The organism is Bacillus cereus group sp. MG9 (assembly GCF_040459995.1).
GTDB lineage: Bacteria > Bacillota > Bacilli > Bacillales > Bacillaceae_G > Bacillus_A > Bacillus_A mycoides.
Map to the genome: position 1 here is coordinate 1,756,192 of NZ_JARVHC010000001.1, position 461,373 is coordinate 2,217,564.

Sequence of the window (461,373 nt, forward strand, 5' to 3'; positions counted from 1 at the left end):
GAAACTTTTTGTTGACTTTATCTATTTTTTGTATAGAATAATCATTAATAAAATGTTTCAGAGATGTGACAATAAAACGACTATGAAAGGACGAGTAGTAGTAGGATGTAGTTTAAGCGAGTCAGGGACGGTGTGAGCCTGATACGAAGCCTATTATGAAGAACCTCCTGGAGTCGCTAACCGAAATCCTTTATAGGAAAGTAGACTTAGCCGGGAACTTCGCCGTTACAAGAAGAACAGTATCGAGATTTTTTAATCTCCGTACTGTATAAGTGAGCAACCTCTGTTGCTAATTTGGGTGGTACCGCGGAACCAAAGTCTTTCGTCCCAGTTTTTTGGGAAAGAAGGGCTTTTTTTGTTGGCTTCTTTTCACAACATCCAAACATTTTAGGAGGAAACCACCATGTATCAATCATTAATGACAGTAAGAGAGACTCAAATCGCAATTAAGGAAGTTAAAACATTTTTCGAGGATCAATTAGCAAAACGACTTGAACTATTCCGCGTATCTGCACCATTATTCGTAACGAAAAAATCAGGATTAAACGATCACCTAAACGGTGTAGAACGCCCAATTGAATTTGATATGTTACATTCAGGAGAAGAATTAGAAATTGTACATTCACTAGCGAAGTGGAAAAGATTCGCATTACATGAATACGGATATGAAGCTGGTGAAGGTTTATATACAAACATGAACGCGATTCGTCGTGATGAAGAACTTGATGCAACGCATTCCATCTATGTTGACCAATGGGATTGGGAAAAAATCGTTCAAAAAGAATGGCGTACTATCGATTACTTACAAAAAACAGTACAAACAATTTATGGAATATTCAAAGAATTGGAAGATCACTTATTTGAAAAGTATCCGTTCCTTGGAAAGTATTTACCAGAAGAAATTGTTTTCATTACTTCTCAAGAACTGGAAGATAAATATCCAGAATTAACACCGAAAGATCGTGAACATGCAATTGCGAAAGAACACGGTGCAGTCTTTATTATTGGAATTGGTGATGCACTCCGTTCAGGTGAAAAGCACGATGGACGCGCGTCCGATTATGATGATTGGAAATTAAACGGTGACATTTTATTCTGGCACCCAGTACTACAAGCTTCGTTCGAATTATCATCAATGGGAATTCGTGTTGATAGTAAAGCACTTGATGAGCAATTAACGAAAACTGGTGAAGACTTCAAACGTGAGTATGATTTCCATAAAGGTATTTTAGAAGACGTACTACCATTAACAATTGGTGGTGGTATCGGCCAATCAAGAATGTGTATGTACTTCTTACGTAAAGCACATATCGGTGAAGTTCAATCTTCTGTATGGCCTGATGATTTACGTGAAGCTTGTAAGAAAGAAAACATTCATTTGTTTTAATATAAGTGAGAGGGAGAGTGGCTCGAAAATAGAGTTACTCTCCCTTTTTTATTGTGTAAACTGCTGGTTTACAGTGAGTGTTACTAATAGTTTCTTTCTTTTTTATCTCCTTTTATGTAATAATTTGTTAAAGGAGGGGGCGTTATGAACTTGGGAGAACAATTAAAAAAATTACGAGAATCAAAAGGATTTTCACAAGAGGATGTTGCAAAGAAAATTGGGGTAACTAGGCAAGCGGTGTATAAAGTGAAACTTTAATCAGTGGAGCGATTTATCCCACTGATTATTAGTTGAACCAATCGGGCTTTTATAGGCAGTTAATCCCATCTGGCTTCCTTGATGTATTTAAAAGCTACGATGGGATTTAGTGCCTGTTAAAGCGGGATAAGTGGGAAAATGATAAAAGTTACCCTGACATTGATAATTTAATTTTATTGAGCGAAATGTACAACGTTACGCTCGATGAATTAATAAAAGGGAATCAAAACTTTAAAGAGAAAATACATATTGATGAAGAAGATGAGGATTTTGAGAAAGAGAATGAGTTTGGTTTTTATATTGGATTTGGTTTGCTAATTATGAGTGCTTTCATTGATTACGAAGGAATTCAAGAGATTTTATTAGGGGCTGCGCTATTCATGATGGTCTTTTATTCCGACGTGAAGAAAGTTATTTTGAATGAATTTCGCTCGTTATTTAAAGGGAAAGATATATATGATAAGAAGTGAGAAGAGTCCGTTATATTTCCTAGGAAAAGGTATTGCGAATAATCTAATTGTTTTATAATGATTTTTAGATATAGGTAATATGTTAAAAAGCTGTTTGTATAGAGTCTTGAAATCTATGTGTAAAATGATAATAAAGTTATTTAATTTTAAAAGCTCAAACGAGTATAGCCCCGTTCTAAAGTTAGGACGGGGTTGAAAATCTAAGTTTTATTGAATAAGAATTTTCTTCAAATATTTTTACTTCAGTAATGTATATTTCAGTAAAGGCCTTTTATAAAACGTCACTTACTTATTTGTTATCGAGTTGTTCCGCCAAACCGATTAGAATTCCTTCGGTTCCACGAATGTAGCAGAGTCGATACGAGTTCTCATACTGAACTACTTCTCCAACGAGCTGAGCACCATGCTTAGTAAGTCTGGATACCATGTCGTCAATGTCCTCGACGGTGAACATGACGCGCAGATAACCGAGGGCGTTTACAGGAGCTGTCCGGTGATCTGCTATAGTAGGTGGGGTGAGAAATCGCGAAAGTTCAATTCGGCTGTGACCATCTGGCGTAACCATCATAGCAATCTCTACGCACTGAGAACCGAGTCCAGTTACGCGACCAGCCCATTCACCTTCGACAGTAGCTCGCCCTTCGAGTTTTAATCCAATCTCCTTGAAGAAAGAGATTGCGTTATCAAGAGATTCTACAACGATGCTGACATTGTCCATTCTTAGTAATCTGTTGTTTGCCATAGTCTTTATCTCCTTATGTGTAAAAATTTATCCCGCTATTTGCGGGCAATAAGACTCCCACCTCAAAATTCGGCGAATGCGAGGAAGTTAGGTGGGAGATAACTGCCCGATTGTTGAATAGAATGACTTGCTTCCGTTTTTTAACAATTTTATTGTTCTTCAAACGACTTTATTTTAAACTAAATAACCTTTTTCTCACTTTCCACTATGCAAACAGCTTTATATTTATATAGGAAGGAAATAGATTCATATAATTTGTTGTAAGTTTTACTGGTGGAAATTAAATCATTTGCACTAAAGGTTCAATTTTCGCCATAAATGATTGATGAAGTGCTTCAACACCCGTTACTAAATGAAGACGGTCAATAACGACAGATACTTTAATTTCTGATGTACTTACCATTTTAATATGAATATCTTCTTCTTTTAAAGTAGTGAACATATTCGCAGCAACTCCTGGGTTAGATACCATACCAGATCCTACAATTGATACTTTTGCTAAATGATTTTCATGTTCTACAGATTCATAGTGAAGTGCTTCTTGATTTTGTTCCAATACTTCTAATGTTTCTCTTAAATCATTAGAATGGATCGAGAAGGAGAGGTGAACAGTTCCTTCATTTGTAATACTTTGAATAATAATATCTACATTAATATGTGCTGCTGCTAATGTAGAGAAAACTGTTGAAAGTGCACCTTGTTCTAATCCTTTAATTGTGACACGTGTAATATTATCCTCAAATGCAATACCTTTAACGATTGATTGTTGTTCCATGTTACATTCTCCCCTTACAATTGTTCCGTTTTCTTGTTCCATACTTGAGCGAACTTCTAAAATTACATTATGATTTTTAGCAAACTCAACAGCGCGTGGGTGTAATACGCCAGCACCGAGGTTGGCAAGCTCTAACATTTCGTCATAAGAAATTTCATCTAATTTATAAGCATCTTGTACAACTCGTGGATCAGTCGTATATACGCCGGTCACATCCGTATAAATATCACATTTTTTTGCTTTTAGTGCAGCAGCTAATGCGACAGCAGTCGTATCGGAGCCACCGCGACCAAGTGTGGTAATTTCATTTTCTTCACTTATTCCTTGGAAACCAGCTACTATAACAATCGTGCCTTCAGTAAGGTGAGACTGAATACGAGTAGTGTTAATGTCAGTAATCCGTGCACTACTATGTACAGATTCTGTCGTAATACCAGCTTGCCATCCTGTTAATGAAATTGCGTTATAACCTTTTGTTTGTAGTGCCATTGTTAATAATGAAATGGTTACTTGTTCTCCTGTAGATAGGAGCATATCCATTTCACGTTTACTTGGATTTTCAGTAATAGCGTTAGCAAGTGCTACAAGTTTATCCGTACTTTTTCCCATTGCTGAAACGACAGAGACAATACTATGTCCTCGTTCATATTCTTCAATAATTAAATTTGCTACATGTTGAATGCGTTCGACGCTTCCGACAGAAGTACCGCCAAATTTTTGTACAATCGTTTCCATTACGAATTCCTTCTTTCGTCCATTTTTAAGAATAGGTTAGGACATATACAAATCCCAATATTCCTGTAGTTACCAGAGAGAAAAACAAAAAACACCATCTCAAATAAGTGAGGATGGTGCTGTTACAGGAAAAGGGAAACAGAAAACGGAGCTAATAAAAAAACCGCCAAAAAAGGAATATCATAAAAATGATATCTCTTTTTTGTAGATAGCTCTTCATACGTACACGTCTGTACATATGACAGTTCTGTTTCTATTCGAAAACAGCCCCAATTGATAAATGCAGAGAAATTTATCAATTTCGGCAACACTTCCTTTCCTCTAAAATCATAGACATCTCTTTGTCTCCTTTAGAATACTTATAAGCGTTGCAACCTCTATCTCACGTTTTAGGCGAGAGTGTATGATTTATGAAGTTGTTGGTAACATTTGTTTTATAATAATTTAAATTTTTCAGGGAATCAAGTGTTTTTTGTATTTTTTTGAAATTCTATCTTTTTATTAAATTAGTTTGTGAAAAATGTAGCAAAATCGATTCATTGCATGTACATTGAAAATATAGCGCATGGGAGGTGGAAGGATGGGGAAGAAAAAGCCTATTTATGTAGCCACAGAAATGAACACAACAATGGAGAAACTATGGGCATATACACAAGAGCCTGATATACATACAGAGTGGGATGCTCGTTTTACTGAGATTTCGTATTTAGAAAAAAAAGAGGGAGAACCACAGAAGTTTTTATATAAAACAAAGATCGGATTTGGACTTGAAATAGCCGGAGAAGGGGAATCGATAGGTGAAATAAGAAAAGAAACTGGAGAACGCATTTCCTCTTTAAAATTTTGGACAGACAATCAATTATCACTTATACAAATAGGGCGTGGTTATTGGAAGTATACACCGAATGAAGAACATATTCATTTTGAAACGCAATATGATTATGATACGAGATTTGGTCGTATAGGAAATGTGATAGATTTATATGTTTTTCGTCCACTATTAGGTTGGGCGACAGCATGGAGTTTTGATGCTTTAAAATTATGGTTAGAAAAGGGACTTCATCCTAAGTTGCTAATTAGAAGAACGATGACGTATTGGCTAGTTTGCTTTTTATTTGCTTTCGTATGGTTATATCAAGGGATTGTACCGAAATTGATGTTTACTCATTCAGAAGAAGTAAAGATGCTTTCTGTACTAATCGGATCGAATGAAAATAGTATTTTTATGCTTAAAATAGTTGGATTTCTAGAAATAATATTGGGTGTGATATGGCTATTGCCACTTCCAAAACGAAAATTATTTATAGGGCATATTATTATGTTAATCGCCTTAACAATTGCGGCAGGAATTACGAATATCACAAGTTTTACGCAACCGTTTAATCCGATTACATTAAATTTTCTTCTAATAGGGTTATCGATTGTCGGTTATATAAATAGCACTAATTTGCCAAGCGCAAAAAATTGCAAGAGGACGAGAAAGGGATAAGTATATGGTTAATATTTATGAAAGATTATTAGGGGATTCTTATAAAAGGCTTCATCCAAAATTGCAGGAACGATATGCGATAACAAAGGAAAATAGCTTTATTGGGGAAGGGGAAATGGATGAAATTTATGGAGGATCTTTTTTCGTTAAATTAATATTAAAAATTACATCGAAGTTCCGTATGTTTTTCTCTGAGCGAGGGCAAAAAGTTCCGTTTGTGATACATAATACCGCTGAGCGAGATGGACAGGGGAAAGAATTTGTACGGTGGAATCGTACTTTTTATTTTCATAATAAGAAAAGATATTTTAACGCTGTTATGAAGTTGGATGAAGAGAATAATGAAATTGTAGATTATTTTGGCGAGCCACATATACTCGTTTCTACATTGAATTTCTATATTGATGAAAAAGGCGGGATACATATTTCCTCAAAGAAACAATGGTTTTATATGTTTGGTAGAAAACTCCCGTTACCAAAATTTTTATATGGAGAGGCAAAAATTGTTGAAAGTTATGATGATGCACTGCAATGTTTTCGAATTCATGTACAAGTACGGAATCCGTTAATTGGTTCGTTATTTTCATATAAGGGAACATTTGTGGAAAGGAAATAAACGAGATGAAGAATATACTATTTGGGTTTGCTTGTTATATTATATTTCTAATATGCGAGTGGTCGAATGTAAATCCTGTTGAAGCAATCATATTGTTATCTATTTTGTTATTTATACCGATGTCATTTTGCATTATTGATAAGAAAACAAGAAATGGATCGTATTTATTATCTTATAAATTTGTATCGCTTTTATATCCAATTGCAGCAGTTAGTGCAATGCTAGCTTTCGTAACAAATCACTTTTTCTTTGCACTACTTTGGTTTGTATATACAGGAATCGTTGCATTATTTGGTGTAAGTAGATTGCTAGAAAGAGGATGGAAGCCTCTAGAAGAAGTAGCTATAGATAGTGCGTTTATTTATTTGTTTTTAGGTGGTTTTTGGTTTTTTGCTTCAGTAGCAAAGGTTTCAATTATGCACTTTAGTTCTGACATTGTTTTACTTACAGCGGCACACTTTCATTATTCGGCGTTTTTATTACCATTATCAGCGGGTTTAATAGGGAGGAAAAGAGAAAAGAGAAGTAAAGTATATGATGCTATTATGTTTATCATAGTCATTTCACCTATGACAGTTGCGATAGGAATTACATACTCAAGGATATTTGAATTTTTTGCAGTGTTCATATATTTATGTGCGATTTATGGATATGGAGTTTACGTGTGGAGAACGAAATTCAATGCTATAAGTGCAAAGATTCTCCTTACTCTTTCATCCAGTACACTTATGGTAACAATAATGTTTTCACTCATATATTCATACGGAAATTTCAAACAAGTAATGACGATTACAATTGCACAAATGGTCTGGATTCACGGTGTTGTAAATGGAATTGGAGTAGCGTTACCAGCATTTGTTGGTTGGATGATTGAAAAGAGTACTCCGAATTATAAATATTACGGGAAAACAATGAGCAGGTTAAGAGGAAATGCGACAGTTGGTGAAGCATTTTTACATAACAGAAATTTAATAGATAGCAAGGAATACAAAGGTTTAGTTGATAAAATGAATGATTTTCATAGTGAGGCAGTTGACATGGCGAAGATTCCTTTAAGTATTATTCGTTTTTATGAAAATACAAAAGAGTATGAGTTACAATCGCATATTAAATGGACTCGTTGGTTCCGTCCGGTTGCATTTTGTTATGAGAAAATGAGTAAGCGTGTAGGACAAATACATTTAGGAATGGGCGGCAAGTGGGAAACGATGCATGGCTCTATCATTGGGATAATAGATGAGAAGGATGGAAGAGAGAATGTAAGGGCTTGGCTAAGAAAAAATGAAGCAGGGGAGACAATTTTTGTAGCTCTTTATTCAAAGCATACATACAAGAAAGATACATATATGAATATCGCATTACCTTTACCATATTCGAATATGACAGGTATTTTGAAGTTATGCAATGATGATAATGCTTTAATCATTACAAGTAAGTTAAGAGAGAATGGCAGGGGGGATGAGGGAATTTATTTATATACTCGTTTCTTTACAATACGTTTACCATTAGCAGAGACATTTATCATTAAAGAGAGCGCGGACCAAATGTTAACAGCTCACCATAGAATGTGGATATTCGGAGTCAAGTTTTTAGAAATTGATTATGAGATTAAGAAAATAGAGGAGAAGTAAGAGAAGCTTGGAGAGATTCCAAGCTTTTTATGTATGGGTAATTGTCATAGCAACTTGTTTATCCAAGTCTTGGTCCCAAACACGCTGAATTTCAAACGTACCTTTTTCAAAAAATAATGGGAATCTCTCTTTAAACCAATCTTGCATAGGAAGATTGAGTGCTGTATCAATTGGCACCCATAATAATTCGCCTTCAGGAGGATTCAAAAGGAGTTCACCTTCAAATGAATCTGTCCAATAGTTAAATACCATATATCGAACATTTTCCTTAGGATTTACATATTCGTCTAACCCCTTGAAAATTAAATTAGAAACGTGGAGTCCGGTCTCCTCTTTCGATTCTCGTATAGCAGCTTGTAATATGCTTTCTGGGAAATCTACTTTTCCACCAGGAGCTATGTAGCCAGGAAAACCTCGATGGTCGGGGCGTTTTATAAGTAAAGTGTCATTATTTCGCTGGATCATACACATTGTATAGATGCGGTGCTCGATATTATGAGAATTTTGAGGCATAATAATGTATTCTCCTTTATCTTTTTTTGATAATTTTACCATAACATAATAGTTTCTTATATAATTTAAAATAGAATATTATTAATTTTCGGTTATTCATTATAAAGTCTATAATCATTTGAAAAGAGGAGAGAGATATGCAAGGAGAAATACCAACAGAGAAAAATTTAGGTTATGTCGGTAAATTGTTATTGCCAGTTAAAGTGTCACCGCACTTTAAGTTTTTATGGATTGGGCAATTACTTTCGACTTTAGGTAGTTCGATAACGATGGTTATTCTGCCAGTCGTTGTGTATTCATTAACTGGTTCAACAGTTGTAATGGGAATGACTATGGCAATATACATGCTTCCTAATATTCTTGCGTTACCGTTTGCTGGATTAGTCGTGGATCGAATTGACCGGGTGAAATTGATGTTATTTACAGATATAATTCGCTGTATATTAATGCTCTTATTTGCAACACTTATATTTATGGACATTTTAACAATTCCACTTTTATATGTACTTGTTGCATTATATGGACTTATGGAAGGGATATTTCAGCCGGCATATTCAGCTGTAAGAGCGAAAGTATTTGTACCGGAAATTCGAAATGCAGCTAATGCATTAACGCAAATGAGTAATCAAGGAATACGATTAATTGGCCCAGCACTTGGTGGATTAATAGTATCAGTTACATCTGCAGGGATAGGCTTCGGACTAGATGCAGCAACGTATTTGTTATCATTTTTATGTTTATTATTTTTAAAAGAAATAAAGTTTAATAAAATACAGAAATTTGAAAGAAATAAAGTCAATTACAAACAAGATTTTATGGAAGGGATTCTTGTTCTAAAAAGCCATCCGTGGTTGTGGATTACTATTCTAGTCTTTTCTTTCGTTAATATTTGTTATGCAGGCATTATCGTTGTATTAATTCCATGGTTGTTTAATGTTCATCATCATTTTGAAGCTTACGTGTATGGCTTAGGTATGGCTGGTGCTGGTGCTGGAGCTGTAATTGCAGCACTAATTTTTGGTGGGAGGCAGCGGTGGCATAAGAGAGGATTACTTGCGTATGGTGGTGTTTTAATAAGTGGAATGGCGTTATTAATTATGCCTTTCGTTTCTTGGGCACCCACCTTAATTGGATTAATGGCAATTGAAGGATTCGGTATTATGATATTTGGGCTTATTTGGGAAACAAGTTTACAAGAGCTTGTACCAGAAGAAGCTTTTGGAAGAGTGGCAAGTCTTGATATGTTAGGCTCATTTGCTTTATTACCATTAGGGTATGTGGTGGTAGGCTGGTTAGCTACTGTAATAGGTGGAAAGATAACAATTATAATGCTAGCTATTTTAGTACTCATAACAATTGGAATGGCATTGTCTGTACCAAGTATTCGGCGGTTCGATTGATTATGTAGGCAAAAAGGGGGGATGGTATATGACTATAGAAAATCTACATGATTTAGTAGTACATGAGTTGGGATGTAAATACGTTTTGGGAGAAAAGGTATTTGAAGCAAGGAATTTCACGGTGTATATTGCTACTCCTATAGAAAATAAAATGACATATAATCGATTCATCTTAATTAAGCATTTGTCTAATGAAGAGCCTTCAGTACATGTTTGGGACAAAAAAATCTGTGTAGACGCTACAAAAATACATATTGCAAAAGAAGTGTCAGAAGCAATTCAATCGGGTTTTGTAAATAAAGAGTAAGCCCTAATCAAATTAGGACTTACTCTTCATTAAACACAAATGTTTGCTTCATTTTTTTACTCTCATGTACTGGATGACCGTTGTAAGAGAAATTCTTTTCTTCCCAAGTAATGACAACTTTAAAATTATGGCTATTAAAGTCTAATGGGAATACCATGTAGTCAAAGCTTGTATGACTTTTTGAAACGTTGTTATTAGATGAAGTAGGATTAAAGGTAGCTTTAGATGTAGGTGTGTTATCAAGTATTTCCACCGATACATTTGCAACATCATTACCAATATTTTTTAAGAGTAAACTATACGTATCATATACACCTTGTTTTGGCTGCACGGCTTGCTTGTTTGAGTTATGAGATTTGTCAATTTCGATATACCACTGTTTAGACTTTGACGCAATTGGTAGTGATTGAAATGTGTATGCACTGGCTTGTATTGGTAGTGCTAAGCAGATTAGTGCAAAGAGAGAAAATATTTTTCGTTTCATCTTTAGAGAGCTCCCATTCTTTAAAGGATTTATTTGTTATTATCTTCTCTTTTTAAGATAATATACCATGTAGTTTAGGGGAGGGTATATTGAAAGAATTAGTAAGTATGGGAAGCAGCATGTTTCTACAACTGTTATTTTTGTATATATTTATTTCTGTTGTTTTATTGGAACTCAATCCATGGTATGCGGTAGTGGTTTATGTGGCTATTGCTATAATCAGTCTTCTGCTAGGAATATACTCGATTGCTTTCCCTATGAAGAGTAGCTTGAATACTATTTTTCTAATACTACCAGGTGGAATTATAATAACATTATTTTCAATATTAATTATTGGATTTACAGTGTTTGCTTACTTTTTACGAGAAGGAGATATTCCGGCTGTAATTCGTTTGTAGTATAAGTGAATCGATAGAGCTCCTATCTTTTCGTTATTAATCTTCCCAAGTATGTCACACGCACATTAAAAAAAACAAGGAAACTGTGTAGAGATTTTTCGGCATAGTTTCCTTATTTTGTTTTTTTTGATTAATAATAAATGCTTGCTAAAGGATACGAAAAAGCATATCAGGGGGATTAATTTATTAATATAAAGTAGCGTCCAACTTATAAAAGATAGATATAGGTGGAGGGGTACGAGTATTAGTATTAGTTAAAAGAGATATTAACAAGAAAAAATTACCAATAAATATGTTAAAATAACATTGTCATATAACAAGGGGGATTCGTTTGATGGAAAAAGAGCATCTTGCTAAAGTAGATTTAACGAAAAAAATTGAATCAAAATCTAAGTACAATAAGAAACTTGAAAAATATCAAATGCGCTTATTGGCACTACAGCAAATATTAAAAGAAGAGAAAATAGCCGTTATGATGGTTATGGAAGGTTGGGATGCGGCAGGTAAAGGCGGAGCAATTAAGCGAGTGACTGAACATCTTGATCCGCGTGGATTCCAAGTAAATCCAATTGGGGCGCCTGCTCCTCATGAAAAACGGTATCATTATTTACAACGTTTTTGGCGGAAACTTCCTCAGTACGGGCAAATTACTATATTCGACCGTTCATGGTATGGGCGTGTATTAGTTGAACGTGTTGAAGGCTTTGCTACAAACGAAGAGTGGACGAGAGCGTATGATGAAATTAATGATTTCGAAAAACTATTAACAGATGATCATTACATAATAGGAAAGTTTTTCTATCATATTAGTAAAGATGAGCAGTTAAAGAGATTTACAGAAAGAGAGAACAACCCTCTTAAAAGGTGGAAAATTACAGATGAAGACTGGCGAAATCGTGAAAAATGGGATGAGTATGTCGAAGCAATAGAAGACATGTTTGAAAATACAAATAAGCCGAATGCAAAATGGCATATTATCGCGAGTAATGATAAATTATACGCCCGTTTGAAAACATTGAAAGTAATTATTTCATTAATTGAGGATTATTTCTTAGAGCATAATATAGAATTACCTTCTTATTATAATGAAATAAAAGAAGGAAAGAAAAAGAAAATTGAATCTGTGCAAGATGCAGGAGTCAAATAGTAAAAAGGTTTGTATAGGAAATATGAAGGGAAGCTGTCTTGTAATTTGGTTTTACCAAATTACAAGACAGCTTTTTAGTTGGAAGTATTTTATATATTTATATAAAGCGAGTGTACCAATTATTTTAGTTTGTGCTGTAGTAAGTTTGTTGTTTTAGGAAGGGGAAGCTTTAAGAAAGAGTAGTAGGGGAATAGGCTAAATATGAATCGCATTTTAATTATGGAACGTTAGCTGTCAAAAAAATTTATAGAATTATTTTGGGAACTCCTCGGTAATGGGCGAAACGTAAACCGTGGAGTTCTTTATTTTGTGATTATAGGCATATGTATCACTGTCATTAAGTATTTGCTTTCATTCATTATCCGTCAAGATCAAGTTTTCGAAGTTTAGAAAGATAAACTGAATAATATTAATAAGATGTATAATTGTTTTTTACATGTCATGAATGGGCACGTATCAAGTTCAAATAACGGATGCATAATATTATTTTCATAGGATTTTAAATATATTTTTCAAAGGGGTGTTCTTTAAATGTTTATAAAACCTATAAATTTAGCGATTCGATTTTTTCTAGAATTATGTGCTCTTGCATCACTATGTTACTGGGGCTTTCAATTTTGGGAAAGTGTATATGTGAAATTTATTTTTGGCATTGGCTCACCACTACTTTTTGCGACAATATGGGGGGTTTTTATTGCACCTAAAGCATCATTAAAACTGCCAGAACCATATAGGTTTATGTTGGAAATCATATTGTTTGGAGTTACCTCAGTTGCTCTATATGTTGTTGATCAAATAACCTTAGCTATTATTCTTGGAATGGTATTTGTAATAAATCGCACTTTAATCATTATTTGGAAACAATAATTTTTTTGCTAAGTTTCTCCACGAAAGGAACTTAGCATTATTTAAGGTGTAGGAGTAACGAAATATGGATAAATTTAAGCGCTTTAAATTTTGGGATTTTGTTGTTCTATAGTACATTAACAAGAGGTATTAGTTTCATAGGGAGGGTGAGGAAATGATAGATACAGCAGATGCTTTAATAAGTAAGCGTATGTATACAGAAGAAGAGCAACAAAAATTATATAAACGAACGTTAATAATCGTAAGTATTTCACAAATGTTTGGCGGAGCGGGATTAGCTGCTGGTATTACAGTAGGTGCACTTCTTGCACAGCAAATGCTTGGGACGGATGCGTATGCAGGATTACCGGCTGCTATGTTTACAATGGGATCTGCGGTAGCGGCTTTCTTTGTTGGGAAGTTATCGCAAAAATATGGTCGCCGAATAGGACTTGCAACAGGGTTTATAGTAGGGGGACTAGGGGCTATTGGAGTTGTATTGGCTGCGTTAACAAATAGTATTATTCTTTTACTAGTTTCTTTACTCATATACGGTGCAGGTACAGCGACGAATCTACAAGCTCGTTATGCTGGTACCGATTTAGCAGATAAGAAGCAGCGAGCAACTGCTATTAGTATTACGATGGTTATGACGACTTTTGGTGCGGTAGCTGGTCCGAATTTAGTAGGTGTAATGGGGGATTTTGCCCATTCAATTGGAATTCCTAACCTTGCTGGTCCGTTCATATTATCAGCAGCGGCATTTATACTTGCGGGTCTTGTACTTTTTGTTATGCTTCGTCCAGATCCGTTAATTATTGCTAACATAATAGAAACATATAAACAAGAACATACATATAAAGGGCAACCAGTAACAGAAGAAATGATAGAAAATAAACGTGGTGTTACTGTTGGAGCAATCGTAATGATACTTACTCAAATAGTGATGGTTGCGATTATGACGATGACGCCAGTTCATATGGGGCATCATGGTCATGGTTTAAGTGCAATAGGGCTTGTAATTGGTTTTCATGTAGGTGCAATGTATCTTCCGTCTCTCGTTACAGGAATGTTAATTGATAAAATCGGCCGAACTACGATGAGTATAGCTGGTGGAGTGATTTTACTAGCGGCGGGTGTCATAGCTGCGATAGCGCCGAGTGATTCTTTACTATTATTAATTGTTGCTCTGTCTTTACTTGGGTTAGGGTGGAACCTCGGTTTAATAAGTGGTACAGCTCAAATTGTTGATGCAACTATACCTTCTACACGTGCAAAAACACAAGGGAAAATAGATGTTTTTATTGCGTTAGCCGGAGCTTCTGGTGGAGCGATGTCAGGTATGGTAGTAGCTAATTCAAGTTATGCGGCATTATCATTAGCGGGAGGGGCTGTAGCCTTACTGCTTATTCCAGTTGTGATATGGTCTCGGACAGGTAAATAAAATTCAGATAAAAGAAGCGGCGTTCAAAGGGAGATAATCAATCTTTGAATGCCGCTTTTTTGTGATCAACTAATAGTCTAACTGGAATCGTTGATATAATTTCATTTACCGTAATGTTAGTTGTATAAAAGGAAATTTCAGTTTAAATCCCACTCCACAATAAGCCCTAAATGCATACATCCATCGCCAAATCCCTACAGTAAAAGTGTATCTCCATTATTTAATTTTCCTTCTTTTCTAAATCGTTATTAGATAATATTTGATCTGGAACATAAGTACCAATTGCAGTAATACGAGATTGAGAATTCATAAGAACATCTCCTAACTTATTTTTTATAATCTGATACTAATATTAGATCGTAAAAATATTGATAAAGATTTTCTGTTTAATAAAATTAATATATTTTAATAAACGGAAAGGGATTTGAGGAGTGATATCCAAATAATATACGGAAAGCTTCTAAATTTGATAATGAAGGGGTTTGAGATTCTTGAAAAGAATCGTATATGTATTGTCTCTTGTTTTAATTTGTAGCTTTACTTATTTTATTTTACCAGAGAAATCTTATGCTTGTGATTGTACTAAAGCATCACCAGAAGAGAGGTTACAACAAAATGATGTAGTGTTTGAAGGTAAGGTATTAGAAGTTCAAGAGAAGGACGGAAGAATGAAAACATTATTTGAAGTGAAGAAAATTTGGAAAGGGACAAGTTCTTCGCAAATTATTATATATACAAGCAGTAGTAGTAGTTGTGCGTTTCGTTTTGCAGAGGGAGGAGAGTACCTAGTGTTCACTTCTCATAGAGGAGAAGTGAAACTGTTGGAGACATCTAGCTGCAGTGGAACGAAGAGATTAGATGAGGCAGAGATAGAGAAAATGGCTTTACGTCATATTGCAAAAGAGTCTGTTCCGACGAAGAAAGTGGATTTAAAAGATGAAATGGTAAGCGGTTTAAGTTGGTGGCAAGTAACTATCATTTCTATAGGTGTGTTATTGTTAATTGCTGTTGTTATTTTTATTGTGAGAAGAACTCGCAAAAAATGACGATTAAAGTAAAAATATAAAGATTTTCTTTCGGTTTCTATAGGTGGTTTAATCTTGTGAAAGCGAATTACTTATGCTACACTTTATGTAACTTAAAATGAACGGAGGGGCTTCCTTTGATCTTAATCAGATTACGTCTCAATACTTTGTGCCGATAATTGAATAGCGCTCAAAGGCTCTGTCTGTGTACAGAGTGAACGGGATTGGTCTGCCTATTTTAAAGGAACCCTTTATTAAGCTTATATGTGAAAAAGAGGGAGGGACGAATACGCCCTCTTTTTGTTTTGCCTTTATAAATAGAATGGGATAGTATAGGTGAACACTTGTTGGATACGTATACTATCTTGGGACTTTTTGACCATGTATAGGACGAAAGCACTGCTTTCTTCTATTTCTTTGGTGAACCCTTATCCGTTTACAAAAACACAGGCAGTGACCTGTGTTTTTTATTTTGCGTAATCGAAATGGAGGAATAAATATATGGAAGAATTATTACAAAGAGCAATATTAGTTGGAGTAAATTTAGGTAAGGAAGCTGATTTTGCATATTCGATGGAAGAGTTAGCAAATCTTACGGAAGCTTGTGATGTGGAAGTAATCGGTCAAGTGACGCAAAATTTACAACGAGTAAATCCGTCGCATTATATTGGAAAAGGGAAGATTGAAGAAGTAGCAGCGTATGTGAAAGAAGCAGATGCAAATATGGTCATCTTTAATGACGAATTATCTCCTTCACAAATTCGAAATTTAGAAGAGGATTTAGATTGTAAAGTAATTGATCGTACCATTTTAATTTTGGATATTTTTGCGCAGCGTGCGAAAACGAAAGAAGCGCAGTTGCAAGTAGAAGTGGCCCATCTTCAGTACATGATGCCTCGCTTAATCGGTCTTCGTGAATCGTTAGGAAGACAGAGCGGGGGAGTTGGCACGAAAAATAAAGGTGTCGGTGAGAAGAAGTTGGAATTAGACCGTCGTAAAATTGAAGAACAAATTGCAGCTCTAAATAAAGAATTAGAGGCACTTGTTGCACAGCGTCAAACGCAGCGTAAACAACGTAAGAAAAATGAAATGCCAGTTGTATCATTAGTAGGATATACGAATGCAGGTAAATCAACGATAATGAATACAATGCTTGAAATTTTTAATGGTACTGTAGAAAAACAAGTATTTGAAAAAGATATGTTATTTGCGACGTTAGAGACATCTGTACGAAATATTGATTTGCCGGATAATAAATCATTTTTATTAACGGATACTGTTGGATTTGTAAGTAAATTACCGCATCATCTTGTGAAAGCCTTCCGTTCAACGCTAGAGGAAGTGGCAGAAGCGGATTTACTCATTCACGTTGTAGATTACTCAAATCCCAATTATGAGCAATTAATTGATATTACAAATGAAACGTTAAAGAAAATTGGCGTGGAAAATATCCCAACGATTTATGCATACAACAAATCAGATTTGGTAGATGTTGAAATTCCGAAAGTGCAAGAAGATCGCGTTTATCTATCTGCGAAGAAACATGTTGGAATTGAAGAGCTTGTAGAAGTAGTTCGTTCACACATTTATAAAGAGTATACGAAGTGTGAAATGTTAATTCCGTATGATCAAGGGCAGGTAGTTTCGTATTTCAACAATCATGCACACGTTTTATCTACGAGTTATGAAAACGAAGGTACGAAAATGGCACTAGAATGTAAGACGAGTGATTATGAGAAATATAAGCGTTTTTCTATTTAATAAAAAAAGGCGATCCTAATATGTTTTAGGATCGTCTTTTTCTTCATATTTGCAAGCCTTCCTTTCGTCCTGCCTTAGTATAAAAGAAAATACAAAGAGTTCATATGAATAAATCCGACAAAGCACATAGAAAAAATATGTTTTTTTAGAAGTTGAATTTCTGGAAAAAGAAATGAAACCAGTATAGAATAGAAATGTTTCAAAACTCAGAATTTATTTTGAATAAAGTCTAAATTTATTACACTAACTGTAATAAATATATATTTTGTACAGGAAGGAGAAATACACATATGCAGGCAGTTTCACAAAAAAATACAGTAGAAACACCGACAATATATCGAATATTATTTGCGATTAGTTTCGGACATTTTTTGAATGATTCGATGCAAGCAGTTGTGCCAGCGTTGTTTCCTATTTTGGAAAAAACGATGAATTTATCCTATATGCAAGTAGGGTGGATTGCGTTTGCGTTAAATATGACGTCATCGATTATGCAGCCGGTTTTTGGGATGTATTCAGATAAGAAGCCGTCACCATTTTTATTACCGCTCGGTATGTTTTCGAGTATGCTTGGGATGATTGGACTTGCATTTGCACCGAACTTTATAGTTGTTATTATTTCTGTTTTATTTATTGGATTAGGTTCCGCGGTCTTTCATCCGGAGGGCGCTCGTGTTGCTTACATGGCAGCCGGTGCAAAACGAGGTTTAGCACAAGCGATTTATCAAGTGGGGGGAAATACAGGGAATTCTCTAGCACCTATTTTTACAGCATTAATTTTCGTTCCGCTCGGTCAAATTGGTTCTTTAGGTTTTACAGCCTTTGCAGCAGTTGGAATTGTATTACTAATTTTCGTATCAAATTGGTATAAAAATGAATTAGCCACTGGTGCTGTAAGAAGGAAAAAGAGGGCTGCACTTGAGGCTGAAAATGCGATTGTAAGTACGCATATTAAATTTGTTATTATACTTCTTGTTTTTCTAACATTCGTACGTTCTTGGTACGGTGCTGGTATCGGGAATTTCTATCAATTTTATTTAATAGAGCATTACGGTTTATCTATAAAAAATGCACAGTATTTCGTCTTCGCTTTTATGATTGCTGGTGTATTAGGTACTTTCTTTGGTGGTCCGCTAGCGGATCGATTCGGTAAGAAAAAGATTATTGTCTTTTCGATGCTCGGTTCAGCGCCGCTTGCACTATTGTTACCTCACGTTTCTCTTATGTGGGTTGTACCGTTATTTTTATGCATTGGATTTATTAGCTCTAGTAGTTTTAGTGTAATCGTTGTATATGCACAAGAACTTGTTCCAGGGAAAGTTGGGATGGTATCAGGGTTAATTGTTGGCCTTGCGTTTGGTCTTGGAGCATTAGGTGCTGTAGTCCTTGGAAAATTAGCTGATATGTATAGTCTTCAATTTATTATGCTATTATGTAGTGGTTTACCATTAATTGGACTTACTTCATTGTTACTGCCGAATGATAAGAAAACGATAGAATAGGGGATGCGCTATGAAATTATGTGAAAATGTTACAGAATTAATAGGAGATACACCTGTCGTCCGATTATCTAAATTTATTCCAGAGGACGCAGCGGATGTGTATGTAAAACTGGAAATGTTTAATCCGTCACGCAGTGTGAAAGATCGTGCAGCCTATAACTTAATTCATATTGCCGAGGAACACGGTCTCATTAAGCCAGGTGATACAATTATTGAACCGACAAGTGGAAATACAGGAATTGGCTTAGCGATGAATGCAGCTGCTAAAGGATATAAAGCTATTTTAATTATGCCAGATAATATGTCCAAAGAGCGTATTAATTTATTGAAAGCATACGGCGCAGAAGTAGTTTTAACACCAGCAGAACAAAGAATGCCAGGAGCAATTGCGAAGGCGGTAGAGTTACAAAAAGAAATTCCAAATAGTTTTATTCCGCAGCAATTTGAAAACCCAGCAAATCCGAATATTCATCGTTATACGACTGCACTTGAAATTTATGAACAAATGGATGGAGAACTTGATGCATTTGTAGCAACCGCAGGAACAGGCGGAACAATTACAGGGACCGGTGAAACGTTAAAAGAGAAACTACCAAACTTATATATTGTCGTAGTAGAACCGAAAGGATCACCAGTGTTATCTGGTGGTGTTCCAGGCCCTCATAAACTAGTCGGAACAAGCCCAGGGTTTATTCCCAAAAACTTAAATACAGAAGTGTATAACGAAATTATGCAAATTGCAGATGAAGAGGCATTAACTACAATGAGGAACTTGGCAAGACAAGAAGGATTACTAGTAGGGCCATCTTCAGGAGCTTCTGTTTACGCAGCAATAATGATAGCGAAGCGTTTAGGTGCTGGTAAAAAAGTTTTATGTATTGCACCTGATACAGGTGAGCGTTATTTGAGTATGGGGCTATTTGAATAAAAGTGATAGAAGCACCTTAATAGTAAGGATGAAAATCCGCTATTAAGGTGTTTCTTTTAGAAAAATAGATAATGGGTGAGTGGGGAGAATGACAATGAAGCTATTGAAACCAACATACGAATATAGCGAACAAATTATGGAGTATAGGCAGGCATTTTTACATGCAGGAGAACAACCACACGGCAGTAGCTCTTTACAAAATTTTGATTCACTAGATGAATGGTTTGAAAAAGTGAGTATACAAGAAGTAGGAGAAAACTTACAAGCAAATCGAGTGCCATCTAGTCAGTTTTTAAGTTTTGAAAAAGGAGAACTTATCGGTTTTGTGAATATTAGACATCGATTAAATCCAGAATTATTGCTGGAAAGCGGTCATATCGGTTATAGTATCCATCCGAATAAACGTCGCCTAGGTTACGCGACAAAACAATTGAAACTTGCATTAAGTGAAGCGCAAAAGTTAGGGTTGAAGAAAGTGCTAATAACTTGTGATAAAGCTAATATTGGTTCGGCTAAAACGATTCAAAAGGTTGGCGGTGTGCTAGAAAATGAAGTAGTTTCTTCTAATTCTGGCGAAATTGTTCAGCGTTATTGGGTAGAAATATGATTTAGTGGAAATTTGAAAAGGTAATATAATGTTTAATATCGAAATAGATAAATGAAAAGGAAGGGGAGTACTGCAGTTTTAGGGGGAAATGCAATGGGATTAAAAGAGAAAGCGATAGAGATGTCGGAGATTTATAGGCAAAACCAGAAAGTCGAAGCTATTATTTTAGCAGGATCTGTAGCGAGAAAGTTAGAAGATGAACATTCAGATATTGAATTACATATTTTATGGTCAGAACCACCAGAGGATGAAGAGCGTCTAGGTCCAATTAATAATATTGGTGGAACGATTTTGTCATATCATCCTTACGAGGACGAAGAATGGTCGGAAACGTATTTGACGAAAGAAGGAATTAAACTAGAGATTAGTAACTTTTTAACATTGACAGTAGAAAAAATTATTTCAGAAGTTATAGAGCAGTATGATATAAATTATGAGAAACAATGTATTGTATCATCGGTTCATGATGGTGTGAGTTTGTATGGAGAAGTAAAAGTACATGCTCTAAAAGATAGAGTTGAAGCATATCCAGAAGAACTGGCGAAAAGGATGATTTCAGAAAAACTTTGGTTTAGTAATCGTTGGCATAATCGAGAGGCGCTTTTAAAACGGAAAGATTGGCTTATGCTTTATGATGTTATTTGTGAAGTACAAAGGGATTTATTCGGTGTTTTATTCGGTTTGAATAGAATGTACGTGCACCATCCTGCATTTAAATGGATGGCTTATAATGTAGAGCGTATGAATATTAAACCTGAAAATCTATATGAGCGTATGGCGAATACGCTGATAGGGGAACCAGAGTATAGTGTACAGGAGTTAGAAGTGTTGATCGAAGAGGTATTACATTTAGTAGAACAATATGCCCCAAAATTAAATATTGCTGAACAACAAAAGCGCATTCAATATGCGAAGTAAAAAAACAAGAGATATAACAACGCGTTACATCTCTTGTTTTTTTATTTTACTAACTTTCCTAATACAGGTAATCGTTGAATCCTATCACCGAGAATATGCGAAGCAAGTCCACTCGTTAATACGAATAAAAGATAAACAAGTCCTCCTGCTGCGGCGCATATAAACACAATGATCAGTGATTCTACATAAGATTGTCCAGGAATAATCCAGCTTATAATTGCTCTTAATGCAATTACAACAGCAGACATTGCTGCGGAGTAAATCGTAATAAGAAATACTGTTTTTGCTGTTTCGCCAATTTTAAATTTCGCAAACTTAACGATGCAGTACAACATAATAATATTTGAAACGAGATATCCAAGAATTGTTCCAAGTACAGCACCATGTCCACCGAATAAATGTAAGAGCGGTGTGTTCACCACAATTTTAACGAGAATACCGGCTGAGAATGCAATCATTGTTTTTCTTTGATAATCAATTCCTTGTAATATAGCGGCTGAAACTGTGAAAATTGCACTTAATACAGCAGAAGGTGCAAATGAAATTAAATATTGTGATCCACCAAGTGCAATTTCAGGATTTACATAAACCATGCGGAATGCATCGTAAGCGATACTAGCAAGACCGAATGCGGCTGGGATAGTGAAGAATAACAACACTTGAAATATCTTTGAAATTTGTCCTTGTAATTCATCTAGCTTCCCGCTTGTAAATGATTTCGTTATAGCCGGAATAATTGTTAATGAGAATCCAGTTGCAAGTGAAGCCGGAATCATAATTAACTTTTGGGCATAGTTCGTTATATAAGCGAAAACTGCATTCGCGGTTTCTAAAGGTTCTCCCATTGCTCTAAGGACATCAGCTACGGTATATTGATCTACTAACGTATAGAGCGGGATTGCAATGCCTACAAATACAATTGGAATTGCATAACGTAGTAATTCCATATAAATACTTCTTAACGGAATGTTTGATGATCTCGTTTTCAGCTCACCTTCAGGAGGTTTTAATCCATTATATTTTTTCCAGTACATCATTAAAATAGAGACGCTTGCAAGTGCCCCGATAACAGCACCAAATGTAGCAACTGCAACAGAAGAAGCTACTGAACCTCCTAATAGTTTTGAGACGATAAAACTACCAACTAAAATGAAAACGACACGTGCGATTTGTTCTACGACTTGAGAAACAGCACTTGGTTTCATATGTTGAAAACCTTGGAAATAACCACGTGTAACACTCATAGCTGGTACGATAATAAGCGCGAAGCTTAATGCTCGCATTGTAAGTGTTACGTCTGCGATAAATTGTGGATCTGGTGTTTTCGAGCGAATAATAAATTGTGATATGTACGGTGCTCCAATAAATAAAGTTAAAAATCCTAAAAAGCCCATAAACATCATTAATTTTACGCTCGAGTTATACAATTTTTTACTTGTACTATAATCACCAAGTGCATTATGTTTTGCAACAAATTTTGAGACGGCAATAGGAATACCAGCTGTTGAAAAGCTTAATAAAATACCGTACCAAGAGTATGCGTATCCATATAAAGCGACCCCTTGCGTTCCAACTAATAATTGAAAGGGGAAAAAGTATATAAAACCTAAAATTCGTGAAATCATTGTTGCACCACTTAATAAAGCGGTACCTTTTAAAACTTTTGAAGTAGACAAAATTCTTTCCTCCTACTCGTGCTGTCTTGCATTTATCGTATACTACTATAAACCTGCTAGAGAAGTTAATACAGTATAAACCATAAATGTTCTAATACTATTCATACAAAAGTCATATTTTGAATTTTTAAATAGAATGTAATGCATAAAATTTCAAAATATAAGTTGACACTATTTTTAATGTATGATAAAAATGATAGTAATCAATTCGGAAAATAATATTTGGGCAATGAAAGGGTATAGTAGTGAAAATCTCCCTATTTCAGAGAGCTGATGGTTGGTGTGAATCAGTATATAGATTATTCATGAAGTTCGTCCTGGAGCATCTTTCATAAATCTCACATTATGAGGAAATGAAAGACGGTAGTTTATACCGTTATCAAATAAAGTGGTGAAGATTGTTTCACAACTAGGGTGGTACCGCGATATTTATCGTCCCTACGTATTTACGTAGGGACGTTTTTTATTTAGGTCCTAATTTTGGTGTGGCTTCATAACTAGGGTGGTACCGCGATATTTTATCGTCCCTACGTATTTGCGTAGGGACGTTTTTTATTTAGGTCCTAACTTTGGTGTATCTTCACAACTAGGGTGGTACCGCGATATTTTTGTCGTCCCTACGTATTTACGTAGGGACGTTTTTTATTAGGGAGGAAGTGAACGTATTAGAAAAGAGTATGGATAGAACAATATAAATACCGGATTGTAAAACAGAAAAAGATAAAGAGAGGAGATTAACAAATGAATTCACAGCAATGGACATCGAAATTAGGTTTCGTATTAGCTGCAGCAGGTTCAGCGATTGGTCTTGGAGCGATTTGGAAGTTCCCGTATATGGCCGGAATTGGAGGAGGCGGCGCGTTCTTCCTTATTTTCATCGGTTTCACATTATTAATTGGTTTACCGCTATTATTAGCTGAATTCGTTATCGGAAGAAGTACACAAAAAGAGGCCGTTGATGCATATAGAGAAATCGCACCAAAAACATTATGGCCATGGTTAGGGAAGTTAGGGATTGTAACATGTTTCATATTACTTTCTTTCTACAGTGTTGTAGGAGGATGGATTATATTATACTTATGGAATGCAATTACAGGTAGACTATGGGAAGGAAATGGAGCATACGAAGCTACGTTTGGTGAAATCATTTCCAATCCGTATTTAGCAGTTGGATCACAGCTATTATTCATCCTTATTACTATTTTTATCGTAAGTAAAGGTGTACAAAATGGTGTTGAAAAAGTAAATAAATATTTCATGCCAGCATTATTCGTTTTATTCTTTGTATTAATTGTTCGTGCACTTACGTTAGATGGTGCTGGAGAAGGAGTTCGATTCTTCTTACAACCTGATTTCTCAAACGTAACATCAGAAATCATTTTATATGCAATGGGGCAATCGTTCTTTTCGTTATCTGTCGGGGTAGCCGTTATGGTAACGTATAGTTCGTACTTACCGAAAGAAGAAAGCTTACCACGTTCAGCATTTTCTATCGTAGCTTTAACGCTTGTGATTACATTACTTGCAGGGCTTGCAATTTTCCCAGTAGTGTTCGCATTTGGGATGGAACCATCTCAAGGACCAGGGCTATTATTTATCGTACTGCCAGCTATTTTCAGTAAAATGGCGTTCGGGAAGTTATTCTTCATTGTTTTCTTATTACTATTCTTCTTTGCTACTATTACATCAGCAATTTCGATGTTAGAAATTAGTGTTGCGTCTTTAACAACTAAAGGTAAAAGTAAAGGGAAACGTGAAAAAATGGCATTAATTGTTGGCTTGTTAATCTTTGTTGTAGGGGTTCCATCAGCCTTATCATTCGGTTTGTTAAGTGATGTGAAACCATTTGGGAAAACAATTTTTGATTTAGCAGACTATGCGGTTAGTAACATATTAATGCCGCTTGGTGTTTTATTAGTTTCCATCTTTGTTCCGTTGAAAATGAAGAAAGATGTATTAATGAAAGAGCTTGGTGTAAGTAAAAATAAAGGCTATAAACTATTCGTATTATGGTTATTCTTACTTCGCTATATTGCACCAATTGCGATTATTATCGTATTCCTAAATGTGCTTGGAATTATATAAAAGAAAGGTAGCGTATCGAGATATGATACGCTACCTTTTTATTTTGCTTTTTTTTGCAATTCGTTTACTGTCACGAATTGATAGCCCTTTTTAGATAAAGAGTCTAAAATACCTTCAATAGTTTGCAGATTTTCATTAGATTCATCGTACATAGGGTGCAATAAAATGATAGAACCTGGTTTTACATTTTTACTAACATATTCAATTTTATCAGCTGTAGATGTATAAAAAGTATCAGGTTCAAGGTCCCATGTGATTGTTTCGATATTGTTTTTATTTAAATAATAGGGCAGACCAATTAGCTTTTTACCGTTAGGTGGTCTAAAATCAATTTTATCTGTATATCCTGTTTGACGGATTATCGAGTTCGTTTTTTCTATTTCTTCTTTAATAAAAGAAGGAGTTTTGAAAACCATTCTGTTATGAGAGTATGTATGGTTTCCAATTTGGTGTCCAGATTGTACGATATCTTCTCCTAACGATAGGTTTTTCTCTAGTTCATTTCCGATTAAAAAGAAAGTAGCTTTTGCATTGTATGTATCTAGTAGTGGTAATATTTGTTTTACATTGTTCGTAGGGCCATCATCAAAAGTTAAAGCAATCACTTTTTCATTTGTTTCTACTCGGTTTGTTAAACCTCCAAACAATTGAAAACTTCTTGCGTTCATCAATTTGTATGTTCCGAATAATGCTACAGTAATAATGAATAATGTAACGATTGTAATGATTATATTCTTTTTCATAACGCAACCTCACTATACTTTTGGATTGGACTAAAAAGTATTATATCAAACTAAGTAACTTCGTGCTTTAAAAAGGATGTGGATGCAAGGGGAAGAAATTTATCATATAATAAAATGCAAAAGGTATATTAGGAGGTGTTTATATGGCGATTATAATTCAATTGCCAGACACTGCAGCGTCTCATGCAAAGCCAAGTATGGAAATGGCGATACTTTGCGTGGGGTAGACAAGTAATATACAATCGCCTAAATGAGCTCGTATCATTTTTTATATTTGGCTTTGCACCTTATTGAAATGAACCATAAAAAATAAGGGGCGAGCAGAAATGAAATACGTTAAAGCTGCGACGGTTTTACCAGAAAGTTTAATTGCTGAAATTCAAAAGTATATACAAGGTGAAACAATTTACATTCCAAAACAAGAAACAAAACATTATAAATGGGGTACACAATCTGGAGGAAGAAAACAACTAGATGAAAGAAACAAAGCTATTAAAGAAGCGTTTAAAAGTGGAATTTCCATTCATCAACTTGCGGAGGAGCATTTTCTTTCCGGAGAAACGATTAAAAAGATTGTGTATTCTAAATGAAAATAAAAGAGTCTAGTTCAATTATTAAATTGAACTAGACTCTTTTTGTTTTGTATCTATTGGATATGAATGGGCAAGATAATAGAAAAAATGTGCCGGCTTTTTACTAAATAGAATATAGAGCATTTGAGTGAAAAGCAGAAAGGTGAGCATATATGAATCATCTAGGACAAATAACGATAGAACTATTTTTTGGTTTTTTTGTGCTATTGATTGCTACTAAAATATTAGGGAAGACACAAATATCTCAGTTAACGCCATTTGATTTTATTTCTGCCATAGTTCTCGGAGAATTAGTAGGAAATACTATATATGATCCGGAAATAAAAGTATGGTCTATTTTATATGCAGTACTTGTATGGGTAGTGTTAATTTATACAATAGAAGTGATAACGCAAAAATTTAGGGGGACGAGAAGTTTTTTTGAAGGCTCTCCGTCAATCATTATCCGTAATGGATATATTGACCGGGAACAACTAAGTTCAAATCATTTGGATATTAATCAACTACAACAAATGCTAAGACAACAAAAAGATATATTTTCAATCCGAGAAGTTGAATATATGATTTTGGAACCTAATGGAAACATAAGTGTTCTGAAGAAAAGCAAATATGAATCTCCTACTATAAATGATTTAAGTTTAAAACATAAACCTGTATACTTACCGATTTCATTAATTAGTGATGGAAAAGTAGTGAAAGATAATTTGAGGGAAGCAGGTTTTGATGAAGGATGGCTTTATAAACAAATAAAGCAAAAAGGGATTACTAAATTTGAAGATGTATTATATGCAGAATGGAAAACAGATGATGGTTTCTTTTGTCAGGAAATGCCTCGGTAGAACATAGTCAGAGTATGTAATGTTCATTTCTAAGTTATCTTTTACATATCAAAAAGCTGAATCATTGTATACAATAAGACTAGATCAACAATTTGTATGGAGTGATAAAGATGGAAGCTTTTATTAGAAGTGATCAATATAATTTTATAAAATCACAAGCTTATATTTTAGCAAATGGGCACGCAACGGCAAATGATAGAGGTGTAATTCAAGCGTTAAAATCACTTGCGATTGAAAAAATAATACATGTATTTGAAAATTTAACAGATGAACAGAAAGAGTTAATTGATACGGTATTAACAGTTCAAAATAGAGAAGATGCAGAATCGTTTTTACTGAAAATAAATCCGTATGTCATTCCGTTTCAGGAAGTTACAGCGCAAACATTAAAAAAATTATTTCCTAAAGCGAAAAAATTAAAACTTCCTGATATGGAAGAACTGGACATGAAAGAATTATCTTATTTAAGCTGGATTGATAAAGGGTCAAGCAGGAAATTTATTATAGCGAAAAATGATAAAAATAAGTTTGTTGGTCTGCAAGGAACGTTCCAAAGTTTAAATAAAAAGAGCATTTGTTCATTATGTCATGGACATGAAGAAGTAGGGATGTTTTTAGTTGAAATTAAAGGTAATATACCAGGAACTTTCGTGAAAAAGGGAAACTATATTTGTAAAGATGGTGTAGCTTGTAATCAGAATATGAAATCTCTTGATAAATTGAATGATTTTATTGAACGATTGAAGAAATAAAGAAAAAACCTCTAGTATTTAAACTGGAGGTTTTTATTTTTTGAAGAAGTAGTAATAGGCTTCTTTTATAGCTGTAAATTTATAAAAAAAGTCGGGTCATTTATAATGAAATTAGATAAAAATATCTATTTGGATACAGTTGCTTATTTTGAAGGAGGTAAAACATGAATTACATTTCACCGAAAGAAGAGATATTAAAAATGAAACGGTGGCCTAAAGATACGATAGCGGCGGGGCGTGGTCATTCTGTTGGTCTCAAATCGGATGGCACAGCGGTAGCAGTGGGGCGAAATAAAGAAGGAGAATGCAATGTAAGCAGCTGGTGTGATATTGAAGCAGTCGCTGCGGGCAATGTTCATATGGCGACGAACACTGGGAACGCTCATACAATCGCTCTTAAAAGTGATAATACTGTGGTAGCTGTGGGTTGGAATAAGCATGAACAATGTGATGTAAATGATTGGAATAATGTTGTAGCGGTTGCGGCAGGGTGGCGTCGTACCATTGGCCTTAAACCGGATGGCACAGTAATAGCAGTGGGGCGAAATAAAGAAGGAGAATGTAATATAAGTAGCTGGAGAGATATTGTGGCGGTCACGGCGGGTGACTGGCATACAGTCGGTCTTAAAATGGACGGTACAGTGACGACTGTGGGTAATAATCGATATGGCCAATGCAATGTAAGTGGATGGCGTGGTATGGTGGAGTTGGCGGCAGGTTATCTTCATACTGTTGGTTTGAAATCGGATGGCAAAGTGATGGCAGTGGGTAATAATAAACTTGGTCAATGTGATGTAGGCAGCTGGAAAGATATTATGGCAATAGCAGCTGGTACGAATCATACAATCGGACTTAAATCAGACGGTACCGTGGTGGCAGTCGGCTGGAATGAGTATGGTCAATGTAATGTAAGCGATTGGCGTGATATTGTAGCGATAGCGGCGGGTTGTGCGCATACGGTCGGTCTGAAATTAGATGGCACGGTGGTAGCAGTAGGTGATAATACATACGGTCAATGCGATGTAGGTAGTTGGCGCAGTATCCGATTGCCCGGTAAATAGTTTTTAATAACTATTTGTTGATAGATAATTTACAATAAATCACCAGTAATATTATTCTATTTTATGAGTAATTATGGAATAGGATATGTAGATAAGAATCCCTTTTTAAAAGAGGTTCTTATTCTTTTTCCGTAAAATGAGTGTCTAAATGGAATTTTTGAACAAACTTTATTTCAAAGCTACAGTAGAAAGTATAAATTACAAATAAAGCATAGGAGAGCTGAAGAAATGCTTAAAAAGTTTTTGCTTTCTTTACCGGATGTTTTACTTGTATGCATTGTTATCTACATAACATACACAACTACTCTTAGTTTTGTACAGATGTTAGTAATTTCAATTGCAATCGGAATCGTCGGTGGTTTTGTTATAAGAATTTGTAAGGATGTATTCACGTATATAAGGTGGACAATTAAACAGAGGAAATCTTGAATACGTTGTATTGCTATTAGGAGGAGAGGAAATGACTAAGAAAAAAAGTAGAGTGAAAAATGAAATAGCACTTTGGACATTAACAGCGGTTGTTCTCATCATTGTATGGTACTTTTTTCAAAGATAAAAATGCATCGTACTTAAAAGGTACGATGCATTTTTATTATTATTTTTGCCAATTTTCTTTTATAAAGTCTTCACGGCCAGATTCTTTTTGCTCAGTAGCATATTTCTCTGGATTCTTTTTATAGAAATGCTGGTGGTATTCCTCTGCTTCATAAAAAGGTGCAGCTGAGCGAATTTCAGTCACAATAGGACCTTTAAACATACCGCTTTCTGCTAGCGTTTGCTTTGATTTTTCTGCAAGCTCTTTTTGTGTTTCATTATGATAAAAAATTGCTGTGCGGTAAGATGGACCACGATCGAAAAATTGTCCGCCGTCATCAGTTGGATCAATTTGTGGCCAATATAAATCTAGTAATTTTTGATAAGGAAAAATAGAAGGATCGAATGTAATTTGTACAACTTCTAAATGTCCAGATGTTCCAGTTTTTACTTGTTCGTATGTTGGGTTTTCTACATGACCACCTGCATAGCCGGAAAGTACTTTTTGAATACCGGGAAGCTCATCAAATGGTTTTACCATGCACCAAAAACAACCGCCTGCGAAGGTTGCGAGTTCGTATGTTTTTTCAGACATTGCTGTAATCCTCCTAAATATATATGTTTTATACAGTATTATATAAAATGTTTTATTGCGCAATAAAAAAGATTTAGAAGTGAATAAAAATTGAAATATATTTCTTTATAAAGTCTTTAAAATTCCTTCAAAGTTTCTTTTTTTCTGAGTGTTATGATGTAAATCGAAGTGAATATGTGAGGTGATAGGCAATGAATCCACGTATGAAAATTAATAGTTTACAACAAAAAATGAAAGAGAGACTAATATGAAAAAGGAATTTATACAAAGTGATTTAAGAAATATATTGATTGCGGCGTGCTTACTATTAGGGTTAGTTATTTTCGGATATTTTTTAATTAATAATTACCCAGGTACAAATGAAAAAAAGAAGTTAAGAGACGTAACATCTACTTCAGAATCAATTACATCTCTTACGAATTCAAATGCCAAAAAAAGGGTTACAAAAACTTTTAATATTACGGCGAAAGTAGCAAGTGTAGATTTGGGAAATGGGAAAAAGGTAGATGCATGGACCTTTGATGGAACATCACCGGGTACTCAAATTCGAGTTAAACAAGGTGAACGTATTGTTGTAAATTTGAAAAATGAATTACCAGAACCGGTTACAATCCATTGGCACGGATTAGATGTTCCTGCGGCGGTAGATGGTGTTCCAGGTGTTACGCAAAATGCTATAAAACCAGGTGAAACATATACATACGCATTTAATGCTGATCAGGTGGGGACATATTGGTATCATTCACATCAAAAAAGTGCAATACAAACGGAACGGGGACTATTTGGAACCATTGTTATTGAACCGAATAAACCAGCTGTAAAATATGAAAAGGATTATACAGTGGCGATCCATGAATGGAAAACAGGAGCCATAAAAACCCGTAAGCATAATGGCGAACAAGATAAAGATTGGGATAGCTATCCTAGCAATCATATTCGAAATGAAAAGGCGCAAACTTTAGAAGGACCGTTAATGATGCCAAGTAATGATCAACTCAAAGATTTATCTGATGGAGATGATTACGATGTATTTACATTAAATGATACAAGTGAGGGACTACGATTGGATGCAAAACCAGGTGAAACAGTACGCCTTCGCTTAATTAATGCTGGGAATAATACGCATTTAATGACATTAGTTGGGGCGCCATTTCAAATTATTGCATTAGATGGTCGTGACATAAAAGGTGGGGACGAGCTAGATAAAGCAATTCTTCCGATGGGAGCTGCACAACGTTATGACCTTGTTTTTAAAATGCCAGAAACAACGAGTGTAAAACTTATTAATGTTGATCCATCTAAGAAAATGAATCGAATGTTAACGACGACTATTGGGAACGGTTCTTTGCCGAAAAAACCTGTTGATATAAAGAGTTATCCATGGTTTGACTTTACGAAATATGGAGAAAAAGAAGTTGGCAAGTTTACGATAGATTCAAAGTTTACAAAAGTCTATGATATGGATTTGGCAGAAGGTGTGAAAGATGTAAATGGACAAGAAAAATGGGTGTATACGATTAATGGAAAGACATCACCTGACATTCCACCAATTAAAGTAGAGAAAGGGGATAAAGTTAAGATTCGATTTAAAAATAAGGGGGAAGAAATTCATCCAATGCATTTGCATGGACACACATTCCAGGTTATTTCTAAAAATGGTAAACCAATGGAGGGAAGTCCGATTTACTTAGATACAGTTAATGTTTTTCCGGGAGAAGAATATGAAATTGCTCTAGAGGCAAATAATAGTGGACTATGGATGGTTCATTGTCATCATCTCGTTCATGCGGAAAAAGGAATGCATACGATGATGAATTATGAGGGGGTAACTACTCCGTTTTCTACAGGAGATCACGCGGGTAATCATCCAGAATAATAATACGGAGGTTTTCATGCTTTATAGAATGATAGTATTTATTGTAATAAGTACAAGTATATTTTTATTTTCTCATAGTAGTGTATTTGCTCATACAAGTGTTGTAGGAGCCACCCCTAAAGAGGGTGAGGTTCTTACAGTACAACCGGAACAGATTATTCTTGAATTTAGTGAACCAGTTGCGGGAAATGTAGTTAATATTGAATTGCTAGATGCAAGTGCAAAGAGAGTGCAAGTATCAAAGGTTGAAATATTAGATAACCCAGCAAAAATAAAAGTGAAAATACCAAACTTAAATAATGGTACTTACACAGTAAGGTGGTCTATGATTTCTGCAGACGGACATCCGAGTGAGGGAGGCTATCCCTTTTCAATTGGAGAAGAAGTACAAACTAATGTAGTGGTAGAGGAAAATGCGAGTGGGAGTGGCTCAGTATTTTCAGATGTTATGATAGTAACACTACGCTATATTGTAGAGGGAATGATTTTAATTGGAGCAGGAGTAAAGTGGCTCGATATGTTTGTAAAGCGTTATAGATTACCTTCCATATTGCAAAGAATGAAGAATATGAAAAAGATTTTTTTCTCTATACTTGTAATAGGATTAATAGCCGAATTAATAGTGTATAAGTCAATTATTCCGAAGGAGAGTTTACTTATTCATTCGCCATTTTCAGTTATTATTATGATTCAACTGCTATTATTAGTTCTTATGTCTTTGCGGCATATGGGGAACGAATGGTATGCGCTAATTTGGGGATTTCTTGTTGCGAGTTTTTCTTTCACAGGTCATGTATGGATTACTAATCCAAATTGGGCAGCAGTTATAATTAGAATGGTCCACGTAATGAGTATTGCAGTGTGGCTAGGAGCACTTATTTATTTAGCTCTTGTTATAGCGTGGACAACATTATACAAAATTACATTTGATCAAAAGAGTTTCCGTAAGCATTTTAGCATTATTGCTGGTACTTCATTTATTCTAGCATTTCTTTCTGGGGAATTAATTGTGTTTTTACAGACAAGGAATTGGGTACTTTTTAATTTTAATTCAATATGGACGAACCTTTTAAATATAAAGATTCTTACTGTATGTATAATTACAATTGTAGCATGGAGACAAACGAAAACATGGGGTAACGATATCGGAACAGTTAATCGCCGTTTATTGCTCTTAGAAATTGTTCTAGCTATACTCGTATTATTAGCTGGTATTTGGATGAGTCAAGTTTCGTTTCCGGTGAATTCTGTAACTAGCTAAAATTATAATGTTCATAGGAGTTCTGTAATGTCAATCCGTATTAGATTGCTGTTGTCGTATGTTGCGATGGTAATTATTCCAATCGTTTTTTGCGGTATAGCAGTTATGTTAATTAGTGTTACTTTATTTGGTGATATTCGTATTGCAAAAGCAATCATTGGCCTTAATCAAAATAGTCATTCTCTCATTGATAAAGAGCAGGAGGGAGCTATTCGTACAAAAGAAGATGAAGATGATATTTTTAGTAGGTTGAAAATTCTTTCATCGTATGCTCCAGATAAATTGGAGGATATAAATTTTTTAAAGGAAACTGATAAAGAATTAAACGATAATCAAGCAGGATTACTAATTCGAAAAAATGATGAGCTTAAATATTCATCCCCATATTTTAAAATCTCTTCGTTTGATAAATACCTACCCACATTTGAAACGGAAGGACAAAGAAAGGGAATGGATGTGAAAATAGAGGGTAATTCTTTTTACTATAAGCAATTTGATTACTACGATGAAGAGAAGGATAAGGTTAGTATTTTTGTATTTGAGTATGTAAATCCTTTAGAAGAAATGATTAGAGAATTTTTCCCGTATTTCGTATGCTCTTTAATACTGGGGTTAATTATTACGAATGGAATATTAACATATTTTATATCACGGAGTATTATTAAACCATTGCATTCATTAAAGCAGGCAACGGAAAGAATTCAAAAGGGTGATTTAGATTTTCAAGTAAAGCCACTTGCGAAAGATGAAATAGGTGAATTAAGTTTATCGTTTGAAGAGATGCGTGGCAGGTTGAAGGAATCGGTCGAGTTGCAAATGCAATATGAAAAGAATCGTAAAGAGTTGCTTTCAAATATTTCTCATGATTTACGGACGCCGATAACGGCTATTAAAGGTTATGTACAAGGAATTAAAGAAGGTATCGCTCGAACTCCAGAACAATTAGATAAATATTTAACGATTATTTATCATAAAGTGTTTGATATGGATCAATTAATTGACGAGCTTTTTCTCTTTTCAAAACTTGATTTGAAAGAGGAACCGTTTCAATTTGAAGAGGTTGAAATTAATCAATACTTATCTGATTGTATAGAAGAACTACAGCTTGAATTGCAAGATAAGGGAATTGCAGTGAGTTGGGATGCTCAAAAGGATACTTCTATTTTGGTAAAAGGTGATCGTGAAAAATTACGTCGTGTTATTACAAATATCATTTGGAATAGTGTGAAGTATATGGATAAAGAAGAAGGATATATAGGAATTCGCATGACCGAATCTATTGATTATGTAACGATTTACATAAAAGATAATGGGATAGGAATAGAGGAGAAGGCGATGCCTTATATATTTGAAAGATTTTATCGTGCAGATCATTCTAGAAATTCTAAAACGGGTGGAAGCGGACTTGGTTTGTCAATTGCACATCAGATTATCACACAACATGGTGGTGATATTTGGGTAGAAAGCAAAAAAGGTAAAGGAACGACGCTGGCATTTACATTACAAAAAATCAATTAGAAAAAGGAGAGCATCTTGAAAAGAATTTTAATTATTGAAGATGAAGCTATTATAGCAGAGTTAGAAAAGGATTATTTAGAGGTTGCTGGGTATACAGTAGATATTGATTACTCTGGCGAAAAAGGTTTACAAAGAGTTCTTCTGGAGGATTATGACTTGTTAATTTTAGACATAATGTTACCGGGAATAGATGGATATGAAATATGTAAACAAGTTCGATTGAAAAAGGACATACCAATACTTATGGTGTCCGCAAAACAAGAGGAAATCGATAAAATTAAAGGGTTAGGTTTTGGAGCAGATGATTATATTATAAAACCATTTAGCCCAAGTGAAATGGTGGCGCGTGTAAACGCTCATCTAGCCCGTTATGATCGTTTAACAGGGAAGCGAGAACAAATAAAAGATGAAATTCGTATTCGAGGATTGCTTATTGATAAATCGGCACGACGTGTATTTATAAATGGAACTGAGGTCATGTTAACAGGAAAAGAATTTGATTTATTAACTTGTATGGCGGAACATCCAAACCAAGTATTTAGTAAAGATCGTCTCTTTGAAACTGTCTGGGGGATGGATGTAATTGGTGATGCAGCAACGGTTGCTGTACATGTGAAAAATATTCGTCAAAAAATTGAACTCGATCCATTTGATAAATCATACATTGAAACAATTTGGGGAGTAGGATATCGTTTTACACACTAATAAAAAAGCCAGCATTTTTGCTGGCTTTTTTATTGTAAATGAATTTACAAACAAGATCCTCCGCTAACATCAATCAATTGTCCAGTAACCCAGCGACTATCAGGAGAAGCGAGAAATGCAGCAGTGTCGGCAATGTCTTCTACTTCACCTAATCGATTGAAAGCTGAAATGTTAGTAGCATATTGTTTCATCATTGGATCGCTCAAGAGTTCCGCATTCATATCTGTTTTAATGAAGCCTGGAAGTATTGCATTTACAGTAATACCTCGTGCGCCAAGTTGTTTTGCTAGAGTGAAAGTCATTGTGTTAATTGCACCTTTCGTCATACTATATGCAACGAAATCAGGTAAAGAAATGCGAGTTGCGGCTGATGAGATATTAACAATCCGGCTATTGTCACGTAAACGCGGTAGAGCTTGTTGGATGATGAAGAATGGTGCTTTTGCATTTACTGAAACGATTCTATCAAAAAATTGTTCAGTCGTTTCTTCAATAAAAGCACCAGGTCCAATTCCAGCGTTGTTTATTAAAATATCAAATTCCGTTCCACCAGTTCGCTTTTGCAATTCAGTATCTAAAGAATTATATAGGTTTTCTACACCGTGTAAAGATTCAAGATTTGCACCGATAGAAAAAGCTGATCCGCCATTTGATTGAATTTCATGAACAGTTTCTTCAGCATCTTCTTTTCGGTTACCATAATGAACAGCAACTAATGCACCATCGTTTGCTAAACGTTTTGCGATAGCACGTCCAATTCCTCGGCTTGCTCCAGTAACTAATGCTATTTTACCTTTTAACATAGTTCCCTCATCTCCTCATGAAATTTTTATATGTTTTAAGTTGTTTTTCTTTATGTAGAAAAGCAAACATACTTAAGTAATATATGAGTACGTGTAAGAAGTTCATTCCAATTTTGTTTTGAGAAAAATAAACAACCTTTTGGTGTATGAATTGAACTTTAAAAATGAATTTTTAAAAAAATGTTGACAATGAAAAGAACAAAGTCCTATAATACGTTTAACAAATAAAAGTCAATTATGAATTTTCAGACTTTATATTATGTATATGCAAAGAAGAGGAAAGTAGATGATTATGATCGTTTCAGAGAGCTACTCCAAGGCTGCGAGAGTAGTAAGCATCGAATCATTGAATATCACCTCGGAGCATCGCTTGCGAAAGGGAAACTGAGTAGAGGGCGGCGGTATCGTCTCCGGTAAAAGGACGGGGGTCTGGTTGGACCTACAAAGCTTATATTTCGTGAGAAGTGTAAGGAAGCTGAGTGGTAACGCGAAACTCTCGCCTCAGCAATCAAAGCTACTATTAAGTAGTAGTTGATTGCTGAGGTGAGAGTTTTTATTTTAAAAAATAGATTAAGTAAGAGAAAAAATGTGTAAGAAGGGATTTGACAAGATGAGAAGTGACATGATTAAAAAAGGTTTTGATAAAGCTCCGCATCGTAGTTTATTAAAAGCAACTGGTTTAAAAGATGAAGATTTTGATAAACCATTCATAGCAATTTGTAATTCTTTTATTGAAATTATTCCAGGTCATAAGCACTTAAATGAGTTTGGGAAACTTGTTAAAGAAGCAGTACGTGCAGCAGGCATGGTTCCATTTGAATTTAATACAATTGGAGTAGATGACGGTATTGCGATGGGTCATATCGGTATGCGTTATTCGCTTCCGAGTCGTGAAATCATTGCAGATTCAGTAGAAACGGTTGTAAATGCACACTGGTTTGACGGAATGATTTGTATTCCAAACTGTGACAAAATTACACCAGGTATGATGATGGCTGCACTTCGAATAAACATTCCAACTGTTTTCGTTTCAGGTGGTCCGATGGCAGCGGGGAAAACATCTAAAGGGGAAGTTGTCGATTTAAGTTCTGTTTTTGAAGGGGTAGGAGCCTATCAATCTGGGAAAATTTCAGAAGAAGAATTAAAGGATATTGAAGATCATGGCTGTCCATCTTGTGGTTCTTGTTCCGGTATGTTTACAGCGAACTCTATGAACTGTTTATGTGAAGTGTTAGGTTTAGCTCTTCCTGGTAACGGGAGTATTTTAGCGATTGATCCAAGACGTGAGGAGTTAATTAAACAAGCAGCAGAAAAATTAAAAATTTTAATTGAAAGAGATATTAAACCACGCGACATTGTAACAGAAGAAGCAATTGATGATGCGTTTGCACTTGATATGGCGATGGGTGGATCAACGAATACAGTATTACACACGTTAGCACTAGCACAAGAGGCGGGGTTAGATTACGATATGAACCGCATTGATGCAGTTTCAAGGCGTGTACCGCATTTATGTAAAGTAAGTCCAGCTTCTAATTGGCATATGGAAGATATCGATCGCGCAGGCGGGATTAGTGCAATTTTGAAAGAGATGAGCCGAAAAGAAGGGGTACTTCACCTTGATCGTATAACTGCTACTGGGCAAACATTAAGAGAAAACATTGCTCATGCAGAGATTCAAGATAAGGAAGTTATTCATTCTCTAGAAAATCCTCATAGTGAAGAAGGAGGATTACGTATATTAAAAGGAAACCTTGCGAAAGACGGAGCGGTTATTAAAAGCGGAGCAACAGAAGTAAAACGATTTGAAGGACCTTGCGTTATTTTTAATTCACAAGATGAGGCGCTTGCCGGCATTATGCTTGGGAAAGTTAAGAAAGGAGATGTAGTTGTTATTCGCTATGAAGGACCAAGAGGCGGACCTGGTATGCCGGAAATGTTAGCACCAACATCAGCAATTGCTGGTATGGGATTAGGAGCAGATGTTGCACTTTTAACTGATGGTCGCTTCTCTGGTGCTTCACGTGGTATTTCGGTAGGGCACATTTCACCAGAAGCAGCAGCTGGCGGAACGATTGCATTTCTTGAACAAGGAGATATTGTATGTATTGATGTTGAGGAACGCTTGTTAGAAGTGAGAGTTAGTGATGAGGAATTAGAGAAGCGTAAAAAAGGGTGGAAACGACCAGAACCAAAAGTGAAAACTGGGTGGCTTGGACGTTATGCACAAATGGTAACATCGGCGAATACAGGTGCAGTTCTGAAAATCCCGAATTTTGATTGAGCCAATATAAAAAGAGATAAGGATGATATAAAATGGTGCAAAATGTAAAGGAGAGAGTGAAAATTGAAGATATCTTAATGGCTCATAATTGCATGAAAGATATCGTTATTAAAACACCGTTACAACGAGATTCAGTTTTATCTGAGAAATATGAATGTGACGTATATGTTAAGCGAGAAGATTTACAAGTTATTCGTTCTTTCAAAATTCGTGGTGCGTATAATTTAATTCAAAGTTTACCGAAAGAAAAGTTACAAAATGGTGTTGTTTGTGCAAGTGCTGGTAATCATGCACAAGGAGTTGCTTATACGTGTAATTTATTGAAGATTCCGTCAAAAATTTTCATGCCGACAACGACACCTAAGCAAAAAGTATCACAAGTTGAATTTTTCGGTGGTGATTTCGCAGACATTGTATTAGTTGGTGATACATTTGATAGTTCTTTCCAAGAGGCGCAGCGCTATTGTGTAGAAAATAGGATGACATTTGTACATCCGTTTGATGATCCGTATGTCGTTGCTGGTCAAGGAACAGTCGCTGTTGAAATTATGCATGATATGGAGAAACCAGTTGATTATATATTTACAGCAATTGGCGGTGGTGGATTAGCATCTGGTATTGGTACATATGTAAAGGGGGTTAGTCCTACTACAAAGGTAATCGGTGTAGAACCGATGGGAGCTGCATCTATGAAAGAAGCTTTTCTTCAAAATGAAAATGTTGCATTAGAAAAGATTGATAGTTTTGTTGATGGAGCAGCTGTTAAGAAGGTAGGAAAGTTAACTTTTGAAACATGTAAAGATGTAATTGATGACATAGTTTTAGTACCAGAGGGAAAGGTTTGTACGACGATTTTAGAACTGTATAAGAAAAATGCAATTGTAGCAGAGCCAGCTGGTGCGCTTTCTATTGCGGCACTTGATCTATACAGAGATGAAATAAAGGGAAAAACAGTTGTATGCACGTTAAGTGGTGGAAATAATGATATTGATAGAATGCAAGAAATGAAAGAACGATCCCTTATTCATGAAGGATTAAAGCACTATTTCATCATTGAATTTCCGCAACGTTCAGGAGCACTACGAGAGTTTCTTGATAAAGGATTAGGACCGGAAGATGATATTACTCGCTTTGAGTATATTAAGAAACATAATAAAGAAAATGGTCCAGCTTTAGTGGGGGTAGAATTAAAGCATAAGGAAGACTATGAAGCTTTAATTACTCGTTTTCAAGAAAATAACATTCAATTCGTGGAGCTTAATAAAAATCCTGTGCTGTTTGATTTACTTATTTAATAAAAGAAAAGAGTTAACATACAATTCTACTTGAAATAAAAAAGATAGATACAGGAGGGAAATCCTGCTTGTTCTATCTTTTTTATTCTTTGAAAGTTAAACGAAATACGCTCCATATTCAAGAAGGATAAAGCTAGTTAACCAAAAAAGTATTGCAATACGAATGATTACATACATTGTAAATTCAAAGGGAGTAAGTTTTCTCTCTCGCTTTATTTTTCTTAGAAGTCTAACAGAAAAAAATGAACATAAAAGCAGGATCGCTATAGATATTTTATACACGTTTTCTAACAGACTTATATTTTCTAATAAGTTTTTCAGCATATTCATCACCTATCCCGTAATGTATGTTACAGAGAAATGAATTTCGTGCTGTTTAGTTGCGTTTGTTTATTATTTTCCCAGTATCATCAATTTCTACATCAGTTGAAACCGTTTGTAAATATTGCAGTGCTTTTTTCTTTTCTTCTTCATTTACAGGAGAAACTTGGTTGTTGCGAATGATGTAAGGATTGAATGACATTTGGACATCCTTACCTTTAAAGGTTAAAGTTAATACGCCTGTTTCGGCACTCTTTCCATTTACATAATTCGGGAATAAAAAGTTTCCTAACGAGTATGCGATAGGAACTTTATTGTAATACTCAAATCCTTGTAACCAATGCGGGTGACTTCCAACGATTGCATCAGCACCCGCCTCTACCATTTTCGGAACATATTGTTTCTGGTATTCTATTGGACGATTAGATTTTTCGACGCCCCAATGCATATAGACGATGACATAATCAGCATCTTTCTTTTGCTCTTGAATCGTTTTTGTTACAAGATCTAGGTCATATCCGTTTGCAACGCCGGGTTTATTGTCACCAGCTACCCAATTAAAGTTGGGCATAAAGCGTACAAAGGAAAGAAATTTAAACTTTTTTCCTTTTACAGTTAGTTCACGAGCAGTATAAGCATCTTCAGCATTTTTTCCGGCTCCAGTGTAAGGTAGTTTTAATTTTTCGACGTGAGAAATGGTGTCTAGTAGTCCATCTTGCCCATAATCAAGCGTATGGTTATTGCCAATGTTCACGATGTCATATCCGGTGTTTTTAATGGCTTGTAGTGTGGATGGATCACTTTTAATCCAAAATTGTTGCCCAGGTACTCTTTTTTCTCTCGTTGTAAATGCTGACTCTAAATTAACAAAAGAAATATCAGCTTTCGTTATTTCTTCTTTTACGTGTTGGAATGGATAATCAGCCCCATTTTTTTCGATTACGGGACGTAATTGCCAATCGAACATTGTATCACCAGAGAAGGTGAGTGTGATTTCAGGGTCTTCGGTTTTCTTTTCGCTTTTTGAAGCTGTTTTACTAGATTTGTTTTGCATATCAGGTTTGTCTTTCGCTTTTGAAATAAAAGAGTAGTTGATTAATAAAACAATTGGTGTAATGAAAAAGGCTATTAACAGAAATCGTTTTAGTAAAGTTTTCATAAATACCTTCCCTTTTGAGTTTATCCCGCAATTAGATTAATAATGAATCTACTAAAGGCAATCGGTCTTTGTATAGTTACAAAAAAATAGCGGGTTATGTAGTGAAAAACGTTTGTCAATATTCACAATATTACGTTAACATATAGGTAACCTGTAAATCAATGTATAAACCAAAATATAGAAATAAAGAATTCGAAGGGTGAAGAATGAGAAATGGTTATATTAGGAGCAGTTGTAAATGGGATTTGTATTATATTTGGTACTTTACTTGGTAAATTATTTAGTGCGATTCCAGAAAGTATGAAGGGAACAATTATGCATGCAATTGGTTTAGCGGTTACTGTACTTGGACTTCAAATGGCATTAAAAAGTGAAAATTTTCTTGTTGTCATACTAAGTTTAGTTATTGGTACGGTAATCGGAGAATGGCTACAATTAGAAGAAAGGTTAAAACTGTTAGGGGATTGGCTAGAAAATAAAGTTGGATCGAAAGGGAAAGGGAGCATATCAGAAGGCTTTGTAACAGCCACGCTTATTTTTGCAATCGGAGCGATGGGGATACTTGGTGCATTGGACAGTGGGATTCGCGGAAATCATGATATTTTATTTACAAAGGCGATTATCGATGGATTCATTTCTATTATATTAACGACAACTCTAGGAATTGGCGTAGTATTTTCAGCGATTCCAGTGATTTTATATGAGGGAGGTATTGCAGTTTTTGCAACACAAATTAATAGTTTTGTTCCAAAAGAATTAATGAATCAATTTATAGTGGAAATGACGGCTACTGGCGGTATTATGATATTCGCAATCGGATTAAACTTACTTGGATTTATTAAAATTAAAGTGGCAAATTTACTTCCAGGCATATTAATGGTTGGAGTAATTGTTTCTATTATATACGGTTATGGTTTGATAATAAGTCATTAGGGGAAGGGATATAGATGATGGAATTCCAATTTACAAAACGTGCATATAAAATATTGGAGATTGCAGCAGAAGAGGCTGAGTGTAGTAAAGGTATTATCCATCCAGTTCATCTATTTATAGGAGCTTGTAAGGAAGGTACTGGAGTTTGCGCGGAGTTACATATGTATTTATTTCACACGGTGGGTATGGGTTTTTTAGCAAAGATATCGTTACTCCAACAATATTATGCAAATGAAATAGAATACATAAATGTTGGGGAGTTTAAAGTTTCAAATAAGACGATAGAAGTTTTAAAAGTAGCGAAGAAACGGATGGAACGTTTTCAGCAAATAGTAATAAATGAAGGGCATGTTTTATATGCAATTTTTCAAGGGGATACAGTTATTGATAAGGTTATAAGTGAAAAGATGAAAAAAGATCTATTGCAAATTACATCTGAACCAAGAGACTTGACGGTTGCATTAACAATATTTGATCCTATTTGTAATAGTTTAAGCTGTAATATTAGAAAAGCGATTTCTTCTGATTTTGAAAAGTTGGCACGTTTTGTTAAGGATGAATTTGGTGAGCGTTGGTTAAAATCTTTAGATTATGGATTTCGGACATATAAAGAAGAGTTACCTATTTTTATTGCTGAACAAGGAGGAGAAATCATTGGTTTCGCTTGTTACGATGTTGTGAGAGGAAAGAAAGGGTTGTTTGGCCCGATGGGTACAGCGAAACATAATCGTGTGAACGGTATTGGGAAGACGTTATTGAATCATTGTTTATATAACATGAAGAAAAGCGGATATGAGTATGCAATTATAGGACAAGCAGGTCCGATTGAGTTTTACGAGCGATGCTGTAATGCACGTTTAATACCCATAGGAGATAATTAACTCTATCCCTTTGCAAAGAATGCAAAGGGATAGAGTTTTATTATGTATAAAGCAAATTACTAAACTTTTTCTAGAAAACGGTGTAGAATGGGTATCGAATGAAAGAAGGTGTGAAAATGGCCAGCTGGAAACGAAATTTAATGATTTGTTGGCTAGGTTGTTTTACCACTGCAGCCGGTATGAGTTTAGTAATTCCTTTTTTATCTTTTTATATTGAGGAATTAGGGGTGACCGGCACTTCTAGTATTGCACAGTGGTCGGGACTTGCATTTGGTGTGACATTTTTAATGGGTGCGATCGTATCACCAATATGGGGCAAGCTTGGTGATATACATGGTCGGAAATTGATGCTTATACGTGCGAGCCTTGGTATGGCGATAATTATGACGCTTATGGGGTTTGTGACAGATGTGTATCAATTAGTCGCACTTCGGTTTTTAATGGGATCGGTATCAGGTTTCCTTTCTACAGCGATGACACTTATTGCTGCAGAAACTCCGCAAGAACATTCAGGTTGGGCAATTTCTACAATCTCAACTGGAGGCGTGAGCGGTTCATTACTTGGGCCGATACTCGGAGGTTATTTGTCAGAGTTAATCGGAATGCGCCATGTTTTTCTAGTTACAGGAGCTTTCTTATTCCTGTCCTTTCTTATCGTCTTTTTCTTCTTACATGAGGAGAAACATTCTGCTAAAGAAAAAAAGGCACAGCCGAAAAAAGTATGGACGATGGTCCCTGCAAAACATTTAATAATAAGTTTATTTGTAGCAACGTTTATTATTCAGCTTGCAAATATGTCGATTCAACCTATTATTACGTTGTATGTAAAGCATTTGGCAGGACCAGGAACAGATCATATTGAAATGCTTGCAGGTGCAGTCATGTCTGCGACAGGATTAGCAGTTATTTTAGCAGCTCCTAAGCTAGGAAGATTATCAGATCATATTGGACCTCAAAAAACGTTAGTTGTAGCGTTGTTTGCTGCAGGAATTATTTTTATTCCGCAAGCATTTGTAACCTCAGCTTGGCAACTATTAATTCTTCGCTTTTTATTAGGTATTGCACAAGCAGGACTATTACCTTCCGTACAAACTCTACTAAAACAACATACGCCAACCCATGTAACGGGACGAATATTTGGATATAATCAATCGTTTCAGTTTTTAGGAAATATGATTGGGCCAGTACTTGGTGGACAAATTGCAGCTCATGCAGGCTTCCAATATGTTTTCTTCTCTACATCATCACTATTATTTATTGCGTGCATTTGGGTTTATTTTCATAGTAAGAACGAAGAGGTATCAGAGAAACGACATTTGGAAGTTAGTTAACTATGTGAATGAAAAACAGAAAAAGGATGAAGCAATATTGCTTCATCCTTTTTCATTAAAATTGAAGGCAAAGATAACTTAATGTACCAAGCTCGTAGCTACGGTGAATGACCGTACCGTCGTTCTCACCACTACCCATCGCGATAAATAGAGGAACAAAATGTTCCGCTCTTGGTACAGCTAATTGTACATGAGGAGCATTTCTTTCCCAGTTAAACAATGCATCTTTATCGCTAGTATGCATATGATTTATAATCCAATCATCAAATTCAATCGCCCATTGTTCCGGAGTTGTTTCATTCCATTTTAATGCTCGTAAATTATGAACAGTAACTCCGCTGCCGATTACTAAAATATCTTCTTGTCCAAGTCCTTTTAGTGCTTCTCCAATTTCAAATTGTTCTTTTGCAGGAAGGAATGGATTTACTGATATTTGTACGACAGGAATATTGGCTTCTGGGTACATACGATGCAGGAGTGTCCATGAACCATGATCTAAACCTCTCGTCATATTATGATGGACTGGAATGCCTTTGTTTTTAAATTTTGTTTCTAGCATAGACGCAGTGCTAGAAGAGCCTTTCGCATGATATTTGATTTCGTATAACTCAGGAGGAAAACCTCCAAAGTCATAAATTGTTTCATATACTTCATCTGAAGAGGAGATCGTTAATACTTCACTTTCCCAGTGAGCGGTAAAAATAACAATAGCTTTCGGTTTATATGTTTCTCCAAGTGTCTTTAAAAAGCGTGTATAGTCTGTATCTTGAATAGCAAGCATAGGTGATCCATGTGCTAAAAATAGTGAGGGCATCATGATTAAAACCTCCTAAAAATATATTAATTACTTTATGTAAGTAACTATATAATTTTATTTTAAATTCGTCAAGATAATAGTTTAATATGTAATCGGAAAAATAGATCATTTGTCATAATGAAAGCAATTGCATATAATACATAATAAGAATAATGAATGTTTATTCATTATAAAAAAAGATATACATAATAGATTTGGAGGCTGTCGGAATGAGCATACAGGAAAATTTCGTTACGGCATTGGATAAATCGGAAATTTACTTGCGTAAATGGTTACCAGAAGGAAATCCGCGGGGAATTGTTCAAATTGCACATGGTATGACAGAACATGCAGGTGTTTATACAGAATTTATTGATGCTTTATTAGAAGCAGGATATGGTGTTTATGCTCATGATCATAAAGGGCATGGAAAAACAGTGAAAAGGGAAGAAGACTATGGTCATTTTGAACCAAATGTAGGTTGGAATCAGGCTGTGTCTGATGTTATCTTTGTTTCGGAAATGATAAAAGAAGAGCAGACATGCCCGTTATTTTTACTTGGACATAGTATGGGTTCTTTTTTATCAAGACGTGCTGTACAACTTAAAGGTGAATTATATGATGGATTCCTTATTTCAGGAACTGGTGGAAATCCAGGGCTTTTAGGAAGTATCGGTCATAAAGTAGCGACAATTGAGATGAAACTTCGCGGAAAGAAAACGAAAAGTCCGATGCTGAACTTCTTATCTTTCGGAAACTTCAACTCACACTTTAAGCCAAATCGTACGAAATTTGATTGGTTATCTTCAGATATTCATCAAGTTGATAAGTATATTGCGGATCCGTTATGTGGATTCATTTGCACGACTAGTTTTTACCGAGAATTGTTTCATGGAGTTCTAGAAGTAAATAAAATAGAAGAATACAAGAAGACACCAAAAAATCTTCCAATACATATATTCTCTGGTGATCGTGATCCTGTTGGGGATATGGGGAAAGGTGTAAAAGAAGTATACGAAAACTATAAAAAATGTGGTGTGAAAGATGTAACACTTCGTTTATATGAAAATGGTAGACATGAAATGTTCCATGAAGTGAATAGAGAAGATGTATTTCAAGATTTGATTTCATGGTTAGATGAGCATATTGTATAAGAAGAAACCTCACTTCATGCTGAAGTGAGGTTTTTTGAAAAATTGGAGGATTGATTATGAGTGAATTTGTAAATAAAGAATATGTAGAAATAGATTTTCAAGATGTCTGGATAAAAGACGAGGAATTGAAAAATTGTACCTTTATAAAATGCCGTTTTAGAGGGATAGATGCATCAGAAGTTTTTACTAAAAATTGTAATTTCATAGAATGTGATTTTACTGGTACTCTTTTTAATGCTTCTATCCATCAAGGAACTACGTTTGCTAATTGTAGGTTTTTTGGTGCGAATTTATTTGTATCTAAGTTTGAAGAATGTAAAATGACTGGTTCGGATTTCGAAGAGGCGAATTTAGACGGAATAACAATTATATCAGGCGATTGGTCATATACGAATTTAAGGTTTGCGAACTTAAGTAAACAAATGTTAAAGGGTATTCGTTTAATTGAAGCTGACTTATATGAATGTAATTTAGAAAAAGCAGACTTACGTGAAGCAGATTTAACGGGCGCACAATTAGGCAAGGTAAAACTTAGCGGAGCAGATTTAAGAGGAGCTGTAGTTGATAGAGTTGATTTTAAAGCTTTTGATTTAAAAAACGTGAAATTAGATATAGCGCAGGCGGTTGCAGTTGCGAGATGTTATGGAGCAAAGGTGAATTAAATCATTTGTAACACCGTTCAATATATTGAACGGTGTTACAAATAGTAATGATTTTTAAAGATTGCCTTTTACCGCTTTTATAATATGATGTGTGAAATTGCTAATGTCAGGAGATGCTGAATATGGATAGCATAAAGATTAAACAACTATATGAAGCATTAAGAAAATCTTGGTCAATAGAAACGAGTTCTAAGTGGACGAGCGAAAGCCCAGCAAAGGGACAATGTGGTGTAACGGCCCTTATTGTCCAAGAATTGTGCGGGGGAGAGATAATAAAGACGAAGATAGGTGAAGTATGGCATTTCTACAATAAAGTAGATGGGAAAAGGTATGATTTTACTAGGACCCAATTTCATGAAACATTAAACTATATGGACATGAAGTCGAGCCGTGAAGAAGCATTTGCAGATACAAATGAAAAACAATATAGCATTTTGAAGGAAAAGACAACGAAAGAATTAAAATTATCTTTTGACTCTTAATCTTCAATAAGTTACTATAATGGTGGTAACTAATTAAAGGGAACTTCATAGAGTTGAAAGGGGAAATACTTTTGAAAACAACTTATGTAAACGCTACAATTGCAACGATGAATGAACAAAATGAAGTGATAGAAAATGGATATATCATTGTAGAAAATGATCAAATTATAGATGTAAATAGCGGAGAATTCGCTAACGATTTTGAAGTAGATGAAGTAATTGACATGAAAGGAAAGTGGGTTTTACCAGGGCTTGTCAATACACATACACATGTTGTTATGAGCCTTTTGAGAGGTATCGGAGATGATATGTTATTGCAGCCATGGCTTGAGACGAGAATTTGGCCACTTGAAAGTCAGTTTACGCCAGAGCTTGCGGTCGCTAGCACGGAATTAGGATTACTTGAAATGGTGAAAAGTGGTACAACATCATTCTCTGATATGTTTAATCCTATTGGAGTAGACCAAGATGCAATTATGGAAACGGTATCAAGGAGTGGAATGCGTGCTGCTGTTTCAAGAACTTTATTTAGCTTCGGAACGAAAGACGATGAAAAGAAAGCAATTGAAGAAGCTGAGAAATATGTGAAGCGTTACTATAACGAAAGTGGTATGTTAACTACGATGGTTGCACCGCATAGTCCATATACATGTTCCACAGAACTGTTAGAAGAGTGTGCTCGTATTGCAGTAGAAAATCAAACGATGGTTCATATTCATCTTTCTGAAACAGAGCGTGAAGTACGTGATATTGAAGCACAGTATGGGAAGCGTCCAGTAGAATATGCAGCAAGTTGCGGATTGTTTAAACGCCCAACAGTTATTGCGCACGGTGTAGTATTAAATGAAAATGAGCGTGCATTTTTAGCAGAACATGATGTTCGAGTAGCTCATAACCCAAATAGTAATTTAAAACTAGGTTCTGGTATAGCGAATGTAAAAGCGATGCTAGAAGCAGGAATAAAAGTAGGAATTGCAACAGATAGTGTGGCGTCTAACAACAATTTAGATATGTTTGAAGAAATGCGTATAGCGACTTTATTACAAAAAGGTATTCATCAAGATGCAACAGCGCTACCAGTTGAAACAGCTCTTACACTTGCGACTAAAGGAGCTGCGGAAGTAATTGGTATGAAACAAACGGGATCACTTGAGGTTGGTAAGTGTGCTGATTTTATTACGATTGATCCATCTAATAAGCCACATTTACAACCGGCAGATGAAGTGTTATCACATCTTGTGTATGCAGCTAGTGGAAAAGATATAAGCGATGTAATTATTAATGGTAAACGTGTCGTTTGGAATGGTGAATGTAAAACATTAGATGAAGAGCGTATTATATTTGAAGCAAGTCGTTATAAACGAGGTTTACAAAGATAGGTATTTCAGGCTGTGGAGAAAGTCTTCTCCACAGTCTATTTTTGTGCCTTTCCCTTTTTTTCGTCAGTGTTGACACATAAAAAGAAGTTGTTTCGTGGTTGTAATGAAAATGGGCAAAGAATAGGTATAAGTGCCCCCCTTTTTTTATATTACGTGGTAAATTAATCGAAATAAGGTTAATTAAGGAGAATGATGAAATGATGATTTTTGCTCCGATTGGATTGGGTGTATTTGTAGGTGCAATTGTAATATTGTTAACTGTTTTTTTTAGAAAACAGACAGATTCTAGGGGAATAAAAAATGTTCCAGGTATTGTAGGGACATTCGCTGCATTGTATCTGTTTTATAAAGGTTTTTTTGAAGTGAGAGGGTTTGAAGGTGCAGCTTATGGTGTTATCTCCATAACGCTAATTATATTTTCCTTAATTTCAATAACAATAGCGAATAAGGGGAAAGGCGCAGTAAGTTAAATATGAAGATACCTGCCTTTTTATACCATTCAACATCATTTTTGTGGTCAGGAAGATATTCAACATAATAAATAAACATAAGGATGTCCTGTTTTTTTTGTAATTTAGTCGGAATTTCAAAGACAAATTAATATTTTAGTAACGATTTCTTCTGAACTTCTTTTCATGTGTTAACACTGATAAAAAAAGAGAGATTTCTTAGGATGGTGCTTTAAAAATCATTGTGACGAACGTGTATCTGTTTCTGTAGAAGAGTTAGTTCCGAAAGAACATTTCCTTCATACAATTGAGGCAACAATTAGTTTTGATTTTATTAAGGAAAAGCTATCCTTTTTTAAAAGGATAGCTTTTTTCTTGAACGAATAAATATTCAAAAGAATGTCGCATCTTTCTATTGGTATTTCTGCTACAATATGGGCTGTATTAGGAGATAGGATAGTATTACATCACTAAATTATGCAGACATTCCTTATTGGAAAGTGATTAGTAATGCTAATAATATAATTACTATGGTATTTCGGGGTTTCGTATAGCAGTGTGGGAAGGACACGACCGGCCAATTTGTACAAGATATGCAAACATGACCGATGACGCAGATATCATTACTGTTTTCGGAGGTACAAATGATTAAGGGAATACGGTTACACTGGGAACAATAAACAGTGTAGATACAGGTGCTTTTTACGGAGCATTGAACGTCCTGTGTGCAGGTTAAAAAGTAAAGTTGGCTTCAAAGGCATCGCCAAAAAGGTGGTGCTTTTTCTTTTGAGTGGAGTGGAAACCCAATTAGGTACAGCACTTGGAGGTAATAGTGCTATTGGTGAAGCGACAATTTTTTATCGGAAATGAGTTGCTTTCACTTTTAGAAAACGCTGGTCGTATGGGAATTCCGCTACCTTCAGCACTAACGAATGCAGTTGAAATTTTAGGTGGCAAGAGCAATAAGACAAGTTCTGAATATGATAATAAGAAAGGAGATGTTGAATAATGACACGTTATAGTTTACACGGAGGGCACAACAGTATTGTACAAGGGGCTAATTCCGGAAATCGAAAAGAGCATATTATGGACCGTCAGGTGAAAGATGCGGTGGCAGCTAAGTTAAGAGCTTTAGGACACACAGTCTATGATGATACAGACGAAGTAGGAAGCACTCAAGCGCAAAATTTAAATAATATCGTTCGTAATAGTAATTCCCATAATGTGGATTTGGTTGTTTCTTTTCATCTTAATTCAAGTGATGGGAATGGGCAGGGTGTGGAAGTTCTGTATTATGATCAGAAAGAGCTGGCGGCTAAAATCTCAGCTCAACTAGCAAAAGATATTGGATGGCGTGATCGTGGTGCGAAACAACGTACTGATTTAGCCGTATTGAATGGAACTAAAGCACCAGCTATTCTTATCGAATTAGGATTCATCGATAACGAATCCGACATGGCTAAATGGAATGTTGATAAAATCGCAAATTCTATCGTATATGCTCTAACGGGACAAACTGTTGGGGATGGTGGAGGAAACGGCGGTTCTAATGGTGGATATCAATATGTTAAGTCTGGTGAATTCGGGACAAACTATCTAAATGAAGCGATTCAAGCTATGGTTGAACGAGGAACAAAGGGAAAAGTTGTTGTTAATCCATTAACAGGTCTTGCTTATATCCAAACTGAGGTATTGCCTAATTCAGAACTAGATAAAATCACTTGGTGGATGGATACTCGACCAGGTGGTAAGTGGTGGTATGAATATATTAAAGTGAATTAATAATTTTTTAACAAAAGAATAGTTTGGTGCCAAAAAATAAAAGTCGTTAATTACGGCTTTTATTTTTATTTTTGAGGATGAGCTATCTCCATTCTCTTTTATTCTTTTTTCGTGTTCTTTCTTTATTTCATCTGGAATGATGATTTCAATGTTATCACGTATTTTTTATATTCCTGATGTGAAATTTCGTGACGAAGAAGGGATACTTCATGGAGTCGAAGTAGATCGGTCACAGAAAATGAAAGTGAATGAAGAGAAGTTAAAAAAGTATGAAGAGTTCACACAAATATATAAGCAGAAATATAACGGGAAGATGCCAGTCATGAATTTCTTTACAGTCACAAAATACAGCGGGGAAAACTGGAAGAGTTAGCAGCTAAGTATGATGTGTTTGTGAAAGTGTATGTAATAGAAGAAATATAAAAAGCGTTAACAAATTTGCAAACGAACTTGCTAACAAATTTGCAAACGAACTTGCTAACACCTATACGAAATAGACATAAAATATCGCTGATACGTCGCTAAATAAAATGAGAATAATTAACGACTAATAATGAATAATGGTTTATTATAATGGAAGCAACAAAATATAACGTTTTATAATATTTTATATTTAAGGAGAGCAATTCATGAAGCGAAAAAAGAGCCGTTTAATGGTAATGGCACTTGTTACATCTTTATTTTTAACAGCTTGTAATAATAAAGCGAATAAAAGTGATGTAGAAGCTAAAAAACAAGTGTTAAATGTAACAGTATCAGAAGAAATTCCTTCCCTTGATACTACGAAAACGATGGATGGTACATCAGCACACGTTATGCAAAACATATTTGAAGGATTGTATGTGATAGATGATCAAGATAATCCAACTCCCGCTATAGCAAAATCGTTTGAAAGAAGTAAAAATGGTAAAAAATATACATTTGATTTGCGTAAAGATGCAAAATGGTCAAATGGAGACAGTGTAACAGCCAATGATTTTATGTTTGCGTGGAGACGGGCGGTAAGTCATGAAACAGCGTCTCAATATGCGTATATGCTCTTTTACGTGAAAAATGCGAAAGAGATAAATAAGGGAACAATGCCTCTTGATGAACTTGGGGTTAAAGTTATAAATGATTATAGGTTAGAAGTGGAACTAGAACAGCCAATTCCGTATTTTTTACAGTTGTTAGCATTACCTATATACTTACCACAGCACGAATCATTTTTAAAAGAACAAGGAAAGAATTATGCATTGGAACCTAGTAATCTCATATATAACGGTCCATTTGTATTAGAGAAGTGGAAGCATGAACAAGAATTTCAATTAAAGAAAAATGATACATATTGGGATAAAAAGAAAGTGAAATTAGAAGAAATAAACTTTCAAATTGTGAAGGATACAATGACAGCAGTAAATTTATATGAAGCTGGCGATTTGGATCGAGTACCAATTAATTCTCAATTTGTAGACAAGTATAAAGGGAATAAGCAATTGCATATGTCGAGCGATCCTGGAATTGCTATGCTCCGTTTTAATGAAAAAAATAATGCGTTAGCAAATAAGAAAGTGCGTCAGTCTATCTCATTAGCGTTAAATAAAGAAGATTTTGTAGCTCACTTTATTAATAACGGGGCAAAACCTGCAAGTGGACTTGTACCAGTTGGTCATATAAATGAAGCGACTGACAAAGATTTTAGAAAAGAAAACGGAGATATTTCTCCATACGACTTACAAAAAGCGAAAAAGATTTGGGAAGAGGCGAAAAAAGAACTTGGAGTAGAACAAATAAAACTCGAGTTTTTAACGTTTGAACAAGATAACGCAAAACGTATGGCGGAATATATAAAAGGTGACTTAGAGAAGAATTTGCATGGATTAACGATACAAATTAAACAACAGCCATTTAAGCAAAAATTACAATTAGAACAAACAGGAGATTACGATATATCTATGGCAAATTGGGGACCTGACTATAAAGACCCAATTAGTTATTTAGAACTATTTACGACGGGTAATCCGAATAACAAAATGAATTATTCTAACCTTCACTACGATGAATTAATAAAGAAAGCGAAAAATGATTTTGTACTAGATCCGGAGAAACGATGGGAAGCGTTGGTAGAAGCTGAGCAGGTCTTATTAGAAGACGCTGCTGTGGCACCGCTGTATCATATTGGCTCAGCTTATGTACAAAAGGATTATGTAAAAGGAATTGAAAAACATCAATTTGGTGGTGTTTATACTTATAAGAATGCTTATATCGCTAATGAATAAATACAAAAAACCTTACTTTTTAAAAGTAAGGTTTTTTTAGAGAGGGCAGGGAAATCCTTTGGTGGTGTTCCCAGCATATAAAGAAGATAAATGCAAAATTGTAGTTACGCATTCATAAGAAGTTGCAAAAAATCAAAAACAAAAACGGAAAGTTTTTTCGATTTGTTTAAAAATTGAATGTAGTTTCTATTCTTTGTAGGGGTGTAATATCGGAAAAAGAAGAATAGAAATATAGCATACATGGAATAAGAGAATGCAGTACAGATCAGCATACAAGCATTCTCTTTCTGTAACTGCGTTTATTTTTAATTATATGAAAAAAATATTAGATTATATATTTTGTCCTTGGTATACTTAAAAGGTAATTTGGGGTATTAAGATGAATTGATAGAGGTGTTTGTGTGGAATTATTTGAGTATTATAAAAAAAGGGGACGGTTTAAGTGTTTAATTGGGACAGGGATTTTTCTCTTTGGATTATATTGTCTGTATAATAGTTGGGGTGATGTTAATTGGGGAGAAATAATATTTATGGTTATAGCTTCGTTTGTTTTTGGGGGAATTGGATTTTGGCAATTAAGAAAAGGGAACTTATTAAAAGAGAATATAGCTAAAAATGATTTGAAGTTTTGGGATATTGATACTTATGTTTTACTAGAATTACCTCAAAATAATAAACATTACGGTTTATATACTCCCGATGGGGCCTATATAGTAGGAACAACTATGATTTCAACTGATATAATTTCTTCAAAATTACCTTTTTTAAAAAACAAGCAAGTTATTGGGTTGGAAGCAAGGGATGGGGAAATTCTTGCATATTTTCATAGTGAAGTTGAAAACTATGATTGGGCTATTTATGACTCAAATTATAATTGTGTAGGTATGTTTAAAGAAAATATGATACAAGGATTTGGAATGGTACGTGGTTCTTTAATGAATGAAAAAAAGATAAAACTTTCTGAAGTAGAAGTTGAATTTGATTTTTTCGAAACTTCTTTTCGTACAATGGATAATCGGATATTAATAAACTGTAAAAGAGGATATATGCCTTTGGAATGGAGCGAAAGATTCGGATTAAATGTACCTATTATTAAATTAGGTAATAATGTTTCTAATGCTGAAAAGATATTTGGTTTAGGGGTTCTTTTCTACATTTTAGAAACAATTAAAGTAAGAAAAAGTAGGGTTTTTAATGATTAGGATTAAAAATTTGTGTTATGAAATTTTTTGAATGCGTTATTGGGATAGGGGGATATTCATGGGGAATATACAAGTTAGACCGGAAGAATTGAGGAGAATTGCAAAGAATTTTAAATATGCTAGTATAATTTCTTTTTGAATCATGAAGATATCTCTAGTGTGTTACATCTTGGTTTTATTAATGAAACAGAATTAGAGTTTCAAAAATTATTTAAAAAAGAAATTGAAGAAAAGCAGTGATTCTTTTAAGGTGTTGGTGTTTTTGAAATAGTTAAAGAATGAATCTTAATTCATATACATAAAAAAGGAGGATTTCTATGAAATCATTACGTTTATTTATGATTCTCACTCTTGTCGTATTGTTAAGCGCGTGCAATACAGCAACACAAGTTACAAAGGTTCAAAAAAATGGCGAAACGACTTTAAAAATTGGTTCCCTGCAAGGGTATTACGATGTGCAAACGCTTAAAGCTGAAAAAGGAAATGTGGAAATTCCTTATGAAGCAGCCGTTGAAGAAGGTACGATTTTATTGCAAGTTACAAAAGATGATAAGGTTATTTATGAAGAAGAAGTCACTTCTCAAAAGGAAGGTTTGCTTTCTTTTGAAGCGCCAAAATCCGGATCATATGATTTAATTGTACGCGTGAAGGGTGAAAAAGAGAAAGCAAAAGAAATTCAAATACATACTAAGCTATGAAAAAACGGCAAGTGGAGTGCACCCGCTTGCCGTTTCCATTTTCAGTTGATTCTGTTACAACATATGTTTATGAAGTGATCCGCTGAGTCCTGATGTTTATTCCGCCGAAATTCCTGATGAAGTTAAAATAAGAGATGAACAAAAGAATGTGTTACAAACTTGGCATGTTAGTAACGAAATTGATAACTCTCTTTTACATGATAAAAAGACTGGGTTTGATACATTTGTATTTGAAAGAGATGTAGATGGTAAAAAGCAAGTAGTAGCACTCAGGGGGACATAAGGTGATGATCTTTTTGGAGAAGGTGTCCCAGACCTTACTACAGATATTGATTATATATGGGGGTAAATAAGTTGAAAAACATTGAAGTTCTAAATAAATACATTGAAGGGTTTTCTGATGATCTCCCTACGTGGTTAAAGCATCTAATCGAGGCAGAGGAGATACATCAAAACTATGAGAATGTACAAGTACTTGGTGAATTAAAAACAGATGCGGTGTTGTACTATGTACACCGTACGCTGCAAGTGTTAGATGGATTGTCTTTAGATGAAGAAGCGTATCGCATTATTGAAAAAGTACTAACGTATAGTGAGCTTGCAAAGGTAGGCTCTTTAAAACAGCGGGAGCAATGGAAGAAAAACGGGATTAACCTATTGGTACATAACGAGGGTTCTGCTGATATCTTTAGTAATATTCAGTTTATCGAACGTATAGAGACAAACTTAAACTCTACAGAGTATTTATTTGTTCGAGATTTAATTAGAACACATGGATTAATCGGGCAGTATATCCGCGGGGAGGCTCGTTTAGATTCTCATGTTGATTTGATTAACACGTATAAAGAAGAGTACGGAGACGCTAGGTTAAAGGAGATTCTATACTATCTTAACCAATGTATTATTGAGGGCGTATCAAAATCCTTGTGGAGTGAAGTAAAGAACGATGTGAAGATTACAATTGATGGTCTGTTTGATGGTTATGTGGAGCCATTTACTTCTCGCATACATAGACTCACGCCAAAACATAAGGAGTCAGCATTTGAAAAAGATATAATTATGGGGAGCGAGAAGAGTGGTGTTCAAACCTTCTTATCTGATAAGGATTTGTGGTATGTAGAACCGTCTATGCATGCTCTTAGCTTCGAGGATATCTGGACAGTTTTTGTTATGTTAAAGAACGAGATAGGCACTGGAAAGGTTCAGCATATCCATTTCGAGAAATTGATGCAGCAGTTGCACTATGATTTCAAAGGCGAGAAGAAGGACAACGTGTATCGTAAGCGGGTTATTGAGAAGTATCTACGGGAGTACCGTGAGAACGAGAAGCCGAATACAACACATGTTTCTTTTGAGGTTAAAGTCGATGAAGATATGAAGACTGCGTATGTGTCGTTTCAGTTTTCTGCTGTAGGTGAAGCGTTAATCATCTTCTGTGTAGAGGCAGAAAAGATAGATATGATGCATGCTCGGGCAAATGTACTGCTCTTTGATTTCTTCGGGTTACGAAAGGATGCATATGATAGATTCCATAACGAAGAAGTGTATTTGGAGCATATGAATAGTTCGGCTGATGATAAACGAATTATTCTTGATTATATAAAGGGAGATACGATTGTAGATGTCGGATCCGGTGGTGGTGTTATGCTAGACATGATTGAAGAAGAGACCGAGGATAAACGAATCTACGGTATCGATATTTCCGAAAATGTGATTGATACGTTGAAAAAGAAGAAACAGGACGAAAGTCGTTCTTGGGACGTCATTAAAGGGGATGCTATCAACTTAGGTAGCTCGTTTGATAAAGAATCGGTTGATACGATTGTGTATTCTTCTATCCTTCATGAGCTGTTCTCTTATATTGAGTATGAAGGTAAGAAATTCAATCATGAAGTAATCAAAAAGGGGTTACAGAGTGCTTACGAGGTGATAAAGCCAGGAGGTCGTATTATCATTCGTGATGGCATCATGACTGAAGATAAAATGTTAATGCGTGTGATTCATTTTAAAGATGCAGGTGGAATGAAGTTCTTAGAGCAGTATGTCCGTGAATTTAAGGGGCGTATAATCCAGTATGAGGTACTTGCAGACAATACAGTCAAAATGCCTGTTAACGATGCGATGGAGTTCTTATATACGTATACATGGGGTGAGGATTCCTTCGTTCACGAGGTGCAAGAGCAGTTTGGAATCTTTACGCCAAACGACTATCAGGATTTCGTAAAGGGTATCTTTGGAGATAAAGTAAACATCGTTCAAGCTATGAACTATTTACAGGATGGATATACACAACATCTTAGCGAGAAAATCGATTTTAAAGATGAGTCTGGGAATGCGGTTGTGCTACCGGATAGTACGTTCTTTATGGTTTTAGAAAAGAGGTAATGATATTGAAAACTTATAAAAAGTTTAGTTTGTGGAGGATCTTGTTCTAAAGCATATGCAATGACGGGAGATTACATGGAAAGCGAACCTTTCTGTGTATACATTCCAAAAGCATTGCGAAAACAGAAAAAGAACGTAAAAAAGGGACATGAGTAAGAATATGCTCATGCCCTTTGTTTACATTATATAATTTATTGTACTTCGCATCAGTCGTATGATGATCTAAGAAATGAAAAACGCTCGGTTTCCCATCTTTCGTTAAAAATCCACTATCTTGATTCATTATGCTGAAACGAGTTTTTACGTATAATTTCTATTAAACTCATTTTAATAAAGAATAATAATTCGTATCATAGGGGATATCATCTTGATACATATAATTTTTTAGAACGCCTTCTTTTTCAAATCCTAATTTTAATAGCACTTTATTGGAAGCTTCATTTTCAAGAAAGACAATTGCTCCGATACGTTTTAAATGAAGTGTGTGGAAACCGTATGATATAACTTCAGAAACCGCTTCAGTCGCATATCCATTTCCCCAGTGTTCAGGCAAAAAGGCATAACTTATATTTGCTCGTTTATGTTCGGAAGACCAATCATGAAAACCAATTGTTCCAATGAGCCCTTTCTTGTCTTTTAATTCGATTCCCCATTTAATGCCGCTTCTTGCGTTGTACCCCAACTTAAAATTAGTAAGGATTTGTTTTACTTGATCCAAATTTTGCAATGGTTTTTGGCCATAATGGCGCAGGACATCAGTATTAGAAAAGCATTGTAGTATACTCGGTGCATCTTCTTCGGTAAGTTCTCGTAAAATGAGTCGGTTGGTTTTTAATATAGGAAACATATTTTCACTCCATTTCTTATGAAACTAGAATGTATTTGTTATTATATAATTTAATCTGAAAATAAAGATTATTCAAGAGGGAAGTATGGTTTTGATTTGTGATAAAATTGATTGTGGAATATATTTCAAAAAGAGGTTTGTATATGGAGAAAAACTCAATTTTAATTGTAGATGATGATCGAGATATTATTCGATTCGTTAATGAAAATTTAAAACAAGAAGGTTTTACTGTTTTTAGTGCTGACAACGGAGAAGAGGCGTTAGAGGTATTGAATAATAATGATGTTCAACTTGCTATCCTTGATGTTATGATGCCTCAAATGGATGGGATTGAATTGTGTAGAAGGATAAGAGAGAAATATAGTTTACCAATTATGTTTTTAAGCGCGAAATCATCGGACGTAGATAAAGTCGTTGGATTTAGTACTGGGGCAGATGATTATATTGTGAAACCGTTCAGTACAATTGAATTTATAGCAAGAGTGAAAGCTCAATTAAGAAGGTATACATACTTCAATCAAAATGCTGTTCAAGTAATAGAAAAGAAAATAAACATTAGAGGTTTAGAAATAGATGAAGTGTCGAGAACAGTGATGTTATATGGAGAAACAATCAATCTTACGAAAACTGAATATGATATTTTGTACTTAATGGCCGCTGCAATGAATCGTGTGTTTACTATTGAAGAAATATATGAAAGCGTTTGGAAAGAAAGGGCCTATGAAAGTAATAATACAGTAATGGTTCATATTGCAAGATTAAGAAATAAAATTGAAGAGAATCCAAAAGAGCCGAAGTTTATTCAAAATGTTTGGGGAGTCGGATATAAAATTGAAGATTAAATCATTACAAGGCATGAGAGCTAAGTTTTTTATCGCATTCATATGTAGCATTTTGTTAGCAACTGTAAGTATAATAGCGTTTCAAATTGTAATTGGAAATATATATAGTCATGTTACTGCGTTAGAGGAAAAATATTCATTTTTATATTTAATAGTTTTTTTAATTTTTACTACAATATACTTTGCATTCATGACAAAAACAATGATGAAAAGATTATCTGAAATTAACAAGAGTCTGAAGGAAATAAGTAATGGTAATTTTGAAATACATATACTTATTTCAAAAAATGACGAGATTGGTGAATTAGCAGCGAATGTTAATAGAATGGCCAAAAGTTTAAAAGAGTCTATCGAGAATGAAAAAAAATCGCAAGAAATGAAAAATGAAATGATTAGTAATATTTCTCATGACTTACGAACACCTGTAACATCCCTAATAGGTTACGCGGACCTGTTAGGAAATCAGCTTCATTCAAATAGAGAAGAATGTGAACAGTATGTAAGTATATTAAAGCGAAAAAGTTATGAATTAAAAAATCAAGTAGATGGTTTATTAGAATATTGTCAAATAAATTATAGAGAGATCGAATTACATAAAAGTGTAATAAATATGAAAGCGTTCATTGAACAAATCATGATTGATTTTTTACCACAACTAGATGATGCTGATATGAGCTTTTGTATTAAAGGTGATAAGGTGTTACATGTGGAAATGGATGTAGCGGTTATGGTGAGGCTATTCGAAAATGTAATTAGTAATAGTATTATGTACGGGAAAGACGGAAAGGAGCTTTTAATTCAAGTTTCTAAAAGAGATATGAATGTTGAAATAGAAATTAAAAATTTTGGACAATGCATTCCGAATGAGAACCTTCCTTACGTTTTTGAAAAGTTTTATCGTGGTGAAAAATCACGTAGCTCTCATACGGGTGGAAAAGGAATGGGGCTTGCAATTGCGGGAAGTATAGCGGAACTTCATAAAGGAGATATCACTGTACGTAGTAACGATAAAGAAACGGTTTTCACTATCGTTTTACCGCAGTATAAAGAAATGTAAGAAAGTCGTAAGTATTTCTTTCATATGTCGTAATTTTTACTTCGTATCATGGGGAACAAAGATAGGAGAGTAGGGATACAGCATGTGGAAGAGATTTTTATTAGCGATTATAGTTGCTTTTTTAATTATAAGTTGGAGTTTAGTTTATTTAGGTAATGGCGTTACATCAGTCTTTGTTTGGTGGATTATACAGGCTTTTAGTGTAATTTCAGTTTTTCTCTTAATAGGCTCAGCAGTAATGTTTGTTTGGAAAGGCATTTTTAGAAAGCGGATAGATGGAACGCTACTATTAATAGTTCTGTTTTCTACCATTGGAGCTTGGCCCGTGGGATGGTTCGCTAACATTGGGAGAATTGCATACCCAGTAGATGTACAGTCTATGAGTCCTAAAGTAGTCGTTCGTTTTCCTTTGAATGAACGAGCATTGATAGGTTGGGGCGGCGATAAATTAGAAACGAACTATCACGTTATAAAACCAAATGAACGATGGGCATACGATATTCTCATTCCACCAGCTGAAGTGAAAAGTAGTAAGTTAGAGGATTATGGAATATATGGAGCGAAAGTAATGGCACCAGCTTCTGGGACAGTTGTATCAATTAAAAATGATGAAATAGATTTAGTTCCGGGATCGGATGATTTTCAATCGATGGCGGGAAATCATATTTATTTACGACTGGATGAAACAGGTACATTTTTGTTTCTTGCCCATTTAAAGAAAGGATCAATTAAAGTGAGGGAAGGCGAACGTGTAAATGAAGGGGAGGTTCTTGCCCAAGTCGGTAACTCAGGAAGTTCAAGTGAACCACATTTACATATCCATCATCAAAGGCAGGATCCATCCAAGGTGAGTATGTTTTTCACGGAAGGCTTGCCACTTTATTTTCGAACTGAAAAAGGTGCGATAATGCCAGAAAGAGGGACATACATAAGTGGTAAGTAGAAGGAAATCATTTCATACAAAAAGGGTATTCCAAATCAAATTTGGAATACCCTTCTTCATTACCCTACAAATGTTTGATACAGTAAGAAAATATTTAAAACGATAATAAGTGCAGCGATTAACCACGCGATAAATGTTGTAATGTGATGGTTGACGAGTGCGCCCATAATCTTCTTATTACTTGTAAACATAATAAGTGGTACTAATGCAAAGGCAATACCGAAAGATAAGACAACTTGACTCATAACGAGAGCGTAAGTTGGATTGACACCTAAAGCGATAATAACGAGAGGCGGAATCATTGTTATAAATCGGCGTAAGTATAACGGAATATGCATTCGAATGAATCCTTGCATAATAATATCACCAGACATCGTACCAACAGAAGAACTAGATAAACCAGCTGATAAAAGTCCAATCCCAAATAATGCAGCCGATACAGGACCGACTAAATTACTGAACTGGTTAAAAGCAACATCAAGGTCTTCAACGTGCAAGCCGTTTTTAAAGAATAGTGCAGCTGCTACAATTAACATACTTGCATTAATTGCTCCAGCGATAACCATTGCAATAATAATATCGATGAATTCGAAGCGGAAAATCTTTTTCTTTTGTTCATCATTTGTTCCGACTACACGGCGCTGAGTTAAGGCCGAATGTAAATATATCGCGTGTGGCATTACTGTCGCACCTAAAATTCCAGCTGCTAAAAGGATGCTATCTACACCTTGGAATTTTGGAGTGAAAAGTCCTGAGAGTAGAGGGCTTAATTCCGGTTTTGCGTAAAAGACTTGGATACCAAAAGCGATAACAACGATAAAAATCATACCTGTTATGATAGCTTCTAATGGACGAAAGCCTCTGCGTTGAAATTCAAGAATAATAAATGATCCAACTGCTGTAATTAAAGCAGCTGGTAACATCGGAATTCCAAATAGTAAGTATAAGCCAAGTGCTGCCCCAATAAATTCAGCTAAATCTGTAGCCATAATAACGAGTTCCCCTTGTATCCATAAACCGATGGAAACTGGTTTGGGGAAGTTTTCGCGAGCTACTTCAGGAAGATTTCTCCCAGTAGCGATTCCTAATTTAGCTGATAAAGTTTGAATTAATACAGCCATTAAATTAGAAGCGAGTATTACCCAAAGCAATAAATACCCATATTGTGATCCAGCTGCGATATTTGTAGCGAAGTTCCCAGGATCAATATAAGCAACTGATGCGATAAAAGCAGGTCCTAAGAATGGTAACAGTCTTTTAAAGCCTTTTGTTTGTCCACTTAACGCTAAATGGGCTGATTGAACTGTTGTACTTTGAGAAGGGACTTGTTCATTTTTTGTTATATCTTTATTCATAGTAGTATTCCCCTTTGAAATCTTAACTTGATTAAAGTTTCACTTTATTCTTACTCGTTATTTCAATACGTTTAGATATATGATGTGGCAATTTCATTTGAACATAAAAGTTTCCTTAATGCAAATTATATGACTGTGTGCAATGAATGGTGTGACGATGCAAAAATATTTTGGGAGTTTATGGTTGCTGACTAAGGGAGAAGATAATAAATTATAGGGTTGTTTTTGAAATTTATGTGAACATACAGCCTATATTACAGCATATTAATTGATGGAAATGAAATTGTATGATATATAATATATTGGGATTACAACCTAACCGTAGTGTTTTGTTCTGTAATCTTGTTTTTATTTCTGTTAACTTATAGAAAAAATTGTAAATAGAAGAAAATAGGCTAAGTACAATTTAGTATGTATTTTCTTATTATATATGTTTTGATATGAACGTTAACTTATACATGATTTTAAAATTTAGATAGGTGGTAGAAATACATTGGCAACTACAAAACCATATAGAGTATTACTGTATTACATGTACACAACAATTGAAAATCCAGAAGAATTTGCTGAACAGCATTTAGAATTTTGTAAATCACTTGAGTTAAAAGGAAGAATTCTTGTAGCGACAGAAGGAATTAACGGAACTTGTTCTGGAACTGTTGAACAAACAGAAAAATACGTGGAAGCGATGAATAATGATCCACGTTTTGCTGGAATCGTATTTAAAATTGATGAGGCAGATGAACATGCATTCAAGAAAATGCACGTACGTCCTCGTTCAGAGTTAGTTACACTTCGTCTAGAAGACGACATTAACCCGAAAGAAATTACTGGGAAGTATTTAGAACCAAAAGATTTTTATGAGGCAATGAAACAAGAAGATACAGTTATTATTGATGCACGAAATGATTATGAATTTGATTTAGGACACTTCAAAGGTGCGATTAAACCAGATATTGAATCATTCCGTGAATTACCAGATTGGATTAGAGAAAATAAAGAAACACTTGAAGGTAAAAAGATTTTAACGTACTGTACAGGTGGAATTCGTTGTGAGAAATTCTCAGGTTGGTTAGTTCGTGAAGGTTATGAAGATGTAAGCCAGCTTCATGGCGGAATTGTAACGTACGGAAAAGATCCAGAAGTACAAGGTGAACTTTGGGATGGTCAATGTTACGTATTTGATGAGCGTATCGCTGTACCAGTAAACCAAAAAGAACATGTTATCGTTGGTAAAGATCACTTTACAGGTGAACCTTGTGAGCGCTATGTAAACTGTGCAAACCCTGAATGTAACAAGAAAATTTTATGTTCTGAAGAAAGTGAAGCAAAACATTTACGTGCATGTTCTCATGAATGTCGTGTACACCCACGTAATCGTTATATCGTGCAACACGAATTAACAGAAGAGCAAGTAGCTGCTACATTAGAAAAAATCGAAGCAGGTAAGTAAGCATAATAGAAAACAGATGGTAGCATCGTGCTGCCATCTGTTTTTTAGTTACTTTGTACTATCCTTCTCTTTCACAGCAGAAAGTACAGTTTGTTTTACCCATGCTTTTCTTCGTTTATGTTGTACACTCCATTGGTATAAACTTTGTATACCTAAAATAAGTGAAATGACTATGCCACTAATCGCTATTAATAGAGCAAAAAATTCAAAAGGCGATGATATTTTGTTTGAATCGGTGTTTCTTAAAAGGTCAATCATAGTAAACCCTAACATTTGGCCTACAACAGAGTAGAGCGTTAAAATTAATAATAAGAGGCTATCTTTTTTTGAAGCAACATTTTCTTGATATTTAAATAAACTATCGAGATTTTGTTTCGCGTTCGTGTACAGTACTTCAATGTTAAAAAGTTTTCTTAGACGAAAGAAAATATCTTCACTTTGTGATTGGGATACTAATTCTAAAGAAAAATAATTAGCTGTAAACGAATTTATTGAATAAATTAATTTCTCTATTTCATTTGTATCTTGTTCAATATTTAACTCGGCATAAGCGTTTGCCATCTTTAATAAAACAACTTTATGAAATAAATTTAATAATAAAGCGTAATAAAACTCCCCGTACATTTGACTAGCAAGTTTAGTGACTGCTTGTTCACCTTCATTTGTAATACATGTGAAAATATGTTCTTCCATAATAAAGTAACGGTTAGGAGCCCATCTTTGATAAGAATGTTTTGTTAAATAATCGTGAATATAAGGAACATTATTTGCACTAATATATGGCTTACCATCATCTGATAATCCGGAAAGACTGGAAGTTCGATATACATCGATTATATGAAGGTCTGACTCTTTGTTTATGGATAATAGAGTTTGTACATACATTCGCTGGTCTTCAAAGAAAGGGAATGTTTGAAAATAAGAACTCCGCAATCTCTTGTTCTCAAAGAAGTCTGTTAAACCATGAAATAAATCACCGAATATAAGTTTTTCTACTTGTGAATATTTTTTTCCATCACATTCAATACAAATAGTCTCAGTCGTATCACTTTTAGTTTCAAGTACACGGAAGCGAGCCGCGAATTCAATTGCTTCTGATAATGTCATGTTAGGAGCGGTTTTTATTTCTGTCCGAATTGTTAAGAACCCAAGCTCATAAGGACAAAGTGTTACATCAATAGAATGTATCTTGAATGGAACGGAAATAAGGTTAGTTGTTAAATGTCCATTTAAATTAAGGTCTTTAGAATAGCGCTGTAATCCTTTTTGATGTTCTGAATGAGGAAAGAGAATTTTATTTGTAAAGGAAAGATAGTATGCTTCCATATTTTGATGTGAAACTTGAAATTTCCCGTAATATGTATTTTCATCTTCAAGATGATCGAGTCGAAAAGGTCGAAAATCATTTTTTTGTAAGAAAGGGAACATATTTTGTTCATATCCAGTTTTAAACGAAAACGGGAATATAAATTGAAATATAGCTGTTGTTACATCTTTTTCCTCGATTGTTTGTATTGCCTCCATTTACATTGTTTCCTTTCCGTATAAGCTATAGAAACAACATGCCCAATTTTTCTTGAAAATAACCTCTCTTGTTCATTAGATTAAGAATGAAAATTCAGCTTATTTAACAAGGGACATGTATAATGTTATGTATACTAAAATTAGTATAATTGTGTTAGAAAAAGGGGGATGTTGTATGCGTATTTTAGTATTAGGAGCTGGGGGCGTTGGCGGATTTTTCGGTGGCCGATTAGTAGAAAAGGGAGAAGATGTTACATTTCTCGTTCGCAGCAAAAGAAAACAGCAATTAGAAGAAAAAGGCCTTGTTATTCGTAGTGTTAATGGAGATTTTTCATTTCAACCGAAATTGGTAACGAAAGAAGATAGAACGACTCCATTTGATGTGATTTTATTTTCAACAAAAGCGTATCACCTAAACGAGGCAATAACAGATTTGAAACCATTTGTAGGAGAGAATACAGTAATAATTCCAGTGTTAAATGGTATCGCTCATTTAACACTATTACAAAAGGAATTCGGTGAGGAAAAAGTAATTGGCGGTTTATGCTTTATCGAGACGACGTTAAACGATCAAGGAGAAATTGTACAAACTAGTGTTGCCAACAGACTTGTATTTGGAGAAATTAAGTCTCAAGATTCAGAGAGAATCAATCATATTTCCAAAGCATTTGCGGGTACGAAATCTAGTTTTGTTTTAAGTGAAAATATTACGCAAGATATGTGGCATAAATATTTATTTATTACTGTAATGTCAGGTGTGACAACATTAATGCGTGCGCCGATAGGACCGATTCGTGAGAGTGATGGAGGCCGAGAATTTATTAGGAACTTATTTGAAGAATCAGTGCAAATCATGAAATCTATGGGGGCTCCAGTTAAGGACAATATCGCCAAGGAGCATATGAAAACGATTGATAAAATTTCGTATGATATGAAGTCATCGATGCAACGGGATATGGAAAAAGGTTCGCTCATTGAAGGGAAGCATTTACAAGGATACTTATTGAAATTAGCAGAGGAAATGTCTATAGATGTGCCTTTATTAAGTATTGTGTATCAAAATTTAAAGGTATATGAAAAAATGATTTTTACTAAAGAAATGGTATGAAAAAGAGTAAAGGATAGCAAAATATAAATGTTGCTATCCTTTTTTTGTTTCTTTTTGACAATTTATTCGTTTCTTTTCGGTTTATCTGTCGTATTTCGTTCTCTTTCACGTTTACCATATAGCTGATTAATTTCATTTGCTACTGAATCTAAATATGAATCGGAAAAAAGTGGCTTCTTTTCTTTAGACATACGGGTCTCCTTTGTGGATTTTTAGTATTCATTATGTATATTTTTCGGTGGATTATGCGCAATCGTTTTAATTTTTTTCTTTTTTAAAATTTTTGTTTACTTTTTGAAAATAAAGGAGTATTATAATCCACAGTTTCAATTTTCTAAATCGCTGAAGCCGCATGGTGCGGGGGACCCGTTCTTATGGATTAGTACATAATCCAATGGGGTGAATCCTTGAAAAAGGTAGGGCTACTCATAGGCCCGAATCCGACAGCTAACCTCGTAAGCGTTATATTGAGAAGGAAGGTGGAGCTTGTGCGACAAAAAAATAATGTCTACAAGTCTATTTCGTTATGGCTTGTAGACATTTTTTGTTTTCTGAAGAAATAGTTTATCCGCTGTAATTAGCAGAAAAATTCGTGCAAAATTATTGGAGAGTGGACAGCGTTGGTTTCATCTATCAAAAGGTTTTTAATTGGAAGGCCGTTAAAATCAACTGAGTTAGGAGAGCAAAAACTTAATAAAACAAAGGCGCTAGCCATTTTATCTTCTGACGCATTGTCATCGGTCGCATACGGACCAGAGCAAATATTAATTGCACTAGCAGGCCTTGGAGCGGTAGCTTATTGGTATTCCATTCCGATTGCAATTGGGGTATTAGTATTATTGACAGCTCTTATTTTATCTTATCGACAAATTATTTTTGCTTACCCTCATGGCGGCGGAGCATATGTTGTATCAAAAGAGAATTTAGGGATGAATCCAGGCTTAATAGCAGGAGGATCTTTATTAGTTGATTACATTTTAACGGTTGCAGTAAGTGTATCTGCGGGTACAGATGCGCTCACATCTGCTTTTCCTAGCTTACATGCACATAATGTAATCATTGCGATTATATTTGTCATATTGATTACCATCTTAAATTTAAGAGGCGTAACGGAATCAGCTTCCGTTTTAGCATATCCTGTTTATTTATTCGTTTTAGCACTATTTATATTAATTGGTGTAGGGATATACAATATTTTAACGGGACACGTTTCGCAGGCTTTGCATTCGCCAATTGGAACGCCAGTTGCAGGAATTAGTTTGTTCTTACTGTTACGAGCATTTGCTTCAGGAAGCTCTGCTTTAACGGGTGTTGAGGCGATATCTAACGCAATTCCAAACTTTAAAGATCCTGCACCTAACAATGCAGCGAAAACATTGCTTGCAATGGGTGCATTACTTGCAGTTTTATTTTCTGGAATTGTCTTTTTAGCTTATTATTACGGAATTAATCCAAGTAAGGAAGTAACAGTCGTTTCACAAATTGCTGAACAAACTTTTGGACGTAATTTCATGTACTATTTCATACAAGGTACAACAGCTTTAATATTAATTCTTGCGGCTAACACAGGTTATTCTGCATTTCCACTATTAGCGGTTAATCTTGCAAAAGATAAGTTCATACCGAGAATGTTTACGATTAGAGGAGACCGCCTAGGTTATTCAAACGGTATTATTATACTTGGGATTTCTTCGATTATTTTAATTGTAGCTTTTCAGGGGAAAACAGAACACTTGATTCCGCTATATGCAGTAGGGGTATTTATTCCGTTTACACTTTCTCAAACTGGAATGGTACTAAAATGGCTTCGTGAAAAGCCTGAAGGATGGGCTTTAAGATTAACGGTTAATTTAATTGGTGCAGTCATTAGTTTTATCGTTATGAGCATGTTCTTTTTAACTAAGTTCGCACAAGTTTGGTCAATCCTTATTTTCTTACCTTTCATTATCTTCTTGTTCCATCGAATTAAGAAGCATTATGATGCAGTGGGCGATCAATTAAGTTTAAAAACTTGTGAACCACTTGTTCCGATTGAAGGGAATGTAATTGTCGTTCCTGTAGCAGGTATGACTCATGTAGTAGAAAATTCACTGAACTATGCTAAGGCTCTTTCTGCAGATCAAGTTATCGCTGTATATGTTGCTTTTGACAGAGAAGAGGAAAAGAAATTTGAAGAGAAATGGGAGAAGTGGCAACCTGAAGTAAGGCTTGTTACATTACATTCTCATTATAGAAGCATTATTCAGCCGCTTACAAAATTTATTGACACAGTGCAATATAAAGCGAGTGAATCAAATTACCGAGTTACGGTCGTTATACCACAGTTTATTCCGAAAAAAGGTTGGCATAACATTCTTCATAATCAGTCTAGTTTACTCATTCGTGCGTATTTACTCTATAAAAGAAATGTTGTTATTACGACAGTACCGTATCATTTGAAAAAGTAAGGGAATTTTTTAAGGATAACTTCACGAAAGTGAAGTTATCCTTTTTGTGTATATGCTATGCATAATTGCATATAGATTTAAAAAATATATTAGTATAATTTTAATGGTTATGAATATGTAGTGTTTCCTGTTGTGGTATATAGATAGTTTAATCGAGAAAGTGAATTGAATTTTATTTTGGGATAAGGACATGAGAGCTTGAAAATAAAGGGAATTAAAATACTTCTTTACGTTATATAAATAGCTGTGTTTAAATGACCTTACAGTACAAAACTTACATGAAAACAAAACGAAATTTCATACTTTCACACGTTAATTAGTTTAAAATGAATAATATTTTCATGTAATATATTCACTGTGTGAATGTGGAAATCGCAATAAAATAGAAAATTTATACAGTTTTATTCATACTAAGCACATATGAAAAGTTATGAAGTGTTTTATAACAATAAGTAAGTACTGTAGAAATAAAGTTTGAGAGAGGTGGTTCGTACATGACTCACGGTGAGAACGTTCTCTATTTTTAACCATCTCAAATCAATTGCAAGAAAATAGAATAATAAAATGCGATAGTAATAGTTGCTAATACATAGGAGGAGTTAAAGTGAAAAAGACTTTAATTACAGGGTTATTGGTTACAGCAGTATCTACGAGTTGCTTCGTTCCTGTAAGCGCTTACGCTAAGGGGGGGCAAACAGAAGTGAAAACAGTATATGTGCAAAATGTAATTGCTCCAAATACATTATCCAATTCAATTAGAATGTTAGGATCACAGTCACCGCTTATACAAGCATACGGATTAGTTATTTTGCAACAGCCAGACATTAAGGTAAATGCGATGAGTAGTTTGACGAATCATCAAAAATTTGCAAAGGCGAATGTACGAGAGTGGATTGATGAATATAATCCGAAGCTAATCGACTTAAATCAAGAGATGATGAGATACAGCACTAGATTTAATAGCTATTATAGTAAGCTCTATGAACTAGCAGGAAAAGTAAATGAAGATGAACAGGCAAAAGCAGATTTTACAAACGCATATGGAAAATTACAATTGCAGGTCCAAAGCATTCAAGAGAGTATGGAGCAAGATTTATTAGAGTTAAATCGATTTAAAACGGTATTAGACAAAGATAGTAATAACTTATCAATTAAAGCTGATGAAGCAATAAAAACACTGCAAGGATCAAGTGGAGATATTGTGAAATTAAGAGAAGACATAAAAAGAATTCAAGGGGAAATTCAAGCTGAACTAACTACTATTTTGAATAGACCACAAGAAATTATTAAAGGTTCTATTAATATCGGTAAACAAGTATTTACAATTACAAATCAAACTGCACAAACGAAAACAATCGACTTTGTTTCTATCGGTACTTTAAGTAATGAAATTGTAAATGCTGCAGATAGTCAAACGAGGGAAGCAGCTCTTCGTATTCAACAAAAGCAAAAAGAGTTATTACCGCTTATTCAGAAGTTATCACAAACTGAATTAGAGGCGACTCAAATTACATTTGTTGAAGATCAAGTAAGTAGCTTTACAGAACTAATTGATCGCCAAATTACAACTTTAGAAACGTTATTAACGGATTGGAAAGTTTTAAACAATAATATGATCCAAATTCAAACAAATATTGAAGAAGGCACGTATACAGACAGTAGTTTACTTCAAAAACATTTCAATCAACTTAAAAAAGTAAGTGATGAAATGAATAAGCAAACAAATCAATTTGAAGATTACGTTACAAACGTTGAAGTACATTAAACAGAAAAATAATTAGCGATATAGGGAGAGAAGAAAAATGACAAAAAAACCTTATAAAGTAATGGCTCTATCAGCACTTATGGCAGTATTTGCAGCAGGGAATATTATGCCGGCCCATACGTATGCAGCTGAAAGTACAGTGAAACAAGCTCCAGTTCATGCTGTAGCAAAAGCTTATAATGACTACGAAGAATATTCATTAGGACCAGAAGGCCTGAAAGATGCAATGGAAAGAACAGGTTCAAACGCTTTAGTAATGGATCTGTACGCTTTAACAATTATTAAACAAGGTAATGTTAACTTTGGTAATGTATCGTCAGTTGATGCAGCTTTAAAAGGTAAAGTGATTCAGCATCAAGATACAGCTAGAGGGAATGCACAACAATGGCTAGATGTATTGAAGCCACAGCTTATTTCAACAAATCAAAATATCATTAATTACAATACGAAATTCCAAAACTATTATGATACTTTAGTTGCTGCGGTTGATGCAAAGGATAAAGCAACTCTTACGAAAGGTTTAACTAGATTATCAAGTAGTATTACTGAAAATAAAGCGCAAGTAGATAAGTTAGTAGAAGACTTAAAGAAATTCCGAAATAAAATGACGTCGGATACTCAAAATTTCAAGGGAGATGCAAATCAAATTACATCTATTTTGGCTAGTCAAGATGCTGGAATTCCGCTTCTGCAAAATCAAATTACAACGTATAATGAAGCAATTAGTAAATATAATGCAATTATTATCGGTTCATCTGTTGCGACAGCTTTAGGCCCAATTGCAATTATCGGTGGTGCAGTAGTTATTGCTACTGGTGCAGGAACGCCGCTAGGAATCGCATTAATTGCAGGTGGTACAGCAGCTGTAGGTGGTGGAACAGCTGGAATCGTATTAGCGAAGAAAGAGCTTGATAATGCACAGGCAGAAATTCAAAAGATAACAGGACAAGTTACAACTGCGCAATTAGAAGTAGCAGGATTAACGAACATTAAAACACAAACTGAGTATTTAACAAATACGATTGATACTGCAATTACAGCGTTGCAAAATATTTCAAACCAATGGTATACAATGGGATCGAAATATAATTCATTACTTCAAAATGTAGACTCTATTAGTCCAAACGACCTTGTTTTCATTAAGGAAGACTTGAATATAGCTAAAGATAGCTGGAAAAACATTAAAGACTATGCAGAAAAGATTTATGCTGAAGATATTAAAGTAGTAGATACGAAAAAAGCATAATAGTGATTAAACTGTTACAACATTATGTATAGATAATTGATTATTATAAAATAGAGAGCTCCTGTTCAGTAGTGAGCAGGAGTTCTTTTACCTCTAACGTTTCATATCCTCATAAAAAGAATAGGTGATAAGTATGCGTAATAATTTCTATAAAAAATGCCTTTTAACGATAATGATTGCTGGAGTGGCAACGAGTAATGTGCTTCCTTTACATCCTTTTGCAGCGGAACAAAACGTAAAAACATTGCAAGAGAGTGCAAAAAAATATTCTCTCGGACCAGCAGGGTTCCAAGATGTAATGGCGCAAACGACATCAAGTATATTTGCGATGGATTCATATGCAAAATTAATTCAAAATCAACAAGAGACTGATTTGAGTAAAATAAGTTCAATTAATGGTAATTTAAGAGGGAATATGATTCAGCATCAAAAAGATGCAAAAATTAATGCGGCATATTGGTTAAATAATATGAAGCCTCAAATTATGAAAACGGATCAAAATATTATTGATTACAACAATACTTTTCAAGCGTACTATAGTGACATGCTATTAGCGATTGATCAAAAAGATAGCGTAAAGTTAAAAGCGGATTTAGAAAAGTTGTATGCGGACATTTTAAAGAATCAAAATGAGGTAGATGTATTATTAGGGAATTTGAAAGCTTTTCGCGATAGAATGGCGAAAGACACAAATAGTTTTAAAGAGGATACAAATCAATTAACAGCGATTTTGGCAAGTACGAATGCTGGTATTCCAGCTCTAGAGCAACAAATAAATACATATAACGATTCGATCAAAAAGAGTAACGATATGGTGATTGCTGGTGGTGTACTTTGCGTAGCGCTAATAACATGTCTTGCTGGCGGACCGATGATTGCGATTGCGAAAAAAGATATTGCAAATGCAGAACGAGAAATAGCCAGTTTAAAGAATAGAATTTCAGGAGCACAAGCAGAAGTGGCAATTTTGACAGATGTGAAAAATAAAACGACTAATATGACAGAAACAATTGATGCAGCAATTACAGCACTGCAAAACATATCAAATCAGTGGTATACGGTAGGTGCGAAATATAACAATTTACTACAAAACGTAAAAGGAATCAGCCCTGAAGAATTTACCTTTATAAAAGAAGATTTAAATACAGCGAAAGATAGCTGGAAGGATGTAAAAGATTATACAGAAAAATTACATGAAGGCGTGGCGAAATAAACAGCGGAGTAGTTCCACTGTTTATTTTTTTTATCCCGTTTTTTGTGAGAGCCGATCTTGTAATTTTACCCATAAGTTTGCCGTGCATTTTATCAATGTAACTTTAGGATAATGTTTGGTCAAATTGATACTAATAACCTCGATAAACTCCTGATCACGCTTTTTATATTTAATATTTTAAGTAAAAAAGCTATACTATAGGCAAAACTAAAAATTGGAAAGGAAATACTAGAACATGGAAAATTATTTGTTATTTATCCTTACAGCAATCCTAATCATAATAATGCCTGGTCCCGGTTTTGCCTTAGTTACAAAAAACACTATCTCGCATGGTAAAAATGGTGGGATAAAGACCGTCTTAGGAACGGTATCTGGAATGATGATTCATACAATAATGGCTACACTAGGACTTTCTGCCATCCTAATGAAATTTGCGATGTTATTTACATTTATAAAATATGCTGGGGCTTTTTATTTAATTTACTTAGCTGTAAAGTCAATTAAAAGTGCCTTACATAAAAAAGAAGATATGTCAGGTTCAGTGGGAATGAACTCTAAGGATATTGGAACGATTAAAAGTTTTAGACAAGGATTTACCACGGCAATCTTAAATCCAAAAACTGCTGTGTTTTTCCTTAGTTTTTTACCCCAATTTATTGTGAGCAATCAAAGTCATCTCTTCCAATTTCTTTTGTTAGGACTCACATTTACGACTTTGACAGCAATATGGTATTTACTTTATATCTCACTAATACGTCAATTAAGAACTTTTTTAAGAAAAGAAAAAGTGAACCGTGCAATAGAAGGTATTACTGGCGCAGTATTGTTAGTATTTGGAGTTGGGTTATTTTTCCAAAAATAAATATGTATATGAAAAGAGAAATAATCAATGGTGGTTATTTCTCTTATTTACTTATTCTAAAACTGCCATTTTACAATTGATTTCACACCTTCATACTAATTTTATGCCCATATCTAATTTGAAGTTTAAAAATGAGTTCCTTAATAACCTGACCGGTTTGCTGTATAAGGAAAAATATTACATTACGAGGGCGGGCTGATAATAAGTAAGGGATGGATAAAAAACCATTGATTAAAGTTTCATTATAAATACTAAGTGTAGTAGAAGTTCAGTTAGATAAAATTCGGTAGTCGAATTTTTTTGCATAAAGCTGTATAATGCTTGTAACGAAAAGGAAATACAGGAAAGGATATGTAATGAGTTACTATGGATAAGGATAAACAACAATTAAGCGTTGAAGTTGCAAGATTATATTATCAATCAGATTATAGTCAGCAAGAAATTGCTAATAAATTAAATATTTCAAGACCGACGATTTCTAGATTATTGAAGTATGCGAAAGAAAAAGGATTTGTTCAAATTAGTATAGCTGATCCATTTGCTGACTTAGATAACGTTGGGAACTTACTTAAAGAAAAGTACAACTTGTTAGAGGCGCATGTTATATTTTCTCCAGTACCAGAATATGCAACGATTACGGAGTATATTAGTAAGTATGCTGCTGAGTATATGGAAAAGACAGTGAAAACTGGTGATATCGTTGGTGTAAGCTGGGGAATGACGATGTATGAAATCGCTAGAAAAATCGTACCGCAACATGTGAAAGGTGTAGAGGTTGTCCAGTTAAAAGGTGGCATTAGTCACTCAAGTGTAAATACATATGCGAATGAAACGATCGCGTTATTTGCAGATGCTTTTCAAACGACGCCAAGAAATCTACCTCTTCCAGTTATATTTGATAATGCGGTGACAAAAGAATTAGTGGAGCAAGATAGACATATTCATCACATTATTGAAATGGGAAAACAAGCGAATATTGCAATTTTTACTGTCGGAACAGTGCGTGATGAAGCGTTATTATTCCGATTAGGATATTTAGATAAGGATGAAACTAGCTTACTGAAAAAACAAGCAGTCGGTGACATTTGTTCACGTTTCTTTGACGGAGATGGAAATATTAGTAGTGAAGAAATTAATAAGCGTACAATTGGAATTGAGTTAGAGGAACTTAAATTAAAGAAACGTTCTATTTTAGTTGCAGGTGGTAATAGAAAAATAAAAGCAATTGACGGTGCGTTACGTGGCGGGTATGCAAATGTACTAATTATAGATCAGCATACAGCGAAAGAATTGTTACATTATCAAAAAGATTAGAAATAAAAGGCTTTCTCAAAATATTAATTTTGAGAAAGCCTTTTATTTTTAGTATGAATAAATCAATGTGTAGTACCTTGTAAAGTATTTGTAAGGAACGCTCTTTGATTGATCTCCTTTTTCAAAAATTAGTGAGTTAGCCATAATATCTCTATCTACAAAACTCCAGCCATCTTGCTCCATCATATCGATAAAAGGTTCCATTTTTCCGCGCTTTACTAAGTAGGGGTATTGATTATCTATCGGTTCTACTTCCACCATTTCTTTATCTTGAATAACCATCTTAGACATAGCTAAAGCAAATGGAACTGGGTTTCCTTCTTGGAAAATAACATCCCTTTTATAAAAAATAAATATGGGTAGTGAGGTGCATACTAGCAATGTGAATATAAAGAATTTTGACTTAAACAAGTGGTTCACATCCTTTATTTACAAGCTTATACTACTTTCAATGTATTACTAGAAATTCCCTTCTAAAAAAGAATGAACAAAAGTTCAAAAGTGTATTTACATTTGTTCAACTAAGGGTTAGAATGAAGTTGTTAAAAGATATGAGGAGTGAAGATAATGAACATTGCAAAGTTAATTGATCATACAATTTTAAAACCAAATTCTACAAAAGAAGATGTTATGAAAGTAATCGAAGAGGCAAAGCAATACAAATTTGCTTCAGTTTGTATTAATCCTACATGGGTAAAGCTAGCTGCTGAAGAATTAGCTGGACATGATGTAGACGTTTGTACTGTAATCGGTTTCCCATTAGGAGCAAGCACTACTGAAACAAAAGCATTCGAAACAAAAGATGCTATCGCAAAAGGTGCAACTGAAGTTGATATGGTAATCAACGTAGGTGCTTTAAAAGATGGAGACAATGAGTTCGTTGAAAAAGACATTTATGAAGTAGTAGAAGCAGCAAAAGGAAAAGCTCTTGTAAAAGTAATCATTGAAACTTGCCTTCTAACAGATGAAGAAAAAGTTCGTGCTTGTGAATTATCAGTAAAAGCTGGCGCTGATTTCGTAAAAACTTCAACTGGATTCTCAACTGGCGGAGCAACTGCTGAAGATATCGCGTTAATGCGTAAAACAGTTGGACCAAACGTTGGCGTGAAAGCATCTGGCGGCGTTCGTACACGTGAAGATGCAGACAAAATGGTAGAGGCTGGAGCTTCTCGCGTTGGAGCAAGTGCTAGTGTTGCAATCGTATTAAATGATGCAAAAGGTGCTACAGATAACTACTAATCAATAAAGAGTGAAGAGCAATAGATACACAACGTATAGTGTATCTATTGCTCTAACAATTGAAAAGAATGTAAGCGGATACGAATGGGAGGAGACGGCTTATGAAATACTTAATCGGTGTTTTAGGCCTCGTATTGATTTTAGGTATCGCTTGGCTTGCTAGTAATGATAGAAAGAAAGTCAAATATCGCCCAATCATAACGATGGTTATATTACAATTCATTTTGGGGTTTTTATTATTAAATACAAGCGTAGGGAATATATTAATTAGCGGAATAGCAGATGGTTTTGGAGAATTATTAAAATATGCCGCTGATGGTGTGAATTTCGTATTTGGTGGATTAGTAAATCAAAAAGAGTTTTCATTCTTTTTAAGTGTATTAATGCCAATCGTATTTATATCAGCTTTAATAGGTATTTTGCAACACATTAAAGTATTACCTATTATTGTGAAATCTATCGGTCTAGTATTAAGTAAAGTAAATGGGATGGGGAAACTCGAATCATATAACGCGGTAGCTTCTGCGATTTTAGGACAATCTGAAGTGTTTATTTCAGTTAAGAAACAACTAGGATTATTGCCAGAGAAAAGAATGTATACATTATGTGCATCTGCAATGTCTACAGTATCTATGTCTATCGTTGGATCATATATGGTGTTATTAAAACCGCAATATGTTGTAACCGCTTTAGTGCTTAACTTATTCGGTGGTTTCATCATTGCTTCTATCATTAACCCGTACGAAGTTACTGAAGAAGAGGATATGTTAGAAGTACAAGAAGAAGAGAAAAAGACATTCTTTGAAGTATTAGGGGAATACATTATAGATGGATTTAAAGTTGCGATTACAGTAGCAGCTATGTTAATCGGTTTCGTTGCCCTTATCGCATTCATTAATGCAGTATTTAAAGGTGTAATCGGTATCTCATTCCAAGAAATTCTTGGTTATGTATTTGCACCATTTGCATTTATTATGGGTGTTCCATGGCATGAAGCAGTTAACGCAGGGAATATTATGGCGACAAAACTTGTATCAAATGAATTTGTTGCGATGACAGATTTAGCAAAAGGAAACTTTAATTTCTCAGATAGAACGACAGCGATTATATCTGTATTCTTAGTTTCATTTGCAAACTTCTCTTCAATTGGAATTATTGCTGGGGCAGTTAAGAGCTTAAATGAAAAACAAGGAAATGTAGTCGCAAGATTTGGTTTGAAATTACTTTTCGGTGCAACATTAGTAAGTTTCTTATCAGCAACAATCGTTGGCTTATTATTTTAACAGATTCATATAATATAAAAAGGAATGGTGATTGTAATGAGAATGGTAGATATTATTGCGAAAAAACGTGATGGAAAAGAATTAACAACTGAAGAAATTAATTTCTTTATTAACGGTTATACAGACGGAAGTATTCCTGACTATCAAGCGAGTGCACTTGCAATGGCAATTTTCTTTAAAGATATGACGGATCGTGAACGTGCAGATTTAACGATGGCAATGGTTGAGTCTGGGGAAACAATCGACTTATCAGCAATTGAAGGCATTAAAGTAGATAAGCATTCAACTGGCGGTGTTGGTGATACAACAACATTAGTATTAGGACCATTAGTCGCTGCTTTAGATGTACCAGTAGCAAAAATGTCTGGTCGTGGTTTAGGACATACGGGCGGGACAATTGATAAATTAGAAGCGGTAGAAGGATTCCACGTTGAAATTACGAAAGAACAGTTCATTGATATTGTAAACCGTGACAAAGTGGCTGTTATCGGACAAACAGGAAACTTAACACCTGCTGATAAAAAGATTTATGCATTACGTGATGTAACAGGAACAGTAAATTCAATTCCTCTAATTGCAAGTTCAATTATGAGTAAAAAAATTGCAGCTGGTGCTGATGCAATCGTACTTGATGTAAAAACAGGTGCTGGTGCATTTATGAAAACCGAAGAAGATGCAAAAGAATTAGCTCATGCAATGGTACGTATCGGAAATAATGTTGGACGTCAAACGATGGCAGTAATTTCAGATATGTCACAACCTCTTGGTTTTGCGATTGGTAACGCTCTAGAAGTGAAGGAAGCAATTGATACTTTAAAAGGCGAAGGTCCAGAAGATTTAACAGAATTAGTACTTGTATTAGGAAGCCAAATGGTCGTACTTGCGAAAAAAGCAAATACATTAGAAGAAGCTCGTGAAATGCTAATTGAAGTGATGAAAAATGGAAAAGCAACTGAGAAGTTTAAAGAGTTCTTAAGCAACCAAGGCGGAGACAGCTCAATTGTAGATAATCCAGAAAAAATGCCACAGGCGAAGTATGTAATTGATGTACCTGCAAAAACTTCAGGTGTGATTTCAAACATTGTTGCAGATGAAATCGGTATCGCAGCTATGTTATTAGGTGCAGGTCGTGCGACAAAAGAAGATGAAATCGATTTAGCGGTAGGATTAATGTTACGTAAAAAAGTTGGCGATGCAGTAAAAGAAGGCGAGCCGTTCGTAACGATTTATGCAAATCGCGAAAATGTAGAAGATGTAAAAGCTAAAATTTATGAAAACATTTCTATCGCTGAAACAGCAGTGGCTCCTAAATTAGTTCATACAGTTATTATTGACTAATCATAATTACATTTACTTTGAGGAGGAAATAATATGGATAAGAAAAAATATATCGAAGAAGCAAATAAGATGTTATCGAAAGCTTATATTCCGTATTCTAAATTTCCTGTTGGTGCAGCGCTAGTTACGAAAGAAGGTAAAATCTATACTGGTTGTAATATAGAAAATGCTTCTTACGGTTTATGTAACTGTGCAGAAAGAACAGCAATATTTAAAGCAGTATCAGAAGGTGAGCGCGACTTTAGTTACTTAGTCATTACAGGAGAAACTGACGGACCTATTTCACCATGTGGTGCTTGTAGACAAGTTATTGCTGAATTTTGTGATCCGAAAATGCCAGTTTTACTAACGAATGTAAAAGGTGATGAAAAAGAAGTGACTGTGGAACAGTTACTGCCAGGTGCCTTTTCAATTGAAGATTTAAAATAAGTTAAAAGGCCATTCCACAATTAATAGTTGTGGAATGGCCTTTTTTATTTTCAATAATAGAATGTAATAATCTGTTCATATTCCGTTCATAAACTTTGCGTAAAATGATTGCAGTGAATATGGAAAGTGACGATATAAATTGTCGTTCTACAGCAGGAGGAATATGATGAAGAAATTATATAATGCAGCATTCATTTACTTAATTATTGGTTTATTATCAGGTGTATTTGCAAGAGAGTATACGAAAGCGCAAGGCATTAAAGGATCCACTATGTTGCAATTAGTGCATACACACGTATTAGTGCTCGGCTTTGTATTCTTTTTGGTCGCTTTAGCTCTATTTAAAGTATTTAATGTCCGTGAAACAAAAAGTTTTCGTGCGTGGTTTGTTGTTTATAATGTAGGATTAATTTTTACTATTGCTACAATGGTATTTAGAGGTATTCTACAAGTAAATGGAACTGACTTTAATGGTTTAAGCCATATGGCTGGTTTAGGTCATGTCATTATAAGTATTGGGCTCGTTTGGTTTATGATTTTGCTCAAAAAATCTTTTAAATAGATAGGAGTGGAGAGTATGAGTTTAGCACTTTTATCAAGTATAGTAGCGGTTTGTATGGCCGTTGGAGTTATGTTTCTTCGCTTTAAGTCAGCGAAAAAACCGGTAACGAAAAAGAAAATTATATTACCGCCAATTTTTATGAGCACTGGTGCAATGATGTACTTCTTACCAGAGTTTCGATTAACGTCTTTAGAAATAGTAGAGGCAATTAGCGTAGGACTTATTTTCTCTATATTTCTTATTAAAACATCTAAGTTCGAAATAAGAGGCGAAGACATATATATGAAACCATCAAAAGCGTTCATATTTATTTTAGTTGGTTTATTAGCTGTCCGGGTAGCATTAAAATCATATTTAAGTCAATCAATTGATTTAGCACAATTAAGCGGGATGTTTTTCTTACTCGCATTTGCGATGATTGTATCGTGGAGAATTGCGATGTATCGCTCGTTTACTAAATTAGAAAAGACAATAAAAAGAGCTGGAATTTCTATATAGGAATTTCAGCTCTTTTTATGTTTTATACGATTGTTTTTTTAGCTTTGATTTCATTTGCTTAATTTTAAACGTATTTGAGCATCTTGTAATGCAACTGGTGTAACATTAAGGCCATTTTGATCAACGATTTTTGTGTTTAATAAAATGGAATCTAAGCTCCCGCGAAATGTTTTTGTATAGTTTTGACGCAACATTTGTTGTTCTTGTTTTTCATCAACTGTTAATCCAGATGTTCTTTCTTTTTTTGATAATTCGTTAATACGGAATAAAATGTTTTTCATTTGTTTTCACCTCTAGTTAGATTTAATTACATTAGTTACTTACTAATGTATAGTTATTTTAACCTATCTTTTAATAAGTGTCAATGCCTATAAACATTAAGTGTATGGGGTGATAAAGAATGAAAAAACTACAAATACTTGAAATAGAAAAGATGTTAATATACAATACCTAAGTAGGGTATGTAGGGTATTGTTTTACTTTATGAGAGTAATAAGCAAAAAGGAGTATGTAATAATGAATTCAGTAATTTCAAGGAAAGAAACAATCATATCATATAGCATTGCAATTCTATTTATATTAGCGATGGTTACAGCTGGTGTACTATTAGATGATCCAGAAGTAATTTTGCCGGAAATAGCTGCGATGGCAATAGCTTTATGGGCATATCGTGAGCCGGGATGGCTAAGACAACCAGAAAAAATCTTTATTGCGCCGTCAATAACAGCTGTTATTGGTTTTGCAGTGAATCAAATGGATATTTCCTATATAGGAAAAGTTAGCTTAACACTTATATTAATGATGTTGTTTTTACGTGTTATTCAATCCAATTTAGCACCATCTATTGCGACAGGTTTATTACCATTAGTAACAAATGCGACGGAATGGTCATTTGTTATCTCAGTCTTCGTTTTGACATTTATTTTAATGATTGGTGTTCTTATTTTTAAATTGAATAACGGTATTGAGAGAAAAGTTAAAATCCAATATAAATATATGGTTGTATTTCTATTTTTAAATTTTGTATGGATCAATTTATGTTGGATAACTGGTTATGAACAATTAGCGGTTATTCCGCCAATTCTAGTCGTTGTGTATGAATCACTTCAAAAACCGATGTACAATGAAAAAATGGCATTTAAACAAATACTAGTATTAACTACATCAGCAACTGTTGGAACGTTATTGTACTTTGCGATTGATTCATGGATTGTAGTCACTTTATTCAATATGATATTAATGCTAATTTTATTGAAAATCGTTGGAGTACGTATTCCAGCAGCGTATGCATTCCCATTACTTCCGCTCGTATTTCCTGATGAAATGATAAAGATGTTACCAGTAGGTTCATTTGTTGCGGGGGTATTCTTATTTGGTACAGTACTACTGTATAAAAAGTGGGAGATGAAGCAAAAGGGCATGCAGAAGAGTTAAATATAATTGGTAAAAAGGTAAGTTCAAGTCACTGGAACTTACCTTTTATATTTATACCCAATATAAGGATATATCATAAAGTCCAACTAAAATGAGTAGTACCCCTGCTATAAGTTGAATGTTTTTTCCTATTTTTCGGCTCTTTTTAAGTAGTGTGTCATTTAATCCAAGGTAGGAGATGATGAACATTAATATAACGATAGGTAGAGCAGTTCCTATCGAAAAGAATGTCGGAAACAAGTATCCATAATTAGATGAGAAAGATAAAGGGATTAACGTTCCGAAAAATAGAACGAACATAGTCGGACAGAAGGCTAAGGAAAAAAAGAATCCAAGTAAAAATGAGCCAACCTCATTTTGTTTTCGTATAAATTTGATTGAGAAGAAACTTCTTCCTTTTATAATACCTGCCAACATTAGCGCCATTAAAATTAATAAAGGTCCAATTATTTTTCGTAACCATGGGAAATACAAAGTTAATATTTGCTGAATCTCTTTTCCTAAGAACTATACTAATAGTCCAAGTGTCGTAAAAGCTATTATTTTTCCTAAAATGAATAACAATATATGTTTCCATGCATGTCCCTTTTGTAAAGATTGATTGCCATAAAGTGAAACTTTAATCAGTGGGGGTTTTGTTCATCCCTCACTGATTATTAGTTGAACCAATCGGGCATTTACGGGCAGTTGATATCCCACCTAACTTCTTTGTACTATCCGAATTTTGAGGTGGGAGTTTTACTGCCCGTTAATGCGGGATAAAGTGTAATAGCGCTAATGCTTCCTGTTAATTGGCAAGGAGCAAGGGTACCTACAATGCCTAATAAAAACGCAAATAAAAGAGGAATTGATTTCGTAGCATTCGCGATATCCATTAAAGGAGACATGAGTTGATAACTCCACTCGCTAACTGTTGAAAACACGTTATATTCACCTTTCTAACTAGTTATATTGTAATGTTCCATTTTTAGTAATCTGCTTCCACGTTTTACCGTCATCCATAGAAAGAAAGACATTTGCTTTCATTGTAGCAAAAACTATTTCAGCTGAATTTTGAGGATTTTGTGATATGTACATAATTGTATCTTTAGAATCTAAAGATGGAATCTGTAAGTTTGTTTCTTCATTTGTAGCAATTGATTTCTTCGTAATCAGTTGCTCAGTTTGCTTATTAATAGAGGCATAGATAATGTCTTCATTACTTAATGTAACTGCGGTCGATTCAACTGGTTTAGAAAATAGTTCAAATGTATTTCCATAATCTGTAGACAAATATACACCGTCTTTAGCACTTACCGCGACTACACTAGATTGATCTGGATGTGCTGAAAAGGAATGGATTGTACTTGAAAGACCGTTTAATTTACTATTTTTCCAATCTTGTCCGTTGTTCGTACTGAAATAAAAACCTTGTTGTAATTTAGAATTTGGACGCTCATTGTATAAATAAATTGCTTCCGTATTATATCCGACAGCAAGGTTATGAAAATCAGATTCTCCATAAAACGCTAGCTTTTCGAGGGTATTACCGCCATCAGAACTTTTCATTAGCCCTAAAGGATTTTTTAAATTTGCACCTGGTTCAGGATGACCGCTGGCAACGAATCCATTCTTTGTTGCCTGAAATCCCATGTAATCATGTAGCTCAGTCGTAGTTTCAAACCATTTACCATCTTGATAAACTTTTATACCACTGTGAGTTGCGATAGAAACCCCAGGCATATTTCCCGCGTAGCCAATTCCATGAATGTGCTCGATTTTTCCAGAGGTAATTTCTTTATAGAAGTTTTGCGGAATCGTATTTGCTGTTTCTTTATTTTTTGGCTGAGATTGCACCGTTTCTTTTTTAGCTGGTGCTGTTTCAGCATTACTAGAACATTCTGTAATTATTAATAAAGAAGTAATTGCTAACCCTGTTGCTACATAATGTTTCACTTTTGTAGACTCCTTTCCATATATATGAGATTTTAAGTATATGGAATAAATGTCAAGAAATTGTGGAGTGGTATGCATAATTTAGAGTGGAAGGGGCCCTAGTAATGAAGATTTTCTTTTCTCTATGAGCACTATTAATTGACGAAAAATTATAACAATAATAGAATGAATTATATTGGATAATCAGTTTCAAAATTATACATAGAATGCTAGGGGGATTATTATGAAATCAACATTTTTTGCTCAAAATAGAGAACGATTAGTAAACACATTACCGGATGAATCTATTACTATTTTATTTGCTGGGCAAGCACCTCATATGTCAGCCGATGCACATTATAAATTTGTGCCGAATCGAAATTTTTACTATTTAACGGGAATCGATGAGCCAAATGTTATTTTCATGTTGAAAAAGTTTGGAAATAGTGTGGAAGAAACTCTTTTCATTGAAAAATCAGATCCAGTAATGGAAAAATGGGACGGTAAAACAGTTTCTAAAGAAGATGCAGAACAAATTTCAGGCATAAAAAAAGTTGTATATATAGAAAGCTTTGAGAAGACAATGGCAAATACACTTTTCACAGAAAATGTGAAGCATCTGTATTTAGATTTAGAGCGTCGTGAGTGGAAGGGTACTGAGACGAAAACGTTAGCGTTTGCTAAATATGTAAGAGAACAGTATCCACACGTTTTAATTGGTAATGTATATCCGTATATTTGTGAATTACGAGTGTTTAAAACGGAAGAAGAAATTGAAATCATTAAAGAAGCGATTGTTGTAACTAAAGAGGGTATTTATAACGTGCTGAAGCATGCAAAAGCAGATGTGATGGAATATGAATTAGAAGCTCATTTTGATTTTACGCTTAAATCATCTGGAATTAAACATCATGCATTCAATACAATTTTGGCGAGTGGTAAAAATGCTACAGTCCTTCATTATGAAGATAATGATGCACAAATTCAAAATGGTGATTTAGTGCTGCTCGATTTAGGTGCTCAAAAAGATTACTACAACGCTGATATTAGTTACACATTCCCAGCTAGTGGAACATTTTCTAGTCGCCAAAAACAAATATATAATATAGTGTTAAAAGCATTGAAAGAAACAACTGAGCTTATTAAGCCAGGATTAAAGTTTACGGCATTAAATGAGCATACAAAAAAGGTACTAGCAGAAGAGTGTAAAGCAATTGGTTTAATTCAAGAAGATGAAGAGTTATCAAAATACTATTATCATGGCGTCAGCCATTTCCTTGGTTTAGATACTCACGATGTAGGAACATACAAAGATAGAGTGTTAGAAGAAGGTATGGTTATAACAATCGAACCTGGTCTTTATATTGAAGAAGAATCAATTGGAATTCGTATTGAGGATGATATCCTTGTAACAAAAGATGGGTATGAAAACTTGTCAAAAGATATCATTAGAGAAGTTGAAGAGATTGAAGAGTTTATGAGTGAAAATAATGTGAATGTAAAAGAAGATGAAGTTGTTACGAAATAATTATTAGAAGAGGCGCTCAATTTTGGGCGTCTTTTTATTTGGGCCATTTTAAGCCTCCATATTTTCTTGAAAATTGTCTTCTATAATAATCTTGAAAAAGAAAAAGGAGGGATTTTCATTGAAGAGATTTGTATTAACAGCAGTTACAGTCTCCGTAATATCTTTAATTGCTGCATGTTCTGCGACCACGAATACAACAAATGATCATAAAAATATGGACGATAAAAAAACAACACAGACTGAAACGGCTACAAAACCATTGAAAGTTGTAAAAGGGCCAGAAGTTACTTTAGTAGCGAAAGAAGAAAAGCAAAAGCTAAGTAACGGTGTTATTGTTCCAGTCTGGACATTTAATGGCTCATCCCCAGGTCCAGAAATTAGAGTGGAAAAAGGTGAAAAGGTTAAAGTGACATTAAAAAATGAATTATCTGCACCAGTATCTATTCATTGGCATGGGTATCCTGTCCCAAATAACATGGATGGAATTCCAGGTGTGACGCAAGATGCGGTTGAACCTGGAAAGAGTTTCACCTATGAATTTGAAGCGAACGTACCAGGAACATATTGGTATCATTCGCATCAAGATTCTGTGAATCAACTAGATAGAGGTTTATATGGTGCTCTCATTGTAGAAGATACTAATGAAAAATATGATAAAGATTACACATTAATGTTGGATGAATGGGTTACAGATAAAGAAGAAATTAATAAGCAGTTAAAAGAAATGACAAAAGGGCCAACAGGTAATAAATCTAAGGGTAATGAAAATACGAAAAAGAATGATGATATGAAAGGCATGGATCATTCCGGTATGGACAGTGATAAAAAAGACTCTAGTAATATGGCAGGAATGGACCATGGAAATATGAAGATGGAAGGTCATGATATGAGTATGTATGACTTATTCACAATCAATGGTAAAAGCGGAGATTTAGTAGAGCCATTAAAAGTGAATAAGGGTGATAAGGTTCGCCTTCGACTCGTTAATGCGGGTTATCTATCACATGATATACACGTTCACGGTCATGATTTAAAAGTAATTGCAACAGATGGTCAACCAATTAATGATCCAAAACTTATAAAAGACAAAGTAATTTCAATTGCACCGGGTGAACGTTATGATATTGAATTTACAGCTAACAATCCTGGGAAATGGTACGTTGAAGACCATTCAGAAAGTAAAGGTGCAAAAGGAATGAAAGCTGTTATTGAATATGATGGCAGCAAAGAGATGAAAGACAAAGCAGATGAAAAAGAAAAATTACCGAAATTAGATATGACGAAATATGGTGCTAAAAAACTAGGTAGTTTCACGTTAAATCAACAGTATATTGCCACATATAATATGGACTTGAATACGCAAATGAATGGAAATGAAATGGTATATACAATTAACGGAAAGGTATTCCCAGATATTGACCCAATTTCAGTGAAAAAGGGTGACTTAGTAAAAGTAAAATTAGTAAATCGCTCTAAAGCGGACGATCATCCGATGCATTTACACGGTCATTTCTTCCAGGTGTTAAGTAAAGACGGAAAACCGGTAGAAGGTTCTCCAATTGTGAAAGACACTTTGAACTTAAAACCAGGAGAAGAATATGAAGTAGCCTTTGTAGCAGACAATCCGGGTGAATGGATGTTCCACTGTCATGATTTACACCATGCTTCAGCGGGGATGGTAACAGAAGTGAAATATACAGATTATAAATCTGATTATGTTCCAAACCCTAACATTCCTAATAAGCCAGAATAATATGAAGCAGTTATCCTATGGATAGCTGCTTATTTATTTTCGTTGCAAGTGTTAATGCATATGTTGATCGTGCCCGGATGAAGATGGGGGAGTATGATCGGGGAATGTCACGAACACGGCAACGATAATTACCACACTAATTGAAAGTAATAATAAAAAACGCCGTTGGATAAAAGTAGAAAAGGTTTCTGATAAAAGTTGAATTATACAGGACATAGTTATTGTTATAGTAAGTAAAAGACTAATGAACAGTATACTGTGGGCTTGTTGAGCGTTTAACATTTCTGTAATCATAGCTCCCATCATACTTGCCATTAATCCAGAGAACAGTCCTTCTAAAGCAGTATATAGGTGAAAACGTAGACCGACTAAAAAACCGATAAACCCACTAATCAAAATAGCAAGCAAAGTAGAATATAGTAATTCTCCTTTGAAGAGAATCCCTAAATAAAAACCTATACTTAAACCGATACACATACTAAAAGACATAATAAATACCATATACTCCATTAGGGTACCCTTACGTTTAGAAATATATGATGTAATAATAATCGAGATACAACAAAGTGTTAAGGCAGTTAACGTATAAGCGAACATCATGATACCTCCCTGTCCTATCATTCACTTCATCATATGTTCAAATGGAGAGTACTTATGCTTATTTATATCTGCATATTATCTGCACAATTTAAAAAAGGTAAGTTCAATATAATTTTCAAATAATGATGGTTCTCTTAGTGGACGATGCTTCATAAAGAATTGTTGTATTTTTATTTTGAAAGAATATATGTAAGCAAGTAGTAGTGAATGGAAAAGATGTTCGATTTTTGAGCGTCTTTTTTGTCTATAAGCATGAGAAAGAAAGTGTTATATAATGAGTTTCTATTGTGAAGCTATAAAGAATAAGCGTATAATATTATAGGTCTCTCATTTGTGAGGCAAACCGCGAATGATAAATAAGATGGTTGTTTTATCATCGCTTCTAAACAGATAGACAATGAAAGTAACACTGGAATACAGATAGGGAGTTAGAAGATGAAATTAATTATTGCCGAGAAACCAGATCAAGGTTTGGCTCTTGTTTCACAGTTTAAATATCGCCGGAAAGATGGGTATTTAGAAGTAGAAGCAAATGAGTTATTTCCAAATGGAGCGTACTGTACATGGGCAATTGGTCATTTGACGCAGTTATGTAATCCAGAACATTATCACGCTGAGTGGAAGAAATGGTCACTTAATACATTGCCGATGATTCCAGAGCGTTTTCAATTTGAGGTAACAAAGTCAAAGTATAAGCAATTTAACGTTGTGAAACAGCTGTTACATAATCCACAGGTAACAGAAATTATTCACGCGGGTGATGCTGGGCGTGAAGGGGAACTGATTGTAAGAAATATTATTAATCTTTGCAACGTGCAAAAGCCAATGAAGCGTCTTTGGATTTCATCTTTAACGAAGCAAGCTATTTATCAAGGATTTAAAAACTTACTAGATGAAGCAGATACGATTAATACGTATTACGAAGCATATACAAGATCTTGCGCTGACTGGGTCGTTGGTATGAATGCATCGCGTGTCTTTAGTATTTTGCTAAAGAAAAAAGGAATGAATGATGTGTTTTCCGCTGGTCGTGTACAAACACCAACATTAGCACTCATTGTAAAGCGTGAAAAAGAAATAGAGAACTTTAAGTCAGAGCCGTTTTGGGAAGTGTTCGCAACCTTTAATATAGAAGGAAAGAAATATGAGGGGAAATGGGAGAAAGATAATGAGTCCCGCTTAAATGACCCTGATTTGGCAAATAAAATTGCAGCGTTTTGTCAAAACAAACCGGCTGTAGTAAAAGAAATGAAAACGGAGCGTAAAGAGTTTCAGCCGCCGTTTTTATTTAATTTATCAGCACTGCAAGCGACAGCGAATAAAGCCTTTAAATTTTCACCAAAAAAGACACTTGATATAACGCAAGCACTATATCAAAAAGGGATTGTCTCTTACCCTCGTTCGGATTCTAACTATGTTACACAAGGAGAGGCAGCGACGTTCCCTGATATTTTACAGAAGTTAAGTCAGTTTGATGAATATAAAGGTTTATTGCCAGCACCAATTGAATCGATTATGAATAATAAGCGTTATGTGAATGAAAAGAAAGTTACAGATCACTACGCAATTATACCGACAGAGCAAGTTACAAATCCAAGCAAACTATCAGGTGATGAAAAGAAAATTTACGATATGATCGTAAGAAGGCTGATTGCGGCGCATTATGAAGTAGCAATCTTTGATTACACAACGATTACAACTCTTGTAGACGAACGTGCTGCGTTCATTTCGAAAGGAAAACAGCAAATTCAAGAAGGTTGGCGTAAAGTTATTTTCCAAGACGATAAAGATGACGAAACAATTCTTCCAATTGTAGCTGAAGGTGAACAAGGAAAAGTTGTAAAGGTGAAAGTGAAAGAAGGAAAAACACAGCCACCGAAACGTTATACAGAAGGACAACTCATTACGTTAATGAAAACGGCCGGTAAGTATTTAGAAAATGAAGAGCTTGAGAAAGTATTGAAGAAAACAGAAGGTTTAGGTACTGAGGCCACTCGTGCTGGTATTATTACAATGCTGAAAGACCGTAAATATATAGATGTACAGAAAAACCAAGTGTACGCAACCGATAAAGGGAAAGTATTAATTACAGCAATCGGTGATAAAATACTGGCTTCACCAGAAATGACAGCAAAATGGGAGCAACGCCTTGCGGAAATTGGAGAAGGTACAGCTTCACCAGCGACATTTATGGAGCAAACGAAAAAGCTATCAGCTAAAATTATTGAAGATGCGGTAGAAATGTCGGAGAAATGGGATTTCACCGGATTACATGTTGAATCGATTGAGCGAAAAGGATCGAAATTTACAACAGGTAAAAAGGTCGGGAACTGTAAAAAATGTGATGGCGATGTTATTGATAAGTCGACGTTTTACGGTTGTTCTAACTACAATACAACACAATGTGACTTTACCATCTCGAAGAAGATTTTAAGCAAAGCTATTTCGCAAAAAAACATGACGAAACTATTAAAAGGTGAGAAGACCGATTTAATTAAAGGCTTTAAAAAAGGCGAGAAAACGTTTGATGCGAAGTTAGAGTGGAAAGATAATAAGATTAATTTTGTGTTTGAGAATTAAGTGGTTTCAACAAATGAAAAAGCTCTTTCCCGAGTAAAATGTGCTGTATTAGGTTTGAAAATATAGATAGAAAAGAAAAAGCATGACAATTTTATGTCATGCTTTTTTATTTTATAATTACAGAGTTTTGTACACTAGCACTAAAATTCATTTGAAATAATTGTTTGAAAAGATGGTATGAAATAGTGTTAAGTAGCAATAAAGTCTTTTAAAATATAAAAAAGTTGTTTAAAGATCCTTCTTTAACTAAACGGCAGGTTAGTTTTAATACAATGTTTGTTTTATCATTTAACCAAAGTGATAGAAGGTCAAAGAAAAGGCAGTAATAAAGAAGTGCCATTCCTAATGTGGACTGGCACTTGGTAAGGTGTAAAATTCATTATTTGATTTCGGCTGAGGAATTTGATTCATCTATTTTTCCTGTACTTTATTATGATTCCTTAGACAGCCTTTTCTGTTTTAAATACCCATTGTTGGAGAGGTGGTTGATAATACGGTAGCATCCACCCTAAAATTTTGCCGATAAAATAGGCGGCAATTAGTGTGCCGATTCCGATTGAGCCTAATGATTGAATGAAAACTATACAGATTGCACCAGCCACACAAATGTTTATTAAATCGCTCAAAATTTTTGCTTTACCGAATTTTAAATTAAATTTTTCACTAATTGCATAAGTTAACGCATCATACGGCATTAATGGCAGTTTCGCTGTTGTATAGCCCATTAAACCGACCGCTATAACAAATAAACTAACAATCAAATATACACTTCGAGCAAGGAGAGTTTCAGGTGCAGGGAAAAGTTGTACAAGGAAGAGCGTTGCATCCATGAAAAAACCAAATAAAAACGAAATAATGAATTGACTCACAAATTCATTTAACTCCATTCGTTTACTTAATATCACTTGAATAATAATGTATAAAACATTTGCAAGCGCCATTGTCACACCAACCGATAAACCAATCGTTAGCGTACTTGCATATGCTAATGATGACACAGGCGATACACCAAATCCTGCTTGAATCGACATGCTAATGCCAATCGACATAAAAAATAACCCGAGCACGTATAAGATGATGCGCTTCAAGGTTCTACTCCAATGATTCATAGTATCTCTCACTTTCTAGTTAATATTAGCAATATAAAGACTATAGCTATAGAATTAAATATAACGCTAAATTCGACATATGAAAAATATATATATGATAAACTAATTATATCAAAAAACATATGACGGAGAGATACAATGGATTTCAGGCAATTATATTACTTTAAAGAAATTGTGAAACAAGGAAGCATTTCTAAGGCAGCAGAAGTGCTCCATATCGCGCAGCCCCCACTTAGCCAATTATTAAAAAAGCTTGAAACTGATCTTGGCACAACTTTAATTCATCGATATCGTCAAAAATGGGAGCTTACAGCAACAGGTGAAATACTATACCAATATGCCAATCAAATGTTAATGCAAATTCAAGATGTAAAGCAGCAAATTCAAGAAATTGAACAAGGTATAGGCGGAACAGTAAGTATCGGTGTATCGTCTACATGTTCGAATATGCTCATTGACTATGTTAGTACGTTTAGAACACAATACCCTAATGTCAAAATAAAAATAGTAACTGGAAATTCAGAAGAATTATTAAAAAGACTAGAACAAAGAGAAATTGATGTTGCCTTACTTTTACGATTGGGAAATAGTGAACAATATGAGATGAAAATATTAAAAAAACAACCAACCGCTGTGATTATTCCATCAAGTTGGGCAACATCGTTTTCATCACAGCATGTGACGATTGAACAGATTGCCCAGTTTCCATTCATTATGCTAGGAGCAATGGAAGGACTCTCCTTCAATGAAGACCTTTTCAAAGTATTTGATGAACATCAAGTCAAGCCAAATATCATTATCGAGTGTAAAGATATAAGGATGGTTGTAGCACTTGTTAGTAGAGGACTAGGATTATCCGTTATTCCAAGAATGGATTACACATCATCATTTTTAGAACATACAACGCTTTTTGAATTGAAACAATTTGATTTTCAGTTAGAGCCTGTAATAGTAAAATTAAAAGACCAAAGAATTTCCAAAGTAGCATCTCAATTTTGGGAAATGGTTGATTAGGAGATATGAACAAAGCAAAAATAGCCTTCAATCAAGTAATAAAGACATCTTACGAAAAATTGAGCCGGGATAAAAAGTTCTTTACTTGAGGAAGTTTCAAAACTGACTGTAGCTATATAAATAAAAGGTAAAAAGTTCTTTACTAATTTGAAAAACGCAGTAATTACATTACTTATTAGTAAAGAACTTTTTATACAAGGACATAAGTGGTTTCAACAAATGAAAAAGCTCTTTCCTGAGTAAAATGTGCTGTATTAGGTTTGAAAATATAGATAGAAAAGAAAAAGCATGACAATTTTATGTCATGCTTTTTTATTTTATAATTACAGAGTTTTGTATACTAGCACTAAAATTTATTTGAAATAATTGTTTGAAAAGGTGTTATTAAATTGGACGTTTATATCATTTTGATCATTTCTTTGAATGAGGAATGCTTTTTGTTTTTGCTTGGAATAAAAATATACAACAAAAATACTATCTAAAATAATAAAATTTTATTGCAAAACGATAAATTCTATATTAAAATCAAAAACATAATAAATAAGTGTGGTGCTTTTTATGGAAAAGGTAACAACTTTATTTTTTAAAATAGAGGAGGTATAAATATGGAGGTTAACAATTTAATAATTGAAAATATGGATAACCCTCATGAGTTGGAGAGACTGTATAGAAAAGACCCGAAAGCTTTTAAAAAGTCATTCTCACAAGCATGGGATGAAAACCCTGATTCTCAGCTTCTAGCTGCTTGGTATGAAAGGATGCATTTCAAGGAAACGGAAAATGCAGAAAAAATATCGCTGTTTCAAAAAGGTTTCTTATTCATGGGCATGTTAGCTATTCTAGCTGGGCTAAGCACCAGAATCATTTTTCACTTTGTCGAGCAGGAAGCAATTGCTCCAATTAACCTAGCTTTTGGTGTAATTCCTTTTATTGTTGCTTATTTTATTTACAATAATACTCCGAAAAAAAGTATTATTTATTTCCTTGCGGCGTTGTTCCTAATTTCCGGGTTGTATCTTAATATGTTGCCATTAACTTATAAAGACAGCATTATCCTTGCTTATTTACATCTTCCTATATTGTTATGGGTCTTAGTAGGGTTTGCGTTTACAGGAAATGAATATTCAAAAGGAAGTACGAGATTAGCTTATATTAAATTTAATTTGGAATATGGTATTCTCTACGCCAGCATGGCAGTGAGCGGAATGGTACTAGCAGCATTAACCATGCAGTTATTTAGGTTTGTTGACTTGAATATAGAAGACTTCTATTTTAGTAATGTTATTTTATTTGGTGCTGCCGCTCTCGCTATTGTGGCTGCATACTTGGCATCAATGAATCTTAAACTTGCTAAGAATATTACACCATACATATCTAAAATTTTTAGTCCTCTCGTCCTGATCACATTGTTGATTTATCTTATAACGGTTATATGGGTCGGGAAAAATCCGTTCTTGGACCGCAATTTCCTAATGGCCTTCAACGGAATACTCCTTGGTGTATTGGCTGTTACCATATTTTCCATTGTTGAGAGTGAATCAGACGAGAAAAAGAACATTTCAGATTATATCAATTTTGCCTTAATTGTTCTTGCGCTTATTATTGACACTGTAGCTTTGTCAGCCATCGTATTCAGACTTTCTTCTTATGGGATTACACCTAATAGACTTGCTGTTTTAGGCGTAAACATACTGATTTGGGCAAATCTCATTTGGATTATGTTATCCTATATGCGTTTTCTACAAAACAAATCAGGACCGACAGCTATCCAAGATGCCGTTACGAAGTATTTGCCAATCTACGGACTTTGGGCAGCTTTCGTTATATTTACTTTTCCTATAATTTTTAATTAGAAAGACTTTGTTAACGTAACGACAAGCTAATTTTCTATAACGTATAAAATCCTTAGAGCCGATAAGTATCGTTACTTCTATACTTTCTCGACAATAAAAAAACGTCCCAAAATAGGACGTTTTTTATTATGTATATTGTTGTTTTTTCTTAATAAGCAATAACACTTGTGAAACACAAGCCAGAACGGGCAACTCAATTAACGGCCCAATAACGAGTGCAAGTGCAATAAGAGGCTCGTCTGGAAAAGCAGTCACAGCAATTGCGAGTGCAACAGGCGAGTTTCTCGCTAATGTTGTTAAGCTTAGGCTTACAGTGTCTTCATAGGATAAATGCATCATACGTCCTACAAACTGTCCTAGTATAAAGTTAATTATGAAGAACAGTAATACTGGTATAAGTAACAATAAAACAACATTCATATTTTGTAATAAGTACTTACCTTGTGAGGCAAACATCGCTACTATTGCTAAACTTAAAAATACAATTTGAGCAGAGCTGAAAAATGGAATGAGTTTATTCTCCAGTGTTTCAACTTTTTTCATTTTATGCATAATGAATTTTGTAGCGTGCGCAAGTAAAAATGGTAAGACGATTACGATAACAATACTTTCTACTAAAACAGAAACCGCTACAGTCTTCATTACACCAGCAAATAAAAATAAATATATTGGAAGCAGTAGTACTTGTAAAATTAAATTTACTGATAGAATTGATGTAGATAATGCGACGTTACCTTTTGCAATCTCTGTGAAAATTAAATACCAATCTGTACACGGAGTAACCATTAACATAATAAAGCCGACCCAAAGTGCGGGGTGATCTGAAAGAAATAACGCGCCTAATCCCCAAGCAAGAAAAGGTGTCCATATAAAGTTAATACCTAGGCTTGTTCCAGCGAATTTTAAGTTACGGAAGCCATTTTTTATATCATTTAATGGGATGCTAAGGAATAATCCATAAAGCATGAAAAATAAGAAGGGAACAATAAATTTTTCCGAATACATATGTATCATATTAAATTGTCCTAATATAACCCCGAATATAACAGCTGCAAGAATGATAAAGGTTTGAATCTTTTCTAAAGTACTCATTAATAAATCCTCTCTATAGATGAATTTCTCTCTCTAGTTGTATTATACAAGGGATTTCACTTATGTGTTTTCGAATTTATCATTTTGAATGAGGAAATATATTTCTTTATTCTTTTTAATCCGAGATATTTTTCTTTTTAAGAAGTTACTTGACTAAAGTAAGTGAATGTATTACAATCACTTACATAAGGTAATTAAATAACAAAAAGTTTTGAGTTACTTAGGTTAAGGTATCTATTGGAACTTTTTATTAGAATAAGAATTTTTATGATGATGAATAATGAATATGATAAGAAAGTTTAGGTGAAGAAAATGGGATTATTTAGCTCGTTATTTGGTAAAAAAGAAGAAAATACAAAAGTAGAGGAGAATAAAACAATGTCAAAAGTATTATTTGTAAAAGCAAACGATCGTCCAGCGGAGCAAGCGATTAGTTCAAAAATGTATGAAACATTTGTAAGTGCTTATAAGGAAGCAAATCCGAATACAGAAATTACGGAGTTAGATTTATTCGCATTAGATCTTCCGTATTACGGAAATATCGCTATTTCAGGTGGATATAAACGTAGTCAAGGAATGGAGATAACAGCTGAAGAAGAGAAGGCAGTTGCTACAGTGGATAAGTACTTAAACCAGTTTTTAGAAGCTGAAAAAGTAGTATTTGCATTCCCATTATGGAACTTTACAGTACCAGCACCATTAATCACGTATATTTCATATCTTTCTCAAGCGGGAAAAACGTTTAAATATACAGCGAACGGTCCAGAAGGTTTAGTTGGTGATAAGAAAGTAGTTGTTTTAGGTGCTCGTGGTTCAGATTACTCTTCTGAACAAATGGCTCCTATGGAAATGGCTGTTAATTACGTTACAAACGTACTTGGGTTCTGGGGAATTGCAAATCCAGAGACAGTTGTAATTGAAGGACACAATCAATATCCAGATCGTTCACAGCAAATTGTTGAAGAAGGTTTAGATAACGTTAAGAAAGTAGCGGCGAAATTTTAATTAATGATAGTAAATGTAAAACCAACATGGATGACCATGTTGGTTTTTTAGTCTAATTTCCATGTTAAAAAATGTATATTCATAAAATAAATGAAAAGTTTGAAAATAGTATTGCAAAATATTATATAACAAACTATAATGAGTTCAAGAATAGTTGATACTTAAATTAAATATTCAGAAAATTCAATTAGTTAAAATTGGAAATGAGATAAGGAAATTTGAATGGGGGTTATATTATGACGAATAAAGTACCGTTTTCGTTCATAGTAGTTATCGGATTAATGTTATTTGCACTATTTTTTGGAGCAGGAAATTTAATATTCCCAGCGATGCTTGGTCAATCGGCAGGAGAGAATGTATGGATTGCTAACGCTGGATTTTTAGTAACAGGAGTAGGTTTACCATTACTAGGTGTATTAGCATTTGGGATTTCAGGTAAAGAAGATTTACAGTCATTAGCAAGCCGAGTGCATCCAGTATTCGGAATTGTATTTACGACAGTTTTATACTTAGCAATCGGTCCGTTATTCGCTATTCCTAGAACAGGAAGCGTTTCTTATGAAATTGGTATTAAACCTTTCGTGCCAGAAGGCTTAAGTTCTACAGCGCTAATTCTTTTTACAATTGTATTCTTTAGCATCACTTGTTTTTTTTCGCTAAATCCTGCGAAAATTGTCGATATTGTTGGAAAAATCTTGACGCCAATTAAATTAACGTTTATTGGAATTTTGGTAGTCTTTGCTTTTATTCATCCAATGGGAGAAATGCAAGCACCTGCAGAGGCTTATACATCACATGCGTTCTTTAAAGGGTTCCAAGAAGGATACTTAACAATGGATACGTTAGCATCATTCGTATTTGGTATTATCATTATCAATGCTATTAAAGAAAAGGGCGCAAAAACAAAAAAAGAAATTATGATTGTTTGTGCAAAAGCAACATTGATCGCTGCATCTATTTTAGCAATAATTTATTCAGCACTTTCATTTATGGGAGCTTCAAGTGTTGCAAAACTTGGTCACTTAGATAACGGTGGTGCAGTGTTAGCAAAAGTTTCAAGCTATTATTTTGGTTCATATGGCGGAGTTATATTAGGTATAATGGTTATAGCAGCGTGTTTAACAACTAGTGTTGGACTTGTCTCAGCGTGTTCTTCATTTTTCCATAAGCTATTCCCAAGTATTCCATATAAAACGATTGCAATTATGTTATCAGTTTTCAGTGCAGTTGTTGCAAATGTAGGTTTAACACAATTAATCTCAATTTCAGTTCCTGTATTAACAGCGATTTATCCATTAGCAATCGTATTAATTTTCCTAACGTTCCTTCACCCATTGTTCAATGGAAGAGCTGAAGTGTATCAGGGAAGTTTATTAGTAACATTTATTGTAAGTATGTTTGATGGATTAAGTGCTGCTGGTGTGAAATTAGCAGTAGTGAGCGATATTCTTACTAAGTTACTTCCAATGCATGAGGTTGGATTAGGCTGGGTGTTACCAGCAGTAATTGGTGGATTAATTGGATACGGCATTAGCGTTGTGAAAATGAAAAATGGAGTTCGCCCAGCAGCTAGTGCGAATAAGAAAATAAGTTAAATGAAAAAAGTTATAGAATTTGATTCTATAACTTTTTTTGTTACTATTGATAAGAATAGAAAAAATAAAGTAATAGGGGAAATAAAATGAAAAAAACAATTGACCATATCGGGATCGCAGTTCGTGATATAGATAGTACGATACAGTTTTATGAAAAGGTTTTATCAGGAACTTTAATAGATCGATACGTAAGTGAAGCACCTGGTGTTGAAAGCGAAGTAGCTATTCTTGAAGTTGATGGTGATAGAATCGAATTACTTGCGCCAACGAATAATTCGACTTCTCCAATAGCACGATTTATAAAGCAAAAAGGGAAAGGTGTCCATCATGTTGCGTATCGTGTAGACGATTTAGATGTAGCTTTAGAAGAATTAAAGGAACAAGGGATTCGAACGTTAGAACATACGCTTCGAATTAATAAACATGGTAGACGATTAATTTATCTTAACCCAGCGGATACAGAGGGAACAATCATTGAGTACTGTGATTATCCGGAAGAGAAGTAAAGGAAGTTTATCCTTGAGAAAAGGTGTTACGTAATAACGTAACACCTTTATAATGTGAGCTTTTAATTTTTAGTTTTTTAATCATCCCCTTTGTAGAGGAAGAGTGCAGCAGCGAAAAGATCCGCCAGATTTTATAATTTCTCCAAAGTCGATTTCAATAACCTCATAACCTCTAAGTCTCAGCTCTTTATTTGTTGTAGTATTAATGGGTAAACTAATCATCTTTTTATTGCCTAAAGATAATACATTGGTTGCTAAAGTAAATTGCTCTTTTTTAGATACTTCTATTAAATTATAACGATCTGATAACATTTTTAATGTACTATTACTAAATGCATGTGGATATATTAAGGCTTCTTCCTTTGAAATGATATTAAAAACACAATCTAAATGTAAAAAATCTTTGGAAAAAGGAACAGGAATTATTTTATAGTGTGTGAGCAACTGTTGAAGTTTTATTACAGAGTTAAATAACGTTCGATTGCTTACACCAATATATACAATATCTTGATCGATAATGACGTCGCCGCCTTCTATATGACTATTAATACAATCTATATAAGTAATATCTTTTTCTAATAATATTTTCTTGAAAATTTGCTCTTCTCCTTTACGAACTTCATTTTTCATGTTAGAAATGAAAACAGTTTCCCCTACAGTAAAACCGATATCTCTCGTGAAAACTTGTTCGGGAAAGCGTACTTCAGGAGGTAGCATTAAAGTGTGTATTCTATTTTCTTTAAGTATATCAATAAATTTTGAGTATTGTTCTCTCGCTAGATTTACATTAAAGCCTAAATTGATAAAATATTTTTGGGTCTTGTTTATACCGCTAGAAATATTCATATATAATGGTTCGCATAGTACAACTTTTTTTAACGTACTATATTCACTTGAGCAATATGACTTTAAAATACTCATTCTAATAATCCTCCAATATAGGTGATTTTTAAATTGTTATACGATGATTGAAGCTTAAAATATTTTTGGATACAGAAGATAAAACGTAATAAAATATGAACTTAAAAAAGATTGAGCTTATAATAATTAAAGTGATTATTATAAGTTGTTATTTTTCTGTATTTTCAGTTTTTTATAACGACGGGTGTATCATTGCTCTAGAAAAAACGTAAAATAATTATAGGAACTCAGAATAATCTAGTATCTTTATAGATGAATTGTTTATCTGTTCCAAATTTGTATAACAAACCGCGATAGTGTAATTTTGCTCTAACCGATTTAGGCAGAAATAGAATTGACTAAAATCGGAATTAGTGTTCCGTAAGGTTATTTTATTTTGGGACCAATCGTCCATATTGAAGCCAAAACTATCTAATGGATATAGAAGTCCTTTTCCAATTGCTTTAACAAATGATTCTTTTAGAGTCCAAATATCAAAGAAAAACGATAACTGTCTATCGTGAGGAATATACTGAAAATAGTCAATTTCTTCTTGAGTAAAGCATAGTTCGGTTACGGAAAGATCTATAGGTTGAATTTTTTCAATGTCTACACCAATTCGTCCAGTTGAAGCAAGTCCACATATAATCCATTCTTCAGAATGAGATAAATTAAAATCCCCCTTCCAACCATGATATTTATTTAAAAAAGGGCGGCCTGTTCGATCTCTTTTAATAGAGATAGTATCTGCAGGTATGAGCAATAATCTTTGCAAACGTTTTCTGATGCATAGATGAGCTAATAATGTTCTTTGTTGATCTTCTAATTTATGAAATCTTAAAATTCTTTCCCTTTCATTTTTAGGTAATTCTGTGAGTTTCAGCTCTATGTCTTTGTAGGGTAGTAAAATTCCTAATTTAACTGCAATAATTTCTAAGTAACTATCAATTTTTTTCATAATGACCTCACTAACAATATAAATAATAGTCTCAAGAGAATTTAAATGTATAATTAATTTTATTATTTATCAACTACCATTAAATTATAGAGAGCGATATAAGATTTATTGAGAAATCATGTGAATTATATTAAGTGTTATTGTATAGCTATTTTGAAGAAATGAACAAACTTATGTTTTATTTTTTTTTTTGAAGTCAATTCAATTATTAAAAAAGTTTCTCAAGGTTTGTTATGTATTTTAGATTGCTTTGAAAATTAAATGAAGTTACAATTAATCCTGTTTAATAGTTAGAAAAATCAGAAAAATAAAAGGGGATTGGGTAAGTGATAATTTCTGGAGAAATAAAAGAATTTATAAAGAATTATGATGATAAATTACCATTCTCAGGTGCGATTTTAATTCAAAATAAAAAAAAGATCTTTGAAGATGGATTTGGATATGCGAATAGAAGTGAACAAATTTTTAATACATCACGTACTCGGTTTGGTATGGCTTCTGGGTGTAAAATTTTCACTGCAGTGGCAATATGTCAATTAGTTGAAAAGGGTGTTTTAACTTTTGATACCTGTTTGAAAGAGTGTTTAGAAGACTCATTCCCACATTTTTATGAAGGCATTACAATTCATCATTTATTAACTCATACTTCGGGCATACCAGATTATTTTGATGAAGAAGAAATGGATGATTTTGAAGATTTATGGAAGGATACCCCAATGTATTCTATTAAATCTCCTGCAGATTTTCTGCCTATGTTTCAAAATTATCATATGAAGTTTAATCCTGGAAGTAAATTTTCTTATAGTAATGCAGGTTATATTTTACTTGGGTTGATTGTAGAAAAATTGACAGGGATGAAGTTTGCAGAATATGTAAAAGAGAATATATTTCAGGTTTGTGGCATGTCAGATTCAGGATATTTCCGGATGGATCAACTGCCGGAACGAACTGCACTTGGATATATAGATAATAAAGATGATAACACTTGGAGAACTAATATCTATTCGGTCCCTATAGTTGGTGGGCCAGATGGAGGGGCTTTTACAACAGTTTTAGATTTAGGAGAATTTTGGAATGGATTATTTAATGGGAAACTCCTAAATAAAGAGTACACTAATCAGTTGTTAACTCCTTATGTGAAAAATAATAGTTTACATTATGGATATGGTGTTTGGATTTCAATGGAAAATGATGAGATTCTCAAATATTTTGTATTTGGATTTGATCCAGGTGTGAGGGTTCATTCATCTGTAAATGCAAAGTCTAAGATGCAATTCCATATTATGTCTAATGTGGAACGAAATGTAGTTCCTCTTAAAAGTGGGATTGATAAATTAATTTCTGAAAAAAAGATTTAGTTTTTGAGATTCATGGATGTTTTTTGATACCTACAAAATAAAAAAGGATATGAATATTTAACTAAGAGTTAATATGCTTATAAAAACTGTTGGATTGTTCGCTTTAAATGATTAATTAGAGTATAAATTTTGAGAGCCTAAGGGTGTTTGTTAAGGATTTAAATGAAGGATTCCTGATATAAATCAACAGCATTAATTTCTATATAAAGGAGTTAATAATATGATTAGAGGAACTACCGATTTAGGGGAAAGTCAAAAGAAAGAGTTAGAGAAGCATCGTTTTTCGAAAGAAATCAACTTGGAAATTCGCGAATTACAAAAAACCAACAATTGGTATAATTTTTTTGCCATAGGATTGGATTGGGGTATTGTGTCCTTAGTAATTGCATTGAATTATTTTATCCCTACTATGTGGATGTATTTGATTAGTATTGTTATCATTGGTAGCCGTATGCGTGGCCTTGATATTATGATGCATGAGTCAAGTCATCGTATGCTTTTTAAAAATCGTAAATTAAATAAGTGGATTGCATGTTTCTTTGCTGCTTATCCGATAATGATTTCTTATAAAGCATATTGTAAGAGTCACATGAATCACCACAGGTATTTATGGAGTGAGATAGACCCTGATAAGCAAAGGTATCAAATTGTTGGGTTAGATAAACCGACTAAAAATAAAATGGAATTTTTTATTCAGCATTGCTTAAAGCCTTTGTTCTTAGTACATGTGCCGAATTATTTGATTGGAATGATCAAAGTAACAGCATATGCAAAAGAGGAACCTAGATTTGATCAAATAATCAGGACTCTATATTGGGGCGCTATCATTATTTGTTCAATTGTTTTCGGTTTCTGGCAAGAGTTGATTTTATTTTGGGTAGTTCCGTTTTTAACAACTTTTCAAATGTTAAAATATTGGGCTGAAATGGCCGAACATGCAGGACTAGAATCGGAAAATGAGATATTTGCATCAAGAAATTCTTTTGGGAATTTTTTTGAGCGTTTTCTCATTCATCCTCATAGAAACTCATACCATTTGGTACATCACTTGTTCCCTGCTGTTCCACACTTTAATATAAAGAAGGCTCATCTTATTTTAATGAAAGATGAAGAATATCAAAAAGCGCATCATTGTACAGGGTTCTTTTTTTCCACTGCACCAGGATTCTCTTCTGTAATAGATGATATACAAGGACGGATACCATTTTGGAATAAAGTGAAAGGGAAATAGATCATTATACATGTTGTGCTACATAGGCTGTATGGAAATTTAATGGTTTACCAAAGATAATTCCTGATTGCACCCTAAAATATAAATGGGAGCTAGATTAATAAAAAAAATTGGGAGATGTTAGGTGGCTAATTAAGTTCTATAGAGCCTTTTAAAATTTAGTAAATAATTTTGATTCATAGGAAAGGAGAGTATATGAATAACACGATGCTTTTTTGTTTTCCTTATGCTGGTGGATCCGGTTCGATATATAGTAAGTGGAAAAATTACTTACATCCTAGTATTGAATTGAAACCAATTCAATACGCAGGAAGGGGTAAAAGATTTCAAGAAGATTGTTATGATGATATGAATCACGCGATTAATGATATATTCGAATGTATATATAGAGTTGTAGGTAATTGCGATTACGCGTTTTTTGGTCACAGTATGGGCGGGCTTATCGCTTATGAACTTTGTAAGGAAATAGAAAGTAGAAATCTTAATGCTCCTGTGCATATTTTTCTATCAGGTGTAAAGCCCCCAAATTTTATTAGAGAACAAAAAGTGTCTAACTTACCAGAAAAAGAATTTAAAGATGTGATATTAAATTTAAATGGTACTCCAAAAGAAATTCTTAATAATCAGCAGTTAATGGATATATTTATCCCAATTTTAAGATCTGACTTTAAATTGATAGAAGAATATAAATTCAGTAATGAATTGTACAAGTTAAATACGTGTATTACTGCAATGTACGGTAAGCTGGATGATGTTACTGAGGAATACATGAAAAAATGGTGTGAGTTTACTTCGAGAGATACTGTTGTTTATGGCTATCCAGGAGATCACTTTTTTATTAATGAAAATTACATTGATATTATAAATCTTATTAATTCAACATTGGTTGGGAGAGGAGATTATTATGAGCAATGATGTTTATAATGCAGATTTGTTAACTAAAGAGGAGAAGTTTTGGTTGGATCAACTATCAACGGATTTAGAAATGAGTAGTTTTGTAAATTTTAATAAAAAAGTTGGTGTGAAAAATCAGGAAGAAAAAATATTTACATATAGGTTATCAGAAAACATATCACATAAAATTAGTGAAATAAGTAATCATTCTGAATATGGAATGCTTATCATTTTGATTGCTAGTGTGAAATATTTGCTCTCAATATACACGGATAGTAAAGATATTTCTATTGGAACGCCAGTAATTCAATCAAAATCTGGCACAGCATATTATGATCATCTTTTGATTATAAGAAGTAATGTCCATAGTAATATGACATTTAAAGAGCTTCTATTAAAAGTACAACAAAACATTACAGAGGCAAATAAAAATCAGAAAGTATCGCATAAGCGATTAGCAAAACTTTTAGGAGATGAGAATGCAAATTCTAATAAACTGAATCCTCGTACAGTCATACAGTTTGAAAATATTCAACATAATATTTCTAATCATTATACAAATGCAGATACCGTCTTTAATTTTACATGGCATGGAGATAAACTAGAGTGTTGTATCACTTGTAAAGAAAGTGTAGGAGACTTGATTGAAAGAGTTATAAATCAATTGACTCATTTGTTAAAAGCAGTAGTAGCTAATCCGAGTATAAGGCTCTCTGAAATTGATATTTTATCCAATGAGAGAAATCGTATTCTAAATGAGTTTAACAACACAAAAACAGGTTTTCCTAAGGATCAATCTGTTGTTGACTTGTTTGAATTTCAAGTAGCTAAAAGTCCCCATAAGCTAGCAGTCTTTTACCAAAATCAAAATTTAACTTACGAGGAATTAAATATAAGAGCAAATCATATAGCACATAAATTAGTTGAATTAGGAGCTAAAAAAGATTCTGTAATAGGAATTATGTTAGATAGATCGCTCGAACTTCCAATTGGTATATTAGGTGTTTTAAAGGCAGGAGCTGCATATTTACCCATTGATCCAAACTATCCAAATGAACGAATTAATTATCTTTTAAGTAATTCTAATGTAGATATCATTTTGAAGTGCAGCAATAATGAATTTAATTTTATAATTGAAAACACTAGATTTATTGATATAGATACAACTTTGAGAGACGGTACACCTATGGAAATGAGTGGGAATTTAGAATTGAAAATCCCATTAGAGAGCTTAATGTATGTTCTTTATACATCTGGAAGCACTGGTGACCCTAAAGGAGTTATGGTGAAAAGAAATTCATTTATGAATTTGCTCAACTGGTATACCAATGAATTTGATATGAATCCAACCGATAATGTATTATTAATTGCCCCAATTAGTTTCGATACAGCGCATAAAAATTTATTTGCTCCATTGATAAAAGGGGGGCGATTGCACCTTTTTGAGTCAGGTATGTATGATTACAATAAAATGTCTGATTATATAAATATTCATAAAATCACGAGCGTTAATTGTACCCCAAGTGGTTTTTATCCATTGGTTGATTATAATGAGAGAACTAATTTTAGCAGGTTAATCACGTTGAAGCGTATTTTTTTAGGTGGTGAATCGATAAATTGTAAAAAACTCAAACCTTTAGTTAAATCAATAAATTTCAAGAGCGAAATTATAAATACGTATGGTCCCACGGAATGCACGGATTTAGCCGCTTTCTATAGAATTAGTAATCAAGAGATAGAACAATTGAAGGTGATTCCAATCGGGAAGCCTCTTAATAATGTCGAAATATACATTGTTGATCAAGAAATGAATCTTGTACCTATTGGTGTAACAGGAGAACTGTGTATTGCTGGGGTTGGATTGGCACGTGGGTATTATAATGCTCCAGATTTAACGAGAGAAAAATTTGTAGAGTTTCCGAAAATTACCGAAAAAAAAGTTTATAAAACAGGAGATATGGCAAGGTGGATGCCTGATGGGAATATTGAATTTATTGGAAGGAAAGATAATCTTACGAAAATAAGGGGGTTTCGGGTAGAAGTTGGGGAGATAGAGACTGGTCTTATGAAGCATCCAGATGTAGATGAGGTTGTTGTTGTTGCAATCGAAGATACTTTCGGTACGAAAGTATTAAGTGCTTATTTTGTTGCCAATGTGAATATAACAAACTCAGAATTAAGAAATTTCCTTATTAAAAGTTTGCCGAATTTCATGGTGCCAACCTACTTCACTCAACTGAAAAAAATGCCACTCAATCAAAACGGGAAAATTGATCGTAAAGCATTGCCAGTGTCCAACTTGGATCCAGTATCAGACTTCGACTATGTTGCACCAGAAGGCGAATTGGAAAAAAAGGTTGCACATATATGGAGAGATGTTCTTAATATTCAAAAGATAGGAGTGTATGATAATTTTTTTGAGTTAGGTGGGCATTCTTTAAATGCTGCTTCGATTATATTGAAAGTTAACCAAGAATTTGACGTGAATATACACTTAAGTGAAATGTTTAAAAAGCCAACTATAAAAGAATTTACAACTCTAATACTGGATGGGGAACAACATAAAAGTTCAATTATATTACCTGTTGAAGCAAGAGAATACTATCCTGTTTCATCACAGCAAAAAAGGCTATTTATTATGTGGCAACTTAATCGTGATTCAGTAGCTTATAATTTACCGTCGGGGACAATCATAGAGGGTGATCTCGAATATGATATGTTGGTGAGAGCTTTCCAACATCTTGTTGATCGTCATGAATCTTTACGTACATCGTTTTCATTCATCAATGGACAAGTGGTGCAGTATGTACATCCTAAATTAAAGGTTATTGTTGATATCGTTGAAGCATCGGAAGAAGAATTAATGGAGTATGTACATGGGTTTGCTACACCTTTTAATCTGGGACAACCTCCTCTATTTAGAATCAAAGTTATTAAAATCAGAGAAAATAAGCATTTGCTGTTAACTGATGCTCACCATATTGTCTTTGATGGTATATCGATGGACATAATTATGGAGGAATTTTATGATAGTTATTTAAATAAAGATTTGCCTCCGATTAAATTACAATATAGAGACTATGCAGTATGGCAGGCAGAATTTTTTCAGACTGATGATTTTAAGAGTAAAGAAAAGTATTGGCTAAACATATTTAAAGATGAACCTCCATTACTGGAGTTAAATACAGATTATCCACGACACCCGGTGCAACTTTATGATAGTGATTATGTACCAATTATGGCGGGATACGATTTGACAAAGCGTTTGAAAAAGATAGCGAAGGAGAATGGGACAACCCTATATACGGTGCTACTTGCTGCTTTAAATGTATTGTTTTTAAAATATACGGGTCAAGAAGATATTACGATTGGTACCCCTACAGCTGGCCGATCTCGTCCAGGTTTGGAACGGACTATTGGTATGTTTGTGAATACGGTAGTAATAAGAAATTTCCCATGTCGCAAAAAAACATTTCTGAATTTTCTGGATGAAGTGAAGGATAATACAATAAAAGCCATTGATCATGAGGAATATCCGTTTGAATTGTTAGTAAATCAAGTAGATGCTTATCGAAATACAGGGAGAAATCCAATATTTGATATTATGTTTTCTTTGGATAATGATGAGTATTTCTTTAAGGATAAAGGGGAATTAACTTTCCGAAAATTCCCATTTGAAAGTAGTATGACTCAATTTGATATGTTCATTCATGTATTAGAAATTAATGAAGATATGCATTTTAAGTGGAAGTATCGTAAGGATATATTCAAGAAGGATACAGTACAAAGATTAGCAGAACATTTTATTTATCTACTTGATGAGATTACCGAAAAGATGGATATACCATTACAAGATATCCAGATGATGTCTGAATCAGAGATGAAAACCGTTCTTTATGAATTTAATAATACGACGGATGAATATTCGTATCAAATGACGGTGCATGAGATATTTGAGCAGAAAGTGAAAGAAGGTCCATCAGAAAATGCCATCGTGTATAAAGAAATGACACTAACGTACTCTGAGCTGGATGCAAGGGCAAATCAACTGGCCCGCACTTTAAGAAAAAAGGGAGTGCAAAGAAATAGCGTTGTTGGACTTATTGCAGAGCCTTCCTTAGAAATGGTCATAGGAGTTCTCAGTGTGCTAAAAGCAGGAGGGGCATTTTTACCGATTGATCCCACTCTTCCAATAAGCAGGATAAAATATTTTTTGAGAGACAGTGATTGTCAGTTGGTTCTGGCCCGAAATAATATGAAGGAACGCTTTACTTTTGAACAGGAAGTAATTAGGTTGGATGATGAAATAAACTGTAAAGAAGATGGTTGTTATCTTGAAAACATAAACCAGCCCGACGATTTGGCATATGTAATTTATACCTCTGGAACAACCGGTAACCCTAAAGGGGTTATGGTCGAACACAAGAATATTGTGAATCAGTTGATAGGACTCATTCGGAAATTAAAATTTAATCAAGAAATGAATCATTTATTGCTAGCAAAAATCACATTCGATGTTTCTGTTCAACAAATCCTTCTCCCGATTCTCTCTGGGGGTAGGTTATATATTCCTGAGGAAGAGCTAATCGCTGAGCCAAGAAATATGTGGAACTTTATTGAGAAAAACAAAATTAATGTCTTGGGCGCTGTACCTACCCATTTGAAAGTTTTAATAGATAATATTGTCATAAGCCAACCTCTAAACTATGTTCTTGTAGCCGGTGAGGTCTTTACAAAGAGTCTTTATGATCAATTAAAGAGTACTGTTAATGCTGAGATGATTATTAATCTGTATGGTCCAACCGAGACGACGATTTTTTCAACATACTATATTTGTCGTGAAAATGAAGAGGGTTCGAGCATACCAATAGGTAAGCCTCTAAGTAACTATAGGGCATATATTTTAAATCAAGATTATTATCCTGTACCTATTGGTGTGACTGGGGAGTTATATATTGCTGGGGCAGGTGTAGGAAGGGGATATATCAATAAGTCAGATTTGACAGATGAAAAATTTATGTCCAATCCATTTATTCCAGGTGAGAAAATGTATAAAACGGGAGACCTTACAAGGTGGCTCCCTAATGGGGACATTGAGTATCTTGGAAGGATTGACCATCAGGTAAAGGTTAAGGGAGTCCGAGTAGAGCCAGATGAAATAAAAAACCACATTTTAAATCATGAATATATTGATAATGCAATTGTTGTTGCGAAACAAAATCAAAGTAATGAAAGCTATTTGTGTGCGTATCTAATTACAAACCAAGAGGTTACCAGTACAGAATTAAGGGAGTATTTGAGGAATAAGTTACCTGAATATATGATTCCGTCACATTTTGTGCAATTAGAGAGTATGCCTGTAACGAATAACGACAAAGTCGACGTAAGAGCCTTGCAAGAAAGGGATGATGAGAATTATATATCGTTAGGTACTACTTATATAGCACCTGGAACGAATCTAGAAAAAATGATAGCGGAGATCTGGAAACAGGTACTTGGGGTAAATCAGGTCGGTATTTATGATCATTTCTTCGAACTTGGTGGGAATTCACTGAATATTATTCAAATAAATGAACGGTTGAAAAATGATTTGAACATCGACATAACTGTAATGATGCTATTTAGATATCCTACAATTTATTCTCTATCCCAGCAATTAAAGATGACTGCTGAGAGCAGGGTACAGGAAAAAATGAATTCAAATAGAGTTCAGGTAATAAAGGAATCGAAAAATAGGTTAAAACAAAGACGTCAAAGAAAGAGGGATTCGAATGAATGATAGTGCACAGGAACCGATAAGAAATGGTATAGAGATTGCTATTATTGGAATGTCTTGCAGATTTCCTGGTGGAGATACTATAAATGAATTCTGGGAAAATTTGAAGAATGGTGTAGAATCGGTAACTTACTTCACAGATAAGGAGTTACAGAAAGGAGGAATTGATCTAGAAACGATCCAAAATCCCAATTATATAAAGGCTGGTGGGGCTATTACAGGAACAGAATGGTTCGACAATAAATTATTTAATTACTCACCTAGGGAATTAGAGGTAATGGATCCACAGCTGAAAATTTTGCACGAGTGTGCTTGGGAAGCATTGGAGAGTAGTGCTTACTTTTCGGATACCTTTAATGGTTTAATTGGTACTTATATTGGAGCATCTACAAACTTATATTGGTTAGAAGCGGTATATGATGGAGCGAAAGATTTTATAAAAGAAGCAGAATTTTTAAATGGTTCTCAATTTTTCGGCACCAGATTATCACATAAATTAAATTTGAAAGGTCCTAGTTATACAGTTCAAACTGCATGTTCCTCTTCATTGGTTGCTGTGCACTTGGCATGTCAAGCTCTATTAAGTGGAGATTGTGACATTGCTTTGGCTGGAGGGGTTTCACTTACATTACCTGAGAAAAGAGGGTATTTATACAAGGATGGCATGATTCTTTCACCAGATGGACACTGTAGACCTTTTGATGATAATGCTAGGGGAACGGTCAATGGAAATGGAGCGGGAATTGTTGTTTTGAAGCGTATGGAGGATGCGATTGCTGATGGAGATTTCATCCATGCTGTTGTGAAAGGATCCGCAATAAATAATGATGGCGCTGATAAGGTTAGTTTTAATGCGCCAAGTGTAGAAGGACAAGCTGCTGTTATTAGAGCAGCTCATCACATGGCCGAGGTAGAATCTGAAAGTATATCATATGTAGAGGCTCATGGTACTGGAACAATGCTAGGTGACCCGATTGAGGTTGAAGCCTTGAAGTTGGCATTTAATACAGAGAAGAATAATTTTTGTGGTATTGGATCGGTTAAAGGGAATATTGGTCATCTTGATAACGCTGCAGGTATAGCAGGTTTGATAAAAACTGTAGTTGCTTTGGAGAATCGCATGATTCCACCAAGCATTAACTACGAGAAAGCAAATGAAAAAATTAATTTTGGTAATAGTCCATTTTATGTACAGGATACATTGGCGGAATGGAAGAACCAAGAGTTTCCTTTAAGAGCAGGAGTAAGTTCATTTGGTATGGGAGGAACAAATGCCCATGTTGTACTTGAGGAACCTCCCCAAAGAGAAGCTTCTGAGCGGAGTAGGAGATATCAATTACTTTCTTTTTCTGCACAAACGAAAAAATCTCTTGAAGAGCAAACTAAAAAGTTAGCTGAATATTTAAATCATAACAATAATGTGAATTTGGCTGATGTAGCTTATACACTTTTAAATGGAAGGAAAAATTTAAAATATCGAAGAGCATTAGTGGTTTCGGATATAGAGGAAGCGAAGCGAGAATTTTTTATTCAAAATTCTGCTAAGGTTCAAACTAACATTTGTGATGGCGGTAGTAAGCAAATAATTTTCATGTTTCCCGGGCAGGGTGCGCAATATGTAAATATGGGATTGGATTTATATAAAGAAGAGAAGAGATTTCGAGATGAAGTGAATCTTTGTTGTGAGATTTTAGAAGAGATTAGTGGGATTGATTGGAAGGAAGTCTTATATCCAAAGGACCTGGAAGCTAGAATGAGAGATGATATAAATCAAACATCTAATACACAGCCTGCAATATTTATTTTTGAATATTCATTAGCAAAAACATTAATGGAATGGGGCGTCTATCCGGACGGCATGATTGGACATAGTATAGGGGAATATGTGGCGGCTTGTTTGGCGGGAGTGTTCTCATTAAAGCAAGCGCTACAGTTGGTGTATGAGCGGGCGACCTTAATGCAGCAATTACCTAAAGGAAGCATGATAAGTGTAATGGCTTCGAAAAATGAAATTTTACCACTAATGAATCAAGATGTATCTATTGCCGCGGTGAATAGTCCAATATCATGCGTAATCTCAGGTTCTGATGAGGCAATCTATACTTTTGAGGGGGAATTGATTAGGAAAGGTTTTCAGTTTAAAAAACTTACAACTTCCCATGCCTTTCATTCATCCATGATGGACTCAATTTTAGATACCTATGGAAAGAAGTTAAAAGAAATTAATTTCCAGGATATTAAAATGCCATTTGTATCCAATTTGACAGGAGAATGGATTACGGAAGAACAAGCAAAAAGTGCAGATTATTGGGTGAATCATCTGCGACATGTAGTGGAATTTTCTGAGGGCATTAAGCATCTACTATCGGGTACGGAAAGTATTTTTGTGGAGGTTGGACCAGGTAGAACATTAAGTAGTTTTGTTAGACAACATACTCAAGGAGAATCAAAATGCCCAATTATTAATACTGTAAGGCATCCTAAAGAAAAAATTTTTGATGACAATTACTTGCTTCAAAATATTGGTAAGTTGCATATTCATGGCGTGAAGATTAACTGGTCCAAGTATTTTTCGCAAGAAAGAAGATATCGTGTTCCACTCCCTACGTATCCTTTTGAACGGCAGTTCTTTAGCCTTTCTAAGGATATTGAAATGGAAGAGAGTTCCCCTTTATCGCAAAGTGACTATGTAGAAGAGCTAAAGAGGAATGTTGTTTCGAAAGATGATAAACAGCGGAAAATTATAGAATCATATAAGAGAGTTACGGGAGTAAAACAAGTTAGTATCCATGATGATTTCTTTGAATTAGGAGGTAGCTCATTAACGGCTATCAATGTTGTTTCGAGCTTACAGAAGGATTTTGATATTTCTATTAATCATTTATTTGAATACCCTAGAGTCTCTGATCTCGCGCAGCATATGACATATAAAAAGGAGAAGACCATTCCAGATGCATTAGCAACTTATCTGATTGCTAGAGGAGAAAGGCATCGGTTAATGGAGGAGAAGATAAGAGGCGACATAGCGATACGAAGTTTATATGATGATAGAAACAAAAAGTATTACGAAATCAACCTTTCTTGCCAAACCGGTTATAAGGAAGTTCTATTGACAGGAAGCACGGGATATTTGGGCGTTTACTTATTACATGATTTATTAACTGAATTAGATTGCAATGTACATTTGATTGTAAGAAGTGACAATTGTATAAAAGCAGAAAATCGCATTAAAGAAAAAGTTTGCTCTTATTTTGGAACATCTTTTTATGATAAGTATAAGAAAAGAATTTTTGTATATAGTGGCGACCTGACAAAAAAATATATGGGCTTAGATTTGCCGAACTATCAATATTTGAGTGAAACAATCCAATGTATTATACATTCAGCAGGCAGTGTTAGTCATTATGGGAAATATGAAAAATCCTATGAAGCAAACGTTCTAGCTACGAGAAATGTAATTGATTTTTCGCTTAAGGGAGTAAAGAAAGATGTGAATCATATTTCTACATTGGCTGTAGCTTCTGGTGTAGTAAAGAATAACGAAGATATATTGTATACGGAGTATGATAATGATTTAGGGCAAATTATTGAAAATCCTTATCCAAAGACAAAGTTAGAAGCTGAAAAGATTGTACTGGAAACGAGGGATAAGGGAATAAATGTAAATGTTTTTCGAGTGGGAAACATTGGTTTTGATTCTAAAACAGGAAGGTTTCAAGAAAACATAGAGCAGAATGCATTATACTCAATGATGAAATCATATATAAGAATTGGATTGGTTCCAGAAATGGAAAGAGATATAGATTTTGCATGTGTGAATGATGTTAGTCAGGCAATTATTAAGTTGTTTAATAAAAAAGAATTAATGAATGAGACTCATCACATTTTCAATCCTAACTATGTAAGCTTATCAGCTCTTTTAACAACGTATGGATTAGACATAGATGTAAAAGAAACTTCAATTGATAAATTTATAGATTATATCTTTGATGAAAAGCAATTTAATCAATATGCATCAGATATATATAATTTACAGCTGCATTGTATAGGAGATGAATTGAAAACATTTAATGATGTCGAACAAACATTGTTCCATATAATGGGAGATAAAACGAATATGCTGTTAAGAAAAACGGGTTTTGTATGGAATAATATTACGGATGAAATGACGAAAAAAATGATTAGATATGGTCAAAAAGTTAATTATTTCGAAAAACATTAAATATAAAGTGGTGATAATTTGAAGTATAGAGAATATTTTTCACTAACTCATCCTCAACAAAGGATTTGGTATATGGAGAAAATTAATCCTCATCAGCCATTGCATAATATTGGGGGAACAGTAAAGATACAAGGAGAAGTGGATTTTGATTGTCTTGAGAAAGCAATTAATTATTTTATAAAAAAAAATGATGGAATCAGGCATCGATTTGTAGAATCGGATGAGAAGGTTCATCAATATGTGGAGAAATATCATAAATATCAAGTTCGATATACTATTTTTAATAGTCAGAAGGATTTAGATGCCTGGGTTCAGCAGGAAGCTGCAAAACCTTTCGATATCAATGAACAAGACTTATTTGATTTTGCTTTGTTCAAGTTACAAGATACTAAAGAAGGGGGATATTTCGTTAAGGTCCATCATATAATTTCTGATGGTTGGTCTATGAATCTTTTAACTGAACAGATTTGTAATGCATACACTCAAATTTTGAAAGGTGAAAAAATAACAGATCAGCTTAATAGTACCTATATGTATTGCCTTGAGAAGGAAGAATCCTATTTAACTTCAAAAAGATTTATGAAGGATAAAAATTTTTGGAATGAGAAGTTTAGTAAGCTCCCAATTGTGAAGCGGAAGAACGAAGTAGATTGTGCAAAGGCAAATAGAAAAACATATTCTTTAACAAATAATCAATCGGATGAAATTAAACAATTTGCTACTGACATAAATGTTTCTGTGTACGCATTCTTTGTTGCCCTATATTATATTTACTTAAATAAAGTAAATGGGCAGGATGATTTAATTATTGGAATGCCTGTACTTAATCGAGCGGGGAAAAATGAAAAAAATATTGTGGGGATGTTAACAAGTACTATGCCATTTCGTCATACTGTTGATAGTGAAATGACAGTCTTAGATTTTATAAAAGGCATTAATCGTGAATTGGTTCGCTGTTATTATCATCAAAAATATCCATATGATGTATTGGTGAAAGATTTGGAATTAAAGAAAAAGGGATACGGTGATTTATTTGATACATGTATTAACTATTACAATACAAAACTTCCTACTGAAATTAATGGTACACCAATAGAAAATGAAGAATTTTACAATAGGAATCAGATTTATTCAATTCAATTGATTATTCGAGAATGGTCTAGATTAGGAGGATTTAATCTAGATATAGATTATAAGGATCATATGTATACAGAAAAGCAAATTGAACAAATGTATCTTGGAATCAGTCATTTACTGAATCAGATGTTGGAGTCGCCTAATAAAAAGTTGATGGAATTAGAAATTTTACCAGAAGATATGTGGAATAAATTGATATATGAATTTAATGCAACGAATAGGGAGTATCCAAAGGACAAGACAATCCATCAGCTTTTTGAAGAACAAGTAGAAAGGACACCAGATAGAGTTGCGATTTGCCTGGAAGATAAGGAACTTACGTATCGTGAATTGAATGATAGATCTAATCAATTAGCGAGGTATATATTAAAGAAAAATGTAACAAAAGGTACAGTAATAGGAATATCAACTACGCATTCTCTAGAAACAATTATTGGAATTTTAGGAATTTTAAAAGCAGGAGCGGTATATTTACCTATTGATCCACAATATCCATCTGAACGGGTCAATTATATGCTGCAAGATTCAGATATCAATATTCTGTTCACTAATTTTGATATTTCGCATCAATGGGATCTTTCTTTGTATGCGGTTGAGGTTATCCATATAAGTGCAGCTCATATTTATATGGGAGATACTTCTAATATTAAAAATAGAAGTGAGCCGACTGACCTTGCTTACATCATATATACATCGGGTTCTACGGGAAACCCTAAAGGTACAATGATTGAACAGAAAGGATTGGTTAATTATATTTCCTGGGCAAATCAAGTATATGTAGGCGCAAGTGAAAATGAAGTTTTCCCATTGTATTCATCTCTTGCTTTTGATCTTACTGTTACAACTATATTTACCCCATTAATTAGTGGTAATCAGATTATTATTTATCCTGCTGATGCAAACGAATATGTATTATATAGGATATTTAAAGAAAAAAAAGCAAGTATTATTAAATTAACTCCATCTCACCTGTTTTTATTGAAAGATTCAGACTTTGTTGGGTGTTCAATTAAAAAAATTATTGTTGGTGGAGAAAATTTAACAGTAGACCTTGCCGCAAACATACAGAAAAAATTAGGTAGAGAAACAAAAATATATAATGAATATGGGCCCACAGAAACAGTTGTAGGATGTATGATTCATCAATTCGATATTGAAAAAGATAAAGGGGTATCTGTTCCTATTGGTGTACCTGCACAAAATATGAAAATATATGTGTTGGACTCCGATCTTCGCCCAGTACCAATGGGAGTTGTTGGAGAAATTTATATTTCTGGGGAAGGTGTTGCAAGAGGATATTTTAACAATCAGGATTTAACAAGAGAGAGATTTATTGTAAATCCATATTCGGAAAAAGAGCAGATGTATAAATCGGGTGATTTAGCTAGATTTATTGAAGGAGATAAGATTGAGTATTTGGGAAGGAAAGATGATCAAGTAAAAGTTCGTGGGTTCCGCATAGAACTAAAAGAAATCGAAATAAACTTGCAAAAATATCCGAGCATTAAGGAAGTGGTAGTGATTGATCAAGAGGATTATGATGGAAACCGCTATCTTTGTGCCTACTATACTGAGAATGCTAAGGTGAAGACATCCGAACTATTTAGATTCTTAAAAGAGATCTTACCAGTTTATATGATTCCTTCGTATTTTATTGTGTTGAAAGAAATACCGTTGACGTTTAACGGAAAGCTGGATAGAGAGGCCTTGCCGAAACCTGAAGTTAAAATAGAGAAAAAAACTGAAGGTGAGATAGAAAGTGATTTAGTAGGTATTATACGTGAAGTATTAAATGTTGAAAAAGTAAGTATAAGAGACAACTTCTATCATCTAGGCGGGGATTCCATTAAAGCAATTCAAATTTCTTCTAAGATACGTGAGAAAGGGATTAAAATAAAAACAAAGGATATTTTGGCTAATCCAGTTATTGAAGATATGATTTTATATTTAGAAATGACTAGCACAAAAGAGCAGAAGAGTAATCAACAATGTGTTGGTAGTATTGAAACGATACCATCTATCTCATGGTTTTTTTCGCAAGATTTGAACAATATAAACCATTATACACAGTCAGTGTTAGTCAAAGTAAAGGATGACGTTGAGGTTGGGATACTTGAATCGGCATTTAGCTCATTAGTTTGTCATCACGACGCTTTTCGCTTGAATTACCGGATGGAAACGAAGGAATTATTTTATAATCAAAATAATTACAATAAAAAAATAAAAATAGAATCATTAGATTTATCTGAATTATCAAAAACAGAGCGAAGTATTCGTATTGCTAGTATTGGAGAAATATTGAAATCGAGCTTTAATATTGAAAATGAAATTCTTCTTAAAGTTTGTATATTTGATTTGGGCGATTTTGGTAAAAGACTATTAATGACAGCTCATCATTTAGCTGTTGATGGTATATCTTGGCGAATTATTTTTGAAGATATAAATCAATTATATAAACAGATAGAAAATAAGCAGAAAACTTCTTTGCCGCCAAAAGATAATTCGGTACAGGATTGGGCAATTGAGTTAAAGAGAATGAGTAAAAAAATTCCAGAATCAGAAAAGCGATACTGGGAGCATGTATATCAATATGAAGAGAATTCATTTAATGATTTTGATTTAGGATTGGATCGTATGGAATTTTGCGAGAAAATGATTAAGAAGTTAACAGAAGAAGAAACTATGCAGCTGTTACAAAAAGCAAATGAAGCTTATCGAACAAAAGGTAATGAACTAATGATTATAGCGCTATCATTGGTAATGGCTAAGTATATTAAAACAAATGATGTGATTATTGAAATTGAAGGGCATGGGCGTGAAGAATTAAATGATGAAATTGATGTATCGCGAACTATTGGATGGTTTACGAGCCTATTTCCAATTCGGTTACAATTTGAGGATGTAGATATATCACAACAAATTAAACAATTAAAAGAGCAATTGCGTAGCGTTCCAAGTAAAGGTCTAAATTATGGAGTTTTAAAGTATATTTCGAAGGAATTAAGTTCTGAATCTCGAAAGTATGTTCGTTTTAACTATTTAGGTGATTTTAATGCTACATTTTCCAATGGAATTTTTGAATTTGCGTATGAAAATTCCGGTCAAGATAACAGCAATAAAAATGAGATGGATTGTTTGCTAGATATCGTTGCGTATACAGTAGATAAAAAGTTGAATTTGTCGATTACGTATAGCAAAAACAAATTTAAACAAGAAACAATATCGCAATTTTTCATGGAGTATATGAATCAATTGAGAGATTTGATTCAACATTGTTGTCAGAGAAAACATGCTGAATTCACCCCATCTGATTTTGAAACGGCAAACCTCTCGAGTGAAGATCTTGAAAATATATTTAATATATGATATTAGAGAGGAGTCATTCAATCATGATGAGAGTAAAAATTGTTTTGATTACCCTTGTAATATTATTAAATGTACAGATGCTATTTGGGATTCAAATAGCAAATGCAGAGAATGATAGAATGTTTACAGAAAACGATAAAGAACAACTAGACTCGCTTATAAAAAAACAAATGCAAGAAGCCAAAATTCCTGGAATGTCAGTGATAGTAGTCAAAGGTGATCAAGCTGTATATAAAAAAAGTTTTGGCTATTCAAATCTTGAGACAAAGCAACGTGTAACGGAAAAAACATTATTTGAAATCGGTTCGAATAGTAAGGCGTTTACAGCTCTCGCAATATATCAACTTGTTCAAAAGGGGTTAATTGATTTAAAGGACCCTGTTAGCAAATATTTGCAGTGGTTTCAAATGATATATGAAGGTAATTATAAAGGACAACAACTTAATAAAAATGTTGAAATAACTCTTGAACAGCTTTTATATCATACGAGTGGGATCCCTTTTCATACCATTGGAGACATACCTATCTCAAATGACAATGATGCGTTGGAAAATACAGTTAGAGAAATATTAAATCAAAAATTGGAGACATATCCAGGAGAGCAATTCAATTATGCCAGTATTAACTACGATATTCTAGGATTAGTTATACAAAAAGTTACCAATCAATCTTTTGAACAATACGTTCAGAATAATATATTAAACCAATTTAATATGGGTAATACTTTTTTGTTTAGAAAAGATGTCGCTAAATATGATATGTCAAAGGGATATAAAATAGGTTTTTTAAAGCCTATAGAGTTTAATGCACCTATTTATCGAGGAAATACACCCGCAGGTTATTTTATCTCAAATAATGAAGACATGGAAAAGTGGCTTCGTATGCAGCTTGGGATATATGGGCTAAGTGATGATCACCAAAAGGCAATTTATAGTACACATATACCAAACAGATCAGTTCCACCATCTGAGGATGGCTCTTCTTATGCCGGAGGGTGGCAAGTTTTTCAAAATGGTCCTGGTGAAATATCACATGCAGGAAGTAATCCGAATTTCTCCTCTTTCGTTGTATTTCATCCTCAAGAGAAGTTAGGAGTTGCGGTGATGGCTAACATGAACTCCGAGTACACTCAAAATATTGGCCAGGCTATTATGGACACACTTGTGGGGGAGAGTGTGGTGACAAACGGTAAAGATACGTATAAGAGTATTGATGCCTTTTCTGTTACTGTACTTTTGTTTATGGTTCCTTTTTCAATTATTACTCTATACTTCATTTTCATAGTTATGATTCAGGTGTATAAGAAAAAAAGGAAGTTGGAAAAAAATAAATTTAAAAGTATTTGTATTCCCTTTATAACGTTTCTGTTTGCGTTCTTAGCTGGGTATGCCCTTTATAAAATTCCATTTGTATTTTTCGGGAGACTTTCTTGGGATTTTGTTAATGTTTGGTTACCTATCAGTATGAGTTTTGCGGTATGGGCTACTTTAATTAGTATTGTACTGTTCTGCCTATATTTATCTTTAATAACTGTTTTTCCTTTGCATAATAAGAAAAATTTTTTTCCGATTTTTGTGTTGAGTGTAACCAGTGGTTTTGGAAATGCGATGATTATTTTTATTATTAATGAAGCTTTAACTAGAAGTAATTATTCAAGCAACAATAGTTTGTTTTTATATTTTTTGCTAGGAATTATTACTTATGTATTAGCGCAAAAATTGGTACGGACGCAGTTGATTACCATTACAAATAATCTGATTTATGAAAAAAGGACCCAGTTAATTAACGATATATTAAAAAATCCTTATGAAAAAATTGAAAAAATAGAGTCAGAAAGAATTCAAACCACCTTAAATAATGATACAGAAGCTATCAGTAATTATGCTGCCACCATAATTACTGGTTTGACTGATTCAATTACACTTTTATGTTGTTTGGTTTATTTGGGAGTAATTAATGTTTATGGACTGCTTGTTTCTATTGCAGTTATTTTGGTTGCAGCAGGTATGTATTATGTAGCTGGAAAATCAGCTAATAATCTTTGGGAACAAACAAGAAACATCCAAAACACTTTTTTTAGATATATAAACGATCTCATTGGCGGTTATAAAGAGTTAAGCATAGGAAAGTCAAAACGAGAAGAGTTTGGACAAGGGATGCAAGAGAGCTGTGAGGATTATAAGGATAAGCGGATTCAAGGTGGTCTTAAGTTTGCTAATGTTTTTATTATTGGTGAATTGCTGTTTGTTATGGTAATTGGGGCTGTTACATTTTTATTTCCGCTTTTATTTAAAGGGGTACAGAGTGAGTTTTTAAGAAGCTATGTTTTTGTTTTTCTTTATATGACAGGACCTCTACATAGTATACTCAATACTATCCCTAATGCGATTCAAATGAAAATTAGTTGGAAGAGAATAAATGATTTTTCAAGGTATTTAAAAACCGAAACTAATAAGACAGACGTAAACAGTACTTTGATACCTCAAAGTAAAATAAACATGGAGATTAAAGAGGTAGTATATCAATACGAAAGTGAACATGGAGAACCTTTTCAAGTTGGGCCAATTAATTTTGAACTTAAATCAGGAGAGGTTGTATTTATAACCGGTGGCAATGGTAGTGGTAAATCAACTCTTGCTAAACTAATTACAGGTTTGTATTCTGCAAATAGCGGAAACATATTTGTTAACAATCAAGAAATAAATCAGGAACAGTTAAGAGAGCTATATTCCGCAATATTTAGTGATTTTTATTTGTTTACAAAAGTCTATGGTATTGACTATAGCTCAAAGGAAGAAGAAATAAAAAAATATTTGAAAATATTACGTATCGATGAAAAAGTACAAATTCAAAATGGAGAATTTAGTACAACTAAACTTTCAACAGGACAACGAAAAAGACTAGCACTATTAATTAGCTATTTAGAGGATAAATCTATTTATCTATTTGATGAATGGGCGGCAGATCAAGACCCTGAATTTAGACATTTTTTCTATACAGAACTATTGGCTGAATTAAAGGAAAAAGGAAAAGCTATCATTGCTATTACTCATGATGATAGGTATTTTCATATCGCGGATAAAGTTATCAAGATGGAAAGAGGAGAAATTATAGAAAATATGAAGAAGCATAATTATTTAGATTCATTTGATTGTCTCAAGGAGGAGCTCAATGATGATAAAATTGGATAAACAAAATTTGGAAGATATTCTTGGTTTAACACCAATACAGGAAGGGTTGTTATTTCACTACTTAAAAAATCCTCAAAGTGATGAGTATTTTGAACAGATATGTTTGGGGATTTTAGGTAGAGTTGATGCAGGATTGTTTAAGAAAGCTTGGGACGCGGTTGTCCAAACAAATGAGCAGTTACGTACACTATTTCGTTGGGAAAAAGTGAAAACTCCTGTTCAAATAGTATTGAAAGAACATACCCCTCATATTAAAATAATTGATCTTACACACAAGAGTGAAAGTGAAAAAAATATTTTACTAGAAGAGATAAAAGTTAAAGATCGTGAAAAAAAGTTTAACCTTCGAGAAATACCATTCAGGGTTACTTTGTGCATATTAGCAGAAGAAAGACATGAAATGATTATAAGTAATCATCATATTATATATGATGGCTGGAGTAATGGAATTATTTTAAAAGAATTCCTAAACGCATATCGATGCCTTAGTGAATCAGAAACTTACAATCTGCCTACTAAAAAAAAATATAAAGATTTTATTAAATATATTCAAAAACAGGATAAAGAAGGGCAGAAAGTATTTTGGCAAGAGTATTTAAAAGGATTTAACTCGCAAAATAGATTGGAAGTAACAAAAAAGAAACATAAATCAATTCGAAAAGATCATCAGTATCGTATTCAATTTTCAAGGGATAAGTTGGAAGGATTTGCGAAGGGAAATGAAGTTACTCTTGCCGCCCTTGTTTATAGTTTATGGGGAATTGTGCTACAAAAGAATCATAATATCGATGACATTATTTTTGGCGCAACTATTTCGGGTAGAGCAGGAACATTTAATGGGATTGAAGAAATGGTAGGCCTATTTATAAATACAGTTCCATTAAGAGTTAAAAAGGATTCTAGCGAAACATCTATAGAACTTATCAAAAAGTTAAATAAGACATTGCAGGATTGGGAATTGTATGGGACATCATCTTTAGTAGATATAAAAAAATATAGTGAATTGGATACGGAAATCGACCTTTTTGATACTATTGTTGTTTTTGAAAACTACCCTTTAGATCAGACGATACTGACAAACAAAAATAGAATCGCTTTGAACTCATATTCCACCTTTGAAATGACTAATTATGGCTTATCTATTAGTATAAGTTTGCACAAAGATATTGAGATATGTTTCAGTTACAACGAACAATTATATGAATCATCTAAAATTGAGCGTTTAGCTCAGCATTTTACTATAATTGCAGAAGCAGTCATAAAAAATCCTCATAAAAAAATAGAAGAGATTGATATCGTATCTATTGAAGAGAAAAAACAAATCCTTTTGGAATTTAATAATACTCGTAAAACATATTCACATCAGTTGACGATTAGTCAGTTGTTTGAGCAACAAGCGATGAAAACCCCGGATAATGTTGCGATTGTATATAAAAATAGGACTATGACTTATGAAGAATTAAATGACATATCCAATAACTTATCAAATGAACTGCTTAGAAAAGGAGTGAAAAAGGGTGAGATTATTGGAATCATGACGGATCCATCAATTGAAATGCTAATAGGGATAATTGCTATTTTAAAAGTCGGAGCTGCATACTTGCCAATTGATCCAGAATATCCAGAGTCAAGGAAAATGTATATGATACAGGATAGTCAAACAAAGTTCATATTGACCAGTAAGGATGTAATTAATAAAAACGACTATGTAATTGGAAAATTCAACAATGATTGTATTTTTATATTGGATAATAGTAGAAAAATTTCGGGTGAGACTCTTCTACCAAAAGTAAACCTTAGTCCGAATGATTTATTTACGGTTTTGTATACTTCAGGTACTACAGGAAAACCTAAAGGTGTAATGATAGAAAATCGAAATGTTGTTAATCTTGTTCAGTGGTTTGGAAAAACATTTAATATAACGGAAAAAACAAATCTATTACAACTAACAAATTATGTGTTTGATCCGAGTATTGAGGATTTTTTCGGTACATTACTTTATGGAGCGACATTACATATAGCCGAAAAGAATTTAATTTTAAATAAGGAGCATTTTTGTGATTATGTTGATCAACATGAAATTCATATTATTAATTTCATACCGACTGTATTAAAAGAATTATTATGTCATGATCGCAAATTGCAGAGTTTACACACAGTTATTTCAGGTGGAGAAAGACTAGAAGAATCATTAAAAGATGCACTGATTGATAGAGGATATAAATTATATAATAATTATGGTCCAGCAGAAACGACAGTGGATGCTTTAAGTGTTGAATGTTCAGAAAATACCGTCTCTTTAGGACGGCCGATTTCAAATGTTAGATGTTATATATTAGATAAAGATAAAAATATTAGTCCAATAGGTGTTCCTGGTGAGTTGTATATTGCTGGAGACGGTGTAGGAAGAGGGTATTTGAATCTACCAGAATTTACAAATGAAAAGTTTATGAATGATCCCTTTAATCCAAATGATCGTATGTATAAAACAGGGGACTTAGGAAGATGGCTTCCAAACGGAGAAATCGAGTTTCTTGGAAGAGAGGATCATCAGGTGAAAATCAGAGGGTATCGGATTGAACTTTCAGAAATTCATAATTTAATATTAAAAAGGAACTACATTGAAGATGTTGCTGTAATTGATTGGGAAATTAATAATGGGAAAAAAGTTATCTGTGCATATATCGTTTCCCATGTTCAGGTTAACATGGAGGAACTTAAGGGATTTTTAGCAAAAGAATTACCAGATTATATGCTTCCGTCATACTATATTCAGCTAGAGAGTCTGCCCTTAACTTCCATAGGAAAGCTTGATCGAAGGAACTTACCGGCTCCTCAAATTCATACTTATAAAGGTTACGTTGCTCCAAAAAATAAAGTTCAAGAAGAACTAGTAGAGGTATGGTCTGCAGTATTGGGTCTACATCAGGGGGAAATTGGTATACATGATAACTTCTTCGAGTTGGGAGGAGACTCAATTTTAAGTATTCAAATAGTAGGTAAAGCGCTTCAAAAGGGTATAGAGATTACCGTGAGTCAGATGTTTGAGAACCAAACGATAGCAGAACTGGCGGATTGTATTGCAGATATTAAAGAAAGCTATAGTGAAGATCAAATAGAAGAACCTGAGACTGGAGAAGTGCTTCTTACACCGATTCAAAAGTGGTTTTTTGAGCAAGATTTGGAAAATTATCATCATTGGAATCAATCTGTGCTATTGGAAACACGAGCAGGTATAAATCCGAATTTGTTGCATGAAAGTTTTCGTATACTTACAAATTATCATGATAGTTTTAGGCTCCGTTATTATCAAAGGGCTGGAGAATGGATTCAAGTTTATTCAGAGTCCGATGAGAATGTGTTATTTGAATTACATGATTTTAATAATAGTCATATGCATGAAATTTTATCAAAATTGCAGTATGAATTAAACATTACAGATGGGCCATTAATTAAAGTTGCATATTTTGATTCCGGGGATCAGGAAAAAGGAAGGTTGTTTATAACAGTACATCATCTTGTAATAGATGGATATTCATGGCGACTTATGCTGGACACTCTACAGATGATATATGAACAGCTTACAAATAGTGGCTCTGTTCAACTTCCAGTGAAAGGCCTCTCTTTTAAAAAATGGTCTGAGCATCTCTATGAATATGCTTATTCCAATCAATTAAAAGATGAACTTGCTTTTTGGAAGAACAATGTCCCTTCTTCTGTAAATACTATACCTATTGACATGGAAGGGGGGAGAAATGATGAAAACTCTGCTCGTACACTTTCTTTTATGTTGACGGAGAAAGAAACAAAGTATTTACTGCATGACACGTATCAATTATTTAAAATGAGAATTGATGATATTCTGCTTTCCGCACTTTCTAGTACATTAGCAAATTGGAGTGGTGAAACACTAGTTGATTTGGAGGGCCATGGTAGGAATCCTTTGTTAAAAGAGTACGACACTTCAAGAACTGTAGGATGGTTTACTTGTGTATATCCTATTGTTATGGGCGACATTGAAAAAGAGAAGGGCATAGCAGAAATATTGAAGCAAGTAAAAGAGCGGTATCGTGCTATACCAAATGGTGGAATTGGTTATGAAATTTTATATTACTTAGCAGAGAAAGAGATGCGAGGGCAAATTTCGTCTAGGAAAAGGGCACAAATAAGCTTTAATTATTTAGGACAGTTCGAACAAGCAATTAAAAAACAGCAGTTATTTAATATAGCGGATGTGAATACAGGACCAACCCGTGATTTGAATGGAATTAGAAGTCACTTGCTTGAAATTGAATGTATGATCGTTGATAAAAAATTATGTGTAGAATGGAAATATAGTGCGAATAGTCATTTGGTTGAAACCATTCAAGGCTTGGCAAAGGACTTTGTCAACAATTTGAAGGATATAATTGACCACTGTCAAACAAAAGAAGGTACATATTTGACGCCTTCAGATTTCCCACTTGTCTCCATAGATCAAAAGAAAATTGATGAATGGATTGAGGTATATAAAAATATAGAAGATATATACATGCTTTCACCAGTACAACAAAGTATGGTTTTTCATCATATCTATTCACCAAAATCGTCAGTAACTGTGGAGCAAACAATATTTTCAATAAAATCAAAACTAGATATTGAGATATTTGAAAAGGCTTGGCAAAAACTTTTAGATAGACATGAAAGTTTAAGAACATCATATCATTGGGAAGGACTAGAAGAACCTGTACAGATTGTTCATAAAGATCTAAAAATTCCTTTTCAAGTTTTAGATTGGACAAATTTTTCGAAATCTGAAGGATTGCAAAAGTTAGAACAACTTATTGAGGAAGATCGTAAGAAGGGATTCGACCTTTCAAAACCACCACTTATGAGAATTTTGGTCATTAAGCAAGAAGAGTATGCCTATGATGTAGTATGGACGCATCATCACCTTCAGTTAGATGGTTGGTGTAATAGCATCCTCTTTAAGGAACTGGGTCAGTGTTATGAAGCATTATGTGTTGACGAAAAGATAACATTTGGACATGTATATTCATTTAAAGATTATATCGACTGGTTACGTAGGCAAGACAAGAAGAAAGCGGAACAATTTTGGAGAACCGAGTTAGATGGATTTAAAACACCTATACGATTCAATAATATTTTTCCTGCAAAAAATTCAAATCAGTTATCTGCTTTTGGAGATGTAGTATACGAAGTGTCTGAAGACAAACAACAGATAATTCAAGACTTTACTAGAAAGAATCGGATTACACTAAATACTATGATTCAGGGGGCTTGGGCAATTCTTTTAAATCGCTACTCCCAAGAAACAGATATTATTTTTGGGGTAACTTCATCAGGGCGTCCGGCCGAGTTAGAAGGTTCGGATTCAATAATTGGTTGCTTTATGAATACTCTTCCTTTTAGGGTAAAGATAAATAAAAATGTAAATTTGATTAAATGGCTTAAAGATGTACAACTGAAGCAGGTTGAAATGCGTCAATATGAATATACCTCACTCGTTGATATAAGAAGTTGGATTGATATGCCAAGAAGCTCTGCCTTATATGATTTGTATGAGAGTATTGTAATTGTTGAAAACTATCCATTCGATGTGAAATTGAAAGACGGAATTGGTTCATTACAAGTGAAATCAGTACGTATAGATGAACAAATGGATTATCCTTTGGTTGTTTATTGTAATCTACAACCAAAGCTTCAATTGAAGCTACTATTCAATAGTTCCTTTTTAAATGAAACAGAAGCAAATCAGATACTTTCACATTTAATCAATATTTTGTGGGAAATGCTTGTTAGCGAAGATGGTAAGTTAGAGAATATCTCAATGATTTCCGAAAAAGAACTTACACATATTTTAAGTGATAATAATTCTACTTCATTGGATTATCCTAAGAATCAATGTTTTCAGGATTTATTTACTGATCAAGTAAAATTAAATTTAAACAAACCTGCTGTTATACAGGGGAATGAAAGTTTATCTTACACAGAATTAGATATACTTTCAAACCAGTTAGCGCATAAGCTAATTAAATTAGGGGTAGGGCCTGAAATACCTGTGGGAGTGTATGTTGAACGTTCACCTAAAATGATTGTAGGAATTTTAGCTGTTTTAAAAGCTGGTGGAGCTTTTCTACCTATAGATATGGATTATCCTGGCGAAAGAATAAATTTGATGTTGAAAGATGCCCAAGTACCTATATTACTCACCCAAAATAATTTACAGTCGAAGATTAGAGATTATCAGGGGCATACCGTTTGTCTTGATATAGAATGGGATTCAGTGCGCGAAGAACCAAAAAACCAACCGAGTGTTAGAATTGAACCCCAGAATTTGGCATATATCATCTATACTTCGGGTTCTACTGGTCGACCAAAAGGTGTAATGATGTCTCATGAAGCAGTTGTAAGCCACTCCATTGATATTTGCAAACGTTATGAGCTGACACCGGAGGATCGTGTTCTTCAGTTTTCTTCGATAAGTTTTGATATTTCACTTGAACAGATTTTTACAACACTAGCTGCAGGAAGTTCTCTTGTTTTGCGTGATAAGAATATATGGACTCCTTATCAGTTTTCTCAGAAATGTGTTGAACTTGGACTCTCAGTTGTTAATCTACCTACAAATTATTGGGGCGAAATTGTACAAGAATGGTATACAAGACCAGAAATAATTCCAGATAGTAACCTCAGACTCGTTATAGTTGGTGGGGAACAAATGCCAGCGGAGAAAGTAGGGATGTGGGAACAGTTACCTTTAGAAGATATTATTTTGTTAAATGCATATGGACCTGCTGAAACGGCGATGACAAGTACTTTATATGAAGTGTCTGGAAAAAGAACTAAAAGTGCCGACTTAAAAGTTATTCCCGTGGGAAAACCACTTGCTAACAGGCGCATTTATATCCTTGATGAGAACATGCACCCTTTGCCGATTGGAGTGAAGGGGGAAATATTCATAGGTGGCATACCTTTAGCTAGAGGTTATATTAACAATTCTAAGTTGACGAAGGATAAGTTTATTCGAGATCCGTATTATCATAATTATGGAAAAATGCTTTATAAAACAGGAGATATGGGGAAATTACTTTGCGATGGTAACATTGAGGTTCTGGGGCGGAAGGATGACCAAACAAAAATACGAGGGCATCGAATTGATATAGGAGAGATTGAAGTTGTTTTAAACAAATGTGATAACATAAAAAACTCTATAGTTGTCGTGAAGAATGGAGTAGCAAATGATAAGTATCTTGTTGCATTCTATGATTCCCCCTCACATGGTACAAATAATCAATGCAGTATAAGGGGGTTTTTGCGGAAGAAACTTCCTGAATATATGATTCCTTCTTATTTTATTCAACTAGGAAGCCTTCCGCTCAGTCCGAATGGAAAAATTGATCGGAAGTCCCTAGAAAATATGGAGATTAAAGTAGAGTTTGATGAAGAGTATCAAAAACCTTATAATACGATACAACAAAAACTTGTAAGTATTTGGAGAAAGATACTGGGAACTGATGGTGTAGGCATTAATCATCATTTCTTTGAAATTGGGGGACAATCATTAAAAGCAATAACACTTGTTTCTGAAATTCATAGGGAATTTGAAGTTGAACTTCCACTTGGAAATATATTTACATTTCCTACTATTAAGGAATTGGCTGTAATCATTGAAGAAATGATGGGGAAAAAAGGAACATATGAAGCGATTCGTCTAGCACCACCACAGGAGTATTATGAAGTCTCTCCAGCACAAAAAAGTATGTATATTGTTAGTCAATTGAATGGTGCATCTACAAACTATAATATTACCGGAGCAGTATTTCTTGAAGGGGAAGTTAATATAGTACAGATAGAAAAGGCATTGCAAGCTTTAATTAATCGCCATGAAAGCTTGCGAACATCATTTAAACAAGTACAAGGGAAAATAGTTCAAAAAATCCATCAGAATCCTGAATGGAATCTGCAACACTTGTATGCAGATGAACAAAATTTTGAGAGTGTTGTTGAAACATTTATTAGACCATTTGATTTAGAGAAAGGGCCCTTGTTCAGAGCAGCAATTGTGGAGGTGCTACCATCATCGAAATATTTGCTTGTTTATGATATGCACCATATTATATCCGATGGTTTATCAATGGGAATTTTAATTAGAGAGTTTGCATCTCTTTATCAAAAAAATAATTTGCCAGACGTAAGAATTCAATACAAAGATTTTTCAAACTGGCAAAACAAAATGATAGAATCCGGGAACTGGAAACTAAAAGAACTGTACTGGCTTGAAATATTTTCAAAAGAAATACCATTACTCAATTTACCAACTGATTATCCAAGATTAGATGAGCCAATGTTTGAAGGTGATGTAGTTCAATTTAATTTGGATGCATATTATACATCTAAATTAAATGAAATCTCAAGCCAAAAAGGAGCTACTCTGTACTCATTATTACTTTCGGCATTCAATATACTATTGTTTAAATATAGCGGACAAGAAGACATTATAATTGGAAGCTCGGTGGCAGGAAGACTGAATTCTGAATTAGAAAATGTGGTAGGTATGTTTGTTAATACACTTGCGCTCAGAAATTATCCTACTTCAGAGAAACGGTTTGAGGATTTTTTGAAAGAAGTTGCAAGCCACACACTTCAAGCTCTCGAACATCAGGAATATTCATTTGAGATGCTCGTTGATAAGCTACAATTGCGAAAAAATGTGAATCGTCATCCTCTGTTTGATGTGATGTTTGCTTTTGAAAATGTTGATGCAGTAAGGGCGGAAATAGGTGATTTTGAAATTAAACCGTACGAGTATACGAATCGTACATCTAAATTTGATTTAGAGCTGAAAGTAACTGAGCAGGATGGACAACTTCGTTTTATATTTGAATATAGTACAGGTTTGTTCCGTAAAGAAACGATAGAACGAATGGCGGAACATTTCGTTAAAATTATTGATACTATCATAGAGGACATTACTATTCCAATTGAGGAAATTGATCTAGTAACCATGAAAGAAAAAAATAGAATAGGTGTTTTTAATAATACTGATACTTTGTATCCAGAAGAAAAAACGATTAAACGTATATTTGAAGAACTGGTGGAAAAACATCCGAATCGTACTGCTGTAGTGTTTGGACAGAGAACAATAACTTATAAGGAATTAAATGATAAAGCAAATCAATTAGCTAAACACTTGATTAAGAAGGGGGCAGGAAGTGATACAGTAATCGCTTTATTAGCTGAGCCTTCTATTGAAATGATCATTGGACTATGGAGTATTATTAAAAGCGGGGCAATTTATTTACCTCTTGATCCGGAGTTTCCATTAGAACGAATAAATAGCATGATTGAAGACAGTGATACAATTCTTCTTTTGACCCAGTCTCACTTAGTAACTTCTAATGATTTTACTTGTGAGGTTATGGAATTGGAAGATAAGAGCTTATTTTTTGAATGTCCTTCAAATATAGAGGAAAGAAGTACAGTTGATAATCCAATATATATTATTTATACATCTGGTACCACTGGGCTCCCAAAAGGGGTACCGATTAAGAATCAAAGCTTGGTAAATTATATTTCATGGTTCACACGAGAAGCAAGTATAACGTATAGGGATAAAACACTACTATTATCTTCCTTTGCATTTGATTTAGGATATACAAGTTTGTATACAGCTTTATTAAATGGGTGTGAGTTACATTTAGTTCCAAAAGAACATTATATGCTCCCAGAAACCCTTATCACATATTTGAAAGAGAAAAAGATAAGTTATATAAAACTGACTCCTTCACTATTTAATTATTTAGTTAACCATCGTATGGTTGAAGATTATGAGAATTGCATGGCGCTAAGGTTAATCGTATTGGGCGGTGAAGAAGTGAAGTCGGCTGATATTAGTAAGTTTAATAGGGTGTATCCGCAAACTGTAATTATGAATCACTATGGACCTACAGAAACTACTATTGGCGCTCTATTTCACAAATTTAATGCTACTGATTTTGACCTTGTATCCAAGGGAACGGTTATTGGAAAGCCAGTAGATAACACGAAAATATTCATTTTGGATAGAGGTCAAAAACTTGTTCCACTTGGAATGGCTGGTGAAATTTGTATTGGGGGAGTAGGAGTGACAGAAGGTTATTTGAATCAAATTGATTTAAATAGCGAAAAGTTTATTACTGTTTCACCTTTGGGACATGAAAAAATCAAACTCTATAGAACGGGAGACTTAGGGAGGCTCACATGCCATCAAGAAGTAGAATTTCTCGGAAGAATTGACAATCAATTAAAAATTCGAGGATATAGAGTGGAGTTAGAAGAAATAAATTCAGTACTGTTGCAACACGATATGATACTTGATGCAATTGTTGTTCCAAAAAAAGATAAAGAAAATAATAATATACTATGTGCTTATATTGTGTTGAAAGAGAATGAGAATGGGTGGGGAATAAGGGAATACCTTTCAAGTAAGATTCCTTACTACATGATGCCTTCTATCTTTATTAAGTTAGATAGAATTCCTTTGACTCCAAATGGTAAGCTAAATGTTAAAGCACTCCCAGAAATTAAGGATGAATTATTGATAAAAACTAATTATGAACTGCCTGAGGATCCAATTGAAAAAACTGTTGCACAAATGTGGGAAGAAACTCTTAATGTTAAGCAAATTAGTATGAATGACTCGTTTTTTGAAATGGGTGGAAACTCATTGTCGTTAATGCTTTTAATGGCAGAAATTCACAAAAAGTTTAGTGTAGATATATCGTTAAGAGAAGCGTTTAAAGCACCAACAGTAAGAGGTATAAGTAAGCATATAAAGAAAAGATCTGAAAGTAAGTATGTGTCATTACAACCTGTGGAAAAGTGCGAATATTACGACCTTTCTTCAGCTCAGAAAAGGATATATACACTACAACAGATGGAAGGGATTGGAACTAGTTACAATATGCCAAGAGCAACCTTACTAGAAGGTGAAATCAATCTGGATAAATTGGAAAAAGCTTTTTGTGAGATTGTAAAGAGACATGAGGCATTTCAAACATCTATTGAAGTAGTAGATGGTGTGCCCAAACAACGAATTCAGGGAGAAGTGGATATAGAAATTAGTTATTCTGTTTTAGATGAACATTTATGTTCTAATCCATCAAGTAAGCTGAATGTCGAACTGGAAAATATAATTGATGAATTTATTGAACCTTTCGACTTAAGTAAAGCCCCTTTAGTAAGAGTTAAGATCATTCGCTTAAGTAGTCATAAACATGTGCTCTTAACAGATATGCACCATTTGATTTCAGATGGATATTCAGTCAATATTTTACTGCAGGAGTTATCAGAATTATATCAAGGAAAACTGTTACAGGAAAACCCTATTCAATATAAAGAATTCGTTTATTGGCAGAATGAGTTTTTAAAGACAAGTGCTGCAAGTATACAAGAAAAATATTGGTTAGATGTACTTTCAGGGGATCTTCCAGTATTAGATATGCCTACGGATTTTCCTAGACCAATTATACAAAGCTTTGAAGGAAATAGTTTTATTTTTGAAGGAGGAAATGAATTAAAGCAACGTTTAGACAATTTATGTTTAGAAACAGATACGACATTGTACATGATTTTGTCTGCAGCTTATAGTATTTTGTTATCAAAATGTTCCTCGCAGCACGATATAATTGTAGGAATGCCTATTTTAGGGCGGACACATTCTGATTTGAAAAATATCATTGGTATGTTTGCAAATACTATTGCAATTAGAAGTTTCCCTATTGAGAAAAAAAACTTTACGGAATTTTTGTCAGAGATTAAAGAACAGTTAATTAAAGCGTATGATAATCAAGATTACCAGTTTGATATGATTATTGATAAGTTAAAAATTAAGAGAGACTTAGGGAGAAACCCTATATTTTCCACAATGTTAGCTTTTCAAGAATCTCAAATCAATGAAAGTATAATGGGGAATTTGAAAATGACGCCTGTTCAATATAGAAATAAAATTTCGAAATTTGATTTAACCTTATTTGTAGAAAAAGGAAAAAAAGAGTTGTTTTTTGAATTTGAATATGCAAGTAGTTTGTATAGAATGGAAACTATAAAAAAATTAGCGGAGAATTTTTTAGGTATCTTAGACACGATTAGTTCAAATAAAGAAATAAAATTAGAAAATATTGAGATTGAAGGGTTAGTAATCGAGAATACAGAAATTGAAAATGTCAAATTTAATTTTTAAGATAGATAAGATATTGGTTATTGAGGCTATTCCTAATATGATACTTTAGGAATAGCCGTTTCATATAAATGCATTCTTTAAATATCTATAAAAAATAAAAGGATATATTGTATAGAAAAGGTTAGCTTTTAATTATAATTAAAACGATGATATAGAAGTGGCGATATAAAGAGAGTTCTCTATCATGGAGAGACTTAAAGAAGTGTTTCATTTTGTTTAGGATAGCGGTATCGTAGTTCATGATCTAGATAGTTATACGTTTTTACGAAAAGGTTTGGTAAGGAACAGTAATAGAGCGTTACGTAAGTGAGGTGCTAGGTGTGGAAGGAGAAGTAGCCATTCTTGAAGTGGATGGTGATAGAATTGAATTACTTACACCAACGAATACTATACCTTCTCCAATGGCACGATTTATAAATAAAAAGGTGTTACGTAATAACGTAACACCTTTTTATTTATGTAGTTCACATTTTCTTCACAAATGATTCACGAGAACTTTTCTTCTTAGGAAACTTACATAAATATATTTTATGATATAATAACAATCGACTTTAAAAATGTAAGTTGTTTTAATTAAAGTAGCTGCTATTATATTGGAAGTTTAAAGGTGGGGAGAAAGAAAGCGTCATGTTGTATAAAAAAATACTTAATCAGGTTAATATTTCGTCAGGGAATCAAACTAGGAAGTATAAAGTAATGAAAGTGTAGCGAGAAAGAAGAAAGAAGTGAAATGATTGTGAAAGTAATACGAAGGTTAGGGGCATGGCTATTAATAGCGTGCGTGTTTATCATATTGATACCAAAAAGTGCATCTGCTCATGCGTATGTTGTGAAATCAAATCCTGCTGAAAATGAAACGTTAAAGAAAGCACCATCTGTTGTGAAAATTGAATTCGATGAGGACATACAAGTTTCAAGTTTTAATACATTGTTCGTAAGAGACACCTCAGGTAAAAGAGTAGATTTAAAAGATGCACATATTGATAAGAAAAACAAAAAAATATTAGAGGCTGGGTTAAAAGAGAATCTCAAAAATGGTCTTTACTCTATTCAGTGGAAAGCTATTTCAGCTGATGGACATCCGATTCAAGGAGTTATTCCATTCCGTATTGGATTAGCAGAAGCGGGAACAGATGATATACAAGTAGAAGAGATGGGCTATGTTCCGCAAATCGATATGATCATGGAACGTGGGGTTCTATATACAAGTTTCTCACTATTTTTAGGAGTTCTATTCTTTAATCTTATTATGTATAAAGGGAATGCAACCTCAGTTCAATCAAGGAGTAAGAGAATAATATGGATATCATTATTTGGGATATTTATTAGTTTACTATTCAATCTACCATTGCAGGCGAAAATAAATGCTGATGTTTCATGGTTAGAAGCATTCGATCCTTTATTATTAAAAGAAACATTACAGCTATCTGTTTTTGGTTATGTATGGATCACTCAAATGGCTCTTATTAGTACGCTTATAATTGTTACATATTTTGCAGTGAAGAGTGAGAGGCTTTCGTCGTTTAAAGTATGGAGCATTCCAATTGTATTATTTATGGGGTTACTGGTTATGAAAGCTTTCAATAGTCATGCATATGGATTAAAGTTTAAAGAAATTGCTGTCGTTATGGACTTTCTACATTTATTCGCAGCTTCGTTATGGATTGGGGGGCTATCATCGATTGTTCTTCTTTTACGTAAAGAGGATGACAAGTGGACTATGTATTGGGATGCGATTAAGCGTTTTTCACCATGGGCAACAGGTGCTGTCATAGTGATTTTATTAACGGGTCTTTTTAACAGTACATTTTTTATTCCCACAATCCATTCCCTATTTGATACGAAGTATGGATTGGCCTTATTAGCAAAGATACTTTTATTCGTGTGTATGGGGATATTGGGAATTATTCATTATGTGAAAGGGAGAATGCGAGCGCAGCAAAGGTTAGGAGCTACGGTGAAAGTAGAGTTTATCATTGGAATTATCGTTTTCGTAATCGTAGCGTTTATGACAAATGTACAAACGCCGCCGATGCCTCCTACGGGACCTTTTACAGAGAGTAAACAATTAGATAATGGATATGAACTTACTTTACATGTAAGTCCTAATAAGGTAGGACAGAATACATTTCATATTACTTTGAAGGATGAGAATGGACAGCCTGTTACTGATATGGAACAAATTGTATTGACGACTCAATCTTTAGATATGAATATGGGCAAAGGTTCATTTAAAGTTTCGGCAGTGTCACCGGGAGAATATGAAGCGGAAGGTATGTATATTAATATGATAGGAAACTGGAATATACAAGTTCACGGATTAACAAAATCTCTTGATAGTTTCGATGCGGATTATAAATTTATTGTAGGTGGCAGATAAAAAAGACGTTATAAATGAAAAGGAGTTTATAGAAAATGAAACGTATAAAAAAATTAGGAACAACAATGATCGCAACAATAATTGCAATGGGGATTTTTTCGTTACCTGTTAGTGCTCACGTAACTGTGAAACCAGCAACTTCTGACGTTGGTTCTTGGGAGACTTATACAATAAAGGTACCTGTTGAAAAGAATATGGCAACAACAAAAGTCACACTGAAAATACCGTCTGGAGTCGAGTTTCAACAGTACGAGCCAGTGCCAGGGTGGAAAGTGGAAGAACAAAAAGATGCAGCTGGAAAAGTTAAAACTGTAATATGGGAAGCAACAGGAGAAGGGATTTTACCTGGTCAGTTCCAACGATTTACTTTCGTTGCTAAAAATCCAGATAAAGAGCAACAAATAGCTTGGAATGCATATCAACAATATAAAGATGGAGAAATTGTTGAATGGACAGGCGATGAGAAAGCTGAAAAGCCCCACTCACTTACTACGATTGCAAAAGGTACATCATTAACAGGAGAACATGGTGAAGTATCTAGTGTGGAAAAAAATGAAAGTACAAGTAATATGCAAACAATAGCAATTGTCTTATCAGTTTTAGCGATTGTATCTTCCGTAGGTACGTGTGTTTTTGTAGTACGTCGTAAAAAGTAGGGAACATTGAAAGGTCTCATTGAAAGTAATGAGACCTTTGTTAATAAAATTTTGAGATTAAGCAGCTTCGAGGGGGATTAGAGCTACAAATACAACATGGTTTATTAAGATAAGGAACTCAATTGACTGTCATTACTTCTTCTGGTAGGTTATCATGCTTAAGCCAGTTTTCAATTAAAGTATTAAATAGTTTGGGATTTGCTAAAGGGATTCCATGACCGATTTTAGGAATGATAATACCTGTGCAAGTAGGATTGCTTTCAAGGATTGCAGTCATCGAGTCTTTCATGATTCTTTTTTCGTTTTCTCCAACAGTCACTAATATATTGCTACTAGCATTCTCGAAACCTTTTGGTATTGTAAACGACATATTTTCTTCTAATATCCTCACAAATGTATTTTTACTTATTTGACAACTTTCATGATAATAGTTATCAAATTGTGTTTCATCTATGTACATTGATTTTGCTTGTATTTTGGAAAACGTCTTACTCTTTATAAGTGGATAGGTTAAGCCAAGGGATCTTATTAATGTTTTAGCGAAAGGAATTAGTTTAACTAATGCGCTATTTATCATAGCGTATTGAATTAAGTTTGGTTTCATGCTGAGCATTGCAATTAATACTTGAGCACCTAACGAAAAACCGATTACTATAACAGTTTTACCTTGTCCTTTTTCTTCAACTAATTCAATGATTTTTTCAGCACTAAAGTGTATTGAAAAATGATCCTTACTACTATTTTCCCCTTGCTCGGGTAAATCAGGAACAAGGCAGTGAAAGTTAGTAAAATGTTTAATTTGTTTGTCCCACATCCATCCACTGACTCCGCCCCCATGAATAAAAACCATAAGTGGAGAGCTTGAATCTCCAAATTCTTTATACTGTAAAACCATATAATTCCCCCTTATGACTAGAATTGTTAGTCCATACATATGTATTAGAGATACTATTTTCTACTTAATTATCATCATACAATAAAAAAGGAAAATTTTCCTTTTGCTAAGATGTTAAGTGACTGTACTGATAAAATGGTAAAAAAGAAAGAGCCTACAAGTGGTAGACTCTTTCTCATATCTATTTATTTCACTTCAACTTGCTGCCTTACAGCAAGTGCTTTCGGCTTTATATTTACAAAACAAATGCTTACGATAATAAATAAAAGTCCGATGAATAAGCTAATTGTAATGGCCTCATGTAAGAAAATTGAACTTACAATAATAGCGATCAGTGGGATAAGGAACGTATAAGCCCCAACTTTACTTGCCTCACCAGCTCCTACAAGTGTAAAGTAAGCGAGCCATCCCATTGCAATAACAAAGAACGAGATGAATAGTAGTACACTTACAAATGGTATACTCCAAGCGATGTTAGACCAGCTCTCAAATTCTGAACCAAATCCGATTAAGCAAAGTCCGCCAATAATAAGCTGAAGTGTTACCATCCAAATGGCATTAACACGGTGTCCAGTTTTCTTAATAAATACTGTGCCGAGTGCCCAGCCGATAGCGCACCCTAAAGCAAGTAGTACACCGATAATAGAAATATGTCCAGTTAAACTACTAGAGCTAATAACCCCAACACCAATAAATCCAAGAATAAGTCCGAAAATTTTCAAGCCGTACATAGATTCTTCAAGCCAAATCCATGAGAAAATGCCGAGTAAGACAGGTTGGAGAAATACGATTGCGGAGAAGAGTCCGGCGGGCATATACTGAAGTCCGACAGTTTGTAGTCCGTAAAACAAAATAATATTGAGTAAAGATGAAATAAAGTATAAATGCCAAGTTTCCTTTAAATTTAATTGTTTGTATTTCGGTAATGCGAAAGTAAGTAAGATAAATCCTCCTATTAATGTTCTAATCCCTGCAAAGAGTACGGGTGGTGTGTAATGCAGAGCGAATTTTGATAACGGCCAATTAATTCCCCACATAATAACGAGAAATGTAAGGATTATGGCAGTCTTAGTTCGAGAAAGCTGTGTCACTGTAATCCCTCCTTGTTGTATTCCATTTCACTATGATATGATATCGACTATGATAAATAAAATGAATCTTTTTTATAAGGAGTATAAGTGATTAGTTATGACCATTACACAACTTCAAGTTTTAATTAAAACGGTTGAATTAGGGAGTTTTACGAAGGCTGCCGGGATGTTAAATATGACACAGCCAGCTGTAAGTCATGCGATTTCAAGCATTGAGTCAGAGTTAGGAGTTACCATTCTTATACGCGATAAACGAAAAGGGCTAATCGTTACGGATGTTGGAAATAGAATTCTTGTACATATTAGAGAAATCTTAAACGGCGTTGAGAAGATTGGACAAGAAGTAGCGATGGAGAAAGGGCACGAAGTTGGGACGATTCGAATTGGGAGTTTTCCGAGTGCTTCTGCACATTTCTTACCCAAAATGATAAATCTTTTTAAGGAGAAGTATCCGAACTTAGAAGTCGTTCTTTGTGAAGGCACGATTAAAGAAGTTGAAGATTGGTTAGTATCGAGGGTTGTTGATATAGGAATTGTTATTTTGCCTAATAAAGATATGGAGATCGTGCCCTTAACGAAGGGGAAAATGGTTGTTGTCTTAAGAGAGGATCATCCTCTTTGTAAGAACGATTCTATTACAATAGGTGATTTAGAGAATGAACCTATCATATTATGTAAGGGTGGGTACGAACCACCCATTATCGATATGTTTAAACAAGCGAACGTACCACTTCGGGCTGAATATATAATTTCCACAGTTACAACAGCTTTAAATATGATTCAAGAAGGATTAGGAATCGCAATTTTGGCTGAGTTATCTTTAACGAGTTTACCAAAGAATATACAAACGAGAGAATTGGAACCACAAGTATGGAGAGAAATTGCTTTAGCTGTTCCTTCATTAAAGGATTCTTCAATCGCTGTGCAGCTATTTATTGAAGAATTTCAAGACTTGTTTGCAGAATAAGAAGAGGTGTCTCATATATTGTAATGGGGCACTTTTTTATTTGCTTTAAAAAATTTGTAAAAAGGATTGACTTATATCCCGGTTGTAACTATAATGATTACATCGAGGTGGTGATCACGATGAAAATTAGTAGCCGCTTTTCTATAGCTGTTCATATTTTATCTATTTTGAAAAACAATCCATCTTCAGTTTGCACTTCAGACTATATGGCCGAGAGTGTAAATACAAATCCGGTAGTCATTCGTAAAATAATGTCTTACTTGAAACAATCTGGATTTGTTTACGTAAATCGCGGACCAGGTGGCGCGGGATTATTAAAGGATTTACATGAAATCACATTGTTAGATGTGTATCATGCAGTGAATGTAGTGGAAGAAGACAAACTATTTCACATTCATGAAAAACCGAATCCAGACTGTCCAATTGGGGCGAATATTCAAGCTGTTTTAGAGGTTATTTTAGTTCAGGCGCAATCTGCGATGGAAGAAGTGTTGAGAAATATTACGATGGGGCAGTTATTTGAATCTTTACAACAAAAAATGAATGCATAATATGATAATTGCAAGTCTCTAAAAGAGAATGCATATTTTTTTCTTAAAATTGTAACTGTTTTGGTTACATCTAGAAATAAAAAGAAGGTAAGGTGTAAAAGATATGACTGTAAAAATGAAAGTATACTCAGATTTTATATGCCCGTTTTGCTTTTTAGCAAAAGGCCCATTAGATGAAGTAGCGAAAGAGAAAGATGTAGAAATCGAATGGATGCCATTTGAATTGCGTCCAAGTCCATATTCTAAAATAGATCCTTGGAACGAGCCAGATAAGTTAGGTTCATGGGATTCTTTCATTCTTCCTACTGCAAAAAAATTAGGGGTTGAAATGCGTCTGCCACGCGTTTCTCCGCATCCATATACACATTTAGCTTTTGAAGGGTGCCAATTCGCGAAAGAGCGTGGACTTGGAAATGAGTATCATCACCGCGTATTTACTGCGTTTTTCCAAGAAGAGCAAAACATTGAAGATATTGATGTATTAACGAAATTAGCGGTAGAAGTAGGGCTTCCTGAAGCTGAATTTAAAGATGCTTTAGTAAATCGTAAATATAAAGAAAAACATCAAGAAGCAATTCAGCATGCATATGATGAAGCAAATATTATGGCTGTTCCAACTGTCATGATTGGAGATGAAGTCATTCAAGGACTTGCTAGTAAAGAAACGTTACAAAGAGTAATTGATAAAGAAATCGAAAAGGATAAAACAAATTCATTTGAAGGGATGCAATGTAAGACGGATGGATATTGCTAATTCGTCTTGCATGAAAGACTCAAGTTGATTTGTTTAAATAAAAATAATAAAACATATATTTGGAGGAATTAAAATGTCAGCAACTACAACAAATTTAAAAGAAGCAATCGTGAACCGTCGTTCAATTCGTAAAGTAACAAAAAGTGCTACAATAACAAAAGAAAGAATTGAAGAAGTTTTAAAAACAGCTTTACACGCACCAACTTCTTTCAATATGCAAAGTGGCCGTATGATTGTATTAATGGATGGAGAGCATGAAAAGTTTTGGGATATCGTAAAAGAAACACTTAGATCACGCGTGCCAGCAGAAAATTTTGAAGCAACAGTAGAAAGACTAAAAGGCTTCCATGCAGGTGTAGGAACAGTTCTATTCTTTGAAGATCAAGCAACAGTAGAAAAAATGCAAGCAAATGCACCATTGTATAAAGAGCAGTTCCCATTCTGGTCTCATCAAGGAAATGCAATGCTACAACATACTGTATGGATGCTATTATCGGCTGAAGGAATTGGGGCGTCCTTACAACATTACAATCCAATCGTAGATGCTGAAGTGAAAGCAACTTGGAACATTCCAGCAGAGTGGAGCTTAGTAGGACAAATGCCATTTGGTGAACCAAATGAAGAGCCAGGAGAAAGAACATTCTTACCTACTGAAGATATAGTGAAATTTTATTAAAAAATACAATTCAAAATCAAAATTAAAAAGGGTTAGATAAATGAAAGGACAGTACATATTAGTCATATATGTACTGTCCTTTCCTATGTAATGTTTAAACTCGATTGTGGAAAATGTTACTGCGAGAACAATTTCCTCCATATGAATCGATGTCTTTCCTTACAATCAATAATCTATATGTTTATTTTTTTGAAATGACAGTAAACATCCCCGTCATGTTTGGTGAGTAATCCTTAAAATCATATTTTTCATAGAACGATTCTTTACCTTGTGATGCAAATAAACCAACAAACGCCTTATCAGGTGCATTCTCATTTAAGTATGCAACCAAAAGATGCATTATTTCTTTCCCAATACCGTGTTTCTGATAATCTGGATGAACTACTATATCTTGAATATAGAAATAGATAGATCCATCACCAACAATTCTCCCCATGCCCACAATTTTTTCATTATCTTTGACCGTGATGCAGTGAATAGAATGCTTCAGTGAAGTATCCGCTACTTCAAAATTCATATAATTAGTCCATCCAACAGAATCACACAAATATTTGTACTCTTCCAATGTTGGAATGTTATGTTTAAACTCATATGTTTTCAAAATGCATCCTCCATGTCCTTAAATTCAATAAGTATATAAATTCGACATATTTTTATCTATTCCTCTTACGCAACAGAACTCCTTTTAGTTATTGAATACTATATCATCTGTCTCGTCTATTTAATTTAGTCCAGCTTCCCTATTCGTATTGGTGTTAATTTATGTGCATTTAGGGAAGAAATATAAGAAATAATCTGGTGAGAAAGGAAGTGGGAACATGAATGATGAGAAAAAATATACAGTTGTCGGTACTGATGTTGATGAAGTGAAACGTTTAAATAAAAATTCAGGGTTAACATATAATCAGGTGAAGGAATTGTTAGCAAAGCAAATGCAAAAAAAAAGTAATTAGATTGAAATCTTTCATTTTTTCATTTAGCATTTTGATTGGAGAGAGTTAAGTAAAAGGTAACTCTCTTTTTTATATAAATGAGCAACTTTTAGAGTGGAGGAAGCAACATGAAAAAATGGGTAAAGATAACGTTGTCTATCGCTGGAGGTATTGTTCTATTGGTGTGTGCCGGAGGATATTACGTGTATAAAAATTATTTTCCAAAGGAACCTGAGCGTATTGTATATGATAAAGACAGAGTGTTAAAACCGATACATAATCAGCTTAAAGGGATCGACATAGATAATATAAAGATAAAAGAAAAAGAAGTTGTAAATGCGACTGTGGATGAGCTTCAAAAAATGGTTGATGATGGGAAATTATCATATGAAGAATTAACGAGTATTTATCTTTTTAGAATACAAGAACATGATCAAAGTGGAATATCATTAAATGCTGTTACAGAGATTAATCCTAATGCGATGGAAGTAGCACGAAAGTTAGATAAAGAGAGAGCGTTAAAGAAGAAATCGAACTTATATGGCATTCCTGTCATTGTAAAAGATAATATACAAACGGAAAAAGTGATGCCGACAAGCGCAGGAACTTATGTATTAAAAGATTGGATTGCAGATGAAGATGCGACGATCGTGAAAAAGTTGAAAGAAGAAGGTGCTTTTGTTTTAGGAAAAGCGAATATGTCTGAATGGGCAAATTATTTATCTTTTACAATGCCAAGTGGATATAGTGGGAAGAAAGGACAAAATTTAAATCCATACGGTCCGATTACGTTTGATACATCGGGATCAAGTTCTGGATCTGCTACAGTAGTTGCAGCAGATTTTGCACCGCTTGCGATTGGCACAGAAACGACTGGATCAATTGTAGCACCAGCATCCCAGCAATCAGTAGTTGGATTACGTCCATCTTTAGGTATGATTAGTAGAACTGGAATTATTCCGTTAGCTGAAACGCTTGATACTGCAGGGCCTATGGCAAGAACGGTAAAAGACGCGGCAACGTTATTTAATACAATGGTAAGTTATGATGAAAAAGATGCTATGACAGAAAAAATGAAAGATAGAGATAGAATAAATTATACGAATGATTTATCGATAGATGGATTAAAAGGGAAAAAGATAGGGATTCTTTTTTCTGTAGATCAACAAGATGAAAATAGAAAAGCAGTAGCAGAAAAGATTAGAAAAGACATTCAAGATGCAGGTGCGATATTGACTGATGATATTCAGTTAAACAGCGAGGGTGTAGATAATCTGCAAACATTAGAATATGAGTTCAAGCATAATGTTAACGACTATCTTTCGAAGCAAAAAAATGTGCCTGTAAAATCGTTAGAAGAGATTATAGCGTTTAATAAAAAAGATAGTAAAAGACGAATGAAATATGGACAAACATTAATTGAGGGCTCTGAAAAATCTGCTATAACGAAAGGTGAGTTTGAAAAAGTAGTTCAAACGAGTCAAGAAAATGCAAGAAAAGAGCTAGATAGGTATTTAGTAGAAAAAGGTTTGGATGCTCTTGTGATGATTAATAACGATGAAGTTCTTCTATCAGCTGTGGCTGGTTATCCAGAATTAGCAGTGCCGGCAGGGTATGATTCTGATGGTCAGCCGGTAGGCGTAGTGTTTGTTGGGAAACAGTTTGGTGAAAAAGAACTTTTTAATATTGGATATGCGTATGAACAGCAATCTAAAAATAGAAGATCTCCTAAAATATAGAGTTGATAAAGTAGTTTTTAGAAAAGTATTAGATGAAAAATCCGACATTTAAAAAGAAAAAAAGGATTCTTCCCAATTAGTAAGAAAGATTGTCTATAGAAGTTCATAAAATGTAATATATTCAATTTCCATCCATTGAAGGGGGAGGTTAATTTTTAATGAATGAAGTGAAAAATTTCTTTCGAAGTAGAGGGTTTCAACGGTTTCTCGTTTTAATAATATTAGTGCTTGTATTATATGGATTAAAAAGTATGATTAATTTAATATTAATTACGTTTATTCTCACGTTTTTGATGGATCGATTTCAAAAGTTTATTTCAAAAAAATTGAAAGTAAATAGGAAAGTGGTTATTGCTTGTTTATATATTGTATTAGTGACGTTTATTGTAACTACATTATATAAATATTTACCTGTGCTAACGATACAAATTTCACAATTAATTTATCAATTTAAATTGTTTTTTCAACATCCACCTGATAATGAGATGATTAGATACGTACTTTCAGCAATTAATGAAATGGAAGTATCAAAATATATTGAACAAGGTGTGGATGTCATTTATCAATCAATAGCAAACATAGGAAAGGTAAGTTTGCAAATACTATTGTCTCTTATTCTAAGCTTATTTTTCTTATTGGAAAAAGAGCGAATTATTTCATTCACGTCTAAATTTAAAGATAGTAAATTAAAGATTTTTTATGAGGAGATTGCATATTTCGGTGAAAGATTTGCAAGATCGTTCGGAAAAGTGATTGAAGCACAGTTTTTAATTGCAGTTGTAAATTGTGTGCTCACTGTAATTGCACTTGTCATTTTAGGATTTCCACAGCTTCTTGTATTGGCTGTCATGGTCTTTCTACTCGGCTTGATTCCAGTTGCTGGTGTTATTATTTCCTTGTTTCCACTTTGTATCATTGCCTATAACGTCGGCGGGGTTATGTATGTTGTATACATACTAGTGTTCATTACAGTAATCCACGCTCTTGAAAGTTATTTTTTAAATCCAAAATTTATGTCTGCAAAAACGAATTTACCAGTATTTTATACATTTATGATTCTTATCTTTTCAGAGCATTTCCTCGGAATATGGGGGCTTATTATCGGAATACCAATCTTTATCTTTTTATTAGATGTACTTGACGTAAATAACGATGAACCGATTAAAGATAATAAATGATAGAAAATGACCGATGTTTTCTCTTGATGAAAACATCGGTCATTTATTATTTTTTCTTTGGAGGAGGTAGTTTAATGAATCTATTTGCAATTAAAGCTATAATAACAGCAGCAAAAATAAAGACTGCGATTACACCAACTCCCATACCTGCCCATCCTCCTATAAGGAAGATACTTATCGGTATTGCTAACAAGCTTAAAATAATTAGAATCAATCCGAGATTCTTATCATATTTTTTAGTTGGAAATAGCGTTCTGATGATTAAGAAGAGGAAAAGTATTAAGGATGCTACAGCTAGCAAGAGGATTGCAATCGTCAAAGAATCATTCATGAAATCACCCCTTTTTATAGATAATATTACCGTTTAAATTGAGGGGGAACTATAAAAGTATAAAAAAGCAATCCAATATAAATCGGATTGCTTTTTTGATTGGAAAATATGATTAAAGAACAGGAGCCATTGTTTCTTTCAACACTTGAACAGAGTGATCGAATTTTAATTCTTCCTCTTCACTTAGTTCAACTTCTAAAATTTCCCGAACACCGCCGCGGTTTAAAACAGCAGGTACGCCGATATAAACATCCTGTTGGCCGTATTGACCTTCAAGATATGCTGATACAGTTAATACGCTGTTTTCATTGCTTAAGATTGCTTTCGTAACACGTAAAAGTGACATGCCGATGCCGTAGTATGTAGCACCTTTTCGTTCAATAATGTGATAAGCTGCATCACGAACGTTTACGAAAATATCATCTAAATCTTTTTGGTTATATGTGTTGTCTTTTTCAAGAAGCGTTTGTAGTTTTTGAATACCAATTGATACGTGACTCCACACCGGAAGTTCTGTATCACCGTGCTCTCCGATAATATAAGCGTGAATGTTATGAGGTCCAATATCGAAGTACTCACCTAACATATAGCGGAAACGAGCTGAGTCAAGAGTTGTACCAGAACCGATTACGCGTTCTTTCGGTAATCCAGATTCTTTCCAAGTTACGTAAGTTAAAATATCTACAGGGTTTGTTGCGATTAAGAAGATGCCATCAAAGCCGCTATCCATAATGCTACGAACAATTTGCTTGAAAATTTTAGCGTTTTTCTCAACTAAATCTAAACGTGTTTCACCTGGCTTTTGTGGCAATCCAGCTGTAATTACAACAAGATCTGCGTCTTTACAATCTTCATAACTACCTTTCCAAACTTTTGTTGGAGCTGGTGCGAAAGGAACGGCATGGCTTAAGTCCATTGCTTCTCCTTCAGCTTTTGCTTCATTTACATCCACTAAAACAAATTCTTCAGCTACAGCTTGGTTAATCATGCAGTAAGCATAACTACACCCAACTGCTCCTGTTCCTACTAATACAACACGGTTAATACCTTTTTTCATTTCAAAATTCCTCGCAATTTCATTAATTTTATTATGTAAGATAATACGTCTTACTTCTATAGTTTCATATCTATTTTATTACATTTTATAAAATATATTCAAGTAATTGAAAATGTATCCGCTCAATTACTTGAATGAAACATAGGAATCCTGTTAAACGAATATAATTCAGTAAAATCCTTCATAAAAGGGGAATTGGCATGGGGAATCCATTATCGATGGAAGAAATGCTTCAAATTATTCATGAAGGGCTTGCCAAAACAAATAACCCCAAACGGATTACAATTGCCGGTGCAGGGATGTCTGGATTAGTTGCAGCATCTTTATTAAAAGAGGCTGGACACGAGGTAACGATTATAGAAGCGAATAACAGAATAGGTGGCAGGGTGTATACGATTCGTGAACCATTTAGCGCAGGGTTATATTTTAACGCAGGCCCTATGCGTATTCCGGATACTCATGATTTAACTTTAGCCTACATTCATAAATTTAAACTACCGTTAAACCTTTTTATTAATAAAACTTCTTCAGATATAATTTATACGAATAACAAAAGAACGAGATTGGATGTGTTTGAAAAGGATCCAAGTGTACTTGGATATCCAGTTTTAGATAAAGAAAGAGGGAAAACAGCAGAAGGGTTAATGTTAGGGGTATTGGAACCGATACTTAATTATATTAAGAAAGATCCGGATAAAAACTGGATTATTGTTGAAAAAAAGTATAAAACATATTCGCTCGGTTCATTTTTAACCGAGTATTATTCAGATGGGGCAATAGATATGATCGGAGTACTTCTTGATATGGAAGCATACATGGGAATGTCTTTAATTGAAGTATTACGCGAAATGATCTTTTTCACTTCAACGACGAAATATTATGAGATAACGGGCGGAATGGATAAATTACCAAATTCATTTTTACCAGAGCTAAAGGATAATATTTTTATGCCGTATAAAGTAGAAAAAATTATACAGGAAGATAATAAAGTAATGATGCAAGTAACACATGAACAAACGTTAAATTCATTTATAGTAACTGGTGACATCGCTATTGTCACAATTCCATTTTCAGCTTTGCGATTTGTAGAAGTTCAGCCATATCATTTATTCTCTTATTATAAAAGGCGGGCAATTCGTGAATTAAATTATATTGCTTCAACTAAAATTGCGATAGAGTTTAAAAGTAGATTTTGGGAAAGAGCAGGACAATATGGTGGTAAGTCAATTACAGATTTACCTATCCGCTTTACATATTATCCGAGCTACGGCATTCATACACCAGGGGCGGCTATCGTTTTAGTGAGTTATACGTGGGCAGATGAGGCGTTAACGTGGGATAGTCTCTCGAATAGAGAACGTATTCGTTATGCGTTGAAAAATTTAGCGCAAATATATGGAAATGTGGTTTATAGTGAGTATGTTGCGGGAGAATCTTTTAGCTGGAGTCAAAATCCGTATTCTTGCGGAGCATTTACAGCTTTTGAACCAGGGCAAGAGCTTGAATTGTTTCCATATATTACGCCGCCAGCGGGTAGAGTGCACTTTGCAGGAGAACATACGACATTAACACATGGATGGATGCAAGGAGCAATCGAGTCTGGAATTAGAGTTGCTCATGAAGTGAATGGAAAATGAAACGATAATCTAGTAGTTTTGTTTACAGCCCTTTCCGAACGAGAAAGCCCATCGCCTTTAGGCATGTGATGAAAGTGAGGTTGGATACGGAGTACCACTAAAAATCGTAAGGTTCGTGGTACTTTAAGTATACAAAGTATAGGTAGTTTCATTGGGGCTTTTTGTTGTGATTTTTCGAAAATAAATGATACATTGTAACTATGGTAAATGATTATAGAAGAACGTTGCAAAGTTTATGGACACGTTCTTATTTTGTTTCTACAGCTAAAAATGTAGCAAATGAAAATATGTTGAAAATCAAAAAACAAGGGGATGAAACGTATGTCACAGACCCTAACAGTGAAAGTGAAATTGATTCCAACAAAAGAACAAATCCGTTTATTGGAACAAAGCAGTCAAGAATATATCAAAGTTATAAATACACTTGTATCGGAAATGGTGGAAGCAAAGAAAAGTACGAAAAAAAGCACAAAAGATATTGAAGCAAATATCCCAAGTGCAGTGAAGAATCAAGCGATTAAAGATGCGAAAAGTATGTTTGCTACAAAAGTAAAGAAAAGTAATTATAAAATCATTCCGATTCTAAAGAAACCTGTTTGTGTATGGAACAATCAAAATTATTCATTTGACTCCACTCATATTTCAATCCCGTTTAAGGTAAAGGGAAAGTCCACTCGTTTAAAGGTCCGTGCTTTATTAATCGATAAAAAAAATCACAATTTGGATTTGTTAAAACATAAGTTAGGTACACTTCGTATCACAAAGAAATCGAATAAGTGGATGGCCCAAATATCTGTCACACTTCCTACAAATGAAAAAGCAGGAATGAAAGTTTTAGGGATAGACCTAGGTCTCAAGGTCCCTGCAGTAGCAATCACAGATGATGACAAGGTTCGTTTCTTTGGGAATGGTAGGCAAAATAAATATAGGAAGCGTAAGTTTCGGAGTGTTCGTAAGAAGTTAGGAAAAGACAAAAAAGTGAATGCCATTCGGCGATTTGATGATAAAGAACAAAGATGGATGCAAGAAAAAGATCACAAAACAAGTCGTGAAATCATTGGTTTTGCGATTGCTAATCAGATTTCTGTCATTCGATTAGAACAACTAACGAATATAAGACAGTCGGCAAGAACAAGCCGTAAAAACGAAAAGAACCTACACACTTGGTCATTCTATCGTTTGGCACAATTTATTGCTTATAAAGCAACGATAGCTGGTATTCAGATTGAATATGTGAATCCAGCTTATACAAGTCAAAGTTGTCCGAAATGTGCTGAAAAGAATAAAGCTCGAGATAGAAAATACAAGTGTCCATGTGGGTTTAAGACACATCGTGATATCGTTGGAGCGATGAATATTCGCTACGCAACTGTGATTGATGGTAACAGTCAATCAGCCTAAGCACCTATATGGTCTGGTTTAGGAGGGGCAATGAGATGCCCTTATCTTGAAGGCTGTTCAAAACAGAAATGGCTTGCGAACGCTTAGTCATTCAAGAATCCCACCCGTTAATCCGTAAGGATTCGGGCTTGCGACTTTAGTCGTGGGAGTCTCAAAAATAGGTATTCTTTTAATAAAATGATAAATATAAATCGTAATAATTACGCTTTGAAGAAATTTGAAGTAGAGAAATGGATGGTCGGTCGAATGAGTAAAGTAGAAATTCATATATTAGGTGGTTTTTTAGGTAGCGGAAAATCAACATTGCTGCAAAATTTATTATTAGCAGAAAAGAAGAAAAATCGAAAAGTTGCAGTTTTGATGAATGAAATCGGTGAATACTCGGTAGATACAGATATTATTGGAAAAGAGAATGTGTTAAGGGAACTTCTGAAAGGATGTATTTGTTGTACGTTAAAAGAAGAGCTTGAAATTCAATTACATTCTTTATATCAACAAGAAAGACCAGATGTAATTTATATAGAAACAACAGGTGTCGCACATCCAATTGAAGTGTTAGATGCATGTGTATCACCAATTTTAGCCCCTTTCCTTGAAGTGAAATCTATAGTAGTCGTATTAGATGCAGTAAGATGGTTAAACCGAAGTATATTAAGTGCAAATGTACAACAGCTATTACATGAGCAAATGAAATATGGAAGTCATATTCTTATTAATAAATTAGATTTATTAACAGATTCGGATAAGAACAAAGTACTTGAAGACGTAAAAGCAATAAATAATCATGCGAAATTGTTTGAAACAAAGTATTGTAATATATCTTTAAAAGATATAGAAGAAGCTGAATTTGTGAGAGATGGAGAGCATGAGACACTACATGTCAAACAGCATTTACATATACAAACGATGACGTATCAATTTACGAAATCGATTGATCAAGATAAATTATACGAATGGCTTTCGAATTTACCAGATAGCATTTATCGTATAAAAGGATTTGTGAAATTCCATGGAGATAAATACCCGCATCTATTCCAATATTCATTTGGCGTACCAACTTTACTGGAGCAAGACTTCGGTTTCCCGACAAACTTAGTAGTAATAGGGGAAGGATTAGATAAGAAGCAATTGGTTGAGGGGTTAGAGAAAGTAGAACTTAATTCTAATTAAGATTAAAGGACTAACTTTGGTCTTACCCCTGTCAAGTAGACAGTATGAAAAAGACTAAGCAGCCATCGAGATTCGATATTCTATCGGAGCTCGATGGTTGAGTCGTTTTTGGAACCGTTTATAGTTATAAAAGTAAATATATTCTTCAATTGCTTGTATTAAATCTTCTTCTGTTTTAAAATGATTCAAATACAACATCTCCGATTTAAAATGGGAGAAAAATGACTCGATACAAGCGTTATCATGGCAGTTTCCTTTGCGAGAGTGGCTACCAATGATACCTAAATCGGAAAGTCGTTTGTTGTAGGCATGAGATGTGTACTGGAATCCCTGATCTGAATGGAGAATGGTTCCACGCACATCTCTTTTTTGTGCCAACATTTCAATCGTATCTAATACAAGTTCATTATCATTGCGCGTAGATATTTTCCAAGAAACAACTTCGTTATTATAAACATCTTGTACAACAGAAAGATACCGAAATCCCTCTTGGAATCGTAGGTAAGTAATATCTGTAACAAGTGCCTCATTTTGTTGGCGATCTTTAAATTCACGGTTTAAAACATTCGGAAAAATATTGGAATAGTTCCCTTTAAAGAAGCGACGCTTCTTTCGAATAATAGATTGAATATTGAGCTCACTCATTAAGCGATATACTTTTTTGTGATTTATAAAATATCCCTCTTCCTGTAAAGCGATTTTCATACGTGGATAACCATATTCTTTGTGCTTTACGTGAATAGATCGTATTACCTTTTTTAATCGTTTCTCGGATTTTAGTCGTATGTTTTTCATACCTTTGGTATGAATCCATTTATAGTAACTTGAACGATGTACACCCGCAAATTTCGTAAGCCATATAACTGGATACTTTGTCTTTAATGATTCAATGATATGATATCTCTCTTTATATTTTAGTACACCTCCATTTATAGATTTGGATACTGCTTTTTTAAATATTCAACCTGTGCCTTATAGTAGTCACGTTCCTCTTCAATTGTCTTAAAATAAACACGTTTTCCTTTTAGAGGGTTTGGTATACCTTTCATTCCCCCATTTTTCCCGCGAGTATCTGTAATCTCACCACATTCTTTATATTTTTTGACCCAATTTTTAAGTTGGGTAGAACTTCTAATCTGATATCTTTCCTTTATCATATTGTAACTTCCTTCTCCGTTTAAATAACTTTGAACAGCTGATAACTTTAATTCTTCTGAATAGGTATTAAATGTCGATCCTTTTTTAGTCATGAAAAATCCCCTCCAAGTAATAGTGTAACATCCATGTGTGTACATGGTCTTTTTTACACTGTCTACCTAAAGGGGATAATATCACTTCAAAATAAGTTAGTCCTTTTTTGTATGTAGAAAAACGCTTGCGGATTTTGTTTAATGAAAATAATTGAAAAATTCAGAAATATATTTATAATCAAATCTAAGAGGTGATTCAGGTGTCAGAAAAAATAATAATGGATGTAAAAAAACTAACAACAAAAGGGTTAGAAACGAGAGAGAAATTATTGTGTGCTGCAGAAGAGGTATTTGGTAATAAAGGATATTACGAAGCTTCTATCGTGAATATTACACAAGAAGCAACGGTAGCGCACGGAACTTTCTATAATTACTTTCCATCTAAAAAAGATATATTTGATGAATTGATTCGCAGATTGAACCGTGAGTTACGCTTAATTATTAAAGAAGAAATGAAGGGGATATCAAGTTATGAAGAGGCACAAAGAAGAGGTTTTCAGGCCTTTTTTCGATGGGTGAAAGATCGTCCTAATCTATATAACATTGTACAACAGGCGGTAGTTGTTGATGATAATTTATATAGATGGTATTATGCAAAGCTCGCAAATGGATTTTTAAAAAGTTTATCGGCTGGCATGGAAGCGGGAGAATTTAAACAACTTGATAAAGAAACAATTGCGTATTGTCTTATGTCAATTGGTCAATTTTTAGGAATGCGATGGGGCTATTGGGAAGAGAAAGATGTTCCGGAAGATGTATTTGAAGCAGCGATGTCATTAATATTTGAAGGATTGAGAAAGAGATAAGGGAGTGGGGAAAATATGCAAGGCATTGCTTATTGGATTGAAAAACGGGCCTATTTACATCCAGATCGCATTGCCATTATTACAGAAGAGGAGGAAATGACATATAAACAGTTACATGAGTATGTAAGTAAAGTAGCAGCATATTTAATTTACGACTTAAATGTGCAAAAAGGAGAGAGGATAGCTATTTTATCACAAAATAGCTTGGAATATATTGTACTTTTATTTGCTATAGCAAAGGTAGAATGTATTGCTGTTCCACTGAATATACGGTTAACAGAAAATGAACTTATATTTCAGTTAAAAGATAGTGGAGCTACAGTTTTATTTGTAGAGGAAACATTTCAAAATATGGCACTGTCAATGCAGAATGTAACATATGTACAAAGAGTTATTTCGATTAAAAGTTTAAAAGAAATAGAAGATAGAAAAATTGACAACTTTGAAGAGATAAATGAAAGCGCATCCTTTATTATATGTTATACCTCGGGGACAACAGGACAACCGAAAGGAGCTGTACTTACACAAGAGAATATGTTTTGGAATGCGCTTAATAATACATTTGCGATTGACCTAACTGTTCATGACCGCTCCATTGTGTTATTGCCTTTATTTCATATTGGTGGGATTGGTTTATTCGCATTTCCAACTTTATTTGCAGGTGGAATAATCATTGTTCCGAGAAAATTTGAGCCAACCATAGCTCTTTCTATGATAGAAAAATATAAAGTGACTGTTGTAATGGGAGTACCTACAATTCACCAAGCATTAATTAATTGCGCAAAGTTTGAAACTACAAATTTACAATCAGTTCGCTGGTTTTATAACGGTGGTGCACCATGTCCAGAAGAGTTGATGAGAGAATTTATAGATAGAGGATTTTTATTTGGTCAAGGCTTTGGTATGACTGAAACATCACCAACCGTATTTATGCTTTCAGAAGAAGATGCAAGACGTAAAGTAGGCTCAATTGGAAAACCTGTTCTGTTTTGTGATTATGTACTTATTGATGAAAACAAAAATAAAGTTGAGATTGGTGAAGTTGGAGAGTTACTAATAAGAGGACCAAATGTAATGAAAGGGTATTGGAATCGGCCAGATGCAACAGAAGAAACGATTCAAGATGGTTGGTTATATACGGGAGATTTAGCTAAAGTTGATGAAGATGGTTTTGTATACATTGTCGGTAGAAAAAAAGAAATGATAATTTCCGGTGGTGAAAATATTTATCCCCTTGAAGTAGAGCAAGTTATTAATAAACTATCAGAAGTATGTGAGGTAGCAGTAATTGGTACACAACATGTAAAGTGGGGAGAGATTCCAATCGCCTTTATTGTGAAAAAGAGTTGCAGTGTATTAACTGAAAAGGAAGTCATTGATCATTGTCGTTTATTTCTAGCCAAATATAAAGTTCCAAAAGAAATTGTGTTTCTAGAGGAATTGCCTAAAAATGCAACTGGTAAAATTCAAAAAGCACAGTTAGCAAATCAACTGAAAAGTAGGTGAAGGGATGATTATGTATAGTTCCGGTCAACAGGCATCATGTAGTAAAACAATAACAGAAACGGATTTTGTATTATTTGCGGGTTTGAGCGGGGATTTTAATCCAATTCATATTGATCATGAGTATGCAAAACAAACTAGATTTAATCAAAGAATCGCACATGGTTTATTAACTTCTAGTTTATTATCACAATTGTTAGGCGTTCATTTACCAGGAAAGGGTTCCGTTTATATGGAACAAACTATTAAATTTACAGCGCCAGTTTTTATAGGAGATACGATTACAGCTACGGCAACAGTACAAGAATTTATGATAGAAAAGAGAGTTTTGAAATTGTTAACTGAGTGTCATAACCAAAAAGGAGATTTAGTGTTAACGGGTGTAGCGACTATGATGGTGCCAAAAGAAGGAGGAATTGTCTAATGAGAATTGGGATTGAAGCAACTGGTGTTTTCTTCCCAAAAGACGTAGAGACGGCCGCAGATTTATCTAAAAAAACAGGTATTCCTGAGAATATTATTATAGAAAAGTTTGGGTTATATGAAAAACATGTCGCAGACGAAACGATGCATGCATCAGATTTAGCTATTGCTGCTGCAAAGCCAATATTATTACAAGTAGATCCTCAATCTATTGATGTAGTCATTTATTTTGGCAGTCCACATAAAGATTACCACGTATGGTCTAGTGCCCCAAAAATTCAGCATGAACTTGGATTGAAAAATGCTTATGCTTTTGAAATTATGAATGTTAGTTCTTGCTTTCCAATCGCTCTCAAAGTCGCAAAGGATATGCTCTACTCTGATAAATCAATTGAAAATATATTATTAGTAGGTGGATGTAAAGAATCTCAAATTGTAGATTATGATAATCCACGCTCACGTTTTATGTTTAATTTTGCTGATGGCGGAAGTGCAGCTTTAGTAAAAAAGGGAGCTAGCAACGGTGAAATATTAGGCAGTGCGATTATAACGGATGGTTCATTTCATGACGATGTTCGTATTCCAGCTGGTGGATCGAAGCAGGTTGCGAGCTATGATACAGTTGAGAATCGACAGCATTATATTGATGTAATAGATCCTATTAGTATGAAAGAACGTTTAGATCCAATTTCAACCCCTAATTTTGATAAGGTTATTCGGGAGGCGTTAAGAAAAAGTGGATTTACTCCTAAAGATATTAAAGTATTGTTACCACTGCATACAAAACGCTCTATGCTAATAGAATTGTTACAGGGGCTGGGCTTAGTAGAAGAGCAAGTTGTATATTTAGATCATTATGGGCATATGTCAGCACTTGACCCATGTATAGGTCTTCATTTTGCAAATGAGCAAGGGAAATTACAGCCTGGAGATATTGCAGTAGTGGTTAGTGCAGGTACTGGGTATACTTGGGCAGCTACTGTGATTAGATGGTAGTAAGCATGGATTTTATCAAAAAAATTATATGTTGTTTTTTCATTGTTATTGTGAGTCTAGGGATGTTTGCTTCTGTAGGAAGTGCCTCTGCTGTAAAATATGTGAAATCATGGGGGAGTGAGCTAGATACTTCTAAGTTATTAAGGACACCAGTGGCGATGGCAAGGGATGCAAAAGGATTTTTGTATGTTGTTGATATGGGGAATAATAGGATTTTGAAAATAGATAAGAATGGAGAAGTTGTTGATGCTATAGGAACTTTAGGTGAAGGTCCGGGACAGTTTAATATGCCATTTGGTATTGCTGTTGATAAAGAAGGTAATATTTTAGTTGCGGATACAGCGAATTATCGTATTCAAAAATTTAATGAGGAGTTTCAATTTATTAAAAGTTGGGGCACAAAAGGTAAAGGAAGTGAGCAGTTCTCGTTTCCTAGGGAAATTGCAGTAGATAGCGATAACAATTACTATATTACGGATGAAGACAATCATCGTATTCAAAAATATAGCCCGGATGGGCAGTATATTCAAACAATAGGGAGTTATGGAAAGGCGAAATGGCTTTACCACAAGGAATTGCGATAAATAAACAAGACGAGGTCTATATTGCAGACACATATAACAATCGTATTCAAGTGTTTGATAAAAAAGGGGAGTTTCAGCGAGTAATCGGAACAGGAATTGCAGGTTTAGGCCCATATCAATTCTACCATCCAAGAGGAATAAATTTTGACTCAACATCTGGATCGCTATATGTAGCAGATACATATAACAATCGGATAATGAAATTTACAAATAAAGATCAATTTTTATATACAGTAGGTAACTTTTTTCAGTTTGTTTATCCTAATCAAGTTTTTCCGGATGGTAAAGGGAATATCTATATAACAGATACGGGAAATAATCGTGTACTTTTATATAATGAGGTAGGCCTAACAGCGGTAATGAAGAAAACCATAGGTAATGAAAGGAATGGAAATACACAATATGCAGGACCTTATGATGTCGAAAGAGACACGAATGGAAATGTTTTTGTATCTGATTCTTTTAATCATCGAATTTTGAAATATGATATATCTGGGAAGATTGTTGCTAAGTGGGGAAGTTTATTTGGTACTGGTGGGCCACTTGGGTTCGGAAGTCTTCCAGGACAGTTTTTTGTTCCAAGACAGATTGCAACGGATCGTTACAATAATGTGTATGTATCTGATTCTGTAAATCATCGTATCCAAAAATTCACCAATTCAGGGATAGCGCTTGCTTCATATGGTTCATTTGGAGTATTACCAGGTTTTTTTCAATTTCCATCTGGAATAGCTATTGATAGTAAAGGAAACATATTTATAGCTGATTCAGAAAATCATCGTATTCAAAAATTTAATCCATTCTTTGTATATATGAAAGAATGGGGGAGAAAAGGAAGTGGAGAGGGAGAGTTTTTTCAACCTATGCAATTAGCAATTGATTCAAAAGATAATGTTTATGTTGTTGATCGGATTAATAATAGGGTTCAAAAATTTGATAATGAGGGTAATTTTCTTACAAAATGGGGTACAAATCATGGAGCTGGAAACTTAGATCCACTAGAAAATTGGAGAGAGGGTCCAGGAGATCTTTTTTTGCCAATAGGAATTGAAATCGATATAAATAATACGGTATATGTCACAGATACTTCTAATAATCGTGTGAATATTTACAATGAAAATGGGGATTTTTTAGAGTCTTTTGGAAGTTTTAATGGTATGTCAGGGCAGTTTTTCTCACCACAAGGAATAGATGTGGATAGTCAAGGGAATATCATTATTACAGATGATTTACTCCAAAGAATTCAATTTTTTAAGAAAGCTAATTAATATTGGAGACTCAAAATGCTTGTTAGAAAGGATAGAAGTTTAATAGTTTGGGAATGCGGTATAGGTAGGAATAAAATATTTATATGAAATTGTAAAGGTGTTTAATGGAAATCGGAGAAGATACATGTATACTAACAATCTCGTTTATATTATTCAAAGGAGAAGTCATAATTACGGATGGGTAACTTTGGCGTGTTTGACTCTATCAGAAAGTAAAGTATGGGGAGGATCACAATGTCGATGAAAAAACGTAAATGGCTAAAAATGGTGGCTGCTGGTTGTGTTTTAGGTTCGTTATTAATAACGGCAGCTTGTTCAGGAAAGAAAACAAGTACAGAGGATGAAAAGACGATTAAGGTAGGGGTTCTTGCTTCATTAACAGGTCCATTAGAATCATATGGAAAACAAACAGTGAACGGATTTGAATTAGGGTTAGACTATGCAACTGGTGGAACTGGGAAAGTGGAAGGGAAGAAGATTAAGTTTGTTGTAGAAGATACGGAAACGAAAGCTGATGTAGCGGTTAAAAAAGCTACGAAGTTATTAGAAGAAGAGAAAGTCGATTTTTTAGTCGGATCGTCTAGTTCAAGTGATACATTAGCGGTTTTACCACTTGCAGAGGAATATGAAAAAATAATGGTTGTAGAACCAGCAGTAGCTGATAGTATTACCGGGAAGAACTGGAATAAATATATTTTTAGAACAGGTAGAAATTCATCTCAAGATGCAGTCGCTGGTGCTGCGGCAATTGCTAAAAAAGATGTAAAAATAGCAACGTTAGCACAAGATAATGCTTACGGCCGTGAGGGAATTGCGGCATTTAAAGCTGGAGCGAAGAAATTAGGTGCGAATATTGTAAACGAGCAATATGCTGATACAAATTCGACTGACTTCACTGCAAATATTCAAAATATTATTAGCTCAAAACCAGATTATTTATTTATCGTTTGGGCAGGTGCGAATTCACCTTGGAAACAGTTAAAAGATATGAATGTGGAAGCGCAGGGTATTAAAATTTCTACCGGTGCACCAGATATACCGGCATTAAAAACGATGGATGCGTTAGTAGGAATGCAAGGTTTTTCTGTTTATTATCACACACTTCCGAAAAATAAGGTGAATGATTGGTTAGTTGAAGAACATAAAAAAAGATTTAATGGTGCGGTGCCAGATTTATTTACAGCAGGAGGAATGTCAGCGGCAATTTCAATTGTAGAAGCTTTAAAGAAAACAAAAGGTGATACAGATGTAGATACATTGATTAAGAAAATGGAAGGAATGGAATTTGATACACCGAAAGGAAAGATGAAATTTAGAGAGAAGGATCATCAAGCGATGCAGACACTTTATTCTATCACATTGAAAAAGCAAGATGGTGTTGATTATCCGGTGCCAGTATTAGAGCGAGAATTAACGATGAAAGAGACAGAACCCCAAGTTCAAAATAAATAGACTGAATTTTCTGTTGTTTTTGTATAAAGAGGGAGTACACCCTCTTTATACGTATTTCTTTCATACTTAAAGCTTTAAAGGGAGGGATTTCGTGACACATTTGCTAGAAACGAAAAATCTTTGCGTATCTTTTGGCGAGCATCATGTTATTAAGGATGTGAATTTAACAGTACAAAAAGGAAAGCTCATTTCAATTATTGGACCAAATGGTGCAGGAAAGACAACGCTATTCAATTTACTAAGTGGACAAATTTCTCCAACAAAGGGTGAAGTATATTTTAAAGGACAAGAGATTACAAATTTATCAATTTCGGATCGTACTCGATTAGGAATTGGTCGTTCTTTTCAACTTACAAATATATTCCCAGAGTTAACGGTACTTGAAAATGTTCGTTTAAGTGTTCAATCATTTGTGCAAGATTACTATAGTTTTTTTCCGAGTTCGGCAAAATTTAAGCAACAAGTTGGAGAGGCGAGACGTTTCTTAAAAACAGTATTACTTCACGAGAAAGAACATGTATTAGCGAAAGATCTAGCGCATGGGGAAAAACGAAAGTTAGAGCTTGCGATGTTATTAGCTTTAAAAACGGATGTGTTACTACTTGATGAGCCGACGGCAGGTATATCAGTTGAGGAGGTACCGGCTATTTTACAAGTGATTGAAAATATTAAGAAACATCCAGAGAGTACAATTGTACTTATTGAACACAAAATGGATATGGTACTAGGTTTGTCAGACCATCTTATCGTTTTATTCCATGGAGAGTTATTGGCTGAAGGTTTGCCCGAAGAAATGATGAAAGATGAGCGTGTACAAAGTGCTTATTTAGGGGGATTATATAGTGGCACTATTACAAGTGAATAATATAGAGACGTATTTAGATCAGTTTCATATTTTACAAGGGGTATCTCTTACTGTTGAGAAAGGAACGATTACTGTACTGTTTGGAAGAAATGGGGCAGGGAAGACCACGACATTACGTTCGGTTATGGGATTTCACCATATCGCACATGGTGAAATTTATTATGATAGTACACAAGTAAATGGATTATCTACACATTTAATTTCAAGGAAAGGAATAGGGTATGTACCAGAAAATCAAGGTATTTTTCACGACCTGACAGTAGAAGAAACATTCGCTCTTGCTAGGGGGAAGGGAGAAGAAGCGGAAGAAAAAATAGACTGGATGCTTGAATTATTTCCAGATTTAAAGCAATTTTGGCACAAAAAAAGCGGACTCTTAAGCGGAGGGCAAAAGCAAATGCTAGCAATTTCAAGAGCATTTATTAATAGTGATGGTTTATTACTTATTGATGAGCCGAGTAAAGGCTTGTCGCCCATTATGATAGAAAAATTAATGATAGCCATTTTGAAAATGAAAGAGAAAACAACAGTTTTACTCGTTGAACAAAACTTTATGATGGCTAGTCAAATTGGTGATTACTTTTATATTATGGATAACGGAAGAATTGTTCATAACGGTTTTATGTATGAATTAAAAGAGGATAAGGAAATGTGTCACAAATATTTAGGAATCTCTTAACATGAATCCGGGGTGAGAAGGATGGATGTGTTAATCAATTTATTTGTAAATGGGATTTCAACAGGGATGCTCATTTTTTTATTAGCGTCAGGTCTTTCACTTATTTTCGGTTTAATGAGCGTTCTAAACTTCGCACATGGTGGGTTATTTGCATGGGGAGCTTTTACAGGTGTATGGATATTTAATACAACTGGAAGCTATTTACTCGCTTTAATTGGAGCAATTGCTATGGGGATGTTTCTTGGATTCATTTTAGAAAGATTCCTTATTAGACCGGTATATGGAAATCATGTTCGCCAGCTTCTTGTGACGCTTGGAGGAATGCTTGTACTTAGTGAATGTATTAAAGTATTTTGGGGGCCAAATCCAATTGGTGCTAAATTACCGTTATGGTTACAAGGTAGTTATACATTTGAAGGTGTTATATTAATTAAATATCGTCTATTCGTTATTTTAATTGGGATCATCATTTACATTGCCTTACTATTATTGCTCAAAAAAACAAAGATAGGTCTTATGATTCGCGCAGGTGTAATGGATAAAGAGATGGTTCAAGCGCTCGGTATTAATGTAAAAGCGATATTTTCTTTCGTCTTTTTATTAGGAGCAGGGATGGCGGCTTTGGGAGGCTTCTTATTAGCACCGTATTCAGGTGTTATTTTCGCCGAGATGGGTATGCAGTATGCGATTTTAGCTTTTATAGTAGTGATAATTGGAGGATTAGGAAGCGTACAAGGTTCAGCAATCGCTTCTTTAATTGTTGGATTAGCTGGTGCTTTTACAGCATATTTTATACCGGATTTATCACTTGCAATTAATATGTTAATGTTACTATTTTTCTTAATAGTGAAGCCAACGGGACTTGTTGGTGAAAAGGGGTGAAATGGTGAACAGCACATCGAATCGAATTAAAGTATACTTCGGAGTATTTATGCTCATTTGTTTAAGTGTATTTCCATTCGTAAATGATTCACGGAGCTTGTTAATTTTGTTCACTCAAATCTTCATCTTTGCTATTTTCGCTATGAGTTTTGATGTTCTCCTTGGATATACAGGTATTGTTTCATTCGGTCATTGTATGTTCTTTGGTATAGGGGCGTATGGGGTAGCACTTTTATTTGATCGACAAGGGGTGTCTATCACAAACTTTTTTATAGGAATAGCAGCCGCAATTATTGTATCAGCCATCGTTAGTTATATAATCGGTTTGCTTTCTTTACGGCTGAAAAGTCATTTTTATGCAATGTTAACGCTCGCTATTTCCCAGCTGTTTTTTGTACTTGCTGAAAAATGGCGTTCACTGACTCATGGAGGAGATGGATTTACATTTCGTGTACCAGATATATTCCGTGATCGTTTTACATTTTATTATATAACATTTATATGTCTAATCAGTATTTTCATTTTGTTACGTCTTTTCACAAAATCTTCAATTGGGAAAGTGTTAAAGGCGATTTCACAAAATGAACAACGAGTTGAAGCACTTGGCTATAAAGTGCTTCATTATAAAATTATTGCTAGTGTTGTTGCAGGAGTAGTTGCAGCGATTAGCGGTGGTTTATTTGTTATCACTTTACGCTTTGTTAATACAACTGTATTTTCAATTGAAATGACATTAAATGCATTATTGATGACAATGATTGGGGGAGTTGGAACGTTAATCGGAGCTATTGCTGGAGCGGGGATTATTGAATCACTGAAATATTATTTATCAGAACTAGCTACAGAGTATCCGATTTTTGAAAGGTGGACGATTATTCTTGGTTTATTATACATTATCGTGCTTCTAGTTTTTCCGAAAGGGTTAGTTGGAACAGTTAAGAAGTTGAAGAATTTTAAAAGGGATAAGAAGGAGAAGAGCACAGGGGTGGAGCAGAACGTTTAAACTCTTTGGAATAAGGTTTTGGTAATAAGGAATAGCTCTATATAAGATAAAAAGGTATTAGGTGAAGCTATATAATATGAAGTCCCTCCTTTAACTTATCTAAAGGAGGGTTTGCCATTTCTAGAAAAGAACTTGGGTGTATGGAATTCGTGAGATTGTTATTTTGTATAAAAGTCTATTGCGTTAATTAAATAGTTCAATTGATGCTAATTTATTATTTCTAATTGGAAAAATAGCTGGTTAAGATTTTTGGGATTAAATATGTATTGACTCTTTACTTGCTTTTTTATCACTTGAGTGGTAAAGTGATAGTAAGATCAACGCTAGGAAGTGATGAAACATGCGTGAAAATACGATAGGATCGTTAATATGGCTACGTTTAATACGATTTACGAACCAAAGTAATCAAATGTCAAATGAGTTTTTAAAACGTTTTGATTTAACAACAGCCCAATTTGATGTGCTTTTGCAAATACGGACTTATCAGCCATTAACACAAATGGAGTTAGCAGAAAAGGTTACCGTTACACAAGGCGGTATTTCTCGAATGTTAACACGTCTTGAAAAAGAAGGATATATTATACGAAAACAAGATTGGAAAACGAAAACAATTAGTCTTACAGAGCAAGGGGAAGCGGCTTTAGAAAGAGCATTGCCAGAGCAACTTGCATTTCAATCATCATTTTTTGATGATGTATTAAATGAAGAAGAGCAGAAAATACTATACGAGTTGATGTCAAAAGTTCATAAGCATAGTGAAAAAAAAGAATTACCGAATGAGTAATTTTTTTTACTTAATCAATTGACTAATCAAGTGATAAAGAGGAGGAAGTTTTATGTATACAATTCCAGGACATCACCACATTTCTATGGTGACTAAAAATGCGAAAACGAATAATAATTTTTATCGAGATGTTTTAGGATTACGCCGGGTGAAAAAGACAGTCAATCAAGATAATCCATTTATGTATCATTTGTTTTATGGTGATTTAACAGGGAGTGCCGGAACTGAATTATCATTTTTTGAAATGCCGAATGTAGGTAGAACAATCCGTGGTACAAATGCAATAACACAAATAGGCTTGCTCGTACCTTCAATAGAAAGTCTTACATTTTGGAAGAGACGTTTTGAGTCACTCCAGGTGGCGCATGGGGAAATTACAACTTACGCCGGAAGAGACGCACTGCACCTTGAAGATCCAGATGGTCTACGGTTAGTGCTGTTAAATAATAAAGATGAAGAGGTGCCTGAATATTGGACTGCATGGGATGAATCTTCTGTAGAGCAGAATCATCGTATTTTAGGCATGGGAACAGTTGAAATGACAGTGCGCAGTTTAAATAAATTATCAAAAACATTAACAGGTTTGTTTAGTTATAAAGAAGTATCTCGTTCAGACGATGAGGGGATTTATCAATCTATTGATGGTCAATCTTTTGGAGAAATTTTGGTGAAACAGCAAGATGGAGAGAGTGAAAGACCAGGAAAAGGAAGTATTCATCATTTAGCTATTCGTGTGAAAAATGATGAAGAACTGAGTTATTGGAATGAAGCGGTGAAAGATAAAGGGTTCCAATCAACAGGGATTATCGATCGCTTTTATTTTAAAAGTTTATATTTCCGTGAGTCAAATGGCATTTTATTTGAGATTGCGACGGATGGCCCAGGATTTACAGTAGATTCAACAGTTGAAGAATTAGGAAAAGAGCTGGATTTACCACCATTTTTAGAAGAGAGAAGAAAAGAGATTGAAGAGAAATTAATACCGCTTTATTAAAAGGGAGAGAGCAACTATGGAAAAATACCGTATTGATACAAGTAAGGGAATTGAATTTGGATTATATTCAATTGGAGATCATATTTTAAATCCGCATGATGGCTCGAAAATAAGTGCAGAAAAAAGAATTCATGAACTAATTGAAACAGCTAAGTTAGCAGATGAAGCTGGAATTGATGTGTTTGCTGTCGGTGAAAGTCATCAAACGCATTTTACAACGCAAGCCCATACAGTTATTTTAGGAGCTATTGCACAAGCTACGAAAAACATTAAAATCGCGAGTTCTGCAACAGTATTAAGCACGTCAGATCCGGTTCGTGTATATGAGGATTTTGCCACAATTGATTTAATTTCTAATGGTCGTGCTGAAATCGTTGCTGGTCGTGGATCTCGTATTGGGGGATATAGTTTACTTGGTTACGATGTAAATTATTATGAAGAGCTATTTGAAGAGAAGATGGATCTTTTATTAAAAATAAATAAAGAAGAAAGTGTAACATGGAAAGGGCAGTTTAGAACGCCACTTGAACATGCGGCAATTATACCGAGAGCTAAAAATAACAATATGCCAATTTGGCGTGCTGTTGGAGGGCCACCTGCTAGTGCAATTAAGGCAGGACGCGCAGGTGTACCAATGATGCTTACGACACTTGGTGGCCCAGCTGTTAATTTTAAAGTTTCGGTTGATGCATATCGTGAAGCAGCTGAGCAAAGTGGTTTTGACCCAGCAACATTACCAATTGCAACAACAAGTTTATTTTATACAGCAGAAAATTCACAAGATGCACTTAGTGAATATTATCCTCATATTAATGCTGGTATGCTTGCGCTACGCGGTGGTGGGTATCCAAAACAACAATTTACTAACGCAGTAGATCACCGTGATGCGTTAATGATTGGTAGCCCGCAACAAATTATTGAAAAAATGCTTTATCAATATGAATTATTTGGACAGCAACGTTTTATGGCACAGATTGATTTTGGCGGTGTACCATTTGATAAGATTGAGAAAAACATTGAATTAATTGCTACCGAAATTATGCCGGCTGTTAGAAAATATACAACGAAATAATGATTAAAGTACCGGGAATATAATTTATTCTTGGTACTTTTTTATTTAGTCTGTTTGAAAAATGACAAAAAAACGAATTTTATGTCTAGAGAAAGGGGAGTTTTTTTCTATTTGTGAATAACAATATTGTTGATTTGAATTTTGGAAATACATTTTTCTCTTGACAAAAAACTAGCATATTTCTAGGTTTGATTCGAGGACATTTTTCAAGGAGAAAGTCAAGCGTATGAAGAGAAAAACATAATAACAATTGATATAAGAGTGTGTTGTATGTTTGAAAAGTACGTTTTTAAAATGTGAGAAATCTAATTCAAAAAAATTACAAAAGACATATTTCAGACAAAATCCTGTCAATAATACGTCAAAAATCACCTGAATTTATTATGTAAGTATATTATACAATTCGATTAACGAATAAAACACTACTGAAATAGTGAAAAGGTAAATCGTATGAAGAAAGTTCTTTTGTAATTATCTAAAAAACTGACAATCTATATTTTCAGAAAGTACATAAACGAATTTATCTTTTTGTATTTCCAAATGATTGAATTGTTCGTTATGAAGTGAATTCATACAATTCAATCGATATTACGATATAAAAAAATATGAAGGAAGTGACTTTAGCATGGAAACGCTCGAATTGGCACGAATACAATTTGCATCAACAACGATTTTTCATTACTTTTTCGTTCCGCTGTCTATAGGTTTAGCTTTTATCATTGCGTTAATGCAAACGTTGTATGTGGTAAAGGGACAAGAAATTTATAAGAAGATGACAAAGTTTTGGACACAAATATTCCTTGTTAACTTCGCGGTAGGTGTTGTAACAGGTATTTTACAAGAATTTCAGTTTGGTATGAACTGGTCAACGTATTCACGTTTTGTTGGTGATGTTTTCGGACCATCACTTGCAATTGAAGGTTTATTAGCATTTTTCATTGAGTCTACATTCCTAGGTTTATGGGTATTCGGTGAGGATAAACTTCCGAAGCGAGTTCACCTTTTATGTATTTGGCTCCTCTCAATAGGAACAATGTTATCAGCATTTTGGATTTTAACTGCAAGTGCATTTATGCATGCCCCAGTAGGATATGAAATGGCAGCAGATGGACGTGCACAAATGAATGATTTTTGGGCGATTATTCAAAATCCACAATTATGGGTGCAATTCCCGCATACAATTACAGCGGCGATTGCAACTGGTGCATTCTTTATTGCAGGTGTAAGTGCATGGAAAATATCAAAAGGCCAAGAAACTGCGGTGTTTAAAAAATCGTTCCGAGTTTCTATCGTTGTTGGAACAATTACAACTGCATTGGTATTATTTTTCGGTCATGCACAAGCACAAAATTTAATTAAGACACATCCGATGAAAATGGCAGCAGCTGAAGCATTATGGAATACGAGTGAGGATCCAGCTCCATTTACAGTATTTGCAAAAATTGATACAGAGAAGAAAGAAAATTCGTTTGAAATTCAAATCCCTTATATGCTAAGTCTATTGTCATACGATAAATTTAGCGGTCAAGTTGAAGGGATGAATCAAATTCAAAAACAATATGAAGAAAAATATGGACCTGGAGATTATATTCCGCCAGTACATACTATGTTCTGGAGTTTTAGAGCGATGGTAATGAGTGGAACATTCATGCTTCTTTTAGGAATGTACGGCTGGTTCTTATCAAGAAAAGATCGCTTAACTGAAAACCCTTGGTATTTAAAAATAATGGTATATGCAATTGCACTACCGTTTATCGGTAATACAGTAGGTTGGATTATGACTGAAATGGGACGTCAGCCTTGGGTTGTCTTCGGTGTTATGAAAACAGAAGATGCTGTATCTCCAAACGTTTCATTTGGAGAAGTATTATTCTCTCTTGTTTCATTCACATCACTATATTTAATTGTTGGAGGAATTACTGTTTACTTATTCGTTCGTATCATTAAAGGACATGCGAATAAGAAAACGAAAAAGGATTATCAAAGCCATGATCCATTTGATAAGGAGGAAGAGTATGTTATCTCTTAATGAGTTGTGGTTTCTAATTATCTCAACCTTATTCGTTGGCTTCTTTGTACTTGAAGGTTTCGATTTTGGTGTAGGAATCGTTTCAAGGTTTTTAGGGAAAAACGATTTGGAAAAACGTATATATTTAAATACAATTGGGCCGTTTTGGCACGCAAATGAAGTATGGCTTGTTTGTGCTGGTGGCGCTATGTTTGCGGCATTCCCGCACTGGTATGCAACTTTATTTAGTGGGTTTTATATTCCATTTGTGTTTATGCTTCTTGCATTAATTATAAGAGGTGTTTCCTTTAAATTCCGTGCGAAAATAGAAAATCATAAATGGAAGAGTTTCTGGGATTGGGGCATGTTTATTGGAAGTTTGCTACCTCCTATACTTTGGGGAGTTGCAATCGCAAACTTTATGACAGGTGTACCAATTGATGGAAGTAAAAATATGGTAGGCGGATTTATGAAATTACTTCACCCATTTGCGTTACTTGGGGGAGTTATGTTTCTTCTTCTATGTATTGTTCATGGTTTGCAATTCCTTACTATACGTACAACAGGAAAATTACGAGAACGCGCACGTATTGCCGCGACAAAGATTGCACCTTTTGCATTAATAACACTTCTTGTTTTTGCAGCTGTAGGGTTATGGAAAACAGATATTTTCACCGCACATGGTTCAGAGTGGCTAATGGTTCCAATTGGAGCTTTTGTAGCGCTATTTGTTTCTACTTTATTAAATAAAAGAAGAAGAGATGGTTGGGCTTTCTTTATGACGAGTTTAACAATCATTTTGTTAAGTGCAAGTGTGTTCATCGGTATGTTCCCGCGTGTCATGATTAGCTCATTAGGAGCGGTAAATGATTTGACAATTTATAATGCGGCATCAGGACCTTATGCATTAAAATTGATGAGCTATTTTTCTCTTGCTATTTTACCGTTTGTTATCGGTAGTCAAATATGGAGTTTCTATGTATTTAGACAACCTGTTAAGTCAGACAAAGATTTGGAGTACTAATGAAAAGAAAAAGAGGACTTCCGTCGTATCCTGGTAGCCGAGTTTTATATGTAACTTTAAGTCTTATTAGCATTTTAGAGGCGTGTAGTATCATTGCGCAGACAGTATTTTTAGCACGAGCAATCACATTTTTATTTCATGGAGAAACAGTGCAAGCTGTGCTAAATGAAACTGTTTATTTTGGGATCACGTTTGCAGCACGCCAAATGTTAGTGCGAACATCGCAAATATTGGTTGAGCGTTTCGCTGAAAAAACAGGATTTGCATTACGTAAACAGTTAATAGAAGCATATTTTACGTTAGGGCCGAGATTTGTCCAAACGAATGGGACTGGTCATCTGGTTACTTTATCGATAGAAGGTATTGAGAAATTTAAAACATATATTGAATTGACAATTCCTAAAATGATTAGAAGTAGTATCGTTCCAGGGCTAATTGTTCTATATGTTTTTACACTGGACATTAAGTCTGGAATCATTTTAGTTGTAACGATTCCAATTGTGATCATATTTATGATCCTTCTAGGATTAGCAGCGCAGAAAATGGCGGATAGCCAATATGAGACATATCGTGTACTTTCTAATCATTTTGTAGATACGTTAAAAGGATTAGAAACATTAAAGTATTTAGGGAAAAGTAAACAGCACGAAGGAAAGATTGAAAAAGTAAGTAAACGATATAGAAAAGCAACGATGCGTACTTTGCGAGTTGCTTTTCTTTCTTCTTTTGCATTAGATTTCTTTACGAGTTTATCAATTGCATTTGTAGCAGTTGGATTAGGGATACGGTTAATAGATGGGACAATTATACTGTTGCCAGCTCTTACGATTTTAATTTTAGCGCCGGAATATTTTCTGCCGATTAAGCAAGTTGGAGCGAATTATCATGCTACATTAGATGGACAACTTGCAATGGAGCAAATAGAAGAAATTTTACAGAAACAAAAAGAAATAGAAAAGAAAGATTCAAATGTAGATATAGTATGGAATTCTTCTAGTAGTTTGAAATTACAAGATGTAAAAGTAAATAATGATGAATCTGAAAAGGCTATATTAGAGGGAATTGATTTTACTTGGCAAGGTAACGGTGCTATAGGCATTATTGGTGAAAGTGGGGCAGGGAAATCAACGTTAATCGATGTGTTAGCAGGATTTCTACCGCCTTCGGGTGGGAAGATGTTAGTAAATGGTGTGGAAATTGGTGAATCTACTCGAGAAGATTGGCAAAAAAATATTGCTTATATTCCGCAGCAACCTTATATTTTTCCGCTTTCATTAAAAGATAATATTTGTTTCTATGAAACGAATACAATTGATGAAGAAGTTGAGAGAGTTATTAATGAAGTTGGTCTTCGTTCGCTCGTTGCATCATTACCACATGGGATGTACGAAAGAATTGGAGAAGGTGGACGTATGCTTAGTGGCGGACAAGAACAACGTGTCGCTATGGCACGTGCACTTTTAAGTAAAAAGCCAATCATTTTATTAGATGAACCTACAGCACATCTTGATATTGAAACTGAATTTGAAATAAAGCAATCGATGTTACGTCTGTTTGAAGGTAAGTTAGTATTTCTTGCAACGCATCGTCTGCATTGGATGAAGCAAATGGATCATATTCTTATTTTAAATAAAGGGGAAATTAAAGAAAGTGGAACATATGAAGAACTTTTAAAGAATGAGACATTACATTTTCATAGGGAAGAGAGGGGAGAGCGATGAGTAATTGGATTAAACCTTATATACAGCAAAATAAAGGTAGAATGACGTTGACTATTTTCCTCGGGCTTCTTGGAGTTAGTTCAGGTGCGATGCTACTTTTCATTTCAGGTTATTTAATTTCTAAATCTGCTCTCAGACCAGAAAATGTAATGGCTGTATATGTTCCTATAGTTGCAACGCGTGCGTTTAGTATAGGGCAAGCTGTTTTTCATTATTTAGAGCGTTTAGTAGGGCATGACGTCGTTCTACGAATTTTAGAAAAAATGAGAACAAAACTATATAGAATTGTAGAACCACAGGCGTTATTTTTACGCTCTCGATTTCAAACTGGTGATGTACTAGGTGTATTGTCTGATGATATAGAACATTTACAGAATCTATATTTACGTACAATATTCCCTAGTATATTAGCGTTAGTTGTATATAGCATTTTCGTAATTGTTATAGGTGCATTTGACTTAGTATTTGCACTTATCGCAGCTTGTATGTTAGCTGTTATTGTTTTTCTTCTCCCATTCGTTTCACTACTTTTGATGAAACGACATCATGTTGCTTTGAAGCGAGGAAGAAATCGTTTGTATCAACAATTGACAGATGCTGTATTTGGGTTATCTGATTGGCAGGCGAGTGGTAGAAAAGATGAATTTATTAATGAGTATGTAGCGCAAAATGTCCAGTTGTTAAAGACAGAAAAGAGAGTGAAACGCTGGTACCATATTCGAGACAGTCTCATTCACTTAACAGTAGGTATTGTAGTCATTTCAATGATTATATGGACTGGAAATGCAGCGGCAAGTGAACAGATTGCACCTACAGTTATCGCAGCTTTCGTATTAATGACATTATCTGTGACAAATGCGCTTATCCCTATATCAGATGCTATCGATCGAATTCCATCTTATGTAGAATCTGCTCATCGGCTTAATGGCGTAGAAAGTGAGAGCACTTTGGATGGTGGTAAGGAGTTACCTGTAAATAAGGAATACGTTGTATCAAAACATGTAGATATTGAACTGAGTAATGTGTCGTATAATTACCCGGATAGTAATGAACCTGTATTAAAAGATGTATCATTGCAAATAAAGGCAGGAAAGAAAATTGCTATTTTAGGTAGAAGTGGAACAGGAAAATCTACTTTACTAAAACTGTTAACTGGTGCGCTACGTCCGGTGAGTGGGCAAGTTATATTGAATGGTGAACAAGCTCATACGGATTTTTTGTCAAAATATATTTCTGTATTAAACCAAAAACCACATTTATTCGATACGACAATTGGAAATAATGTGCGGATCGGTAAACCAGAGGCTAATGATGAAGAGATATGGAAAGCTTTAGAGAAAGCACAGCTAGCACCGCACATTGCTTCTCTTCCTGATGGATTACAAACAAAAATGCATGAAATGGGAAAGAGGTTTTCTGGCGGAGAAAGGCAAAGGGTAGCATTTGCAAGAACTCTTATGCAAGAAGCATCGATTATTGTGCTTGATGAACCAACTATCGGTTTAGACCCTAAAACGGAATTAGCCTTAATAGAAACAATGTTTTCTGCAACAGAAGAAAAGACTGTTATTTGGATTACACATCATCTTGTAGGAATTGAACATGTAGATGAAGTTATTTTCCTTGATAGTGGCCAAATCGCTATGCAAGGTAGTCACGGACAGCTACTGAAAGAAAATGAGAAATATCGTAGGTTATATGAGCTTGATAAAGGTATATAGGAATGAAATGCAAAAAAACACAAATTCTTGGTAGTTCAAGGTTTGTGTTTTTTTGTATTTGTGGTGAAATCATATAAGCCGTATAAGCTATTTGATCATGAAATGGTTATATATTGTTAGAAAGGGTGTTTAAAACCTATCCTTTCAAGGCAATACTTGAGCCATAGTGAATGGATTGTTGGAAGGCGTGATTATATGTTTGAAGAGGATGGCATTGTTTTAATACTGGAGCCTGCTGATGAGCGGAATATGAGGAAATTTATTTTTACAGTACCGAAGTCAGTTTATGAAAAAAAAGAAATTTTATTACATTACGGAACACCTTTAGGTCAAGGATATACGGACATTATAGAAGATATTATTAGTGTACATATAGACATAGATATTATAACAGTAATAGGGCATGTGAGAGGATAAAGAGAAACTTTAATTAGTGAGAGCTATACGTACCTGGAAAACAGACGTACTTAAAATAAGTATGTCTGTTTTTATATTTAAATGAAGATAGTTTCGAGGTACATGTTGAACAGGATAATAATGATTTTTCTAGAATGTATAAGAGGAAGATTAAAAAAAATAAGATATGATGTGATAAAGTGTATAAGAAGAAAATAAAGTGTTTATAAATGAATAAAAGTATGGCAATTATTTAGGAGGTAAAAATGAAGTTTACAAAAACAATGTTAATTTCAATTGTAGTTTCAATTGGTTTGATGGGATGTTCGCTAGTAGAGGAAGGGAAGAACTCCATAGATTACGCTCAAAAAGCGACAGACTATGTAAATGAAATAAGTGCATTTGCAAATGAAGCGCCATCATTAGCAGAAAAGGCCGTTAATGATGGGGAAGCCCGGAAAGAACTAGAAACGAAACTTACTGAAATTAAACAAGATATACCAGCTTTTAATGAATTAACACCACCAGATGTAGCGAAGGATCTTCACCAGCAAATCGTCGGGTATAATGAAAAGTTAAATACATTAATTGATACATCTATGACAAAGATAGAGGAAGGGAAAATGAATGTAGAGCAGTTTAAAAACTCTGAGCTTATGCAGACGATAGAACAAGTTCGTGATTTGAAAGATAAGGTTCAAAATTTAGGGCAATAACAAAAAGATCCGTTTATCATAAACGGATCTTTTTGTTATTGTATACAATAGATGATTACACCAATGACAATAATAATGTTGCCAATGATTTTTCGTTTCGTGATTTTCTCCCCTAGGAAGTACCAACTGAAAATTAAAATGATGATATAACTTAATGATTCTAATGCAGATGCTTGCTTTAACGCCAAGCCCTTTAAGGCGATCACATTTAATCCGGCATTAATTACAAATAAAAAGTAGCCGATGATAACATAAGGATTCACATATTCTTTTATTCTAGAATCGTATTGTTGTAAAGTAGCCTTTTTTAATAATATTTGTGAGTAATTGGCTAAAATTATCCCAAAAATAAATAATAACATATAACTATTCATCTTTTGTCACCACCACAATTCCGACGATAATAATAGCTGCGCCAAGTATGTGATTCCACTGTATCGTATCTCCAAATAGGAATACTGACCAAAGCATGGACCATAGTATGATAATCCCACGGTGTGAATATGCTCTAGAAATTTCAAAATTCTTAATGACTTGTTGCCATAGAATTGCATATCCGAATAAAAGTACAACAAGTCCGAAGTAAGCAATAAAAAATGAGATTGATGCAACAGGGAATTGAGCTGCCCATTTCATGTAAACCATAATGATAGAATATATCAAGAAGGCTACATGTAGAAATACATAGTTTTTAATAGTTGGTTTCATATATTCACTCTCTTTTACTTTATATACACGTATGTAAACTCGATGTATATAATCAATAGCTTCTTATTATATATAAAAGGCATATTGAAATGATTTTTGTTTATTTCTTCACATTCCAAAATATATAGTATCATGTCTTCTAATGTAAAACAATAGAAGGCAATGCGTAGCTTTAGAGCTGAAAATAATAGAGCTAGTAGAGTTAGATTTTCCACTGTTCTATAATTTGTATCGTTTTATTTGTTGCATCCATCTCTACTTGAATACCTATTGGCAAAGTAATCATTGGATGAGTATGACAACAGTCAAAATCGGCTAGAAAAGGAAGTTTTTGATTTTGTAATACTTCTAATAATATTTCGTAAGGTTTTCTATTTGTACCACAATCATCAAATTGCTCATGTTTTCCAAGGATGATACCTGAAACTTTATCAAAAACGCCGTTAATTTTAAGTGATGAAAAACTTCTTTCGATAGTAGCTGCATCTTTTGAGCTATCTTCAATAAAGAGAATGTCACCATCTTGAATAAGTGGCATATAGGGGCTACCCCAAATACCTTGTATAGTGTTTAAATTCCCACCAATAATACGTCCAGTAGTTTTTCCGCCCATTACTGAAATCCAATTGTTCGGTCGAAGATCTTTTTCTTTCGTTTTTTCTTCCCAATTAATAAATTCATCTGACCAAAATAACGGCTGGTTTATGTTGTAAGGAAGGTGTTGATCAGTTAATAAAGTATCCGCAAAATATTTGTACGTGCAATCTACGAAAGGCTCAAATTCACCAAAAGAAGGAACAAGTGCTGGACCATAAAATGTAGGAATTCCTGTTTTTGCATAAATACCTAGTAATAATGCTGTTGTGTCTGAATAGCCAATCATTATTTTAGGATTCTTTTGAAAAGTCTCATAATCAATATAAGGTAATAATGAATTTGAATTCAGTCCCCCAATTGTCGACATGATACAAGAGACGTTAGGGTTTCTAATCAAGTCATTTAATTCCTCAGCACGCTCTTTAATGCTCCCGGAACGATAATAATCATATTGACCTGTTAGTGAACCTTCTAATATATGAAATCCTTTCTTTTGTAAGTATAATTTTGCGCGCTCAAATCTCTTTGGAGAAGTATAGGTTACTGGTGAAGAGGGAGAGTAGATGCCAATGGTATCGCCATATTTTAATGCTTTTGGAAGTATCATTTGTATAAATCCTTTCTATTATATAGTGTTTTTGTGTTTAAATGTAATTGAATATTCTTATATTTCGTTGTTTTTAGTGTAACACATATGAAAAAGAGAACGAGGTTGAAATTATAATTGTTATAGATGAATAAATATGCTTTTTACCTTGACGATATAAAGTAATTGTTGTTATGGTTAAACATGAGTGTATAAAAGGTTTGTTAAAGGAGTTTTAGAATGAAGCGGTTAAAATGGGGAAGATTAACAATCCTGTTAGTAGTAATTCTGGGTATATGTTGGTTCTTTTTCCAAGGAGTTCAAAAGAGTGAAACAAATGTAGATACTCAGCCTTTACAAGTGGCAGAGCTACCTAAAACAGGGCTATCTGAAAAAGTAGTTCCACCAAAATATATACCACCAGAAATTGATGCAAAAGCAGCTATTATTATCGATGCGAGTAATGGAGAAGTTATTTATCAAAATAATGAAAATGAAGCTGTTGCCCCTGCTAGTATGTCAAAAATGATGACAGCATATCTCGTTTTAGAGAGTATACATAATGGGAAAGTCCACTGGGAAGATCCAGTGAAAATAAGTGCAAAGTCGGCACAAACAGAGGGTGCAAAAATCCCGATGCAAGCAAATGATACATTAACTGTTAAGGACTTATATCATGCGTTAATGATTGAATCGGCTAATAATTCGGCTGTCGCTTTAGCGGAACATGTAGCTAAGACAGAAAAAAACTTTGTTCAACTTATGAATGAAAAAGCAAAGCAGTTAGAAATGTCAGATAAAGCTAAATTCGCGAATGCTTCCGGATTGCAGGAGCCCGACGGAAGTGAAACGAAAATGACAGCAGCTGACGTATCGAAATTAGCGTACCATCTTATAAAAGATTACCCAGAGATATTAGAAGTGACTCACTTACGTCAAAGTCAGTTAGCATTTAATAATATTAATGTTACAAACACAAATGAGATGTTAAACAAAAATAATAAAGCTTTATATATAGAAGGAATAGACGGTTTAAAAACAGGGTTTACAGATAGCGCAGGGTATTGTTTTACAGGTACTGCAAAACAAGGCGATAATCGTGTTATTACAGTTGTTATGGGGACAAAAAGTAAAACAAAACGTTTTACAGAAACAAATAAATTAATGTCCTATGCATTTCAATTGCTTAATTAGGTGAAGAAAGAAGTAATTTAGATTGTTATAAAAATAAGACAGACAGTTTATTGAACCTTGATTTTGGTGACAATAAACTGTTTTTTTATTCTTTGACGTATAGGAAGTGAAAACTCAAGTGATATCATTTGAGTTTGTTTTTGTTTGTTGATATTATTAAGTTAAGAACTTATTAATAATAAGTTCGAGAGGCATTATATGCTTCGTACATATGATACTGCCTCAAATGAAAATTGGAGGGAATTGTAATGGCAAAAGATTTTTACTCAGCAATTGAAGACAGAAGATCTATTTACGCGATTAGTAAAGAGCAAGTAGTTTCTGATGAAAGAATTCAAGAAGTGATTTATCATGCTGTGAAACATACACCTTCGGCTTTTAATTCTCAAAGTGCAAGAGTTGTTGTATTACTAGGTGAACAACACGACAAATTATGGAATGTTACGAAAGAAACGTTACGAAAAATTGTGCCTGAAAATAATTTTGCACCTACTGAAGAGAAAATGAATGCATTTAAAAGTGGCTATGGAACAGTTTTGTATTTCGAAGATAGTAAAGTAGTAGAAAGTTTGCAAGAGAACTTTGCACTATATAAAGATAATTTTCCTACATGGTCTCAGCAATCTTCTGGAATGTTGCAATTTGCGATTTGGACAGCATTAGAGATTGAAGGTTTTGGTGCTACACTACAGCATTATAATCCGTTGATTGATGAGGAAGTAAAAAAAGAATGGGATGTACCTGAAAACTGGAAGTTAACTGCGCAAATGCCATTTGGTAAACCGGTAGTTTCGGCAGGAGATAAAGAATATCAGCCATTAGAAACTCGTGTGAAAATTTACAAATAAAATAAAAAATAAAAGGTGAACAGAGATATAATCTGTTCACCTTTTATAAGTAGTAAGGATTTTTTTTGTAGGAATTTTTCATCTGATTTTTTAATTTGTTTTTACGTGTTTCAATAGTTGATACTTTTTGTAATGTTATAATTGAAACGAATTGAAAAAAAGCATAGTACAGTTCTATATTTTTATTTATAGGATCATCTATTATGTTTTTCATAAATATATCTCCTTTTTTTATCTCACTATTTGCGGGCAGTAAGGCTTCCATATCAAAATTCAATGATACGTATAGAATACCGACCTGTAAAAGTTCGATTGGTTTCAGTGTGGGGTGAATAAAATTTGTATGGATTAAAATCCTACTTTATATATGATAATATAAATATCCTGAAAATTCCATGGATAGTGAAAAATAGATAGTGGAATGTGTATTTTCGTCAAATTAGAACAGAATTTTTGGAGTTAAATCTTACAAATCGTCAAATCTTTTAAAAACGATGGATAATATCAAAAAAAGTTTTCTGAAAATATTATACTATTGATAAAAAAAGCATTTTTTGTCATGATAAGAGTATGCTTCATGGAAGGGACTTTACTAGAAAATACATTCTTTGCATTGTATTGGATTAATAGAGTTTTTTAAAGTGGATAGCAAAAGAAAAATATATATTAAGATAATGAATGGAATGTCGAATTTTCAATGAAATACATAAGAAATTTGAAAAAAGCATTGCAAAAACACACTGTTTAATGATAAAGTTCACATGAAGTTCACACTAAATTCACTTCAATCGTTTAAAATAAACGATGTGTGAAAAATAAAACTCTTGCTAAAAAATGGAACTGGATGAATATTTTACTTTGATAATATTGTAAAGTACTAAGTTTATAGTTTTCTCAAGAGGATAGTAGGGAAAGGAAGTAAAGACAACTTATGAAAAAAGTAATCGCAGGTTTAGCAGCAGCATCTGTAGTAGGTGTAGCAGTTCCTGGAATGGATTCTGCTCATGCACAAGTTTCAAATGATGCGCTAAAAGAAATTAATGGACAAACTCAAACTCAAACGACTGTAACTGAAACAAAAACGGTAGAAACAACTTCTGAATTAAAATACACAGTAACAGCTGATGTATTAAATGTACGTTCAGGTGCTGGTACAGGACATAACGTTATTTCTAAAGTGAAATCAGGTCAAGTACTTCAAGTAATTGGACAAGAAAACGGTTGGTTCAAAGTTAGTGTAAACGGTCAAACAGGTTATGTAAGTGGGGACTTCGTAACAACTGGTGGCAACAAAGGAACTACTACTACTGTTCAGCAAGGAACAGGTACTTACACAGTAAACGTTTCTTCATTAAACGTACGTACAGGCCCAAGTGCATCTCATACTGTTTTAGGTTCTGTAAATAAAGGAAAAACAGTTCAAGTTGTAGGTGAAGTTCAAGATTGGTTTAAAATTAACTTCAATGGTGGAACTGGATACGTAAGTAAAGACTTCGTAACAAAAGGTGGTTCAGCTGTATCTAACGAAACTCAGCAACCAACTACAAACAACAACAACAATACTACTACAGTTCAAACTGGTGGATCTTATGTTGTTAACACAGGTGCTTTAAAAGTACGTACAGGTCCAGCTACATATAACCCTGTAATTGGTGGGGTAACAAATGGTACAGTATTAAACGTTACTGGCGCTGAAAATGGTTGGTATAAAATTAACCATAATGGCCGCACTGGTTACGTAAGTGCAGACTTTGTTAAGTTTGTAAAAGGCGGAGTGAATAATGTAGTTACTGGTGGTAACCAAGGTACGAACCAAGTACAAAAACCAACAGCACCAACAGGTGGAGATACATCTTCAATCGCTGGATTCGCTAGATCTTTAAATGGTTCACCATACAGAACTGCTGGTACAACACCTGCTGGTTTTGACTGCAGTGGATTCATTCACTACGTATTAAATCAAACTGGTCATAAAGGCGCTCGTCAAACAGTTGCTGGATACTGGAGCTCTAAAACAAAGACTAACAGTCCACAACCAGGTGATTTAGTATACTTCCAAAATACTTATAAATCAGGTCCTTCTCACATGGGCGTTTACTTAGGTAATGGACAGTTCATCAGTGCAGAAACTGACGCAACTGGCGTACGCATTAGCTCTGTAAGCAACTCTTACTGGAGTAAGCACCTATTAGGTTACACAAAAGCATACTAAGAAAAAGTATTTTATATACTTTTCGTATAGAGAAAAGGCTTTCCAGGGAAACTTGGGAAGCCTTTTTCATAGTTGGATAAACTAACAGTATAGTAGTATTTATCCTGCTATTTGCGGGATAATAATCAGCGGGGGATGGACAAATCCCCGCTGATTAAAGTTTCACTTTATGTCAATTTTCCATGCAAAAACTTAGCATATAAATCATGAAAATAGTTTGGACGGAATAAGTTTGCTGCATGACCTGCTAATGGAATTTCTTTATATAAAACGTTCGGAAGAATGGACTTCAAATCAAAGAGACAAGATTTATAGAGATGATCATGTTCTCCCATCACCCATAATATAGGATGGGGAAGTGCTTTTAATTTAGATTTTAAGTCGAATTCTAAGCGGTGTCGTAATGACTCAGCAATAATGGACGAGTGTAATTGTAATCCGAAACGGTAATAAATATTTCGTGAAATAACAGCGAATGGATTTGCCCTTAGTATTCCACTTGGAAAAATAGTACTAGCATACTGAGAAAGCCAAGATGAATATTCATCACCACGTTTTTCCCAAAAATTCTGAAAAACATTATATAAACGGGAAGGGTTATTATAATGTCCACCAATATGACAAATACTCAATACTTTTTCTGGATGCATTTGTGCAAATGTCGTAGAGATATAACAGCCATAGCTTAGAGCACAAATATGAGCCTTTTTAATTCCCTCTTTTTCATACAAGTTCAATAATTGATCTACGAGGCGCTGTATTGAAAAGTCGATAGCTTCTCCTTTATCGTCGCCGTGACCTAATAAATCATAAGTTATAATGTTGTAGGAGGCAGAAAATCGTTTATGCTCTTTTTTGAAGGCGCGGCGATTTCCAACTAATCCATGAATAAAAATGATTGTTTCCTTTTCGGAATGTGTATTTGTTTGCAAAAAGGATACTCCTTTCAATGCTGGAGATTTATATAGTGTTTTAAATTAGCTAATTGATAAAATTAGTTATATATTTTCTATGCGTAGTCTATAATTCACATAGAATAATAATAAGTACCAGGTAATAATATCAGATATTTATACTTGTTGTAAAGATGAGTTTATATGTATATTTTGTAAAATTAGAAAAAAGTGTGTTTACATTCAGTTTACATTTATAGCGTATTCTAGTTTTAGAAAGAATAGTTTTGTTTATAACGAGGAGATGAACGACAATGGAAGTTAGGAATACAGAAAAGAAAAAAGGGAATTGGAGGCAGTTTTTACGTCTCATTCAAGATACAAATCCACCGAAAGGCATTCTTATTTTTGCATTAATAATGAGCTTACTTTCTACTGGAGCGAGTTTGTTTATTCCAATGCTGACAAAAGGTTTAGTTGATAATTTTTCACTTTCTTCAATTAGTACGGGACAAATTGTTGGATTAATTGCATTCTTTATTATTCAAACAATTGCTGCAGGATTGTCAATTTATTTACTGAATTATATTGGACAAAAAATTGTAGCTGGACTTAGAGAACGATTGTGGAAAAAGGTACTTATTTTACCAGTGTCTTATTATGATCAAAACAGAACAGGAGATACAATTAGTCGTATGACGAATGATACAGGTGTTGTAAAAACATTAATTTCTGAGCATTTGTCAAACTTATTAACAGGCGGTATCTCAATTATTGGGTCATTAATTGTATTATTTGTTTTAGACTGGAAAATGACAATTTTACTTTTAACGGTTATTCCATTATCGGTATTAATTTTAGTTCCACTTGGACGGAAAATGTATAAGATTTCAAAAGCACTTCAAGATGAAACGGCTTCTTTTACTAGTGTATTAACACAAGTACTATCAGAAATTCGTTTAGTAAAATCTTCAAATACGGAAAAAAAAGAATATGAAACAGGTAATACAGGTATCCAAAAATTATTGCAATTTGGTTTGAAAGAAGGAAAAGTGCAAGCATTAATTTCACCTGTTATGTCGTTTGTTTTAATGGCATTGCTTGTTATTATCGTAGGGTATGGTGGAATGCGAGTTTCTAGTGGTGCATTAACAACAGGTGAACTTGTAGCATTTATTTTGTATTTGGTTCAAATTATTATGCCAATGAGTCAGTTATCAATGTTCTTTACTCAGTTCCAAAAAGCAATTGGTGCAACCGAAAGAATTAATACGATTTTAGAATATGAAGTAGAAGATCATGAAACAGGTATGAATGTTACAAATGCGAAGCAGCCAATCGTTATTGAAAATGTACATTTTGAGTATAACGAAGAAGAGAAAATCTTGAAAAATATCGACTTCACGATTGAATCTGGAAAAGTAACGGCGATTGTAGGACCAAGTGGTAGCGGAAAAACAACTTTATTCTCGCTGTTAGAACGTTTTTATGAGCCAACTAGTGGTTTCATAAAATTAGGGAAAGAACCAATTACAGCATATTCATTACAATCATGGCGACGTCAAATTGGTTACGTTTCACAAGATAGTCCGTTAATTGATGGAACGATTCGTGATAATATTTGCTACGGTGTTGAGGGTGAAGTGACGGATGAAGAAATTGAAAAAGTAGCAGCGATGGCGTATGTTGATGCGTTTATTCATGATTTACCAAGTGGATACGCAACAGAAGTTGGAGAGCGTGGTGTGAAGCTTTCTGGAGGGCAAAGACAAAGAATTACGATTGCTCGAGCGTTACTACGAAACCCGCAAATCCTTATGTTAGATGAAGCGACGTCAAGTCTTGATAGTAAATCGGAATCGGTTGTTCAGAAGGCGTTAAATAACTTAATGAAAGGTAGAACAACTTTAGTTATTGCGCATAGACTTTCTACTGTTGTAGATGCAGATAAAATTATCTTTATTGAAAAAGGGAATCTTACAGGAAGTGGCTCACATGATGAGTTATTACGGACACATGACATGTACCGTGAATTTGCAATGCAACAATTGAAAATTAAAGAAGGAGCATTATAGAATGAAAACAATCAGTGAAGGGGCACTTCACTGATTGTTGATTTTAGAGTGCTAAAAAGTATGTTAAGCAGAAAGGATATGATTCCTTGATACCCAAAATTTTAATTGTAGATGATGATCCGCACATTAGAGAACTTGTTTCTGTATTTTTGGAACGAGAAGGTTTTCAAACATATGAGGCCGTTGATGGATTAGATGCTCTTCGAAAAATAGAAGAAGTGAGAGTCGAAATGGCGATTATTGATATTATGATGCCAAATATGGATGGGTTTGATTTATGTTATGAATTAAGAAAATACTATGATATCCCAATTCTTATGCTGACTGCTAAAGGTGAAACATCTCAAAAAGTAAAAGGATTTCACCTCGGAACAGATGATTATCTTGTAAAACCATTTGATCCTTTAGAATTAGTTGTGAGAGTGAAGGCATTATTGAAACGTTACCAAATTACAGTATCGCAATCTATTCAAGTTGGGAATGTACTGTTAAATCGTAAAACATTTGAAGTTAACGTTGGAGAACAAACGGTGACGCTGCCGCTAAAAGAATTTGAGTTGCTCTTTACATTAGGATCTAAAGCGGGGAGAACTTGTTCAAGAGAGCAATTAATAGAAGACGTATGGGGATATGATTTTGAAGGGAATGAACGCACGCTAGACGTTCATATTAATCGGTTGCGTGAAAAGTTTCAAGAAGAGTTATCGAAGTTTAGTATAAGGACGATAAGGGGCTTAGGGTATCGCTTAGAGGTAAGTAAATGAGAAAAAGAGAAAGAATGAGTAAGATGAAGATGTTAAAAGTAATGGGGGCGATAGTAGCGCTCTTTACTTTTCTTACTATAATTTGGTCAATAGCCTTTTTTGTATCGTCTAGTGTAATGAAAGCTTTTGAAATAAACGTATCGCCTTTTATTACTTTTCTAATTAGTGATATGGTCGGCTTTGTTTTTATCGTTCTTATTTGGACATTAATCGGAATTTTAATGAGACCGAAGCGAGAGGCGATGATTTGGACGATCATTGAACCGATACAAAAAATTGCAAAAGGGGACTTCTCTGTAAAAATACGGAATGAAGAAAAGTATGATGGCGAAATTGGTGTGCTTGTAAAAAGTATTAACGATATGACGGATGAACTTAATGCAATGGAGAAAATGAGACAAGAATTTGTATCGAATGTTTCTCATGAAATACAGTCGCCATTAACATCTATTAAGGGATTTGCTCGAGCGCTACAAGATGATAATCTACCAGTTGAAAAAAGAAAACATTATCTTACTATTATTGAAACTGAAACAACGCGATTATCTAAATTGAGTCAAAATTTATTGAAGCTAACACTTTTAGAGTCAGAGGAGTATTCACCAGAAAGAGCTACTTATCGATTAGATCAACAGTTGAAACAAATTGTGTTAAATAGTGAGCCTCTTTGGGATGAAAAAGGACTTGAGCTAGATCTTGATATGGATAAAGTGTGTGTTACTGCAGACAAAGAAAGTATGAGCCAAGTATGGATTAATTTAATTCATAACAGTATTAAATTCACACCAAATGGTGGCACGATTACAATTCATTTAAAAGAACATAAGGAATTCCTGGAAGTAAGTATTCATGATACGGGAATTGGTATATCCGAAGAACAGAAACAACATATTTTTGAACGTTTTTATAAAGCGGATTCTTCACGAAACCGTGCTTATGGAGGAAGTGGATTAGGTCTAGCAATTGTAAAAAAAGTACTCGACCTTCATCAAGGAAAAATAAAAGTTGAGAGTGTAGAAGGAAATGGTACAGAATTTATTGTGCGTATTCCAAATCATGAAGAAAAATAGTGTTAGAAGGAGGCCTTCTAACACTATTTTTCTTTAAAAATGCATTTACCATTACTATAGTTACCTATAAGTAACCTACGCACATAAAAGTGCATCATTGCCTTTTTACATAAACATAGATACACTTTTAATATAATAAACAACTGAGATGATTAAGGAGTGTTATACTTGGCAGAATTATTACAAGGAAAAAATGCTTTAATTACAGGAGCAGGTAGAGGGATTGGTCGTGCTGTAGCGATTGCGTTAGCGAAAGAAGGCGTAAATGTAGGTCTTTTAGCTCGTTCAGAAGAAAACTTAAAAGCTGTAGCGAAAGAAGTGGAAGCAGAAGGTGTAAAAGCTGTTATTGCGACTGCTGACGTATCTTCATATGAAGAAATAACGACTGCAATTGAAACATTAAAAAATGGTTTAGGATCTATCGATATTTTAATTAATAACGCTGGTATTTCTAAATTCGGTAAGTTTTTAGAATTAGACGTTGCTGATTGGGAAAAAATCATTCAAGTAAACTTAATGGGTGTATACTATGCAACTCGTGCAGCTTTACCAAGTATGATTGAACAACAATCTGGTGATATTATTAATATTTCATCTACAGCAGGACAAAAAGGTGCACCTGTAACAAGTGCATATAGTGCTTCTAAATTTGGTGTTCTTGGTTTAACAGAATCGTTAGCGATGGAAGTTCGTAAACATAATATCCGTGTAACAGCTTTAACACCAAGTACAGTAGCAACTGACATGGCTGTAGACTTAGGATTAACTGATGGAAATCCTGATAAAGTAATGCAAGCGGAAGATATTGCAGAGTTTATCGTAGCGCAGCTGAAATTAAATAAACGTACATTTATTAAATCAGCAGGACTTTGGTCTACTAATCCGTAAGGGATAAATATAAAATACAAAGAAGGGACATCTATTCTGTAATGGAGTGGGTGTCCCTTCTTTATTTTTTGTGTATGAAACGGAATTTTCGGTATAATTAAATTTGAATGGTAGATAAGTATTAAAAACTTGAAGGGGATGGTATTTCCATGAGTACGATTGAGAAATGGACGGCTGTTGATCAATATATGAGTGATGTATTAATACCGAAAGACTCTACATTAGAAGAAGTTCTTCAAGCAAACGCTGCAGCTAATTTACCGGCACATGATGTATCGCCAACTCAAGGGAAGTTTTTACAACTATTAGTACAAATTCAAGGAGCGCGTAACATTTTAGAGATTGGCACTCTAGGCGGATATAGTACAATATGGCTTGCAAGAGCATTGCCATCTGGAGGGCGAATTGTTACATTAGAAGCAAGTGAAAAGCATGCTGAAATTGCACGGAGCAATATTGAGCGTGCCAATTTGAATGATAAAATTGAAATACGATTAGGATTAGCGTTAGATTCTTTAAAACAAATAGAAAATGAGAAGTATGAACCATTTGATTTTATTTTCATAGATGCGGATAAACAAAATAACCCTGCTTATTTTGAATGGGCACTGAAACTATCACGCCCTGGTACTGTAATTATTGGGGATAACGTAGTACGTGAAGGTGAAGTTATTGATAATACTAGTAGCGATCCTCGTGTACAAGGGATACGCCATTTCTATGAGCTAATAGCTGCTGAGCCGCGTGTAAGTGCTACTGCGCTTCAAACTGTAGGAAGTAAAGGGTACGATGGGTTTGTAATGGCAGTCGTAACAGAGTAATGTAAGGAGGAAAAAGGGATGAAAAAGAAGTTTCAAAAATTATAACGTGTATCTTGTACAACGAATTTAGCTCGTGGACCTCCAATTTACATAGCTTTATATTATATATTAAAAACTTGGAGGCTATAAGAAGATGAGAACTGAAAAAGAAATGTTAGACTTAATTATAAATACAGCAAAAGAGGATGAAAGAATTCGAGCTGTCATCATGAATGGGTCACGTGTGAATCCAAATGTGAAAAAAGATTGTTTTCAAGACTATGATATTATTTATGTTGTAAAAGATATACAATCTTTTACGTGTAATCATAGTTGGATTAATAGATTTGGAGAAATAATGATTGTGCAAATGCCGGAAGAAATGTCGTTACTTCCAGCTGATAAAGACGGGAAATTTCCGTATTTAATGCAGTTCATGGATGGGAATCGAATTGATTTAATGCTAGTTCCAGTTGATTTAATAAATAAATTTATTGGACAGGATAGTTTAAGTAAATTACTACTGGATAAAGACAAATGTATTGGAGAATTTCCGCCAGCAAGTGATAAAGATTACGTTATAAAAAATCCTACAGAAAAAGAGTTTTTGGATTGCTGTAATGAATTTTGGTGGTGCAGTACAAATGTAGGAAAAGGATTGTGGCGCGAGGAACTTTCTTATGCGAAAGGAATGCTTGAAGGCCCAATGCGTGATATGTTAATCGTAATGCTAGAATGGCATATTGGTATGAAAACAAATTTTACAGTGAATACCGGAAAGTTTGGTAAGCATTTCGAGCAATATGTTGAAAAAGATACGTGGGAGCAATTTAGAAAGACATTTTCAAATGCAGAATATGAAAATATATGGGAGTCATTCTTTGTAATGGGTGATTTATTTAGGGAAGTTGCGAACGAAATTGCTAACACATATGGATATCAATACCCGCAAGATGATGATGATGACAAAGTGACAAACTATTTAAAACATGTGAAAGTTTTGCCGAAAGATAGTACATCGATTTATCCCGCATAAACGGGCAGTAAAACCCCCACTGATTAAAGTTTCACTTTATTAATTGTATAAAGCAGTAAGACTGTCCTAATTACGGACAGTCTTATTTTTGTTCATGAATAAGAATTTCTCTAACAAAGTACAGATGAATCACATATGAAATTTTAGGGAGGTTTTTATCATGTATTATTTTTACGCACCAGAAATGTTCGTTCCATTTCATTGGGGACTAGAACGAAATGTTTCGTATGCTTATATGCCATATCATTCATTTTATTATGGAAACTATATAGACGCAGTGCCGTATGTATTAAATGTTCCGCAAAATGATCAAGTCAAAGTGAAGGAAGAGAATCGGGGGTCATGGACACCTTTTTCATGGGTTGAAAAATATGCGTATGCATTTTCAGGACCATACAATAAAGCGGAAGTAGCTCTTACATTTGATGATGGACCAGATTTAGTATTTACGCCAAAAATTTTAGATAAGTTAAAACAATATAATGTAAAAGCTACTTTTTTCTTACTTGGTGAAAATGCAGAAAAGTTTCCGAATGTAGTAAAGCGTATCGCGAATGAAGGGCATGTAATTGGTAACCATACGTATAATCATCCGAATTTAGCGAAAGTAAATGAGGCTGAATACCGTAATCAAATTATAAAAACGGAAGAAATATTAAATCATTTAGCTGGTTATGCACCGAAGTTTATACGTCCACCATACGGTGAAATACTTGAAAATCAATTGAAGTGGGCGACAGAGCAAAATTTTATGATTGTACAGTGGAGTGTTGATACAGTTGATTGGAAAGGGGTAAGTGCTGATACGATTACAAATAATGTGCTAGGGAATTCATTTCCAGGAAGTGTCATACTTCAACATTCGACTCCAGGTGGACATTTGCAAGGATCTGTCGATGCACTAGACAAAATCATTCCGCAGTTAAAAACGAAAGGGGCACGTTTTGTAACACTTCCAAGTATGTTCCAGACATCTAAAGAGAGAAAATGAAAATGTTAATAATTGGGATTTTAAGAGTTGTATAGTATAATGAAGGTGTAAGTTAGGGGGGATATAATTGATGGATGCACTAGTAAACATAGGAATGAGCATATTGATTGGTATTATATTTATACTTGCGGCACGTATTCTTCAAAAAAATCCACCGACGGATATTAACGCAGCATATGGTTACCGTACGAAACGGTCTATGAAAAATAAGGAATTATGGGATGCAGGTAACAAGTATAGTGCAGAAGTGATGAAACAAAATGGATTCATTATGATGTTAATTGGAAGTGTTATTAGTATACTGTTTAGATATCCACATACAATGATAGCGATTATGATTGTTATGCTGTTGTTAATTATACGATTATTTATACGAGTAGAGAAAAAATTAAAGATACTTGAGCAATAAAAAAATAAGACTCCCGAATAAAGTATGCTGGGAGTCCTATTTTTTTATAAACTATTTTTGTTTAGCAATTCTTGTCCTTGCACTATAACAAATTCATAGTATTCAAGAGCATAAGGATAAATATCTTCAAATGTTATCGTTATCGGATTACTGTTTAAAACAGAATTAGTCGTTAAAGATGAAATCTCTCTTCTTAATAGTTGTAGAAAAGAAGTTGCATGTACTTTCATCACATCGTCTACTTCTTCACCTGGTGCAAATGGAAGTGGTTTTATTACATTGTGGAAATACATATGACAAAACTCACGATCAGTAAGGCTTGAAATTTCATAATCTATTTTATAGATTCCTTTGTATGTTAAATCATTCGTTTGGAAGGAAAGACCCAGTTCTTCCTCAATTTCACGTAGACCGCCAATTAGTACATCTTCATCATGCATAATATGTCCGGCGGATGTAATATCCCATATACCTGGAGCTTCTTTTTTATTATTAGAGCGTAATTGGAAATATAAGAACATATCCTCAGCATCTTTTTCTACAAACCAGCAATGAAATGTTTCGTGCCAATCACCGTCACGATGCACGTCATCACGTAATTTCTTTCCAAGTGTATTTCTTTCAGGATCAAATATTGTTAACCACTCTGTCATTTTAATTCCCCTTTCTGCAAATTTTATTATACAATATTTGTATTGAATTTTGGGAAAATAAAGAAAAAGGAGTGATTATTAGTGAAGATAGAGAATAAGGAAATAAAATCAATAATTTCAACTGAGGAAGAATTACGACAAATATTGGGGCAACCAAGTGAACGGGCTTTGAAAAAAGTTATTTCATCACTTGATCACCATTGTGTAGATTTCCTGTCTAAATCGCCTTTTCTAGTATTATCTACTGCAAATAAATTCGGAGAGTGTGATGCTTCGCCGAGGGGAGACGCACCTGGATTTGTATATGTATTAAATGAAAATAAAATTATCATCCCAGAAAGACCGGGTAATCGTCGTATAGACTCTATTTTAAATATAATTTCAAATTCGCACGTAGGGTTAATCTTTTTTATTCCGGGTCTTGGGGAAACACTCCGAATAAACGGTAAAGCATATATTACGAACGATGAAGAAATTTTGAAAGAAATGCAGGCGAATGGACGCAATCCGTTACTTGGAATTGTTGTTGAAATAGAAGAATGCTATATTCATTGTGCAAAAGCTTTTATTCGTTCAAAAATGTGGGATCCAGAGTCATGGTTAAATAAAAAAGAGCTACCTTCAGCACCGAAAATGTTAATGGAGCATGCGAAAGTGAATGCTTCAGAAGAGGAAGTTGCACGTTCTTTAGAAGAAAGTTATAGGGAAAGATTGTATTAAAAATTATTTTTTAAATATAGTGTTGAAGTATGAAACTCTAAACGTTTTAGAGTGAGACTTTAACTATGAATATTGTTAATTTGTATGTGATGAATATATGTGCAAGAGAATAAATCTGTATTAGATGATTTGTTATTTTAAAATATAATTATTCATATTCTTAAAAATTGTGAAGAAAAATAGGCTTGCTTTTTGAAAAGTTGATAACTATAATAAGTTAACAAATAGACATGAACGAAAAAGTAACGATAAGGACATGAGATGATTTTTACGGTTTACAGAGAGGGAAGACAAGGCTGTGAGCTTCCTAACACGAAAAATGATTTTACCACCTTTGAACTTCAATAGTGAACGAGTAATCTAGTAATTATTGACGGTATCAGCCGTTATCTGAACTTGAGCAATCTAGAAGAAAGTAAGTCTAGGTTGGAACAAGGGTGGAACCACGAAAACACATTCGTCCCTTTCCTAGGGATGAGTGTGTTTTTTTTATAGTTTTTAAGATTGAAAATTTTAAATAATTAAAAAATATTATTGATTTTGTTTTTTATGCGAGTATAATGAGTTAACAAATAAACATGAGCGAAAAAGTAACGATAAGGACATGAGAACATTTTTACGGTTTACAGAGAGGGAGGCCAAGGCTGTGAGCTTCCTAACACGAGAAATGATCTTACCACCTTTGAACTTCAATAGTGAACGAGCAATCTAGTAATTATTGACGGTATCAGCCGTTATCTGAACTTGAGCAATCTAGAAGAAAGTAAGTCTAGGTTGGAACAAGGGTGGAACCACGAAAACACATTCGTCCCTTTCCTAGGGATGAGTGTGTTTTTTTATCCCGCATTAACGGTCAGTAAGATTCCCATCTCAAAATTTGGCGGATGCGAGGGAGTAAGATGGGAGATCAACTGTCCGTAAAAGCCCGATTGGTTCAACTAATAATCAGTGAGGAATGGACAAAATCCCCACTGATTAAAGTTTCACTTTATTACTTTGAAAGGAGGTGCGGTAACATGAAACGATTAGTACGTACGGAAATAACCACCACCTGCATGATTAAAAAGCAGAGTAAGGTGATTCATAGGTGTAACAATTAAACTATTTAGGAGGAGATTAGAAAATGAATAACGTTATTAATGTTGGGGTATTAGGATTAGGTACTGTCGGAAGTGGTGTTGTCCATATTTTGAAAGAACATTATCGAAAAATCACTCTTGATACAGGATATAAAGTAAAGGTAAAGACAGTTGTTGTACGTGATTTGGAAAAGGAACGTGATGTTTGCATTGATGGAATCGTAGTAACAAGTAATGTCGATGAAGTTCTAAATGATTCAAATATTGATATTGTAGTAGAGGTAATGGGCGGAATTGAAGAAGCGAAAGAGCATATTGTGAAGGCTTTGCAAAGTAAGAAACATGTCGTAACAGCAAATAAAGATTTAATGGCTGTATATGGTGCGGAGCTTCTGCAACTGGCAAATAAAAATGAATGTGACCTATGTTACGAAGCGAGTGTAGCCGGTGGGATTCCAATATTAAGAGGATTATCAGACGGGCTAGCTTCAGATCAAATTGAAAAAATAATGGGAATCGTAAATGGAACAACAAATTATATGTTAACAAAGATGAGTCAAAATGGATGGTCGTATGAAGAGGCTTTACAGGAAGCGCAAAAATTAGGGTTTGCAGAATCAGATCCGACAGCGGATGTAGATGGACTAGACGCTGCGAGAAAGGTAGCAATTCTTGCAAACTTAGGTTTTTCGATGAATGTTTCTTTAGATGATGTTCAAGTTAGAGGTATTCGAAAGGTTGAAAAAGAAGATTTAGAGATGGCCGAAAAATTAGGATTTACAATGAAATTAATTGGTAAAGCTGAAAAACAAGGATCATCCATTCACTTAAGTGTAGAACCGACTTTATTACCACGTCATCATCCGCTATCGAATGTGAATAATGAATTTAATGCGGTGTATGTTCACGGTCAAGCAGTAGGAGAAGTGATGTTTTACGGACCTGGAGCTGGGAAGTTACCAACTGGTTCTGCTGTAGTAAGTGACATTATTTCAATCGTTAAAAATATGAATCAAGTTCCGAAAAATAAAAGTGTATTAAAAGAACCGGAGCCGTATGAATTACAAGGAGATGAAGAAGTAGTCTCGAAATACTTTTTGCGTATTTCATTACGAGATGAGCCTGGAATGTTTAAAAAAATAACAGAATGTTTCGTTGATTATTCTGTGAGTTTAAAAGAGGTAATTCAATTACCTTTGAATCGTGAGCTTGCAGAAGTCGTTGTTGTGACGCATCGAACTTCAAAATATCAATTCGAACAAGTTTTAGGGGCGATAGAAGATGTCGCAAGTGAAATAAACAGTTACTACATTATTGAGGAGGAAAAACAATATGTATAAAGGACTATTAAACCAGTACGCTTCTTATTTACCGGTGAATGAAAACACACCTGATGTCAGCTTAATGGAAGGAAATACACCCCTTATTCCATTATTAAATATATCAAAACAATTAGGGATTCAGTTATACGGAAAGTATGAAGGAGCGAATCCAACAGGTTCTTTTAAAGACCGTGGTATGGTAATGGCAGTTGCAAAGGCGAAAGAAGAAGGTTCAGAGGCTATCATTTGTGCATCTACAGGTAATACATCGGCATCAGCTGCCGCATATGCGGCACGCCTCGGAATGAAATGTATTATCGTAATACCAGAAGGAAAGATTGCGCATGGGAAATTAGCGCAAGCAGTTGCTTATGGAGCGGAGATCATTTCAATAGAAGGGAATTTCGATGATGCACTTAAGGCTGTAAGAAATATTGCTGCAGAAGAGCCGATTACATTAGTAAACTCAGTGAATCCTTACCGAATTGAAGGGCAAAAAACAGCGGCATTTGAAATTTGTGACCAGTTGCAAAACGCACCAGATGTTCTAGCTATCCCTGTTGGAAATGCTGGGAATATTACAGCATATTGGAAAGGGTTCTGTGAATACGAGAAAGAAAAAGGCTATAAGAAGCCCAGAATTCACGGCTTTGAAGCGGAAGGAGCGGCGGCAATTGTAAAAGGACATGTCATTGAGGCACCTGAAACGATTGCAACAGCGATTCGCATCGGTAATCCGGCAAGTTGGTCGTATGCAGTAGAGGCTGCCGAACAGTCTAATGGTGAAATAGATATGGTGTCAGATGAGGAGATTTTACATGCGTATAGATTGTTAGCAAAAACTGAAGGAGTTTTCGCAGAGCCAGGATCAAATGCTTCATTAGCGGGCGTAATTAAACATGTTCAATCTGGAAAAATCAAAAAAGGCGAAACCGTTGTTGCAGTTTTAACTGGAAATGGTTTAAAAGATCCTGATATCGCAATTTCTTCTAATAAATTTGATATTGCAAGTGTGTCAAATGATATAGAACAAATTAAAGATCATATTAAAGGGGTGATTATGTCGTGATACCATTAAGAGTTCGTGTTCCTGCTAGTACAGCGAATGTTGGACCAGGATTTGATTCTGTTGGAATAGCTTTGTCATTATATTTAGAAGTAAGTGTAAAGGAAGAAGCTGATAAGTGGCAAGTGATACATTCTTTTGACGATTCAATTCCAAAAGACGATAAAAATTTAATTGTTAGCACGGCATGTAAAGTATGTCCTTCTTTATCACCCCATATAATAGAAGTTACTAGTAATATTCCGCTGACAAGAGGGCTAGGAAGTAGCGCATCAGCGATTGTAGCAGGAATAGAGCTTGCGAATCAACTTGGAAATTTATATTTAACAACTGATCAAAAGGTTCAAATTGCTACAAACTTTGAAGGACATCCAGATAATGTCGCTGCTTCTATTTTAGGTGGAACTGTAATCGGAGCACTTGATGGAAAAAATGTTTCGGTTGTAAGGATTGAAAGTAAGGAATTAGGCGTAATTTCTCTTATTCCGAATGAAGAGCTAAATACGGATGAAAGTCGATCTGTATTACCAGAGATGTTTCCATTTCATGAAGCGGTTAAGGCTAGTGCGATAAGTAACGTATTAGTAGCTGCGTTATGTCAAAAGAAGTGGGAAGTTGTAGGTGAAATGATGGAAAGAGATCATTTCCACGAGCCATATCGTTTAGAACTTGTACCGTTATTACCATCAATTCGTAAATGTGCAAAAGAATTCGGAGCATATGGAACAGCGCTTAGTGGTGCGGGACCATCCATTTTTATTTTAACTCCGTACGAGAAGCGTAAAGAAATAGCTGACCAATTAGCGAGAGTATTTGCAGCTATGAAAGTATGTGAGCTTGAAATTGATCATAAAGGGATTACTGTAAATAAGGAAGAACATATTGGATTATAAAGAAAGCTAGCATCGCTAGCTTTCTTTACGTTATGGAGAATCTATTTTAAAGGGGATTTTTCGGAATGAACATTAATTTTAGGGGTGATTATATGAGTTCAAAAGAGTCACCAGAAGAAAAAAGAGAACGCATGAGACAAAGTGAATTGAAAAATAATCCTACCGGTTCTTTGAATGATGGACTCAACAGGGCGGAATCAGGTAGCCCCGCTGATATGACAGGTGGTATGAATTGGAAAGGTACAGGGATATTAATTTTAGTGCTAGTTTTAGGATATATTATATATAGTTACTTTTTCAGTTAAGGAAAGCTTGATGGAATTTAGATTTGCTTGATCTAATTATTAGTGAGAATAAAAAAAAGGATTAAAGTCCCCCTGTATTACATATTTTCTTTAAACAGATTATAGTAATACGTAAATTTTTTTTGCTCATAATAGAGCTAGCATAATGCTAGCTCTATTATTTTTTTGCCATATTCCTGTAACAAACCTCCTGTATATTCATTGGTGGAGGTGCAGAAGATGAAAAAAATGATAGCGATATGTCTTCTTACAACATTGTCACTTTCGACTTTAGTCGGGTGTGATGTAAAAGGTAATGATGCTTTACAAGAGTCTAAAATAAAGAAAGCGACGTATAAAGATTTTACTTACGATGTAAATCCTGAGACTTTTACGTTAACTGTAGAACATGATGGTGTAAAAGAACAGGCATCACAACCGTTACCAAAAATGAAGGTATCGAATTTGAAAAAAGACAAGGATCATACATCATGGGAATATCCGGATCAAAAAGTAAAAGTAAATTTAGAAAAGAAAAAAGACCACTTAAATATTGAAGTGGAATCGACTGGTGCAGAAAGTTTTACATGGCCAAAAGTGCAAGCTGAAAATTATACACTTCCGTTATGGGAAGGTAAGCAAATTCCGAGTAATGATGAGAATTGGAAGAAGTTTTTAAAGGATGATGCATATTCATTTGCTGAATCATTTTCTATGAAGTTTTTTGCATTAAATGGTTCTAAATATTCGATCGTATATATTGCGAACAATATGTTTAATAATGAATTGAAATTTCATTCAGATCCGAAAATAGGGTTTGATTTTACACATGAATTCCCGAGTATAAATAAAAATAAAACATATGGATTTCAATTATATGTGACAAATAATGATGCAGTAAGTATTGCTAAACTGTATAAGGATAATATTGCTCGAAAAGGTGAATTTAAAACATTACAAGAAAAGGCAAGAAAAAATAAAGAAATCGAAAAACTTTACGGGGCAGCTCATTTTTACTTTTGGAATCAAAATGGTTTATCAGAAAGTAACGTGAATTGGCCGAAGCTAAGAGAGCAAATAAATAGCCCGGTGTTTAGCTATATAAAAGACCTTATTCAAAAGAATAGTTCAGAGCCTGGGGAATTGAATGTATTTGAGCAGGTGAGTAAACAAGACTTTATCGATAAGTACCAAAAAAATGTTATTTTACGCTATACAAACGAAGTATTATCTATGAAGGAATTGTATAAAGAGGATATTTTCCCGAAAGTTAATCAGGAAGCTAGTGTGTTATTAAAGAAAGGTGTAGATCACTTATCGAAGACAGAGCTGTATAGCTTAAATAAACATTTATTAAAGTCAGTACTCGGTGATGCAGTTGAAGAAGTAAGTAAATGGGGTAAAGCAGATGGAACGGATATAATAAAGGAAATGAAAAAAGTAGGGATAGACAAAGCGTGGATTGGTCTACCGAACTGGGAACAAGGATTTATGCAGCCTAATTTCGTTACAGAAGCTAAGGAAATGGGATATTTAGTTGGTCCGTATGATTCTTACCATTCTATTCACGAAAAAGGTGATAAAAATTGGAACACAGCTTCTTTTAATGACCCATCGTTATATGAAGAAGCCACTGTAACGAAGAAAAATGGTGAGAAAGTGCAAGGGTTTTTAGGGAGAGGCCGAAAATTAAATCCGACATTATCACTTCCTAGTGTAAAAGAACGAATGAACGATATATTACAAAATGGCCCTAAATATAATTCATGGTTTATTGATTGTGACGCGACGGGCGAAATTTATGATGATTATTCAACAAAACATTTAACGACACAAGAACAAGATTTACAAGCAAGATTAAAACGAATGGATTATATTGCACAAGAAAAAGGTATGGTAGTTGGCTCTGAGGGCGGAAATGATTTTGCAAGTAGTACGATTGCATTTGCTCATGGAATTGAAACACCAGTTATTAAGTGGGACGATGAAGATATGAGAAAAAATAAAACAAGCCCGTATTATGTCGGTGGATATTGGTCACCAAATCAAAATGTTCCAGAAAAATATGCAAAACAAGTACCGTTAAAAGAAGAATATAAGCAAGTATATTTAAATCCAGTATATTCGGTGCCATTATATAAACTAGTATACAATGATTCGGTTATTACAACGCACCACTGGGAATGGGGAAGTTTGAAGGTAAAGGACGAGGTTGGAAATCGTATGTTATATGAGTTATTGTATAATGTTCCTCCGTTGTACCATTTAGATGAAGTAGAGTGGAATAAGCATAAAAAAGAAATTACAGAGCATCTGAAAGTTTGGAATGAAGTTCATGAAAAGGCAGTAAAAGAAGAAATGACGAACTTTGCATATCTGTCAGAAGATAAGCTAGTACAATCTACTTCATATGGAAAAGATATTAAAATCATTGTGAATTTCTCAAATAAAGATGTAGAAATAGAAAAAACGAAAATAAAAGCAAAGTCAGCTTTAATTAATAATAATGGGAAGCAAATGATATACACACCAAATGAGAAATAATAAAGTGAAACTTTAATCAGTGGGGGATTTATCCCTCACTGATTATTAGTCATCACCAATCAAGATGGTACGGCACAAACTTGACTCTTTATTCTTGCTAAATTGTGAGGTGAAAATCTTACTACCTGCAAATAACAGAATAATAAATATGTAAATTCGAATATTCCGAAGTATTGGATTTTTTAAGTTGATAAATAGTGACTTGCCAAAAATAAGCACAAGAGTATAATGTGAAATGGAATACATGTTGGATTCATGAAGTAACCTTACAAAAATGTAAGGTAATTGAAAGGAAATTCAATATGAAGATTAATAGACTTACATTATACTAGGGAAAGAGAAAGAGAGGCGAATGGGTATGAGCTCTGAATTAGAACAAAATACGAGAAGCAATAAAAAACGTTCTAAACGAAAGTCAATAAAATGGTTCATTTTAATTCCATTTTTCCTACTTATTTTTGGAGGAGTAGGATATGGATCGTTTATATATAACAAAGCAAAAGCGGTTGTAAGTGATGCATATGCAAAAATTGATAAGTCATCAAAAAGGGACAAAGAAGTGGAACCTTTAAAGGATAATATTTCGATTTTAATCATGGGTGTAGACGGAAGTGAAATGAGAAAAAGCCAATACGGCGAAGCAGTTCGGACAGATGCACTTTTATTAGCGACAATTAATAAAGATGATAAATCCGTTAAATTAGTAAGTATTCCGCGTGATTCACGCGTTTATATTCCATCTAGAAAGAAATTAGATAAAATTACACACGCACACGTATTTGGCGGTGTTGAAAGTACAAGAGATACAGTGGAAAGATTTTTAAATGTACCAGTTGATTATTATGTGAAGTTTAACTTTGAGTCATTTGTACAAATTGTAGATTCAATTGGTGGTATTGATATTGATGTACCTGTTACTTTCACAGAACAAGATAGTAAAGACCAAGCAGGTATGATCCATTTAGAAAAAGGTTACCAACATTTAAATGGTGAACAAGCCCTTGCACTTGCTAGAACGCGTAAAATTGACAGTGACGCAATGCGTGGTCAAAGACAACAACTTGTAATTGAAGCAATTGCGAAAAAAGCTATGTCTGTTCAATCAATTAGCAAAATGGGCTCTTTACTTGATGCAGTTGATAAAAATATGAAAACAAACTTAACGTTTGATGATATGCTTGCTATTACGAAAAATATGGCAGGATCTGACCTGCAAATGGAAAAAATGCAAATTGAAGGTACTGATAAACGTATTGGTGGTATTTATTATTACATTCCAAACGAAAAAAATGTGAAAGATATTTCGACTAAGTTAAATGAGCATTTAGGTGTTACACCAAAACCAACTCGAAACGAATAGTAAAAAAGATTGGCCTTTGCCAATCTTTTTTTATGGAAATATATTTGTAACTTTTCTGTAACGATTTTTTATATTAGAAAAACTATACTTATATGTATGGGAATATTGGGGAAGCAAATAGTATAAAAAATACTTAAAATTTGTAGTAAGGAAAGATATCATATGCAGAAATGGATAAGTATTTTGGGAATCATTTTTATATTGACTGGATGTAAAATGTCTGAAGCTCCAACAAGTTTAATGGGAGCTCCTGCAAATGAAAAGTGGATTAATGAATTAAAAGAGCAAATAGATAAAGATTTGCCAGTTAATTATCGGTTGCTTACTCCAATGTCTAATAAAGATAAACAGATGATTTGGTCAATGGATTTTAAACAAGATAATAAGAAAGAAGCGATCGTATTTTATAAAGTACCGAATGAAGATCGGAGTATATATTTAGCTATTTATGCGGAAAGCAGCAATGGCTGGAAATTAAAGTCCACTCATACATTTGATGGTGAGAATATAGATATCGTTAAAGTCGGTGATTTTACAGGGAACGGGAAGCGAGAGTTATTAATTGGAATCTCTGTAAGTCGTGAATCTTTAGAACATGTAATGTATGTCTTTTCGGAAGAAAATGATGATATGAAGGAGATTTATAATCGGCAATATACGAAGTTATTTATAGAGGATTTAAATAAAAATGGCCTTAATGATATAAGCCTTGTTACTTATAAAAAAGATGAGCAATTGAAAGTTGAGTTCATTGAACAGTTTAACACTATGTCTGAAGTTACATTTGATCCATATATAAATAGTATTCAACGAATACAAATGGGACGTATTTCTAACAAGTCAAAGGCAGTTGTAATTGATGCAGGAGTTGGGGCTCATTCAGGTATAACATATGTAGCAAAATTTGATCAGGATCATTATGAGGGGCTACCTATAGACGGGAAAGAAGATTTATTCAATGATTATGTTGTGGAAAGTAAAGACGTTAATGAAGACGGCATTATTGAATTTGTTCGTACTGTGCGTCCAAAAGGTTGGGAGGAGGTATCGTACGGAGAGAGCACGATGTTTGAGCGTTATATACAGTGGAGTGAAGAGGGAATTAAACTGATAGAAGAAAGATATGTCAATATAGAGAAAGGTTATTTTGTCAAAATCCCTCAAGCGCTAATTGGAAAAATAACTGTCCCAGTTCAGCAAGAAGCACCGGATGTTCAAAAATTTATAGATGCAACTACAAATGAAATATGGCTTGAAGTCCATATTTTTAAGCGGAAAGAATGGTTCAAAATAAAAGGATACGAAGCAGCAGTTAAAACAGCTTCTCATGTATATGCAGTACCGAAGCAAGGAAAATTTGAAAAAATGAAAGCATATATAAAACCGCTAGCGGATTATCAACAAGAGTAGGGAGGTGGGAATTATGTCAACAATTTTAGTTTTAGAAGATGAAATACCAATCCGTAGCTTTATTGTCTTAAATTTGAAACGTGCTGGATTTTATGTATTAGAAGCTAGCACTGGAGAAGAAGCGTTACAGATTTTAAGTGAACATACTGTTGATGTGGCGTTACTTGATGTTATGTTACCGGGGATTGATGGTTTTCAAGTTTGTAAAGCTATCCGGGAAGAAAATAAAAAAATGGGTATTATTATGTTAACCGCACGTGTACAAGATGAAGATAAAGTACAAGGGCTAGGAATTGGTGCAGATGATTATATCGCAAAGCCGTTTAGTCCAGTAGAATTAACTGCACGAATACAATCTTTATTAAGAAGAATAGAAGTACATGAAGAAAAAACGAATACAATCACGTCTGGTCCGTTTTCGTTAAATATCATAGAAGAAAGATTATATAAAGGTGGACAATTAGTTGATTTAACCCCTACAGAGTACATGATATTACAGTATTTAATGAATCAGGCTTCGAAGCCGGCTTCGCGTGATGAAATTTTAAATATGATCTGGGGAACTAATTACGTAGGCGAGACGAAAGTAGTCGATGTAAATATGAGACGGTTACGTCAAAAGATAGAATGTAATCCGTCAGAACCAGAGTTTATCCATACTGTATGGGGAAAAGGATATGTGTGGAAGGAAACTATAAGATGAGACGGAAAGTGACTTTATATTTTATGACGGTCATTACACTAATGCTTGTATTATTTGAAGTAGCATTTTCAGTTTCTATTTATCGATATTATTATAACGGCATTGTGCAATATGTTGAATCGCATGCAAAGACAAGCACACGTTTTTTCTCTGAATACAATTCACTATATTTTATTCGTTTGCAAGAATATAGCGGAGAAATAATTGAGAGTTTCCAATTAGAAGGAACGGAATTACAATTGATTGATCGGCAAGGTACAATTATACAATCGTCAAGTGGGCAAAAGGTTGAAGGTAAAGTAAGCATTCCTTATTCTTTACTAGAGGGGGAAATGTATCACCAAGTTATTACTACGAAAGATAACGTGGAACAATTAGAAGTATTAAGTCCACTCGTACATCAAGGGCAAACTATCGGTGTGTTAAAATATACGACTATTTTAACACATGTAAATGCAAAGATTATTGAAATTATTATGTTTACTATTTCAGTTGGAATTGTCATTTCAGGTATCGTATTCTTAATCAGTAGACGATTGGCGAATTCGTTTGTGAAACCTATCGAATCTATTATTCATGCTTCTTCGCAAATTGCGGAAGGTACATTAAAGGAGCAAATTAAAGAGGATTATCCTGGTGAATTAGGTGAGTTAGCGCATAGTTTAAATTATATGGCCGATAAAATAGAAAAGGCTGAGCAAATGAAAAATGAATTTATTGCCTCTATTTCTCATGAAATACGAACACCTTTAACAGGAATTAAAGGGTGGAGTGAGACATTAAAAACAGTAGATCATTTAACAGATGAAGAAATAAAGCAAGGTATGGGAATTATTTCAGGTGAAACAGACCGATTGATTCATTTAGTAGAAGAGTTACTAGATTTTTCAAGATTGCAGTCAAATCATTTTAATTTATATAAACAAAAAGTGCAATTGTACGATATACTAGAAGAGACGATTTGGCAATTGACTCCTAAATCAGAAGAGAAACAGATTCATCTAGTTGCTAATTTAGAACGAGTAGAACTAGTAGGAGATCGAAATAGACTAAAACAAGTTTTTCTAAATATTATTCATAATGCTATTAAATATTCAAATGAAAAAAGTACAGTTTACATTGAAGCGACCAAAAGTGAAGGACAAGCCGTGATTAAGGTGACAGATCAAGGTATTGGAATTGCTAAAGAGCATCTACCATTTATAGAGCAGTCATTTTATCAGATTAATAACCATATTGAAGGCGCAGGCATTGGATTAGCTATTGTAAAAAAAATGGTGGAGCTTCATGGTGGTACGCTTAGTATTACAAGTAGAGAAAGAGTAGGAACAACAATTTTGATAAAACTCCCACTATAATTTATATAAAATATGTTTATATAGTGTAATGAAAATAAATAGATGTATAATTATATTGGGTGATTTACATATAAGATTAATAGGGAGAGGAATTCGATAGAATGGAAAAGGCTTTTAAAATTAAACGAGTTGTAGTTGTTTTAATAGCGATTGCAATAGTAGCTATTGGGTATTTCATGTTTCAATCTATTACTTCACCAGCAAAAGCTGTAGCGAAACAAGAAAATGTAGTGCAGCTTGCAAGTGAACAATCGAAAGTTGAAATGAATAAAACGGCACCAAGTCGTTTTAACGGAGTGGAAAGAAAAGTTGCGTATCTTACATTTGATGATGGGCCAGGAAAATATACGGCTGAATTATTAAATATGTTAAAACAGCATGATGCGAAGGCGACATTCTTTTTAATAGGAGCGAATGTAAAAGCGTTTCCTGATTTAGTAAAACGTCAAAATGCAGAGGGGCATTATGTTGGAATGCATAGCATGACACACAATTTTGCGAAGTTATATAAAAATGGCGAGTATGTTAATGAAATGAAAGAAGATCAAGGCTTAATCGCAAACATTATTGGGAAAGCCCCTAAATTAACACGTCCTCCATACGGATCGATGCCTGGTTTAAATGAAGGTCTCCGAAATAAAGTAGTTGAGGATGGTTTAAAAGTGTGGGACTGGACAATTGATTCTTTAGACTGGAAATATAATAAAGTACCAGTTGATGCAGCAGCAGCGCAAATCGCTCAAAATGTATTAGCTGGTGCAACAAAACCGCAAGAAGTCATTTTAATGCATGACATTCACCCGCAATCAGTTGCTGCTGTGCCAGCAATTTTAAAGGGTCTAAAAGAAAAAGGTTATGAATTTGAAGCATATCATGAAGAGAGTCACTTCCCAGTGAACTTCTGGCATGATAACCGTATGTAATTGGAGGAATTGAAGTTGAAGTATGGAAAAGTAGCAGTTGTTGGAGTATTATCAGTAGGATTATTATCAGGTTGTTTCGGTGAAAAGCCAGAAGAAAATTTACATACGGCTTTTGAAGCAGCAGCGACACAAGAAAAATCTTTAGTTGAGGATACGAAAAAATTAGAGCAATTAGAAAAGCAAGGGCAAGAACTATATTCTCAAATTTTACAAGAAGGTAAAGAACATAATGAAGCAGTTACGAAGAAGATTGAGCAAGCTACTACAAATGTAGATGAGCGTGAAAAAGTATTGAAAAACGAGAGAGAACTGTTAGAAAAAGCTCAGAAGGAAACGAAATCGGTTCAAAGCAATATAGAGAAGCTTGAAGATAAGAAATTGCAAAAACAAGCAAAAGCAGTAGAAGAATCGTATAAAAATCGTTATGATGCCTTCCAAAAGATGAATGAGAATTACACGAAGGCGTTAGCGACTGAAAAAGAACTGTATGAAAAATTAAAAGTAAAAGAAACGAAGTTAAAAGAAATTGGTGAAAACGTTAAAACTGTTAACGAGTTAAATATGGAAACGCAAAAGGCGAAAGAACAATTTAATACACATACAAAAGAGTATAATGATAATAAATTAGCATTTTATAAAGATGCACAAATTAAAATTAAAGAAGTATCTTAATTACGATGAAAAATCTATAGAAAAAGCCGAAAAAACATTATAATAAAAAATGTTTTTTCGGCTTTTGTCGTTAAATGAATAGAAAAGACTGGAATTGATATCATAAAAGAGTTATAGTGAAATATTCGAAGGGAAACATTGTAAAGTAAGGAGAATGAAATATGTCATATGAATTTTTATTCAAATTAGGTTTAGCACTTTTTTTAGGATTATTCATCGGGATAGATAGGCAGCTAAAGAATAAACCGCTTGGTGTGAAAACAAGTATGGTTATTTCCGTAGCGAGTTGTTTAATTACAATGGTTTCAATTGAATCAGTGAATGTTTATTCTGTACCGGGTCATACGAATATGGATCCAATGCGCCTTGCTGCCCAAATTGTAAGTGGTATCGGTTTCCTTGGGGCGGGGGTAATTTTACGAAGAAGTAATGATGTTATTTCAGGATTAACGACAGCCTCTATGGTATGGGCTGCTTCAGCTTTAGGTATTGCGATTGGAGCAGGATTTTATATACAAGCGACGGTTGCTATGGTTTTAATTATATTAGCAATCAATGTACTTCCGCAAATTGTGAAAATTGCAGGCCCATATTCATTGAGACAAAAGGACTTATCTATAAAAATTACCGTAAACAAACATCGAGAGTTAGACGGGATTTTTAAGCAAATTAAAAATTTAAATATGCAAGTGAAACGAGTGAAAATTAAAGATATTGATAATGGGGCATCTCAGCAATTGGAAATGGTCATTTTAGCTCCAGAAGATTTATATACAACTGAATTATATAGTTCTTTAAAAGAAATCGATCATGTTGTTTCAGTAGAAGTTGAAAGTAGATAGAAAGAGTGATGAAAATTCACTCTTTTTTTAATGCATACAAAACATTTTGCTATAATTATTTTCTAAGGGGGATGAGTATGGTGGAGATACATATTAGAAGGGCAATAAAAGATGATATTTCGGCAATTGCAAAAGTGCATGTGGATAGTTGGAAAACAACGTATAAGGGGATATTCTCTAATGAAATTTTAGACAATATAACGTATGACCAACGAGAAAAGCTATGGGAAAGTATATTTCAAAAAGAAGACGGGCATCAATTTAGGTTTGTAGCAGAAACGTTAAATGGTAAAATAATTGGATTTATCGATGGGGGAGTTGAAAGAACAGGTACATATAATTGTGAGGGGGAATTATATGCAATATACATTTTACAAGAGTATCAAGGAATGAAGATAGGACAAAGATTATTTCAAGCTTTACTATTTGATTGTAAAAAAGATAATATGCAATCTCTTTTAGTTTGGGTAGTTTCTAATAATCCTTCTAAAAAGTTTTATGAAAAATATAATCCGGAAAAAATTGACACGAAACTTTTAGAAAGACTAAATGTAGAAGAAATAGCATATGCTTGGCGAGATATGGATTGTTTATACAAATCACTATTAATTTAGAACGCGATAATATTATTATGTAAACTTAATCTACAAGAATGAAAAAATACATCAATAATTATATTGGTGTATTTTTTTGTTGACGGATTAAATGTTTTGAAAAGGTGAAAAGTTTAGTTAGATAAAAAAATTCTGAAATATATCTTGAAATGATTATCATTATCAATTAAAATCATAGTTGATAATAAAATTCAACTGTCAGAAGTTTCACGAAAAAATGATAGTGTTCGTCTAAAAGAGGAGGAGCAGTATGCAGCATGCGAAACAAATCGCGGAACATGCAACAATACAAAGCTTTTTAAATTGTTATTTAAGAGAAACAGGAAGTGGAGAATGGATTACGGAGGATAAAAGGATAGAAAATATTTTCTGCCATTCATTTCAAAGAGACGCTATCCCCACTTATTTATGCTGCCCTTTATCGGCACAAAACGTTACTTTGTATGGGGAAGTTATATATAAATCGTCAACGGACCGTCATCTATTTGGAGAACAATTTTATTACCAAATTGGCGAAAATAAAAATGTTATTAAAGCAGATTATATTACGGTTATTATGTTTTTAATAAAGGAAATGTCTATTAACTATGGAGAAGGTACGAATCCTGATGAACTTATGCTTCGAGTTATCTGTAGTTGTCAAAATATTGAGAAGTTTATACAAGGAAGGGAGCAGGATACAGCTGAATTATATGGTTTCCATACGACTTTTATAGAGGCGGAGCAATCTTTATTATTTGGACATTTAACTCATCCTACACCAAAGAGTAGACAAGGTATATTGGATTGGAAAAGTTCAATGTATTCTCCTGAATTAAAAGGGGAGTGCCAACTTCACTATTTTAGGGCACATAAAAGTATAGTAAGTGAAAAGTCATTGTTACAAGATTCTACAACGGCGATGATAAAAAAGGAATTAAAGAACGATGAAAAGGTAGGTCAAGAATTTATTGAAGAGTACTGTCAAGAAGATGAATATTCATTAATTCCAATCCATCCGCTACAAGCAGAATGGCTATTACATCAATCTTATGTGCAAAATTGGATGAATCAAGGTGTACTTGAATATATCGGTCCAGTAGGTAAGTGTTATATGGCGACATCATCACTTAGAACGCTATATCATCCTCATTCGAAGTATATGTTCAAGTTTTCATTCCCTGTAAAGGTCACGAATTCAATGCGTATTAATAAATTGAAGGAACTTGAGAGTGGACTTGAAGGTAAGGAAATATTGAATACTAAAATTGGAGAGGTGCTAGAAAAGTTTCCAGGATTTGATTTTATATGTGATCCGGCCTTTATTACTTTAAAATACGGGGCACAAGAGTCTGGATTTGAAGTGATTATTCGAGAAAACACATTTTATAGTGAAAATGAAAATGATGCAACGCTTATCGCTGGATTAGTACAAGATGCAATTCCGGGTGAAAGAACTCGTTTAGCAAATATTATCCATCGCTTAGCGGATTTAGAAGGTAGAAGCTGTGAAGAAGTAAGTTTAGAGTGGTTTAGACGATATATGAATATCTCTTTAAAGCCGATGGTATGGATGTATTTACGTTATGGCGTTGCATTAGAAGCGCATCAACAAAATAGTGTTGTTCAATTGAAAGATGGTTATCCAGTTAAGTTTTACTTCCGTGATAATCAAGGTTTTTATTTCTGCAATTCAATGAAGTCAGTGCTAGATAATGAACTAGCGGGTATTGGCGAACATACTGGGAATTTATATGACGATTACATTGTAGATGAAAGATTTCGTTACTATTTAATTTTTAATCATATGTTTGGACTAATTAACGGTTTTGGTACAGCAGGATTAATAAAGGAGGAAATTCTTCTTTCGGAATTAAGGTCTGTACTTGAAGCGTTCCTTCCATATAACCGCGAACCTTCTACATTTTTAAGTGAATTGTTGGAAGAAAATAAATTGGCATGTAAAGCAAATTTGCTAACGAGATTTTTCGATGTTGATGAACTGACAAATCCTTTAGAGCAAGCAATTTATGTACAAGTAGATAATCCACTCGTTAGAGAAGTGGCTGTTCGTTCATAAGTAGTGCTAAAATTTCACGTAATACAAATAATGGAATTTGATATTCCGTATTATAGCGGAGGGATTTATGAAAGAAGAAGTTTATCACATAAAAATATTGAAGGCACTCCAATCAAAAGAGTACATTTCAGTAAGAAGAAGAGTATTCCGGCAATTAGTAGAATCGTTAATTTATGAAGAGATCATTACGCCGATTCGTATACAAAAGGGAGAGCAAATACTTTTTATTATACAAGGTCTTGATGAAAAGGATCAAAATGTAATGTACCAATGCTATGGGCAAGAACGTATGACATTTGGGCGTATTTGTTTACATGACTCATTAATAATGAGAGTTCAAGATGAGGAAGAAGAAATACAATCAGTTTCACAATTTTTACAGGAGATTTTTCGGATTGTTCAAGTGGATCGAACGAAATTGGATTCTTTTATTCAAGAATTAGAACAAACAATCTTCAAAGATACGATTGCACAATATGAGAGAAGTTGTGAAGAAGACTATCTTGCGAAATCTTATGATGAGCTTGAAAGTCATTTAATAGATGGACACCCGTATCATCCTAGTTATAAAGCACGCATCGGGTTTCAATATCGTGATAATTTTCAATATGGATTTGAATTTATGCAATCAATGAAAATTATATGGATTGCAGTTCATGAGAAATATACGACTGTAGGATATGAAAGTGAAGAGAGTTATAACTGTACCTTTAAAGAAGAAATTGGTGAAAAGAAAATCGAAGAGTATATGGATCGTATTCGAACAATGGACTGTGATTCGAAGAAGTACATGTTTATACCTGTTCATCCTTGGCAGTGGGAGAACTTTATTATTCCGAATTATACTGACCATATACAGGATAAATATATTATTTATTTAGGGAAATCAGAAGATGATTATTGCGCGCAGCAGTCGATGCGGACATTAAGAAATGTTACGAATCGAGAGAAACCATATGTAAAGTTATCAATGAATTTACTCAATACTTCAACTATCCGTACATTAAAACCACATTCGGTTGTGAGTGCACCTGCTATATCGAATTGGTTAAAAGATATAGTAAATCATGACCCTTATTTAAGGGATGAATCGCGTTTAATTTTGTTAAATGAATTTTCGAGTGTTACGTACGATGCGAATAAAAAAGCTACGTATGGCTCATTAGGATGTATTTGGCGCGAAAGCGTTCACAAATATTTAGATAAGAAAGAAGAGGCAATCCCATTTAACGGTTTATATGCCAAGGGAAAAAATGGGACACCAACTATTGATTTGTGGTTAAAGAGATATGGAGTAGAAAGCTGGTTACAATTGCTTATTCAAAAAGCAATTATCCCAGTTGTACACCTCGTTGTAGAGCATGGAGTCGCATTAGAATCACATGGACAAAACATGATTTTAGTTCATGAAGAGGGAATACCAGTCCGTATTGCACTAAAAGATTTTCATGAAGGACTGGAGTTTTATCGTCCATTTTTGAAAGAACTCGAAAAATGTCCTGACTTTACTAAAATGCATAAAACATATGCGAATGGTCAAATGAATGATTTCTTTGAAATGGACCGTATTGAATGTTTACAAGAAATGGTTTTAGATGCGCTTTTCCTATTCAATCTAGGTGAACTGGCTTTCGTGCTGGCAGATGAGTATCAGTTGAAAGAGGAACAATTTTGGATCATTCTTGTTGAAGAAATAGAAGATCATTTTGAAAGATTTTCGCATTTGAAAGAACGTTTTGAAGCATTACAATTATATGCACCTACATTTCATGCAGAGCAATTAACGAAGCGTCGTTTATATATGGATGTGGAATCGCTTGTTCATGAAGTTCCAAATCCATTGTATAGAGCAAAGCAACTTACAATACAAAAATCAGTTGTTACAGGGGGAAATCATGCTAATCGTTAATAAACAAGAATTTAGCAAATATGATTTTGAATTGAGATTACAAGGTTACGAGGGAGTGGAACAATTTCAAGAAGCAGAAGGAAATAGATTTGCACTTTGTCTGAAAGATCCATTCGATATTATTACGCTTGTGTTTTTCCTAAAAGAAAAAAGAGCATCTGTACTACTTATTCATGAAGATACGCCAAAGGATACAGCTATTGAAATGGCAAAGCGCGCAAAGTGTACTGCACTTTTATACGAAGAAAGTAACGACTTTACAAAATTAGAAGTTCCAAATCTATTACAAGAAGAACCGTCTTTATTGCAGTATAGTTCAGGTACAACAGGAGAGCCAAAACTGATTCGTAGAGCATGGACGGAAATTGAAACAGAAATTGCTGCTTACAATGAAGCTTTAAAATGTGAAGAAGACGAAGTGCCAATTGTAATGGCTCCAGTTTCACATTCATACGGATTAATTTGTGGCACGTTATCAGCAATTACGAGAGGTAGTAAGCCTATAATCATTACAAATAAAAACCCTAAATTCGCATTAAATATAGTTCGTAATACCGAAAAACATATCATATACGCAGTACCACTTATGTTACATATTATGGGGAGTTTTCCACAAGGGACTTTTCAGTTTCATAAAATTATGACATCAGGATCACCTTTGCCAGAAACGCTATTTTATAAGTTAAAGGGCATGACGAAATACATGATGCAGCAGTACGGCTGTTCTGAAGCTGGTTGCATTAGTATATGTCATGCTATGGAAACACATTTGGATTTAGGAAAACCACTTCCTCATGTAAGTATTAACATAGGGTCAAATGAAGATGAACCTGAAGAAATCGTAGTGAAAATTGCTGAAAAGGAGATTTATACAAAAGATTTAGGTTATAGATCTGAGCAAGGCCTTCATTTCATGGGGCGAATAGATGATGTTATTAATGTGTCCGGTCTAAAGGTATTTCCTATAGAAGTGGAAGAAACGATACTTCGATTAGAAGGTATTCAGGAGGCGATTGTATACCGGGGCAAGCATCCTGTGATGGGAGAAATAGTAAAAGCGAAAGTAGTCTCTCGTATTGAACCAGTACAAATACGAGAATGGTGCATACAGCATTTACCGTCTTATAAAGTGCCACATGAAATTGAAAATGTAGCAGAGATTCCGAAAAATAAAACAGGGAAAGTAAGTCGGAAGTTATTAGAGATGGGAGAGATAACAACATGAGTCGTGAAATGTTAAAAGAAGCAGTTTTAAGTATTATGAGAGAAAAAATGGAACTGAAAAATGTAACGCATTTAGAAGAAACGATGCGTTTAAATCAAGATTTATATATAGATTCGGTAATGATGTTACAGCTTATAGTATACATAGAAATGGATTTAAAGCTATGCGTTCCAGAGGATGAGATAGACCCAAAGGCGTTTCTTACTGTAGGATCTTTGCTTGAATTTATGGAAGAGTTACAGCCGTTACACGAAATAAATGTGAATAACTAACCTTTTAGGAAAGTGGATGAGAGTATGACTTCAATTAAAGTTCACTGTTTAGTGAGTTGTTTTTGTGAAATTATAAAAAGGCGTAGCGATATAGATTTCCGTCCATTTTATTTCGGATTATGGGATGGAGATTTTGATATAACAGAAGACGGGATTATTTCTTATCATTCCGAAAACATTAATCATGATAACTACTTACTTTGGTATGAAAAATTGTATGGCATTAAAGTGAACGAATGGTACGATCATTCAAAAGATAAAAGTAGCAATGTAGAAACATTTTTAGAATTAGTAGAAAATAAGCCGGAAAATCGTTACGTAATTGTAATGGTTGATATGTCTTTATTGCCTGAGAGAGAAAATAAGTTTCATCAAAAACCGTTTCCGCATTACTTAATGATATCGAAGACAGAGAAAGAAGATGAATGGTTCATGCTTGATCCTGATTTTCGCTGGGAAGGGAATATGGAAAGAGAAAAAGTGCTCCATTCTGTTAAAGACAACCCATTTGGTGGAGGCTATTTCATTGATATAGAAGGAATTCAGGAGCCAACACAAGAGATGGTAGAAAGTTATTTCATGGAAACATTCAAAAAAGATGATAATGAACTAACAATGGAATTAAAAAAATTAATAATAAAAATGGTAAATGAAGAGGATGGGTATTCACTTTCCGGGCTCGTAACGGCAGTAAAGCAAATACCCGTATTGGCAATACGTAAATATAGCTATGAACATGCCTTTGCATACTTCCGTGAAACTTTACAATATTCGGAGCAAGAATTTGATTATTGGTGTGATCGAGTGGAAGACATTGTACAAGGATTTACAAATGTACAGTACCGTGCTATTAAAATGGCAATGACAAATAATAAAGATATGTTATTACCAATTGTTGAGAAACTTGATGAAATGAATACAATTGAACTGCAGATTAAGGATGAACTAGAGAAACAGTTTCTGTTATGGAAAGAAATGATAACAAATCAGTCTTTCTTAACTAATACAAGTTCATTGAATTTAAGATAAGGGAGTTCAAACCAATGAAATATTCGCTATGTACAATTTCATTTCGCCATCAACTAATTTCATTTACTGATATTGTTCAATTTGCATACGAAAACGGTTTTGAAGGAATTGAGTTGTGGGGGACCCATGCACAAAATTTATATATGCAAGAGCGTGAAACGACAGAACGAGAAATAGATTATTTAAAGGATAAAAATTTAGAAGTTACGATGATAAGTGATTACTTGGACATATCATTATTAGCGGATTTTCAAAAAACGATGGAAAAATGTGAACAGCTGGTAACACTAGCTAATTGGTTTAATACAAATAAAATTCGTACGTTTGCCGGGCAAAAAGGTAGTGAGGATTTCTCGGAACAAGAGAGAAAAGAGTATGTGGAGCGAATTCGCATGATTTGTGATCTATTTGCTCCGCATAATATGTATATACTATTAGAAACACATCCAAATACGTTAACGGATACTTTGCCGTCTACTTTGAAATTGTTAGAAGAAGTAAATCATCCATATTTAAAAATAAACCTTGATTTTCTTCATATATGGGAGTCTGGTGCAGACCCTGTAGATAGTTTTCATCGATTAAAGCCGTGGATACAACATTACCATTTTAAGAATATATCATCAGCGGAGTATTTACACGTGTTTGAACCAAATAATGTATATGCCGCTGCTGGAAGTCGTGTAGGAATGGTTCCATTATTTGAAGGTATTGTAAACTATGATGAAATCATCCGGGAAGTAAGAGATACTGATCATTTTGCTTCGCTTGAATGGTTTGGGCATAATGCGAAAGATATATTGAAAGAAGAAATGAAAGCATTAACGAATAGAAAATTAGAAGTAGTAAGTTCATAAGGTGAAATGATGAAAGAGTCTCGTTTAGGAGACTCTTTTTTTATTTTATCAATAACCAAAAATTACCATGTATTTAATTTCGGATTTGATACAGTTTAATATATATAAGGAGGTGATCGGTAATGGCTAGAAATCGTAACGCTAATCAATTAGCATCACATGGAGCACAAGCAGCTCTAGATCAAATGAAATATGAAATTGCACAAGAGTTTGGTGTACAGCTTGGGGCTGATACTTCTTCACGTGCAAACGGTTCTGTAGGCGGTGAAATTACAAAACGCCTTGTAGCGATGGCAGAACAACAGCTTGGTGGCGGATATACTCGCTAAATGTAGAAGGTTATAGGAGAAAGGAAGGATTCTTCCTTTCTTTTTTATTTTCAATTAATTGGTATGGATATATTGTGAACAGGATTCAAAGAATAGGAGTAATGCTATATTTTACCCAATTTCTTTTGTTGTAAATGGAAAGTAGTAAAGATGAAATAGCCCTGGTGGAATGTAAACATAATTTCCAGCAGGGCTATTATATGGTAAGAAATATATGATGAAAGGTTCCGAAATCAACATGTTAAAAAAAGAAAACTGTTGTTTAATTGCACTTGCATCAGTTCCACTTGTTATGACGCTAGGTAATTCAATGCTTATTCCAATCCTGCCAACTATTGAAAAGAAATTACATATTTCATCTTTCCAAGTATCCATGATAATTACAATTTATTCTATCATTGCAATTATACTTATACCGATTGCTGGTTATTTATCAGATAGATGGGGACGAAAGATGGTAATGGTTCCAAGTTTATTAATTGCAGCTATTGGAGGAGCGATAACGGGATGGGTATCATGGAAAGTTGATAACCCTTATGTTTGGATTCTTATCGGAAGAGCAATTCAAGGGATAGGTGCTGCTGGTGCTATGCCAGTTGTCATACCATGTGTCGGTGATTTATACAAAGATGAAAAACAGGTTAGTGCAGGTTTAGGAATCATTGAGACGTCAAATACATTTGGAAAAGTATTGAGTCCCATATTAGGATCAGCTCTTGCAGCTATTGTATGGTTCTTACCATTTTGGGCGATTCCAGTTTTATGTGTAATATCGATTGTTTTACTACTGGTACTAGTAAAGGCGAAGAAACAAGAAGAAGAAGAAGTCCCACCACTTAAAGAATTTATTCAATCTATTATCTCTACGTTTCGAGAAAAGGGAAGATGGTTAATTGCCATTTTTATACTAGGTGCAATTATTATGCTTATTTTATTCGGAATACTTTTTTATCTGTCAACTATACTGGAGTCGAAGTACGATATTCATGGTATATGGAAAGGGTGTGTACTCGCTATTCCTTTACTTGTACTATCACTTAGCTCATATATGGCTGGTAAAAAAATTGGAGATAAACAAGATATTATGAAAAAGTGTATCTATATTGGATTTTTACTGGCTGCTGCATCTGTCTTCTTACCTTTATTTCTAAAAGGAATCTATTTGCTACTTCTTTGTCTCATTATTATGGGGGGAGGAATTGGTATGGCGTTACCATGTCTAGATGCTCTTATTACACAAGGGATTGAAAAAGAGCAGAGGGGGACAGTTACGTCATTTTATAGTTCAATGCGATTTATCGGTGTAGCAGCTGGACCACCCCTGTATTCTTTTTTTATGAAAGGGGCAGACCATGAAGTGTTTTATTTAACAAGCATCTTCGCTGCTATTGGTGCTGTCATAGCAATTATTTGGATTAAACCAGCAAAAGATAAAATGATGTTAAAACAGAAACCGGAACCAACTTCATAATGCGAAAGAGAATTGCATGCCAATTACATAACATGCAATTCTCTTTAATTAGTTAGGAAAAACAACTTGTTTTAACATATAAAGTGCGACTCCCCATATGATTAGCCCTGAAATTTTATTTAATACTATAATCGTTTTTCCTGTCGAGTCAAATCCTTTAAGAAATTTTCCAGCAAAAGCTAAACTAATAAACCAGATCCAAGAAACTATAATTGTTGCAAAAGTGAAAGCCCATTTCTCACTTCCTATGTACTGTATAGAGTTTGTTCCGATTACACCAATTGTGTCTAAAATTGCGTGTGGATTTAGTAATGAAACTGATGCGGCGAAAATAATTTGATTTTTTAAAGGCATGCTTTTTTCTTGTTTTACATCATTTGAAGGATCGCTTCTCCAAATAACCCAGCCCATATACATAAGAAAGAAAAATCCAATCATATACAAGGTGGTTGTTAACCAAGAGAAAGTTAAGAGGACAAGGGAGACACCTTGTACAGCAATTAATATTAATAATGTATCACAGATAGATGCAGTCAAGACTACAGGAGCAGCTCTCCAAATATTTGGTTGACTAGCGCCTTGGTTAAAGACGAAAACATTTTGGACACCTAATGGAATGATAAGACCAAATGCGAGGATGATACCGTGAATAATTGCTTCACTCATCAGATTACCTCCTACTTAATTTGATTAATTATGATAGTCTATATTGTATAGAAGAAATGAAAATTTGTATCCATCCATATGGTTGGATAGGTTACCAACCATAAAATATGTGAGGTGATATAATGGAAAGGCTCGTTTGGAAACCTAATATGTCTTCATCTGTTCCTTTGTATAAACAAATAGAATCTTATATAAAAGAGAGAATTGTTAATGGGGAATGGACAATTGGAACTAAATTACCTTCACAAAGAGATTTGGCGCATACGTTTGAAGTGAACCGAAGTACAATTGTAATGGCTTTCGATGAGTTAATAGCAAAAGGGTATATTGAGGGGAATGGACGGAAGGGAACAATTGTTATAAAAAATAGTGAGAATACTTCAACATATGCCCCGCCTCCAAACTGGCAGTCTTACGTAGAAACAGGACTTCATTATCCGAATCTTCCTGCTGTACAAGAGATTAATCAAGCTGAATTTACTCCCAATGTAATTCGATTAGGAACAGGTGAACTTTCACCGAGTCTCTTGCCTGAGAAAAAGATGAAGGGTATTATTAATAAAATTTTACAATCAAATGTTCCACTTGGGTATGAGGAACCGAAAGGAAATCTCCATTTAAGAGAAAAAATTGCGGAATATTTAAAAGGGCATGGGGTATATGTATCTCCTGACTCTATTTTAATTGTTTCAGGGGCAATTCAAGCATTGCAGCTTATTTCTATGGGGCTTCTTCCGAAAGGAGCGTCAATTTTATTAGAAAAACCATCATATTTATATTCGCTTAATGTATTTCAATCAGCAGGAATGCGCTTGATTGGAATACCAATGAATGAGAATGGTATAAATACTTCATACATTACAAAATATAAAAAACAATTTAACGCATCTATCTTATATACAATCCCATCTTTTCATAATCCGACCAATTTTAGTATGAACGCTAAGAAGAGGGAAGAAGTGATGGAGATATGTAATGAAATTGGATTACCTATTATTGAGGACGCGGTATATCAAGATTTATGGTTCGATGCACCAGTTTCAAAGCCTTTAAAGGCATATGATAAAAATGGTATCGTGCTACATATTGGAAGTATGTCCAAAGTCATTAGTCCTGGTTTAAGAATTGGGTGGGTTGTTGGATCAGAATCAGTTATTCAAAGATTAGCAGATATAAAAATGCAAACTGATTATGGTTCAAGTTCTATATCCCAGCAGATTGCAGCGGAGTGGTTTGAAAATGGATTGTATGATGAACATTTACAGTTTGTAAGAAGTGAATTGAAAAAACGTAGAGATTTTATGATAAGTATGTTAGAAAAGTATTGTAGTGGCATTGCAACTTGGCATGAGCCAGTAGGAAGCTTTTACATTTGGCTACATATAAATCTACCAATGTCGAATCGTAGTTTATTTGAAAAAGCTTTACAAGAAAAGTTGTTGTTAAACCCAGGCACTTTGTATGATAGAAGTGCTAACCAATTTTTACGTCTTTCTTATTCCTATGCAACTGTAGAAGAAATTGAAGTTGGGATAAAAAAGATTGCGCAATTAATTAAAGGGTAAAAGGAGAAAAACATGAAACAATATGTGATTTGCCAAATTATCGATGGGGATAAATATTTAGCTGCTTATGCAGAGACAAAACAGGATGCAGTTGAAAAAGCAGAACTGTTAGGATTAAGAACCGGAAACCGTTACATAGTAATTACCGCAAAAGAAGCTGAAGGGTTAACTTATCCTTAAATAATGGGAGAGTACATAAGAAGTAAATAAGCCTAATAATGTACTATATTATTAGGCTTATTTACTATTAAAGTGTGACAGGGAAAATAATATAATTATGAGTCAAGTTGGCGGAAATACCGATTTGTTTTTCGATCCTGATTTCCGTCTCTATATTCATCAACATATTGTCTGAAGTTCCAGGATTGTAAAAACTTATTAGCTGCATTATAACCAGAGTTATAGAGCCATTCTTTCTCTTCTTTAGTTAGTTGGAAATTAGTACTGGTAATGATTCCTGTTGGAATTGTAATAGTTCTAGCCTTTGATTCTTTATCTAAATGACGTAAATCATGAGCTTGCATCATCGTTTTAAATAATCCTTTGAACATGGAAATAGGTTCGTCATAGTGGGCGGGATCAGCTTGAATCTCATCTTTTACAAAATGAAATCCAAAGGTAGGCCAGCGAGGAGAAGTCGGTGAATCGAAAATCCAAATTGGGTAATTACTTAAAATACCGCCGTCAACCATATAACAAGGCTGCTTCCATTTTGGTGTTCTCCATTTCACTGGTTCGAAGAAGAAAGGAATGGTTCCACTCATTCTTACTGCTTTAGCGATAGAGAAGCGATAATTTAAAAATCCGTAGTTTGGTAAGTCATCGGGAAAAATAACCATTTTACCATTGCTTATATCTGAAGCAATAATTTTGAGTTTATTCAAATCGGGTAAGTCTGTAAACAAATGAATTCCTTTTTTTCTAAGCAGGTCTTCTAGCCATTCTTCGAGAAATACATTTGAATAAATACCTAGAGTAGACCAAGCGCTTAATCCTTTACCAATAAAGGGGATTTTATCAAGAAAAGTTTTTTTAGTGAATTTTTCATAATCAATGTCTGTTACAATCGTCTTTAATTCGGAACAAGAATATCCTGCTGCTAGAAGAGCTGCAATAATAGCGCCGGCTGATGTTCCAGCTAAACGTTCCCATTCATATCCTTTTTCGGCTAACGCGCAAATTGCCCCTATATGAGCAATTCCGCGTACACCGCCTCCTTCAAAAACACCATCAATTTTCATTGAACATACTTCCTTTCTAAAAAATGAAAATGGAAAAAAAGCACGTATTGTACGTGCTTTTTTACAATAGTTTTTAAGTTTACTAGCAGCCTACAAAGCCGCCCCAACAGCTAGCTCCGATGATGATTAGAAGGATAAATAAAACGATTAATAAAGCGAAACCTCCATAACCACAACCGCCACCACAACTACCGCCGTAACCGTAACCACCGCAACTATATCCGTAACCCATGTGGAATTCCTCCTTAAATTAAAAATAAAAATGAACGAGGGGAAAATGTACTGGAAGAAATAAAGAATTATCGTGTTTGTAGGAACAATGTATACTATGCTTTTTTAAACTTGTTCGCGTACGAGGGATAAGCCCGTTTTTTGGAGGGCTTGTTGAATTTACAATGAATGAAGTATAATCTTTGTGCTATGATACAAATAAGTATGTAAATGTAAGGAGAATTTATGGAACAGAAAATTGAAATATTAATTGATAAATATGAACTAACACATTTGAAACAGGAACTTATTAATACTGTATTTCCTTGTGTAAAAGTTGTGCCAAAACAACAGGAAATACTTGCGATAGGCAGTTCGAAAATGGGCGGAGTTCCTGATTTGCCAAATACATTTGAATATCCAACATACAAAGAGAATCCGTTACGTTTTATCGCACAATTTAATTTAAGTGATTTACAAAACGTTGGTATGGATCATAATCTTCCTAAGACAGGGATGTTATATTTCTTTAGTATTGAAAATTACTTTGAAGAAGATGTGGATCCAACCGAAGCTGGACGTGTACTTTATTATGATATCCCTGTAGAGCAATTACGTAGAGCAGATGAAATACAAGCGAAATATAACCAGTGTGCAATTACTTTTGAACTGACGTATAAATTACCGGAGCTTTTCATTGAAGATGAGGCGGATTCAGATCGTTTCTTGCAATTACTTGAAGAGCTAATCCCAGACAACTATGATAATCATCAAATGTTTGGAGAACCATTCTCTGTACAAGATGAGGTATTGTACGAGACTGGACAATATATGGGGATAGATCCACAGCATATGACGCTCTTATTCCAAATTGATTCAGATACTAAAAATTGTAATATGATGTGGGGAGATTTAGGGATGCTTTATTTCTGTATTGGAAATGAAGACTTGAAAAATCGCCATTTTGAAAATACATGCTGTGTGTTACAAACTTGCTAAAAAAAGGGTTGTTCTTTTTCTAAAAGAACAACCCTTTTAAAAATGTTAAATATGCATAATCTCATATGACCTATTTTGAAAAGTATTGTATACTCTGAAACTATACGATACTTTTTTGTATAGTTATAGAATGTAAGGAGTGACAAGATGGGAAAGACAAGTAAGTATGTGACAGCTGCCGCACTTTGTTCAACTATAGTAATGGGAGGCTTACAGGCGTCAGCTGTAGCTTATGCGGCTACGAATCCGACTACAGTGACAACACAATCAGATGCAAAGTTGTTAAATGATTTCAGAAAAGAATTAAAAAAACAGATTGATAATAGAGAAGAAAATATTACAATCACATATAAAACAAAAGATAGAAATGCTAGAAATATTATGGACCAATTGTATGGCGAGTTTAATAAAATTGTAGATGCAGATGAGTATGTAAAATATAATGTAGCGTCTACTAAATATTCTATAAAAGGGATGCCAGGGAATTATACATTTACATTACAAGTGAAGTATCGTGAATCAAAAGAGCAAACACAGTATGTAAAGTCTCAGGCGAAAGTAATTGTAAATTCTATCATTAAACAAGGTATGGATGAACATGAAAAAGTGAAAGCTATTCATGATTATGTTGTGAAAGAAGTATCATATGATACTTCTTATCAAGCATATACAGCGTATGAAGCGTTAGCGAATCGTTCTGCCGTTTGCCAAGGATATACATTGTTAACATATCAATTACTAAAAGAAGCAGGTATTCAAAATCATATTGTAACAGGTACAGGGAATGGACAAGCTCACGCATGGAATTTAGTGAACATTGATAACAAGTGGTACCACCTTGATACTACATTCGATGATCCAGTTCCTGATAAAGCTGGGCGCGTAACATATTCATATTTTAATATGTCTGATGAACAATTAAGCAAAGACCATGAATGGGATCGTAGTGAATATCCAGCGGCAACTACAAGCTACTTCAACGAATTAACAAGCAAAATAAAAGCCGGTAGTTCAAAAACTGCTGTATATGAACAAATGTTAAAAGAAACAAATTTAAAGTATTTATCTGCACAATACGGAGCGGAAAATTACAATGAGTTTAAGAAAAAATTACAGCAACAATTTGCTTCCAAGCCAGAAAAAGTAGAAGTACGATATAAGCAGTCCATGGATGGAACGATGCAAGATATAAAGAAAGTATTAAATGAAATAACTTGGCCAAAAGGTGCAAAGCGTGTATCTTATCAAGTTGCGCCATATAGTGCAATGACAGGTTATTCATTAGCGACAATTACATTTACGTATTAATGAAAAAGAGCATCTTTAAAAGGTGCTCTTTTTACGTTTGAGTATAATTCTAGTGACTATTTAGAATTATGTGATAAAATAATGAAAATAGAGGATGTGATAGCTGAATGAATTTGTTCGAAAATAATATATTTGCATTGATATATTTTTGTCTAGTAATCGGACTTATCGTTTTGTTTTTTGTATCATTTACTCTGTTCATTAAAAGATTATTGCAAAACGACACTATGAAAAAACAACATGTGATTAATATGAATCAGAAGTTAGATCGGATTATTGAATTGCTTGAAAAAGATAAAAAAGAATAATGGAAGATGGATAAAAAGGAGAAGCAGATGGCGAATTATATAAAGGAATTACGTGAAAAAATAGGGCATGATTATGTTATTTTGAATTTTGCAGGAGGTTGTGTATTTAATGAATTTGGTGAAGTGCTTCTGCAAAAAAGAGGAGACTTTAATGCTTGGGGATTTCCAGGCGGTGCAATGGAAATCGGGGAATCTGCGGCAGAAACTGCGATTCGAGAAATAAAAGAAGAAACAGGATATGATGTGAAAATTGATGAGCTCATTGGTGTGTATACGAAATATTTTCAAGCATATCCGAATGGAGATCAGGCACAGGCAATTGTAATATTCTTTAAGTTTTCAATCGTTGGAGGGAATACAAAAATAGACGGTGATGAAACGTTAGATTTGCAGTTTTTCCCTTTAGACAAAATGCCGCCATTGTTTAATAAACAACATGAAGATTGCTTGCAGGATTTATTAGAGAAAAGAGTAGGGGTATATCGTTAACGTATAAAAAAGAAGCTAAATGAGATTAGCTTCTTTTTTATGTTCTATTTCCACCAATCATCAAACATTGACGCTGGTACTTGTCTTTTATGTTCACTCACTTTGTAACGCTTCTCGATCTTTTCAGCAACGTCAGCTGGAACGGATTTACCTTCTAAATAGTCATCTAATTGATCGTAAGTAATGCCTAGCTCTGTTTCATCAGCTTGACCTGGTTTTTCATCTAATAAATCAGCTGTTGGCATTTTTAAGTAAAGTCGCTCGTCTGCACCTAATTCTTGTAATAAATCACGTCCTTGGCGTTTCGTTAATCCCGTTAATGGTAATAAATCTGCACCGCCATCTCCGAATTTTGTGAAGAAACCTGTTACAGCTTCAGCAGCATGATCAGTTCCGATAACGAGTAGCCCTTGTTGTCCGCCGATTGCGTATTGTGTAACCATACGGATACGCGCTTTAACGTTCCCTTTATTGAAATCTGTTAATGATTCGTCTAATAAGTTTTCGTATTGATTTGAGAAAGCATCAACTGTTGAAGCGATATCGAAAGCAACAGACTGATCAGCTTGAATAAATTGTAATGCTAATTGTGCATCATCTTCATCTTTTTGTACTTTGTATGGAAGACGTACGGAGATAAACGTTGCGTTACCACCTTCATTACGAACTTCTTCGACTGCAAGCTGTGCTAAACGTCCTGCCAGTGTAGAGTCTTGTCCGCCGCTAATTCCGAGTACAAATCCTTTTGCACCTGTAGTTTTTAAATAATCTTTTAAGAAATCAATTCGTTTACGAATTTCTACTTTCGGATCAATTACAGGCTGAACATGTAATGCTTTCATAATTTGTTCTTGTAATGTCATTATGTTTTCCTCCTATTCATATTAAAGCGGTAAATAAGTTTATATGTATATTGGTACATACTTCTATCCTTTATTATTTCGCAAAACTAACGAATATACAATAGGATGCGTGTATGAATGTAGTCATTATAATGAAACTGTTTTATATAAGCAATTGTTTAAAACCTTTCAATAATGTAAGGTTTTTGTCATTTGAATCGATGGAAGGTATTTCCGAACTTTACTAATATAAAAGTATAGTTAGTAGAAGGGCGGAGAAGTAGTATGAACATTAGAGAACTCGCATTTCGAAATGTAACGCGAAATAGACGAACATACTCAGCTTATTTTTTGAGTAGTGCATTTGCAATTATGGCCTTTTTCGTGTATTCATTTTTTGCGTTTCATCCGGCATTAAGTGCTGGAGAATTAGGACAGTACGTATTCGTAAGTATGTCTTTTGCGCAGTCTATTATTTACTTATTTACATTCTTCTTTATTTTATATTCAATGGGAATGTTTTTGAAAACGAGAAAGCGTGAACTAGGAATTTTAATGATGCTAGGTATGACGAAATATCAATTAAAGCGTCTTATCTTCTTTGAAAATATAATGATTGGAATAGGGGCAATAATTTTTGGGATTCTTTCAGGTATGTTGTTTTCAGGAATATTAATATTTGTAGCTCCGATGATATTAAAACTAGATATCTCTTTATCCTATTACATACCGATGAAAGCGATTGTTGTAACGAGTATTATGTTTTTCGTATTATTTATGATCATTTCATTGTTTAGTGCAGGAATGGTTCGTAAAAATAAAATTATGAAATTGTTTAGAGGATCAGCAGAGGCGAAGCCAGAACCGAAGGCATCTATAATTTCTTCTATATTAGCAGTAGTATTGCTTAGTGCTGGTTATGCAGGAGCTCTTATGTCACATGGTGCAATGGTATTTATAATGATGATTCCTGTTACAACGGTAGTAATTATTGGTACGTATTTGCTGTACAAGCAGTTGAGTGTCTTTATTATTCGATTATGTAAAAAAAGTAAACGTTTCTATTGGACACAGACAAATATTATTACTTTGTCAGATTTAGCATACCGTATGAGAGATAATGCAAGGATGTTCTTTATTGTAACGATTATTTCAACTGTAGCATTTTCAGCAATAGGTACATTGGTTGGGTTTGCTTCGATGACGAAAGAAATTATGGACAGACCAATTGCGTTTCACTATCAGTCTAAGCAAGGTAATAGCAATGAGTCACAGCATCTGAAAATCATTGAAGAAGGATTAAAGAAACATAATATAGCAGCTTCAAAAATAAATATTTCATCGAAGAAAACGGAGGAGCAGTCGTTAAGAAGCGCCATTTTTATAAAAGAATTAGATTATAAAGAATATGCAAAGTTAACAGGAGAACCATTTAATAGTGTATCAAATAAAGAGGCTTTATTTTTGTCAGTCGAAATACCCGGACCACCGATGAAAGAAAGAAAAGAAATTACTTTACCAAATATGAATGAACCTTTAAATGTGAAAAAAGTTAATACTTCTTCATTAAGTAAAATACTAAGAGGTAATGTGTATGTAATCTCTAAAAATCAATATGATTCATTACAAGATGGATTTAAAGAAGAAAAAGATTATATGTATAAAACACAATCCGCGAAAGATGAAATTGAGGTCGGTAAGGAACTTACGCTTCAGATGAAGCCTTATGAAGAACATTCAACGTTTAGTGCAGAAGAGTACGATCAAAATCAAAGTCTACAAATCGCAGGACCCATTTTATTTGTAGGTTTCTTTATTGGTATTGTATTTTTCGTTTGTGCAGGAAGCTTCCTTTACTTCCGTTTATTTTCAGATTTGGAGGACGATACTCGTTTATTTGAAATGATTCGAAAAGTTGGATTGACGAGAGGGGAATTATCGAAAGTAGTCACAATCCGCTTAGCGCTTTTATTCTTCGTTCCAGTTGGAGTTGCAACATTACACGGGGCAGTAGCATTAACTGCGTTAGGACAAATGTTTGAGTACTCACTGTTTAAAGAAAATACAATTGTATTAAGTATTTTCGTAGGTATTCAAGTTGTATACTTCTTAATTATAAGATCGCGTTATTTAAAACAATTGAAAGAAAGATTGAATATTCGTTAAATGTGTTTTTTTAACTTTTGTACTATATTTTCTAAAAAGAGTAAGGCATTACCAAATATATAGTGATAAAATGAAAATAGCGAGGTGAAAAAAATAATAGAGAGTAAGGGGGGAGTAACATGAAAGCAACAGGAATTATTCGAAAAGTAGATGAATTGGGACGGATAGTTATTCCTAAAGAATTACGAGATGTATTAGGAATACAAATCAAATCACCACTTGAAATTTTTGTAGAAGAAGACAAAGTCATTTTACAAAAATATCAACCTTACAATGCTTGTCAAATAACAGGTGATGTTTCAGACCAAAATATTTCATTAGCAAATGGAAACATTACTGTTAGTATAGAAGGCGCAAAACATGTAATAAAAGAAATTGAGCAGTTTTTGAACAAGAGTAAGATTTAGTCTTAATTTATCCAGCTATTTGTGGGCAGTAAAACTCCCACTTCAAAACTCGGCTGAAGAAAAGAAGTTGGGTGGGAGATCAACTGCCCGTAAAAGCCCGATTGGTGAGGGCTAATAATCAGTGGGGGATGAACCCCCCCCACTGATTATAGTTTCACTTTATATTATTCTTTTGAAAAACTGAAAAAGAAAAGGACCATAATGGGTCCTTTTCTTTTGTTTATTGAGAAATATTTGAGAGGAAGGGAAATGGAACGAATAAAACGAATGTTAAATCTAAACGCATTCAATAGTGGTCTGAAATGAAAATAATATATTTTCAGGAGGGATTACGATGAATAGTAGTACAGCGAATAAACAAAAAGGCATTAAATTAATTCCGTTTACTGTAAATAAAGTGGTTGAACAAGTAAATGAAATTCCACCAGGTGTACAATTGATTCATGCTCCGCAAGTATGGGAAAAGAGTGCGAAAGGAAAAGACATTGTCGTTGCTGTTTTAGATACAGGTTGTGATGTAAATCATGTAGATTTAAAAGATCGTATTATTGGTGGAAGAAATTTCACAAAAGATTATGAAGGAAATCCCAATATTTATCTTGATAATAATGGGCATGGTACTCATGTAGCGGGGACAATTGCAGCGACTGAAAATGGAGTGGGTGTACTAGGAGTCGCACCACTTTCTAAAATGTTAGTTTTAAAAGTATTAGCTGGAGATGGTTCTGGAAGTTATGAGCAAATTATTGAGGCCATTCATTATGCTGTAAATTGGAGAGGACCGAATAAAGAGAAAGTGAGAATTATTTCAATGTCACTTGGTGGTCCGCAAGATGTACCAGAGTTACATGAAGCTATTCAAAATGCGGTAAAACAAGACGTACTTGTCGTGTGCGCTGCAGGAAATGATGGAGATTGTAACGATGATACTGAAGAATTAGATTTTCCAGGTGCTTATTCTGAAGTAATTGAAGTAGGTGCTGTTAATTTAGAGCGGAAAATTTCATGCTTTAGTAATTCAAATCAAGAAATTGATTTAGTAGCGCCGGGTGATGAAATACTGTCTACGTATCCAGAGGGGAAATATGCGGTATTAAGTGGTACTTCAATGGCGACGCCGCATGTCGCTGGGGCGCTAGCACTTCTCATAAAGCAGTGTGAGAGAGAGTATGGTAGAAAATTATCAGAGCCGGAAATATATGCGCAACTTATAAAAAGGACTGTACCTTTAGGGTATGAACGTACATCTGAAGGAAATGGATTAATAGATTTATTAAAAGAATAGTAATTACTAAAAAACATCTCATATTTATATGAGATGTTTTTTAGTATGGTTCTGTCGCATGTATTACAACATCTAATAAACCAGGGAATCTAGTATTTAAATCTTCTTCACGAATTGAAATGAAACGTTGCGTTCCCTCAAGTCGTGTATACATAACACCAGATTCACGTAAAACTTTGAAATGGTGAGATAAAGTTGATTTCGCAATTGGAATGTTTAACGCACCACAAGATTGTTCATTTTTCTCTAGTAGCATAGTTACAATTTGTAAACGAATTTGATCGCTAAGTGCATATAAGACAGAAGAGAATTGAATTTCTTCTCGATTTGGATGATAGAGAGTACGCATTTTTTCACCTGCTTGTATAAGTTAATATATTTGCAAACATATAAAGTGGTATATTTCTATTGTTCGAATATAATCGAACAATAGAAATATAGGGGGATAAAAAATGAAGTATACAAAATTGCAAAAGGCAGGACTAAATATTTCGAAGTTGGGGTTAGGAACAAACGCTGTTGGGGGACATAATTTATATGCTGATGTGAATGAGGAAGAAGGAAAAAGATTAATAGAAGAAGCAATTCAGCAAGGGATTACATTTTTTGATACAGCAGATTCATACGGTTTCGGTAGATCAGAGGAATTGGTAGGAGAAGTATTAAAAGGAAAACGCCACGAGTTTGTACTTGCTACAAAAGGTGGAATTCAGCCGTTATTAAATGGAGAGGTTCATATTAATAATGAACGAAGCTATTTAAGAAATGCTGTGGAAAATAGCTTAAGAAGATTACAAACTGATTATATTGATTTATATTATTTACATTTTACAAATCCTGAAACAAGTTACATAGATTCAATTGGAGAGCTTACTCGCCTAAAAGAAGAAGGGAAAATTCGTTCAATTGGAATATCTAACGTAAATGTAGAGCAACTAAAAGAAGCGAATCAGCACGGACATATAGATGTTGTACAATCACCATATAATATGTTGGATCGTGCTGCTGGGGAAGAACTTTTGCCATATTGTATAGAATCAGGTATTTCATTTATTCCGTACGGGCCTCTTGCCTTTGGGATACTAGGCGGTAAATATACAGAAGATTTTAAATTAAACGAAGGCGATTGGCGTCAAAGTGTAAATCTATTTGAAGAAAATACATATAAAAATAACTTTAAAAAAGTTGAGATGTTAAAAGATTTAGCTAAAGAAATGAATCTTGAAGTATCACATTTAGCTTTAGCGTGGCTATTAAATAAAAAAGGAATTGATACTGTTATTCCTGGTGGGAAACGAGCGGAGCAAATAAGAGAAAGTGTAAGAGCAGTGGATGTTTCATTGAATGAAAAAGTTATGAAAGAGATTGAATCTATTTTAGAAGATTAGTTTAAAAGAGGGATAGGGCCCTCTTTTTATATAAAAGGAGAAGGTTTAAATGAAAAGAGTGCTAGCTGTATTCTTTACGATAATGTTTATGATTGGTACAGATACTTTCTTAATTTCACCACTTTTGCCGACATTACAACAAGTGTATCATGTATCAACTGAATTATCAGGATGGATGGTGAGTTCATATGCTTTAGGATACGCTGGATTTGCGCTTATCGCTGGTCCTATATCAGATGGCTTAAACAGAAAAAAAGTGATGGTATTATAAAATGTACCCTATAGAATAGACACTGAAAAAAAGTCTATTCTATAGGGTATTTCTTGTATAATGAGAGAAAATTGGAATCGGAGAAGGTTTAAAATGACAAAAAAGCTATTTACAGAAAGAGACATTCAAATTCTATCAAATAACCCATATATAAAATCTGTAAGTCAGAAAGGTATCACTTATACAGATGAATTTAAGCGTATTTTTATTGAGGAGAATGCGAAAGGAAAACTACCCCGAAATATTTTTGAAGAATGTGGTTTTGATATAGATATGATTGGAATGAAACGAATTATGTCATCAGGAAGTAGATGGCGTGCTGCTTACAGAAAAAATGGTGTATTTGGTTTACGAGATACACGCACCGAAAACGCGGGAAGAACTCTTGAGAGAGAGCTTACGTTAGAAGAGAAGTATGCTCGTTTAGAAGCCGAACGGAACTTACTAAAGGCAGAAAATGAATTGTTAAAAAAGATCAAACTTATGGAAGGGAGGATGAGAAGGAAATAACGTTATCACCTAGTCAGAAATATATCCTGATTCGTTCTGTTATCATAAAATATAACTTAAGAAATATGGTGAGTTACTTGTGTAAAGTAGCTGGTGTATCCCGTTCGGGATACTATAATTATTTTTCCATTTCATCTCAAGAACAACGGAAACAAAAGAACGATCAAGATGAAATCGTGAAAGAAATCATATTAAAAGCACTTCGATTTAGAAATCGAAAGAAAGGGGCTCGTCAAATAAAAATGACATTGGCGGGTCATTTTCAAGTTGTCTACAATTTAAAGCGTATCCGTAGAATCATGAAGAAATATGAGATTGTCTGTCCGATTCGGAAAGCAAACCCTTATAAAAGAATGCTGAAAGCTTCAAAAGAACATCGAGTAGTGCCGAATCAATTAAATCGAGAATTTAAACAAAACACCCCAGGAAAAACACTTCTTACAGATATCACTTATTTAGTTTATGGTAAGAATAAAAGAGCTTATTTATCTACAATTTTAGATAGCTCAACCAATGAAATTTTAGCTTACCATGTTTCAGAACAGATGACATTAGACCTCGTAACAACAACTCTTCATAAACTAAAACGGAATAAGAGGATTCGATTGACTAACGGTGCATATATTCATTCAGATCAAGGAGCCCACTACACAAGCCCTACCTACCAAAAATTAGTCAAAAAGCTAAAGCTCGGACAATCTATGTCAAGAAGAGGAAACTGTTGGGATAACGCTCCACAGGAATCATTTTTTGGTCATCTGAAAGATGAAGCACATATAAAACCTTGCGAGTCTTTTACTGAGTTGAAACAAGAGATTAAGAAATATATGACGTACTATAATCACTATAGATATCAATGGAATTTAAAAAAGATGACTCCTGTTGGATACAGAAATCATCTCCTTGATGTTGCCTAACTTTTTTCAAAATGTCCTTTACAAAGGGTACAGATTATTAGGAATGAGTTTTTTTGCATTAAGTACATTTTTGTGTGGAATGGCACCGAGTTTTTTATGGATGCTAATATTTAGATTTTTAGCAGGTGTAAGTGCAGCTTTTGTATCTCCACAAGTATGGGCATCTATTCCGCTCCTTATAGAGAAGAAGCAAATTGTAAAAGCAATTGGAATTGCAACAGCAGGGTTATCAATCTCCCAAATTTTAGGCCTGCCAATTGGAGCATATTTAGCAACGATACATTATACAACACCATTCTTCGTCATTGGTATATTATCAGCACTACTTGTCGTTCTTATTTATGTAGTATTACCAGAAATACAACCGGTTCATATAGGTGGAAGTAAAACAAACATCTTAAAGCGCTATAAACAATTACTTACAGATTCAAAGGTTTCACTTTCTTATTTTGCATATTTTGTTTTTCAAACTGGTAATTTTGCTGCATTTTCATTTTTTGGTGTATGGCTTTCCATTCAATTTGGCTTACAAGTCCATGAAATAGGAACAGCTATGCTCGTATTAGGGTTAGGAAATTTAACAGGGAATATTTTTGGCCCAAGAATCGTAAATAAAATTGGTTATAACCTTTCTTTCTATGGTGGAATTGTATTTACAGCTGTGCTATATGTATTACTTCCTCATGTAAAGAACATTATATTTGTGGAGTTATTATTCTTTGTTTTATTTTTTGTGACAGGAATTTTGTTTGTATTGATGATGGGGCGCTTACAAAATATGTCTAGTATAGCAAGAGGAACAGGAGCCGCTCTTGCTAATGCTTCTATGTATATTGGCCAAATGATTGGAGCGGCAATAGCAGGAATGTTATTTGCAGCATCTCACAATTTTATACTTGTAGGTAGTTTTACTGCGTTACTATATATAGGAGCTTTATTTTTGTTTAGAAAAAGTGAAAAGCTTAGTGAAGATAGTGAAACAGGAATTGCATCATAAAGCCTTTAAAAATAAATCGGAGAAATCCAAAAAAATAAAAAATCCCTAAAGAGATAGGGATTTATATATCGGCATATAGTTCCTTGGAAAAGGATATACTTAGTTTAACATATAGGAATACTTATATTTGTGAAATAGATGTGAAAGTAATGTGAAAAATGCCGTAATAAAAAGCACTGTTTTAGCTAAAACAGTGCTTTTCGCTTAGATTGAACTGTTGCCGCATTTTCATCATGTATTCCTGCTTCTTCAATAATTCGTTTTTTTACTTTATTTAATAGATGGTCTACTGCCTCACCAAAATAGTTAGCTTCGCTTTTTGTGCGGGCTTCTCGTAAACATTTATAGTTTTCTAGCAGTTCCTCTTTTTCGGTGTTTGTTAAGAAATCTTCTATTTTCTTTTTTGTCATACGAAACACCCTTTCTTCTGACAAACGACGCAATAGAAAATAATTATTTTTTATTATAACAATAATTTTTAGAGAAAGTATAGACTAACGTCGTAATAGTTTGTCAATTTCTTGGATTTTCTCATCAGCTTTCCCAATTTGCGTATTTTTAGCCTGTTCACCACCAAGAGCTTGGTGAAGTAAAAACGTTTGACCGGAAATAGCGGTCACAATGGAGACTTTTATAATTTCTTTTATTAAGGTGACATCGAATAAAACGAGTCCAAGAAGTGCGGCGAGGCTACCTGTAAAAATATCAGTTAAAAATCCAAAATGAAAAAAAGTTTTTAAACGGCGTGGAAGCAATAACTTGCCTTGGTTATTGATTAGATGGGAAACGAAGCCAGTAATGCCACCAACGAGAACTGCGGTTAGCCATTGATACATTTCCATCGAATCCACTCCTTTTAGTGAATAAGATTCGATAATTTTATATTGATTCCTTTTAATATTTCATATAAGCATATTGAGAAAGTTTGTTTAGGTTTATTCCGTATTCAATTTAATTTTAACAGAAAAATCTGATATTTTTCAGTCATATTATATGAAGCGGTTATTCCTTAATATGAATGTAGAAAGGGGTGCGTGATATGAATATAGATTATCGAATAAGAAGTGTAGATGGTTATACAAAAAATATAGGGGAATTAGTAAGCATGCTGGAACATACGAGGGCTGTAACATTCCAGGAAATAAACGAGCTATCAGTTGAACAATTAGATTTAATTATGCCAAGTGGTGGGAATTCAATTGGCGCCTTATTAAAACATATAGCAGCTATAGAAAAAGCCCATCAGCTTATTTCATTTCAAAATCGTGACTTTACAAAAGAAGAATTAGAAATATGGGAAGACGCACTGTATTTAGGGGAAGTTGGGAGAACGATTCATGGTCATGAAATACAGTATTATGTACAACTTTTGCAAAGTGTTCGAGAAGAGTCGCTAAAGTATTTGAGTGAAGTAGATGATACATGGCTAATGTCAGAAAGAAAGTGGCCTAATGGCGTAGCGTATAATCAGCACTACCTTTGGTTTCATGTGCTAGAAGATGAAATTAGTCATCGCGGACAAATTAAAATGCTAAAAAATAAGTTATTTGAAAATTACGTTAAATAAGGTAGCTTTTTAAATCAATATTCCATATAATGAGAGTAATTAAAATAAGAACGGGGTGATGTATTATGGCGAAATTAACTTATATGAATAATAAACCAAATACAAAGGTGGACGGAAAGGGCGATACTCTATAAGTGAGCGCACAATCCTTCCACTAAGTTCAAACTAGGGAGGATATCAATTTGGATCAAAATATTTTAGAATCTTTCGGATGGGATTCTTTTTTTGAAGAACAAGCTGTAGAGAACTATGAAGTAGGGCGTATTTTACTTGAGCATAAGCATATATATCGGATTATTTGTAATGATGGTGAATATGTAGCGGAACTGTCTGGGAAGTTTCGTTATGAAGCGTTAACGAAGGGAGATTATCCGGCAGTTGGGGATTGGGTATATATAAAGAAAATAGAAAATGAGAAAAAGGCAATTATTCACCGTATTTTTCCGAGAAGAAGTTCTTTTTCAAGACAAGAAGCTGGTAACAGAACTGAAGAACAAATTATCGCAACAAATGTAGATTATCTATTTTTAGTGAATGCACTTAACCATGATTTCAACGTAAGAAGGATGGAACGTTATTTGCTGGTGGCTTATGAGAGCGGTGCAATGCCTGTTATTGTTTTAACGAAGAGTAGTTTATGTGAAGATGTGGAACAGAAAATTGCAGAAACTGAAGCGGTAGCAATCGGTGTTCCTATATTTGTTGTTGATAGCTTAGTGTACGTCGGAATAGAATCATTACAACAATTTGTCTCACCAGGAAAAACAGTTGCTTTAGTTGGATCTTCAGGTGCAGGAAAATCTACTTTGTTAAATGCATTAATAGGAACAGATGTAGCAAAAACCGGAGATATACGTGAAGAAGATAGTAAAGGAAGACATACGACAACTCACCGTGAATTGTTCCAATTACCGAGTGGCGGTTTAGTAATTGATACTCCTGGTATGAGGGAACTTCAGCTTTGGGAAGGAAGCGCGGCAATTCAAACTACATTTTCTGATATTGAAGATCTTGCAAATACTTGCCGCTTTCGAGATTGTAAACATGAGAATGAACCAGGATGCGCAGTGCATAAAGCAATTGATAACGGGCTAATGACGATAAATCGTTTGCAAAGCTATAAAAAGTTGCAAAGAGAATTGGCGTATTTTATGAGAAAACAAGATGCTATTCTCGCAAGAGCTGAGCGTGATAAGTGGAAGAAGATTTCTAAACAACATAAAAAAATGTAAAAAACCAAAGGACTATTCCTTTGGTTTTTTGTATTTGTAAATTTTATAATAATATTATTCATATATATAGACAAAGGGGGGATATTTGTTTAAACTTTACAAGGTGTTTATCAAAAACGAATTGTAAAAATAGAGGATAGGGAATGGGATATATTCATAATTGGTTATTTATCTTTAAAACTTAATATTTAAATGTAGGAGGTTTATAATGAGTAAACTGTTAAGGTGGTTTCGAGATATAAAAGTAGCAAAAAAGCTATTAATTTCATTTTTGATAATTTTAATTGCAGCTGTCTCTATTATTGGAGGAATGTCTTATCAAACGGCTAAAAAGAATTTTGAATCACAAATTACGAGTAGTGCTCACGATAATATAAAAATATTAGATAATTTAATCAATCAAATGATTGAGGCGAAATTTAACGAAGTAAATAACTTTGCACGAGTGATTCATAGTGATATGTATCAAGGAGATAATCAAGATGAATTAAGAAAGGTATTATCTCAATATATTAATTTGAATAAAGATACTGAACAAGTATATGTTGCCGGCAATGATAAGAAGTTTGTGCAAGAACCAAATATACAAATGGCAGCAGATTATGATCCAACAACTCGTTCTTGGTATAAAGATGCAGTGAGTAAACAAGGTGGAATCGTGGTCACTGAACCGTATAAGGCGAAAGGAAATGGACATATTGTCGTAACGATTGCGAAACAAACAGAAGATAAAAATGGTGTTGTTGCGGTAGATTTAAGTTTAGAGAATTTATTGAAAACAACAAAGTTAATCAATATTGGTAAAAAAGGATATACTTTCATTTTAGATGGAAAACAAAAAATAATTGCGCATCCTCAAGAAAAACCAGGAGATAAAGCAGCTGATTCTTGGGCAAAGAGAATTTACGAAGATAATCAAGGCACTTTTTCATACACGTATGATGGTAGTGAAAAGAAAATGGTATTTGCTACAAACTTAAAAACAGGTTGGAAAATCGGTGGAACGATGTACTCAAATGAAGTAATTGAAGCTGCTCAGCCTGTATTTTATAATATGTTAATTGTTATGCTTATTTCATTAGTTGTAGGAGGGGCACTTATTTATTTCGTAACTCTTTCTATTACAAAACCTTTAAAGAGATTAGTTGCCACTTCTAAAGAAATAAGTGAAGGAGATTTAACGCAAACAATTGAAATTCATTCAAACGATGAAATCGGTCAACTTGCAAAAGGTTTTAATGAAATGACAGATTCACTAAGAACGTTAATTGGAAGAATTAATGATTCGGCCGGGCATGTAGCAGCGGCATCAGAAGAGCTAACTGCGAGTGTAAGACAAGCGAGTGAAGCAACGGAACAAATTACAATGGCAATGGATGAAATATCAAGTGGGGCAACGACGCAAACAGCAAGCGTAGAAAATGGTGCTATGTTACTGTTTGATGTAACAGAAGGGATTCAGCATGTAGCAAATAGCTCATCATCTATTAATACTGCTTCTGCTCACACTCGTGAAAAAGCAGAAGATGGTGGAAAGCTAGTTGGAAAAACAGTAAATCAAATGCAATCTATTGCGGAATCTGTTTCACAGTCAGATGCTGTTATTCAGTTGTTGAATAACAAATCAAAGCAAATTGGTGATATTTTAGAAGTTATTCAAAATATTGCAGATCAGACAAATCTTCTAGCTTTAAATGCAGCAATTGAGGCTGCAAGAGCTGGTGAGCATGGAAGAGGCTTTGCAATTGTTGCTGATGAAGTACGAAAATTAGCAGAACAATCTAGTGTATCATCAAGTGAAATTAGTAAATTAATTTGTGAAATACAAGATGATATGAGTAAGACAGTAAAATCTATGAATAATGTAAATGAAGAAGTGCAATCTGGACTTGTTATTGCAAATGAAACAAAACAAAATTTCACTGAAATTTTACAATCTACAAATGAAATTGCTAACCAAATTAAAACGATGGTTGAAACAGCTAATGGGATGTCAAAAGGTGCAAATGAAGTATCTATTTCGGTTGGTCAAATTGCTATGACGGCACAAAATAATGCGACGAGTACACAAAGTGTTGCAGCGTCAGCTGAGGAGCAGTTAGCTTCTATGGAAGAAATTGGTTCTGCAGCTGGTACACTATCTCAAATGGCTGAAGAGTTACAAGTATTAATTGAAAGATTTAAAGTATAAAAAGAGGAGGCTGTCTCAAAATAGCATTAGTGCTATTAGAGACAGTCTTTTAGCTGATAAACGGATTAGAGGTTCAATGTATTTAATGTTTGTCGAAAAATAGAGGAATTTGTTAAGCGGGTGTATAATTAATATAATATAGACTACGTTTAAAGGAGATCAGTATGGGAGTGTATTGGGGAACGAAAAGACATTCTTGGCTTAGCTATGTCTCGTTTTGGTTAAGCATTTTATTCTTTGTTGCTTTTTTAATTGAAGTGTTTGTATTTAAAACACTTTCAAATAGCTCATTACAAATCGTTAAATACTTTTATTTTATATTTGTTCCATTAAATATCATTCTTAGTTTAAGGTTATTATTTAAGAAGAATGAAAAGAAAATATTACCGATTTTTAGTTTAATTGTATCACTATTATTTGCAAGTTTAATTATAGTGTTAGCATTAGCAGCTACAGGAAAAATCTTATGAGGAGAGTGATATAAATTACTCTTCTTTTTTGTGGTTTTTTAAGAGTTATAAGTAGTGTGTAGGAAATAAGGAAAGTGATAAGTTATCAGTAAGGGAACATACTAGTGAATAGAGAGTGAACTGAAAATACTATATGTTTTGTATGTGTTTATAAAGCAAATGAATGCGGTAAGATTTGTGATATATGGTACAATAAACATGGATAGTGATAGAGATAAAGGGTATATAAAATACTCATCGTTTTTTAGTAAGAGAGGGGTTATCTTATGCTATACGAGGATTTGATGACATTATTCCAAGCTGCTCCGATAGAATTAGATAGAGGCGGCTGGAAATATATAATCCAGGAACAAAATGATAATTATGAAATTGTTGATGAAATGTTAAAAAAGCAAATGAATGTTGAATTGTATTTTAATGAGTATGATGAGGTGAAAATCACTTTATATAAAGATGGAAGCCCTATTACTACTATGCAAAGAATTGCTATTTCAAAAGTTGAGTTGGATGAAGAGGAAGACGGCATTCAATTCGTATTGGAACGCATGCCAAGTCGAATGATTCGTTTGCAATTAAAGCCATATCTTGCAGTAGAAATGGGGCCGTACTGGGAAGTATGTGAAGACTGTGAATGAAGATGAAAAACATCCGTATACACGGATGTTTTTTTATGTTTTTTGAAGTTGTTTAAAGGCAATAATCGGTAGTAAAATGATGCTCACCCAACCGATAATAGGGTATAGAATATGAAGTAATTCACTATATCCAATGAAACTAAAGCAATAACTAATTAGTAATATGAAGTAAATAATGTTATTACTTTTCCATCCGGTAATGGATTGCATTTGTTTTGTCATTCCGAATATATTCCCAACTAATGTTGTGAATACTTCACCAAAAATGATAAGAACAAAGAAAAAATGGAAAGTTGCATTAAACCTTCTTACAACTTCAGCCATTGGGATGTTATATTGATAAAATTGTTCAACTGATAATATTGCTAAATGGCTACATAATAAAATAAAGCAAAGCCCCGCACCTCCTAAAATCCCCCCCCATAAAATAGCTTTTCGATCTTTTACTTCACCGGCCAATGGGACGAGAACACTTTGGGCGAGAGAAAGATTTAATGCGACATATGTAATAGGACTAGTGATCCATTTCATATTCCAACTTTCTGTAGGAACGGTGTCCATAATAGGAGTTGTACCATGAATAAAGGTTGTAATAGCAAGTCCGATAATAAAGATCATCATAATAGGTACGACAAGTGTATTTACTTCAAAGACACCTTGTAATCCCCGGCTCCCAATAATGAGACAGGCGATGACTGTGATAAAAATACCAAGTTGTCTCGGGAGGCGAAGTTGTTCTTCAAATACTGCCCCGGCTCCTGATAACATAACGCTCGTTACACCAAATAATACGAGTAATAATAATGTGTTTATAACATTTCCAAATACATCTCCAAATAAATATTTGTTGAAATCTTGCGCTGAAAATGCCCCGATTTGTGAGGAGAGCAACATCATCTTTGTACCGAGCCAAATAAAAAAAAATCCACTTATACATATGCCAATGGTCCCGTACAATCCGTTCACTGTGAAAAATTCAACAATTTCTCGCCCAGTAGCAAATCCAGCTCCAACGACAGTTCCGATATAAGTAGCAGCGACTTTCTTTGCTACTTGCCATTGTTGATTGTCCATGTTATCCCTCTTTCTTCTATGATGAGCTTGACTTACTATTATGCATATGTGTGAGCTTGGACAATTAGACATATGAAGTAGTTGAAAGGATACATGAATTATATGATATTAGGGAAATATTAAGGTTGTTAAAACTTTGTTACATATAAGCTGTTCATTCAAAAGAATAGGGAATGTATGGTAAAATGAAGTTAGGTCATTAAAAGATAGTAACATGATAAGAGGAGTGGATTGTATGAGTACGAAAACGAATGTTGTTGAAGTATTAAACAAACAGGTAGCAAACTGGAATGTATTATATGTCAAACTGCATAATTATCATTGGTATGTGACAGGACCGCACTTCTTTACATTACATGAGAAATTTGAAGAGTTTTATAATGAAGCAGGAACATACATTGATGAGTTAGCAGAGCGTATTTTAGCGTTAGAAGGAAAACCGTTAGCGACAATGAAAGAGTATTTAGCAACTTCAACTGTAATCGAAGGGACAAGCAAAGAGTCTGCAGAAGAAATGGTGCAAATTTTAGTAAACGATTTTTCTGCACTTATTCAAGAATTAAAAGAAGGTATGGAAGTAGCTGATGAAGCTGATGATGAAACATCGGCTGATATGCTATTAGCAATTCATACGACATTAGAACAACATGTATGGATGTTAAGTGCATTCTTAAAATAAACATAAATGGATTAAAGAAAAACTCTATTGAAAAATTCTTTCAATAGAGTTTTTTATAATTTTTCAGTTTTCTTTTATGCTATAATATAGTAAAAAGGAGGCGATACAATGTTTCGCTTTTTCAGAACTGGAAAAGAAGATAGGGAAATTACGAAAGATGAATTAGAACAAGCGATGGCGAAGTTTCTAGAAACGAATGCTAATATCGTTTATACAGTTTTAGTAAATGATGATTACACAGTAAATTATGATTTGTTAAAGCCCTATTTACCTGCATTTCCAACAAATTTTTTTCTGATAACGAAGGAAACGCTTGAAGTATTTGAACATACAGAAGAAAATTTAAACCTAGTTAAAGAAATTGATATCGTACAAAAGGCTGTAGATCAATATGTAACAGAAAAAGAAATGTTCCCAATTGTTGAAGATAGCGAAGATCGCCTCATATGCGGAGTGAAGCTAGGACCATATTTAAATCGTATATTAAAAAGAAACTTATATATTTCAGAAAAGCATTATTTAGTTTCAAGTAAACCAGATAAGAAAAAAAAGAATAGTGGGCAGATGTTATGAGAACAACAACAATAATATTATTGTTGTCTTTTTTTATTAAAATATTGATTTTTCAGTTTATTTAACTTTATACTACAACTAGTGGATAGGAAGGAGTGGTGTATTATGCGTATACATACATTAACTATTAAATATCATTTTGAGAATCAGGTATTGTTAAGTTGAATTGTAGAATTTAACTACTTATACCGTGACCCTAGAATGATAGGAAGATTGGAGAAGCAATTATTATAAAAGGTTACGGGGGAATTCCTATATGGAAAATAATATGACTTATATTAAGTTATTAAATGAAACGTTACATTGTTATGCAAATAAAGGAAGTTTTGAAGCGTATTCTTATATAATGAATAATGCTAAAGATGTAATGGGTAATGAAGCACAAATATATAATTTTAAATATGCATTAGCAAGTGCAGCAGGACTTGAAGAAGAAGCGTTGCATTTAATGAAGAAAGCAATTATAGAAAATGGATTTTGGTACGGAAGTGAGTATTTAATTTCCGATGATGATTTAAAACCACTACATAAATTTGAAGAGTTTCATAGAATGGTTCAATTATGTAAAGAAAGAGAAGAATTAGCAAAGAAATCGGAACAAGCAGACGTGAAATATAAATACAGCAAACAAAATGAAAATCTACTAATAACACTGCATGGGGATCAAGAAAATATACAAATAATAGAACCATATTGGAACTCTGTAATGGAACAAGGTTTTATGCTAGCATTGCCTCAATCTTCCCAAATTCAATTTTCAGATGGATATGTGTGGGATAATATCGAAAGAGGCAGAGAAGAGTTAAAAGGACATTACAATAAGATTAAAGTGAATAAAACATTTGGGAATATTATTATTGGTGGCTTTTCTGCTGGGGCAAGAGTAGCGTTACATTCCATGTTACAAGGTGAAATAGAAGTGAACGGTTTTATTTTTGTGGCACCGTGGCTTCCGGAAATGGAAGAATGGGAAGAGATGATTGGAATATTGCATGATAAAAGCATAAAAGGATATATAATATGTGGGGATCAAGATGAAGATTGTTTTGAAGGTACACAGCAATTTGTAACGTTATTAAAGGATAAAAATATAGAACATAAGTATAAAGTTGTGCCTAACTTAAATCATGATTATCCTCATAATTTTGATGAGTTATTAAAAGAAGCTATTGAATATATAGGAAGCAAAAACAATTGATTGGTAGTAAGAAAAGGAGATGCATCATATGTGATGCATCTCCTTTTCGTTATTATAAATTAAAAGCATCTGCCAATAGGCGATAAGAGTTTAATTTATGTTCAAATTGATGAGTAATCGTGACAATCATAAATTCGTCAGTATTATACGCTTTGCTTAAGTTTAATATTTTTTCTTTCACAGAAGACGGATCACCGACAATCATACGTTGACGATTTTCTTTTATGCGGAATAGATCATAAGCACTATACGAATAATTTTGAGCAGTTTCAATAGAAGGAGTACCAGTAGTCCGTTTTCCTTGTTCTAATAGTAAAATCGATAAATCAAGGCTTGATGCAATCTTCTCCGCTTCTTCATTTGTTTCTCCGCAAATAACAAAAATAGATACGATTGATTTTGGTTTATCACCTAAATAGGAAGGTTGGAATTGTTCTTGGTAAGCCTTCATTACTTCAGGGCCACCGTATCCGTTAATGAACTGTGCAAATGCAAAAGAAGCGCCTTGCTTTGCGGCAATCATTGCACTTTCTCCGCTAGAACCGAGCATCCACATTTCAGGAGATGTTGGGATAACTGGAGTAGCCTTTAAGTTTGCATAATGATGGTTTTCTGGTACTTGATCATGTAAGTACATAGCAACATCTGCAATTTGTTCTGGATATTGATCAAGTGAGACCATTTTACCTTCTTGAAGTGCGCGAGTTGCTATCGGCATACCACCAGGCGCTCTCCCGACACCAAGGTCGATGCGGCCCTTATAAAGTGCTTCTAAAACGCGGAAATTCTCGGCAACTTTATATGGACTATAATGTGGCAGCATAACACCACCAGAACCAACTCTAATACGGTCAGTTTTCGCGGCAATATGTGAAATGAGTATTTCTGGACTTGAACCAGCTAAGCTAACTGAATTATGGTGCTCGGATACCCAAAAACGTGTGAATCCGAGTTTCTCAACTTCTTGTGCAAGCGTAACTGTATGCGAAATAGCTTTGGCTGCTGTGCTACCATCTGAAATAGGTGATTGGTCTAATACACTTAATTTGATCATAGAATATACCTCTCAATCTTAATGTACATCCTATTATATATTTACTTACGAAAAATGCGTAATGAAATGCTCAAAAGGAAAAGTGAATAATTTTTTATCCGCTTTTAATGAGAAAACCCTCGTTCATAATGATTCATTTCGACTAAGTTTAATATATATTCGTAGTTATCAATTTCTAAATGTATTTGCTTGCGTTCTTCTTCAGTTAGTTTAACGCTAGTGAGTTTTTTACATAACTGCTGTTTTTTTAATTCTAAATGTTTTTTTGTAGCCTGATAATCGTAAGTACGTTTCATGTGTATCCACCCTTTCCATACAGTTACTATCTGTATGTTTATCATATGAAGCATGTGGAAGGGGGAGAGCTGCACCTTATGTATTTTTAGTGAATTTTCAAATTGTGGTGGTGTTATGTTTAAGTGAATTTATGAATAAAATGCACTAAACCACTAATTCGTATTTCATGAAGTAAGGGGTGGGATTGTGCAGAAAGATATAATGTTTAACAATGAGATGGATGAAACGTTAAAAGTTATAAATAAGGGATTGAAGAAGACGACACGTCCGAAACAAATCATTGTAGTAGGGGCTGGTATGGCTGGATTAGTTTCGGCATCTTTATTAAAAGCAGCAGGGCATGAAGTGAAGGTTTTTGAAGCGAACAACCGTGTAGGTGGCCGCATAGAGACAGTTAGGATGGAAGATACCGGATTATATTTAGATGTTGGAGCGATGAGAATTCCGTATTCGCATGCATTAACGATGGCGTATATAAGAAAGTTTGGGCTACAGGTGAGCCCTTTTATTAATAGGAATGAGACAGATATTATCTACGTAAATGGTCAGAAAACGACATTAAAACAATACGAAAAAGATCCAAGTATTTTAAGATATCCTGTGGAAATGAATGAAGTTGGGAAAACGTCTGAGGAACTATTAATGTTAGCGGTACAGCCCATTATAAATTTTATAAAAAAGAACCCAGAGAAAAATTGGGATATTGTAGTAAAGGACTTTGGGAAATATTCTACAGGTCAATTTTTAAAATATCATCCTTATCAATATAATACGTATTTTTCGCCAGTAACGATTGAGATGATAGGTGTTCTATTAGATTTAGAAGGTTTTTTAGAAAGGTCATTCGTTGAGACGTTACGATTTTTATACATTATGCAAGAGGAAAGTGGATTTTGTGAAATAATAGGTGGGAATGATAGATTACCAAAGTCTTTTTTACCACAATTAGAAGAAAATATTATATATAATCAAAAATTAATGAAGCTTCATCAACAAGCCAATGGTGTAACAGCCTATTACCGGAACGAGGAAACTTTTGAATATAGTAGTATTACAGGGGATTTAGTTATTGTTACAATTCCTTTTTCAACAATGCGATTTGTAGAAGTAGATCCATTTGATTCGATATCTCATGCGAAGTGGAAAACAATTCGCGAATTGCATTATATGCCAGCTACAAAAATAGGAATTCAATTTAAAAGTCGTTTTTGGGAGGAACAAGGGCAATTAGGTGGGAGAATTATAACAGATCTTCCTATACGTTATGCGTATTATCCAAGCCATGGAATCGGAGAGAAAGGGCCTGCTATGATGTTAGGAAGCTATACATGGTCTTATGATGCGTTGTTATGGGATGGGGTATCAAAGGGGGATCGTATCTATTACACACTACAAAATTTAGCAACAATATTAGGCGGTCAAGTATATGATGAGTTCATGTCTGGAATATCAAAAAGTTGGACATTAGATCCATATGCGCTTGGAGGGTTTGCACTATTTCAAGCTGGTCAAGAATCTGAATTACAGCCAGTCATTGTAAAACCTGAGGGGAGAATATATTTTGCTGGTGATCATACAACGCTGTATCACGGATGGATTCAAGGTGCGATTGAATCTGGAGTGCGTGTGGCGATGGAAGTGAACGATTAAAAAGTTTAAAATTCAGAAATTTCTTTACTGTATAACTTGAGATGGATATTATTATATATAAAAGAATTATAGGGAGTGTTTACAGTGAATCCGTTATTATTCGATTTTCCTTCTGAATTTTATACTGACAGGCTTTTTATTCGAATGCCAAAACCAGGTGATGGTAAAGTTGTATATGACGCAATTCAAGCTTCAATACAAGAATTAAAACCTTGGATGGTCTTTGCACAAAAAGAGCAAACAGAGGAAGAAATAGAAGAGAGTATTAGAAAATCGCATATTCAATTTTTGCAGCGTGAAGATTTGAGACTACTAGTTTTTTCGAACGAAACAGGTGAATTTATTGCATCTGCCGGATTACATCGTATTAATTGGGATATACCTCAATTTGAAATCGGGTATTGGATTGATTCAAGGTTTAGTGGAAAGGGCTATATGGTAGAGGCTGCAAAAGGTATAACAGATTATGCTTTCACTGAATTGAAAGCAAACCGCGTAGAAATTCGTTGTGATTCTCTAAATAAGAAGAGTAGAGCGATACCTGAGAAATTAGGATTTAAATTAGAGGGTACTTTAGAAAGCGCGAGTGTTGCGGTGGATGGAAATGGATTAAGGGATATGTGTGTATTTGCAATGACGAGAAATATATATGAAAAAGAAGAGCTGTAAAGAAACAGCTCTTCTTTTTGTTTATTATGGTACAGGATGTCCATTAGAGCTTTCGAAAATTGTAAACCATTGTTGGCGGTCTAAGTTAACTTTTGTAGCAAGAGCGGCTGTTTTCACACGATCTAATTTACCAGAGCCAACAATTGGCATCATGTTAGCTGGATGAGCAAGTAACCATGCATACATAACAGTATCGATGCTAGTAACACCTAGTTCAGTAGCAACTTTTTGTAAAGTTTCACGTACACGTATGGCACGTTCTGATTGGCCAGTAAAGATTTCACCACCAGCAAGAGGTGACCAAATCATTGGATTGATTCGTTTTTCTTGGCATAAATCAATCGTACCTTTTTCAAAATGCTCCATTTGCATCGCAGATACTTCAATTTGATTTGTAATGAGCGGGAAATCTAAATATGAGCTTAACATATTAAATTGTGAAGGTAAAAAGTTAGATACACCGAAGTGGCGAACTTTGCCTTCTTGCTTTAAGCGTGAGAACGCTTCTGCCACTTCAGTTGGATCCATAAATGGATCTGGACGATGGATGAGCAATACATCAATATAATCTGTATGTAAGTTTTGTAATGAATCTTCCGCGCTTTTTATTATATGTTCAGCACTCGTATTGTAGTGAGCAACATATCGCTCTGGAAATTTAGGTGATGAGGGAGCGATTCCACATTTAGTGATGATTTGCATATTTTCGCGTAAGGAAGGCTTTAATTGTAACGCTTCTCCAAACAATCCTTCACACGTATACCCACCATAAATATCAGCGTGATCGAAAGTAGTAATCCCCAAATCCATACAGTCTTCAATAAAAGAAAGTAACTCTTGCTTTGGCATATTCCATTCTGCTAAACGCCAAAAACCTTGAATAATACGAGAAAATTCTAGCGTTTCGGCCATTTGAACTCGTTCCACTATAAGTACCCCCTATATGAATGAATAATATTTTTGAAAAGGCTTTCTTACTACGTATTATTATATAGTTACAGGGTCGTACATACAATAAATATGTTTTGCTACAAAAACGATTTTTTCTATATGCTATAATGTAGAAACATAGAGCTATAAGGAGATGTAAGGGATGATTCCAGTAACAATATTAACTGGTTTTCTTGGATCAGGGAAAACGACATTATTAAATCGAATTTTATCAGAGGATCACGGCAAGAAATTAGCAGTGATTGTAAATGAAATAGGGCAAATTGGTATTGATAATCAATTGATTATGAATGTTGAAGAAGAAATTATGGAAATGACAAACGGTTGTTTATGCTGTACTGTGCGTGAAGATTTACTTGTTGCTTTAAAACAATTACTGGATGTGAAAGCAGAAGGGAAAATGGACTTTGATGGATTAGTAATTGAAACAACAGGTCTTGCAAATCCAGGTCCGATTATTCAAACTTTCTTTTTAGATCCAGTTATTCAATCTGCATATCAAATTAACGGTGTTGTAACAGTTGTAGATAGCTATCATATACATAAACATTTTGAAAAGGGACTAGAAGCAAAAGAACAAATTGCCTTTGCTGATGTTGTGTTAGTTAATAAATTAGATTTAATTGAAGAAAATGAGAAAGAAAATCTCTTGCATGAACTTCAAGGAATTAACCCGACTGCAAAGTTAATCGAGGCGACTAACTGTGAGGTAGATATTCCATCGTTATTACAAATTCAAACGTTTAAAACGAAAGATACGCTGCAAATTTACCCTCATACAGAACATAACCATCTAGAAGGTGTAAAATCGTTTGTACTACGTGAAGAACGTCCGTTAGATTTACAAAAATTGAATGAGTGGATGTCAGCTGTCGTTCAAGAACTAGGGGAGCATTTATATCGCTACAAAGGAATTTTATCTATTGATGGAGTAGATAAACGTATTGTTTTCCAAGGTGTGCATACGTTATTTGCTGCTTCGTACGATAGAGAGTGGCAAGAGGGCGAAGAGCGGGTAAGCGAAGTAGTTTTCATCGGAAGAGATATTAATAAAGAATGGTTCCAAGAACATTTTGAAGAATGTGTGAAATAAGTTTGCGTAAATCGCAGGCTTATTTTTTATGAGCATTTTAATGAGATAATACTAGATTACAAAAATGAAGTATATAAGGGAAAGAAATTAAAAATAGAAAACATAACATTGATAAATGCATAATAAAAAGCCTGTTTTCACAGGCTTGTATTTTCATCTATAAGTAATTCCATTACAACACCTACAACTGGACCTTCGTCATCAATATCCCCATTTAAACGGAAGCCAAATGACTCATATAGTCCCATTGCGTGTTTGTTGTCAGGATGTAAACTTAAATAAATTATTTTACATTCGAATTTTTCTTGCAAGAATTGAATTAGTAAGCGAAGGAAACGTTTTGCGTATCCTTTTCCTTGAAATTGTTGGTCAATCATAAAACGATCTAACCATACGCTTTCATGTTTTTGGGAATACCAACCGTACATTGCGTATCCAACGAGTGTTTCTTTGTCATATAAGGCTACTGACGTTCCGTTTTCTTCATATAATGATTCCGCTAAAGAAAACGCATTGCTTTCAATAAACTGCTGCTGGTCTTTTGCTACGTCTAAAGCAGCAACTGAACGCCAATTATTTGCTGTTACTTCACAAATGTGAAGATTCATAGTTCCAACTCACCTTCTAAATTAGTATAGCTTACAAGCTAATATGGATAATTCTACTTGTTATTTCGATCAAGTCAAGGATAAATACATAAAAAGGCAGCTGAATGACATATTCAGCTGCCTAGAAAATATAGTTGATTAGTTTGTTGCTTCTTTTAAAGTATTTACGTTTTCTTCCATTAATGTGAAGTAATCTTTATTGTTCTTTGCATCATCCTCAGAAATAGTAGCAAGGTGATTTAAGCGTAAAATTTTTGTACCTGTTTCTTTTTGAATAACTGATGCTACTTTTGGAGTAGAGAATGTTTCAAATAAAATATATTGTAGACCGTGCTCTTTTACTGTTTTTGTAATGTCAGCAAGCTGTTTTTGAGATGGTTCATCAGATGCTGAAATTCCAGCGATTGGAATTTGTTTCAAACCGTATCGTTGTTCCCAGTAGCCGTAAGCTGCGTGTGAAACTAATATTTCTTTCGTTTTTGCATTTGCAACAACTGCTTTAAATTGATCATCTAAATCAGTGAATTTTGTTTGTAGTGCTGCAAAGTTTTTTTCGAACTCTTTTTTATGTTCAGGCTGTAATTCTACAAGTGCATTTTTAATTTTTTCTGCTTGTTTCATCGCAAGAGTAGGATCTATCCAAACGTGTGGGTCTTTATCGTGATGATGTTCATCTTCTTTATGACCGTCTCCATGATCGTGCTGCTCTTCTTCAGATGAAGCACGAAGTTCGATATCTTTAGATGCATTTACAATTTTCACGTTTTCTTTTTTTAATGATTTTTCCATTTTTTCGGCAAATGGTTCTAATTCTGCGCCGTTATAAACAAATAAATCGGCTTTTGCCACTTGTACAGTCTGCTTTTGACTTGGTTCAAATGTATGAGAATCCGCACCAGGTGGGTAAATTGTTTCTACATTTACATAATCACCACCGATTTTTTTTGCAAAGTCAGCGAGCGGGAAAATGGTTGTATAAACAGAAAGTTTCCCATCTTTTTTCGCTGCACTATCTTTGTTGTTAGAACATCCAGCAAAGATGAGTGTGAAAATAAGCATAAATGAAAATAGAGCTAATTTTTTAGGCATATAATTCTCCTCTTTTCTTTTTTACAATTATATTTTCTCCAAATATAAGAAGAAAATATCGTTTTAATACAAAACGGAATAATTACGTTTTAGTTTGCGAACCTAGTATAATACATCTTTATGAAAGTTGCAATAAATAATAATCATTACGATTTGATTTTGTAATAAATCTGTCAAAAAGAAAGGTATTAATTTTTATGATTGGTGCATATGTGACAATGTTACTTTCATATATTGGGAGGGAGCAGAAAAAAGGGGATGAGCGCTTGGGTTACTTCATGGAAGCTATCTTATTAATACTTGCGGTTGTTTTGCCATTATCTTTTGTTTTAATTTTTTTAAGAAGACTAATAAGTAATTTAGGGGATGCTACAACAATTACAAAATTGCCAGCGGAAGAAAAAGAAGAGAAAAAAGAGTAAGTAAAGCACTATGCATACGCATAGTGCTTTACTTATGGTAAAATGGGAGAACGGAAACTCCTGTTAGCGACGATTAGCTATAGGAGAGAATAGTAAATAAAGAGGTATACACATATATGAATAAGCGAACAGCGTTAGTACTTGGCGCAAGTGGGTTAGTTGGACAAGAAATAACGCGACTATTACTTGACTCAGATTACTACGATTCGGTTACTATTTTTGTAAGGGAACCATTACAATTACAGCATGAGAAATTGCAACAGAAACAGGTGGATTTTTCAGTATTAGAGGAATACAAAGAATTTTTTGCAGTAGATGATGTTTTTAGTTGCTTAGGAACAACGATAAAAAAAGCGAAGTCGAAGTCGAATTTTAAAAAAGTAGATTATGAATATACATTACGAGCTGCCTGCTTAGCTGAAAAACAAGGCGTGCAAAATTTTCTTGTTATTTCATCAATGGGAGCAAAACCTAAATCATTTTTCTTTTACTCGCAAGTGAAGGGGAAAATGGAAGAGGAGCTGAAAAAGCTAGTTATTGGTGGCATACATATTTTCAGGCCGTCATTATTAGTTGGAAATCGACAAGAATATCGTTTTGGGGAAAGAATGGCTGAGAAATTATCTCGTATTCTTCCGTTTATATTTAAAGGGGCTTTTAAAAAGTATAAACCAATTTCAGCTAAAGATGTGGCGAAAGGAATGTATATAACAGCGCTACGTGAAGAATCTGGTATTCATATTTATAGTTCAAACGATATTATAGAAATAAAATAAGTAAAACCGAGAAGAATAATTTCTCGGTTTTATTTATTAGTTTTAATTTTCCCGGGTGCTCGTCGGTACTGATATGGTTCTTTTAATTCAAAGCCAAGTTCATTGGCAGCTATTCTTGGGAAGTATGGATTACGAAGTAACTCGCGTCCGATAAAAATTAAATCTGCTTCGTTATTATTTAAAATTTGCTCTGCTTGTGATCCGGTTGTAATTAATCCTACCGCACCAGTCGCGATGTCAACATGCTCCTTAATATGTTTAGCATATTGTACTTGGTAACCAGGATACACATCAATATGTGCGGGTACAATAGCACCAGAACTACAATCGATTAAATCTACCCCTTGTTCTTTCATCCATCCTGTATACTGCACATAATCTTGAACCGTTAACCCGTCAGGATGATAATCATTTGCTGAAATACGAACAAATAACGGTCCGTTCCAAACTTCATTTACAGCATCGATGATTTCGCGTAAGAAACGATAGCGATTTTCAGGTGAGCCCCCGTATTCATCAGTCCGCTTATTGGAAAGCGGAGAAAGAAATTCATTAATAAGATAACCGTGAGCACCATGTAATTCAATAACGTCAACCCCCGCTCGTTTAGAGCGTAAAGCTGCTTTTTGAAAAGCAGAAACAGTTTCTTTAATTTGCTGTTTATTCATTTCTACTGGTATTTTCATTCTATCGTTAAACGGAATTGCTGAGGGAGCGAAAGCATCTGTTTCTAATTCAGCCTTTCTTCCGGCGTGAGCGAGTTGAATGGCTGCTTTTGCACCGTTATTATGTATAAATGTTGTCGTTTTATGTAAGCCTTCAATTAGATTATCATCCCAAATGCCTAAGTCTTTGTTAGAAATTCGTCCTTCAGGTAACACAGCTGTTGCTTCAATCATAACTAAACCTACTTGGCCAGCAGCCCTGGTTCCATAATGGACGAGATGAAAATTAGTTACTTGGCCATCCTCATTTTCTGATGAATACATGCACATAGGTGACATAATGATACGGTTTTTTAGCGTAACGTCCTTAATTGTATAAGGTGAAAAGAGTTGAAACTCCATCAAATATCCCCCTTGATTGAATTTTCTTACATTGTATCATCCTCTTTTTTGTTTCCCTAATAAAACGCTTATACGAAAAATTTCGTCTATTCGTGTTACAATAAATAATATGTAATGAATTGGAGGATGACATATGTACCAGGCTTATTATGATAGTGAATTAGGTTTGTTAGAAATTACAGCGAACGAAGAAGGAATTACGTCTGTTATATTTGTTGAAGAAAGAAAAGAAGAACATAAAAATGAATTTGTTGAACAATGTATAAATGAATTGGATGAATACTTTGAAGGAAAAAGAAAAGAGTTTACAGTTCCATTGTCTGCTGAAGGAACACCATTCCAAAAGAATGTATGGGATGCACTTTACACTGTTCCGTATGGCGTAAGTGCTTCATATTTAGATATTGCGGAGAAGGTTGGGAATACGAAAGCTGTACGAGCGATAGGAGGGGCAAATAGCCGGAATCCAATTTCAATTATCGTTCCATGCCATCGTGTAATAGGAAAGAGTGGAAAACTTGTTGGGTATGCGGGTGGTTTATGGAGGAAAGAGTGGTTATTGAAACATGAAGGTATTTTAAATAAATCGTAAGAAACAACCTTTGGAACGAGGGAGTTAGCTCGGCTGTCCTAAGACAAATGCGTTAGCTATCAAAAGTAACGATGAACCGAGAAGCCCCCACTTCGGGGTAAGCTCGTAAGAGATACTAAGTGGTGGGTAGTTCACAATGAAGTATGGATGGAAAGAGGGATTGTTTTGAAATGTATAAATTGTGGGCGACCTTGTATTAATGATCAGCTGAATTGTGCAAATTGTCAACGAAACTTGCATAATGAACAAGGTGAAGAAAGCTCGCTAATAGACAAAGAATTAGAAGTATATGTAGGGAGACAATATCCATATTACAAAAGAAAATGGGAGCTTGAGAATAAGCGAATTGCTAGGTGGAGCTGGAATGGTCTGGCTGCTATTTTCAATGTAGGTTGGCTTGGATATCGTAAGTATTACTTACCTGCTGCTTTATTCATACTGTTATTAGTAGCATGTGATGCATTTTCTTATTATATGGGGTTCAACGTAGCATTGCCAATTATTAATATGGTACCTCTCACGTTTTTATTACTCGTTTTCATTCTATTTGGGATGGGGATTTTTGCAAATGGATTATTTTATCAATTTGCAGAAAGGCGTATATATCGAATAAAAGCACGGGGAATTAAAGATGAATCGGTTGAAAATTATCTCATCCGTGATAGTGGTGGAACGAGTAAAATGGGAGCAACAATCGTTACTATTTTAGCAGTTGCTAGTATTTTTTTCAGTCATTTCTTTTTTCCGACTGATCGAGATATTATACAAAAAGTACGTACAAGTTCGCTTTATGAATATCCGTTCTTTTCGATTGGTGAATCGTTTGAAAGCTATTTTCAAAATTCAGGGTGGATATATTATCGTGGTTCGGAAGGTATGGAATTAGTAGAATTTCAAGGATACAGCCCAGGGATGCCAAAACAAAAAGTTACAATTCAATTTATTGTTGATTATAAATTGAGTGAAATTGAGCCATATTCCCTTACGATTAATGGTGAATCTAAAAATGAAGAAGAGTTTTTGAAGATGATGGAAGAAATATTCAAGGTTCAAAATCCGTTTGAAATAGAGGATGGATTGCAAGTAAATGCTATTCAACAAAGCGGAGGGAAAGCAATTTCTGACCGCTTTTTTTTCTTTTTATGAAAATAAATATTTAAAATAATCAGAATTTTTTGTATAATAAAATATATTATACAAGTTTTAACTTATACATATAGATTGGGGGAAGGAAGAATGAAGAGAAAGGTAACAACGATTGCTGCACTTGCGTTATCGACTAGTGTACTGGTTGCGGGATGTGGGAATGGGGAGAAGGCTTCGACAACGAAGAAAGAATCAAGTAAGGGAATGGCAGATAAACAAGTTTTAAATTTGCTAGAAACAGCTGAAATTCCTTCAATGGATACATCTAAATCAACAGATTCTGTATCTTTCCGTGTATTTGTAAATGCAATGGAAGGATTATATCGTCTAGATAAAGATAATAAACCAACTCCAGGTATGGCCAAAGACGTGAAGATTAGTGAAGATAAAAAGACATATACATTTGAATTACGTGATGCAAAATGGTCAAATGGTGATCCAGTTCGAGCACAAGATTTTGTATATGCATGGCAACGTACATTAGATAAAGCAATAGCAGCAGAATATGCATTTATTTTATTTGATGTGAAAAATGCACAGAAAGTAAATAAAGGAGAAGTACCGTCGGATCAATTAGGTGTTAAAGCGAAGGATGATAAAACGTTGGTAGTAGAATTAGAGCAACCAGCACCTTATTTCCTTGAGCTTACTTCGTTCCCTACATTCTTCCCATTAAATGAAAAGTATGTAAAAGGACAAGGGGATAAATACGGATTAGAAGCAGATAAATTATTGTACAATGGACCATTTACAATGAGTGAATGGAAACATGAACAAAGTTACCAGTTAAAGAAAAACCCAAATTATTGGGATAAAGATGCTGTAAAATTACAAGAAATTAATGTGGGTATAGTAAAAGAGACAAGTACTGGGGTAAATTTATATGATAGTGATCAAGCAGACCGTGTCATTTTAAGTTCTGAGTTTGTAGACAAATATAAAAAGAATAAACCAGATGAATTTAAAACGAAGCTAGACCCACGTATGTATTTCCTACGTTTTAATCAAAAAAATGCAACGTTTAAAAATCAAAAGGTTCGTGAGGCGATTGATTTAGCGTACGATAAAAAAGGAATTGCGGATGTAATTTTGAATGATGGATCATTGCCAGCGTATTTCTTAGTACCTGAAAAGTTTACGACAGGACCAGATGGAAAAGACTTCCGTACTGTAAATAAAAATTTCCGTGACAGTAAAGATAATGCTGCGAAAGCAAAAAAACTGTGGGAAGAAGCGAAGAAAGAACTTGGTCAAGATACAATTACAGTAGAATTACTAAATGATGATAACGGTAGTCGTAAAAAAGTGGGCGACTTTATTAAAGAAGAATTAGAGAAAAACTTACCTGGTATTAAAGTGAATTTGAAGCAACAACCATATAAGCAGAAGTTAGATTTAGAAAAGAAATTTGAATATGAATTCTCATTATCTGCATGGAGTCCAGATTATCCAGACCCAATGACATATATTGATATGTTCGTTACTGGAAGCTCATTTAATGAAATGGATTATTCAAATCCGAAGTACGATGATTTAGTAGCAAAATCAAAAGGAGAACTACTAAAAGATGACGCAGCACGCTGGAAAGCACTTGCAGAAGCTGAAAAAATCTTAATTGGTCAAGATGCTGCAATCTCTCCTACGTACCAACAAAGTACAGCTTACTTAGAGAAGACGTATGTAAATGGTATTGCTAACCATACGTTCGGTGGCGACTTTAGTTATAAATGGGCATATATTACAAAGAAATAGTATAATAAAAGATGAGTGAATTTTCGCTCATCTTTTATTTGTTTAGGGAGGAACGTGGAGTGTTGAAAGGAATCAATCATCTTTGTTTTTCAGTATCAAATTTAGAAAACGCTATTATGTTTTATGAAAGAGTGCTAGAAGGAGAACTATTAGTTAAAGGGAGAAAACTTGCATATTTCAATATATGTGGAGTATGGATAGCGCTGAACGAAGAGGCACATATTCCAAGAAAGGAGATTCATCAATCTTATACGCACCTCGCATTTTCTGTTGAACAAGAAGACTTTGAACGCTTACTGCAGCGATTAGAAGAAAATAAAGTTCATATTTTACAAGGAAGAGAGCGTGATGTGAGAGATTGTGAGTCTATATATTTTGTTGATCCTGATGGTCATAAATTTGAGTTTCATTCAGGGACGTTACAAGACCGTCTAAATTATTATAGAGATGAGAAACCTCATATGACATTTTACTAAGGGGGGAAGAAGTTGCATGCACTTGTAATTGGTGGAACAGGAATGCTAAAGAAAGTTTCTTTGTGGCTTTGTAATCAAGGGTTTCATGTTTCTATTATTGGACGAGATAGTACGAAATTGGAAAATGTTAAGCAAGGGAGTTCTGTGCCGGGAAATATTACGTGCCTTTCTTTAGATTATCAAAATGACGATGATCTAAAGCGATCTATTACAAATACAATTGAACAGAATGGTCCAATTACATTAGTTGTTGCATGGGTACATTCGAGTGCTAAGCATACATTACGACTCATTTGTAATGAGGTTGAATTGTCATCGAAAAAGTACAGTTTATTTCATATATTAGGTAGTAGTGCATCGCGTACGAAGTCGCAAAAAATAGGTGGGGCATTATGTAGCTATTATAGAATTATATTAGGGTTTATTTTAGAAGATACATATGCAAGATGGCTTACTCATGAAGAGATTGCTGACGGAGTTATAAAAGGAATTGAAAGTAAATGCACAGAATGGATTGTAGGGAGAGTAGAGCCGTGGGAATCGCGGCCAAAATGGTAAGGGGGCATGTGAAATGAAGACAACGGTATATGTAACAAGGCACGGTGAGACAGAATGGAATGTAGCAGGGCGGATGCAAGGACGGAAAAATTCAGCATTAACAGAGAATGGTATGATACAAGCGAAACAATTAGGGGAGCGTATGAAGGATTTACCACTCCATGCCATATATAGTAGTCCAAGCGAAAGAACGCTTCATACTGCTGAATTGATTAAAGGGGAACGCGATCTTCCAATTATAGAAGATGAACGTTTCTATGAAATAAACATGGGGATATGGGAAGGGCAAACAATTGCTGACTTGGAAATGCAATATCCAGAAGAAGTACATTTATTTTGGAATGAACCACATCTTTTTCAGTCAACATCAGGGGAAAACTTTGCGGCCGTTCATAAAAGAGTAATTGAAGGGATACACTTTCTTTTAGAAAAGCATAAAGGAGAAAACATTTTAATAGTTACTCATGCTGCAGCAGCGAAATTACTCGTAGGGCATTTTGCAGGTTTTGAAATTGAACATGTATGGGAAGAGCCATTTATGCATAGCGCGAGTCTTAGTGTGATTGAATTTGATGAAAACCGTGGTAAAGTAAAACAATTTGCAGATATAAGTCATTTTCAGTAAACGTAAAAAAGGTCGCAAAGCGACCTTTTTTTGGTGGACATAAAAAACTAGCAATTACGTTTTTTATACCAGAAGTGATCGAATTTTTTATTCTTGCAAGAAGAAGACTTGTGTCTGCTATCTTTGCAATCATTCCATTTGTGCCCGTCATCGTGACAGTCTTTACCATGATCACAGTCATCATCGCAAGAGCGACCGTGTCCGTGAGGGAAGAATTCGCATTTTTTACAGAAACTTCGTTTTGTCCAGAAAAATTTCTTTTCAAAGCGTATGCATTTTGTAACGAAAGTACAATGTTTTCTGCGAGTACGTTTTGTAACTAAAACGCATTCTTTTCTACGAGTAACTTTTGTAACGAACGTCCATTTTTGAACGCGCACACGAGTACATTTTGTAACGAACGTCCATTTTTTTACATGCGTACATTTTGTAACGAAAGTACAATGTTTTACGCGAGTACATCTTGTTCTTGGACATTTACGCCCTGTTGTACATTTACGTCCTGTTGTACATTTACACCCTGTTGTACATCTATGATGAGAGAATTTATCATCATCGCACTCAAAAGTACTTGGATCTTGGTGTAAGAAATCCTCCATCCCTGCACTTTTGATTTCTTCAACAGCTTTTCTAATATCACGTTTCATAGAAATCCTCCTTATCGTGTATTAAATTGAAAAGGTATTCTTTTTCCTTAACATGATATGAGATACGGTGTCTTTCTGAACAGGACAGGAGTGTAATTTTATATAAATGGATGGTAGCGGATGTATGGACAAGGCGTGGTGCATACATTGAATGAAGAGAACTGAGAAGGGATGAGAAAACATGCTGCCTTCATATGATTTTTTTGTTCATCCAATGTACTTAGTGGAATTGAAAAAAGACATTTGGTCAGATAGTCCAGTACCAGCAAAATTAACTTATGGAAAAAAGAAGTATGACATTGATATCGTATACCGAGGGGCTCATATTCGCGAATTTGAGAAAAAGTCTTATCATGTTATGTTTTATAAACCGAAAAAATTTCAAGGCGCGAAAGAGTTTCATTTGAATTCTGAGTTTATGGATCCGTCTCTCATACGAAATAAATTATCTTTAGATTTTTTTCATGATATTGGTGTACTTTCGCCAAAATCACAACATGTATTTATAAAAATTAATGGTCAAATTCAAGGTGTGTATTTACAGTTAGAATCAGTTGATGAAAACTTTTTGAAAAATAGAGGGTTACCGAGTGGTTCTATTTATTATGCGATAGATGATGATGCGAATTTTTCGTTAATGAGTGAGCGAGATAAAGATGTTAAGACAGAGCTCTTTGCGGGTTATGAATTTAAATATTCGAATAAAAATAGTGAAGAACAACTGAGTGAATTTGTATTTCAAGCGAATACTTTGTCGAGGGAAGATTATGAAAAAGAAATCGGGAAGTTTCTACATGTAGATAAATATTTACGATGGTTAGCTGGAGTTATTTTTACGCAAAACTTTGATGGTTTCGTTCATAACTATGCACTATATCATAACGATGAGACAAATTTATTTGAAGTGATACCGTGGGATTATGATGCGACTTGGGGGCGAGATGTACAAGGGAGACCACTTAATCATGAATATATTCGTATTCAAGGTTATAATACGTTAAGTGCAAGATTGTTAGATATACCTGTATTTAGAAAACAATACCGAAGTATTTTAGAAGAAATATTAGAAGAACAATTTACCGTTTCGTTTATGATGCCGAAAGTAGAAGGTTTGTGTGAATCGATTCGTCCATATTTACTACAAGATCCATATATGAAAGAAAAATTAGAAACATTTGATCAAGAAGCTGATATGATTGATGAATATATAAATAAAAGAAGGAAGTATATACAAGACCACTTACATGAATTGGATTAATTTTGAAAGAGATTGGAACATTATCAATCTCTTTTTTTGTATAATAAAGATGTATCGATTGAATTGACGTAATATTTACTTAATAAAGAATGGAGATGTGGAAACATGACGGTCAAGTGGATTGATTGGGTAAAACAAATACAATCTATAGCTCAAGCGGGTTTAACGTATTCTAAGGATGTATATGATATAGAGCGTTTCCAACAATTACGGGACATTTCAGTTTCAATGATGTCACATTACACAAAGACAGATTGGGAAGTAGTAGAGAATTTATTTGCAAGTGGGACAGGCTATCAAACACCTAAAGTTGATATACGGGCAGTTATTTTTCAAAATGAAAAACTATTATTTGTGAAAGAAAAAAGTGATAGGAAATGGGCATTGCCAGGTGGATGGGCTGATGTTGGTTATACGCCAACAGAAGTAGCAGCAAAAGAAGTTTTAGAGGAGACGGGCTATGAAGTAGATGATTTTAAGCTACTCGCTATATTTGATAAAGAAAAACATCAACCATCGCCTTCAGCAACACATGTATATAAAATTTTTATTGGCTGTAAGATTATTGGTGGCGAAAAGAAAACTAGTATTGAAACAGAAGATGTGGAGTTTTTTGGTGAGAATGAATTGCCTAATTTATCGATTGCTAGAAATACAGAAGAGCAAATTAAAGAAATGTTTGCCTACATGAAAGAACCTCAAAAAGAAACATTAATAGATTAATAATGCTTATGCCGATGATATTGTGGAAATGAAGATATTGGCAGAATGCGACCTTTATGTAATAATGGGATGGTATGTGAAGAAAAAAGGAGATAGAAAATAAAATGTTAGCAAGCATAATAGATCAGTTATTGCAATTTTTTGCAAGCCTAGGTTACTTTGGAGTAGCGCTAGCTTTAATGATTGAAATTATCCCGAGTGAAATTGTACTTTCGTATGCTGGATTTTTAGTAGCGGATGGTAAAATTAGTTTTGTCGGTGCAGTTATCGCCGGAACTATTGGTGGTACTTTAGCCCAAATCTTTTTATACTGGCTTGGATATTACGGAGGGCGTCCGGTTGTAGAGAAATATGGGAAATATCTACTTATTAATAAACACCATTTAGACATAGCGGAAGGTTGGTTTAAGCGTTACGGAGCAGGAGTAATCTTTTCTGCACGCTTTATCCCAGTAGTACGTCATGCAATCTCTATTCCAGCAGGATTAGCTAAAATGCCGTTAAAACTATTTACACTATATACAGTAGTTGCGATTATTCCATGGTCAATACTATTTATATACTTAGGTGAAAAGCTTGGTGGAAATTGGCGACACATTAAAGAGTATGCATCTGATTACACACATTACATAATTATAGGAGCTGTTCTCTTTGTTGCTCTATACTTCGGTTTAAAGTATTTAAAAAAGAAAAAAGCAGCGCGTTAAAGTCAATGATTTTTCATTGGCTTTTTTTATTTGTTTCGGTTCTAAAAAAAAGGAGTTGTCCATAATGTGTAATAATAAAGCGTAGCGGAGGAATGTGATGAAAGGGTCACCGTTTATACGTGGAACGATATTTTTAACGATGGCAACGATGATATCTAAAATGTTAGGGTTTATATATGTTATACCATTTACAGCAATGGTGGGTACGAGTGGGTACGTATTATATACGTATGCATACCGTCCTTATACAATTATGCTTAGTATTGCAACGATGGGATTGCCACTTGCCGTTTCAAAAATGGTTTCAAAATATGATCAACTCAATGATTATCACACTGTTAAGAGAGTGCTAAAGAGTGGTATCGTTTTTATGGTCATTATGGGCGTTATTTCTTGTTTAGCATTATATATGTTAGCACCACATTTAGCTAAACTTGTGATTGATGGAAATGATCAGTCGGGGAATAGTGTGGTAGCTGTCACGCACAATATTCAAATTGTAAGTTTTGCGTTAATACTCGTTCCTGTAATGAGCTTGTTACGTGGTTTCTTTCAAGGTTTTCAATCTATGGGACCTTCTGCGCTCAGTGTAGTTGTAGAGCAATTTTTTCGGGTCTTAACTATTTTGATAGGAAGCTTTGTCGTTTTATATGTTATAAAAGCTTCTGTTTCGTTGGCAGTTGGTATTTCAACGTTTGGAGCATTTATGGGAGCACTAGGTGGATTAAGTGTTTTAAGTGCGTATTATATAAGAAGGAGAAAACATTTAAAGAAAAAAGAGATTGCCAGTATACCACAAACGACGAAAACTTTTTTTTCGTTGTATAGAGAACTGTTTACATATTCTATTCCTTTCGTTGTAGTTGGATTAGCGATTCCGTTATATCAGACGATTGATACATTTACAATTAATAAACTACTTATACAAATAGGGTATATGCAAGGAGAAGCGGAGAAGATTAATGCGATAATTGGTCTTGTCCAGATGGTTGTACTTATCCCGGTTTCCGTTGCGACTGCTTTTAGTATGTCTCTCGTACCTGAGATGACAAAAGCCTATACAGCAGGGAATGTGAAGTTACTGTACAAACATTTTACGAGGACGAATGTATTAGTAGTAGGTATTACGGTACCAGCGGCGATTGGAATGATGTTGTTAGCAAAACCAGTATATACTCTTTTATTTGGTGCTGGAAATGATCCGGAGATGGGCAGTATTATTTTGCAGTACTATGCTCCTGCTTGTATACTATTCTCACTATTTACAGTAACCGCTGCCATGTTACAAGGAATTAATCAACAACAGAAAACAGTGCTAGGATTAGTAATCGGAATAACTGTGAAGATAGTTTTAAATATTGTATTGCTACCGTATTTTGATTATGTAAGTTTTATCATTTCAACATACGCTGGCTATACGATTTCAGTTGGCTTTAACTTGTGGATGCTTTCTAAATATGTTATAAAGGCAACATAAGCTTTTTAAGGCAGAGAGCACTCTGTCTTTTTCTTTGTTTAGAATATTTTTCTTATAAAAACGTTTTCAAAATAATTTTTCTATTGAAATTTAAACGTATGTTTCATATGCTGAGAATAGCGGTTCAAAAACTGTTATGTAAGAGAGGTAGATTCCTACATGTAAAAAGAATCGGGGTGATAGTATGTTAAATATTTATTTAACAGACCGAAACGGAAAACTACAAGAGGTTGAGGAAATGCAAAAGGGTTGCTGGATTAATGTACTTCATCCAACGGAAGAAGAAATTCAATATCTAGTACAAACTTTAAATGTAGACTTAGATTTCATTAAAGACCCTTTAGATGATGAAGAACGCTCTCGTATTGAAAAGGAAGACAATAATACTTTAATAATCGTGGATATTCCAACAGTTAGACATGATGAAGAAGGAAATTCGATTTATGACACGATTCCAATAGGTATGATTGTAATGCCAGATTGCTTTGTGACAATTTGTTTAGAAGAAAACCCAATTTTTGAACGTTTTATTAATCAACGTATTAAAGAATTTTATACGTTTAAAAAGACACGCTTTGCACTTCAGCTCTTATATACAATTTCTACTTATTATTTAAGATACTTAAAGCAAATTAATCGAAAAACAATCGATTTAGAGCACCAATTAAATAAGTCGATGAAAAATAAAGAAATTTTCACATTGCTCGGCCTTGAAAAAAGTTTAGTTTATTTTACAACATCATTAAAGGCAAATAAAATTGTAATTCAAAAATTAATGCGAAACAGTACATTTTTGAAAATGTATGAAGACGATCAAGATTTACTAGAAGATGTATTAATTGAAAATAAGCAGGCTATTGAAATGGCGGAAATATATAGTCACATTTTAAGTGGAATGATGAATACATTTAGTTCGGTTATTTCTAACAATTTAAATAGTGTTATGAAACTGTTGACTTCTATTACAATCATTTTATCATTACCAACGATGGTTTCTAGTTTCTTTGGAATGAATGTAAAGGTTCCGTTTGAAGGGGAAGCACATGGTTTTGTAATTGTACTCATAATATGTGTAACACTATCTTTCACATTAGCGTTTGTTTTTTGGAAGAAACGTTACTTTTAATGATAGGAAAGCTGCGCTAGCATAGTTATAAAACTGTGCTAGCGCAGCTTTTTTGCTATGAAATCCTAAATTTTGAATAGAATATAACTTATAAAATGTAATGTATATGAAAGGGGTGAATTCCGTATAAGTCTTGTCCAATTCATAAAATGAGGTTAAAATTACATATTGTTAATGAAAAGTTGGAGGAAATACATCATGGAATTGTTTCAATTACCGAAAGCATTCCTGCAAATGAATACAATTTTTATCTCCATATTGATCGAAGCACTTCCTTTTGTGCTCATTGGTGTATTTATTTCAGGATTCATTCAAATGTTTGTAACAGAAGATATGGTAGCAAAATGGATGCCGAAAAATCGATTTCTGTCTGTTTTAATGGCTACTTTTTTAGGGATGATGTTTCCGGGCTGTGAATGTGGAATCGTTCCGATTGTAAGGCGATTAATCGGAAAAGGGGTTCCGCCCTATGCCGGGATTGCATTTATGTTAACTGGACCAATCATTAATCCAGTCGTATTATTTGCAACATACGTTGCCTTTGGAAGTAGTATGCACATGGTATGGTATCGTTCTATTGTAGCGATTATCGTAGCAATTATCGTTGGAATTATATTATCATTTATGTTTAAAGAACATCAATTACGAGATGATCACTTCCCAGAAGTGAATCATAAGCGTCCATTACGTAAAAAAATGTGGGATGTATGTACGCATGCTGTTGAGGAATTTTTCTCGATGGGAAAATATTTAGTATTAGGTGCGTTAATTGCAGCGGCAGTTCAAACGTTCGTACAAACTTCAACACTTCTTGCTATAGGACAAGGGCCGTTCTCTTCACCAGCTGTTATGATGGGGCTTGCTTACATATTATCACTTTGTTCAGAAGCGGATGCGTTTATTGCTTCGTCATTCCAAAGTACATTTTCAACAGCGTCACTTGTCGCGTTCCTCGTATATGGACCGATGGTGGATATTAAAAATATGTTTATGATGCTTGCAACGTTTAAAACGAAATTTGTAATTGTTGTGACGGTTACAGTTACACTTGTTGTTTATGCAAGCTCACTACTCATTTATGCGATGGGGTGGTAGGTTATGTTTCGAGCATATATATTATTAGGCTTTACAATTTTAATTGGACAGCTTCATATTTCCGGTAACATTACGAAGTATATAAATATGAAGTACGCCTATTTATCAAAAACTGCTGCTATTATTTTAGGTTTCTTAACGATTGTACAAATTATTATCGTTTTCCAAAAAGAGCACCAAAAGGAAAAAGAGAAACATGATTGTAGTTGTGATCATAGTCATTGTGGGCATGATCATTCGAAAGATGAGAATACATGGTGGAAAAAAGTGTTTTCTTACACGTTATTCTGTTTTCCAATCATTACAGGATTGTTTTTCCCAATTGCAACATTAGATTCCGATATTGTTAAGGCGAAGGGATTCCATTTTCCAGTAGCGCAAGCAGAAAGTAAAGATCCATTTATGACAAGACAATTCTTAAGACCGGATACGAGTATTTATTACGGGAAAGAAGGATATCGTGGTGTAATGGAAAAAGGGAAGAAAGAGTTTGTTACGAAAGATAATATCACTTTAAAAGATGAAGATTTCTTAAAGGGTATGGAGACAATTTATAATTATCCTGGTGAATTTACTGGTAAAACCCTGTCTTATAAAGGATTTGTTTTCCGAGATGATTCTTCTAAAAAGGAACAATATTTCTTATTCCGTTTCGGCATTATACATTGTGTTGCGGATTCGGGTGTATATGGTATGTTAGTTAAAAAACCAGAAGGGGTAGAGTGGAAAAATGATGATTGGATTCAGATAGAGGGAGAAATTTCAACTGAATTTTATCAGCCGTTTCATGCGAATATTCCAGTGTTAGAGGTAACGAAATGGAATAAAGTTGAACAGCCGAAAGAACAATATGTGTTTAGAGGAGCCGATTGATAAAATCGGTTCTTTTTTGTGGACTAAAAGTTCTAAAAATTGTTAATATTAAACGTGTAGTTCATGAGGTGTAGTGTATATTGGGATATTAGGGATAAATAATTAAAGGGGTGATAACAATGACTGAAGTAAAGGGTAAAACAGCTAATGAATCAAGGGTGTTTAAAACGAGTCGAGTATTTCCAACGGATTTAAATGATCATAACACGCTATTTGGTGGAAAGATATTGGCGGAGATGGATATGGTTGCTTCAATTTCAGCAACGAGACACTCGAGAATGGAATGTGTCACAGCGTCTATGGATTGGGTAGATTTCTTACATCCAGTACGTTCTTCAGATTGTGTTAGTTATGAATCTTTCGTAATTTGGACGGGAAGAACTTCTATGGAGATATTTGTGAAAGTAGTAGCAGAAGATTTAATTTCAGGAAAAAAACGTGTAGCAGCAACTTCATTCGTTACTTTTGTTGCGCTTAGCAAGGAGAATAATCCAGTCCCTGTACCGCGTGTTATCCCTGAGACAGAAGAGGAGAAAGAATTGCATCGAATTGCTGTGTTACGTGCAGAACAGCGCCATATTCGTAAGGCAGAGAGTAAGAAGGTAGCTACACTGCTAACTTTTTGATGTAAAATATTTTCCTAGTGGTACTATTTTGTAATAGGTTAGGAGATTTTTGAAATGAAAAGCGGACACCTAAAAATAGGTGTCCGCTTTTATAGTTTTTTCATCCCCATATCGTACTACAATAACTGCTTAGCAGAAGCAAGCAGCACCGACGATAATTAAGAGGATAAATAATACGACTAGTAGCGCAAATCCATTACCATGTGCGAAGCCCATTGTTATTTCCTCCTTTTATTTTAAGATACAACATACAATATGCAGATGAGCTCCTGTTTGATATGGACGTATATCATGCAATGACATATTTTTTGTATGATAATGTTTTAAAAAAGGAAAGATATAGGAATAACAGTAGTTAGAGAAAGGAACGTATCCATGAAGCGCTTTTTAATTGTAATAATTTGTTTTATAGGTGTATTCATATGGATGAACGTTGATGTGGAAATGGGGAAGAAAATGGCTAGTGGATATGAATTAGAAAAAATCCGATCAGGGGATTTTCAAGTATATACGAACGGTGATGAGTTATATAAAAGTTTATTTGAGGATATAAATCGTGCAGAAAAGAATGTGTATATTCATTTTTATATTGTAGGAAAAGATGAAGTAAGCCAAAAGTTCTTACAGTTATTAGAGAAAAAAGCATCTAGCGGAGTAGATGTGAAATTGTCAGTAGACCGCATTGGCGGATATAAGCTTAAGAAAAAGATAATTAATCAATTAAAAGAAAAAGGCGTGAAGTTTACATTTAGTAAAAAACCTAAATTAAAAAACTTATTTTATTCTTTGCATCAACGTAATCATAGACGCATTGTTACTATAGATGGGAAAGTTTCGTACATTGGTGGCTTCAATATTGGAAAGGAATATCTTGGACAGGATCCTAAATTTGGTCCGTGGCGTGATTATCATGTACGCATCGAAGGGAATGGAGCTACTGATATGGAACGGAAGTTTGCGGAAGATTGGCAAGAAGATACGGGAGAAAAGTTTCCTATACACCAAGAGTTACCTGTACAAGGAAATGTAAAATATCAATACGTATTTTCGAATGGAAAAGGTTTATGGAAGGAGTATGGAGCGTTTTTAAAGAAGGCAAAACATTCTTTAATTATCGCTACACCATATTTTGTACCGAGTAAAGAAATGGTGAAGGGGCTGAAAGATGCATTAAATCGTGGTGTCCATGTAAAAATCCTCGTCCCATTTAAAAGTGATGCAGTATTGCTAAAACAGGCTGCCTATCCTTATTTGAAAGACATGTTAGATGCTGGAGCGGAGATTTATCAATATCGAAATGGATTTTTTCATGGGAAAGTAACAATCATCGATGAGGAAATGGTTGATATTGGTACAGCAAATTTTGATAATAGAAGTTTTTACTTAAATAACGAATCTAACTGTTTCATATATGATAAGACAGTCGTTGCTGACGTATGGAATCGATTAAAAGAAGACTTTCATAAATCAAAACGATTTTCTGAAGAAGATTTTGAGAAAATTAGTAGATGGGATTGGTTTCTAGCAAGAATATCAAATGTTATCGCATCATATTTATAGTATAGAGATGAAATAGGAAGGGAGGCGCTTTAATGGATTGTATGAAAGAATTGATGACATATAGTTACACACTTATATATAAAGTTGGAGAATACACGAGCAAGGTTCGAGATGAAGAATTAAAGGATATATTACAGCATCATTTGCCGTATATGTTACAAGCATATAATGAACAAGTGAATTTTCAAGAAGGAGAAAATATACAACATATAACTTGTAAACAAATGTGGCCGGAATTTACTGAAATGGATAGGGAAACAGATAATGAGTATACAGGGGATATTGGGATTGCTATTTGTTATATTTCACATTTGAAACGATTAGCATTAAAGTTTGCTCAAGTTGCAGTGGAAGTTGCGAACCCAGAGTTTCGTTCTTTCTTGGAAAATTGTTTTGTGAAAATGAATCGTTATGCTTATAGTGTTTGGCAATATGTTGTGAAGAAGGAATATAAAATTAAACATTTATATGAAAATGAAAGTGAAAGTGAGAAGTTTGCGTGAAAAACTAAGACGGAATGAAAGGCGTCTTAGTTTTTTTATGTCTAATGAAAGGCTCAATTAGAAGAATTGAGAAAAACCAGTTGTGTTATCAGAGTATTTACAAAAGTTTACAATATCTTTACTGTTTTTAAATCTTTCCTTTAAAAATAAAGAGTAATATGGGATTGTACATATTCTATCAAAGGGAGGAAACGCAAATGAACAAATGGGTTAAGTCATTAGCTGCTATGGCACTTGCAAGTTCTTTATTAATGGTAGGTTGTAGTAAAGATGAGGATAAAAAGAAAGAGGATGACACAACTTCGCAGCAAGATGAAAAGAAAGATAAAGAAACAAGCGGAACAGATAAGTCTTCTGATTCAAAAGAAAAGAAATAAAGTGAAACTTTAATCAGTGGGGATTTTGTCCATCCCCACTGATTACTAGTTGAACCAATCGGGCATTTACGGGCAGTTATCTCCCACCTAACTTCCTCGCATTCGCCGAATTTACTGCCCGTTAATGCGGGATAAATGGATAATAGAGCTTCCTCACATATATGAGGGAGCTTTTTTGTTGCTTATTTGTAAGTTTTGCGGAAAAATAGAGAGAAAGAATTGAAAAGGAGAAAGTAAATGAAAGTATGTATATTAGGAGCGACAGGTAGAGTAGGATCACACATTATGAAATTGGCATTACATGATTCATATGAAGTGACGGTATTAGTTCGTGATTTGAGTAGAGTGGAAACAGAGCATGAAAGGTTACATATTATAGAGGGAAATGTGTTAAACGGAAATGATATAAAGGAAGCGATTAAAGGATGTGATATTGTAATTAGTGCTCTTGGAACTGATCGGAATGGGACGTTAGAGAAGAGTTTACCGATTATTATAAAACAAATGGAAGAAGAGGGCATAAAGAAAATTGTTACAATAGGAACTGCTGGTATTTTACAAGCGCGAACAAACCCAAGTATATATCGTTTCCAATCAAAAGAATCGAAAAGAAAAATGACAACAGCTGCGGAAGATCATTTAGCTGCTTATGAAGTGCTGAATAATAGTAAACTATGTTGGACTGTTGTTTGTCCGACGCATTTAGTAGATGGTGATGTAACAGGTGTATATCGAACTGAAAAAGATATGTTGCCAACAGATGGATCGAAAATCACAGTTGGTGATACAGCTCAGTTTACATGGAGTTTACGTAATAAAAGCTTATACGAGAAAAGCCGAGTAGGTATTTCATATTAAAAAACCATCCCAAAATAGGGATGGCTAAAAAATGATATAGCATACAAAGATGATAATCATAATGATTTGGAGAATTGCTTTCGCTACTGTACTACTTAAAAAACCGACAACAGTTGCAATTCCGACTAAAAGGGCGTCTTTTGGCGCCTTTTTATGCATTAGTTCCGTAATAAATACAGATAAGAACGGTATGATAATAAGCCCGAATGGTGGGAAGAAGAACGATCCGACAATGATAGAAACCATACCAACACGTTCGCCCGATTTTGTACTTCCGTATTTTTTTAGGAAGTATCCATTTGCAATAAAGTCAGCAACGAAAATGAAGAGTGTAAAAATGACTTGAATAATCCAAAAAGATGTCGTTAACTCTCCGCCGTTTATTCCAAAATGATAAATGAAATAGCCAGCCCATACGGCAAGGATGCCAGGGATAATGGGGTATATAAAGGCAAGAAATGAAACAATGAAACAAACAATGATACAAATTGTTAGTAAAACAGTCACTTTATAACTCCTTTGTAGTATCTAATTTATGTACAGCAATCTTTTTAATTTGATGCCCATCAAGTTCTAATGCTTTAAATTGAAAACCACCATATTCAACTGAATAGCCAGCCTCAATATTTAAATCAATTGATTGAGAGAGAAGCCAACCACCAATTGTATCTAAATCACTTTCATCGATATGTAGGCCAAACATATCATTTACTTCAGAAATGAGTACCTTCCCATCTAAAACAGTAAGCCTAGGAGTACGCTTTTCAATCATTGGTGATTCGTCTGCGTCAAATTCATCTTGAATTTCTCCGATAATTTCTTCAAGAATATCCTCCATCGTTAAAAGGCCAGCAGTTCCGCCGTATTCATCCATAACAATCGCCATCTGTACGCGGTTCTTTTGGAGGTGTATTAACGTTTTACGAATGGGAACTGTTTCAAATACAGTTAAAACAGGATGTATGTAAGCATCAAGTGGTTTGTAAATGCCTTTTGTTTGATTATGAAAAATCTCTTTCGTATTTATCATTCCGATAATATCATCTTTATCCTTTTCTATAATAGGATAACGTGTATACTTTTCAGTTGCAACGATTTTCATATTTTCTTCTAACGTATTTTCAGTAGATAAACAAACCATTTCAGTTCTAGGTACCATAATTTCTTTAGCAACACGATCATCAAATTCAAAAATATTATTTACATATTTATATTCGGTTTGATTAATTTCGCCGCTTTTATAGCTTTCACCTAAAATGAGTCGTAGTTCTTCTTCGGAATGGGCAAGCTCATTTTCTTTCGCAGGCTCTAAACCGAGTAATTTTGTGAAAAATATAGCTGCACTATTGAGAAGCCAAATGAACGGATACATAATTTTATCAAATAAAATAAGCGGTTTTGCAAATTTTAATGTGATTGCTTCAGCTTTTTGGATCGCGAAAGACTTAGGAACTAACTCGCCTAATACAACATGGAAAAAAGTAATCACACTAAAAGCAATAATAAAGGATAACGTGTTAGCCATTGTTCCAGTAATATTGATTTTTTCAAATAGTGGTCGCAGTAAATGTTCCACAGTTGGTTCACCAAGCCAACCAAGTCCTAAAGAGGTGATAGTAATGCCAAGCTGACAAGCGGATAAATAAACGTCTAAGTTAGATAAAACGCTTCTTGCAGCTAATGCTTGTTTATTACCTTCATTAGCAAGCTGGTCAATTCGACTTTTTCGTACTTTTACGACAGCGAATTCTGAAGCAACGAAAAAACCAGAAATAAGGATAAGTATAAAGATGAGAAAAATATTTAATATGTCCAAGTGTGTTCTTTATTCCTAATTTGGAATAAAGATGTCACCTCCTGTAATTATGTTATACTTTTATAATAAATCCAAATGAAAAGATTAGTCAAAGAAAATGGGTAAATAATGGTAGGTTTCTATAGTAGTTTTTTAATTTGCTGTTATTTTGTCCTCTATATAATAGGAATAACCGTCTACTTTTAATTTAAGTAGACGGTTATTCTATGTTATGGTTTCGAAATACTTCTAGTTAAAGTATACGTGTTTTGTTTAGAGTGGTTTGTTGTCCATAAAGCTTGGAGAAACGATAAGATGCTATATGGAATATAAAGTAGTAATAAACCAATTGTGACAACTATAGGTGCATTTCTACCAAATTGGACGATAAATTGTAATAGTCCGTTTGTATGAAAAATACATTCCATAAAAACGAATGAAAGAATAATGGAACTCAAAATAGATTTATGATTGGAAGTAAGCGCAATAAATAACGTATCAACAAGGAAAGATGAATTTTTTATTTCGTATTCATTAGTAGTATTTAAGAACGGTAGCCATTTTTTAATTGCTTGCATAACGATTATCATAGAAGTGCTACATACGATGATAAAAGAAGAGAAGAAAGGAAACTTTATGAATTTAGATATGTAGAGAAGTGATAATAGGACTGAACATTGTAATATCACAGTGCCAAAAGAATACGGTATCCAGCGAAATAAAGAACTACACTTTTTTAATGAGTTTGGTGCTTTTAAAAATAGATGGCCAATTCCTAGACTTATAAAGAAACCGATTACAAGAGTGAATGTGAAACGAACGATTGATAAAAAATATATTTCCCATATGTAGGGGAACAGTGGTGACGAATGGTTAGAGGTATGTACAAGCTGATTTGCTGAGAAAAGGATAGGCTCATGCATCCAATCAATTGTTGGAATTGAAATGGAAGAAGGCTGTGCTAAATTATGAAAAATGCTTACAAATCCAGTTAAGTAGGAGTAATTATGTGTAATGAATAATGCTGGAAGGGGACTTATGACAAAAATAATCAAAACACCGGCTATAAATTTACATATATGTGAGCGCAATAAGGACATACAATCACCTACTCTTTGAATATTCAGAAAATTCTTATTCTTATTTTAGCTTTTTTCGGATAAAGTTACAACATATTTTTCTCGAAGTAAGTTAGAGAGATTATCCCGCTTTAACGGGCAGTAAGACTCTACCTCAAAATGCGGCGAATGCGTAGAAGTTAGGTGGGTATATCGACTGCCAGTAAAAGCCCGATTGGTGAAGGCTAATAATAAGTGGGGGGAAATCCCCACTTATTAAAGTTTCAATTTAAATAAGTGTATGATTAATGAATAAATTATGACGGAAAAATGAATAATTTTCAGAAAAATAAAATAATATATTTATTTTTTTCTGAAAATATAATATAGTTATGGCACAGAAAGTATTTTAGCATAAGGAGGCTTTTTTATGAGGATTAAAGGGAATTATGTGCCAAAAAGGGAAGTTTTGTTTTGCTCAAGTTCAATTACGATAGGGGAAACGCTGGAACATTTAAATAAAACGGGGTATCGTTGTGTACCAGTTTTAGATGAAAAAAAAGAGAAGTTTTTAGGGAATGTATACAAAGTAGATATTTTAGAATATAAAGGTTCACTTGAAGATAATGTATTACAATTATTGAACGATAAAAATGGGTACGTGAGAGAAGACTCTTCCTTCTTTAAAGTATTTTTTACAATTAAAAAACTACCGTATTTATCAGTAGTTGATGAAAAAGGGGTCTTCCTTGGTATTTTAACTCATAAAAAAGTTTTTGAACTATTAGAAGATGCATGGGGAGTCCATTCTAGTAAATATTCTGTCATGATTGGAACACAAGATTATAATGGGGCCATTCAAAAATTATCGACAGTGCTAAAGAAATACACTGGTATTCAAAGCTTAATGACTTTTGATAATGATGCTTTATTAGTACGTAGAATAATGTTTACATTGGGAGAAGAGTTTGAAGATAGTGAATTAGAAACATTGCTAAAGGATTTAGAAGACCATGGATTTAGAGTTGTGTATGTTGAAGAGATGAATAATCCACGTGAAGTTGAAACGATAGACTAAAAAGTAAAGCCATCTTATTTTTGATGGCTTTTACTTTCTTTCACATAAAGATATCTAAATATATTAAAATATATGAATCGTAAATTTAAAAAAATATTTGTGTAATAGAATAAATAAAGGAAGTATATGTAGATAATTTTGATTTTCAAAAAAATCAAATTGAAAATATGTTTTTATTTTTCAACTAAATATGTTACTATATGTGTGATAAAAACAAAGAGGTCTGACAACTATACTCCACGCAATACCACTCTAATGAGTTAAATTTTCAAAAAAATCAAAAATTAATAATTAGAGTAAGAATAAGGGGAATGGAGAAATTATGGAGAAAGACACTGCTTTGTAAGGGGCATATTTTATCATCTTGAGCAGAGAGGAGGATGCATAGCATATTGTGAAAAGAGATATAAACAATGAAAAAGTGCTATGCAAATGAAAATTATGAAGGGACGTTTAAGGCCAGGTGATACAGTAGCAATTGGTTTAATGTTATTTGCACTATTTTTAGGAGCAGGAAATTTAATTTTCCCACCAGTTTTAGGGCAACAAGCTGGAGAGAATGTTTGGGTTGCTACAATTGGATTCCTTGTAACGGGAGTCGGATTACCCCTATTAGCTGTGACAGCTGTCGCGTTTGTAGAGGGGGACTTGAAAGCGCTATCTTCTAGAGTTCACCCTATATTTGCGTTTATTTTCCCATTGATTAGTTATTTAGCGATTGGACCATTTTTCGCAATTCCGCGTACTGGAGCCGTTTCATTTGAAATGGGTATGAAGCCATTTTTATCAGAGGCATTGGTTTCTGAGTGGTACATGCTATTTCTTTTCACTATAATTTTCTTCGGAATAACGTGGTATTTATCATTAAATCCATCTAAATTAGTGGATTGGTTCGGGAAATTTCTTACACCATTGTTAGTATTGATTGTTGCTGTTATTGTCGGAAAAGCAATTATTGATCCAATTGGAGAACCGGCTGCACCTTTAGCTGCTTATAAAGAGAATGCTTTCTTTGGTGGATTTATTCAAGGATATTTAACGATGGATGCGATTAGTGCACTTGTGTTTGGGATTGTTGTTGTACAAGTTATTCGCTCAAAAGGGATAAAAGAGAGCGGACAAATCGCAAAAATAACAGTTGTATCAGGGATTATTGCTGTATTAGGCTTAACGTTAATATATTTATCACTTGCATATCTTGGATCTACAAGTACATCACTTGGTGTGTCGGAGAACGGTGGTCTTATTTTAACGAATGTTGTAAATGAGTTATATGGAACAAGTGGCAAAATTTTATTAGGACTTGTAATTATACTCGCTTGTTTAACAACTTCTGTTGGATTAACATCTGCGTGTGCTGGCTTCTTTACAAACTTATTCCCAAAACTTTCGCATAAAACGATTGTAACTATGGTATGTGTATTTAGTTTAATTGTATCTAACCTAGGGTTAACACAATTAATCACAGTAACATTACCAGTGTTAATGATCATTTATCCAGTTGCAATTGTATTAATCGTTCTTTCATATTTCCATAAATGGATAGGGAAGCGTAATACAATATATATTGGAGCTATTTTAGGTGCGTTGTTAATTAGTTTCTTTAACGGTTTAGAAAGTGCGAACATTAAAATTGATGCGATTTCTAATGTGCTACAAATGTTACCATTATATAAAGAAGGAATAGGATGGCTAATCCCATCATGTATTGGCGGGATTCTCGGTTTCTTCTTCTATAAATCAAATGAATTAAGTGAATTACAAAAGAAAGGTGCTTAGGCGCCTTTCTTTTTTTAAAGGGGATTTTTGTATTTTGTCTAAGTAATAATTGGGAGGAATGATAAAATGGCTAATTTTGAAGATTTTTTAACTTTTGATGTAAGAATTGGAACAGTAACACAGGCAGAGGAATTTAAAGAAGCGAGAGTGCCAGCGATTAAACTAGAAATTGATTTTGGGGAGCTTGGGGTCAAGCAGTCAAGTGCTCAAATTACGAAGAGATATAATCCAGAAGACTTAATCGGTCAGCAAATTGTTGCTGTTGTAAATTTTCCGCCAAAGCGTGTAGCTGGATTTAAATCGGAAGTGCTTGTATTAGGTGGAGTTCCTGAAGCTGGTGATGTTGTGTTGCTTCAGCCTAATATGGAACTGCCAAATGGAACAAAAATTAGTTAGTGTGAAGGTAGGGGGTAATATGGATATCGGACGAGAATATTTACAATGTGCCATTTCTAATTTCAAAACAACAAAGCAACAAGGAGAACGGGTACTTTCTCAATTATCATACGAACAAATACAATGGTCTTCTCATGAAGAAACAAATAGCATAGCGATTATAATGAAACATTTGCATGGTAATATGCGTTCAAGATGGACGAAATTTTTAACGTCTGATGGCGAAAAAATAGATCGTAACCGAGATGGTGAATTTGAAGGTGGCTACAATTCAAAACAAGAAGCGCTTGCTGCGTGGCAAGAAGGGTGGGAGTATGTTTTTAAAACGATGGATACTTTAACAGCAGAGCAGATTTTGCAGAAAGTATACATTCGTGGAGAAGAACACACTGTCATGCAAGCGATCGAAAGGCAAATTTCTCATTATGCTTTACATATTGGACAAATCATTTACATTGGTAAAATGTTAAAAGAAAATGAATGGGAGTGTTTAAGCATTCCTAGAGGTCAATCTACTAGTTATTTACAGAAAAAACGTTCAACGTAATAATATGAAAGAAACCGATATAAAATAGGAAGCAAAAAAATAAGCCAATTGATAGAGGGCTCCGTGAACATTAGAATGCTGCCAGCAATAAGCCCATATGTAATAAGAAAGAAACCGAAGAGTGTATTTATAGGAATAAAACGTGAGACAAATAATTGCTGATTTTTGAAACAAGTGTTATGAAACAAATAAAAGCGGAAATGCCGTGTAGAGGTAATAAGATCTTTCTTTCGCGCAATTCTTTTTTTGCATGTATGACAGATGAACGGTGGTTGCATTTCATTACGCTCCATTTTTTATATTTGTAATAATGTAAGACAAAAGTAAGTATAAAGTGTATGTTCCTATATAGGCTCCTGCAATAAGGAAAAATGGATTCAGTAAAATTCCATGAATGCTCGTCATGAAAACTAAATCTTGTATTAAAACATCGTATATATTAATGGAAATAACTGTACCGAGTACATACAGTGCAAAGTACGCAGAAATATGTAGCACAATACGAATTTTAGGATGTAAAGCAAACAAATAAAAAATAAATGATAAGACGATTGGTAATGTTCCTATTAGTAGCTTCAATTCATTTCACCTCATTAACAATATAGCCGGAATTTAAGCGGTCTATTCTCTAGAGCTTGTACATAACTTGAAATAGAGAGGGTGATAGCATGAATCGAGGCTTTTTTTACGTGAAGTTCACAAGTGTACGTAAGTTAGTTTTATTTATTATTACTACAGTACTGGCGACTTTTTTTCTTATTAGTATGATGGTAACCTCTATGAAAGAGACAAAGTCAACGTATTTATATAATTGGTTAAATGAGTTATCGATGAATGGCTACATGTACGTTATTGGGAAAGAGAATCATTATTTTACACAGGAGTACCGGAATTTGAATCAAGACTTTTCTATTTCTTCATTCCTCTTTTCGATGGCTACGAATATTCGTTTTGATGATGTACGTAGTTTTGTCGGGAAAGAGCTTCCTGGCTTTGGTAAGTACGATACAGAAATCGTTATCGCAGGTGAGGGAACAAATTATTCTAACTTACCGATAGAGTCGAGTGTTCCTCTTGAAGAAGTAGTGAAAGAACGGACTGGAGAAGGTGGACAAGCGCCAAAGCCTGATACGAATAAAGAGAAGAAACAACCAGCTCAAACGACTGGAAAAAGACAAGTTGCATTGATTTATCATTCACATAGCTGGGAATCTTATTTGCCGTTACTTAACTTAACAAATGATCCTAATCCAAATAAAGCAACGAGTTCTGTAACGAATATTTCAATAGTTGGAGATCGCTTTCGTGAACAACTGGCAAGTGAAGGGATAGGTGCTACTAATGATAAGACTAATGTCGGTCAAAAATTAATAAGTAAAGGATTAAATAGTAATAGTTCTTATAAACTGTCACGGGAAATTGTACAAGAAGCGATGGCTGGTAATAAAGAATTACAATACTTCTTCGATTTACACCGTGATAGTGCACGGAAAAATGTAACAACAAAAACAATTGGAGATAAATCATATGCTAAGCTTGCTTTTGTAATTGGGAAAGGTAACAAAAACTATGAAAAAAACTTACAATTAGCAACTGCGTTACATGAGACGATTAGTAAGAAATATCCGGGAATGAGCCGTGGTGTAATTCAAAAAGGATTCCAAACAGGAAATGGAGTCTACAATCAAGACCTATCAGGACAAGCGATATTAATTGAAGTTGGCGGGGTAGATAATACAGAGGAAGAATTAAATCGATCAATTGATGCACTTGCTAAAGCATTTGGTGAATATTTTTGGCAAGCAGAAAAAGTGAATGGATAAAGTGAAATTTGAATTAGTGGTAGGCATTGCCGATGGTTATCAGCCTACATCAATTGGGGGAAAACGTAAGTGTACAGCTTACGTTTTTTGTTTGTCATGAAATGAGGATGATAAGATGTCACATTATAGACATAATTTGTAATTGCTATAGTAATATCGAAATTTGTCTATTTATAATAGGAGAATTAGAAAGGGATTTTCGCAAAAATAGAGAAAATCTTTTTACAAGGAAAATTTTTAACTAACAGAATGGGTAGGGGATCAAGGTGATACGAGAGATTAGAGTAGAAGATGCAACATCGTTTTTGCAATTAAATAAGCAATTGGACGAAGAAACGAAATTTATGTTATACGAACTAGGAGAAAGAAAAACTACAGTAGAGCAACAAGAAAAGATGGTCCACCGTTTTATTGAAAATGAATATGCGACAATATTTGTAGCAGTTGAAGAAGAGAGAATAGTAGGGTTTATTTTAGTTAATGGAAATAATATTCAAAGAAAGAGACATGTGGCAGGCATTGTAATTGGTATTTTGCAAGAGTATAGTGGCCGAGGTATTGGAACGAGTTTGTTTAAAGAAGTGGAGAAGTGGGCAAGATTACATGATGTATGGCGTTTAGAATTAACGGTAATGGCCCACAATACAAGAGCTCAGGCACTATATAGCAAAATTGGATTTGAACAAGAAGGTGTCAAAAAATCTGCTCTTATCATCGATGGAAAAGGTATCGATGAGTATGAAATGGCCAAATTATTAAAATAAGAGGTCGTTATATGAAAAAAAGATGGGCACTACTTGGTATCGTAGCAATGATACTGATCATTGGAGTAGCAGGAATAAATTATAAGATGTACAAGGAGCAAGAGGCGAAGGAAGTAAATGTAAACAATATATTTCCGAAAGCTAAAGAAACGATTGCTAATATGGATGGGGATATCGCAGTCATTAGTAATCCAAGTTCGATGCTTGTACTTGTGAATAAAAATAGGCGTTTACCAGATGGGTATAGACCGCCAGATTTAGTTGTTCCGAAAGTACGTTACTCTAGTGAAGGTGATCAAGAGAAGAAAAAGATGAGGAAAGAGGCAGCGGTGGCACTTGAGGAAATGTTTCAGCAAGCCAATAATGAGCGGATTTTCCTTTTTGCAGTCTCTGGATTTAGATCTTTTGATCGACAAAAAGCATTAAATACAATGTATAAAAGACAAGATGGAGAAGCAAAGACAGCGATGTCTAGTGCAGTCCCTGGTACGAGTGAACATCAAACAGGACTAGCTATGGATATTACATCTCAATCTGCTAAATTTCAGCTAGAAACTGTTTTTGGGGAGACGAAAGAAGGAAAGTGGCTTTCTGAAAATGCCCATAAGTTTGGTTTTGTTATTCGATATACGAAAGAGAAAGAAGGGATTACCGGTTATCGTTATGAACCGTGGCATGTACGGTATGTTGGGAATCCGCAAGCTACATATTTATATGAAAACCAACTGACGATTGAAGAAGTAACGCAGTAATGAATTGAGGGGAGAGGGCTAAGATGACGATGTTATATAAGAAAAAGGTACATGCATATATTACGAGAGAAAAAGAAGGGGCTATGCAACTACTCGTTTTTAAACATCGTGATATACGAGAGGCTGGTATCCAAGTTCCAGGCGGGACGGTAGATGAAGGCGAAACGTTAGAGGCAGCAATTTTACGTGAAGTACAAGAAGAGTCAGGACTACGCCATTTTTGTATCGAGCGCTTCCTTTCTGATTACATTATTTATATGAAAGAAAAAAAGGAATATCAAAAACGTCATTTTTTCCACATTTCATTATTAACAGATGTGAAAGATACGTGGGAACATATAGTAAGTGCTGGTGAGGAAGACAAAGGTTTAGTATTTTGTTATGAATGGATTGATATTAACAAATGCCCTGAATTAGCAGGTAAACAAGGCGAGTTTTTACATTTGTTAGAAGAAGTATATGTAAAATAATAAAAAGAGTCTGAGGCGATATTGTATTCGTTTCAGACTCTTTTTATTTCTCTGGAAATTAAAGGTTTTTAAACTGGTGAGTTGAATTTCTTTAAAGGGATTGTAGCTGTTTATGCGAGGAGCGGAGAAAATGAAAAAGTAATAGATACACGTCATATATATAAGGGCTTATAAAAGGAGAATGAAAATGGAAATTCAGTTTAATACATTATTGCAAAAAGAATTAACAATTCATGATATTCAAAAGGAAATGGAAGCTGGGAAGTTAACTTCAAAAGAACTAGTCATGTATTATCTTCATAGAATCGCAAAGTATGACCAAGATGGTCCGAAAATCAATTCTATTTTAGAAATCAATCCGGATGCTATCTTTATTGCAGAAGCGCTAGATCATGAAAGAAAGACAAAAGGTGTAAGAGGCCTATTACATGGTATACCTGTTTTACTTAAGGATAATATTGAAACGAATGACTCAATGCATACAAGTGCAGGTACGATTGCCCTGGAACAAAATATAAGTAGTGAAGATGCATTTCTTGTTAAAAAGCTCCGAGAAGCAGGTGCGATTATACTAGGGAAAGCAAATATGACAGAGTTAGCAAACGGAATGTCTTTTGAAATGTGGGCTGGATATAGCGCTAGAGGCGGTCAAACGATTAATCCTTACGGTACAGGAAAGGATTAATCGTTTGTTGGTGGATCGAGTACAGGATCTGCCGTTGCAGTTGCTGCTAACTTTACTGTATTATCCGTTGGAACAGAGACAGATGCTTCTATTTTAAGTCCAGCTGTTCAAAACTCGGTTGTAGGTATTAAGCCGACAGTTGGTTTAATTAGCCGTAGTGGAATTATTCCGTTCACATATTCTCAAGATACAGCCGGTCCGTTTGCTAGAACGGTAACAGATGCTGCTATTTTACTAGGGAGTCTAACTGGGGTGGATGAAAAAGATGTAGCTACTCATAAAAGTGAAGGCATGGCATATCAAGATTATACATCTTATCTTGATGCTAATGGTTTAAAGGGAGCGAAGATTGGTGTTTATAGCAATGCTCCAAAAGATTATTACGAAAATGGTGAGTACGATGAAAAATTGTTTGAGGAAACGATCCAAGTATTACGTAGTGAGGGAGCGACAGTAGTAGAAGATATTGATATTCCGTCTTTTCATAGGGAATGGAGTTGGGGAGTTCCACTTTATGAGCTGAAGCACAGCTTGGATAACTATCTTTCTAAATTACCTTCTACTATTCCAGTACATTCTATTTCGGAGTTAATGGAGTTTAATAAAAACATAGCAGAAAGAGCTTTGAAATATGGACAAACTAAGTTAGAAAGAAGAAAAGATTTTCCTAATACGTTAAGAAATCCAGAATATTTAAACGCAAGATTAGAAGATATATATTTTTCGCAAAAACAAGGTATTGATTTTGCGTTGGAAAAATATAATCTGGATGCGATACTGTTCCCTTCTTATATAGGATCTACTATATGTGCGAAAGCAGGTTATCCGTCTATAGCAATGCCTGCGGGATATATGGATAATGGGAGGCCTTTTGGAATTACTCTTGCAAGTGCTGCTTTTAGTGAAGGGGCATTAATTAAACTAGCATATGCTTTTGAACAAGCGACAAAACATAGAAAAATGCCAAACTTATCGTAAATAGAAACGAGAGAAGGTTGCCTGAAATGGATTTATGGAGGCCAGCCTTCTCTTATTAATAGCTAAAAGTATTGTCGATTTCTTTTGATGAATCGATATCTCATATCGAATCGTTGATATATTGTAAGTTGTAATAGATATAATTGAAAAATCGTTGATATAAATTCATTGGACTATTTAGTTGGAAGTCTTATATAAGAAATAAATCACTTAGATACAATATGTTAAATAGAAATCTCTTTCTTTTGCAATCTCTGATGCTTTAATAAACGAAAAGACAAACAAGTAGAACATAAAATAAGAAAAGAAGCGATAATATAAATAGTACGAACACCGAAAATATCGGTAATTGTAGCTGATTTAGTTGTATACAATGTCAGCGAGGATAATACACATTTTGGAGCCTAAGTAGTAAGCTAGTGAACGTTTCGGCAATAAGAAGCCCACCTTCAAATCAATAATATTTTTCAAATTATAATCAGAAAAATATATTTTTGAAAGAATTAAATTTTTTGTCATTTTTTGAAAGGGGTTTTCGTGTATAATGAAGAATATATTAATATAGCATTATATTAATGCTTGTTGTAACAGCGAATACATATAATAGCTTGTAGCAAACGCCCCCTCTATGAGAAAGGGCGGATAAACCATTCTTTTTTTCATATACATATAGAAAATGAGAAAGAAAGTGAGGGTTGCATATGGCTGGATGGGTGATTTGGTTTATAATAGCGGGTATTTTATTTATTGCAGAAATGTTGTCGATTACGTTTTACATGCTTTGGCTTGGAATTGGAGCTGTTGTCGGAGGTCTTATTGCTTTGTTTGCTCCTGATGCACTATTTTTACAAGTTGTTGTTGGGGCGATTGTAAGTTTAACATTGACTTTCTTTACGAAAAGAATTTCTAAAAACTTTCGAGAAGCAAAAGGTTTTACTGATACAGTAGATAAACTTGTTGGTAAAAAGGGAATTGTTATGCAAACGATTACAAGCGAAGTGAACGGTATTGTGAAAGTGGATGGAGATACTTGGACAGCTATTTCGGATACTCCTATTGATGCTGGAGAAAAAGTCGTTGTTATACAGAGGCATAGTACTATTTTACAAGTGAAAAAGGAGAGTGAATAAATATGGCAGTAGCATTAACGTTAACGATTATTTTCGCATTGATTGTCGTTGTATTTATTGCATTGACAATTAAAATTATTTCTCAGCAAAAAGTTGGGGTCGTTGAAAGGTTTGGTAAATTTCAACGGATTATGCACCCAGGATTAAATATTCTAATCCCAATTGTAGACCGCGTTCGTGTATATCACGATTTACGTATTCAACAAACGAATGTACCACCACAAAAGGTAATAACGAAAGATAATGTACAAGTAGAAATTGATACAATTATTTTCTATCAAATTGTTGAACCAGAGCTTGCGACATATGGTATTTCAAACTATGAATATGGTGTTCGTAATATTACATCTGCAACAATGCGTCAAATTATTGGTAAAATGGAGCTTGATGAAACATTATCAGGTCGTGAAAAAATTTCAACAGAAATTCGTTTAGCACTTGATGAAGCGACAGAAAAATGGGGCGTTCGTATTGAACGTGTCGAAATAGTCGATATTAATCCACCAAAAGATGTGCAAGTATCAATGGAAAAACAAATGAAAGCAGAACGTAATAAACGTGCGATCATTTTAGAAGCTGAAGCAGCGAAACAAGATAAAGTCCTTCGGGCTGAAGGGGAAAAACAAAGTAAAATTTTAATGGCTGAAGGGGATAAAGAAGCGCGTATTCGAGAAGCTGAAGGTTTAAAAGAAGCAAAAGAATTAGAAGCGCAAGGGGAAGCAAGAGCGATTGAGGAAATCGCAAAAGCAGAACAAAACCGAATTGAATTACTTCGTGCAGCAGATTTAGATGAACGCGTACTTGCTTATAAATCGTTTGAATCATTAATTGAGGTTGCAAAAGGACCAGCGAATAAAGTCTTTATTCCGTCTAATGCAATTGAAACACTTGGTACTCTTGGTGCAATTGGGGAAATCTTCAAAGAAAAACAAGCGAAGAAATTACCTTCGTCAGATACAGAAAAAGAATAATAAGAGTGAGAAAGAGAAATGGGATGCCATTTCTCTTTTTTTTGCGTATATTACGAAAAGCTTGTACATATCCATGTATAAAGAAGGTGATACATTGAAAAAGTATGCAACCCGTATACATGGGAAGAAACTAATCTCGTTACTCTTTCTATATGCACTAGTCATAATTATTATTGCGTCGATTTTGACGTCGCTTTTACATACAATGAAATCGAATTACGTGAATCAATGGTTTGGAAAAGTATCGATGCAAGGTTTTGTTCAAATGATAGAAAGTGAGAATCGCTATTACGGATTTGATTATTTTAAGCAGAATAAAAGGGAGTCATTTGGAAATTTAATGTTCTCGATTGCGACGGATTTGAAAATTAAAGATTTAAGAACGTTTGTCGGTAAAGAAGTGCCTGGTATGTCAAAGTATTACTCTAACATTATCGTAGCTGGGGAAGGGACAAACTTTACGAATATCCCAAATGAATCTAGTGTACCGATTGAAGAAGTAACGAAAGAGCGAGAAGTAGCAAAAGATAAAGTTACAGAAGCTGAAAAGAATAATCCGGTTCAGAAAAAGAACGGAGCGAAAAAAGGTGAAAGTGCAGTATATATTTATCATACACATAGCTGGGAATCTTTCTTTCCGTTATTACCAGGGGCTACCGATCCATCAAGTCCAGATGTAAATGTGTCCTTACTAGGGAAACGTATGAAAGAACAACTTGAAGGACAAGGAATTCCAGTAGTTCATGATAAAACGAATATGGGGGATTTATTAGCGAGTAAAAAATGGAAATGGCCGCAATCATATAAAGCGTCTCATGAATATGTAAAAGAAACATTAGCACAAAATAATAAAATTGCGTTTCCGATTGATATACACCGTGATGATCAGCGGAAGAAGGTAACAACAAAAGTAATTAACGGGAAATCGTATGCAAGATTATATTTTATAATTGGGATGGAAAATGAAGGGCGTGCTGAAAATGAAAAAATTGCAAGAGCAATCAATAGTTATTTAGATGAAAACTATTACGGATTAAGCAGAGGAATCTTTCCAAAGTATAAAAAAGATGGAAATGGCGTTTATAATCAAGATTTATCTAAAAATGCGATGTTAATTGAAGTTGGTGGTGTTGATAATACATTAGATGAATTATATAACACAATTGATGTGTTGACGGAAGCGTTTAGTAAGTATTATTGGAATGATGCAGAGAAAGTGAATGGATGAGGGGCGGGAAACCGTTCCTTTTTTGTTATATAAAGTTAAGAATGTGATATAATGGAGTTTTGTGAATATTAAACAAGGGAGCGGAAGAAAGATGCAAATACTACTAATACGCCACGGTGAATCAGAAGCAGATATTTTAAATGTACATGAAGGTCGAGCTGACTTTGAATTAACAGAAAAGGGAAGACAGCAAGTGCAAAGACTTGTACAGAAAGTGAAAGCAGAATTTCCACCAGATTTTATTTGGGCAAGCACATTAAAACGTGCTCGAGAAACGGCTGAAACATTAGCGGAAGCGATTCAGTGCCCAATTCAATTAGAAGAGGAATTAATGGAGTTCAATAATGGAGTGCAAGCAGGTTTATCATTTGAAGAAGCGAAAAAATATCCAGAGCCAAAGTTTCTTCATGACCGGTTTGAAAACGGGGAATCATTTATTGAATTTAGAATGAGAATAGAAGGAATTTTTTCTAAAATCGTGACAGAGAATACATATGACCGAATTGCAATTGTTGCACACGGTGGTGTAATAAATAGTATTTTACGAGCGTTTTTCCAAATGCCAATTAGCATGGACTATTATTTTAAAATGGGAGATACGGGAATTAGTTTGATTGAACTTACGGATAAACAGAAAACTATTCATTTTATAAATGATACAAATCATTTAGAGGGAATGTAAGAGGATATGTACAAAGTTGTATTTTTCGATGTGGATGGTACTCTTTTAAGTGAGATTGATAGAAGTATGCATGAAAGTACAAAAGAAGCGATACAAAGGTTAATAGATAAAGAAATTCACGTAGTTGTTACAACAGGGAGACCATATAGTTTATGCTCACAATTTAAAGAGCTGGGCATAAATACGTTTATTTCTGCAAATGGTGCACATATAAAATGTGCTGATGAAGTTATACATAAATCGGTACTTTCAAGTGGAATTGTTCATGATATTTCAAATTTCGCTGAATTACATGGTCACAGTGTTTCTTATTTTACAGAGGAATTTGTAATGAATGGTATTGCCTCAAAAGACGAACGTGTAATACGAGCATTAAATGAAACGTTAAATTTAGAGCGGTATCCTGACAAAGTTAGAAACTTATCAGAAGAGATTTATTGTGTATGTCTGTATGCTGATGAAACAGAAGCTCAGAAATTCTTTGAAAGATATCCAGCACTTACGTTTGAACGTTTTCATGGTTACGTTATGAATGTGTTGGAAGATAGTAAAGTATCGAAGCTAACTGCAATTCAAAAGGTATTGGAACATCTGAAAATTTGTAAATCAGAAGCAATTGCTTTTGGTGACGGTGGAAATGATGTTGAGATGTTACAGTATGTAGGACTAGGAATTGCGATGGGGAATGGCGGAGAAGAGTTAAAAACAAGAGCAGATTTCGTTACAAAGAAGGCGAGTGAAGGTGGTATTTTATTTGCCTTAAAAAAGTTTAATGTCGTCTAACATACCTTTATTGAAATAAAGGTATGTTAGGATCTTTAACGTGCTCACATAATAAAATATGAATTTGCCCGCGATGATGATAAAAATGTGCAACGATTTCAAGCAACCATTCGAATCGAGAGTAAGAAATACCCCAATAAGCAGTCATAATTTCCGCTAATTCTTCATTGGAATAGGATAAAAAAGTTTTAGAAAGTAAATCGTACCCTTGTATCATCGTTTGCTGTATTTGAGTAATTGTTTCTGGTGTTTGTTCTATATAAAAGGTATGTAAGTCTTTTTCCGTAATACCATTTAATATGAGTAAATCAGCATGGAAAATAAGGGAAAGATGTGTGCACATTTCAAATAATGACCGCTTTGATTCAATCGGCTTTATTTTCAAATCACTTTCAGTATATTGGTTCAGTATTTGAATGGAAGTATCGATAGCAATTTTAACTTGATTCAATGCAGATGGAACAAACATTGTAATTATTCTCACCTCCGTATATAATAGTTTCTTAAGGGTATTATATCATACTCAAAATTCCGAAAATTCTAGTAGTTTGACTAGCATAGTGAAAAGTATTATATTGTAAAAGGTCATATGAAACGTGAAATAGAATGGAATGTAATTATTGAGTTAGGAGTTAGACCAATGAGCTTGAAATATGGAAGAGATACAATTGTTGAAGTTGACTTAAATGCGGTAAAACATAATGTAAAAGAATTTAAAAAACGTGTGAATGATGAAAATATTGCAATGATGGCTGCTGTAAAAGCGAATGGGTATGGTCATGGGGCAGTTGAAGTTGCAAAATCGGCTATTGAAGCAGGAATAAACCAACTTGCAGTTGCATTTGTAGATGAAGCAATTGAATTAAGAGAAGCTGGAATCACTGTACCTATTTTAATTTTAGGATATACACCAGTAGCAGCTGTAGAAGATGTAATTCAATATGACGTTATGATGACTGTTTATAGAGTAGAAGATTTACAAGGTATAGATGAAGTTGCAAACCATCTTCAAAAGAAAGTGCGAATTCATGTGAAAATTGATACAGGAATGAGCCGTATTGGTTTACAGGAAGAAGAAGTTAAACCGTTTTTTGAAGAGTTAAAACGTATGCGATATGTAGAAGTAGTAGGGATGTTTACACATTACTCTACCGCTGATGAAATAGATAAAACTTATACAAATATGCAAACAAGTTTGTTTGAGAAAGCTGTAAATACAGCGGAAGAATTAGGAATTCATTTTCCATATATTCATAGTTCAAACAGTGCAGGATCAATGGAACTTAGTAACACATTTCAAAATATGGTTCGTGTCGGTATTGGAATTTACGGTATGTATCCTTCAAGAGAAGTGGATCATACAGTTGCTTCCTTACAGCCAGCGTTGTCTTTAAAATCAAAAGTAGCTCATGTTAAACATGCGAAGAAAAATCGTGGTGTTAGCTATGGGAATACTTATGTAACAACGGGCGAAGAATGGATTGCAACTGTACCGATTGGTTATGCTGATGGTTATAATCGTCAGCTATCTAATAAAGGGCATGCACTAATAAACGGAGTACGAGTACCTGTAATTGGCCGTGTTTGTATGGATCAGCTTATGCTAGATGTTACAAATGCAATGCCAGTACAAGTAGGAGACGAAGTTGTATTCTACGGCAAACAAGATGAAGAAGAGATTGCGGTAGAAGAAATAGCAGATATGCTAGGTACAATTAATTATGAAGTTACATGCATGTTGGATAGAAGAATTCCACGTGTTTATAAAAAAAATGATGAAACGACTGCGGTTGTAAATATATTAAGAAAAAAATAAGAAAAAACTGAATCGATATAAAATGTACCCTATAGAATAGACACTGAAAAAAAGTCTATTCTATAGGGTATTTCTTGTATAATGAGAGAAAATTGGAATCGGAGAAGGTTTAAAATGACAAAAAAGCTATTTACAGAAAGAGACATTCAAATTCTATCAAATAACCCATATATAAAATCTGTAAGTCAGAAAGGTATCACTTATACAGATGAATTTAAGCGTATTTTTATTGAGGAGAATGCGAAAGGAAAACTACCCCGAAATATTTTTGAAGAATGTGGTTTTGATATAGATATGATTGGAATGAAACGAATTATGTCATCAGGAAGTAGATGGCGTGCTGCTTACAGAAAAAATGGTGTATTTGGTTTACGAGATACACGCACCGAAAACGCGGGAAGAACTCTTGAGAGAGAGCTTACGTTAGAAGAGAAGTATGCTCGTTTAGAAGCCGAACGGAACTTACTAAAGGCAGAAAATGAATTGTTAAAAAAGATCAAACTTATGGAAGGGAGGATGAGAAGGAAATAACGTTATCACCTAGTCAGAAATATATCCTGATTCGTTCTGTTATCATAAAATATAACTTAAGAAATATGGTGAGTTACTTGTGTAAAGTAGCTGGTGTATCCCGTTCGGGATACTATAATTATTTTTCCATTTCATCTCAAGAACAACGGAAACAAAAGAACGATCAAGATGAAATCGTGAAAGAAATCATATTAAAAGCACTTCGATTTAGAAATCGAAAGAAAGGGGCTCGTCAAATAAAAATGACATTGGCGGGTCATTTTCAAGTTGTCTACAATTTAAAGCGTATCCGTAGAATCATGAAGAAATATGAGATTGTCTGTCCGATTCGGAAAGCAAACCCTTATAAAAGAATGCTGAAAGCTTCAAAAGAACATCGAGTAGTGCCGAATCAATTAAATCGAGAATTTAAACAAAACACCCCAGGAAAAACACTTCTTACAGATATCACTTATTTAGTTTATGGTAAGAATAAAAGAGCTTATTTATCTACAATTTTAGATAGCTCAACCAATGAAATTTTAGCTTACCATGTTTCAGAACAGATGACATTAGACCTCGTAACAACAACTCTTCATAAACTAAAACGGAATAAGAGGATTCGATTGACTAACGGTGCATATATTCATTCAGATCAAGGAGCCCACTACACAAGCCCTACCTACCAAAAATTAGTCAAAAAGCTAAAGCTCGGACAATCTATGTCAAGAAGAGGAAACTGTTGGGATAACGCTCCACAGGAATCATTTTTTGGTCATCTGAAAGATGAAGCACATATAAAACCTTGCGAGTCTTTTACTGAGTTGAAACAAGAGATTAAGAAATATATGACGTACTATAATCACTATAGATATCAATGGAATTTAAAAAAGATGACTCCTGTTGGATACAGAAATCATCTCCTTGATGTTGCCTAACTTTTTTCAAAATGTCCTTTACAAAGGGTACAGATTAATATGATTCAGTTTTTTTATTTTTGACAAATGAAAAATGTTCTATTTATACCGTGTAGTTGTATATTGTTACATCCTACAGATTTTAAAGAGGTAATAATTTCGTCTCTAAAATAACATGCTTCCTCGATAGAAAAGTCACTCCTATTCCAACAATCCATAATAATCATACTTCGTCATAATTTCAAAACCACATTGTGTATATAGTTTTAAAGCATTGTTATTTTTCGTTTCGACGTCTAGTTCAATTGTTGAAACTCCTTCTGTAATAAGTGTATGTACCATATAACTAAGAATATCTTTACCATATCCTTTACCTTGATAAGAAGGATGAACTGCAAATCCTGATAGTGTAGTAGATTGCTCTTGCTCAGTAACTGTAATCGTTCCTATCACTTTTTCATCGATAAGAGCACTGTAAACTTGATGGGAAGATGAATTCATCATCTTTTGTAACCATGTGGATGTATTTGCTGCCGAATCTCCAAAAGCTTCACTAGCGATTTCTATAAGATCAGGAAGTAATTCAGAAGATGCAACGGTAAGATTAATATTATTTTTCATTGTTTTTTGTGCTTCGTTTGTTTTGAACTCCATACCGTATTCACTGTATAAATAAGGGAATTTCATTTGTTTTGCAAATGATTTCCCTGAAATAGAGTCACCATTAATTATAAGAAGGGCTTCATCTGCCTCTCTTTTTTGTATTTCTTTCATTGCGGTTTGTAAAAGAGTAGTGCCTATATGTTGTTTCCTATAGTTCGGATGAACAAACCCTATTAACTCCAGTTTTGTTGGTCTCTCAAAGTCATACATACTTAATGCACCGATTAATTGAGTATCATCATAAAATAGAAAATCATTTACCACTTCTATATTACGGGCAGTTAAAAAGTTTATATGTAAATCTGACGAGTAATCAATTTGATCGTGTTGTCCGCAAATATGAGATAAATCTTTCATTTGCTGAATTTCGTTTGCTGTTAAAGATTTCTTTTGTTCAATATTCATTTCATAATCCCTCTCATTCGTATTTAAAAATAGGATGGATGACGCAACCACTTGTCTAACTCCACACTGCCCTGAACAGATAATAACCGGTACAAATATCGATAGGGATGTCTACATTCTTCAAGACGAGGAATGGGCATAATGGTTTCGTAACCTTGTTTAAAAGCATGAGCCTCTTTTTCTGTAAATACATATTCTAATCCAATAAAATCAAACTCTCGTGGAGCAATTGCATAAGCTTCTGTATCTACTAAACCAGTAATAGATTGATCATCTGATAAAAACTGGGTAGGATCCATATCAATTAAAACGAGTGTAGATTCCTTCGGTGACGGCAAGGAAGAGAGCTGTGACTCAAAAGTATGAAATGCGTTTTGGATGCTCGCGTTATCGGAATAGAACCTATTTACAAGATCTTTACTGACTTTTAACATGTGAGACTTAAATTCTTCTAGTGGAATGTGGAAAGTATTTGATGGGTTTCCTATAAACTCTGCTTGAAACGAATGAATTTCTGCTAGTCCTTTTCCAAGGCTGAATAAAATAGAATCAGGTTGTCCGAAAAATGATTGCAGCGTATTTCCGGTTAGTTTTTCGACGATTACATACTCTCGCTCATTTAAAACATGTTTTTGCAAAATAGTCGGGATGGGTAAGGTAGTATGCTTTTTCAATAATGCGTGTATTGTTTCTAAATGATGTACATGCCTTGGATCAATTCCAAAAAGATTTTTACATCCCCACCAAAAATCATTGTTGGGCTCTTCAGTCATTTTTGAAGAGCGAACAATAACTTCTTCAGCTTCTGTTTTAACAAAAAATACGTCGCTTGCATGGTCTTCATAGCCTGGATGCAAAGCTTGAGCGGATAAAATAGGTGAAGTAAACAATTGTTGTAGCATGAAAGAGCTCCTTTTTCTGTAAATTCTATAAATTCATTATATAACAGAATATGTACCAAGTGGATAATGATGGGGACAACATAGAACTTAAATAAATTTATGGTGAGAAATCAGTGTGAAAATTATATTTTTCTAGTTTTGTATGAATTATCAAAATAATGTTTCTGATGATAAATCTGTAAAAATGCCTGAATGTAAATCCCGTATTTTTCAATAAATGAAAGGTTAAGCCTACTTTTATAAGAGTTATAATGTAGGTTATGAAAAATATTTCTCAATAATAAAATGAAGAGAAAAATATGAAGAAGTAGAATAGATTACTTAATAGTTTTAAATTAATTATATTAGATAGGAGAGAATATTATGGCAAATGTACTCGTAATAAATTTCCCTGGAGAAGGTCATATAAATCCGACTTTAGCTATTGTAAGTGAGTTAATTCGGCGAGGGGAAACAGTTGTTTCGTATTGTATTGAAGATTATAGAAAGAAGATTGAAGCAACAGGTGCAGAATTCCGAGTGTTTGAGAATTTCCTCTCTCAAATTAATATTATGGAACGAGTAAATGAAGGTGGGAGTCCTTTGACGATGCTATCTCATATGATTGAAGCATCAGAGCGTATTGTTACTCAAATTGTAGAAGAAGCAAAAGGGGAAAAGTACGATTACTTGATATACGATAATCATTTTCCAGTAGGACGTATTATAGCGAATGTTTTAAAATTACCTAGCGTTTCTTCTTGTACAACGTTTGCTTTTAATCAGTACATTACTTTTAATGATGAACAAGAATCGAGACAAGTAGATGAAACTAATCCATTATATCAATCTTGTTTAGCGGGAATGGAAAAATGGAATAGGCAGTATGGAATGAAATGTATTAATATGTATGATATTATGAATCATCCTGGTGATATTACTATTGTATATACTTCAAAGGAATATCAGCCGCGTTCAGATGTATTCGATGAATCGTATAAGTTTGTCGGTCCATCAATTGCTACTCGAAAAGAAGTAGATAGCTTTCCTATGGAAGATTTAAAAGATAAACAATTGATTTTCATTTCTATGGGAACAGTTTTTAATGAACAACCTGAGTTATATGAAAAATGTTTTGAAGCGTTTAAAGATGTAGAAGCGACAGTCGTATTAGTTGTTGGTAAGAAGATAAATATAAGTCAATTTGAAAACATTCCGAATAACTTTAAGTTGTATAATTATGTGCCGCAATTAGAAGTATTACAGTACGCTGATGTATTCGTGACACACGGTGGTATGAATAGTTCGAGTGAAGCACTATATTACGGTGTCCCGTTAGTTGTAATTCCGGTAACAGGAGATCAGCCTTTAGTTGCGAAACGAGTGAGTGAAGTAGGAGCTGGAATAAGGCTTAATCGTAAAGAATTAACTTCTGAATTGTTAGGTGAGACTGTAAAGAAAGTAATGTATGATGTAACGTTTAAGGAAAATAGTCGTAAAGTTGGAGAGTCACTTCGAAATGCTGGTGGGTATAATAGAGCAGTTGATGAAATATTTAAAATGAAAGTGAATTCATACTTAAAACTTAAATAAATGTTTGGAGCACACTTACTGAAATACGTAAGTGTGTTTTTATAAATAAATTACATAAAAAATCACTATAAAGGTGAAACTTTTGTGTATATAAACTGATATCTTTGAATTAGTAGTAAAATTACGTTAAAATAATACTAAGAAAATATATAAGTTTTGGGGGTAATGAATGAAAAAATTATTCGAATACGTATTATTAACAATTGGATCGATTATTGTAGCGGGCTCACTAGAGCTTATTTTAGCACCTAATGGATTAGTAGATGGCGGGGTAACGGCCATTGCTATTATGGCAAATAAAGTTGCTGGATTACCGCTTTACGGAGTATTTTTAGGGCTTAATATTCCTATTTTATTATTTACTGCAAAAGTAATGGGAAAGAAGTTCTTCATCCGTACATCCTATGCAAATGTTGTTACAACAATCGGATTGATTTATTTAAAACCATTTCCAGCAATTACGACTTCTGAATTATTGATTGTACTTTATGGAGGAGTTCTATTTGGTGTTGGTGTTGGAATCGTTGTAAAAATGGGCGGGGCAATTGATGGATCAGAAATGTTAGCTGTTTGGATGAACAAGTATTTTAAAGTACCAATTAGTACATTTTTACTTGCTGTAAATGCGGTTATTTTTGTATTTGTTGCTATTTTATTTTCAATTGAGCAAGCGATGTTCTCATTAGCAATTTTCTATATTGTTACGAAGATGATTGATTTCATATTAGACGGTATTAATCAAGGAAAGAGTGTCATGATTATTTCGAATAAAAATAAAGAAATTGGCGAACTGCTTATGAAAGAATTACAACTGTCTGTTACGTATCTACATGGAGAAGGTGGTTTTTTAGGAGAGCACCAGAGAATTATTTATTGTATTACAAACCGTTTCATTTATCCGAAAATGAAAGATCTCGTTCTCTCTGTAGATCCAAGTGCTATAATTGAAGCTTCTTATTCAACAGAAACAACTGGTGTAAAGCGTCCAGGAAGGACAGCGAAATCAGGGCAAGTATCAGAAAAATAGTGAATGAAAATAACTCCACGTAAGTGTAACTTGCGTGGAGTTATTTTTAGTTAGGGAACCAGACTTTTTTCAGTAATTTGACAACCGTTTCGATACAATCTTCTGGAATACTGCCGAAACCGAGTAATACATACGACGCCTTCCTTAAATTATGAACAGAATCGTATGTTGAGAGAGGGTACAATTTAATGTGCTGTTTCGCAGCTGCAGTAATAAGTTCTTGTTCGTTCATCCCATTATGAACGTGAAGTACGATATGAAGTCCTGATTGTTCACCGAGTATATGAACGCGAGCTCCCATTTCGTCCATGATAGATTTAACTAATGAAATGTGCTTTCTTTTATATAACGTACGAATTCGATTTATATGACGTTCCCAATCACCTTTTTGAATAAAAGTGGAAAAAGCAAGTTGCTGCATTGTAGAAACAGTTTGTTTAAACATGCCTCCGAGCTCTTTATAGGTTTTTAAAAGATGAGGTGGTAAGACGATATATCCCATTCGTAAAGAAGGTAAAAAGGATTTCGAGAAAGTTCCCATATAAATAACACGTTCCTTTGAATCCAGTCCTTGTAAAGAAGGAATAGGTTTTCCCACATAGCGGAATTCCCCGTCGTAATCATCTTCAATAATATATCCCTTGCAATCATTCGCCCATTTTAATAGTTCGAGTCTTCTAGATAAAGGCATAATAATTCCAAGTGGAAATTGGTGAGATGGAGTGACGTATGCTACATTAGCACCTGATTCACGTAAAGCTGAAATATGAATCCCTTTATCATCTAAAGGGATAGGGTGAATAGGAAGATCAGCACTTTGAATCATAGCAGTTATACGGTGAAATCCAGGGTTTTCGATTCCGTATTCTTTTTTTGAACCAAGCAGTTGAAGCAGTAACCAAAGAAGAGGCTGCGTACCGGATCCGATAATAATTTGATCAGGTGTAGAATGTACCCCGCGGGCATGATATAAATATTTTGAAATATGCTCTCGTAGAACGAACTCACCTTGAGGATCTTCTTTAGCAAATAATTCATTTTCATATTGGAATAAAGTTTCTTGTAAAGCTCTTTTCCAGTTTGTAATTGGAAAAGCTTTTTGATCAATAAGTCCTTGGCTACAATCATAGTCATATTGTTCTTTTTTTATATTGTTAGCGCTGTTTGACACAACGTGTTGTTTATTTTGAATGAAATCAATATCAACTTCCGCAACAAAAATCCCACGTTTCGGTTTACTTTCTACATAACCCTCAGCTAGTAATTGTTGATAAGCAGATTCAACAGTAATACGGCTAACATTAAGTTGTACCGCTAAATTTCTGTGAGAAGGAAGGCGTGTACCGGCAGGTAGTAATCCCTGAGAGATTTCTCGTTTCATGTATTCGTAAATTTGTAAGTAAATTGGTATTTTACTTTCTAATTGCAATGGGATAGTAAGATCCATTTTATGAATTCTCCTTTAAAAATTGGCCTTATAAAAAAGAATCAAACTGTCACTTAAGTAAGGGGCAGTTACTTCTTATAATAATGATATAACATTTAGAAAATTTTATAAATAGTTAGGGGAGAGTCATAATGAATATTAGAGAAATAGTAACAGAAGGCGAGTTCTATGAAGTATTACCCGTTTTACAGCAACTACGAACGAAACTTTCAAGAGAAGAAGCAAGTTCTTTATTTCAAAAAATGAAAGACGAAAATTATAAACTACTCTCGTTACAGAATGAAGATGACGAAGTTGTTAGTCTAGCTGGTGTAGCGATTTGTACGAACTTTTATAATGAGAAACATGTTTTCGTATATGATCTTGTAACTGCGAAAGCTCACAGATCAAAAGGGTATGGTAAGGTTCTGCTATCATATGTAGAAAAATGGGGGGAAGAAAAAGGGTGCAGTTCTATCGTTCTTACATCAGCGTTTCCAAGGGTTGATGCCCATCGTTTTTATGAAAGAGAAGGCTATGATAAGGTAAGTTATTCTTTTTATAAAGAGTTATAATACTAAGTAGGTTCTATGTGAGATAACATATAGAACCTACTTTTATTTAGAAGTATAAGATGAAGAGGGTTAATTGCTTATTTTGTCGAATAGTTTCTTTATAATTGAGACGATAATATTGAATTTAAAGAAGGTTAGGGGAGTTCATACTTGGAAAAAATTCAGAAACTATTAATCCCAAAAGGTGTAAGAGTTATCGTAATATCTGATATTCATGGCGAATTAAATCTTTTAAAGGAATTATTACATAAAGTTAATTTTAAAGATGATGATTATTTAATTATAAATGGCGACCTTTGTGAGAAGGGGAACGATAGCATTGGCGTCGTAAACTATGTGATGGATCTAGTAGTTAGCAAGTCAAATGTTTATGTTGTTGAAGGGAATTGTGAAGTTGTAGTTGAAGCGCTTGTAAATGAAAATCCTGCGCTAATAAATTATTTATGTACGCGAAAAAATACAATTTTTAATGAATGGCTAGGGAAATTGAACGTTACCGTTAATGAAGAAAGTGATATTTGTGAAGTGAAAAACATATTGATGAGCCATTTTTCAAAAGAAATAAAGTGGCTAACAGAATTGCCAACTGCTATTGAAACTGAGGAGTATATCTTTGTACATGCTGGCCTTGAAGATAGAGAGGATTGGAAACGAACAGACAGGAAAAATGCAATTGCAATACCAGAGTTTTTTAATAAGTCACATAGCGCGGATAAGTACGTAATTGTTGGACATTGGCCTGTTGTGAACTATTCCGAGGAGGCGCCGTCTAACAATCCAGTTATTGATAAGGAGAAAAAAATTATTGCGATTGATGGTGGTAATGCGATTAAAGAAGCAGGGCAATTAAATGCATTTATTATTCAGAGGATAACTTCAGGTGATACGTTTTCTTATACATATGTAGATCATTTTCCACAGTATGAAGTATTGGCTGATTTTAATGCGAATTCAGTAATGCAGGGCGGGGTTACATATCCACATTATTACATAGAACCTGTGGAGAGAATGAAAGGTTTTACCGTATGTAAACAACTAGGAACAAATGAATTACTTCATGTGAAAAACGAGTATATAAAGCAACTTGAATCAGGTGAGTATACAGTGAAAACGGATATTTCTTGTGCGCAAATCAGTATTAGAAAAGGGGATACAGTTTCTTTAATTGATGGTAGCTGCATGGGATATGATTTAATTAAAAAAGATGGAGTAGAGGGCTGGATAGAGAAAGGGATTCTACTTGAGGTAGAAAAGAAGGGAAATACAATATTTAGCTAAAATGGGAGGGATATAACCTCCTGTTTTTTATTAACTATGCTACGAGCTCGTACTTCATCCAATTTTTTCCGAAGTTCCGTTTCTAAATTAAACTCGAAAAAATTAGCGAACTTACATAAATAATTCGTATCTTATAACAAAATTATACAATATAGAGTATAGTTTTGTTTTGATTTTTCAGAAAAAACATTATAATTATATATGAAATAAAGAGAGATGTAGGAGGAAATTATGCAAAACGTTATATTAAAGGGGAACAAAGTTACAATTCGTACAATAGAAGAATCAGATATAAAAGAATTATGGAGTATTGTATATAAGGAAGAACATCCAGAGTGGAAAAGATGGGATGCACCATACTTTCCGTTCTCAATTCAGGAATATTCATCATACAAAGAGAAATTACAATCACGTTTAAAAGAAGAACCGTTATCAAATCTTATTGTGGAAAATAATGGTCAAATTATTGGGGCAGTAAGTTTTTATTGGGAACATAAACCGACGCGTTGGTTGGAGATGGGGATTGTTATTTATGATCCAACATACTGGAATGGTGGCTACGGTACAGAAGCATTAACACTATATAGAGATTTGCTATTTGAAAATATGGAGATTGGTAGAGTTGGGCTCACAACTTGGTCTGGCAATGAAAGAATGATGAAAGTAGCGGAGAAAATAGGAATGAGCTTAGAAGGTAGAATGCGAAAATGCAGATATTATAACGGAACATACTATGATTCTATTCGAATGGGAATGATTCGTGAAGAATGGGAAGCGCTATGTGTAACGAAGGGGTGAGGAAGCATGTACGCTATTATTGCTACATTTGATGGTGTGTTTACTAATAAAGTTAGAGAATTGCAAAATGAATTAACGAATATAATTGAAACAAATGAACTAGCCGGAGTAGAACCCCATATAACATTGGCTGATTATAAGGAGTTAGATGTTAATTTATATACGAAGACATTAGAGGAGTTTGTAGCTTTTCAAGAGAACATCTCCGCTGTAATTTTTCCTTCTGTTGGAACTTTTCCTACTAACAGAATGATCTTTCTAGCACCGACCATTACCGATGAAGTATTAAGACTTCATCATTCTTATCATGATTATTTCAAAACTTTTCATGATAATCCACAGTCCTATTACGTACCAGGAAAATGGGTTCCGCATTGCACGATTGCTAATGGGTTAAATTCAAATCAATTTTTAAGTGTAATGGAATATATATATGAAAAATTTGATGTTACAATAGCTTCGATTGAGAAGTTAAAATTAATTAAGGTAAATTATGAAAATGGTTCTGCCATTTCTTCTAGTATATTAGCAGAATATAATTTAAAGAGAATGGAGACAACGAGATGACATATGTAATTAGAGAAATGAAGCAAGAAGATATTCATGCTGTACAAAACGTAGCAAAAATAGCTTGGCATGATACTTACGAAGGAATTATTCCGAGAGAGGTTCAAGATAGTTTTTTAGATGAAGCATATTCTGATGGGAAAATGAAATATCGTCTTAAAAATACACATTTATTCGTTGCAGAAGAAGAGGGAGAAGTAATTGGATTTGCGAATTTTTCACCTGTTAGACTGCAAAATGAATCAGAATTAGGTGCGATTTATTTGTTACCAGATCAGCAAGGAAAAGGGATAGGAAGTGCTTTATTACAAAGAGGGATTAAGACATTAAAAGGGATCCGGAAACTGTACATACATGTAGAAGCAGCAAATGAAAAAGGAAAGCGCTTTTATGAAGCGAAAGGTTTTGCAGCTTTAGAGCAATTTGAAGAAGATTTTGAAGGACATTTGATGCAGACAGTAAGGATGGTTTTATACATATAAGGAGGACTAGAAGTGAAAATTTTTGATTTTAGTGAAAAAGTGGGAAAGCACATATCAGTATTTCAATCTAATTTCATAATGTCGAAAATATTAAACCATCAAGGGAATATACATATCGGCGCTATGCATTTACAAGAGAATGGAATCATCGGATATCATGAAGCAGTTGTATCTCAACTGCTTCTTATTGTGGACGGCGAAGGACATGTGTGCGGGACAGATAAAGAAAAAGTGACAGTAGAAGCTGGACAAGCTGTGTTTTGGGAGAAGGGTGAGTTTCATGAAACAAGTACAGAAAAGGGATTAATGGCAATTGTTATGGAAGTGGAGAATCTTGAACAAGCGATAATAATGCCTATTATTCAAGGGGAGTTGTGAAAAATGATAATAAAGGCAAATCAAGAAGATACAAATGAAATATTAGAATATGCAGCTCAATCGCTTTTTGAAGGGACGAGAGGAAATTGTCAGTTAAGTACGGAGAAAGCGATTGAAATTACAGAGCCAATTGTAGAAAAGGGAGCATATTATTTAGTCGTTAAAGAAGTAAATAAAATAATGGGTTGGATATTAATAGGAGAAAATACTGATTATTTTTCTCGTGAAAAACTTGGATTTATATATGAGTTATACGTTTTCCCGGAATATCGCGGGAGAGGATTATCACGAGAACTAATGGAGGCTGGCATTCAGGAATTGAAAGAAAAGTATTCAGAAATTCGTTTGAATGTATTCGCTGGAAATTTTGCAAAAGAGATGTACGAAGATTTTGGGTTTGTTGAAAGACAGGTAATTATGACTTTGAAGTGAGAGGAATATTTCCGGCGGGAAGTGCTCTTGTTGAATTTAATTTATCTAATAGTTGGAATGCAGTTAAATAAGATTTTTTGAAAAAGATATAATAGGGGTGAAAATTGAGGGGAAGTAGCAAAAATTACTATAAATAAATATGAAGAAAAAACATGATAGCTTTGCAAGTATACGAAGCGGAAATTACGAAGATTAAGATCCCTGATTTTATCCTTATATCAGTATTTCATGATATAAATGTTACAGGTGAAATCATACTGGGTGGGTATGGTTATAAAATCCGTGCAGGTGAAGAATCAGGATTTTCTGCAACAGCACCTAATGAATATGGTGGAGGATTCTTATTTAAATTAAAGAAAGAAGAATGAGGATGGGATTAAAATGCGTAGAGTAACACGAATAGTAATATGTATTGCTGCAGTATTATTCATTACACTCGCTATGATAAATGGAGAAACGTGGAAAGATAAAATTGTTATTTCGCTAGCTGTTCTTATATTTACTGGGGTTTCACTAGTATGGAACTCATTTGTTATAAATATTATGGAGAAATTCAATAGAAAAAGGAGTAAATAAATGAGACCTTTTAAACATATGAGAACTATATATTTAATAACAGTACCTATTATTGCATTACTTTCATTATTTTTTCCGCAGCCATTAGGGGATCGTATTCTTACTTTCTTTTTTGTACTTGTTTTTGGCGGATTAGCAATTGGATTTACGTACATAATGAAATTTTTTGGAAAAACAAAAGATAAAAGGGAATGAAAATGAAGCTTTTACAAGTGGGAACAGTAGTAAAGTCCAAAATTGTAGATTTGTAAAATTTGAGAAGACGGATAAGGAGTAATAAGGTGATGAAGATTCCGAAAATTATAATGGTAATACTAGTTGTAATTTCAGTCGCTGTCGGGCTGATGGGGCCATATTCAATAAAAGAAAAGATTATATATACATTTGGTGTGATCTTTTGGGGAGCAATGGCGATAGGAGCAATTACTTTAATGGAGTATATTAAAAAGAGGATGAGTAAATGAAACTTAGATTAAAGGTAGGAATAATAATTAGGGTAAGAAACGGGATGCTATGTTAGGGATAGTTATGGACTAGGTGGTACCATTAAGTTTGAGAATTAAGAGAGGAGCATATTAATATGCAATCATTTAAGGCTGGAAAATATATTACATATGTCGCAATTGCTATATTTCTTGTAGTTGCTATTACGTCTCCTTATGAATTCCCTAAAAAGATTGGCTTTATTATAGGTGTTCTTATTTTAGGAGCTTGTGCACTTGGTACTAATAAACTTTACGAACGGATGTCTAGTAAATTTAATAATAAATAAGACTAATACAATAGGAAAAGATCATTATGATAATTGTACCCATTAAGAGCGATTTCAGGGGGAGTAGCCCACACAGGTTGCTCTTTTCTTTGTGTACATATAATCTCGGAAAAGAAGACTAGGGATTGTTTCCGTCTTGTTATCAGCTATCTGTGCATTTACTAGTATTGATTAAAATTACTTCCCTTGAGGAGGTAGTTTCTAGAGTTTCCAGAGTTTTAAGAGTATAAAAAATATTTTTTATCTAATAACTTTCCTGTGGTAAAATATTCTATATAAATATTAAAAAGGGGAATGGCTATGGGGGATATAAAAGTTACTCCTGAACAGTTGCGAAAAGTGGCATGGTCTATTAGATCAACTATCACGAATACAACTGCAACACAGGAGCGACTAAAACGAGATATTGATATGATTTCTAGTAATTGGTTGGGCTCAACCTATATGAAATTTAATACGGATTTCCATGATTCATCCTTTAAGATGGCACAATTTATAATCATATTAGAGCCACTTGAGAAGTTTCTTCTTGATTCTGCTAATAAATTTGAGCAGGTAGATAACATGGATGTTGCTATTGCGCTGGCTTCCAGTATTTTAACTGGGAAACCTTTTAAAGGGGATTACGAAACTTTAACAGGTGATTTTAAATTAGCAGAAGGAAATCGAGTGGGAATGAAGGCAGAAGGTTCATTGATAAAAGGTGAATATGAAATTTCGAAAGGAAAAAAGCTTACTTTTAAAGGGGGAAATGGCTCTATTGAGACCGGTGTTCCAATGGACGGAAAGACATTTATTAGTGATGTTGCAGGAGGGGGTTTAGTAGGGTTTAAAGTTGGTGCTTCTGTTTTTGAAGACTCAATAGAAAAAGAAATAAATAGCGGTTTTGCAGAAAAAGCAACAGTTACACAAAAGTTTGCAGATGCATCTGCTGTTGTTGGAATAGATGAGTATACTTTTCAGTTAGGAGCGGAAGTTACAACACAGAAATATGAAGTTTTATTTGAAAAAATTGATATTCCAGACTTTATCCCATTTTTTAAGGATCATGATTTAACAGTCCGTTTAGAATATGGATTTGGTACAGGAGGGGCTAAAATACACCTCGGTCAAGAGATGGGTGCGTACTTTGGTAAAGCTCATGGCGGAGGTTTTTTTGCTAAATTTGAGAAGAATACAAAGGAGTAGTATGATGATAAAAATTGCAAGAATCGTAATGATGATAGCAATTGTAATTGTAATCATTGCAGGGCTAATAGCCCCATTTTCATTAAAAGAAAAGATGGTACATACATTCGGCATGCTTGTTTATGGTGCAATCGGGTTAGGTGGACTTACTTTAATAGACTACATTATAAAAAAGAAAAGAAAAGGAGAATAACTATGAAACTTTTACCGATTGGAACAGTTGTTAAGCTAGAAGAGATAGAACAATTTGTTATGATTATTGGAAGAATGGTTGTATCAGCAGATAAACGTGATTTTGATTATGTGGGCGTTCCTTACCCAGTTGGTTATCTGGGGGATGAAAAAGTACTATGTTTTAATAATGATAAGATTGTAGAGGAAATGCATAGAGGGTATATGACTGAGAGTGAACTAGTTCTACGTGAGAAATTATTAGAATTGTAGATTAGTTGGAAAATACATATAGATTTTAAAAAGACGATAGGGGAAACAAAATGGGAAAGATAATGAGAATAATTGTAATCATTGGCATACTTGTTCCTCCAGTGCTGCTCTGGAGTGCACCTGATATTCCACTAAATGATAAGCTGCTGTTCACAGGTTTACAATTAACGGTAGGATTTATCGCAGTAGTAGCGTTAGAGATTATATTTAGAAATCGAAAAAAGAAGAGGGCAAAATAGAGATAGAGTGTATGGAATATCAGTTGAAAATATGTAACATGTATTACTAATAGTTTTACTTGGGAGGTGGCCTACTGGTTGCCTCTTTTAACGTTATCCCCATGGTTATAGAGGATTCATTTTTTATTTGAAAAAGAAAAAAGGAGCAATCACGCATGTTTAAACAGGGGCGTATTTTAATGTGTATTTTTACCGCAGTGTTATTTTTTTCTTCCTTCCTTCTTCCCACAGCCAATGGGAAAAAGGGTTTTAACGGCCATTGTTGCTCTAATTATTGGTGGAGTAGGTATTGGAATTTCCTATTTATTAGAAACTTTCAGTAGCAAGTCAAAAAATATATCTAAATAAGAACAGAGAATAGTGATAAAGCGTTCCTAATTGGTTCAATTGTAAAGATAAAAGATTTAAATTGATCTATTATGTTATAGAAACTAACAGGCGTTAACAAGTAAATTCGTAGTATATCATATAGTAAGGGCAAGCGGAGTACATGTGAATAGATATTAGTATACGCAAAAGAGGCTACTTATAATAGGCAGCCTCTTCTGCTTGTGTTATGCATTATTATCGATACATCGTCCACATGCCAATATCTTTAAACCCTAATCGTTTATAAATTCGTCCAGCAGCTGGATTGTTATAAAATAAGCAAAGCGTTCGGCCTTCTTTCGTAAAGTCTTGAATCATTTTCTGTAATATGAGCGAAGCATATCCATTCCCGCGATAATTCGGATGTGTACAGACGCCAACAACCATAGCGGATAATGAGTTTTCAGCGGAAGTAGAGGCAGATGCGATAATTTCACCGTCTTTTTCAATATAGTATGTGCGTCCTGTATTTTGTTTCAATAGCTTGCCTTAACATTTTCTCTGATTCATTAGCTGTTGGGAATTCAGCAATGTTATTTCGTAATTGCATAATTCGTTCTACATCATCTAGTGAGGCAAGTTTAATTGTTTCTTGAACAGGCGTGCGAGGTAAGTTGTTGTCATCTGGACATTCGCAAAAATACATTTCATTTTTGGCGCCTAGTTGTACACTTGGAGCAGTTTCAAATCTTTCTACAATAGTTGACTTGCCAGAGAGTTTAAGCGGCTTATATGCGGAAAGAAGTGCCTCATAGTCAGTAACCACAAACTCTTCTTTACTATACGGTATAAATGTATCGTGAAAGCGAAGTAAAATCGATTTTAATGTTCCATTCTCTTTATATACGCCCCATAATTCTTGAAAGTCTGTTTCATAACCGAAAGCTTCTAAATCCCCAATAATAAACAAGTTAAGGGCTGCTTCTTCTTTTAGGTAAGCGAATACTTGTTCATGATCTTTCTTTGTTAATTTTCTCATCATAAAAAATCGACCTCTTTTTTATTTTTCTAAATATTACAACTTAAGTTTTTTGAAATCAATATAAAATTTTATGTTTAGTTCACCAACTTTCGGAAAAACTAGGAAAGATATGACAAAGGAGGTTATGAACGGTGGATCATCCAATTCAAGGGTTAATGAAAGCGGCAATGGAAAATTTAAAAGAAATGGTCGATGTAAATACGATTGTTGGAGAGCCTGTTCAAACGGCTGACGGTGGTGTAGTGTTAACGGTTTCTAAAGTAGCGTTCGGTTTTGGAGCAGGAGGTTCTGATTTCCAGACGAATGATGGACAAAGAGCGAACGGTAACCCTGCATTTGGTGGCGGTAGCGCGGGTGGTGTTTCTATTACACCAGTAGCATTTCTAGTCGTGAATAAAGACGGGGTAAATATTCTTCATTTACAAAATGCGACACATTTAGCAGAAAAAATAATTGAATTAGCTCCACAAACAATTGATAAAATTCAATCGATGTTCCAAACAGATGAAAAGAAAGAGGGAAATCATCACCCTCAAAACCCAGATGAAATCCTTTAAAAACGCCTGCTCATAAGCAGGCGTTTTTTCTTGTAATCAGTATGTAATAAAACACATGAAATTGTAAATAGTTTTTGAAGTTTTTTCTATGTTTCTAAAATTTTTCATGTTAAAATATGCTATAGAATTGAAACATATAAAACGAAGGTGGCTAGGTGCTTTGTCTGGAGGATCTGACCAAGTAAACAATATGATATATATTAATGGTAATCGTCGGGGTCATTGTTTTATTACATCTGGAATTACGTTTAAAGAGTTTGCAAGTAACATCCCTTCACCGCTTCATCAAGTATTGCTTTTAAAGCATAATTTTGAGTGGACAGATTTTCATTATCATACTTTATTTGAATATGTTGAGGAAGAAAACATACATAAACTCATTCAAGCAGAGATTGATGAATTTGATGAATTTTGTTGGGTAGATTTCGATGATGCAAGCGATTTAGATGAGTTAGAGCCAAAAGAAATTGCAGAATTATTATATTTGGCTCACAAAAAAGAACCACTTGGAAGAACGTTCTTCCCATTGTTGAAGAATAGATTCGTTTATTTTTCACATGATGACGGTTGGTACAACAAAGTGTATTACCGTAGAATCGGTGATTTTGTAGGAATGCTGAGTAAAGTGATTCCATATAAACTCGGTTCGTTTGGAAAGAAACGTTTTACTTTCTTCCAAAAATCAAAAATTTTCCCAGCAATTTCAAAGGAAGTTATCCTTGGGCTTATGCCGTTAATGGAAGATGGATTATACATTGATTTAGCGGGGAAAATTGAGTCGAGAAGAGGTCTTGAAATTCCGGTATATGTAGTAGGATCATTCGAAAGTACGGATGAGGTACTAGATAATATCGATGAATTGAAAGCGGAAGCAACAGAAACGGGTTGGCTCATTTTTGATAAGAAAGAACAAGAGTGGCAATGGGTTGTAGACTAAGAAAACTTGGCGCATGAAGTCAAGTTTTCTTGTCTTTTGAAAGGAGAACAAATGAAGAAATATTATACAATTGTGGGTATTGTAAGTATTATTCTCGTGGCAATATTACTTATAACTTGTCCGAAAGAATCAGATTTTAAATTGTATTTAGAGGATAAGTATGCATTGAAATGTGACGAGAGTAGCTTTGAATGCACGCAAAATGTAGATGAAAAAAAAGAGAAATTACAGTTTGAAAGTATTGATGCACGAAATGGTGTTTTCTTTATGACTGTAAAGCAAACGTATAAAACAGAAGCTGGTGTTACGAAAGAATATAGCGGAGTAGGTATATTCGGTACATTTCTTTTTGTTTCAGAGAAGACTTTCTAGTAATAGAAGGTCTTTTTTTTATGCTTATGTTCATATAGATGAAGTAAGACAAGCATAGGAGGGGTATTGATGAAGAAGGGATGTATCGTTTGTGGTGGTGAGGAGTTTTTTTCTTCAACATTATATGCACGTACGAAACAAGATTGGGCATATGCGCCAAACATGTACCGATTTGAAAAGGTGTTTATTGAGCATAGAGATGAAGAAAATTATCCAGTTTTTCAAGAAATTACAGCGAAGCATTGTTGTGGATGCGGTCATATTATGTTGTATCACGAATGAACACACCAAGTATAACTTGGTGTGTTTTTTTTAAAACGCTGACAAAGCAAGCGGATAGAGTAAAGTAAATAAAACAGAAAAACTACCAAAACCAATTGCGGTATATCCAAGTGTTCTCGCTCCAAAATTGACAGCTAATAAGCCAACTAAAATAGCAAGGGAGCCGAGTGTAACAGGATAAAAAGCAATGGAGAATAACGAAAGGAATAATGCGACATAGCCGATCATTGCACCGGTATTTGTACCTTCTATTTCATTTGCAATTTCTTTGCGCTCATGTCTAATCGGAATACCAGCTGGAGATATTTCAGCTGCATACTCTTCGTTTTTTTCACCACTTTTAAAATGATGATTTCTCTTTCTTCGCATGTACATCCCTCTCTTTCAATTGGGTGTATCTATAGTATCTTTCATAAGGAACAGAACATGAGTATGAGTTAAACCCAAGTAAAGCAAAAATTGGAGAAAATAGATTTCGTTGTTATCCTGTTTATCCCGTTATTTGCCGTGCAGTAAGACCCCCACCTCAAAATTCGGCTGGAGCAAAGAAGTTAGATGGGAGTCGGGCTGCCAGTAAAAGCCCGATTGGTTCAAATAATAATCAGTGGCGGACGAACAAACACCCCCACTGATTAAAGTTTCACTTTATCTCCTTATGAAGATAAACAGGGATTTTGGAACATGATGTAGAATGAAATGAATGATAATACGTGAAGGTAGGGGAATGTATGGCGAAGTTTAATTGGCATGAATCGGCAGAGAAAAAATGGGATAACAATGCAGAGTTTTGGAATCAAAATAGTCAAGAAATGTGGGATAGCGGGAGCAGGAGTACAATCATTCCATTTTTTGAGCAGTACGTGGAAAAGGAAGTACAAGTGTTAGATGTTGGCTGTGGTGATGGGTATGGTACATATAAATTAAGTCTTACTGGCTACAAAGCGGTTGGGGTGGACTTATCGGAAGTTATGATTCAAAAGGGTAAGGAGCGCGGAGAAGACCCAAACTTATCTTTTATAAAAGGTGATCTTTCTTCATTACCATTTGAAAATGAGAAATTTGAAGCAATTATGGCAATTAATTCTTTAGAATGGACCGAGGAGCCGTTGCGAGCATTAAATGAAATAAAGCGTGTTTTAAAGAAAGATGGATACGCATGTATTGCAATTTTAGGACCGACAGCAAAACCGAGAGAGAACAGTTATCCGCGCCTATATGGCAAAGACGTTGTTTGCAATACGATGATGCCTTGGGAATTTGAACAGTTAGCAAAAGAACAAGGATTTGAAGTTGTAGATGATACCGGCGTATATAAGCGCGGAGTAAATGAGAAGATGTTAGGTCAGCTACCTACAGAGTTACAACAAGCGTTAACATTTTTATGGGTATTTATGTTAAAAAACGTATGACAAAATTGAAGGGTTTTAGGAGGTAAATAAGTGCAGAAAATACAAAAAACTGATACAATATCATCAGAATCAATTAAAGGGGGACTAGGGTACATGACAACTACTACAACAGTTAAATCTGATATTGAAATCGCACAAGAAGCAAGTATGAAGAAGATTCAAGAAATTGCAGCTAATTTAAATATTTTAGAAGAAGAACTAGAGCCATACGGACATTATAAAGGCAAGTTATCTCTTGATATTTTTAAGCGTTTACAAGATGAGAAAGACGGTAAAGTTGTTTTAGTAACAGCGATTAACCCAACTCCAGCAGGAGAAGGTAAATCAACAGTAACAGTTGGTTTAGGCCAAGCTTTTAATAAAATTGGTAAGAAAACAGTAATTGCACTTCGCGAACCATCTCTTGGACCAACAATGGGATTAAAAGGCGGAGCAGCAGGTGGCGGTTATTCTCAAGTAGTACCAATGGAAGACATTAACCTTCACTTTACTGGAGATATTCATGCGATTACAACTGCCAATAACGCATTAGCGGCGTTTATTGATAATCATATCCAACAAGGAAACACACTTGGAATTGATACGCGTAAAATCGTTTGGAAACGCTGTGTTGACTTAAATGATCGTGCCCTTCGTAACGTAGTAATTGGCCTTGGTGGACCGGTTCAAGGTGTACCACGTGAAGACGGTTTTGATATTACAGTAGCATCTGAAATTATGGCCGTATTCTGCCTTGCAACAGATATTCAAGATTTAAAATCACGTCTATCTCGCATTGTTGTCGCTTATAATTTTTCAAATCAACCTGTAACAGTTAAAGATTTAGGAGTAGAAGGAGCGTTAACACTTCTATTAAAAGATGCATTAAAACCGAACTTAGTACAAACATTAGAAAATACACCAGCTATCATTCATGGCGGACCATTTGCGAATATCGCTCACGGTTGTAACAGTGTTATCGCTACGACAATGGCAGCAAAATTAGGTGATTATGTTATTACAGAAGCTGGATTCGGTGCAGATTTAGGTGCCGAGAAGTTTTTAGATATTAAAGCACGTGCAGCTGGTATTAAACCAGAAGCGGTAGTTATTGTTGCGACTATTCGTGCGCTTAAAATGCACGGTGGTGTGGCGAGAGATCAATTAAAAGAAGAAAATGTAGATGCGTTAGCAAAAGGTATGGAGAACTTACAGAAGCATGTTGAAACAATTCAAAGCTTCGGTGTTCCTTTCGTAATTGCCATTAACAAATTCATTACTGATACAGATGCAGAAGTTGCATACTTACAAGAATGGTGCAATGAGCGTGGCTATGCAGTATCCTTAACAGAAGTTTGGGAGAAAGGTGGCCAAGGCGGAGTTGACCTTGCTGAGAAAGTGTTAAAAGAAATTGAAAAAGGTGAAAACAACTACGCACCACTTTATGAATTAGAATTACCATTAGAAGAAAAAATTCGTACAATTGCTCAAAAAGTGTACGGCGCAAAAGATATTGAATTTGCTCCGAAAGCACGTAAGCAATTAGCTCAATATGAGGGAGAAGGTTGGAGTAACCTACCGATTTGTATGGCGAAAACACAATACTCTCTTTCAGATGATGCAACAAAATTAGGTCGCCCATCTGACTTTATCGTTACAATTCGTGAGTTAAAACCATCTATCGGTGCAGGGTTTATCGTTGCGTTAACAGGAACAATGTTAACAATGCCAGGCCTTCCAAAACAGCCAGCTGCGCTGCAAATGGACGTAAATGAAGATGGAAAAGCAGTAGGTTTATTCTAAAAGGTTGTAATTCATCTCGTTTATCTGTAAACTATATATACATCAAGTGGCGCCTTTCCATCGAAAGGCGCCTGTTTTTTGGAGGAAATTATGTTTGATCCAACTGCTTTTGAAAATTTAAAGGTAATTGTGGAAGGAGCTGTCTATGATTTCGATTTACACGGTGATATTCTCGTAACGGATCGAAAAGATGTGATGGACCTTGCTTCATTAAGTCGTATGTATAGTATTTCATTTCAACTAACAGAAACATTTAAAACGATGGTAGAGGCGACATTTTCACTATCTGTTGATGCAAAGAATTTATCAGGTGAAATATTAGAAGTACCTCAGTTTATACCAGGTTGTGAAATGAAGCTGGAATTCTCGTTCGAAATGGAGCAACCAGAGATAGGATGCGAAGAAATTGAAACTTTATTGCATTCTATATGGGGAAAAGAGCGAATGATTACGCAAAAAATTTCATACGAATATAATAAGCAAGCGATTTCATATCATAATAAGGTAGAGGTTCTATTTCAAAAATCGATTACAGAAGACCATGTTGATGATTTAATAGCTGTTATTTCACACATGATAGAAACGGTGCGAACAATACAACATTTTCTTCAAAAATAGAGATAAAGGAGAAAAACAAATGATAAAAGATATGCAACCATTTTTACAACAAGCTTGGGAAAAGGCTGGTTTTAAAGAATTTACTGAAATTCAAAAACAAGCGATTCCAACTATTTTAGAAGGACAAGACGTTATTGCTGAATCTCCAACTGGAACAGGAAAAACATTAGCGTACTTATTACCACTTTTACATAAAATTAATCCTGAAGTTAAACAACCTCAAGTTGTAATTTTAGCGCCAACTCGTGAACTTGTTATGCAAATTCATGAAGAGGTTCAAAAGTTTACAGCAGGAACGGATATTTCAGGTGCGTCTTTAATTGGTGGTGCGGATATTAAGCGCCAAGTTGAAAAATTAAAGAAACATCCGAGAGTTATTGTCGGTTCACCAGGACGTATTTTAGAGTTGATTCGCATGAAAAAATTAAAGATGCATGAAGTGAAAACGATTGTATTTGATGAGTTTGATCAAATTGTAAAACAAAAGATGATGGGTGCTGTACTTGATGTAATTAAATCAACGATGCGCGATCGTCAATTAGTGTTCTGCTCGGCGACAATAACAAAAGCTGCAGAAGATGCGGCACGTGATTTGACAGTTGAACCACAATTAGTACGTGTAACACGTTCAGAGGCACAGAGCCTAGTTGAACATACGTATATCGTTTGTGAGCGTCGTGAAAAAAATGATTATATTAGAAGAGTTATGCATATGGGAAATGTAAAAGCAGTTGCCTTCTTAAATGATCCATTCCGTTTAGATGAAATTACTCAAAAACTGAAGTTCCGTAAAATGAAAGCAGCAGCACTTCATGCAGAGGCAAGCAAACAAGAGCGTGAAGTAACGATGCGCGCGTTCCGTAGCGGGAAATTAGAAATATTACTTGCTACTGATATTGCAGCACGTGGATTAGATATCGATGATTTAACACACGTAATCCACTTAGAGTTACCAGACACAGTAGACCAATATATTCACCGCTCAGGACGTACTGGACGTATGGGCAAAGAAGGAACAGTTGTTTCTCTTGTAACAGAACAAGAAGAGCGTAAATTACTTCAATTTGCGAAAAAATTAGGTATCGTGTTTACGAAACAAGAAATGTTCAAAGGAACATTTGTAGAATCGAAACCACCAGCACCAAAGAAAAAGAAACCAGCTTTTACTGGGAAGAAAAAACCTAGATAAATGAATGAAAAGACGTAACTATGCGTAGTTACGTCTTTTATGTTTATTGGTAAAGTAGTGAACGAGTCAGTCGATAAATTTCGTGAAGAAATACATATAAAATAAAAATGTTACAGTTGGCGAAATGGTAACTAAGCCTTCTGGTAAAGTGTTTAACTTTGCTGATAGTGAAGGGAATTACTTTGCATTGAGACTCCCGCGACTAAAGTCGCAAGCCCGAATCCTTACGGATTTACGGGTGGGATTCTTGAATGGCTAAGCGTTCGCAGTCCATTTCTGTTTTGAACAGCCTTCAAGATAAGGGCATCTCATTGCCCCTCCTAAACCAGACCATATAGGTGCTTAGGCTGATTGACTGTTACCATCAATCACAGTTGCGTAGCGAATATTCATCGCTCCAACGATATCACGATGTGTCTTAAACCCACATGGACACTTGTATTTTCTATCCCGAGCCTTATTCTTTTCAGCACATTTCGGACAACTTTGACTTGTATAAGCTGGATTCACATATTCAATCTGAATACCAGCTATCGTTGCTTTATAAGCAATAAATTGTGCCAAACGATAGAATGACCAAGTGTGTAGGTTCTTTTCGTTTTTACGGCTTGTTCTTGCCGACTGTCTTATATTCGTTAGTTGTTCTAATCGAATGACAGAAATCTGATTAGCAATCGCAAAACCAATGATTTCACGACTTGTTTTGTGATCTTTTTCTTGCATCCATCTTTGTTCTTTATCATCAAATCGCCGAATGGCATTCACTTTTTTGTCTTTTCCTAACTTCTTACGAACACTCCGAAACTTACGCTTCCTATATTTATTTTGCCTACCATTCCCAAAGAAACGAACCTTGTCATCATCTGTGATTGCTACTGCAGGGACCTTGAGACCTAGGTCTATCCCTAAAACTTTCATTCCTGCTTTTTCATTTGTAGGAAGTGTGACAGATATTTGGGCCATCCACTTATTCGATTTCTTTGTGATACGAAGTGTACCTAACTTATGTTTTAACAAATCCAAATTGTGATTTTTTTTATCGATTAATAAAGCACGGACCTTTAAACGAGTGGACTTTCCCTTTACCTTAAACGGGATTGAAATATGAGTGGAGTCAAATGAATAATTTTGATTGTTCCATACACAAACAGGTTTCTTTAGAATCGGAATGATTTTATAATTACTTTTCTTTACTTTTGTAGCAAACATACTTTTCGCATCTTTAATCGCTTGATTCTTCACTGCACTTGGGATATTTGCTTCAATATCTTTTGTGCTTTTTTTCGTACTTTTCTTTGCTTCCACCATTTCCGATACAAGTGTATTTATAACTTTGATATATTCTTGACTGCTTTGTTCCAATAAACGGATTTGTTCTTTTGTTGGAATCAATTTCACTTTCACTGTTAGGGTCTGTGACATACGTTTCATCCCCTTGTTTTTTGATTTTCAACATATTTTCATTTGCTACATTTTTAGCTGTAGAAACAAAATAAGAACGTGTCCATAAACTTTGCAACGTTCTTCTATAATCATTTACCATAGTTACAATGTATCATTTATTTTCGAAAAATCACAACAAAAAGCCCCAATGAAACTACCTATACTTTGTATACTTAAAGTACCACGAACCTTACGATTTTTAGTGGTACTCCGTATCCAACCTCACTTTCATCACATGCCTAAAGGCGATGGGCTTTCTCGTTCGGAAAGGGCTGTAATGGAAAAAATAAATAATTATATAGTTATGTAAAAATCCCCCTTGTATATAATGAGGGGGATTAAATATTTGAAGTGAATTTTTTATTAGAGAGTTGTTCTATATAAAATGTTCCTTTTTCAATAGCAGTCTCAATATAACCAACGATTTGATCAAATGAAAACACTTGTAAGTTTTCGTGCAAGTGTTGCTCAGAGTATAGCATATCTTCAAAAATATATTGCCGAAAAGCTAAAACATTCTCTCTAGAAACCTCCTCGATATTCACAATGTTAGCCTCTTGATTAAGTAGGGCGAAGAGCTGTTGTTCTTTATCGTAATGATGCAACAATTGTGCGTTCAATAATTTAAAATCGTTATAGTACATAGGCGCGATAGTTTCGTCGTTCTCAATTCGGTTTTTTAGCCAAGGTAGAAAAAATCCACTTAGCCAATTATCATCGGCAATGAGGTGGATATAATAACCTAAAATATAAGAGGAATCCATATGATCTTCATATTTATGAATAAATGAATCATAATCTATTCTTCTCGTATAGTTCTTCGTTGTACCAGCGTAAAAATGTGAAGTTCCTTTTTCTTCTTTTGAATGAACCGCATCAGGGGCTACACCACCAAGTAAGAAAGAAGTTTTATCTTGGATAGAAAGTTTCTCAGCAATACCGCTCGCGATAATGATATGCATAATTCGTGATCCCATGAATAACACCTCTATTTCATGTATTCATTTTAGGGAGCTGTCTGAACGTGTAGTATTACTTTCCCTGTACTTTGTCTACTTTCGACCCATTCATGTGCTTTCCCTGCATCTTGAAGAGGGAAAGATTTCGTAGCTTTAATTTGTAAACTTCCATCGCGTAAATAACGGAAAACTTGATTCGCAGTTTCTTGAAGCAATTCAGGACGTTTTTTCCGTGTAGTGCCAAAGCTGAAACCGAGTATAGAACGGCAACTTGCGTGTAAATCTTTCGTTTGAAAACTACCAATTTCTCCGCTAGCATTGCCGAAATGGACGAGACGACCGTAATAAGCAAGGCATTCTAAACTTCTTTCGGACACAGTACCAGAAATAGAATCTAAAACAATATTGACGCCTTCTCCGTTTGTAAGCTGAGTTACCCTCTCTACAAAATCTTCATCTTGATGACAAACAACATAATCAGCGCCAGCATCTAAAGCAATTTTTCTTTTTGCTTCATTTCCAACAGTGCCAATTACCTTTTCAGCCCCTAAAATTTTTGCGAGTTGAATCACTGTAGTACCAATTCCACCAGCTGCTGCATGAATTAGAATAGATTCACCTTGTTGAAGTCTTGCAACATTTGCTAGTAAATTATAGCTTGTAAAAGATACGATAGGACAAGCGGCGGCGGTTTGAAAGTCGACTTCATCAGGTAAAATGAAAGTAAGATTTTCGTTTGCGACAACATATTCAGCGTAAGAGCCATTTTGAGGAAAAGCAATGACACGCTGACCAGGATAAATGTTTTTTACATGAGAACCTACGTGTTCTACAACACCAGCTACATCTATCCCTGGGATAAAAGGTAAGGCTTTGTTTCCTTTTTTGCCATAACGTGATTTAATATCGGCAAAATTAACACTTGTAGCAACAACACGAATTAATACTTGATTTTCTGAAACAGTCGGCATATCCACATCAGTATATTTCATCACTTCAGGACCACCTAATGAAGTTACAACGATAGCTTTCATCATATATCCTCCTAAATTTGACTATATAAATCATTTTAAATCTTCATTAGGAATTGGAAAATTATATAATTGTTATGCAAGGCTATAAGTGAAGCTTATGAAGTTGTTAGATCATTATATTAATTGATACAAAAAAACTTTGAAAAAATCGAACGAAATGTCGTTTACTTGCCAATATATAGTGTAGGACAAAGGAGGGGTGGTATATGAAGGATGAAACAGTGTATGCAGATTTAATCCAATTAACTTTATCAGGCAATAAAGAAGCGTATAGCGAGTTGTATGATAAAACGATTCAAGAAGTATATAAGACGGCACATTTTTTAATAGAGGATAAAGCAGATGTAGATGATGTCGTTCAAGAAATATACATACAACTATATGAATCGATTCGTAAATACGATAGTGAGAAGCCATTTCGTCCTTGGCTAATTGGACTTGCGATTAAACAAATTCATTCTTATAGAAGAAAGAGGTGGATGCGACTACGAATTGTAAAAAAAGCAGAAGAGCAAAGAAAACCAGTACAAATTGATTTTTCTAGTGATGTTGTAAGTAAAATATCAAATCAAAAACTAATCGAACTCATTCATAAATTACCGTATAAATTGAAACAAGTTATTATCTTAAGATACTTACACGATTACGCACAAGAAGAGGTAGCACAAATATTACATATTCCAATTGGTACTGTGAAATCTAGAATTCATGCGGCATTAAAGAAACTACGTCAAAAAGAGCAAGTAGAAGAAATCTTTTTAGGAGAGGTAGGGAATGTGAAATGAGTTTAGATTGTAGAGTTAGAGAATCTATACAAGAAGAAGCAAAGGGGATTGTAGCCCCGCCAGAGTTAAAAGAAAAAGTGATCGTTCAAATAAAAATGAAGCGCGGGGGGAGTAAGAGGAAGAAACGTCTTATCGCAGGAGTGCTTGCGGCAGCATTCTTAATCCCGACAACCGGCTTTGCGTATCAATCTATTATGGCAGATGGTATATACGGGTCTTTTGAAAATTTAAAGAAGCATGCCGGAGCTATAACATTAGAAGGATACATGCGCTTTAATGCAAAATTATCGCAAGCGAAAGATGAAATGGGTGCAAAGGAATATGAAGAGTTTACAAAAGAACTAAAAAAATTAACAAATGCAAAGCTTGAGTACGGGGATTCGAACGGTAATATTGATTATGATCAATTATCGACAGTGAAAAGAGAAGAATTGAAAAAGGTAGAAATGGAGCTTCAGCCGTATTTTGATAAATTAAATGGTCATAAATCTAGTAAAGAAATATTGACTTCTACAGAGTATGAGCAATATATGGAGGCATTAATGGCATATCAAACCGTATTAGTAAAAACAAAATCGAGTGGTGGGATAACAGTAGACGAAGTACCTGAGGCTTACAAAGACAGATTTATTAAAGCGGAGCAGTTTATGGAGTATGTAGATGAAAAGGTACGATAAGTAGAAAAGCTCATAGCTATAGCTTTGAGCTTTCTTTATTGAAACGTAAATGTATTAACCACCTATTCCTTTTGCTATCAAGAGGAAATATACAACTACCAATATTACTCCATTTAGTGCAGTACCAACTATTCCGAATAACCAATTCTTTGATGCTATCGCAAAAATAATGCCGAGTAATGAAAATATACTTAGAATCACAATAATTAACGTTAAATTTGCATTAGGTCCTCTTAAAATAAAGAAAGAACATACACTTGCGATAAACATTAGAAACGAGAACCCCAAAAGTTTATACATAATAATTCTCCCTTGGTTGAAATATATTTTGGTCTAGTACACGATTTTCTTTAGTTTAACATAAATTCCCTATTTTATATTGAATATATGAACAATGAAAAACGAGTATAAAATCTACATGATTTTATACTCGTTTTGCTAATATTTAAATTTCCTTACGGCATGTATAGCGCCCCTTACAAGTAATAGCGCACTTATAAATAAACCGCCGTAACCAACGACGCTTAAAATTTGGTCATCAATTATATTTTTTCATTTTCGCATTGTCCTTTTGTATAAAACAATCTAATAGTGAATAACCCGCAATTAAGCTAATTATAGTAACGAAAGTGGTGTTCACGAGAATAATATTAGCTAAATAAGGTAGGTATTCGCCAAGTGGTGAAAAGAGTAGAGCTGGAGAAAAAGAAATAAATAGTGTAGGCACTGTAATAGCGATAAATTTATCTGGTTGAAAGCTCCAGTTTTGTTTACTCGTTTCACGATTAATGGATTGAAGGAATCGTAATAAAATGCCGACTACAAGAGGAAAGAGTGTATAGTAGAATAGCCTCGGATAAATGTTAAAGTTCACCTGCGCGTCTGTATCTAAATAAAATTGAATTTTTACTCCGATAAATAATAATAAGACGATAAATAATGTAAAGCAGAGGTATAGCATCACTTTTTGCATTCCATTCCACCATCCTTTACTAAAAATATATTCAAAGAAAGAAGAGATATACAATAACTACTGTTGTATATCTCTTCTTTACTGTTAGTTAATAGTTGTGTTTGTTTTCTCTTGCTTCGTGAAATAATCAATAATGCCCATTGCGCTAATTTCTATATCTAGATGTAAAATGTTATAAACGGAATGATTGGATGGGACGTTTAACTTTGTAAGATGAGAAGAGATTTTATCCATTAATAAAGTTTGTAATGCTTTAGTCGCCTCATCGAAATTATTATATTTTTCAAAGACATCTTTACCAGTATGAACGAAAATAGGTAACCAATGTTCAAGTTGGTTATATACTTCTGTAACATTGGATGATGCGCCGTAATGACCGAAATAAATAGTATCTACATTCATACTTTGAATATGATTTTTAGAAGCAATCATCGCATCTGGCTGGAATTGTGAAGGAGACGTTGATGGTAGATATAGTTCTACATCAAGGTCTGCGAGTTCTCTATAATAAATTCCTATTGTATCACCAGTAAAAATGCCGTTTGTTAATGAATCGTGAATGCTAATATGGTGCCTCGCATGTCCCGGTGTATCATAAAATGTGAGTGTACGGTCTTCTGCAATTTTTAATGTATCACCATTTTGTACAATATGAACACGTTCTTCTTCAATTGGAAGAATTGGATCAAAAAGTTTATCAAAATCTTCTTTGTACACAGCTTTTGCGCCAAGAATTAGTTTTGTTGGATCAATCATATGACGAGCACCGCGAGAATGCACATATAGAGTAGCATTTGGGCACTTTTCCATCATTAACCCTGCTGCGCCTGCGTGATCTAAATGAACATGTGTAACGATAATGTTTTTTACATCATTTAAATTAATATGTAATTGCTGTAAGCCGTCTAAAATATAGGGAAGAGAAGGGGCCGCACAAGTTTCAATTAAAGTAATATCGTCACCTAATAAAACGTATGTACCTGTGCGTTCATCATGTTGTAAGTCATAATCATCAATAAGATATAGATGAGAAGATAGTTGTTCTACTTTTTTCATACTTACCACTCCTTATATACGGTATGTATCTATTATACGCTAAAAACAGAAAAAGACAGAAAACGAAAGCTCGTCTTCTGCCCTTTTGTAATGTAGTTATTTCGTTTGTTCTTTATTGATAGACATAACGAACAGTCCAACAATGCCGCCAACGATCGGAAGCATAATCTCTCCTGCTAAATTAAAGTAGGAGCTTAAGAATAAACCATTTACATCGATTACCCAACCAGTAACATACAATAACATCATATATAGTACGAAATAAAACTCTCGATTTGAAATCGTTTCATGTTGTGCAGTTTTCATAATGAACACCATCCTTTTCTTTTATAATGGAATATAAACTGTCACATTTTGTTCACAATTAAATTGTAAAACTTTCCATCATAAAAGTCTAGTAATTTGTGTCGAATTTTCGAACGGAAATAAAGAACTGTCATTTCGGTGTGTAAGTACGTAATAAGAGCCGTATATTCATGAATGTAGTATAGTATAAACATAGAATGATAGTGAAGAGAGGGGCAAGGACAATGACAATTTATGATTTTTCAGCTAAAACAATAACAGGAGAAGATAAATCGTTAAAAGATTACGAAGGAAAAGCACTTCTTATTGTAAATGTAGCTAGCAAATGTGGTTTTACACCGCAATATAAAGGATTACAAGAAGTATATGATAAATATAAAGATCAAGGATTAGAAATACTAGGTTTCCCTTGTAATCAATTTGGAGGACAAGAACCGGGAACGGAAGCTGATATTACTAGTTTTTGTGAATTAAACTATGGTGTAAACTTCCCGATGTTTGCGAAGGTTGATGTGAAAGGTGATAAGGCTCATCCACTATATACATACATGACAGAACAAGCGCCAGGTTTACTCGGTATGAAAGCAGTGAAATGGAACTTTACTAAGTTTTTAATTGGAAAAGACGGGAAAGTAGTAGGGCGTTTTGCACCGCAGACGAAGCCGGTGGATTTAGAGGTTGAGATTGAGAAGGTACTTGGGGAATAATTAGGAGTTTCACTTTATTAACAAACGCCTCAAAGAACAATGTAGTTCTTTGAGGTGTTTTCTTTAAACTCACATTATCAAGATTAAATCACTCTATCGTAGTCGTTTGATTTAGGCAGAGAAGCTGCTTTTTTCATAAGCACTTCCCATAAGTGTACGGATGTCTTCCATTCGGCTGCGGCCTGTTCCTTTTGATACATAGCGTTCTCATAACTGAAAGTAAGTTGTTGCATATCGGCCGAATTGTAAAGTGTATCGATGTGGAGAGCGTATTCTCGGAATGTTTGACTTTCACCCCGTGGTATGCCAATTCTCGCAAATTGTTTTAAAAGTGCACCGTAAGCTTTTTGATAAACAGCATCATCTTTTCGGTATTTATAGAAAAGAATAATAAAAAATGTAATCCATTTCATTCTAGTGGTGAAGAGAATGTATCCGATGATACTAATCGGTATCGTAGAGAGGAATACGTACCACCAAGAAAAATCATTTTTAGAATTTGTGATCTTTTTAGTAGAGGCTTCTTCTGTATTTTCTATTAAACTTTTGAGCTTTGCTTCATTGTTCCGTTGGTGTATTGGCTCGTTATTAGAATTATTTACTTCGTTATTTTGTGAAGTAGAAGCAGGAGTATTATTTGTAAAATTATAGGGATTAGTAAATCCTTTTGTTGGTTCGAATGGAATCCATCCGTATCCTGGGAAATATACTTCGACCCAAGAGTGTGCGTTATCGTTCGCGATTTTATAAACATTCTCACCTTCTGTACTAGCAAGTGTATTCTCCAGAGTTCCTTCTGCAAATCCTTTTACCCAGCGAGCAGGAATCCCGGCAGAACGAAGTAACACGATCATAGATGTCGAAAAATTATTACAGTAGCCGCTTTTTGTATCGAAAAGGAATTGATCTACATAATCTTGGTTTTTGGAAGGGAACAACACATTCATTGTTTCATATACAAAAGAATGGTCGGTAAAGTAGTTTTCAATAGCTAATACTTTATCATATCGGTTGTCTTTATCATTTGTTAGATTTACAGCTAAGTCTTTTACTCGCTGTGGTAATGATTCGGGAAGTTGCGTGTACTTTGTCATGAAATAAGGATTTGATTCTTGACCTTCATTTGTTTTTACAGCTTTCAAGTTTTCTATGGAAAACTCTGGGACCCCATATGTTACTTTATATGAATTTAAAATAGTAGAAGAATCTCCGTCCATCGTATAGATTTTTTCTGAAAAGGGGTCAACGCTGTATGATACATTAGAAGAAGCCTCAACTGATATTAATCCTGCTGGATAGGTAAGGTGTGGATAACTTTTTTTCATGGTGATTGTCGCCTCAGTGGCCTCCGTTTTTGTATTTTGTTCGTACCAGCTCACGACGTCGTTTTTATTTTTAAAAGAAATCTTTTTTTGATTTTCAGAAACTTCCCAGCCTTTTCCTGTATAAAAATCTTTCGTTTCGACTCTCCAATATTGTTTGTTTTGCGTTTGTGCTGTGAAAACAATTGTAGGATCTGCCTTAAAAGGACCGCCTAATCGCGAGTCATCTAAACCATATCCAATTTTAGAAACTTCTTGTTTTTTACTTGCTTCGGATGTGTTGAATTTTAAAAAATCCATTGGGTTTGGCCATTGAGGGCCAAATTTTGGAGCAAAGTATGCGATAGTTGCTGACAATACAATAAATATTGTAAGAGGTCTAAGTAATTTTGAGATTTCTCTAGCAAAATTTTGTAAGTGTTCCATCTCTCTTATTCGTTCTATGCGAAGAAGACTAAGCATAAAAAAGCCGATGACAATAGTACGAATAATAGCGTAGTTTGCATTGTATAAATGTAAGTTATGAAAAATGGTGATATAAATAATAGTCAATATAAGAAATAACAACCCACGTTTTTTATGAATCATCCAAAAAGAGATGAAAGCACTCAAAAACCAAAAGGATAAAAAAAATAAAAGTGTTGGAAAAACGGGAGAAATATCTAGCAAATTCCCCTGGAAAAACAGAGAGGAATTTCGAGAAATATCAGCAAAAAATTTCGTTAGCCAAGATGGATTTATAAAAGCATTTTTATAATACAGGAAATGAATGATGAATAAGATCGTGACGATCTTTATTGGAATCTGCCACCTTGTTTGAAAAAAAGAGAGAGTGAAGCAAATTCCTATAAATATTACAAAAATATCTAATCTACCTACGTTTGTAATACCTATAAGGGGTCTTAGCCATTCTAGTAAAAGTAGAAATGCACATACATGCATGAAGAATCTGCTCATATCCCATTTGTATTTTTTTCGTAATGTTATCATTTGCTCACCTCAAAAAACACGTTTGTATACCGGTTCCCATAAACCACATTTACAAATATTTTTCGTTTTTGTAGAGTTTCTAGAATACTTAGTTCTCGATGTGAGAGTTGATTTGCTTTTTCTTTCACGACAAACACCATTAATTTTCTATTTTTAATAGCGGCATAGTCAGCCGCCTTTTGAATATCGGGAGAAAGATCGCTTGTCACGAGTATAATCGTTACGGGCTCATAAATTTTTCTTAATTCCATTTCTACACTCCGGGAGAGCGGGAATACACTGTCTGCTTGTACTTTCGCTAGATGACAAAAGATTTGTTGTAACTGCGTATCACCATTGTCTAAAGGGAAAAAAGTTCGTTCTTTTCCGACAGACACGAATGACGCTGGTGAATTTTGCTTCAAGACAGCCCTTACAATAGAGGCGGAAAATGTTACGACTGATTCGAATAGAGGGGACTCAGTTCTGTCCATAAATATCATGATATTATGGCTGCGCTGTTGTTCAAACTCTTTCGTCATAATATTGTTTGTTCGGGCAGTTGCTTTCCAATCAATCCATGAAAAGCGGTCACCAGGTTTATAGTCTCTGACACCGACAGAGATTGTAGAGTCTTTTGCTAAATTTATATTTGCTGAAAGCGCTCCTTGTTCGAAATGATTTTCCAATTGTCGATACGTTATATCTACGTACTGGGGATAGACTAAAAATGTATCTAGAACTGAAAAAGTTACTTCTTTCTCCATCATACCGAATAGATCACCAGTTTTGACACGTACGCTTGAAAAAGTGTGCTCTCCTCTAGGGATTGTGTCAATTGCATATTGAAATGAAATATTTCGTTTCAATCCTGGAAAGAGTATTACCTTATTCACCTTCGTTTGTCTACAATTTGTAAATTGTGATGGCAGTTCATCTTCTATAATTAAATAAAGTAAGGGAAAAGGAAATCTTCTTTTTATTGTAATGGTGCTTAAAAATTGTTCTCCTGCTGCATATTCATTTTGGTTTGTTATTCGTTTTACTTCAGCGTCTCGTAAAGCGTAGAAGGGAAGTAGTAGTGAATAAAGACCAATAGGAATCGTACTGTAAAACAAAAACCAACTTACAAATCCTCCTTGAAGCATAGCGTACACAAATGTTAAGACTAGGCATAAAGGGATTAGCAATAACTTCGTAACGTGATATAGTGCTCGTAGTAGTCGTTTCATCAAAGGTTTTTCGTCCTTTGAGTCGGCACGGTAGTTCGTGCAACGATTTTGGCGATAACTTGTTCTCCTGTTATTCCTTCAAATCTTGCTTCCATTTTTAGAATGAGTCTGTGAGCTAAAACGTAAGGAGCTAAAAATTTAACATCGTCTGGAATAACATAATTTCTGCCATGGATGAATGCATAAGCTTGTGAAGCTTTCATTAAAGCGATTGAGCCGCGTGGACTTGCACCTAGCTGTATAGAACTATAAGAACGCGTCTGAGTAACAAGTTTTACAATGTAATGCTTGATTGCTTTGTCCATGCTTACTTCCCGTACGCTCTGTTGTAAATAAAGTAATTCTTTTATTGTAGTAATAGCTTGTAAATGAGAGAGTGGATTTGTTTTTTCCATCCGGTTTAAAATTTCAAACTCTTCTTCTGGTGTAGGATATCCCATTTTTAGTTTCAATAAGAAACGATCGAGCTGTGCTTCTGGTAAAGGATATGTTCCCTCATATTCGACCGGATTTTGTGTAGCCATTACAAAGAACGGTTTTGGTAACGGTCTTGTCATGCCATCTATTGTAATATTGCCTTCTTCCATACTTTCAAGTAAGGCAGATTGTGTTTTGGGAGATGTACGATTAATTTCATCAGCAAGTATAAAATTCCCTATGATTGGTCCAGGCTTGAACTCAAATTGGAGCTCTTTCGGATTATAAATAGAAACTCCTGTTACATCTGACGGCAGTAAATCAGGTGTAAATTGAATGCGCTTGTAATCAGCATCAATAGATTTAGAAAGAGCACGTACTAACATTGTTTTCCCAACGCCAGGAACATCTTCTAATAGTACATGACCTTCAGCTAAGAGAGCTGTCAAAGCTAAGATCGTTTCTTTTCGCTTTCCGACCATTAACTTTTCAATATTGTTAATTATTTTTTCTATAATGGGATGTAATGAATCAAGCTGGTGCATCGTAATCCTCCTAATGTTATTATCGTTTTCTAATCTATTTAGTGGAAAATAGAATTTATCTTTCTATTTGCGAGTAGTGAAACTTTTATCTTTAATTCTAAGAATATTCAGATTATTTATCTGATTACATCCAGTATAATTGTTTCCGTAACTAAGGGCAATATGGTAAATAATGATTTCTCGTTTTATGTGAAATACGTTTTGATATAGAGTAGTATCGTCGGTAAAAGTAGAAGAGGGGAAGGACAGGAAAGATTGACCTCAATGAGCAAAATAAATAGCGTAGGAAACCCTACGCGTAAAGTTTGGAACATATATTAATACGCCTTGTGATTAAAATATATATGAATAAAATAAAGTCGGCTTCACATGAAGAGGCCATCTATTTAAATTATTACACTCCTTTATTTTTTATCTTTTTTATATTCTTTTCGTTTATTTAACCAAATATGAATCAATTCTACCAATTCCATTGTTTCAATCTCACAATATTCTCCTTTCCCATCTTCGGCTAAATTGTCTAACACAGTAGTTGTGTCGTTCCGGATTTCTAAACCGCAAATGTTGCCATTTACTACTACATAATTTTTTTCTCCGTTTAAAACACTATGTATTTCTTCTAAAATCCAATCTCCAAAAGCTGAAACTTCAATTCCTAAAAAAGTTTCAACAAGTTTTATTTCTTGAGGAAGTCTCATAACTAAATCACTACTGTTAAGTACTTCAAAACTATATGGATATTTCATGACTATTTTACTCCTTTATTTCTGGCTTTAGTGACTCTATTTACTTCTCTATTAATCTCATAAGCTCTATTAAGGTAATAAATTCTTATACTATCATTACTCTTGTCTTACTTACATTTATAGTAAAAGTAGATTGTTATTAAACTTATTTATCCAATATTTCTCTGATGTAGGTATGAGTTCAGTGAAATCTTCATATGTACCTATCCAATCTTTTGGTACATAGTTTTCGTATGATGCCGGTTCTGGAAACATTGAATATAGTATTTTATTATCAAAGTTAATTAATAAGACTGGACTATAATCTAATAGATCTTCTACTGCATTCTTCCTTTTAATATTTTCAAGTAGTAAATAATTTAATTCTTCTTTAGTTGTTTTATATTGATTAATCCTTACTAAAAATACTTCTACATTTTCATGATCTAATACTTTTATTCCATTTCTTTCTTCCGTTTCATCATTATCTTCAATGCTTATACCTAAATTTTTATATGCATTATCTAATTTATTATAATCTAAAAACCATAGTTCTTTATCTGTTACATACCACCTAAACTCATTTTTATATATGACGGCTACTATAATGTTTTCTGCATAAAGCGGTTCTAATATCATAATCTACTCCTTTTATTATTATCTTAATATCCTACCATTCTGGTGTATTCTTCTCTTCATTCAATCCAAGTTGCTGGCAAATCATATGGGTTTCCTGGCGTTTTTTGTTCAACTATTTTCAGGATATTTACCCTTAGTATGTTGGATTGAAAGTATTGTATTTTCATTTATAAACTTATCTTACGATTTAGGCAAATCAAATTTAACTATTCCCAAATTACTTTCGCTATTATATAAGAAATTTTTTGCACGCTCATTATAATCTGTACTTCATCTTAAACTTTGCTAGAAGCAAGGAAGTAATTTAACAGTCAGTGAAGGATGTGAACCCTCCACAATGATTAGATTTTCACTTTTTTATATTTGTTCCGGAATTTTTGACAATCTCTTGAACTGTGCGAAATGTCACATCTGTATTTTACAACCTCTCTTATAGTAAGGGTATGTAAGAGAGACGTATTAAAGGAGTGAACAGTATGAAGAAGAAACCTTCAGCACTAATGAGACGATTAAAATATTTTTCACCAATAGATCGTTATAACGATAATCATACACAAGAAACATATGAAGATCGCGAATGGGAGAATGTGTACAGAAAGCGTTGGCAGCATGATAAAGTAATTCGTTCTACACACGGCGTGAACTGTACTGGTTCATGTAGTTGGAATATATATGTGAAGGATGGAATTGTAACTTGGGAAGGGCAGGAGCTTAACTATCCGACTACAGGTCCTGATATGCCTGATTTTGAACCACGAGGATGCCCACGTGGAGCAAGTTTTTCTTGGTACATTTACAGTCCGCTTCGTGTGAAATATCCGTATGTACGTGGTGTTCTATGGAGTATGTGGCAAGAGGAACTACAAAATAACGAGTCACCACTAGACGCTTGGAAAAGCATTGTGGAAAACCCTGAAAAAGCACGTACGTATAAGCAGGCGCGTGGTAAAGGGGGATTCATTCGTGCGAATTGGGATGAAGTATTACAACTCGTTTCTGCTTCATTACTATACACAGTAATTAAATACGGTCCAGACCGAAATGTTGGTTTTTCACCAATTCCAGCAATGTCGATGTTAAGTCACGCTGCAGGTAGCCGTTTTATGCAACTTATGGGTGGACCGATGCTTAGCTTTTATGATTGGTATGCTGATTTACCACCAGCTTCTCCGCAAATTTGGGGTGATCAAACTGATGTACCAGAAAGTAGTGACTGGTATAACTCTGGTTACATTATGACATGGGGTTCAAACGTACCGATGACGAGAACGCCAGATGCACACTTTTTAGCCGAAGTTCGATATAAAGGAACGAAAGTTGTTTCTGTAAGTCCTGACTTCGCCGAGTCTACTAAGTTTGCGGATGATTGGATTAGTGTGAAACAAGGTACAGACGGTGCGCTTGCGATGGCAATGGGGCATGTGATCTTACAAGAATTTTACGTAGATAATCAAGTGGAATATTTCACAAAGTATGCGAAGCAATATACTGATTTTCCTTTCTTTGTCACATTGAAACAAAAAGGAGATCAATTCGTCGCTGATCGTTTCTTAAATGCTACTGATATTGGACGTGAAACAAAGTTAGGAGAATGGAAGCCTGTTCTTTGGAACGATAACACGAAAGATTTTGCAACACCTCATGGCACAATGGGATCACGTTGGGATAACGAGAAGAAATGGAATTTGCGTTTAGAAGATGAACAAACAGGTGAAACGATTGATCCACGCCTTTCTTTACTTGGAATGGAAGATGCTGTTGAAACTGTACAAATCCCGTACTTTTCAGATGATGGAAATAAAGTGTTAGAACGTACCATTCCGGTGAAAAAAGTTATGACAGAAGAAGGAGAAGTATTCGTTACAACTGTATACGATTTAACGTTAGCAAATTACGGTGTGAACCGAGGTCTTGGCGGGCAAGAACCGAAAGATTTCAATGATGATGTACCGTTTACACCTGCATGGCAAGAGAAAATGACCGGAGTAAAGCGAGAGCTTATTATTCAAATTGCTCGTGAGTTCGCGCAAAATGCAGTTGATACGAATGGCCGCTCGATGATTATTATGGGAGCTGGTATTAACCATTGGTTTAACTCTGATACGATTTATCGCGCAGTTTTAAATCTTGTTCTTCTCGTTGGGGCACAAGGTGTAAACGGCGGCGGTTGGGCACATTATGTTGGTCAAGAAAAATTACGACCAGCAGAAGGATGGCAAACAATCGCGATGGCGAAAGATTGGCAAGGGCCACCGAAATTACAAAACGGTACATCTTTCTTCTATTTCGTAACAGATCAATGGCGTTATGAAGATACACCTGTTGGACATTTAGCATCACCAGTTGAGGGCAACTCTCGTTATCAACATCACGGTGATTACAACGTATTAGCAGCACGACTTGGCTGGTTACCTTCTTATCCAACATTCGAGAAGAATGGGATTGAATTATATAAAGAAGCTGTTGCTGCTGGTGCAACAACACAAGAAGAAATCGGAAAATACGTTGCACAAAAACTAAAAGAAAAAGAACTGAAATTTGCGATTGAAGACCCAGATAATAAAAACAACTTCCCGCGTAACTTATTCGTATGGCGTGCAAACTTAATTTCAAGTTCCGGTAAAGGACACGAATATTTCTTAAAACATTTATTAGGTACAACAAACGGATTAATGAATGACGATAGTGACTCATTAAGACCAGAAGAAATTAAGTGGCATGAAGATGCACCTGAAGGGAAGTTAGATTTACTCATTAATTTAGATTTCCGTATGGCTGGAACGGCGCTTTATTCTGATATCGTCTTACCTGCTTCAACTTGGTATGAAAAGCATGATTTAAGCAGTACGGATATGCATCCATTTGTACATCCATTTAATCCGGCAATCGGTTCACCGTGGGAAGCACGCTCTGACTGGGATATTTTCACCTCTCTTTCTAAAGCTGTGTCAGATTTAGCGAAGAAAATCGATCTTGAACCAATGAAAGAAGTCGTTGCAACACCACTTCTTCACGATACACCGCAAGAATTAGCACAACCACTTGGTAAGATTAAAGACTGGAGCAAAGGTGAGTGTGAACCGATCCCAGGTAAAACAATGCCGCAAATTCATGTTGTCGAAAGGGATTATAAAACGATTTATGACAAGATGACAGCGCTTGGACCAAATACCGGAAAACAACCGATTGGTACGAAAGGGATTTCTTGGTCGGCAGAAAAAGAATATGAGCAATTAAAGAGTCGATTAGGAGTTGTTCGAACGGATTCTATTGCGAAGGGGTGCCCAGACATAAAAGAAGCAATTAATGCTGCTGAGGCGGTATTAACACTTTCTTCTACAACAAACGGTCATATGGCGGTAAAAGCATGGGAAGCGCTTGAAAAACAAACCGATTTAAAACTACGTGACTTAGCAGAAGAACGTGAAGAAGAATGCTTCACATTTGAACAAATTACAGCGCAGCCTAAAACAGTAATTACTTCTCCGGCCTTTACGGGTTCTGAAAAAGGTGGACGCCGTTACTCACCATTTACAACAAATGTTGAACGTCTCATCCCTTGGAGAACGATAACTGGTCGACAATCTTTCTACTTAGATCACGACATGATGAAAGAATTTGGCGAAACGATGGCAACATTTAAACCAATACTGCAACATAAACCATTCCGTAAATCACGCCCTGAAGTAGAAGGGAAAGAAATTACACTAAACTATTTAACACCGCATAATAAGTGGTCGATTCATAGTATGTACTTCGATTCATTGCCAATGTTAACGCTGTTTAGAGGTGGTCCAACTGTTTGGATGAATAAAGATGATGCGACTGAAGCTGGTGTTGCTGATAATGATTGGATTGAATGCTTTAACCGTAACGGCGTAGTCGTAGCACGTGCTGTTGTAACACACCGTATACCGAGGGGGATGGCATTTATGCACCATGCGCAAGATCGTCACATTAACGTGCCTGGTACGAAATTAACAAGCACCCGCGGGGGAACACATAATAGTCCAACTCGTATTCACGTTAAACCAACACATATGATTGGTGGATATGGCCAATTAAGCTATGGATTTAACTATTATGGTCCGACTGGGAACCAGCGTGACTTAAACGTTGTAATCCGTAAACTGAAGGAGGTAGATTGGCTTGAAGATTAAAGCGCAAGTCGGAATGGTAATGAACTTAGATAAATGCATCGGCTGCCACACCTGTAGCGTAACATGCAAAAACACCTGGACGAATCGTCCAGGTGCTGAATATATGTACTTCAATAACGTAGAAACGAAACCTGGAATTGGTTATCCGAAACAATGGGAAAATCAGGAGAAATACAAAGGCGGCTGGGAATTGAAAAATGGTGAAATTCAGCTGAAATCCGGTTCGAAAATGAAGCGTCTTATGAATATTTTCCACAATCCAGATCAGCCAACAATTGATGATTACTTTGAACCTTGGAATTATGATTATGAAACATTAACAAATAGCCCGCAGCGTAAGCATCAACCAGTTGCTCGTCCGAAATCAGCAATTACGGGTGAATTTATCGACAAAATTGAATGGGGTCCAAACTGGGAAGATGATTTAGCAGGCGGACATATAACAGGGTTACAAGATCCGAACGTCAAGAAAATGGAAGAAGGAATTAAAACGGATTTTGAAAATGTCTTTATGATGTATTTACCACGTATTTGCGAACATTGTATGAATCCATCTTGCGTTTCTTCTTGTCCATCGGGTGCGATGTATAAACGTGAGGAAGATGGGATTGTTCTTGTGGATCAAAATGCATGTCGTGCATGGAGATTTTGTGTATCGTCTTGTCCGTATAAAAAAGTATATTTTAACTGGCAAACAAATAAAGCTGAAAAATGTACAATGTGTTTCCCTCGTATTGAAGCTGGTATGCCAACAATTTGTTCTGAAACATGTGTAGGACGTATTCGATATATTGGGGTAATGCTATATGACGCTGACAAAGTAAAAGAAGCGGCTTCTGTTGAAAATGAAAAAGATTTATATGAATCTCAGCTTACTGTTTTCCTAGATCCAAATGATCCAGAAGTAGCAGCTGAAGCGAAAAAACAAGGGATTCCTGAAGAATGGATTAAAGCGGCACAACAGTCGCCAATCTATAAAATGATTATCGATTGGAAAATCGCTCTACCTCTTCATCCAGAGTATCGTACAATGCCAATGGTTTGGTATATCCCGCCGCTTAGCCCAATTATGAACATGGTGGAGGGGAAAGGTAGTAACTGGCAAGCAGAAGAGATTTTCCCTGCTATTGATAATATGCGTATTCCAATTCAATATTTAGCGAATTTACTCACTGCAGGAGATGAATCACATATTCGTCTTACATTGAAAAAATTGGCTGTCATGCGAACACATATGAGAGCATTGCAAATTAATAAAGAACCAAATGAAGCTGTATTAAAAGAACTCGGTTTAACGAAAGAAGATGTAGAAGATATGTATCGTCTTCTTGCTATTGCGAAATATAAAGATCGCTTTGTTATCCCGACGTCTCACCGCGAACAAGTTGCAGATTTATATAGCGAGCAAGGAAGTTGTGGTTTATCTTTCGCAGGTGGGCCAGGCTCTTGTACGACAATTTCTTAAAAAAAGGGGGCAGAAAACTATGAAACAAAGTTTACAAACAGCTTTTTCTTGTTCTTCTTTTCTTCTCTCCTATCCTGAACTAGGTTGGAGGGAAGCTTTACTAGAATTACAGGAAGAGATTCAAGAAATTGAACAGGAAGAAATCAGAGCATCACTTACAACATTTATAAAAGAAGCGCTAAATAAAACAGACAATCAACTTATTGATTCTTACGTCTATACATTCGACTTTGGAAAGAAGACAAATATGTATCTTACCTACATGAAAACAGGTGAACAAAGAGAGCGTGGAATTGAATTATTAGAGTTAAAACAGCATTATCAAAAATCTGGTTTTAACGTAACAGATAAAGAACTACCTGATTATTTACCGCTTCTACTTGAGTTTCTTGCAAACGCGAATGAAAAAGATAGCGAACCAATTATGAGTAAATACACGGAAAATATACAAGCGTTGCACGGGCAATTAAAAGAAGCAAACTGTATGTATGAACCAATTCTCGCCGCTGTTCTACTCGCTATCAATACATGGGGTGTACAGGCAAATTAGAAAGGAGAGTTGTCAAAATGATGGATCAATTTCTATGGGTATTGTTTCCCTATATCATTTTTGCAATCTTTATCGGTGGACATATTTTCAGATACAACTATGATCAATTTGGATGGACGTCAAAATCTAGTGAACTATTAGAAAAGAAAATGCTCCGAATCGGAAGTCTATTATTCCACTTTGGGATCATGTTCGTCATTGGTGGTCATGTTATGGGGATTTTAATTCCAGAGTCTGTATACCGTTCAATAGGTATTTCTGAGCATATGTATCATATAATGGCAATTAGTTTCGGGCTTCCGGCAGGTGTTGCTTCTATCATCGGTTTAATTATATTAACGTACCGCCGTGTAACAGTAAAACGCATCATTGCAACGAGTACAAGGGGAGATTATATTGCGCTTATTTTATTACTAATCGTAATGCTAGCGGGACTTTCTTCAACCTTTTTAAATATCGACTCAAAAGGGTTTGATTATCGTACAACAATCGGTCCGTGGTTCCGAAGTCTCTTTATTTTCCAACCGAAAGTTGAATATATGATGGAAGTACCAGTATGGTTTAAAATTCATATAATTGCAGGTATGGGTCTATTCGCAGTATGGCCATTTACTAGACTTGTCCATGTATTTAGTGCCCCAATTAAATACTTAAGCCGTAGTTATGTGATTTACAGAAGACGTATTCCTAATGAATTGAAAAAATAATGCCACAGTAAACGAATAGAAGTTAGCAACTAACATGAAACGAGGTCTAATGGAAGGCCTCGTCTTTTTTAGGAAATAACTGTATGCAAGAGAAAAAGAGTAGCATCTAAATAAGATGCTACTCTATGCTACAAACAGAGGCAGAGCAATCTTCACAAGCAATTTCACATTTTAAAAATTGTAAATCATGGATTGTAATCTTTCCTTTATGAATAGAAATCGTACCTTTTTTTTTCAAATCATTTAACATTCGATTTACGCTTTCACGCGAAGTTGCACAGAAGTTTGCAAGTTCTTGATTCGTTAATGGTAAATCGATGAGAATCCCATTTTCTTTTAACACACCATAACTATTTGTCATTCGAATGAGAGTAGAATATAGGGCACCTTTTTTGCCGTGTAATACTAGATCTCGGAACTTCGTTTGCATTCTTCTTAAATGTTCACTAATCCATTTCATAAATTCAAATACAAGAGCGGGTTTTTGGAGTAATGCTTTTTCTAAGGCTTCACGCTTTATAACGCCTACTTCAACATCTTCAAGGCATTTTGAATTTAATAAATACCTTGCATCTTCCGTGAACAATGTTAATTCCCCAATAATATCATTTTGTGAACAAATGCGAAGTGTTAATTCTTGTCCGTCAGCACTAAGTTTACTGATTTGCACTTTTCCAGAGTGAATGATATAAATTTCTGTTGCTTCCATACCTTCTTGAAAAATAAAACTCCCCTTATTGATTTGCATTTTATATTCAACAGATGAAAGTAACTCCTTTAAATCTTTGGATAATGCCGTACTGTTTGCCACAGCAATCACCTTTCTTCTTATAAGCAGTATATTTCTTATTTTGGATGTAATCATGATGAAATTGCAAGAGATATTTTTGAAAATAAAGTAAAATTTCAATGACCGTAAGGAAAAACGACCTTAAATGTCTAAAAAGCTACTTATAGTAAGGGTTTATATTATACGAATATAAGTTTTTTAGTTTAAGAAATTTTAGTATGTAAAGAGAATGGGACTAGAGATGTGAACAAAATTCGAACGGATTTGTGAAGAATTTTTGAATGGGGAAAGTAATGTGAGAAAAGTCACATTGAATATGTAGCTTCTTTTTTATAATGAAGGCAAATAAAAAAATTGAAAGCTTACTAATGATTGCAGTAGAAAAGAAGGGATATAGATGCACGAGAAGATGAAAGATTCTTTAGAGCGGCCACTTCAAGATTTACGTATTTCAGTTATTGACCGTTGTAATTTTAGGTGCACGTACTGTATGCCAGCTGAAGTGTTCGGACCTGATTATGCTTTTTTACAGGAAGAGTTTTTATTAACGTTCGATGAAATAGAAAGGTTAGCGAGATTATTTATAAGTATGGGTGTTAATAAAATTAGACTTACTGGCGGTGAACCTTTATTGCGTAAAGATTTACCGAAGTTAATTGCAAGGCTTACAAAGCTAGAAGGCTTAAAGGATATTGGACTCACAACAAACGGTATTCATTTAGCAAAACAGGCAAGGTCATTAAAAGAAGCGGGATTAAAACGTGTAAACATTAGTTTAGATGCGATAGAAGATCATGTCTTCCGAAAAATTAATGGACGAAATGTAAGTACAAAACCTGTATTGAAAGGAATTGAAGCAGCAAAAGCAGCTGGATTAGAAGTAAAAGTAAATATGGTCGTAAAAAAAGGGATGAATGATAGTCAAATTCTTCTAATGGCTCGTTATTTTAAAGAACAAGAAATTCAGCTTCGTTTTATCGAATTTATGGATGTGGGCAGTACGAACGGATGGAACTTTGAACAAGTTATTACGAAGGAACAATTAATAGAGAAAATTAATCGTGTATATCCGATTGGGCCTGTTAAACCTCGTTACTTTGGAGAAGTTGCGAAATTGTATCGATATGTAGGGAGCGATGCAGAAGTTGGATTTATTACTTCTGTTTCTGAATCTTTTTGTTCCTCTTGTACGAGAGCTCGTATTTCAGCAGACGGTAAGTTTTTTACGTGCTTATTTGGAACGAAAGGAACTGATTTGCGAACGCTTCTTCGAGAAAATATTTCTGATGCTTCATTATTAAAAATTCTCCAACATACATGGGAGTGCAGAACAGATCGGTATTCGGATGAAAGAACGGCTGAAAGTACAAATAAACGTCCAAAAGTTGAAATGTCTTATATTGGTGGATAGCGAAAGGAGGATTCCCTATGCAAGAGCGATATTCAAGGCAAGTATTGTTTTCTGGAATTGGTGAAATGGGACAAAGAAAAATAAGAAAAAAACATGTGCTCCTAATCGGTGCGGGTGCACTAGGAGCTGCAAATGCGGAAGCGCTCGTTAGGATGGGGATTGGGAAATTGACAATTGCTGACCGTGACTACGTCGAATGGAGTAATTTACAGCGGCAACAGTTATATACAGAAAAAGATGCACAGCAGTGTAAACCAAAAGCAATTGCAGCGGCAGAACATTTAAGAAAGATTAATTCTGAAGTAGAAATTGTACCAATTGTAACGGATGTCACAATGCAAGAAATGGAAGAGTTAGTAAAAGAAGTGGATCTCATTTTAGATGCGACTGACAATTTCGATACGCGCCTACTTATAAATGACATTTCGCAAAAAGAAAATATACCTTGGATATACGGTGGATGCATTGGAAGTTACGGTGTAACGTATACAATTCTTCCGGGGGAAACACCATGCTTTCGCTGCCTAATGGATCATACTATGGGCGGTGCAACATGTGATACAGCAGGAATCATTCAGCCGGCTGTACAAATGGTCGTTGCTCACCAAGTGACAGAAGCGATGAAAATATTGGTGAATGATTTTCAGGCGCTAAGGGGAACGATGTTATCATTTGATATTTGGAACAATCAATATCTCTCATTAAAAGTAAATAGGCAGAAGAAAAGTACATGTCCATCTTGTGGGAATGTACGCACTTACCCAAATTTAACATTTGGATCACAGATGAAAACTGAAGTGCTATGCGGGCGGAATACAGTTCAAATCCGTCCAGGAATAAAGAGAGATCTTAATTTAAACGAAATTCAAAAACGATTACAAAAAAGTGTACATGTCCAAAAAACGCCTTACTTACTATCATTTCTAATTGATGAATATCGTTTCGTTTTATTTACAGACGGTAGGGCATTTATTCATGGAACAAATGATGTGAAAATAGCAAAACGATTATACGCAAAATATATAGGATGAACAGAAAGAGCGTTGCCCCTTATTAAAACGAGGTGAAAAAAGAATGCTAGAAAAACGTAAACCAATTCCAGTAGCAGAAGCAGTTGCACGCATAATGGAGTATGCTCATCAAGGTGAAATAGAAAAGGTTTCTCTTATAGACAGCTACGGTAGAATGCTTGGAGAAGATGTTATTGCAGATCATGATGTCCCGCATTTCGATCGCTCTCCGTACGACGGATTTGCGATTCGAGCGGAAGATACAAAAGAAGCAAATAGCAGTAACCCGATTCAGTTTGAAGTGATTGGTGAGATCGGGGCAGGTTCTGTTTTTAGAGAAGAGGTGAAAGCATTTCAAGCTGTACGTATTATGACAGGAGCTGCAATTCCAGCAGGATGTAATGCGGTTGTTATGCTAGAGCTAACGGAAGGATTTGAAGAAAAAGAAAAGACTTATATGAAATTAAAACGCTCTTTTGCTGCTGGTGATAACATTTCTTTTAAAGGAGAAGATGTAAAACAAAATGCCATACTTGTGAAAAAAGGGACTTCTATTAACCCTGGAGTAGCGGCGCTTCTTGCTACGTTTGGTTATAGTTCCGTACATGTTGTAAAACAGCCGGTTATTGGAATTGTAGCGACAGGAAGTGAACTTTTAGAAGTACATGAACAGCTTAAATCGGGGAGGATTCGAAATAGTAATACCTATATGATTGCTGCTCAAATTGAGCGAGCAGGTGGAATTGTACGCTATTATGGACAATTTGCTGACGATTTAGAGACGTGTTATGAGACCGTAAAAAGAGCAATAAAAGAAGTCGATATTTTAATTACAACTGGTGGCGTTTCAGTAGGAGACTACGATTATTTACCTGCTATTTATGAGAGATTACAAGCTAATGTACTTTTCAATAAAATAGCGATGCGACCAGGAAGCGTGACAACTGTAGCTGAGCTAGAAGGAAAACTATTATTTGGTCTATCTGGTAATCCCTCTGCTTGTTATGTTGGATGTGAATTATATGTTAGACCAGTTATTCGAACATATTTGCAAAGAAAAGATCCGCATGTATATCGTGCAGAAGCGATTTTACAGAAAGATTTCCCGAAAGCAAACCCATTTACTCGTTTTGTAAGAGGGAGAGTAAAAATTGTAGATGGCCAATTGCAAGCTACACCAGTTGGTTTAGATAAATCTAGTGCAATTTCTTCACTTGCAGAGGCGAATGCATTTATCGTCCTGCCGGGAGGAACGAAAGGATTTGAAGCAGGAATAATTGTTTCGGTATTATTGGAATCGAACATAGGAAGTGAGTGGCCGTGGAAAGAACCACTTCGATCATATAAGTAATAGAAAAATAGATTGCTAACTTATACAAAGGTAAGAGGTGCAAAATGACACATACGTATTATGAAGTAATTGATACACCTATTTCAATTGAAGAAGTTACAAACAAAGTAATTCGGTGTGAGTGTGGCGCGGTTACTACTTTCATTGGTACCGTCAGAGAATTTACGAAAGGACGTCGTACGCTATATTTAGAGTATGTAGCATATAAAACAATGGCGGAAAAACAGCTTGAGAAAATTGGTAATGAAGTAGAAGAGAAGTGGCCTGGGACATATGTAGCAATTACACATCGCATTGGTACATTGGAAATTTCTGATTTTGCTGTTGTTGTCGCCGTTTCAACACCACACCGGAAAGCAGCCTATGAGGCGAACGAATATATTATGGAGCGTATAAAACAAATTGTTCCGATTTGGAAGAAAGAGTTTTGGGAAGATGGTGAGTCATGGATAGGTGATCAGTTAGAGAAAATAGCATATGCAAATGGTGAGCCTGAAAGGGAGATGAGAACATGATTGAAGTACTATTATTTGCACATTTGCAAGAAGAAGCAAGTAAGCCGGCCTTGTACATAGATTGTGAAAATATTACGGTTGCTGAACTAAAGGAAGTTCTCATTAAGAAATACAGCGTAGCGATTTCAAACGAGATAATGGTCGCCGTAAATGAAGAGTATGCAAATGAGGATGACATTATTCAAACTGGCGATGTAGTAGCAATGATTCCGCCAGTAAGTGGTGGTTGATTCTTTTCAGCCTAATCATGTTAGGACGTGATTAGGCTGGAGAGAATGAATATAACTATGCATACATAGGAGGGAACAGGATGAAAAGTCCTAATTTTCAATTAAGTTTACAAACTTCTAATCTAGTTATCGGTTTTATGGTATGGGTTATCTTATCATCATTAATGCCATATATTAAAGCGGATATTCCATTAACTGCGGGACAAATTTCTATGGTCACAGCAGTACCGGTTATTTTAGGTTCTATTCTTCGCATTCCAATTGGTTATTGGACAAATCGTTACGGAGCAAGAAAATTGTTCTTTATTAGTTTTATACTTTTATTATTCCCTGTCTTTTACATTAGTGTTGCCAATTCTATGATGGATTTAATTATTGGTGGATTATTTGTAGGGATTGGTGGTGCTGTATTCTCTGTAGGAGTAACTTCTCTACCGAAATACTTCCCGAAAGAGAGTCACGGTTTTGTAAATGGTATTTACGGTGTGGGTAACGCTGGAACAGCAATTACTTCATTTTTAGCACCTGTAATTGCGACATCAGTTGGCTGGAGAACAACAGTACAGTGTTATTTAGTTTTACTTGCAGCATTTGCACTTATGAACTTTTTATTAGGCGATCGTAAGGAAAAAAAGGTGAATACACCATTAATGGAACAAATAAAAGGTGTATATAAAAATGAAAAACTTTGGTTTCTATGTATCTTTTACTTTTTAACATTTGGATCATTTGTTGCATTTACAGTATATTTACCAAACTTTTTAGTATCTCACTTCGGATTAGAGAAAGTAGATGCAGGCATGCGGACAGCTGGATTCATCGTATTAGCAACAATGATGCGCCCAATTGGTGGCTGGCTCGGGGATAAGTTTAATCCATTTAAAATATTAATCTTCGTATTTATCGGCTTAACACTATCTGGTATTGTTTTATCATTCATGCCTAGTATGAACGTGTATACGTTTGGTTGCTTACTAGTCGCATTCTGTGCAGGTATTGGAAATGGTACAATCTTTAAGCTTGTTCCAATGTACTTCTCTGAGCAAGCAGGGATTGTAAATGGGGTTGTGTCAGCTTTAGGTGGATTAGGAGGGTTCTTCCCACCATTAATTTTAACGTTACTATTCCAACTAACAGGTCATTATGCAATTGGATTTATGGCGTTATCAGAAGTCGCTCTTGCTTGTTTAATCATTACAGTATGGATGTATAGCCAAGAGAAGCTGTTAGTGATGTTAAAGAATCATTAATAAAGAAAAAGAACCCTCCTAAAGTAATCTAGGAGGGTTCTTTTAGTAATAGGCTTCGATATGTTTTTTATTGCTAACTTAACAAACACTTGTATTCTAAAATAATGTGGTTTAAAAATGAAAAACAGAAGTTTTATGGAATTTTATGTTAAAATATAGATATCAGATGTTATTCAATTAAAGGGTTAGTTAAAGAAAGTTTAAATCTCTTCCGAAGATAGAACTAATTTTTAGCATACAAATACTTAATTGGATCGGGGTGTTTAGATGAAAAAATTATATAAGTCCACTCAAGATAAACAAGTATCAGGTGTATTAGGTGGCTTAAGCGATAAGTATGGAATTGATGTAAGTATCCTTCGCATAGTCACTGCATTATCAGCCGTTTTTACTAGTGGATTTACGGTGTTACTTTATATAATAGCTGCAATTGTTTTGCCTACAGATAAAGATATTAAGAGATAAATGTATGAACTTAAATCTAATTCCACAATCGAGAACTCTGTTTTTTGTCTATTGAAAGTTTCCAAAGTAAAAGCAACAGTACGATTGTTATAAGACTGAAATGAACAAACGAAAAATCCTCATAAAACATTCGGAATATATCAAGAACGAAAATAATAACTTTTGAATTAAACGATGACTATTGATCGCTAACGAATCGATAAATAGTCGCCATTTTCCAAAAAACTATATATAAATATATAGAAATATATGGAAATTTTAAAAATATATGACGGTATTTATAACAAGAAAAAACTTCATATTTTTTAGAGCCAGATTTTTTCGTAAGGCTAATGGATATTGTGAAAAAGTACACTTAAAATAAAGAATAAAGTTTAGGTCGATAAGATAAAATTATGAATTTGTATAAATAATCCATAATTTTCTTTATGAGTCATATTTGATATGTTAAAGAAAAGAGAGGGGAGGGAAATGAAATGAGAATTTTTGATGCACATTTTCATATTATTGATTTTAATTTTCCGATTATTGAGAACCAAGGGTATTTTCCACCCAACTTTGTTGTAGAAGATTATCAGAATGAAACTCCTAATTTGAATGTAATTGGTGGAGCGATCGTATCTGGTTCTTTCCAAGGGTTTGATCAAGAATATTTATTAAAGGCACTAAAACAGTTGGGTTCAACATTTTGTGGCGTAACACAATTACCTTTTACAGTGACGGATGAAGAAATACTAAATTTAAATGAAAATGGGGTAAAAGCATTACGCTTTAATATTAAAAGAGGTGGTTCAGAAGATTTATCGAAGCTGGATTACTTTGCTAGAAGAGTTCATGATTTAGTAGGATGGCATAGTGAGCTTTATATGGATGCAAAAGAGTTGCCCGAAATTGCATCCACTATAGAAAAATTACCAGCTATATCAATTGACCATTTAGGGTTATCAGAAGAAGGTTTACCACATTTATTAAAACTAGTTGATAAAGGGGTACATGTGAAAGCTACTGGTTTTGGTCGTGTCGAATTAGATGTTGAGAATGCCTTAAAGTCGATTTATGAAGTTAACCCAGATGCACTTATGTTTGGAACAGATTTACCATCTACAAGAGCAAAAAGACCTTTTGAGTATGGAGATATCAAATTGATTCAACAGCTATTTGATGAACAAGCTACCGATAAAATCCTGTATACGAATGCTTTCAAATGGTATTTTGGGTAGCGTCAGGGGCTACATTTGAATTAACTGTATCCATATTTAGTAAAGAGTTTAATCCAACTATAATGTATTTAGAATGGGGTATTAAATGTTTGTTTTTATTATATTAGACGTGATATTACCAATATTAATATTGATTCTAATTGGTGCAATCTTACAAAGAAAGTTCCAATTTAACTTAAAGCAGCTATCTACACTTATTACTTATTGCTTGATGCCAGCGGCTGTATTTGTGAATATATATGATATTAGTATAGAAACAGGTTTGTTGCTCCAGATAATATACTATTTAATACTTTACAGTCTGAGTGTGATGATAGTAAGTCATTTCATTTCAAAAACATTAAAGTTAGAAAAAGGAGAAAGTGCAGCTCTAAAAAATAGCATTTCGTTAATGAATTCCGGTAATTATGGATTACCAGTAAGTCAATTGATTTTCAGTCACAATCCAGTGGGGGTTTCCATTCAGATTTTCATTGTGATTTTCCAGAATCTTTTAACTTATTCATACGGGATATATAACTTACTATCAGCAACAAAAACAATCGGAAGTATTATTCAATCATTTCTAAGATTGCCTGTATTTCATGCACTCATATTAGGGGTTCTCTTTCAATCTTTTACAATTCAAATACCTAATTCTATCTTTCTACCTCTTAATCAGCTTGCGAATAGTTTTGTTGCAATAGCACTCATATTGCTAGGAGCGCAATTATCCAACATTAAGCTTAATTTTTTCCATCGAGTCATAACATGGGCTTTAATTGGAAGATTATTGATGGGACCATTATTAGCACTTGCCATGATATACCTACTAAACATTGATGGTATTGTTGCACAATCATTATTTATTGCAAGTTCTTTTCCTACTTCAAGAAATACAGCAACTATTGCTATGGAGTATCAAATAGAGCCTGAACTACATGCACAAATCGTTTTATTTTCAACACTTTTCAGCATTATTACAGTAACTGTCGTTATTTATTTGTCATATATTTTGTTTTGAATATACGTGCAAAAACGGATAGAGTTGAGGCGGTAAATGATGGACGGAAATCCCATCGATATGAGAAGAAAACAGTCTTTGATATATTGGGTGTCGTTTACAATTGTACCATGTCTGATAATCAAGCGGCTTAATTCAAAAAAGGAACCAAAACAAAAAGAACAAACGCTTCTAAAAAACGTTTGTCCAAAGGTAATTACTATTTTAGCTAAGAAATAGATTATTATTTGTGAGTACGAGAAAGCTTTTTTATAAGTTTAGGAAATATAGATGTTAGTTCCTGCTTCAAACGCTTTGTAAACGATGGATCCTTACCGGAAGTTGAAATCGTTACAATATATTCATCATTTCGGATGACACCAGGTGTGTGAAAGGATGATGCTGTGCCATCACTTACAATGTTAACCCATTGGAAATCATGTGCGGCTTGTTTGACCATCATATTGACATCATGTTGATTTGTAGCTGCATAAATAAGGTGAGCATCTTTAATATCATCATTACTAAAAGTTTTTTGCTTCCAAGTAATATAAGGAAGTTCCTTCATTTCCTCGCAAATCTCTGGGCTGATAACGGTGACAAAAGCGCCTGTATCTTTTAATCCAGACGCTTTCCGATATGCGATTTTACCACCACCAACTATAACAACTACTTTTTTATCTAAATTAAACATAAGAGGGCACATGTTATACATACACACATTCCTCCATTCGTTCTAATAATGTTAACTTCATATATGTATCAAACTGAAGACAGTTGCAAGTCGTGATGTGATCATATTTTTTTGTATGCAACTTAATTTTTTGAAGTAACAAACCGGTAAAGAGAAGGTACGGCATGACATATACATGGGACGCAGTCGATGTTATCGTCTTGAGCTCAGCAGTAAAAGAGGGCGCTCCTTTCGTTAAAAAGGAGCACGATACTGGCATACCGAGTTTTCGTTCGACCGCTGCTCCGATTTGTTGTAACTCATGTATCGGCTGTGGATCACTACTGCCTCGTCCTACGAGTAAAACGTTACTATCTTGCTTTGGCATAGTTTCACGTATTCTTTTCACTACAAGTTCAACCATATGTGGATGCGTACTAAAAGGTGGTACAACTGAAAATGTTATTTGAGGATATTTCTTTTGTAGTTGCTCTATTTCAAAAGGAATATCACGTTTATAGTGAGCTGCTGCAAATAATAAAACAGGTACAATCATTATTTCAGTTGCACCCTCTAGTATTGCTTCTGTAACTGCATCCGAAATGGTAGGTGTCGTTAGTTCTAGAAAAGCTATTTTTTGACTCCTTTCGTTACGTTCTTTCATAACAGATTGAATAAAGTGAATGAATTGTTCATTACCTTCTCGCAGGCGACTACCGTGTCCAACATATACAATTCCTTTCATCGTACCACCAAATCTTTCTTCATAATAATGTCTTGTAATTGCTCATCTACATTATGAAAACCCACTTTATTCGCATAGTGTAACGTTGGAATGTCGGTATACGAGAAGGGAAGAGTAAGAATATCGATAAAGCCAAGTCGTTTTATTTCTGATAAAAATGTATCAATTGAAGCACGTCCTTCAAATACAATGCTATCCCATGAGAATTCAGAAAGCATACGAGAATGAATTTCATCGAAGCGATGATCAATTGTATACTCATGAGTCATCATATAAGACCCAGCACCAATTTTTTCTTGAATAAAACCAATTCGATTAATATTTCTGCCTAAATAAACAGTTGTATCGGAAGAGAACTCTGCTTGTTTACTTAGTAGCCCATATTGCATAAGTTTTTCTTGAGTGGCAACGTTCATATACTGCAGTTTCGCCTGTAAGGAACGAATATCTTTCTGGTGTTTACTACATGATCGCATCAAGATTTCTACACTTTCATCTGAACAAAATACAAGGCGATCAACGTTAAAAATTTCATTGATTTGTTCAGATGTTAACGTGTATTCTTCCCTTTTGAAAGTTGGAATTTGATATGTTTCTGCACCGCATTCTTGTAACTTTTGCTTTATGAAACTGGTTTTATTTGTTGCGGATGCAAATAAAACTTTTTTACCATGCAATGGTTTACGTTCTTTCCAAGCGATTTGATTACGTAAGGAAACGACATCACCAACAATTGTCATTGATGGATTAGAAATATTTGCGTTTTTGACGATAGGAACAATGGTTGAAAGTGTTCCTGTGACAACGCGTTGCTTTCCAGTTGTACCCCACTCAATGACTGCTACGGGTGTATTTTCTTGTTTTCCTGCTTGTAGTAAATTTTCACAAATTGTAGGTAAGTTTTTTATACCCATGTAGTAGGCAATTGTATCGCTATTGTGGGATGAATTATATTTTCCATGATCGGTTAAAGGACCTTTTGCATGCCCAGTTAGTAAAGTAACGCTATTACTATAGTCACGGTGGGTGAGGGGGATACCTGCATAGCTACTAGCGGCGATGCTAGATGTAATACCTGGTACAATTTCATATGGAATGTCCGCTGCTGCTAAAGTTTCTGCTTCTTCACCAACACGGCCAAAAATAGATGGATCTCCGCCCTTTAAGCGGACAACGATTTTTCCTTCTTGTGCAAATTGAAGGAGGTGGGCGTTAATCATTTCTTGACGCATAGTATGATTCTTTGGCATTTTACCGCAATAAATAAGTTCACAAGTTGGCTTTGTATAGCTAAGAAAGTTAGGGTTCAATAAGCGGTCATATAAGACAATATCTGCACGCTTTAAGCAATCTATCGCTTTCTTTGTAATAAGCCCTTCATCACCTGGTCCTGCACCAACTAAATATACATATCCGTTCATAATCGCACCTCATCATTTTTTATTTAAAAGGAAGCCAGAGGAGGCTTCCTTTCGTAAATTACATGTTTATCCCGCTATTTGCAGGGCAGTAAGACCCCTACCTCAAAATTCAGCGAAAGCAAAGTAGTTAGGTAGGGATCAACTGCCCGTAAAAGCCCGATTGGTGAGGGCTAATAATCAGCGGGGGATGAACCAATCCCCGCTGATTAAAGTTTCACTTTATATAAATGTCACCATCAATAACTTCTACTTCGTACGTTTGGATACAGCCGTCATCAGGTTTTTGAACTTCACCTGTTAGTAATGAGATTTTCCAATCATGCAGTGGACAAAAGACGAATTCCCCAGATACAATTCCTTCCGCTAACGGTCCATTTTTATGAGGGCACCGATTTTCTACAGCTCGAATATCACCATTTGAAAGGCGGAATAGGGCGATAGACATGTCTTTCATTTGTACCTCTTTACCGATTTGAATAGGAAGGTCTTCCGCACGCATAACTTTTATTTTTTCTTTCGTTTGTATCATATAGATCACAGCTCCTTATTTCACAGTTTCTACTTCATACATCGCTTTTAAAGACTTCGTTTCTAGTGCTTGTCCCCAAGCTTCCGTATATGTGCTACGAGCTGTTTGGAAACGATCATTTAACATCGTGACCATACTTGTATCTTGTAGTATTTCTTTTATATGATCGAAGCCTAATCGTTCTGTCCAATAGGCAGTACGCTCCCCGTAAATACCAGTTTCACGATAATATTGCATGTAAGCTGTAGCGATGCGAAGGACATCGTCTTCAGTAGGGACGATCATTACAAAATCAGCCTCGCGTACTTCCGTACCACCATTTCCACCGATATACAGTTGGAATCCATTTTCAACACACACAACGCCGAAATCTTTCGTAAGTACTTCCGCACAGTTACGTGGACAACCTGTTACACCCATTTTCATTTTATGAGGTGTATCTACCATTTCTAATGACTGTTCAAGGAGCATACCAAGTCCTAATGAATCTTTCGTACCGAAACGACAGAAGCGAGAACCAACACATGATTTTACATTACGAAGCGATTTTGAGTACGCATATCCAGAAGTCATATTTAAGTCAGCCCATACGTTAGGTAAATCTTGTTTCTTAACACCATATAAGCCGATTCGGCTCGCACCTGTAATTTTCACAAGAGGAACGTCATATTTTTTTGCGACTTCAGCAATTTTCATTAAATCATCTGCGGTTGTAACGCCTCCGTACATACGTGGAATAACAGAGAATGTACCATCGTGCTGGATGTTACCATTCATTCTTTCATTAACGTAACGGGATGATTTATCATCTACATATTCTTCCGGAATCGCCATACGTAAATAGTAATTTAAAGCAGGACGACATTTCGAACAGCCGTCTTCATGTGCAAAACCGAGTACATTTCGTACTTCTTTTGGCGATTTTAAACCTTTCTGGTGAATGGTGGCTACGACTTCGTCACGTGATAAAGTTGTACATCCGCACATACCAGCAGACTGCGCAGAAGCATCAAAAGCATCTCCGAGTGTATGAGCTAGAACTTGTTCCACAAGCGGACGACATTTACCACAAGACCCTGCGGCTTTCGTGCATCCTTTAACTTCTTCAAAAGTAGTTAACTCTTGTTCTAAAATGGCATGAACGATTGTACCTTTCGTAACGCCATTACATCCACAAATTGTGTCATCCGCACTCATTGTAGCAACGTCAAGTTCACTTTCTTCACCAGCTTTGTGAAGAAGGGAAGCGGCTGTATATTCTTGTATATCTTCTTCTTTCTTTAACATGCTAAAGAGGCGTGTACCATCAGTTGCATCACCATATAAAACGATACCGACGACTTTATTGTCACGAATTAATACTTTTTTATAGGAACGTTTACATTCATCAAAGATTGAAATTGCTTTCGTTTGATCATCTTCATAAATTTGACCAGCAGAGAATAAATCACAACCTGCAACTTTTAACTGTGTACCGACGATGCTGCCCGTATATCCATTAGTTTGTAAATTCGTTATATGTTTTGCTAATATTGCGCCTTGTTCATAAAGAGGGGCAACAAGTCCATATGCGATACCGTCATGTTCTGCACATTCTCCAACTGCATAAATGGATTCATCATTCGTTAGCATATAGTCATTGACTACAATGCCGCGATTTACAAGTAAACTAGCATCTTTTGCTATTTGAGTATTTGGGCGTATTCCGACAGCCATTACGATTAAATTACAATCTACAACTTCACCATCTTCAAATTGAATGCCCTCAACATGGTCTGTACCAAGAATCTTTACAGTTTTCTTTTCCATTAGAAACTTCATGCCTTGCGCTTCTAAATCTTCACGCAATAGGGAAGATGCTTTCGTATCTAGTTGTTGCTCCATTAAGCTAGGCATTAAATGAACAACATGTACATCCATCCCTAAGTCAATAAGACCTCTTGCGGCTTCTAATCCGAGTAATCCACCACCAATGACAACGGCCTTTTTCTTTTCTTTAGCGGTATCCATCATAAATTGTGTATCTTCAATTGTTCGAAATCCTGTTACACCAGGAAGGGTGGAACCTTCAACTGGTAAAATAAAAGCACTAGAACCTGTTGCGATAATGAGTTTGTCGTATGTAAGAGTACGATTTTTTTCTGTGACAATGACCTTTTCCTCGCGGTTAATACTTTGAACTCTCTCGTTTGTATATAAAGTTATTTCGTTTTCTTCGTACCAACTATATTCGTTCATAATGATATCTTGCATATTTGTTTTGCCTTGTAGAACATGAGAGAGCATAATGCGATTGTAGTTTGGATGTGGTTCATCTCCAAAAATAGTAATCTCATATGAATCACTATCATGTTTTAATATTTCCTCCATACAGCGTATGCCAGCCATACCATTCCCGATCATAACTAAATGTTTTTTCATATTCATTTCCCTTTCTATGTGAAAAGTTGAACAAAGAATTATATTTCCATTATAGAAAATTAAAAAAGAGGGAGATGTGATATTTATCACATTTTTATAATGATTCACAAATTGTTAAAATTCGGATTTATGTGAAGGGAGAAGCGAAAGGGAATATGGTTATATGGGTAGAGGGGAAGTGTAAATATTTTTTACACAATGAAAAAGCAGGACATGAGCATTTATACTCATGTCCTGCACTTTATTTATGCTTTTGAAATTGCACGCGGAAATAAAATATTATTTTCTAAATGAATATGCTCAAATAAATCAGATTCAATGGCTTCAAGGCGCTGGTAAACAAGGCGATAAGTGCCGCAAGCTCCTTCTGGTGGAGTAAAGTCATTTGTAACCTTACGAAGTTCTTTAATAATATTGCCAGCGTGGTTATGTTCATTTTCGAGCTCATCTACTACTTTACGTAACTTTGCATAGTTTTCATCAGTTGGATTTTGTTCGAATTCTAAAATTAACGGGAAATCTTCCGTTTCTTCTTTAATTAAATGTTGTTCTAATTCCATTTTAAGTTCATGAAATAGTTTATGAATTTGAGCTAAATGAGGCTGATTTGCTCCATGAACGCGTAATACTTTCGTCACATATGGACTTAGCTGTGGCAACTCTTCATTTAAATAGCGATGATGCTTATTAATCACATAATCAATCAATTCACGATATGAAGCATTTTTCCAATCAATTTCAGATTCATTTAATAGTTTCGTATTATTATAAAGTGTATTTAACTCTGTAATTACCTCTGTTGCCGATAAATTTCTTTCATTAATTGCGTCAATAAGTGGTCTATTACCACCACAACAAAAGTCTATTCTATATGATTTAAAAAGGTCACTAGCTTTCGGAAATTGTGTAACAATCTCACCGATAATTGAAGTTTCAGTAAATGTATGTTTCATATGAATGCCTCCATAAAGTTTAAATGTAATATCTAAATTAAGAATAGCGTTAAATTAAAATCAATGTGGTGATTTAAATCACTTATTATGTGTCATTTTTGAGAATAATAAAATGAGTTTTATAAAAGGGAGAGGGAGGGTAATTCGTCGCAATAGTTTCTGATAATAAAAAAAGAAGCTTACTAGAAGCTTCTTTTTTACTACTATTTTTCACATGCAACTCCATCGCCATCACGATCAAGTTTAGAGCTATAACCTGGTTGATCTCTATATAATGGAGCTTTTCCAGCGTTTTTAACTTCAGTACAATTTTTGTAAGTTACATTACTATTGTTACCTGCAGCTGGTTGTGTTTGAGCTTGCTGTACTTTTTGCTGATCCTCTTGTTGTTTGCGAGCTTGTTCATCAGCCTGGCGTTTTTGCTCTTCTTGTTGTTTGCGAGCTTGTTCATCAGCCTGGCGTTTTTGCTCTTCTTGTTGTTTACGAGCTTGTTCATCAGCCTGGCGTTTTTGCTCTTCTTGTTGTTTACGAGCTTGTTCATCAGCCTGGCGTTTTTGCTCTTCTTGTTGTTTACGAGCCTGTTCATCAGCTATACGTTTTTGCTCTTCTTGTTGTTTACGAGCTTGTTCATCAGCTAGACGTTTTTGCTCTTCTTGTTGTTTACGAGCTTGTTCATCAGCTAGACGCTTTTCATCTTCTTGCTTAAGAGCTTGCTCTTCGGCTTGGCGTTTTTCATCTTCTTGTTGTTTACGAGTTTTTTCGTCCGCTTCTTTCTTTTCTACTTCCTTTTTCTTTTCGTCATCTTTTTTCTCTTCACTATTAGAAGCGACTTGTTTATTAGTTGCTGTCGTTTTTTCAGAAGAAGGACCTGAAATACCTAATAGCACAACAAAAATGACAAATAAAATAGCTGTAATGATAAATTGTTTTTTTGCAACACCTGTCTTTTTAATTACAGATAATATTGCTAGTACGAGGAAGAAAATAAATAAAACAAAGATTAAAATAGAAAAGAATTCAACGATTGGGTGATTAGAAGTCTCTGCGCCAGTTATTATTAAGACGATTGAAATCATAAAAAGAATAACGGTAGAACGACCATATCGTATTGCTTTACCATTTTTCTTAAAGAACGAGATGATGCAAAGAATTAAAAGGATAAAAGCAATAAAAAATAAAGTTGCACCAATATTACTCAAAACTGCCATTTTCATACCTCCATTTGTAAGATTTTCTCTATTGATTATATAGGGATTTATTGGATATTACACGTTTTATATTAATTTAGAAAATTAATATTTTTAATAGACGTATAAACATTTATTTCGTATATAAGGAAAAATAGATATATATACTATTACATTTTGAAAGAGATTTCATAAATTATGGTATATCGATTGAAAGGAGGAGATTTGAATGGAATTTCAATTATTAGTGAATTGTGTGTTACAAGAAGGGAATGCTTACTTTTTAGTAACAAAAGTAGACGATGTTATTACGTTGAAAGTGCCAATTACAGCAGGAGTAGCAGGTTTATTCTTAGCTTTAGGTGTACCAAGATGTTCTTAATTTAGCTTTTGATAGTAAAAGGATGAGGGACAAGCCTTCCCCTTTTACTATTACATAATTTTTTTATGTAAACTAAATAAGGATTTTTAAGTTTTTTAATATTATTTTTGCCATAGCACGTTTAAAACGGACATGCATATACTATAATGTTTCATTGGCCTTTGATGATGAACGATAGTTTTAAAAAGTGTATCGAAAGTAGAAGTGATATTCTTTTCAATAATGAAAATAAAAGAGGTGCTAGTATATATGAAAAGACGAACGTATGATATTCCAGTCGTATTACGAAGAGAATGGTTTTTAATAGAATTAGCGCATTTAACAAAAAAATATGGGATTGAAATAGCAACTAGTAAAATAGAAGATGCACCATTTCTAAGAGATCAAGTTACAGAATTCAAAATAGGAGCGGGTTTGCAATACGATAAATATGATGATGAGTACATCATCGAGTTTTAAACAAAGAAGCTGCGTATAAAAGGTTATTAAAGAGACCTTTTATACGCAGTTTTTTTGTAAAGAGAAAGCTTTATTGAGAAATATTCAAAACGCTTATTGTAAAAAGGAATGAAGAAATGTTGAGAGAATAACGTTTGATAAGAAAGGAATGCGGCTATTAATTTCTTATTATATTGTAACGTAAAAGTAATTGATTAAATGGAATTTAAAACAATTGGTGTTCAACAGAATGGCAGCGTTTTCTTTCAGGAGAAAAAGGGGGATGTTAATGGGAATTATGAAAAGGAGTATCGCATTATTTATTGTACTTTGTTTTATGAGTCCGCTGGTTTTTAGTGCAAATGTACACGCGGAGGTTGTAACAGAGCTTAAGACTGGCTTTCCAAATCAAGAAGTATTTACTCCTGGAGAATGGTTTTTAGGTCAGAAACCTGCTAATTATGATGAGAATAAAACACCAATTCTCTTTGTACAAGGAAGAAATGGTAATGCGGATAGTTGGTATGGAAAGACAGTATATCATGAGATGAATGATATGTACGATTATGCTTTGAAAGCAGGCTATCAAACTGTATTTATTCAATTATATGATGCCGCGGGGAAAGGATCAGCTAGCCAATGGGACAATGGAAAATTGTTAGCACAAAAGCTTGAAGAGATTTATAATCATTTTGGCAAAAAAGTAAATATTGTAGCTCACAGTAAAGGTGGTATTGATACACAAGCTGCGTTAGTTGGATATGGAGCGAATCGATTTGTTGGAAATGTTATTACGCTTGCCACTCCGCATTACGGATCCAATTTAGCGGATTTATCATATAGTTGGTGGGCAGGATGGCTTGCCTCTATATTAGGTCAAAAAGATGATGGGACATATTCATTGCAAATAGGTGAAATGGCAAAGTTTCGTTCTACAATAGATAATAATCCTGCAGCTAAATTAAACCGTTACTATACGGCTACTGGGACAAGCTGGGGACCTGTTTTTTCAGCACTATCTATGGGCGGGTTGTATTTGTCATCATACGGTTCTAATGATGGATTGGTGAACGAATGGAGTGCTAAGTTACCATATGGAACACATTTATTTACAGATTCACGATTTGATCATGATAATATACGAAAAGGTTCAGCCGTTTTCGCACGAATTGAACCATATTTACGGACAGTAAATGTACCAGTACCAGCTTTATTAGCCCCGAGTAATAGTTCAGAGGATAAGGCAGAACAATTAAACACAACTTCTAATCAAGCTATTTTAGGAGGAGAGTTGTCACAAAATGAGTGGGTAGGACAAACTGTCGCAGTTGATAAAAAAGCAGAAGGGGTAGTTTCTATTTTAACAGCTTCTTCAGATGTAGAAATACAACTAATATCTCCAAAAGGAAAAGTTTATACAAATAAAGATAGTGCTGTATCTACTGGTGAAGGTGAATCTCTCTTTAAAGGAGCCACTATAAGAACATTTAAATTTGATAAAATGGAAGCAGGAGAATGGCAAGTTAAAATGATGGCGAAGCAGCCGAAAGATGCATATTTAATCGTGACCGATTACAAAAAAGATGCTCCGTTCGTCCTTCAAATGCCGGCAAAGGTTAAAGTAAATAAAGCAGAGTATAAACTCAAAAAATCACCTGTAGCTCCAGAAATGAAAGGCGATCTTTCAGTAACAGTACGAGTAATTAATAAAGATGGAAAATTAGTTTCTGAATCAAATGAATCGAAAAACATTAATACAACTACATTTACAGGTGCTTTGAAAAATATAGAACAGCCAGGTGTATATAACGTTACAATTGATATGAAAGGAATGAATAAGGAAGGACAACCTTATAATCGTACGATAGTTAAATCGGTTTATGTGGAGAAGTAGGAAAGAATGAATCGGTTTAATAAAAAAAGTGCCGAATTCTTGTGGAAGAAGGATTTCGGCACTTTTTCATGTTTATTAGATGAATAGAAAAGTGAAATAGGAGCTTATGTTCTATAAGAGGACGATAGGAATAAAAAAAACGTTATGCAATAAAAAAGATGCTGAGTTAGCATCTGAATGTGAGGGAATAGTATTAACTTAGTTTTGTAACTGTTAATTCAACTGAATTTATACCATTATCACAAGTTACAATACTTTGATGATTAAAACCACTATTATTTCTAAGTTGAAGAGTTGAATTAGCAGGCACCGTAACAATAGTTTCGCCAACTAGTTGAAGGCATTCGTTATTTGATGAAGTATTCATTTGAAAAGCGAAATCACCTTGACTATTAGCAAGTGGATTATTATTTAAAAATATAGTTATGACTGGAATATGGGGAAATACAGGATTTAACGTAGTGTTAATACTTGAAATGAAAGAAATTCTATAATCACCAGCTTTACTAAATTGTATAGTAGTTGGATTTAATAAGGAAACTCCCCCTGCCAAAGGGCCAACGTGATTAAACGGAAAAGAACCGCCAAAAGGAACAGTTATAAACTCAGTTTGCCAAAAAGTGCCGTAAGCAGGCTTAGATGATTTATGTGAATGGTCGCATGAACATTTTTTATACGAACTGGAAGATTGATGGCACGAACATTTTTTATATGAACTAGAAGAAGAGTGGCATGAAGATCTTTTATATGAACTTGAAGAATGATAGTATGAACCCAATATATTACCTCCTATTATTAATAAATGTATAACACATAGTCGTTTATGCAATCGAAAAGCAATTGGCGTGTATACTTGTCCATATATAAGGTAATAGATTTGGGATAAAAAGCTGGCATAATATAAAGTGCTCTAATGAGGAGATATAGTTTTCAAAAAAAAGGAGTTAGAATATTCTATGTAATGAATTTTGGAGAAGAAAAAGGATGAATATTTAGCAGATAACTCTATCCAAGGTTTTAAAATGTTGAAGTATTTAAACTTTAAGATAGTATATCGCCAAAGTAAAGAAGAGAAGTATTTAAAGGACAGCATTTTAGTGAAACAGAGAAATGGATAAAGCGATGATTAAGTTTTTAACTTAGTCGTCGCTTTTTATTTATGTAGTTGTGCAGGAAGAAGGCAAAAAATATCGAATAAATGTAATTATACAGAATTGTTTGTATTTATTTCGAATAGTAGTTAAAGATACGTTAGTTATATTTCAAACAGTAAGAAAAGAGAGATTAAATAATAGAGGGAGCAACTTACATGGAAAATATATTAAAGGTATCCTCAAAATCAAGTCCGAATTCAGTGGCAGGTGCAATAGCGGGCGTACTAAGAGCAAGTGGCAAAGTAGAAATCCAAGTGATTGGAGCTGGTTCTTTAAATCAAGCGATTAAAGCAATTGCGATTGCAAGAGGTTTTGTAGCTCCAAGTGGCATTGACTTGGTTCTTGTTCCAGCATTTCAAGAGGTTACTATCGATAATCAAGAAAGAACAGCAATCAAATTAATTGTAGGTCCTAGAAGGAGAAGGTCTTAATAGCGAGCATTAACATGAGGGGATTTGAAAAGGTCAATAGACTCCAAAAAGTTAGACACGTTATTTCATTTGACAGTTCCTTGGGCGTGGATACAGTATTGTACCGGATTTATGACTTTTAATTCCTCTTTATATTTAGCGGGTTTTTCTAGAAACTTAAAAATGCCAAATCCTTTGTGACATAAGGGATTTGGCATTTTTGAGGTTTTTATGTTTTTTTAAATCAACAATTCTAAAACTGCTCATTCTTCTCCCAAGATTCTACAATATAATGAGCAATCGTTGGGTTGAATCCTTTACCAACTAAGAACATAATCGCAGCAACTTCTGTTAAAGCATGTTTGTGTGATGTATGTTTCGCTTCATTCAAGCCGTAATCTACCCAAGGTTTTACGAAATCAAGTACAGGTTTCTTTAAAGGTAAAAACTGTGTACCGACAACTTGTTGGATTTGTTGTTGCGTTGGTTCTGTAATAGGTCCAGGTGGTAAAATTTGTGGTTGTGTAATATCTAAAATCGGCCCAGGTGGTAAAATTTGTGGTTGCGTCGGATCAATTGTTGGTGGTTTAGGTGGTGAGACACGTGCGTCATAGTTTGGTTGATACATTTGTTGTTGGTATGGATTTTGTTGATATTGTGGTTGCGTCTCGTATGGATTACCTTGAAATTGAGGTTCTTGGCTAGGTTGTGCTACGTATGGATTTTGAGGATATTCAGTTTCTTGATTTTGCGGTGTTGCGTATGGATTTTGTTCGTATTGTGGCTCTTGATGTTGTGTCTCTTGCTCCTCATATTGTTCAGCATATCTTTGTTCCTGATGTTGAGGATAAAGAGGTTGTTGTGGGTAAGGTGGTTGGTTATTATAGAACATTTTTATTCCTCCTTCATAATGATGCCTACCACCTAGTGTATGGGCGGACAAGAAAATATGTGATGAAAAAATGCGGGCGTGTTACAATAAGTAACTGGGTGAAGATAAAATGATAAAACAAGAAAAAATACAAAAAACAATAACTTTCGTAAAGCATATTTTAGAAAAAGATGCGAGTGGGCATGATTGGTATCATATTGAACGCGTACATAAATTGGCGATTTCTTTATCCGAGCAAGAAGGGGGAAATCGTTTTATAATTGAAATGGCAGCATTACTTCACGATGTAGCAGATGAGAAGTTAAATGAGAGTGAAGAAGCAGGAATGAAAAAAGTTTCTGATTGGTTAGAAGAGTTACGTGTTGAAGAAGATGAAAGTAAGCATGTTCTTCATATCATCGCCAATATGTCTTATAAGGGCGGTCATGGTGGCACAGTTGAGTCACTTGAAGGTAGAATTGTTCAAGATGCGGATCGTTTAGATGCTCTTGGTGCAATTGGAATAGCTCGAACGTTTGCATACGGAGGAGCGAAAGGGAGATTAATGTATGATCCAACTATCCCTCCGCGAGAAGTGATGACGAAAGATGAATATAGAAAAAATAATGATCCATCTTTAAATCATTTTTATGAAAAGCTTTTAAAACTAAAAGATTTAATGAACACGAACGCAGCAAAACAAGAGGCTGAAGTTCGTCATCGTTATATGGAACAGTTTATTGAACAATTTATGAAAGAGTGGAATGCACAAATATGAAAATGTTAACTGTGGAGAACTTATCGAAATCATACGGAGAAAAACCGTTATTTGATGGATTATCATGTAGTATTACAGAAGGACAACGTGTCGGAATTATCGGTGTAAACGGTACTGGTAAATCAACGTTATTAAAAATTATTGCAGGATTAGAAACTCCTGATACAGGTGATATGACGCATTCACGCGGATATACAATTAGTTATTTATCACAGCAACCAGAGTTTGATGAAAAACTAACAGTATTAGAGCAAGTGTTCCATGGTGATACACCTTTAATTCGTCTTCTTCGTGATTATGAACAATCGTTATTAAATATCGAAAAAGATCCAAGTAATGAAAAAGTACAGGAACAATTATTTGCAGTGCAGCAACGTATGGATGCGATGAGTGCATGGGAAGCAAATGCGAATGCAAAATCGTTATTAACGAAATTAGGAATTACTGATTTTACAGCAACTGTTGGAAACCTATCTGGTGGACAAAAAAAGCGTATTGCAATGGCGCAATGTTTTATTGAAACACCTGATTTATTAATTTTGGATGAGCCTACGAACCATCTTGACCATGAGACAGTTGAATGGTTAGAAGAATATTTAGCAAGATATACAGGTGCGGTATTACTTGTAACCCATGATCGTTATTTCTTAGATCGTGTGACAAACCGTATTTTTGAATTAGATAACGGTAAACTGTATAGCTACGAAGGAAACTACAGTACATTTTTAGAAGCGAAAGCACTTCGTGAAGAGCAAGAATCGGCACAAGAATCAAAACGCCAAAATTTATATCGTCGTGAACTTGCTTGGATTCGCCGTGGTGCAAAAGCCCGTTCTACGAAACAAAAGGCGCGTATTCAGCGTTTTGATGAGCTAAAGGGACAAGAAGGACCAGCAGCGAAGCAATCAGTTGATATTGCACTAAGTGGAAGTCGTTTAGGAAAGAAAGTACTTGAATTAAAAGATGTAACGAAAAAATTTGGTGATAAAACAGTATTACATAACTTTAATCATATTGTGAAGCCTGGTGATCGTATCGGAATCATCGGAGCAAATGGAAGCGGAAAATCATCACTATTAAATATGCTTGCAGGAAAATTCTCTCCTGATAGTGGTGAAATTGAAGTAGGACAAACTGTAAAAGTTGCCTATTATACGCAAGAAAATGAAGAGATGAATTTAAACCAGCGCATGATTGAATACATTAAAGAAATTGCGGAAGTTATTCATACGACAGACGGAAAAGTAATTGGCGCATCTCAAATGTTAGAACGTTTCTTATTCCTACCGCATTCACATGGAACAACGCTTGGTAAACTATCTGGTGGCGAAAGAAGACGGTTATATTTATTGCGTATTTTAATGGGAGAACCAAACGTACTATTACTTGATGAGCCTACGAATGATTTAGACACACAAACATTAACAGTGCTAGAAGATTATTTAGAAGATTTCCCAGGTGTCGTTTTAACTGTATCGCATGACCGTTACTTCTTAGATAAAGTAGTAGATGAATTGTTCATCTTTACTGGCGAAGGCGAAGTGCGTGAATTCCTAGGTAGTTATACAGAGTATTTAGAAATGGAAAAAACGAGAGAACTCATTGAGAAAGCAGAAGTTCAAAAGGAGAAAAAAGTAGTAGAAGAGGCTCCGAAACAACGTAAACGTAAACTTTCTTACAATGAGCAGCGTGAATGGGAAACAATTGAAGATACAATTGCACAACTAGAAGAGAAACTTGAATCAATTGGAGAAGAACTTACGAATGTTGGATCTGATTTCACAAAGGCCCAAGAATTATCTGAAGCAGGGCAGAAGATAGAAGAAGAGCTAGAAAAAACGATGGAACGATGGAGTGAACTATCCGACATCGTTGAAGGATTAAAATAAAAACAAGCTGCATATATTGAAAAGTAAAGAGAAAAACTTTACACTATTGGTAGAACCTATTTTAGGAGGGAAAAAATGAGAACATCTAATCCAATGTTGAAAAAAGAGGCATTCCGTAAAGAGGGAGCAAATACTTCTGCGATGACTATTGGCGGAACAGTAGGCAAAACGTTTATTATGCTTATCTTGCTGCTTGCAACGTCTGTCTATTCATACATACAGATGACGCAAGGTACGATGAAAATGCCAGTATTAATTGGTGCTTTAGTTATTGCGGCAATCGTTGCATTTGCATCTATCTTCTTCCCGCGCATATCACCAATTGGTGCACCGATTTATGCGGCAGTAGAAGGGGTAGTGTTAGGAAGTATTTCAGCAGTTTATGCAATGAAATTTCAGGATTCTATCGTTTTAAACGCTGTATTACTAACAATCTCAATTCTATTTGCGATGTTAGTTTTATATGCAACACGCGTAGTGAAGGTAACTGATAAATTCCGCACAGGTGTTATGGCAGCAACAATGGGAATTATGGTTATGTATTTAATCGTATTCTTATTAAACATGTTCGGTGTTTCTGTTCCATATATTCACCAAGGTGGAACAATTGGTATGATCATTAGTGCAGTTATTATTGTAGTTGCTGCATTAAATTTATTACTAGATTTCGATTTAATCGAAAATGGTGCACGTAGCCAAGCTCCAAAATATATGGAGTGGTACAGTGCAATGGGTCTAATGATGACGCTAGTATGGTTATACTTAGAAATTCTTCGTTTCGTTTCTTATTTTACGAAAAATGACTAATAAAAAATCCTGCATGAAATGTGCAGGATTTTTTATTTTTAAAGATAAATTGAAAATATAGATGTTGGCGACTTAAATTGAAGGGGGATGGAATATGATGAAAGAGAAAAAAGGGATTATGAAAAAACTATTTTCTAAAAGTTTTTTCATAGAACTAGATGACGCTTTAACATATCCATCAGCAGAAGTTATTCGTTCAGCTATTGAAAGCTATGCGGCTAAATGTAATGAACAATTAAAAATTGAGAGTAAAGTTAAACCGATTACTTTCTACTTAGAAAATGTAATGTACCGCGCTGAAATAAAGATGGCCCGCGGAGGATATTACATATCTTGCAGTAAAGTATAATATTTTTGGAAACCTTACATGTTTAAACTATGTAGGGTTCCTTTTTTTGATTTGTAAGATATAAAGTAATAATTTTTGCTTACAAACATATCATTTTGCGCTTTTTACCCTTCCAACATTTTTCTTTACAATGAAGAAAAATATGTGAGGTGGTATAACTTATGATGAATCGAGTTGTATTAATTGGTAGATTGACAAAGGAGCCAGAATTATACTACACAAAACAAGGTGTCGCTTATGCACGAATATGTGTTGCGGTGAATAGAGGTTTTCGAAATAGTTTAGGTGAACAGCAAGTAGATTTTATTAATTGTGTTGTATGGAGAAGGTCGGCTGAAAATGTAACAGAATATTGTACGAAAGGCTCACTTGTTGGGATTACAGGGCGTATTCATACGAGTAATTACGATGATGAACAAGGAAAGAGAGTATATAGAACTGAAGTTCTGATTGAGAGTATTACATTTCTGGAGAGAAGGAGGGAGGGTGCATAGGGGTAGAACGTAAAGAGCATTAAAAATTAAGAGGGCTATGTAGTATAGCCCTCTATTATTTTTGATTGATACCTTCCCAAACAACATCTAACTGTTGATTGAGTATATTTTTCGCATTTGTTTCATTAGAATTTAATAGGGATTGGGACATGAGTGTATAAAAATAAGTACTCATAATAGTAGAAGTGATAATATTTATATCCCATTGACTGTTTAATTCTCCTGTTTCTTTCGCTGCTGTAATAATTGAAGACAAACTTTCTTGTAGCTGTTGTATACTTTTTAATTCATTTTCTACTAAGTAGTTAGATTTAATAATTTCAAAAACAGCATGCTTCATTAATTCTCCATGTCCAGTAAAGCGATCTAGTAAGTTTCCTAAAACAAGTTTGATTCGTTCTTTTGGATGTTCCACATTTTCATACGTTTTTAAACTTTCATTCCATAGTTCAATTTGAGAATCACCTAAAAATAATAATATGTTTTCTTTTTTCGGAAAGTAGTTGAAGAAAGTTCCTTTTGCAATCCCACATGCAGTAGTAATATCTTGAACCGTTACATTTTCGTACCCACGTTCTTGAAAGAGCTGTACTGCTTTTAGGAATATAAGTTCTTTTAATTCTTTTTTTCTCGTTTCTCTAAGCATATAATCGACTCCTAATACAAACAATTATATCTGTTTATTAGAGTATCTCAAATGAAATCTTATTTCATGCCTCCTAATTTTACTGTTTAATACAATTGAAAGAAGGATAGAGAGAATTCCGTTCATACTTTTCGTTGGAGTTTGTCATAAATGAAAACTGTATAGTTCATGTGCTTGCCTATCAGAAATCCATTTCGGAATATGTTTTATTGCTTGGTTTCTTAGTATAGTTAAAGGTTTACTTTCTATTTGCGCCATTTTTCCAACTTTCCACGCAGTGTTTGAGATTTTTTCAATTCTTTCTCGTCTTTTTTGTTCGTATTCTATAAATGCTTGGCGATAGTGGGCATTATTTTTGATGCATTCAGCAAGAATAATAGCATCTTCAATTGCCTGACAAGCTCCTTGGCCTAAATTAGGTGTAAGTGCATGGGCAGCATCCCCAATAAAGACGATGCGTTTGTCAAAAAACTGTTTCATTGGAATAATGTCTACAATATCACGATGAATCATATCAATGTCAGAGGCGTTATTTAAAATAGATGGGATGGGGTTATGGTAAGTTTTGAAATGATTATACAAATCTGCTGTTGTGTAATCCTTGTATTTGGGATCTCTAGCTTTAGCGTTTATGAGCGCATACCAGTATACTTCGTTGTTTGGGAGAGGGACGATACCAAATCTACCGTTTGTTCCCCAAGTTTCAATAAAATCGTTTGTTAAAGATAGACTATGAGCTGGAGTTACGCCGCGCCAACACGTATAACCGGCATAACGATAACCATCACTTTGTGTTACTTGTTTTCGAACGACAGAATGAATACCATCTGCAGCAATGAGTATATTGCCGAGTGCTTCACTACCATCTTGAAATAATATTTTTAAGGCGTTTTCTTCATTTTGTTCTATTTTTACGCACTCTTTTCCCCATTCGACAGTACCTTCTTGTAGTTCGGAAAGTAGCAATTGATGTAAATCTTTTCTATGAATGGAGTACATTTTTGGATAACAAGCTGGAATGGTCAATTTACTAAATATAGTTCCTTTTTCGGATACAAGGTTAAAACCGTCACTTTCGTTGCCAAATTTTTTTATTTGCTCAGAAATTCCGTATGGTTCAAGTGCTTGCATCGCATTTGGGGCAATGATAATACCTGCACCAGCAACAGTAGTTTCAATATTTTTGTCATATACTTTTACATCTAATCCTATTTTTTGTAAGGAAATTGCTACACAAAGACCAGCAATACCACCACCTATAACCATGACATTATTCATTTGTTATCCCTCCACAATTAAGTGACTTAACTCATAAAATGACCGCGGTCATTTTATGAGTTAAGATTAATACCTTTTTTTGTTATTGTCAATTAGACTTTTAACTATAGTTCCGGAACGATTAGGTGAAAATAGAAATAATTGAAATTCTAAAAATGTAGAAGAGGAATTAGTAAAATTAAGCATCCGAGTAGGAGTATAGAGGGATAACATGTTACAATACAGCTAAGAACACGCAATAAAGGAGAGTTTTTTACGTGAAGATTAAAGCAATTGAACCGACGCCAAGTCCAAATACAATGAAAGTTATTTTGAATGAAGTATTACCATCAGGAGCGCGTAATAATTATACAAATGAAAATAAAGAACAAGCACCAGTGCAAGTGCAAGAAATTTTGAAGATTGAAGGCATTAAAGGTGTGTATCATGTTGCAGACTTTTTAGCAGTGGAGCGAAATGCGAAGTATGACTGGAAAGTTTTATTACAACAAGTTCGTGCTGTTTTCGGTGAAGAAATAGTGGAAGAAAGCGAAGAACAACAACTTTCTCATTTTGGAGAAGTGAAAGTGTTTGTTCAAATGTTCTTTACAATTCCGATGCAAGTGAAGTTAACAGATGGAACCTCAGAAGAGCGTGTTGGTTTACCTGATCGTTTTAAAGAATCAATTATGAAAGTGCAAATGTCTGCACCTAACGTTGTGAAAGAGCGTAAGTGGGTAGAGCAAAGTACACGTTACGGTAATTTTGAAGAAATCGGGAAAGAAGTAGTAGAAGAAATTATTGCTGCTTATTCAGAAGAACGTGTAAATGAAACGGTTAAAGAATTATTAGATCAAGCAGGTGCTGTTGAAGTAACGATTCAAAAGCGTGAGCCATATAAAGTAACAGAAGAGATGATGAAAGATTCTGACTGGAAAAACCGTTTTGCAGCTTTAGAACAAATGGATCCAACGGAAGAAGATATGATGGTATTGAAAATGGCATTAGATGATGAGAAAGTATCTATCCGCCGTTTAGCAACAGCTTATTTAGGTATGGTAAAAGGTGAAGGAGTATTGCCGTTATTATATAAAGCGTTATTAGATCGTTCAGTAAGCGTTCGTCGTACAGCAGGAGATTGCTTATCAGACGTAGGTGATCCAGCAGCGATGTTCGTTATGATTAAATCTCTGAAAGATTCAAGTAAATTAGTACGCTGGCGTGCAGCAATGTTCTTATTTGAACTTGGTGATGAAAGTGCAATTCCGGCACTAAAAGCAGCAGAAGATGATCCGGAGTTTGAAGTGGCGATGCAAGCACGTTTAGCTTTAGAACGTATTGAAGGCGGCGAAGAAGCAAAAGGATCAGTATGGAAGCAAATGACGGAGTCTCGTAAAGGGGAATAGTTTATGATTGTTTTCTATGATAGTTGGTGCCCGATGTGTACGGCGGTTGCAGAACGTACGAAAAGATTAGATAAAAAGGGTAAGATGAAATTTGTTTCATTTCGAGATGAAGATGTAGTTGAGAAGTATGAACTTTCTCAAGAATTACAAAGTAAGATGGAACAAAGATTGTATATTTTAAAAAATAATAAGTGGTATGACGGAATTCATAGCATTAACGTATTAGCAAAGGCCGTTCCATCTTATTGGTTTGCAGTACCTTTTATAAAACTATCTATCGTCCTTGGATTTGGAAGTAAAGTATACGATTATATTGCCAACAATAGAAAACTTGTCCCAGTTGGACACTGTCGTGAAGGGGTTTGTGAAATCCCTACAAAAAAATGAAATCATCGTTATCTTTCTTTTGCACCTATTAATAGAGCGTGATATGATGAATTTGGAATGAAAGTTGAAGGAGAGATACAAGATGTCAAATGCATATGAAGAATACATGCGTCAAATGGTAATTCCAATGCGCCAAGAGTTAGTGCGTTCTGGATTTGAAGAGTTAACTACAGAAGAAGCTGTAACAGAATTTATGGAGAATGCATCAGGTACAACTTTAGTAGTTGTAAACTCTGTTTGTGGTTGTGCAGCTGGTTTAGCACGTCCATCAGCAGGTCAAGCGGTTGTACGTGCTGAAAAACAACCTGATCATCTTGTAACTGTATTTGCAGGTCAAGATAAAGATGCTACTGTAAAAATGCGTGAATACTTCGGAGAAATTCCTCCATCTTCACCATCTATGGCATTACTAAAAGGAAAAGAAGTTGTGCACTTCATTCACCGTCATGAAATTGAAGGCGCAACAATGGACGAAATTATTACAAACTTAGAACAAGCTTTCGAAAAGAATTGCTAAAGTAGGGGGAGAGTGAATCTCCCTCTTTTCTTTATATAGAGGTGAAAAAATGATAGTAACAACAGCAGGAAGAACAAATAAAGAAATGAAAGATTATGCAAACAAGGTAGCAGCAGAATTAAATCTTTCTTTCGTTAAACGTAATGACATACCAGTACATAAACTGCATGAGCAGTATGAACAAGATGTACTTGTCGTAGGGAAAAATCGATTAGCCATTTATCCAAAAGGTACGGAAGAGTCGTTTTTCTTTCATCCAAACTCAGCGATGTTTCGTGTGAAAAGGTTAATGCGCGGAGAGCACGATCCGTTTGTACAAGCTGCTAAATTAGAGAGCGGAATGACAGTATTAGATTGTACGCTCGGTATGGCATCAGATAGTATTGTAGCTAGTTATATTGTTGGTGAAAGCGGAAAAGTAACGGGACTTGAAGGCAATGAATATATGGCTTATATTATGGGAAATGGTTTAAAAACATGGTCTTCATCTGTTTCTGAAATTGATGAGGCAATGCAACGAATCGATGTGAAGCAAACGGAGCATTACTCATTTTTAAAACAATGTGAAGATAATAGTTATGATGTCGTTTACCTTGATCCGATGTTTGAAGAAACTGTTATAGAATCAGATGGAATAAAAGGATTAAAACACTTCGCTTTGTATCATGATATTACTGACGAAACAATTGCGGAAGCGAAGCGTGTGGCGAGAAAGCGTGTCGTTCTGAAAGATCATTTCCGTAGTTCTAGATTTGAAAAACATAATTTTCAAGTATACAAAAGAAAAAGTGCTAAGTTTCACTTTGGTGTAATTGACCCTTGCTAATTGTTTGAAAAGATGTATAATAAGCAATAATTAATTAAATATACTGTCTGTGATGAAGAGAGTAATCTTTTTCAGAAGGAAAGCGAGCTAGGGATGGTGTGAGCCTAGTGCAGAAGAAAAAGATGAAGCGCACTTCGGAGACGCTTCTTGAACGAATAGTAGAGTAAGCCGAGGCCCCCTGTCCTCGTTATAAACGGGAAAGTGGTTCGAAATGAACAACAAGGGTGGTACCACGGGTTAAAACTCGTCTCTTTTTTAGAGACGAGTTTTTTGTGTTTTAAAAAATAAGGAGGTTATAGTATGAATTATAAAACGCAGTTTGCGAAAAGTTTATCGAATATTTTTACGAATGAATTAACACAAAATCAAATTTTAGATTTAATCGAAACACCAAAACAAGATGAATTCGGAGATGCAGCGTTCCCATGCTTTTCACTAGCGAAGCAATATAAAAAATCACCAGCTATTATAGCGAAGGAATTGGCGGAGAAATTAAATGATCCATTCTTTACGAAAGTAGAGGCTGTTGGTCCTTATGTAAATGTATTTTTTAATCGTGAAACAGTAAGTGATGAAGTATTAAAAATAATTTTAGCGGAGAAAGAAGAGTACGGTCAAAATCACTTTGGATGTGAAAAAACGGTAGTTATCGATTATTCCTCTCCTAATATCGCGAAACCTTTTTCAATGGGGCATTTACGTTCTACAATGATTGGTAATTCGCTGAAACATATCGCCGAAAAATGTGGGTATGAAGTTGTCGGAATCAATTATATTGGCGATTGGGGCACGCAGTTTGGAAAGTTAATTACCGCATATAAAAAATGGGGAAATGAAGAAGTTGTTAAAGAGGATCCAATTCGTGAGTTATTTAAGTTATATGTTCAGTTTCATGAAGAAGCAAAAGAGAACAAAGAACTAGAAGAAGAAGGACGATCATGGTTTAAAAAACTAGAAGAAGGAAATGAAGAAGCAGTCGAACTTTGGAATTGGTTCCGTCATGAGTCTTTAAAAGAATTTTCTCGTATTTATGAACTTCTCGGTGTGGAATTTACAAACTTTCAAGGAGAAGCTTTCTATAACGATAAAATGGAAGACTTTATTGGGATTTTAGAAGAGCACGATTTACTTGAAGAATCAGAAGGCGCATTAGTCGTTAATTTAGAAGAAGAAGGTATGCCGCCATGTTTAATTAGAAAATCAGATGGTGCTACCATTTACGCAACACGTGATTTAACAGCGGCATTGTATCGTCAAAACACATACGAATTTGATAAAGCGTTATATGTTGTAGGCCCAGAACAAAGCTTACATTTCAATCAATTTTTCACTGTATTAAAAAAGCTTGGTTATGACTGGGTCGATGGTATGGAACATGTACCGTTCGGGTTCATATTAAAAGATGGTAAGAAAATGTCGACACGTAAGGGCAGAATTATTTTATTGGAAGAAGTGTTAGAAGAAGCTGTTGCGCTTGCGGAACAAAATATTGAAGAGAAAAATCCGAATTTAAAACAAAAAGAAGAAGTGGCAAAACAAGTCGGTATTGGAGCAGTTATCTTCCACGATTTAAAAAATGAGCGTATGCATAATATCGAATTCTCATTAGAAAATATGTTGAAATTTGAAGGAGAAACAGGACCATATGTGCAGTACACACATGCGCGTGCCTGCTCTATTTTAAGAAAAGAAAGTGTAGAATTTGAAACGTGTACTTTTGAATTAAAAGACGATTACAGCTGGAGTGTAGTAAAATTACTCAATAAATTCCCGCAAGCAATTGAAGCGGCCTTCAACAAAAATGAGCCATCTATTATTTCAAAATACGTATTAGATGTAGCGCAAGCGTTCAATAAATATTATGGAAATGTTCGTATATTAGAAGAGAGCGAAGAGAAAGAGAGTAGACTCGCATTAGCTTACGCTGTGACGGTTGTATTAAAAGAGGGATTACGTTTACTTGGGGTAGGGGCACCTGAGGAGATGTAAAATAAAAATTTTGTGCTTATGCGCCGAGAGAAATATTCACATTACTTTACTAATAAACTACAGATCAAATTAAAGCGTAATATAGAGTAACAAAAAGACAAAACAGGCGATTATTAGCCTGTCTTGTCTTTTTGTATTTTCTTAAATAAACTCTTATCTATAAAGAGTTATACGCTGCGAAGTGTAAGAACTCTATAATTATGTTGCGAAATCAATTAAAATATTTGTAGAGAGGATGGTCCGTATTGATTCGAGCTTTCATTTTACATATTCCTTGTCATAGACTACCGGAAAGAAGTTTTCTTAAACTACAAAAATACATACCTTTATGTGCGCGTTGTACAGGCATGTTTATCGGTATTTTAATGTTTCCAATTTATTTTTATATGACACCTTCGTTTCTGCCTGCAATAATACTATCATTTTCCGCTCAAATTCCGTTACTTATTGATGGATTCACCCAAAAATGGAAATGGAGAAGCAGCACAAATTTACTAAGAGTAACGACTGGTTTATTAAGCGGTAATGGTATGGGGCTATTTATTGCCTCTAGCATTAAATGGATAGCATCTAAAAGCATATATTAACGGAAGGAGAACTTTACATGTTTTGGATCTACTTAGTTTTAATTCTTATTTCAGGAGGAAGCGGGATTAGTTTTCTCATTTATGAAAGAAATATAGAAGCAATAATTGCTTTTGTTATTTGTACAATATTTATTGTGTTACTCTATTTTCACCTAAAAAGAAATGACGAACATAGAAACTGTGATTGCAGTACATTAGCTTGTACCGATTATACTGATTGTAATTGTTAAATTATGCGAGTGGAAAAGTTAGTGTATCATTTAAGGTATACTAGCTTTTTTTATTAGAAGTGTAGGAATGTGACTATTAAATGGAGAACTTTAGTTTTGTATATAAAAGGAGGTGTTGGACCTGAAAGAGTATGATTGGAACAGCAAACTAACATATTTAAAAAATACGAGAGATTTATATTACAATGACGATTATTTAAGTTTTTTAGTAAATACAGTTTGGAAGATTTCTGAACCGGTACATATTGTTGATTATGGTTGTGGATATGGTTATTTAGGCTTAGTTTTGTTGCCATTGCTTCCAAAGGGATCAAAGTATACAGGCATTGATAGCGGGGAAGCATTAATAGCTGAAGCGAGAGAGTTGTTTCGTTCGCTTCCATATGAATCAGAATTTATTGAAGGAGATGCTACAGAAATTGAATTGGAAAATAAATATGATATAGCAATCTGTCAGGCTTTCTTATTACATATGAGTTCCCCAAAAACGATGCTAGAGAAGATGATACATTCAATTAAACAAGGTGGTAAAATAATCTGTTTTGAACCACATTGGATGTCAAATATGTCTTCATACGTATTAGATGGAGAGAATCAATCGGAAATTATCCAGATAGGTATTTTGCAGAAATTATTTGAAAGGGACACACAGAGAAACGATAAAGATGGAAATATCGGTATCAAAATACCTATGTATTTAAGTGAATTGGGTGTGGGAAATATCGAATGTAGAGTAAGTGATAAGGTGAACTTTTTAGACTCTAATATGCATCATAATGATAAATATAGTTTGTATCATTCATTAAAAGAAGAGGGAATTGCGGGCAGTCCAGGTGATAAACAGCAATTTATAGAACTTTTAATGGCCAGAGGATTAACATATGAAGAAGCGTTAGCTCAATATGAAGCGGAACTACGGTTTTTTAAAGCATTTCATATGCATTCATCTTTAGTATATGCTCCGAATATGAAAATTACATTTGGTGAAATAAAGAAGTAAATATCATATTAGAAAAGTAAGAGAGAAGGAGAATTGCTATATTTCTAATAAGGTTATCATTATTATCAAGATTTTTCGGTAAATCGATATATCTTATCAAATCGTTAATATAATTTCATCCACTGAATGAAGCCTCAAAAAAGAAGATAAAACCCATCTTCGAATAATATATGTTATTTCATCAAATTAAACAAAATAACGAGAAAAAGTATCGTTTTTAAGATATTTAGTTATAAACTTGAATAATATTAAATAATATCGTTCATTATATGAGGTTTTAGTTGAATGCATACTATATGATGTGTAAAATCTAAGCAAGTAGGTTAGAATACTGCTTGCAAATGGCAGTATAAATAATAATTTGAGGTGAATGCATGCTAGATTTTAAGCAATTAGAGATTTGTTTGAAAGAAAAGAGATTCCTAGATGGATTACATGAGATAAATAATGAAATTGCGCATATAAAAGAAACGAATAAGTTATCATACGTGAAGAAATGGCTTTCTAACGTCTCGTCATTTGCGGAGTTTGATACATTAATTCGTCTTGCTGATGAAGGTTTGATGCATCAATATAGCTCCTTTTTAATTCGTTATACGTATAAAAAATTCCCAAATATGAGAACGCTCTCTTTATATTGTGATGAATTAATTGATGAGCGTAAAATCCTTGATGCTGAACAATTATTAAAAGGTTCTTTGGAAAAGGTAAATGAAGAGGAAACTGATGCGGATGTTTTAACGAAAGCATACTTTACGTTAGTTAGATGTTTGCTAGATATGAAGCGAAATGAAGAGGCCTATGCCTATATGCAAAAGGCGGAAAAGCATAGTACGCGTGCAGTTTTTGATAAATGGGGTTACTTATATATACAGACTGGTGAGTGGGAGAAGGCAGAGGAACAACTTTTATCCGGTCAGCAGCATAAAGATTGTGAAGAGTTAGCTACGTACTTATTGGCGCAATTATATGCATATAAAGGTGAACAGCAGCGAGCGTTACAACTCATTAATGATGCGATTGCAAAGTTCCCTCAAGTACCATATTTCTATTTTGAAAAAGTAAAATATTTATTAGATTTAGAGCGCTATGAAGAAATGTTAGCGGTAATAGATAAAATCAATCATATGCTTCCGCATCATGCATATACAACTTATTTTATACATTTACGTGCAGAAGCATTTTATAAAATGAATAATATTCACGATTTGCAAGCACTATTGAAAAGTGAAAAGAGTTTGAAAAATTCTCTATATCATCATATAGAAAAAAATCCTGATGGAAAAAAGGTTCGTTTACCGATAGTTCCGGTTGTACAAAAGGATAACTATTGCGTTCCGACAAGTTTGGAAATGATGTTAGGGGTATGGGGAGAAAAACGTACGCAAGATGAAATTGCTCAACATATTTTTGATGTAACAGGTTCTAAGTTTTCAGATACAGTTACATATATAGAAGAGCAAGGTTACGAATATCGTTATTTTCAAGGGAATGAGGAAAATTATAAGAGATTACTCAATCAAGGTATTCCCGTTTTATTAAGTATAGATATTGAGCACGCTTCCCATGTACAAGTGCTTTCTGGTTATGACGATGTACTGCAAGCTTTTTATATTCAAGATCCGAATTTCTTGGAACCGATTCTTGTGGAATATGATAAGTTGCAAGAAAAATATCGTTATACAGATTGTTTAGCTATTACGTTTATACCAAAAGATAGAATGGAACAACTTTCATTTTTAAATGAGGAAGAACACACTTATTATAAAACAATCTTTTCTCTTACAGATCATTTAGGTGAGCAAGATAAAGAGGGAATTGAAAAATTAGTACTATTTTTAAAAGAAACAAGTGAAAATCCAAACACTTGGTTATATACGATTAAACATTTAGATGCTGAAGTAGATAAAGATTTTATTCAGTTTTGTATAGAAAAATTAATGAAAAAGTTTCCGAGCTCTGACTTTGTGAAATTGCATAGTGCACAGTGTTTTATTCGTCTGCAGGATATGGAAAAAGCAGGACAGATGCTTCAAAGTGTGGAGAAGAAAAGCAATCAAGCGTTGTATCATTTTATAAATGGACGTTATTCTTTTGAGCAAGATAATTATGCAGAATCGATTGCTAGTTTTCGTTCATCATTACAATTGGATGCAGATCAACCAGTTGCGTGGAGTTTCTTAGCATTATCATACATGTATATGGATCAATCCGAAAAGGGGCTAGAGTATTCTCTAACAGCTATAGAACGTAGTCCAGAAAGGTTTACACTTGTAAATCACGGTTTAATTTTAATAGATTTAGAACGATATGAAGAAGCATATGGATTCTTTAATGATTTATTAAAAGAATATAAATATGAAGCGCACATATGGTATGAACGTGCAAGATGTGCTCAGTATTTAGGGAAAGTGTATTTGGCGGTAAAAGGACTTAAAGTGGCGATTCAATTAGATAAAACAGCAGCCTATTTATATACGAAGCTTTCGGAAATCTATGAATCGGATTTGGATGATGAGAAAAATACGAAGGAAATTCTATTACAAGGAATTCAAAATTGTGAAGATCAGGCGTCTTTATATGTTCGTTTAGGAGATTTTCATTTTCAAAATGATGAACTTGAAGAAGCGGAAACTATATATAAGCGTTCTTTAGAAGAAAATAATGAAGATGTATATTCTCATTTCGGTTTAATTCAAGTTTATATGGCAAAGGAACAATATAAGGATGCAAAAAACTATATTGTCAGTATTAATAAGCAATTTGAAGACAATCAAGATTTCCTTATGAATGCTGGTATGGTGTTATGGGATGCTGAAATGGCATTAGGTGAGGATGAAAAAGAGTTAAAACTTGCACTTTCTAAATTAGAGAACGGTATACGAAGCGTATACGCTAATATAGCGAGCGTGTTGGATGAGTATGTAAATCGAATAAAAGACACAGCTTTTGTGCAACGAGGCATAGCATTTTTAAGAACGTTAGAAAAAGAAAAAGAGGATGTAATTGAATACGGTTGTTACGCAGGTGTTTTATATGAATCTATTGGACAGTATGATCAGGCGATAAAACGGTATAATGATGCACTTAAGAAAAAACAAGATTCATTGCCGTATTTCCGTATCGGTGAAACATTCATGGCGTTAGGGCAATTTCAAGAAGCGAAGCATGCGTATGAAACATGTTTAGAAATGGATAAGAACTTCTTAGGTGTACATTTGCAGCTTGCTGAAATATACGAAAAAGAAGAGAATCGTTCCAAAGAACAAAATCATATGGTCCAGGCGATGAAAGAAGAACCAATGCATATAAATATGGAATATTTAGCGCAGCTTTCAGTAGAAATGAATCTTCAGGAAGAATTGCTAGTTGAACTAGAAAAATTGGAGGAAGAAGTTCCTGAAACATGGCGTTTAGATGCGATTGCATACGTGTTTGGCGCGATGAATGACATAGATAAAGAAAAAGAATATATCGAATGCGCAATGAAAATAGATGAAGCGCATGTGGAAGTACTATATCATTATGCGAAATTGCTAGTTAAGAAGCAGAATGCAGAAGCAATCGAAGTTGCGCTGAAAGTAATGCATAAAGATTTGGAAAGTGAACGTATTTTTGGTGTGTACGTAAAAGCAATGGAACAACATAAAAAATTATCCCAAATACGAGACGTACTTCATACGCTAAAGGTGAAAAAAGCAGAAAGAAGTACAGCGTTTATGTATGCAGCTACTGCGGTTGCCGAAAGATTAGTAGAAAGGCAACAAAATGAGCAACCGAAAAAATCTATATTTACAAGAGCATTTTATCGTATGAAAAATCGTGCGAAGGAAATTTCAATGATTACAGTTATTATTGATTTATTTGAAATCTCCTTAAAGTTAAATCCGAAAAATAGTATGGCAGCGCAGCGTTTCGCAATATTTTATGAGAATGCGGCGATGAATAAAGAAGCTATAGAGGTTTTACAAACATCGTTAGAAAATAAGTGGGATTATGATGTAGCGAAGCAACTTGTAAATCTTTTCATTGAGTGTGAAGAAGAAGATATGTTACGAGACGCTTTTGAATTAACGAAACAAATGGTTCGAGAGCTACCGGATGATTATGATACTCTTCTTTTACAAGCGAATGTATTATGTAAGCTAGGCGAAGAAAGAAAAGCCGAAAAAATTTACTTGCAATTAATTGAGAAAACACCATTTGTAAGTAGAGGATTCCTTGCTTTAGCAGAAATATATCAAAGTCAAGAGAGAATTGAGGACGCGATTCAGTTATTAGAAGACGCTTCTGTATATCATCCGAATGAAACGGCAATTCTTCTTGCTTTAGCATCTTCGTATCATAGAGCTGGGCAAACGACAAAGGCAGAAAAAATAACAAGTGAAATATTAGCAATTGATGCTACTGACTTGTTAGCAAGATACGATCATGCTTGTTATTTAACATCATTAAACAGAAATGAAGAGGCAAGAGATGAACTTGAAATTGTGCTTCGTGAAGATGAAACAGGATTTTTCGCTGAACTTGCAGAGGAAGATGAAGATTTAGCAGGATTGCGAGAATTTGAAAAGTAATTGTATAAGAATAGAGAAAAAGGGTATAAATAAAAATATATTTCGAATTAGTTGACAATTAATTGTTTAATGGCATAAAATAACTTTTAATAAAGTATACAAATCTGAAGACGAGAAAGAGTAAAATAGTGAGCTGTTCTCCAGAGAGCCGGTGTATTGCTGAAAGCCGGTGTGCAGACGTTATTTGAAAATCATCTCCGAGGAGCCGTGGCTGAATAAAGTAAGCTCGGACGGATGTCTACCGTTACAAAGAACGCGTATATTAGTACGTTGCTAAGTGCTATTAGTGAAAAGCTAATAGAATTAGGGTGGTAACGCGGGTAAACCCGTCCCTACTTCATAGGGGCGGGTTTTTTGTGTGCTTTTAAAACATTCAAAGGAGTGATTGTAGATGAAGAAAGTAGATGTAAAAGAGTCGGCTGTAGGGAGAGAAACACGTATTCGTAAGCAGTGGAACGAACAGGCCATTTTTGAACAATCAATTCAGAATAGAGAAGGCGCACAATCGTTTGTGTTTTATGAAGGACCACCAACGGCGAACGGTTTACCACACGTCGGCCATGCACTTGGTCGGGCAATTAAAGATTTAGTAGCAAGATATAAAACGATGGTTGGATATAAAGTGTTAAGAAAAGCTGGCTGGGATACACATGGATTACCTGTAGAATTAGGCGTCGAAAAACAACTTGGTATTTCAGGTAAGCATGAGATTGAAGAGTATGGCATTGAGCCATTTATTCAAAAGTGTAAAGAGAGTGTATTCACGTATGAGAAGCAGTGGCGTGAATTTACGGAGAGCATTGGATATTGGGTAGATATGGATAATCCATACGTTACTCTAGAGAATCCATATATCGAAAGTGTATGGAATATTTTAGGGACGATTCATGAAAAAGGTTTGTTATATAAAGGACATAGAGTTTCTCCATACTGTCCAAGCTGTCAAACATCGCTTAGTTCACATGAAGTTGCACAAGGATATAAAACAGTGAAAGATTTAAGCGCAACGGTTAAGTTTAAAGTAAAAGATAGTGAAAATGAATATTTCCTTGGATGGACGACAACGCCGTGGACACTTCCAGCGAATGTTGCACTTGCCGTACATCCAAATATGGAATACGTTAAAGCGAAACAAGAAGGGTATGTATACATTGTTGCGAAAGAGCGTGTACAAGAAGTATTAAAAGAAAACTATGAAGTATTATCTGTTCACAAAGGCGAAGAATTAGTAAACATATCTTATACAGCACCGTTTCCGATGAAGGAAGTTACAAATGGGTACCACGTAATTGCAGCAGATTTTGTAACAGCAGATAGTGGTACAGGACTCGTTCATATCGCTCCAGCATATGGGGAGGACGATTATAAAGTCGTTCAAAGTGAAGGATTGTCGTTCTTACATGTTGTAGATGAGAAAGGTGAGTATACGGATGCAGTACCATTTCTTAAAGGTAAGTTTGTAAAAGATTGTGACGTTGATATCGTTCGTTATTTAGCTAAAGAAGGTTTGCTATATCATAAAGAAAAATATGAACATAGCTATCCGCACTGTTGGCGCTGTGATTCACCATTACTTTATTATGCAGGAGAAAGCTGGTTAATCCGAACAACTGAGATTAAAGAAACATTTTTACAAAATAATGATTCTGTTACGTGGTATCCAGACCATATGAAGCACGGACGCTTTGGTAAGTTTTTAGAAAACATGGTGGATTGGAATATTAGCCGGAATAGATATTGGGGAACACCGTTAAACGTGTGGGAATGTGAAAGCTGCGATCATCAATTCGCACCGAAAAGCATTGCCGAATTAAGAAAGAACAGTACAAAAGAAACGCCTGAAGATTTAGAATTGCATAAGCCATATGTAGATGAAGTACAAGTGTCCTGTGAAAAATGCGGGAGTACAATGAATCGAACACCAGAAGTAATTGATGTTTGGTTTGATAGTGGTTCCATGCCTTTTGCGCAATATCATTACCCGTTTGAAAATAAAGAGTTATTTGAAGAACAGTTTCCAGCAGATGTTATTGCAGAAGGAATTGATCAAACACGCGGCTGGTTCTATAGTTTATTAGCCGTATCAGCGCTATATACAGGAAAAGTGCCGTATAAACGAGTGTTATCACTAGGGCATGTTCTAGATGAAGAAGGACAGAAAATGTCTAAAAGTAAAGGGAATGCACTAGATCCTGTTGATTTAGTAGAGAAGTTTGGTGCCGACGCTTTAAGGTGGGCTCTACTCGTTGATAGTGCGCCGTGGAATGCGAAACGATTTTCTGAAAGAACAGTACAAGAAGCGAAATCTAAATTTGTAGATACGTTAGTCAATGTGTATAGCTTCTACGTTTTATATGCAAGTTTAGATGAATATAATCCGAAAGAAAAGTATGAAGTTAAGCGGACGAAATTAGATGAATGGGTATTATCAAGATTGCATAGCACAACAAGAAAGGTAAGAACTGCACTTGATGATTATCAATTTACGAATGCAGCTCGTGAAATCGCGGCGCTTGTAGATGAAGTCAGTAACTGGTACGTAAGACGATCACGTAATCGTTTCTGGGAATCTGGTATGAATCCTGAAAAAGCAGCTGCGTATGAAACGCTTCATGAAGTGCTTGTAACAATTAGTAAATTAATCGCACCATTTACACCGTTTGTAGCTGAGGATATTCATCTGAATTTAGAAGGAAGAAGCGTTCATTTAGCAGATTATCCGGTTGTAAACGAATCACTTATCCAGCCTGAGTTAGAAGCAGAAATGGATGCTGTTTTACAAGTTGTTGAACTTGGAAGAAGTAATCGTAATCAACATTCATTAAAAGTAAAACAGCCGTTAGCAGAGCTTGTATTGCTTGAGCATAACGAGAATGATATCGATTGGGAATCTTATCGTGATATCGTAATGGATGAGCTAAATGTGAAAGCATTCCATGTTGAACTCGATGAAACGAAATACACGTCCTATCAATTAAAGCTGAATTTTAAAACGGCTGGGCCGAAGTTTGGTAAAAGTGTGAATGCAGTAAATGGCTGGCTAAAACAATTATCAAAAGAAGAAGTACAACACTTTGTATCTACAGAAAGAGCAGTTTACGAAGTAGTACCAGGAGAAGAAGTAGTTGTAACAGCTGAAGATGTATTAGTAGAGAAAGTTGCGAAATCAGGATTTTCAAATACGACTAACGCTCAATATACGGTAATGTTAGATACGAATGTAACGGAAGAATTGTTACAAGAAGGAGTAGCACGTGAATTTATTCGTGCAGTTCAAGAATATCGTAAGCAGTTGAATTTACCAGTTAACTTACGGGTTGATGTTACTCTTGATGTAGAAGATGAATTGCAGCATACATTAACGAACCATAAAGAGTTATTAGAAGAAAATTTACTCGTAAAACAATTTATGTTTCATGCATTAACGAAAGAAGATGATGAGCTTTCATTAGGTGAGACAAAAGTTCGCATCAAACTGAGTCCAGCAAATTAAATGAAAAGGAAGTTGGAATCATTCCAACTTCCTTTTTGTATGAAGAGAAATTATCCGGCTAATTTTCTCATAATCCATTCGATAGGACCTCTAGAAAATTTCTTTCTCCATAACACGCTAAATAAAACACTGAAAATGAATTATCACCATGACATGAAATTAAAGAGTAATATATTTCTACAGTATTTTTCTAGTTTTACACATAAATATTGAGAAAATTTCACTTACCCAAAATGTAAAGGTAATAGAATTGTTTGTATAGAATTACTCGTAGATTCACTTTATTTCGTTACTTGTGGACAGTAATAGCCTTATAGGAATGGGGTAAAGGGTTCAATTTATTAGGGGGAGTGGTTTTATGTTAAACAAAAAAATGGTGGCAATGGCAATGACTGTACCATTAGTAATGGGGACAATTTCCACAGTTTCAGCATTGGAAAAACAACAGCAAGTAAAGCTAGAAGCTTATTCACCACAGAAAAAAGCAATTGAATATTTAAAAGGACATGCTACGGAATATGGATTGAAGGCGGACCTTTCAGACTTACAATATATTTCTACAACAGAAACATCAGTAGCTTCATATGTTAGGTTCCAACAAGTAGTTAATGGTGCTCCTGTATTTTCAAAACAAATTACAGTTACTCTTAATGGACAGGGACAAGGAATACTTGCTGTGTCTGATTACCAGGCAGTTCAAAGTGTGAAAGAAATAGCAAGTAAGATTAGTGAAAAAGATGCTGAACAAAAATCAATGGCGTATGTTGGAGGAGAAAGTGAGCAAAATCTATGGGCTCCTACAGAGAAAGAATTTGGATATATTATTGAGGATGGAGTAGCTATCCCAGTATACAAAGTTTTAGTCCATTCGAATAAACCTTTCGGAGCATGGGAAACATTTATTGACGCGGAAAATGGAAAGTTAATTAAAAAGGTTGATATAAACCGAAAAGCAGAAGGAACAGGGAAAGTATTTTTACCTAATCCTGTCGTATCTAGTGGTAGTAAAACAGGATTAAAAGACAATAATGACGCAGATTCAACAGCATTAACGAATCAATTGAAAACTGTTACGTTAAAAGGTTTAGATGGTACAGGATTTTTAATTGGTGAGTATGTAACAATTTCTTCAAAAGCGAAGACGAAATCTACAAACTTACAATTTAATTTTACACGTGCAAATGATAGTTTTGAAGATGTTATGTCATATTATCATATTGATACATTACAGCGTTACATTCAAGGATTAGGCATTAACAATATTAATAATCGTTCTATTAAAGTGAATGTAAATGGTACAACTGATGATAACTCATTTTATTCACCATCAACGAAAGCTTTAACTTTCGGTACTGGCGGAGTAGATGATGCAGAAGATGCGGGCATTATCGCGCATGAATATGGACATTCTATTCAAGATAATCAAGTACCAGGCTTCGGAAGTTCACCAGAAGGTGGAGCGATGGGAGAAGGATTTGGAGACTTCTTAGGTGCTACTTATGAAGATGCAGTATCCACAACAGGTTACGGAAAAGCATGTATTGGAGAGTGGGATGCGACTGCGTATTCTAGTTCAGATCCGACGTGCTTACGCCGATTAGATACGAATAAAGTATATCCGAAAGATATAACGAATGAAGTGCATAATGACGGGGAAATATGGGCTCAAGGTCAATATGAAATGGCGCAAGCTTTTGGACGTGATGTAGCAACAAAAATTATTTTACAATCACATTGGTCATTAACGCCAAATGCAAAATTCCGTGATGGAGCGAAAGCGATTAAGCAAGCAGATGCTCTTTTATACGGCGGACAACACGCAGCTGAAATTGATCGAATTTGGACAGCGAGAGGAATTAGTACGAATTAATATAAAACGTCGTGGCATTTATAAGCCACGACGTTTTTAATTTGTTCAAGGACTGGTACTAGTAAATTAAATTATATCAGTGATAATATAAATTTATTGGCGATTCATTTCATACACTAGCGATTCGACAAAATTACTATTTTTCTTCTTTAAAAACAAAATGCTCTTTAAACTTTCTAGCTTCAACTTTTTGATCGTTTCGCATAGAGCGGAAAGGATGTTCTTGCCACGTAATGATAACGTCAACCTCATCTGCTTTTGTAGAAACTGGGAAGTTAGCATGTTCAAATCCAGTTTTTCCACTTGCTAGACGACCTTCTTTTCTGGAAAAGAGTTCATACTTTGTTTTCGTATTTGGTTCATTCCGAAAAACTTCAACTTGTACATTATACACTTCACTTTTCCCGAGATTTTTTACAGAGAAATGATATGTTTGAAATACACCTTTTTTTGGTTGCAACAATTTTTCACTCGTTCTTTTTACTTCATCAATATTTACTTGCCATTGATCAGAATTTTGAGAGATTGGTAAAGATTTTGGTGAATAGGCATATGCTTCATTAACTACAACTATGCATAATAATAGGAGAAAGAAACTAATTGTTTTTTTCATATGTACACCTCCGATAAAACTTTAATAATAATATGCGTGGGAAATACAGATTTTATGTAATAAAATGGAAAAATGCAATTGGATGAATTTGAGAAAGATAAAATATTTCTAAGCTGTCAAATGATAATTGTATAGAGTTCAATGTTCATATTACATATCTTTAGAAGGGGTCTCTTTAGTGAGAAATTGCAATATTTTTCTAAAAGGGCTTGCGTTTTATAAAATAAAGAGATAGAATACTCTGTAAATATAAAAAGTGATGATTAGGAAAAGTACATGATGTAAGGGTCTACAGAGAGCAATCGGTTGCTGAGAAGATTGCGATACCGCATGATGGAAAGACACCTGTGAGTGTTGCTTTGAACGTGATTATTAGTAAAAGCAAACGGTACCTACCGTTATCAGGACTAAGATGGTCATTATGACAATTTGGGTGGTACCGCGGAAAAATCCGTCCCTATTTATAGGGGCGGATTTTTGTATTCTTTGAAAGGAGGTGAGTGAACGTGGATGATGACGACGACAACAACAATAACAATAACGTAAATAAAAATAAAATTAATGGAGGGAAATATAATGGATCAAATAATGAAGCGTTCACTCACACGAGAATGTACGGAGCATAGCGGAAAGGTTGTATTACTACAAGGATGGGTAAAAAAGATTCGTCATCTAGGCAATGTTAGTTTTTTATTATTAAGGGATCGAACAGGAGTTATTCAATGCGTATTAGAAAATGAATTAGCTGGATATAAAGTTGATGTTGAAAGTGTCGTCCAAGTAATTGGTGAAATAGTAACGACAACGAAAACAGAATTAGGGGTTGAAGTACTTGCTCATGAAGTGAAAGTATTAAATGGTGCAGAACAACTTCCATTTGAAATAAATAAGAAGAAGTTACAGGTTGGCTTAGATCAACTATTGAATGAGCGGGTATTATCATTAAGACATGAGCGAATCGCTGCGATTTTTAAAGTGAAATCTACACTCGTTCAAAGCTTTAGTGAATTTCTAATAGAGAACGATTTCACACGTGTATTTACTCCGAAAATTGTCTCGCAAGGGGCAGAAGGAGGAGCAAATGTTTTTAAGCTTTCATATTTCCAAAAAGAAGCGTATTTAGCTCAATCACCACAGTTTTATAAACAAATGATGGTAGCGGGAGGACTCGAACGTGTTTTTGAAATTGCTCCTGTGTACCGGGCGGAACATCATAACTCTTCACGACATTTAAATGAATATATATCGTTAGACGTAGAACTTGGATTTATTCATGATTTTCATGAAGTGATGCAATTAGAGGCAGATGCATTACGATATATGTTTCAACAAGTAGAAAAAAACTGTGAAAAAGAATTACAACTATTACAAATAGCAGTACCCGTCATTGGAGAAATTCCTAAAATCACATTATCAGAAGCACAAGAAGTTTTGAAAAGTAAGTATCGAAAAGAATCTCCTGTAGGGGATTTAGATACAGAAGGTGAAAAGTTACTAGGGAAATATGTGAAGGAAACATATAATAGCGAGTTAGTTTTCATTACACATTATCCGAAAGAAGCGCGTCCAATGTATACGATGCCGAATAAAGAGAATCCATTGATTACCGATTCTTTCGACCTATTATATAAAGGACTAGAAATAACGTCAGGCGCACAGCGAATTCATAATCATGAAATGTTGCTCGCATCTTTTAAAGAAAAAGGATTACATCCAGATAAATTTCAATCTTATTTAAATACATTCCGATACGGTTGTCCGCCACATGGTGGTTTTGGAATTGGATTAGAACGAGTTGTGTATAAGCTATTAGAATTATCGAATGTAAGAGAAGCGAGTGCTTTTCCGAGGGATTGTACACGTCTTATACCATAACATTAAAACCCTTCTATAATATAGAAGGGTTTTGTGCATTTCAACATATGTTAAAGGGAATGATAATGGTTTTTTCGTGTGAAAATATGTAAATTATATCAAGAAAATTTGATAATGAATTGAGAAATAGAAAATTCATAAGTTATAATAAAATATGAATATAAAAATAGTTCACATAATAATGTATGGAAGGGTATGAAACATGTTATATCAAACTCAAGCAACACAACAAACACCAGCTTATATAATCTATCTTCTGGATGTAAGCGCATCAATGAATCAAATGATGGATGCAGGCGGAGAAGAAAAAAGAAGAATTGATATTGTAACGGATGCTCTTTCTTTAGCGATTCGCCAAATGGTATTTCGTTCAACAAAAGGTAGTCGCCTGCTTCCAAGGTATAAGTTATCTATTTTAGCCTATAGCGATCATGTTTTTGATCTATTGGGTGGGGTGAAAACAATAGACGAAGTAGCAAGACTGCGCCCACTAGAAAAAATCCAAACGCATCGCTTAACTGATACAGCAAAAGCTTTCTCTGTAGTGGAGAAGTTATTGCAAATGGAATTACCAAATTTACAAGATGGGCCAGCTCCTGTGGTCTGTCATATGACAGACGGCGCTTCAACTGGTGAAGATCCAGAATTAATTGTGCGAAGAATTATGGATATGTCTGTACCTGATGGAAATGTGTTAATTGAAAATATTTTTATTTCAGATGAAATTATGCAAGACCAAATTACTAATATAAAGAAGTGGCAAGGTATTATGCCAAATACAGAAATTACGGATGAGTACGGAGCAAAGTTGCAACGACTGTCATCACCTATCCCTCAAAGCTACCGTGAGATGATGACTGAGTATGGTTTTCATATTGGGGAGGGTGCAGTGATGATGTTTCCTGGTACAAATGCGGATTTAGTGTCACTTGGATTTCAAATGTCCGCTGCGACGCCTGTTCGATAGGGGAGATGAATAAAGTGAATTATATCCTGTCACAAGAAAAAGAAACGGTATTACAGGAGAAGAAAAGTGAACATTTTACATATCGATATAGTTATGTAAGAGCTAAAGAAACACAGGACTTAAATGAAAGTGGACAAGACTTCCTCGCATTTCAAGATAATGGAACTCGTTTCATGTTCGTATTATGTGATGGAGTAGGAATGTCTTTTCATGGCGAAATCGCTGCGAACTTTCTTGGTATGAAATTATTACATTTATTTGAAACATTTCAGGGAAAAGAACAGGATATTTCAGCCCTATTAAATGAAGAGCTGGAAAAGTGGAAAGAAGAAGGATTAGAGGAAGTGAGGGCATTTCAATTGCCGGAAGAAACACCGTGGCTACTTCGCGATGTATTGGAAGAAAAGAGAAAACAGGGTAGTGAAGCTATGTTTATTGGCGGGAGAATAGAACTCATTCCAAATGAAGATAAAGTATATGTAACAATAGTTACACATGGTGATTCATTTGTACAATTGTTTCAAAAGCAGAAGAATTGTTTGAATGTAATGAAGTTTGAGAGAAATATAGAGAAAAGATGGTCTACACATCGTGGCATTATTGGTGGCGAATTGGAGGTTTTTTCAAAGACATTATCCAGAGAAGAAGCTAATCGGATGGTTATTCATTCAGACGGACTTATGTCGCTTATGCAGTATAATTTTGAGGAAGTCTTAACAGAAATCGAGAGGGCGCAGTGCTCGCCGACAAGCGATGATATTTCATTTTTAGATATTTCTTGGTAACAACACGATGGAAAAAGGTGAATAAAACGTGGAAGAGATTATTGTGACGTACATAAAACAATCAAATGAAGAAATAGATATTGCGATTCCTAATGATATAAAAGTAGTGCAAATTATTGAAGCGATTTTACATCATGAAAAAATAGATGAAGCATTAAGCAGTATCTATGAAATTAAAGTGGCAAAAGATAAAGAAGAGTGGCATTCTATTCGGAATGATGAAACTTTGCGAGATAATGATGTTTGGGATGGACAATATGTAATGCTATATAAAAAGGGGGCTATTATTCCTTCTTTTGAAATGTTATCGGCAGAAGAAGTTTATAATGAACCTGTTAAACCCGATATATCTTCTAGTGAAGAAGATTATGTATGGAAAATCATTGAGTAATAGTTTTTGAATGGGGAAGGAGAAATGTTTTGTGCAAAAATCACCATATTTTCAACGCTCTCCGCGTGTGAAAGTAGATATACCCACAGGGGATGTTATTATTCATGATCCGCCGAATATACCGGAGGAGCCGAAATTTTCAATTGAAACGATGATATTGCCAGCGGCGATGACAATTTTGACTCTAGTATTATACTTTGTGATGATGAAGGTTATGAAAATGAATTCAAGCTATATGCCGCTAATGATGGTTTCTAGTATTCCTATGTTAGGGTCATATATATTTACATCGATGGGGCATTTACGTAGAAAGAAAGAACACCGTCAATTGGTTGAACAATTGCAAACAAGATACTTAGAGCAAATTCAAAAGCACCGAGTGGAATTAGATACGTTAAAGGTTGAACAAGCAAAGTATTTAATTACACAAAATCCAAGTCCTTTAAAAAGTGTGCAAAGAATTGAAAATCAAGAAAGTAACTTATGGGAGCGAACACCCGAAAGTCCGGATTTTTTAGATATTCGTATTGGAACGGGGGAAAGGCCATTCCTTGTAGAGTTGAAAGTGCCTGAGCAGAAAGGTTACGAAGAAAATCCATTAGTTACAGAAGCACAAAATGTGAAAAGAGATTTTACTACAATTCCTAATGGGCATATTTCAATTTCTTTGAAAAAAAATGATGTGATTGGTGTAGTTGGAAATAAAGAAGATAGGTTGAACTTTATTCGAATTGTAACGACGCAAATTATGACACATCATGCGCCAAATGAAGTGAAAATAGCAGCTTTTTATCATGAGAAGGAGAAAAAACAGTGGGATTGGATGAGATGGCTTCCTCACGTATGGGATGAGCAGAGAAGTATGCGTTTTCTATCTGCAAATCAACAAGACGCTCAGAAATTAGCTGAAGCGTTGTTCACACCACTTAATATGCGTAGAATTTATAATTCCTCTGCACAGGCAGATGCGAAAATACCTTTAATCCCAATGTATGTCTTTTTCTTATCCGCGCGAGAATTTTTAGAAGATGATCCTCTAATCCCAATGTTACTTAGAGAAGGGGAAAGTGTCGGAGCATCTACGTTTATATTTGCAGAACAAAGAGAAAGATTGCCGATGGAATGTGATCTTGTTATAAGCTTAAATGGAGAAAATGGTGAGTTAGTAGAAACGTTTTCAAGTTCAGCTGAAAATAGTGGGACAACACGTGTTAGTTTTAAAGTAGATCGACTTTCATTCGAACGATGTGAATTAGGAGCGCGAAGCATTGCTCCGATTCGGATGAAAAGTTCTACAGCAGCCAACATTCCGAAAGTATTAACATTTTTAGACTTGTTTCAAGCTAAGAAAATGGAAGAGTTACAAGTGCTAGAGAGATGGAAAGAAAATCGATATCCGACTTCATTACCGGTTCCAATTGGTGTAAGAGAAGGAAGTAAGCCTGTTTTTCTAAATATTCACGATAAAATAGAGAAAAAAGGGCATGGTCCACATGGTCTAATGGCTGGTACAACAGGATCAGGAAAAAGTGAAGTTATTCAGTCTATAATAGCAGCGTTAGCAGCAACCTATCATCCTCATGAGATGGCATTTATGCTTATTGATTATAAGGGTGGCGGAATGTCAAACACATTTGCGGGATTACCGCATATTATTGCATCTATTACGAACTTAGAAGATCCAAACTTAATTGAGCGTGCTAGAATTTCATTAAAGGCAGAATTAGAGCGGAGACAAAAATTATTCATTCAGGCTGGAAATGTCCAACATCTAGATGAATATTATGAAACACGTTGGCGTGAAAAAGAACCTTTACCACATTTATTTATTGTCATTGATGAGTTTGCTCAAATGAAAAAGGAACAACCTGAATTTATGGACGAGCTAATTAGTGTCGCTGCAATAGGAAGGACATTAGGAGTTCACTTATTATTAGCAACTCAAAAACCTTCTGGGGTTGTAAATGACAAGATTTGGAGTAACTCGCGTTTTCGAATTTGTTTACGTGTACAAGATGATGCGGATAGTCGTGAAATGCTAAAGATTCCAGATGCATCTAAAATCAATGTACCGGGACGAGGATATCTACAAGTTGGCAGCAATGAAGTATTGGAGTTATTTCAATCTGCATGGAGCGGAGCACCTTATAATCCAGATGAAGAGAAAGTTCTTGATGTTGTTGACTTTACAGAAGTTAAGCTTTCAGGTGAAAGAATAAAAGTGAAAAAGCGTCCAAAACCAATGACAAATAGTCCAAAGCAATTACAAGCTTTTATTCAATATGTACAGAGCGTATCAGAAAAAGAAAATATTAAAGCATTACCAGGACCTTGGTTAGCACCTTTACCAGAGAAACTATTATTAAATCAATTCTATGAAATAGAGAATTGGAATGCGGATGTATGGAAGCAAAGAGAAGATGAATTGCAGTTAACGGTAGGATTAATCGACGATGTGGCAAATCAAGCGCAGTATCCTTTGAAATTAGATGTACAAGAGGGGCATTTAAATATTTACGGTATGCCAGGTACAGGGAAAACGACTTTCTTACAAACAATTATTATGTCTCTGGCACTGTCTCATACGCCAGAGGAAGTAAACTTTTATGTGGTTGATTTTGGTCGCATGTTTTTAGACTTTAAAGATTTACCACATATGGGTGGAATTGTACAAGAAGACGAAATTGAAAAAATGAAACGATTGTTTAGCTCTTTGAAAAAGGAAGTCACATATCGGAAAGAATGTTTTTCTGATGTGGGAGCAAAATCTTTCGCGATGTATAACCGAATGGTAGAAAGAAAGATTCCAGTTATTGTCGTAATGATAGATGGTTATATTAGGTTCCGAAGTGAGTATGAGAAGGAAAATGAAATTTTAGAGCTATTATTACGTGAGTCAAGTACGTACGGTATTCATTTTCATTTTTCACTCAACCAAACAAATGATATGTTTGACCGTGTTCGTAACAATATTCCGATGGCGATTTCGTTTGAATTGCAAGATAGAACAGAATACTATAGTTTACTTGGAAGACCAAAATTCCCATTAATTGATGTACCATCTGGACGTGGTTTAGTGAAAGGGCAGCCCCCAGAACTATTCCAAGCAGCATTGCCTTTTATCGGAGAAAATGAATTGGAATATTCTCAGCAATTAAAAACAATTATTCAAAAAATGAATGGGGCATGGACTGGAGAGAAAGCGAAATCAATTCCAATGGTTCCAAAACAGTTGTTTGCTGAAGATATGCTAGAACAATCAGAATCATCGCGAATTTGTGTAGGTATCGAAACAGAAGATATTCGCTTGCAAAACTTTTCATTGGAAGAAATGACAAATATTTTCATTGGCGGAAGAATTGAAGGTGGTAAGACATCTTTATTACAAACACTGATTTTTTCTCTTACCTATCAACATGCACCTGAAGAAATTGAATTACTCATGATTGATTTAAGCGAAAAAACAACTGGTATTTTAGCTCTTGGAGAATTACCTCATGTTAAAAAGCGAATTACAGATGGAATACAATTAAAAGAAATGTTAGATGAGTTGCTAGAAGTAATAAATAACAGAGAAGTAGTCATGGCGTCTTTAAATCCAAATGAAAAAATGAAGTTTCCATATTCGAGGATTATTATTGTTATTGATGATATTGATCAAATGCTGGCGTTATTATCTACTGATTTTGATGCGAAAAATAAAATAGAGCAAATTGTTCAAAATGGAAGAAATAAAGGGATCCATTTTGTTGCAGCTGCTACAACTTCAAGTGTAACTAATTATTCACATGAAAAATGGTTTGCGGAAATCAGAAAACGAAGCTTTAGTTATTTATTAGGCACCACACAAAATAATGATGTGTATTTCTTTAATATAAAGCTTAAGCATACAGAAATGGATCAAGAATTCCAAAGCGGGGAAGGATATTTTATACGCAGACAACCTATGAAAGTAAAATGTGCTTTTACACCGCTACATTTACTACATGATTTAACAAAAAAGGTTGCTAGGAAATGGTTAGAATCTAAAAAAAGAGTATAAAATTAGGTAATTTACAAAAAAATACTATTTTTTTGTAAATTACCCCTTTAAAAATAGTGTGAATATAGTTTATAATCTAATTGTTATAATATTAGTAGATTGAAAGGGGAAATACAGGATGACACAAATTAAAATTACACCTGAACAACTTGATCAAATTGCTGGACGCTTTACAAACGCAGCAGCTGAAGCTCAACAACAAATCAATAACCTTGGAAATGACATTGAAAGTTTAAATGGGCAATGGTCTGGGGCAACACAAGATAAGTTCAGAGCGAACTTTAGTGATGCTAGACAAGAAATGCTAAAATACATTCCGATTCTAGAACACATTTCTGCCGATTTGAAAAACATTGCTACTAACTTCCGTAACGCAGATAACTCATATTAATAGCAGAACAATTGCAAAAGGCCAGGAGCTATTGTTCCTGGCCTTTTCTTTAAAAATTGTCATATGAGAGTAAGGGGATAAAATGGGATTCAGACCAGAAGTGGGAGAAAAAATTGTTTTTAATAAAGATGCTTATCATTTTGCAAAGCATCCAGCAGTTATTGGGATTGATATGCCATATGGGCAAGAAGGTAGACAAGGAACGGTATATCAGCTACAACATGAAAATAGTGTAGATCGAATCGCATTAAAAGTTTTTAAGGAACGCTATCGTGATGAAAAACATCAATTAGTATTTTTAAAACCACTTTCTTCTATAGCGGGTCTTAAAGTATGTTCACGTTACATTGTTACAAAAGAAGAACATACATCTGTAATTGAAAAGTCAGAAGATCTTGCGAATAGTATTGTGATGCCTTGGATTGAAGGGCCAACTTGGGCTGATATTTTACAAGAGCAACGAATGCTATCAAAACAGCAATGTTTTTTTATTGCAGAAGCATTTCTAACAACACTTAAAACAATGGAAGAAAATGAGATTGCTCATAATGACTTGTCATCTAGTAACATACTAATACCTTTTTTAAGTGAAAATCCTATTGAAGGTCAACACCGTATTGAGCTTGTTGATGTTGAGCAAATGTATGGGCCAAAAAGTAAAAGACCTTCGTTATTGCCAGCAGGTTCAGTGGGTTATGCGCCAATGTATTTAAAAAGCGGGGTATGGCAAAAAGAAGCCGATCGATTTGCTGGTGCTATTTTATTAGGAGAAATATTAAGCTGGTGTAGTGAAGAAGTTCGAAATACAAAATGGACGGATGCAAGTTACTTTAAAACGGAAGAAATGCAGACTGAATGTGAAAGATATACGTTACTTCAGCAAGTATTACATAATCAATGGAATGGGGAAATTGCTAGGCTATTTAAGCAGGCATGGAATAGTAACTCTTTCGCAGAATGTCCAAGCTTTGCACAGTGGTACGATGCATTTAATAGCGCAAGAGAAATAATAAAAATTGATGCGGAAAGGCAGTCAGCACAAGAACATTCTCTTTTTGTATCGAAATGTTTGGAAATTGCAAGATTGTTTGAAGAGAGAGGACTTAAACAAGCGGCAATATATGAATATAAAAAAATTTTCAATTCACTTAATCCATCAACAGCTCTAAAACAAGAACTCGCATATATCATTCAAACTATGGAGAGTCAAGAGCCTGAAATAAATCAAAAAAAGGTACTACAAATTTATTTGGAACTAGCTACTGAATTGGAACGAGAAAACAATGCAGAATTTGCTTGTTTCGTCTATTCACGAATCGTACAATTTCCAAACATTGATCATGCGTTAAAAAAGGAAATTGAAAGCATTATTGAAGAGATAAAAGAAGAACAAGGAACACAGCCGCAGCAAGAAATAGCAGCCACAATTACAGTTCCTAATAGCATTCTACAGAGTCGGAAACAACCAAAAAAACAAGTTGAATATGATATAGATGATGAAATTTTAAATGCAAAAGCATCGAATCAACCACTTACAGTAGCGCATGAACAAAGTGAACCGTCTGCTTTTTCTAAATGGTGGAAAAAGAATAAGAAACGGATTTTGATTATTGGCTCAATAGTAGTAGTTGTTATAGGTGGTTCAACGTTATTTTATTTCTATACAACAAACGCTAAATATCAAAAATATATGGAACAAGCACGACAAGCTTATCATGATAAAAAATATACAAAAGCAGAAGAGGCTGTTGGTCATGCAATTACAGTGAAAGGAAGAGACGAAGCGCATCTTCAATTAGCAACAATTTACGTTGCTGAAGGAAAGAATAAAATTGCAATCGATTATATTACCAAATTAATAAAGGATAGAGAAATTGATAAAGAAAATAATGAAGCTGCCTATTTATTAGCTTCAGCAAATTTCCGCATCGGAAAATATCAAGAAGCAGTGTTGAATTTTGAACAAGCATTAGCGAATAATGCAAAAGGAATTGAACCGTATAAAAAAGATGCTATGCGAGATTTAGCTGTAAGTCATATGAAGATGAAAGAATTTGAAAAAGCAGAAGATGTTATTGTCAAAATGAGTACGAAGACAAATGAGGATAAGGCAATTGTTTCGTATTTAAAAGGGCAACTATCAACAGCAACTGTGCAGTTAGACAAAGCGGAGTCTTTCTTTAAAGAAGCTATTATACAAGATTCAAAGAATGCCATATATACAATTGAACTTTCAAATTTATATGTGCTTTGGAATAAAACAAACCTAATTGATAGTGCGAAAAAAGAAATGAATTATCAACAGGCATCTCAAGTATTACAGGCTGCGATTCAAAAAGATATGAAAAATATAGAATTATTAAATCAACTTGGAATTGTGTATTATGAAGCTGGTCAATTTTACGAAACGCGAGATGGTGCAAAGAGTAATGCTGCGTATCAACAAGCATTGGACGCTTACAATAGAGTTGTCAACAGTGGGACTCGCGACATAAATACGCTTGTAAATATAGGGATTTTATACGATAAAGTGGGACAAGGAAATGAAGCAGAGAAATTTTTTACAGAAGCATACTCACAAAATGATGAAGATCCACATGTGAACTTTGCATTTGGAATGTTCAAAATTAAACAGAAAAAATATGAAGAAGCGAGCCGCTTCTTAAGAAAAACAGTACAAGCAAATGAAAATGAAGCTGAAGTAAGAGCAGCACAAGAAAAACTAGCAGAAATGAAAACAAACGGCTGGATTCAATAAAGATGGGAAAAGGGGAACACGCATGGAAGAGAATAATAATAATTTAGGTAAAAAAGTTGCTATATCAGTAATGTCGGTAGCTTTATTTGGAACGTCAGGATATCTTGTGTATGACAAAGGCTTTAGCACAGCGGGAAGAGAAACTGTAAAACTAGCAAGTAATACAGAAGAGAAAAAAGATGATCGTATTACAGGAAGCAACTTACAGTCTATGTTCCCAAATTTAGTTGCTGATCCTGCAAAAAAAGATGAAAAACCTGGCGAAAAACCAACTGTTAATTTAGCAGACCTAATCGGAAATAATAAATCACCAATTACACCAATGACGTATAAGCCAGATGATGTGTCGGTGGAAAAGAAAGATCCACAAATCAAATTATCAGATGCACCAACTCCACAAAAGCTAGAGTTGCCAACTAATATGGGAGGACCTGTGGCGGAACCGGGTAAGGTTAATGATAATAAACAGCAACTTAATGTACAAGAAGGTGATGGGCAAAAGCCAGATACAGGTATAAAACCAGACGCAGGTATAAAACCAGATACAAAACCGGATACAAAACCAGACACAACGCCAGATACAAAACCAGACACAAAACCAGACACAACGCCAGATACAAAACCAGACGCAACGCCAGATACAAAACCAGATACAAAACCAGATACAAAACCGGATACAAAACCAGATACAAAACCAGATACAAAACCAGATACAAAACCAGATACAAAACCAGATACAAAGCCAGATACAAAACCAGATACAAAACCAGATACAAAACCAGATACAAAACCAGATACAAAACCAGATACAAAGCCAGATCCAGAACCAACATACCCAACAATTACAGTATCACCAAAAACGGGTGATACTTTAGTTGAGTGGTACGCTGGGAATGGACAATACTACTCATCTGTTTTCTTTAATGATTTTTATACGAATCAAAAAGAACCGAACCAATATGTATTAAATAATCTAACTAACGATCAGAGCCAAAAAAAAGACTGGACGCTTGTTAGCCAATTGAATACAACATCAGAATCAAAATCAGTAGCAGAACGTAAGTTAGCAATAGATAATTTAGAACAAATTCTTACAAGTGGTGAATATTCAAATGAGAGAGCGTTATTCTATTTACGTAATCAAATCAATGTGCTAAATGGATCGGTTCACAAGGAAGAAGAGTTACAAAAATATTTAACTGAAAATAAGAAAAAATATATTGAATTAGTAGCAAAAAATGTTTATGAAGCAGCAACAGAAGAAAAAGAAAAGTGGTCAAATACAGGGGATGTAGCATCTTTAGAACAAGCATTAAGTAAATTTTATTTAGTCACGTCTGTATTTGAAAGTGTAGATCCTACATTAGTAGAAAAAGCGAATCAAGATGTAGAAGATATTTTCAACCAGCTATTAGAAGAAGAAATAAAGAACCTTAATATCCAAACATCAGTAGTGATGTCTACAACTGAAACAAAAGAAAATGCAAGCCCAGTGAAAGAAGATACTAGTAGTAATGAAGGAAAAGCAGTGAAAGAAGTTACTAGCAGTAATGAAGGAAAAGTAGTTAAAGAAGAAAATGAGGCAACAGCTACATCAAGCGAGAAAAATCTAAAAGATTCAATAACTGAAGGTGCCACAAATAACGATAAAACAAATAATGTAGATTCAAGTAATCAAAAAGAAAAAGTGAAATCTGACCCGGTTGAAGAAGCAATTGCTCAAATTGATGTATATTTAAATCCAGAGAATCCACATTATGAAAATGCTTTACTATTAGTAAATGAATGGATTGATAAGGCAACGGGTCAACAAAAAAATACAATAGAACAGAAATTTAGTGTAGTAGTAGAGGGACTTCGTGGACAAATAAAAGATCCTAATTTTACAGTGGAAGATGCTATAAAGAAAGCAAATTTATTAGCAAATACGGCAAGGGTAGAAAAATCTGTTCAAGACGAATCTCATAAGTTATTAATGCCGCTAATGTTTGAAAAAAAAGCAAACGAAGCTGCAAATAAAGGCGAATATTATACAGCGGTATTAAATATTGCAAATGCAATTCGTACAAAGCACCCATTGGAACGTTCAAGAGAAGAAATGGTTAATTATGCGAATAAATTATGGACAGATACAGAAAATGAATGGAATAAAATGAATGGAACGACAGGATGGCAAAGTGAAGTAGGTAAAACAGTATTACCATCATACACATTACTTGCACAGTTAAAAGATATTGATAAAACGATTGGCCAAATTAGCGGTATGAATATGATTGATAATGCATCAAGAAAAATGGAGGGAATTCAACTTGTACAATTAGCAGATGAAGAAGCGAATAAAGAAGGACAAACGAGCCTTTATAATGCTTTACATTATTATGGTCAAGCAGCTTCTCGTGGTGTTATTGAGAAAAAAGGATTCTCTAATGTTACTAGTCGTGTAATCAAAGAAATAAAACAGTTAGACAAAACTCAATATAAGGCTGCATTAAACAACTATCAAATTTTGTATAAAACACCAGGAATTGAAGAATTAGGAATTAAAGATGCGATAAAAGCGGAAATTGAATATTTGAGTACATTTGCAGCTGCAAATGTAAGCGGGAATAAAGATACAATTGAAGATTTAGCTTCAGCAATCGAATTAACTTATCATTCTATGGAACTAGCTATGAAATTAGGATATCCCGAAGCAGATGCAAAAGAATGGATGAATACGGTAGCTGTAAAAATGTTTAATAAAGGTGCAGGATACATGTCTTCAAATGATACAAATAATGCATATAAATGTTTTGAATTTTTAACTCGTGAAAAATATGCAAATGCTATTAATGGGGAAATAACTAAACAAGCAAAAGAGAATGTAGAAAAAATTAAAGCTATGAACGTTCAAAAATAATTAGATTAAACTTCGCCATCTTACTCTTAGTAAGATGGCGAAATTATTCCCAACAAGGAGTGAAGATTAATGAGTCTACTAGAAATTTGCCCATTAGATGAGGCGTTAGTGGAAGCTTTACAGAACGAAGAAAAAAGAGTTCGTTTTTATGAGATGTTACAGAAATCAAATTTATACGTTGTTGCTTCTGTCGAGGGAGATACAAATGTAGATGAAGAAGGGAATTTGATTTCAACTGATAATACACAATTGCAAATTCATTATTTTGAAATGGAAGAAGGGTTAATGTTACCACTTTATTCTGATTTAAAGCATTTAGAAATGGTTATTCCAGAAGAATGCCCATATGTCTCTATGAATGCAGTTGAATTATTGAAAACGATAGATTTAGAGGCAAATGTCATATTGAACCCAGGAACAAAATTTCAAAAATTATTTGTAAAGGAAGAAATTGAAGCGATTTGTGATAACAGTATTTTTGATGTTTTCTCTAAAGAGAATAAGTAAAAATTGATGCAGTTCTATTTCTTTTTGGTATAAAATAGAGGAAGGTGGGAGAAGGTTTGGAGATTAAAGTCAAACCTGAACAACTCGAACAAATTGCCAAAAACATATCAGAGATGCAAACACACAGCCAGAATATACAACAAAATCTCAATCAATCCATGTTTAGTATTCAAATGCAATGGCAAGGAGCGACGAGTCAGCATTTTTATGGGGAATATATGAGATCAATGAGACTCATGGAATCTTACATACGTAACTTACAAGTTACAGAAAAAGAATTACGGCGTATTGCTCAAAAGTTTCGTCAAGCAGATGAAGAATATCAAAAGAAACAAAATGAAAAATTGAAAGAAACCCATAAAAAAGAAAAGAAACATGAAAAATCATGGTGGGAAAAGGGAGTAGAAGGAGCAGCTGAATTCATCGGAGTGAATGATGCAATTCGTGCAGTTACCGGTAAAGACCCTATTACAGGAAAAGAACTATCAACAAAAGAAAGACTCATCGCTGCAGGATGGACACTCCTAAACTTTGTTCCTGTTGGAAAAGTCGCGAGTCTTGCTGGAAAAGGAATAAAGTATGTCGCTTCTAGCTTTGGGAAGACAATTGTGAAAGCAGGAAAAAGACTAGGCGAAGGCATAACAATGGTGGCTGGAAAAGCAGCTGTAGATGGCATAAAAACAGCCAGCCACAAAGTAAAAGAGGGTGTAAATTTTGTAGCCTCCACAGCAAAAGGATTTGCTGACAAAATCGGAAGCTTATGGAACAAAGGTGCCACAACCGTAAAAACAACCTTCTTGCAGGGAAATGAAAAGATTCAGCACGCAGTAAAAACATTGCTGGAGTACAAATGGATCCCAGGTGAGGGAAACGGCTTCGTCATGGCTGGAGTAGGAAGGGTCTCAGATATAGGCAAGAATTCTCTGGATGATGCTTATCAGTATATGGAGAGTAAGGTTGTTAAGGGTACGGGTGAAGTCAAGCATTTAGATGATATACCTAGAATAAAAGAAATTGAAGTGAAATTTAACTACAAAACAAAATTCGATTCAGAAGAATTTGCAAGACAGTTAAAGGATCAAGAAAAAGGTATGAATGAATTAACCGTACATGAATACCGGGAAAATCGAAATCGATTTATTGATAAAGGTAGGGCAATAGAAGGAAATGCATACCAGCAGGCAGCAAGAGAAAGAGCATTAAGAGATAAAATTGATGAGTTATTTGAACAAGGATTAACACTTAAAGAAGCAAAGACGCAAGCGAATGAATGGATGAAAACTCAAGCAGCACTTCATAATCCAGATCAGGTTGCGGGTGGAAGACCTGAAATAATAGGAGGGATGGGAGATAAGAGGGTTAATTTCTCTATAGGTAGTCAATGGCGGACTAGAATCAAAATTGTTGATAAACAAATCGAGGAAATAGCAAAAAACATGACATCAGAACAACTAAAAAATACTTATTTGAATGTCAAGTTAACACATTAAAGGAGGAAAAAAATTGCATAAATTAAAAATAATGAAGGAATTTAAACTGGAACAAAAAGTCCCTGAAAGTATAATTGAAAAATATTCTAATACACTTCCTGAATCATTAACTGATATTTGGAAAGAGTATGGATTTGGAACGACCTTGAATGGATTTCTTAGGTTAATTAATCCTGAAGATTATTTTGAAATTGTCAAAGAAACATATATTAGACACCAAAATACAATACCATTATTTACAACAAGTATGGGGGATATCCTTTTGCTTGAGAAATATGGTGATAAATCATATATTATTCAATTAAATTATCGTAAAGGGAAATCAAAAGTCATTGCTTCTAAATTTGAGCTATTTTTAAGGTTTCTTGAGGAAGAAGAATATTTAGAAGAAGACATGGAATGGAATCCTTATTCAGTGGCTATCCAAAATTACGGAATACCAACTTATAATGAGTGTTTTGGTTACGTTCCTCTTCTTGGATTAGGAGGGGCAGAAAAAGTAGAGAATCTGCAAAAAGTTAAATTGATTGAGCATATTTATTTAATTACTCAGTTTATGGGACCGATTGAATAAATAGAAAGAATAAATCATTGTAGACCAAGAGATTACTTAAAGGTAGTCTCTTTTATTTTAGATAATACCTATTGTAACACTATGGAGAAGAATTGGCAGAATCTATGATTCTTTTATTAGATTATATGATTTTGAGTACGATGGAGATATAGATGAAGTTAAATTTAATTTATAAAGGATCAGTTGTATATGAGGAGTGGGATGAATAGTTTATAATAAATAATTTAAGAGGTTAAGCATATATGTAGATGAGTAAAAAATAAAGTATATTTGCAGTGGAAAGAAAAAGAATAGGCTGTTAGAAAGTACGTACTTCATGATGGTTGGACCATCATAGGGTACAATGTGCAATGATAGAAGAGAATACGAAGTACGAGCTTAGGCGATATGACATTTTAATGGGTGATGAATATAAACACATGGAATGTATATTAAACTAACGAACTCGTACAAACTCGTAAGTTTTAACACAGTAGTTTTCATGACATACAAAAGGTATCATTTTGTTAATATAAAACTTACAAATTTATGCTACTTAAAAACAGAAGAACTTAAAGCACTTGATTGTCGACTAAAGGCAATGAGTGCTTTTTTGCGTTTAAGGATAGAAATGAGTAGGCACATTGTAGTTTTATAAGTGCCTAAGTGTTGAATCTTTATTATTGTTTTAATAGATTGTACTGGCTATATGATAGCAGAGAAAAAATTGTAAAAGGGATTAAAATAACAACAAACCTCGGATTATTAGTAAAAAGATGAGATAGAGAAACTATGTTTCATTCAAATTTAGTACAATCATTGCGAGACGGAAAAAATATTGAGCTTGAACGCACGAGACTAGCAAGCTTGAAAGTAGAAAAATCTAGAAATGAAACAATGTATCAGTTTGGTGGAAATAAATTATGGGGAGAGGGTATTAGATGAGAAAAGATTTAGAGTGGGAATATGCTGATGCAGAAGTATCAGAAACTAAGATTAAAGAAATTGGATTACAATTAGGCTTCCAGTTACCTCAAGATTATATTGATTGTGTAAAAATAAATGGAGGTGCGAGTGTATTACTAGAAGAATTTAATGTAGGCAATGTAGAGCGTTGCTTTGGTAGTTTATTTAGTTTTGATGAGGAAAGTAGTGAGTACATTATTAAAAAGTATGAAATATACAAACCTATGCTTCCGCAAAAGATTTTCCCTATTGCAATTGATCCAGCTGGAAATTTAATGTGTTTAGATTATAAAAATAATACAGAAAACCCAATTGTAGTTTTTTGGGAGCATGAGAATGCTGGCGAAAAAGAAATGTTAATGCGTCAAGAAGGTTTAACAGAAGCACAAGTAGAAGAACTGGCAAGAGAAAATGTATTTTATATTGCAGATACATTTACTGATTTTTTAAGTAAATTACACGATTAAAAAATATAATGATGAATGAAAAATAAAGTTTATGTGAAGTGGATAGAAAGAATAATAGGGTGTTTGAAAATAGATACTTCATGATGGTTGTACCATCATGGAGTACTGTGAGCAATGATAGAATAGAAAATAAAGTACGAGCTTAGGCGAGATGACATTTTAATGGGTGATGAATATAAACACATGGAATGTATATTAAACTAACGAACTCGTACAAACTCGTAAGTTTTAATATAGTATTTGTCATGATGTACAAAAGGTGTCATACTGTTACTACAAAACTTACAAATTTACGCAACTTAAAAACAGAAGAACTTAAAGCACTTGATTGTCAATTAAAGGCAACAAGTGCTTTTTTGCGTTTTAGGATAGAAATGAGTAGACACGTTATAATTTTATAAGTGCGCTAAGTGTTAAATTTTTATAGATTGTAATGGCTATGTACAGCGTACGACGATAGTAGAGGAAAAAATAAAGGGTTGTATTATTTTTTGAAATCATCGTAAAGTACGTTTTAACGGATGGACGTTATGCACACGTTATCCGCAAAAAACGGGTAAACGTTACAGGGACTGTAATCGCTGTAACGGGAGGGAGTTTGATATGGAAGAGAAAGTAGTTGGCTATGTACGAGTTTCAACAGAAGGACAAGTACGTGAAGGATACAGCCTAACGTATCAAGTAGAAGAAATTGAACGGTACTGCATTGAAAATAAACTATAGCTGCTTCACATATACGAAGATAAAGGAATTAGCGGAGCGACAGTAGATGAAGATGGATTAACAGTTGAACGTGAAGGCTTACAAGAATTACTGTCAGATATGACGTATCATCAAGTAAGCAAAGTTATTGTGCTCAATACATCTCGGTTATGGCGCTCTGATATGGCAAAAGTGTTAATACAACGAGAACTAAAGAAACATGAGGTTGATGTGAAAGCAATTGAACAACCGAATTACAGTATATATACACATGATCCCAATGACTTTTTAGTAAATGGCATGTTAGAGCTATTAGACCAATATCAACGTCTCGAGATTGCATTGAAGCTAAGTAGAGGCAGAAAGAAGAAAGCGGAACAAGGTGGATATGCAGGTGGCGGTGTGATGTTTGGTTACACGGCAAAGAAAGGTCAAAAAGTACTAGAAGTAGATGCGGAAAAAGCAATGATTGTACGTAGGCTATTTGAGTTACGACACTTTTTTAGGCATTGGTCACTTGCTCAATTAGCGGAACGACTTAATGTAGAGGGCTATCGTACAGAGAAAGGAAAGCTGTTTACGAAAGTACAAGTGAAACGTATGTTAGACCGAGAGAACTTTTATCGAGGGGTGTATACATACGGGCAAATACAAACAAATGGGAAACATCCAGTAATTATATAATAGTCGTACTTAAAAAAATCACTCATTTTACTATATGTACTTATGAAATTATGAAAATGGATAGGCTTGCGTACCTATGCGCATCGGAAGATGAACGCTCGAACTAAGGTTGCCGACGTTTTTATATATGACTAAATCATTGAATAGAGGGATGAGTTATGCAGAATAGACAGAACTATTTGTATGTAGGAGTAGATTTACATAAGGAGCATCATACGGCTGTTATTATTAATTGCTGGCAAGAGAAATTAGGAGAAATACATTTTGATAATAAACCATCGGCATTTTCGAAGTTTTTATTAGAAGTAGAGACATATGTGAGTGATGGTTTATCAGTTGTATTTGGTTTAGAAGATGTTGGTGGTTATGGAAGAGCATTAGCGAAATATCTAGTAGATCATGAACAAGTAGTGAAAGAAGTAAATCCAGCTTTATCATTTTTAGAACGAAAGAGCCAAGTGATGATACAAAAAAATGATAGTTGGGATGCGGAATGTGTGGCACGCATATTGGTAAACAAATTTGAGCAACTACCAAATGTAAATCCAAACGATTTATTTTGGTCGATACAACAATTGGTTTCAAGAAGGAATGCATTAGTAAAAGCACAAAGTGCGTTAAAGAACCAACTACATATTCAATTAAACCATCATTATCCAAGCTATAAAAAGTTTTTCTCAGAAGTAGATGGGAAAACAGCATTAGCATTTTGGCAGCAATATCCGTCACCCTCTTGTTTGGAGGGGACGGATATAAAGCGATTAACAGCTTTTTTATTAGATGTTAGCAACAATACATGTTCAGTAAAGAAAGCAAGCGACATATTAAAACTTGTAAAAGAAGATGGACATACAATGAAGGAATATCAAGAAACACGAGACTTTTTAGTAAGAAGTATTGTACGGGATATTGAGTTTAAAAAGAAGGAAATGAAATACATCGAAAGAGAATTAAAACAGTTAGTAAATCTACTAGATTATCAATTAGAGACGATGCCGGGAATAGAACTTGTGACGGCATCAGCATTAATAGCTGAGATAGGAGATATAAGACGATTTCCAAATACCAATAAATTAGCACGATTTGCGGGGATTGCGCCTGTTTACTTTGGTTCTGGTGGGAAAGGTAAGGTGCATAAAAGCAAACAAGGAAACAGGGCGTTACACGCTTTATTTTATAATTTAGCTGTACAGCAAGTGCAAGTAGCAAAAGGAAGTAAGAAGCCACGGAATCCAGTGTTTCATGCGTACTACCAAAAGAAATTAAAAGAAGGAAAAACAAAAGGACAAGCATTGGTATGTATTATGAGAAGGCTTGTAAACATTGTATATGGCATGATGAAATATAAAACAGCTTATGAATTGCCGGTAGTGGAAGAAAAAGAAGTAGTTTAATAAGGTTTTACATGGTTTGCTTTTTTATTGTGAGGGTTTAAGATTACAACATAGGGTACAGTTAAAATTGATTACGATTTAGCTAAAGTTTATATTAGAGATGTAGAGTCAAGAACAGGATTGAAGCTTCATAAAAACCAAATAGAACAATTAAAGGCTGCTCTAAGGGAACATAAGTATGAAAAAATGACGCCATTGGAAACGTTAAAACACAGAAATAAATTTAACAGTGTGAAAAACAAATTGATAAGTGAATGGGAAGAAAAAACAGGGCAAACATGGCCAAGATATACTGAGGAAGTTTATGATAAAAAAGGTAGAGTAGCAAGGGATATTGGGCAACCCTATGATGCGCATCATATTATAGAGAATAATTTTGGTGGGCCTCATGAATGGTGGAATATACATCCAGCTAAATTTCCTGATGAACATCAGGCAGGAATTCATGGTAAAGGGTCACCATCAAATAAATTATTTCCAAGGAGGTAGTTTTAATGGCTACATTTGATTTTATAAAAAATAGTCATCATAAGTTTTTTAAATTACAAGAAAATGAACTTATAGTGGCAGAAGAGAGACTTGGATTTGCATTTCCTAATGAACTTAGAAATTTTTACTTAGAAGTTGGCTATGGTTTTATAAAAGGAAATAATGTGGATGCAATAAATAGAATAATGGATCCAGATACTATAGCAGATATTACATTGAGAGAAGGTATTTACGAGTTCGATCCAGATTTAGAGGGAATATACGAGGAAGAAGATAAATTGGTTTTTTATGAAGTAAACGAGGGTGTATATTTAACACTTGATTTGAATACTCCTCAAAAAACTCCTGTATATTTTTTTGAGACCCAAATAGCTGATTCATTGGAGAAATTTATACGAAAAATTAATCAGGATGCTGAATATTTTGTGGATATGGTTGATTAATATTCTAGTATAGATTAAAAGTCTTCAGTAATAAGTAAACAAACGAGATTGGTTATAGTCACATTATAAGTATTATAGTCACCTTACTACTCAATGTATATTTTACACACGAGAATGACAAAGTTCGTGATGTTATTAAAGTTAAATATACACTGGCACATAAGACAAGCAAACGAAAAAGCACTTATTTTTGAAGTGGACAGAAAAAGAATAGGCTGTTAAAAAGCATATACCCCATGATAGTTGTACCATCATAGAGTGTTATGTGCAATGATAGAACAGAAAACGAAGTACGAGCTTAGGCGAGATGACATTTTACTGAGTCATTAATATAAACACATGAAATGGACATAAAACTAACAAACTCGTAAGTTTTAACGTAGTAGTTGTCGTGATATACAAAAGGTGTCATACTGTTACTACAAAACTTACAAATACATGCTACTTAAAAACATATGAACTTAAAGCACTTGATTGTCTATGAAAGGCAACAAGTGCTTTTTTCGTCTCAGTATAGAAATAAGATATAATAAAAAAGTTAATATTTTGTTAGATTGAGAAAATAAAAAGTATCCACTAAAAAGCAGCTGTCGATGGCATAAAAACAGCCAGCCACAAAGTAACAGAAGGTGTAAACTTTGTAGCCTCGACAGCAAAAGGCTTTGCCGATAAAATCGGAAGTCTATGGAACAAAGGTGCCACAACCGTAAAAGCAACCTTCTTGCAAGGGAATGAAAAGATCCAGCACGCAGTAAAAACATTACTGGAGTACAAATGGATCCCAGGTGAGGGAAAAGGCTTCGCCATGGCTGGAGTAGGAAATGTCTCAGGAGGAGGACAGTATTCTCTGAAAGAGGCTTATCAGTATATGGAGAGTAAGGTTGTTAAGGGTACGGGAAAAGTGTATCCAACGAGACAAATAGATTCAGTAACAGAAGCACATATAATTGATAGAGTGAAAGAACTAAGAGGGAATTTAACAAGTAGGTATAAGAAATCTGGTAATTTTGCTGTTGCAGAAGTGGATGTCAGTGGGATAAGTAAATCTGAATTTTATGCTCAAAGTAGCATAAATGAACTCAAAGGAAATCTTGAGCATAAGGTGCCTGATATTTCTTTACAACCTGAAAATCCAATGTTTAAAGCTACAGAAGCAGTTGGTAAAGAGGGAGAGAGTTATTTAAGGAATACAGATACGGAGTATAAAATACTAAATGATATTGCTTCTAGGCTTGGAGAGAATACACAATCTACTGGGAAAATTAAGTTATTTACAGAATTGGATACTTGCGACAGTTGCAGTAAAGTCATAGCAGAGTTTGCTGCTAAATATAAAAATATTGAATTAGAAGTCATACACAACAATGGTAATAGAATTATTCCTTAAACTTAATTTTTTTGGAGGGGAAGACTGATGAAAGACTGGGAGTATAATGAATTATTTGATGCGATTCAGGAGACATATGAAGAGTTGTTAGATGAAGACAGGGGATATAGGTATGCTATAGCAAAACTAGCAGATGAATTTGATAACTTAGGTAAGATAGAAGATGTTATTGTTGATACTGCTATTGGAGAAATTGCAATCGGCCATGAGAAAGTTTTTGTTGGGCGCATTGAAGGTATAACAAAGAGATTAAGCATGTTTAATCCACAAGAAGCAGGAGATGAATTAACATTAGAAGAAATAAAAGACTTATCGAGAAGAATAAATAAAGTAATAGAAGGACTAAAAAATGTAGAGGTTGATTATAATCCTTCAGCAGAATAAAGGTTAGTGTTTTAGAAAAAGAAATAATTGTTTGAAAGTAAGTACTTCATGATGGTTGTACCATCATAGAGTATTATGTGCAATGATAGAATAGAAAAAGAAGTACGAGCTTAGGCGAGATGCCATTTTACTGGGCGATGAATATAAACACATGGAATGTATATGAAATTAATGAACTCGTATAAACTCGTAAGTATTAACGTAGTAGTTGTTATGACTTATAAAAGGTGTCATACTGTTATTATAAAACTTACAAATTTAATGCTACTTAAAAACATATGAACTTAAAGCACTTGATTGTCAACTAAAGGCAACGAGTGCTTTTTTGTTTTAGCGTAGAAATAAGTTGGTACACGTATAATTAAATGTATTAAGTGTTAATTTAATAGACTGAAATGGCTTTTTACAGTGTATGACGATAGTAGAGGGAAACATAAAGGGGTGTATTATGTTTTGAAGTCATCGTAAAGTACGTTTTAACGGTTGATGTAAGAGTACATCCAATAACAGGTGGATTCGTCTACTACAGCGGTAAATAACGCTATTCAACAAAAAGAGTCTTCACAACAACAAGATGACAATAATCAAGAAGAAGGTACTAATGATCACGGTGATGATAATGATGATGGATAACGAAAAATAAAAAAGGTTTCTCAACAAATTTTAATATATCCCTTGACAGTTACAAATATAACCGATATACTTCATATTAATTTCAAAAGAAAATATATTCTAAATATTTAAATGTGTTGAATAGGAGTAGTAAGGTCGTGTATTTGTACAGAGAGCTATGGGTTGGTGTGACATAGTCAAATGACATCCTGAACTCGCCTAGGAGCAGTAAGGTGGAACGGAAATCACATTCTTAGTAAATCTTAACGGTTAACCTTCGATATTAGGTTTGTAATCAAACGATTACTACTAAGGTGGATTCATAATGGAATCAATAAGGGTGGTACCGCGTTAAGTAAATGGCTTAGCGTCTCTTTATATAGAGACGTTGAGCCATTTTTTTATTTTATGGAAATAGAAATGGAGGGTTTATTCGGATTGGTCTATAAAATTTAATTATTTATATAAAATGATTTTATTAGGAGGAAAATGAGATGAAACAGACGGAGCAATGGACTTCGAAATTAGGTTTTATAATGGCTGCAGCAGGATCAGCAATTGGACTTGGCGCAATATGGAAGTTCCCTTATATTGCTGGAAAGAGCGGGGGAGGAGCATTCTTTTTAATCTTTATATTATTTACTGTATTAATTGGATTACCGCTACTTATAGCTGAATTTATGATTGGACGCAGTACACAGAAACAAGCAGTTGGAGCATTTAAAAGTATCGCACCAAATACAGGATGGCACTGGATTGGGCGTCTTGGGGTTGGGACTTGTTTTATATTACTTTCATTTTATAGTGTTGTAGGTGGCTGGGTACTAATTTATTTATTCAGAGGAGTAACTGGACAACTTATTACTCCGGGACAAAATTACGGTTCGTTATTTACTGAAACAATTGGAAATCCGGTTTGGGCTATTACTGGACATTTCGCTTTTATGTTCATTACGATATGGGTTGTATCAAAAGGTGTACAAAACGGAATTGAAAAAGCAAGTAAATATATGCTACCAGCATTGTTCGTTTTATTTGTCGCCCTTATTATTCGTTCATTAACACTGGATAATGCAATGCAAGGTGTGAAGTTTTTCTTACAACCAGATTTCTCAAAGATTACTTCAGAAAGTATTTTGTTCGCAATGGGCCAATCATTCTTTGCGATTAGCATAGGGATTTCGATTATGGTTACGTATAGTTCGTATTTAAATAAAAAAGAAAGTTTACCAAAATCAGCAGTTACGATTGTTGGATTGAATTTATTCGTATCTTTATTTGCAGGCCTTGCTATATTTCCAGCGGTATTTTCATTAGGAATGGAGCCGACAGAGGGGCCGGGCTTACTATTTATTGTATTGCCATCTGTATTTAGCCAAATTCCATTCGGAGGATTGTTCTTAACTGTATTTCTTGCGCTATTTACATTTGCCACATTAACCTCGGCATTTTCTCTACTAGAGACGGTTGTTTCAGCATTAGCAAATGGTGAACAAGAAAGAAGAGCTAAACTTTCATGGGTCATCGGTTTCTGTATTTTCTTAGTAGGTATACCATCTGCCTTATCATTTGGAGTATGGAGTGATATTACGATTTTTGGGAAGAATATTTTTGATGCAGTAGACTTCTTATCTAGTAATATATTAATGCCGCTTGGAGCGCTATTCATTAGTATTTTCGTATCATTCAAGATGGAAAAGAAAGTGCTAGAAGCTGAATTTTTTGTAGGTGGAAATTACGGAAAGATAGTATTTACTATCTGGGTATTTTTACTTCGATTTGTAGCACCACTTGCGATAGTTATCGTATTTTTAAATGTAATAGGGATTATTTAAGTTTAAATGTTATAATATTCAGTAAAAAAAGAAGGTGATAATCATAAAGAAGAATTTGATTGAAGTTGGGAAATATATGAACATTAGAGGGAAAAAGCTATACGTTGAAACACATGGAAGTCCTAAAAATAAACCAGTATTATTTTTACACGGTGGTCCAGGTGAAAGCTGTTATGATTTTTCATTTCATCAAGCGGAACGATTAAAAGATTTCTTATATGTAATTATGATAGATCAAAGAGGGGTTTGTCGGTCAGAAGTAATTACCGAAGAAGAAACTTTTGGACTATGTGATTTAATTGAAGACTGTGAAGAACTAAGAAAAGTATTACAAATTGAGAAATGGTCTGTAATTGGACATTCTTTCGGTGGATATTTAGCGTTGTTATATGCGTCGATGTATCCAAATTCAATAGAGAAAATAATATTTGAAGGTCCGACTTTCGATTTTGCATTAACAAGTAGGGTCTTACTACAAAAGACAGGAACTTTATTAAAAAAGTATGGAAAAGAATTAGTGGCAGAAGACTGCTTTGCTTATTTATCTAATAATGCTAGTTCAGAAGAGTTGTTAGAAGCTTATATAAGAGTAAGCGCTGAATTAGAAGAAAAAAGAATGGAGATTTACAATTATAAGGAAGATGAGACAGACGATAGTTTATATAGTGATGAAGTGTGGGAAGTATTTTCAAATCGTTCCAAAATCCATTTTGATAGATTAAAATCAGAGGGAGCATGTCATACGTCATTATTATCTAAAATAAAAGATATACAAAATCCAATGTTATTAATTGTAGGAAAACATGATGTAGTAACGTGTGAAAAGCAAATTGAAATATTCAATCGAGATGCTCTAAATGGAAAGTATATCATATTCGAAGAAAGTGGCCATACACCACATTATGAGGAAGCTGATCGATTTGCTGAAACAGTCATTCATTTTTTGAACTAAAAAAGAAAGAGCGCTTCGTATAATGCGAAGCGCTCTATTTTAAATTTCTGGATAAGTAATTGTAATATTAGGCCATTTGCTTTGCCATTTCTTTTGATTAACTCTTTTGTTGTACATATGTATTCGTTCTTTCGTTTCAAGAAAATGAGGTGTAGGTTTCACTTGTAATGAAAGTACATCTTCTATTCCGCATGGGGATGTTAATATGACTTTGTTTTGTTCGTCCAAAGAAACACCAAGAGCGGTTGCTGTTTCAGGAAATTTAGAAATAGCATCAACAGAAGAAGAGTATGGCGGCATTCCATTCACTACATGCATGCGAGTTTGATTTTTTACTGACCAAGGGATAGTAGCATCCATATTCATTAGTTTCTGTTCTAATGATTGTTCGTACACCTCATCTTTATGTAATGGATCATAATAAATGACATCGACATCTGGCGTAGCCGTTCTTACTTCGTAGTTATGTAAAGTATCCCAAATTTTAGAACGGACAAACCCAGCGCAAATCCACCAATCAGGTAGCTCTAGTGATTTTGCCAATTGTAATACATTCATCATCCATTCGTCGTTTTCTATTAAGTGAATTAAATCTTGCTCTGTTTTTATATTCATCGATAAATACACCTTCCTAGTAGATTAATGCATCAGCTCAATAATCCATAAAATCCAGTGAGCACCTGGTACAAATAAAAGTTGTGCTAATAAGGTGCCGAGAAGTCTAGAAATCATTAGCCAACCATACATTTTACTCATAGATTCAGCGCCATTTTCTGATTGTAAAGCACGTTCTGTCAAAAGTGCTATACGTGGATCGAGTAACACTGTTAATAAAATTGTAGCAAAACCATTCACAAGGCCAGAAGCTGTACTTGCATTTGTTGCGTAATCTGGATTTAGAAAAGAAGCATAAAGGGCAGAAAGAACACCTGCTGTATAAATTGCAGTAGCAAACATGTTAATAAGCATAATACGCTTTGGGATACCACCGATACGCAATCTATGAATCATTTCAAATCTTGGAAAGCGCACATATTTTTTTGTGTACTTTAATTTTTGAATGTTATTTGTTTTCATCATTCGAATGAAAGAACCATCTGTTTCAAAGTTTTGAATGACATATCCAAATAGTTTGGTCAAAGTTGGATACAGAATAATCGCAAGTAATGTACCGATGGAAGCAGATAATAGTACAAGTCGTATAGTATGCTCTAAATTAATAGAAGCATCTCGCTTTGCTTCATCGACAATCCCGCCAATTAAAAAGGCTTGTAGTAAATTTGACGTTCTTGAAATAAGTAATACCATTCCCACGACAGATAAGGCAACGACAATCTTTTTTAAACGAACACCAGCTAATCGAATACTATAAGAGCTAGTTTCAACTGCATGGATAACAATTGTGAAAGCCATTATAAAAATTAACGTAATTGACATGTGTTTCACCAGTTTCTATTAAATTAATTATAACTTTTTCACTTTATCATATCTTTTGTGATTTTGTAACTGAAAGTATAAGGGTTAGAAAGAACAATTTTCCGAAAAGTTAAATGGTGATAGTATAGTAAAGGTGTAAGTAGGATAATGGCCTTAATGGGGTACATATAAAATCAGTGGGGGAATGAAATATGTATACAACATTTCTATTTGATTTGGATGGAACATTAACTGATCCGAAAGAAGGGATAATAAATTCTGTTCTATACGCGTTAGAAAAAATGGGGATTGAAGAAGTGAATATAAGTGAGTTAGATTCATTTATCGGTCCACCAATCCAACAATCTTTTGTAGATAGATATAATATGAATGAAATAGAAGTAGAACGAGCAGTGTTTTATTTTCGGGAATATTTAAAGCAAAGTGGTTTATTAGAGAATAAAGTATACGATGGAATTGGAGCCCTATTGCAAGAATTAAAGGATGCTGGCAATCGTTTGTTTGTAGCAACTTCAAAGCCTACTATATTTGCGAAACAAGTAATAGAGCACTTTCAGTTAACATCTTTTTTTGAAGAGATTGTTGGGAGTAATTTAGATGGGACAAGAATAAAGAAGGAAGAAATAATTGCTCATATTTTACAAACAAATGAAGAACTTCAAAAAGAAGAAATGGTGATGATTGGTGATAGAAAGCATGACGTAATCGGTGCGAGCAGTAACGGAATTGCTTCAATAGGTGTATTGTATGGATATGGTAATGAGAATGAATTAAGTGATGCTAGGGCGATTCATATAGTGAAAGATGTCGAAGAGTTACAAAGCTTTTGTATAGAGAATAGTACGATAAAATTATAGAAATAGAACATAGAAATCCCTTTATAACATATGACGATGAAATCGTTTTTGTTTAAAGGGATTTTTCATATGTAATCGAATATGTATAATTAGACATTTTAGTATGAAAAATTTGTATGAATTAGAGGAGGGATGTCAGAAACGAAAGATTAGTAGAAGTTTATCAATAAAAGATTGAATTTTCAGTCTAAAGGAGGGGTATAATTGGAGCTAGTTATTATATTATTAGCACTTAGCTTACTCATGTTTGTAGCATATAAAGGATTTTCTGTAATATTATTCGCACCGATTTTTGCATTATTTGCGGTATTTTTAACAGAGCCTAGTTTTGTATTACCTTTCTTTTCTAATATTTTTATGGAGAAAATGGTAGGATTTATTAAACTATATTTCCCTGTATTTTTACTTGGAGCAATATTTGGGAAAGTAGTAGAAATGTCAGGAATCGCTGATTCCATCGCAAAGACGATTGTAGAGTTAGTTGGAGAAAAACGTACAATTTTAGCGATTGTTTTAATGGGAGCTATTTTAACTTATAGCGGTGTTAGTGTGTATGTAGTGGTGTTCGCTATATTTCCGTTTGCGGCTAAGTTGTTTCGACAAGCGGATATTCCGAAGCGTTTAATCCCCGGCACAATCGTTCTTGGAGCAGCAACATTTACAATGGATGCGCTTCCTGGATCACCACAAATTCAAAATGTAATACCTACAACTTTTTTTAAAACTGATATTTATGCAGCACCGATACTTGGTATTTTAGGCGCGATTTTTGTTTTAACGTTAGGTTTATTTTATTTAGAGAGTAGGCGTAAGAAGGCAAAAGCAGCAGGAGAAGGGTATTTTGGTTTTAACGATGGAAAGTCTGAAATGGCAGCATCTTTGCAATTAGAACAAAAAGATATGCCGCTATTAAGCAGTATTGAAATTACAAGAGTACAGCAAGTAATTGCGTTTGTACCACTTATTTTAGTAGGTGTAATGAATAAAGTTTTCACAATCATGATACCAAAGTGGTATCCGAATGGATTTGATTTCTCAGCTATTGGTATGCAAGCATTTGGAAAAGTTGAATTAAGTGCGGTAGTTGGGATTTGGTCTGTAGAATTGGCACTTATTATAGGGATTTTATCAACGCTTTTATTATATTGGAAACGAGTAGTAACTGGATTTCAAGCTGGATTGAATACAAGTATTGGTGGAGCGCTACTTGCAACAATGAATACAGGAGCTGAATTTGGATTTGGTGGTGTTATTGCAGCACTTCCAGGTTTTGCAATTATGAGAGATAGCATCTCTGCAACTTTTACGAATCCATTAGTAAATGGGGCAGTAACAACGAATATTTTGGCTGGTATTACTGGATCAGCATCAGGAGGAATGGGAATTGTTTTAAGTGCGATGGGGGATAAATTTATTGCAGCGGCCAATCAATATGATATTCCATTAGAAGTTATGCACCGCATTGTATCAATGGCATCAGGTGGAATGGATACATTACCACATAATGGTGCAATTATTACTATTCTAACGGTAACAGGATTAACACATAAACAGTCATATAAAGATATATTTGCTATTACAATTTTGAAAACGATTGCTGTATTTGCAGTCATCGCATTCTATACTTTAACAGGGATCTATTAATACTAGTTAATATACGAAAAGAAAATATTTATTAGATTGATATTTTACATAATAAAATATTTATTGTAACTACTCAGTCACTCTATGAAAAATCGGCAGAAAAGTTTTTTAAGTTGGTCGAGAGAGGACCTGGCTATTTATAGGAGCGGTCAGGGCCTTTCCTGCCACGCACAAAGTTTTAAAACAAAGTATAGTTAATAAGGGGGCTTATTTTAACTGGAATAATAGACTTTATCAAACTTCTGAATGAAATGCATGGCTGAGTAGTTGCAAATATTTATTATAGATAGAAGGGGTGGAGTACTTGCAAGAAGTTGCTGAGTTTCGTATGCCGAAGTCTGTATTATATGGAAGAAATTCGTTTGAAAAACTAGGGGATCAATCAAGAAAGTTAGGGAAAAGGGCTTTTATTGTCAGTGATACAATTATGGAGAGTTTCGGTTATGTTGAAAGATGTGTGGATCACTTAAATGCGAAAGGGATTACTGTTATTACGTACAATGAAGTAAACACTGAGCCTACAAATTTACACGTATTGGAAGCGTTATCTATTTGTAAAGAAGGAAAATGCGATTTTATCATAGGTATTGGAGGAGGAAGCTGTATTGATGCTGCGAAAGCAGTAGCAGTGTTATATACAAATGGTGGAGAAATTGAAGATTACGTCCAAAAGGATATAGAAATAGAATACAATCCACTACCGCTAATCGCAATCCCTACGACTTCTGGTACTGGATCGGAAGTAACAAGTGTAGCAGTAATTACAAATAAAAAAACAGATGTGAAAATGATGATAAAACATCCAAGCTTTATCCCTCATGTTGCTATAATAGACCCGATTTTTACAAGTTCGGTACCACCTCATATTACTGCAGCAACGGGAGTAGATGCATTATGCCATGCAATTGAAGCTTATATTTCTAAAGTTTCACAACCTCTTACAGATGTTCTTGCTCTTTCAGCTATTGAAAGCATTATGAAATATTTACGTATCGCATATGAAGATGGAGATAATATGGAAGCAAGGGAAGCAATGATGATTGCTTCATTACAAGCTGGGATTGCTTTTTCAAATGCATCTGTTACATTAGTGCATGGTATGTCCCGTCCAGTGGGAGCATTATTCCATGTACCACATGGAATATCGAATGCAATACTATTACCTACAGTTTTAGAGTTTACAAAAATGAGTGCAATAAAAAGGTTAGCAGAAGTAGGACGTAGCTTAAACAAAGATTTGTATTCTCATTCTGATGAAGAAGTAGCGAACTACACGATTGCTGAAATTAAGAAACTTTGTTTTGATCTTCGTATTCCTAATTTAAGAGAATACGGAATTGACGAAGTTGAATTTGAAAATGCTATTTCTAAAATGGCGAAAGATGCAATTGCAAGTGGTAGCCCAGGAAATAATCCACGAGTTCCTTCTTATGATGAAATCAAACAGTTGTATCGAGAGTGTTTTAATTATCAATATGAAGATGCTATAAAAACATCAGGGCTTTAATTTCAGAATATTATAATAAAATTTCCTTGGAAATAGTTAAAACAAGACTTTATATTATAAATTTAAAGTCTTGTTTTATTGTGTATAATATACATAATAAAATATTGTTATTGGTTTTATAAAAATAGTTTAGGTAGGTGTTTTACTATGAAAACGATAGGTCTTATAGGTGGTATGAGTTGGGAATCAACTTCTGAATACTATCGAATTTTAAATGAAGAAATAAAAAGTAGATTAGGTGGATTACATTCAGCAAAATGTCTGATTAATAGTGTGAATTTTGAAGAGATTGAACGATTCCAGTCTAGCGGAGATTGGGAGGGAGCAGGAGAAGTATTAGGGAATACGGCGTATTCATTGCAGAAAGGAGGAGCAGACTTTATAATCATTTGCACAAATACAATGCATAAAGTAGTTGAGAAAATAAAGGAGAATATTAACATTCCAGTATTACATATTGCGGATGCAACTGCAAAAGAAATAAATAGAAAAGGTATTCAATCGGTTGGTCTGCTTGGAACAAAATATACGATGGAGCAAGATTTCTATAAATCACGTATAGAAGAGAATGATATAAAAGTAATAGTACCATTAGGAAAAGATAGAGAAAAAATAAATGAAGTAATATACAAAGAATTATGTTTAGGAAAGATAACATCTCAATCTAGAGAGTATTATAAAAGAGTTATAGAAGAGTTAGTGCAAAAAGGGGCGCAAGGAATAATATTAGGGTGTACAGAAATAGGGTTATTAATAAAGCAGGAAGACATATCAGTTCCGATATTTGATACAACGCATATACATGCGATTGAAGCAGTCAATTTCGCTTTAGATAATAGATTGTAATTATATTATGTAAACTCAACTCATTTGTCTGGAAAACATTCAGAAAATATTTTATAATGTAAGTGGTTACATTTAAGGAGGAATGCGGATGTTTTCAGTTCAGCCAATCGCATTTGTACATAATGAAAGAAAGGAAATAAAAGATGATGAGTGGGGAGAAGTAAGATCCTATATTACTTTAACTGATATGTATACAGAGGAAAGTATACAAGGGATTGAAGATTTTTCTCATATTGAAGTTGTCTTTTATTTTCATAAAGTAACTGATGAACAAATTCAATATTTTGCTAGACATCCTAGAAATAATAATGATTATCCTAAAGTAGGCATTTTTGCACAGCGCGGGAAAAATCGTCCGAATCGCATAGGAGCTACAATTGTAAAGGTGATCAAAAGAGAAGGTAAATCAATTATTGTTGAGGGGTTAGATGCTATTGATGGCACCCCTATATTGGATATAAAGCCGATAATGAAAGAGTTTATGCCGAAAGAAGAAATTCTACAGCCTAAATGGGTAACGGATATTATGAAACAATATTGGAAGGGGAATAAAACAAAATGAGAATATATGAGGCAACAATTGCAGATTTAGATGGACTAGCATCTGTTTTTAATAACTATCGCGTATTTTATCGACAAGATTCCGATATTGAAGGAGCAAAAGTGTTTTTACGAAATCGAATCGAGAGAAAAGAATCCATTATTTTCGTGGCAGTTGAAGATGGAGAATATATCGGATTCACGCAACTATATCCATCATTTTCTTCTATTTCGATGAAAGAGTTATGGATTTTAAATGATCTGTTTGTACAAAAGGCGAAGCGCGGAGCCGGAACAGGTAAAAAATTGTTAGAAGCTGCAAAAGAATTTGCCTTAGAAAATGGCGCAAAAGGTGTGAAATTACAAACAGAGATTGATAATTTATCAGCTCAGCGATTATACGCTGAAAATGGATACTTGAGAGATAATCGTTATTTCCATTATGAATTAACTTTTTGAAATATATATAGTTAAATGAGACGTTTTCAATGTGAAGACGTCTCATTTAATTTTTTTATTGATGATTTAAAATCCAATTTGTAGCATCTTCAAAGTTTTCTGCGATGTAGTTTGGTTCAATATGTGCCCATTTATCTCGGAATGTATGTAAAGCATCATATCCAGCGCCAGTTTGAACCAATATAGTCGTTGCATTTACTTTTGCCCCAGCAACAATATCCGTCCAGCGATCACCGATTACAGCGCATTTTGTTAAATCAAGCCCATGTTTTTCCACTGCTTGCAGGAGCATACCTGCGCTCGGTTTGCGGCATTCACATCCATCACCATGTTTATGAGGACATAGATAAATATCATCAAAACCAAACTCTTTTAATTCTTTCGTAAAATCATTCGCAGTTGCTTTTCCATCCGCGATACCTGGTTGATTCGTAAAAGAGAATAGTTTAATATTTTGGGCTTTTAACTTTTGTAAAGATTCCTTTGTAAAAGGAAATAATGTGAAAGAACCTGGATAATGTATTGTAGTATCACCGCCAATTGTTCCGTCACGATCAATGAATATTGCTTCAATGTTTGTCATAGTTATAGTCCTTTCAATTTAAATTAAAATCTACAAACATTAAGTATTCTCTTGAAATATGCTTTTTCCTGCTACAGAAATAAATATATCAGAAGTGATATAATACTATATTAAGAGGGATATGTTATCATTTTCCTTGATTGTAATGTAAATGGAAAGAAGGTAAGTATTATGTTAGAGGTGAATATCCGCTCAGCCGGATATGAAATTGGTGAAAAGACAGTTCATGATATTGCATTTGCAATTGAAAAAGGCGAGTTAGTGGCTCTTATTGGTGCAAATGGCGCAGGAAAGAGTACGACAATTAAGTCGATACTCGGTTTGCTTGTCAATATGGATGGTGAAATCTCGTTTGGTGAAAAGAAAAATCCATATGCATATGTACCGGAGCATCCCACTTATTATGATTATTTAACTTTATGGGAGCATATTGAATTGTTAATGGCTGCCCGTGGAAATGAAGAGGGACATTGGGAGGACAAAGCAAGGGAATTATTACATACGTTTCGAATGGAAAAACATATACACGAATACATATCAAAATTTTCAAAAGGTATGAAACAAAAATCGATGCTAATATTAGCATTTTTAACAGAGCCAGATTTTTATATTATTGATGAGCCTTTTATCGGTTTAGATCCAGTAGCCACGAAAGACTTTTTGAATTATTTATATAAAGAAAAAGAGCGAGGAGCAGGTATATTACTTTGTACGCACGTGCTGGATACAGCTGAAAGAATTTGTGAAAGATTTTTACTCATTTCGCAAGGTACATTAGTAGCAGATGGGCATTTAGAGGCGATCCAATCGTTAGCAGAAATGCCAGGAAGTACACTGTTAGATTGTTTCGATGCAATTGTAAGGCGGGAACAAAATGATTAAACAACAGTTTAATAAAAGGTTACGTCATGAATTGCAAAGAAAATGGAAAGCGATTCGTTCTGTAACAGATTGGACAGTAGCATTATATATTATTATTCCAGCACTTATATTTGCGGGGATCTATTATCGTTCACTATGGATGAAAGAATTATCGATGGAAGAGACCATTTATTTTGGGTTAGGTTTACTTGCGTTTTATTTTGTCACATTTTCAAGAGGAGTTCGCTCATTTTTTGAACAAGCAGATAGTTTATTTTTAATTTCATACCCAAATCATATGCGAAAATTAATGAAGCTTGGCATTATATATACGTTAATTCGGATTGCAATAACGAACGCAATTGTAGTGTTCATTATGCTGCCTATATTGATGAAAAGTATGGGAGCGACAATTATACAAATCGTACTGTTCTGGATGTTCTTTACTGTTTTTCGATTTATGCTATCGTTGTTGACGAGATTCATAAATGTACGTGTGGGGAAACGATGGGTTTTATTGATTATAAAAGATGTTATATTTTCTTTAAGTTTAGTCTATTTTGGAATCAGTGTATTTTTCATTTTTAAAAATCCATTGTATTTCATATTATTTACCGGCCTAGTAGCTGTACTTACTGTAGTCTTAGTAAAAGAAAAGATGAATTATAAAAATTTCTTTTTTAAAGAAGTTGAGAAAGAAAAAGAAGAAAGTATGCGCTGGACTGTAGGGATTATGCAAGTTGGTGGTCATGCAGCTAAACCAAGTAGTTCGAATAAAAAACCGTGGATGTTCCCTCGTTCTAAAAAGATATTAGGAAAAAATTCTGATTCGCGTATTGTAGAAGCTTTTTTAAAAGAATTTTTGCGTACAAGTAGTGCTTTAATATTTTATGTTCAAATTGTATGTATAAGTACTGTAAGTATTATCGTGACTCCGCAGTGGATAACAGCTATTATTCTTGTATTTGCTATAGTTGCTATTTCTCGCTATGCGCGTGATTATTGGAATGAATTTACGAAGAAAATGTTTCTACATTTATATTGTGATGAAGGAGAATTACTATTATTAAGGTGGAAGGCGGATCGTTATTTGCTCCTTCCAGTCGTATTCATATACGGGACGGTCATCCTTTCTCAGTTTTATTTATTACCAGCAGTAATTATTGGAGTTATTTTTATAGTATTCATTGGTTGGATTGTATTTTTACCATAGAAAAAGAGCCGGAAGCGGCTCTTTTTCTAGTCTGTAACACACTGGTAAATAAAATATACTAAAAGGAGTATGCTTGCGGCGGAGTACACGACATCTAAAGTCATCTGATTGCCCCCTCATTGTTGTTGTATTTATAGTGTATGAAATCTTACAATTTCATATTCAAGTGAAAAATATGTGAACGTTAACAAAATTGTAAAGTGCAAAAATTACAATCATTTTGTATAATAGAAGAAACAACCGTTATATAAAATATAATGAGTGAAAGGGGAGGGAACATAAATGCCAAATTGGTTTAGAAAAACCTTAGTCGCATTAATTACCGTATTTACGTTTGGTTTAGTGACGCCTCCTTCCATATTACTTGATAATGCCAAAGCTGCGGACAAGCCTACGAGCACAGCTGGGCAACAAAATTTGGAGAGTACGTCCTATACATATGAAGAAACAAATGATAGGTTAACCACCGATACTTTTGTTAACTATGCGATGCAAGAAGCAGAGAAGCAATCTATGCAAAAATTCGGCTCTAAAATTGGGCCTGTAATTGAAGATGAATTTAAAGATGTTGTATTACCTAAAATTGAAGAGGCAATTGCGGAACTTGCAAATGATGTGCCAGAAGAATCTTTGCAATCATTAGCAATTTCTCAAAGACCGGCTGGTGGAAATAATGAAAAGATTTTTCATGTTTATGACACGAAATCAGGAAATGACTTACTGCGATTTCATGTGAGGAGAGATCATCCACCGCAAGATGGATATTATTTTAATTTCCACTATCATCGTTTTGATGATGGATATTCAGGACACCATGAGTTAGGAAATATTTATTGGAATACGAATGTACCGCCGAAATGGTTGTCTTAAAAAGAACGAGAGAAAATCTTGTTCTTTTTTTCTTTATGAAAGGATACGACATTTATGTTGTTGAATAACATATGTTTAGGAAAAAAGAAAAAAGGGAGTATGGGGATGCAAAAATATATCGTTTTTGACTTTGATGGCACATTAGTAGATTCACAAAATATATTTGTACCAATTTATAATCAACTTGCTGAAAAGCATGGATATAAGACAGTTAGTGAGGAAGAAATTGAGCCTTTACGAAAATTGACTATTTCTGAAAGATGTAAAAAACTCGATGTACCACTTTATAAACTTCCTATATTGGCGTTAGAGTTTTATAAATTATATCAACCTGCCATAAAAGATCTCGTTTTATTCCATGGGATGAAGGATGTATTAGATGAATTACATAAAAAAGGCTACGGGATTGCGGTTATATCTTCGAACTCAGAAGAGCATATTAGGGCATTTTTACATAGTAATGGCATAGAAAATATTCAAGAAGTGTATTGTTCTAAAAATTTGTTTGGTAAAGATAAAATGATTAAAAGGTTTTTAAAGTCGAAAAAGCTAACAGAACAAGATATGTTGTATGTCGGTGATGAACAACGTGATATTGCAGCTTGTAAAAAAGCTGGTGTGAATGTCATTTGGGTTTCTTGGGGGTATGACGTAATTGAGACAGTAAAAGGAGACGCGCCAGATTATATGGTTAATACGCCAGGGGAAATTGTGCAAGTAGTACAGGCGGCACATTCTTAATATAAATAAACTTTGAGCAGGTATTCATCATATTGAATTTTAGGTAGCAAAGTTTCTTACTGGCAATAAGGTGAAGGTTATACGTGGTCCAATTGAAATGAATCATTATTCGGATGTTACTATACAATAGACTTTTATGACCCGAAGGGCTTTATTGTAGAGGTTGCGTATACAGCGAATACAGAAATGTAAGGAGAATAGACATGAAGATAATTACAACGTGGAAAAACAATATACAAATAGTAAAAGATGCTGCAAATATTGAAGAAATCTCTAAAGGGTTCTCTCCTGATAAAAAATATATTATTACGACTACTGATGATGAAAAATATTTATTACGGACAGGTGATATAAAAGAGTATGATAGGAAAAAAATAGAGTTTCAAATTTTAAATGAAATGGTAAAACGTAACGTGCAGGCTCAAAGACCAATTGAACTCGGTATATTGGAGAAAGAAGATTTATGTTATAGTATTTTTTCATATTTAGAAGGAGAAGATGCTAAGAAGCTATTGCCTACACATACGCCAAGAGAACAATATGATATTGGTATAGCAGCAGGAAAAGACTTAGCAAAAATGCATACACATGAAGCTCCTAAGGATATACTCCCATGGTATGAAAGAGCAATGAAAAAACATCGAAAATATGTAGAGGCATATAAAACATGCGGAATACAAATTAAAAATGATGATAAAATCATAAAGTTTATAGATGAAAATGAAAAATATTTAAAGAACCGCCCAAATCGATTTCAACACGATGATTTTCATTTAGAAAATATAATTGTACGTGATGCGAAATATGTAGGTGTTGTTGATTTTAATGGCTACGACTGGGGCGACCCACTTCATGATTTCGTAAAAATAGCATTATTTGCAAGAGACATTAGTATCCCGTATTCAATCGGACAAATAGAAGGATACTTTAATGGGAGAATACCAGAGGAGTTTTGGAAATTATATGCGGTTTACGTTGGCATGACGGTTTTTTCTTCAGTTGTCTGGAGTTTACGAGCAGCACCGCATATGTTAGATGATACGTTAGAACGTCTTACTATAGTTTTAGAGGATCATAAAAACTTTGAATTATCAAAGCCAATCTGGTTTGATAGTGAAATGATGAATAAAAAATAAGGATAGCAGGTGGGAAATCTCACACCTGCTATTTGTAAATAACTCATGAGACGGTCTCTTTACATACTATGTATGTAGTTTTTTTATGAAGGAATGAAAACCTTGACGTCTACTTTATCCCGCTATTTGCCGGGCAGTAAAACTCCCACCTCAAAATTCGGCTTGAGCAAAGAAGTTAGGTGGAAGCCCTGCTGCCCGTAAACGCTCGATTGGTGAAGGCTAATAATCAGTGGGGATGAACAAAATCCCCACTGATTAAAGTTTCACTTTATAATATAAAAAGGGGGTGGACTATTGAAAATCAGGCAAGGTAAATATGAAGAAATAAAAGTACGCGATAGAATTCCAGGGATGGTTGAATATATAGATGATACGATGTTACCTACTGGTTTTCACTATTATATTCCTCCTCACTGGCATAGAAGTATTGAAATTAGCCTAGTCGTATATGGAGAGGTTTTCTTGTATGTGAATGGGCAAAAAAAGAAAGTATCCGCTGGCGAATTTATTTTTGTGAATAGTGGCGATGTTCATGAATTCGAAAAAGTTAAAAATACAAGTTGTGCAGTAATGATGTTAATTATTTCTTATGAATTTCTTAAAGAGGTAAATGGAGATTTTGATAAATATAGATTTAATATAAAAGAATCAGTTGTTCAGAAAACTAACCTCCAGCAAATATTTTATGAATTAAAGGAGTTAGTCACAAATTCTGATGATTTAAGTTACATAAAAATTAATAGTTTAATTTATGAAATTGTTTATATTCTATTGCGATATTGCAAAGAAGGAGAGAGTATAGACAATAATTATCAACTTGGAAATAAACAGAAAGAAATGATTACGTATATTTATAAACATTATGATGAAGAACTTAAACTGAAAGATGTAGCTAAACATTTTTTTGTAAGTGAAGAGCATTTTTCCCGTATGTTCAAAAAATCGTTCGGATCAAATTTCACCACTTTTTTAACGAGATACAGGCTCTATAAAGCGTATGAAGATATTATTAATAGTACAAATTCTATACAAGATATAGCAGTGAAACACGGATTTCCAAATGTAAAATCATTTATTTCACAGTTTAAAGAAAAATACGGATATACACCATTACAGTATAGGAAAAATATCATATCAAAAAATGACAATAATCGAATCAAATATGAACAACAATAAAAATACGTTCCATGGTACATTTTGTACATGGAACGTATTTTTATTTAGTAAACGGGAAGTTATATAATCCTGAATAATGAAAGCGTTTGAATTTAGAGGGGAGAAATATTAGATGACTAGAAAATATGACTTAAACCTATTAGAAAAAATTCAAGAAAAACAAGAAATCATTAATGTACAGGGGGCGAAAGTTTTAGTAAAAAACATACCAGATTGTGATGAAAAAGGAGCGATGGATCCACGTCTTTATAAGGACACGAAGGTTCAAATGAATGTAATGAGGTTTATGCCTAAAAATATGATGAAAATGGACGCTTCTGAAAAATCGGTAAGGAATATGCGAAAACAATTTAATGGAATTAAGAGTGTTCCAATTGTCACTAAAGACGTTAATATTACGCATAAAACAGTGAAAGCGGAAGATGGATATGATATTCCGATAAGAATTTATAACAGTGTTTCTAAACAAGAGAATGCGCCAGTTTTATACTTTATTCATGGTGGTGGATTTATGGCAGGATCACCAGATGTAGTAGAAGAACTTGTGAAATTGATAGTAGAAAAAACGGATATACTAGCCGTTTCTGTGGATTATCGATTAGCTCCGGAAAATCCTTTTCCAACTGGGCATACAGATTGCTACACTACTTTAAAGTGGATTTATGAAAATGCTGAAATACTAGGCGGTGATAAGAATAATATCTTTGTTGCTGGTGATAGTGCAGGAGGGAACTTAACACAGTATTGTACAACTAGAGATATGGAAGATGGTAGGAAGTACGTGAAGGGACAGTTACTTCTGTATCCTACAATTAATATGTGTGATTATAAAGATGAATTTTATTCTTGGAGTATAGATAAATATGAAATTGCTCCTAAGTATAAAAAAGGATTAGAAAAAATGCTTAATATAATGCATTCAATGGTTGGAGGTATGTCAGAAGTACTTGGTACGAAAGAAATTCATTCGAAGTATTTAAGTCCATATGTTGATGTATCCCCAGACTATCCAAGTACATTTATTACGGTAGGAGAGCATGATTTTTTAATGATAGAATGTTTAGCGTATGCAGCTAAATTGACTAAAAAAGGAGTGGATACTGAAACGGTCCTTTATCGTGGTTTAGGGCACGCTTATGGAGATAATGTAGGGGTTTATCCTCAAAGTGAAGATTTAGCAATTGAGATGGGGGATTTTATATTAAAGCATAGTGGAAAGTAGGAGAAATGATGGGAAATAGAAAAGTGATATTAATTTCCAGCTTCGCTATTTTACTATGTATCTTTGCATTTACAGACTTACAAATATCCAATAGTTTATATGAACCAACTAATAAGATTGCTCTTTTTTTACAAGCTATAGGAGAAATTCCAGCTATGCTTATTGCCTTATTTTCTAGTATGTATTTATTTAAAACTAGAAAGAATAAAGGTTCAAGAGGGTATTATCTATCTGGAATTGGCTATGGAGTAATCATTCTTTTGTTCGCTTTTATAGCTTCATTTATGCTAGTACATTATTTAACCATTTCAAAATATTTAATTCCAATTTTTATGCTTTGCTTTATAGTAGCTTGTTATATGATTTCTAAATCATGGAGTAGAGAACGATATCGTCATATGATTTCTATTGGATCATTTGAAGGATTTTCAAAATGGTTTATACCTCAAGGAATTGCTAAAAGTGATGAGTTTATGTCATTCCCTTCAGGCCATAGTGCTAATGCAGCGTTAGTCATTTGGTTTAGTTTATTACCAGAATACTTTGCTTCGTTAAAAAGAAAAAAAATAGGTGTTTGGATTCTCATTCTTTTATGGATGATAATAGTACCAATGAGTCGTATTGTGGTAGGAGCCCATTTTGCTTCAGATGTTACAGTTGGAGTCGCTATTTCAGTTACTGTTTTTATGTGTTTGAAAAAATTTATATGGAAAGATAAGAAAAATAAACGCACAAATAATAATGATGTTCTTCCACATTCATTGAATCGGTAATAAGAAAGTCTTTTCCTTTGAGGGAATATAATAATTAATGCATGGCTTGTTCATTAAGCTGTTTTGTTGAACTACTCACCACTTAACATTCTCACGGACTGTTTGAAGTGGGAGATTCCTAAGTACAGAAACCTAACGGTTTCTAATTCATTAGGCTATCCCCGTAGTTCCTACGGTTAAGAGACGAATTGCTTCATTTCTAAGATTGAGTGCTGCATTTCGATCTCTATCGTGATGTGCGCCACAAGAAGGGCAATCCCACTCACGAATGGTTAGATTTTTAACGTCTTTGTTTTTGTATTCACAATTGGAGCATAATTGACTAGAAGCAAATGTTTTAGATACTATAACAACTTGTTTGCCATACCATTTTGCTTTATATTCCAACATAGTCCGAAATTGTGACCAAGATACTTCACTAATCGCTTTTGCAAGCTTTCTATTTTTGAGCATGTTACTGACTTGTAAGTCTTCCATACCGATAACATCGTGGTTTTTGATGATTTCAGTAGAAAGTTTATGTAAGTAATCAGCTCTTGCATTTGCAATATGTTCATGGATTCGTGCAACGTTCACACGTTGTTTATTCCAGTTCGAAGAACCTTTTGTTCTTATAGAAAGGATACGTTGTGCTTTCGCTAACTTCTCTTCTAATGTACGGAAGAATTTAGGGTTCTTGTATGTTGTGCCATCAGAAAGAATGGCAAAATCTTTTAATCCAACATCAATTCCACAAGTGGAATCAGTTTTAGGCATTTCTTGTACGCTTGTTTGAACAAAGATAGATACAAAGTATTTACCACTTGGGTTACGACGAATCGTTGCATGCAAGATACGCCCTTCTACTTCACGACTTTTAGCAAAGCGAACAAGGCCAAGTTTCGGTAATTTTATTGTGTTGCCTACAATTCCAATATTTCCGTTTGTTTGCTTAGTTGTGTAGGATTGAACTGTATTCTTTTTAGACTTGAATCGAGGCATATCATTCTGTTTCTTGAAAAAACGTGAAAAAGCATCTGCGAGGTTTTTTAATGTGGATTGAAGAGCGATACTATCTACTTCTTTTAACCAAATCGTATCCTGTTGCTTCTTTAATTGAGTAAGCTTGGCAGAGCAAGAAAAGTAGGTTAACCCTTTTCTAGCTTCTTTATACGTATCATTCCAAAGAGCAAGGGAATAGTTAAATACAAAGCGACTGCAACCGATTGTTTTAGCAATTAATATTTCTTGTTTCTTATTCGGGTAGATACGAAATTTATATGCTTTATTTACTAACATAGGTTGCACCTCACTTTTTCATCGTATATCTACAGTATACAAAAAAACGTAGGCTTACGCCTACTGACATTCATCTCCCACCTAAAATTGGTGTTTCACACCTTCACATTTTTGAGGAAGGAGTCTTCTGTCAGAAAACGATAAATAAGTTAGCATTTGGGTTATCCTCATTTTATTTATTAAATTCAATAATAGGATTGGTTGCAAGGTGAATTTCTAATTCCGAAATAATAGAGGGAAGAGTAATCTTCCCTCTATTTAATTTGTTATTTAATTTTCGTAAATGTAAGAGGCTGAGTACTTAAAGTTGCAGGTACGTGTAATTGAAGAGTCGGGAATTCACCATTTACATTCATATCATAAGCGAATAAAAGCCCCATTTTCATTTGGAACAAACTAATTGATGCTGAGAAGATGTTGTAATGATGATGTTTTAGCTGAAATTCCATATCCATAAATTGTACATGTAGGAAATCATCTTGTTTGTATACTTTCAGTGTTCCATAAGCGGGATGCTCAAAAGTTCCAGTGTAGTCATCTAATGCATGAGAAGGGGTAGTCCTTTTTATTGGTTCGGGAAGTGATGTAGTTGCCTCTTTCATCATTTCTTTCATTTTTTCACTATCTTCTACAGCGCGTTCATGCCAGTCGATATATTCTAGTCCGAGAAGTTCGTCGTAAATATGTTTTGTAATATAAGTAGGGAGTACAGTTTGCCCTGAATTTGTTAATACGATAATACCGATATTTTCGTTGGGCATAAATGACGCAAGTGCAGAAAATCCATCAATATTACCACCATGATGAATAAGTTTATAACCGCGGTAAGCACTAATAAACCAACCTAGTCCATAGCTATTTAATGGTGATTCACTTGTTGATAACATTGGCTGATCCGGGATTGGAGTGTGTGGTGTATACATTTCTTGGAGTAGTTCAGTAGAAATCAAATCATGATTTTCTGTTTTTCCTTCGTTTAAATGAAGCAAAACCCATTTTGCCATATCTTCAATGGTAGAATTAATACATCCAGCCGCTCCAACTGTATCAATATTTCGGAATGGAATTTCTTTCATTTCACCATTATCTTCAGTGTAAGGTAATGCGTAATCATCTGTATTTTGTGAGTCTGTAACAGATAAGTTTGTATGCCTCATATTTAAAGGTTCTAAAATATGTTCTGCAACGTATTGCTCCCACGTTTGATTCGTAATGTTTTCTACAATATAACTAATTGTCGCATACATTAAGTTGTTATAAAGAAATGCTGTGCGGAACGGTGCATCAAGTGATAAATGTTTTATTTTTTCAACAAGATCTTTTCGAGTTAAGGAAGAACTGTACCAAAGAGCATCGTGACGACTTACCCCAGTACGATGAGAAGCTAAATCTCGTCCTGTAACTTGCGATTTAGCGAGCATATCGGATAGAGAGAAGTTAGGTACGTAAGTTTGGACAGGAGTATCCCAATTAAACTTTTTTTGCTGTGCTAATAAGCTTAATGAAAGCGTACCGAATGCTTTCGTCGCAGAACCGATTGCGAATCGTGTCTGCGGAGTAACAGCCTCTTTTTTCTCTATGTTACGATAGCCGAAACCTTCTGAAATAATTACCTCACCATCTTTTATAACAGCTACAGCCGCTCCAGGAACGTGTAAATCCTTCATCATCTTCTCAACCTTATGTTGTAACGTACTTAAAACAGGAGTTTTGATTTTAGACATGCTTCCAACCTCCAAATATAATTTTTATGTTCCGCACTATACTTTCTGTAATAGAAAAGTGAAAACCTTTTTTAATATTGAAAGTTAATAATTTTGTAAGAAATATTGAAAGAATTTTTATTAATTTGGATTATTAAATTCGCTGTTTTTCATGTTATGATAAATCTCATATACGATTGAAAGAAGGTTTTTCTACATATGAAACATGCTGAATATGAATACTTAAATTTATGCCGTCATGTAATGGAGCACGGTACGAAGAAAGAAGATCGTACAGGGACAGGTACTGTATCTGTATTTGGATATCAAATGCGTTTCGATCTAAGTAAAGGATTTCCTTTATTAACGACAAAGAGAGTGCCATTTCGCCTAGTAGCAAGTGAACTGCTTTGGTTTATGAAAGGTGATACAAACATTCGCTATTTATTGCAACATAATAATAATATTTGGAATGAATGGGCGTTTAAGAGCTGGGTAGAAAGCGATGAGTATACTGGCCCTGATATGACAGATTTCGGTCTTCGCTCACAACAAGATGAGGAATTTAAAGTGCAGTACGATGAGCAAATGGAATTGTTTAAAAAGAACGTTTTAGAAGATGATGATTTCTCGAATAAATATGGTTATTTAGGAGATGTATACGGAAAGCAGTGGCGTGCCTGGAAAACGACAGCTGGTGAGACGCTTGATCAATTAAAAGATGTAATTGAAATGATTAAAAAAACGCCAGACTCCCGTCGCTTAATTGTTTCTGCCTGGAATCCTGAAGATGTACCAAGTATGGCATTACCACCTTGTCATACGCTATTCCAGTTTTATGTAGCGGATGGCAAACTTTCTTGTCAGTTATATCAAAGAAGTGGTGACATATTCCTTGGAATTCCATTTAACATTGCAAGTTACTCATTACTAACACATTTAATCGCACATGAATGTGGTCTTGAAGTGGGAGAATTTGTTCATACAATTGGAGATGCACACATTTATACGAATCATTTTGAACAAGTAGAAAAGCAATTGGCACGTGAACCACGTCCATTCCCGAAACTTACATTAAATCCAGATGTGAAATCTGTGTTTGATTTTGAAATGGAAGATTTAACGATTGAAGGATATGATCCACACCCAGCAATTAAAGCACCGGTTGCAGTATAATTGTAGAGGAGATGAAAAAATGATTGTTTCATTTATGGTCGCAATGGACGAGAATAGAGTAATTGGCAAAGATAATAATTTACCTTGGCGTTTACCAAGTGAATTGCAGTATGTAAAGAAAACAACGATGGGCCATTCACTTATTATGGGGAGAAAGAACTACGAAGCGATTGGTAGACCACTGCCTGGAAGACGTAATATTATTGTAACACGTAATGAAGGGTATCATGTTGAAGGTTGTGAAGTAGCACATTCTGTAGAAGAAGTGTTTGAACTATGCAAAAATGAAGAGGAAATCTTTATTTTCGGCGGAGCACAAATTTATGATCTCTTTTTACCTTACGTAGACAAGTTATATATAACAAAAATCCATCATGCATTTGAAGGAGATACATTCTTCCCAGAAATGGATATGACAAATTGGAAAGAAGTTTTTGTTGAAAAAGGTTTAACGGATGAAAAGAATCCGTATACGTACTATTATCATGTATATGAGAAGCAACAATAATAAGAAGGATTGATGTGAAATTCACATCAATCTTTTTATTTGTATTCGTTAATATAAGTTTATAGATGATATTCAATAGTGCTATAATGAAATCTAGCATGTAAAAATGCTAAAATTTTCAAAAGTATTCATATAGAAAGAGGAGGAGAATCGATTGAAAAAGATATGGGGGATTCTTTTTCTTTGCTTAACGTTCATGTTAGTTGGATGCGGTAAAGAAGAAAAACCACAAGAAGCGTTTGATACATATACAAAAGCATGGAATAAACAAAAATTTGCAGAAATGTATGATCAATTATCAGAAAAGGCAAAAAAAGATATTTCAAAGAAAGAGTTCACTGAGAAATATGAAAAAATTTATTCTGGCATTGAAGTGAAAAACTTAAAAGTAGAAGCGGGAGAAGTAAAAGAAGATAAAAAAGATGAAGGTCCTGTTCCTTTTAAAGTAAGTATGGATACAGTTGGTGGTAATATCTCTTTTGGCCATGAAGCAAAAATGGTGAAAGAAAAAGATGGAGATAAAGAATCTTGGAAAATAGATTGGACTCCTGATTTCATTTTCCCTGGCATGACAAAAGATAGTAAAGTGCGTATGCAGGCAACACAACCAAAACGTGGTGAAGTTTACGATCGTAATGGAAAAGGTCTTGCGACGAATGGGAAAGCTTCTGAGATTGGAATTATTCCAGAAAAATTAGATGAAACTGCTCCGCAAACGAAAGAAGCAGTAGCGAAGTTGTTAAATATGTCTGTAGAAGAGATTGATCAAAAACTAGCTGCGAAATGGGTAAAACCAGGGTATCTCGTACCAATTGGAATTTTGCCTGAGGGAGCAACGCAAAATACGTACATCGATTTACCTGGTGTTGCAGCAAAACCTGTAAATGTTCGTACATATCCGTTAGGGGAAGCAGCAGCGCATCTTACTGGTTATATCGGAAAAGTAAATGCAGAAGATTTAAAAACGCTTCAAAAGAAAGGCTATCAAGCCGATGATCCAGTTGGTAAAGCTGGATTAGAGCAAGTATTGGAAGAACAGCTACGCGGGAAAAAAGGTGGCCGTGTCTTCATGGAGGATGCACAAGGAAAAGAAATTAAAAATTTAGCGAAAACAGATGCTGTTGATGGAGAAAATGTAACTTTAACTATCGATAGTGTTGTTCAAGAAAAAACGTATAATGAAATGAAAGGAGAAGCTGGTTCAAGTGCGGCAATTAATCCGAAAAGTGGAGAAACAATTGCTCTTGTAAGTAGTCCAGCTTATAATCCTAATTTAATTGCACGAGGAACATCAAAAGCACAGCGCGAGGCTTGGAATAATGACCCGAAAAAACCGATGACGAATCGATTTACACAATTATCGGTACCAGGTTCTGTATTTAAGCCAATTACAGGTGCAATTGGTCTTGAAACAAAAACAATCGATCCAAAAGAAGAATTGAAAATTGAAGGACTGAAATGGACGAAAGATTCTTCTTGGGGCAATTATTACGTAACACGTGTAAAAGATGCAAATCCGATTGATTTTGATAAGGCGATGAAATACTCGGATAATATTTATTTCGCACAAGAAGCTTTGAAAATTGGAAAAGATAAATTTATGGCTGGGGCGAAAAAATTCGGATTTGATGAGAAATTACCAATTGAATACGGATTCCCAGCTTCTAAAATCGCAAATGATGGCATAAAAAATGATATTCAAATGGCAGATACAGGATATGGACAAGGACAAGTCTTAATGACTCCTCTTCATTTAGCTTTAACGTATGCACCGATTGTAAATGATGGAACGATTCCATCGCCATATCTTATTAAAACAGATAAACAACCAAAAGCTTGGAAAGAGAACGTGATTTCTAAAGAAAATCAAGATATATTGAAAACGGCTTTAACGAAAGTAATTAACGATCCAGATGGTACGGGGAAAATTGCGAAAATTGATGGTATGACCCTTGCTGGTAAAACAGGAACAGCAGAATTAAAAGTATCAAAAGAGGCAGAAGGAAAAGAACTAGGTTGGTTCGCTGCGTTTGATTTAAATTCACCTGATATGGTTATTACAATGATGATTGAAGATGTAAAAGGTAGAGGTGGAAGTAATATTCCAGCTGAAAAAGTGAAACATGTTTTTCAAAAGTAGTAATTGAAGAAGACTATCTCCATGAAATATGGAGATAGTTTTTTATTTGATTAAAACCTTAATATTTATATACAAAAAATAACTGAAATAATATAACTTATTAACTTACGAAAAAAAAGTAGCTATTTTTATTGACATCCATTAAAACTTTTTGTATTATACTTACATAAGGTAAGTTATTTACTATAAAATAATAAATCTCGAATTAAAGATAAATTAGAAAAAGGGAGATAATACAATGACAAAAGTACTATTTATTACAGCAAATCCAAATTCAGCAGAAGGTTCTTTCGGTATGGCAGTAGGGGAAGCTTTCATCGAAGCATATAAAAACGAACATCCACAAGACGAAGTTGTAACAATTGATTTATTCAATACAACTGTACCAGCAATCGATGCAGACGTATTCGCTGCTTGGGGTAAATTTGCAGCAAGTGAAGGATTCGAAGCTTTAAGTGAAAATCAGCAACAAAAAGTTGCAGCAATGAACAATAACTTAGAAACATTTATGCATGCAGATCGCTATGTATTCGTGACTCCAATGTGGAACTTCAGCTACCCAGCAGTAGTGAAAGCATACTTAGATAACTTATCAATCGCAGGTAAAACATTTAAATATACTGAAAATGGTCCAGTTGGCTTACTAGAAGGAAAAAAAGCACTTCATATTCAAGCTACAGGCGGCGTTTACTCTGAAGGAGCATACGCATCTATGGACTTCGGTCGCAATCATTTAAATGCAGTATTAGGATTCATGGGTGTATCAGACACTGAATATATTGCAGTTGAAGGAATGAATGCAAATCCTGAAAAAGCACAAGACATTAAAGAAGCAGCAATTGCAAGTGCACGCGAATTAGCAAAACGTTTCTAATATAGAAAACTTCAAAATGTCCAAACACTTGTTGTTTGGACATTTTTTCTTCTTTTTCCTTCGTTTGTCTAGTATAATGAAGGTCGGAATGATAATAGGTGGGGGTTCTGTATGATTCAAACGTTTTTTAAAATCTTTTATTTAATTTTAATCGTAATTGCGATTACACCAAGGTTGTGGCGTATAAAAAGAAAAGCAAATGCGATGTCACCGCAAGAAAAAGATAGTGTTGTGTATAAAACAACAAACTGGTTTGGTAAGAAAATGGTGCGTGTAACTGGATCGACTGTAGAAGTAAAGGGACTTGAAAATGTTCCGAAAGACAAGCCAGTGCTAGTTGTAAGTAATCATCAAAGTAATATGGATATTCCTGTGTTATTAGGTTACTTAAATAAGCCAATTGGATTCGTTTCAAAAGCGGAAATTAAAAAGTTTCCGGTTGTGCCAACATGGATGGAACTAATGAATTGTGTGTTTATGGACCGCAGTGATCGTCGTCAATCTCTTAAGGCAATTAAAGATGGAATTGAACTGTTAAAGAGCGGGCATTCTATCGTGATTTTTCCAGAGGGAACGAGAAGTAAGGGTGGCGAAATCGGTGAGTTTAAAGCAGGGAGTTTTCACCTTGCTGTAAAATCTGGCGTATCTATATTACCAGTAACTTTAGATGGTACATATAAGATGTTTGAGGCTAATGGAAATCGTATGAAACCAGCTCATGCAACATTAACAATTTCTAAGCCAATTACACCTGAAGAATATGCAAGTATGGATGCTAAAGAGTTAACCCAGCATACAAAAGATATTATTGCATCTCAATTACATAAGTAATAAAAAAAGTTTCAGCTTAAACAAGCTGAAACTTTTTTTATGCTGCGGGTAAGACATAAAACAGTACGCAGAAAAACATCATTGTACTACCGCCTAGTACGAAGAGATGCCAAATGGCATGATTGAACGGAAGCTTTTCCCAAAGGAAGAATATAGCTCCGACAGAATACAAAATGCCGCCTATTAATAGTAGTGAGAAGCCGTGACCGGTTAAATTTTCATAAAGGGGTTTAATGGCAACGATGATGAGCCAACCCATAATGATATAACATAATGTTGATGTTTTAATAAAGCGACGAACAAAGAAAATTTTGAAAATAATGCCACCAATCGCAAGGGTCCAAATAATTGCGAGTAAAGTCCAACCGAGCGGGCCACGCAGTGTAATGAGTAGAAATGGTGTATACGTGCCGGCAATTAATAAATATATGGCGGAGTGATCTAAAATGGTAAATAACTTTTCTACTTTTGGATGATGGATGCTATGTAGCAGTGTAGAAAATAAGTATAGTAAGAACATGCTTACGCCATAAACGGTAAAGCCAACAACAGCAGATGCTGTGCCATGTTTGGAAGCATGAATAATTAATATGATTAAGGCAGGGATGCTTAAAATGGCACCGATACCATGGGTAATTGCATTCGCAATTTCTTCTTTTACAAATTGGGTCATTCTTTTAATTTTTTGCGTCATAATGTTAATCCCTTTCACTGTATTGAGATAAGTTATATTTTCCTTAACCATATCATATACAAAAGGAATAGAAAATGATATTTAATTGATTATATTTTTGAATTTTTTTGACAAAAGACAACGGATACATTGACGTTTACGAAATTTTTTGACAAAATGAACTTATGGAATAGTAGGACAAGGAATCTACTTATGAAGGGGATGGGGAAATGTTTTCAAATATCGGCTTTCCGGGGTTAATTTTAATTTTAGTAGCAGTGTTAATTTTATTTGGCCCAAAAAAGTTACCGGAAATTGGGAAAGCTTTAGGGGAAACGTTAAAAGAATTTAAAAAATCAACAAAAGAATTGACTGATGAGGCATTTCAAGAGAAAGAAAAAAATAAATAAAAGAATATGCTGAAGTTTTTCTCGGAATGGATAAATAAAGTGTGGTGAACGAGATGGAAGATCGGGAAATGAGCGTAGTAGAACATATTGTTGAGCTTCGCAAACGAGTAATATATACAGTATTATCCTTTGTATTATTTTTAATTATTGGATTTACTTTTACGAAGGATATTTATTTTTGGCTTGTAAAAGATTTACCAATGAAATTAACTGTTCTCGGTCCAAGTGATGTGTTGTGGATTTTTTTCTCGATTGCTACAGTATTTGCTATCGTTTGTACAATTCCTTTTGCTGCGATACAAATTTGGTTATTTGTAAAACCAGGTTTACATCCCAATGAACAAAAAATGACATTAATGTATATACCGGTATTGTCTATATTATTTATAGCAGGCCTATCTTTCGGTTATTTTATCGTCATGCCATTTTTATTTCATTTCCTAACTACAATTGGTAATGAGATGTTTAATACGATGTTTACAACGGAAAAATATTTTCATTTCGTATTAAATTTAACAGTTCCGTTTGCTGTTATATTTGAATTACCTGTAGTTGTTATGTTTTTAACGAGTATAGGTCTTCTAACGGCAGAATTTCTTCAGAAAATAAGAAGATATGCTTATGTCGTGTTGATTATAATTGCATCATGTATATCGCCGCCAGATTTTTTATCACATAGTTTAGTAGCGGTACCGCTTATTTGTATTTATGAAATTAGTATCGCTTTATCAAAGATAGTTAGTAAACGAAAACAGAAAAGAGAAGAAGAAATACAGTCGAAAAGTGCCTCGTTATAAAGGCACTTTTTAATTTATTTGTTATACTCTAGCTATAATTGTATACAATATATAGAAGGAAAAAATTATAGAATCTCCAAAATTTAGACAAACTTTTCATTTTTATAAGTTTATACTGAAGTTATCAAGCTATATATGGGTAATAAGACTCCCGTCTCAAAGGATATATAGGACAGGGTTCGAATTAGGTGGATATAAATGAAGTATTAACTTCTAAATGGGGCAGCTTAAGGATATTTTAGTATTCATAGGAAACCTACACTAAAAAACGTGTTAAAGAATAAAGTGGAGGAAGTTCAAAAATCCAACGAAAAAGAGGATTGATATTGTGATTACGAAAAGTTTTTATTTCACTCATGCAACAGGGAATTGTATTAAAATATTTGAAATCCCTGTCCTACAAACACAGCATCCATTAGCGTTTCTAATTCAGTCTCGTCTTCAATTATTTATTGCAAAAATTCAAAAACATAAAAACCCAAGATTCTCGTACTCTTTCCGTGAATATTTACAAAGTTGTTTGAAGTGGAATGATTATTCAAATGTATATAAGACAAATACTCTTGAAAAGAATGCATAATACACAGCAGGGACAGAGTTAGGTAGGCTCTGTCTTTTTTATTTTAGGTATAAAAATATAATTAATTTGGTGAAATTCATTCGAAATTGTTGAAAGCCTCGGGAATGCTAGTATAATAACAGGGAGAGCGTATTGGAAAGGGAAGAATATAATATGCAAAAAATTAAAATTGTAACAGATTCAACGGCAGATTTATCAAAAGATATACTTGAGAAGTATGATATTCATGTTTTACCATTATCTATTTCTGTAAATGGACAAACATACTTAGATCGTGTAGATTTACAACCGGATGAATTTATTGAAGAAATGATTAAATCAGAAGAATTACCAAAAACATCACAACCGGCTATGGGTACATTTGTAGAAATGTATGACAAGCTAGGCGAAGACGGAAGCCAAGTGCTTTCTATTCATATGACAGGTGGAATGAGCGGTACTGTCGCAACAGCGAATAGTGCTGCATCAATGACAGATACAAAAGTAACAGTTGTTGATTCTCAATTTATTACACATGCTTTAGCATATCAAGTAATTGAAGCTGCAAAAATGGCAAAAGAAGAATGCTCACTAGAAGATATTTTAAAACGTATTGATGAAGTAAGAAAGAATACTCGTTTATATGTTGTCGTAGATACATTAGAGAACTTAGTGAAGGGTGGACGTATCGGTAAAGGGAAAGCTTTTATCGGTTCATTACTTAATATTAAACCTATTGCAAGTTTAGAAGGCGGCGTATATAATCCGGTAACGAAAGTACGTAGCCAAGGGCAGATTGTAAAAACGTTGGCTAAACTATTCGAGGAAGATACTGCTGGAAAAGTGGTGAAAGCTGTTGCGATTCCACATGCTAAAGCAATTCCTTTAGCAGAAAGTGTAAAAGCTGCTGTTGAAAAAGTGAATGGATTCACTCAATCAGAGATTTTCTTTACAACACCAGTTATCAGTACTCATACAGGACCAGGAGCAATTGGTTTTATGTATTTAGCAGAGTAATAAAAAAGCTACTTGAAATGAATTTTCAAGTAGCTTTTTTATTATTTCAGGACAGAAAATAAGAAATGAGAAGGGCAATACAGGCGCTACCGCTAATTATATAGCGAGTCTGTAAATAATCTTTCATGGAAAACACCCTTTTCAATTTTTTAAAGTATATGATAAATTACTCGCAAAAATTAGTACTATTATACATGAGAAGTTTCTGTGATTTTTACTGGTTCTTTAACTGGGACAATAGGGCTATAAGTGAAAGTTTGACCTAAAAAGAGAACATGTAGTTGTTCCCACGGTAGCATTCGTAAATTCCAGTTATTTCGTAGTCGTGTTACTGCTTCCCTTGGTGTTTCATCTGCTAAAGCAAAAGTACCGAAGTGCATGGGAATGAAATGTGTAGCTTTTATATCTAGATACGCTTGCACAGCTTCTTCTGGTGAAACGTGAGACACTTTCATAAACCATTCTGGTTCATAGGCACCAATTGGCATAAGTGCAATATCGATTGAAAAACGTTTGCCGATCTCTTTAAATCCTTGGAAATAACCACTATCACCACAAAAATAAATGGTTTCTGAAGAAGTCATATTATCAATGATCCATCCTCCCCAGTGAGAGGTGTTCATATCAAATAATGTTCTTCTCGTCCAGTGCTGGGCAGGTACGAAGTGAAAAGAGACTTCATCAATTGTTGTACTTTCCCACCAGTTGTATTCTTCTACATTGGTGAATTTTTTACGAGTAAATAATTTTTTTAGCCCAATAGGAACAAGGTATAAGGTATCATCATTTAGTTGACGAAGAGATGAAAAGTCTAAATGATCGTAATGACCGTGTGAAATAAGAACGATATCGATTTTAGGTAGTTCTTTTATAGTGAGCCCTGGCTCAGTAAGTCGTGGAACTAACTTTAATTTATTTGCCCATACTGGATCTGTTAAAATATTTAAGCCGTTCGTTTGAATGAGAAAAGTTGAATGACCAATCCATGTGACAGTCGTTTTTTCAAAGTTATTTAGTAGAAATTTACTTTGTTTAACAGGTGATTGTTCTACTAGAAAAGAAAAGTCTTTTTTGTTTTGCTTTCTCTCTTTACGCCAACGTAAGAAGGCGCGAATTGATTTTTTTGTACTTGCATTATCCATATTTTCATAGCGCTTTGCCATGAACATCACCTCATTTAAAATCGTTGTAGTTGTATTGTACCGAAATGTTGTTAAGGAATACAGTGTTTAACATGGATTAATGTTTAAGTAATTGTAAAAAAATAGGGGGATTTATTTACAAATTTAACAATGAACTTCGTTTCGCAAATAATGGTTAGAGAAATAATAGTAGTAAAATATATTTTGTCTAGTAATTCGCTTAAAATAAAGAAGTAACATACGTAAATTCGTACGATTTCGTGAACAAATGATGTAAACAATTTTCTCATAGTGTTTACTTTTGTTATGATATACATAACTTACATAAATTAAGGATAGAGAAAAGAGGTTTAATAATGAAGCGTTATCAAAAGTTAATTGGTCTTATGGTTGTATTTTGTCTCTTTGTACTTTCAGGTTGTAGCAGTTCAGGGGCAAAACTCCGTAAACCGTTAAACTGGGATTTGGAAACTTTCCAATTTACAAATCAAGAAGGAAAGCCGTTTGGTACAAAAGATTTAAAAGGGAAAGTTTGGGTAGCTGATTTCATGTTTACAAACTGTCAAACAGTTTGTCCGCCAATGACTGCTAATATGGCGAAATTACAGAAAATGGCTAAGGAAGAGAAATTAGACGTTCAGTTTGTTTCGTTTAGTGTAGACCCTGAACTTGATAAACCAGAAAATTTGAAAGCATTCATTCAAAAGTTTACAGAGGATACAAGTAACTGGAACTTGTTAACTGGTTATTCACTGGAGGATATTACAAAGTTTTCAAAAGATAACTTCCAGTCGCTTGTAGATAAACCAGAGAATGGGCAAGTAATACACGGTACATCATTTTTCTTAGTCGATCAAAATGGAAAAGTAATGAAAAAATATAGCGGCATTAGCAATACGCCATACGAAGATATTATACGTGATATGAAGCGATTAGCTTCTTAAAAAGAAGGGTGCTAAGCACCCTTCTTTTATTAGTATTCAGTCTATGGATAATATGTCATGCTGTTGTGGTAATTTCGGTGCGCGAATTTCTAATACACCGTTTTGATAAGAAGCTTTCGTTGCTTTTTTATTAATTAAATATGGTAACTTAATAATTCTTGACGCTTCTGAAATGGAACGTTCTCGGCGATAATAGTTATGAGATGTTTGTTCTTCTTCCGTCTCTTCAAGTATATCTTCTTTTACAGAGACTTTTAAGTATTCGCTTTGTATTTCAATTTGAATTTGTTCTTTTTGTATACCTGGTAGTTCGGCTGTAACGACGAGTTCGTCACCAACTTCGTATAAATCTACTGGGAATGTTAATAAACGGTTTCCTTTTTGGAAAAAATGATTTAAATCAGCAATTACGCCACGAAGAGGCGTTTGTTCGAAAAAATCATCAATTTGTTTTAAATAATTACGAACTGGTGGGCGAGAAGAATCTTTTTTTTCTTCACTCATGGTATTACCTCCTAGAAATCAATTTGCAATATCATATGACAAAAGCGGAGAAAGGTGAGTGCCTAGTTTTCATGTTTTCATAAAAAAATGTTAAAAATGTGAAATGGAGTGAGTTTTTTATAGTTTTTGGTCGCCATATTCAGTTGATTATGCTAGTATAAATAGGGTTGATATAGTAGTATTGAGACAGAATGAAAACTGAAAGAGGGTAAGAAGTATGTGTGGTTTTGTAGGATGTTTATGTGAAAACCCTAGAGAGTTTTCAGAAACCGAAAAACATCAATTTGAAAATATGAACACGATGATTTTCCACCGCGGTCCAGATGACGAAGGATATTTTCGTGATGAACATGTACAATTTGGCTTCCGCCGTTTAAGTATCATTGACTTAGAGGCAGGACATCAGCCGTTAACTTATGAAAATGATCGATATGTAATTATTTTTAATGGTGAAATTTACAATTATGTAGAACTACGTGAAATGTTACTTGAAAAAGGTGCAACTTTTGCTACACAATCTGATACAGAAGTTATCATTGCATTGTATGCACATATGAAAGAAAAATGTGTAGACTACCTTCGTGGTATGTTCGCATTTATGATTTGGGATCGTGAAGAAAAGACACTTTTCGGTGCACGTGACCACTTCGGTATTAAGCCTTTATACATCGCACAACAAGGTGATACTACATTCTTCGCATCTGAGAAGAAAAGTATTATGCATGTAATGGAAGACAAAGGGGTAAACCCAAAGTCACTACAACACTACTTTACGTACCAATATGGTCCAGAGCCAGAAACATTAACAATTGATGTTAACAAAATTGAGCCTGGTCATTACTTCGTAAAAGAAATCGGTAAAGAGATGGAAATCCATCGCTACTGGAATCCTTATTTCAACGCTTCAAGCGCAACGAAAGAGGAGCATATCCAAGCAATTCGTGATGTATTATACGATTCTGTAAAAGTACATATGCGTAGTGATGTACCAGTAGGTTCTTTCTTATCTGGTGGTATCGATTCATCTATTATTGCTTCTATCGCAAGAGAAATGAATCCAAATCTATTAACATTCTCTATTGGTTTCGAACAACGCGGTTTCAGTGAAGTTGATGTTGCGAAAGAAACTGCTGAGAAATTAGGAGTTAAAAACCATAACGTATTCATTACAGCGCAAGAATTTATGGATGAGTTCCCAAAAATCATTTGGCATATGGATGATCCTTTAGCGGATCCAGCAGCTGTACCATTGTATTTCGTTGCGAAAGAAGCGCGTAAACATGTAACGGTTGTTCTTTCTGGTGAAGGTGCAGACGAGCTATTTGGTGGATATAACATTTATCGTGAGCCAAACTCGTTAAAAATGTTCTCTTACATTCCTAGCCCAGGAAAGAGTGTTCTAAAGGCATTAAGTGGTGCTCTTAAAGAAGGGTTTAAAGGAAAAAGCTTCTTAGAGCGTGGATGTACGCCAATTGAAGAGCGTTACTATGGAAATGCGAAAATCTTCCGTGAAGAAGAGAAAGCTGAATTAATGAAGTATTACGATGAAAGTGTTAACTATATGGATATCACGAAACCATTGTATAACGAAATTAAAGATTATGATGATGTAAGTAAAATGCAGTACATTGATATGTTCACATGGTTACGCGGCGATATTTTATTAAAAGCTGATAAAATGACGATGGCAAATTCATTAGAACTTCGTGTACCGTTCTTAGATAAAGAAGTATTTGACGTTGCATCTAAAATTCCGACAGAATTTAAAATTGCAAACGGAACAACGAAAGCTATATTACGTGAAGCTGCTCGTGGAATTGTTCCGGATCACGTGTTAGATCGTAAAAAGCTTGGATTCCCAGTACCAATTCGTCACTGGTTAAAAGATGAAATGCACGATTGGGCTGTAAATATTATTAAAGAAAGCAAAACTGAGCATTTAATCGAAAAACAGTATGTATTAAACTTACTGGAAGCACATTGTGCAGATAAAGGCGATTATAGCCGTAAAATTTGGACTGTACTTGCGTTTATGGTATGGCATCAAATTTATGTTGAGCATAAATACGATACGAATAAGTTCCACGAAGAAACAAAGCGTGCGTATAGCTTAGTTTAATAAAAAACCTTAAGGTCGCATTCGATCTTAAGGTTTTTTTCATAAATTGCATTTATTATTGATACAATAATAGTAAAAGGATGGACAACATATGATTACATTTGAGAAAGTAAATACAGAAAATGAAAGCGCTGTAAAAGAAATGTTTCACTCACACAGCTTAGATGAGAAAAAGGTTCAGTATTGTGTAAAGGCTGATGATACATATATTGGTGTAATAGATTATAGCGTTCAAGAAGAGAGTGCTATTTTGTCACAGTTAATTATTCATTTTGATTATCAAGGTTATGGATACGGGACAAATACGTATTTTACATTTGAAGAAATGATGAAACAGAGAAATGTGAAAGAAATAAAAGTATTGCAAGAGATGTTTACGGAACAAGCTAAATCTTTCATAGAGGGATCTGGTTTTATTGAGGAAAATGGAATATATGTAAAGAAAATATAGTGAATATTGATTAGGTGATGATATGAATATAAGGTAGGTGGACGTATGACGATAACTTCTGGTCTTGTATTAGTTGGAGGTTGTTTTATAGTAGCAGAACTATGCCAGACTTTTATTCGGAAAAGAATGTATAAGAAGAGAAGACCATATGAATTACAATATATACCCGTGTTTGTAATTTTGTTTTGTATGCTATATGTATTGCAAAACATAACGTATTTCCCACCTCTTTTGAACATCTTTTTGAAGTTTGGGTTGCTATATAGCGGCGGTGGGATATTTCTTTTATTTCTTTTATTTTGCATACGTTACATCCATTATCAATCGTATATATTCATTTTAAATTGGCTAAAGCAAAGCGATAGAAACCGCCTTACATAAGGGGGTTTTTTTATTTGTACTTGTAACGGAACTTGTACAATTAACATAAAATAGGACGAGTAGAAATGAAAGCTTATTACAATAAAGAAAGGAATGAAAAAGATATATGAAACTTGTTATAGACGCAGGGCATGGTGGATATGATTCTGGTGCTGTTGGTAATGGGTTAGTGGAAAAAGAGTTAACACTTCAAATTGCTAGACGTGTGCGAGATATTTTATCTGCAAATTACCCAATCAATATTAAAATGACACGTGATAGTGATGTATTTATCTCTTTATCAGAACGTGCTAATATTGCTAATTCATTTGGTGCAGATTATTTTATCTCATTTCACATTAATAGTGGCGGTGGCACTGGATTTGAAAGTTATATTTACAATGCGCTATCTAATAGTAGTTCCGCATATGAAAAGCAACAAAAAATGCATGCAGCAGTCAATCCTGTATTAACAAAATATGGTCTTCGTGATCGAGGGGCAAAAAAAGCAAATTATGCGGTACTAAGGGAGACTGCAATGGATGCAATTTTAACTGAGACTGCTTTTATTGATACAACATTTGATGCTAATTTATTGAAAAATCCACAATTTATCGAAGATCTAAGTCAAGCATATGCAAACGGAATAGCAGCTATTTTTGGAGTAGCTCCAAATCCGAATCCTCCAAATCCACAACCTCCAAATCCTCAGCCAACACCACAAACGAAGGGGATTGCTTATATCCTTGGGGAAAATGTGAATTTAAGAAGTGGTCCATCAACGTCTTCTTCGGTTATTCGTCAACTAAACTCCCCAGAATCGTATGTCGTATATCAGGAAAGTAACGGATGGTTAGACTTAGGAAATGGACAATGGGTGTATAATGACCCTTCGTACATTAATTTTGTAAAGACGAGCAATAGCGATGGAAGTGCAATTGGTGTCGCATATATACAAGGAACGAATGTGAATTTAAGAAGTGGTCCATCAACATCTTCTTCAGTTATTCGTAAATTAAATAATCCAGAATCTTATTTAGTATATATTAATCAAAACGGTTGGTTGAACCTTGGTGGAAATCAATGGGTGTATAATGATCCATCATATATTAAATATAATCAATATTAGGAAATGAGTTTATAATGTAATATGAATGCGTATTTATGTATAACGTAGATACGCATTTTAAGAACGTTTATTATTTTCATACTTATACACTTTATTTTAAAAATAAACATTTGAATAGCGGATAGAATCTAAAATATATATATTGAAAAAGTTTTCTGATATACATTGACAATGTATGTAATATACATTAATCTTTAATTGTTAATGATAATCGATTTCATCTAGGGAGGACATATGGTACATAGCAAAAAAATATTTATGTTCTGCATTATGATACTTATGGTAATAATCGCAGGGTGTAGCAAAGAAGAGAAAAAAGAAAATGATACATCGGCTAAAGCAAAAGATTCGTATACTGTAAAGCATGCAATGGGTGAAACAACAGTAAATGGTACACCTAAAAAAGTAGTTGTTTTAACAAATGAGGGTGCGGAGGCGCTTTTAGCTGTCGGAGTAACACCAGTTGGAACTACAAAACCACGTGCTGGTGATGAATGGTATCCTCATTTAGCGAAAGATTTAAAAGATACGAAAGTTGTAGGTACTGAGCGTGATATTAATTTAGAGGCAGTTATGAAGCTTAAGCCAGATTTAATTATCGGGAATAAAATGCGTCATGAAAAAATATATGAGCAATTGAACGAAATAGCGCCAACTGTGTACGCTGAAACATTGCGCGGGGATTGGAAAGAAAACTTTACACTCTATACAAAAGCTGTAAATAAAGAAAAAGAAGGGCAAAAGGCTCTTGAAGATTATAAAAAGCGTATTGAAGGAATGAAAGAGAAGTTAGGAGATAAATTGAATTCTAAAGTTTCTATTATTCGCTTCGTACCAGGTGACGTTCGTATTTATCAGAAAAACTCATTCTCAGGTGCTGTTTTAAATGATATTGGATTTAAGCGACCACCACTACAAGATAAAGATGAGTTTGCGATAAAAGGAATTACAAAAGAGCAAATTCCGAATATGGATGGGGACTACATATTCTACTTCACATCTGATAAAGATGCAGATAAGAATAACGAAGGAACCACGTTAGCAAAAGAATGGACAGAAGACCCACTCTTTAAGCAGCTGCAGGCTTCTAAAGACAATAAAGTATTCCAAGTGGATGAAGTAATTTGGAATACAGCAGGCGGTATTAAAGCAGCAAATTTAATGTTAGATGATATTGAAAAATATTTTCTGAAATAAATGAATGGTTGAGTGCATCACTTTAAATAGGTGATGTACTTTTTTTGTTTAGTTAAATACAGAAAATTCCTTCTTTTAAGTGTGGATAAGTTGTACAATAAAACCAATCATGGAATAAAGGAGTGGAAAGGAATGAAAGCTACTTATAAAGATTGGATTTTGTTTAACGGAAGAATTGTGAATACGAAGGAAGAACAGCCGATGGTCCCATTAGAGGAGAGGGGCTTTCAATTTGGTGATGGCATATATGAAGTATTTAGGCTATACGATGGGAAGCCTCATTTATTAGACTTACATTTGGAACGCTTTTTTAAATCTATGAGGGAAATAAATATTGTTCCGCCGTTTACAAAGGAAGAGTTAGTTGAAGAACTTCATCAAATGATTGAAAAAAATCAATTTCAAGAAGATGGGAATGTGTATCTTCAAATATCACGTGGTGCTCAAGCTCGAAATCATGTGTATGAAAAAGATTTACAACCAACATATTTTGCGAATATTGTTTCGTTTCCAAGACCTACTACTACTATGGAACAAGGAATAAAGGTTACTGTAGAAGAGGATATACGCTGGAAGTTCTGTCATATAAAATCTTTAAACCTTCTACCTAATATCATGATTAAAAATAAAATAAACGAGCAGGGGTATCAAGAAGCGATATTAGTACGAGATGGAGTTGTAACAGAAGGGTGTCATTCGAATTTCTTTATGGTGAAAAATAATAAATTAATTACACATCCGGCCGATAATTTCATTCTACACGGCATTACTCGTCACTACGTTATTACATTAGCGAAAGCTTTACATATTGAAGTAGAAGAGCGTGAATTCTCATTGCAAGAAGTATACGAGGCTGACGAATGTTTCTTTACAGCGACACCACTTGAAATATTCCCTGTTGTTCAAATTGGTGATGAGAAGTTTGGAAGCGGCGAAAGAGGACCAATTACGAAAAAACTACAAGCTGCATATGAAGAAAGTATTAGTTTGTTTAAAGTGACAAATTAATAATGAGGGAAAAAGCTGGTATTCCCCCAGCTTTTTTTCATGATATAATTCAACCATAGGACAAGTTTTGAAAACGCTGTAAAAAGGGGATTTAATATATGAATTATGAAGATTTTAAAGAAGTAATTCACGGTAGACGAAGTGTTAGAAAGTTTACAGAACAAGAAGTATCCACTAGTGATATAAAAGAAATTATTGATTGTGCTCGTTATGCACCGAGTGATACGAACTCACAAACGTGGGAGTTCTTGGTCATTATGAACCGAGAGAAAATTAAAGAAATTGAACAAATGACATGGGATGCATTACATAAACTTGCAGCAAAAGCAGCAGAAAATGGAGAAGAGAAAGCAGGGAAATTACTTACACGTTCTTTCGGTCCATATGCGACAGCTTTCTCTGAGGCGCCAGTATTAATCGTATGTTTGGCAACACCATATGAATCAAAGTTTCGTGAAAAGATATTTGATCCAATTGCCTTCGTTCCTGATTCAGTATGGGAAGAGGAAGGAATTAAGAGTAGCTGTTTAGCAGCACAAAACTTAATGTTGGCTGCACATGCGAGAGGGCTGGGTACTTGTCCAATGACAGGACCTGTATTATTAGCTCAAGATGAACTGCGACAATATTTACAAATTGAGCCTCAAAAACAAATTAATATGGTAATTTCACTCGGGTTTCCGAAAGATAAGCCGAAGAAACTTTCTCGAAAAGAAGTTGATGAGATTACAACATTTATTTTCTAAATGTTATGTAGAAAAGACATTGAAATGATTAAAATTAGGTAATAAGTTATAGGATAGTTAGTCTATTATGTAGGCTGATTATCCTTTTGTATTTCCGTTTATAGCGTTGTAATGATGAAAATCAAAAAAAATATATACGTTATACATCAAATCATAAAATGTTAGTTCGTAATTCGATATTCTCGGGATTTATTTTCTTCATTGTATTTACTTTATTAACATATTTACTTTCTGGAGAAGCAATTACCATGAAGGGTCTTACTATAAATGGTATAGGCGGAGTGTTTTTTTATTTAAATTATCTTTATTGATGTAGCGATTAATCTGATTATATTTTTTTAATAATCAGTATCAGCTATATAATCATTAGGTTAAACTTCTATAATGCTTTCAGAATGAAAACGTGATGTTTTTTATGGTAACCAAGTTTATTTTTATCGTTTTGGGGTAACTCGTTCTTGTTAGGTTGAGGGGTATGTGGTGCTACCCCACATCCATCAACTTAAGGTATCTTTTTATACAAAATGTGGTTTTTTCACGTAGTCTTTTATTATCTTTTATAGATAGCATAAAAGTAGGCACATCAAATAAACCCTGACGGGTTTCAAATTTTTCGCTATGCTACCTGATGGGCAGAAGTGGTATACTCATACACAACACCTAAAATATCAAAGACTGTTTTTTTCTCATATCTGTGAGATTTTCGTCCGTTTCGCTGTAGGAGGTTAAACAGACGAAGGAGAATCTTTGATAATTCTTGGGTGTTTTTATGTAGTGCTTGATGAAAAAGTAAGAAATAATCTTTAATTATGTACATCGCTTTATATTCACTTAGTTCTTTCTGCTTCTTACGTAACAGGAGTTCTCTCATTTTAAACATAGTAGAAGAACATAATAGGATACTAATGAGTTGTCCATAAAGGTGACATTCTAATCGCTCTTGTTTAATAGATTTACAACGATGAATTCGAAACCAAGATTTCCATATTTTAAATAACAGCTCAATTTGCCAACGTAGTGAATATAAATCATAGATTTTCTCTTTCGGTACCCATTCCGTAGGAATGTTTGTCATATATACCGTAATTCCTTGTAAAAGTTTCGTACGCTCTGTATATGTAATCCCTTTTTTCTTTTCACGAATAGCTCGATCATGTAGACGTTTCTGTTTTTGCTCCTCTGTACATCTATAAACCACAATGCGAGTGGGTAGTTTGTCTTTGCTCCCTACATATACATCATGTAATTCATACACTTGGCCAGGTTGTAATTGGTTCATGATGTCTTCCAAATGAATTTGTATATACACCGGTCTCAATTGAGCAGGTTTTGTTTTAAATACCACTGTTTCGAATTCTTTTCTATATATTTTAGTTGGCAATTTAAGACGTGATAAATAATACCCTTCCTTATCTTGGATCGATTTAAAGTCTTGTAAACGAAAGTACCCTAAGTCACGAATATACAGTTCATTCTTTTGTGTCATGTCCATTCGAGTCGCCCCATATGCCTGATCACTTCGTTTTCCTGGTTCAATTTTCACATCAGAAAACTCTCCACTCAACAAGTCATACTCTAATTGAATTTTTACACCAGCTGTATGACTACAGCCTCCGGCACCAGGATAAGTAGCTGCGAATCGATCTGGAACTTGAAAGGTTGTAGAATCAAGGATGCGAATCCGCTCAAAGTAAGCAGAAAGAGAATGAGAAATTGTAGATGACCCTCCAATTTTAGCTTGTAGAAGTGTAGTAAATACATTTCGAAAGAAGGCTACAGAAGCCGAGTTAAATCGTCGATTAAGTCCCTCAGGACTTAATAAAATTCCTGTTGAAGTTTCTAATTGACTACAAAGTTGAGTAAGAGAGGTTGTAGCGATTTGTTGATTTAACCATACACACAAAGATAAAAAATGGTGCCCATGGCACTTACGTTTTCGTTTCATTCCGCCTGCTTCTATAGCTAATTGATTCAGTGTAGCGGGAGACATATAGCGATATAACTCTTCGGCAAATAAAGACAGCTCTTGTTTTTGATGCATATTCATAAAAAGCACGTCACCCTTTCTCATTAACATAAGAGAATAGTAACGTGCTTTTAAGTTTAAGAATAGTCTAAATCCTTAAGTTGATGGATGTGTGGTGCTACCCCATTGCCAAAATGAAAAAAACTTTTAAAATGGCTTCCTCTGTATTTATGACTCTATTACTTCTGCTAAGCTTTACAACAGGAGCTTTTGCTGATAGAACCTTATTATTAATGATTTACCTAAGGTGCCATACCGTTATGGCGTAGGAGCATATGAGGGCGTTGTGGCACATAGTACTGCGACTCCTGAAGCTCCGGTCATTAATATTCAAAAATATGAAACTCGTACATGGCGAAGCGCATTCGTTCACTTTGCAGTGGATTGGAATGGGACGATTCAGATTGAGGATGCAAAGTATATTGCTTACGGGCGGTGGCACTACTGCTAATAAACGATTTGTTCATGTTGAATTATGTGAAACTGCAGATTACACAAAATTCAAACACAGCTATGATAAATATGTTAAATTACTTTCTAAAATTTTACGTGATCGTGGTTTATCTGTAGAAAAAGGATTGTGGACGCATAGCGATGTAACGCATCATCTTGGCGGTACAGATCATGAAGACCCGATTGATTACTTAAAATCTCATGGTGTGTCAGAAGCTCAGTTTAGATCAGATGTAAAACGAGCATACAATAATTCTAGTGTGGATGTTTCTGTGCCTGAGAATCCATCTAAACCAGCGGAAGTTCCGACCGCTGTAACAGATGGTATTGCTTATATTGAAGGCTACAACGTGAACTTACGTAAAGGCCCTAGTACAAGCTATTCTAAGATTCGTCAGCTAAATAAACCAGAATCGTATGTTGTATGGGATGAAAAGGATGGTTGGTTAAATCTTGGTGGAGGGCAATGGATTAGGAACGATCCATCTTATGTGAAATTTAGCAAGAAAAGCACAGTAGATTCTTCTATTGTAGGTAAGCGCGTTGTTTCTAAAGTTAATAACCTACGATTCTATCATGCTTCATCTTGGTATGATAAATATGTTGCTGGTTCTGTAGATGCAGGATTAGGATTTATAATTGATGCGAAGATAAGTGTAAATGATTCGTATCAATATAAAGTGCATAATAGTCATGGGCAAGTTTTCTATATTACGGCTATTGATACGTATGTGAATGTGCGTTAATTTAACGAAAAGGGCCACCTATTATAGGCGGCCTTTTTCGTGCTGTATGTAACATCATTTAATTGTTATATTTTTCGGTTTTCAATTTTGTGTGTTCATTTAACCAAATATCTATTAGATTTCTTAATGTAATAGTTTCTATTTCAAGAGGGATTTCGATTTCATCCTCATCATACTTATTAAATATAACAGTTTTATCTTTTCGAACATCTGCCCCAAAAATATTCGCACTTATTTTTTCATAATCACTTTTTTTATTTAAAACTTTATCTACAGTTTCTGCGATCCAATCACCGAATTCAGATACCTCTACATTTAAAAAAGCTTCTAAAATATCGAATTCCTTTGGCAGTCTAATAACTAAACTTCCTGTACTAAGTAACTCAAATTTGTAATCCATATTATTTTCTCCCTTAAAAATTAAATTATCGACCTTGTCTTGGAAATGCAGAAATAATTTTACCATTACCATCTAAAAACAAACGAATAGGTAGGCCGTCTATCCCTACTCCATCATAGATATTAGTATTACCACCCATGTGAATTTTATTGCTGTATGCCTCGTTTATATTGTCTACGATTTGTTGTGGATGCCAATCTTTAGGGAAAAAGGTAGAATAGCCACCATTCGCCGCCTTAGGAATCCCATTCACTTCCACTTGGGCTTTGTATGCCCCATAATCATTAATTCTACGATCTGTGCCGGGAATTATTCTTCCGTGAGTATTCTCTAAAAACTCTGAGTGGTACCCCATTGCTTCGCCTCTCCGGTTTATTTCCCCTTCAAGGATATGTTTAAGTGAGTTTGACCGGAAATTCTCAGTTTCTTGTAAACTAGATATGATTTCGCTAGTAGAGAGTGATGAAGTATGATTTTCATTAACAGGATTATTTCCGCTAGAACCAGACTCGTCTTTAGCAAACTGATGAGTCGATAGTTTTTCTTCAGCTTTTCTAAAATCAGGTGTATCAAATGCAGAGCGTATATTATTTCCGCCAGCTAAAGCAAACTCATTGTGATTACGATTGAATAAGGACGCAGCGTCTTGCAAGCTTTGATTAGCGGTTCGTGAAATCTCAGATAATTTTGCGCCAGGTTTCAACATTGCGATTTTATCCACGCCTTTTGTTCCTACGAATAGTTGTCCAACAGCCAATATAGTATGACCAGTCGCGCTTCCATACCATTCTGCACTACTATACGAGTTACCATTGGTAACATCACGATTCCAAGAATCAGAAATTGTTTGTTTTATCGCATTGAACGTATCGACTGGGTGAGAAACGGCTTCAATCGTGTTATTAAATGTGTCAATCGGATGGATAACTGCATCTGCAAGTCCTAATAATTCATCACCTATAGCGTCGCCTATTCCCTTTTTAAAGTGATAAGGGACACCTAATCCAGCTTTTTCAAAAGTAGATTCAATTTCATCATCTATAGCGTCTTTTATTTTATTCACATCTTTATACGCTGCATCGATACCATGTTTAAATTTATCATATAAAGACTCATCTGAATTTTTTACTTTACTAAGATCTTCATAAGTTTCTTTGAGACCATGCCAAACTTTGTCACGTAAAGATTCATCTTTTTTCTCACTATTTAACGGACCACACATTGCTCCTTCTTCAAGATTTTCGTCATATGAAGCATCTGCAGTACGGAATTTTTCGGCAATTCGTTTCAAATCCTCTTCCACTTTTATAATCGAATTGATAGATGTAAAAGCTTTTGGTCTTGCATCATTGAACATTTGAATGAATTGTTGATTAGAGGCACCAATCCATTGAAAACAGAATTATATTTTCTTATCTTCACTAAGGATCCCCCACATTTTTTTCTCCGATTATATCACATTTAATATTTACAATATTTATCTTAACGTACAGAATCCGCGTTATGTTGGTGCTATCCCAATAAAAAAGGTGTGGACATATTGTACATGTATAATATGTCCACACCTTTGGTTTTATTGTCTTTGAGGTACATTACCTAAATATAATTTAAACAATGTCTTTTTATTTTGAATGGATATTTTTTTAGTGAATTGGGCTAAAATGATGAATAGATTGGAATTACTATTTATTTCTTTAAAAAAATTAATGTTCTTAAAATGAAAGTATGGTACAGTAATCGTGAGCTAGCTAATATTTGTTCATGAAAGTGTTAAAAACTAGTTTTAAAATCAAGAAGTTATTTTTGTATAATAAATTATAATGAAATAACAGGGGGAATGAATTTTGAAGAAATTCATAATCGCTGGATTGTCTGTATTGTTATTAGTAGGCTGTGGTACTCCAAAGGAAAAAGAGGATGCACAGTCAAACCAGGAAGAACAAGTTGTAAATGCAAGTGATGAGAATATGGTCGTATTTCCTGAAGGAGCAGTGCCAATCGGAGAAGGGAAAGTAAAAGTAACTACTCCAGATGGTACTTCTGAAAATGGCAATATACCAACTGTATTCATAAAAAAGGATACTTTAATTCAGCAAGTCGAATTAGAACTTTCCAATTTTCAAAACGATAAAGAAACATTTGTATTTGTAGATCAAATATTTGCAGATAAACATCAAGTAACTAGTACAACACAGACAACAGTACAATTAAAAGAAAAGACGCTTGAGACAGGTAGTCATACGATTACCGCAGCTCAGTTTGAAAACAATGATCCAAAAGGAAAAGTCATTAGCTTGAATCAAGCGACGTTTGAAACGAAACCTGCGTCTTAATATGGAAAAAAGTACATTACTCAAAAGTAGTGTACTTTTTAGTTTGGATTGAATTATGTCATTGAGAATAATTTGTTTCACTTTCTAGTACGAATGAATAGAAAGAACTTATTCTTTACTATCATGTAAGAGGAAGGAATTGAAAGTTTGAAACGAGTTATTCGTATTTTCTTATTTATTATAATGTTTTCGGTCATTTGGTTTACTTTACAAGAGGCGGTTGAAGTTACGCTCAATTATCACATTCATGACTTGTTAATTGGAGCTGTATGTTTTGTCATTGTGTATCGGTTTTATCCCGCCTTAACGGACAATAAGAACCCCACTTGAAAATTCGGCACATGCGAGGAAGTTAGGTGGGAGATCAACTTGCCCGTAAAAGCCCGATTGGTGAAGGATAATACCGCCCTATGATTAAAGTTACGCTTTATGATAAACTCGGATTAAGGTAAGTATTGAGTTGGAAATGTAGGGATTTCATTTGAAATGTCGAATAGTACATACGATGTCGTAATAACAAATTTTCTATTGTTTACTGTGAAACAGAAGAAGGAGAGATTGTAGTTATGAAAAGAGCTCTTATAAATATTGATTATACATATGATTTTGTAGCTGAAAAAGGTGCTTTAACATGCGGGAAACCAGGTCAAGAAATTGAGAAGGAACTTGTAAGTGTAACGAAACAATTTATTGAAAAAGGTGATTACGTAGTATTTGCGATCGATAAACATGAAGACAATGATGTATATCATCCAGAAGCGAAATTGTTTCCACCTCATAATATAGCAGGTACAAATGGAAGAGACTTATTTGGTGAATTACAAGATGTATGCGAGAAATATAAAAATGCAGAGAATGTATACTATATGGACAAAACACGTTACAGTGCTTTTGCAGGAACGGATCTAGAAATGAAGCTAAGAGAAAGAGGAATAGAGGAAGTGCATCTTGTAGGTGTATGTACAGATATTTGCGTCCTTCATACAGCAGTAGATGCTTATAACAAAGGGTTTCAAATTGTGGTTTATGAAAAAGCAGTAGCATCTTTTAATGCGCAAGGGCATGAATATGCACTTGGACATTTTAAATCTTGTTTAAATGCAGAAGTGAAGTAAAAAAAGAGGCCTTCGAAAAGGCCTCTTTTTTACATTTAAATAGAGACGACTTGTTTTTGAATTAACTTTTTAATGAACGGACTAATCTTTTCTGGTAGTCGGTTTAAATCGAAAAATTGTACATGCAATGATTCAACTCCATCTGCTTTTAACAAGCCACATGTAAATTCTGTAATATTTATCCTTGTTCATTGAAAACAGCTACTCCAGCTAAATTGAGTGGTCTTGATCCAATAACTTCTCTTAGTTCTTCGATATAGCCCATTGTTAGTAACCTTCGCGAGTCAAAATATTTTCAAATGAACTATTCGGTGTCATGTGAATGTTTTCTTGTTATTAAGATGAGTAGTGCAGTCTTAAAATAAAGTCATTTAAAAAATTTTCAATTGTCAGCTCCCTTTAGATAATGAAAAAGGTTATATTTATAGAAGAATGTATAACAAGTTTGAAGGGAACCAAAAAGTAATACAATAAATCAGTTTTGCATGAAATTTTCATTAGTAAGGAAGTGGATGGATGAGTTTATTAACGTATACTGAGGAGTTTTTTAATTATGTAAGGGAATTTTTACTTTTAAGATTTTTACTATTTGCTTTAGTTCTTATCATTATTTCTTTTGTCATAAACCGCATTATTGATTGGTTTTTTAAAAAATCAAGCTTTTTTGATGAAGAGGTAGAGCAGACGATTCAAAGTGTTATTCGATCTATTTTTAGATATATCATTATCATCAGTCTGATCATATATTTAATTAGTCAATTTGTAGATATAAAAAGTATTATTGCAGGTGCAGGGATAGCGGGAGTCGTCATCGGTTTTGCTGCACAACAGATGCTAAAAGATGTCATATTAGGCTTCGCAAGATTAGCGGACAAAGAGTTTCGAGTTGGCGATTTTGTAACTTTTAACGGAACAAATTCAGGAACTATTGAGGAAATTAGTATTCGTTTTATGCAAATTCGTGAATGGTCAGGGAAACTCCTTACCATACCACACGGAGAGATTAGAACGATACAAAATTTTAATAAAGGATGGATGCGAGTTATTGAACGCATCACGGTAAGTTATCAGGAAGATCCTACAAGAGTTAAAGAATTGTTAGAAGAAGTATGTGTTATTTGTAATGAAAAATTGGAGCAAAATCTTTATAGAGTAGATGATGAAGCTGTTGAGCCATTTAAATATGTTGGAGTTACAGACTTAAATCCTAACCTTAAATATGTTGGATATGAATTTTGTATTACAGGTTTGATTAAACCGGAAGATTATTTTGAAACTTCTAGACAAGTAAGATTTGAATTAATGTCTATGTTCCATAAAAATCAAGTGCAAATGCCAGCAGCGAATATGTTCGTTAACACTGAAAGTTTACAGCATATTCATGGGGGACAATCTTTATCAGACAGTTAAAGAAAATTAGCTAATTTCTGTTTTTATTTAGGATTTGGATTTGAATGAACTGTATGGGATATCTCCTGAAAAAGAGTTGAAGGAATTCAGCTCTTTTTTGTTTGTAGTATTTAGAAATTTCTTAATGTTATAATGGTAGTTGGTGATGAGAATGAACATAGATGAAAAAGAGATGCATCGTTTAGAAGCATTAAAAAAAATTGCTGAGTTACTGAATGAAGCGACAAACTTAAAGGAAATGTTAGGAAAAGTGTTACATACATTATTACAAGTTATGAATTTACAAACAGGGTGGATATTCTTTATTGATGAAAGTGGAAAGCATCGTATGCTTGTAGACCAAAACTTACCCCCAGCTCTTACGTGGCAGGAAAAGAAGCCGATGTGTGAAGGAGATTGTTGGTGTGTAGAACGTTTTGTGAATGGAAGATTGGAAAAAGCGACAAATATTATTGAATGTAAACGAATAGAGGATGCGATTGAATGTAATTGGGGCGAGACAGAAGATGTTACACATCATGCGACAATCCCGCTAAGATCTGGATCAGAGAAATTTGGTCTATTAAATGTAGCCTCGCCTCATAAAACACATTTTTCTGAGGAGGAGTTAGCGTTATTAGAAGCGATTGCATTTCAAATTGGAACGACAATACAACGTATTCAATTAGTTGAGAAAGAACGAAAATATGTAGTTGTAGCTGAAAGGAATCGATTGGCTCGTGATTTACATGATTCTGTTAAACAATTGTTATTTTCAATTATGCTAACAGCGAAAGGGACTCTAAATATGACGAAGGATAGAGACTTGCAAGAGATGTTAAGTTATATTGGAGAATTATCACAGGAAGCATTACAAGAGATGACACTTTTGATTTGGCAATTAAGGCCTGAAGGATTAGAGAAAGGTTTAGCAGAAGCGATTCAAAATTACGGAAAACTGTTAGGGATTCAAGTGGAAGTTCGAATTGATGGAATGGTTTTAATTGAAGATGAAATAGAAGAAGTTTTATGGCGTATAAGCCAAGAGGCATTACATAATTGTAAAAAACATGCCTCATCTGAAAAAGTATGTGTTCATTTAAGGATAGAAAATAATAAGTTGCATTTTTACATAGAAGATAACGGAATAGGATTTATACAGGATCAAGTAAGAGAGTCAGCACTTGGTTTGAAAAGTATGAAAGAACGAATTGAATTAATGAGGGGAATTTTTCGAATAAAAGCAGAACCGGAAAAGGGGACAAAGATAGAAATTCAATTACCGGTTTGAGAGGGAGAACGTCAGTGAAAATCAAATTATTACTTGTAGAAGATCATCATATCGTGCGAAGGGGACTCGTATTCTTTTTGAAGACGAGAGAAGAATTTGAAATTATTGGGGAAGCAGCAAATGGTGAAGAAGCATTAACATTCGTTCAAACAGAAAGGCCAGATGTAGTATTAATGGATTTATCAATGCCGAAAATGGATGGTATTGAAGCGACAAAACGTATAAAACAATACGATGAGACAATAAAAATTCTTATGCTCAGTAGTTTTTCAGAACAAGATTACGTTTTACCAGCATTAGAAGCTGGGGCAGATGGTTATCAATTAAAAGAAGTACAGCCAGATCAACTTGTTGCGTCAATCGTTGCGGTATATCAAGGAAACGCAAATTTTCACCCGAAAGTAACACCAGCACTATTAGGACGATCAGCAGTCAAGAAAGAAAAAGAGAATCCTTTTTCTATGTTAACTAAAAGGGAGCAAGAAGTACTTCGTGAAATTACGAAAGGAAGAAGCAATAAGGAGATTGCAGCAGAACTTCATATTACAGAACAAACTGTGAAAACACACGTTTCTAACGTATTGGCTAAATTGGAAGTAGATGATCGTACACAAGCTGCCTTATACGCAGTAAAGCATGGGGAAAACTAGAAATAAGTATGAATAATTGTGTCATATGCTACGGAAGAATACATAGGAGAAATTAAAATGTATAGAGATGCCGAATAAAGGTTTTTCTTCTTTCAATAATTAGGTACAATAAAGTGAAACTTTAATCAGTGGGGGGGCCATCCCCACTGATTATTAGTTGAACCAATCGGGTTTTTACGGGCAGTTGATCTCCCACCTAACTCCCTTGCATTCATCGGATTTTGAGGTGGGAGTCTTACTGCCCATTAATACGGGATAAAGCTACTATGGAAGGGGAAGATACGCTATGCCTGGTACAAAAAGTGGGATTGGAAAGATTCAGGCTTCGTTAAATGGTTTATCACCGAAATTACGAAGTATTGCCGAACATATTTTGAAACATCCACAAGATGTTGTACATAAATCGATTACGGAATTAGCGGAAGTTACGAATAGTTCCGAAGCAACGATATTCCGCTTATGCAAACACTTAGGTTTTCAAGGGTTCCAAGACTTGAAAATTACATTAGCTCGTGAGATTGTACATACCCCGATGCAAAATATTCATGAGGAAGTATCGGTAGAAGATAATATTGTCACTGTTGCTAAAAAAGTTTTTCATTCACATATTACAGGACTGCAAGATACATTACATTTGTTAAACGATAACGCGTTGGAACAGGCAGTAAGTGCGCTGAATGAAGCGAAACGAATTGAGTTTTATGGAAATGGTGGTTCAGGTATTATTGCGATGGATGCTTATCATAAGTTTATGAGAACGGGTATTTCTTGTATTGCTCATACGGATTCACATTTTCAAATTATGGGAGCGGGCTTGCTGACAAAAAAAGCAGTGGTCATTGCAATTTCTCATTCGGGCAGTAATAAAGGTTTACTTGAAGCGTTAGAAGTAGCGAAAGCAAGAGGGGCCAAAATTATTGCGATTACGAGCTATCAAAAATCGGCATTAAGCCAACTTGCTCATATAACATTATATACTTCGACGCGTGAGACGGAATTTCGTACAGAAGCAAGTTCGTCACGATTAGCGCAGCTTAGTTTATTAGATACTTTGTATGTGGGATTGTCATTGCAGCGACAAGAGGAAACACTACAAAATTTACAAAGTATACGTGAAACTATTTCGATGAAGCGAATATAAAAAGCTCTTCAAATGAAGAGCTTTTTATATTGGCGAGTAGTCTGTTGATATACCCTCTAGATCTACTTGTTCTAAGTGTCTATAGAAATATGCCAATTACCTATAATAATAATCTCTCATCTTTTAGACCCTTCATTTTTTAAACCTCGATATTTTGCATATGAAATTTAACAAGTAGCTTGATACATCAAAATACGTATTGGGTAATAATTCAAATATTGTTCAATATTTTACAATAAGCTTATGAAATTCCATGTTATGATGAACCTGTAATGATGATTGAACACTTAAATTTGGTACAATAATTAGCCAAAATAGTGAGGACAGTAGTTGTGAGATAAACTCATTAAAACTCTAAAACACTAAAGGGGAGATCACATATGAAAGCAGTAGTAGTTAATAAAAACAGCAAAGCAAATATTGAAGTTATTGAAAAAGAATTACGTCCGTTACACTCGGGTGAAGCGCTAGTAGATGTAGAGTATTGTGGAGTTTGCCACACTGATTTACACGTTGCGAATCATGATTTTGGAAACACCGATGGCCGCATCCTTGGTCATGAGGGTGTAGGTATTGTTACTAAAATTGCTGATGATGTTACTTCACTAAAGATAGGTGACCGTGTAAGTATTGCATGGATGTTCCAATCTTGTGGACGTTGTGAATATTGCGTAACGGGGAGAGAAACATTCTGCCGTGAAGTAAAAAATGCTGGTTATTCAGTAGATGGTGGTATGGCTGAACAATGTATTGTTACAGCTGATTATGCGGTGAAGGTACCAGAAGGATTAGATCCTGCTCAAGCATCATCAATTACATGTGCGGGCGTAACTACATATAAAGCTATAAAAGTATCAGACATTAAACCTGGTCAACCTATCGTAATCTATGGTTGTGGTGGATTAGGTAACCTAGCTATTCAATATGCTAAAAACGTATTTGGTGCAAAGGTAATTGCAGTAGATATCAATGACGACAAATTAGCCTTAGCAAAAGAAGTTGGTGCTGATATGACTATCAATCCGATTTCTCAAGGTCCTGCTGATAAAATTGTTCAAGAGGAGTTTGATGGTGCTTATGCTGCTGTAGTAACAGCAGTTTCTAAAGTAGCATTCAACTCAGCAGTTGATGCAGTACGTGCTTGCGGTAAAGTAGTTGCGGTAGGTTTACCAGTAGAAACTATGGATTTAAACATTCCACGACTTGTATTAGACGGAATTGAAGTAGTTGGTTCTCTAGTTGGTACTCGTAAGGATCTGGAGGAGGCATTTATGTTCGGCGCAGAAGGAAAAGTAGTGCCGGTTGTTCAAACGTGTTCTCTAGATAAAGTACAAAATGTATTCGAAGAAATGGAACAAGGTAGAATTCAAGGGCGTATGGTAATCGATTTTAAACAGCATAATTGTGAGTGTAAATAATTCATTTTAAATATAAAAAGCATGAGTCTAGCAAAGGTCATTTAAAAAAGTTAGACGGCATAAAAAAGATGATCCCTCGTATTCAATAGGGATCATCTTTTTTATATTCTACTAATATCAATGCCGATTAATACTTGATTGATGAGACATGATTAAAGGTTCACTTTATCTACAAACGAAAAAGAATCTTTACTTTTAACAAATTTTTTATGATTTGGAACGGTTTGAATTGCTACAACTTGCGAATCTCTTGCTTTCAGTGCATCTTGAATCCCGATTGTCATAAGCTTAATAAATAGAATCGTAATAAAGAATGAAACGAGAGTATACAAAATAATCCACCATGAAATATTCATTTCATAACGATTTAATCCAATAAGGCCTGCCCAATCATTCGATAGAGAAACAGGTTTGAGTACTCCGTCATAGAGTTCACGCATTTGTATCCCACCAATTACAATATCAAGCAACGCTAAATGGATAACGAGTATGAGTGTTTGGACGATATGTTCCATAAATAACACAAATAAGCGATCAAGTAATAAGACTCGTAAGTGCTTTTTGATAATATGAAAACGGCTAGCACCCAGTAATTGTGAACTTAAAATGTAATCTCGTTTCATAAATTCATCAACCTCTGAGGAGATATATAAAGAAAGTGTAGGTAGAGCGACGAAAATAAGTACGAGAACTTGATAAAACGCAAATGAAATATTTGGATCTAATCTATCAGCATTTGATATGATTACAATATTAACGGGCGTGATGAGTATAAATGCGATAAATAAAGTAGGAATATAGTAAAAAACTTCTGAGCATGCCTGGAAAAATCTCTTGAATCTTGGAGCGTATAAACTTAAGAGGATTCCTATACATGTTCCGCATAAAATTCGAAAGAAGCTAATTGCCACGGCTAATAAAATGGTGAATTTTGCTCCTTCTACAATTTGTAAGAAAACAGACTCTCCAAAACGATCAGATCCAAAAGGCGGCATTAACAATGGCGAAAAGGGGGCCTTTCCAAGTAATTCGTTATTGTCATTGTAAAGTAACTGAGGAGGTTTTGGGATGTTATCTTTAAAGAACCAACTATAAATAAAACTAGCTGAAACAAGTATGAATAGATAAGTAAAGCCGATTAAAAATCGTTTTGATTTCCAAATAGATTTCATAATGCTGCTCCTTTCAATTGCTTTTTCCATCTATTCATCATGAATGAGATTATTTGAAAAATGGCATAAAACGGTAAAATAATCATAACAAGTATGATAAATGCAGCTGGAGGTGAAATAAACGCCTTCTTAAATAAAAATTGAATAATGCCTTCCATATTAAAAACAAATTCTAAAATGAATAAGTTAGAAAGTAAGAAAACAAAAATCGTTTTTAAATGATGAAAGAAGTGGATAGATATATTTTTGAATAAATGAATGCGTAGTATATAACTTGATGAAAGTCCTTTTCCATATGCAACCTCTACGTAATGTTTTTCATGTTCTTCTTTTATGTATAACACCATCATCCGAAACATTTGTAATGTAGGTAAGACTGCTAAAGATAAAATAGGGAGTAAATAAGCTCGATTTTCATTAAAAGAAATAATGGTGACAGGAGATTCCCCGAATTTCTGAAGTACCCATATGAAAAATATTTGCAAACAAATCATCATCATCATATCAGGGACAGCTTCTAATATGAACACAATTCGGTTTATCCATTTTTTTATATAATCTTTTGCTAAAAAATAAAAAAATGCCATGCTAGATGATAGAAAGAGTGCAAGCAAAAAGGCTATAAATAATACAGTAAATGAATATAGGTAAGGTTCTAAAACAGTTGGAAATAATGGTGTCTTTTTGAAATGACCAAATTTCGGGTCTGATCCCATAACTACTAATGATTCAGGGGAGAAAACCTGTTTTAACATAGTAACGATCTGATTAAAAAAATGAATTGGTTGAAAATTGAATCCCTGTTGAGTGATAAATAAATAAGGTAAATTTAGTAATAGTAAGAGTGATAAAAGAATTGATGAAAGTTTTATTGTGAATTGAGATATTTTATATAACATTAAATCCCTCCGACATCTTTTTACAACATTATACAATAAAGTTCATATTTTGTTTTGATTTTTCAGAAAAATATAAATACTATTAGATTTTATAGTATGGAACATATATTTACAAGGTAAAAAAGTGATAGTAGGCAGCCACGCCCTATGTCCATCAAACTAAGAAAACGAGAACTTATATATTATTATTTTTAGGTGGAGGGGAAAGAATGTTTGATAAATTAAAAAGGTTATTTAAAAAAGATAAAGAGAATGATTTAGAAGATGAGAGGTATATTTTGATTTCTGAAAGTGAGATAAATGAAGAATTAAAAAGAAAGATAGTTGAATTAGAAAGGTTAGGATCAGAATATAGTAAAGTTCTTCAAAAAAAATATATAAATGAATTTGAGAGAAAAGGAAAACGAAACCTAAAAATATGGGTTAATAGGGATATTGACGGAGATGAAATAGAAGACTTAAATTCTGAGAAATGTCTAGAAAAAGAATATCGTTCTGAAATAATAATAGATTTTAATGATGTTACTGTTGAAGATGATGAATATGCAGATTTCATACAGTTATGGTATTACTATGGTGGTTATTTTAAAGGTACTGGGACTTTATATGATACATCAAGAAATAATTTAGAAACAGACATTGAAACAGCTTTACAAACATTAATTGAATAATTAATGTATACTAGTCTCTCGTTTAATTAACGAGTTATGTAGTTGAACAAGAAATACAAATAATAATTAATCCTTTGTTAAAACGCTCTTTCTTTTTGTTCATTTATTAAGTTTATCTATATTAATTTATCAAACTTTATGTTCCCGTTACAAAATACGCTATTCATTCTGTAAAATCACAGGAAAGGATGGCGTTTTTGTATGTCTATTTCTGTATCCAATGAATTACAATTATTTGCTTGAGAAATTCAAAGCTTTTTATTTCCAAATATCTTACGAGAGATGTTGGTTTCGTGCAACGAACCAGCAAATACTAAACAAAAGATTTAGTCGATCTATGTGTATGGATAAGTGAAATAAAATGGGGGTTACATTTTGATTTGAAAAAAATTTTCTTCTTGTAACTTGATTTATGAAAAAATATTTTATATACTAATTCATGTAAACGGTTTACTAGATCGTATTTTGCTAGAAACGAAGGGAAGGTTCGCATGGAAACAAGGGGGAGAGTAATCGGGGTTGACATCGGTACCACAAGTACGAAAACGGTTGTATTCACTGAGAAAGGAAAAGTCATTGCTTCACATGCAATTGATTATCCAATTATTCAACCGAACGTCGGATGGGCTGAGCAAGACCCTGATGTAATATGTGCTGCTGTATATAAAACTGTAAGCGTTACCATTGAAAAGGGTAATGTGTCACCGGAAGATATTTCTTCTATCGGGATTAGTACAGCGATGCATGCCTTAATTGCTGTAGATGAAAACGGTGCGCCGTTAACGCGCTCTATTATTTGGGCAGATAATAGAAGCACAAAGCAATCAGAAAAACTATTACAACAAATGAATGGTCATGACATTTATAGAAGAACTGGTACACCGATTCATCCGATGTCACCACTTTCTAAATTATTGTGGATGAAAGAAGAAGAAACGGAGTTATTTAGAACTGCTCATAAATTTATTTCCATTAAAGAGTATGTCATTTATCAATTATTTTCACGCTATGTAGTTGATTATTCTATCGCATCTGCTACAGGGTTATTTAATTTAAAAACATTAAACTGGGATGAAGATGTTTTAACTATGTTAAATATGTCACCAGAACAATTATCAACACCTGTACCAACTACATATATTTTATCGGGAATGAAGCCGGAATTAGCACAAAAGATGGGTATTAGTGAGGATACTCCGGTTGTTATTGGTGCAAGTGATGGTGTTCTTGCAAATGTAGGTGTCGGTGCAATATCACCTGGCTCAGCTGCAATTACGATCGGGACAAGTGGTGCGGTTCGAACAATTTCATCGAGTGTTAATACAGATGAAAAAGGAAGAACTTTTTGTTACGCATTAACAGATGAGCACTGGGTGATCGGCGGACCAACGAATAACGGTGGAATATTACTTAGATGGTTACGTGATGAATTTGGTAGCCCAGAGCAAGAGGTAGCAAGAAAGCTTGGAATTGATCCTTATGATTTATTAATTAAGTATGCAGAAAGTGTACCAGCTGGAGCAGATGGATTACTATTTTTACCGTTTCTATCTGGAGAACGTGCACCCTACTGGAATGCAAATGCTCGAGGTACATTCTTCGGGATAAACCTTCAGCATAAACGTGAACATTTCATACGAGCAGTTATGGAAGGTGTTTGTATGAGTGTGTATTCAGTAGCACTTGCCATTCGAGATTGTACAGGGCCACTTACTGAAATACGTGTTTCAGGAGGCTTTGCGAAATCTGCATTTTGGAGACAAATGTTATCTGACATGATGGGGAAAGAATTGCTTGTTCCAGAAAGTCATGAAGCATCTGCGCTTGGGGCAGCAGCACTTGCTTTGTATGCAATTGGGAAAATTGATTCTCTTGAAGAGGTGAAGGATTGGATTGATATTGTCCATCACCATGTACCGAATAAAGAAAATACGGCTTTATATTTAGAGATGTTTTATATGTATGAACGACTTTACAATCGTTTGAAAGAAGAATTTGATTGTATAGCCGCTTTCCAACGTAAACAATAGGGGGATTGGGAGAAATGGTAGTTGGGATCGTACTAGCGGCTGTTGTTATATTACTTTTACTAATTACGGTAGTAAAATGGCATCCATTTGTCGCGTTAATTTTAACAGCAATCGGAGTTGGGCTAGCAATGGGGATGCCCTTAATTGGAACTTCACCACAACATCCGGGGATTATCGATTCTATTAAATTAGGTCTCGGTAATACGTTAGGGTTTTTAGCGATTGTTTTAGCTTTAGGAACAATGCTTGGAAAAATGATGGCTGAGTCTGGCGGTGCTGAACGAATTGCTAACACATTAATTGGACGTTTTGGGAAAAAGCGTGTTCACTGGGCAATGATGTTCGTTGCATTTATAGTAGGGATTCCGGTATTTTTCCAAGTTGGATTTGTACTATTAATTCCGTTAGTATTTACAATTGCGTTAGAAACAGGGGTATCACTTATTACAATCGGTATTCCGCTAGTAGCAGGTCTTTCGGTTGTACACGGACTTGTTCCACCGCATCCAGCAGCTATGGCAGCGGTAGGTATATTTAAAGCAGATGTAGGGAAGACAATTTTGTATGCATTAATTGTCGGACTTCCAACTGCAATAATTGCAGGTCCGCTTTACGGGAAATGGATTGGTGCTCGTATACATAAAGAAGTACCGTTAGATATAGCGGAGCAATTTATTGAAAGAGATAAGAAGAAGGAACTTCCTAGCTTCGGAAATACATTGTTTACTATTTTACTTCCAGTATTTCTTATGCTAGGTGCATCGATAGCGGAAGTAGCATTAAATAAAACAAGCCAACTTGCACAAGTATTGCATTTTATTGGAGATCCAATAGTCGCATTATTAATTGCAACGATATATTCTTTCTTTAGTCTTGGCTATGCAAAAGGGTTTTCTAAAGACAAAGTCTTACAAGTTACAAATGATTGTTTAGGCCCAATTGCAAACATACTGTTAGTTATCGGTGCAGGTGGTGCCTTTAATAAAGTGTTATTAGATTCTGGGATCGGAACTACAATTGCGGAGATGGCGAAAGAATCACATATTTCACCGATATTATTAGGTTGGGGAATTGCTGCACTTATCCGAGTTGCAACGGGATCGGCTACTGTTTCTATGATGACAGCAGCTGGAATTGTAGCACCGATTGCAGCAAGTACACCAGGAGTAAATGTAGAGTTACTGGCACTTGCAACAGGAGCAGGGTCATTAATATTATCGCATGTAAATGATTCTGGATTTTGGATGATTAAAGAGTATTTCGGAATGACTGTGAAAGAAACATTATTAACATGGACCGCAATGGAGACAATATTATCTGTTGTAGCACTTGGATTAATTTCGTTATTAAATATATTTGTATAGAATGGGAGATTGATTAATATGAAACTAGGTTTAATTGGATTAGGAAAAATGGGATTCCCATTAGCTGAACACTTACATGAAGACAAGCATGAAGTAGTTGTATACGATGTAAATAATGAGCTTGTTGAAAAGGCAGGGGAATTAGGGATTACTGCTCGTCATACATTAAAAGAAATGATCTCTGAATTAGAAGCACCTCGTACAATTTGGGTAATGGTACCTGCAGGAGAAGTTGTTGAGTCAGTACTAAAAGATGTATATCCATTATTAGAGGAAGGCGATATCGTTATTGAAGGTGGAAATTCATTCTATAAGGATACGTTACGCCGTGCTGAAGAAGCGAAAAGCTTTGGCTTACATTATGTAGATATCGGTACATCAGGCGGTGTAGAAGGAGCTAGATACGGCGCTTGCTTAATGGTTGGTGGAGAAAAAGAAATTTATGATCAACTAGAACCTTTATTTAAAGATTTAGCAGTAGAAAATGGTTATTCATATGCAGGCCGCGTCGGTAGTGGGCATTTCTTAAAAATGGTTCATAACGGTATTGAATACGGAATGATGCAAGCAATCGCTGAAGGATTTGAAGTACTAGATAAAAGTGATTTTGATTTCAATTATGAAGATGTTGCAAAAGTATGGGCAAACGGATCGGTTATCCGTGGTTGGTTAATGGACTTAACTGAAAAAGCATTTGCAGAAGATCCGAAACTTGATGGCATTAAAGGTGTTATGAACTCTTCAGGAGAAGGGAAATGGACTGTTGAAACAGCGCTTGAATTACAAGCAGCGGCACCAGTTATCGCTATGTCATTATTTATGCGCTACCGTTCACAAGAAGATGATACATTCCATGGGAAAGTTGTCTCAGCTCTTCGTAATCAATTCGGTGGACATGAGGTTGTGAAAAATTAGTTTTGTGAAACTCATACGAAAGTATGAGTTCTTTTTTTATTTCTCATACTATTTTATGAAAGCTTTTACCTCTTTTTACTGTATTTTGTATAGAAATTTCTGATAATATAAAGGTAGAATTTTAAAACAAAGGGGAGAAATGGTTATGAAACTAGTCGTAATTAATGGTACACCAAGAAAATTTGGAAGAACTCGCGTTGTGGCAAAATATATTGCAGAGCAATTTGAAGGGGAGTTATACGATTTAGCAGTAGCGGAATTGCCTTTATATAATGGAGAAGAATCACAACGTGAATTAGAGGCAGTAAAAAAATTAAAAGCTTTAGTGAAAGCTGCGGATGGAGTAGTACTATGTACACCAGAATATCATAATGCGATGAGCGGAGCGTTGAAAAATTCGTTAGATTACTTAAGTAGCAGTGAATTCATCCATAAGCCTGTCGCATTACTAGCAGTTGCTGGAGGAGGTAAAGGGGGAATAAACGCATTAAATAGTATGCGCACTGTCGCTAGAGGCGTTTACGCAAATGCAATTCCAAAACAAGTCGTGCTTGATGGATTACATGTGCAAGATAGTGAACTTGGAGAAGATGCAAAACCATTAATTCATGATTTAGTTAAAGAATTAAAAGCATATATGAGCGTATATAAAGAGGTGAAAAAACAATTAGGAGTTGAGTGATATGTCCTCTCTTTATCATGATTCTCGCTTGTATTACATTCTAGGAGCCAATAGTTTATCAGCTATTGGTTCCGGGATTGTTATGATAACGATTCCGTGGTTGTTAATTAAGGAAAGTGGAGGAGAGACAACATTTGGGTATGTTTCTATCGTTGCAACTCTCATCATGTTTTTACTAACACCATTCATTGGGCAAAGCATAGATCGTTTTTCAAGAAAATCTTTATTGTTATGTAACGAAGGTATCGGGATAGCCATTATAGGAATGATGGCCATTTGGGGATTTGCTGGGCAATCATACAATTCTATTCATTACATTATTATTTATATAGCAGGTTCTTTCTATTATCTATTATTCTATCCCACAATATTTGCATTTAACCAAGAAATATTTCAATCAGAGCATTATAAAAGTTTAAGTGGCACAATGGAAATACAAGGACAATTAACGCAAGTTATTTCAGGCGCAGCTGCTAGCTTTTTAATTGAGATTATTTCTTTGAAATGGATCTTGTTAGTGGATATGTTAACTTTTGCAGGAGCATTTTTTCTTTTCTTATGTATACCGTATGTAAAGAAAAAAGAAGTAAAACGGAAAGCAACATTTAAGAAGCAATTGTTCGAAGGAATTCACTTTATGAAAAAGCGCCCTAAGTTATTTTGGTTTTTACTAGCGACTTATATGCCGTTTATC

The 461,373-nt window shown here is 34.4% G+C and carries 422 protein-coding genes, 25 pseudogenes, 2 riboswitches and 8 other annotated features (1 of these 457 only partly in view); of the genes and pseudogenes, 340 read left to right on the top strand and 107 right to left on the bottom strand.

Annotation, left to right across the window (positions count from 1 at the left end):
* Positions 1-73 precede the first annotated feature (73 nt).
* Positions 74-333, top strand: a binding site (T-box leader).
* A gap of 70 nt (positions 334-403) precedes the next feature.
* The 3 genes and pseudogenes from asnA to QCI77_RS09065 form a co-directional block, all read left to right on the top strand.
* Positions 404-1,387, top strand: a complete 984-nt coding sequence (gene asnA / locus QCI77_RS09055; RefSeq protein WP_002126735.1) for an aspartate--ammonia ligase — start codon at positions 404-406, stop codon at positions 1,385-1,387.
* A 144-nt stretch (positions 1,388-1,531) separates the two neighbouring features.
* A complete protein-coding gene (locus QCI77_RS09060) occupies positions 1,532-1,645 on the top strand; it encodes a helix-turn-helix transcriptional regulator (protein WP_002031128.1) in 114 nt (37 codons plus the stop codon).
* Between the two features lie 128 nt (positions 1,646-1,773).
* Positions 1,774-2,115: pseudogene (locus QCI77_RS09065) on the top strand (helix-turn-helix domain-containing protein); the annotation flags it as partial.
* A 289-nt stretch (positions 2,116-2,404) separates the two neighbouring features.
* Here QCI77_RS09065 and QCI77_RS09070 read toward each other — a convergent pair.
* On the bottom strand, positions 2,405-2,857 hold the full coding sequence (locus QCI77_RS09070; protein ID WP_113769387.1) for a VOC family protein: 453 nt from the start codon (positions 2,855-2,857) through the stop codon (positions 2,405-2,407).
* A 280-nt stretch (positions 2,858-3,137) separates the two neighbouring features.
* Positions 3,138-4,367, bottom strand: coding sequence for an aspartate kinase (locus tag QCI77_RS09075; protein ID WP_002126737.1), 1,230 nt, complete (start codon positions 4,365-4,367; stop codon positions 3,138-3,140).
* 201 nt (positions 4,368-4,568) lie between these two features.
* A riboswitch (Lysine riboswitch) is annotated at positions 4,569-4,755 on the bottom strand.
* A 192-nt stretch (positions 4,756-4,947) separates the two neighbouring features.
* Here QCI77_RS09075 and QCI77_RS09080 point away from each other — a divergent pair.
* The 3 genes from QCI77_RS09080 to QCI77_RS09090 are packed head-to-tail and all read left to right on the top strand — an operon-like array spanning position 4,948 to position 8,103.
* The gene (locus QCI77_RS09080) at positions 4,948-5,856 is read left to right on the top strand and encodes a DoxX-like family protein (RefSeq protein ID WP_078184290.1); all 909 of its coding nucleotides are present in this window, start codon (positions 4,948-4,950) and stop codon (positions 5,854-5,856) included.
* A gap of 4 nt (positions 5,857-5,860) precedes the next feature.
* Entirely contained in the window at positions 5,861-6,472 is a 612-nt protein-coding gene (locus QCI77_RS09085) for a DUF4166 domain-containing protein (RefSeq protein WP_113769384.1), read from the top strand.
* Positions 6,473-6,477: 5 nt separating this feature from the next.
* Entirely contained in the window at positions 6,478-8,103 is a 1,626-nt protein-coding gene (locus QCI77_RS09090; protein ID WP_353824789.1) for a YndJ family protein, read from the top strand.
* A gap of 27 nt (positions 8,104-8,130) precedes the next feature.
* Here QCI77_RS09090 and QCI77_RS09095 read toward each other — a convergent pair whose 3' ends face one another.
* Positions 8,131-8,616 carry an 8-oxo-dGTP diphosphatase gene (locus QCI77_RS09095; RefSeq protein WP_353824790.1) on the bottom strand — a complete coding sequence of 162 codons (486 nt, stop codon included), beginning with the start codon at positions 8,614-8,616 and terminating at the stop codon, positions 8,131-8,133.
* 137 nt (positions 8,617-8,753) lie between these two features.
* Between QCI77_RS09095 and QCI77_RS09100 the strand changes: the two genes are divergently transcribed.
* Both QCI77_RS09100 and QCI77_RS09105 read left to right on the top strand, forming a co-directional pair.
* Positions 8,754-10,016 carry an MFS transporter gene (locus QCI77_RS09100; protein WP_353824791.1) on the top strand — a complete coding sequence of 421 codons (1,263 nt, stop codon included), beginning with the start codon at positions 8,754-8,756 and terminating at the stop codon, positions 10,014-10,016.
* A 28-nt stretch (positions 10,017-10,044) separates the two neighbouring features.
* Positions 10,045-10,323, top strand: coding sequence for a hypothetical protein (locus QCI77_RS09105; protein WP_353824792.1), 279 nt, complete (start codon positions 10,045-10,047; stop codon positions 10,321-10,323).
* Positions 10,324-10,342: 19 nt separating this feature from the next.
* Here the strand turns inward: QCI77_RS09105 and QCI77_RS09110 are convergent, their stop codons facing one another.
* Positions 10,343-10,807, bottom strand: coding sequence for a hypothetical protein (locus tag QCI77_RS09110; RefSeq protein WP_002086342.1), 465 nt, complete (start codon positions 10,805-10,807; stop codon positions 10,343-10,345).
* Between the two features lie 89 nt (positions 10,808-10,896).
* Between QCI77_RS09110 and QCI77_RS09115 the strand changes: the two genes are divergently transcribed.
* The 4 genes from QCI77_RS09115 (at position 10,897) to QCI77_RS09130 (ending at position 14,642) form a co-directional block, all read left to right on the top strand.
* Complete coding sequence (locus tag QCI77_RS09115) at positions 10,897-11,205, top strand: hypothetical protein (RefSeq protein ID WP_012260722.1); 309 nt, start codon at positions 10,897-10,899, stop codon at positions 11,203-11,205.
* 334 nt (positions 11,206-11,539) lie between these two features.
* Complete coding sequence (locus tag QCI77_RS09120; protein ID WP_016103118.1) at positions 11,540-12,352, top strand: polyphosphate kinase 2 family protein; 813 nt, start codon at positions 11,540-11,542, stop codon at positions 12,350-12,352.
* Between the two features lie 531 nt (positions 12,353-12,883).
* Positions 12,884-13,219: a YrdB family protein gene (locus QCI77_RS09125; RefSeq protein WP_113769381.1), complete on the top strand. Its 336-nt coding sequence runs from the start codon at positions 12,884-12,886 to the stop codon at positions 13,217-13,219.
* 154 nt (positions 13,220-13,373) lie between these two features.
* Positions 13,374-14,642: an MFS transporter gene (locus tag QCI77_RS09130; protein WP_193652695.1), complete on the top strand. Its 1,269-nt coding sequence runs from the start codon at positions 13,374-13,376 to the stop codon at positions 14,640-14,642.
* 232 nt (positions 14,643-14,874) lie between these two features.
* Here the strand turns inward: QCI77_RS09130 and QCI77_RS09140 are convergent.
* Positions 14,875-14,952, bottom strand: a pseudogene (locus QCI77_RS09140) (3-oxoacyl-ACP synthase); the annotation flags it as partial.
* Between the two features lie 181 nt (positions 14,953-15,133).
* On the opposite strand from QCI77_RS09140, the gene QCI77_RS09145 reads away from it, so the two are divergent.
* The 6 genes from QCI77_RS09145 (at position 15,134) to QCI77_RS09170 (ending at position 21,383) form a co-directional block, all read left to right on the top strand.
* Entirely contained in the window at positions 15,134-15,688 is a 555-nt protein-coding gene (locus tag QCI77_RS09145; protein ID WP_353824793.1) for a cobalamin biosynthesis protein CbiN, read from the top strand.
* Positions 15,689-16,168: 480 nt separating this feature from the next.
* On the top strand, positions 16,169-17,428 hold the full coding sequence (gene hflX, locus QCI77_RS09150; RefSeq protein ID WP_060751531.1) for a GTPase HflX: 1,260 nt from the start codon (positions 16,169-16,171) through the stop codon (positions 17,426-17,428).
* A gap of 290 nt (positions 17,429-17,718) precedes the next feature.
* On the top strand, positions 17,719-18,930 hold the full coding sequence (locus tag QCI77_RS09155; protein ID WP_002012170.1) for an MFS transporter: 1,212 nt from the start codon (positions 17,719-17,721) through the stop codon (positions 18,928-18,930).
* Between the two features lie 10 nt (positions 18,931-18,940).
* Positions 18,941-19,858 carry a cysteine synthase A gene (cysK, locus tag QCI77_RS09160; protein WP_353824794.1) on the top strand — a complete coding sequence of 306 codons (918 nt, stop codon included), beginning with the start codon at positions 18,941-18,943 and terminating at the stop codon, positions 19,856-19,858.
* Positions 19,859-19,952: 94 nt separating this feature from the next.
* Positions 19,953-20,465: a GNAT family N-acetyltransferase gene (locus QCI77_RS09165; protein WP_016103124.1), complete on the top strand. Its 513-nt coding sequence runs from the start codon at positions 19,953-19,955 to the stop codon at positions 20,463-20,465.
* 93 nt (positions 20,466-20,558) lie between these two features.
* Positions 20,559-21,383 (top strand): DUF4037 domain-containing protein, encoded by an 825-nt coding sequence (locus tag QCI77_RS09170; protein ID WP_353824795.1) that lies wholly within the window; start codon positions 20,559-20,561, stop codon positions 21,381-21,383.
* A 41-nt stretch (positions 21,384-21,424) separates the two neighbouring features.
* Here the strand turns inward: QCI77_RS09170 and QCI77_RS09175 are convergent, their stop codons facing one another.
* A complete protein-coding gene (locus QCI77_RS09175; RefSeq protein WP_353824796.1) occupies positions 21,425-23,059 on the bottom strand; it encodes a putative polysaccharide biosynthesis protein in 1,635 nt (544 codons plus the stop codon).
* 220 nt (positions 23,060-23,279) lie between these two features.
* Positions 23,280-23,502, top strand: a binding site (T-box leader).
* Between the two features lie 298 nt (positions 23,503-23,800).
* On the opposite strand from QCI77_RS09175, the gene QCI77_RS09180 reads away from it, so the two are divergent.
* Positions 23,801-25,144 (top strand): sodium-dependent transporter, encoded by a 1,344-nt coding sequence (locus QCI77_RS09180; RefSeq protein ID WP_002012165.1) that lies wholly within the window; start codon positions 23,801-23,803, stop codon positions 25,142-25,144.
* Between the two features lie 38 nt (positions 25,145-25,182).
* Here the strand turns inward: QCI77_RS09180 and QCI77_RS09185 are convergent, their stop codons facing one another.
* Entirely contained in the window at positions 25,183-25,887 is a 705-nt protein-coding gene (locus QCI77_RS09185) for a polysaccharide deacetylase family protein (RefSeq protein WP_016103126.1), read from the bottom strand.
* A gap of 326 nt (positions 25,888-26,213) precedes the next feature.
* Between QCI77_RS09185 and QCI77_RS09190 the strand changes: the two genes are divergently transcribed.
* From QCI77_RS09190 to QCI77_RS09210, 5 genes are all read left to right on the top strand, one after another.
* Complete coding sequence (locus QCI77_RS09190) at positions 26,214-26,477, top strand: CD3324 family protein (RefSeq protein ID WP_002012161.1); 264 nt, start codon at positions 26,214-26,216, stop codon at positions 26,475-26,477.
* A 155-nt stretch (positions 26,478-26,632) separates the two neighbouring features.
* The gene (locus tag QCI77_RS09195; protein ID WP_002126773.1) at positions 26,633-27,319 is read left to right on the top strand and encodes a DUF421 domain-containing protein; all 687 of its coding nucleotides are present in this window, start codon (positions 26,633-26,635) and stop codon (positions 27,317-27,319) included.
* Between the two features lie 110 nt (positions 27,320-27,429).
* Positions 27,430-28,071 (top strand): FusB/FusC family EF-G-binding protein, encoded by a 642-nt coding sequence (locus tag QCI77_RS09200; RefSeq protein ID WP_002012159.1) that lies wholly within the window; start codon positions 27,430-27,432, stop codon positions 28,069-28,071.
* A 164-nt stretch (positions 28,072-28,235) separates the two neighbouring features.
* Positions 28,236-29,132: an RCC1 domain-containing protein gene (locus QCI77_RS09205; protein ID WP_353824797.1), complete on the top strand. Its 897-nt coding sequence runs from the start codon at positions 28,236-28,238 to the stop codon at positions 29,130-29,132.
* A 228-nt stretch (positions 29,133-29,360) separates the two neighbouring features.
* Entirely contained in the window at positions 29,361-29,561 is a 201-nt protein-coding gene (locus tag QCI77_RS09210) for a hypothetical protein (RefSeq protein WP_002141267.1), read from the top strand.
* Positions 29,562-29,727: 166 nt separating this feature from the next.
* On the opposite strand, the gene msrA is transcribed toward QCI77_RS09210, so the two are convergent.
* Positions 29,728-30,261 carry a peptide-methionine (S)-S-oxide reductase MsrA gene (msrA, locus tag QCI77_RS09215; protein WP_044440446.1) on the bottom strand — a complete coding sequence of 178 codons (534 nt, stop codon included), beginning with the start codon at positions 30,259-30,261 and terminating at the stop codon, positions 29,728-29,730.
* A gap of 247 nt (positions 30,262-30,508) precedes the next feature.
* Here msrA and QCI77_RS09220 point away from each other — a divergent pair, with 247 nt between their 5' ends.
* Genes QCI77_RS09220 through QCI77_RS09235 form a run of 4 tightly spaced genes read left to right on the top strand, consistent with a single transcriptional unit; the run spans position 30,509 to position 35,621 of the window.
* Entirely contained in the window at positions 30,509-32,137 is a 1,629-nt protein-coding gene (locus tag QCI77_RS09220; protein ID WP_002141270.1) for a multicopper oxidase family protein, read from the top strand.
* Between the two features lie 16 nt (positions 32,138-32,153).
* Positions 32,154-33,398: a copper resistance CopC/CopD family protein gene (locus QCI77_RS09225; protein ID WP_328068755.1), complete on the top strand. Its 1,245-nt coding sequence runs from the start codon at positions 32,154-32,156 to the stop codon at positions 33,396-33,398.
* A 27-nt stretch (positions 33,399-33,425) separates the two neighbouring features.
* Positions 33,426-34,916, top strand: a complete 1,491-nt coding sequence (locus tag QCI77_RS09230; protein WP_353824798.1) for a sensor histidine kinase — start codon at positions 33,426-33,428, stop codon at positions 34,914-34,916.
* Positions 34,917-34,931: 15 nt separating this feature from the next.
* Entirely contained in the window at positions 34,932-35,621 is a 690-nt protein-coding gene (locus QCI77_RS09235; protein WP_002031197.1) for a response regulator transcription factor, read from the top strand.
* 44 nt (positions 35,622-35,665) lie between these two features.
* Here QCI77_RS09235 and QCI77_RS09240 read toward each other — a convergent pair whose 3' ends face one another.
* Complete coding sequence (locus QCI77_RS09240; RefSeq protein ID WP_002141274.1) at positions 35,666-36,424, bottom strand: SDR family oxidoreductase; 759 nt, start codon at positions 36,422-36,424, stop codon at positions 35,666-35,668.
* Between the two features lie 610 nt (positions 36,425-37,034).
* Between QCI77_RS09240 and ilvD the strand changes: the two genes are divergently transcribed.
* Together ilvD and ilvA are read left to right on the top strand one after the other, a co-directional pair.
* Positions 37,035-38,708 (top strand): dihydroxy-acid dehydratase, encoded by a 1,674-nt coding sequence (gene ilvD, locus QCI77_RS09245; protein WP_353824799.1) that lies wholly within the window; start codon positions 37,035-37,037, stop codon positions 38,706-38,708.
* 32 nt (positions 38,709-38,740) lie between these two features.
* Positions 38,741-40,003 carry a threonine ammonia-lyase IlvA gene (gene ilvA / locus QCI77_RS09250; protein ID WP_002012149.1) on the top strand — a complete coding sequence of 421 codons (1,263 nt, stop codon included), beginning with the start codon at positions 38,741-38,743 and terminating at the stop codon, positions 40,001-40,003.
* Between the two features lie 96 nt (positions 40,004-40,099).
* Here ilvA and QCI77_RS09255 read toward each other — a convergent pair whose 3' ends face one another.
* A complete protein-coding gene (locus QCI77_RS09255; protein WP_012260734.1) occupies positions 40,100-40,327 on the bottom strand; it encodes a hypothetical protein in 228 nt (75 codons plus the stop codon).
* Positions 40,328-40,379: 52 nt separating this feature from the next.
* Entirely contained in the window at positions 40,380-41,483 is a 1,104-nt protein-coding gene (locus QCI77_RS09260; protein WP_002141275.1) for a CapA family protein, read from the bottom strand.
* Between the two features lie 213 nt (positions 41,484-41,696).
* On the opposite strand from QCI77_RS09260, the gene QCI77_RS09265 reads away from it, so the two are divergent.
* The 3 genes from QCI77_RS09265 (at position 41,697) to QCI77_RS09275 (ending at position 44,628) form a co-directional block, all read left to right on the top strand.
* Positions 41,697-42,416, top strand: coding sequence for a DUF554 domain-containing protein (locus QCI77_RS09265; protein ID WP_000236011.1), 720 nt, complete (start codon positions 41,697-41,699; stop codon positions 42,414-42,416).
* Positions 42,417-42,430: 14 nt separating this feature from the next.
* Positions 42,431-43,297, top strand: coding sequence for a GNAT family N-acetyltransferase (locus QCI77_RS09270; protein WP_113769374.1), 867 nt, complete (start codon positions 42,431-42,433; stop codon positions 43,295-43,297).
* Positions 43,298-43,413: 116 nt separating this feature from the next.
* Positions 43,414-44,628, top strand: coding sequence for a multidrug efflux MFS transporter (locus QCI77_RS09275; protein WP_002086285.1), 1,215 nt, complete (start codon positions 43,414-43,416; stop codon positions 44,626-44,628).
* Positions 44,629-44,683: 55 nt separating this feature from the next.
* On the opposite strand, the gene QCI77_RS09280 is transcribed toward QCI77_RS09275, so the two are convergent.
* The gene (locus tag QCI77_RS09280) at positions 44,684-45,445 is read right to left on the bottom strand and encodes a DODA-type extradiol aromatic ring-opening family dioxygenase (protein WP_113769373.1); all 762 of its coding nucleotides are present in this window, start codon (positions 45,443-45,445) and stop codon (positions 44,684-44,686) included.
* Between the two features lie 209 nt (positions 45,446-45,654).
* Here QCI77_RS09280 and QCI77_RS09285 point away from each other — a divergent pair, with 209 nt between their 5' ends.
* The 15 genes and pseudogenes from QCI77_RS09285 to QCI77_RS09350 form a co-directional block, all read left to right on the top strand.
* Complete coding sequence (locus QCI77_RS09285) at positions 45,655-46,578, top strand: alpha/beta fold hydrolase (RefSeq protein WP_002086283.1); 924 nt, start codon at positions 45,655-45,657, stop codon at positions 46,576-46,578.
* A 56-nt stretch (positions 46,579-46,634) separates the two neighbouring features.
* Positions 46,635-47,240 (top strand): pentapeptide repeat-containing protein, encoded by a 606-nt coding sequence (locus QCI77_RS09290; protein WP_002031189.1) that lies wholly within the window; start codon positions 46,635-46,637, stop codon positions 47,238-47,240.
* 122 nt (positions 47,241-47,362) lie between these two features.
* The gene (locus QCI77_RS09295; protein ID WP_002086281.1) at positions 47,363-47,722 is read left to right on the top strand and encodes a YunG family protein; all 360 of its coding nucleotides are present in this window, start codon (positions 47,363-47,365) and stop codon (positions 47,720-47,722) included.
* Positions 47,723-47,775: 53 nt separating this feature from the next.
* Positions 47,776-49,101, top strand: coding sequence for a bifunctional S-methyl-5'-thioadenosine deaminase/S-adenosylhomocysteine deaminase (locus tag QCI77_RS09300; RefSeq protein ID WP_002141279.1), 1,326 nt, complete (start codon positions 47,776-47,778; stop codon positions 49,099-49,101).
* A 197-nt stretch (positions 49,102-49,298) separates the two neighbouring features.
* Positions 49,299-49,571: a hypothetical protein gene (locus tag QCI77_RS09305; protein WP_353824800.1), complete on the top strand. Its 273-nt coding sequence runs from the start codon at positions 49,299-49,301 to the stop codon at positions 49,569-49,571.
* A gap of 711 nt (positions 49,572-50,282) precedes the next feature.
* Positions 50,283-50,559, top strand: a pseudogene (locus QCI77_RS09310) (phage holin family protein); the annotation flags it as partial.
* Positions 50,559-51,068: pseudogene (locus QCI77_RS09315) on the top strand (N-acetylmuramoyl-L-alanine amidase); the annotation flags it as partial. The pseudogenes QCI77_RS09310 and QCI77_RS09315, both read left to right, overlap by 1 nt.
* A 99-nt stretch (positions 51,069-51,167) precedes the next feature.
* Complete coding sequence (locus QCI77_RS30915; RefSeq protein ID WP_369811979.1) at positions 51,168-51,332, top strand: N-acetylmuramoyl-L-alanine amidase C-terminal domain-containing protein; 165 nt, start codon at positions 51,168-51,170, stop codon at positions 51,330-51,332.
* A gap of 169 nt (positions 51,333-51,501) precedes the next feature.
* A pseudogene (locus tag QCI77_RS09320) lies at positions 51,502-51,755 on the top strand (replication-relaxation family protein); the annotation flags it as partial.
* Positions 51,756-51,961: 206 nt separating this feature from the next.
* On the top strand, positions 51,962-53,590 hold the full coding sequence (locus QCI77_RS09325) for a peptide ABC transporter substrate-binding protein (RefSeq protein ID WP_353824801.1): 1,629 nt from the start codon (positions 51,962-51,964) through the stop codon (positions 53,588-53,590).
* A gap of 401 nt (positions 53,591-53,991) precedes the next feature.
* Entirely contained in the window at positions 53,992-54,792 is an 801-nt protein-coding gene (locus tag QCI77_RS09330; RefSeq protein ID WP_353824802.1) for an ABC transporter ATP-binding protein, read from the top strand.
* A gap of 317 nt (positions 54,793-55,109) precedes the next feature.
* Entirely contained in the window at positions 55,110-55,490 is a 381-nt protein-coding gene (locus QCI77_RS09335) for a BA_1872 family lipoprotein (protein ID WP_002031172.1), read from the top strand.
* Between the two features lie 148 nt (positions 55,491-55,638).
* Positions 55,639-55,773 (top strand): hypothetical protein, encoded by a 135-nt coding sequence (locus tag QCI77_RS09340; RefSeq protein WP_012260740.1) that lies wholly within the window; start codon positions 55,639-55,641, stop codon positions 55,771-55,773.
* A 56-nt stretch (positions 55,774-55,829) separates the two neighbouring features.
* The gene (locus tag QCI77_RS09345; protein ID WP_353824803.1) at positions 55,830-57,875 is read left to right on the top strand and encodes a class I SAM-dependent methyltransferase; all 2,046 of its coding nucleotides are present in this window, start codon (positions 55,830-55,832) and stop codon (positions 57,873-57,875) included.
* Between the two features lie 27 nt (positions 57,876-57,902).
* A pseudogene (locus tag QCI77_RS09350) lies at positions 57,903-58,031 on the top strand (radical SAM/SPASM domain-containing protein); the annotation flags it as partial.
* 166 nt (positions 58,032-58,197) lie between these two features.
* On the opposite strand, the gene QCI77_RS09355 reads toward QCI77_RS09350, so the two are convergent.
* Positions 58,198-58,722 carry a GNAT family N-acetyltransferase gene (locus QCI77_RS09355; protein ID WP_002031168.1) on the bottom strand — a complete coding sequence of 175 codons (525 nt, stop codon included), beginning with the start codon at positions 58,720-58,722 and terminating at the stop codon, positions 58,198-58,200.
* Positions 58,723-58,865: 143 nt separating this feature from the next.
* Here QCI77_RS09355 and QCI77_RS09360 point away from each other — a divergent pair, with 143 nt between their 5' ends.
* The 3 genes from QCI77_RS09360 (at position 58,866) to QCI77_RS09370 (ending at position 61,564) form a co-directional block, all read left to right on the top strand.
* Positions 58,866-59,564, top strand: coding sequence for a response regulator transcription factor (locus tag QCI77_RS09360; protein ID WP_341024040.1), 699 nt, complete (start codon positions 58,866-58,868; stop codon positions 59,562-59,564).
* The gene (locus QCI77_RS09365; RefSeq protein WP_353824804.1) at positions 59,554-60,621 is read left to right on the top strand and encodes a sensor histidine kinase; all 1,068 of its coding nucleotides are present in this window, start codon (positions 59,554-59,556) and stop codon (positions 60,619-60,621) included. Before QCI77_RS09360 ends, QCI77_RS09365 begins: the two co-directional genes overlap by 11 nt.
* Positions 60,622-60,703: 82 nt before the next feature.
* Positions 60,704-61,564 carry a M23 family metallopeptidase gene (locus tag QCI77_RS09370; protein WP_002031165.1) on the top strand — a complete coding sequence of 287 codons (861 nt, stop codon included), beginning with the start codon at positions 60,704-60,706 and terminating at the stop codon, positions 61,562-61,564.
* A gap of 59 nt (positions 61,565-61,623) precedes the next feature.
* Here QCI77_RS09370 and QCI77_RS09375 read toward each other — a convergent pair whose 3' ends face one another.
* A complete protein-coding gene (locus QCI77_RS09375; RefSeq protein WP_193652709.1) occupies positions 61,624-62,919 on the bottom strand; it encodes an Nramp family divalent metal transporter in 1,296 nt (431 codons plus the stop codon).
* A gap of 493 nt (positions 62,920-63,412) precedes the next feature.
* Here QCI77_RS09375 and trhO point away from each other — a divergent pair, with 493 nt between their 5' ends.
* A complete protein-coding gene (gene trhO / locus QCI77_RS09380; RefSeq protein ID WP_002086277.1) occupies positions 63,413-64,372 on the top strand; it encodes an oxygen-dependent tRNA uridine(34) hydroxylase TrhO in 960 nt (319 codons plus the stop codon).
* Positions 64,373-64,420: 48 nt separating this feature from the next.
* Here the strand turns inward: trhO and QCI77_RS09385 are convergent, their stop codons facing one another.
* Positions 64,421-65,896: a hypothetical protein gene (locus tag QCI77_RS09385; protein WP_016103142.1), complete on the bottom strand. Its 1,476-nt coding sequence runs from the start codon at positions 65,894-65,896 to the stop codon at positions 64,421-64,423.
* Between the two features lie 175 nt (positions 65,897-66,071).
* Here QCI77_RS09385 and panE point away from each other — a divergent pair, with 175 nt between their 5' ends.
* Positions 66,072-67,004: a 2-dehydropantoate 2-reductase gene (gene panE, locus QCI77_RS09390; RefSeq protein WP_353824806.1), complete on the top strand. Its 933-nt coding sequence runs from the start codon at positions 66,072-66,074 to the stop codon at positions 67,002-67,004.
* 62 nt (positions 67,005-67,066) lie between these two features.
* On the opposite strand, the gene QCI77_RS09395 is transcribed toward panE, so the two are convergent.
* The gene (locus QCI77_RS09395) at positions 67,067-67,195 is read right to left on the bottom strand and encodes a hypothetical protein (protein ID WP_353824807.1); all 129 of its coding nucleotides are present in this window, start codon (positions 67,193-67,195) and stop codon (positions 67,067-67,069) included.
* A 139-nt stretch (positions 67,196-67,334) separates the two neighbouring features.
* Positions 67,335-67,481: riboswitch (cyclic di-AMP (ydaO/yuaA leader) on the top strand.
* 143 nt (positions 67,482-67,624) lie between these two features.
* Here QCI77_RS09395 and QCI77_RS09400 point away from each other — a divergent pair.
* The 6 genes from QCI77_RS09400 to QCI77_RS09425 all read left to right on the top strand — a co-directional run bounded on the left by QCI77_RS09400 (position 67,625) and on the right by QCI77_RS09425 (position 75,851).
* Positions 67,625-69,451, top strand: coding sequence for an APC family permease (locus tag QCI77_RS09400; RefSeq protein ID WP_002141290.1), 1,827 nt, complete (start codon positions 67,625-67,627; stop codon positions 69,449-69,451).
* Between the two features lie 604 nt (positions 69,452-70,055).
* The gene (gene nheA / locus QCI77_RS09405) at positions 70,056-71,216 is read left to right on the top strand and encodes a non-hemolytic enterotoxin NHE subunit A (protein WP_113769370.1); all 1,161 of its coding nucleotides are present in this window, start codon (positions 70,056-70,058) and stop codon (positions 71,214-71,216) included.
* A gap of 37 nt (positions 71,217-71,253) precedes the next feature.
* Positions 71,254-72,462, top strand: coding sequence for a non-hemolytic enterotoxin NHE subunit B (gene nheB, locus QCI77_RS09410; protein ID WP_016092835.1), 1,209 nt, complete (start codon positions 71,254-71,256; stop codon positions 72,460-72,462).
* Between the two features lie 133 nt (positions 72,463-72,595).
* Positions 72,596-73,675: a non-hemolytic enterotoxin subunit C gene (nheC, locus tag QCI77_RS09415; RefSeq protein ID WP_113769368.1), complete on the top strand. Its 1,080-nt coding sequence runs from the start codon at positions 72,596-72,598 to the stop codon at positions 73,673-73,675.
* A 235-nt stretch (positions 73,676-73,910) separates the two neighbouring features.
* Positions 73,911-74,537, top strand: a complete 627-nt coding sequence (locus QCI77_RS09420) for a LysE family translocator (RefSeq protein ID WP_353824808.1) — start codon at positions 73,911-73,913, stop codon at positions 74,535-74,537.
* A gap of 366 nt (positions 74,538-74,903) precedes the next feature.
* Complete coding sequence (locus QCI77_RS09425) at positions 74,904-75,851, top strand: DNA-binding transcriptional repressor DeoR (protein WP_113769366.1); 948 nt, start codon at positions 74,904-74,906, stop codon at positions 75,849-75,851.
* A 48-nt stretch (positions 75,852-75,899) separates the two neighbouring features.
* Here the strand turns inward: QCI77_RS09425 and QCI77_RS09430 are convergent, their stop codons facing one another.
* Complete coding sequence (locus QCI77_RS09430) at positions 75,900-76,262, bottom strand: hypothetical protein (protein ID WP_113769365.1); 363 nt, start codon at positions 76,260-76,262, stop codon at positions 75,900-75,902.
* 156 nt (positions 76,263-76,418) lie between these two features.
* On the opposite strand from QCI77_RS09430, the gene deoC reads away from it, so the two are divergent.
* From deoC to QCI77_RS09460, 6 genes are all read left to right on the top strand, one after another.
* Positions 76,419-77,090, top strand: a complete 672-nt coding sequence (gene deoC / locus QCI77_RS09435) for a deoxyribose-phosphate aldolase (RefSeq protein WP_113769364.1) — start codon at positions 76,419-76,421, stop codon at positions 77,088-77,090.
* Between the two features lie 101 nt (positions 77,091-77,191).
* Positions 77,192-78,373, top strand: coding sequence for a NupC/NupG family nucleoside CNT transporter (locus tag QCI77_RS09440; RefSeq protein WP_000876193.1), 1,182 nt, complete (start codon positions 77,192-77,194; stop codon positions 78,371-78,373).
* Positions 78,374-78,409: 36 nt separating this feature from the next.
* A complete protein-coding gene (locus QCI77_RS09445) occupies positions 78,410-79,711 on the top strand; it encodes a pyrimidine-nucleoside phosphorylase (RefSeq protein ID WP_353824809.1) in 1,302 nt (433 codons plus the stop codon).
* Positions 79,712-79,744: 33 nt separating this feature from the next.
* Positions 79,745-80,140 carry a cytidine deaminase gene (locus QCI77_RS09450; RefSeq protein ID WP_000358532.1) on the top strand — a complete coding sequence of 132 codons (396 nt, stop codon included), beginning with the start codon at positions 79,745-79,747 and terminating at the stop codon, positions 80,138-80,140.
* Between the two features lie 166 nt (positions 80,141-80,306).
* Positions 80,307-80,702, top strand: coding sequence for a DUF2871 domain-containing protein (locus QCI77_RS09455; RefSeq protein ID WP_353824810.1), 396 nt, complete (start codon positions 80,307-80,309; stop codon positions 80,700-80,702).
* 15 nt (positions 80,703-80,717) lie between these two features.
* Positions 80,718-81,200, top strand: a complete 483-nt coding sequence (locus QCI77_RS09460) for a CcdC family protein (protein ID WP_060751261.1) — start codon at positions 80,718-80,720, stop codon at positions 81,198-81,200.
* Between the two features lie 50 nt (positions 81,201-81,250).
* On the opposite strand, the gene QCI77_RS09465 is transcribed toward QCI77_RS09460, so the two are convergent.
* Positions 81,251-81,481 (bottom strand): DUF896 domain-containing protein, encoded by a 231-nt coding sequence (locus QCI77_RS09465; RefSeq protein WP_002035023.1) that lies wholly within the window; start codon positions 81,479-81,481, stop codon positions 81,251-81,253.
* A 235-nt stretch (positions 81,482-81,716) separates the two neighbouring features.
* On the opposite strand from QCI77_RS09465, the gene QCI77_RS09470 reads away from it, so the two are divergent.
* On the top strand, positions 81,717-82,634 hold the full coding sequence (locus QCI77_RS09470; protein ID WP_113769362.1) for an HPP family protein: 918 nt from the start codon (positions 81,717-81,719) through the stop codon (positions 82,632-82,634).
* 51 nt (positions 82,635-82,685) lie between these two features.
* Here the strand turns inward: QCI77_RS09470 and QCI77_RS09475 are convergent, their stop codons facing one another.
* The 3 genes from QCI77_RS09475 to QCI77_RS09485 form a co-directional block, all read right to left on the bottom strand.
* Positions 82,686-83,126: an urease accessory protein UreH domain-containing protein gene (locus tag QCI77_RS09475; protein ID WP_353825761.1), complete on the bottom strand. Its 441-nt coding sequence runs from the start codon at positions 83,124-83,126 to the stop codon at positions 82,686-82,688.
* Between the two features lie 221 nt (positions 83,127-83,347).
* Positions 83,348-83,557, bottom strand: coding sequence for a hypothetical protein (locus QCI77_RS09480; RefSeq protein ID WP_133059796.1), 210 nt, complete (start codon positions 83,555-83,557; stop codon positions 83,348-83,350).
* A 19-nt stretch (positions 83,558-83,576) separates the two neighbouring features.
* Positions 83,577-84,569 (bottom strand): F510_1955 family glycosylhydrolase, encoded by a 993-nt coding sequence (locus tag QCI77_RS09485; RefSeq protein ID WP_353824811.1) that lies wholly within the window; start codon positions 84,567-84,569, stop codon positions 83,577-83,579.
* 223 nt (positions 84,570-84,792) lie between these two features.
* On the opposite strand from QCI77_RS09485, the gene QCI77_RS09490 reads away from it, so the two are divergent.
* Complete coding sequence (locus QCI77_RS09490; RefSeq protein ID WP_016103158.1) at positions 84,793-86,076, top strand: aminopeptidase P family protein; 1,284 nt, start codon at positions 84,793-84,795, stop codon at positions 86,074-86,076.
* A 118-nt stretch (positions 86,077-86,194) separates the two neighbouring features.
* Positions 86,195-87,829, top strand: a complete 1,635-nt coding sequence (locus tag QCI77_RS09495; RefSeq protein WP_353824812.1) for a multicopper oxidase family protein — start codon at positions 86,195-86,197, stop codon at positions 87,827-87,829.
* A gap of 51 nt (positions 87,830-87,880) precedes the next feature.
* On the opposite strand, the gene QCI77_RS09500 is transcribed toward QCI77_RS09495, so the two are convergent.
* Complete coding sequence (locus QCI77_RS09500; RefSeq protein ID WP_002141309.1) at positions 87,881-88,426, bottom strand: hypothetical protein; 546 nt, start codon at positions 88,424-88,426, stop codon at positions 87,881-87,883.
* Between the two features lie 438 nt (positions 88,427-88,864).
* Here QCI77_RS09500 and topB point away from each other — a divergent pair, with 438 nt between their 5' ends.
* Positions 88,865-91,009: a DNA topoisomerase III gene (topB, locus tag QCI77_RS09505; RefSeq protein ID WP_002012275.1), complete on the top strand. Its 2,145-nt coding sequence runs from the start codon at positions 88,865-88,867 to the stop codon at positions 91,007-91,009.
* 440 nt (positions 91,010-91,449) lie between these two features.
* Here topB and QCI77_RS09510 read toward each other — a convergent pair whose 3' ends face one another.
* Positions 91,450-92,118 carry a YczE/YyaS/YitT family protein gene (locus tag QCI77_RS09510; protein WP_033708993.1) on the bottom strand — a complete coding sequence of 223 codons (669 nt, stop codon included), beginning with the start codon at positions 92,116-92,118 and terminating at the stop codon, positions 91,450-91,452.
* A 138-nt stretch (positions 92,119-92,256) separates the two neighbouring features.
* Here QCI77_RS09510 and QCI77_RS09515 point away from each other — a divergent pair, with 138 nt between their 5' ends.
* Together QCI77_RS09515 and QCI77_RS09520 are read left to right on the top strand one after the other, a co-directional pair.
* Positions 92,257-93,132, top strand: a complete 876-nt coding sequence (locus QCI77_RS09515; protein WP_000347551.1) for a LysR family transcriptional regulator — start codon at positions 92,257-92,259, stop codon at positions 93,130-93,132.
* 605 nt (positions 93,133-93,737) lie between these two features.
* Positions 93,738-94,985: a DUF4153 domain-containing protein gene (locus tag QCI77_RS09520; protein WP_002031260.1), complete on the top strand. Its 1,248-nt coding sequence runs from the start codon at positions 93,738-93,740 to the stop codon at positions 94,983-94,985.
* A 126-nt stretch (positions 94,986-95,111) separates the two neighbouring features.
* On the opposite strand, the gene QCI77_RS09525 is transcribed toward QCI77_RS09520, so the two are convergent.
* Entirely contained in the window at positions 95,112-96,077 is a 966-nt protein-coding gene (locus QCI77_RS09525; RefSeq protein ID WP_353824813.1) for an arsenic resistance protein, read from the bottom strand.
* Positions 96,078-96,389: 312 nt separating this feature from the next.
* On the opposite strand from QCI77_RS09525, the gene QCI77_RS09530 reads away from it, so the two are divergent.
* The 3 genes from QCI77_RS09530 to QCI77_RS09540 all read left to right on the top strand — a co-directional run bounded on the left by QCI77_RS09530 (position 96,390) and on the right by QCI77_RS09540 (position 99,183).
* Positions 96,390-97,082, top strand: coding sequence for an FMN-dependent NADH-azoreductase (locus tag QCI77_RS09530; protein ID WP_016092819.1), 693 nt, complete (start codon positions 96,390-96,392; stop codon positions 97,080-97,082).
* A 236-nt stretch (positions 97,083-97,318) separates the two neighbouring features.
* Positions 97,319-98,677, top strand: a complete 1,359-nt coding sequence (brnQ, locus tag QCI77_RS09535) for a branched-chain amino acid transport system II carrier protein (protein ID WP_016103162.1) — start codon at positions 97,319-97,321, stop codon at positions 98,675-98,677.
* Between the two features lie 86 nt (positions 98,678-98,763).
* Positions 98,764-99,183 (top strand): VOC family protein, encoded by a 420-nt coding sequence (locus tag QCI77_RS09540; RefSeq protein ID WP_002141316.1) that lies wholly within the window; start codon positions 98,764-98,766, stop codon positions 99,181-99,183.
* A gap of 81 nt (positions 99,184-99,264) precedes the next feature.
* Here QCI77_RS09540 and QCI77_RS09545 read toward each other — a convergent pair whose 3' ends face one another.
* Both QCI77_RS09545 and QCI77_RS09550 read right to left on the bottom strand, forming a co-directional pair.
* Positions 99,265-100,104 carry a dimethylarginine dimethylaminohydrolase family protein gene (locus tag QCI77_RS09545; protein ID WP_002141317.1) on the bottom strand — a complete coding sequence of 280 codons (840 nt, stop codon included), beginning with the start codon at positions 100,102-100,104 and terminating at the stop codon, positions 99,265-99,267.
* Between the two features lie 217 nt (positions 100,105-100,321).
* Positions 100,322-101,041, bottom strand: a complete 720-nt coding sequence (locus QCI77_RS09550) for a 4'-phosphopantetheinyl transferase family protein (RefSeq protein WP_002031270.1) — start codon at positions 101,039-101,041, stop codon at positions 100,322-100,324.
* A gap of 326 nt (positions 101,042-101,367) precedes the next feature.
* Between QCI77_RS09550 and QCI77_RS09555 the strand changes: the two genes are divergently transcribed.
* From QCI77_RS09555 to QCI77_RS09605, 11 genes and pseudogenes are all read left to right on the top strand, one after another.
* A complete protein-coding gene (locus QCI77_RS09555) occupies positions 101,368-102,399 on the top strand; it encodes a serine hydrolase domain-containing protein (protein ID WP_012260750.1) in 1,032 nt (343 codons plus the stop codon).
* A gap of 220 nt (positions 102,400-102,619) precedes the next feature.
* On the top strand, positions 102,620-103,630 hold the full coding sequence (locus tag QCI77_RS09560; RefSeq protein WP_353824815.1) for a fatty acid desaturase family protein: 1,011 nt from the start codon (positions 102,620-102,622) through the stop codon (positions 103,628-103,630).
* Positions 103,631-103,825: 195 nt separating this feature from the next.
* Positions 103,826-104,545, top strand: a complete 720-nt coding sequence (locus tag QCI77_RS09565) for a thioesterase II family protein (protein WP_002141321.1) — start codon at positions 103,826-103,828, stop codon at positions 104,543-104,545.
* Positions 104,535-110,303, top strand: coding sequence for an amino acid adenylation domain-containing protein (locus QCI77_RS09570; protein ID WP_353824816.1), 5,769 nt, complete (start codon positions 104,535-104,537; stop codon positions 110,301-110,303). The genes QCI77_RS09565 and QCI77_RS09570 overlap by 11 nt, the downstream gene beginning before the upstream one ends.
* On the top strand, positions 110,296-114,522 hold the full coding sequence (locus QCI77_RS09575; RefSeq protein WP_353824817.1) for a beta-ketoacyl synthase N-terminal-like domain-containing protein: 4,227 nt from the start codon (positions 110,296-110,298) through the stop codon (positions 114,520-114,522). Before QCI77_RS09570 ends, QCI77_RS09575 begins: the two co-directional genes overlap by 8 nt.
* 18 nt (positions 114,523-114,540) lie before the next feature.
* On the top strand, positions 114,541-119,025 hold the full coding sequence (locus QCI77_RS09580) for an amino acid adenylation domain-containing protein (RefSeq protein ID WP_353824818.1): 4,485 nt from the start codon (positions 114,541-114,543) through the stop codon (positions 119,023-119,025).
* Between the two features lie 23 nt (positions 119,026-119,048).
* A complete protein-coding gene (locus QCI77_RS09585; protein ID WP_353824819.1) occupies positions 119,049-122,216 on the top strand; it encodes a cyclic peptide export ABC transporter in 3,168 nt (1,055 codons plus the stop codon).
* Entirely contained in the window at positions 122,200-134,439 is a 12,240-nt protein-coding gene (locus QCI77_RS09590) for an amino acid adenylation domain-containing protein (RefSeq protein WP_353824820.1), read from the top strand. Before QCI77_RS09585 ends, QCI77_RS09590 begins: the two co-directional genes overlap by 17 nt.
* Positions 134,440-134,668: 229 nt before the next feature.
* Positions 134,669-134,864 (top strand): annotated as a pseudogene (locus QCI77_RS09595) (VOC family protein); the annotation flags it as partial.
* 305 nt (positions 134,865-135,169) lie between these two features.
* Positions 135,170-136,819 carry a copper resistance CopC/CopD family protein gene (locus QCI77_RS09600; RefSeq protein ID WP_113769349.1) on the top strand — a complete coding sequence of 550 codons (1,650 nt, stop codon included), beginning with the start codon at positions 135,170-135,172 and terminating at the stop codon, positions 136,817-136,819.
* A 35-nt stretch (positions 136,820-136,854) separates the two neighbouring features.
* Complete coding sequence (locus QCI77_RS09605) at positions 136,855-137,475, top strand: YcnI family copper-binding membrane protein (protein ID WP_002031295.1); 621 nt, start codon at positions 136,855-136,857, stop codon at positions 137,473-137,475.
* Positions 137,476-137,593: 118 nt separating this feature from the next.
* Here QCI77_RS09605 and QCI77_RS09610 read toward each other — a convergent pair whose 3' ends face one another.
* Together QCI77_RS09610 and QCI77_RS09615 are read right to left on the bottom strand one after the other, a co-directional pair.
* Entirely contained in the window at positions 137,594-138,370 is a 777-nt protein-coding gene (locus QCI77_RS09610; protein WP_012260759.1) for an alpha/beta fold hydrolase, read from the bottom strand.
* 185 nt (positions 138,371-138,555) lie between these two features.
* Complete coding sequence (locus QCI77_RS09615; RefSeq protein WP_002086216.1) at positions 138,556-139,461, bottom strand: DMT family transporter; 906 nt, start codon at positions 139,459-139,461, stop codon at positions 138,556-138,558.
* Between the two features lie 97 nt (positions 139,462-139,558).
* Between QCI77_RS09615 and QCI77_RS09620 the strand changes: the two genes are divergently transcribed.
* From QCI77_RS09620 to QCI77_RS09635, 4 genes are all read left to right on the top strand, one after another.
* Complete coding sequence (locus QCI77_RS09620) at positions 139,559-140,428, top strand: LysR family transcriptional regulator (RefSeq protein ID WP_113769347.1); 870 nt, start codon at positions 139,559-139,561, stop codon at positions 140,426-140,428.
* 119 nt (positions 140,429-140,547) lie between these two features.
* Positions 140,548-140,979, top strand: a complete 432-nt coding sequence (locus QCI77_RS09625; RefSeq protein WP_002064865.1) for an Rrf2 family transcriptional regulator — start codon at positions 140,548-140,550, stop codon at positions 140,977-140,979.
* Between the two features lie 103 nt (positions 140,980-141,082).
* The gene (locus QCI77_RS09630) at positions 141,083-141,733 is read left to right on the top strand and encodes a DsbA family oxidoreductase (RefSeq protein ID WP_012260760.1); all 651 of its coding nucleotides are present in this window, start codon (positions 141,083-141,085) and stop codon (positions 141,731-141,733) included.
* Positions 141,734-141,806: 73 nt separating this feature from the next.
* On the top strand, positions 141,807-142,409 hold the full coding sequence (locus tag QCI77_RS09635) for a nitroreductase family protein (protein WP_353824821.1): 603 nt from the start codon (positions 141,807-141,809) through the stop codon (positions 142,407-142,409).
* A gap of 181 nt (positions 142,410-142,590) precedes the next feature.
* On the opposite strand, the gene QCI77_RS09640 is transcribed toward QCI77_RS09635, so the two are convergent.
* Positions 142,591-143,010, bottom strand: a complete 420-nt coding sequence (locus QCI77_RS09640) for a GNAT family N-acetyltransferase (protein WP_353824823.1) — start codon at positions 143,008-143,010, stop codon at positions 142,591-142,593.
* A 217-nt stretch (positions 143,011-143,227) separates the two neighbouring features.
* On the opposite strand from QCI77_RS09640, the gene QCI77_RS09645 reads away from it, so the two are divergent.
* From QCI77_RS09645 to QCI77_RS09655, 3 genes are all read left to right on the top strand, one after another.
* Positions 143,228-143,362, top strand: a complete 135-nt coding sequence (locus QCI77_RS09645) for a hypothetical protein (RefSeq protein WP_002012306.1) — start codon at positions 143,228-143,230, stop codon at positions 143,360-143,362.
* 107 nt (positions 143,363-143,469) lie between these two features.
* Positions 143,470-145,080 carry an amidase family protein gene (locus QCI77_RS09650; RefSeq protein WP_088293544.1) on the top strand — a complete coding sequence of 537 codons (1,611 nt, stop codon included), beginning with the start codon at positions 143,470-143,472 and terminating at the stop codon, positions 145,078-145,080.
* A 158-nt stretch (positions 145,081-145,238) separates the two neighbouring features.
* On the top strand, positions 145,239-146,258 hold the full coding sequence (locus QCI77_RS09655) for an AI-2E family transporter (RefSeq protein ID WP_002064872.1): 1,020 nt from the start codon (positions 145,239-145,241) through the stop codon (positions 146,256-146,258).
* Positions 146,259-146,304: 46 nt separating this feature from the next.
* Here the strand turns inward: QCI77_RS09655 and QCI77_RS09660 are convergent, their stop codons facing one another.
* On the bottom strand, positions 146,305-146,589 hold the full coding sequence (locus tag QCI77_RS09660; protein WP_215598851.1) for a YesK-like family protein: 285 nt from the start codon (positions 146,587-146,589) through the stop codon (positions 146,305-146,307).
* Positions 146,590-146,701: 112 nt separating this feature from the next.
* Positions 146,702-147,646 (bottom strand): L-lactate dehydrogenase, encoded by a 945-nt coding sequence (locus QCI77_RS09665; protein ID WP_002012312.1) that lies wholly within the window; start codon positions 147,644-147,646, stop codon positions 146,702-146,704.
* A gap of 200 nt (positions 147,647-147,846) precedes the next feature.
* Here QCI77_RS09665 and QCI77_RS09670 point away from each other — a divergent pair, with 200 nt between their 5' ends.
* The 3 genes from QCI77_RS09670 to QCI77_RS09680 all read left to right on the top strand — a co-directional run bounded on the left by QCI77_RS09670 (position 147,847) and on the right by QCI77_RS09680 (position 151,854).
* Entirely contained in the window at positions 147,847-149,283 is a 1,437-nt protein-coding gene (locus tag QCI77_RS09670; protein WP_353824824.1) for a flavin monoamine oxidase family protein, read from the top strand.
* Between the two features lie 321 nt (positions 149,284-149,604).
* Positions 149,605-150,684 (top strand): RNA-guided endonuclease TnpB family protein, encoded by a 1,080-nt coding sequence (locus QCI77_RS09675; RefSeq protein ID WP_353824825.1) that lies wholly within the window; start codon positions 149,605-149,607, stop codon positions 150,682-150,684.
* 246 nt (positions 150,685-150,930) lie between these two features.
* On the top strand, positions 150,931-151,854 hold the full coding sequence (locus QCI77_RS09680; RefSeq protein WP_353825762.1) for a CobW family GTP-binding protein: 924 nt from the start codon (positions 150,931-150,933) through the stop codon (positions 151,852-151,854).
* Positions 151,855-151,908: 54 nt separating this feature from the next.
* Here the strand turns inward: QCI77_RS09680 and QCI77_RS09685 are convergent.
* Positions 151,909-153,104 (bottom strand): IS3 family transposase gene (locus QCI77_RS09685; protein WP_113771028.1). Its coding sequence is split into 2 segments (ribosomal slippage): positions 151,909-152,798 and positions 152,798-153,104, totalling 1,197 coding nucleotides; the frame shifts between segments, so codons are not numbered across the junction.
* 200 nt (positions 153,105-153,304) lie between these two features.
* On the opposite strand from QCI77_RS09685, the gene QCI77_RS09690 reads away from it, so the two are divergent.
* From QCI77_RS09690 to QCI77_RS09780, 19 genes and pseudogenes are all read left to right on the top strand, one after another.
* Positions 153,305-153,910, top strand: a complete 606-nt coding sequence (locus tag QCI77_RS09690; RefSeq protein WP_353824826.1) for a TetR/AcrR family transcriptional regulator — start codon at positions 153,305-153,307, stop codon at positions 153,908-153,910.
* Positions 153,911-153,925: 15 nt separating this feature from the next.
* Positions 153,926-155,416 carry an o-succinylbenzoate--CoA ligase gene (locus tag QCI77_RS09695; RefSeq protein ID WP_001161506.1) on the top strand — a complete coding sequence of 497 codons (1,491 nt, stop codon included), beginning with the start codon at positions 153,926-153,928 and terminating at the stop codon, positions 155,414-155,416.
* 4 nt (positions 155,417-155,420) lie between these two features.
* Complete coding sequence (locus QCI77_RS09700; RefSeq protein ID WP_002012316.1) at positions 155,421-155,837, top strand: MaoC family dehydratase; 417 nt, start codon at positions 155,421-155,423, stop codon at positions 155,835-155,837.
* A complete protein-coding gene (locus QCI77_RS09705; protein WP_001219349.1) occupies positions 155,837-156,832 on the top strand; it encodes a 3-oxoacyl-ACP synthase in 996 nt (331 codons plus the stop codon). The genes QCI77_RS09700 and QCI77_RS09705 overlap by 1 nt, the downstream gene beginning before the upstream one ends.
* Positions 156,833-156,894: 62 nt before the next feature.
* A pseudogene (locus QCI77_RS09710) lies at positions 156,895-158,684 on the top strand (NHL repeat-containing protein).
* Between the two features lie 234 nt (positions 158,685-158,918).
* The gene (locus QCI77_RS09715; protein WP_000061988.1) at positions 158,919-160,136 is read left to right on the top strand and encodes a substrate-binding domain-containing protein; all 1,218 of its coding nucleotides are present in this window, start codon (positions 158,919-158,921) and stop codon (positions 160,134-160,136) included.
* 91 nt (positions 160,137-160,227) lie between these two features.
* Positions 160,228-161,001 carry an ABC transporter ATP-binding protein gene (locus QCI77_RS09720; RefSeq protein ID WP_000149306.1) on the top strand — a complete coding sequence of 258 codons (774 nt, stop codon included), beginning with the start codon at positions 160,228-160,230 and terminating at the stop codon, positions 160,999-161,001.
* Complete coding sequence (locus QCI77_RS09725; RefSeq protein ID WP_353824827.1) at positions 160,979-161,680, top strand: branched-chain amino acid ABC transporter ATP-binding protein; 702 nt, start codon at positions 160,979-160,981, stop codon at positions 161,678-161,680. The genes QCI77_RS09720 and QCI77_RS09725 overlap by 23 nt, the downstream gene beginning before the upstream one ends.
* 21 nt (positions 161,681-161,701) lie before the next feature.
* Positions 161,702-162,562 carry a branched-chain amino acid ABC transporter permease gene (locus tag QCI77_RS09730; protein WP_000382784.1) on the top strand — a complete coding sequence of 287 codons (861 nt, stop codon included), beginning with the start codon at positions 161,702-161,704 and terminating at the stop codon, positions 162,560-162,562.
* A gap of 49 nt (positions 162,563-162,611) precedes the next feature.
* Positions 162,612-163,565 (top strand): branched-chain amino acid ABC transporter permease, encoded by a 954-nt coding sequence (locus tag QCI77_RS09735; RefSeq protein WP_078178804.1) that lies wholly within the window; start codon positions 162,612-162,614, stop codon positions 163,563-163,565.
* 340 nt (positions 163,566-163,905) lie between these two features.
* On the top strand, positions 163,906-164,349 hold the full coding sequence (locus tag QCI77_RS09740; protein ID WP_002012331.1) for a MarR family winged helix-turn-helix transcriptional regulator: 444 nt from the start codon (positions 163,906-163,908) through the stop codon (positions 164,347-164,349).
* Positions 164,350-164,401: 52 nt separating this feature from the next.
* Positions 164,402-165,343 (top strand): ring-cleaving dioxygenase, encoded by a 942-nt coding sequence (locus QCI77_RS09745; protein WP_002141341.1) that lies wholly within the window; start codon positions 164,402-164,404, stop codon positions 165,341-165,343.
* 16 nt (positions 165,344-165,359) lie between these two features.
* Positions 165,360-166,415: an LLM class flavin-dependent oxidoreductase gene (locus QCI77_RS09750; RefSeq protein ID WP_353824828.1), complete on the top strand. Its 1,056-nt coding sequence runs from the start codon at positions 165,360-165,362 to the stop codon at positions 166,413-166,415.
* A gap of 625 nt (positions 166,416-167,040) precedes the next feature.
* Entirely contained in the window at positions 167,041-168,444 is a 1,404-nt protein-coding gene (gene cydA / locus QCI77_RS09755) for a cytochrome ubiquinol oxidase subunit I (RefSeq protein WP_002012335.1), read from the top strand.
* Positions 168,431-169,447 (top strand): cytochrome d ubiquinol oxidase subunit II, encoded by a 1,017-nt coding sequence (cydB, locus tag QCI77_RS09760; protein WP_002141342.1) that lies wholly within the window; start codon positions 168,431-168,433, stop codon positions 169,445-169,447. The genes cydA and cydB overlap by 14 nt, the downstream gene beginning before the upstream one ends.
* On the top strand, positions 169,447-171,168 hold the full coding sequence (cydD, locus tag QCI77_RS09765) for a thiol reductant ABC exporter subunit CydD (RefSeq protein ID WP_061689786.1): 1,722 nt from the start codon (positions 169,447-169,449) through the stop codon (positions 171,166-171,168). The genes cydB and cydD overlap by 1 nt, the downstream gene beginning before the upstream one ends.
* Positions 171,165-172,889, top strand: coding sequence for a thiol reductant ABC exporter subunit CydC (gene cydC / locus QCI77_RS09770; protein WP_353824829.1), 1,725 nt, complete (start codon positions 171,165-171,167; stop codon positions 172,887-172,889). The genes cydD and cydC overlap by 4 nt, the downstream gene beginning before the upstream one ends.
* 195 nt (positions 172,890-173,084) lie before the next feature.
* A complete protein-coding gene (locus tag QCI77_RS09775) occupies positions 173,085-173,306 on the top strand; it encodes a hypothetical protein (protein WP_002031341.1) in 222 nt (73 codons plus the stop codon).
* 245 nt (positions 173,307-173,551) lie between these two features.
* A complete protein-coding gene (locus QCI77_RS09780; RefSeq protein ID WP_353824830.1) occupies positions 173,552-174,001 on the top strand; it encodes a DUF6376 family protein in 450 nt (149 codons plus the stop codon).
* 35 nt (positions 174,002-174,036) lie between these two features.
* On the opposite strand, the gene QCI77_RS09785 is transcribed toward QCI77_RS09780, so the two are convergent.
* From QCI77_RS09785 to QCI77_RS09795, 3 genes are all read right to left on the bottom strand, one after another.
* The gene (locus QCI77_RS09785) at positions 174,037-174,375 is read right to left on the bottom strand and encodes an EamA family transporter (RefSeq protein ID WP_002168608.1); all 339 of its coding nucleotides are present in this window, start codon (positions 174,373-174,375) and stop codon (positions 174,037-174,039) included.
* Positions 174,368-174,709 carry an EamA family transporter gene (locus QCI77_RS09790; RefSeq protein ID WP_002168607.1) on the bottom strand — a complete coding sequence of 114 codons (342 nt, stop codon included), beginning with the start codon at positions 174,707-174,709 and terminating at the stop codon, positions 174,368-174,370. Before QCI77_RS09790 ends, QCI77_RS09785 begins: the two co-directional genes overlap by 8 nt.
* Positions 174,710-174,911: 202 nt before the next feature.
* Positions 174,912-175,913, bottom strand: a complete 1,002-nt coding sequence (locus QCI77_RS09795; RefSeq protein WP_002141346.1) for a S66 family peptidase — start codon at positions 175,911-175,913, stop codon at positions 174,912-174,914.
* Positions 175,914-176,132: 219 nt separating this feature from the next.
* On the opposite strand from QCI77_RS09795, the gene QCI77_RS09800 reads away from it, so the two are divergent.
* Complete coding sequence (locus QCI77_RS09800; RefSeq protein ID WP_002031349.1) at positions 176,133-177,086, top strand: D-alanyl-D-alanine carboxypeptidase family protein; 954 nt, start codon at positions 176,133-176,135, stop codon at positions 177,084-177,086.
* 248 nt (positions 177,087-177,334) lie between these two features.
* Complete coding sequence (locus tag QCI77_RS09805) at positions 177,335-177,934, top strand: nitroreductase family protein (RefSeq protein WP_002141347.1); 600 nt, start codon at positions 177,335-177,337, stop codon at positions 177,932-177,934.
* 43 nt (positions 177,935-177,977) lie between these two features.
* Here the strand turns inward: QCI77_RS09805 and QCI77_RS09810 are convergent, their stop codons facing one another.
* Complete coding sequence (locus QCI77_RS09810) at positions 177,978-178,148, bottom strand: hypothetical protein (protein WP_002086168.1); 171 nt, start codon at positions 178,146-178,148, stop codon at positions 177,978-177,980.
* Positions 178,149-178,865: 717 nt separating this feature from the next.
* Between QCI77_RS09810 and entFM the strand changes: the two genes are divergently transcribed.
* Positions 178,866-180,146 carry an enterotoxin EntFM gene (gene entFM, locus QCI77_RS09815; RefSeq protein WP_002202346.1) on the top strand — a complete coding sequence of 427 codons (1,281 nt, stop codon included), beginning with the start codon at positions 178,866-178,868 and terminating at the stop codon, positions 180,144-180,146.
* 167 nt (positions 180,147-180,313) lie between these two features.
* Here entFM and QCI77_RS09820 read toward each other — a convergent pair whose 3' ends face one another.
* Complete coding sequence (locus QCI77_RS09820) at positions 180,314-181,078, bottom strand: alpha/beta fold hydrolase (protein ID WP_002141349.1); 765 nt, start codon at positions 181,076-181,078, stop codon at positions 180,314-180,316.
* Positions 181,079-181,353: 275 nt separating this feature from the next.
* Here QCI77_RS09820 and QCI77_RS09825 point away from each other — a divergent pair, with 275 nt between their 5' ends.
* The 8 genes from QCI77_RS09825 to QCI77_RS09860 all read left to right on the top strand — a co-directional run bounded on the left by QCI77_RS09825 (position 181,354) and on the right by QCI77_RS09860 (position 189,072).
* The gene (locus tag QCI77_RS09825) at positions 181,354-183,114 is read left to right on the top strand and encodes an ABC transporter ATP-binding protein (RefSeq protein ID WP_353824831.1); all 1,761 of its coding nucleotides are present in this window, start codon (positions 181,354-181,356) and stop codon (positions 183,112-183,114) included.
* An 86-nt stretch (positions 183,115-183,200) separates the two neighbouring features.
* Positions 183,201-183,878, top strand: coding sequence for an envelope stress response regulator transcription factor HitR (gene hitR / locus QCI77_RS09830; protein ID WP_002126920.1), 678 nt, complete (start codon positions 183,201-183,203; stop codon positions 183,876-183,878).
* Positions 183,875-184,948, top strand: a complete 1,074-nt coding sequence (hitS, locus tag QCI77_RS09835; RefSeq protein WP_002086159.1) for an envelope stress sensor histidine kinase HitS — start codon at positions 183,875-183,877, stop codon at positions 184,946-184,948. Before hitR ends, hitS begins: the two co-directional genes overlap by 4 nt.
* A gap of 168 nt (positions 184,949-185,116) precedes the next feature.
* Positions 185,117-185,836, top strand: coding sequence for a 3-ketoacyl-ACP reductase (locus QCI77_RS09840; RefSeq protein ID WP_353824832.1), 720 nt, complete (start codon positions 185,117-185,119; stop codon positions 185,834-185,836).
* 149 nt (positions 185,837-185,985) lie between these two features.
* Entirely contained in the window at positions 185,986-186,657 is a 672-nt protein-coding gene (locus tag QCI77_RS09845; protein ID WP_002126922.1) for an O-methyltransferase, read from the top strand.
* Between the two features lie 133 nt (positions 186,658-186,790).
* Positions 186,791-187,672: an aminoglycoside 6-adenylyltransferase gene (locus QCI77_RS09850; protein WP_353824833.1), complete on the top strand. Its 882-nt coding sequence runs from the start codon at positions 186,791-186,793 to the stop codon at positions 187,670-187,672.
* Positions 187,673-187,832: 160 nt separating this feature from the next.
* Positions 187,833-188,663 (top strand): peptidoglycan-N-acetylglucosamine deacetylase, encoded by an 831-nt coding sequence (locus QCI77_RS09855; RefSeq protein WP_002031366.1) that lies wholly within the window; start codon positions 187,833-187,835, stop codon positions 188,661-188,663.
* A gap of 70 nt (positions 188,664-188,733) precedes the next feature.
* The gene (locus QCI77_RS09860) at positions 188,734-189,072 is read left to right on the top strand and encodes an SdpI family protein (RefSeq protein WP_061674174.1); all 339 of its coding nucleotides are present in this window, start codon (positions 188,734-188,736) and stop codon (positions 189,070-189,072) included.
* 44 nt (positions 189,073-189,116) lie between these two features.
* Here QCI77_RS09860 and QCI77_RS09865 read toward each other — a convergent pair whose 3' ends face one another.
* Positions 189,117-189,725, bottom strand: a complete 609-nt coding sequence (locus QCI77_RS09865) for an NUDIX hydrolase (protein WP_002168603.1) — start codon at positions 189,723-189,725, stop codon at positions 189,117-189,119.
* 81 nt (positions 189,726-189,806) lie between these two features.
* Between QCI77_RS09865 and QCI77_RS09870 the strand changes: the two genes are divergently transcribed.
* From QCI77_RS09870 to bcbE, 22 genes are all read left to right on the top strand, one after another.
* On the top strand, positions 189,807-190,445 hold the full coding sequence (locus QCI77_RS09870) for a pyridoxamine 5'-phosphate oxidase family protein (protein WP_353824834.1): 639 nt from the start codon (positions 189,807-189,809) through the stop codon (positions 190,443-190,445).
* Between the two features lie 236 nt (positions 190,446-190,681).
* Positions 190,682-190,913, top strand: a binding site (T-box leader).
* A gap of 116 nt (positions 190,914-191,029) precedes the next feature.
* Positions 191,030-191,261: a binding site (T-box leader), on the top strand.
* Between the two features lie 307 nt (positions 191,262-191,568).
* A complete protein-coding gene (locus QCI77_RS09875; protein ID WP_353824835.1) occupies positions 191,569-192,864 on the top strand; it encodes a homoserine dehydrogenase in 1,296 nt (431 codons plus the stop codon).
* Entirely contained in the window at positions 192,857-193,915 is a 1,059-nt protein-coding gene (thrC, locus tag QCI77_RS09880) for a threonine synthase (protein ID WP_353824836.1), read from the top strand. The genes QCI77_RS09875 and thrC overlap by 8 nt, the downstream gene beginning before the upstream one ends.
* On the top strand, positions 193,912-194,805 hold the full coding sequence (thrB, locus tag QCI77_RS09885; protein WP_002189304.1) for a homoserine kinase: 894 nt from the start codon (positions 193,912-193,914) through the stop codon (positions 194,803-194,805). Before thrC ends, thrB begins: the two co-directional genes overlap by 4 nt.
* 92 nt (positions 194,806-194,897) lie before the next feature.
* Positions 194,898-195,110, top strand: coding sequence for a DUF6366 family protein (locus QCI77_RS09890; RefSeq protein ID WP_002031378.1), 213 nt, complete (start codon positions 194,898-194,900; stop codon positions 195,108-195,110).
* A 219-nt stretch (positions 195,111-195,329) separates the two neighbouring features.
* Positions 195,330-197,633: a glycoside hydrolase gene (locus QCI77_RS09895; protein ID WP_353824837.1), complete on the top strand. Its 2,304-nt coding sequence runs from the start codon at positions 195,330-195,332 to the stop codon at positions 197,631-197,633.
* Positions 197,634-197,991: 358 nt separating this feature from the next.
* Positions 197,992-198,993 carry an LCP family protein gene (locus tag QCI77_RS09900; RefSeq protein ID WP_201033009.1) on the top strand — a complete coding sequence of 334 codons (1,002 nt, stop codon included), beginning with the start codon at positions 197,992-197,994 and terminating at the stop codon, positions 198,991-198,993.
* A 162-nt stretch (positions 198,994-199,155) separates the two neighbouring features.
* The gene (locus QCI77_RS09905; protein WP_353824838.1) at positions 199,156-200,403 is read left to right on the top strand and encodes a hypothetical protein; all 1,248 of its coding nucleotides are present in this window, start codon (positions 199,156-199,158) and stop codon (positions 200,401-200,403) included.
* A gap of 13 nt (positions 200,404-200,416) precedes the next feature.
* Entirely contained in the window at positions 200,417-201,106 is a 690-nt protein-coding gene (locus QCI77_RS09910; RefSeq protein ID WP_016102197.1) for a response regulator transcription factor, read from the top strand.
* The gene (locus tag QCI77_RS09915; protein WP_353824839.1) at positions 201,103-202,464 is read left to right on the top strand and encodes a sensor histidine kinase; all 1,362 of its coding nucleotides are present in this window, start codon (positions 201,103-201,105) and stop codon (positions 202,462-202,464) included. Before QCI77_RS09910 ends, QCI77_RS09915 begins: the two co-directional genes overlap by 4 nt.
* Before the next feature lie 101 nt (positions 202,465-202,565).
* Positions 202,566-203,387: a peptidoglycan-N-acetylglucosamine deacetylase gene (locus QCI77_RS09920; protein ID WP_353824840.1), complete on the top strand. Its 822-nt coding sequence runs from the start codon at positions 202,566-202,568 to the stop codon at positions 203,385-203,387.
* A gap of 15 nt (positions 203,388-203,402) precedes the next feature.
* On the top strand, positions 203,403-204,059 hold the full coding sequence (locus QCI77_RS09925) for a YkyA family protein (protein WP_353824841.1): 657 nt from the start codon (positions 203,403-203,405) through the stop codon (positions 204,057-204,059).
* 161 nt (positions 204,060-204,220) lie between these two features.
* Positions 204,221-204,901: an MgtC/SapB family protein gene (locus tag QCI77_RS09930; protein WP_353824842.1), complete on the top strand. Its 681-nt coding sequence runs from the start codon at positions 204,221-204,223 to the stop codon at positions 204,899-204,901.
* A 77-nt stretch (positions 204,902-204,978) separates the two neighbouring features.
* Positions 204,979-205,515, top strand: coding sequence for a GNAT family N-acetyltransferase (locus tag QCI77_RS09935; RefSeq protein WP_353824843.1), 537 nt, complete (start codon positions 204,979-204,981; stop codon positions 205,513-205,515).
* Between the two features lie 250 nt (positions 205,516-205,765).
* Positions 205,766-207,574 (top strand): IucA/IucC family protein, encoded by a 1,809-nt coding sequence (locus QCI77_RS09940; RefSeq protein WP_353824844.1) that lies wholly within the window; start codon positions 205,766-205,768, stop codon positions 207,572-207,574.
* Positions 207,575-207,641: 67 nt separating this feature from the next.
* Positions 207,642-209,483 carry an IucA/IucC family protein gene (locus tag QCI77_RS09945; RefSeq protein ID WP_016120048.1) on the top strand — a complete coding sequence of 614 codons (1,842 nt, stop codon included), beginning with the start codon at positions 207,642-207,644 and terminating at the stop codon, positions 209,481-209,483.
* Positions 209,470-210,708 (top strand): AMP-binding protein, encoded by a 1,239-nt coding sequence (locus QCI77_RS09950; RefSeq protein WP_353824845.1) that lies wholly within the window; start codon positions 209,470-209,472, stop codon positions 210,706-210,708. The genes QCI77_RS09945 and QCI77_RS09950 overlap by 14 nt, the downstream gene beginning before the upstream one ends.
* Positions 210,705-210,980, top strand: coding sequence for a petrobactin biosynthesis protein AsbD (gene asbD, locus QCI77_RS09955; protein WP_193653640.1), 276 nt, complete (start codon positions 210,705-210,707; stop codon positions 210,978-210,980). Before QCI77_RS09950 ends, asbD begins: the two co-directional genes overlap by 4 nt.
* Before the next feature lie 24 nt (positions 210,981-211,004).
* Positions 211,005-212,009: a DUF6005 family protein gene (locus tag QCI77_RS09960; protein ID WP_193653641.1), complete on the top strand. Its 1,005-nt coding sequence runs from the start codon at positions 211,005-211,007 to the stop codon at positions 212,007-212,009.
* A 14-nt stretch (positions 212,010-212,023) separates the two neighbouring features.
* Positions 212,024-212,866, top strand: coding sequence for a sugar phosphate isomerase/epimerase family protein (locus tag QCI77_RS09965; RefSeq protein ID WP_353824846.1), 843 nt, complete (start codon positions 212,024-212,026; stop codon positions 212,864-212,866).
* A 122-nt stretch (positions 212,867-212,988) separates the two neighbouring features.
* Positions 212,989-213,195 carry an alpha/beta-type small acid-soluble spore protein gene (locus QCI77_RS09970; protein WP_000113539.1) on the top strand — a complete coding sequence of 69 codons (207 nt, stop codon included), beginning with the start codon at positions 212,989-212,991 and terminating at the stop codon, positions 213,193-213,195.
* A 238-nt stretch (positions 213,196-213,433) separates the two neighbouring features.
* Entirely contained in the window at positions 213,434-214,666 is a 1,233-nt protein-coding gene (bcbE, locus tag QCI77_RS09975) for a bacillibactin exporter BcbE (RefSeq protein WP_353824847.1), read from the top strand.
* A 48-nt stretch (positions 214,667-214,714) separates the two neighbouring features.
* Here bcbE and QCI77_RS09980 read toward each other — a convergent pair whose 3' ends face one another.
* Complete coding sequence (locus QCI77_RS09980) at positions 214,715-215,332, bottom strand: LysE/ArgO family amino acid transporter (RefSeq protein WP_002031419.1); 618 nt, start codon at positions 215,330-215,332, stop codon at positions 214,715-214,717.
* Between the two features lie 122 nt (positions 215,333-215,454).
* Between QCI77_RS09980 and QCI77_RS09985 the strand changes: the two genes are divergently transcribed.
* Both QCI77_RS09985 and QCI77_RS09990 read left to right on the top strand, forming a co-directional pair.
* On the top strand, positions 215,455-216,897 hold the full coding sequence (locus tag QCI77_RS09985) for an aminotransferase-like domain-containing protein (RefSeq protein WP_353824848.1): 1,443 nt from the start codon (positions 215,455-215,457) through the stop codon (positions 216,895-216,897).
* Positions 216,898-216,909: 12 nt separating this feature from the next.
* Positions 216,910-217,077 (top strand): DUF3933 family protein, encoded by a 168-nt coding sequence (locus QCI77_RS09990; RefSeq protein ID WP_201033654.1) that lies wholly within the window; start codon positions 216,910-216,912, stop codon positions 217,075-217,077.
* Positions 217,078-217,172: 95 nt separating this feature from the next.
* Here QCI77_RS09990 and QCI77_RS09995 read toward each other — a convergent pair whose 3' ends face one another.
* Both QCI77_RS09995 and QCI77_RS10000 read right to left on the bottom strand, forming a co-directional pair.
* Positions 217,173-218,138, bottom strand: coding sequence for a patatin-like phospholipase family protein (locus QCI77_RS09995; RefSeq protein ID WP_353824849.1), 966 nt, complete (start codon positions 218,136-218,138; stop codon positions 217,173-217,175).
* A gap of 82 nt (positions 218,139-218,220) precedes the next feature.
* A complete protein-coding gene (locus QCI77_RS10000) occupies positions 218,221-218,370 on the bottom strand; it encodes a YjcZ family sporulation protein (protein WP_046959186.1) in 150 nt (49 codons plus the stop codon).
* 224 nt (positions 218,371-218,594) lie between these two features.
* Here QCI77_RS10000 and QCI77_RS10005 point away from each other — a divergent pair, with 224 nt between their 5' ends.
* The 4 genes from QCI77_RS10005 to QCI77_RS10020 all read left to right on the top strand — a co-directional run bounded on the left by QCI77_RS10005 (position 218,595) and on the right by QCI77_RS10020 (position 221,452).
* A complete protein-coding gene (locus QCI77_RS10005) occupies positions 218,595-219,347 on the top strand; it encodes a YwqG family protein (protein ID WP_353824850.1) in 753 nt (250 codons plus the stop codon).
* A gap of 147 nt (positions 219,348-219,494) precedes the next feature.
* Positions 219,495-220,655 carry a transglutaminase domain-containing protein gene (locus QCI77_RS10010; protein ID WP_483298976.1) on the top strand — a complete coding sequence of 387 codons (1,161 nt, stop codon included), beginning with the start codon at positions 219,495-219,497 and terminating at the stop codon, positions 220,653-220,655.
* Between the two features lie 107 nt (positions 220,656-220,762).
* Positions 220,763-220,963 carry a DUF4083 domain-containing protein gene (locus tag QCI77_RS10015; RefSeq protein ID WP_353824852.1) on the top strand — a complete coding sequence of 67 codons (201 nt, stop codon included), beginning with the start codon at positions 220,763-220,765 and terminating at the stop codon, positions 220,961-220,963.
* Between the two features lie 27 nt (positions 220,964-220,990).
* Complete coding sequence (locus tag QCI77_RS10020) at positions 220,991-221,452, top strand: NUDIX hydrolase (RefSeq protein WP_002141378.1); 462 nt, start codon at positions 220,991-220,993, stop codon at positions 221,450-221,452.
* 44 nt (positions 221,453-221,496) lie between these two features.
* Here QCI77_RS10020 and nadE read toward each other — a convergent pair whose 3' ends face one another.
* Entirely contained in the window at positions 221,497-222,315 is an 819-nt protein-coding gene (nadE, locus tag QCI77_RS10025; RefSeq protein ID WP_002031433.1) for an ammonia-dependent NAD(+) synthetase, read from the bottom strand.
* Between the two features lie 264 nt (positions 222,316-222,579).
* On the opposite strand from nadE, the gene QCI77_RS10030 reads away from it, so the two are divergent.
* The 3 genes from QCI77_RS10030 (at position 222,580) to QCI77_RS10040 (ending at position 226,152) form a co-directional block, all read left to right on the top strand.
* Entirely contained in the window at positions 222,580-224,460 is a 1,881-nt protein-coding gene (locus QCI77_RS10030) for an FtsX-like permease family protein (protein ID WP_353824853.1), read from the top strand.
* A 119-nt stretch (positions 224,461-224,579) separates the two neighbouring features.
* The gene (locus QCI77_RS10035; RefSeq protein WP_002012401.1) at positions 224,580-224,867 is read left to right on the top strand and encodes an AbrB/MazE/SpoVT family DNA-binding domain-containing protein; all 288 of its coding nucleotides are present in this window, start codon (positions 224,580-224,582) and stop codon (positions 224,865-224,867) included.
* Between the two features lie 334 nt (positions 224,868-225,201).
* Positions 225,202-226,152 carry a serine protease gene (locus tag QCI77_RS10040; RefSeq protein ID WP_002012402.1) on the top strand — a complete coding sequence of 317 codons (951 nt, stop codon included), beginning with the start codon at positions 225,202-225,204 and terminating at the stop codon, positions 226,150-226,152.
* A gap of 40 nt (positions 226,153-226,192) precedes the next feature.
* On the opposite strand, the gene QCI77_RS10045 is transcribed toward QCI77_RS10040, so the two are convergent.
* Complete coding sequence (locus tag QCI77_RS10045; protein ID WP_353824854.1) at positions 226,193-226,501, bottom strand: ArsR/SmtB family transcription factor; 309 nt, start codon at positions 226,499-226,501, stop codon at positions 226,193-226,195.
* Between the two features lie 103 nt (positions 226,502-226,604).
* Between QCI77_RS10045 and QCI77_RS10050 the strand changes: the two genes are divergently transcribed.
* The 4 genes and pseudogenes from QCI77_RS10050 to QCI77_RS10065 all read left to right on the top strand — a co-directional run.
* Complete coding sequence (locus QCI77_RS10050) at positions 226,605-227,540, top strand: aldo/keto reductase (protein ID WP_063226473.1); 936 nt, start codon at positions 226,605-226,607, stop codon at positions 227,538-227,540.
* Positions 227,541-227,589: 49 nt separating this feature from the next.
* Positions 227,590-227,805: pseudogene (locus tag QCI77_RS10055) on the top strand (MFS transporter); the annotation flags it as partial.
* Between the two features lie 99 nt (positions 227,806-227,904).
* Positions 227,905-229,238, top strand: a protein-coding gene (locus QCI77_RS10060) for an IS3 family transposase (RefSeq protein ID WP_113770855.1) whose coding sequence is annotated in 2 segments (ribosomal slippage) — positions 227,905-228,292 and positions 228,292-229,238 — 1,335 coding nt in all. Because the reading frame shifts where the segments join, the coding sequence is not laid out codon by codon here.
* 37 nt (positions 229,239-229,275) lie between these two features.
* Positions 229,276-230,235: pseudogene (locus QCI77_RS10065) on the top strand (MFS transporter); the annotation flags it as partial.
* A gap of 185 nt (positions 230,236-230,420) precedes the next feature.
* Here QCI77_RS10065 and QCI77_RS10070 read toward each other — a convergent pair.
* A complete protein-coding gene (locus QCI77_RS10070; protein ID WP_002012407.1) occupies positions 230,421-230,645 on the bottom strand; it encodes a hypothetical protein in 225 nt (74 codons plus the stop codon).
* An 84-nt stretch (positions 230,646-230,729) separates the two neighbouring features.
* The gene (locus QCI77_RS10075; RefSeq protein WP_000426320.1) at positions 230,730-231,077 is read right to left on the bottom strand and encodes a DUF4257 domain-containing protein; all 348 of its coding nucleotides are present in this window, start codon (positions 231,075-231,077) and stop codon (positions 230,730-230,732) included.
* Positions 231,078-231,274: 197 nt separating this feature from the next.
* Here QCI77_RS10075 and QCI77_RS10080 point away from each other — a divergent pair, with 197 nt between their 5' ends.
* From QCI77_RS10080 to QCI77_RS10100, 5 genes are all read left to right on the top strand, one after another.
* Complete coding sequence (locus QCI77_RS10080) at positions 231,275-231,802, top strand: DinB family protein (protein WP_002189339.1); 528 nt, start codon at positions 231,275-231,277, stop codon at positions 231,800-231,802.
* Positions 231,803-231,984: 182 nt separating this feature from the next.
* On the top strand, positions 231,985-233,034 hold the full coding sequence (gene rsgA / locus QCI77_RS10085; RefSeq protein WP_353824855.1) for a ribosome small subunit-dependent GTPase A: 1,050 nt from the start codon (positions 231,985-231,987) through the stop codon (positions 233,032-233,034).
* Positions 233,035-233,242: 208 nt separating this feature from the next.
* The gene (locus QCI77_RS10090; protein WP_353824856.1) at positions 233,243-235,225 is read left to right on the top strand and encodes a methyl-accepting chemotaxis protein; all 1,983 of its coding nucleotides are present in this window, start codon (positions 233,243-233,245) and stop codon (positions 235,223-235,225) included.
* Positions 235,226-235,389: 164 nt separating this feature from the next.
* Positions 235,390-235,695 (top strand): hypothetical protein, encoded by a 306-nt coding sequence (locus QCI77_RS10095; RefSeq protein ID WP_002064965.1) that lies wholly within the window; start codon positions 235,390-235,392, stop codon positions 235,693-235,695.
* A 266-nt stretch (positions 235,696-235,961) separates the two neighbouring features.
* Positions 235,962-236,330, top strand: coding sequence for a DUF3979 family protein (locus QCI77_RS10100; protein WP_002086098.1), 369 nt, complete (start codon positions 235,962-235,964; stop codon positions 236,328-236,330).
* 33 nt (positions 236,331-236,363) lie between these two features.
* Here the strand turns inward: QCI77_RS10100 and QCI77_RS10105 are convergent, their stop codons facing one another.
* Complete coding sequence (locus QCI77_RS10105; RefSeq protein ID WP_060752116.1) at positions 236,364-237,404, bottom strand: YkvI family membrane protein; 1,041 nt, start codon at positions 237,402-237,404, stop codon at positions 236,364-236,366.
* Between the two features lie 235 nt (positions 237,405-237,639).
* Here QCI77_RS10105 and QCI77_RS10110 point away from each other — a divergent pair, with 235 nt between their 5' ends.
* From QCI77_RS10110 to QCI77_RS10120, 3 genes are all read left to right on the top strand, one after another.
* Complete coding sequence (locus tag QCI77_RS10110; RefSeq protein ID WP_002012416.1) at positions 237,640-238,083, top strand: Dps family protein; 444 nt, start codon at positions 237,640-237,642, stop codon at positions 238,081-238,083.
* Between the two features lie 108 nt (positions 238,084-238,191).
* A complete protein-coding gene (locus QCI77_RS10115; protein ID WP_000488199.1) occupies positions 238,192-238,656 on the top strand; it encodes a DUF3939 domain-containing protein in 465 nt (154 codons plus the stop codon).
* Between the two features lie 256 nt (positions 238,657-238,912).
* On the top strand, positions 238,913-239,854 hold the full coding sequence (locus QCI77_RS10120; RefSeq protein WP_002189348.1) for an alpha/beta hydrolase: 942 nt from the start codon (positions 238,913-238,915) through the stop codon (positions 239,852-239,854).
* A 52-nt stretch (positions 239,855-239,906) separates the two neighbouring features.
* Here QCI77_RS10120 and QCI77_RS10125 read toward each other — a convergent pair whose 3' ends face one another.
* Both QCI77_RS10125 and QCI77_RS10130 read right to left on the bottom strand, forming a co-directional pair.
* Complete coding sequence (locus QCI77_RS10125; RefSeq protein WP_088032614.1) at positions 239,907-240,908, bottom strand: LLM class flavin-dependent oxidoreductase; 1,002 nt, start codon at positions 240,906-240,908, stop codon at positions 239,907-239,909.
* Positions 240,909-241,012: 104 nt separating this feature from the next.
* Entirely contained in the window at positions 241,013-241,204 is a 192-nt protein-coding gene (locus QCI77_RS10130; RefSeq protein ID WP_002012420.1) for a DUF3896 family protein, read from the bottom strand.
* A gap of 187 nt (positions 241,205-241,391) precedes the next feature.
* Here QCI77_RS10130 and QCI77_RS10135 point away from each other — a divergent pair, with 187 nt between their 5' ends.
* Positions 241,392-242,855 (top strand): flavin monoamine oxidase family protein, encoded by a 1,464-nt coding sequence (locus QCI77_RS10135; RefSeq protein ID WP_353824857.1) that lies wholly within the window; start codon positions 241,392-241,394, stop codon positions 242,853-242,855.
* Between the two features lie 84 nt (positions 242,856-242,939).
* Positions 242,940-243,524, top strand: a complete 585-nt coding sequence (locus tag QCI77_RS10140; RefSeq protein ID WP_060752113.1) for a GNAT family N-acetyltransferase — start codon at positions 242,940-242,942, stop codon at positions 243,522-243,524.
* Positions 243,525-243,548: 24 nt separating this feature from the next.
* Here QCI77_RS10140 and QCI77_RS10145 read toward each other — a convergent pair whose 3' ends face one another.
* On the bottom strand, positions 243,549-244,451 hold the full coding sequence (locus QCI77_RS10145; protein WP_353824858.1) for an aldo/keto reductase: 903 nt from the start codon (positions 244,449-244,451) through the stop codon (positions 243,549-243,551).
* A 166-nt stretch (positions 244,452-244,617) separates the two neighbouring features.
* Between QCI77_RS10145 and QCI77_RS10150 the strand changes: the two genes are divergently transcribed.
* Positions 244,618-245,568: a CobW family GTP-binding protein gene (locus tag QCI77_RS10150; RefSeq protein ID WP_002086082.1), complete on the top strand. Its 951-nt coding sequence runs from the start codon at positions 244,618-244,620 to the stop codon at positions 245,566-245,568.
* Positions 245,569-245,705: 137 nt separating this feature from the next.
* Here the strand turns inward: QCI77_RS10150 and QCI77_RS10155 are convergent, their stop codons facing one another.
* Positions 245,706-246,176 carry a GNAT family N-acetyltransferase gene (locus tag QCI77_RS10155; RefSeq protein WP_044444227.1) on the bottom strand — a complete coding sequence of 157 codons (471 nt, stop codon included), beginning with the start codon at positions 246,174-246,176 and terminating at the stop codon, positions 245,706-245,708.
* 138 nt (positions 246,177-246,314) lie between these two features.
* Positions 246,315-247,265, bottom strand: a complete 951-nt coding sequence (locus QCI77_RS10160; RefSeq protein ID WP_088032623.1) for a metal ABC transporter substrate-binding protein — start codon at positions 247,263-247,265, stop codon at positions 246,315-246,317.
* A gap of 197 nt (positions 247,266-247,462) precedes the next feature.
* Here QCI77_RS10160 and QCI77_RS10165 point away from each other — a divergent pair, with 197 nt between their 5' ends.
* Positions 247,463-247,687 (top strand): hypothetical protein, encoded by a 225-nt coding sequence (locus QCI77_RS10165; RefSeq protein ID WP_002012427.1) that lies wholly within the window; start codon positions 247,463-247,465, stop codon positions 247,685-247,687.
* Positions 247,688-247,803: 116 nt separating this feature from the next.
* Positions 247,804-248,463 (top strand): oxidoreductase, encoded by a 660-nt coding sequence (locus QCI77_RS10170; protein ID WP_002031464.1) that lies wholly within the window; start codon positions 247,804-247,806, stop codon positions 248,461-248,463.
* Between the two features lie 29 nt (positions 248,464-248,492).
* On the opposite strand, the gene namA is transcribed toward QCI77_RS10170, so the two are convergent.
* Positions 248,493-249,530, bottom strand: a complete 1,038-nt coding sequence (gene namA / locus QCI77_RS10175) for an NADPH dehydrogenase NamA (RefSeq protein WP_088032624.1) — start codon at positions 249,528-249,530, stop codon at positions 248,493-248,495.
* A 133-nt stretch (positions 249,531-249,663) separates the two neighbouring features.
* On the opposite strand from namA, the gene QCI77_RS10180 reads away from it, so the two are divergent.
* The 6 genes and pseudogenes from QCI77_RS10180 to QCI77_RS10205 all read left to right on the top strand — a co-directional run bounded on the left by QCI77_RS10180 (position 249,664) and on the right by QCI77_RS10205 (position 254,679).
* The gene (locus tag QCI77_RS10180; RefSeq protein WP_002186074.1) at positions 249,664-250,122 is read left to right on the top strand and encodes a methylated-DNA--[protein]-cysteine S-methyltransferase; all 459 of its coding nucleotides are present in this window, start codon (positions 249,664-249,666) and stop codon (positions 250,120-250,122) included.
* A 165-nt stretch (positions 250,123-250,287) separates the two neighbouring features.
* A pseudogene (locus tag QCI77_RS10185) lies at positions 250,288-251,287 on the top strand (DUF2628 domain-containing protein).
* 71 nt (positions 251,288-251,358) lie between these two features.
* On the top strand, positions 251,359-253,020 hold the full coding sequence (locus tag QCI77_RS10190) for a peptide ABC transporter substrate-binding protein (RefSeq protein WP_060752105.1): 1,662 nt from the start codon (positions 251,359-251,361) through the stop codon (positions 253,018-253,020).
* A 59-nt stretch (positions 253,021-253,079) separates the two neighbouring features.
* On the top strand, positions 253,080-253,496 hold the full coding sequence (gene fosB, locus QCI77_RS10195) for a FosBx1 family fosfomycin resistance bacillithiol transferase (protein ID WP_002126995.1): 417 nt from the start codon (positions 253,080-253,082) through the stop codon (positions 253,494-253,496).
* A 12-nt stretch (positions 253,497-253,508) separates the two neighbouring features.
* On the top strand, positions 253,509-254,054 hold the full coding sequence (locus tag QCI77_RS10200) for a short-chain dehydrogenase (RefSeq protein ID WP_353824860.1): 546 nt from the start codon (positions 253,509-253,511) through the stop codon (positions 254,052-254,054).
* 13 nt (positions 254,055-254,067) lie between these two features.
* Positions 254,068-254,679: a phosphoserine phosphatase 1 gene (locus tag QCI77_RS10205; RefSeq protein ID WP_002012438.1), complete on the top strand. Its 612-nt coding sequence runs from the start codon at positions 254,068-254,070 to the stop codon at positions 254,677-254,679.
* Between the two features lie 47 nt (positions 254,680-254,726).
* Here the strand turns inward: QCI77_RS10205 and exsB are convergent, their stop codons facing one another.
* The gene (gene exsB / locus QCI77_RS10210) at positions 254,727-255,326 is read right to left on the bottom strand and encodes an exosporium protein ExsB (RefSeq protein ID WP_353824861.1); all 600 of its coding nucleotides are present in this window, start codon (positions 255,324-255,326) and stop codon (positions 254,727-254,729) included.
* Between the two features lie 181 nt (positions 255,327-255,507).
* Here exsB and cotH point away from each other — a divergent pair, with 181 nt between their 5' ends.
* The 8 genes from cotH to QCI77_RS10250 all read left to right on the top strand — a co-directional run bounded on the left by cotH (position 255,508) and on the right by QCI77_RS10250 (position 263,211).
* A complete protein-coding gene (gene cotH, locus QCI77_RS10215) occupies positions 255,508-256,584 on the top strand; it encodes a spore coat protein CotH (RefSeq protein ID WP_000937998.1) in 1,077 nt (358 codons plus the stop codon).
* A 105-nt stretch (positions 256,585-256,689) separates the two neighbouring features.
* A complete protein-coding gene (locus QCI77_RS10220; protein WP_002189369.1) occupies positions 256,690-257,307 on the top strand; it encodes an NUDIX hydrolase N-terminal domain-containing protein in 618 nt (205 codons plus the stop codon).
* A 104-nt stretch (positions 257,308-257,411) separates the two neighbouring features.
* Positions 257,412-258,014 carry an undecaprenyl phosphate transporter UptA gene (uptA, locus tag QCI77_RS10225; RefSeq protein ID WP_000881203.1) on the top strand — a complete coding sequence of 201 codons (603 nt, stop codon included), beginning with the start codon at positions 257,412-257,414 and terminating at the stop codon, positions 258,012-258,014.
* Between the two features lie 97 nt (positions 258,015-258,111).
* A complete protein-coding gene (locus QCI77_RS10230) occupies positions 258,112-259,491 on the top strand; it encodes a putative polysaccharide biosynthesis protein (RefSeq protein ID WP_353824862.1) in 1,380 nt (459 codons plus the stop codon).
* 184 nt (positions 259,492-259,675) lie between these two features.
* The gene (locus tag QCI77_RS10235; RefSeq protein ID WP_000932392.1) at positions 259,676-260,617 is read left to right on the top strand and encodes a magnesium transporter CorA family protein; all 942 of its coding nucleotides are present in this window, start codon (positions 259,676-259,678) and stop codon (positions 260,615-260,617) included.
* Positions 260,618-260,815: 198 nt separating this feature from the next.
* A complete protein-coding gene (locus QCI77_RS10240) occupies positions 260,816-261,712 on the top strand; it encodes a permease (protein WP_000418724.1) in 897 nt (298 codons plus the stop codon).
* Positions 261,713-261,715: 3 nt separating this feature from the next.
* The gene (locus QCI77_RS10245; protein WP_002012447.1) at positions 261,716-262,585 is read left to right on the top strand and encodes a TIGR03943 family putative permease subunit; all 870 of its coding nucleotides are present in this window, start codon (positions 261,716-261,718) and stop codon (positions 262,583-262,585) included.
* Between the two features lie 119 nt (positions 262,586-262,704).
* Positions 262,705-263,211 (top strand): acyl-CoA thioesterase, encoded by a 507-nt coding sequence (locus QCI77_RS10250; RefSeq protein WP_002012448.1) that lies wholly within the window; start codon positions 262,705-262,707, stop codon positions 263,209-263,211.
* Between the two features lie 129 nt (positions 263,212-263,340).
* Here QCI77_RS10250 and QCI77_RS10255 read toward each other — a convergent pair whose 3' ends face one another.
* Entirely contained in the window at positions 263,341-263,427 is an 87-nt protein-coding gene (locus tag QCI77_RS10255; RefSeq protein ID WP_000505094.1) for a YjcZ family sporulation protein, read from the bottom strand.
* Positions 263,428-263,586: 159 nt separating this feature from the next.
* Here QCI77_RS10255 and cls point away from each other — a divergent pair, with 159 nt between their 5' ends.
* The 4 genes from cls to QCI77_RS10275 all read left to right on the top strand — a co-directional run bounded on the left by cls (position 263,587) and on the right by QCI77_RS10275 (position 266,509).
* Positions 263,587-264,771 (top strand): cardiolipin synthase, encoded by a 1,185-nt coding sequence (cls, locus tag QCI77_RS10260; protein WP_215587677.1) that lies wholly within the window; start codon positions 263,587-263,589, stop codon positions 264,769-264,771.
* Between the two features lie 32 nt (positions 264,772-264,803).
* Complete coding sequence (locus QCI77_RS10265) at positions 264,804-265,274, top strand: spore coat protein (RefSeq protein WP_353824863.1); 471 nt, start codon at positions 264,804-264,806, stop codon at positions 265,272-265,274.
* Between the two features lie 197 nt (positions 265,275-265,471).
* A complete protein-coding gene (locus QCI77_RS10270) occupies positions 265,472-265,651 on the top strand; it encodes a hypothetical protein (RefSeq protein ID WP_044444220.1) in 180 nt (59 codons plus the stop codon).
* Positions 265,652-265,888: 237 nt separating this feature from the next.
* Positions 265,889-266,509 carry an NAD(P)-dependent oxidoreductase gene (locus tag QCI77_RS10275; protein WP_353824864.1) on the top strand — a complete coding sequence of 207 codons (621 nt, stop codon included), beginning with the start codon at positions 265,889-265,891 and terminating at the stop codon, positions 266,507-266,509.
* Between the two features lie 24 nt (positions 266,510-266,533).
* Here the strand turns inward: QCI77_RS10275 and QCI77_RS10280 are convergent, their stop codons facing one another.
* From QCI77_RS10280 to QCI77_RS10290, 3 genes are all read right to left on the bottom strand, one after another.
* The gene (locus QCI77_RS10280; RefSeq protein WP_353824865.1) at positions 266,534-267,016 is read right to left on the bottom strand and encodes a DUF456 domain-containing protein; all 483 of its coding nucleotides are present in this window, start codon (positions 267,014-267,016) and stop codon (positions 266,534-266,536) included.
* Between the two features lies 1 nt (position 267,017).
* Positions 267,018-268,325 carry a hemolysin family protein gene (locus tag QCI77_RS10285; protein ID WP_088032650.1) on the bottom strand — a complete coding sequence of 436 codons (1,308 nt, stop codon included), beginning with the start codon at positions 268,323-268,325 and terminating at the stop codon, positions 267,018-267,020.
* 209 nt (positions 268,326-268,534) lie between these two features.
* Positions 268,535-269,404, bottom strand: a complete 870-nt coding sequence (locus tag QCI77_RS10290; protein WP_088032652.1) for a hypothetical protein — start codon at positions 269,402-269,404, stop codon at positions 268,535-268,537.
* Positions 269,405-269,792: 388 nt separating this feature from the next.
* On the opposite strand from QCI77_RS10290, the gene cbpA reads away from it, so the two are divergent.
* The 4 genes from cbpA to QCI77_RS10310 all read left to right on the top strand — a co-directional run bounded on the left by cbpA (position 269,793) and on the right by QCI77_RS10310 (position 273,162).
* Entirely contained in the window at positions 269,793-270,440 is a 648-nt protein-coding gene (gene cbpA, locus QCI77_RS10295) for a cyclic di-AMP binding protein CbpA (protein ID WP_002186059.1), read from the top strand.
* Positions 270,441-270,881: 441 nt separating this feature from the next.
* The gene (brnQ4, locus tag QCI77_RS10300) at positions 270,882-272,219 is read left to right on the top strand and encodes a branched-chain amino acid transport system II carrier protein BrnQ4 (protein WP_407707244.1); all 1,338 of its coding nucleotides are present in this window, start codon (positions 270,882-270,884) and stop codon (positions 272,217-272,219) included.
* Positions 272,220-272,285: 66 nt separating this feature from the next.
* Positions 272,286-272,615, top strand: a complete 330-nt coding sequence (gene csaA / locus QCI77_RS10305) for a chaperone CsaA (RefSeq protein ID WP_001263027.1) — start codon at positions 272,286-272,288, stop codon at positions 272,613-272,615.
* Positions 272,596-273,162 (top strand): DUF1572 domain-containing protein, encoded by a 567-nt coding sequence (locus QCI77_RS10310; protein WP_088032654.1) that lies wholly within the window; start codon positions 272,596-272,598, stop codon positions 273,160-273,162. Before csaA ends, QCI77_RS10310 begins: the two co-directional genes overlap by 20 nt.
* Here QCI77_RS10310 and QCI77_RS10315 read toward each other — a convergent pair.
* Together QCI77_RS10315 and QCI77_RS10320 are read right to left on the bottom strand one after the other, a co-directional pair.
* Entirely contained in the window at positions 273,135-273,440 is a 306-nt protein-coding gene (locus QCI77_RS10315; RefSeq protein WP_080466632.1) for a permease, read from the bottom strand. The two genes, QCI77_RS10310 and QCI77_RS10315, sit on opposite strands and share 28 nt — an antisense overlap.
* 4 nt (positions 273,441-273,444) lie before the next feature.
* The gene (locus QCI77_RS10320) at positions 273,445-273,741 is read right to left on the bottom strand and encodes a hypothetical protein (RefSeq protein WP_044444214.1); all 297 of its coding nucleotides are present in this window, start codon (positions 273,739-273,741) and stop codon (positions 273,445-273,447) included.
* 89 nt (positions 273,742-273,830) lie between these two features.
* Between QCI77_RS10320 and spoIIP (QCI77_RS10325) the strand changes: the two genes are divergently transcribed.
* The 5 genes and pseudogenes from spoIIP (QCI77_RS10325) (at position 273,831) to QCI77_RS10345 (ending at position 278,634) form a co-directional block, all read left to right on the top strand.
* Positions 273,831-274,985, top strand: a complete 1,155-nt coding sequence (gene spoIIP / locus QCI77_RS10325) for a stage II sporulation protein SpoIIP (RefSeq protein ID WP_088032658.1) — start codon at positions 273,831-273,833, stop codon at positions 274,983-274,985.
* Between the two features lie 266 nt (positions 274,986-275,251).
* Entirely contained in the window at positions 275,252-275,749 is a 498-nt protein-coding gene (locus QCI77_RS10330; protein WP_002141410.1) for a GNAT family N-acetyltransferase, read from the top strand.
* A gap of 11 nt (positions 275,750-275,760) precedes the next feature.
* Entirely contained in the window at positions 275,761-276,501 is a 741-nt protein-coding gene (locus QCI77_RS10335) for a M15 family metallopeptidase (RefSeq protein WP_002031537.1), read from the top strand.
* 23 nt (positions 276,502-276,524) lie between these two features.
* Positions 276,525-276,971: an NUDIX hydrolase gene (locus QCI77_RS10340; RefSeq protein WP_002141412.1), complete on the top strand. Its 447-nt coding sequence runs from the start codon at positions 276,525-276,527 to the stop codon at positions 276,969-276,971.
* Between the two features lie 187 nt (positions 276,972-277,158).
* A pseudogene (locus QCI77_RS10345) lies at positions 277,159-278,634 on the top strand (amidase family protein).
* A gap of 224 nt (positions 278,635-278,858) precedes the next feature.
* On the opposite strand, the pseudogene QCI77_RS10350 reads toward QCI77_RS10345, so the two are convergent.
* A pseudogene (locus tag QCI77_RS10350) lies at positions 278,859-278,984 on the bottom strand (MFS transporter); the annotation flags it as partial.
* Between the two features lie 351 nt (positions 278,985-279,335).
* Here QCI77_RS10350 and QCI77_RS10355 point away from each other — a divergent pair.
* The 5 genes from QCI77_RS10355 (at position 279,336) to QCI77_RS10375 (ending at position 283,428) form a co-directional block, all read left to right on the top strand.
* Positions 279,336-279,764, top strand: coding sequence for an NfeD family protein (locus tag QCI77_RS10355; protein WP_002012470.1), 429 nt, complete (start codon positions 279,336-279,338; stop codon positions 279,762-279,764).
* 2 nt (positions 279,765-279,766) lie between these two features.
* On the top strand, positions 279,767-280,735 hold the full coding sequence (locus QCI77_RS10360) for an SPFH domain-containing protein (protein WP_002031527.1): 969 nt from the start codon (positions 279,767-279,769) through the stop codon (positions 280,733-280,735).
* Positions 280,736-280,829: 94 nt separating this feature from the next.
* Positions 280,830-281,963 (top strand): stage II sporulation protein P, encoded by a 1,134-nt coding sequence (gene spoIIP / locus QCI77_RS10365; RefSeq protein WP_002141415.1) that lies wholly within the window; start codon positions 280,830-280,832, stop codon positions 281,961-281,963.
* Between the two features lie 91 nt (positions 281,964-282,054).
* Positions 282,055-282,645 (top strand): histidine phosphatase family protein, encoded by a 591-nt coding sequence (locus QCI77_RS10370; RefSeq protein WP_002086025.1) that lies wholly within the window; start codon positions 282,055-282,057, stop codon positions 282,643-282,645.
* Between the two features lie 6 nt (positions 282,646-282,651).
* A complete protein-coding gene (locus QCI77_RS10375) occupies positions 282,652-283,428 on the top strand; it encodes a Cof-type HAD-IIB family hydrolase (protein ID WP_002086022.1) in 777 nt (258 codons plus the stop codon).
* 7 nt (positions 283,429-283,435) lie between these two features.
* On the opposite strand, the gene QCI77_RS10380 is transcribed toward QCI77_RS10375, so the two are convergent.
* Positions 283,436-283,897, bottom strand: a complete 462-nt coding sequence (locus QCI77_RS10380) for a DinB family protein (protein ID WP_002086021.1) — start codon at positions 283,895-283,897, stop codon at positions 283,436-283,438.
* Positions 283,898-284,068: 171 nt separating this feature from the next.
* Between QCI77_RS10380 and alr the strand changes: the two genes are divergently transcribed.
* Together alr and QCI77_RS10390 are read left to right on the top strand one after the other, a co-directional pair.
* Positions 284,069-285,244 carry an alanine racemase gene (alr, locus tag QCI77_RS10385; protein WP_016120086.1) on the top strand — a complete coding sequence of 392 codons (1,176 nt, stop codon included), beginning with the start codon at positions 284,069-284,071 and terminating at the stop codon, positions 285,242-285,244.
* A gap of 114 nt (positions 285,245-285,358) precedes the next feature.
* Positions 285,359-286,692 (top strand): IS3 family transposase gene (locus QCI77_RS10390; RefSeq protein ID WP_113770855.1). Its coding sequence is split into 2 segments (ribosomal slippage): positions 285,359-285,746 and positions 285,746-286,692, totalling 1,335 coding nucleotides; the frame shifts between segments, so codons are not numbered across the junction.
* A 53-nt stretch (positions 286,693-286,745) separates the two neighbouring features.
* Here the strand turns inward: QCI77_RS10390 and QCI77_RS30920 are convergent.
* The 3 genes and pseudogenes from QCI77_RS30920 to QCI77_RS10400 form a co-directional block, all read right to left on the bottom strand.
* A pseudogene (locus QCI77_RS30920) lies at positions 286,746-286,880 on the bottom strand (class I SAM-dependent methyltransferase); the annotation flags it as partial.
* The gene (locus QCI77_RS10395) at positions 286,873-287,739 is read right to left on the bottom strand and encodes a GNAT family N-acetyltransferase (RefSeq protein ID WP_353824866.1); all 867 of its coding nucleotides are present in this window, start codon (positions 287,737-287,739) and stop codon (positions 286,873-286,875) included. The gene QCI77_RS10395 and the pseudogene QCI77_RS30920, both read right to left, overlap by 8 nt.
* 23 nt (positions 287,740-287,762) lie before the next feature.
* On the bottom strand, positions 287,763-288,641 hold the full coding sequence (locus QCI77_RS10400) for a phosphotransferase (protein WP_353824867.1): 879 nt from the start codon (positions 288,639-288,641) through the stop codon (positions 287,763-287,765).
* A gap of 363 nt (positions 288,642-289,004) precedes the next feature.
* Between QCI77_RS10400 and QCI77_RS10405 the strand changes: the two genes are divergently transcribed.
* Complete coding sequence (locus tag QCI77_RS10405; protein ID WP_353824868.1) at positions 289,005-290,213, top strand: macrolide family glycosyltransferase; 1,209 nt, start codon at positions 289,005-289,007, stop codon at positions 290,211-290,213.
* A gap of 169 nt (positions 290,214-290,382) precedes the next feature.
* A complete protein-coding gene (locus QCI77_RS10410) occupies positions 290,383-291,240 on the top strand; it encodes a YitT family protein (RefSeq protein WP_353824870.1) in 858 nt (285 codons plus the stop codon).
* A gap of 46 nt (positions 291,241-291,286) precedes the next feature.
* Here QCI77_RS10410 and pdxR read toward each other — a convergent pair whose 3' ends face one another.
* Positions 291,287-292,687 (bottom strand): MocR-like pyridoxine biosynthesis transcription factor PdxR, encoded by a 1,401-nt coding sequence (gene pdxR / locus QCI77_RS10415; protein ID WP_353824871.1) that lies wholly within the window; start codon positions 292,685-292,687, stop codon positions 291,287-291,289.
* Between the two features lie 131 nt (positions 292,688-292,818).
* Between pdxR and QCI77_RS10420 the strand changes: the two genes are divergently transcribed.
* The 17 genes and pseudogenes from QCI77_RS10420 to QCI77_RS10500 all read left to right on the top strand — a co-directional run bounded on the left by QCI77_RS10420 (position 292,819) and on the right by QCI77_RS10500 (position 300,756).
* Positions 292,819-293,241, top strand: a complete 423-nt coding sequence (locus QCI77_RS10420; protein WP_340813780.1) for a GNAT family N-acetyltransferase — start codon at positions 292,819-292,821, stop codon at positions 293,239-293,241.
* 150 nt (positions 293,242-293,391) lie between these two features.
* The gene (locus tag QCI77_RS10425; RefSeq protein ID WP_353824873.1) at positions 293,392-294,519 is read left to right on the top strand and encodes a metallophosphoesterase; all 1,128 of its coding nucleotides are present in this window, start codon (positions 293,392-293,394) and stop codon (positions 294,517-294,519) included.
* Positions 294,520-294,750: 231 nt separating this feature from the next.
* Positions 294,751-295,317 (top strand): GNAT family N-acetyltransferase, encoded by a 567-nt coding sequence (locus QCI77_RS10430; protein WP_353824874.1) that lies wholly within the window; start codon positions 294,751-294,753, stop codon positions 295,315-295,317.
* 6 nt (positions 295,318-295,323) lie between these two features.
* Positions 295,324-295,884 (top strand): 2'-5' RNA ligase family protein, encoded by a 561-nt coding sequence (locus QCI77_RS10435; RefSeq protein WP_353824875.1) that lies wholly within the window; start codon positions 295,324-295,326, stop codon positions 295,882-295,884.
* Positions 295,881-296,366 carry a GNAT family N-acetyltransferase gene (locus QCI77_RS10440; RefSeq protein ID WP_353824876.1) on the top strand — a complete coding sequence of 162 codons (486 nt, stop codon included), beginning with the start codon at positions 295,881-295,883 and terminating at the stop codon, positions 296,364-296,366. The genes QCI77_RS10435 and QCI77_RS10440 overlap by 4 nt, the downstream gene beginning before the upstream one ends.
* 12 nt (positions 296,367-296,378) lie before the next feature.
* Positions 296,379-296,744, top strand: a complete 366-nt coding sequence (locus QCI77_RS10445; RefSeq protein ID WP_353824877.1) for a cupin domain-containing protein — start codon at positions 296,379-296,381, stop codon at positions 296,742-296,744.
* Between the two features lie 3 nt (positions 296,745-296,747).
* Positions 296,748-297,176, top strand: a complete 429-nt coding sequence (locus QCI77_RS10450; protein ID WP_353824878.1) for a GNAT family N-acetyltransferase — start codon at positions 296,748-296,750, stop codon at positions 297,174-297,176.
* Positions 297,177-297,328: 152 nt separating this feature from the next.
* Complete coding sequence (locus QCI77_RS10455) at positions 297,329-297,544, top strand: hypothetical protein (protein WP_353824879.1); 216 nt, start codon at positions 297,329-297,331, stop codon at positions 297,542-297,544.
* A gap of 13 nt (positions 297,545-297,557) precedes the next feature.
* Complete coding sequence (locus tag QCI77_RS10460) at positions 297,558-297,752, top strand: hypothetical protein (protein ID WP_078204821.1); 195 nt, start codon at positions 297,558-297,560, stop codon at positions 297,750-297,752.
* On the top strand, positions 297,753-297,947 hold the full coding sequence (locus QCI77_RS10465) for a hypothetical protein (protein WP_131231167.1): 195 nt from the start codon (positions 297,753-297,755) through the stop codon (positions 297,945-297,947).
* An 89-nt stretch (positions 297,948-298,036) separates the two neighbouring features.
* Positions 298,037-298,216: a hypothetical protein gene (locus QCI77_RS10470; RefSeq protein WP_353824880.1), complete on the top strand. Its 180-nt coding sequence runs from the start codon at positions 298,037-298,039 to the stop codon at positions 298,214-298,216.
* Positions 298,217-298,332: 116 nt separating this feature from the next.
* Complete coding sequence (locus QCI77_RS10475) at positions 298,333-298,524, top strand: hypothetical protein (protein ID WP_353824881.1); 192 nt, start codon at positions 298,333-298,335, stop codon at positions 298,522-298,524.
* A gap of 300 nt (positions 298,525-298,824) precedes the next feature.
* Entirely contained in the window at positions 298,825-299,712 is an 888-nt protein-coding gene (locus tag QCI77_RS10480) for a WXG100 family type VII secretion target (RefSeq protein WP_353824882.1), read from the top strand.
* 4 nt (positions 299,713-299,716) lie between these two features.
* The gene (locus QCI77_RS10485; RefSeq protein ID WP_000589990.1) at positions 299,717-299,905 is read left to right on the top strand and encodes a hypothetical protein; all 189 of its coding nucleotides are present in this window, start codon (positions 299,717-299,719) and stop codon (positions 299,903-299,905) included.
* Between the two features lie 2 nt (positions 299,906-299,907).
* Positions 299,908-300,156, top strand: a complete 249-nt coding sequence (locus tag QCI77_RS10490; RefSeq protein WP_353824883.1) for a DUF4176 domain-containing protein — start codon at positions 299,908-299,910, stop codon at positions 300,154-300,156.
* A 50-nt stretch (positions 300,157-300,206) separates the two neighbouring features.
* The gene (locus tag QCI77_RS10495; protein ID WP_353824884.1) at positions 300,207-300,395 is read left to right on the top strand and encodes a hypothetical protein; all 189 of its coding nucleotides are present in this window, start codon (positions 300,207-300,209) and stop codon (positions 300,393-300,395) included.
* A 155-nt stretch (positions 300,396-300,550) separates the two neighbouring features.
* Positions 300,551-300,756: pseudogene (locus tag QCI77_RS10500) on the top strand (hypothetical protein).
* Between the two features lie 203 nt (positions 300,757-300,959).
* Here the strand turns inward: QCI77_RS10500 and QCI77_RS10505 are convergent.
* Positions 300,960-301,746, bottom strand: a pseudogene (locus tag QCI77_RS10505) (GNAT family N-acetyltransferase).
* A gap of 131 nt (positions 301,747-301,877) precedes the next feature.
* Between QCI77_RS10505 and ytfJ the strand changes: the two are divergent.
* The 4 genes from ytfJ (at position 301,878) to QCI77_RS10525 (ending at position 303,894) form a co-directional block, all read left to right on the top strand.
* Positions 301,878-302,303 carry a GerW family sporulation protein gene (gene ytfJ, locus QCI77_RS10510; protein WP_002127061.1) on the top strand — a complete coding sequence of 142 codons (426 nt, stop codon included), beginning with the start codon at positions 301,878-301,880 and terminating at the stop codon, positions 302,301-302,303.
* A gap of 160 nt (positions 302,304-302,463) precedes the next feature.
* Positions 302,464-303,240 (top strand): hypothetical protein, encoded by a 777-nt coding sequence (locus tag QCI77_RS10515; protein WP_002085994.1) that lies wholly within the window; start codon positions 302,464-302,466, stop codon positions 303,238-303,240.
* A gap of 51 nt (positions 303,241-303,291) precedes the next feature.
* Positions 303,292-303,612: a hypothetical protein gene (locus tag QCI77_RS10520; RefSeq protein WP_002118741.1), complete on the top strand. Its 321-nt coding sequence runs from the start codon at positions 303,292-303,294 to the stop codon at positions 303,610-303,612.
* A gap of 69 nt (positions 303,613-303,681) precedes the next feature.
* Positions 303,682-303,894: a hypothetical protein gene (locus QCI77_RS10525; protein WP_002012518.1), complete on the top strand. Its 213-nt coding sequence runs from the start codon at positions 303,682-303,684 to the stop codon at positions 303,892-303,894.
* A gap of 30 nt (positions 303,895-303,924) precedes the next feature.
* Here the strand turns inward: QCI77_RS10525 and QCI77_RS10530 are convergent, their stop codons facing one another.
* Positions 303,925-304,263: a hypothetical protein gene (locus QCI77_RS10530; RefSeq protein WP_001253195.1), complete on the bottom strand. Its 339-nt coding sequence runs from the start codon at positions 304,261-304,263 to the stop codon at positions 303,925-303,927.
* Between the two features lie 359 nt (positions 304,264-304,622).
* On the opposite strand from QCI77_RS10530, the gene QCI77_RS10535 reads away from it, so the two are divergent.
* The 4 genes from QCI77_RS10535 (at position 304,623) to QCI77_RS10550 (ending at position 308,892) form a co-directional block, all read left to right on the top strand.
* Positions 304,623-305,303: a class I SAM-dependent methyltransferase gene (locus tag QCI77_RS10535; RefSeq protein WP_353824885.1), complete on the top strand. Its 681-nt coding sequence runs from the start codon at positions 304,623-304,625 to the stop codon at positions 305,301-305,303.
* A 93-nt stretch (positions 305,304-305,396) separates the two neighbouring features.
* Positions 305,397-307,085: a formate--tetrahydrofolate ligase gene (locus QCI77_RS10540; protein ID WP_002031556.1), complete on the top strand. Its 1,689-nt coding sequence runs from the start codon at positions 305,397-305,399 to the stop codon at positions 307,083-307,085.
* A 90-nt stretch (positions 307,086-307,175) separates the two neighbouring features.
* The gene (locus QCI77_RS10545) at positions 307,176-307,703 is read left to right on the top strand and encodes a hypothetical protein (protein WP_002065080.1); all 528 of its coding nucleotides are present in this window, start codon (positions 307,176-307,178) and stop codon (positions 307,701-307,703) included.
* Positions 307,704-307,722: 19 nt separating this feature from the next.
* On the top strand, positions 307,723-308,892 hold the full coding sequence (locus tag QCI77_RS10550; protein ID WP_002012513.1) for a DEAD/DEAH box helicase: 1,170 nt from the start codon (positions 307,723-307,725) through the stop codon (positions 308,890-308,892).
* Positions 308,893-309,234: 342 nt separating this feature from the next.
* Here the strand turns inward: QCI77_RS10550 and QCI77_RS10560 are convergent, their stop codons facing one another.
* The 3 genes from QCI77_RS10560 to QCI77_RS10570 form a co-directional block, all read right to left on the bottom strand.
* Positions 309,235-310,314: an RNA-guided endonuclease TnpB family protein gene (locus tag QCI77_RS10560; RefSeq protein ID WP_353824825.1), complete on the bottom strand. Its 1,080-nt coding sequence runs from the start codon at positions 310,312-310,314 to the stop codon at positions 309,235-309,237.
* Between the two features lie 359 nt (positions 310,315-310,673).
* The gene (locus QCI77_RS10565) at positions 310,674-311,312 is read right to left on the bottom strand and encodes a zinc dependent phospholipase C family protein (RefSeq protein ID WP_353824886.1); all 639 of its coding nucleotides are present in this window, start codon (positions 311,310-311,312) and stop codon (positions 310,674-310,676) included.
* A gap of 29 nt (positions 311,313-311,341) precedes the next feature.
* Complete coding sequence (locus QCI77_RS10570) at positions 311,342-312,328, bottom strand: quinone oxidoreductase family protein (RefSeq protein WP_353824887.1); 987 nt, start codon at positions 312,326-312,328, stop codon at positions 311,342-311,344.
* 206 nt (positions 312,329-312,534) lie between these two features.
* Here QCI77_RS10570 and QCI77_RS10575 point away from each other — a divergent pair, with 206 nt between their 5' ends.
* Positions 312,535-313,113 carry a sigma-70 family RNA polymerase sigma factor gene (locus QCI77_RS10575; protein WP_113770886.1) on the top strand — a complete coding sequence of 193 codons (579 nt, stop codon included), beginning with the start codon at positions 312,535-312,537 and terminating at the stop codon, positions 313,111-313,113.
* Entirely contained in the window at positions 313,110-313,790 is a 681-nt protein-coding gene (locus QCI77_RS10580) for a DUF3600 domain-containing protein (protein WP_113770887.1), read from the top strand. The genes QCI77_RS10575 and QCI77_RS10580 overlap by 4 nt, the downstream gene beginning before the upstream one ends.
* Before the next feature lie 54 nt (positions 313,791-313,844).
* Here QCI77_RS10580 and QCI77_RS10585 read toward each other — a convergent pair whose 3' ends face one another.
* The 4 genes from QCI77_RS10585 to QCI77_RS10600 all read right to left on the bottom strand — a co-directional run bounded on the left by QCI77_RS10585 (position 313,845) and on the right by QCI77_RS10600 (position 316,125).
* Positions 313,845-314,090 (bottom strand): hypothetical protein, encoded by a 246-nt coding sequence (locus tag QCI77_RS10585; protein WP_113770888.1) that lies wholly within the window; start codon positions 314,088-314,090, stop codon positions 313,845-313,847.
* Positions 314,091-314,328: 238 nt separating this feature from the next.
* On the bottom strand, positions 314,329-314,763 hold the full coding sequence (locus QCI77_RS10590) for a hypothetical protein (RefSeq protein ID WP_113770889.1): 435 nt from the start codon (positions 314,761-314,763) through the stop codon (positions 314,329-314,331).
* 84 nt (positions 314,764-314,847) lie between these two features.
* Positions 314,848-315,819, bottom strand: a complete 972-nt coding sequence (locus QCI77_RS10595; RefSeq protein WP_193653511.1) for an MBL fold metallo-hydrolase — start codon at positions 315,817-315,819, stop codon at positions 314,848-314,850.
* A gap of 96 nt (positions 315,820-315,915) precedes the next feature.
* Complete coding sequence (locus QCI77_RS10600) at positions 315,916-316,125, bottom strand: DUF3925 domain-containing protein (protein WP_000844980.1); 210 nt, start codon at positions 316,123-316,125, stop codon at positions 315,916-315,918.
* A 224-nt stretch (positions 316,126-316,349) separates the two neighbouring features.
* Between QCI77_RS10600 and bsaA the strand changes: the two genes are divergently transcribed.
* Complete coding sequence (gene bsaA / locus QCI77_RS10605; protein WP_064473982.1) at positions 316,350-316,832, top strand: glutathione peroxidase; 483 nt, start codon at positions 316,350-316,352, stop codon at positions 316,830-316,832.
* Positions 316,833-316,915: 83 nt separating this feature from the next.
* Here bsaA and QCI77_RS10610 read toward each other — a convergent pair whose 3' ends face one another.
* The 5 genes from QCI77_RS10610 to QCI77_RS10630 form a co-directional block, all read right to left on the bottom strand.
* On the bottom strand, positions 316,916-319,144 hold the full coding sequence (locus QCI77_RS10610) for a transglutaminase TgpA family protein (RefSeq protein WP_353824888.1): 2,229 nt from the start codon (positions 319,142-319,144) through the stop codon (positions 316,916-316,918).
* On the bottom strand, positions 319,141-320,355 hold the full coding sequence (locus tag QCI77_RS10615) for a DUF58 domain-containing protein (protein ID WP_215601122.1): 1,215 nt from the start codon (positions 320,353-320,355) through the stop codon (positions 319,141-319,143). Before QCI77_RS10615 ends, QCI77_RS10610 begins: the two co-directional genes overlap by 4 nt.
* Positions 320,355-321,317 carry an AAA family ATPase gene (locus tag QCI77_RS10620; RefSeq protein ID WP_002141452.1) on the bottom strand — a complete coding sequence of 321 codons (963 nt, stop codon included), beginning with the start codon at positions 321,315-321,317 and terminating at the stop codon, positions 320,355-320,357. Before QCI77_RS10620 ends, QCI77_RS10615 begins: the two co-directional genes overlap by 1 nt.
* Positions 321,318-321,721: 404 nt before the next feature.
* Positions 321,722-322,063: a hypothetical protein gene (locus QCI77_RS10625; RefSeq protein WP_002031584.1), complete on the bottom strand. Its 342-nt coding sequence runs from the start codon at positions 322,061-322,063 to the stop codon at positions 321,722-321,724.
* 117 nt (positions 322,064-322,180) lie between these two features.
* Positions 322,181-322,681: a hypothetical protein gene (locus tag QCI77_RS10630; RefSeq protein ID WP_002031586.1), complete on the bottom strand. Its 501-nt coding sequence runs from the start codon at positions 322,679-322,681 to the stop codon at positions 322,181-322,183.
* A gap of 476 nt (positions 322,682-323,157) precedes the next feature.
* Between QCI77_RS10630 and QCI77_RS10635 the strand changes: the two genes are divergently transcribed.
* Genes QCI77_RS10635 through narI form a run of 4 tightly spaced genes read left to right on the top strand, consistent with a single transcriptional unit; the run spans position 323,158 to position 329,563 of the window.
* Complete coding sequence (locus QCI77_RS10635) at positions 323,158-326,841, top strand: nitrate reductase subunit alpha (RefSeq protein ID WP_353824889.1); 3,684 nt, start codon at positions 323,158-323,160, stop codon at positions 326,839-326,841.
* The gene (gene narH, locus QCI77_RS10640) at positions 326,831-328,306 is read left to right on the top strand and encodes a nitrate reductase subunit beta (protein WP_002141456.1); all 1,476 of its coding nucleotides are present in this window, start codon (positions 326,831-326,833) and stop codon (positions 328,304-328,306) included. Before QCI77_RS10635 ends, narH begins: the two co-directional genes overlap by 11 nt.
* A gap of 19 nt (positions 328,307-328,325) precedes the next feature.
* Complete coding sequence (narJ, locus tag QCI77_RS10645; protein WP_002031591.1) at positions 328,326-328,856, top strand: nitrate reductase molybdenum cofactor assembly chaperone; 531 nt, start codon at positions 328,326-328,328, stop codon at positions 328,854-328,856.
* Positions 328,857-328,873: 17 nt separating this feature from the next.
* Positions 328,874-329,563, top strand: coding sequence for a respiratory nitrate reductase subunit gamma (gene narI / locus QCI77_RS10650; RefSeq protein WP_002031592.1), 690 nt, complete (start codon positions 328,874-328,876; stop codon positions 329,561-329,563).
* Positions 329,564-329,681: 118 nt separating this feature from the next.
* On the opposite strand, the gene QCI77_RS10655 is transcribed toward narI, so the two are convergent.
* Entirely contained in the window at positions 329,682-330,374 is a 693-nt protein-coding gene (locus tag QCI77_RS10655; RefSeq protein WP_002189419.1) for a Crp/Fnr family transcriptional regulator, read from the bottom strand.
* Positions 330,375-330,750: 376 nt separating this feature from the next.
* Here QCI77_RS10655 and moaA point away from each other — a divergent pair, with 376 nt between their 5' ends.
* The 9 genes from moaA to QCI77_RS10700 all read left to right on the top strand — a co-directional run bounded on the left by moaA (position 330,751) and on the right by QCI77_RS10700 (position 338,808).
* Positions 330,751-331,764, top strand: a complete 1,014-nt coding sequence (gene moaA, locus QCI77_RS10660; RefSeq protein WP_353824890.1) for a GTP 3',8-cyclase MoaA — start codon at positions 330,751-330,753, stop codon at positions 331,762-331,764.
* Between the two features lie 17 nt (positions 331,765-331,781).
* Entirely contained in the window at positions 331,782-332,795 is a 1,014-nt protein-coding gene (locus tag QCI77_RS10665; protein WP_353824891.1) for a molybdopterin-synthase adenylyltransferase MoeB, read from the top strand.
* A gap of 43 nt (positions 332,796-332,838) precedes the next feature.
* The gene (locus QCI77_RS10670) at positions 332,839-334,125 is read left to right on the top strand and encodes a molybdopterin molybdotransferase MoeA (protein ID WP_353824892.1); all 1,287 of its coding nucleotides are present in this window, start codon (positions 332,839-332,841) and stop codon (positions 334,123-334,125) included.
* Positions 334,126-334,169: 44 nt separating this feature from the next.
* Positions 334,170-334,640, top strand: coding sequence for a molybdenum cofactor biosynthesis protein MoaE (locus tag QCI77_RS10675; RefSeq protein WP_002127097.1), 471 nt, complete (start codon positions 334,170-334,172; stop codon positions 334,638-334,640).
* Positions 334,637-334,870: a molybdopterin converting factor subunit 1 gene (moaD, locus tag QCI77_RS10680; protein WP_002127098.1), complete on the top strand. Its 234-nt coding sequence runs from the start codon at positions 334,637-334,639 to the stop codon at positions 334,868-334,870. The genes QCI77_RS10675 and moaD overlap by 4 nt, the downstream gene beginning before the upstream one ends.
* 80 nt (positions 334,871-334,950) lie before the next feature.
* Complete coding sequence (gene narK, locus QCI77_RS10685) at positions 334,951-336,120, top strand: nitrate transporter NarK (RefSeq protein WP_002031603.1); 1,170 nt, start codon at positions 334,951-334,953, stop codon at positions 336,118-336,120.
* A gap of 267 nt (positions 336,121-336,387) precedes the next feature.
* A complete protein-coding gene (locus QCI77_RS10690; RefSeq protein WP_002193043.1) occupies positions 336,388-336,585 on the top strand; it encodes a PspC domain-containing protein in 198 nt (65 codons plus the stop codon).
* 476 nt (positions 336,586-337,061) lie between these two features.
* Complete coding sequence (locus tag QCI77_RS10695) at positions 337,062-337,805, top strand: amidohydrolase family protein (protein ID WP_002085952.1); 744 nt, start codon at positions 337,062-337,064, stop codon at positions 337,803-337,805.
* Positions 337,806-337,890: 85 nt separating this feature from the next.
* Positions 337,891-338,808, top strand: a complete 918-nt coding sequence (locus QCI77_RS10700; RefSeq protein ID WP_002031605.1) for an AEC family transporter — start codon at positions 337,891-337,893, stop codon at positions 338,806-338,808.
* A gap of 223 nt (positions 338,809-339,031) precedes the next feature.
* Here the strand turns inward: QCI77_RS10700 and QCI77_RS10705 are convergent, their stop codons facing one another.
* The 7 genes from QCI77_RS10705 to QCI77_RS10735 form a co-directional block, all read right to left on the bottom strand.
* On the bottom strand, positions 339,032-339,502 hold the full coding sequence (locus QCI77_RS10705; RefSeq protein WP_002193042.1) for a precorrin-2 dehydrogenase: 471 nt from the start codon (positions 339,500-339,502) through the stop codon (positions 339,032-339,034).
* Positions 339,495-340,205, bottom strand: coding sequence for a sirohydrochlorin chelatase (locus QCI77_RS10710; protein WP_002193041.1), 711 nt, complete (start codon positions 340,203-340,205; stop codon positions 339,495-339,497). The genes QCI77_RS10705 and QCI77_RS10710 overlap by 8 nt, the downstream gene beginning before the upstream one ends.
* On the bottom strand, positions 340,202-341,626 hold the full coding sequence (locus QCI77_RS10715) for a uroporphyrin-III C-methyltransferase (protein WP_353824894.1): 1,425 nt from the start codon (positions 341,624-341,626) through the stop codon (positions 340,202-340,204). Before QCI77_RS10715 ends, QCI77_RS10710 begins: the two co-directional genes overlap by 4 nt.
* A 214-nt stretch (positions 341,627-341,840) precedes the next feature.
* Positions 341,841-342,155, bottom strand: coding sequence for a nitrite reductase small subunit NirD (nirD, locus tag QCI77_RS10720; protein ID WP_002031610.1), 315 nt, complete (start codon positions 342,153-342,155; stop codon positions 341,841-341,843).
* Between the two features lie 15 nt (positions 342,156-342,170).
* Positions 342,171-344,576 carry an NADPH-nitrite reductase large subunit gene (gene nirB, locus QCI77_RS10725; RefSeq protein WP_353824896.1) on the bottom strand — a complete coding sequence of 802 codons (2,406 nt, stop codon included), beginning with the start codon at positions 344,574-344,576 and terminating at the stop codon, positions 342,171-342,173.
* Between the two features lie 245 nt (positions 344,577-344,821).
* Positions 344,822-345,529, bottom strand: a complete 708-nt coding sequence (ric, locus tag QCI77_RS10730) for an iron-sulfur cluster repair di-iron protein (RefSeq protein ID WP_002031613.1) — start codon at positions 345,527-345,529, stop codon at positions 344,822-344,824.
* A 203-nt stretch (positions 345,530-345,732) separates the two neighbouring features.
* A complete protein-coding gene (locus QCI77_RS10735) occupies positions 345,733-346,737 on the bottom strand; it encodes an excalibur calcium-binding domain-containing protein (protein ID WP_353824897.1) in 1,005 nt (334 codons plus the stop codon).
* 208 nt (positions 346,738-346,945) lie between these two features.
* Here QCI77_RS10735 and exsG point away from each other — a divergent pair, with 208 nt between their 5' ends.
* From exsG to QCI77_RS10750, 3 genes are all read left to right on the top strand, one after another.
* Positions 346,946-347,098 carry an exosporium protein ExsG gene (gene exsG, locus QCI77_RS10740; RefSeq protein WP_000395676.1) on the top strand — a complete coding sequence of 51 codons (153 nt, stop codon included), beginning with the start codon at positions 346,946-346,948 and terminating at the stop codon, positions 347,096-347,098.
* A 222-nt stretch (positions 347,099-347,320) separates the two neighbouring features.
* Positions 347,321-347,557: a hypothetical protein gene (locus QCI77_RS10745; RefSeq protein ID WP_085960711.1), complete on the top strand. Its 237-nt coding sequence runs from the start codon at positions 347,321-347,323 to the stop codon at positions 347,555-347,557.
* Positions 347,558-347,819: 262 nt separating this feature from the next.
* Positions 347,820-349,430: a lipase family alpha/beta hydrolase gene (locus QCI77_RS10750; protein WP_016102113.1), complete on the top strand. Its 1,611-nt coding sequence runs from the start codon at positions 347,820-347,822 to the stop codon at positions 349,428-349,430.
* Positions 349,431-349,623: 193 nt separating this feature from the next.
* Here QCI77_RS10750 and QCI77_RS10755 read toward each other — a convergent pair whose 3' ends face one another.
* Complete coding sequence (locus QCI77_RS10755; RefSeq protein ID WP_002127124.1) at positions 349,624-350,208, bottom strand: hypothetical protein; 585 nt, start codon at positions 350,206-350,208, stop codon at positions 349,624-349,626.
* 190 nt (positions 350,209-350,398) lie between these two features.
* Here QCI77_RS10755 and QCI77_RS10760 point away from each other — a divergent pair, with 190 nt between their 5' ends.
* Positions 350,399-350,548, top strand: a complete 150-nt coding sequence (locus QCI77_RS10760; protein ID WP_002012544.1) for a hypothetical protein — start codon at positions 350,399-350,401, stop codon at positions 350,546-350,548.
* 191 nt (positions 350,549-350,739) lie between these two features.
* Positions 350,740-351,015 (top strand): stage V sporulation protein S, encoded by a 276-nt coding sequence (locus tag QCI77_RS10765; RefSeq protein WP_002035358.1) that lies wholly within the window; start codon positions 350,740-350,742, stop codon positions 351,013-351,015.
* Positions 351,016-351,247: 232 nt separating this feature from the next.
* Here the strand turns inward: QCI77_RS10765 and QCI77_RS10770 are convergent, their stop codons facing one another.
* Positions 351,248-351,886 (bottom strand): hypothetical protein, encoded by a 639-nt coding sequence (locus tag QCI77_RS10770; protein WP_353824898.1) that lies wholly within the window; start codon positions 351,884-351,886, stop codon positions 351,248-351,250.
* A 109-nt stretch (positions 351,887-351,995) separates the two neighbouring features.
* Here QCI77_RS10770 and QCI77_RS10775 point away from each other — a divergent pair, with 109 nt between their 5' ends.
* From QCI77_RS10775 to QCI77_RS10795, 5 genes are all read left to right on the top strand, one after another.
* Positions 351,996-352,643 carry an HD domain-containing protein gene (locus QCI77_RS10775; RefSeq protein WP_002012557.1) on the top strand — a complete coding sequence of 216 codons (648 nt, stop codon included), beginning with the start codon at positions 351,996-351,998 and terminating at the stop codon, positions 352,641-352,643.
* Positions 352,640-354,532, top strand: coding sequence for an ABC-F family ATP-binding cassette domain-containing protein (locus tag QCI77_RS10780; protein WP_353824899.1), 1,893 nt, complete (start codon positions 352,640-352,642; stop codon positions 354,530-354,532). The genes QCI77_RS10775 and QCI77_RS10780 overlap by 4 nt, the downstream gene beginning before the upstream one ends.
* A gap of 75 nt (positions 354,533-354,607) precedes the next feature.
* Entirely contained in the window at positions 354,608-355,339 is a 732-nt protein-coding gene (locus tag QCI77_RS10785) for a Bax inhibitor-1/YccA family protein (RefSeq protein ID WP_002127140.1), read from the top strand.
* 94 nt (positions 355,340-355,433) lie between these two features.
* Complete coding sequence (locus tag QCI77_RS10790) at positions 355,434-355,688, top strand: DUF4318 domain-containing protein (RefSeq protein WP_002185977.1); 255 nt, start codon at positions 355,434-355,436, stop codon at positions 355,686-355,688.
* 161 nt (positions 355,689-355,849) lie between these two features.
* A complete protein-coding gene (locus tag QCI77_RS10795) occupies positions 355,850-356,182 on the top strand; it encodes a single-stranded DNA-binding protein (RefSeq protein WP_002085936.1) in 333 nt (110 codons plus the stop codon).
* A gap of 55 nt (positions 356,183-356,237) precedes the next feature.
* Here QCI77_RS10795 and QCI77_RS10800 read toward each other — a convergent pair whose 3' ends face one another.
* Entirely contained in the window at positions 356,238-356,828 is a 591-nt protein-coding gene (locus QCI77_RS10800) for a TetR/AcrR family transcriptional regulator (protein WP_353824900.1), read from the bottom strand.
* A 144-nt stretch (positions 356,829-356,972) separates the two neighbouring features.
* On the bottom strand, positions 356,973-358,106 hold the full coding sequence (locus QCI77_RS10805) for an FAD-dependent oxidoreductase (protein ID WP_353824901.1): 1,134 nt from the start codon (positions 358,104-358,106) through the stop codon (positions 356,973-356,975).
* 257 nt (positions 358,107-358,363) lie between these two features.
* Here QCI77_RS10805 and QCI77_RS10810 point away from each other — a divergent pair, with 257 nt between their 5' ends.
* The 10 genes from QCI77_RS10810 (at position 358,364) to ileS (ending at position 373,097) form a co-directional block, all read left to right on the top strand.
* Entirely contained in the window at positions 358,364-359,491 is a 1,128-nt protein-coding gene (locus QCI77_RS10810) for a conserved virulence factor C family protein (RefSeq protein WP_002012566.1), read from the top strand.
* 3 nt (positions 359,492-359,494) lie between these two features.
* On the top strand, positions 359,495-359,878 hold the full coding sequence (locus QCI77_RS10815) for a thiol-disulfide oxidoreductase DCC family protein (protein ID WP_002085930.1): 384 nt from the start codon (positions 359,495-359,497) through the stop codon (positions 359,876-359,878).
* Positions 359,879-359,960: 82 nt separating this feature from the next.
* Positions 359,961-360,395, top strand: a complete 435-nt coding sequence (locus tag QCI77_RS10820; protein ID WP_002012568.1) for a BrxA/BrxB family bacilliredoxin — start codon at positions 359,961-359,963, stop codon at positions 360,393-360,395.
* Between the two features lie 49 nt (positions 360,396-360,444).
* Entirely contained in the window at positions 360,445-361,221 is a 777-nt protein-coding gene (locus QCI77_RS10825; protein ID WP_002031642.1) for a class I SAM-dependent methyltransferase, read from the top strand.
* A gap of 40 nt (positions 361,222-361,261) precedes the next feature.
* Positions 361,262-361,476: a binding site (T-box leader), on the top strand.
* 45 nt (positions 361,477-361,521) lie between these two features.
* Positions 361,522-363,210, top strand: a complete 1,689-nt coding sequence (argS, locus tag QCI77_RS10830; protein ID WP_353824902.1) for an arginine--tRNA ligase — start codon at positions 361,522-361,524, stop codon at positions 363,208-363,210.
* Between the two features lie 245 nt (positions 363,211-363,455).
* Positions 363,456-363,797, top strand: a complete 342-nt coding sequence (locus QCI77_RS10835; RefSeq protein ID WP_353824903.1) for a DUF2085 domain-containing protein — start codon at positions 363,456-363,458, stop codon at positions 363,795-363,797.
* Positions 363,798-363,814: 17 nt separating this feature from the next.
* On the top strand, positions 363,815-364,027 hold the full coding sequence (locus tag QCI77_RS10840; protein WP_033709025.1) for a hypothetical protein: 213 nt from the start codon (positions 363,815-363,817) through the stop codon (positions 364,025-364,027).
* Between the two features lie 121 nt (positions 364,028-364,148).
* On the top strand, positions 364,149-365,027 hold the full coding sequence (locus QCI77_RS10845; protein WP_033709779.1) for a class I SAM-dependent methyltransferase: 879 nt from the start codon (positions 364,149-364,151) through the stop codon (positions 365,025-365,027).
* A 374-nt stretch (positions 365,028-365,401) separates the two neighbouring features.
* A complete protein-coding gene (locus QCI77_RS10850) occupies positions 365,402-369,604 on the top strand; it encodes a tetratricopeptide repeat protein (RefSeq protein ID WP_353824904.1) in 4,203 nt (1,400 codons plus the stop codon).
* Between the two features lie 98 nt (positions 369,605-369,702).
* Positions 369,703-369,941: a binding site (T-box leader), on the top strand.
* A 54-nt stretch (positions 369,942-369,995) separates the two neighbouring features.
* Positions 369,996-373,097, top strand: a complete 3,102-nt coding sequence (gene ileS / locus QCI77_RS10855) for an isoleucine--tRNA ligase (protein WP_353824905.1) — start codon at positions 369,996-369,998, stop codon at positions 373,095-373,097.
* Positions 373,098-373,147: 50 nt separating this feature from the next.
* On the opposite strand, the pseudogene QCI77_RS10860 reads toward ileS, so the two are convergent.
* Positions 373,148-373,237, bottom strand: a pseudogene (locus QCI77_RS10860) (DUF418 domain-containing protein); the annotation flags it as partial.
* Positions 373,238-373,455: 218 nt separating this feature from the next.
* Between QCI77_RS10860 and QCI77_RS10865 the strand changes: the two are divergent.
* The gene (locus QCI77_RS10865; RefSeq protein WP_353824906.1) at positions 373,456-374,967 is read left to right on the top strand and encodes a M36 family metallopeptidase; all 1,512 of its coding nucleotides are present in this window, start codon (positions 373,456-373,458) and stop codon (positions 374,965-374,967) included.
* A 136-nt stretch (positions 374,968-375,103) separates the two neighbouring features.
* Here QCI77_RS10865 and QCI77_RS10870 read toward each other — a convergent pair whose 3' ends face one another.
* Positions 375,104-375,580: a hypothetical protein gene (locus tag QCI77_RS10870; RefSeq protein ID WP_353824907.1), complete on the bottom strand. Its 477-nt coding sequence runs from the start codon at positions 375,578-375,580 to the stop codon at positions 375,104-375,106.
* A gap of 250 nt (positions 375,581-375,830) precedes the next feature.
* Positions 375,831-376,042, top strand: a binding site (T-box leader).
* A 114-nt stretch (positions 376,043-376,156) separates the two neighbouring features.
* Here QCI77_RS10870 and aspS point away from each other — a divergent pair.
* From aspS to QCI77_RS10985, 23 genes and pseudogenes are all read left to right on the top strand, one after another.
* The gene (aspS, locus tag QCI77_RS10875) at positions 376,157-377,455 is read left to right on the top strand and encodes an aspartate--tRNA(Asn) ligase (RefSeq protein ID WP_353824908.1); all 1,299 of its coding nucleotides are present in this window, start codon (positions 376,157-376,159) and stop codon (positions 377,453-377,455) included.
* Between the two features lie 202 nt (positions 377,456-377,657).
* Positions 377,658-378,422: a vWA domain-containing protein gene (locus QCI77_RS10880; RefSeq protein WP_098776431.1), complete on the top strand. Its 765-nt coding sequence runs from the start codon at positions 377,658-377,660 to the stop codon at positions 378,420-378,422.
* Positions 378,423-378,427: 5 nt separating this feature from the next.
* Positions 378,428-379,207 (top strand): PP2C family serine/threonine-protein phosphatase, encoded by a 780-nt coding sequence (locus QCI77_RS10885; protein ID WP_098776430.1) that lies wholly within the window; start codon positions 378,428-378,430, stop codon positions 379,205-379,207.
* 28 nt (positions 379,208-379,235) lie between these two features.
* The gene (locus QCI77_RS10890; RefSeq protein ID WP_063219638.1) at positions 379,236-379,598 is read left to right on the top strand and encodes a ubiquitin family protein; all 363 of its coding nucleotides are present in this window, start codon (positions 379,236-379,238) and stop codon (positions 379,596-379,598) included.
* Positions 379,599-379,629: 31 nt separating this feature from the next.
* On the top strand, positions 379,630-383,640 hold the full coding sequence (gene essC / locus QCI77_RS10895) for a type VII secretion protein EssC (RefSeq protein WP_353824909.1): 4,011 nt from the start codon (positions 379,630-379,632) through the stop codon (positions 383,638-383,640).
* Between the two features lie 118 nt (positions 383,641-383,758).
* Positions 383,759-384,031, top strand: a complete 273-nt coding sequence (locus QCI77_RS10900) for a WXG100 family type VII secretion target (RefSeq protein WP_002158043.1) — start codon at positions 383,759-383,761, stop codon at positions 384,029-384,031.
* Between the two features lie 82 nt (positions 384,032-384,113).
* Positions 384,114-386,789: a tetratricopeptide repeat protein gene (locus QCI77_RS10905; protein ID WP_353824911.1), complete on the top strand. Its 2,676-nt coding sequence runs from the start codon at positions 384,114-384,116 to the stop codon at positions 386,787-386,789.
* Between the two features lie 22 nt (positions 386,790-386,811).
* Positions 386,812-389,688 carry a hypothetical protein gene (locus QCI77_RS10910; RefSeq protein WP_353824912.1) on the top strand — a complete coding sequence of 959 codons (2,877 nt, stop codon included), beginning with the start codon at positions 386,812-386,814 and terminating at the stop codon, positions 389,686-389,688.
* 69 nt (positions 389,689-389,757) lie between these two features.
* Positions 389,758-390,195: an SseB family protein gene (locus tag QCI77_RS10915; RefSeq protein WP_353824913.1), complete on the top strand. Its 438-nt coding sequence runs from the start codon at positions 389,758-389,760 to the stop codon at positions 390,193-390,195.
* 56 nt (positions 390,196-390,251) lie between these two features.
* Positions 390,252-391,685 (top strand): WXG100 family type VII secretion target, encoded by a 1,434-nt coding sequence (locus QCI77_RS10920; RefSeq protein WP_353824914.1) that lies wholly within the window; start codon positions 390,252-390,254, stop codon positions 391,683-391,685.
* 31 nt (positions 391,686-391,716) lie between these two features.
* Entirely contained in the window at positions 391,717-392,259 is a 543-nt protein-coding gene (locus QCI77_RS10925; RefSeq protein WP_029948785.1) for a T6SS immunity protein Tdi1 domain-containing protein, read from the top strand.
* A 430-nt stretch (positions 392,260-392,689) separates the two neighbouring features.
* Positions 392,690-392,896 (top strand): hypothetical protein, encoded by a 207-nt coding sequence (locus tag QCI77_RS10930; protein ID WP_085450497.1) that lies wholly within the window; start codon positions 392,690-392,692, stop codon positions 392,894-392,896.
* Between the two features lie 134 nt (positions 392,897-393,030).
* Positions 393,031-393,183, top strand: a complete 153-nt coding sequence (locus tag QCI77_RS10935) for a hypothetical protein (RefSeq protein ID WP_353825805.1) — start codon at positions 393,031-393,033, stop codon at positions 393,181-393,183.
* Positions 393,180-393,671, top strand: a complete 492-nt coding sequence (locus QCI77_RS10940; RefSeq protein WP_353824915.1) for an SMI1/KNR4 family protein — start codon at positions 393,180-393,182, stop codon at positions 393,669-393,671. The genes QCI77_RS10935 and QCI77_RS10940 overlap by 4 nt, the downstream gene beginning before the upstream one ends.
* 603 nt (positions 393,672-394,274) lie before the next feature.
* A pseudogene (locus QCI77_RS10945) lies at positions 394,275-395,057 on the top strand (recombinase family protein).
* Positions 395,058-395,215: 158 nt separating this feature from the next.
* The gene (locus QCI77_RS10950) at positions 395,216-396,451 is read left to right on the top strand and encodes an IS110 family RNA-guided transposase (protein ID WP_353824916.1); all 1,236 of its coding nucleotides are present in this window, start codon (positions 395,216-395,218) and stop codon (positions 396,449-396,451) included.
* Positions 396,452-396,505: 54 nt separating this feature from the next.
* Positions 396,506-396,940, top strand: a pseudogene (locus tag QCI77_RS10955) (WXG100 family type VII secretion target); the annotation flags it as partial.
* Between the two features lie 5 nt (positions 396,941-396,945).
* The gene (locus QCI77_RS10960; protein WP_353824917.1) at positions 396,946-397,383 is read left to right on the top strand and encodes an SMI1/KNR4 family protein; all 438 of its coding nucleotides are present in this window, start codon (positions 396,946-396,948) and stop codon (positions 397,381-397,383) included.
* Positions 397,384-397,963: 580 nt separating this feature from the next.
* Positions 397,964-398,770: pseudogene (locus tag QCI77_RS10965) on the top strand (deaminase domain-containing protein); the annotation flags it as partial.
* Positions 398,771-398,797: 27 nt separating this feature from the next.
* Positions 398,798-399,154, top strand: a complete 357-nt coding sequence (locus QCI77_RS10970; protein ID WP_000656074.1) for an Imm3 family immunity protein — start codon at positions 398,798-398,800, stop codon at positions 399,152-399,154.
* Positions 399,155-399,627: 473 nt separating this feature from the next.
* A pseudogene (locus QCI77_RS10975) lies at positions 399,628-399,787 on the top strand (PepSY domain-containing protein); the annotation flags it as partial.
* A gap of 107 nt (positions 399,788-399,894) precedes the next feature.
* Positions 399,895-400,144: a binding site (T-box leader), on the top strand.
* Positions 400,145-400,260: 116 nt separating this feature from the next.
* Positions 400,261-401,601 (top strand): sodium-dependent transporter, encoded by a 1,341-nt coding sequence (locus QCI77_RS10980; protein ID WP_353824918.1) that lies wholly within the window; start codon positions 400,261-400,263, stop codon positions 401,599-401,601.
* A 76-nt stretch (positions 401,602-401,677) separates the two neighbouring features.
* Positions 401,678-402,553, top strand: coding sequence for an alpha/beta fold hydrolase (locus tag QCI77_RS10985; RefSeq protein WP_113768946.1), 876 nt, complete (start codon positions 401,678-401,680; stop codon positions 402,551-402,553).
* Between the two features lie 39 nt (positions 402,554-402,592).
* Here the strand turns inward: QCI77_RS10985 and QCI77_RS10990 are convergent, their stop codons facing one another.
* Together QCI77_RS10990 and QCI77_RS10995 are read right to left on the bottom strand one after the other, a co-directional pair.
* Positions 402,593-403,168, bottom strand: a complete 576-nt coding sequence (locus QCI77_RS10990) for a nucleotidyltransferase family protein (RefSeq protein ID WP_002141609.1) — start codon at positions 403,166-403,168, stop codon at positions 402,593-402,595.
* A gap of 24 nt (positions 403,169-403,192) precedes the next feature.
* Positions 403,193-403,990 carry a lipid II flippase family protein gene (locus QCI77_RS10995; RefSeq protein ID WP_033733932.1) on the bottom strand — a complete coding sequence of 266 codons (798 nt, stop codon included), beginning with the start codon at positions 403,988-403,990 and terminating at the stop codon, positions 403,193-403,195.
* 191 nt (positions 403,991-404,181) lie between these two features.
* On the opposite strand from QCI77_RS10995, the gene QCI77_RS11000 reads away from it, so the two are divergent.
* The 6 genes from QCI77_RS11000 (at position 404,182) to QCI77_RS11025 (ending at position 409,843) form a co-directional block, all read left to right on the top strand.
* On the top strand, positions 404,182-404,847 hold the full coding sequence (locus QCI77_RS11000) for an HAD family hydrolase (protein ID WP_088032809.1): 666 nt from the start codon (positions 404,182-404,184) through the stop codon (positions 404,845-404,847).
* A gap of 204 nt (positions 404,848-405,051) precedes the next feature.
* Positions 405,052-406,491: a GntP family permease gene (locus tag QCI77_RS11005; RefSeq protein WP_088032811.1), complete on the top strand. Its 1,440-nt coding sequence runs from the start codon at positions 405,052-405,054 to the stop codon at positions 406,489-406,491.
* A 304-nt stretch (positions 406,492-406,795) separates the two neighbouring features.
* Positions 406,796-407,998 (top strand): iron-containing alcohol dehydrogenase, encoded by a 1,203-nt coding sequence (locus QCI77_RS11010; protein WP_002141613.1) that lies wholly within the window; start codon positions 406,796-406,798, stop codon positions 407,996-407,998.
* A gap of 147 nt (positions 407,999-408,145) precedes the next feature.
* Positions 408,146-408,844 carry an aspartate/glutamate racemase family protein gene (locus tag QCI77_RS11015; RefSeq protein WP_002012596.1) on the top strand — a complete coding sequence of 233 codons (699 nt, stop codon included), beginning with the start codon at positions 408,146-408,148 and terminating at the stop codon, positions 408,842-408,844.
* Between the two features lie 88 nt (positions 408,845-408,932).
* Positions 408,933-409,406 (top strand): SAM-dependent methyltransferase, encoded by a 474-nt coding sequence (locus QCI77_RS11020; RefSeq protein ID WP_002085895.1) that lies wholly within the window; start codon positions 408,933-408,935, stop codon positions 409,404-409,406.
* Entirely contained in the window at positions 409,403-409,843 is a 441-nt protein-coding gene (locus QCI77_RS11025) for a GNAT family N-acetyltransferase (RefSeq protein ID WP_002085894.1), read from the top strand. The genes QCI77_RS11020 and QCI77_RS11025 overlap by 4 nt, the downstream gene beginning before the upstream one ends.
* A 55-nt stretch (positions 409,844-409,898) precedes the next feature.
* Here the strand turns inward: QCI77_RS11025 and QCI77_RS11030 are convergent, their stop codons facing one another.
* Positions 409,899-410,426 (bottom strand): HAD-IIIA family hydrolase, encoded by a 528-nt coding sequence (locus QCI77_RS11030; RefSeq protein ID WP_088032813.1) that lies wholly within the window; start codon positions 410,424-410,426, stop codon positions 409,899-409,901.
* A gap of 171 nt (positions 410,427-410,597) precedes the next feature.
* On the opposite strand from QCI77_RS11030, the gene QCI77_RS11035 reads away from it, so the two are divergent.
* The 9 genes and pseudogenes from QCI77_RS11035 (at position 410,598) to QCI77_RS11070 (ending at position 418,418) form a co-directional block, all read left to right on the top strand.
* The gene (locus QCI77_RS11035; RefSeq protein ID WP_088032815.1) at positions 410,598-411,308 is read left to right on the top strand and encodes an ABC transporter ATP-binding protein; all 711 of its coding nucleotides are present in this window, start codon (positions 410,598-410,600) and stop codon (positions 411,306-411,308) included.
* Positions 411,301-412,500 (top strand): ABC transporter permease, encoded by a 1,200-nt coding sequence (locus QCI77_RS11040; protein WP_098167773.1) that lies wholly within the window; start codon positions 411,301-411,303, stop codon positions 412,498-412,500. The genes QCI77_RS11035 and QCI77_RS11040 overlap by 8 nt, the downstream gene beginning before the upstream one ends.
* Positions 412,501-412,782: 282 nt before the next feature.
* Positions 412,783-413,370, top strand: a complete 588-nt coding sequence (locus QCI77_RS11045) for a YpjP family protein (protein ID WP_002031682.1) — start codon at positions 412,783-412,785, stop codon at positions 413,368-413,370.
* A 105-nt stretch (positions 413,371-413,475) separates the two neighbouring features.
* Positions 413,476-414,111, top strand: coding sequence for an HAD family hydrolase (locus QCI77_RS11050; protein ID WP_353825763.1), 636 nt, complete (start codon positions 413,476-413,478; stop codon positions 414,109-414,111).
* A 43-nt stretch (positions 414,112-414,154) separates the two neighbouring features.
* Positions 414,155-414,303, top strand: a pseudogene (locus QCI77_RS30925) (VOC family protein); the annotation flags it as partial.
* Positions 414,304-414,314: 11 nt separating this feature from the next.
* Positions 414,315-415,247: an aminoglycoside phosphotransferase family protein gene (locus tag QCI77_RS11055; RefSeq protein ID WP_113768879.1), complete on the top strand. Its 933-nt coding sequence runs from the start codon at positions 414,315-414,317 to the stop codon at positions 415,245-415,247.
* A 294-nt stretch (positions 415,248-415,541) separates the two neighbouring features.
* Positions 415,542-416,423, top strand: a complete 882-nt coding sequence (locus tag QCI77_RS11060; protein WP_078176655.1) for an AraC family transcriptional regulator — start codon at positions 415,542-415,544, stop codon at positions 416,421-416,423.
* A gap of 112 nt (positions 416,424-416,535) precedes the next feature.
* Positions 416,536-417,645, top strand: coding sequence for an alpha/beta hydrolase (locus QCI77_RS11065; protein ID WP_113768881.1), 1,110 nt, complete (start codon positions 416,536-416,538; stop codon positions 417,643-417,645).
* An 8-nt stretch (positions 417,646-417,653) separates the two neighbouring features.
* Positions 417,654-418,418 (top strand): phosphatase PAP2 family protein, encoded by a 765-nt coding sequence (locus QCI77_RS11070; RefSeq protein ID WP_353824919.1) that lies wholly within the window; start codon positions 417,654-417,656, stop codon positions 418,416-418,418.
* Positions 418,419-418,568: 150 nt separating this feature from the next.
* On the opposite strand, the gene tnpB is transcribed toward QCI77_RS11070, so the two are convergent.
* On the bottom strand, positions 418,569-419,696 hold the full coding sequence (gene tnpB / locus QCI77_RS11075; protein ID WP_353824920.1) for an IS200/IS605 family element RNA-guided endonuclease TnpB: 1,128 nt from the start codon (positions 419,694-419,696) through the stop codon (positions 418,569-418,571).
* Between the two features lie 266 nt (positions 419,697-419,962).
* The gene (locus QCI77_RS11080; RefSeq protein WP_353824921.1) at positions 419,963-421,420 is read right to left on the bottom strand and encodes a serine hydrolase; all 1,458 of its coding nucleotides are present in this window, start codon (positions 421,418-421,420) and stop codon (positions 419,963-419,965) included.
* A gap of 198 nt (positions 421,421-421,618) precedes the next feature.
* Here QCI77_RS11080 and QCI77_RS11085 point away from each other — a divergent pair, with 198 nt between their 5' ends.
* From QCI77_RS11085 to QCI77_RS11105, 5 genes are all read left to right on the top strand, one after another.
* Entirely contained in the window at positions 421,619-422,575 is a 957-nt protein-coding gene (locus tag QCI77_RS11085) for a thymidylate synthase (protein ID WP_002085878.1), read from the top strand.
* Between the two features lie 19 nt (positions 422,576-422,594).
* Positions 422,595-423,083 (top strand): dihydrofolate reductase, encoded by a 489-nt coding sequence (locus QCI77_RS11090; protein ID WP_000637214.1) that lies wholly within the window; start codon positions 422,595-422,597, stop codon positions 423,081-423,083.
* Positions 423,084-423,237: 154 nt separating this feature from the next.
* Positions 423,238-425,223 carry a penicillin-binding protein 3 gene (gene pbpC, locus QCI77_RS11095; RefSeq protein ID WP_061673896.1) on the top strand — a complete coding sequence of 662 codons (1,986 nt, stop codon included), beginning with the start codon at positions 423,238-423,240 and terminating at the stop codon, positions 425,221-425,223.
* A gap of 238 nt (positions 425,224-425,461) precedes the next feature.
* A complete protein-coding gene (locus QCI77_RS11100) occupies positions 425,462-426,097 on the top strand; it encodes an FMN-dependent NADH-azoreductase (protein WP_353824922.1) in 636 nt (211 codons plus the stop codon).
* 111 nt (positions 426,098-426,208) lie between these two features.
* A complete protein-coding gene (locus QCI77_RS11105; protein ID WP_002141628.1) occupies positions 426,209-426,928 on the top strand; it encodes a lysophospholipid acyltransferase family protein in 720 nt (239 codons plus the stop codon).
* A gap of 37 nt (positions 426,929-426,965) precedes the next feature.
* Here QCI77_RS11105 and trhA read toward each other — a convergent pair whose 3' ends face one another.
* Positions 426,966-427,622, bottom strand: coding sequence for a PAQR family membrane homeostasis protein TrhA (gene trhA, locus QCI77_RS11110; RefSeq protein ID WP_002085872.1), 657 nt, complete (start codon positions 427,620-427,622; stop codon positions 426,966-426,968).
* Positions 427,623-427,831: 209 nt separating this feature from the next.
* Between trhA and QCI77_RS11115 the strand changes: the two genes are divergently transcribed.
* The 4 genes from QCI77_RS11115 (at position 427,832) to QCI77_RS11130 (ending at position 430,384) form a co-directional block, all read left to right on the top strand.
* Positions 427,832-428,011: a twin-arginine translocase TatA/TatE family subunit gene (locus tag QCI77_RS11115; RefSeq protein WP_002012719.1), complete on the top strand. Its 180-nt coding sequence runs from the start codon at positions 427,832-427,834 to the stop codon at positions 428,009-428,011.
* A gap of 53 nt (positions 428,012-428,064) precedes the next feature.
* On the top strand, positions 428,065-428,808 hold the full coding sequence (gene tatC / locus QCI77_RS11120) for a twin-arginine translocase subunit TatC (protein WP_012260868.1): 744 nt from the start codon (positions 428,065-428,067) through the stop codon (positions 428,806-428,808).
* A 328-nt stretch (positions 428,809-429,136) separates the two neighbouring features.
* A complete protein-coding gene (locus QCI77_RS11125) occupies positions 429,137-429,388 on the top strand; it encodes a DUF2535 family protein (protein WP_002012715.1) in 252 nt (83 codons plus the stop codon).
* A gap of 153 nt (positions 429,389-429,541) precedes the next feature.
* Positions 429,542-430,384 carry a DegV family protein gene (locus QCI77_RS11130; protein ID WP_061673909.1) on the top strand — a complete coding sequence of 281 codons (843 nt, stop codon included), beginning with the start codon at positions 429,542-429,544 and terminating at the stop codon, positions 430,382-430,384.
* A gap of 188 nt (positions 430,385-430,572) precedes the next feature.
* Here the strand turns inward: QCI77_RS11130 and QCI77_RS11135 are convergent, their stop codons facing one another.
* On the bottom strand, positions 430,573-431,547 hold the full coding sequence (locus QCI77_RS11135; RefSeq protein ID WP_353824923.1) for an MBL fold metallo-hydrolase: 975 nt from the start codon (positions 431,545-431,547) through the stop codon (positions 430,573-430,575).
* Between the two features lie 335 nt (positions 431,548-431,882).
* Between QCI77_RS11135 and QCI77_RS11140 the strand changes: the two genes are divergently transcribed.
* Entirely contained in the window at positions 431,883-432,470 is a 588-nt protein-coding gene (locus QCI77_RS11140) for an SCO family protein (protein ID WP_242247421.1), read from the top strand.
* A 36-nt stretch (positions 432,471-432,506) separates the two neighbouring features.
* On the opposite strand, the gene QCI77_RS11145 is transcribed toward QCI77_RS11140, so the two are convergent.
* Entirely contained in the window at positions 432,507-432,974 is a 468-nt protein-coding gene (locus tag QCI77_RS11145; protein WP_002012708.1) for an Hsp20/alpha crystallin family protein, read from the bottom strand.
* 217 nt (positions 432,975-433,191) lie between these two features.
* Here QCI77_RS11145 and asnB point away from each other — a divergent pair, with 217 nt between their 5' ends.
* The 7 genes from asnB to QCI77_RS11180 all read left to right on the top strand — a co-directional run bounded on the left by asnB (position 433,192) and on the right by QCI77_RS11180 (position 439,984).
* On the top strand, positions 433,192-435,093 hold the full coding sequence (gene asnB / locus QCI77_RS11150; protein WP_002012706.1) for an asparagine synthase (glutamine-hydrolyzing): 1,902 nt from the start codon (positions 433,192-433,194) through the stop codon (positions 435,091-435,093).
* Positions 435,094-435,184: 91 nt separating this feature from the next.
* Positions 435,185-435,544, top strand: a complete 360-nt coding sequence (locus tag QCI77_RS11155; protein ID WP_113768884.1) for a GNAT family N-acetyltransferase — start codon at positions 435,185-435,187, stop codon at positions 435,542-435,544.
* Positions 435,545-435,589: 45 nt separating this feature from the next.
* Entirely contained in the window at positions 435,590-435,925 is a 336-nt protein-coding gene (locus tag QCI77_RS11160; RefSeq protein WP_113768885.1) for a hypothetical protein, read from the top strand.
* Positions 435,926-436,031: 106 nt separating this feature from the next.
* Positions 436,032-437,033, top strand: a complete 1,002-nt coding sequence (locus QCI77_RS11165; protein ID WP_002141633.1) for an N-acetylmuramoyl-L-alanine amidase — start codon at positions 436,032-436,034, stop codon at positions 437,031-437,033.
* A gap of 234 nt (positions 437,034-437,267) precedes the next feature.
* Complete coding sequence (locus QCI77_RS11170) at positions 437,268-438,230, top strand: ABC transporter substrate-binding protein (protein ID WP_002127211.1); 963 nt, start codon at positions 437,268-437,270, stop codon at positions 438,228-438,230.
* Between the two features lie 132 nt (positions 438,231-438,362).
* Positions 438,363-439,238: a D-amino-acid transaminase gene (gene dat / locus QCI77_RS11175; protein WP_353824924.1), complete on the top strand. Its 876-nt coding sequence runs from the start codon at positions 438,363-438,365 to the stop codon at positions 439,236-439,238.
* A gap of 98 nt (positions 439,239-439,336) precedes the next feature.
* The gene (locus QCI77_RS11180; protein WP_002012699.1) at positions 439,337-439,984 is read left to right on the top strand and encodes a nitroreductase family protein; all 648 of its coding nucleotides are present in this window, start codon (positions 439,337-439,339) and stop codon (positions 439,982-439,984) included.
* A gap of 616 nt (positions 439,985-440,600) precedes the next feature.
* On the opposite strand, the gene QCI77_RS11185 is transcribed toward QCI77_RS11180, so the two are convergent.
* Positions 440,601-442,031, bottom strand: a complete 1,431-nt coding sequence (locus QCI77_RS11185) for an IS4-like element ISBce2 family transposase (RefSeq protein ID WP_080019313.1) — start codon at positions 442,029-442,031, stop codon at positions 440,601-440,603.
* 113 nt (positions 442,032-442,144) lie between these two features.
* On the opposite strand from QCI77_RS11185, the pseudogene QCI77_RS11190 reads away from it, so the two are divergent.
* Positions 442,145-443,209: pseudogene (locus tag QCI77_RS11190) on the top strand (N-acetylmuramoyl-L-alanine amidase).
* 58 nt (positions 443,210-443,267) lie between these two features.
* Here the strand turns inward: QCI77_RS11190 and QCI77_RS11195 are convergent.
* Together QCI77_RS11195 and QCI77_RS11200 are read right to left on the bottom strand one after the other, a co-directional pair.
* On the bottom strand, positions 443,268-443,609 hold the full coding sequence (locus QCI77_RS11195; protein WP_353824925.1) for a hypothetical protein: 342 nt from the start codon (positions 443,607-443,609) through the stop codon (positions 443,268-443,270).
* Between the two features lie 25 nt (positions 443,610-443,634).
* Positions 443,635-445,008 (bottom strand): annotated as a pseudogene (locus QCI77_RS11200) (EndoU domain-containing protein); the annotation flags it as partial.
* 445 nt (positions 445,009-445,453) lie between these two features.
* Here QCI77_RS11200 and QCI77_RS11205 point away from each other — a divergent pair.
* Positions 445,454-445,942 carry a putative periplasmic lipoprotein gene (locus QCI77_RS11205; RefSeq protein WP_002065200.1) on the top strand — a complete coding sequence of 163 codons (489 nt, stop codon included), beginning with the start codon at positions 445,454-445,456 and terminating at the stop codon, positions 445,940-445,942.
* A 566-nt stretch (positions 445,943-446,508) separates the two neighbouring features.
* Complete coding sequence (locus tag QCI77_RS11215) at positions 446,509-447,057, top strand: cysteine hydrolase family protein (RefSeq protein ID WP_002012695.1); 549 nt, start codon at positions 446,509-446,511, stop codon at positions 447,055-447,057.
* Between the two features lie 35 nt (positions 447,058-447,092).
* Here QCI77_RS11215 and QCI77_RS11220 read toward each other — a convergent pair.
* Positions 447,093-447,322: pseudogene (locus tag QCI77_RS11220) on the bottom strand (hypothetical protein).
* Positions 447,323-447,573: 251 nt separating this feature from the next.
* On the opposite strand from QCI77_RS11220, the gene QCI77_RS11225 reads away from it, so the two are divergent.
* The 5 genes from QCI77_RS11225 to adhP all read left to right on the top strand — a co-directional run bounded on the left by QCI77_RS11225 (position 447,574) and on the right by adhP (position 452,946).
* Complete coding sequence (locus QCI77_RS11225) at positions 447,574-448,467, top strand: mechanosensitive ion channel family protein (RefSeq protein WP_016102084.1); 894 nt, start codon at positions 447,574-447,576, stop codon at positions 448,465-448,467.
* Between the two features lie 151 nt (positions 448,468-448,618).
* Positions 448,619-449,737 (top strand): GAF domain-containing sensor histidine kinase, encoded by a 1,119-nt coding sequence (locus QCI77_RS11230; protein ID WP_113768887.1) that lies wholly within the window; start codon positions 448,619-448,621, stop codon positions 449,735-449,737.
* A gap of 14 nt (positions 449,738-449,751) precedes the next feature.
* Positions 449,752-450,387: a response regulator gene (locus QCI77_RS11235; RefSeq protein ID WP_113768888.1), complete on the top strand. Its 636-nt coding sequence runs from the start codon at positions 449,752-449,754 to the stop codon at positions 450,385-450,387.
* 286 nt (positions 450,388-450,673) lie between these two features.
* Positions 450,674-451,528, top strand: a complete 855-nt coding sequence (locus tag QCI77_RS11240; protein ID WP_002031820.1) for a MurR/RpiR family transcriptional regulator — start codon at positions 450,674-450,676, stop codon at positions 451,526-451,528.
* A gap of 380 nt (positions 451,529-451,908) precedes the next feature.
* Positions 451,909-452,946 carry an alcohol dehydrogenase AdhP gene (gene adhP / locus QCI77_RS11245; RefSeq protein WP_002031819.1) on the top strand — a complete coding sequence of 346 codons (1,038 nt, stop codon included), beginning with the start codon at positions 451,909-451,911 and terminating at the stop codon, positions 452,944-452,946.
* A gap of 152 nt (positions 452,947-453,098) precedes the next feature.
* On the opposite strand, the gene QCI77_RS11250 is transcribed toward adhP, so the two are convergent.
* The gene (locus tag QCI77_RS11250) at positions 453,099-454,118 is read right to left on the bottom strand and encodes an ABC transporter permease (protein WP_002189503.1); all 1,020 of its coding nucleotides are present in this window, start codon (positions 454,116-454,118) and stop codon (positions 453,099-453,101) included.
* Entirely contained in the window at positions 454,115-455,017 is a 903-nt protein-coding gene (locus QCI77_RS11255) for an ABC transporter permease subunit (RefSeq protein ID WP_113768889.1), read from the bottom strand. The genes QCI77_RS11250 and QCI77_RS11255 overlap by 4 nt, the downstream gene beginning before the upstream one ends.
* A 209-nt stretch (positions 455,018-455,226) precedes the next feature.
* Here QCI77_RS11255 and QCI77_RS11260 point away from each other — a divergent pair, with 209 nt between their 5' ends.
* From QCI77_RS11260 to QCI77_RS11285, 6 genes are all read left to right on the top strand, one after another.
* Entirely contained in the window at positions 455,227-455,688 is a 462-nt protein-coding gene (locus QCI77_RS11260) for a hypothetical protein (RefSeq protein ID WP_002189504.1), read from the top strand.
* 491 nt (positions 455,689-456,179) lie between these two features.
* Positions 456,180-457,718: a gluconokinase gene (gene gntK, locus QCI77_RS11265; protein ID WP_353824926.1), complete on the top strand. Its 1,539-nt coding sequence runs from the start codon at positions 456,180-456,182 to the stop codon at positions 457,716-457,718.
* 14 nt (positions 457,719-457,732) lie between these two features.
* A complete protein-coding gene (locus QCI77_RS11270; protein ID WP_002141651.1) occupies positions 457,733-459,082 on the top strand; it encodes a GntP family permease in 1,350 nt (449 codons plus the stop codon).
* A gap of 18 nt (positions 459,083-459,100) precedes the next feature.
* Positions 459,101-459,997 (top strand): phosphogluconate dehydrogenase (NAD(+)-dependent, decarboxylating), encoded by an 897-nt coding sequence (gnd, locus tag QCI77_RS11275; RefSeq protein ID WP_002085837.1) that lies wholly within the window; start codon positions 459,101-459,103, stop codon positions 459,995-459,997.
* Between the two features lie 145 nt (positions 459,998-460,142).
* Positions 460,143-460,679 carry an NADPH-dependent FMN reductase gene (locus QCI77_RS11280; protein ID WP_002031805.1) on the top strand — a complete coding sequence of 179 codons (537 nt, stop codon included), beginning with the start codon at positions 460,143-460,145 and terminating at the stop codon, positions 460,677-460,679.
* 1 nt (position 460,680) lies between these two features.
* Positions 460,681-461,373, top strand: partial view of an MFS transporter gene (locus tag QCI77_RS11285; RefSeq protein ID WP_353824927.1) — the 5' portion only. Its footprint extends 537 nt past the window's final position; the window shows 693 of its 1,230 coding nt (coding positions 1-693); the start codon lies at positions 460,681-460,683; its stop codon lies off the right edge, out of view.

What these genes read in the sequence shown, in the direction of transcription:
- asnA (WP_002126735.1), top strand. Translation starts at nt 404, where the DNA reads ATGTATCAATCATTAATGACAGTAAGAGAGACTCAAATCGCAATTAAG.
- QCI77_RS09060 (WP_002031128.1), top strand. Translation starts at nt 1,532, where the DNA reads ATGAACTTGGGAGAACAATTAAAAAAATTACGAGAATCAAAAGGATTT.
- QCI77_RS09070 (WP_113769387.1), bottom strand. Translation starts at nt 2,857, where the DNA reads ATGGCAAACAACAGATTACTAAGAATGGACAATGTCAGCATCGTTGTA.
- QCI77_RS09075 (WP_002126737.1), bottom strand. Translation starts at nt 4,367, where the DNA reads ATGGAAACGATTGTACAAAAATTTGGCGGTACTTCTGTCGGAAGCGTC.
- QCI77_RS09080 (WP_078184290.1), top strand. Translation starts at nt 4,948, where the DNA reads ATGGGGAAGAAAAAGCCTATTTATGTAGCCACAGAAATGAACACAACA.
- QCI77_RS09085 (WP_113769384.1), top strand. Translation starts at nt 5,861, where the DNA reads ATGGTTAATATTTATGAAAGATTATTAGGGGATTCTTATAAAAGGCTT.
- QCI77_RS09090 (WP_353824789.1), top strand. Translation starts at nt 6,478, where the DNA reads ATGAAGAATATACTATTTGGGTTTGCTTGTTATATTATATTTCTAATA.
- QCI77_RS09095 (WP_353824790.1), bottom strand. Translation starts at nt 8,616, where the DNA reads ATGCCTCAAAATTCTCATAATATCGAGCACCGCATCTATACAATGTGT.
- QCI77_RS09100 (WP_353824791.1), top strand. Translation starts at nt 8,754, where the DNA reads ATGCAAGGAGAAATACCAACAGAGAAAAATTTAGGTTATGTCGGTAAA.
- QCI77_RS09105 (WP_353824792.1), top strand. Translation starts at nt 10,045, where the DNA reads ATGACTATAGAAAATCTACATGATTTAGTAGTACATGAGTTGGGATGT.
- QCI77_RS09110 (WP_002086342.1), bottom strand. Translation starts at nt 10,807, where the DNA reads ATGAAACGAAAAATATTTTCTCTCTTTGCACTAATCTGCTTAGCACTA.
- QCI77_RS09120 (WP_016103118.1), top strand. Translation starts at nt 11,540, where the DNA reads ATGGAAAAAGAGCATCTTGCTAAAGTAGATTTAACGAAAAAAATTGAA.
- QCI77_RS09125 (WP_113769381.1), top strand. Translation starts at nt 12,884, where the DNA reads ATGTTTATAAAACCTATAAATTTAGCGATTCGATTTTTTCTAGAATTA.
- QCI77_RS09130 (WP_193652695.1), top strand. Translation starts at nt 13,374, where the DNA reads ATGATAGATACAGCAGATGCTTTAATAAGTAAGCGTATGTATACAGAA.
- hflX (WP_060751531.1), top strand. Translation starts at nt 16,169, where the DNA reads ATGGAAGAATTATTACAAAGAGCAATATTAGTTGGAGTAAATTTAGGT.
- QCI77_RS09155 (WP_002012170.1), top strand. Translation starts at nt 17,719, where the DNA reads ATGCAGGCAGTTTCACAAAAAAATACAGTAGAAACACCGACAATATAT.
- cysK (WP_353824794.1), top strand. Translation starts at nt 18,941, where the DNA reads ATGAAATTATGTGAAAATGTTACAGAATTAATAGGAGATACACCTGTC.
- QCI77_RS09165 (WP_016103124.1), top strand. Translation starts at nt 19,953, where the DNA reads ATGAAGCTATTGAAACCAACATACGAATATAGCGAACAAATTATGGAG.
- QCI77_RS09170 (WP_353824795.1), top strand. Translation starts at nt 20,559, where the DNA reads ATGGGATTAAAAGAGAAAGCGATAGAGATGTCGGAGATTTATAGGCAA.
- QCI77_RS09180 (WP_002012165.1), top strand. Translation starts at nt 23,801, where the DNA reads ATGAATTCACAGCAATGGACATCGAAATTAGGTTTCGTATTAGCTGCA.
- QCI77_RS09185 (WP_016103126.1), bottom strand. Translation starts at nt 25,887, where the DNA reads ATGAAAAAGAATATAATCATTACAATCGTTACATTATTCATTATTACT.
- QCI77_RS09190 (WP_002012161.1), top strand. Translation starts at nt 26,214, where the DNA reads ATGAAATACGTTAAAGCTGCGACGGTTTTACCAGAAAGTTTAATTGCT.
- QCI77_RS09195 (WP_002126773.1), top strand. Translation starts at nt 26,633, where the DNA reads ATGAATCATCTAGGACAAATAACGATAGAACTATTTTTTGGTTTTTTT.
- QCI77_RS09200 (WP_002012159.1), top strand. Translation starts at nt 27,430, where the DNA reads ATGGAAGCTTTTATTAGAAGTGATCAATATAATTTTATAAAATCACAA.
- QCI77_RS09205 (WP_353824797.1), top strand. Translation starts at nt 28,236, where the DNA reads ATGAATTACATTTCACCGAAAGAAGAGATATTAAAAATGAAACGGTGG.
- QCI77_RS09210 (WP_002141267.1), top strand. Translation starts at nt 29,361, where the DNA reads ATGCTTAAAAAGTTTTTGCTTTCTTTACCGGATGTTTTACTTGTATGC.
- msrA (WP_044440446.1), bottom strand. Translation starts at nt 30,261, where the DNA reads ATGTCTGAAAAAACATACGAACTCGCAACCTTCGCAGGCGGTTGTTTT.
- QCI77_RS09220 (WP_002141270.1), top strand. Translation starts at nt 30,509, where the DNA reads ATGAAAAAGGAATTTATACAAAGTGATTTAAGAAATATATTGATTGCG.
- QCI77_RS09225 (WP_328068755.1), top strand. Translation starts at nt 32,154, where the DNA reads ATGCTTTATAGAATGATAGTATTTATTGTAATAAGTACAAGTATATTT.
- QCI77_RS09230 (WP_353824798.1), top strand. Translation starts at nt 33,426, where the DNA reads ATGTCAATCCGTATTAGATTGCTGTTGTCGTATGTTGCGATGGTAATT.
- QCI77_RS09240 (WP_002141274.1), bottom strand. Translation starts at nt 36,424, where the DNA reads ATGTTAAAAGGTAAAATAGCATTAGTTACTGGAGCAAGCCGAGGAATT.
- ilvD (WP_353824799.1), top strand. Translation starts at nt 37,035, where the DNA reads ATGAGAAGTGACATGATTAAAAAAGGTTTTGATAAAGCTCCGCATCGT.
- ilvA (WP_002012149.1), top strand. Translation starts at nt 38,741, where the DNA reads ATGGTGCAAAATGTAAAGGAGAGAGTGAAAATTGAAGATATCTTAATG.
- QCI77_RS09255 (WP_012260734.1), bottom strand. Translation starts at nt 40,327, where the DNA reads ATGCTGAAAAACTTATTAGAAAATATAAGTCTGTTAGAAAACGTGTAT.
- QCI77_RS09260 (WP_002141275.1), bottom strand. Translation starts at nt 41,483, where the DNA reads ATGAAAACTTTACTAAAACGATTTCTGTTAATAGCCTTTTTCATTACA.
- QCI77_RS09265 (WP_000236011.1), top strand. Translation starts at nt 41,697, where the DNA reads ATGGTTATATTAGGAGCAGTTGTAAATGGGATTTGTATTATATTTGGT.
- QCI77_RS09270 (WP_113769374.1), top strand. Translation starts at nt 42,431, where the DNA reads ATGATGGAATTCCAATTTACAAAACGTGCATATAAAATATTGGAGATT.
- QCI77_RS09275 (WP_002086285.1), top strand. Translation starts at nt 43,414, where the DNA reads ATGGCCAGCTGGAAACGAAATTTAATGATTTGTTGGCTAGGTTGTTTT.
- QCI77_RS09280 (WP_113769373.1), bottom strand. Translation starts at nt 45,445, where the DNA reads ATGATGCCCTCACTATTTTTAGCACATGGATCACCTATGCTTGCTATT.
- QCI77_RS09285 (WP_002086283.1), top strand. Translation starts at nt 45,655, where the DNA reads ATGAGCATACAGGAAAATTTCGTTACGGCATTGGATAAATCGGAAATT.
- QCI77_RS09290 (WP_002031189.1), top strand. Translation starts at nt 46,635, where the DNA reads ATGAGTGAATTTGTAAATAAAGAATATGTAGAAATAGATTTTCAAGAT.
- QCI77_RS09295 (WP_002086281.1), top strand. Translation starts at nt 47,363, where the DNA reads ATGGATAGCATAAAGATTAAACAACTATATGAAGCATTAAGAAAATCT.
- QCI77_RS09305 (WP_353824800.1), top strand. Translation starts at nt 49,299, where the DNA reads ATGATGATTTTTGCTCCGATTGGATTGGGTGTATTTGTAGGTGCAATT.
- QCI77_RS30915 (WP_369811979.1), top strand. Translation starts at nt 51,168, where the DNA reads ATGGTTGAACGAGGAACAAAGGGAAAAGTTGTTGTTAATCCATTAACA.
- QCI77_RS09325 (WP_353824801.1), top strand. Translation starts at nt 51,962, where the DNA reads ATGAAGCGAAAAAAGAGCCGTTTAATGGTAATGGCACTTGTTACATCT.
- QCI77_RS09335 (WP_002031172.1), top strand. Translation starts at nt 55,110, where the DNA reads ATGAAATCATTACGTTTATTTATGATTCTCACTCTTGTCGTATTGTTA.
- QCI77_RS09345 (WP_353824803.1), top strand. Translation starts at nt 55,830, where the DNA reads ATGGGGGTAAATAAGTTGAAAAACATTGAAGTTCTAAATAAATACATT.
- QCI77_RS09355 (WP_002031168.1), bottom strand. Translation starts at nt 58,722, where the DNA reads ATGTTTCCTATATTAAAAACCAACCGACTCATTTTACGAGAACTTACC.
- QCI77_RS09360 (WP_341024040.1), top strand. Translation starts at nt 58,866, where the DNA reads ATGGAGAAAAACTCAATTTTAATTGTAGATGATGATCGAGATATTATT.
- QCI77_RS09370 (WP_002031165.1), top strand. Translation starts at nt 60,704, where the DNA reads ATGTGGAAGAGATTTTTATTAGCGATTATAGTTGCTTTTTTAATTATA.
- QCI77_RS09375 (WP_193652709.1), bottom strand. Translation starts at nt 62,919, where the DNA reads ATGAATAAAGATATAACAAAAAATGAACAAGTCCCTTCTCAAAGTACA.
- QCI77_RS09385 (WP_016103142.1), bottom strand. Translation starts at nt 65,896, where the DNA reads ATGGAGGCAATACAAACAATCGAGGAAAAAGATGTAACAACAGCTATA.
- panE (WP_353824806.1), top strand. Translation starts at nt 66,072, where the DNA reads ATGCGTATTTTAGTATTAGGAGCTGGGGGCGTTGGCGGATTTTTCGGT.
- QCI77_RS09395 (WP_353824807.1), bottom strand. Translation starts at nt 67,195, where the DNA reads ATGTCTAAAGAAAAGAAGCCACTTTTTTCCGATTCATATTTAGATTCA.
- nheB (WP_016092835.1), top strand. Translation starts at nt 71,254, where the DNA reads ATGACAAAAAAACCTTATAAAGTAATGGCTCTATCAGCACTTATGGCA.
- nheC (WP_113769368.1), top strand. Translation starts at nt 72,596, where the DNA reads ATGCGTAATAATTTCTATAAAAAATGCCTTTTAACGATAATGATTGCT.
- QCI77_RS09420 (WP_353824808.1), top strand. Translation starts at nt 73,911, where the DNA reads ATGGAAAATTATTTGTTATTTATCCTTACAGCAATCCTAATCATAATA.
- QCI77_RS09425 (WP_113769366.1), top strand. Translation starts at nt 74,904, where the DNA reads ATGGATAAGGATAAACAACAATTAAGCGTTGAAGTTGCAAGATTATAT.
- deoC (WP_113769364.1), top strand. Translation starts at nt 76,419, where the DNA reads ATGAACATTGCAAAGTTAATTGATCATACAATTTTAAAACCAAATTCT.
- QCI77_RS09440 (WP_000876193.1), top strand. Translation starts at nt 77,192, where the DNA reads ATGAAATACTTAATCGGTGTTTTAGGCCTCGTATTGATTTTAGGTATC.
- QCI77_RS09445 (WP_353824809.1), top strand. Translation starts at nt 78,410, where the DNA reads ATGAGAATGGTAGATATTATTGCGAAAAAACGTGATGGAAAAGAATTA.
- QCI77_RS09450 (WP_000358532.1), top strand. Translation starts at nt 79,745, where the DNA reads ATGGATAAGAAAAAATATATCGAAGAAGCAAATAAGATGTTATCGAAA.
- QCI77_RS09455 (WP_353824810.1), top strand. Translation starts at nt 80,307, where the DNA reads ATGAAGAAATTATATAATGCAGCATTCATTTACTTAATTATTGGTTTA.
- QCI77_RS09460 (WP_060751261.1), top strand. Translation starts at nt 80,718, where the DNA reads ATGAGTTTAGCACTTTTATCAAGTATAGTAGCGGTTTGTATGGCCGTT.
- QCI77_RS09465 (WP_002035023.1), bottom strand. Translation starts at nt 81,481, where the DNA reads ATGAAAAACATTTTATTCCGTATTAACGAATTATCAAAAAAAGAAAGA.
- QCI77_RS09470 (WP_113769362.1), top strand. Translation starts at nt 81,717, where the DNA reads ATGAATTCAGTAATTTCAAGGAAAGAAACAATCATATCATATAGCATT.
- QCI77_RS09490 (WP_016103158.1), top strand. Translation starts at nt 84,793, where the DNA reads ATGAAATCAACATTTTTTGCTCAAAATAGAGAACGATTAGTAAACACA.
- QCI77_RS09500 (WP_002141309.1), bottom strand. Translation starts at nt 88,426, where the DNA reads ATGTTCGCTTATACGTTAACTGCCTTAACACTTTGTTGTATCTCGATT.
- topB (WP_002012275.1), top strand. Translation starts at nt 88,865, where the DNA reads ATGAAATTAATTATTGCCGAGAAACCAGATCAAGGTTTGGCTCTTGTT.
- QCI77_RS09510 (WP_033708993.1), bottom strand. Translation starts at nt 92,118, where the DNA reads ATGAATCATTGGAGTAGAACCTTGAAGCGCATCATCTTATACGTGCTC.
- QCI77_RS09515 (WP_000347551.1), top strand. Translation starts at nt 92,257, where the DNA reads ATGGATTTCAGGCAATTATATTACTTTAAAGAAATTGTGAAACAAGGA.
- QCI77_RS09520 (WP_002031260.1), top strand. Translation starts at nt 93,738, where the DNA reads ATGGAGGTTAACAATTTAATAATTGAAAATATGGATAACCCTCATGAG.
- QCI77_RS09525 (WP_353824813.1), bottom strand. Translation starts at nt 96,077, where the DNA reads ATGAGTACTTTAGAAAAGATTCAAACCTTTATCATTCTTGCAGCTGTT.
- QCI77_RS09530 (WP_016092819.1), top strand. Translation starts at nt 96,390, where the DNA reads ATGGGATTATTTAGCTCGTTATTTGGTAAAAAAGAAGAAAATACAAAA.
- brnQ (WP_016103162.1), top strand. Translation starts at nt 97,319, where the DNA reads ATGACGAATAAAGTACCGTTTTCGTTCATAGTAGTTATCGGATTAATG.
- QCI77_RS09540 (WP_002141316.1), top strand. Translation starts at nt 98,764, where the DNA reads ATGAAAAAAACAATTGACCATATCGGGATCGCAGTTCGTGATATAGAT.
- QCI77_RS09545 (WP_002141317.1), bottom strand. Translation starts at nt 100,104, where the DNA reads ATGAGTATTTTAAAGTCATATTGCTCAAGTGAATATAGTACGTTAAAA.
- QCI77_RS09550 (WP_002031270.1), bottom strand. Translation starts at nt 101,041, where the DNA reads ATGAAAAAAATTGATAGTTACTTAGAAATTATTGCAGTTAAATTAGGA.
- QCI77_RS09560 (WP_353824815.1), top strand. Translation starts at nt 102,620, where the DNA reads ATGATTAGAGGAACTACCGATTTAGGGGAAAGTCAAAAGAAAGAGTTA.
- QCI77_RS09565 (WP_002141321.1), top strand. Translation starts at nt 103,826, where the DNA reads ATGAATAACACGATGCTTTTTTGTTTTCCTTATGCTGGTGGATCCGGT.
- QCI77_RS09570 (WP_353824816.1), top strand. Translation starts at nt 104,535, where the DNA reads ATGAGCAATGATGTTTATAATGCAGATTTGTTAACTAAAGAGGAGAAG.
- QCI77_RS09575 (WP_353824817.1), top strand. Translation starts at nt 110,296, where the DNA reads ATGAATGATAGTGCACAGGAACCGATAAGAAATGGTATAGAGATTGCT.
- QCI77_RS09585 (WP_353824819.1), top strand. Translation starts at nt 119,049, where the DNA reads ATGATGAGAGTAAAAATTGTTTTGATTACCCTTGTAATATTATTAAAT.
- QCI77_RS09590 (WP_353824820.1), top strand. Translation starts at nt 122,200, where the DNA reads ATGATAAAATTGGATAAACAAAATTTGGAAGATATTCTTGGTTTAACA.
- QCI77_RS09600 (WP_113769349.1), top strand. Translation starts at nt 135,170, where the DNA reads ATGATTGTGAAAGTAATACGAAGGTTAGGGGCATGGCTATTAATAGCG.
- QCI77_RS09605 (WP_002031295.1), top strand. Translation starts at nt 136,855, where the DNA reads ATGAAACGTATAAAAAAATTAGGAACAACAATGATCGCAACAATAATT.
- QCI77_RS09610 (WP_012260759.1), bottom strand. Translation starts at nt 138,370, where the DNA reads ATGGTTTTACAGTATAAAGAATTTGGAGATTCAAGCTCTCCACTTATG.
- QCI77_RS09620 (WP_113769347.1), top strand. Translation starts at nt 139,559, where the DNA reads ATGACCATTACACAACTTCAAGTTTTAATTAAAACGGTTGAATTAGGG.
- QCI77_RS09625 (WP_002064865.1), top strand. Translation starts at nt 140,548, where the DNA reads ATGAAAATTAGTAGCCGCTTTTCTATAGCTGTTCATATTTTATCTATT.
- QCI77_RS09630 (WP_012260760.1), top strand. Translation starts at nt 141,083, where the DNA reads ATGACTGTAAAAATGAAAGTATACTCAGATTTTATATGCCCGTTTTGC.
- QCI77_RS09635 (WP_353824821.1), top strand. Translation starts at nt 141,807, where the DNA reads ATGTCAGCAACTACAACAAATTTAAAAGAAGCAATCGTGAACCGTCGT.
- QCI77_RS09645 (WP_002012306.1), top strand. Translation starts at nt 143,228, where the DNA reads ATGAATGATGAGAAAAAATATACAGTTGTCGGTACTGATGTTGATGAA.
- QCI77_RS09650 (WP_088293544.1), top strand. Translation starts at nt 143,470, where the DNA reads ATGAAAAAATGGGTAAAGATAACGTTGTCTATCGCTGGAGGTATTGTT.
- QCI77_RS09655 (WP_002064872.1), top strand. Translation starts at nt 145,239, where the DNA reads ATGAATGAAGTGAAAAATTTCTTTCGAAGTAGAGGGTTTCAACGGTTT.
- QCI77_RS09660 (WP_215598851.1), bottom strand. Translation starts at nt 146,589, where the DNA reads ATGAATGATTCTTTGACGATTGCAATCCTCTTGCTAGCTGTAGCATCC.
- QCI77_RS09665 (WP_002012312.1), bottom strand. Translation starts at nt 147,646, where the DNA reads ATGAAAAAAGGTATTAACCGTGTTGTATTAGTAGGAACAGGAGCAGTT.
- QCI77_RS09670 (WP_353824824.1), top strand. Translation starts at nt 147,847, where the DNA reads ATGGGGAATCCATTATCGATGGAAGAAATGCTTCAAATTATTCATGAA.
- QCI77_RS09675 (WP_353824825.1), top strand. Translation starts at nt 149,605, where the DNA reads ATGTCACAGACCCTAACAGTGAAAGTGAAATTGATTCCAACAAAAGAA.
- QCI77_RS09680 (WP_353825762.1), top strand. Translation starts at nt 150,931, where the DNA reads ATGAGTAAAGTAGAAATTCATATATTAGGTGGTTTTTTAGGTAGCGGA.
- QCI77_RS09695 (WP_001161506.1), top strand. Translation starts at nt 153,926, where the DNA reads ATGCAAGGCATTGCTTATTGGATTGAAAAACGGGCCTATTTACATCCA.
- QCI77_RS09700 (WP_002012316.1), top strand. Translation starts at nt 155,421, where the DNA reads ATGATTATGTATAGTTCCGGTCAACAGGCATCATGTAGTAAAACAATA.
- QCI77_RS09705 (WP_001219349.1), top strand. Translation starts at nt 155,837, where the DNA reads ATGAGAATTGGGATTGAAGCAACTGGTGTTTTCTTCCCAAAAGACGTA.
- QCI77_RS09715 (WP_000061988.1), top strand. Translation starts at nt 158,919, where the DNA reads ATGTCGATGAAAAAACGTAAATGGCTAAAAATGGTGGCTGCTGGTTGT.
- QCI77_RS09730 (WP_000382784.1), top strand. Translation starts at nt 161,702, where the DNA reads ATGGATGTGTTAATCAATTTATTTGTAAATGGGATTTCAACAGGGATG.
- QCI77_RS09735 (WP_078178804.1), top strand. Translation starts at nt 162,612, where the DNA reads ATGCTCATTTGTTTAAGTGTATTTCCATTCGTAAATGATTCACGGAGC.
- QCI77_RS09740 (WP_002012331.1), top strand. Translation starts at nt 163,906, where the DNA reads ATGCGTGAAAATACGATAGGATCGTTAATATGGCTACGTTTAATACGA.
- QCI77_RS09745 (WP_002141341.1), top strand. Translation starts at nt 164,402, where the DNA reads ATGTATACAATTCCAGGACATCACCACATTTCTATGGTGACTAAAAAT.
- QCI77_RS09750 (WP_353824828.1), top strand. Translation starts at nt 165,360, where the DNA reads ATGGAAAAATACCGTATTGATACAAGTAAGGGAATTGAATTTGGATTA.
- cydA (WP_002012335.1), top strand. Translation starts at nt 167,041, where the DNA reads ATGGAAACGCTCGAATTGGCACGAATACAATTTGCATCAACAACGATT.
- cydB (WP_002141342.1), top strand. Translation starts at nt 168,431, where the DNA reads ATGTTATCTCTTAATGAGTTGTGGTTTCTAATTATCTCAACCTTATTC.
- cydD (WP_061689786.1), top strand. Translation starts at nt 169,447, where the DNA reads ATGAAAAGAAAAAGAGGACTTCCGTCGTATCCTGGTAGCCGAGTTTTA.
- cydC (WP_353824829.1), top strand. Translation starts at nt 171,165, where the DNA reads ATGAGTAATTGGATTAAACCTTATATACAGCAAAATAAAGGTAGAATG.
- QCI77_RS09775 (WP_002031341.1), top strand. Translation starts at nt 173,085, where the DNA reads ATGTTTGAAGAGGATGGCATTGTTTTAATACTGGAGCCTGCTGATGAG.
- QCI77_RS09780 (WP_353824830.1), top strand. Translation starts at nt 173,552, where the DNA reads ATGAAGTTTACAAAAACAATGTTAATTTCAATTGTAGTTTCAATTGGT.
- QCI77_RS09785 (WP_002168608.1), bottom strand. Translation starts at nt 174,375, where the DNA reads ATGAATAGTTATATGTTATTATTTATTTTTGGGATAATTTTAGCCAAT.
- QCI77_RS09790 (WP_002168607.1), bottom strand. Translation starts at nt 174,709, where the DNA reads ATGAAACCAACTATTAAAAACTATGTATTTCTACATGTAGCCTTCTTG.
- QCI77_RS09795 (WP_002141346.1), bottom strand. Translation starts at nt 175,913, where the DNA reads ATGATACTTCCAAAAGCATTAAAATATGGCGATACCATTGGCATCTAC.
- QCI77_RS09800 (WP_002031349.1), top strand. Translation starts at nt 176,133, where the DNA reads ATGAAGCGGTTAAAATGGGGAAGATTAACAATCCTGTTAGTAGTAATT.
- QCI77_RS09805 (WP_002141347.1), top strand. Translation starts at nt 177,335, where the DNA reads ATGGCAAAAGATTTTTACTCAGCAATTGAAGACAGAAGATCTATTTAC.
- QCI77_RS09810 (WP_002086168.1), bottom strand. Translation starts at nt 178,148, where the DNA reads ATGAAAAACATAATAGATGATCCTATAAATAAAAATATAGAACTGTAC.
- entFM (WP_002202346.1), top strand. Translation starts at nt 178,866, where the DNA reads ATGAAAAAAGTAATCGCAGGTTTAGCAGCAGCATCTGTAGTAGGTGTA.
- QCI77_RS09825 (WP_353824831.1), top strand. Translation starts at nt 181,354, where the DNA reads ATGGAAGTTAGGAATACAGAAAAGAAAAAAGGGAATTGGAGGCAGTTT.
- hitS (WP_002086159.1), top strand. Translation starts at nt 183,875, where the DNA reads ATGAGAAAAAGAGAAAGAATGAGTAAGATGAAGATGTTAAAAGTAATG.
- QCI77_RS09845 (WP_002126922.1), top strand. Translation starts at nt 185,986, where the DNA reads ATGAGTACGATTGAGAAATGGACGGCTGTTGATCAATATATGAGTGAT.
- QCI77_RS09850 (WP_353824833.1), top strand. Translation starts at nt 186,791, where the DNA reads ATGAGAACTGAAAAAGAAATGTTAGACTTAATTATAAATACAGCAAAA.
- QCI77_RS09855 (WP_002031366.1), top strand. Translation starts at nt 187,833, where the DNA reads ATGTATTATTTTTACGCACCAGAAATGTTCGTTCCATTTCATTGGGGA.
- QCI77_RS09860 (WP_061674174.1), top strand. Translation starts at nt 188,734, where the DNA reads ATGGATGCACTAGTAAACATAGGAATGAGCATATTGATTGGTATTATA.
- QCI77_RS09865 (WP_002168603.1), bottom strand. Translation starts at nt 189,725, where the DNA reads ATGACAGAGTGGTTAACAATATTTGATCCTGAAAGAAATACACTTGGA.
- QCI77_RS09875 (WP_353824835.1), top strand. Translation starts at nt 191,569, where the DNA reads ATGAATAACGTTATTAATGTTGGGGTATTAGGATTAGGTACTGTCGGA.
- thrC (WP_353824836.1), top strand. Translation starts at nt 192,857, where the DNA reads ATGTATAAAGGACTATTAAACCAGTACGCTTCTTATTTACCGGTGAAT.
- QCI77_RS09890 (WP_002031378.1), top strand. Translation starts at nt 194,898, where the DNA reads ATGAGTTCAAAAGAGTCACCAGAAGAAAAAAGAGAACGCATGAGACAA.
- QCI77_RS09895 (WP_353824837.1), top strand. Translation starts at nt 195,330, where the DNA reads ATGAAAAAAATGATAGCGATATGTCTTCTTACAACATTGTCACTTTCG.
- QCI77_RS09900 (WP_201033009.1), top strand. Translation starts at nt 197,992, where the DNA reads ATGAGCTCTGAATTAGAACAAAATACGAGAAGCAATAAAAAACGTTCT.
- QCI77_RS09905 (WP_353824838.1), top strand. Translation starts at nt 199,156, where the DNA reads ATGCAGAAATGGATAAGTATTTTGGGAATCATTTTTATATTGACTGGA.
- QCI77_RS09910 (WP_016102197.1), top strand. Translation starts at nt 200,417, where the DNA reads ATGTCAACAATTTTAGTTTTAGAAGATGAAATACCAATCCGTAGCTTT.
- QCI77_RS09915 (WP_353824839.1), top strand. Translation starts at nt 201,103, where the DNA reads ATGAGACGGAAAGTGACTTTATATTTTATGACGGTCATTACACTAATG.
- QCI77_RS09920 (WP_353824840.1), top strand. Translation starts at nt 202,566, where the DNA reads ATGGAAAAGGCTTTTAAAATTAAACGAGTTGTAGTTGTTTTAATAGCG.
- QCI77_RS09930 (WP_353824842.1), top strand. Translation starts at nt 204,221, where the DNA reads ATGTCATATGAATTTTTATTCAAATTAGGTTTAGCACTTTTTTTAGGA.
- QCI77_RS09935 (WP_353824843.1), top strand. Translation starts at nt 204,979, where the DNA reads ATGGTGGAGATACATATTAGAAGGGCAATAAAAGATGATATTTCGGCA.
- QCI77_RS09940 (WP_353824844.1), top strand. Translation starts at nt 205,766, where the DNA reads ATGCAGCATGCGAAACAAATCGCGGAACATGCAACAATACAAAGCTTT.
- QCI77_RS09945 (WP_016120048.1), top strand. Translation starts at nt 207,642, where the DNA reads ATGAAAGAAGAAGTTTATCACATAAAAATATTGAAGGCACTCCAATCA.
- QCI77_RS09950 (WP_353824845.1), top strand. Translation starts at nt 209,470, where the DNA reads ATGCTAATCGTTAATAAACAAGAATTTAGCAAATATGATTTTGAATTG.
- asbD (WP_193653640.1), top strand. Translation starts at nt 210,705, where the DNA reads ATGAGTCGTGAAATGTTAAAAGAAGCAGTTTTAAGTATTATGAGAGAA.
- QCI77_RS09960 (WP_193653641.1), top strand. Translation starts at nt 211,005, where the DNA reads ATGACTTCAATTAAAGTTCACTGTTTAGTGAGTTGTTTTTGTGAAATT.
- QCI77_RS09965 (WP_353824846.1), top strand. Translation starts at nt 212,024, where the DNA reads ATGAAATATTCGCTATGTACAATTTCATTTCGCCATCAACTAATTTCA.
- QCI77_RS09970 (WP_000113539.1), top strand. Translation starts at nt 212,989, where the DNA reads ATGGCTAGAAATCGTAACGCTAATCAATTAGCATCACATGGAGCACAA.
- bcbE (WP_353824847.1), top strand. Translation starts at nt 213,434, where the DNA reads ATGTTAAAAAAAGAAAACTGTTGTTTAATTGCACTTGCATCAGTTCCA.
- QCI77_RS09980 (WP_002031419.1), bottom strand. Translation starts at nt 215,332, where the DNA reads ATGAGTGAAGCAATTATTCACGGTATCATCCTCGCATTTGGTCTTATC.
- QCI77_RS09985 (WP_353824848.1), top strand. Translation starts at nt 215,455, where the DNA reads ATGGAAAGGCTCGTTTGGAAACCTAATATGTCTTCATCTGTTCCTTTG.
- QCI77_RS09990 (WP_201033654.1), top strand. Translation starts at nt 216,910, where the DNA reads ATGAAACAATATGTGATTTGCCAAATTATCGATGGGGATAAATATTTA.
- QCI77_RS09995 (WP_353824849.1), bottom strand. Translation starts at nt 218,138, where the DNA reads ATGAAAATTGATGGTGTTTTTGAAGGAGGCGGTGTACGCGGAATTGCT.
- QCI77_RS10000 (WP_046959186.1), bottom strand. Translation starts at nt 218,370, where the DNA reads ATGGGTTACGGATATAGTTGCGGTGGTTACGGTTACGGCGGTAGTTGT.
- QCI77_RS10005 (WP_353824850.1), top strand. Translation starts at nt 218,595, where the DNA reads ATGGAACAGAAAATTGAAATATTAATTGATAAATATGAACTAACACAT.
- QCI77_RS10010 (WP_483298976.1), top strand. Translation starts at nt 219,495, where the DNA reads ATGGGAAAGACAAGTAAGTATGTGACAGCTGCCGCACTTTGTTCAACT.
- QCI77_RS10015 (WP_353824852.1), top strand. Translation starts at nt 220,763, where the DNA reads ATGAATTTGTTCGAAAATAATATATTTGCATTGATATATTTTTGTCTA.
- QCI77_RS10020 (WP_002141378.1), top strand. Translation starts at nt 220,991, where the DNA reads ATGGCGAATTATATAAAGGAATTACGTGAAAAAATAGGGCATGATTAT.
- nadE (WP_002031433.1), bottom strand. Translation starts at nt 222,315, where the DNA reads ATGACATTACAAGAACAAATTATGAAAGCATTACATGTTCAGCCTGTA.
- QCI77_RS10030 (WP_353824853.1), top strand. Translation starts at nt 222,580, where the DNA reads ATGAACATTAGAGAACTCGCATTTCGAAATGTAACGCGAAATAGACGA.
- QCI77_RS10035 (WP_002012401.1), top strand. Translation starts at nt 224,580, where the DNA reads ATGAAAGCAACAGGAATTATTCGAAAAGTAGATGAATTGGGACGGATA.
- QCI77_RS10040 (WP_002012402.1), top strand. Translation starts at nt 225,202, where the DNA reads ATGAATAGTAGTACAGCGAATAAACAAAAAGGCATTAAATTAATTCCG.
- QCI77_RS10045 (WP_353824854.1), bottom strand. Translation starts at nt 226,501, where the DNA reads ATGCGTACTCTCTATCATCCAAATCGAGAAGAAATTCAATTCTCTTCT.
- QCI77_RS10050 (WP_063226473.1), top strand. Translation starts at nt 226,605, where the DNA reads ATGAAGTATACAAAATTGCAAAAGGCAGGACTAAATATTTCGAAGTTG.
- QCI77_RS10070 (WP_002012407.1), bottom strand. Translation starts at nt 230,645, where the DNA reads ATGACAAAAAAGAAAATAGAAGATTTCTTAACAAACACCGAAAAAGAG.
- QCI77_RS10075 (WP_000426320.1), bottom strand. Translation starts at nt 231,077, where the DNA reads ATGGAAATGTATCAATGGCTAACCGCAGTTCTCGTTGGTGGCATTACT.
- QCI77_RS10080 (WP_002189339.1), top strand. Translation starts at nt 231,275, where the DNA reads ATGAATATAGATTATCGAATAAGAAGTGTAGATGGTTATACAAAAAAT.
- QCI77_RS10090 (WP_353824856.1), top strand. Translation starts at nt 233,243, where the DNA reads ATGAGTAAACTGTTAAGGTGGTTTCGAGATATAAAAGTAGCAAAAAAG.
- QCI77_RS10095 (WP_002064965.1), top strand. Translation starts at nt 235,390, where the DNA reads ATGGGAGTGTATTGGGGAACGAAAAGACATTCTTGGCTTAGCTATGTC.
- QCI77_RS10100 (WP_002086098.1), top strand. Translation starts at nt 235,962, where the DNA reads ATGCTATACGAGGATTTGATGACATTATTCCAAGCTGCTCCGATAGAA.
- QCI77_RS10105 (WP_060752116.1), bottom strand. Translation starts at nt 237,404, where the DNA reads ATGGACAATCAACAATGGCAAGTAGCAAAGAAAGTCGCTGCTACTTAT.
- QCI77_RS10110 (WP_002012416.1), top strand. Translation starts at nt 237,640, where the DNA reads ATGAGTACGAAAACGAATGTTGTTGAAGTATTAAACAAACAGGTAGCA.
- QCI77_RS10115 (WP_000488199.1), top strand. Translation starts at nt 238,192, where the DNA reads ATGTTTCGCTTTTTCAGAACTGGAAAAGAAGATAGGGAAATTACGAAA.
- QCI77_RS10120 (WP_002189348.1), top strand. Translation starts at nt 238,913, where the DNA reads ATGGAAAATAATATGACTTATATTAAGTTATTAAATGAAACGTTACAT.
- QCI77_RS10125 (WP_088032614.1), bottom strand. Translation starts at nt 240,908, where the DNA reads ATGATCAAATTAAGTGTATTAGACCAATCACCTATTTCAGATGGTAGC.
- QCI77_RS10130 (WP_002012420.1), bottom strand. Translation starts at nt 241,204, where the DNA reads ATGAAACGTACTTACGATTATCAGGCTACAAAAAAACATTTAGAATTA.
- QCI77_RS10150 (WP_002086082.1), top strand. Translation starts at nt 244,618, where the DNA reads ATGATTCCAGTAACAATATTAACTGGTTTTCTTGGATCAGGGAAAACG.
- QCI77_RS10155 (WP_044444227.1), bottom strand. Translation starts at nt 246,176, where the DNA reads ATGAATCTTCACATTTGTGAAGTAACAGCAAATAATTGGCGTTCAGTT.
- QCI77_RS10160 (WP_088032623.1), bottom strand. Translation starts at nt 247,265, where the DNA reads ATGCCTAAAAAATTAGCTCTATTTTCATTTATGCTTATTTTCACACTC.
- QCI77_RS10165 (WP_002012427.1), top strand. Translation starts at nt 247,463, where the DNA reads ATGATTGGTGCATATGTGACAATGTTACTTTCATATATTGGGAGGGAG.
- QCI77_RS10170 (WP_002031464.1), top strand. Translation starts at nt 247,804, where the DNA reads ATGAATAAGCGAACAGCGTTAGTACTTGGCGCAAGTGGGTTAGTTGGA.
- namA (WP_088032624.1), bottom strand. Translation starts at nt 249,530, where the DNA reads ATGGAGTTTCAACTCTTTTCACCTTATACAATTAAGGACGTTACGCTA.
- QCI77_RS10180 (WP_002186074.1), top strand. Translation starts at nt 249,664, where the DNA reads ATGTACCAGGCTTATTATGATAGTGAATTAGGTTTGTTAGAAATTACA.
- QCI77_RS10190 (WP_060752105.1), top strand. Translation starts at nt 251,359, where the DNA reads ATGAAGAGAAAGGTAACAACGATTGCTGCACTTGCGTTATCGACTAGT.
- QCI77_RS10205 (WP_002012438.1), top strand. Translation starts at nt 254,068, where the DNA reads ATGAAGACAACGGTATATGTAACAAGGCACGGTGAGACAGAATGGAAT.
- exsB (WP_353824861.1), bottom strand. Translation starts at nt 255,326, where the DNA reads ATGAAACGTGATATTAGAAAAGCTGTTGAAGAAATCAAAAGTGCAGGG.
- cotH (WP_000937998.1), top strand. Translation starts at nt 255,508, where the DNA reads ATGCTGCCTTCATATGATTTTTTTGTTCATCCAATGTACTTAGTGGAA.
- QCI77_RS10220 (WP_002189369.1), top strand. Translation starts at nt 256,690, where the DNA reads ATGACGGTCAAGTGGATTGATTGGGTAAAACAAATACAATCTATAGCT.
- uptA (WP_000881203.1), top strand. Translation starts at nt 257,412, where the DNA reads ATGTTAGCAAGCATAATAGATCAGTTATTGCAATTTTTTGCAAGCCTA.
- QCI77_RS10230 (WP_353824862.1), top strand. Translation starts at nt 258,112, where the DNA reads ATGAAAGGGTCACCGTTTATACGTGGAACGATATTTTTAACGATGGCA.
- QCI77_RS10235 (WP_000932392.1), top strand. Translation starts at nt 259,676, where the DNA reads ATGTTAAATATTTATTTAACAGACCGAAACGGAAAACTACAAGAGGTT.
- QCI77_RS10240 (WP_000418724.1), top strand. Translation starts at nt 260,816, where the DNA reads ATGGAATTGTTTCAATTACCGAAAGCATTCCTGCAAATGAATACAATT.
- QCI77_RS10245 (WP_002012447.1), top strand. Translation starts at nt 261,716, where the DNA reads ATGTTTCGAGCATATATATTATTAGGCTTTACAATTTTAATTGGACAG.
- QCI77_RS10250 (WP_002012448.1), top strand. Translation starts at nt 262,705, where the DNA reads ATGACTGAAGTAAAGGGTAAAACAGCTAATGAATCAAGGGTGTTTAAA.
- QCI77_RS10255 (WP_000505094.1), bottom strand. Translation starts at nt 263,427, where the DNA reads ATGGGCTTCGCACATGGTAATGGATTTGCGCTACTAGTCGTATTATTT.
- cls (WP_215587677.1), top strand. Translation starts at nt 263,587, where the DNA reads ATGAAGCGCTTTTTAATTGTAATAATTTGTTTTATAGGTGTATTCATA.
- QCI77_RS10265 (WP_353824863.1), top strand. Translation starts at nt 264,804, where the DNA reads ATGGATTGTATGAAAGAATTGATGACATATAGTTACACACTTATATAT.
- QCI77_RS10270 (WP_044444220.1), top strand. Translation starts at nt 265,472, where the DNA reads ATGAACAAATGGGTTAAGTCATTAGCTGCTATGGCACTTGCAAGTTCT.
- QCI77_RS10275 (WP_353824864.1), top strand. Translation starts at nt 265,889, where the DNA reads ATGAAAGTATGTATATTAGGAGCGACAGGTAGAGTAGGATCACACATT.
- QCI77_RS10290 (WP_088032652.1), bottom strand. Translation starts at nt 269,404, where the DNA reads ATGTCCTTATTGCGCTCACATATATGTAAATTTATAGCCGGTGTTTTG.
- cbpA (WP_002186059.1), top strand. Translation starts at nt 269,793, where the DNA reads ATGAGGATTAAAGGGAATTATGTGCCAAAAAGGGAAGTTTTGTTTTGC.
- brnQ4 (WP_407707244.1), top strand. Translation starts at nt 270,882, where the DNA reads ATGAAGGGACGTTTAAGGCCAGGTGATACAGTAGCAATTGGTTTAATG.
- csaA (WP_001263027.1), top strand. Translation starts at nt 272,286, where the DNA reads ATGGCTAATTTTGAAGATTTTTTAACTTTTGATGTAAGAATTGGAACA.
- QCI77_RS10310 (WP_088032654.1), top strand. Translation starts at nt 272,596, where the DNA reads ATGGAACAAAAATTAGTTAGTGTGAAGGTAGGGGGTAATATGGATATC.
- QCI77_RS10315 (WP_080466632.1), bottom strand. Translation starts at nt 273,440, where the DNA reads ATGCAACCACCGTTCATCTGTCATACATGCAAAAAAAGAATTGCGCGA.
- spoIIP (WP_088032658.1), top strand. Translation starts at nt 273,831, where the DNA reads ATGAATCGAGGCTTTTTTTACGTGAAGTTCACAAGTGTACGTAAGTTA.
- QCI77_RS10335 (WP_002031537.1), top strand. Translation starts at nt 275,761, where the DNA reads ATGAAAAAAAGATGGGCACTACTTGGTATCGTAGCAATGATACTGATC.
- QCI77_RS10340 (WP_002141412.1), top strand. Translation starts at nt 276,525, where the DNA reads ATGACGATGTTATATAAGAAAAAGGTACATGCATATATTACGAGAGAA.
- QCI77_RS10355 (WP_002012470.1), top strand. Translation starts at nt 279,336, where the DNA reads ATGGCTGGATGGGTGATTTGGTTTATAATAGCGGGTATTTTATTTATT.
- QCI77_RS10360 (WP_002031527.1), top strand. Translation starts at nt 279,767, where the DNA reads ATGGCAGTAGCATTAACGTTAACGATTATTTTCGCATTGATTGTCGTT.
- QCI77_RS10370 (WP_002086025.1), top strand. Translation starts at nt 282,055, where the DNA reads ATGCAAATACTACTAATACGCCACGGTGAATCAGAAGCAGATATTTTA.
- QCI77_RS10375 (WP_002086022.1), top strand. Translation starts at nt 282,652, where the DNA reads ATGTACAAAGTTGTATTTTTCGATGTGGATGGTACTCTTTTAAGTGAG.
- QCI77_RS10380 (WP_002086021.1), bottom strand. Translation starts at nt 283,897, where the DNA reads ATGTTTGTTCCATCTGCATTGAATCAAGTTAAAATTGCTATCGATACT.
- alr (WP_016120086.1), top strand. Translation starts at nt 284,069, where the DNA reads ATGAGCTTGAAATATGGAAGAGATACAATTGTTGAAGTTGACTTAAAT.
- QCI77_RS10395 (WP_353824866.1), bottom strand. Translation starts at nt 287,739, where the DNA reads ATGAATATTGAACAAAAGAAATCTTTAACAGCAAACGAAATTCAGCAA.
- QCI77_RS10400 (WP_353824867.1), bottom strand. Translation starts at nt 288,641, where the DNA reads ATGCTACAACAATTGTTTACTTCACCTATTTTATCCGCTCAAGCTTTG.
- QCI77_RS10405 (WP_353824868.1), top strand. Translation starts at nt 289,005, where the DNA reads ATGGCAAATGTACTCGTAATAAATTTCCCTGGAGAAGGTCATATAAAT.
- QCI77_RS10410 (WP_353824870.1), top strand. Translation starts at nt 290,383, where the DNA reads ATGAAAAAATTATTCGAATACGTATTATTAACAATTGGATCGATTATT.
- pdxR (WP_353824871.1), bottom strand. Translation starts at nt 292,687, where the DNA reads ATGGATCTTACTATCCCATTGCAATTAGAAAGTAAAATACCAATTTAC.
- QCI77_RS10420 (WP_340813780.1), top strand. Translation starts at nt 292,819, where the DNA reads ATGAATATTAGAGAAATAGTAACAGAAGGCGAGTTCTATGAAGTATTA.
- QCI77_RS10430 (WP_353824874.1), top strand. Translation starts at nt 294,751, where the DNA reads ATGCAAAACGTTATATTAAAGGGGAACAAAGTTACAATTCGTACAATA.
- QCI77_RS10435 (WP_353824875.1), top strand. Translation starts at nt 295,324, where the DNA reads ATGTACGCTATTATTGCTACATTTGATGGTGTGTTTACTAATAAAGTT.
- QCI77_RS10440 (WP_353824876.1), top strand. Translation starts at nt 295,881, where the DNA reads ATGACATATGTAATTAGAGAAATGAAGCAAGAAGATATTCATGCTGTA.
- QCI77_RS10450 (WP_353824878.1), top strand. Translation starts at nt 296,748, where the DNA reads ATGATAATAAAGGCAAATCAAGAAGATACAAATGAAATATTAGAATAT.
- QCI77_RS10455 (WP_353824879.1), top strand. Translation starts at nt 297,329, where the DNA reads ATGATAGCTTTGCAAGTATACGAAGCGGAAATTACGAAGATTAAGATC.
- QCI77_RS10460 (WP_078204821.1), top strand. Translation starts at nt 297,558, where the DNA reads ATGCGTAGAGTAACACGAATAGTAATATGTATTGCTGCAGTATTATTC.
- QCI77_RS10465 (WP_131231167.1), top strand. Translation starts at nt 297,753, where the DNA reads ATGAGACCTTTTAAACATATGAGAACTATATATTTAATAACAGTACCT.
- QCI77_RS10470 (WP_353824880.1), top strand. Translation starts at nt 298,037, where the DNA reads ATGAAGATTCCGAAAATTATAATGGTAATACTAGTTGTAATTTCAGTC.
- QCI77_RS10475 (WP_353824881.1), top strand. Translation starts at nt 298,333, where the DNA reads ATGCAATCATTTAAGGCTGGAAAATATATTACATATGTCGCAATTGCT.
- QCI77_RS10480 (WP_353824882.1), top strand. Translation starts at nt 298,825, where the DNA reads ATGGGGGATATAAAAGTTACTCCTGAACAGTTGCGAAAAGTGGCATGG.
- QCI77_RS10485 (WP_000589990.1), top strand. Translation starts at nt 299,717, where the DNA reads ATGATAAAAATTGCAAGAATCGTAATGATGATAGCAATTGTAATTGTA.
- QCI77_RS10490 (WP_353824883.1), top strand. Translation starts at nt 299,908, where the DNA reads ATGAAACTTTTACCGATTGGAACAGTTGTTAAGCTAGAAGAGATAGAA.
- QCI77_RS10495 (WP_353824884.1), top strand. Translation starts at nt 300,207, where the DNA reads ATGGGAAAGATAATGAGAATAATTGTAATCATTGGCATACTTGTTCCT.
- QCI77_RS10520 (WP_002118741.1), top strand. Translation starts at nt 303,292, where the DNA reads ATGAAGAAATATTATACAATTGTGGGTATTGTAAGTATTATTCTCGTG.
- QCI77_RS10525 (WP_002012518.1), top strand. Translation starts at nt 303,682, where the DNA reads ATGAAGAAGGGATGTATCGTTTGTGGTGGTGAGGAGTTTTTTTCTTCA.
- QCI77_RS10530 (WP_001253195.1), bottom strand. Translation starts at nt 304,263, where the DNA reads ATGCGAAGAAAGAGAAATCATCATTTTAAAAGTGGTGAAAAAAACGAA.
- QCI77_RS10535 (WP_353824885.1), top strand. Translation starts at nt 304,623, where the DNA reads ATGGCGAAGTTTAATTGGCATGAATCGGCAGAGAAAAAATGGGATAAC.
- QCI77_RS10540 (WP_002031556.1), top strand. Translation starts at nt 305,397, where the DNA reads ATGACAACTACTACAACAGTTAAATCTGATATTGAAATCGCACAAGAA.
- QCI77_RS10545 (WP_002065080.1), top strand. Translation starts at nt 307,176, where the DNA reads ATGTTTGATCCAACTGCTTTTGAAAATTTAAAGGTAATTGTGGAAGGA.
- QCI77_RS10550 (WP_002012513.1), top strand. Translation starts at nt 307,723, where the DNA reads ATGATAAAAGATATGCAACCATTTTTACAACAAGCTTGGGAAAAGGCT.
- QCI77_RS10560 (WP_353824825.1), bottom strand. Translation starts at nt 310,314, where the DNA reads ATGTCACAGACCCTAACAGTGAAAGTGAAATTGATTCCAACAAAAGAA.
- QCI77_RS10565 (WP_353824886.1), bottom strand. Translation starts at nt 311,312, where the DNA reads ATGGGATCACGAATTATGCATATCATTATCGCGAGCGGTATTGCTGAG.
- QCI77_RS10570 (WP_353824887.1), bottom strand. Translation starts at nt 312,328, where the DNA reads ATGAAAGCTATCGTTGTAACTTCATTAGGTGGTCCTGAAGTGATGAAA.
- QCI77_RS10575 (WP_113770886.1), top strand. Translation starts at nt 312,535, where the DNA reads ATGAAGGATGAAACAGTGTATGCAGATTTAATCCAATTAACTTTATCA.
- QCI77_RS10580 (WP_113770887.1), top strand. Translation starts at nt 313,110, where the DNA reads ATGAGTTTAGATTGTAGAGTTAGAGAATCTATACAAGAAGAAGCAAAG.
- QCI77_RS10585 (WP_113770888.1), bottom strand. Translation starts at nt 314,090, where the DNA reads ATGTATAAACTTTTGGGGTTCTCGTTTCTAATGTTTATCGCAAGTGTA.
- QCI77_RS10590 (WP_113770889.1), bottom strand. Translation starts at nt 314,763, where the DNA reads ATGCAAAAAGTGATGCTATACCTCTGCTTTACATTATTTATCGTCTTA.
- QCI77_RS10595 (WP_193653511.1), bottom strand. Translation starts at nt 315,819, where the DNA reads ATGAAAAAAGTAGAACAACTATCTTCTCATCTATATCTTATTGATGAT.
- QCI77_RS10600 (WP_000844980.1), bottom strand. Translation starts at nt 316,125, where the DNA reads ATGAAAACTGCACAACATGAAACGATTTCAAATCGAGAGTTTTATTTC.
- bsaA (WP_064473982.1), top strand. Translation starts at nt 316,350, where the DNA reads ATGACAATTTATGATTTTTCAGCTAAAACAATAACAGGAGAAGATAAA.
- QCI77_RS10610 (WP_353824888.1), bottom strand. Translation starts at nt 319,144, where the DNA reads ATGATAACATTACGAAAAAAATACAAATGGGATATGAGCAGATTCTTC.
- QCI77_RS10615 (WP_215601122.1), bottom strand. Translation starts at nt 320,355, where the DNA reads ATGAAACGACTACTACGAGCACTATATCACGTTACGAAGTTATTGCTA.
- QCI77_RS10620 (WP_002141452.1), bottom strand. Translation starts at nt 321,317, where the DNA reads ATGCACCAGCTTGATTCATTACATCCCATTATAGAAAAAATAATTAAC.
- QCI77_RS10625 (WP_002031584.1), bottom strand. Translation starts at nt 322,063, where the DNA reads ATGAAATATCCATATAGTTTTGAAGTACTTAACAGTAGTGATTTAGTT.
- QCI77_RS10630 (WP_002031586.1), bottom strand. Translation starts at nt 322,681, where the DNA reads ATGATATTAGAACCGCTTTATGCAGAAAACATTATAGTAGCCGTCATA.
- QCI77_RS10635 (WP_353824889.1), top strand. Translation starts at nt 323,158, where the DNA reads ATGAAGAAGAAACCTTCAGCACTAATGAGACGATTAAAATATTTTTCA.
- narJ (WP_002031591.1), top strand. Translation starts at nt 328,326, where the DNA reads ATGAAACAAAGTTTACAAACAGCTTTTTCTTGTTCTTCTTTTCTTCTC.
- narI (WP_002031592.1), top strand. Translation starts at nt 328,874, where the DNA reads ATGATGGATCAATTTCTATGGGTATTGTTTCCCTATATCATTTTTGCA.
- moaA (WP_353824890.1), top strand. Translation starts at nt 330,751, where the DNA reads ATGCACGAGAAGATGAAAGATTCTTTAGAGCGGCCACTTCAAGATTTA.
- QCI77_RS10665 (WP_353824891.1), top strand. Translation starts at nt 331,782, where the DNA reads ATGCAAGAGCGATATTCAAGGCAAGTATTGTTTTCTGGAATTGGTGAA.
- QCI77_RS10670 (WP_353824892.1), top strand. Translation starts at nt 332,839, where the DNA reads ATGCTAGAAAAACGTAAACCAATTCCAGTAGCAGAAGCAGTTGCACGC.
- QCI77_RS10675 (WP_002127097.1), top strand. Translation starts at nt 334,170, where the DNA reads ATGACACATACGTATTATGAAGTAATTGATACACCTATTTCAATTGAA.
- moaD (WP_002127098.1), top strand. Translation starts at nt 334,637, where the DNA reads ATGATTGAAGTACTATTATTTGCACATTTGCAAGAAGAAGCAAGTAAG.
- narK (WP_002031603.1), top strand. Translation starts at nt 334,951, where the DNA reads ATGAAAAGTCCTAATTTTCAATTAAGTTTACAAACTTCTAATCTAGTT.
- QCI77_RS10690 (WP_002193043.1), top strand. Translation starts at nt 336,388, where the DNA reads ATGAAAAAATTATATAAGTCCACTCAAGATAAACAAGTATCAGGTGTA.
- QCI77_RS10695 (WP_002085952.1), top strand. Translation starts at nt 337,062, where the DNA reads ATGAGAATTTTTGATGCACATTTTCATATTATTGATTTTAATTTTCCG.
- QCI77_RS10700 (WP_002031605.1), top strand. Translation starts at nt 337,891, where the DNA reads ATGTTTGTTTTTATTATATTAGACGTGATATTACCAATATTAATATTG.
- QCI77_RS10705 (WP_002193042.1), bottom strand. Translation starts at nt 339,502, where the DNA reads ATGTATAACATGTGCCCTCTTATGTTTAATTTAGATAAAAAAGTAGTT.
- QCI77_RS10710 (WP_002193041.1), bottom strand. Translation starts at nt 340,205, where the DNA reads ATGAAAGGAATTGTATATGTTGGACACGGTAGTCGCCTGCGAGAAGGT.
- QCI77_RS10715 (WP_353824894.1), bottom strand. Translation starts at nt 341,626, where the DNA reads ATGAACGGATATGTATATTTAGTTGGTGCAGGACCAGGTGATGAAGGG.
- nirD (WP_002031610.1), bottom strand. Translation starts at nt 342,155, where the DNA reads ATGATACAAACGAAAGAAAAAATAAAAGTTATGCGTGCGGAAGACCTT.
- nirB (WP_353824896.1), bottom strand. Translation starts at nt 344,576, where the DNA reads ATGAAAAAACATTTAGTTATGATCGGGAATGGTATGGCTGGCATACGC.
- ric (WP_002031613.1), bottom strand. Translation starts at nt 345,529, where the DNA reads ATGAAACATACATTTACTGAAACTTCAATTATCGGTGAGATTGTTACA.
- QCI77_RS10735 (WP_353824897.1), bottom strand. Translation starts at nt 346,737, where the DNA reads ATGGCAGTTTTGAGTAATATTGGTGCAACTTTATTTTTTATTGCTTTT.
- exsG (WP_000395676.1), top strand. Translation starts at nt 346,946, where the DNA reads ATGGAATTTCAATTATTAGTGAATTGTGTGTTACAAGAAGGGAATGCT.
- QCI77_RS10745 (WP_085960711.1), top strand. Translation starts at nt 347,321, where the DNA reads ATGAAAATAAAAGAGGTGCTAGTATATATGAAAAGACGAACGTATGAT.
- QCI77_RS10750 (WP_016102113.1), top strand. Translation starts at nt 347,820, where the DNA reads ATGTTAATGGGAATTATGAAAAGGAGTATCGCATTATTTATTGTACTT.
- QCI77_RS10765 (WP_002035358.1), top strand. Translation starts at nt 350,740, where the DNA reads ATGGAAAATATATTAAAGGTATCCTCAAAATCAAGTCCGAATTCAGTG.
- QCI77_RS10770 (WP_353824898.1), bottom strand. Translation starts at nt 351,886, where the DNA reads ATGTTCTATAATAACCAACCACCTTACCCACAACAACCTCTTTATCCT.
- QCI77_RS10775 (WP_002012557.1), top strand. Translation starts at nt 351,996, where the DNA reads ATGATAAAACAAGAAAAAATACAAAAAACAATAACTTTCGTAAAGCAT.
- QCI77_RS10780 (WP_353824899.1), top strand. Translation starts at nt 352,640, where the DNA reads ATGAAAATGTTAACTGTGGAGAACTTATCGAAATCATACGGAGAAAAA.
- QCI77_RS10785 (WP_002127140.1), top strand. Translation starts at nt 354,608, where the DNA reads ATGAGAACATCTAATCCAATGTTGAAAAAAGAGGCATTCCGTAAAGAG.
- QCI77_RS10790 (WP_002185977.1), top strand. Translation starts at nt 355,434, where the DNA reads ATGATGAAAGAGAAAAAAGGGATTATGAAAAAACTATTTTCTAAAAGT.
- QCI77_RS10795 (WP_002085936.1), top strand. Translation starts at nt 355,850, where the DNA reads ATGATGAATCGAGTTGTATTAATTGGTAGATTGACAAAGGAGCCAGAA.
- QCI77_RS10800 (WP_353824900.1), bottom strand. Translation starts at nt 356,828, where the DNA reads ATGCTTAGAGAAACGAGAAAAAAAGAATTAAAAGAACTTATATTCCTA.
- QCI77_RS10805 (WP_353824901.1), bottom strand. Translation starts at nt 358,106, where the DNA reads ATGAATAATGTCATGGTTATAGGTGGTGGTATTGCTGGTCTTTGTGTA.
- QCI77_RS10815 (WP_002085930.1), top strand. Translation starts at nt 359,495, where the DNA reads ATGATTGTTTTCTATGATAGTTGGTGCCCGATGTGTACGGCGGTTGCA.
- QCI77_RS10820 (WP_002012568.1), top strand. Translation starts at nt 359,961, where the DNA reads ATGTCAAATGCATATGAAGAATACATGCGTCAAATGGTAATTCCAATG.
- QCI77_RS10825 (WP_002031642.1), top strand. Translation starts at nt 360,445, where the DNA reads ATGATAGTAACAACAGCAGGAAGAACAAATAAAGAAATGAAAGATTAT.
- argS (WP_353824902.1), top strand. Translation starts at nt 361,522, where the DNA reads ATGAATTATAAAACGCAGTTTGCGAAAAGTTTATCGAATATTTTTACG.
- QCI77_RS10840 (WP_033709025.1), top strand. Translation starts at nt 363,815, where the DNA reads ATGTTTTGGATCTACTTAGTTTTAATTCTTATTTCAGGAGGAAGCGGG.
- QCI77_RS10850 (WP_353824904.1), top strand. Translation starts at nt 365,402, where the DNA reads ATGCTAGATTTTAAGCAATTAGAGATTTGTTTGAAAGAAAAGAGATTC.
- ileS (WP_353824905.1), top strand. Translation starts at nt 369,996, where the DNA reads ATGAAGAAAGTAGATGTAAAAGAGTCGGCTGTAGGGAGAGAAACACGT.
- QCI77_RS10865 (WP_353824906.1), top strand. Translation starts at nt 373,456, where the DNA reads ATGTTAAACAAAAAAATGGTGGCAATGGCAATGACTGTACCATTAGTA.
- QCI77_RS10870 (WP_353824907.1), bottom strand. Translation starts at nt 375,580, where the DNA reads ATGAAAAAAACAATTAGTTTCTTTCTCCTATTATTATGCATAGTTGTA.
- aspS (WP_353824908.1), top strand. Translation starts at nt 376,157, where the DNA reads ATGGATCAAATAATGAAGCGTTCACTCACACGAGAATGTACGGAGCAT.
- QCI77_RS10880 (WP_098776431.1), top strand. Translation starts at nt 377,658, where the DNA reads ATGTTATATCAAACTCAAGCAACACAACAAACACCAGCTTATATAATC.
- QCI77_RS10885 (WP_098776430.1), top strand. Translation starts at nt 378,428, where the DNA reads ATGAATAAAGTGAATTATATCCTGTCACAAGAAAAAGAAACGGTATTA.
- QCI77_RS10900 (WP_002158043.1), top strand. Translation starts at nt 383,759, where the DNA reads ATGACACAAATTAAAATTACACCTGAACAACTTGATCAAATTGCTGGA.
- QCI77_RS10905 (WP_353824911.1), top strand. Translation starts at nt 384,114, where the DNA reads ATGGGATTCAGACCAGAAGTGGGAGAAAAAATTGTTTTTAATAAAGAT.
- QCI77_RS10910 (WP_353824912.1), top strand. Translation starts at nt 386,812, where the DNA reads ATGGAAGAGAATAATAATAATTTAGGTAAAAAAGTTGCTATATCAGTA.
- QCI77_RS10915 (WP_353824913.1), top strand. Translation starts at nt 389,758, where the DNA reads ATGAGTCTACTAGAAATTTGCCCATTAGATGAGGCGTTAGTGGAAGCT.
- QCI77_RS10925 (WP_029948785.1), top strand. Translation starts at nt 391,717, where the DNA reads ATGAAGGAATTTAAACTGGAACAAAAAGTCCCTGAAAGTATAATTGAA.
- QCI77_RS10935 (WP_353825805.1), top strand. Translation starts at nt 393,031, where the DNA reads ATGTTTCATTCAAATTTAGTACAATCATTGCGAGACGGAAAAAATATT.
- QCI77_RS10940 (WP_353824915.1), top strand. Translation starts at nt 393,180, where the DNA reads ATGAGAAAAGATTTAGAGTGGGAATATGCTGATGCAGAAGTATCAGAA.
- QCI77_RS10950 (WP_353824916.1), top strand. Translation starts at nt 395,216, where the DNA reads ATGCAGAATAGACAGAACTATTTGTATGTAGGAGTAGATTTACATAAG.
- QCI77_RS10960 (WP_353824917.1), top strand. Translation starts at nt 396,946, where the DNA reads ATGGCTACATTTGATTTTATAAAAAATAGTCATCATAAGTTTTTTAAA.
- QCI77_RS10970 (WP_000656074.1), top strand. Translation starts at nt 398,798, where the DNA reads ATGAAAGACTGGGAGTATAATGAATTATTTGATGCGATTCAGGAGACA.
- QCI77_RS10980 (WP_353824918.1), top strand. Translation starts at nt 400,261, where the DNA reads ATGAAACAGACGGAGCAATGGACTTCGAAATTAGGTTTTATAATGGCT.
- QCI77_RS10985 (WP_113768946.1), top strand. Translation starts at nt 401,678, where the DNA reads ATGAACATTAGAGGGAAAAAGCTATACGTTGAAACACATGGAAGTCCT.
- QCI77_RS10990 (WP_002141609.1), bottom strand. Translation starts at nt 403,168, where the DNA reads ATGAATATAAAAACAGAGCAAGATTTAATTCACTTAATAGAAAACGAC.
- QCI77_RS10995 (WP_033733932.1), bottom strand. Translation starts at nt 403,990, where the DNA reads ATGTCAATTACGTTAATTTTTATAATGGCTTTCACAATTGTTATCCAT.
- QCI77_RS11000 (WP_088032809.1), top strand. Translation starts at nt 404,182, where the DNA reads ATGTATACAACATTTCTATTTGATTTGGATGGAACATTAACTGATCCG.
- QCI77_RS11015 (WP_002012596.1), top strand. Translation starts at nt 408,146, where the DNA reads ATGAAAACGATAGGTCTTATAGGTGGTATGAGTTGGGAATCAACTTCT.
- QCI77_RS11020 (WP_002085895.1), top strand. Translation starts at nt 408,933, where the DNA reads ATGTTTTCAGTTCAGCCAATCGCATTTGTACATAATGAAAGAAAGGAA.
- QCI77_RS11025 (WP_002085894.1), top strand. Translation starts at nt 409,403, where the DNA reads ATGAGAATATATGAGGCAACAATTGCAGATTTAGATGGACTAGCATCT.
- QCI77_RS11030 (WP_088032813.1), bottom strand. Translation starts at nt 410,426, where the DNA reads ATGACAAACATTGAAGCAATATTCATTGATCGTGACGGAACAATTGGC.
- QCI77_RS11035 (WP_088032815.1), top strand. Translation starts at nt 410,598, where the DNA reads ATGTTAGAGGTGAATATCCGCTCAGCCGGATATGAAATTGGTGAAAAG.
- QCI77_RS11040 (WP_098167773.1), top strand. Translation starts at nt 411,301, where the DNA reads ATGATTAAACAACAGTTTAATAAAAGGTTACGTCATGAATTGCAAAGA.
- QCI77_RS11045 (WP_002031682.1), top strand. Translation starts at nt 412,783, where the DNA reads ATGCCAAATTGGTTTAGAAAAACCTTAGTCGCATTAATTACCGTATTT.
- QCI77_RS11050 (WP_353825763.1), top strand. Translation starts at nt 413,476, where the DNA reads ATGCAAAAATATATCGTTTTTGACTTTGATGGCACATTAGTAGATTCA.
- QCI77_RS11055 (WP_113768879.1), top strand. Translation starts at nt 414,315, where the DNA reads ATGAAGATAATTACAACGTGGAAAAACAATATACAAATAGTAAAAGAT.
- QCI77_RS11065 (WP_113768881.1), top strand. Translation starts at nt 416,536, where the DNA reads ATGACTAGAAAATATGACTTAAACCTATTAGAAAAAATTCAAGAAAAA.
- QCI77_RS11070 (WP_353824919.1), top strand. Translation starts at nt 417,654, where the DNA reads ATGGGAAATAGAAAAGTGATATTAATTTCCAGCTTCGCTATTTTACTA.
- tnpB (WP_353824920.1), bottom strand. Translation starts at nt 419,696, where the DNA reads ATGTTAGTAAATAAAGCATATAAATTTCGTATCTACCCGAATAAGAAA.
- QCI77_RS11080 (WP_353824921.1), bottom strand. Translation starts at nt 421,420, where the DNA reads ATGTCTAAAATCAAAACTCCTGTTTTAAGTACGTTACAACATAAGGTT.
- QCI77_RS11085 (WP_002085878.1), top strand. Translation starts at nt 421,619, where the DNA reads ATGAAACATGCTGAATATGAATACTTAAATTTATGCCGTCATGTAATG.
- QCI77_RS11090 (WP_000637214.1), top strand. Translation starts at nt 422,595, where the DNA reads ATGATTGTTTCATTTATGGTCGCAATGGACGAGAATAGAGTAATTGGC.
- QCI77_RS11100 (WP_353824922.1), top strand. Translation starts at nt 425,462, where the DNA reads ATGACAAAAGTACTATTTATTACAGCAAATCCAAATTCAGCAGAAGGT.
- QCI77_RS11105 (WP_002141628.1), top strand. Translation starts at nt 426,209, where the DNA reads ATGATTCAAACGTTTTTTAAAATCTTTTATTTAATTTTAATCGTAATT.
- trhA (WP_002085872.1), bottom strand. Translation starts at nt 427,622, where the DNA reads ATGACGCAAAAAATTAAAAGAATGACCCAATTTGTAAAAGAAGAAATT.
- QCI77_RS11115 (WP_002012719.1), top strand. Translation starts at nt 427,832, where the DNA reads ATGTTTTCAAATATCGGCTTTCCGGGGTTAATTTTAATTTTAGTAGCA.
- tatC (WP_012260868.1), top strand. Translation starts at nt 428,065, where the DNA reads ATGGAAGATCGGGAAATGAGCGTAGTAGAACATATTGTTGAGCTTCGC.
- QCI77_RS11130 (WP_061673909.1), top strand. Translation starts at nt 429,542, where the DNA reads ATGCAAAAAATTAAAATTGTAACAGATTCAACGGCAGATTTATCAAAA.
- QCI77_RS11135 (WP_353824923.1), bottom strand. Translation starts at nt 431,547, where the DNA reads ATGGCAAAGCGCTATGAAAATATGGATAATGCAAGTACAAAAAAATCA.
- QCI77_RS11140 (WP_242247421.1), top strand. Translation starts at nt 431,883, where the DNA reads ATGAAGCGTTATCAAAAGTTAATTGGTCTTATGGTTGTATTTTGTCTC.
- QCI77_RS11145 (WP_002012708.1), bottom strand. Translation starts at nt 432,974, where the DNA reads ATGAGTGAAGAAAAAAAAGATTCTTCTCGCCCACCAGTTCGTAATTAT.
- asnB (WP_002012706.1), top strand. Translation starts at nt 433,192, where the DNA reads ATGTGTGGTTTTGTAGGATGTTTATGTGAAAACCCTAGAGAGTTTTCA.
- QCI77_RS11155 (WP_113768884.1), top strand. Translation starts at nt 435,185, where the DNA reads ATGATTACATTTGAGAAAGTAAATACAGAAAATGAAAGCGCTGTAAAA.
- QCI77_RS11160 (WP_113768885.1), top strand. Translation starts at nt 435,590, where the DNA reads ATGACGATAACTTCTGGTCTTGTATTAGTTGGAGGTTGTTTTATAGTA.
- QCI77_RS11165 (WP_002141633.1), top strand. Translation starts at nt 436,032, where the DNA reads ATGAAACTTGTTATAGACGCAGGGCATGGTGGATATGATTCTGGTGCT.
- QCI77_RS11170 (WP_002127211.1), top strand. Translation starts at nt 437,268, where the DNA reads ATGGTACATAGCAAAAAAATATTTATGTTCTGCATTATGATACTTATG.
- dat (WP_353824924.1), top strand. Translation starts at nt 438,363, where the DNA reads ATGAAAGCTACTTATAAAGATTGGATTTTGTTTAACGGAAGAATTGTG.
- QCI77_RS11180 (WP_002012699.1), top strand. Translation starts at nt 439,337, where the DNA reads ATGAATTATGAAGATTTTAAAGAAGTAATTCACGGTAGACGAAGTGTT.
- QCI77_RS11185 (WP_080019313.1), bottom strand. Translation starts at nt 442,031, where the DNA reads ATGAATATGCATCAAAAACAAGAGCTGTCTTTATTTGCCGAAGAGTTA.
- QCI77_RS11195 (WP_353824925.1), bottom strand. Translation starts at nt 443,609, where the DNA reads ATGGATTACAAATTTGAGTTACTTAGTACAGGAAGTTTAGTTATTAGA.
- QCI77_RS11215 (WP_002012695.1), top strand. Translation starts at nt 446,509, where the DNA reads ATGAAAAGAGCTCTTATAAATATTGATTATACATATGATTTTGTAGCT.
- QCI77_RS11225 (WP_016102084.1), top strand. Translation starts at nt 447,574, where the DNA reads ATGAGTTTATTAACGTATACTGAGGAGTTTTTTAATTATGTAAGGGAA.
- QCI77_RS11230 (WP_113768887.1), top strand. Translation starts at nt 448,619, where the DNA reads ATGAACATAGATGAAAAAGAGATGCATCGTTTAGAAGCATTAAAAAAA.
- QCI77_RS11240 (WP_002031820.1), top strand. Translation starts at nt 450,674, where the DNA reads ATGCCTGGTACAAAAAGTGGGATTGGAAAGATTCAGGCTTCGTTAAAT.
- adhP (WP_002031819.1), top strand. Translation starts at nt 451,909, where the DNA reads ATGAAAGCAGTAGTAGTTAATAAAAACAGCAAAGCAAATATTGAAGTT.
- QCI77_RS11250 (WP_002189503.1), bottom strand. Translation starts at nt 454,118, where the DNA reads ATGAAATCTATTTGGAAATCAAAACGATTTTTAATCGGCTTTACTTAT.
- QCI77_RS11255 (WP_113768889.1), bottom strand. Translation starts at nt 455,017, where the DNA reads ATGTTATATAAAATATCTCAATTCACAATAAAACTTTCATCAATTCTT.
- QCI77_RS11260 (WP_002189504.1), top strand. Translation starts at nt 455,227, where the DNA reads ATGTTTGATAAATTAAAAAGGTTATTTAAAAAAGATAAAGAGAATGAT.
- gntK (WP_353824926.1), top strand. Translation starts at nt 456,180, where the DNA reads ATGGAAACAAGGGGGAGAGTAATCGGGGTTGACATCGGTACCACAAGT.
- QCI77_RS11270 (WP_002141651.1), top strand. Translation starts at nt 457,733, where the DNA reads ATGGTAGTTGGGATCGTACTAGCGGCTGTTGTTATATTACTTTTACTA.
- gnd (WP_002085837.1), top strand. Translation starts at nt 459,101, where the DNA reads ATGAAACTAGGTTTAATTGGATTAGGAAAAATGGGATTCCCATTAGCT.
- QCI77_RS11280 (WP_002031805.1), top strand. Translation starts at nt 460,143, where the DNA reads ATGAAACTAGTCGTAATTAATGGTACACCAAGAAAATTTGGAAGAACT.